Annotated in this window: 389 protein-coding genes, 11 tRNA genes, 6 rRNA genes, 1 other RNA gene, 5 pseudogenes, 3 riboswitches and 1 other annotated feature (2 of these 416 running past the window's edge); of the genes and pseudogenes, 236 read left to right on the top strand and 176 right to left on the bottom strand. The window is 50.5% G+C overall.

The features are described from left to right. From udp to tatD, 11 genes are all read left to right on the top strand, one after another. Window positions 1-615: the 3' portion of a uridine phosphorylase gene (gene udp, locus AB3G37_RS23005; RefSeq protein WP_009638789.1), read on the top strand. The gene continues 147 nt to the left of window position 1, outside the view; only the last 615 of its 762 coding nucleotides appear in the window; its start codon lies beyond the left edge, outside the window; its stop codon occupies window positions 613-615. A gap of 153 nt (window positions 616-768) precedes the next feature. Next, window positions 769-1,551, top strand: a complete 783-nt coding sequence (locus AB3G37_RS23000; RefSeq protein ID WP_009638790.1) for a tyrosine-protein phosphatase — start codon at window positions 769-771, stop codon at window positions 1,549-1,551. 85 nt (window positions 1,552-1,636) lie between these two features. Then, window positions 1,637-2,164: a DedA family protein gene (locus AB3G37_RS22995; RefSeq protein ID WP_369789182.1), complete on the top strand. Its 528-nt coding sequence runs from the start codon at window positions 1,637-1,639 to the stop codon at window positions 2,162-2,164. A gap of 148 nt (window positions 2,165-2,312) precedes the next feature. Next, window positions 2,313-3,905: a DNA recombination protein RmuC gene (gene rmuC / locus AB3G37_RS22990; RefSeq protein ID WP_369789181.1), complete on the top strand. Its 1,593-nt coding sequence runs from the start codon at window positions 2,313-2,315 to the stop codon at window positions 3,903-3,905. A gap of 137 nt (window positions 3,906-4,042) precedes the next feature. Beyond that, window positions 4,043-4,816 (top strand): bifunctional demethylmenaquinone methyltransferase/2-methoxy-6-polyprenyl-1,4-benzoquinol methylase UbiE, encoded by a 774-nt coding sequence (gene ubiE, locus AB3G37_RS22985; protein WP_009638793.1) that lies wholly within the window; start codon window positions 4,043-4,045, stop codon window positions 4,814-4,816. Window positions 4,817-4,829: 13 nt separating this feature from the next. Then, window positions 4,830-5,438: an SCP2 domain-containing protein gene (locus tag AB3G37_RS22980; RefSeq protein ID WP_369789180.1), complete on the top strand. Its 609-nt coding sequence runs from the start codon at window positions 4,830-4,832 to the stop codon at window positions 5,436-5,438. Continuing rightward, window positions 5,438-7,078: a ubiquinone biosynthesis regulatory protein kinase UbiB gene (gene ubiB, locus AB3G37_RS22975; protein ID WP_009638795.1), complete on the top strand. Its 1,641-nt coding sequence runs from the start codon at window positions 5,438-5,440 to the stop codon at window positions 7,076-7,078. The genes AB3G37_RS22980 and ubiB overlap by 1 nt, the downstream gene beginning before the upstream one ends. A gap of 76 nt (window positions 7,079-7,154) precedes the next feature. Then, on the top strand, window positions 7,155-7,424 hold the full coding sequence (gene tatA / locus AB3G37_RS22970; protein WP_009638796.1) for a Sec-independent protein translocase subunit TatA: 270 nt from the start codon (window positions 7,155-7,157) through the stop codon (window positions 7,422-7,424). Window positions 7,425-7,427: 3 nt separating this feature from the next. Next, window positions 7,428-8,126, top strand: coding sequence for a Sec-independent protein translocase protein TatB (gene tatB, locus AB3G37_RS22965; RefSeq protein ID WP_369789179.1), 699 nt, complete (start codon window positions 7,428-7,430; stop codon window positions 8,124-8,126). Window positions 8,127-8,128: 2 nt separating this feature from the next. After that, window positions 8,129-8,896: a Sec-independent protein translocase subunit TatC gene (gene tatC / locus AB3G37_RS22960; protein WP_009638799.1), complete on the top strand. Its 768-nt coding sequence runs from the start codon at window positions 8,129-8,131 to the stop codon at window positions 8,894-8,896. 60 nt (window positions 8,897-8,956) lie between these two features. Beyond that, window positions 8,957-9,742, top strand: a complete 786-nt coding sequence (gene tatD / locus AB3G37_RS22955) for a 3'-5' ssDNA/RNA exonuclease TatD (RefSeq protein ID WP_009638801.1) — start codon at window positions 8,957-8,959, stop codon at window positions 9,740-9,742. A 12-nt stretch (window positions 9,743-9,754) separates the two neighbouring features. On the opposite strand, the gene rfaH is transcribed toward tatD, so the two are convergent. After that, window positions 9,755-10,243, bottom strand: a complete 489-nt coding sequence (rfaH, locus tag AB3G37_RS22950) for a transcription/translation regulatory transformer protein RfaH (RefSeq protein ID WP_009638802.1) — start codon at window positions 10,241-10,243, stop codon at window positions 9,755-9,757. A 127-nt stretch (window positions 10,244-10,370) separates the two neighbouring features. Between rfaH and pepE the strand changes: the two genes are divergently transcribed. The 3 genes from pepE (at window position 10,371) to fre (ending at window position 13,510) form a co-directional block, all read left to right on the top strand. Continuing rightward, entirely contained in the window at window positions 10,371-11,096 is a 726-nt protein-coding gene (pepE, locus tag AB3G37_RS22945) for a dipeptidase PepE (RefSeq protein WP_009638803.1), read from the top strand. A gap of 125 nt (window positions 11,097-11,221) precedes the next feature. Next, window positions 11,222-12,715, top strand: a complete 1,494-nt coding sequence (gene ubiD, locus AB3G37_RS22940) for a 4-hydroxy-3-polyprenylbenzoate decarboxylase (protein WP_009638804.1) — start codon at window positions 11,222-11,224, stop codon at window positions 12,713-12,715. 93 nt (window positions 12,716-12,808) lie between these two features. Continuing rightward, window positions 12,809-13,510, top strand: a complete 702-nt coding sequence (gene fre / locus AB3G37_RS22935) for an NAD(P)H-flavin reductase (protein ID WP_009638805.1) — start codon at window positions 12,809-12,811, stop codon at window positions 13,508-13,510. Window positions 13,511-13,569: 59 nt separating this feature from the next. On the opposite strand, the gene fadA is transcribed toward fre, so the two are convergent. Both fadA and fadB read right to left on the bottom strand, forming a co-directional pair. Beyond that, window positions 13,570-14,733 (bottom strand): acetyl-CoA C-acyltransferase FadA, encoded by a 1,164-nt coding sequence (fadA, locus tag AB3G37_RS22930; RefSeq protein ID WP_009638806.1) that lies wholly within the window; start codon window positions 14,731-14,733, stop codon window positions 13,570-13,572. A gap of 11 nt (window positions 14,734-14,744) precedes the next feature. Then, window positions 14,745-16,934, bottom strand: a complete 2,190-nt coding sequence (fadB, locus tag AB3G37_RS22925) for a fatty acid oxidation complex subunit alpha FadB (protein ID WP_369789178.1) — start codon at window positions 16,932-16,934, stop codon at window positions 14,745-14,747. Window positions 16,935-17,134: 200 nt separating this feature from the next. On the opposite strand from fadB, the gene pepQ reads away from it, so the two are divergent. The 10 genes from pepQ (at window position 17,135) to birA (ending at window position 29,076) form a co-directional block, all read left to right on the top strand. Continuing rightward, window positions 17,135-18,466, top strand: a complete 1,332-nt coding sequence (pepQ, locus tag AB3G37_RS22920; RefSeq protein ID WP_369789177.1) for a Xaa-Pro dipeptidase — start codon at window positions 17,135-17,137, stop codon at window positions 18,464-18,466. Next, a complete protein-coding gene (locus tag AB3G37_RS22915; protein ID WP_009638809.1) occupies window positions 18,466-19,074 on the top strand; it encodes an IMPACT family protein in 609 nt (202 codons plus the stop codon). The genes pepQ and AB3G37_RS22915 overlap by 1 nt, the downstream gene beginning before the upstream one ends. Window positions 19,075-19,114: 40 nt before the next feature. Continuing rightward, window positions 19,115-20,566, top strand: coding sequence for a Trk system potassium transporter TrkH (trkH, locus tag AB3G37_RS22910; protein ID WP_369789176.1), 1,452 nt, complete (start codon window positions 19,115-19,117; stop codon window positions 20,564-20,566). A gap of 26 nt (window positions 20,567-20,592) precedes the next feature. After that, on the top strand, window positions 20,593-21,126 hold the full coding sequence (gene hemG / locus AB3G37_RS22905) for a menaquinone-dependent protoporphyrinogen IX dehydrogenase (protein ID WP_009638812.1): 534 nt from the start codon (window positions 20,593-20,595) through the stop codon (window positions 21,124-21,126). Window positions 21,127-21,571: 445 nt separating this feature from the next. Next, window positions 21,572-23,114: ribosomal RNA gene (locus AB3G37_RS22900) — 16S ribosomal RNA — on the top strand. A gap of 139 nt (window positions 23,115-23,253) precedes the next feature. Continuing rightward, window positions 23,254-23,329 (top strand) — tRNA-Glu (locus AB3G37_RS22895). A gap of 257 nt (window positions 23,330-23,586) precedes the next feature. Next, window positions 23,587-26,494 (top strand): 23S ribosomal RNA (locus tag AB3G37_RS22890). A 123-nt stretch (window positions 26,495-26,617) separates the two neighbouring features. Next, window positions 26,618-26,733: ribosomal RNA gene (rrf, locus tag AB3G37_RS22885) — 5S ribosomal RNA — on the top strand. The 16S, 23S and 5S rRNA genes sit together here with 1 tRNA gene alongside, the layout of an rRNA operon. A 349-nt stretch (window positions 26,734-27,082) precedes the next feature. Continuing rightward, on the top strand, window positions 27,083-28,120 hold the full coding sequence (murB, locus tag AB3G37_RS22880) for a UDP-N-acetylmuramate dehydrogenase (RefSeq protein WP_369789175.1): 1,038 nt from the start codon (window positions 27,083-27,085) through the stop codon (window positions 28,118-28,120). Beyond that, window positions 28,117-29,076 carry a bifunctional biotin--[acetyl-CoA-carboxylase] ligase/biotin operon repressor BirA gene (gene birA, locus AB3G37_RS22875; RefSeq protein WP_369789174.1) on the top strand — a complete coding sequence of 320 codons (960 nt, stop codon included), beginning with the start codon at window positions 28,117-28,119 and terminating at the stop codon, window positions 29,074-29,076. Before murB ends, birA begins: the two co-directional genes overlap by 4 nt. Before the next feature lie 82 nt (window positions 29,077-29,158). Here the strand turns inward: birA and coaA are convergent, their stop codons facing one another. The 3 genes from coaA to AB3G37_RS22860 all read right to left on the bottom strand — a co-directional run bounded on the left by coaA (window position 29,159) and on the right by AB3G37_RS22860 (window position 31,335). Beyond that, window positions 29,159-30,109, bottom strand: coding sequence for a type I pantothenate kinase (coaA, locus tag AB3G37_RS22870; protein ID WP_009639408.1), 951 nt, complete (start codon window positions 30,107-30,109; stop codon window positions 29,159-29,161). Window positions 30,110-30,339: 230 nt separating this feature from the next. Further along, window positions 30,340-30,888 carry a GNAT family N-acetyltransferase gene (locus AB3G37_RS22865; RefSeq protein WP_369789173.1) on the bottom strand — a complete coding sequence of 183 codons (549 nt, stop codon included), beginning with the start codon at window positions 30,886-30,888 and terminating at the stop codon, window positions 30,340-30,342. A gap of 165 nt (window positions 30,889-31,053) precedes the next feature. Then, entirely contained in the window at window positions 31,054-31,335 is a 282-nt protein-coding gene (locus tag AB3G37_RS22860) for a hypothetical protein (protein ID WP_369789172.1), read from the bottom strand. A 37-nt stretch (window positions 31,336-31,372) separates the two neighbouring features. On the opposite strand from AB3G37_RS22860, the gene AB3G37_RS22855 reads away from it, so the two are divergent. From AB3G37_RS22855 to rpoC, 13 genes are all read left to right on the top strand, one after another. After that, window positions 31,373-31,448 (top strand) — tRNA-Thr (locus tag AB3G37_RS22855). A 21-nt stretch (window positions 31,449-31,469) separates the two neighbouring features. After that, window positions 31,470-31,554: transfer RNA gene (locus tag AB3G37_RS22850), tRNA-Tyr, on the top strand. 207 nt (window positions 31,555-31,761) lie between these two features. After that, window positions 31,762-31,836: transfer RNA gene (locus AB3G37_RS22845), tRNA-Gly, on the top strand. A 13-nt stretch (window positions 31,837-31,849) separates the two neighbouring features. Continuing rightward, window positions 31,850-31,925: transfer RNA gene (locus tag AB3G37_RS22840), tRNA-Thr, on the top strand. A gap of 109 nt (window positions 31,926-32,034) precedes the next feature. Next, a complete protein-coding gene (tuf, locus tag AB3G37_RS22835) occupies window positions 32,035-33,219 on the top strand; it encodes an elongation factor Tu (protein WP_369789171.1) in 1,185 nt (394 codons plus the stop codon). A gap of 248 nt (window positions 33,220-33,467) precedes the next feature. Beyond that, window positions 33,468-33,851, top strand: coding sequence for a preprotein translocase subunit SecE (gene secE, locus AB3G37_RS22830; protein ID WP_009639146.1), 384 nt, complete (start codon window positions 33,468-33,470; stop codon window positions 33,849-33,851). 1 nt (window position 33,852) lies between these two features. Then, window positions 33,853-34,398 carry a transcription termination/antitermination protein NusG gene (gene nusG / locus AB3G37_RS22825; protein WP_009639145.1) on the top strand — a complete coding sequence of 182 codons (546 nt, stop codon included), beginning with the start codon at window positions 33,853-33,855 and terminating at the stop codon, window positions 34,396-34,398. A 246-nt stretch (window positions 34,399-34,644) separates the two neighbouring features. Beyond that, window positions 34,645-35,073: a 50S ribosomal protein L11 gene (rplK, locus tag AB3G37_RS22820; RefSeq protein WP_009639144.1), complete on the top strand. Its 429-nt coding sequence runs from the start codon at window positions 34,645-34,647 to the stop codon at window positions 35,071-35,073. Between the two features lie 3 nt (window positions 35,074-35,076). Then, window positions 35,077-35,781, top strand: coding sequence for a 50S ribosomal protein L1 (gene rplA, locus AB3G37_RS22815; RefSeq protein ID WP_009639143.1), 705 nt, complete (start codon window positions 35,077-35,079; stop codon window positions 35,779-35,781). A gap of 359 nt (window positions 35,782-36,140) precedes the next feature. After that, window positions 36,141-36,644 (top strand): 50S ribosomal protein L10, encoded by a 504-nt coding sequence (gene rplJ / locus AB3G37_RS22810; protein ID WP_009639141.1) that lies wholly within the window; start codon window positions 36,141-36,143, stop codon window positions 36,642-36,644. 70 nt (window positions 36,645-36,714) lie between these two features. After that, window positions 36,715-37,080 (top strand): 50S ribosomal protein L7/L12, encoded by a 366-nt coding sequence (gene rplL / locus AB3G37_RS22805; RefSeq protein ID WP_009639140.1) that lies wholly within the window; start codon window positions 36,715-36,717, stop codon window positions 37,078-37,080. A gap of 332 nt (window positions 37,081-37,412) precedes the next feature. Further along, entirely contained in the window at window positions 37,413-41,441 is a 4,029-nt protein-coding gene (gene rpoB, locus AB3G37_RS22800) for a DNA-directed RNA polymerase subunit beta (protein WP_009639139.1), read from the top strand. Window positions 41,442-41,600: 159 nt separating this feature from the next. Beyond that, window positions 41,601-45,821 (top strand): DNA-directed RNA polymerase subunit beta', encoded by a 4,221-nt coding sequence (gene rpoC, locus AB3G37_RS22795; RefSeq protein ID WP_009639138.1) that lies wholly within the window; start codon window positions 41,601-41,603, stop codon window positions 45,819-45,821. A 210-nt stretch (window positions 45,822-46,031) separates the two neighbouring features. Here the strand turns inward: rpoC and thiH are convergent, their stop codons facing one another. From thiH to AB3G37_RS22760, 7 genes are all read right to left on the bottom strand, one after another. Further along, window positions 46,032-47,174, bottom strand: a complete 1,143-nt coding sequence (gene thiH, locus AB3G37_RS22790) for a 2-iminoacetate synthase ThiH (protein WP_369791018.1) — start codon at window positions 47,172-47,174, stop codon at window positions 46,032-46,034. A gap of 2 nt (window positions 47,175-47,176) precedes the next feature. Then, a complete protein-coding gene (locus AB3G37_RS22785; protein WP_369789170.1) occupies window positions 47,177-47,944 on the bottom strand; it encodes a thiazole synthase in 768 nt (255 codons plus the stop codon). Between the two features lie 3 nt (window positions 47,945-47,947). Beyond that, window positions 47,948-48,148, bottom strand: a complete 201-nt coding sequence (gene thiS / locus AB3G37_RS22780) for a sulfur carrier protein ThiS (protein WP_009639135.1) — start codon at window positions 48,146-48,148, stop codon at window positions 47,948-47,950. After that, the gene (locus AB3G37_RS22775) at window positions 48,145-48,894 is read right to left on the bottom strand and encodes a ThiF family adenylyltransferase (protein ID WP_369789169.1); all 750 of its coding nucleotides are present in this window, start codon (window positions 48,892-48,894) and stop codon (window positions 48,145-48,147) included. The genes thiS and AB3G37_RS22775 overlap by 4 nt, the downstream gene beginning before the upstream one ends. Continuing rightward, on the bottom strand, window positions 48,881-49,540 hold the full coding sequence (gene thiE, locus AB3G37_RS22770) for a thiamine phosphate synthase (RefSeq protein ID WP_369789168.1): 660 nt from the start codon (window positions 49,538-49,540) through the stop codon (window positions 48,881-48,883). Before thiE ends, AB3G37_RS22775 begins: the two co-directional genes overlap by 14 nt. Beyond that, window positions 49,537-51,504, bottom strand: a complete 1,968-nt coding sequence (gene thiC, locus AB3G37_RS22765) for a phosphomethylpyrimidine synthase ThiC (RefSeq protein WP_369789167.1) — start codon at window positions 51,502-51,504, stop codon at window positions 49,537-49,539. Before thiC ends, thiE begins: the two co-directional genes overlap by 4 nt. A 128-nt stretch (window positions 51,505-51,632) precedes the next feature. Continuing rightward, a riboswitch (TPP riboswitch) is annotated at window positions 51,633-51,758 on the bottom strand. 88 nt (window positions 51,759-51,846) lie between these two features. Then, window positions 51,847-52,362 (bottom strand): Rsd/AlgQ family anti-sigma factor, encoded by a 516-nt coding sequence (locus AB3G37_RS22760; protein WP_009639131.1) that lies wholly within the window; start codon window positions 52,360-52,362, stop codon window positions 51,847-51,849. 104 nt (window positions 52,363-52,466) lie between these two features. Between AB3G37_RS22760 and nudC the strand changes: the two genes are divergently transcribed. From nudC to AB3G37_RS22730, 6 genes are all read left to right on the top strand, one after another. Beyond that, window positions 52,467-53,243: an NAD(+) diphosphatase gene (nudC, locus tag AB3G37_RS22755; protein ID WP_009639130.1), complete on the top strand. Its 777-nt coding sequence runs from the start codon at window positions 52,467-52,469 to the stop codon at window positions 53,241-53,243. A gap of 125 nt (window positions 53,244-53,368) precedes the next feature. After that, window positions 53,369-54,436, top strand: a complete 1,068-nt coding sequence (hemE, locus tag AB3G37_RS22750) for a uroporphyrinogen decarboxylase (RefSeq protein WP_369789166.1) — start codon at window positions 53,369-53,371, stop codon at window positions 54,434-54,436. 13 nt (window positions 54,437-54,449) lie between these two features. Continuing rightward, window positions 54,450-55,130: a deoxyribonuclease V gene (gene nfi, locus AB3G37_RS22745; RefSeq protein WP_369789165.1), complete on the top strand. Its 681-nt coding sequence runs from the start codon at window positions 54,450-54,452 to the stop codon at window positions 55,128-55,130. Between the two features lie 70 nt (window positions 55,131-55,200). Further along, window positions 55,201-55,791, top strand: coding sequence for a YjaG family protein (locus AB3G37_RS22740; protein ID WP_009639127.1), 591 nt, complete (start codon window positions 55,201-55,203; stop codon window positions 55,789-55,791). 191 nt (window positions 55,792-55,982) lie between these two features. Continuing rightward, window positions 55,983-56,255, top strand: coding sequence for a nucleoid-associated protein HU-alpha (gene hupA / locus AB3G37_RS22735; RefSeq protein ID WP_009639126.1), 273 nt, complete (start codon window positions 55,983-55,985; stop codon window positions 56,253-56,255). 66 nt (window positions 56,256-56,321) lie between these two features. Beyond that, window positions 56,322-56,963 carry a DUF1481 domain-containing protein gene (locus AB3G37_RS22730; protein ID WP_369791017.1) on the top strand — a complete coding sequence of 214 codons (642 nt, stop codon included), beginning with the start codon at window positions 56,322-56,324 and terminating at the stop codon, window positions 56,961-56,963. Window positions 56,964-57,055: 92 nt separating this feature from the next. Here the strand turns inward: AB3G37_RS22730 and purD are convergent, their stop codons facing one another. Then, window positions 57,056-58,345 carry a phosphoribosylamine--glycine ligase gene (gene purD, locus AB3G37_RS22725; RefSeq protein ID WP_369789164.1) on the bottom strand — a complete coding sequence of 430 codons (1,290 nt, stop codon included), beginning with the start codon at window positions 58,343-58,345 and terminating at the stop codon, window positions 57,056-57,058. A gap of 51 nt (window positions 58,346-58,396) precedes the next feature. Then, a complete protein-coding gene (gene purH / locus AB3G37_RS22720; RefSeq protein WP_369789163.1) occupies window positions 58,397-59,986 on the bottom strand; it encodes a bifunctional phosphoribosylaminoimidazolecarboxamide formyltransferase/IMP cyclohydrolase in 1,590 nt (529 codons plus the stop codon). Window positions 59,987-60,668: 682 nt separating this feature from the next. On the opposite strand from purH, the gene AB3G37_RS22715 reads away from it, so the two are divergent. The 9 genes from AB3G37_RS22715 to aceK all read left to right on the top strand — a co-directional run bounded on the left by AB3G37_RS22715 (window position 60,669) and on the right by aceK (window position 72,587). After that, window positions 60,669-62,211: ribosomal RNA gene (locus tag AB3G37_RS22715) — 16S ribosomal RNA — on the top strand. Between the two features lie 72 nt (window positions 62,212-62,283). Further along, a tRNA-Ile gene (locus AB3G37_RS22710) sits at window positions 62,284-62,360 on the top strand. Between the two features lie 134 nt (window positions 62,361-62,494). Beyond that, window positions 62,495-62,570, top strand: a tRNA-Ala gene (locus AB3G37_RS22705). A 229-nt stretch (window positions 62,571-62,799) separates the two neighbouring features. Then, window positions 62,800-65,707 (top strand): 23S ribosomal RNA (locus AB3G37_RS22700). Window positions 65,708-65,830: 123 nt separating this feature from the next. Further along, window positions 65,831-65,946: ribosomal RNA gene (gene rrf / locus AB3G37_RS22695) — 5S ribosomal RNA — on the top strand. Window positions 65,947-66,450: 504 nt separating this feature from the next. After that, window positions 66,451-67,380, top strand: coding sequence for a homoserine O-succinyltransferase (metA, locus tag AB3G37_RS22690; protein ID WP_009638578.1), 930 nt, complete (start codon window positions 66,451-66,453; stop codon window positions 67,378-67,380). A 428-nt stretch (window positions 67,381-67,808) separates the two neighbouring features. Next, window positions 67,809-69,407: a malate synthase A gene (gene aceB, locus AB3G37_RS22685; protein WP_369789162.1), complete on the top strand. Its 1,599-nt coding sequence runs from the start codon at window positions 67,809-67,811 to the stop codon at window positions 69,405-69,407. Between the two features lie 32 nt (window positions 69,408-69,439). After that, window positions 69,440-70,750, top strand: a complete 1,311-nt coding sequence (gene aceA, locus AB3G37_RS22680) for an isocitrate lyase (protein WP_369789161.1) — start codon at window positions 69,440-69,442, stop codon at window positions 70,748-70,750. Window positions 70,751-70,817: 67 nt separating this feature from the next. Next, window positions 70,818-72,587: a bifunctional isocitrate dehydrogenase kinase/phosphatase gene (gene aceK, locus AB3G37_RS22675; protein WP_369789160.1), complete on the top strand. Its 1,770-nt coding sequence runs from the start codon at window positions 70,818-70,820 to the stop codon at window positions 72,585-72,587. Here aceK and iclR read toward each other — a convergent pair. Beyond that, complete coding sequence (gene iclR / locus AB3G37_RS22670) at window positions 72,584-73,426, bottom strand: glyoxylate bypass operon transcriptional repressor IclR (protein WP_369789159.1); 843 nt, start codon at window positions 73,424-73,426, stop codon at window positions 72,584-72,586. The two genes, aceK and iclR, sit on opposite strands and share 4 nt — an antisense overlap. Window positions 73,427-73,722: 296 nt before the next feature. Between iclR and metH the strand changes: the two genes are divergently transcribed. Continuing rightward, entirely contained in the window at window positions 73,723-77,406 is a 3,684-nt protein-coding gene (metH, locus tag AB3G37_RS22665) for a methionine synthase (protein ID WP_369789158.1), read from the top strand. A 176-nt stretch (window positions 77,407-77,582) separates the two neighbouring features. Here metH and AB3G37_RS22660 read toward each other — a convergent pair whose 3' ends face one another. Further along, window positions 77,583-78,293 carry a UTRA domain-containing protein gene (locus AB3G37_RS22660; protein WP_369789157.1) on the bottom strand — a complete coding sequence of 237 codons (711 nt, stop codon included), beginning with the start codon at window positions 78,291-78,293 and terminating at the stop codon, window positions 77,583-77,585. Between the two features lie 202 nt (window positions 78,294-78,495). Between AB3G37_RS22660 and AB3G37_RS22655 the strand changes: the two genes are divergently transcribed. From AB3G37_RS22655 to AB3G37_RS22625, 7 genes are all read left to right on the top strand, one after another. Beyond that, entirely contained in the window at window positions 78,496-79,554 is a 1,059-nt protein-coding gene (locus AB3G37_RS22655; protein WP_009638585.1) for an ABC transporter substrate-binding protein, read from the top strand. Window positions 79,555-80,463: 909 nt separating this feature from the next. Beyond that, complete coding sequence (locus AB3G37_RS22650; protein ID WP_369789156.1) at window positions 80,464-81,261, top strand: alkaline phosphatase family protein; 798 nt, start codon at window positions 80,464-80,466, stop codon at window positions 81,259-81,261. A gap of 28 nt (window positions 81,262-81,289) precedes the next feature. Beyond that, window positions 81,290-82,129 (top strand): ABC transporter permease, encoded by an 840-nt coding sequence (locus AB3G37_RS22645; RefSeq protein ID WP_369789155.1) that lies wholly within the window; start codon window positions 81,290-81,292, stop codon window positions 82,127-82,129. A gap of 38 nt (window positions 82,130-82,167) precedes the next feature. Then, window positions 82,168-82,953, top strand: coding sequence for an ABC transporter permease (locus tag AB3G37_RS22640; protein WP_009638588.1), 786 nt, complete (start codon window positions 82,168-82,170; stop codon window positions 82,951-82,953). Between the two features lie 2 nt (window positions 82,954-82,955). Continuing rightward, entirely contained in the window at window positions 82,956-83,948 is a 993-nt protein-coding gene (locus AB3G37_RS22635; RefSeq protein WP_009638589.1) for an ABC transporter ATP-binding protein, read from the top strand. After that, window positions 83,945-84,601, top strand: coding sequence for an HAD family hydrolase (locus AB3G37_RS22630; RefSeq protein ID WP_369789154.1), 657 nt, complete (start codon window positions 83,945-83,947; stop codon window positions 84,599-84,601). The genes AB3G37_RS22635 and AB3G37_RS22630 overlap by 4 nt, the downstream gene beginning before the upstream one ends. Before the next feature lie 15 nt (window positions 84,602-84,616). Then, window positions 84,617-86,272, top strand: a complete 1,656-nt coding sequence (locus AB3G37_RS22625) for a Na/Pi cotransporter family protein (RefSeq protein WP_009638591.1) — start codon at window positions 84,617-84,619, stop codon at window positions 86,270-86,272. Between the two features lie 72 nt (window positions 86,273-86,344). Here AB3G37_RS22625 and panS read toward each other — a convergent pair whose 3' ends face one another. Together panS and lysC are read right to left on the bottom strand one after the other, a co-directional pair. Next, entirely contained in the window at window positions 86,345-87,280 is a 936-nt protein-coding gene (gene panS, locus AB3G37_RS22620) for a ketopantoate/pantoate/pantothenate transporter PanS (protein ID WP_009638595.1), read from the bottom strand. A gap of 116 nt (window positions 87,281-87,396) precedes the next feature. Beyond that, a complete protein-coding gene (gene lysC, locus AB3G37_RS22615; RefSeq protein WP_009638596.1) occupies window positions 87,397-88,791 on the bottom strand; it encodes a lysine-sensitive aspartokinase 3 in 1,395 nt (464 codons plus the stop codon). A 108-nt stretch (window positions 88,792-88,899) separates the two neighbouring features. Continuing rightward, window positions 88,900-89,090, bottom strand: a riboswitch (Lysine riboswitch). 272 nt (window positions 89,091-89,362) lie between these two features. On the opposite strand from lysC, the gene pgi reads away from it, so the two are divergent. From pgi to ubiA, 4 genes are all read left to right on the top strand, one after another. After that, window positions 89,363-91,012 carry a glucose-6-phosphate isomerase gene (gene pgi / locus AB3G37_RS22610; RefSeq protein WP_009638597.1) on the top strand — a complete coding sequence of 550 codons (1,650 nt, stop codon included), beginning with the start codon at window positions 89,363-89,365 and terminating at the stop codon, window positions 91,010-91,012. Window positions 91,013-91,213: 201 nt separating this feature from the next. Then, complete coding sequence (gene psiE, locus AB3G37_RS22605) at window positions 91,214-91,621, top strand: phosphate-starvation-inducible protein PsiE (protein ID WP_009638598.1); 408 nt, start codon at window positions 91,214-91,216, stop codon at window positions 91,619-91,621. Between the two features lie 100 nt (window positions 91,622-91,721). Beyond that, the gene (gene ubiC / locus AB3G37_RS22600; protein ID WP_369789153.1) at window positions 91,722-92,255 is read left to right on the top strand and encodes a chorismate lyase; all 534 of its coding nucleotides are present in this window, start codon (window positions 91,722-91,724) and stop codon (window positions 92,253-92,255) included. Between the two features lie 76 nt (window positions 92,256-92,331). Next, on the top strand, window positions 92,332-93,162 hold the full coding sequence (gene ubiA / locus AB3G37_RS22595) for a 4-hydroxybenzoate octaprenyltransferase (RefSeq protein WP_369791016.1): 831 nt from the start codon (window positions 92,332-92,334) through the stop codon (window positions 93,160-93,162). 76 nt (window positions 93,163-93,238) lie between these two features. On the opposite strand, the gene plsB is transcribed toward ubiA, so the two are convergent. Then, window positions 93,239-95,719 (bottom strand): glycerol-3-phosphate 1-O-acyltransferase PlsB, encoded by a 2,481-nt coding sequence (gene plsB, locus AB3G37_RS22590; protein ID WP_009638601.1) that lies wholly within the window; start codon window positions 95,717-95,719, stop codon window positions 93,239-93,241. A 128-nt stretch (window positions 95,720-95,847) separates the two neighbouring features. Between plsB and AB3G37_RS22585 the strand changes: the two genes are divergently transcribed. The 4 genes from AB3G37_RS22585 to AB3G37_RS22570 all read left to right on the top strand — a co-directional run bounded on the left by AB3G37_RS22585 (window position 95,848) and on the right by AB3G37_RS22570 (window position 98,567). Continuing rightward, the gene (locus tag AB3G37_RS22585) at window positions 95,848-96,216 is read left to right on the top strand and encodes a diacylglycerol kinase (protein ID WP_369789152.1); all 369 of its coding nucleotides are present in this window, start codon (window positions 95,848-95,850) and stop codon (window positions 96,214-96,216) included. A 103-nt stretch (window positions 96,217-96,319) separates the two neighbouring features. Further along, window positions 96,320-96,928 (top strand): transcriptional repressor LexA, encoded by a 609-nt coding sequence (gene lexA, locus AB3G37_RS22580; protein ID WP_369789151.1) that lies wholly within the window; start codon window positions 96,320-96,322, stop codon window positions 96,926-96,928. A 467-nt stretch (window positions 96,929-97,395) separates the two neighbouring features. Beyond that, a complete protein-coding gene (locus tag AB3G37_RS22575) occupies window positions 97,396-98,124 on the top strand; it encodes a hypothetical protein (protein WP_369789150.1) in 729 nt (242 codons plus the stop codon). Between the two features lie 233 nt (window positions 98,125-98,357). Then, window positions 98,358-98,567 (top strand): CsbD family protein, encoded by a 210-nt coding sequence (locus tag AB3G37_RS22570; RefSeq protein ID WP_369789149.1) that lies wholly within the window; start codon window positions 98,358-98,360, stop codon window positions 98,565-98,567. A gap of 188 nt (window positions 98,568-98,755) precedes the next feature. Here the strand turns inward: AB3G37_RS22570 and AB3G37_RS22565 are convergent, their stop codons facing one another. The 4 genes from AB3G37_RS22565 to AB3G37_RS22550 all read right to left on the bottom strand — a co-directional run bounded on the left by AB3G37_RS22565 (window position 98,756) and on the right by AB3G37_RS22550 (window position 100,272). Next, on the bottom strand, window positions 98,756-99,172 hold the full coding sequence (locus AB3G37_RS22565; RefSeq protein ID WP_369789148.1) for a GFA family protein: 417 nt from the start codon (window positions 99,170-99,172) through the stop codon (window positions 98,756-98,758). A gap of 41 nt (window positions 99,173-99,213) precedes the next feature. Beyond that, a complete protein-coding gene (zur, locus tag AB3G37_RS22560; RefSeq protein ID WP_009638607.1) occupies window positions 99,214-99,723 on the bottom strand; it encodes a zinc uptake transcriptional repressor Zur in 510 nt (169 codons plus the stop codon). Between the two features lie 103 nt (window positions 99,724-99,826). Further along, window positions 99,827-100,027 carry a hypothetical protein gene (locus AB3G37_RS22555; protein ID WP_369789147.1) on the bottom strand — a complete coding sequence of 67 codons (201 nt, stop codon included), beginning with the start codon at window positions 100,025-100,027 and terminating at the stop codon, window positions 99,827-99,829. Between the two features lie 11 nt (window positions 100,028-100,038). Continuing rightward, on the bottom strand, window positions 100,039-100,272 hold the full coding sequence (locus AB3G37_RS22550) for a hypothetical protein (protein ID WP_009638609.1): 234 nt from the start codon (window positions 100,270-100,272) through the stop codon (window positions 100,039-100,041). 268 nt (window positions 100,273-100,540) lie between these two features. Here AB3G37_RS22550 and dusA point away from each other — a divergent pair, with 268 nt between their 5' ends. Then, complete coding sequence (gene dusA, locus AB3G37_RS22545; RefSeq protein WP_369789146.1) at window positions 100,541-101,596, top strand: tRNA dihydrouridine(20/20a) synthase DusA; 1,056 nt, start codon at window positions 100,541-100,543, stop codon at window positions 101,594-101,596. 238 nt (window positions 101,597-101,834) lie between these two features. After that, window positions 101,835-102,077 (top strand): envelope stress response protein PspG, encoded by a 243-nt coding sequence (gene pspG, locus AB3G37_RS22540; protein ID WP_009638611.1) that lies wholly within the window; start codon window positions 101,835-101,837, stop codon window positions 102,075-102,077. Window positions 102,078-102,454: 377 nt separating this feature from the next. Here pspG and AB3G37_RS22535 read toward each other — a convergent pair whose 3' ends face one another. Beyond that, window positions 102,455-103,444, bottom strand: coding sequence for a quinone oxidoreductase (locus AB3G37_RS22535; protein ID WP_369789145.1), 990 nt, complete (start codon window positions 103,442-103,444; stop codon window positions 102,455-102,457). 204 nt (window positions 103,445-103,648) lie between these two features. On the opposite strand from AB3G37_RS22535, the gene dnaB reads away from it, so the two are divergent. Together dnaB and alr are read left to right on the top strand one after the other, a co-directional pair. Next, complete coding sequence (gene dnaB, locus AB3G37_RS22530; RefSeq protein WP_009638613.1) at window positions 103,649-105,058, top strand: replicative DNA helicase; 1,410 nt, start codon at window positions 103,649-103,651, stop codon at window positions 105,056-105,058. A 43-nt stretch (window positions 105,059-105,101) separates the two neighbouring features. Then, window positions 105,102-106,181: an alanine racemase gene (gene alr / locus AB3G37_RS22525; RefSeq protein WP_369789144.1), complete on the top strand. Its 1,080-nt coding sequence runs from the start codon at window positions 105,102-105,104 to the stop codon at window positions 106,179-106,181. A gap of 66 nt (window positions 106,182-106,247) precedes the next feature. On the opposite strand, the gene AB3G37_RS22520 is transcribed toward alr, so the two are convergent. Then, window positions 106,248-107,030 (bottom strand): transporter substrate-binding domain-containing protein, encoded by a 783-nt coding sequence (locus AB3G37_RS22520; protein ID WP_369789143.1) that lies wholly within the window; start codon window positions 107,028-107,030, stop codon window positions 106,248-106,250. A 175-nt stretch (window positions 107,031-107,205) separates the two neighbouring features. On the opposite strand from AB3G37_RS22520, the gene AB3G37_RS22515 reads away from it, so the two are divergent. From AB3G37_RS22515 to AB3G37_RS22505, 3 genes are all read left to right on the top strand, one after another. Further along, the gene (locus AB3G37_RS22515) at window positions 107,206-107,694 is read left to right on the top strand and encodes an Lrp/AsnC family transcriptional regulator (RefSeq protein WP_369789142.1); all 489 of its coding nucleotides are present in this window, start codon (window positions 107,206-107,208) and stop codon (window positions 107,692-107,694) included. A gap of 257 nt (window positions 107,695-107,951) precedes the next feature. Next, window positions 107,952-108,572, top strand: coding sequence for a YitT family protein (locus tag AB3G37_RS22510; protein ID WP_369789141.1), 621 nt, complete (start codon window positions 107,952-107,954; stop codon window positions 108,570-108,572). Between the two features lie 181 nt (window positions 108,573-108,753). Next, window positions 108,754-109,953 (top strand): amino acid aminotransferase, encoded by a 1,200-nt coding sequence (locus tag AB3G37_RS22505; protein ID WP_369789140.1) that lies wholly within the window; start codon window positions 108,754-108,756, stop codon window positions 109,951-109,953. A gap of 74 nt (window positions 109,954-110,027) precedes the next feature. Here the strand turns inward: AB3G37_RS22505 and AB3G37_RS22500 are convergent, their stop codons facing one another. Further along, entirely contained in the window at window positions 110,028-111,023 is a 996-nt protein-coding gene (locus tag AB3G37_RS22500) for an MDR family oxidoreductase (RefSeq protein ID WP_369789139.1), read from the bottom strand. Beyond that, window positions 111,016-111,687 carry a TetR/AcrR family transcriptional regulator gene (locus AB3G37_RS22495; protein WP_369789138.1) on the bottom strand — a complete coding sequence of 224 codons (672 nt, stop codon included), beginning with the start codon at window positions 111,685-111,687 and terminating at the stop codon, window positions 111,016-111,018. The genes AB3G37_RS22500 and AB3G37_RS22495 overlap by 8 nt, the downstream gene beginning before the upstream one ends. 90 nt (window positions 111,688-111,777) lie before the next feature. Between AB3G37_RS22495 and AB3G37_RS22490 the strand changes: the two genes are divergently transcribed. Both AB3G37_RS22490 and AB3G37_RS22485 read left to right on the top strand, forming a co-directional pair. Then, window positions 111,778-112,209 carry a secondary thiamine-phosphate synthase enzyme YjbQ gene (locus AB3G37_RS22490; protein ID WP_369789137.1) on the top strand — a complete coding sequence of 144 codons (432 nt, stop codon included), beginning with the start codon at window positions 111,778-111,780 and terminating at the stop codon, window positions 112,207-112,209. Between the two features lie 87 nt (window positions 112,210-112,296). Next, window positions 112,297-112,650 carry an MmcQ/YjbR family DNA-binding protein gene (locus tag AB3G37_RS22485; RefSeq protein ID WP_369789136.1) on the top strand — a complete coding sequence of 118 codons (354 nt, stop codon included), beginning with the start codon at window positions 112,297-112,299 and terminating at the stop codon, window positions 112,648-112,650. Between the two features lie 14 nt (window positions 112,651-112,664). Here AB3G37_RS22485 and AB3G37_RS22480 read toward each other — a convergent pair whose 3' ends face one another. Beyond that, a complete protein-coding gene (locus AB3G37_RS22480; protein WP_369789135.1) occupies window positions 112,665-113,570 on the bottom strand; it encodes a pyridoxamine 5'-phosphate oxidase family protein in 906 nt (301 codons plus the stop codon). A gap of 12 nt (window positions 113,571-113,582) precedes the next feature. Continuing rightward, a complete protein-coding gene (locus AB3G37_RS22475) occupies window positions 113,583-114,203 on the bottom strand; it encodes a glutathione S-transferase family protein (protein ID WP_369789134.1) in 621 nt (206 codons plus the stop codon). Window positions 114,204-114,302: 99 nt separating this feature from the next. Between AB3G37_RS22475 and AB3G37_RS22470 the strand changes: the two genes are divergently transcribed. Then, window positions 114,303-115,196, top strand: a complete 894-nt coding sequence (locus tag AB3G37_RS22470; RefSeq protein ID WP_369789133.1) for a LysR family transcriptional regulator — start codon at window positions 114,303-114,305, stop codon at window positions 115,194-115,196. A gap of 317 nt (window positions 115,197-115,513) precedes the next feature. Continuing rightward, window positions 115,514-117,085 (top strand): hypothetical protein, encoded by a 1,572-nt coding sequence (locus AB3G37_RS22465; protein ID WP_369789132.1) that lies wholly within the window; start codon window positions 115,514-115,516, stop codon window positions 117,083-117,085. Between the two features lie 100 nt (window positions 117,086-117,185). On the opposite strand, the gene uvrA is transcribed toward AB3G37_RS22465, so the two are convergent. Then, on the bottom strand, window positions 117,186-120,041 hold the full coding sequence (uvrA, locus tag AB3G37_RS22460) for an excinuclease ABC subunit UvrA (RefSeq protein ID WP_009634951.1): 2,856 nt from the start codon (window positions 120,039-120,041) through the stop codon (window positions 117,186-117,188). 319 nt (window positions 120,042-120,360) lie between these two features. On the opposite strand from uvrA, the gene ssb1 reads away from it, so the two are divergent. Both ssb1 and zapE (AB3G37_RS22450) read left to right on the top strand, forming a co-directional pair. Further along, window positions 120,361-120,909 carry a single-stranded DNA-binding protein SSB1 gene (gene ssb1 / locus AB3G37_RS22455; protein ID WP_009634950.1) on the top strand — a complete coding sequence of 183 codons (549 nt, stop codon included), beginning with the start codon at window positions 120,361-120,363 and terminating at the stop codon, window positions 120,907-120,909. 186 nt (window positions 120,910-121,095) lie between these two features. Further along, window positions 121,096-122,157: a cell division protein ZapE gene (zapE, locus tag AB3G37_RS22450; protein ID WP_369789131.1), complete on the top strand. Its 1,062-nt coding sequence runs from the start codon at window positions 121,096-121,098 to the stop codon at window positions 122,155-122,157. A gap of 55 nt (window positions 122,158-122,212) precedes the next feature. On the opposite strand, the gene AB3G37_RS22445 is transcribed toward zapE (AB3G37_RS22450), so the two are convergent. From AB3G37_RS22445 to AB3G37_RS22435, 3 genes are all read right to left on the bottom strand, one after another. Beyond that, the gene (locus AB3G37_RS22445) at window positions 122,213-122,710 is read right to left on the bottom strand and encodes a hypothetical protein (protein ID WP_037377328.1); all 498 of its coding nucleotides are present in this window, start codon (window positions 122,708-122,710) and stop codon (window positions 122,213-122,215) included. Between the two features lie 153 nt (window positions 122,711-122,863). Continuing rightward, complete coding sequence (locus AB3G37_RS22440; protein WP_369789130.1) at window positions 122,864-124,582, bottom strand: nitrilase-related carbon-nitrogen hydrolase; 1,719 nt, start codon at window positions 124,580-124,582, stop codon at window positions 122,864-122,866. 199 nt (window positions 124,583-124,781) lie between these two features. Beyond that, entirely contained in the window at window positions 124,782-125,684 is a 903-nt protein-coding gene (locus AB3G37_RS22435) for a LysR family transcriptional regulator (protein ID WP_369789129.1), read from the bottom strand. A gap of 139 nt (window positions 125,685-125,823) precedes the next feature. Here AB3G37_RS22435 and AB3G37_RS22430 point away from each other — a divergent pair, with 139 nt between their 5' ends. Next, window positions 125,824-126,570 (top strand): SDR family oxidoreductase, encoded by a 747-nt coding sequence (locus AB3G37_RS22430; RefSeq protein ID WP_369789128.1) that lies wholly within the window; start codon window positions 125,824-125,826, stop codon window positions 126,568-126,570. 38 nt (window positions 126,571-126,608) lie between these two features. Here AB3G37_RS22430 and AB3G37_RS22425 read toward each other — a convergent pair whose 3' ends face one another. Then, a complete protein-coding gene (locus tag AB3G37_RS22425) occupies window positions 126,609-127,535 on the bottom strand; it encodes a carbon-nitrogen hydrolase family protein (protein ID WP_369789127.1) in 927 nt (308 codons plus the stop codon). 74 nt (window positions 127,536-127,609) lie between these two features. Between AB3G37_RS22425 and AB3G37_RS22420 the strand changes: the two genes are divergently transcribed. Beyond that, window positions 127,610-128,575, top strand: coding sequence for a LysR family transcriptional regulator (locus AB3G37_RS22420; protein WP_369789126.1), 966 nt, complete (start codon window positions 127,610-127,612; stop codon window positions 128,573-128,575). Window positions 128,576-128,578: 3 nt separating this feature from the next. On the opposite strand, the gene AB3G37_RS22415 is transcribed toward AB3G37_RS22420, so the two are convergent. Beyond that, window positions 128,579-129,487: a DMT family transporter gene (locus AB3G37_RS22415; protein WP_369789125.1), complete on the bottom strand. Its 909-nt coding sequence runs from the start codon at window positions 129,485-129,487 to the stop codon at window positions 128,579-128,581. A 186-nt stretch (window positions 129,488-129,673) separates the two neighbouring features. Between AB3G37_RS22415 and AB3G37_RS22410 the strand changes: the two genes are divergently transcribed. The 3 genes from AB3G37_RS22410 to AB3G37_RS22400 all read left to right on the top strand — a co-directional run bounded on the left by AB3G37_RS22410 (window position 129,674) and on the right by AB3G37_RS22400 (window position 131,827). Then, on the top strand, window positions 129,674-130,558 hold the full coding sequence (locus AB3G37_RS22410; RefSeq protein ID WP_369789124.1) for a helix-turn-helix domain-containing protein: 885 nt from the start codon (window positions 129,674-129,676) through the stop codon (window positions 130,556-130,558). A gap of 79 nt (window positions 130,559-130,637) precedes the next feature. Then, a complete protein-coding gene (locus tag AB3G37_RS22405; protein ID WP_369789123.1) occupies window positions 130,638-131,210 on the top strand; it encodes a GNAT family N-acetyltransferase in 573 nt (190 codons plus the stop codon). Continuing rightward, complete coding sequence (locus tag AB3G37_RS22400; protein WP_009634939.1) at window positions 131,204-131,827, top strand: glutathione S-transferase family protein; 624 nt, start codon at window positions 131,204-131,206, stop codon at window positions 131,825-131,827. The genes AB3G37_RS22405 and AB3G37_RS22400 overlap by 7 nt, the downstream gene beginning before the upstream one ends. 60 nt (window positions 131,828-131,887) lie before the next feature. Here the strand turns inward: AB3G37_RS22400 and AB3G37_RS22395 are convergent, their stop codons facing one another. Further along, entirely contained in the window at window positions 131,888-133,003 is a 1,116-nt protein-coding gene (locus AB3G37_RS22395; RefSeq protein WP_369789122.1) for an SDR family oxidoreductase, read from the bottom strand. A 484-nt stretch (window positions 133,004-133,487) separates the two neighbouring features. On the opposite strand from AB3G37_RS22395, the gene AB3G37_RS22390 reads away from it, so the two are divergent. After that, window positions 133,488-134,336, top strand: a complete 849-nt coding sequence (locus AB3G37_RS22390; RefSeq protein ID WP_009634937.1) for a PA4780 family RIO1-like protein kinase — start codon at window positions 133,488-133,490, stop codon at window positions 134,334-134,336. Here the strand turns inward: AB3G37_RS22390 and AB3G37_RS22385 are convergent. The 3 genes from AB3G37_RS22385 to AB3G37_RS22375 form a co-directional block, all read right to left on the bottom strand. Beyond that, complete coding sequence (locus tag AB3G37_RS22385) at window positions 134,333-135,061, bottom strand: substrate-binding domain-containing protein (RefSeq protein ID WP_369789121.1); 729 nt, start codon at window positions 135,059-135,061, stop codon at window positions 134,333-134,335. The genes AB3G37_RS22390 and AB3G37_RS22385 overlap by 4 nt on opposite strands. Beyond that, window positions 135,061-136,125, bottom strand: coding sequence for an ABC transporter substrate-binding protein (locus AB3G37_RS22380; RefSeq protein ID WP_369791015.1), 1,065 nt, complete (start codon window positions 136,123-136,125; stop codon window positions 135,061-135,063). Before AB3G37_RS22380 ends, AB3G37_RS22385 begins: the two co-directional genes overlap by 1 nt. Before the next feature lie 116 nt (window positions 136,126-136,241). Next, window positions 136,242-136,874, bottom strand: a complete 633-nt coding sequence (locus AB3G37_RS22375) for a LysE family translocator (RefSeq protein WP_369789120.1) — start codon at window positions 136,872-136,874, stop codon at window positions 136,242-136,244. Window positions 136,875-137,041: 167 nt separating this feature from the next. Here AB3G37_RS22375 and AB3G37_RS22370 point away from each other — a divergent pair, with 167 nt between their 5' ends. Together AB3G37_RS22370 and AB3G37_RS22365 are read left to right on the top strand one after the other, a co-directional pair. Continuing rightward, complete coding sequence (locus AB3G37_RS22370; protein ID WP_369789119.1) at window positions 137,042-137,878, top strand: glycerophosphodiester phosphodiesterase family protein; 837 nt, start codon at window positions 137,042-137,044, stop codon at window positions 137,876-137,878. 1 nt (window position 137,879) lies between these two features. Then, entirely contained in the window at window positions 137,880-138,665 is a 786-nt protein-coding gene (locus AB3G37_RS22365; RefSeq protein WP_369789118.1) for an inositol monophosphatase, read from the top strand. Window positions 138,666-138,719: 54 nt separating this feature from the next. Here the strand turns inward: AB3G37_RS22365 and AB3G37_RS22360 are convergent, their stop codons facing one another. Next, complete coding sequence (locus tag AB3G37_RS22360; protein WP_369789117.1) at window positions 138,720-139,058, bottom strand: nuclear transport factor 2 family protein; 339 nt, start codon at window positions 139,056-139,058, stop codon at window positions 138,720-138,722. Window positions 139,059-139,228: 170 nt separating this feature from the next. Between AB3G37_RS22360 and AB3G37_RS22355 the strand changes: the two genes are divergently transcribed. The 3 genes from AB3G37_RS22355 to AB3G37_RS22345 all read left to right on the top strand — a co-directional run bounded on the left by AB3G37_RS22355 (window position 139,229) and on the right by AB3G37_RS22345 (window position 143,529). Then, entirely contained in the window at window positions 139,229-139,897 is a 669-nt protein-coding gene (locus AB3G37_RS22355) for a glutathione S-transferase family protein (RefSeq protein ID WP_009634931.1), read from the top strand. A gap of 405 nt (window positions 139,898-140,302) precedes the next feature. Further along, a complete protein-coding gene (locus AB3G37_RS22350) occupies window positions 140,303-141,670 on the top strand; it encodes an NCS2 family permease (protein WP_009634930.1) in 1,368 nt (455 codons plus the stop codon). Window positions 141,671-141,882: 212 nt separating this feature from the next. Continuing rightward, entirely contained in the window at window positions 141,883-143,529 is a 1,647-nt protein-coding gene (locus tag AB3G37_RS22345) for a Na+/H+ antiporter (RefSeq protein WP_009634929.1), read from the top strand. 63 nt (window positions 143,530-143,592) lie between these two features. On the opposite strand, the gene AB3G37_RS22340 is transcribed toward AB3G37_RS22345, so the two are convergent. Beyond that, a complete protein-coding gene (locus AB3G37_RS22340) occupies window positions 143,593-144,504 on the bottom strand; it encodes a LysR substrate-binding domain-containing protein (protein ID WP_369789116.1) in 912 nt (303 codons plus the stop codon). Window positions 144,505-144,629: 125 nt separating this feature from the next. On the opposite strand from AB3G37_RS22340, the gene AB3G37_RS22335 reads away from it, so the two are divergent. Together AB3G37_RS22335 and AB3G37_RS22330 are read left to right on the top strand one after the other, a co-directional pair. Next, window positions 144,630-145,073, top strand: a complete 444-nt coding sequence (locus AB3G37_RS22335; protein WP_009634927.1) for a CidA/LrgA family protein — start codon at window positions 144,630-144,632, stop codon at window positions 145,071-145,073. Next, the gene (locus AB3G37_RS22330; protein WP_369789115.1) at window positions 145,066-145,755 is read left to right on the top strand and encodes an LrgB family protein; all 690 of its coding nucleotides are present in this window, start codon (window positions 145,066-145,068) and stop codon (window positions 145,753-145,755) included. Before AB3G37_RS22335 ends, AB3G37_RS22330 begins: the two co-directional genes overlap by 8 nt. Window positions 145,756-145,847: 92 nt before the next feature. Here AB3G37_RS22330 and AB3G37_RS22325 read toward each other — a convergent pair whose 3' ends face one another. The 5 genes from AB3G37_RS22325 to lpxP all read right to left on the bottom strand — a co-directional run bounded on the left by AB3G37_RS22325 (window position 145,848) and on the right by lpxP (window position 151,426). Next, window positions 145,848-146,609, bottom strand: coding sequence for an amino acid ABC transporter ATP-binding protein (locus tag AB3G37_RS22325; RefSeq protein ID WP_369789114.1), 762 nt, complete (start codon window positions 146,607-146,609; stop codon window positions 145,848-145,850). 8 nt (window positions 146,610-146,617) lie between these two features. Next, the gene (locus AB3G37_RS22320; RefSeq protein WP_369789113.1) at window positions 146,618-147,727 is read right to left on the bottom strand and encodes an amino acid ABC transporter permease; all 1,110 of its coding nucleotides are present in this window, start codon (window positions 147,725-147,727) and stop codon (window positions 146,618-146,620) included. A gap of 9 nt (window positions 147,728-147,736) precedes the next feature. Beyond that, window positions 147,737-148,915 (bottom strand): amino acid ABC transporter permease, encoded by a 1,179-nt coding sequence (locus tag AB3G37_RS22315; protein ID WP_009634923.1) that lies wholly within the window; start codon window positions 148,913-148,915, stop codon window positions 147,737-147,739. A gap of 92 nt (window positions 148,916-149,007) precedes the next feature. Beyond that, window positions 149,008-150,033, bottom strand: coding sequence for an amino acid ABC transporter substrate-binding protein (locus AB3G37_RS22310; RefSeq protein WP_009634922.1), 1,026 nt, complete (start codon window positions 150,031-150,033; stop codon window positions 149,008-149,010). Window positions 150,034-150,502: 469 nt separating this feature from the next. Next, entirely contained in the window at window positions 150,503-151,426 is a 924-nt protein-coding gene (lpxP, locus tag AB3G37_RS22305; protein WP_369789112.1) for a kdo(2)-lipid IV(A) palmitoleoyltransferase, read from the bottom strand. A gap of 510 nt (window positions 151,427-151,936) precedes the next feature. On the opposite strand from lpxP, the gene AB3G37_RS22300 reads away from it, so the two are divergent. Continuing rightward, the gene (locus AB3G37_RS22300; RefSeq protein ID WP_009634920.1) at window positions 151,937-152,137 is read left to right on the top strand and encodes a hypothetical protein; all 201 of its coding nucleotides are present in this window, start codon (window positions 151,937-151,939) and stop codon (window positions 152,135-152,137) included. A 142-nt stretch (window positions 152,138-152,279) separates the two neighbouring features. Here the strand turns inward: AB3G37_RS22300 and fis are convergent, their stop codons facing one another. From fis to msrP, 10 genes are all read right to left on the bottom strand, one after another. After that, a complete protein-coding gene (fis, locus tag AB3G37_RS22295) occupies window positions 152,280-152,576 on the bottom strand; it encodes a DNA-binding transcriptional regulator Fis (RefSeq protein ID WP_004097144.1) in 297 nt (98 codons plus the stop codon). 21 nt (window positions 152,577-152,597) lie between these two features. After that, window positions 152,598-153,563 (bottom strand): tRNA dihydrouridine synthase DusB, encoded by a 966-nt coding sequence (dusB, locus tag AB3G37_RS22290; protein WP_009634919.1) that lies wholly within the window; start codon window positions 153,561-153,563, stop codon window positions 152,598-152,600. A 426-nt stretch (window positions 153,564-153,989) separates the two neighbouring features. Then, window positions 153,990-154,874: a 50S ribosomal protein L11 methyltransferase gene (prmA, locus tag AB3G37_RS22285; protein ID WP_369789111.1), complete on the bottom strand. Its 885-nt coding sequence runs from the start codon at window positions 154,872-154,874 to the stop codon at window positions 153,990-153,992. Further along, window positions 154,849-156,321, bottom strand: a complete 1,473-nt coding sequence (gene panF / locus AB3G37_RS22280) for a sodium/pantothenate symporter (protein WP_009634917.1) — start codon at window positions 156,319-156,321, stop codon at window positions 154,849-154,851. The genes prmA and panF overlap by 26 nt, the downstream gene beginning before the upstream one ends. Continuing rightward, on the bottom strand, window positions 156,311-156,559 hold the full coding sequence (locus tag AB3G37_RS22275) for a YhdT family protein (protein ID WP_009634916.1): 249 nt from the start codon (window positions 156,557-156,559) through the stop codon (window positions 156,311-156,313). The genes panF and AB3G37_RS22275 overlap by 11 nt, the downstream gene beginning before the upstream one ends. Window positions 156,560-156,672: 113 nt before the next feature. Beyond that, complete coding sequence (gene accC / locus AB3G37_RS22270) at window positions 156,673-158,016, bottom strand: acetyl-CoA carboxylase biotin carboxylase subunit (RefSeq protein WP_009634915.1); 1,344 nt, start codon at window positions 158,014-158,016, stop codon at window positions 156,673-156,675. A gap of 11 nt (window positions 158,017-158,027) precedes the next feature. Then, window positions 158,028-158,489 (bottom strand): acetyl-CoA carboxylase biotin carboxyl carrier protein, encoded by a 462-nt coding sequence (accB, locus tag AB3G37_RS22265; RefSeq protein ID WP_369789110.1) that lies wholly within the window; start codon window positions 158,487-158,489, stop codon window positions 158,028-158,030. Window positions 158,490-158,519: 30 nt separating this feature from the next. Beyond that, the gene (gene aroQ, locus AB3G37_RS22260) at window positions 158,520-158,972 is read right to left on the bottom strand and encodes a type II 3-dehydroquinate dehydratase (RefSeq protein ID WP_369789109.1); all 453 of its coding nucleotides are present in this window, start codon (window positions 158,970-158,972) and stop codon (window positions 158,520-158,522) included. A 238-nt stretch (window positions 158,973-159,210) separates the two neighbouring features. Beyond that, on the bottom strand, window positions 159,211-159,819 hold the full coding sequence (gene msrQ / locus AB3G37_RS22255; RefSeq protein WP_369789108.1) for a protein-methionine-sulfoxide reductase heme-binding subunit MsrQ: 609 nt from the start codon (window positions 159,817-159,819) through the stop codon (window positions 159,211-159,213). Further along, window positions 159,819-160,820 (bottom strand): protein-methionine-sulfoxide reductase catalytic subunit MsrP, encoded by a 1,002-nt coding sequence (gene msrP / locus AB3G37_RS22250; protein ID WP_009634911.1) that lies wholly within the window; start codon window positions 160,818-160,820, stop codon window positions 159,819-159,821. The genes msrQ and msrP overlap by 1 nt, the downstream gene beginning before the upstream one ends. A gap of 308 nt (window positions 160,821-161,128) precedes the next feature. Between msrP and csrD the strand changes: the two genes are divergently transcribed. The 8 genes from csrD (at window position 161,129) to tldD (ending at window position 173,684) form a co-directional block, all read left to right on the top strand. Then, on the top strand, window positions 161,129-163,066 hold the full coding sequence (gene csrD / locus AB3G37_RS22245; RefSeq protein ID WP_369789107.1) for an RNase E specificity factor CsrD: 1,938 nt from the start codon (window positions 161,129-161,131) through the stop codon (window positions 163,064-163,066). Window positions 163,067-163,413: 347 nt separating this feature from the next. Continuing rightward, on the top strand, window positions 163,414-164,457 hold the full coding sequence (mreB, locus tag AB3G37_RS22240; RefSeq protein WP_007891976.1) for a rod shape-determining protein MreB: 1,044 nt from the start codon (window positions 163,414-163,416) through the stop codon (window positions 164,455-164,457). 222 nt (window positions 164,458-164,679) lie between these two features. Continuing rightward, a complete protein-coding gene (gene mreC / locus AB3G37_RS22235) occupies window positions 164,680-165,678 on the top strand; it encodes a rod shape-determining protein MreC (protein ID WP_009634909.1) in 999 nt (332 codons plus the stop codon). Further along, entirely contained in the window at window positions 165,675-166,163 is a 489-nt protein-coding gene (gene mreD / locus AB3G37_RS22230; RefSeq protein WP_009634908.1) for a rod shape-determining protein MreD, read from the top strand. Before mreC ends, mreD begins: the two co-directional genes overlap by 4 nt. 7 nt (window positions 166,164-166,170) lie before the next feature. Next, a complete protein-coding gene (locus AB3G37_RS22225; RefSeq protein WP_369789106.1) occupies window positions 166,171-166,764 on the top strand; it encodes a nucleoside triphosphate pyrophosphatase in 594 nt (197 codons plus the stop codon). Continuing rightward, window positions 166,754-168,223: a ribonuclease G gene (rng, locus tag AB3G37_RS22220; protein WP_009634906.1), complete on the top strand. Its 1,470-nt coding sequence runs from the start codon at window positions 166,754-166,756 to the stop codon at window positions 168,221-168,223. The genes AB3G37_RS22225 and rng overlap by 11 nt, the downstream gene beginning before the upstream one ends. A gap of 96 nt (window positions 168,224-168,319) precedes the next feature. Continuing rightward, complete coding sequence (gene yhdP, locus AB3G37_RS22215; RefSeq protein WP_369789105.1) at window positions 168,320-172,156, top strand: AsmA2 domain-containing protein YhdP; 3,837 nt, start codon at window positions 168,320-168,322, stop codon at window positions 172,154-172,156. A gap of 82 nt (window positions 172,157-172,238) precedes the next feature. Beyond that, entirely contained in the window at window positions 172,239-173,684 is a 1,446-nt protein-coding gene (tldD, locus tag AB3G37_RS22210) for a metalloprotease TldD (protein ID WP_009634904.1), read from the top strand. Window positions 173,685-174,112: 428 nt separating this feature from the next. Here tldD and aaeR read toward each other — a convergent pair whose 3' ends face one another. Continuing rightward, window positions 174,113-175,045 (bottom strand): HTH-type transcriptional activator AaeR, encoded by a 933-nt coding sequence (aaeR, locus tag AB3G37_RS22205; protein ID WP_369789104.1) that lies wholly within the window; start codon window positions 175,043-175,045, stop codon window positions 174,113-174,115. 150 nt (window positions 175,046-175,195) lie between these two features. Then, window positions 175,196-175,441, bottom strand: coding sequence for a hypothetical protein (locus AB3G37_RS22200; RefSeq protein ID WP_192807925.1), 246 nt, complete (start codon window positions 175,439-175,441; stop codon window positions 175,196-175,198). Here AB3G37_RS22200 and aaeX point away from each other — a divergent pair. Genes aaeX through aaeB form a run of 3 tightly spaced genes read left to right on the top strand, consistent with a single transcriptional unit; the run spans window position 175,353 to window position 178,465 of the window. After that, window positions 175,353-175,556, top strand: coding sequence for a p-hydroxybenzoic acid efflux pump operon protein AaeX (gene aaeX, locus AB3G37_RS22195; protein ID WP_009634902.1), 204 nt, complete (start codon window positions 175,353-175,355; stop codon window positions 175,554-175,556). The two genes, AB3G37_RS22200 and aaeX, sit on opposite strands and share 89 nt — an antisense overlap. Window positions 175,557-175,563: 7 nt before the next feature. Beyond that, complete coding sequence (gene aaeA / locus AB3G37_RS22190) at window positions 175,564-176,496, top strand: p-hydroxybenzoic acid efflux pump subunit AaeA (protein ID WP_009634901.1); 933 nt, start codon at window positions 175,564-175,566, stop codon at window positions 176,494-176,496. Between the two features lie 10 nt (window positions 176,497-176,506). Then, entirely contained in the window at window positions 176,507-178,465 is a 1,959-nt protein-coding gene (gene aaeB, locus AB3G37_RS22185) for a p-hydroxybenzoic acid efflux pump subunit AaeB (RefSeq protein ID WP_369789103.1), read from the top strand. A gap of 67 nt (window positions 178,466-178,532) precedes the next feature. Here the strand turns inward: aaeB and AB3G37_RS22180 are convergent, their stop codons facing one another. Continuing rightward, window positions 178,533-180,134, bottom strand: a complete 1,602-nt coding sequence (locus AB3G37_RS22180) for an APC family permease (protein ID WP_369789102.1) — start codon at window positions 180,132-180,134, stop codon at window positions 178,533-178,535. A gap of 422 nt (window positions 180,135-180,556) precedes the next feature. Here AB3G37_RS22180 and AB3G37_RS22175 point away from each other — a divergent pair, with 422 nt between their 5' ends. From AB3G37_RS22175 to AB3G37_RS22165, 3 genes are all read left to right on the top strand, one after another. Further along, window positions 180,557-182,017: an NAD-dependent succinate-semialdehyde dehydrogenase gene (locus AB3G37_RS22175; protein ID WP_009634898.1), complete on the top strand. Its 1,461-nt coding sequence runs from the start codon at window positions 180,557-180,559 to the stop codon at window positions 182,015-182,017. An 89-nt stretch (window positions 182,018-182,106) separates the two neighbouring features. After that, a complete protein-coding gene (locus tag AB3G37_RS22170; RefSeq protein ID WP_369791014.1) occupies window positions 182,107-182,496 on the top strand; it encodes a ribonuclease domain-containing protein in 390 nt (129 codons plus the stop codon). Between the two features lie 5 nt (window positions 182,497-182,501). Beyond that, window positions 182,502-182,780: a barstar family protein gene (locus AB3G37_RS22165; protein ID WP_009634896.1), complete on the top strand. Its 279-nt coding sequence runs from the start codon at window positions 182,502-182,504 to the stop codon at window positions 182,778-182,780. 340 nt (window positions 182,781-183,120) lie between these two features. Here AB3G37_RS22165 and yjgA read toward each other — a convergent pair whose 3' ends face one another. Next, complete coding sequence (gene yjgA / locus AB3G37_RS22160) at window positions 183,121-183,669, bottom strand: ribosome biogenesis factor YjgA (protein ID WP_369789101.1); 549 nt, start codon at window positions 183,667-183,669, stop codon at window positions 183,121-183,123. A gap of 161 nt (window positions 183,670-183,830) precedes the next feature. Here yjgA and pmbA point away from each other — a divergent pair, with 161 nt between their 5' ends. From pmbA to AB3G37_RS22100, 12 genes are all read left to right on the top strand, one after another. Further along, window positions 183,831-185,171: a metalloprotease PmbA gene (gene pmbA / locus AB3G37_RS22155; RefSeq protein ID WP_009634894.1), complete on the top strand. Its 1,341-nt coding sequence runs from the start codon at window positions 183,831-183,833 to the stop codon at window positions 185,169-185,171. Between the two features lie 186 nt (window positions 185,172-185,357). Continuing rightward, a complete protein-coding gene (cybC, locus tag AB3G37_RS22150; RefSeq protein WP_369789100.1) occupies window positions 185,358-185,744 on the top strand; it encodes a cytochrome b562 in 387 nt (128 codons plus the stop codon). 297 nt (window positions 185,745-186,041) lie between these two features. Next, the gene (locus AB3G37_RS22145) at window positions 186,042-186,362 is read left to right on the top strand and encodes a PRD domain-containing protein (protein WP_009634892.1); all 321 of its coding nucleotides are present in this window, start codon (window positions 186,042-186,044) and stop codon (window positions 186,360-186,362) included. 57 nt (window positions 186,363-186,419) lie between these two features. After that, window positions 186,420-186,785, top strand: a complete 366-nt coding sequence (locus AB3G37_RS22140; RefSeq protein WP_009634891.1) for an SFCGS family glycine-rich protein — start codon at window positions 186,420-186,422, stop codon at window positions 186,783-186,785. Further along, window positions 186,785-187,081: a DUF4312 family protein gene (locus AB3G37_RS22135; protein WP_009634890.1), complete on the top strand. Its 297-nt coding sequence runs from the start codon at window positions 186,785-186,787 to the stop codon at window positions 187,079-187,081. The genes AB3G37_RS22140 and AB3G37_RS22135 overlap by 1 nt, the downstream gene beginning before the upstream one ends. A gap of 80 nt (window positions 187,082-187,161) precedes the next feature. Further along, window positions 187,162-187,938 carry a DUF4311 domain-containing protein gene (locus AB3G37_RS22130; RefSeq protein WP_009634889.1) on the top strand — a complete coding sequence of 259 codons (777 nt, stop codon included), beginning with the start codon at window positions 187,162-187,164 and terminating at the stop codon, window positions 187,936-187,938. 13 nt (window positions 187,939-187,951) lie between these two features. Continuing rightward, window positions 187,952-188,599, top strand: a complete 648-nt coding sequence (locus AB3G37_RS22125; RefSeq protein WP_009634888.1) for a DUF4310 family protein — start codon at window positions 187,952-187,954, stop codon at window positions 188,597-188,599. 38 nt (window positions 188,600-188,637) lie between these two features. Next, window positions 188,638-189,777 carry an amidohydrolase/deacetylase family metallohydrolase gene (locus tag AB3G37_RS22120; protein WP_009634887.1) on the top strand — a complete coding sequence of 380 codons (1,140 nt, stop codon included), beginning with the start codon at window positions 188,638-188,640 and terminating at the stop codon, window positions 189,775-189,777. Beyond that, window positions 189,761-190,879, top strand: a complete 1,119-nt coding sequence (locus AB3G37_RS22115; RefSeq protein WP_369789099.1) for a DgaE family pyridoxal phosphate-dependent ammonia lyase — start codon at window positions 189,761-189,763, stop codon at window positions 190,877-190,879. The genes AB3G37_RS22120 and AB3G37_RS22115 overlap by 17 nt, the downstream gene beginning before the upstream one ends. Continuing rightward, the gene (locus AB3G37_RS22110; RefSeq protein WP_009634885.1) at window positions 190,876-191,616 is read left to right on the top strand and encodes a KDGP aldolase family protein; all 741 of its coding nucleotides are present in this window, start codon (window positions 190,876-190,878) and stop codon (window positions 191,614-191,616) included. The genes AB3G37_RS22115 and AB3G37_RS22110 overlap by 4 nt, the downstream gene beginning before the upstream one ends. Window positions 191,617-191,672: 56 nt before the next feature. Further along, window positions 191,673-192,872 carry a lactonase family protein gene (locus AB3G37_RS22105; RefSeq protein WP_369789098.1) on the top strand — a complete coding sequence of 400 codons (1,200 nt, stop codon included), beginning with the start codon at window positions 191,673-191,675 and terminating at the stop codon, window positions 192,870-192,872. A gap of 13 nt (window positions 192,873-192,885) precedes the next feature. Next, the gene (locus tag AB3G37_RS22100; RefSeq protein ID WP_369789097.1) at window positions 192,886-194,802 is read left to right on the top strand and encodes a transcription antiterminator; all 1,917 of its coding nucleotides are present in this window, start codon (window positions 192,886-192,888) and stop codon (window positions 194,800-194,802) included. Window positions 194,803-194,849: 47 nt separating this feature from the next. Here AB3G37_RS22100 and npr read toward each other — a convergent pair whose 3' ends face one another. The 11 genes from npr to AB3G37_RS22045 all read right to left on the bottom strand — a co-directional run bounded on the left by npr (window position 194,850) and on the right by AB3G37_RS22045 (window position 202,920). After that, window positions 194,850-195,122 (bottom strand): PTS phosphocarrier protein NPr, encoded by a 273-nt coding sequence (gene npr, locus AB3G37_RS22095; RefSeq protein ID WP_009634882.1) that lies wholly within the window; start codon window positions 195,120-195,122, stop codon window positions 194,850-194,852. A gap of 27 nt (window positions 195,123-195,149) precedes the next feature. After that, window positions 195,150-196,004, bottom strand: coding sequence for an RNase adapter RapZ (gene rapZ / locus AB3G37_RS22090; protein ID WP_009634881.1), 855 nt, complete (start codon window positions 196,002-196,004; stop codon window positions 195,150-195,152). A gap of 46 nt (window positions 196,005-196,050) precedes the next feature. Then, window positions 196,051-196,521, bottom strand: coding sequence for a PTS IIA-like nitrogen regulatory protein PtsN (gene ptsN / locus AB3G37_RS22085; protein WP_009634880.1), 471 nt, complete (start codon window positions 196,519-196,521; stop codon window positions 196,051-196,053). A 132-nt stretch (window positions 196,522-196,653) separates the two neighbouring features. Then, a complete protein-coding gene (hpf, locus tag AB3G37_RS22080; RefSeq protein ID WP_009634879.1) occupies window positions 196,654-196,941 on the bottom strand; it encodes a ribosome hibernation promoting factor in 288 nt (95 codons plus the stop codon). Window positions 196,942-196,964: 23 nt separating this feature from the next. Next, on the bottom strand, window positions 196,965-198,398 hold the full coding sequence (gene rpoN / locus AB3G37_RS22075; RefSeq protein ID WP_369789096.1) for an RNA polymerase factor sigma-54: 1,434 nt from the start codon (window positions 198,396-198,398) through the stop codon (window positions 196,965-196,967). 47 nt (window positions 198,399-198,445) lie between these two features. After that, entirely contained in the window at window positions 198,446-199,171 is a 726-nt protein-coding gene (gene lptB / locus AB3G37_RS22070; protein ID WP_009634877.1) for an LPS export ABC transporter ATP-binding protein, read from the bottom strand. 3 nt (window positions 199,172-199,174) lie between these two features. Continuing rightward, window positions 199,175-199,741 (bottom strand): lipopolysaccharide ABC transporter substrate-binding protein LptA, encoded by a 567-nt coding sequence (gene lptA, locus AB3G37_RS22065; RefSeq protein WP_009634876.1) that lies wholly within the window; start codon window positions 199,739-199,741, stop codon window positions 199,175-199,177. Next, window positions 199,719-200,294, bottom strand: coding sequence for an LPS export ABC transporter periplasmic protein LptC (lptC, locus tag AB3G37_RS22060; protein WP_009634875.1), 576 nt, complete (start codon window positions 200,292-200,294; stop codon window positions 199,719-199,721). Before lptC ends, lptA begins: the two co-directional genes overlap by 23 nt. Continuing rightward, window positions 200,291-200,857 carry a 3-deoxy-manno-octulosonate-8-phosphatase KdsC gene (gene kdsC / locus AB3G37_RS22055; protein WP_009634874.1) on the bottom strand — a complete coding sequence of 189 codons (567 nt, stop codon included), beginning with the start codon at window positions 200,855-200,857 and terminating at the stop codon, window positions 200,291-200,293. The genes lptC and kdsC overlap by 4 nt, the downstream gene beginning before the upstream one ends. Window positions 200,858-200,901: 44 nt before the next feature. Continuing rightward, on the bottom strand, window positions 200,902-201,885 hold the full coding sequence (gene kdsD, locus AB3G37_RS22050) for an arabinose-5-phosphate isomerase KdsD (protein ID WP_009634873.1): 984 nt from the start codon (window positions 201,883-201,885) through the stop codon (window positions 200,902-200,904). Window positions 201,886-201,942: 57 nt separating this feature from the next. Further along, on the bottom strand, window positions 201,943-202,920 hold the full coding sequence (locus tag AB3G37_RS22045; RefSeq protein WP_009634872.1) for a calcium/sodium antiporter: 978 nt from the start codon (window positions 202,918-202,920) through the stop codon (window positions 201,943-201,945). Between the two features lie 362 nt (window positions 202,921-203,282). On the opposite strand from AB3G37_RS22045, the gene mlaF reads away from it, so the two are divergent. From mlaF to AB3G37_RS21995, 10 genes are all read left to right on the top strand, one after another. Next, on the top strand, window positions 203,283-204,086 hold the full coding sequence (gene mlaF, locus AB3G37_RS22040) for a phospholipid ABC transporter ATP-binding protein MlaF (protein WP_009634871.1): 804 nt from the start codon (window positions 203,283-203,285) through the stop codon (window positions 204,084-204,086). 15 nt (window positions 204,087-204,101) lie between these two features. Beyond that, entirely contained in the window at window positions 204,102-204,884 is a 783-nt protein-coding gene (mlaE, locus tag AB3G37_RS22035) for a lipid asymmetry maintenance ABC transporter permease subunit MlaE (protein ID WP_009634870.1), read from the top strand. A 3-nt stretch (window positions 204,885-204,887) separates the two neighbouring features. Next, window positions 204,888-205,496, top strand: coding sequence for an outer membrane lipid asymmetry maintenance protein MlaD (mlaD, locus tag AB3G37_RS22030; RefSeq protein ID WP_009634869.1), 609 nt, complete (start codon window positions 204,888-204,890; stop codon window positions 205,494-205,496). Window positions 205,497-205,507: 11 nt separating this feature from the next. Next, window positions 205,508-206,155 carry a phospholipid-binding protein MlaC gene (gene mlaC, locus AB3G37_RS22025; RefSeq protein ID WP_009634868.1) on the top strand — a complete coding sequence of 216 codons (648 nt, stop codon included), beginning with the start codon at window positions 205,508-205,510 and terminating at the stop codon, window positions 206,153-206,155. Next, the gene (gene mlaB, locus AB3G37_RS22020; protein WP_009634867.1) at window positions 206,152-206,454 is read left to right on the top strand and encodes a lipid asymmetry maintenance protein MlaB; all 303 of its coding nucleotides are present in this window, start codon (window positions 206,152-206,154) and stop codon (window positions 206,452-206,454) included. Before mlaC ends, mlaB begins: the two co-directional genes overlap by 4 nt. Before the next feature lie 161 nt (window positions 206,455-206,615). Next, on the top strand, window positions 206,616-206,870 hold the full coding sequence (ibaG, locus tag AB3G37_RS22015; protein ID WP_009634866.1) for a BolA family iron metabolism protein IbaG: 255 nt from the start codon (window positions 206,616-206,618) through the stop codon (window positions 206,868-206,870). A gap of 74 nt (window positions 206,871-206,944) precedes the next feature. Next, complete coding sequence (gene murA, locus AB3G37_RS22010; RefSeq protein WP_369789095.1) at window positions 206,945-208,207, top strand: UDP-N-acetylglucosamine 1-carboxyvinyltransferase; 1,263 nt, start codon at window positions 206,945-206,947, stop codon at window positions 208,205-208,207. Between the two features lie 422 nt (window positions 208,208-208,629). Then, window positions 208,630-209,094: a GNAT family N-acetyltransferase gene (locus AB3G37_RS22005; protein WP_369789094.1), complete on the top strand. Its 465-nt coding sequence runs from the start codon at window positions 208,630-208,632 to the stop codon at window positions 209,092-209,094. Next, on the top strand, window positions 209,084-209,761 hold the full coding sequence (locus AB3G37_RS22000) for a helix-turn-helix transcriptional regulator (protein WP_369789093.1): 678 nt from the start codon (window positions 209,084-209,086) through the stop codon (window positions 209,759-209,761). Before AB3G37_RS22005 ends, AB3G37_RS22000 begins: the two co-directional genes overlap by 11 nt. Before the next feature lie 14 nt (window positions 209,762-209,775). Next, complete coding sequence (locus AB3G37_RS21995; protein ID WP_009634862.1) at window positions 209,776-211,050, top strand: cytosine permease; 1,275 nt, start codon at window positions 209,776-209,778, stop codon at window positions 211,048-211,050. A gap of 62 nt (window positions 211,051-211,112) precedes the next feature. Here the strand turns inward: AB3G37_RS21995 and degS are convergent, their stop codons facing one another. The 3 genes from degS to zapG form a co-directional block, all read right to left on the bottom strand. Next, complete coding sequence (gene degS, locus AB3G37_RS21990; protein ID WP_009634861.1) at window positions 211,113-212,180, bottom strand: outer membrane-stress sensor serine endopeptidase DegS; 1,068 nt, start codon at window positions 212,178-212,180, stop codon at window positions 211,113-211,115. 82 nt (window positions 212,181-212,262) lie between these two features. Then, window positions 212,263-213,627 (bottom strand): Do family serine endopeptidase, encoded by a 1,365-nt coding sequence (locus tag AB3G37_RS21985; RefSeq protein WP_009634860.1) that lies wholly within the window; start codon window positions 213,625-213,627, stop codon window positions 212,263-212,265. A gap of 77 nt (window positions 213,628-213,704) precedes the next feature. Then, window positions 213,705-214,109, bottom strand: a complete 405-nt coding sequence (zapG, locus tag AB3G37_RS21980; RefSeq protein ID WP_009634859.1) for a Z-ring associated protein ZapG — start codon at window positions 214,107-214,109, stop codon at window positions 213,705-213,707. Between the two features lie 290 nt (window positions 214,110-214,399). On the opposite strand from zapG, the gene zapE (AB3G37_RS21975) reads away from it, so the two are divergent. The 5 genes from zapE (AB3G37_RS21975) (at window position 214,400) to sspB (ending at window position 218,206) form a co-directional block, all read left to right on the top strand. Beyond that, entirely contained in the window at window positions 214,400-215,530 is a 1,131-nt protein-coding gene (gene zapE / locus AB3G37_RS21975) for a cell division protein ZapE (RefSeq protein ID WP_369789092.1), read from the top strand. 318 nt (window positions 215,531-215,848) lie between these two features. After that, entirely contained in the window at window positions 215,849-216,277 is a 429-nt protein-coding gene (rplM, locus tag AB3G37_RS21970; RefSeq protein WP_009634857.1) for a 50S ribosomal protein L13, read from the top strand. A 15-nt stretch (window positions 216,278-216,292) separates the two neighbouring features. Further along, window positions 216,293-216,685, top strand: a complete 393-nt coding sequence (gene rpsI / locus AB3G37_RS21965; RefSeq protein WP_009634856.1) for a 30S ribosomal protein S9 — start codon at window positions 216,293-216,295, stop codon at window positions 216,683-216,685. Window positions 216,686-217,072: 387 nt separating this feature from the next. After that, complete coding sequence (gene sspA / locus AB3G37_RS21960) at window positions 217,073-217,717, top strand: stringent starvation protein SspA (RefSeq protein WP_009634855.1); 645 nt, start codon at window positions 217,073-217,075, stop codon at window positions 217,715-217,717. Window positions 217,718-217,720: 3 nt separating this feature from the next. Continuing rightward, complete coding sequence (gene sspB, locus AB3G37_RS21955; protein WP_369789091.1) at window positions 217,721-218,206, top strand: ClpXP protease specificity-enhancing factor; 486 nt, start codon at window positions 217,721-217,723, stop codon at window positions 218,204-218,206. A gap of 75 nt (window positions 218,207-218,281) precedes the next feature. Here the strand turns inward: sspB and AB3G37_RS21950 are convergent, their stop codons facing one another. The 3 genes from AB3G37_RS21950 to AB3G37_RS21940 form a co-directional block, all read right to left on the bottom strand. Then, window positions 218,282-219,700 carry a glutamate synthase small subunit gene (locus AB3G37_RS21950; protein WP_009634853.1) on the bottom strand — a complete coding sequence of 473 codons (1,419 nt, stop codon included), beginning with the start codon at window positions 219,698-219,700 and terminating at the stop codon, window positions 218,282-218,284. Window positions 219,701-219,709: 9 nt separating this feature from the next. Continuing rightward, entirely contained in the window at window positions 219,710-224,182 is a 4,473-nt protein-coding gene (gene gltB / locus AB3G37_RS21945) for a glutamate synthase large subunit (RefSeq protein ID WP_369789090.1), read from the bottom strand. 599 nt (window positions 224,183-224,781) lie between these two features. Beyond that, window positions 224,782-225,015: a hypothetical protein gene (locus tag AB3G37_RS21940; RefSeq protein ID WP_369789089.1), complete on the bottom strand. Its 234-nt coding sequence runs from the start codon at window positions 225,013-225,015 to the stop codon at window positions 224,782-224,784. Between the two features lie 77 nt (window positions 225,016-225,092). Here AB3G37_RS21940 and arcB point away from each other — a divergent pair, with 77 nt between their 5' ends. From arcB to AB3G37_RS21905, 7 genes and pseudogenes are all read left to right on the top strand, one after another. Next, window positions 225,093-227,432, top strand: coding sequence for an aerobic respiration two-component sensor histidine kinase ArcB (arcB, locus tag AB3G37_RS21935; protein WP_369789088.1), 2,340 nt, complete (start codon window positions 225,093-225,095; stop codon window positions 227,430-227,432). A 900-nt stretch (window positions 227,433-228,332) separates the two neighbouring features. Continuing rightward, window positions 228,333-229,064, top strand: a complete 732-nt coding sequence (gene mtgA / locus AB3G37_RS21930) for a monofunctional biosynthetic peptidoglycan transglycosylase (protein ID WP_009634850.1) — start codon at window positions 228,333-228,335, stop codon at window positions 229,062-229,064. Between the two features lie 780 nt (window positions 229,065-229,844). Beyond that, window positions 229,845-230,222, top strand: a complete 378-nt coding sequence (locus AB3G37_RS21925) for a hypothetical protein (protein WP_369789087.1) — start codon at window positions 229,845-229,847, stop codon at window positions 230,220-230,222. Further along, complete coding sequence (locus AB3G37_RS21920; RefSeq protein WP_369789086.1) at window positions 230,200-232,365, top strand: polysaccharide biosynthesis tyrosine autokinase; 2,166 nt, start codon at window positions 230,200-230,202, stop codon at window positions 232,363-232,365. The genes AB3G37_RS21925 and AB3G37_RS21920 overlap by 23 nt, the downstream gene beginning before the upstream one ends. 198 nt (window positions 232,366-232,563) lie before the next feature. Continuing rightward, a complete protein-coding gene (locus AB3G37_RS21915) occupies window positions 232,564-233,814 on the top strand; it encodes a hypothetical protein (RefSeq protein ID WP_369789085.1) in 1,251 nt (416 codons plus the stop codon). A gap of 105 nt (window positions 233,815-233,919) precedes the next feature. Continuing rightward, on the top strand, window positions 233,920-235,173 hold the full coding sequence (locus AB3G37_RS21910; RefSeq protein ID WP_369789084.1) for an O-antigen ligase family protein: 1,254 nt from the start codon (window positions 233,920-233,922) through the stop codon (window positions 235,171-235,173). A gap of 425 nt (window positions 235,174-235,598) precedes the next feature. Next, window positions 235,599-236,339 (top strand): annotated as a pseudogene (locus tag AB3G37_RS21905) (integrase core domain-containing protein); the annotation flags it as partial. A gap of 243 nt (window positions 236,340-236,582) precedes the next feature. Here AB3G37_RS21905 and AB3G37_RS21900 read toward each other — a convergent pair. The 5 genes from AB3G37_RS21900 to AB3G37_RS21880 all read right to left on the bottom strand — a co-directional run bounded on the left by AB3G37_RS21900 (window position 236,583) and on the right by AB3G37_RS21880 (window position 241,555). Continuing rightward, a complete protein-coding gene (locus tag AB3G37_RS21900) occupies window positions 236,583-237,617 on the bottom strand; it encodes an IS110 family transposase (protein WP_369789083.1) in 1,035 nt (344 codons plus the stop codon). A 157-nt stretch (window positions 237,618-237,774) separates the two neighbouring features. Continuing rightward, window positions 237,775-238,350 (bottom strand): division/outer membrane stress-associated lipid-binding lipoprotein, encoded by a 576-nt coding sequence (dolP, locus tag AB3G37_RS21895; RefSeq protein ID WP_369789082.1) that lies wholly within the window; start codon window positions 238,348-238,350, stop codon window positions 237,775-237,777. A 9-nt stretch (window positions 238,351-238,359) separates the two neighbouring features. Beyond that, window positions 238,360-238,950, bottom strand: a complete 591-nt coding sequence (diaA, locus tag AB3G37_RS21890) for a DnaA initiator-associating protein DiaA (protein ID WP_009634845.1) — start codon at window positions 238,948-238,950, stop codon at window positions 238,360-238,362. 70 nt (window positions 238,951-239,020) lie between these two features. Further along, the gene (locus tag AB3G37_RS21885; RefSeq protein WP_009634844.1) at window positions 239,021-239,392 is read right to left on the bottom strand and encodes a YraN family protein; all 372 of its coding nucleotides are present in this window, start codon (window positions 239,390-239,392) and stop codon (window positions 239,021-239,023) included. 93 nt (window positions 239,393-239,485) lie between these two features. Next, window positions 239,486-241,555, bottom strand: a complete 2,070-nt coding sequence (locus AB3G37_RS21880) for a penicillin-binding protein activator (protein WP_369789081.1) — start codon at window positions 241,553-241,555, stop codon at window positions 239,486-239,488. A gap of 62 nt (window positions 241,556-241,617) precedes the next feature. Here AB3G37_RS21880 and rsmI point away from each other — a divergent pair, with 62 nt between their 5' ends. After that, the gene (gene rsmI, locus AB3G37_RS21875; protein ID WP_369789080.1) at window positions 241,618-242,505 is read left to right on the top strand and encodes a 16S rRNA (cytidine(1402)-2'-O)-methyltransferase; all 888 of its coding nucleotides are present in this window, start codon (window positions 241,618-241,620) and stop codon (window positions 242,503-242,505) included. A 74-nt stretch (window positions 242,506-242,579) separates the two neighbouring features. Continuing rightward, an RNA gene (gene rnpB, locus AB3G37_RS21870) (RNase P RNA component class A) lies at window positions 242,580-242,958 on the top strand. A 268-nt stretch (window positions 242,959-243,226) separates the two neighbouring features. Here rnpB and AB3G37_RS21865 read toward each other — a convergent pair. Beyond that, entirely contained in the window at window positions 243,227-243,931 is a 705-nt protein-coding gene (locus AB3G37_RS21865; protein ID WP_369789079.1) for a pirin family protein, read from the bottom strand. 111 nt (window positions 243,932-244,042) lie between these two features. On the opposite strand from AB3G37_RS21865, the gene AB3G37_RS21860 reads away from it, so the two are divergent. Further along, the gene (locus AB3G37_RS21860) at window positions 244,043-244,939 is read left to right on the top strand and encodes a LysR family transcriptional regulator (RefSeq protein WP_009634840.1); all 897 of its coding nucleotides are present in this window, start codon (window positions 244,043-244,045) and stop codon (window positions 244,937-244,939) included. On the opposite strand, the gene AB3G37_RS21855 is transcribed toward AB3G37_RS21860, so the two are convergent. The 10 genes from AB3G37_RS21855 to AB3G37_RS21810 form a co-directional block, all read right to left on the bottom strand. Then, complete coding sequence (locus AB3G37_RS21855; protein WP_369789078.1) at window positions 244,936-245,934, bottom strand: glutathione S-transferase family protein; 999 nt, start codon at window positions 245,932-245,934, stop codon at window positions 244,936-244,938. The two genes, AB3G37_RS21860 and AB3G37_RS21855, sit on opposite strands and share 4 nt — an antisense overlap. Window positions 245,935-246,108: 174 nt before the next feature. Next, the gene (locus AB3G37_RS21850) at window positions 246,109-246,501 is read right to left on the bottom strand and encodes a DoxX family protein (RefSeq protein WP_369789077.1); all 393 of its coding nucleotides are present in this window, start codon (window positions 246,499-246,501) and stop codon (window positions 246,109-246,111) included. Between the two features lie 367 nt (window positions 246,502-246,868). Then, window positions 246,869-247,150: a YqjK-like family protein gene (locus AB3G37_RS21845; RefSeq protein ID WP_009634837.1), complete on the bottom strand. Its 282-nt coding sequence runs from the start codon at window positions 247,148-247,150 to the stop codon at window positions 246,869-246,871. Further along, window positions 247,147-247,554, bottom strand: a complete 408-nt coding sequence (locus AB3G37_RS21840) for a phage holin family protein (protein WP_369789076.1) — start codon at window positions 247,552-247,554, stop codon at window positions 247,147-247,149. The genes AB3G37_RS21845 and AB3G37_RS21840 overlap by 4 nt, the downstream gene beginning before the upstream one ends. A 4-nt stretch (window positions 247,555-247,558) precedes the next feature. Beyond that, complete coding sequence (locus AB3G37_RS21835; protein ID WP_369789075.1) at window positions 247,559-247,864, bottom strand: YqjD family protein; 306 nt, start codon at window positions 247,862-247,864, stop codon at window positions 247,559-247,561. 124 nt (window positions 247,865-247,988) lie between these two features. Next, on the bottom strand, window positions 247,989-248,366 hold the full coding sequence (locus AB3G37_RS21830) for a DUF1090 domain-containing protein (protein ID WP_009634834.1): 378 nt from the start codon (window positions 248,364-248,366) through the stop codon (window positions 247,989-247,991). A 168-nt stretch (window positions 248,367-248,534) separates the two neighbouring features. Further along, the gene (gene mzrA / locus AB3G37_RS21825; protein ID WP_369789074.1) at window positions 248,535-248,924 is read right to left on the bottom strand and encodes an EnvZ/OmpR regulon moderator MzrA; all 390 of its coding nucleotides are present in this window, start codon (window positions 248,922-248,924) and stop codon (window positions 248,535-248,537) included. 28 nt (window positions 248,925-248,952) lie between these two features. Beyond that, on the bottom strand, window positions 248,953-249,633 hold the full coding sequence (locus tag AB3G37_RS21820; protein WP_009634832.1) for a DedA family protein: 681 nt from the start codon (window positions 249,631-249,633) through the stop codon (window positions 248,953-248,955). Window positions 249,634-249,983: 350 nt separating this feature from the next. Next, window positions 249,984-250,766, bottom strand: coding sequence for a transcriptional regulator ExuR (exuR, locus tag AB3G37_RS21815; RefSeq protein WP_369789073.1), 783 nt, complete (start codon window positions 250,764-250,766; stop codon window positions 249,984-249,986). 160 nt (window positions 250,767-250,926) lie between these two features. Further along, window positions 250,927-252,219: an MFS transporter gene (locus AB3G37_RS21810; protein ID WP_009634830.1), complete on the bottom strand. Its 1,293-nt coding sequence runs from the start codon at window positions 252,217-252,219 to the stop codon at window positions 250,927-250,929. A 435-nt stretch (window positions 252,220-252,654) separates the two neighbouring features. Between AB3G37_RS21810 and uxaC the strand changes: the two genes are divergently transcribed. The 3 genes from uxaC to AB3G37_RS21795 all read left to right on the top strand — a co-directional run bounded on the left by uxaC (window position 252,655) and on the right by AB3G37_RS21795 (window position 256,424). Beyond that, window positions 252,655-254,073 (top strand): glucuronate isomerase, encoded by a 1,419-nt coding sequence (gene uxaC / locus AB3G37_RS21805; RefSeq protein WP_009634829.1) that lies wholly within the window; start codon window positions 252,655-252,657, stop codon window positions 254,071-254,073. 139 nt (window positions 254,074-254,212) lie between these two features. Next, on the top strand, window positions 254,213-255,703 hold the full coding sequence (locus AB3G37_RS21800; protein WP_369789072.1) for a UxaA family hydrolase: 1,491 nt from the start codon (window positions 254,213-254,215) through the stop codon (window positions 255,701-255,703). A 139-nt stretch (window positions 255,704-255,842) separates the two neighbouring features. Continuing rightward, complete coding sequence (locus AB3G37_RS21795; protein WP_369789071.1) at window positions 255,843-256,424, top strand: YgjV family protein; 582 nt, start codon at window positions 255,843-255,845, stop codon at window positions 256,422-256,424. Between the two features lie 76 nt (window positions 256,425-256,500). Here the strand turns inward: AB3G37_RS21795 and AB3G37_RS21790 are convergent, their stop codons facing one another. From AB3G37_RS21790 to argF, 9 genes are all read right to left on the bottom strand, one after another. Continuing rightward, window positions 256,501-257,229 (bottom strand): peptidase, encoded by a 729-nt coding sequence (locus tag AB3G37_RS21790; protein WP_369789070.1) that lies wholly within the window; start codon window positions 257,227-257,229, stop codon window positions 256,501-256,503. A 29-nt stretch (window positions 257,230-257,258) separates the two neighbouring features. Beyond that, window positions 257,259-258,053: a transglutaminase family protein gene (locus tag AB3G37_RS21785; protein WP_009634825.1), complete on the bottom strand. Its 795-nt coding sequence runs from the start codon at window positions 258,051-258,053 to the stop codon at window positions 257,259-257,261. After that, window positions 258,050-258,976, bottom strand: coding sequence for an alpha-E domain-containing protein (locus tag AB3G37_RS21780; RefSeq protein WP_009634824.1), 927 nt, complete (start codon window positions 258,974-258,976; stop codon window positions 258,050-258,052). The genes AB3G37_RS21785 and AB3G37_RS21780 overlap by 4 nt, the downstream gene beginning before the upstream one ends. Continuing rightward, window positions 258,970-260,406 carry a circularly permuted type 2 ATP-grasp protein gene (locus tag AB3G37_RS21775; protein WP_009634823.1) on the bottom strand — a complete coding sequence of 479 codons (1,437 nt, stop codon included), beginning with the start codon at window positions 260,404-260,406 and terminating at the stop codon, window positions 258,970-258,972. The genes AB3G37_RS21780 and AB3G37_RS21775 overlap by 7 nt, the downstream gene beginning before the upstream one ends. A 320-nt stretch (window positions 260,407-260,726) precedes the next feature. Next, window positions 260,727-261,113 (bottom strand): 2-iminobutanoate/2-iminopropanoate deaminase, encoded by a 387-nt coding sequence (ridA, locus tag AB3G37_RS21770; protein WP_009634822.1) that lies wholly within the window; start codon window positions 261,111-261,113, stop codon window positions 260,727-260,729. 105 nt (window positions 261,114-261,218) lie between these two features. Next, on the bottom strand, window positions 261,219-261,683 hold the full coding sequence (pyrI, locus tag AB3G37_RS21765; RefSeq protein WP_009634821.1) for an aspartate carbamoyltransferase regulatory subunit: 465 nt from the start codon (window positions 261,681-261,683) through the stop codon (window positions 261,219-261,221). A 10-nt stretch (window positions 261,684-261,693) separates the two neighbouring features. Next, complete coding sequence (gene pyrB, locus AB3G37_RS21760; protein WP_009634820.1) at window positions 261,694-262,629, bottom strand: aspartate carbamoyltransferase; 936 nt, start codon at window positions 262,627-262,629, stop codon at window positions 261,694-261,696. A gap of 241 nt (window positions 262,630-262,870) precedes the next feature. Beyond that, a complete protein-coding gene (locus AB3G37_RS21755) occupies window positions 262,871-264,691 on the bottom strand; it encodes a sugar phosphorylase (RefSeq protein ID WP_369789069.1) in 1,821 nt (606 codons plus the stop codon). Between the two features lie 154 nt (window positions 264,692-264,845). Beyond that, window positions 264,846-265,853, bottom strand: coding sequence for an ornithine carbamoyltransferase (gene argF, locus AB3G37_RS21750; protein WP_369789068.1), 1,008 nt, complete (start codon window positions 265,851-265,853; stop codon window positions 264,846-264,848). Window positions 265,854-266,013: 160 nt separating this feature from the next. On the opposite strand from argF, the gene rraB reads away from it, so the two are divergent. After that, window positions 266,014-266,478, top strand: coding sequence for a ribonuclease E inhibitor RraB (gene rraB, locus AB3G37_RS21745; protein ID WP_009634817.1), 465 nt, complete (start codon window positions 266,014-266,016; stop codon window positions 266,476-266,478). Window positions 266,479-266,537: 59 nt separating this feature from the next. Here rraB and AB3G37_RS21740 read toward each other — a convergent pair whose 3' ends face one another. The 4 genes from AB3G37_RS21740 to pepA all read right to left on the bottom strand — a co-directional run bounded on the left by AB3G37_RS21740 (window position 266,538) and on the right by pepA (window position 272,211). Then, entirely contained in the window at window positions 266,538-267,047 is a 510-nt protein-coding gene (locus AB3G37_RS21740; RefSeq protein WP_369789067.1) for a GNAT family N-acetyltransferase, read from the bottom strand. A 253-nt stretch (window positions 267,048-267,300) separates the two neighbouring features. Continuing rightward, window positions 267,301-270,156: a valine--tRNA ligase gene (locus tag AB3G37_RS21735; protein WP_369789066.1), complete on the bottom strand. Its 2,856-nt coding sequence runs from the start codon at window positions 270,154-270,156 to the stop codon at window positions 267,301-267,303. 9 nt (window positions 270,157-270,165) lie between these two features. After that, on the bottom strand, window positions 270,166-270,633 hold the full coding sequence (locus AB3G37_RS21730; protein WP_009634814.1) for a DNA polymerase III subunit chi: 468 nt from the start codon (window positions 270,631-270,633) through the stop codon (window positions 270,166-270,168). Window positions 270,634-270,699: 66 nt separating this feature from the next. Next, window positions 270,700-272,211: a leucyl aminopeptidase gene (gene pepA / locus AB3G37_RS21725; protein ID WP_009634813.1), complete on the bottom strand. Its 1,512-nt coding sequence runs from the start codon at window positions 272,209-272,211 to the stop codon at window positions 270,700-270,702. A gap of 278 nt (window positions 272,212-272,489) precedes the next feature. On the opposite strand from pepA, the gene lptF reads away from it, so the two are divergent. Together lptF and lptG are read left to right on the top strand one after the other, a co-directional pair. Then, window positions 272,490-273,584 carry an LPS export ABC transporter permease LptF gene (gene lptF / locus AB3G37_RS21720; RefSeq protein WP_369789065.1) on the top strand — a complete coding sequence of 365 codons (1,095 nt, stop codon included), beginning with the start codon at window positions 272,490-272,492 and terminating at the stop codon, window positions 273,582-273,584. Continuing rightward, window positions 273,584-274,654 carry an LPS export ABC transporter permease LptG gene (gene lptG / locus AB3G37_RS21715; protein ID WP_009634811.1) on the top strand — a complete coding sequence of 357 codons (1,071 nt, stop codon included), beginning with the start codon at window positions 273,584-273,586 and terminating at the stop codon, window positions 274,652-274,654. The genes lptF and lptG overlap by 1 nt, the downstream gene beginning before the upstream one ends. A 75-nt stretch (window positions 274,655-274,729) precedes the next feature. On the opposite strand, the gene ampH is transcribed toward lptG, so the two are convergent. Beyond that, window positions 274,730-275,878, bottom strand: coding sequence for a D-alanyl-D-alanine-carboxypeptidase/endopeptidase AmpH (gene ampH / locus AB3G37_RS21710; protein ID WP_037377291.1), 1,149 nt, complete (start codon window positions 275,876-275,878; stop codon window positions 274,730-274,732). Window positions 275,879-276,286: 408 nt separating this feature from the next. Between ampH and AB3G37_RS21705 the strand changes: the two genes are divergently transcribed. After that, a tRNA-Leu gene (locus AB3G37_RS21705) sits at window positions 276,287-276,371 on the top strand. A gap of 181 nt (window positions 276,372-276,552) precedes the next feature. Here the strand turns inward: AB3G37_RS21705 and AB3G37_RS21700 are convergent. The 16 genes from AB3G37_RS21700 to tssB all read right to left on the bottom strand — a co-directional run bounded on the left by AB3G37_RS21700 (window position 276,553) and on the right by tssB (window position 299,518). After that, window positions 276,553-277,896, bottom strand: coding sequence for a VasL domain-containing protein (locus AB3G37_RS21700; protein ID WP_369789064.1), 1,344 nt, complete (start codon window positions 277,894-277,896; stop codon window positions 276,553-276,555). 15 nt (window positions 277,897-277,911) lie between these two features. Continuing rightward, entirely contained in the window at window positions 277,912-278,337 is a 426-nt protein-coding gene (gene tssE / locus AB3G37_RS21695; RefSeq protein WP_369789063.1) for a type VI secretion system baseplate subunit TssE, read from the bottom strand. Further along, entirely contained in the window at window positions 278,338-278,874 is a 537-nt protein-coding gene (gene tssJ, locus AB3G37_RS21690; RefSeq protein ID WP_369789062.1) for a type VI secretion system lipoprotein TssJ, read from the bottom strand. It abuts the gene before it with no gap. Further along, window positions 278,855-279,952 (bottom strand): type VI secretion system baseplate subunit TssG, encoded by a 1,098-nt coding sequence (gene tssG / locus AB3G37_RS21685; protein WP_369789061.1) that lies wholly within the window; start codon window positions 279,950-279,952, stop codon window positions 278,855-278,857. The genes tssJ and tssG overlap by 20 nt, the downstream gene beginning before the upstream one ends. Further along, window positions 279,916-281,679, bottom strand: a complete 1,764-nt coding sequence (gene tssF, locus AB3G37_RS21680; RefSeq protein WP_369789060.1) for a type VI secretion system baseplate subunit TssF — start codon at window positions 281,677-281,679, stop codon at window positions 279,916-279,918. Before tssF ends, tssG begins: the two co-directional genes overlap by 37 nt. A 25-nt stretch (window positions 281,680-281,704) precedes the next feature. Beyond that, a complete protein-coding gene (gene tssA / locus AB3G37_RS21675; RefSeq protein WP_369789059.1) occupies window positions 281,705-283,303 on the bottom strand; it encodes a type VI secretion system protein TssA in 1,599 nt (532 codons plus the stop codon). After that, a complete protein-coding gene (locus tag AB3G37_RS21670) occupies window positions 283,303-286,689 on the bottom strand; it encodes an ImcF-related family protein (protein ID WP_369789058.1) in 3,387 nt (1,128 codons plus the stop codon). The genes tssA and AB3G37_RS21670 overlap by 1 nt, the downstream gene beginning before the upstream one ends. Then, window positions 286,673-287,833, bottom strand: coding sequence for a type VI secretion protein (locus AB3G37_RS21665; RefSeq protein ID WP_369789057.1), 1,161 nt, complete (start codon window positions 287,831-287,833; stop codon window positions 286,673-286,675). Before AB3G37_RS21665 ends, AB3G37_RS21670 begins: the two co-directional genes overlap by 17 nt. Window positions 287,834-287,999: 166 nt before the next feature. After that, window positions 288,000-290,336 (bottom strand): type VI secretion system Vgr family protein, encoded by a 2,337-nt coding sequence (locus AB3G37_RS21660; protein ID WP_369789056.1) that lies wholly within the window; start codon window positions 290,334-290,336, stop codon window positions 288,000-288,002. Window positions 290,337-290,401: 65 nt separating this feature from the next. Next, window positions 290,402-293,050 (bottom strand): type VI secretion system ATPase TssH, encoded by a 2,649-nt coding sequence (gene tssH, locus AB3G37_RS21655; protein WP_369789055.1) that lies wholly within the window; start codon window positions 293,048-293,050, stop codon window positions 290,402-290,404. Window positions 293,051-293,214: 164 nt separating this feature from the next. Then, window positions 293,215-293,706: an Hcp family type VI secretion system effector gene (locus tag AB3G37_RS21650; RefSeq protein ID WP_009634799.1), complete on the bottom strand. Its 492-nt coding sequence runs from the start codon at window positions 293,704-293,706 to the stop codon at window positions 293,215-293,217. A 3-nt stretch (window positions 293,707-293,709) separates the two neighbouring features. Next, on the bottom strand, window positions 293,710-295,443 hold the full coding sequence (locus AB3G37_RS21645; protein ID WP_369789054.1) for an OmpA family protein: 1,734 nt from the start codon (window positions 295,441-295,443) through the stop codon (window positions 293,710-293,712). A gap of 3 nt (window positions 295,444-295,446) precedes the next feature. After that, window positions 295,447-296,100: a type VI secretion system protein TssL, short form gene (tssL, locus tag AB3G37_RS21640; protein WP_369789053.1), complete on the bottom strand. Its 654-nt coding sequence runs from the start codon at window positions 296,098-296,100 to the stop codon at window positions 295,447-295,449. Beyond that, window positions 296,097-297,434, bottom strand: coding sequence for a type VI secretion system baseplate subunit TssK (gene tssK, locus AB3G37_RS21635; protein ID WP_369789052.1), 1,338 nt, complete (start codon window positions 297,432-297,434; stop codon window positions 296,097-296,099). The genes tssL and tssK overlap by 4 nt, the downstream gene beginning before the upstream one ends. 10 nt (window positions 297,435-297,444) lie before the next feature. After that, the gene (tssC, locus tag AB3G37_RS21630) at window positions 297,445-298,992 is read right to left on the bottom strand and encodes a type VI secretion system contractile sheath large subunit (protein WP_369789051.1); all 1,548 of its coding nucleotides are present in this window, start codon (window positions 298,990-298,992) and stop codon (window positions 297,445-297,447) included. 28 nt (window positions 298,993-299,020) lie between these two features. Then, window positions 299,021-299,518, bottom strand: a complete 498-nt coding sequence (gene tssB / locus AB3G37_RS21625; protein ID WP_009634792.1) for a type VI secretion system contractile sheath small subunit — start codon at window positions 299,516-299,518, stop codon at window positions 299,021-299,023. A gap of 941 nt (window positions 299,519-300,459) precedes the next feature. Between tssB and ovoA the strand changes: the two genes are divergently transcribed. The 3 genes from ovoA to AB3G37_RS21610 all read left to right on the top strand — a co-directional run bounded on the left by ovoA (window position 300,460) and on the right by AB3G37_RS21610 (window position 304,307). After that, complete coding sequence (ovoA, locus tag AB3G37_RS21620; protein WP_369789050.1) at window positions 300,460-302,601, top strand: 5-histidylcysteine sulfoxide synthase; 2,142 nt, start codon at window positions 300,460-300,462, stop codon at window positions 302,599-302,601. 507 nt (window positions 302,602-303,108) lie between these two features. Next, window positions 303,109-303,864, top strand: a complete 756-nt coding sequence (locus tag AB3G37_RS21615; RefSeq protein ID WP_369789049.1) for a transcriptional regulator — start codon at window positions 303,109-303,111, stop codon at window positions 303,862-303,864. Between the two features lie 8 nt (window positions 303,865-303,872). Continuing rightward, complete coding sequence (locus AB3G37_RS21610) at window positions 303,873-304,307, top strand: hypothetical protein (RefSeq protein WP_369789048.1); 435 nt, start codon at window positions 303,873-303,875, stop codon at window positions 304,305-304,307. 146 nt (window positions 304,308-304,453) lie between these two features. On the opposite strand, the gene AB3G37_RS21605 is transcribed toward AB3G37_RS21610, so the two are convergent. Then, window positions 304,454-305,338: a helix-turn-helix domain-containing protein gene (locus tag AB3G37_RS21605; RefSeq protein WP_369789047.1), complete on the bottom strand. Its 885-nt coding sequence runs from the start codon at window positions 305,336-305,338 to the stop codon at window positions 304,454-304,456. 401 nt (window positions 305,339-305,739) lie between these two features. On the opposite strand from AB3G37_RS21605, the gene AB3G37_RS21600 reads away from it, so the two are divergent. Further along, the gene (locus tag AB3G37_RS21600) at window positions 305,740-307,404 is read left to right on the top strand and encodes a dihydroxyacetone kinase subunit DhaK (RefSeq protein ID WP_369789046.1); all 1,665 of its coding nucleotides are present in this window, start codon (window positions 305,740-305,742) and stop codon (window positions 307,402-307,404) included. A gap of 349 nt (window positions 307,405-307,753) precedes the next feature. Further along, the gene (locus AB3G37_RS21595) at window positions 307,754-308,038 is read left to right on the top strand and encodes a DUF1435 domain-containing protein (protein ID WP_369789045.1); all 285 of its coding nucleotides are present in this window, start codon (window positions 307,754-307,756) and stop codon (window positions 308,036-308,038) included. Between the two features lie 173 nt (window positions 308,039-308,211). On the opposite strand, the gene AB3G37_RS21590 is transcribed toward AB3G37_RS21595, so the two are convergent. The 4 genes from AB3G37_RS21590 to AB3G37_RS21575 all read right to left on the bottom strand — a co-directional run bounded on the left by AB3G37_RS21590 (window position 308,212) and on the right by AB3G37_RS21575 (window position 309,679). Continuing rightward, a tRNA-Leu gene (locus tag AB3G37_RS21590) sits at window positions 308,212-308,298 on the bottom strand. 60 nt (window positions 308,299-308,358) lie between these two features. Next, a tRNA-Leu gene (locus tag AB3G37_RS21585) sits at window positions 308,359-308,445 on the bottom strand. Between the two features lie 38 nt (window positions 308,446-308,483). After that, a tRNA-Leu gene (locus tag AB3G37_RS21580) sits at window positions 308,484-308,570 on the bottom strand. Between the two features lie 215 nt (window positions 308,571-308,785). Then, window positions 308,786-309,679, bottom strand: coding sequence for a LysR family transcriptional regulator (locus tag AB3G37_RS21575; protein ID WP_009634785.1), 894 nt, complete (start codon window positions 309,677-309,679; stop codon window positions 308,786-308,788). Between the two features lie 116 nt (window positions 309,680-309,795). Here AB3G37_RS21575 and AB3G37_RS21570 point away from each other — a divergent pair, with 116 nt between their 5' ends. After that, window positions 309,796-310,791: an aldo/keto reductase gene (locus tag AB3G37_RS21570; RefSeq protein WP_369789044.1), complete on the top strand. Its 996-nt coding sequence runs from the start codon at window positions 309,796-309,798 to the stop codon at window positions 310,789-310,791. A 258-nt stretch (window positions 310,792-311,049) separates the two neighbouring features. Here the strand turns inward: AB3G37_RS21570 and rsmC are convergent, their stop codons facing one another. Next, window positions 311,050-312,096 carry a 16S rRNA (guanine(1207)-N(2))-methyltransferase RsmC gene (gene rsmC / locus AB3G37_RS21565; RefSeq protein WP_369789043.1) on the bottom strand — a complete coding sequence of 349 codons (1,047 nt, stop codon included), beginning with the start codon at window positions 312,094-312,096 and terminating at the stop codon, window positions 311,050-311,052. A 111-nt stretch (window positions 312,097-312,207) separates the two neighbouring features. On the opposite strand from rsmC, the gene AB3G37_RS21560 reads away from it, so the two are divergent. After that, complete coding sequence (locus AB3G37_RS21560) at window positions 312,208-312,639, top strand: DNA polymerase III subunit psi (RefSeq protein ID WP_009634782.1); 432 nt, start codon at window positions 312,208-312,210, stop codon at window positions 312,637-312,639. Beyond that, window positions 312,590-313,033 carry a ribosomal protein S18-alanine N-acetyltransferase gene (gene rimI / locus AB3G37_RS21555; RefSeq protein ID WP_009634781.1) on the top strand — a complete coding sequence of 148 codons (444 nt, stop codon included), beginning with the start codon at window positions 312,590-312,592 and terminating at the stop codon, window positions 313,031-313,033. The genes AB3G37_RS21560 and rimI overlap by 50 nt, the downstream gene beginning before the upstream one ends. A gap of 46 nt (window positions 313,034-313,079) precedes the next feature. On the opposite strand, the gene tsgA is transcribed toward rimI, so the two are convergent. Then, complete coding sequence (gene tsgA / locus AB3G37_RS21550; protein ID WP_369789042.1) at window positions 313,080-314,258, bottom strand: MFS transporter TsgA; 1,179 nt, start codon at window positions 314,256-314,258, stop codon at window positions 313,080-313,082. Between the two features lie 436 nt (window positions 314,259-314,694). Here tsgA and prfC point away from each other — a divergent pair, with 436 nt between their 5' ends. From prfC to deoD, 9 genes are all read left to right on the top strand, one after another. Then, a complete protein-coding gene (gene prfC / locus AB3G37_RS21545; protein WP_009634779.1) occupies window positions 314,695-316,284 on the top strand; it encodes a peptide chain release factor 3 in 1,590 nt (529 codons plus the stop codon). A 416-nt stretch (window positions 316,285-316,700) separates the two neighbouring features. Then, complete coding sequence (osmY, locus tag AB3G37_RS21540; RefSeq protein WP_009634778.1) at window positions 316,701-317,300, top strand: molecular chaperone OsmY; 600 nt, start codon at window positions 316,701-316,703, stop codon at window positions 317,298-317,300. A 275-nt stretch (window positions 317,301-317,575) separates the two neighbouring features. Next, window positions 317,576-317,737: a DUF1328 domain-containing protein gene (locus tag AB3G37_RS21535; protein WP_009634777.1), complete on the top strand. Its 162-nt coding sequence runs from the start codon at window positions 317,576-317,578 to the stop codon at window positions 317,735-317,737. Between the two features lie 266 nt (window positions 317,738-318,003). After that, the gene (locus AB3G37_RS21530) at window positions 318,004-319,278 is read left to right on the top strand and encodes a patatin family protein (protein WP_369789041.1); all 1,275 of its coding nucleotides are present in this window, start codon (window positions 318,004-318,006) and stop codon (window positions 319,276-319,278) included. After that, a complete protein-coding gene (locus AB3G37_RS21525; RefSeq protein WP_369789040.1) occupies window positions 319,275-320,057 on the top strand; it encodes a TatD family hydrolase in 783 nt (260 codons plus the stop codon). The genes AB3G37_RS21530 and AB3G37_RS21525 overlap by 4 nt, the downstream gene beginning before the upstream one ends. A 468-nt stretch (window positions 320,058-320,525) precedes the next feature. Beyond that, on the top strand, window positions 320,526-321,305 hold the full coding sequence (deoC, locus tag AB3G37_RS21520; RefSeq protein WP_369789039.1) for a deoxyribose-phosphate aldolase: 780 nt from the start codon (window positions 320,526-320,528) through the stop codon (window positions 321,303-321,305). 84 nt (window positions 321,306-321,389) lie between these two features. Continuing rightward, window positions 321,390-322,727: a thymidine phosphorylase gene (deoA, locus tag AB3G37_RS21515; RefSeq protein WP_009634773.1), complete on the top strand. Its 1,338-nt coding sequence runs from the start codon at window positions 321,390-321,392 to the stop codon at window positions 322,725-322,727. Between the two features lie 83 nt (window positions 322,728-322,810). Beyond that, window positions 322,811-324,034 (top strand): phosphopentomutase, encoded by a 1,224-nt coding sequence (deoB, locus tag AB3G37_RS21510; protein ID WP_369789038.1) that lies wholly within the window; start codon window positions 322,811-322,813, stop codon window positions 324,032-324,034. Window positions 324,035-324,167: 133 nt separating this feature from the next. Beyond that, on the top strand, window positions 324,168-324,887 hold the full coding sequence (gene deoD / locus AB3G37_RS21505) for a purine-nucleoside phosphorylase (RefSeq protein WP_369789037.1): 720 nt from the start codon (window positions 324,168-324,170) through the stop codon (window positions 324,885-324,887). Window positions 324,888-325,111: 224 nt separating this feature from the next. Here deoD and AB3G37_RS21500 read toward each other — a convergent pair whose 3' ends face one another. Beyond that, window positions 325,112-325,933, bottom strand: coding sequence for a YtjB family periplasmic protein (locus tag AB3G37_RS21500; protein ID WP_369789036.1), 822 nt, complete (start codon window positions 325,931-325,933; stop codon window positions 325,112-325,114). Between the two features lie 127 nt (window positions 325,934-326,060). Between AB3G37_RS21500 and serB the strand changes: the two genes are divergently transcribed. Genes serB through nadR form a run of 3 tightly spaced genes read left to right on the top strand, consistent with a single transcriptional unit; the run spans window position 326,061 to window position 329,716 of the window. Further along, window positions 326,061-327,026, top strand: a complete 966-nt coding sequence (gene serB, locus AB3G37_RS21495; RefSeq protein ID WP_369789035.1) for a phosphoserine phosphatase — start codon at window positions 326,061-326,063, stop codon at window positions 327,024-327,026. A gap of 41 nt (window positions 327,027-327,067) precedes the next feature. Continuing rightward, window positions 327,068-328,450: a DNA repair protein RadA gene (gene radA / locus AB3G37_RS21490; RefSeq protein WP_009634767.1), complete on the top strand. Its 1,383-nt coding sequence runs from the start codon at window positions 327,068-327,070 to the stop codon at window positions 328,448-328,450. An 18-nt stretch (window positions 328,451-328,468) separates the two neighbouring features. Beyond that, window positions 328,469-329,716 carry a multifunctional transcriptional regulator/nicotinamide-nucleotide adenylyltransferase/ribosylnicotinamide kinase NadR gene (gene nadR / locus AB3G37_RS21485; RefSeq protein ID WP_009634766.1) on the top strand — a complete coding sequence of 416 codons (1,248 nt, stop codon included), beginning with the start codon at window positions 328,469-328,471 and terminating at the stop codon, window positions 329,714-329,716. 141 nt (window positions 329,717-329,857) lie between these two features. Here nadR and AB3G37_RS21480 read toward each other — a convergent pair whose 3' ends face one another. Next, window positions 329,858-330,859: a zinc-binding alcohol dehydrogenase family protein gene (locus AB3G37_RS21480; RefSeq protein ID WP_369789034.1), complete on the bottom strand. Its 1,002-nt coding sequence runs from the start codon at window positions 330,857-330,859 to the stop codon at window positions 329,858-329,860. 113 nt (window positions 330,860-330,972) lie between these two features. Here AB3G37_RS21480 and AB3G37_RS21475 point away from each other — a divergent pair, with 113 nt between their 5' ends. After that, on the top strand, window positions 330,973-331,875 hold the full coding sequence (locus AB3G37_RS21475) for a LysR family transcriptional regulator (protein WP_369789033.1): 903 nt from the start codon (window positions 330,973-330,975) through the stop codon (window positions 331,873-331,875). Window positions 331,876-331,929: 54 nt separating this feature from the next. Here AB3G37_RS21475 and ettA read toward each other — a convergent pair whose 3' ends face one another. Next, a complete protein-coding gene (gene ettA, locus AB3G37_RS21470) occupies window positions 331,930-333,597 on the bottom strand; it encodes an energy-dependent translational throttle protein EttA (RefSeq protein ID WP_009634763.1) in 1,668 nt (555 codons plus the stop codon). 338 nt (window positions 333,598-333,935) lie between these two features. On the opposite strand from ettA, the gene sltY reads away from it, so the two are divergent. Both sltY and trpR read left to right on the top strand, forming a co-directional pair. Then, window positions 333,936-335,864 (top strand): murein transglycosylase, encoded by a 1,929-nt coding sequence (gene sltY, locus AB3G37_RS21465; RefSeq protein WP_369789032.1) that lies wholly within the window; start codon window positions 333,936-333,938, stop codon window positions 335,862-335,864. Between the two features lie 56 nt (window positions 335,865-335,920). After that, window positions 335,921-336,265, top strand: coding sequence for a trp operon repressor (gene trpR / locus AB3G37_RS21460; protein ID WP_009634761.1), 345 nt, complete (start codon window positions 335,921-335,923; stop codon window positions 336,263-336,265). A gap of 17 nt (window positions 336,266-336,282) precedes the next feature. Here the strand turns inward: trpR and yjjX are convergent, their stop codons facing one another. Then, window positions 336,283-336,816: an inosine/xanthosine triphosphatase gene (yjjX, locus tag AB3G37_RS21455; protein ID WP_369789031.1), complete on the bottom strand. Its 534-nt coding sequence runs from the start codon at window positions 336,814-336,816 to the stop codon at window positions 336,283-336,285. A gap of 49 nt (window positions 336,817-336,865) precedes the next feature. On the opposite strand from yjjX, the gene gpmB reads away from it, so the two are divergent. After that, the gene (gpmB, locus tag AB3G37_RS21450) at window positions 336,866-337,513 is read left to right on the top strand and encodes a 2,3-diphosphoglycerate-dependent phosphoglycerate mutase GpmB (protein ID WP_009634759.1); all 648 of its coding nucleotides are present in this window, start codon (window positions 336,866-336,868) and stop codon (window positions 337,511-337,513) included. 83 nt (window positions 337,514-337,596) lie between these two features. On the opposite strand, the gene robA is transcribed toward gpmB, so the two are convergent. Further along, window positions 337,597-338,466 (bottom strand): MDR efflux pump AcrAB transcriptional activator RobA, encoded by an 870-nt coding sequence (gene robA, locus AB3G37_RS21445; RefSeq protein ID WP_369789030.1) that lies wholly within the window; start codon window positions 338,464-338,466, stop codon window positions 337,597-337,599. A 212-nt stretch (window positions 338,467-338,678) separates the two neighbouring features. On the opposite strand from robA, the gene creA reads away from it, so the two are divergent. Next, window positions 338,679-339,155 carry a protein CreA gene (gene creA, locus AB3G37_RS21440; protein ID WP_009634757.1) on the top strand — a complete coding sequence of 159 codons (477 nt, stop codon included), beginning with the start codon at window positions 338,679-338,681 and terminating at the stop codon, window positions 339,153-339,155. 153 nt (window positions 339,156-339,308) lie between these two features. Here the strand turns inward: creA and arcA are convergent, their stop codons facing one another. After that, window positions 339,309-340,025, bottom strand: a complete 717-nt coding sequence (arcA, locus tag AB3G37_RS21435) for a two-component system response regulator ArcA (protein ID WP_009634756.1) — start codon at window positions 340,023-340,025, stop codon at window positions 339,309-339,311. Between the two features lie 666 nt (window positions 340,026-340,691). On the opposite strand from arcA, the gene AB3G37_RS21430 reads away from it, so the two are divergent. The 5 genes from AB3G37_RS21430 (at window position 340,692) to thrC (ending at window position 346,475) form a co-directional block, all read left to right on the top strand. Beyond that, window positions 340,692-341,378 carry a tRNA/rRNA methyltransferase gene (locus AB3G37_RS21430; protein WP_009634755.1) on the top strand — a complete coding sequence of 229 codons (687 nt, stop codon included), beginning with the start codon at window positions 340,692-340,694 and terminating at the stop codon, window positions 341,376-341,378. 219 nt (window positions 341,379-341,597) lie between these two features. Next, window positions 341,598-341,666, top strand: coding sequence for a thr operon leader peptide (thrL, locus tag AB3G37_RS21425; RefSeq protein ID WP_071988398.1), 69 nt, complete (start codon window positions 341,598-341,600; stop codon window positions 341,664-341,666). Further along, window positions 341,605-341,722: a sequence feature (Thr leader region), on the top strand. Its footprint overlaps the gene before it by 62 nt. Window positions 341,723-341,776: 54 nt before the next feature. Next, the gene (thrA, locus tag AB3G37_RS21420) at window positions 341,777-344,251 is read left to right on the top strand and encodes a bifunctional aspartate kinase/homoserine dehydrogenase I (protein WP_369789029.1); all 2,475 of its coding nucleotides are present in this window, start codon (window positions 341,777-341,779) and stop codon (window positions 344,249-344,251) included. A 1-nt stretch (window position 344,252) separates the two neighbouring features. Then, complete coding sequence (thrB, locus tag AB3G37_RS21415; protein ID WP_369789028.1) at window positions 344,253-345,182, top strand: homoserine kinase; 930 nt, start codon at window positions 344,253-344,255, stop codon at window positions 345,180-345,182. Window positions 345,183-345,185: 3 nt separating this feature from the next. Further along, the gene (thrC, locus tag AB3G37_RS21410; RefSeq protein ID WP_369789027.1) at window positions 345,186-346,475 is read left to right on the top strand and encodes a threonine synthase; all 1,290 of its coding nucleotides are present in this window, start codon (window positions 345,186-345,188) and stop codon (window positions 346,473-346,475) included. An 83-nt stretch (window positions 346,476-346,558) separates the two neighbouring features. On the opposite strand, the gene yaaA is transcribed toward thrC, so the two are convergent. Together yaaA and AB3G37_RS21400 are read right to left on the bottom strand one after the other, a co-directional pair. After that, complete coding sequence (yaaA, locus tag AB3G37_RS21405; protein ID WP_369789026.1) at window positions 346,559-347,335, bottom strand: peroxide stress protein YaaA; 777 nt, start codon at window positions 347,333-347,335, stop codon at window positions 346,559-346,561. 143 nt (window positions 347,336-347,478) lie between these two features. After that, the gene (locus AB3G37_RS21400; RefSeq protein ID WP_369789025.1) at window positions 347,479-348,918 is read right to left on the bottom strand and encodes an alanine/glycine:cation symporter family protein; all 1,440 of its coding nucleotides are present in this window, start codon (window positions 348,916-348,918) and stop codon (window positions 347,479-347,481) included. Between the two features lie 209 nt (window positions 348,919-349,127). Between AB3G37_RS21400 and tal the strand changes: the two genes are divergently transcribed. The 6 genes from tal to nhaA all read left to right on the top strand — a co-directional run bounded on the left by tal (window position 349,128) and on the right by nhaA (window position 357,144). Next, window positions 349,128-350,081 (top strand): transaldolase, encoded by a 954-nt coding sequence (tal, locus tag AB3G37_RS21395; RefSeq protein WP_009634748.1) that lies wholly within the window; start codon window positions 349,128-349,130, stop codon window positions 350,079-350,081. A 207-nt stretch (window positions 350,082-350,288) separates the two neighbouring features. Next, window positions 350,289-350,882, top strand: a complete 594-nt coding sequence (mog, locus tag AB3G37_RS21390) for a molybdopterin adenylyltransferase (RefSeq protein WP_369789024.1) — start codon at window positions 350,289-350,291, stop codon at window positions 350,880-350,882. 117 nt (window positions 350,883-350,999) lie between these two features. Next, complete coding sequence (locus tag AB3G37_RS21385) at window positions 351,000-352,322, top strand: MFS transporter (protein WP_369789023.1); 1,323 nt, start codon at window positions 351,000-351,002, stop codon at window positions 352,320-352,322. 213 nt (window positions 352,323-352,535) lie between these two features. After that, window positions 352,536-354,437 (top strand): molecular chaperone DnaK, encoded by a 1,902-nt coding sequence (dnaK, locus tag AB3G37_RS21380; protein ID WP_369789022.1) that lies wholly within the window; start codon window positions 352,536-352,538, stop codon window positions 354,435-354,437. Window positions 354,438-354,655: 218 nt separating this feature from the next. After that, entirely contained in the window at window positions 354,656-355,795 is a 1,140-nt protein-coding gene (gene dnaJ, locus AB3G37_RS21375) for a molecular chaperone DnaJ (RefSeq protein WP_009634743.1), read from the top strand. Window positions 355,796-355,977: 182 nt separating this feature from the next. Then, window positions 355,978-357,144, top strand: a complete 1,167-nt coding sequence (gene nhaA / locus AB3G37_RS21370; RefSeq protein WP_369789021.1) for a Na+/H+ antiporter NhaA — start codon at window positions 355,978-355,980, stop codon at window positions 357,142-357,144. Between the two features lie 83 nt (window positions 357,145-357,227). On the opposite strand, the gene rpsT is transcribed toward nhaA, so the two are convergent. Further along, a complete protein-coding gene (gene rpsT / locus AB3G37_RS21365; RefSeq protein WP_009634741.1) occupies window positions 357,228-357,488 on the bottom strand; it encodes a 30S ribosomal protein S20 in 261 nt (86 codons plus the stop codon). A gap of 489 nt (window positions 357,489-357,977) precedes the next feature. Between rpsT and ribF the strand changes: the two genes are divergently transcribed. The 5 genes from ribF to ispH all read left to right on the top strand — a co-directional run bounded on the left by ribF (window position 357,978) and on the right by ispH (window position 363,714). Then, entirely contained in the window at window positions 357,978-358,913 is a 936-nt protein-coding gene (gene ribF / locus AB3G37_RS21360; RefSeq protein WP_369789020.1) for a bifunctional riboflavin kinase/FAD synthetase, read from the top strand. A gap of 73 nt (window positions 358,914-358,986) precedes the next feature. Further along, the gene (gene ileS, locus AB3G37_RS21355; protein WP_009634739.1) at window positions 358,987-361,803 is read left to right on the top strand and encodes an isoleucine--tRNA ligase; all 2,817 of its coding nucleotides are present in this window, start codon (window positions 358,987-358,989) and stop codon (window positions 361,801-361,803) included. Then, window positions 361,803-362,309, top strand: a complete 507-nt coding sequence (gene lspA, locus AB3G37_RS21350; RefSeq protein WP_369789019.1) for a signal peptidase II — start codon at window positions 361,803-361,805, stop codon at window positions 362,307-362,309. Before ileS ends, lspA begins: the two co-directional genes overlap by 1 nt. Window positions 362,310-362,312: 3 nt before the next feature. Further along, window positions 362,313-362,783 (top strand): FKBP-type peptidyl-prolyl cis-trans isomerase, encoded by a 471-nt coding sequence (fkpB, locus tag AB3G37_RS21345; protein ID WP_009634737.1) that lies wholly within the window; start codon window positions 362,313-362,315, stop codon window positions 362,781-362,783. Next, window positions 362,764-363,714, top strand: coding sequence for a 4-hydroxy-3-methylbut-2-enyl diphosphate reductase (ispH, locus tag AB3G37_RS21340; protein ID WP_009634736.1), 951 nt, complete (start codon window positions 362,764-362,766; stop codon window positions 363,712-363,714). Before fkpB ends, ispH begins: the two co-directional genes overlap by 20 nt. 59 nt (window positions 363,715-363,773) lie before the next feature. Here the strand turns inward: ispH and AB3G37_RS21335 are convergent, their stop codons facing one another. Then, window positions 363,774-364,640, bottom strand: a complete 867-nt coding sequence (locus AB3G37_RS21335) for an SMP-30/gluconolactonase/LRE family protein (RefSeq protein WP_369789018.1) — start codon at window positions 364,638-364,640, stop codon at window positions 363,774-363,776. A gap of 177 nt (window positions 364,641-364,817) precedes the next feature. After that, complete coding sequence (locus tag AB3G37_RS21330) at window positions 364,818-365,960, bottom strand: porin (protein ID WP_369699976.1); 1,143 nt, start codon at window positions 365,958-365,960, stop codon at window positions 364,818-364,820. A gap of 614 nt (window positions 365,961-366,574) precedes the next feature. Here AB3G37_RS21330 and dapB point away from each other — a divergent pair. The 5 genes from dapB to kefC all read left to right on the top strand — a co-directional run bounded on the left by dapB (window position 366,575) and on the right by kefC (window position 374,870). Then, window positions 366,575-367,396 (top strand): 4-hydroxy-tetrahydrodipicolinate reductase, encoded by an 822-nt coding sequence (gene dapB, locus AB3G37_RS21325; RefSeq protein WP_369789017.1) that lies wholly within the window; start codon window positions 366,575-366,577, stop codon window positions 367,394-367,396. Between the two features lie 498 nt (window positions 367,397-367,894). Further along, on the top strand, window positions 367,895-369,043 hold the full coding sequence (gene carA / locus AB3G37_RS21320) for a glutamine-hydrolyzing carbamoyl-phosphate synthase small subunit (RefSeq protein WP_009634732.1): 1,149 nt from the start codon (window positions 367,895-367,897) through the stop codon (window positions 369,041-369,043). 16 nt (window positions 369,044-369,059) lie between these two features. Next, entirely contained in the window at window positions 369,060-372,284 is a 3,225-nt protein-coding gene (gene carB, locus AB3G37_RS21315; RefSeq protein ID WP_009634731.1) for a carbamoyl-phosphate synthase large subunit, read from the top strand. A 164-nt stretch (window positions 372,285-372,448) separates the two neighbouring features. Further along, window positions 372,449-373,024 carry a glutathione-regulated potassium-efflux system oxidoreductase KefF gene (gene kefF / locus AB3G37_RS21310; protein WP_369789016.1) on the top strand — a complete coding sequence of 192 codons (576 nt, stop codon included), beginning with the start codon at window positions 372,449-372,451 and terminating at the stop codon, window positions 373,022-373,024. Beyond that, the gene (gene kefC, locus AB3G37_RS21305) at window positions 373,017-374,870 is read left to right on the top strand and encodes a glutathione-regulated potassium-efflux system protein KefC (protein ID WP_369789015.1); all 1,854 of its coding nucleotides are present in this window, start codon (window positions 373,017-373,019) and stop codon (window positions 374,868-374,870) included. Before kefF ends, kefC begins: the two co-directional genes overlap by 8 nt. A gap of 72 nt (window positions 374,871-374,942) precedes the next feature. Here kefC and AB3G37_RS21300 read toward each other — a convergent pair whose 3' ends face one another. Further along, a complete protein-coding gene (locus tag AB3G37_RS21300; RefSeq protein WP_369789014.1) occupies window positions 374,943-375,557 on the bottom strand; it encodes a LysE family translocator in 615 nt (204 codons plus the stop codon). 433 nt (window positions 375,558-375,990) lie between these two features. On the opposite strand from AB3G37_RS21300, the gene folA reads away from it, so the two are divergent. After that, window positions 375,991-376,479 carry a type 3 dihydrofolate reductase gene (gene folA, locus AB3G37_RS21295; protein WP_009634727.1) on the top strand — a complete coding sequence of 163 codons (489 nt, stop codon included), beginning with the start codon at window positions 375,991-375,993 and terminating at the stop codon, window positions 376,477-376,479. Window positions 376,480-376,605: 126 nt separating this feature from the next. Here the strand turns inward: folA and apaH are convergent, their stop codons facing one another. The 6 genes from apaH to lptD all read right to left on the bottom strand — a co-directional run bounded on the left by apaH (window position 376,606) and on the right by lptD (window position 383,444). Next, the gene (apaH, locus tag AB3G37_RS21290; protein WP_009634726.1) at window positions 376,606-377,442 is read right to left on the bottom strand and encodes a bis(5'-nucleosyl)-tetraphosphatase (symmetrical) ApaH; all 837 of its coding nucleotides are present in this window, start codon (window positions 377,440-377,442) and stop codon (window positions 376,606-376,608) included. Between the two features lie 20 nt (window positions 377,443-377,462). Continuing rightward, window positions 377,463-377,840, bottom strand: coding sequence for a Co2+/Mg2+ efflux protein ApaG (apaG, locus tag AB3G37_RS21285; protein ID WP_009634725.1), 378 nt, complete (start codon window positions 377,838-377,840; stop codon window positions 377,463-377,465). Between the two features lie 20 nt (window positions 377,841-377,860). After that, window positions 377,861-378,679: a 16S rRNA (adenine(1518)-N(6)/adenine(1519)-N(6))-dimethyltransferase RsmA gene (rsmA, locus tag AB3G37_RS21280; protein WP_009634724.1), complete on the bottom strand. Its 819-nt coding sequence runs from the start codon at window positions 378,677-378,679 to the stop codon at window positions 377,861-377,863. After that, window positions 378,672-379,742 carry a 4-hydroxythreonine-4-phosphate dehydrogenase PdxA gene (gene pdxA, locus AB3G37_RS21275; protein ID WP_009634723.1) on the bottom strand — a complete coding sequence of 357 codons (1,071 nt, stop codon included), beginning with the start codon at window positions 379,740-379,742 and terminating at the stop codon, window positions 378,672-378,674. The genes rsmA and pdxA overlap by 8 nt, the downstream gene beginning before the upstream one ends. Continuing rightward, window positions 379,732-381,027 (bottom strand): peptidylprolyl isomerase SurA, encoded by a 1,296-nt coding sequence (gene surA, locus AB3G37_RS21270; protein WP_009634722.1) that lies wholly within the window; start codon window positions 381,025-381,027, stop codon window positions 379,732-379,734. The genes pdxA and surA overlap by 11 nt, the downstream gene beginning before the upstream one ends. Before the next feature lie 74 nt (window positions 381,028-381,101). After that, window positions 381,102-383,444: an LPS assembly protein LptD gene (gene lptD / locus AB3G37_RS21265; protein ID WP_009634721.1), complete on the bottom strand. Its 2,343-nt coding sequence runs from the start codon at window positions 383,442-383,444 to the stop codon at window positions 381,102-381,104. Window positions 383,445-383,626: 182 nt separating this feature from the next. Here lptD and djlA point away from each other — a divergent pair, with 182 nt between their 5' ends. Next, complete coding sequence (gene djlA / locus AB3G37_RS21260) at window positions 383,627-384,445, top strand: co-chaperone DjlA (RefSeq protein WP_009634720.1); 819 nt, start codon at window positions 383,627-383,629, stop codon at window positions 384,443-384,445. 94 nt (window positions 384,446-384,539) lie between these two features. Here djlA and rluA read toward each other — a convergent pair whose 3' ends face one another. The 3 genes from rluA to AB3G37_RS21245 form a co-directional block, all read right to left on the bottom strand. Continuing rightward, window positions 384,540-385,226: a bifunctional tRNA pseudouridine(32) synthase/23S rRNA pseudouridine(746) synthase RluA gene (gene rluA, locus AB3G37_RS21255; protein ID WP_009634719.1), complete on the bottom strand. Its 687-nt coding sequence runs from the start codon at window positions 385,224-385,226 to the stop codon at window positions 384,540-384,542. Continuing rightward, window positions 385,223-388,120: an RNA polymerase-associated protein RapA gene (rapA, locus tag AB3G37_RS21250; protein WP_369789013.1), complete on the bottom strand. Its 2,898-nt coding sequence runs from the start codon at window positions 388,118-388,120 to the stop codon at window positions 385,223-385,225. The genes rluA and rapA overlap by 4 nt, the downstream gene beginning before the upstream one ends. Before the next feature lie 200 nt (window positions 388,121-388,320). Continuing rightward, window positions 388,321-390,690, bottom strand: coding sequence for a DNA polymerase II (locus AB3G37_RS21245; protein WP_369789012.1), 2,370 nt, complete (start codon window positions 390,688-390,690; stop codon window positions 388,321-388,323). A 460-nt stretch (window positions 390,691-391,150) separates the two neighbouring features. Here AB3G37_RS21245 and AB3G37_RS21240 point away from each other — a divergent pair, with 460 nt between their 5' ends. Then, a complete protein-coding gene (locus AB3G37_RS21240; RefSeq protein ID WP_009634716.1) occupies window positions 391,151-391,918 on the top strand; it encodes a DedA family protein in 768 nt (255 codons plus the stop codon). Window positions 391,919-392,032: 114 nt separating this feature from the next. Here the strand turns inward: AB3G37_RS21240 and thiQ are convergent, their stop codons facing one another. The 4 genes and pseudogenes from thiQ to sgrR form a co-directional block, all read right to left on the bottom strand. Further along, window positions 392,033-392,740 (bottom strand): thiamine ABC transporter ATP-binding protein ThiQ, encoded by a 708-nt coding sequence (gene thiQ, locus AB3G37_RS21235; protein WP_369789011.1) that lies wholly within the window; start codon window positions 392,738-392,740, stop codon window positions 392,033-392,035. After that, window positions 392,724-394,334, bottom strand: coding sequence for a thiamine/thiamine pyrophosphate ABC transporter permease ThiP (gene thiP, locus AB3G37_RS21230; protein WP_369789010.1), 1,611 nt, complete (start codon window positions 394,332-394,334; stop codon window positions 392,724-392,726). The genes thiQ and thiP overlap by 17 nt, the downstream gene beginning before the upstream one ends. Further along, window positions 394,310-395,296, bottom strand: a complete 987-nt coding sequence (gene thiB, locus AB3G37_RS21225; RefSeq protein WP_369789009.1) for a thiamine ABC transporter substrate binding subunit — start codon at window positions 395,294-395,296, stop codon at window positions 394,310-394,312. The genes thiP and thiB overlap by 25 nt, the downstream gene beginning before the upstream one ends. Before the next feature lie 58 nt (window positions 395,297-395,354). Then, a riboswitch (TPP riboswitch) is annotated at window positions 395,355-395,476 on the bottom strand. Between the two features lie 39 nt (window positions 395,477-395,515). Beyond that, window positions 395,516-397,177: pseudogene (gene sgrR / locus AB3G37_RS21220) on the bottom strand (HTH-type transcriptional regulator SgrR). A gap of 246 nt (window positions 397,178-397,423) precedes the next feature. Between sgrR and AB3G37_RS21215 the strand changes: the two are divergent. Then, window positions 397,424-398,587, top strand: a complete 1,164-nt coding sequence (locus tag AB3G37_RS21215) for an MFS transporter (RefSeq protein ID WP_369789008.1) — start codon at window positions 397,424-397,426, stop codon at window positions 398,585-398,587. 38 nt (window positions 398,588-398,625) lie between these two features. Here AB3G37_RS21215 and leuD read toward each other — a convergent pair whose 3' ends face one another. From leuD to leuA, 4 genes are read right to left on the bottom strand one after another with little or no spacing between them, the layout of a single operon-like run. Next, the gene (gene leuD, locus AB3G37_RS21210) at window positions 398,626-399,228 is read right to left on the bottom strand and encodes a 3-isopropylmalate dehydratase small subunit (RefSeq protein ID WP_009634710.1); all 603 of its coding nucleotides are present in this window, start codon (window positions 399,226-399,228) and stop codon (window positions 398,626-398,628) included. A 10-nt stretch (window positions 399,229-399,238) separates the two neighbouring features. Then, complete coding sequence (gene leuC, locus AB3G37_RS21205) at window positions 399,239-400,639, bottom strand: 3-isopropylmalate dehydratase large subunit (protein WP_009634709.1); 1,401 nt, start codon at window positions 400,637-400,639, stop codon at window positions 399,239-399,241. After that, entirely contained in the window at window positions 400,639-401,730 is a 1,092-nt protein-coding gene (gene leuB / locus AB3G37_RS21200; RefSeq protein ID WP_369789007.1) for a 3-isopropylmalate dehydrogenase, read from the bottom strand. The genes leuC and leuB overlap by 1 nt, the downstream gene beginning before the upstream one ends. Before the next feature lie 2 nt (window positions 401,731-401,732). Next, a complete protein-coding gene (gene leuA, locus AB3G37_RS21195; RefSeq protein WP_369789006.1) occupies window positions 401,733-403,346 on the bottom strand; it encodes a 2-isopropylmalate synthase in 1,614 nt (537 codons plus the stop codon). A gap of 581 nt (window positions 403,347-403,927) precedes the next feature. Here leuA and leuO point away from each other — a divergent pair. From leuO to lpxC, 20 genes are all read left to right on the top strand, one after another. Then, window positions 403,928-404,902, top strand: coding sequence for a transcriptional regulator LeuO (gene leuO, locus AB3G37_RS21190; RefSeq protein WP_369789005.1), 975 nt, complete (start codon window positions 403,928-403,930; stop codon window positions 404,900-404,902). A gap of 533 nt (window positions 404,903-405,435) precedes the next feature. After that, complete coding sequence (gene ilvI / locus AB3G37_RS21185; RefSeq protein ID WP_369789004.1) at window positions 405,436-407,154, top strand: acetolactate synthase 3 large subunit; 1,719 nt, start codon at window positions 405,436-405,438, stop codon at window positions 407,152-407,154. Between the two features lie 2 nt (window positions 407,155-407,156). Continuing rightward, window positions 407,157-407,648, top strand: coding sequence for an acetolactate synthase small subunit (gene ilvN / locus AB3G37_RS21180; protein WP_009634704.1), 492 nt, complete (start codon window positions 407,157-407,159; stop codon window positions 407,646-407,648). A gap of 198 nt (window positions 407,649-407,846) precedes the next feature. Next, complete coding sequence (gene cra / locus AB3G37_RS21175) at window positions 407,847-408,851, top strand: catabolite repressor/activator (protein WP_009634703.1); 1,005 nt, start codon at window positions 407,847-407,849, stop codon at window positions 408,849-408,851. Window positions 408,852-409,557: 706 nt separating this feature from the next. Further along, entirely contained in the window at window positions 409,558-410,016 is a 459-nt protein-coding gene (mraZ, locus tag AB3G37_RS21170) for a division/cell wall cluster transcriptional repressor MraZ (RefSeq protein WP_009634702.1), read from the top strand. Between the two features lie 2 nt (window positions 410,017-410,018). Continuing rightward, on the top strand, window positions 410,019-410,957 hold the full coding sequence (gene rsmH, locus AB3G37_RS21165) for a 16S rRNA (cytosine(1402)-N(4))-methyltransferase RsmH (protein ID WP_009634701.1): 939 nt from the start codon (window positions 410,019-410,021) through the stop codon (window positions 410,955-410,957). Continuing rightward, complete coding sequence (gene ftsL / locus AB3G37_RS21160; protein ID WP_009634700.1) at window positions 410,957-411,277, top strand: cell division protein FtsL; 321 nt, start codon at window positions 410,957-410,959, stop codon at window positions 411,275-411,277. Before rsmH ends, ftsL begins: the two co-directional genes overlap by 1 nt. A 55-nt stretch (window positions 411,278-411,332) precedes the next feature. Further along, window positions 411,333-413,096 (top strand): peptidoglycan glycosyltransferase FtsI, encoded by a 1,764-nt coding sequence (locus tag AB3G37_RS21155; protein ID WP_009634699.1) that lies wholly within the window; start codon window positions 411,333-411,335, stop codon window positions 413,094-413,096. Further along, window positions 413,083-414,570 (top strand): UDP-N-acetylmuramoyl-L-alanyl-D-glutamate--2,6-diaminopimelate ligase, encoded by a 1,488-nt coding sequence (gene murE / locus AB3G37_RS21150; protein WP_369789003.1) that lies wholly within the window; start codon window positions 413,083-413,085, stop codon window positions 414,568-414,570. Before AB3G37_RS21155 ends, murE begins: the two co-directional genes overlap by 14 nt. Further along, a complete protein-coding gene (gene murF / locus AB3G37_RS21145) occupies window positions 414,567-415,928 on the top strand; it encodes a UDP-N-acetylmuramoyl-tripeptide--D-alanyl-D-alanine ligase (RefSeq protein ID WP_369789002.1) in 1,362 nt (453 codons plus the stop codon). Before murE ends, murF begins: the two co-directional genes overlap by 4 nt. Next, window positions 415,922-417,004, top strand: a complete 1,083-nt coding sequence (mraY, locus tag AB3G37_RS21140; protein ID WP_009634696.1) for a phospho-N-acetylmuramoyl-pentapeptide-transferase — start codon at window positions 415,922-415,924, stop codon at window positions 417,002-417,004. The genes murF and mraY overlap by 7 nt, the downstream gene beginning before the upstream one ends. Before the next feature lie 2 nt (window positions 417,005-417,006). Then, a complete protein-coding gene (gene murD, locus AB3G37_RS21135) occupies window positions 417,007-418,323 on the top strand; it encodes a UDP-N-acetylmuramoyl-L-alanine--D-glutamate ligase (protein ID WP_009634695.1) in 1,317 nt (438 codons plus the stop codon). A 65-nt stretch (window positions 418,324-418,388) separates the two neighbouring features. Next, complete coding sequence (gene ftsW, locus AB3G37_RS21130) at window positions 418,389-419,543, top strand: cell division protein FtsW (protein WP_369699975.1); 1,155 nt, start codon at window positions 418,389-418,391, stop codon at window positions 419,541-419,543. Then, window positions 419,540-420,607 carry an undecaprenyldiphospho-muramoylpentapeptide beta-N-acetylglucosaminyltransferase gene (gene murG, locus AB3G37_RS21125; protein WP_009634693.1) on the top strand — a complete coding sequence of 356 codons (1,068 nt, stop codon included), beginning with the start codon at window positions 419,540-419,542 and terminating at the stop codon, window positions 420,605-420,607. Before ftsW ends, murG begins: the two co-directional genes overlap by 4 nt. Window positions 420,608-420,668: 61 nt before the next feature. Beyond that, window positions 420,669-422,144, top strand: coding sequence for a UDP-N-acetylmuramate--L-alanine ligase (gene murC, locus AB3G37_RS21120; RefSeq protein ID WP_009634691.1), 1,476 nt, complete (start codon window positions 420,669-420,671; stop codon window positions 422,142-422,144). Continuing rightward, entirely contained in the window at window positions 422,137-423,066 is a 930-nt protein-coding gene (locus AB3G37_RS21115) for a D-alanine--D-alanine ligase (RefSeq protein ID WP_369789001.1), read from the top strand. The genes murC and AB3G37_RS21115 overlap by 8 nt, the downstream gene beginning before the upstream one ends. Before the next feature lies 1 nt (window position 423,067). Continuing rightward, window positions 423,068-423,958 carry a cell division protein FtsQ gene (ftsQ, locus tag AB3G37_RS21110; protein ID WP_369789000.1) on the top strand — a complete coding sequence of 297 codons (891 nt, stop codon included), beginning with the start codon at window positions 423,068-423,070 and terminating at the stop codon, window positions 423,956-423,958. Then, the gene (gene ftsA / locus AB3G37_RS21105; protein ID WP_009634688.1) at window positions 423,955-425,211 is read left to right on the top strand and encodes a cell division protein FtsA; all 1,257 of its coding nucleotides are present in this window, start codon (window positions 423,955-423,957) and stop codon (window positions 425,209-425,211) included. The genes ftsQ and ftsA overlap by 4 nt, the downstream gene beginning before the upstream one ends. Window positions 425,212-425,283: 72 nt before the next feature. Next, entirely contained in the window at window positions 425,284-426,438 is a 1,155-nt protein-coding gene (gene ftsZ, locus AB3G37_RS21100) for a cell division protein FtsZ (RefSeq protein WP_009634687.1), read from the top strand. A 111-nt stretch (window positions 426,439-426,549) separates the two neighbouring features. Next, entirely contained in the window at window positions 426,550-427,467 is a 918-nt protein-coding gene (gene lpxC / locus AB3G37_RS21095) for a UDP-3-O-acyl-N-acetylglucosamine deacetylase (RefSeq protein WP_009634686.1), read from the top strand. 12 nt (window positions 427,468-427,479) lie between these two features. Here the strand turns inward: lpxC and AB3G37_RS21090 are convergent. Both AB3G37_RS21090 and AB3G37_RS21085 read right to left on the bottom strand, forming a co-directional pair. After that, window positions 427,480-427,623 (bottom strand): annotated as a pseudogene (locus AB3G37_RS21090) (DUF721 domain-containing protein); the annotation flags it as partial. 71 nt (window positions 427,624-427,694) lie between these two features. Then, window positions 427,695-428,025 (bottom strand): annotated as a pseudogene (locus tag AB3G37_RS21085) (DUF721 domain-containing protein); the annotation flags it as partial. Window positions 428,026-428,053: 28 nt separating this feature from the next. Here AB3G37_RS21085 and secM point away from each other — a divergent pair. From secM to mutT, 3 genes are all read left to right on the top strand, one after another. Next, window positions 428,054-428,587, top strand: a complete 534-nt coding sequence (gene secM, locus AB3G37_RS21080) for a secA translation cis-regulator SecM (RefSeq protein ID WP_037377278.1) — start codon at window positions 428,054-428,056, stop codon at window positions 428,585-428,587. 139 nt (window positions 428,588-428,726) lie between these two features. Beyond that, window positions 428,727-431,444 carry a preprotein translocase subunit SecA gene (secA, locus tag AB3G37_RS21075; protein ID WP_009634683.1) on the top strand — a complete coding sequence of 906 codons (2,718 nt, stop codon included), beginning with the start codon at window positions 428,727-428,729 and terminating at the stop codon, window positions 431,442-431,444. 79 nt (window positions 431,445-431,523) lie between these two features. After that, window positions 431,524-431,919, top strand: coding sequence for an 8-oxo-dGTP diphosphatase MutT (gene mutT / locus AB3G37_RS21070; protein WP_037377308.1), 396 nt, complete (start codon window positions 431,524-431,526; stop codon window positions 431,917-431,919). A gap of 74 nt (window positions 431,920-431,993) precedes the next feature. Here mutT and yacG read toward each other — a convergent pair whose 3' ends face one another. The 3 genes from yacG to coaE are packed head-to-tail and all read right to left on the bottom strand — an operon-like array spanning window position 431,994 to window position 433,578. Continuing rightward, complete coding sequence (gene yacG, locus AB3G37_RS21065; protein ID WP_009634681.1) at window positions 431,994-432,194, bottom strand: DNA gyrase inhibitor YacG; 201 nt, start codon at window positions 432,192-432,194, stop codon at window positions 431,994-431,996. 9 nt (window positions 432,195-432,203) lie between these two features. After that, window positions 432,204-432,956: a cell division protein ZapD gene (gene zapD, locus AB3G37_RS21060; RefSeq protein ID WP_009634680.1), complete on the bottom strand. Its 753-nt coding sequence runs from the start codon at window positions 432,954-432,956 to the stop codon at window positions 432,204-432,206. Next, on the bottom strand, window positions 432,949-433,578 hold the full coding sequence (gene coaE, locus AB3G37_RS21055; RefSeq protein ID WP_009634679.1) for a dephospho-CoA kinase: 630 nt from the start codon (window positions 433,576-433,578) through the stop codon (window positions 432,949-432,951). The genes zapD and coaE overlap by 8 nt, the downstream gene beginning before the upstream one ends. A 288-nt stretch (window positions 433,579-433,866) precedes the next feature. On the opposite strand from coaE, the gene AB3G37_RS21050 reads away from it, so the two are divergent. Next, complete coding sequence (locus AB3G37_RS21050) at window positions 433,867-434,907, top strand: GMP reductase (protein WP_369788999.1); 1,041 nt, start codon at window positions 433,867-433,869, stop codon at window positions 434,905-434,907. 170 nt (window positions 434,908-435,077) lie between these two features. On the opposite strand, the pseudogene hofC reads toward AB3G37_RS21050, so the two are convergent. From hofC to nadC, 4 genes and pseudogenes are all read right to left on the bottom strand, one after another. Then, a pseudogene (gene hofC / locus AB3G37_RS21045) lies at window positions 435,078-436,283 on the bottom strand (protein transport protein HofC). Then, on the bottom strand, window positions 436,270-437,724 hold the full coding sequence (gene gspE / locus AB3G37_RS21040) for a type II secretion system protein GspE (RefSeq protein WP_009634676.1): 1,455 nt from the start codon (window positions 437,722-437,724) through the stop codon (window positions 436,270-436,272). Before gspE ends, hofC begins: the two are co-directional and overlap by 14 nt. Further along, entirely contained in the window at window positions 437,724-438,248 is a 525-nt protein-coding gene (gene ppdD, locus AB3G37_RS21035; RefSeq protein ID WP_369788998.1) for a prepilin peptidase-dependent pilin, read from the bottom strand. The genes gspE and ppdD overlap by 1 nt, the downstream gene beginning before the upstream one ends. Window positions 438,249-438,500: 252 nt before the next feature. After that, a complete protein-coding gene (gene nadC, locus AB3G37_RS21030) occupies window positions 438,501-439,394 on the bottom strand; it encodes a carboxylating nicotinate-nucleotide diphosphorylase (protein WP_369788997.1) in 894 nt (297 codons plus the stop codon). 116 nt (window positions 439,395-439,510) lie between these two features. On the opposite strand from nadC, the gene ampD reads away from it, so the two are divergent. Further along, window positions 439,511-440,050 (top strand): 1,6-anhydro-N-acetylmuramyl-L-alanine amidase AmpD, encoded by a 540-nt coding sequence (gene ampD, locus AB3G37_RS21025; RefSeq protein WP_369788996.1) that lies wholly within the window; start codon window positions 439,511-439,513, stop codon window positions 440,048-440,050. A 38-nt stretch (window positions 440,051-440,088) separates the two neighbouring features. Continuing rightward, on the top strand, window positions 440,089-440,943 hold the full coding sequence (ampE, locus tag AB3G37_RS21020; RefSeq protein WP_369788995.1) for a beta-lactamase regulator AmpE: 855 nt from the start codon (window positions 440,089-440,091) through the stop codon (window positions 440,941-440,943). 5 nt (window positions 440,944-440,948) lie between these two features. Here ampE and AB3G37_RS21015 read toward each other — a convergent pair whose 3' ends face one another. From AB3G37_RS21015 to AB3G37_RS21005, 3 genes are all read right to left on the bottom strand, one after another. Then, the gene (locus AB3G37_RS21015; protein WP_369788994.1) at window positions 440,949-441,905 is read right to left on the bottom strand and encodes a family 43 glycosylhydrolase; all 957 of its coding nucleotides are present in this window, start codon (window positions 441,903-441,905) and stop codon (window positions 440,949-440,951) included. Beyond that, window positions 441,898-443,331 carry a glycoside-pentoside-hexuronide (GPH):cation symporter gene (locus AB3G37_RS21010; protein WP_369788993.1) on the bottom strand — a complete coding sequence of 478 codons (1,434 nt, stop codon included), beginning with the start codon at window positions 443,329-443,331 and terminating at the stop codon, window positions 441,898-441,900. The genes AB3G37_RS21015 and AB3G37_RS21010 overlap by 8 nt, the downstream gene beginning before the upstream one ends. A gap of 197 nt (window positions 443,332-443,528) precedes the next feature. Further along, on the bottom strand, window positions 443,529-444,902 hold the full coding sequence (locus AB3G37_RS21005; protein WP_369788992.1) for an amino acid permease: 1,374 nt from the start codon (window positions 444,900-444,902) through the stop codon (window positions 443,529-443,531). Window positions 444,903-445,325: 423 nt separating this feature from the next. Here AB3G37_RS21005 and pdhR point away from each other — a divergent pair, with 423 nt between their 5' ends. The 4 genes from pdhR to lpdA all read left to right on the top strand — a co-directional run bounded on the left by pdhR (window position 445,326) and on the right by lpdA (window position 452,561). Continuing rightward, a complete protein-coding gene (gene pdhR / locus AB3G37_RS21000) occupies window positions 445,326-446,096 on the top strand; it encodes a pyruvate dehydrogenase complex transcriptional repressor PdhR (RefSeq protein WP_009634668.1) in 771 nt (256 codons plus the stop codon). 199 nt (window positions 446,097-446,295) lie between these two features. Further along, window positions 446,296-448,959 (top strand): pyruvate dehydrogenase (acetyl-transferring), homodimeric type, encoded by a 2,664-nt coding sequence (gene aceE / locus AB3G37_RS20995; protein ID WP_369788991.1) that lies wholly within the window; start codon window positions 446,296-446,298, stop codon window positions 448,957-448,959. Window positions 448,960-448,972: 13 nt separating this feature from the next. Then, complete coding sequence (aceF, locus tag AB3G37_RS20990) at window positions 448,973-450,895, top strand: pyruvate dehydrogenase complex dihydrolipoyllysine-residue acetyltransferase (RefSeq protein ID WP_369788990.1); 1,923 nt, start codon at window positions 448,973-448,975, stop codon at window positions 450,893-450,895. A 241-nt stretch (window positions 450,896-451,136) separates the two neighbouring features. Further along, entirely contained in the window at window positions 451,137-452,561 is a 1,425-nt protein-coding gene (gene lpdA, locus AB3G37_RS20985; protein ID WP_009634665.1) for a dihydrolipoyl dehydrogenase, read from the top strand. A gap of 561 nt (window positions 452,562-453,122) precedes the next feature. On the opposite strand, the gene AB3G37_RS20980 is transcribed toward lpdA, so the two are convergent. Then, window positions 453,123-454,019: a glutamate/aspartate ABC transporter substrate-binding protein gene (locus tag AB3G37_RS20980; protein WP_369788989.1), complete on the bottom strand. Its 897-nt coding sequence runs from the start codon at window positions 454,017-454,019 to the stop codon at window positions 453,123-453,125. A 382-nt stretch (window positions 454,020-454,401) separates the two neighbouring features. On the opposite strand from AB3G37_RS20980, the gene acnB reads away from it, so the two are divergent. Both acnB and yacL read left to right on the top strand, forming a co-directional pair. After that, entirely contained in the window at window positions 454,402-456,999 is a 2,598-nt protein-coding gene (acnB, locus tag AB3G37_RS20975; protein WP_369788988.1) for a bifunctional aconitate hydratase 2/2-methylisocitrate dehydratase, read from the top strand. Between the two features lie 120 nt (window positions 457,000-457,119). Further along, window positions 457,120-457,485 carry a protein YacL gene (gene yacL / locus AB3G37_RS20970; protein ID WP_009634662.1) on the top strand — a complete coding sequence of 122 codons (366 nt, stop codon included), beginning with the start codon at window positions 457,120-457,122 and terminating at the stop codon, window positions 457,483-457,485. Window positions 457,486-457,544: 59 nt separating this feature from the next. Here the strand turns inward: yacL and speD are convergent, their stop codons facing one another. The 3 genes from speD to AB3G37_RS20955 form a co-directional block, all read right to left on the bottom strand. Beyond that, window positions 457,545-458,339, bottom strand: coding sequence for an adenosylmethionine decarboxylase (gene speD / locus AB3G37_RS20965; protein ID WP_369788987.1), 795 nt, complete (start codon window positions 458,337-458,339; stop codon window positions 457,545-457,547). A gap of 28 nt (window positions 458,340-458,367) precedes the next feature. Continuing rightward, on the bottom strand, window positions 458,368-459,231 hold the full coding sequence (speE, locus tag AB3G37_RS20960; protein WP_369791013.1) for a polyamine aminopropyltransferase: 864 nt from the start codon (window positions 459,229-459,231) through the stop codon (window positions 458,368-458,370). 199 nt (window positions 459,232-459,430) lie between these two features. After that, the gene (locus AB3G37_RS20955) at window positions 459,431-459,778 is read right to left on the bottom strand and encodes a YacC family pilotin-like protein (protein WP_009634659.1); all 348 of its coding nucleotides are present in this window, start codon (window positions 459,776-459,778) and stop codon (window positions 459,431-459,433) included. 266 nt (window positions 459,779-460,044) lie between these two features. On the opposite strand from AB3G37_RS20955, the gene cueO reads away from it, so the two are divergent. After that, window positions 460,045-461,373, top strand: the 5' portion of a protein-coding gene (gene cueO, locus AB3G37_RS20950; RefSeq protein ID WP_369788986.1) for a multicopper oxidase CueO. The gene runs 324 nt beyond the window's last position; only the first 1,329 of its 1,653 coding nucleotides appear in the window; the start codon lies at window positions 460,045-460,047; the stop codon falls past the right edge of the window.

Genomic DNA, 461,373 nt, shown 5'->3' with positions numbered 1-461,373 from the left:
TTTACCTCTTGGCGCGCAGAGCTTGATGGCAAATCGGTCATTGTCTGTTCTACCGGCATCGGTGGGCCTTCAACTTCAATCGCCGTGGAGGAGTTGGCTCAGCTTGGCATCCGCACTTTCTTGCGCATCGGGACCACTGGCGCAATTCAGCCGCATATTAATGTCGGCGACGTACTGGTAACGACTGCAGCAGTCCGCCTTGATGGTGCGAGCCTGCATTTTGCACCGATGGAATTTCCGGCCGTGGCAGATTTCGCCTGCACGACCGCGCTGGTTGAGGCCTCTAAGGCGGTCGGCGCAAATATTCATATCGGCGTGACGGCTTCCTCTGACACTTTCTACCCTGGCCAGGAGCGTTACGATACCTACTCAGGCCGCGTGGTTCGTCGTTTCAAAGAATCGATGCAAGAGTGGCAGGAGATGGGAGTCATGAACTATGAAATGGAATCCGCGACCCTGCTGACCATGTGTGCGAGCCAAGGTCTGCGTGCTGGTATGGTGGCGGGCGTAATCGTCAATCGTACTCAGCAAGAGATCCCAAACGCCGAAACCATGAAGCAGACAGAAAGTCATGCGGTGAAAATTGTAGTTGAGGCTGCGCGCCGCCTGATTTAATGCTGATAATAACCTGATTTTTTCCTGATAATGCGGCGTAACAGGCGTTAACCGTGTATCTGATAAGGGCTGCCAATGGGTGGCCCATTTTTTTATCTTTTTCGGGCTATCTGGTATGGTCTTAGCACTGACCTTTGAATAATAAGAGACTCTATGACGGCAACTATTTTCCTGCACCCCTCGCTAACGCTTCTGGAAGGCGGCGTTAATTTTCGCGATCTTGGCGGTAATACCGTAGCTGATGGCCGACGCATCAAACGCGGTTGGCTTTACCGTTCAGGCGCGCTGGATAACCTGACCCAGCAGGATCAGCAGTTTCTGAGCAACATTCCGGTCAAATACATTCTCGACTATCGCGATGCCGATGAAGTCGCAGCCAAGCCCGATATTCTATGGGCCGGCTGCGAGTATCATCACGCGCCGGCGAATCCGCTGAGCCACGTGGTAAACGCTAATCTTGAAAGGCTGACGGCAGAAACTATCGCTGAATTTGATCCGCAGGAATTTATGCAGGAGCTTTATCGTCGTCTGCCATTTAATAACGATGCCTATAAAAAGCTGGTGGGTCTGTTACTACAATCCGGAGGCGGTGCGCTGGTGCAGCATTGTGCGGTAGGCAAGGATCGCACCGGCATCGGATCAATGATCGTATTGCTGGCGCTGGGCGCTGACTGGAACACCATCAAAGAAGATTATTTACTGACCGAAACCACGCTGGCAACCTTCCGCGAGAACATGCTTGATAAACTCTCGGTAACCCTGCCACCAGAAGCACTGGAAAAGTTCAGCTATGTGCTTTCAGTCAAGGAACTGTTCATTGATACCGCAATAAACGCTATCACCAATCTCTATGGCAGCACGGATAACTGGTTGGAAAAAGAGTACGGTTTGACTGCCGAAGTGCGTGAAGAACTGCGAAGTCGTTATCTGGAATAAGCCCTCTTTTAGGTTTGGTTGAGATAGCCTGCCTTTAAATATTGGAACAAAGGTTTTTTTAGATTAGTAAACAGAGGCGGTCTTTTTGAGCATCAACGAAGTTATTCAATACGTTACGGATTTTGTACGCCAACATCAGACCTGGGCTGCACCGATCGCGTTTTTCCTCGCTTTTGGCGAGTCGCTGGCTTTCCTCTCTTTATTACTTCCAGCCACGGTGATCCTGCTGGGGGTAGGGGCATTGATTGGTGAAACGGGCATCCCTTTCTGGCCAATATTTGCCGGAGCTGCAGCCGGGGCATTTTTTGGCGACTGGCTGTCATATTGGATCGGTTCCCACTATCGCGACAGCGTGCCGCATATTTGGCCATTCAAAAAACATCCGCAAATGCTGGTACGTGGTCATGCATTTTTTGAACGCTGGGGGATGCCTGGTGCCTTTATTGGTCGCTTCTTTGGCCCATTACGTGCTGTTGTTCCGCTGGTAGCAGGAATTTGCGGAATGCCGCAACGCTACTTCCAGCTGGCAAACTTTACTTCTGCGCTGGTCTGGGGCTTTGGTATTTTGGCTCCGGGGGCGTTTGGCATTAAATGGCTTAGCCAATGGTTTTAATTAAATAGTCAATCCGCAGTAAAAGGTTATTGGGCCCGTTTTCTGGAAGACGTCTCGCAAAGTTTTGGCTGGCGATTTAAAAGCATCTGGACATCCATACAGTATGCATTTACCTTGACCCTCAAGAGACTTACACAGGGGAAAATCGGTGGATATCAGCATCATTTACGCGGTGGGTGCAGGTTTGATCGGCCTTTTACTGGGCTGGCTAATTGCCAGTATGCGCCAGCAGCAGGTGCAGGCAGACAGCGATACCCGCTATAAATTGCTTGAGCAGGCACAGGCACAACTAGCGAACGAGAAAGTTGCGTCGCAAAGTGATCTACTGCAGGCCAGGCAACAGCAACGTGAAAGCGAGCTGGAGCTGCGGACCTTGCACAGCGCTCAGGCGGCCAGTGCCGAAAAACTGCAGCTGCTGGCACATTGGCAAAACGAGTGTGAGCAGCTTAATCAGGAGCTGCGGGCCCAGCGTGAGGTTAACAGCGCGCAAGAGGCCGAGCTGCGTGAAGTTGTGACTCGACTCGATGAAACAAGAATGGCCGCCGAAGAGAAACAGCGACTGTTGATCAACAGTGAGCAGCGTCTGAATAGCCAGTTTGAAAATCTCGCCAACCGTATTTTTGAACAAACAGGCCGTCGTGCCGACGAACAAAACAAGCAAAGTCTCGACAAACTGCTGCTGCCATTGCGTGAGCAGCTCGACGGCTTTCGTCGTCAGGTACAGGACAGCTTCGGTCAGGAAGCTCGCGAGCGACATACTCTGACCCACGAGATCCGCAGTCTTCAACAGTTAAATGCCCAAATGGCCCGTGAGGCGCTAAATCTTACCAAGGCGCTAAAGGGTGACAATAAAACCCAAGGCAACTGGGGCGAAGTGGTGCTGAGCCGGGTGCTCGAGGCTTCTGGCCTGCGCGAAGGGTATGAGTATCAAACACAGGTAAGTGTGCAGACTGAAAATAATAGTCGCATGCAGCCAGACGTAGTCGTGCGATTACCACAAAATAAGGACGTGGTAATTGATGCCAAGATGTCGCTGGTAGCATACGAGCGATACTTCAACAGCGAGGACGATCTCGAACGTGAAGCGGCGCTTAACGAGCACATCACCTCTGTACGGGGACATATTCGGTTGCTGGGGCGCAAGGATTACCAACAGTTACCTGGCTTGCGAAGCCTCGATTATGTGCTGATGTTCATTCCCGTCGAACCCGCTTTTTTAGTCGCTATCGATCGCGAGCCTGAACTTATCAGCGAAGCGTTGAATCATAATATTATGCTGGTTAGCCCGACGACCTTACTCGTTGCTCTGCGTACTATCAGCAATCTGTGGCGCTATGAGCATCAGAGCCAGAACGCCAAACGCATTGCCGATCGCGCGGCACGGCTGTATGACAAACTCAGATTGTTCGTTGATGACATGCAGTCGATGGGGCAAAGTCTTGATAAGGCGCAGGCAAGTTATCGCCTTGCAATGAACAAACTTGCCCAAGGCCGTGGTAATCTTATCGGCCAGGTTGAAGGCTTTAGAGCAATGGGCGTTGAAGTAAAACGGCCTATTAGTCCGGCGCTTGCCGAGCAGGCTAGCGTGGAAGACGACCCAGATTATCAGCCCTCTTTAGATGACACAGAGGCTGAGAGTCAATTACGGGAGAGGGCGCATCTGTCGACCGAAACGGCCGCTTCAGACGATGAAGAGAGTCAGTCCGCTGACGCCGAGGCCGCTTCCTCAAAACATTTTTAATTTTTTTGCTCAGAGAGTGAACAATAATTCCGTACCTTGATCACCGCGTGCGGCGAGAATCGCATCGGTGATGGGGCTTTCCCCGGGGTTCTGGTACACTTTGCACCAGGCGATATACTGAATAAGCAGGCAGAAACATGGAAAAGCAGACGCAGGAAAATGTAGATTCACCAGAAACTACACACTTTGGATTTCGTACCGTAGCCAAAAACAACAAAGCAGAGATGGTAGCTGAAGTCTTTCACTCTGTGGCCGCGAAATATGACCTGATGAATGATCTGATGTCATTCGGTATTCATCGTATCTGGAAGCGTTATGCTATCGACTGTAGCGGCGTGCGCCGTGGGCAGCGCGTTTTAGATCTCGCAGGGGGTACTGGTGATTTGACCGCCAAGTTCTCTCGTCTGGTCGGTGAGCAGGGCGAGGTCGTGCTGGCCGACATTAATGATTCAATGCTGAAAATGGGCCGCGAAAAGCTGCGCAACAACGGCATCGTGGGTAATGTCAGCTACGTTCAGGCCAACGCCGAAGCACTGCCTTTCCCGGATAACTATTTTGACTGCATCACCATTTCTTTCGGCTTGCGTAACGTGACCGAAAAAGAAAAAGCGCTGCGCTCGATGTTCCGCGTGCTCAAGCCAGGCGGCCGACTGCTGGTGCTGGAATTCTCCAAGCCGCTGATCGCTCCGTTGAGCAAAGCCTACGACACTTATTCATTCCACATTTTGCCAAGAATTGGCGAGTTGGTGGCGCAGGATGCCGAAAGTTATCGCTATCTGGCAGAATCTATTCGTATGCATCCAGATCAGGAAACCCTCAAGGGTATGATGTCTGATGCAGGCTTTGAGAACGTGACTTATAACAACCTCACTGGTGGCATCGTTGCGCTGCATCGGGGTTTCAAGTTCTGATATGGAAATGCCGATGTTGTTGACTCCGTTATTGACCGCTGCCATTGAAACTGCCCTTAATCAGTTGCTGTTTAAGGATCGCAGTATGAAAGCCGCAAGGCTTCGTCTGGCTGGCAAAGTCTTGCGTATCGAGTTACAGGAACTGAGTTCACCGCTGACGCTAATCTTCAGTGAGCAAAAAATTGATGTAGTGGGGCAGTGGGACGGCAGTGCAGATTGCACGGTCATTACTCGTCTCTCTACGCTGCGAAAACTACGTGACCGCCAACAGCTTGCTCCGCTTATTCGCAGCGGCGAGCTGAATGTCGAAGGTGACATTCAGGTTGTGCAACAATTCTCTGCATTGATGGATATGTCCGAGTGGGAGCCTGCCGAGTTGCTGGCACCTTACATCGGCGATATCGCCGCGCAGGGTATCAGCCAGGCCGTCGCGGGTGGTTTTCGTTTCCTGACCGCAGGCGTGAAAAAACATCAGGGCCAGATTGCACAGGCTCTTACCGAAGAGTGGAAACTTGCGCCGGGCGCGCTTGAGGCCGCCTGGTTTAATGATGAAGTTTCTGCCGTCGAGCGTCAGGCCAACGCGCTGGAAGCGCGCTTGAACAAACTACTGGGAGGGAATTAATGACTCCAGGTGAAATGCGTCGCCTGTATCTGATTATTCGGGTATTTCTAACTTATGGCCTCGATGAACTGATCCCCAAGATTAAACTGACGCTGCCTTTGAGACTCGGGCGCTATCTGTTCTTCTGGATCCCGTTCCGCCATAAAGACCAACAGCTTGGCACGCGTCTGCGTCTGGCCCTGGAGGAACTCGGGCCGGTATGGATCAAGTTTGGTCAGATGCTGTCAACCCGCCGCGACCTCTTTCCCCCACATGTTGCCGATCAACTTGCTTTGTTGCAGGATCACGTAGCGCCTTTCGATGGCGCGCTGGCACGCAAGCATATCGAGCTCGCGCTGGGCGGACCGATTGAAACCTGGTTTGATGATTTCGATCAAAATGCGCTGGCATCCGCTTCTATAGCTCAGGTACATACTGCCGTCCTGAAAGAGAATGGCAAGAAGGTCGTACTCAAGGTTATTCGCCCTGACATCATGCCAATCATTAAGGCCGATACTCGTCTGATGGCACGTCTGGCCGGATGGGTTTCTAAATTGCTGCCTGATGGTCGTCGTCTGCGCCCGCGTGAGGTGGTCAGAGAATACGAAAAAACGCTGCTGGACGAGCTGAATCTGCTGCGCGAAGCGGCTAACTCTATCCAACTGCGCAGAAATTTCGAGAATGATCCGGTGCTGTATGTTCCCGAAGTCTATTCTGATTACTGCCGCGAGCGTTTGCTGGTCATGGAGCGTATTTACGGTATCCCGATTTCAGACGTGGCTGCGCTTGAAAAGCAGGGTACCAATATGAAGATATTGGCCGAGCGCGGTGTTCAGGTGTTTTTCACTCAGGTATTCCGCGACAGCTTTTTCCATGCGGATATGCATCCAGGCAATATTTTTGTTAGCTATGAAACACCTGAAGATCCTTGCTACATAGCCATAGATTGCGGCATAGTTGGATCATTAAACAAAGCTGATAAACGTTATCTAGCCGAGAACTTTATTGCATTCTTCAACCGCGATTATCGTAAAGTTGCAGAGCTGCATGTTGATTCTGGTTGGGTTCCACGTGATACCAACGTCGAAGAGTTCGAGTTCGCTATCCGTACCGTGTGTGAGCCGATTTTCGAAAAGCCGCTGGCAGAAATTTCCTTCGGTAATGTGTTATTAAATCTGTTTAATACCGCCAGACGTTTCAACATGCAGGTTCAACCACAGCTGGTTTTGCTGCAAAAAACCCTGCTCTATGTTGAAGGTCTTGGCAGGCAGCTTTATCCACAGCTAGATCTCTGGACCACGGCCAAGCCGTTCCTGGAAAGCTGGATAAAAGATCAAATTGGTTTACCGGCCATGGTGCGTGCCTTTAAAGATCGGGCGCCATTCTGGATTGAGAAACTCCCTGAGCTTCCTGAACTGGTATACGACAGCTTAAAACAGCAGCAGCTCATGCAGCACAATATTGAAAAGCTTACGCAGCGTATTGAAACGCAATCGGTGCGTGAAGTTCAATCCCAATATCTTTTAGGTATTGGCGCAGTGTTGTTGATTAGCGGTGCAGTTTTAATGGTGGGTAAAGTTGAAGTTTATCCTGCCTGGCTTATTGCTGCCGGAGTGGTCTCCTGGATTTTCGGATGGAAACGAACCAGTAAGACCGAGTAAGCCATAAAATCTATAATTGATGTTATGCGTCGTCTCTGCGACAACTGTTAATTCTTATTAAATTGAGGTGAATACCATGGGTGCATTTAGTCTTACGCACTGGCTGGTCATAGCGGTAATCGTGGTGCTGCTGTTTGGTACCAAAAAACTGCGTGGCCTCGGTAGCGATCTTGGCGCATCTATCAAGGGCTTTAAAAAAGCCATGAATGATGACGATGCGGCCAAGGCACGTAAAGAAAATGAAACAACCGGGTCTGATGCAGATTTTTCGGCCAAGTCAATTGATGCCACTAAGCCGGAAGTGAAAGCAGAAGAAACTAAGAGTCAAAACAAAGAGCAGGTATAAGCCGTGTTTGACATTGGGTTTAGTGAATTATTACTGGTGTTCGTTATTGGTTTGGTTGTCCTTGGACCAGAACGCTTACCTGTTGCGGTAAGAACTGTTGCGGGCTGGATCCGCACTTTGAGATCGATGGCTGCATCGGTGCAAAACGAGCTGAATCAAGAGTTCAAACTGCAAGAGTTGCAGGATAGCCTGAAGAAAGCTGAAGAAGCCGGATTGAAGAATTTATCTCCTGAAATCAAAGCGTCCATTGATGATTTGAAAGAGGCGGCATCTTCTATGAAGCGCTCTATTCATGAGAACCTCAGCCCGGCCGACCAGGCAATAGCCGATGCTACTGAAGGAAACACCATTCATAATCCTGTGCTCAGGGATGCAGAAGCGCATCATGATGAAGGTATTTCTCCGGCATCTGCCGAACATGTAGCGGAATCACCGGCGGTAAGCCCGACTGCAGAACATGCAGCTTCGCCGGCTATGGCACCTTCGGCGGAACATAAAGCGCAATCGACTGTTATCCCGGCGATGGAGCCTACTGTTACGCCGGTTGCTGCGCCTGTTGCTCAGCCGATGGCCAAGCCAGCGTCAGAACCTGCTGCTCAACCAAACGTTGCGTCTGCACCTGCCTCAAGGCCTGCGCCAGTGGTCGAAAACCAATCGGCGGTAAAACCTGCTCCTTCTTCACAAACAACGGGTGAACGCTAAACATGGCTGTTGACGATACACAACCGCTTATCAGCCATCTGATAGAACTGCGTAAGCGCCTGATGAACTCCATTATTTGTGTGATTGTGGTGTTTTTGGCTCTTGTTTACTTTGCCAATGATATTTACGACCTGGTTTCTGCTCCTCTAATCAAAGTCATGCCTGCGGGCGCGAGCATGATTGCAACGGATGTAGCTTCGCCGTTCTTCACGCCTATCAAACTGACCATGATTGTTTCGGTGTTTGTGTCTGCACCTTTCATCCTGTATCAGGTATGGGGTTTTGTCGCGCCAGCGCTGTACAAGCATGAACGCCGTCTGATGATGCCATTGCTGTTCTCAAGCTCGGCGCTGTTTTATCTCGGCATGGCTTTCGCGTATTTTCTGGTGTTCCCACTGGCGTTCGCATTCTTTGCGAAAACAGCACCGGCAGGCGTAGAGATTGCTACCGACATCAATAAATACCTCGATTTTGTCATGACTATCTTCATGGCCTTCGGGGTGTCTTTTGAAGTGCCGATTGCGATTATCCTGCTGTGTTGGACCGGGGTCACTACCCCAGCCGACTTACGCAAGAAACGACCTTATGTTTTGGTCGGTGCTTTCGTTGTGGCGATGCTGCTGACTCCTCCGGACGTATTCTCGCAAACACTGTTGGCGATCCCGATGTACATCCTGTTTGAGATTGGTGTGTTCTGTGCCCGTTATTATGTCGGCAAAGGACGCAACGCAAACGCAGAGGATTCGGATACGGATTCCGATGAGCCGTAAGCGATAAGATTTAAATTTTAAAACCGCCCTGTTGGGCGGTTTCTGTTTTGAGAGAGCGCTATGTTTGAGATCGGCCTGAATTTAACCAGTAACCAATTTGACAAAGATCGCGCTGCGGTGGTTGAACGCGCAAGACAAGCAGGGTTGACCGGTATGTTGATTACCGGTACTTCGCTGGAAGAGAGTCAACAGGCTCAGGCGTTGGCGGCCGAATACGCTGATTTCTGCTGGTCGACAGCGGGTGTGCATCCACACCGGGCAAGTAGTTGGAATGCAGAAGTCGAGCAGGTAATACGGACTCTGGCCGCCGCGCCTGAGGTTGTTGCCATTGGTGAGTGTGGGCTGGATTTCAATCGTAACTTTTCTACGCCAGCCGAGCAGGAACTCGCTTTTACCGCTCAGCTGAGTCTGGCAGTCGAGCTGGATTTGCCGGTATTTCTGCACTGTCGCGATGCTCATCCCCGTTTTGCAGAGCTGCTTGAACCCTGGCTGCCACGCTTGCCCGGCGCAGTAGTACACTGCTTTACTGGTAGCCAGCAAGAGTTGGAACACTACCTTTCTCTCGGGCTTTCAATAGGTATAACCGGCTGGGTATGCGATGAACGTCGCGGGCTGGAGCTGCGTGAGATGCTGCCGTTAATTCCTGCTGAACGATTGCTATTGGAAACCGACGCGCCTTATCTGTTGCCCAGAGATATGGAAAACAAGCCGAAAAATCGTCGAAACGAACCTGGTTTCCTGCCACATATTGTCAGGCAAGTTGCCTTGTGGCGTGGCAAAGATGAAGACTCGGAATGGCTGGCAAGAGTAACCGACGAAAATGCCCGCCGGTTATTCAGGCTATAGGGAAAGAGTAACTCAGATTTTTTGGAACTCGGTGTTACAGATGCTTTGTTTCACCTGTTTGTTAAGTAGATTAAGCAACAGATGGGAGCGGCGTTCGCCGTCGGGTTCAGTATAAATAGCTTGTAACCCCTCAAATACGCCTTCAATAATCAGCACCTGGTCTCCCTCATGCGGTGTCTCGGGATCGCGGACACCGGTTGGCGGTTGATGTATTATCTGCTCGATAACATCCGAGTTTACCCTGGCAAGCTGGTGTCCAAAACGGACAAAGTGGCTAACACCGCGGGTGGCACTGATAGTCGTGGTATGAATTTTTTCAGGGTCAAATGCAATAAACATATAATTTGGAAACAGAGGTTCATCTGCCATGGTCCGGCGGCCACGCACCATTTTTTCCAACTTGATCGTCGGTACTAAACATTGAACGTTTTGACGCTCAAGATGTTCCTGGGCGCGAACATGTTGACCTCGTTTGCAATACAGTAAGTACCAGCTTTCCATTTTTCGTTTTTCCTCGTGACTAACACGTTGAGAATAACAAAAGCTTTAAGGGATAAATAGCCGTTGTAAGGTCCCTCACCACCAGTGATGTTAACATTCAGATTAATAGATATCTTCGGAGAAAAATATGGAGTTGTTCCTACTTAGCAACGGTAAGCTTTCAAGCGACAGCCAACCTTTGGGCTATGCCCATGAGCAGATCAAGGCGACGTTTAAGGCGCGAAACATTACTTCGGCGGTTTTAATCCCCTATGCATTGCTGCGCAGCGACTACGACGCAAAGGCTTTGGAGCTAGAGCAGGCGTTGGGTATCAAGGTGGGCAGTATCCATCATGCGGGCGTTCCTTCTGAAGCCATCGAGCAGGCTCAGTGTATTCTGGTCAGCGGTGGCAATACCTGGATGCTGAATCAGATGCTGCATGAAAAAGGTCTGATTATTCCTGTTCAACGCGCTGTGCGTGAACGTGAAGTGACTTATATCGGCTGGAGTGCGGGCTGTAATGTAGCGACGCCAAGTATTCGAACTACTAATGATATGCCAGTGCGTAACTCGGTAGTGCTACCTGCTTTAGGGCTATTCCCTGTACAAATCAATCCGCATTATATTGACGCGCATATCAGTGGTCACATGGGTGAAACTCGCGATGAACGCATTGCAGAATTTTGTGCAGTTAATCCGAGCGAGTCTGTAGTCGCGCTGCGTGAAGGCAGCATGTTGCATGTATCAGGTAACGATCTACGCTATTACAGCGCCAGAAATGAAGGCTTTAAAGTGTTCCGCCACGGCCATGAGACGCAGGAATATCAGGACACACAAGCTCTTGCCAGTCTTGTTCCGTTCAACTGCTGCTAATGATTGAAAAGTCTGTTGGTCGCTGATTTTTGGTTCAATAAAATTGAAAAAAGCAGCCATGGCGTCCGACAGGCTTTATACTGCCTCCTAAATTCGGTAACAAAACTTATAATGACGTGCCTCGTATGAAATATCGTGACCTGCGTGACTTCCTGTCTTTGCTTGAAAAGCGGGGTGATCTTAAACGTATTACCCAGACTGTTGATCCCTATCTTGAAATGACCGAAATTGCCGATCGTACCTTGCGTGCGGGCGGCCCGGCGTTGCTTTTTGAAAATCCAAAAGGCTATGACATGCCGGTTCTGTGCAATCTGTTCGGCACACCCGAGCGAGTTGCCATGGGGATGGGTCAGGAAGACGTTAGCGCCCTGCGCGACGTGGGTGAACTGCTGGCATTTCTTAAAGAGCCTGAACCGCCGCGTGGGTTCCGTGATTTCTACGACAAGATGCCGAAATTCAAGCAAGTGCTGAATATGCCGACCAAGTGTCTGAGTTCTGCCCCTTGTCAGGAACAGATTTGGCAAGGCGAAGATGTTGATCTGGGGCGTATTCCGGTGATGCACTGCTGGCCTGAAGATGCTGCGCCGCTTATCACCTGGGGTCTGACCGTTACTCGTGGGCCACACAAGCCACGTCAGAATCTGGGGATTTATCGCCAGCAAGTGTTAGGCAAGAACAAACTGATCATGCGCTGGTTGTCTCATCGCGGCGGTGCGCTGGACTTCCAGGAGTGGTGTCAGCAGAATCCCGGCAAACGTTTCCCGGTTTCTGTCGCGCTGGGTGCCGATCCGGCAACTATTCTTGGTGCGGTAACACCGGTTCCTGACACGCTTTCTGAATATGCGTTTGCTGGTTTATTGCGCGGCAATAAAACCGAAGTAGTCAAATGCATCTCCAATGACCTCGAGGTCCCTGCCAGTGCGGAAATCGTGCTCGAAGGTTATATCGAGCCGGGCGAAATGGCACCGGAAGGCCCTTACGGCGACCACACTGGCTACTATAATGAAATAGATAGCTTTCCGGTTTTCACCGTGACACACATTACCCAGCGCAAAGATGCTATTTATCATTCGACATTTACTGGTCGCCCGCCGGATGAACCTGCGGTACTGGGATTGGCGCTAAATGAAGTCTTTGTGCCTATCCTTAAAAAGCAATTTCCGGAGATCGTCGATTTTTATCTGCCGCCAGAAGGATGCTCCTACCGTTTGGCCGTTGTGACCATGAAGAAGCAGTATGCCGGTCACGCCAAGCGCGTCATGATGGGCGTCTGGTCATTCCTGCGGCAGTTTATGTACACCAAATTTGTTATTGTGTGTGACGATGACATTAACGCACGCGACTGGAAAGACGTGATTTGGGCGATTACCACCCGTATGGATCCGGCGCGCGATACCGTTCTGGTCGAAAACACGCCGATCGATTATCTGGATTTTGCCTCTCCGGTTTCCGGTTTGGGTTCCAAGATGGGTATGGATGCGACCAACAAATGGCCGGGCGAAACGCAGCGCGAGTGGGGACGACCTATTGTGATGGACCCTAAAGTGCGCGATCGTGTTGATGCTATCTGGGATGAGCTGGACGTATTCAGCAATAAAAAGCCCGGCAACGGTAAATAATTAAAATTACTATCGACTGGTAAATGAGGTTGTGGTTTTTATAGCCGGCCAAGTTTACCATCCGTGTAGATTGATGACCCTCAGAGGGAACGCATGACAATAATGAGCTGTAAAGTGTCCTCAGTTGAGGCCATAACCGACACCGTATATCGGGTTCGCCTGCAACCTGAAGTCTCCTTTTCATTTCGTGCCGGTCAATATCTGATGGTCGTGATGGATGAGCGTGACAAACGTCCGTTTTCCATCGCCTCTGTGCCTTCAGAGAAAAATTATCTCGAATTGCACATTGGTGCCTCTGAGATGAACCTGTATGCAATGGCCGTGATGGATCGTATTTTGAAAGAGCAAACGATCAATGTCGATTTGCCGCACGGCGATGCCTGGCTGCGCGAAGACAGCGATCGTCCTTTGGTACTGATTGCTGGCGGCACTGGTTTCTCTTACGTACGCTCGATTTTGGTTACCGAGTTGGCGCAGCATCCAGATCGCGATATCTCTATCTACTGGGGCGGCCGCGAGCTTAAACACTTGTATGATTTAGGCGAGTTGGAAGCATTGAGCGTGGTACACCCGAATTTGAAAGTGATACCGGTAGTCGAGCAGTTCGAAGACGGCTGGCAGGGTAGAAGCGGTAACGTGTTGAGCGCGGTATTACAAGATTTTGAATCACTGAGCGAACATGACATTTATATCGCTGGTCGTTTTGAAATGGCTAAAGTTGCCCGCGAGCGTTTCTGCGCCGAGCGCGGTGCGGTGGAAGATCGCATGTTTGGCGATGCTTTTGCCTTTATCTAAATTTGTTAAAGAGAAAGCGGGTATTAAGCCCGCTTTCACTTATATGCAAACCTCTCCCGCTAAACCCTCTCAAAGACCGTCGCAATCCCCTGACCTAAACCGATACACATCGTCGCTACGCCAAACTGCACATCTTTACGCTCCATCAGGTTCAGCAACGTAGTAGAGATTCGCGCGCCTGAGCAGCCCAGTGGATGACCCAGAGCGATAGCGCCGCCGTTGAGATTCACTTTGTCTTCCATACTTTCCAGCAACCCGAGATCTTTGATACACGGCAGCGACTGGGCGGCAAAGGCTTCGTTAAGTTCGAACAGGCCGATATCCTCAACGGAAAGGCCAGCTCGTTTCAATGCCAGCTGCGTCGCGGGTACTGGGCCATAGCCCATAATCGACGGATCGCAGCCAACAACCGCCATAGAGCGAATTTTTGCTCGAGCTTTCAGACCCAGCGATTTAGCACGCGATTCACTCATGATAAGCATCGCCGACGCGCCGTCAGACAGGGCCGACGAGCTACCGGCAGTCACTGTGCCGTTGACCGGATCGAACGCCGGGCGCAGTGCCGAAAGTCCTTCGACAGTGGTTTCGGGGCGGATCACCTCGTCATAATTCAGACTAAACAAACCACCATCAGAATCATGGCCATAAGTCGGCACAATCTCGTTGGCAAAATATCCCGCTACCGTCGCCGCGTGAGCGCGCTGGTGGGAGCGGGCAGCAAACTGATCCTGCATTTCGCGGCTGATATGATGCATTTTGGCCAACATCTCGGCGGTCAGCCCCATCATTCCGGCCGCTTTTGCCACGGTGCGGCTCAGGCCCGGATGAAAATCAACTCCGTGACTCATCGGCACATGCCCCATGTGCTCAACGCCACCAATCAGGCTGATATCGGCATCGCCGACCATAATTGTGCGAGCTGCATCGTGCAAAGCCTGCATCGAAGAGCCACACAGCCGGTTAACCGTGACTGCCGGAACGCTATGCGGGATCTCTGCCAGCAGCGCGGCATTGCGCGCTACGTTAAAACCCTGCTCCAGCGTTTGTTGCACACAGCCCCAGTAGATATCGTCAATTTCTTTGGCATCAAACCCTGGATTGCGCGAGAGCACGGCGCGCATCAGGTGCGCGGATAAATCTTCGGCGCGGACGTTGCGAAAAGCCCCACCTTTGGAGCGGCCCATCGGCGTGCGGACCGCATCAATAATGACTACATTTTCCATGATTTCGGTCCTTATGCCTGACGGCCAGTGTTAAGCTCGGCCAGCGGTTCGGCCTGCGGATAATAGCTTTCGTTGGTCTCTGCCTTGCGGCGCAAACCGGCAGGTACCTCATACATTGGGCCAAGATGAGCGTATTGCTCGGTCATTGCGAGATAGTTGGCGCTGCCAATCTTGTCCAGATAACGGAAAGCGCCGCCGTGGAATGGCGGGAAGCCAATGCCGTAGACCAGCGCCATATCGGCTTCTGCAGGACTGGCAATAATCTTTTCCTCCAAACAGCGGACAACTTCATTGATCATCGGGATCATCATTCGGGCGATAATTTCTTCCGGGTTGAAGTTTGTCAGTTTTATGTCTGTCACTGCCAACAGTGTGGCAACTTCGGGGTCCTGCTCTTTGCGCAGCTTGCCTTTGCTGTCTTCACTGTAGCGATAAAAACCGTGCTGATTTTTTTGACCATAGCGTTCGGCATCAAACAGAATATCCACGGCGTCGCGATAGTCTTTTGCCATCCGATCCGGGAAGCCGTTGGCCATCACCGCTTGAGCATGGTGGGCGGTATCGATGCCGACCACGTCGAGCAGATAAGCCGGGCCCATCGGCCAGCCAAACTGTTTCTCCATGACTTTATCAATCTGGGCGAAATCAGCGCCGTCACGTACCAACAGGCTAAATCCGGCGAAGTAGGGGAACAGCACGCGGTTGACGAAAAATCCCGGACAATCGTTGACCACGATAGGCGTTTTACCCATCGCCGAAGCGTAAGCCACGATGCGCGACAGAGTTTGATCTGACGTTTTGCTGCCGCGAATAATCTCGACCAGCGGCATTCGATGCACCGGATTAAAAAAATGCATCCCGCAGAAGTTTTCCGGGCGCTTAAGCGCGGCAGCCAACGTATCGATAGGAATGGTTGAGGTGTTAGACGCGAGTATCGCGTCGCTGTCGAGCAGCGCTTCAGCCTCGGCCAGCACCGCCGCTTTAATTTTTGGATTCTCGACCACGGCTTCGACGACGATTTGCGCGCGTTCAAGGCCGCTGTAATTAAGTGTCGGCTGAATAGTTGACAGGATCTGCGCCATCTTCAGGCCGCTAACTTTGCCGCGCTCCAGCTGTTTGTTGAGTAGTTTAGCGGCTTCGTTAATGCCGAGATGCAGCGATTTGTCGTTGATATCTTTCATAATAACCGGCACACCTTTCAGCGCCGATTGATAAGCAATGCCGCCGCCCATAATCCCCGCGCCTAACACTGCCGCCTGTTCAGGCTTGCCATAGTTGCCCGCCAGTTTTTTGGCTTTGCTTTTAATGAACTGGTCGTTCAGGAAGATACCGACCAGAGCATGGGCTTCATGGGACTGGGCGAGGGAGACAAAGCTGGGAGTTTCCAGCGCCAGAGCCTCATCGCGTCCTAATTTCGCCGCTGCTTCGATGGTTTTCACTGCGGTCATTGGGGCCGGATAATGTTTGCCTGCAGTTTGCAGCACCATCCCTTTTGCTACACTGAAACTCATCGCTGCTTCGATAGGGCTGAGTTTTAATGGCAACAGTTTCGGACGGCGAGCGGCTTTCCAGTCAAGCTTGCCTTCAATCGCCTGACGCAGAGTAGCCAGGGCAGACTCATGCAGTTTATCTACGCTGACAACCGCGTCGACCAGGCCGATTTTCAGTGCTTCGCTGCCGCTGACATCTTTACCTGCGGCGATAATCTCAAGCGCGCTGTCGGCGCCAAGCAGTCGAGGCAAACGTACTGAACCGCCGAAGCCGGGCATAATCCCCAGTTTTGTTTCGGGTAGGCCGATGCGAGTGTCTGGCGTAGCAATACGGAAATCGGTCGCGAGCACACATTCGCAACCGCCGCCCAGCGCGTAACAGCTGATCGCCGAGACGGTCGGTACGGGTAAATCTTCCAGGCGATTAAAAATGCTGTTGGCAAAGCCCAACCAGTCATGCAGTTTTTCAGCCGGTGCAGTAAACAGCGATAAAAACTCGTTGATGTCTGCGCCGACAATAAATGCCGATTTGGCCGAGCTCAGTAACAACCCTTTGAGTTCAGTTTGTTGTTCAAGCACGGTAATTGCTTCACCCAGGCTTGCGACAGTCTGGGTGTCTAGCTTGTTGACGGAGCCTGGAGCAGCAAACACCAGCTCGGCAATGCCGTCTTCGAGCCAGTGCAGGTGTAATGTTTCGCCTTGATAAAGCATGTGTCTCTCCTGAATCATCGGTGATGATCTGGTATGACCAGATGAATGGAGTGTGGTTTTGATGTTAATGAAATGCAAACAGACTGATTGATATTTGCTGACAAGATCACAAAGCCAGCGGGGCTACGAGCGACGGTTGGCTGTGATAAGATGCGGCATCGTTTTGCATTAATCGTATGAATCCAGTAAAGGACAGGTCGATGGAATCTCTCTCTACACTTTATAAAGAACATATCGCTGTTTTACAGGCACGTGCGCTGGAAATACTGCAACGCAATCAACTCGATGCTCTGCTGATTCACTCCGGTGAGCTGCTGGGCACTTTTCTCGACGACTATAATTATCCGTTCAAGGTCAATCCGCAGTTCAAGGCCTGGGTGCCTGTCACGCAGGTTCCAAACTGCTGGCTGTGGGTGGATGGCGTCAATGCTCCGAAACTGTGGTTCTATTCGCCGGTTGACTACTGGCACAGCGTCGAGCCGCTACCAGACTCATTCTGGACGCAAGACGTTCAGGTGCTGCCGCTGGCCAAACCTGACGACATCAGAAAACAGCTGCCTGCCGATTTGTCTCGCGTTGCCTATATTGGTTACGCTCAGGGGCGGGCGCTGGAGTTGGGGATCTCTGCCGACCATCTGAATCCGAAAGCGGTACTCGACTATCTTCACTATCATCGGGCGTACAAGACCGGTTATGAAGTGGCGTGCATGCGTGAAGCGCAAAAGCTGGCAGTCAGCGGTCATCGCGCGGCGAAAGAAGCTTTCTTGTCCGGCATGAGCGAATTCGATATCAGCATGGCGTACCTTACCGCCACCGGCCATCGCGAAACTGAGGTGCCCTACGGCAATATCGTTGCTTTGAACGAACACGCCGCTGTTTTGCACTACACCACCTTGCAGCATCAGCCGCCTGCCGAAATACGCAGCTTCCTGATTGATGCCGGTGCCGAATACAACGGTTACGCTGCCGACCTTACCCGCACCTATTCTGCGAAAAGTGACAACGATTTTGCTGCTCTGGTTAAAGATTTAAACAATGAACAGCAGGCACTGATCGGCACTATCAAGCCGGGTGTGCGTTATACCGATTATCATGTGCAGATGCATCAGCGGATCGCGCGTATCCTCAAGGCGCACGAAATTATTGTTGATATCAGTGAAGAGGCAATGGTCGAACAGGATTTGACGGGGCCCTTCCTGCCGCACGGGCTGGGGCATCCGCTGGGCCTGCAGGTGCATGACGTCGGTGGATTCCAGCAGGATGAAAACGGCACACACCTCGCCGCGCCGTCACAATATCATTATCTGCGCTGTACCCGCATCATTCAGCCAGGCATGGTGTTGACGATTGAACCCGGTATCTACTTTATCGAATCGTTGCTGGCACCGTGGCGCGAAGGCAGGTTCAGCAAGCACTTTGACTGGGACAAGATTGAAGTATTGAAGCTGTTTGGTGGCATCCGCATCGAAGACAATATTGTTATTCACGACAACCGTGTTGAAAACATGACTCGTGACCTGAAACTGGCCTGATGCAGCCTTATCCTGTCCCCGCTCAATCGATCGAGATAAGCGAAGAAATAAAGAAGAGTCGTTTCATTACCCTGCTGGCACCTACTGCAGGGGTTGAGGCGGCCAAGGCGTTTGTCCAGCAGGTAAAAGTTCAGCATCCTGCGGCGCGGCACCATTGCTGGGCATTTGTCGCCGGTCCGCCGAATGATTCGCAGCAGTTAGGGTTTTCTGATGATGGAGAACCCGCGGGCACGGCGGGTAAACCGATCCTCGGTCAGTTGATGGGCAGCGGGATAGGTGAGATAACTGCCGTGGTAGTTCGCTATTATGGCGGCATTAAGTTAGGCACCGGGGGATTGGTTCGCGCCTACGGTAATGGCGTTCAGCTGGCATTGGCCCAGTTGCCGGTGATAGAAAAAGTGCCGCAGGCTGAATTTTTGCTGCAGTGCGATTACGCGCAGATCTCGCTGGTCGAAACGTTATTGCAGCAGGTCGGTGGCAGCATAGTGCAGAGTGAGTACGGCGCAGCGGTGGATCTTCGTCTCACGCTGCCCGCCCTGAGTGCGGCAGAAATAGCGGATCGGCTCTTTAATCAGAGTCGTGGTTCGTTGGTTCTGCAGCCCGTTTGATTAATTTTTTTGCAATTTATCTGCTGAGGAACGCGCCAGCATGCATTTCCGTGCCATAACCCGCATTGTCGGGGTGCTCGTCATCCTATTCTCGGGAACTATGATTATTCCCGGATTAGTGGCTTTAATTTACAGAGACGGGGCCGGGCGCGCGTTCAGTGAGACGTTTTTCGTTGCGCTGGCCATCGGGCTATTGCTTTGGGTCCCCAACCGAAAACAGCGTAGCGAGCTAAAACCTCGTGAAGGCTTCCTGATCGTGGTGCTGTTCTGGACCGTGCTGGGTAGCGTCGGTGCCTTGCCGTTTTTATTCTCCGAGCGTCCGCATCTGGGAGTAACCGACGCCTTCTTTGAATCTTTCTCCGGGTTGACGACGACCGGCGCTACGACGCTGGTGGGGCTAGACAGCCTGCCGCACGCGATCCTGTTCTATCGGCAGATGCTGCAATGGTTTGGCGGTATGGGGATCATTGTGCTGGCAGTGGCGATTCTTCCTATCCTTGGGGTTGGGGGGATGCAGCTTTATCGCGCCGAGATGCCTGGTCCGCTAAAAGATCACAAGATGCGGCCGCGTATTGCCGAGACGGCTAAAACACTGTGGTTCATCTATATATTACTGACTATCCTTTGTGCGCTTTGCCTTTGGGGCGCGGGGATGTCGGCTTTCGACGCCATTGGGCATAGCTTCTCAACTATTGCGCTGGGCGGTTTCTCAACCCATGACGCCAGCGTCGGTTATTTCCATAGCGGCACTATCAACACCATCATCGCTGTGTTCCTGCTGATCTCCGGCTGTAATTACGGCCTGCATTTCGCGATGTTCAGCGGCCGAAATCTTAAAGTCTATTGGCGCGACCCGGAATTTCGCATGTTTATCAGCGTGCAGCTGACGTTGGTAGTGGTGTGTACCTCGGTGCTGTGGCTGCATGATACTTACACCTCAGGCCTGGAAACGCTGAATCAGGCCTTCTTCCAGGTGGTATCGATGGCGACTACGGCGGGATACACCACAGACAGTATTTCTAAATGGCCGCTTTTCCTGCCTATTCTTCTGCTGTGTTCTGCCTTTATTGGTGGCTGCGCAGGGTCAACCGGTGGTGGGCTCAAGGTGATCCGTATTCTGTTGCTTTACCTGCAAGGGTCGCGCGAGCTGAAACGTCTGGTCCACCCGAACGCGGTTTACACCATCAAGCTGGGCAATCGTGCATTGCCGGAACGGATCATTGAAGCGGTATGGGGTTTCTTCTCTGCCTATGCGCTGGTGTTTATTGTCAGCATGCTTGCTATCGTGGCGACGGGCGTAGACAACTTCTCGGCGTTTGCCGCAGTAACGGCAACACTTAATAACCTCGGGCCGGGTCTGGGCGTGGTAGCAGACAACTTTCAGTCTATGAATCATGTCGCGAAATGGATATTGATCGTGACTATGCTGTTTGGTCGTCTGGAAGTGTTTACCCTGTTAGTACTATTTACGCCTACCTTCTGGAAAGAGTAGTCATCATTAATTAGAAAGGAGAGCAGATGAAAGCCCTGGTACTTTACTCGAGCCGTGATGGACAAACGCACGCTATCGCTTCTTATATAGGTAATGCAATTAAAGAAGAAGGCGAGTGCGATGTAATGGATTTGCAAGATGCGGGCAATATTGATTTGGCCCGCTACGGTAAGGTGATGATTGGCGCTTCTATTCGCTATGGCCACTTCTCTCCGCTGCTCGACAAGTTTGTTAAGCGGCATGTTAATCTGCTCAATGCGATGCCCTCGGCTTTCTTCTCGGTTAACCTCACTGCGCGTAAGCCTGAAAAGCGAACTCCGCAAACCAATGTCTATACCAGCAAGTTCCTTTTGGCTACGCCCTGGAAGCCAACATTGTGCAATGTGTTCGCCGGAGCACTGCGTTATCCACGATACGGCTGGTTTGATCGTGTGATGATTCAGCTAATTATGCGTATGACCGGCGGTGAAACGGATTCCAGTAAAGAAGTTGAGTACACAGATTGGGAACAGGTGAAGCAGTTTGCTGTAGATTTTGGCAAATTACCGGTCAAAAAATAGCAATAACGGCGCGTTTAACGGCGGTTTGGTGAAAAAAGAAACACTCGGAAAGTTTTTTCGAAAAAGAGGTTGCGGCCTTCTGAGAACTCCCTATAATGCGCCTCCACTGACCGGGAACAACGACTCCTCTAACGAGAACCAAGTCGCCAGGTTGGGAAGAGAAAAAGAAAGATTCGAAAGAAAAACTCTTGACTCTTCAGCGGGAAAGCGTAATATGCACCTCCCGCGCCGCATAAGATTCATTGCGAACAGCGGCACTGCTCTTTAACAATTTATCAGACAATCTGTGTGGGCACTCACAAGACGATATCAGCCACCTCGGTGGCAACAGAATATCAAAGGCAGCAATGCCAAGTCTTAGAGTGACCAAGCAGTAATTCATTTTTGAATTATTACGAAAGTAAACTTTGAGCACCGCTTAACTTGTTTAAGCAAATCGAACTTTTAATTGAAGAGTTTGATCATGGCTCAGATTGAACGCTGGCGGCAGGCCTAACACATGCAAGTCGAGCGGTAGCACGGGAGAGCTTGCTCTCTGGGTGACGAGCGGCGGACGGGTGAGTAATGTCTGGGAAACTGCCTGATGGAGGGGGATAACTACTGGAAACGGTAGCTAATACCGCATGATGTCGCAAGACCAAAGTGGGGGACCTTCGGGCCTCACGCCATCGGATGTGCCCAGATGGGATTAGCTAGTAGGTGGGGTAATGGCTCACCTAGGCGACGATCCCTAGCTGGTCTGAGAGGATGACCAGCCACACTGGAACTGAGACACGGTCCAGACTCCTACGGGAGGCAGCAGTGGGGAATATTGCACAATGGGCGCAAGCCTGATGCAGCCATGCCGCGTGTGTGAAGAAGGCCTTAGGGTTGTAAAGCACTTTCAGCGAGGAGGAAGGCGTTGTTGTTAATAGCAGCAGCGATTGACGTTACTCGCAGAAGAAGCACCGGCTAACTCCGTGCCAGCAGCCGCGGTAATACGGAGGGTGCAAGCGTTAATCGGAATTACTGGGCGTAAAGCGCACGCAGGCGGTTTGTTAAGTCAGATGTGAAATCCCCGAGCTTAACTTGGGAACTGCATTTGAAACTGGCAAGCTAGAGTCTTGTAGAGGGGGGTAGAATTCCAGGTGTAGCGGTGAAATGCGTAGAGATCTGGAGGAATACCGGTGGCGAAGGCGGCCCCCTGGACAAAGACTGACGCTCAGGTGCGAAAGCGTGGGGAGCAAACAGGATTAGATACCCTGGTAGTCCACGCTGTAAACGATGTCGACTTGGAGGTTGTGCCCTTGAGGCGTGGCTTCCGGAGCTAACGCGTTAAGTCGACCGCCTGGGGAGTACGGCCGCAAGGTTAAAACTCAAATGAATTGACGGGGGCCCGCACAAGCGGTGGAGCATGTGGTTTAATTCGATGCAACGCGAAGAACCTTACCTACTCTTGACATCCACGGAATTCGCTAGAGATAGCTTAGTGCCTTCGGGAACCGTGAGACAGGTGCTGCATGGCTGTCGTCAGCTCGTGTTGTGAAATGTTGGGTTAAGTCCCGCAACGAGCGCAACCCTTATCCTTTGTTGCCAGCACGTAATGGTGGGAACTCAAAGGAGACTGCCGGTGATAAACCGGAGGAAGGTGGGGATGACGTCAAGTCATCATGGCCCTTACGAGTAGGGCTACACACGTGCTACAATGGCGTATACAAAGAGAAGCGAACTCGCGAGAGCAAGCGGACCTCATAAAGTACGTCGTAGTCCGGATTGGAGTCTGCAACTCGACTCCATGAAGTCGGAATCGCTAGTAATCGTAGATCAGAATGCTACGGTGAATACGTTCCCGGGCCTTGTACACACCGCCCGTCACACCATGGGAGTGGGTTGCAAAAGAAGTAGGTAGCTTAACCTTCGGGAGGGCGCTTACCACTTTGTGATTCATGACTGGGGTGAAGTCGTAACAAGGTAACCGTAGGGGAACCTGCGGTTGGATCACCTCCTTACCTAAAGATACGCATTGTGCAGTGTCCACACAGATTGTCTGATGAAATTAACGAGCAAGAGCACCTGTTGATGCAGTGGGGGAAACCCTGCGCTGATACGAAAACGTGTCGAGTCAGTGATTCGAGACGGCATTTTCGTGTCCCCATCGTCTAGAGGCCTAGGACACTGCCCTTTCACGGCTGTAACAGGGGTTCGAATCCCCTTGGGGACGCCATCCGATAATGTGTGAAAGACATTATCACTCTGCACCTTCGCGGGTCAGAAACTATCGTAAAGATGACTTTATTGAGTCGTGTTTACGATATTGCTCTTTAACAATCTGGAACAAGCTGAAAAATTGAAATGATACAGCTGAACATAACTCTCCGTAGAAGTTTTGAGTTATGCGCACCTGTATTAGAGTCTCTCAAATAATCACGGCTACGAACGGCGTCACTCTTTATGAGTTTAAAAGACACCTTCGGGTTGTGAGGTTAAGCGACTAAGCGTACACGGTGGATGCCTAGGCAGTCAGAGGCGATGAAGGGCGTGCTAATCTGCGAAAAGCGTCGGTAAGGTGATATGAACCGTTATACCCGACGATACCCGAATGGGGAAACCCAATGTGATACGTCACATTATCGCATGGTGAATACATAGCCATGCGAGGCGAACCGGGGGAACTGAAACATCTAAGTACCCCGAGGAAAAGAAATCAACCGAGATTCCCCCAGTAGCGGCGAGCGAACGGGGAACAGCCCAGAACCTGAATCAGTTTGTGTGTTAGTGGAAGCGTCTGGAAGGTCGCACGGTACAGGGTGATAGTCCCGTACACAAAAATGCACAAATTGTGAGTTCGATGAGTAGGGCGGGACACGTGACATCCTGTCTGAATATGGGGGGACCATCCTCCAAGGCTAAATACTCCTGACTGACCGATAGTGAACCAGTACCGTGAGGGAAAGGCGAAAAGAACCCCGGCGAGGGGAGTGAAATAGAACCTGAAACCGTGTACGTACAAGCAGTGGGAGCCTACTTTGTTGGGTGACTGCGTACCTTTTGTATAATGGGTCAGCGACTTATATTTTGTAGCAAGGTTAACCGTATAGGGGAGCCGTAGGGAAACCGAGTCTTAACTGGGCGTCAAGTTGCAAGGTATAGACCCGAAACCCGGTGATCTAGCCATGGGCAGGTTGAAGGTTGGGTAACACTAACTGGAGGACCGAACCGACTAATGTTGAAAAATTAGCGGATGACTTGTGGCTGGGGGTGAAAGGCCAATCAAACCGGGAGATAGCTGGTTCTCCCCGAAAGCTATTTAGGTAGCGCCTCGTGAACTCATCTTCGGGGGTAGAGCACTGTTTCGACTAGGGGGCCATCCCGGCTTACCAACTCGATGCAAACTCCGAATACCGAAGAATGTTATCACGGGAGACACACGGCGGGTGCTAACGTCCGTCGTGAAGAGGGAAACAACCCAGACCGCCAGCTAAGGTCCCAAAGTCATGGTTAAGTGGGAAACGATGTGGGAAGGCATAGACAGCCAGGATGTTGGCTTAGAAGCAGCCATCATTTAAAGAAAGCGTAATAGCTCACTGGTCGAGTCGGCCTGCGCGGAAGATGTAACGGGGCTAAACCATGCACCGAAGCTGCGGCAGCGACGCTTAGGCGTTGTTGGGTAGGGGAGCGTTCTGTAAGCCGTTGAAGGTGAACTGTGAGGTTTGCTGGAGGTATCAGAAGTGCGAATGCTGACATAAGTAACGATAATGCGGGTGAAAAACCCGCACGCCGGAAGACCAAGGGTTCCTGTCCAACGTTAATCGGGGCAGGGTGAGTCGACCCCTAAGGCGAGGCCGAAAGGCGTAGTCGATGGGAAACAGGTTAATATTCCTGTACTCGGTGTTACTGCGAAGGGGGGACGGAGAGGGCTAGGCTAGCCGGGCGACGGTTGTCCCGGTTTAAGCGTGTAGGGGGTGTGACTTGGTAAATCCGGTTACATATCAACCCTGAGGCGTGATGACGAGCCACTACGGTGGTGAAGTAGTTGATGCCGCACTTCCAGGAAAAGCCTCTAAGCATCAGGTAACATTGAATCGTACCCCAAACCGACACAGGTGGTCAGGTAGAGAATACTCAGGCGCTTGAGAGAACTCGGGTGAAGGAACTAGGCAAAATGGTGCCGTAACTTCGGGAGAAGGCACGCTGTCGCTAGGTGGAGGAACTTGCTTCCCGAGCCGAAGACAGTCGAAGATACCAGCTGGCTGCAACTGTTTAATAAAAACACAGCACTGTGCAAACACGAAAGTGGACGTATACGGTGTGACGCCTGCCCGGTGCCGGAAGGTTAATTGATGGGGTTATCCGCAAGGAGAAGCTCTTGATCGAAGCCCCGGTAAACGGCGGCCGTAACTATAACGGTCCTAAGGTAGCGAAATTCCTTGTCGGGTAAGTTCCGACCTGCACGAATGGCGTAATGATGGCCAGGCTGTCTCCACCCGAGACTCAGTGAAATTGAACTCGCTGTGAAGATGCAGTGTACCCGCGGCAAGACGGAAAGACCCCGTGAACCTTTACTATAGCTTGACACTGAACATTGAGCCTTGATGTGTAGGATAGGTGGGAGGCTTTGAAGCGTGGACGCCAGTCTGCGTGGAGCCAACCTTGAAATACCACCCTTTAATGTTTGATGTTCTAACTCGGCCCCATAATCTGGGGTGAGGACAGTGTCTGGTGGGTAGTTTGACTGGGGCGGTCTCCTCCTAAAGAGTAACGGAGGAGCACGAAGGTTAGCTAATCACGGTCGGACATCGTGAGGTTAGTGCAATGGCATAAGCTAGCTTGACTGCGAGAGTGACGGCTCGAGCAGGTACGAAAGTAGGTCATAGTGATCCGGTGGTTCTGAATGGAAGGGCCATCGCTCAACGGATAAAAGGTACTCCGGGGATAACAGGCTGATACCGCCCAAGAGTTCATATCGACGGCGGTGTTTGGCACCTCGATGTCGGCTCATCACATCCTGGGGCTGAAGTAGGTCCCAAGGGTACGGCTGTTCGCCGTTTAAAGTGGTACGCGAGCTGGGTTTAGAACGTCGTGAGACAGTTCGGTCCCTATCTGCCGTGGGCGTTGGAAGATTGAGAGGGGCTGCTCCTAGTACGAGAGGACCGGAGTGGACGCATCACTGGTGTTCGGGTTGTCATGCCAATGGCATTGCCCGGTAGCTAAATGCGGAAAAGATAAGCGCTGAAAGCATCTAAGCGCGAAACTTGCCTCAAGATGAGTCTTCCCTGGGACTTCGAGTCCCCTGAAGGGACGTTTAAGACTAAGACGTTGATAGGCTGGGTGTGTAAGTGCAGCGATGCATTGAGCTAACCAGTACTAATGACCCGAGAGGCTTAACCTTACAACACCGAAGGTGTTTTAGAGAGACGAGACGAAAGTTTCAATGAAAATCAGCTTGTTCAAAGATTGATTCTGATGGCTGCCCTGAATAATGGGGAAAGCGGTTGGAATGAAACAGAATTTGCCTGGCGGCAGTAGCGCGGTGGTCCCACCTGACCCCATGCCGAACTCAGAAGTGAAACGCCGTAGCGCCGATGGTAGTGTGGGGTCTCCCCATGCGAGAGTAGGGAACTGCCAGGCATCAAATAAACGGAAAAACCTCAGTCGAAAGACTGGGGTTTTTTTGTTTGCCTGCTATGGCGGTTCTCTGCGCAAGCTGGGGTTTTTTGCTGTCGATGATTTAAGAAAAAAAGCGCGAGGGCGGGTCAAGAGCCGGTCAGGAACGCAAAAAAAGAGGGCCCCTGTCTGACGACAGGGGCCCTTTTGCTGTTGCGGAGGGCACAAACTCCGGTCAGCGGCTTCCCGCGGGGTGATAAAAGGCGCTGTAAGCACGAGAGAAGGGGCAAAAAAGCGCTGAAAACAGTCGCGTCAGCCCTTTCAGGATCGGGTAAACTAGAGTTAATCAGGCCCAAAAAGAGTAAAACGCGTTATGTCGACTCACGACACTTCTTTAAAACACCTTAATACTTTCTCAGTTGAGGCGCAGGCAGCGCAAATTATTACCGCAACTTGCAGTGAGCATTTAACTCAAGCCTGGCATCTTGCCCAAAAAAATCATCAACCTTTGCTACTTTTAGGCGAGGGAAGTAATGTGCTGTTCCTGGGGAACTTTGACGGGATCGTGGCAGTAAATCGCCTAAAAGGCATCGAAATCACACAAACTGACAGCGAATGGCTACTACATGTCGGAGCTGGCGAAAACTGGCATCAACTGGTTTGCTTTGCGCTGGATAACAATATTGCCGGATTAGAAAATCTGGCATTGATCCCCGGCTGTGTCGGCTCGGCCCCAATCCAGAACATTGGTGCCTATGGTATCGAACTGCGAAGCCTCTGTGATTACGTTGATTTACTTAATCTGGATAGCGGCGAAGTGTTGCGGTTATCCGCTATCGACTGTCTGTTCGGCTATCGTGAAAGCATTTTCAAGCATGCGTATCGTGAAGGGTATGCCATCATTGCTGTGGGTTTGCGTCTGGCGAAACAGTGGCAACCCAAGCTTACTTACGGTGATTTGATCCGCCTGGATGCTGCGACCGTAACGCCAAGACAAATTTTCGACGCCGTATGCGCCATGCGTCGCAGCAAATTGCCCGATCCGGCTAAAACCGGTAATGCTGGTAGCTTCTACAAGAACCCTATCGTAGATGCAAAACGGGTTAATGCGCTGCTCGCCGAGTATCCCAATATGCCGGTTTACCCGCAGGCCGATGGCAATGTAAAACTCGCCGCTGGATGGCTGGTCGAGAAAGCTGGACTAAAAGGATTCAAAATCGGTGGCGCGGCCGTACATCAGCAGCAGGCATTAGTGCTAATAAATCAAGATAATGCAACCAGTCAGGACGTAGTTTCGCTGGCTCGACACGTTCGAGATCAGGTTGCCGAGAAATTTGCTGTTTGGTTGGAGCCGGAAGTTCGATTTATCGCGGCACAGGGTGAAGTCAATGCCGTTGAGGCGCTGTCATGAAAGATATCACCGTACCGCTGCGAGTAATTTCCATCCTGTCTGACGGTGAATTTCACTCTGGTGAACAGCTGGGCTCTGAACTTGGTATGAGTAGAGCTGCAATCAATAAACATATCCAAACGGTTCGTGACTGGGGCCTGGATATCTTTACCATCCCCGGAAAAGGTTATCGGTTACCGGCAGCTATCCAACTGTTAGATCATGAAAAGATCCTGGACGCATTACCAGAGGGCAATGTCGATGTTCTACCGGTTATTGATTCAACCAATCAATACCTGCAGGACCGCATTAGCCAACTGAGTTCGGGTGACGCCTGCGTTGCCGAGTATCAGCAGGCTGGAAGAGGGCGTCGCGGGCGCCGTTGGTTCTCGCCTTTTGGCTCCAATCTTTATTTGTCTATGTACTGGAAATTAGACCAGGGACCGGCAGCAGCCATGGGGCTGAGTTTGGTTATCGGTATCGTCATGGCGGAAGTCATGCAGCGACTTGGTGCAGAAGATGTCAGAGTTAAGTGGCCCAACGATCTCTATCTCAAGGATCGTAAACTGGCGGGTATTCTGGTCGAACTGACCGGGAAAACGGGTGATGCTGCACATCTGGTCATTGGTGCGGGAATTAACCTGCGCATGCGTGAACCTGCCGCAGATGTGATTAATCAGGGATGGATTAACCTGCAAGAAGCCGGTGTTGATATCAACCGTAATGACCTGATAGCGACCCTGTTGAAAGAACTACGTGAAGCATTACGTAAGTTTGAGCAGGAAGGTCTGGCATCGTTTATTCCACGTTGGCGCAACCTGGATAACTTTATCGACCGGCCGGTTAAATTACTGATTGGGGACAATGAAATACATGGTATTGAGCGTGGGATCGATCAGCAAGGAGCATTATTATTAGAAATAGAGGGTGAAATTAAGACCTTTATCGGCGGAGAAATATCCTTACGCGGAAGGTAACAGCTCTAATTCTATTATTTTCTCAAAATAAAAGGGAGCCTTCGAAGCTCCCTTTGTCTTTATAATCATTAGCTGAGACTAATTATTTCCGCAAGCGGACACTCTCAACCGCATGATTGGCGCTTTTGGTCATAATCAAACTAGCTCGCTCACGAGTTGGTAAGATATTTTCTTTTAGATTCAGTCCGTTAATCTCATTCCATAAACCAGTGGCAATCTGTATGGCTTCCGTTTCTGGCAGCTTGGAATAATGATGGAAATAAGAATCAGGATCGGAAAACGCGCCCTGACGGAATTTCAAGAAACGGTTGATATACCAACTTTGTAATAAATCCTCTGGTGCATCGACATAAATTGAGAAGTCCACAAAGTCCGAAACAAATACGCGATGAGGATCGTGAGGATAGTCCATTCCGCTTTGTAATACGTTTAATCCTTCAAGGATTAAAATATCTGGCTGGTTAATGACCTTATTGCCATCAGGGATGACATCATAGATTAGGTGAGAGTAGACCGGCGCGCTGACGTTTTTGGCACCAGACTTCACTTCAGATACGAACTTGACTAACTGATGGATATCATAGGACTGCGGAAAGCCCTTTTTCTTCATAATCCCACGCTCATTAAGCGTTTTATTGGGATACAGAAAACCATCGGTGGTAACCAGTTCAACGGTGCGGTGCTCAGGCCAGCGACTCAATAAAGCCTGCAAGAGACGCGCGGTGGTGCTTTTGCCCACAGCAACGCTGCCTGCGATGCCAATCACATAAGGGATTTTTTGCCCGTCGGTGCCAAGAAATTGTTCAAGAACAGCCTGACGACGCAGATTCGAACTGATATAGAAATTTAGAAGACGCGAAAGCGGTAGGTAGATTTGTGCAACTTCTTCTAGAGACAGGTCCTCGTTGATACCTTTCAGTTTCATGATTTCCGCTTCTTTGAGCGTTAATGGCACTGAATCACGTAGGGCTGCCCACTGAGTTCTGTCGAACTGTAGGTATGGGGTTGCCAAAGATAAGTCTCTTTTTTTCATAAGTTAAAGTCTGCCTGTTAGCGCAGGTCAGGAAAGGCGCTGCACGCCAACTCCAGACAGTAAACCAGCTGGCTATTATAGACAGCTTGTTTTCGGGCGTAGACATTTTTCTTATTAACTTATCGATTTCTTTGATTGAGTTAAAACATTTTTGAGAAAAGATGAAAGCGAAAATTGGGGTTAAGAGTGCATAACTCATTGTTAAATAATTGTTAATGCACTCCCCGGAATTAATTTATCCGCTGGGACGAGGGAGCACTATCAGGAATCAACTGCTTAAAATATACTCTACCACGATGGCGGGAAGAGTATGATGCTGCCGTTTCAGCCGGAGTTTTACCCGAACATTGGTATCCCTGAGCCTTATAAAACGCTTCTGCAGGTGTTCCAGCCTGAATATCCAAAGACAATAAACCGCGCCGTAGGTTAAAGGCTGTATTTTCAAGTTCGCGCATAAGCTGCTTGGCGACGCCCTGACGTCTTGCAGAGGTATCTACAATCAGAGTTGATATTGTGCCGCACTGCGTTGACGCATCGCCGGATGCCAACTCTAACTGTACTGTTCCTACCAGCCCCTGCTCATTGCGGGCTATCCACAATAATCGTTGATGTTTCGAAATGGCCTCGCGCAAATCATGGAAAAACGTTGCTGAGGCTGCGGGATAATCATCATGGGATAACAGACTCTGCAATCCAACTGCATGGGTATCGTTCAACAGATGGGCCAGCTCCTCGTGATAGATAGGCAGCGTGGCGGCATTGAGTAAGACAATTTTCATATTCTCTTCTCCAAAGAAGGACGTGGGAGTATGTGATGCCTGCTCTTTTCTTTTATGAACACACTAACTCTCTCTCTTGCAAGTGCCTTGAGAAGTTCCCAGGGGATTAATATTCAGTTCATATAAAGGGTAAGCAATAAGCGCGCCAACAAGAAAACCCTTTAATTACAGGATATCGAATTGAGGAGAAGAGGGCATGAGAGCCGAAAGTGTGCGTTTGATCACTTTTATGGTGCAGGAATAAAAGAGGGTATTACTTTTTTCATCAAAAATAGGGTCTTTTTGCGGGTGTTTGAGTTTCTCCGCAATTTTACTTTCCCGCCATCGGCGAATAAATCCTCTCAACTGGCTGCTCTTTAAGCGATAAATAGGTGAAAATGGGCCAGAAAGCACTGTTTTGCATAAAACATGACCGAATGAACAATTATCGCAATTTTTTTGTTGCATGGTCCGCCAAGTCCCCATAGAATGCGCAGCACTTGATGCCGGCTTAGCTCAGTTGGTAGAGCAACTGACTTGTAATCAGTAGGTCACCAGTTCGATTCCGGTAGCCGGCACCATCAAGTACTTTAACACAATTAGGTGGGGTTCCCGAGCGGCCAAAGGGAGCAGACTGTAAATCTGCCGTCATCGACTTCGAAGGTTCGAATCCTTCCCCCACCACCATCTTCCTCTGCGAGGTAGAAACGGCATTAGCCGAATCGACCAGCCAGCAGAGTGAAAGATGAAAGTTTACAACCTTGAGTCTCCAGGCTTTCAGTTAGTTAAATGAAACAGCACGGGTCTTGAGGTGAAGGTGCGGAATTAAGTGTTTCATCGCCTTGTCCCCACCTTGATGTTCTTCAGAAAAATCAGGTAGCCGGGTTCTAGGATGCGGGCATCGTATAATGGCTATTACCTCAGCCTTCCAAGCTGATGATGTGGGTTCGATTCCCACTGCCCGCTCCAACTAACTAGATGTGCTGATATAGCTCAGTTGGTAGAGCGCACCCTTGGTAAGGGTGAGGTCGGCAGTTCGAATCTGCCTATCAGCACCACTTCTAAACTCTTCCCCCCTGATTTTCTTCTGATACTTAATTCAAACAAGCAATTGCTTGGTTGATGTGGTGATACCACCGATCTAACCGTGTCTCAGAGGGACAATCGATGTCTAAAGAAAAGTTTGAACGTTCTAAACCGCACGTCAACGTTGGTACTATCGGCCACGTTGACCACGGTAAAACTACCCTGACTGCTGCTATCACCACCGTTCTGGCTAAAACCTACGGCGGTTCTGCTCGTGCATTCGACCAGATCGATAACGCACCAGAAGAAAAAGCACGTGGTATCACCATCAACACTTCTCACGTTGAATACGATACCCCTGCACGTCACTACGCGCACGTTGACTGCCCAGGGCACGCCGACTACGTTAAAAACATGATCACCGGTGCTGCTCAGATGGACGGCGCTATCCTGGTTGTTGCTGCGACTGATGGCCCTATGCCACAGACTCGTGAGCACATCCTGCTGGGTCGTCAGGTTGGCGTTCCTTTCATCATCGTATTCATGAACAAATGTGACATGGTTGATGATGAAGAGCTGCTGGAACTGGTAGAAATGGAAGTTCGTGAACTTCTTTCTGCTTATGACTTCCCTGGTGATGACCTGCCAGTTATTCGTGGTTCAGCGCTGAAAGCACTGGAAGGCGAAGCTGAGTGGGAAGCTAAAATCATTGAGCTGGCTGGCTACCTGGATTCTTACATCCCAGAACCAGAGCGCGCAATTGACAAGCCATTCCTGCTGCCAATCGAAGACGTATTCTCCATCTCCGGCCGTGGTACAGTTGTTACCGGTCGTGTAGAGCGCGGTATCGTTAAAGTTGGCGAAGAAGTTGAAATCGTGGGTATCAAGGACACTGTCAAGTCAACTTGTACTGGCGTTGAAATGTTCCGTAAACTGCTTGACGAAGGTCGTGCAGGCGAGAACGTTGGTGTTCTGCTGCGTGGTATCAAACGTGAAGACATCGAACGTGGTCAGGTTCTGGCTAAACCAGGTTCAATCAAACCACACACCAAATTTGACTCGGAAGTGTATATCCTGAGCAAAGATGAAGGCGGCCGTCATACTCCGTTCTTCAAAGGCTACCGTCCACAATTCTACTTCCGTACAACTGACGTGACCGGTACTATCGAACTGCCAGAAGGCGTTGAGATGGTAATGCCTGGTGACAACGTGAACATGGTTGTTACCCTGATCCACCCAATCGCGATGGATGACGGTCTGCGTTTCGCAATCCGTGAAGGCGGCCGTACCGTTGGTGCTGGTGTTGTTGCTAAAGTTATCGCTTAATCGCTGATAGTTTTTTGTCACTTTACGTTGACGCAACACACACTAAAAGGGCATCATTCGATGCCCTTTTTTCTACGCTATAGCGCCAGAACCTATCTCATCAGCGATTTATCAGTCATAATCATTGGTGAGATAGGCTCTAGAGATAGCGTAAACACCGAGCGTACGTTCTAGCCTACATTCGGTTTGGTTTGCCTCGCAATGCGAGGCAAAGTTGTTTGTTCTGATTCATTGTGACGGGTTGGTTTATGAGTGCGAATACCGAGGCTCAAGGGAGCGGGCGCGGCCTGGAAGCGGTTAAGTGGATTGTCGTTGCCGTTTTACTGGTCGTAGCTATTGTCGGTAACTATTATTACCGTGCATACAGCCTGCCGTTACGTGCGTTGGCAGTTGTCGTGGTTATTGCTATTGCTGGTGCAGTAGCGCTGTTGACCCTGAAAGGCAAAGCAACTGTCGCGTTTGCGCGCGAAGCACGTACTGAAGTACGTAAAGTTATTTGGCCTACACGCCAGGAAACATTGCATACCACACTGATCGTGGCTGCTGTAACTGCAGTAATGTCACTGATTCTTTGGGGCCTGGATGGTATACTGGTCCGTCTGGTATCCTTCATCACCGGCTTGAGGTTCTAAAATGTCTGAAGCACCTAAAAAACGTTGGTACGTCGTTCAGGCGTTTTCTGGCTTTGAAGGCCGCGTAGCTCAATCGCTGCGTGAGCATATCAAATTGCACGACATGGAAGAGTTGTTCGGTGAAGTGATGGTTCCTACCGAAGAAGTCGTTGAAATCCGTGGTGGGCAGCGTCGCAAAAGTGAGCGCAAATTCTTCCCGGGCTACGTGCTGGTTCAGATGGTCATGAACGATGCCAGCTGGCACCTTGTTCGCAGCGTTCCACGCGTCATGGGCTTTATCGGCGGCACTTCAGATCGTCCAGCACCAATTAGTGATAAAGAAGTTGATGCAATCATGAATCGCCTGCAGCAAGTGGGTGATAAGCCACGTCCGAAAACTCTTTTCGAGCCGGGCGAACTGGTTCGCGTCAACGACGGTCCCTTTGCAGACTTCAACGGCGTTGTCGAAGAAGTGGATTACGAAAAAAGCCGCCTGAAAGTTTCTGTTTCCATCTTTGGCCGTGCTACACCGGTCGAGCTGGACTTCGGACAGGTCGAGAAGGGCTAATCTCCTTCCATTCCGTGCCTGCGAGCATCGGATAAAAAATAACCTGTTTCAGGTGTTGTATGAGGCGCGAAATTAAACTATAATTTCGCGCCTTTTGTTTTTATGCTCAGGCAAAATGCTGAACGCTGGTCCTTGAGATAGGCGACGGCGCAACCGCCGGGCTTAAAAACTTATAGTTAAGTTAGTATCGAAAAACCACGGGGAGCCTCTTCAAACAGGCGCTAATACCCAACTGAGGAAATTAACATGGCCAAGAAAGTACAAGCCTACGTCAAGCTGCAAGTTGCAGCCGGCGCTGCTAACCCAAGTCCACCGGTAGGTCCGGCACTGGGTCAGCAAGGTGTTAACATCATGGAATTCTGTAAGGCGTTCAATGCTAAGACTGAAAGCATTGAGAAAGGTCTGCCGATCCCTGTTGTTATTACCGTTTACTCTGACCGTTCTTTCACCTTCGTTACCAAGACTCCTCCAGCAGCTGTACTGCTGAAGAAAGCCGCTGGTATCAAGTCTGGTTCCGGTAAGCCGAACAAAGACAAAGTAGGTAAAGTAACGAGTGCTCAGGTTCGTGAAATCGCAGAAACCAAAGCTGCGGACATGACTGGTTCTGACGTGGAAGCAATGGTTCGCTCCATCGAAGGTACTGCTCGTTCCATGGGCCTGGTAGTAGAGGGATAAGAAATGGCTAAGCTGACCAAGCGCATGCGCGTGATCCGTGACAAAGTTGATGCTACTAAACAGTATGACATCGCTGAAGCTGTTGCCCTGCTCAAAGAGCTGGCTACCGCTAAATTCGTAGAAAGCGTAGACGTTGCTGTTAACCTCGGCATCGATGCACGTAAATCTGACCAAAACGTTCGTGGCGCTACCGTTCTGCCTAACGGCACCGGTCGTTCTGTTCGCGTTGCCGTATTTGCCCAGGGCGCAAACGCTGAAGCTGCTAAAGCTGCAGGCGCTGAGCTGGTAGGTATGGAAGATCTGGCTGACCAGATCAAAAAAGGCGAAATGAACTTCGACGTTGTTATCGCATCTCCAGATGCAATGCGCGTTGTAGGTCAATTGGGCCAGGTTCTGGGTCCACGTGGCCTGATGCCTAACCCGAAAGTTGGTACTGTAACTCCTAACGTTGCTGAAGCGGTTAAGAACGCTAAAGCAGGTCAGGTTCGTTATCGTAACGACAAAAACGGCATCATTCACACCACCATCGGTAAAGTTGACTTCGACGCTGATAAGCTGAAAGAAAACTTGGAAGCACTGCTGGTTGCGTTGAAGAAAGCCAAGCCTTCACAGGCTAAAGGCGTGTTCATCAAGAAAGTAAGCCTGTCCACTACCATGGGCGCTGGCGTTGCTGTTGATCAGAGCGGCCTTTCAGCAACTGTTGCCTAACTTTTAAAAGTTAGATTAAGCACAGTTTGCTTTTATCGCTTTACGTGGGCGATAGATTTGTCTAAAATCTATCCCCCGTTCGTTTTTTATAAAAGCGATAGTGTTTCGGTCGAACGAAACCAAGAATTTTTCGGTTGGAGCCTGGCCTATCCAGGCCTCCGTCCAAGACCGCAGGAGTCTCGCAAGGGACTTAATATTTCCTGCGTAGACGGTGACAGAGCCTGAATAAAAATTTTTCTTTTTAAGAATAGTTTTACTGGATTCTCTGCTCACCGTGTTTGAACGCTTATTTCCGATCCCGGTTATAAGTGATGTGAGTTCCGGGGATTTTCCCCGGCTAAATCCAGGAGCTAAAGCTAATGGCATTAAATCTTCAAGACAAACAAGCGATTGTTGCTGAAGTCAACGAAGTAGCCAAAGGCGCGCTGTCTGCGGTTGTTGCGGATTCTCGCGGCGTGACTGTAGATAAAATGACTGAACTGCGTAAAGCAGGTCGTGAAGCTGGCGTTTACATGCGTGTTGTTCGTAACACCTTGATGCGTCGCGTCGTTGAAGGTACTCCTTTCGAGTGCCTGAAAGACACGTTTGTTGGTCCAACCTTGATCGCGTTTTCTCATGAACACCCAGGCGCTGCTGCCCGTCTGTTCAAAGATTTCGCTAAAGCGAACGCTAAGTTCGAGGTTAAAGCTGCGGCCTTTGAAGGTGAGTTCATCCCTGCTGATCAAATCGATCGCTTGGCAACTCTGCCTACTTACGATGAAGCAATCGCACGCCTGATGGCAACCATGAAAGAAGCCTCTGCAGGCAAATTGGTTCGCACTCTGGCTGCACTGCGCGATCAGAAAGAAGCTACTGCTGCTTAATCAGCAACTTCATTTCTTTTCTCGTTACGCTTACGTATAAACTATTTCTGTTTTCTAGGAACAAATCGACATGTCTATCACTAAAGACCAAATCATTGAAGGCGTTGCAGCTCTGTCTGTAATGGAAATCGTAGAACTGATCGCTGCGATGGAAGAAAAATTCGGCGTTTCTGCTGCTGCTGCTGTTGCTGGCCCTGCTGCCGCTGCTGAAGCTGTAGAAGAAAAAACCGAGTTTGACGTTGTACTGAAAGGTATCGGCGCAAACAAAGTTGCAGTAATCAAAGCTGTTCGTAGCGCAACTGGCCTGGGCTTGAAAGAAGCTAAAGACCTGGTTGAGTCTGCACCAGCAGCTCTGAAAGAAGGCATCAGCAAAGACGACGCTGAGACCTTGAAAAAAGCTCTGGAAGAAGCTGGCGCTGAAGTTGAAGTTAAATAAGCCACTGCTTTCTGAGTGCGGTCTGTTTTAACTAACAGACTGATGGCTGGTGACTTTTTAGTCACCAGCCTTTTTGCGCTATAGAGTATCAGTGGTGTTTCACACTGTTTGACCACTGAACTACTCCAATATTTATTTCTATCTACCTACTTAATATATTGCCGCCGCTTGCTCTGGCTCATCCAGAGATAATGCGCAACGAAATGATTTAAGAGCGATAAAAACGAGTATTGCGGAAAGTATTCCCTTTCCGATCGACAGAAATGGTGTTGCATGAACTGTCCATCCGGGCAGACAAGATTGGGTCACTGATCAGCGAGCTGAGGAACCCTATGGTTTACTCCTATACCGAAAAGAAACGCATCCGTAAGGATTTTGGGAAACGTCCACAAGTTTTGGATATTCCTTATCTCCTTTCTATCCAGCTTGACTCGTTCCAGAAGTTTATCGAGCAAGACTCGGAAGGCCAGTACGGTCTGGAAGCAGCATTCCGTTCCGTATTTCCTATCAAAAGCTACAGCGGAAACTCTGAGCTGCAATACGTTAGCTACCGTCTTGGTGAGCCGGTGTTCGACGTTAAAGAATGCCAGATCCGCGGTGTAACGTATTCCGCGCCACTGCGCGTGAAACTGCGTCTGGTAATCTACGAACGCGAAGCACCAGAAGGTACGGTCAAAGACATCAAGGAACAAGAAGTCTATATGGGCGAAATTCCGCTCATGACCGAAAACGGTACCTTTGTGATTAACGGCACTGAGAGGGTTATCGTATCTCAGCTTCACCGTAGTCCTGGCGTATTCTTTGACAGCGATAAGGGTAAAACCCACTCTTCGGGTAAAGTGCTGTATAACGCACGTATCATCCCTTACCGTGGTTCATGGCTGGATTTCGAGTTCGACCCGAAAGACAACCTGTTTGTACGTATTGACCGTCGCCGCAAATTGCCAGCGACCATCATTCTGCGTGCACTGAATTACACCACAGAACAGATCCTTGATATGTTCTTTGACAAGGTGATCTACCAGATCCGCGACAATAAGTTGCAGATGGAGCTGGTACCTGAGCGCCTGCGCGGTGAAACAGCTTCCTTTGATATCGAAGCTGACGGCAAAGTCTATGTTGAAAAAGGCCGCCGCATCACTGCACGTCATATTCGTCAGCTTGAAAAAGATGACATTCAGCGCATCGAAGTTCCTGTTGAGTACATCGCAGGGAAAGTCGTTTCCAAAGACTACATCGATACCAATACCGGTGAGCTGATTGTTCCTGCGAACATGGAATTGTCTCTGGATCTGCTGGCGAAACTGAGCCAGGCCGGACACAAAACCATCGAAACGCTGTTTACCAACGACCTCGATCATGGTGCTTACATGTCCGAGACCGTGCGCGTCGACCCAACCAGCGATCGCTTAAGCGCTCTGGTTGAGATCTACCGCATGATGCGTCCTGGTGAGCCGCCAACGCGCGAAGCTGCTGAAAGCCTGTTCGAGAACCTGTTCTTCTCTGAAGATCGTTACGACCTTTCTGCTGTTGGTCGTATGAAGTTCAACCGTTCTCTGCTGCGTGATGAAATCGAAGGTTCAGGTATCCTGAGCAAAGACGACATCATCCAGGTCATGAAAAAACTGATCGGCATTCGTAACGGCGTGGGTGAAGTGGACGATATCGACCACTTGGGCAACCGTCGTATTCGTTCTGTCGGCGAAATGGCTGAAAACCAGTTCCGCGTAGGTCTGGTCCGTGTTGAGCGTGCAGTTAAAGAGCGTCTGTCTCTTGGCGACCTCGACACCCTGATGCCACAGGACATGATCAACGCCAAGCCAATTTCGGCGGCGGTGAAAGAGTTCTTCGGCTCAAGCCAGCTTTCACAATTTATGGACCAGAACAACCCGTTGTCTGAAATCACGCACAAGCGTCGTATTTCTGCATTGGGCCCGGGCGGTTTGACCCGTGAACGTGCTGGCTTTGAAGTTCGAGACGTACACCCGACTCACTACGGTCGCGTATGTCCAATCGAAACGCCGGAAGGTCCAAACATCGGTCTGATCAACTCCTTGTCTGTTTATGCACAGACCAATGAGTATGGTTTCCTGGAAACGCCTTACCGCCGCGTGCGTGATGGTGTTGTGACTGATGAAATCAACTATCTGTCTGCAATTGAAGAAGGCAACTTTGTCATCGCTCAGGCGAACACCAACCTGGACGAAGAAGGCCACTTTGTTGAAGACCTGGTCACTTGTCGTAGCAAAGGCGAATCAAGCCTGTTCAGCCGCGATCAAGTTGACTATATGGACGTATCTACCCAGCAGATCGTATCCGTTGGTGCTTCTCTGATTCCATTCCTGGAACACGATGACGCCAACCGTGCATTGATGGGTGCGAACATGCAACGTCAGGCTGTACCTACTCTGCGTGCTGACAAGCCGCTGGTTGGTACCGGTATGGAACGTGCTGTAGCGGTTGACTCCGGTGTTACTGCCGTAGCTAAACGTGGCGGTACTGTTCAGTACGTGGATGCATCCCGTATCGTTATCCGTGTTAACGAAGACGAGATGTACCCGGGCGAAGCAGGTATCGACATTTACAACCTGACCAAATACACCCGTTCCAACCAGAACACCTGTATCAACCAGATGCCGTGTGTGAATCTGGGTGAGCCAATCGAGCGCGGCGACGTGCTGGCAGATGGCCCATCAACAGACCTGGGTGAACTGGCACTGGGCCAAAACATGCGCGTCGCGTTCATGCCTTGGAACGGTTACAACTTCGAAGACTCCATCTTGGTGTCCGAGCGTGTTGTTCAGGAAGACAGATTTACCACCATCCACATTCAAGAACTGGCATGTGTGTCTCGTGACACCAAGCTGGGGCCGGAAGAGATCACTGCCGACATCCCTAACGTGGGTGAAGCGGCACTGTCCAAGCTGGATGAATCAGGTATCGTTTATATCGGTGCAGAAGTGACCGGTGGTGACATTCTGGTTGGTAAGGTTACGCCTAAAGGTGAAACTCAGCTGACTCCAGAAGAGAAACTGCTGCGCGCTATCTTCGGTGAGAAAGCGTCTGATGTTAAAGACTCTTCTCTGCGTGTACCAAACGGCGTTTCCGGTACGATTATCGACGTGCAAGTCTTCACCCGCGATGGCGTGGAAAAAGACAAGCGTGCGTTGGAAATCGAAGATATGCAGCTGAAACAGGCTAAGAAAGACCTGACTGAAGAGCTGCAGATCCTGGAAGCCGGTTTGTTCCAACGTATCCATTCAGCACTGGTTGCTGGCGGCATTGAAGCTGAGAAGCTTGCAAAACTGCCACGCGATCGCTGGTTGGAACTGTCGTTGACCGACGAAAACAAACAAAACCAGTTGGAACAGCTGGCCGAACAGTACGACGAACTGAAGTCAGAGTTTGAGAAAAAACTCGAAGCCAAGCGTCGTAAAATCACCCAGGGCGATGATCTGGCACCAGGCGTGCTGAAAATCGTTAAAGTGTATCTGGCCGTTAAACGTCAGATTCAACCGGGTGACAAGATGGCTGGTCGTCACGGTAACAAAGGTGTTATCTCCAAGATCAACCCGATCGAAGATATGCCTTACGATGCAGACGGTACTCCTGTCGACATCGTACTGAACCCACTGGGCGTACCATCACGTATGAACATCGGTCAGATCCTGGAAACTCACCTGGGTATGGCTGCGAAGGGCATTGGTGAAAAAATCAATGCGATGCTGAAGAAACAGGAAGAAGTTTCCAAGCTGCGCGAGTTCATCCAACGTGCGTACGATCTGGGCGACGACGTTCGTCAGAAAGTTGATCTGAACACCTTCACCGACGACGAAGTATTGCGTCTGGCAGAGAACCTGAAAAAAGGTATGCCAATCGCGACACCAGTCTTCGACGGTGCGAAAGAGACTGAAATCAAGCAATTGCTTGAAATGGGCGGAATTCCGACCTCAGGTCAGATCACACTGTTTGATGGCCGTACCGGCGAGCAATTCGAGCGCCAGGTTACTGTCGGCTACATGTACATGCTGAAACTGAACCACCTTGTTGATGACAAGATGCATGCGCGTTCTACCGGTTCTTATAGCCTCGTTACTCAGCAGCCGCTGGGTGGTAAGGCGCAGTTCGGTGGTCAGCGCTTCGGTGAGATGGAAGTATGGGCACTTGAAGCATATGGTGCCGCTTATACCCTGCAGGAAATGCTGACTGTTAAGTCCGATGACGTTAACGGCCGTACCAAGATGTATAAAAACATCGTGGATGGCGATCATCGTATGGAACCAGGCATGCCGGAATCCTTCAACGTATTGTTGAAAGAAATCCGTTCACTGGGTATCAACATCGAGCTGGAAGACGAGTAAGTTTTCACCCAATACTCCGGGCTGCAGGAAGGCGGTTAACGCGCCTCTAGTCCGGGGTATGAATAGAACACTCGCATTCACCGTGGTCACAGGGGTACCTGCCTGTTTACCAGTAGATAGTCAGGTGCCTAACAGGTCTAACCAGACGGGAGCCAATCCGTGAAAGACTTACTAAAGTTTCTGAAAGCGCAAACTAAGACCGAAGAGTTTGATGCGATCAAAATTGCTCTGGCATCGCCAGACATGATCCGTTCTTGGTCTTTTGGTGAAGTTAAGAAGCCAGAAACCATTAACTACCGTACGTTCAAACCAGAGCGTGACGGCCTTTTCTGTGCCCGTATTTTCGGACCAGTAAAAGATTACGAATGCCTGTGCGGTAAGTACAAGCGTTTAAAACATCGCGGCGTGATCTGCGAGAAGTGCGGCGTTGAAGTGACCCAGACTAAAGTACGCCGTGAGCGTATGGGCCACATCGAACTGGCTTCCCCGACTGCACACATCTGGTTCCTGAAATCTTTGCCATCGCGCATCGGTTTGCTGTTGGATATGCCACTGCGTGACATCGAACGCGTACTGTACTTCGAATCTTATGTTGTTATCGAAGGCGGTATGACCAACCTCGAAAAACGCCAGATCCTGACTGAAGAGCAGTATCTTGACGCGTTGGAAGAGTTTGGTGACGAGTTCGACGCCAAGATGGGTGCAGAAGCTATTCAGGCCCTGTTGAAAAACATGGATCTGGAAGCGGAATGCGAGCAGCTGCGTGAAGAGTTGAACGAAACCAACTCCGAAACCAAGCGTAAGAAACTGACCAAGCGTATCAAGCTGCTGGAAGCGTTCGTACAGTCTGGCAACAAGCCAGAGTGGATGATCCTGACCGTGCTGCCGGTACTGCCGCCAGACTTGCGTCCATTGGTTCCGTTGGACGGTGGTCGTTTCGCAACGTCGGATCTGAACGATCTGTACCGTCGCGTGATCAACCGTAACAACCGTTTGAAACGCCTGCTTGATTTGGCTGCGCCAGACATCATCGTACGTAACGAAAAACGTATGCTGCAAGAAGCGGTAGATGCTTTGCTGGATAACGGCCGTCGCGGTCGTGCAATTACCGGCTCTAACAAGCGTCCGCTGAAATCTCTGGCAGACATGATTAAAGGTAAACAGGGTCGTTTCCGTCAGAACTTGCTGGGTAAACGTGTCGACTATTCAGGTCGTTCCGTTATCACCGTAGGTCCATACCTGCGTCTGCACCAGTGTGGTCTGCCGAAGAAAATGGCTCTTGAGCTGTTCAAACCGTTCATCTACGGCAAGCTTGAGCTGCGTGGTCTTGCTACCACCATCAAAGCCGCCAAGAAAATGGTTGAGCGCGAAGAAGCTGTCGTTTGGGATATCCTGGACGAAGTTATCCGCGAACACCCGGTACTGCTGAACCGTGCACCAACCCTGCACCGTTTGGGTATCCAGGCGTTTGAACCTGTTCTGATCGAAGGCAAGGCAATCCAGCTTCACCCGCTGGTTTGTGCGGCATACAACGCCGACTTCGATGGTGACCAGATGGCAGTACACGTTCCGCTGACGCTTGAAGCTCAGCTGGAAGCGCGTGCCCTGATGATGTCTACCAACAACATCCTGTCACCAGCGAACGGCGAGCCAATCATCGTTCCTTCACAGGACGTTGTATTGGGTCTGTACTACATGACCCGTGACTGTGTTAACGCCAAAGGCGAAGGCATGGTGTTGACTGGACCTAAAGAAGCCGAACGCGTTTACCGCGCCGGTCTTGCTTCTCTGCATGCTCGCGTAAAAGTGCGTATTACAGAAGAGATCAAGAATACTGAAGGCGAAGTTACCCACCGTACCTCGATTATCGATACGACGATCGGTCGCGCCATCCTGTGGATGATCGTGCCAACAGGTCTGCCGTTCTCTATCGTTAACCAGCCGTTGGGCAAAAAAGCTATCTCCAAAATGCTTAACACTTGTTACCGCATTTTGGGCCTGAAGCCGACCGTTATTTTTGCTGACCAGACCATGTACACCGGTTTCGCCTATGCAGCACGCTCAGGTGTGTCTGTTGGTATCGATGACATGGTTATCCCTGCCAAGAAAGCAGAGATTATCGATGAAGCAGAAACCGAAGTTGCAGAAATTCAGCAGCAGTTCCAGTCTGGTCTGGTAACCGCTGGCGAACGATACAACAAGGTAATCGATATCTGGGCCGCAGCCAACGAACGTGTTGCCAAGGCCATGATGGAAAACCTGTCTGTAGAAGACGTTGTCAACCGTGACGGCGTTACTGAGCAGCAGGTTTCCTTCAACAGCATCTTTATGATGGCCGACTCCGGTGCGCGTGGTTCACCTGCACAGATTCGTCAGCTGGCCGGTATGCGTGGTCTGATGGCCAAGCCGGACGGTTCCATCATTGAAACGCCAATCACTGCGAACTTCCGTGAAGGTTTGAACGTACTTCAGTACTTCATCTCAACCCACGGTGCTCGTAAAGGCTTGGCGGATACCGCACTGAAAACGGCTAACTCCGGTTATCTGACCCGTCGTCTGGTTGATGTGGCACAGGACCTGGTAGTTACCGAAGACGACTGTGGTACCCACGAGGGTATCCTGATGACTCCGGTTATCGAAGGCGGCGACGTTAAAGAACCACTGCGTGAGCGTGTACTGGGTCGTGTAACGGCTGAAGACATCCTCAAGCCGGGTACTGCGGACATTCTTGTTCCGCGTAACACCCTGCTTCACGAGAAGACGTGTGATCTGTTGGAAGAGAACTCTGTCGACAGCGTGAAAGTGCGTTCTGTAGTAAGTTGTGAAACCGACTTTGGTGTGTGTGCTAACTGCTACGGTCGCGACCTGGCACGTGGTCACATCATCAACAAAGGTGAAGCGATCGGCGTTATTGCAGCACAGTCAATCGGTGAGCCAGGTACACAGCTGACGATGCGTACGTTCCACATCGGTGGTGCGGCATCTCGTGCGGCGGCAGAATCGAGCATTCAGGTTAAGAACACCGGTACGATTAAGCTGAGCAACCACAAGCACGTTACCAATGCTAACGGCAAACTGGTTATCACTTCTCGTAATACCGAGCTGAAATTGATCGACGAATTCGGTCGTACCAAAGAAAGCTATAAAGTGCCTTACGGCTCTGTAATGGGTAAAGGTGATGGTCAACCTGTTAACGGCGGCGAAACCGTTGCTAACTGGGATCCGCACACCATGCCAGTAATCAGTGAAGTGAGTGGTTTCATTCGCTTTACCGATATTGTCGATACCCTGACCATTACCCGTCAGACTGACGACCTTACCGGTCTGTCATCTCTGGTGGTTCTGGATTCGGCAGAACGTAGCACCGGTGGTAAAGACCTGCGTCCAGCGCTGAAAATCGTTGATGCCAAAGGCAACGACGTATTGATCCCAGGTACAGATATGCCTGCTCAATACTTCCTGCCAGGTAAAGCGATTGTACAGCTGGAAGATGGTACTCAGATCCACTCTGGTGACACCCTTGCGCGTATTCCTCAGGAATCAAGCGGTACCAAGGACATCACCGGTGGTCTGCCACGCGTTGCCGACTTGTTCGAAGCGCGTCGTCCGAAAGAGCCTGCAATCCTTGCTGAAATCAGCGGGATTATCTCGTTCGGTAAAGAGACCAAAGGCAAGCGCCGTCTGGTAATTTCTCCGTTGGATGGCAGCGATGCCTACGAAGAAATGATCCCTAAATGGCGTCAGCTGAACGTGTTCGAGGGTGAGGTTGTGGAACGTGGTGACGTCGTATCAGACGGCCCAGAGTCTCCACACGACATTCTGCGTCTTCGTGGTGTGCATGCGGTTACCCGTTACATCACCAACGAAGTGCAGGAAGTTTACCGTCTGCAAGGCGTTAAGATTAACGATAAACACATCGAAGTTATCGTTCGTCAGATGCTGCGTAAAGGCACCATCGTTAGCGCGGGCGGCACCGACTTCCTGGAAGGCGAGCAGGCAGAAATGTCTCGCGTTAAAATCGCTAACCGCAAGCTGGAAGCTGAAGGCAAAATCACGGCAACATTCAGCCGTGACCTGCTGGGTATCACCAAGGCATCCTTGGCGACCGAGTCCTTCATCTCCGCTGCATCGTTCCAGGAAACGACGCGCGTTCTTACCGAAGCTGCTGTTGCAGGTAAACGTGATGAACTGCGCGGCCTGAAAGAGAACGTAATTGTGGGCCGTCTGATCCCAGCCGGTACCGGTTACGCTTATCACCAGGAACGTGCACGTCGTAAAGCTCTGGGCGATGTGCCAGTTGCACCGCCAGTTAGCGCTGACGAAGCAACGGCTAACCTTGCCGAGTTGCTCAACGCAGGTTTTGGTAGCAGCGAAGATTAATTCTTCCCGGTGACCAAATAAAAAACCGCTCTTTATTGAGCGGTTTTTTTTTGCCCTTCATTTATCCTTCCTCTTTCAAACCGCAGATGCGTTACCTGCGCTCACTCGCCCGAATCACTGACCCGTGTCAGCTCATCGGGACTCGGCTCGCTTGCCGCCTTCCTGCAATTTGAAATCTATTGGATAAAGGATTTGCTAAATATCAGCCGATCAAAGCCTTCTTCCCAAATGCTGATCCCAGTCCTTCCAGACGGGTTGTAAACCTGCCTGCGTGAGCGCTTTGGCGACCTGTGCTGGTGGTCGATTGTCATGTGGTTCGAACTGTTCCAACTCGGGTTTATCATCTTCGACATAACCGCCGGGCTGAGTTTTTGAACCCGCACTGACGGTGGTGATCGCTACCGGAATAACGTGGTCGCGAAAATATGGAGACTCGCGGGTTGATAGCGAAAGCTCGACATCGGGCGCAAACAGTCGGAAAGCGCAAATCAGCTGCACAAGCTGTTTTTCATCCAGAATCGAAGCCGGTTCTATCCCGCCAGCGCAAGGGCGTAAACGCGGGAACGCCACGGAATAGCGACTCTGCCAGTATGTTTGCTGTAAATAGAATAGGTGTTCGGCCACCATGTAGCTGTCAGTTCGCCAGTTATTCGATAAACCAAACAGCGCTCCAAGACCGATTTTATCAATGCCCGCTCGGCCCAGCCGGTCAGGCGTTTCCAATCGCCAAAAGAAATCCTGTTTTTGACCGCGCAGATGATGCAAAGCGTAAGTCGGCGCATGATAGGTTTCCTGATAAACCAGCACCCCGTCGAGGCCGAGATCTTTCAGTTCGGCGTACTCGTGCTGATCCAGCGGCTGAACCTCAATCATCAGAGAACTGAAATGACTGCGGATCGCCGGAAAATGACGACGGAAATAATCCATCCCCACTTTGCTCTTGTGCTCTCCGGTTACCAGCAGCAAATGTTTGAAACCCAACGCATTGAGCGCCAGACACTCTTTCTCGATCTCAATTTCATCCAACGTTTTGCGTTTAATTTTATTGCTCATCGAGAAGCCGCAATAAGTGCATTCGTTGGCGCAGAGATTGGAAAGATACAGCGGAGCAAAGAAACTTACGGTGTTACCGAAACGTTGACGGGTAAGCTGCCGGGCTTTTTGCGCCATCGGTTCAAGGTAGGCCGCGGCTGCCGGTGAGATAAGCGCCATAAAATCTTCACGACTGACGCGCGGGCTATTCAAAGCTCGTTCAACATCGACTGCCGTTTTACTGTTGATGCGCAGCGAAATGTCGTCCCAGTCCAGCGTCTGCCAGTGATCCTGAAAACCGCGTCCCTGATAATCTTTCATCATCAGACATTCTCCAGAAACTGGGTTAGCGGACTGGAAGCACTGGCGTGGTTTGATTTACTGCCAAGGCCACTGATTTTCGCCAGCTGTCCGGCTTCAACGGCCAATTTAAACGCCGTGGCCATTGCCACCGGGTCGCGTGCGACGGCAATTGCGGTATTCACCAATACTGCATCGGCGCCGAGTTCAATTGCTTCCGCTGCCTGGCTTGGTGCGCCAATTCCTGCATCGACAACCACTGGTACCTTTGCCTGTTCAATAATAATGCGCAGGAACTCACGGGTTTGCAGGCCTTGATTAGAACCGATCGGCGATCCTAGCGGCATTACTGCGGCGCAACCGACTTCTTCCAGGCGTTTGCACAGCACGGGATCGGCGCTGCAATACGGCAGCACGATAAATCCCTGCTTCACCAGCGCTTCGGCAGCTTTCAGCGTTTCCACCGGATCGGGCAGTAGGTAGCGTAAATCCGGGTGGATCTCGAGCTTGATCCATTGAGTTCCCAGTGCTTCGCGGGCCAATTGGGCGGCAAAAATCGCCTCCTCGGCCGTTTTTGCTCCCGAGGTGTTAGGCAGCAGGCGTACTCCCAAAGATTGCAACGGGTTAAGAATATCGTCACCGCCGCGTTTCAGGTCGACGCGCTTCATCGCCATGGTCACCAACTGACTGCCAGAGGCGATAATTGCCTGCTGCATTAATGCAGAGCTGGCGAACTTACCCGTTCCGGTGAACAGGCGTGAGGTAAAGGTAGTATCGGCAATTTTTAGCATGGTTTATCCTCCGGCAATTGCTTGAAAAACAACAACGTTGTCTCCGTCATTCAGCCTATGCTCCGCCCAGTGCGGGCGAGGAACAATGACTTGATTAACGGCAAGCGCACTGCCAGATAGCGGTTGTTCGAGAAAGGTCAGCAGTGAATCCACAGTCAGCGGCGTGTCAAAATGATAGTCTGCGTCGTTAACGGTAATTTTCATTTGAGTGCCCCACAGACCGGGCAACCCACCGATCTCGTCAGTTGCAGAGTCCGCCAGCTTTGCTGTTTGCCGTCGAACAGTCTCAGTTTTCCGCTCAGCGGGCTGGTGGCACCGGCCAGCATCTTGATTGCTTCCAGCGCCTGCAATGTGCCGATCACCCCAACCACCGGACCTAATACTCCGGCGGTGCGGCAGTTGCGGGTGGGGGTTTCTAAATCGGGATACAGGCAGCGATAGCAGCCGTGAACATAGGGCGCTTCAATCACCAACAGCTGGCCGCTGAAGCCAACCGCGCTGCCGCTGATCAGCGGCTTTCCTGCCTCGACGCAGGCTTTGTTGACCGCGTGTCGGGTTGACATATTGTCACTGCAGTCCAATACCAAGTCGGCCCGAGAAACGATTGCCTCAAGGTTGTCTTGATTCAGACGTTCGGTAAACACTTCGGTCTGACACAGCGGATTCAATTTCTCCAACTCGCGCTGGGCAGTTTTTGCCTTGTGGCTGTCGATATCCGCCGTGCGATACAGAATTTGTCGCTGCAAATTGGAGACGTGCAGCGTGTCGTCATCGGCTAAAAACAGCGTGCCAACCCCTGCCGCCGCCAGATAAAGCGCAGCCGGAGAGCCTAGGCCACCAAGTCCGACGATCAACACCTTCGCTGCGCGGATTTTCTCTTGACCTTCCATGCCGACATCTTCCAGCAAAAGCTGTCGGCTATAGCGCATAAATTCATTATCGTTGAGCATGGTTGTCGTCCCGGTAAGGGCAAAGCTCGATTAATTGCTGCGTCGCTGCACGCCAGTCTGCTGCCTTGGTGATCGCGCTGACCACCGCCACGCTGCCAACACCGCATTCCATTACAGGCTGCACGCGCTCAAGGCTGATCCCGCCGATCGCAACAGTCGGGAATCTGCCGTTCAGTTGTTTGATGTGATGCGCCAACTCTGCCAGCCCTTGCGGTGCAGAGGGCATATCTTTGGTTTGTGTGGGAAATACGTGACCCAAGGCAATGTAGGAAGGATGCACACTGATGGCGCGTTCCAACTCGGCTTCATCGTGGGTAGAAACGCCCAAACGCAGACCGGCCTGATGAATCGCCAGCAAATCGGTAGTATCCAGATCTTCCTGTCCAAGATGAATACCGTAGGCCTGATGTTTCACCGCCAGATGCCAGTAATCATTGATAAACAGTCGCGCCTCATACTGGCGACCCAGTTTTATAGCCTCGATAATTGCCGGTTCAACCTCGGCGTCGGGCAGGTCTTTAATTCTGAGTTGCAGCGTTTTTACACCGGCTTCAAGCAATCGACGGACCCACTCGACACTGTCGACTACTGGATACAGGCCGAGGTAATAAGGCACTGCCGGAAACGGGGTAGACGGGATATTCATTTACCCACTCCTTCTTCAATTTTGTCGGCCGGATGATAAAGCTCGCTGCCGCGCTGGCGAAACTCTGCTGACATCTGCAACATGCCGGTTTCAACGATGTCGATCGGAATAGCTTGGGCTTCAAGCGCCGCGGCATATTCGCGAACTTCCTGAGTAATTTTCATTGAGCAGAATTTTGGCCCGCACATCGAACAGAAGTGTGCGACTTTTCCAGACTCTTGCGGCAGGGTTTCATCGTGATAGGCACGAGCGGTGGCCGGATCCAGTGCCAGATTAAACTGATCTTCCCAACGGAATTCGAAACGCGCTTTCGACATGGCGTTATCGCGGATCTGTGCGCCCGGATGGCCTTTTGCCAGATCCGCAGCGTGCGCGGCGATCTTGTAGGTAATCAAACCTTGTTTAACGTCTTCTTTGTTCGGCAAACCAAGATGCTCTTTTGGCGTTACATAGCACAGCATCGCGCAGCCAAACCAGCCGATCATCGCGGCGCCAATTCCTGAGGTAAAGTGATCGTAGCCTGGAGCAATATCAGTGGTTAGCGGCCCGAGGGTATAAAACGGCGCTTCATGACATTTATCCAGTTCTTCAGTCATGTTGCGGCGGATCATCTGCATCGGCACATGTCCAGGACCTTCAATCATCACCTGCACGTCGTATTCCCAGGCAATTTTAGTCAGCTCGCCCAGCGTTTTCAGCTCGGCAAACTGCGCTTCGTCATTAGCATCTTGAATCGAACCCGGACGCAGACCATCGCCGAGTGAAAGCGAAACATCGTAGGCCGCACAGATTTCACAAATTTCACGGAAATGGCGATAGAGGAAGCTTTCCTGATGATGCGACAGGCACCATTTCGCCATGATCGAACCGCCGCGTGACACGATACCTGTAAGCCGTTTGGCAGTCATCGGCACGTAGCGCAGCAATACGCCCGCGTGGATGGTGAAGTAATCGACACCTTGCTCGGCCTGTTCCAGCAGCGTATCGCGGAACATTTCCCAGTTAAGATCTTCTGCCACGCCGTTGACTTTTTCCAGCGCCTGATAGATTGGCACGGTGCCGATAGGAACCGGACTGTTACGCATGATCCATTCACGGGTTTCATGGATGTAGCGGCCAGTTGACAGATCCATCACCGTGTCCGCACCCCAACGAGTTGACCACACCAGTTTTTCAACTTCTTCTTCAATGGAAGAGGTGACCGCCGAATTGCCGATGTTGGCGTTGATTTTTACCAGGAAGTTTCGGCCAATGATCATCGGCTCAGATTCTGGGTGGTTGATATTGGCAGGAATGATTGCGCGGCCGGCGGCGACTTCGTCACGCACAAACTCGGCGGTAATATTCTGTGGCAGGTTGGCGCCAAAGCTTTCGCCCGGATGCTGTTGCAGCAGCACTTCACCGCGAATGCGCTCACGACCCATATTTTCACGCAGGGCGATATATTCCATTTCCGGCGTGACAATACCCTGGCGCGCATAGTGCAGCTGGGTCACGCATTTGCCGGCTTTAGCTTTGCGCGGACGGGGCAAGTGCTCGAAACGCAGATGATCCAGACCTTCGTCAGCCATGCGCTGCTGGGTAAAGCCAGAGCTGACCTGTGGCAGCTGTTCAGTGTCCTGGCGCGCTTCGATCCAGCGGGCACGTACTTTATCCAAGCCACGGTGCACGTCTATCTTTGATTCGGGATCGCCGTATGGGCCGGCGGTGTCATAAACCGGGATCGCTTCGTTATCTTCAAACTTCGGATCATCTTTAGTGCCGCCGATCATCGTCGGGCTGAGCTGGATCTCGCGCATTGGCACCAGAATGTCATCGTGGCTGCCCTGCAGATAAATTCGTTTGGAGTTAGGGAAGGCGACGCCCTGTAAGCTGTCGATAAAAGCCTGTGCTTCGGCACGTTGCTGACGACGATGACTGGTTTTTTTTACCGGGACATTCTGAGTATCAGGGGTGTTCGACATAGCAAATTCCTCGTTTTTGGCGATAGGGAAAATTGCTTGTCAGGAGATTTACAGCGGGAGTAAAGCGATGTGTCAGGACCTTGCGGCGCAGCAGTTTTTAACAACTACGGAGACGAACGGCCAAACGCAAATAAGTTACTCTTGTTCCCTTCGCGGGTACTAACCCGATCAGGTTCCGCGGATCCCGAATTAACGGTCTCAGCCTGGCAAATTTCCTTTTGGGAAGTCTGCGCTAGGCACTCCGACAAGAATTGGCCTGCGATTTCCAGGCCGTTTAAGAAGCCCCAATATACGAGGCTAATTATAAAACACAACCCTTTGCAGGGTTTTAGAACAAAACTGTTAAGCCGGTCGTACTATTGCCTCATCGTTTGCAACGGGTGGCAATGGCGCGATTTTAGTATCCAGAGCTAACGTAATGAGCTGATCTTCAAGCTCAAAACGGGCATCGAGTGCTTCCCCGATATCTGAGAGCGCATAGTTGAATTCGTAGATGTTCTCATCGTCGAGATCGGTTTCTGTATAACTGTCATGGAAAGCCATGATAGTTTCCGTATTGGCATCGAGCGCGGGAAAAATCCTTGCTGCCAGTAACGAAATTGCTGCTTGGGGGCCGTCGGATTCTTCAACTATCCTGTGATAAAGGTGAAAATGTCCTGCAGACAGGTAGTCAACCAGGTTATGGCAGAAGTTATCCAGGGCTTTCTCGTTCAGCGGCGTATGTTTTTCTTTATTAGGTTTCAGGCCAACGAGAGTGCAGTAAGAAACCAGGAGTTCCTTGCGCGCCTGCAGCCATTGATCGATCAACTCGTGGTTACCACCGACGCGTTGGGTCAATCTTTCAAGACGATTTAACATGGTTGAGTCCCTGTGAATAACGATAAATAGCCAATACGTTGAAGATTACTTATGTAACTTTTGTGTCCCAGACTTCTCAGTGTAGTCGAGGTTTGCAATAAAAAATGGAAATCCAAATAACAGATCAACACAGCGGCTGGTGGGTTATCAGTCTTGACGGCAAGCTGTGGTTGCCAGAGGGATCCTTGCCAAAAGGATCGGCCAGGCACTTTTCTTTTGTTGGCGATACAGGGCGACAGATCGGCGAGTGGCAGGGAGAACCGGTGTGGTTGATCCGCAAAAGCATGAAGGATCAAATGCTTTCTGCACGACAGCTGCTGGATCAGGATCGCGGATTGTTCCAGCTGGTAGGCCGTGGCGTTCAGCTCTCTGAATTCTATCGATCTCACAAGTTTTGCGGCTATTGCGGCCATGAAATGCACGTCAGTAAAACCGAATGGGCGGCACTTTGTGGAAATTGTAAAGAGCGCTATTACCCGCAGATTGCACCGTGCATGATTGTGGCTATCCGCCGCGGCAACGAGATCCTGTTAGCTCAACATGTTCGCCATCGCGGTGGTGTACACACGGTTTTGGCCGGTTTCGCCGAGGTAGGCGAAACTCTGGAAGAAACTGTCGTTCGTGAAGTAATGGAAGAGAGCAATATTCGGGTTAAAAATATCCGTTACGTCAGCTCACAGCCTTGGCCATTCCCAAATTCTTTGATGATGGCATTTATGGCCGATTACGACAGCGGCGAAATACGTCATGATCCCAAGGAGCTGCTCAATGCCGGTTGGTATCGTTACGATGCTTTGCCGTTGCTACCGGCCATTGGCACTATTGCCCGTCGCCTGATTGAAGATACCGTGGTTCTCTGCCGCGCAGAGGAAGAATCTTAGGCCCGACGTGCTACAATGTTCGCCTTATTTTTAGGCGCCTGGCTCGTGCTCACCAAAGTCAGGCTGCCCATCCGGGTCCGCCATACCCCAAAAGATCAGCAAAATATTAAAGGATCTTGTCAAGAATGAATGAGTTAAAAAACGATCGCTACCTGCGCGCACTGTTACGTCAGCCCGTAGATATTACCCCGGTATGGATGATGCGCCAGGCTGGCCGCTATTTGCCAGAATACAAAGCGACACGTGCAGAGGCAGGCGATTTTATGTCGCTTTGCAAAAATGCCGAGTTGGCCTGTGAAGTCACTCTGCAACCTTTGCGCCGTTATCCTCTGGATGCCGCGATCCTGTTCTCAGATATTCTGACCATTCCTGACGCCATGGGTCTGGGGCTTTATTTCGAAGCGGGAGAGGGTCCACGTTTCTCTTCGCCGCTGACTTGCTACGCCGACGTTGCCAAATTGCCAATTCCCGATCCGGAAGATGAGCTGGGCTACGTGATGAACGCCGTGCGAACTATCCGTAAGAATCTTAAAGGCGAAGTGCCGCTGATTGGTTTCTCAGGCAGCCCCTGGACGCTGGCAACCTACATGATTGAAGGCGGCAGCAGCAAAGCTTTCACTAAAATCAAGAAGATGATGTATGCCGAGCCTGCCACGCTGCACCTGTTACTCGACAAACTGGCCGACAGCGTAATTCTCTATCTCAACGCACAAATCAAGGCTGGTGCGCAGTCGGTGATGGTGTTTGACTCTTGGGGCGGCGTGTTGACTGGCCGCGATTACCTTGAGTTTTCCCTGAATTACATGCACAAGATTGTCGACGGCCTGATCCGTGAAAATGACGGACGCCGCGTGCCGGTTACGCTGTTCACCAAAGGCGGCGGACAGTGGCTGGAAGCGATTGCGGCGACCGGCTGTGATGCGCTGGGTCTCGACTGGACCACCGACATCGGCGAAGCCCGTCGTCGCGTGGGCGATAAAGTTGCGCTGCAAGGTAACATGGACCCGTCTATGCTCTATGCATCCCCAGCGCGTATCGAACAAGAAGTCGATACTATTTTGTCCAGCTACGGGCACGGCAATGGTCATGTCTTCAATCTGGGTCACGGCATTCATCAGGACGTTCCGCCTGAAAACGCCGGTGCTTTCGTTGAAGCAGTACACAGCTTGTCGCGCCAGTACCACCAGTCCTAAGAAAGGATTCTGCATGATCGATACCGGCGCAATGCGCGAAGAGCAGTTGATTAAGGCACAGCAGATCGTGCTGGAAGACTCGCCTTCGCCACTGCGTCCGGTGTTTATCGCGGGAGCTGATATTGGCTTTGAACAGGGTGGCGAAATTACCCGCGCGGCGATTGCCGTGCTGCGCTACCCCTCGATGGAGCTGGTGGAATACCAGATAGCCCGCATCCCTACGCAAATCCCCTATATTCCCGGTTTTCTTTCCTTTCGCGAATGCCCTGCGTTAATTGAAGCCTGGCAGATGCTGCAACATCGTCCCGATTTGCTGATGGTCGACGGGCAGGGCATTGCTCACCCTCGCAGGCTTGGCGTAGCCAGTCATTTTGGCCTGATGATTGGTGTGCCGACCATCGGTATCGCCAAAAGTCGCCTTTGTGGTCATTTTCTGCCGCTGGGCGATGCCGTAGGTTCCACACAGGCCTTGTGGGACAAGGATGAACAGCTTGGATGGGTGTGGCGCAGCAAGCTTCGTTGCAATCCGCTGTTTATTTCTCCGGGCAATGGTATCAGTGTCGCCTCATCGTTATATTGGGTTAAACAATGCAGCCGTGGATATCGTCTACCCGAGCCCACTCGCTGGGCTGACGCGGTAGCTTCAAATCGGCCCGCATTTCAGCGCTGGCAACGCCTGAGCGGCCAGCTTTAAGAATCCAGGCGTAGGAGGCTGTCATATTTTCAGGTAAACTCCCGCCCAGAAAAGTTAATGAGAAAATACCATGTTACGTAACCCGATTCATTTACGTCTGGAAAAGCTGGAAACCTGGCAACATTTGACGTTTATGGCCAGCCTTTGCGAACGTATGTACCCAAATTATCAGATGTTTTGCATTCAGTCAGGATTCGGCGAACCCCAGATTTATCGCAAAATTCTCGATCTGGTGTGGGAAACACTTGTAATAAAAGATGCAAAGGTTAACTTTGACTCCCAGTTAGAAAAGCTGGAGGAGGCAATCCCTTCTTCAGACGACTATGATATTTACGGCGTGTATCCGGCGATTGATGCCTGCATCGCCCTGGGTGAGCTGCTTCACTCGCGTTTAAGCGGGGAAACACTGGCCCACGCAATCGCTATTAGTGAAACATCAATTCGTACCGTTGCCATGCTTGAGATGACTCAGGCTGGCAAAGAAATGACCGATGAAGAGCTGAAAGTGATACCGGCGGTTGAAGAAGAATGGGACATCCAATGGGAGATTTTCCGCCTATTGGCTGACTGTGAAGAACGTGACCTCGAATTGATAAAAGGGTTACGTTCTGACCTACGTGAAGCCGCTGTGAGTAACATTGGGATAAATTTAACGCAATAAGGCAAGAAAACGTGATTTAACGCCTTATTTAGCGTATCTCAAGGCTTCACATCCGTACCCTGTCTGGTCTACATTTGGGGTGCGTAATAAAAAGTGGCTATCGGTGCGTGTATGCAGGAGGGTGCTGTCAATCGGCATATCCGTCGCACTCGATGCTTTGCAAACGATAAACACACTGTAAAGGATAACTTATGAACAAGACTCAACTGATTGATGTAATTGCTGACAAAGCTGATCTTTCTAAAACACAAGCTAAACTGGCTCTTGAATCTACTCTGTCTGCAATTACCGAGTCTCTGAAAGAAGGTGAAGCAGTACAATTAGTTGGTTTCGGGACTTTTAAAGTCAATCAACGTAACGAGCGCACTGGCCGTAACCCGCAGACAGGCAAAGAAATCAAAATCGCTGCTGCTACCGTTCCAGCGTTCGTTTCAGGCAAAGCTTTGAAAGAAGCTGTTAAGTAATTGCTTGCAGTGAAAAGAATAAACGAGGGGCCAGGCTGGTCCCTTTCGTTTATCACCACCGGACTGATGGCTGCGGTTATGGCCTTCAGTCTGGTCGGATGCAGTTCTCATAAAGATTCACCTCTCTTTAGCGCCAGCGGCTATGTCGCAGATCAAGGCATTTACCGCCTGTGGCGAGAAGACGACGATCAACACCGCCCACAAACCATTATCGACGTTTATAGCCCCTACTACGGTAAAGATACCGTCATCACGCGCTATGAATACACTGATGGCAATCTGCACCTGATTAAAGAAAGTCACGCGGCGACCAAAGAGTTGGGCGTGACGCTGCGTTTCGATCAGGAAGGCAATGTCAGCTTTATGCAGCGCCAGTTAGAAGATTCCCGCGAGAAGCTTTCGGCGGATGACATTGAGCGTTACAAGTATCAAGCCGATAAAGTGCTTAATCTCAGTAAAACCTTACGCGCCGGAAATGTGCAGTTAGTACAGGGCCGCTGGCGGCAGGGTGTGATCACGACTTGTGCCGGAGAACCAGTAACGGTAAGCCTGAATGTTAAATCGCAAGTCTGGCTGGCGAAACGTGCTGCAAGTGCTGATGACAAGCTGGGTCTGGCCTGGCTGACAGCACCTGAAGGCAACGAATTACTGCTGGTGGCCAACGAAGATTTTTGTACCTGGGAACCTCAGGCAGACAAGCTTAATTAATCTTTGGCGATCGGCATAAAGCAAAAAGCCCGCACATATTTGCGGGCTTTTTCTATTATGCAGACTGAGCTATTTCGCAGACTGAGCGGGAGTTACTTACCCTGCTCGCGGGCGATAGCGCGATAACCGATATCTTTACGGCAGAAACTGCCTTCCCATTTGATGTCCTGCGCCAGTTGATAGGCACGCTGCTGGGCGGCTTCCACTGATTTACCCAGCGCGGTTACGCAGAGCACGCGGCCTCCGTTGGTAACGACCAGCTCATCCTGTAAACGCGTTCCGGCATGAAATACTTTACCGTCTGCCACTTCTTCCAGCGGCAGGCCGTGGATCACTTTTCCATTGGCGTAATCACCAGGATAACCACCGGCAGCCAGCACCACACCCAGAGCAGGGCGCGGATCCCATTCGGAAGTCACTTTGTCCAGACGACCTTCCGCACCGGCAAGGCATAGCTCAACCAAGTCAGAGCGCAGACGCAGCATGATAGGCTGAGTTTCCGGGTCGCCGAAACGGCAGTTAAATTCAATGACTTTTGGCTGGCCATCGGCAGAAATCATCAGACCAGCATACAGGAAGCCAGTATAGACGTTGCCTTCTGCCGCCATGCCGCGCACCGTTGGCCAAATAACCTGGTCCATTACGCGCTGGTGGATCTCGTCGGTCACTACCGGAGCTGGAGAGTAAGCGCCCATGCCGCCAGTGTTAGGACCAGTATCTGCATCGCCAACGCGTTTGTGGTCTTGGCTGGTTGCCATCGGAACCACGTTTTCGCCGTCGACCATCACGATAAAGCTCGCCTCTTCACCATCGAGGAACTCTTCGATGACGATGCGATGTCCCGCATCACCAAAAGCGTTGCCTGCCAGCATGTCGTGAACCGCGGCTTCAGCCTCTTCCAGCGTCATCGCCACGATTACGCCTTTACCGGCTGCAAGACCATCGGCCTTGATAACAATTGGCGCACCTTTGCTGCGCAGGTAAGCCAGCGCAGGCTCGATTTCGGTAAAGTTCTGGTAGTCGGCGCTTGGGATCGCGTGACGAGCCAGGAAATCTTTGGTGAAAGCTTTAGAACCTTCAAGCTGGGCAGCGGCCTGAGTGGGGCCGAAGATTTTCAGTCCGGCAGCGCGGAAGGCATCAACCACGCCGATTACCAGCGGAGCTTCAGGTCCGACAATCGTCAGGCCGATGTCATTTTGCCGGGCAAACGCCAGCAGGCCAGCCACGTCGGTTGCGGCGATATCAACGTTTTGCAGCATCGGCTCGAGCGCGGTGCCTGCATTACCCGGGGCGACGAAGATTTTGTCTGCCAGGGGAGACTGCGATGCTTTCCAGCCCAGAGCGTGCTCACGTCCGCCATTACCGATAATTAAAATGTTCATTCGATGACTCCGAATAGGCGGGCGCTCAAGGCACCCGCGAGGAAATAGAGATTAATGACGGAAGTGACGCATGTCGGTGAACACCATTGCGATACCGTGTTCGTTGGCCGCTGTAATCACTTCATTATCACGCATTGAACCACCCGGCTGGATCACGCAGGTGATGCCAACCGCAGCTGCTGCATCGATACCGTCGCGGAACGGGAAGAAGGCATCAGAAGCCATTACAGAACCGGCCACTTCCAGACCCTCGTCGGCGGCTTTGATACCGGCAATTTTGGCAGAGTAAACGCGGCTCATCTGGCCAGCACCGATGCCGATAGTCATTTTATCGCGCGCGTAAACGATGGCGTTGGATTTAACGAACTTGGCGACTTTCCAGCAGAACAGAGCATCAGTCAGCTCTTGTTCTGTCGGCTGGCGAGTCGTCACCACGCGTAGATCAGCAGTTTCTACCATACCCAGGTCGCGATCCTGAACCAGCAGGCCACCATTCACGCGTTTGAAATCCAGGGCTTTCTGGCGATCTTGCCATTCACCACAGGTTAACACGCGGACATTTTGTTTGGTTGCGGTCAGTGCCAGTGCTTCATCACTCACGGAAGGGGCGATAATGACTTCAACAAACTGACGGCTGATGATGGCTTTAGCAGTAGTTGCATCTAATTCACGGTTGAATGCAATGATGCCGCCGAACGCAGAAGTCGGGTCAGTCTTGTAGGCACGCTCGTAGGCTTCGAGAATGTTTGAACCAACAGCAACACCACAAGGGTTAGCGTGCTTGACGATTACACAGGCCGGTTCAGCAAACTCTTTAACGCATTCAAGCGCCGCGTCGGTATCGGCAATGTTGTTATAGGAAAGCGCTTTGCCTTGCAGCTGTCGGGAAGTCGCAACTGAAGCTTCAGAAACGTTCTCTTCTATATAGAAGGCCGCTTGCTGGTGGCTGTTTTCGCCGTAACGCATATCTTGCTTCTTGATGTAGCTCATGTTCAGAGTGCGCGGGAACTGGCCAGAGGCTGATTCAGTGTCGCCGTGATATGCCGGAACCATGGTACCGAAGTAGTTAGCGATCATGCCGTCGTAGGCTGCGGTATGTTCAAAGGCTTTAATCGCCAGATTGAAACGGGTGGCCAGCAGCAGGGAGCCGTCGTTGGCGTCCATCTCTTCAATAATAGCGCTGTAGTCGCTGCTCTTGACGACAATAGCAACGTCGTTGTGGTTCTTGGCTGCCGAGCGAACCATCGTTGGACCGCCGATATCGATATTCTCAACCGCGTCTTCCAGCGAACAGTCCGGGCGAGAAACGGTTGCGGCGAACGGATAAAGGTTCACAACGACCATATCGATAGGCGCGATGCTGTGCTGGCCCATGATTTCGTCATCTTTACCGCGACGACCCAGGATGCCACCGTGCACTTTTGGGTGCAGAGTCTTAACGCGTCCATCCATCATTTCCGGGAAACCGGTGTAGTCAGAGACTTCTGTCACTGGCAAACCCGCATCGGCAAGCAGGCGGGCGGTGCCGCCAGTGGAAAGCAAATCCACTCCACGTTGCGAGAGGGCTTGGGCGAATTCTACGATACCGGCTTTGTCAGAAACACTGAGCAGCGCGCGGCGGATTGGACGACGTTGTTGCATGGCGGTTATATCCCTTGGCTTTGGAGTCGCAATAGAGAGCGTTACGTGAATTCAATTCTCGTTTCTTTCTATATATAGAAGAAAAAACGGCGGATTGGATTCAGATAAGGTTCCATAGATGCGGTAAGCATCATTATTGCAGATAGTATCGGTTAATTCAGACGCGCGATATTGTAGCGAAAACGATTGCGCGATGCGCGTCAATTTTGAGTTTCAATACACATTGTGGATAACTTTGTGTGTAAATCGGTATAAACCCCCCTTTTGCTGTGTATTGCAGCAAACGGTATTTTTTATTGAAATTAGGGGTTGCGGCTCCTCAGAAACTCCCTATAATGCCGCTCCATCGACAGGGAACAACGCAGCAGCAACGCGGTGTGAACAAGTCGGAAAGCATTAAAAATGATGATGACCGCGAAAATAAACGGTTGACATCAAAAGAGGAAAGCGTAGAATACGCCACCTCGAGTTAGCAAGCGAAAGCGCGTAACTCACTGCTCTTTAACAATTTATCAGACAATCTGTGTGGGCACTCACAAGACGATATCAGCCACCTCGGTGGCAACAGAATATCAAAGGCAGCAATGCCAAGTCTTAGAGTGACCAAGCAGTAATTCATTTTTGAATTATTACGAAAGTAAACTTTGAGCACCGCTTAACTTGTTTAAGCAAATCGAACTTTTAATTGAAGAGTTTGATCATGGCTCAGATTGAACGCTGGCGGCAGGCCTAACACATGCAAGTCGAGCGGTAGCACGGGAGAGCTTGCTCTCTGGGTGACGAGCGGCGGACGGGTGAGTAATGTCTGGGAAACTGCCTGATGGAGGGGGATAACTACTGGAAACGGTAGCTAATACCGCATGATGTCGCAAGACCAAAGTGGGGGACCTTCGGGCCTCACGCCATCGGATGTGCCCAGATGGGATTAGCTAGTAGGTGGGGTAATGGCTCACCTAGGCGACGATCCCTAGCTGGTCTGAGAGGATGACCAGCCACACTGGAACTGAGACACGGTCCAGACTCCTACGGGAGGCAGCAGTGGGGAATATTGCACAATGGGCGCAAGCCTGATGCAGCCATGCCGCGTGTGTGAAGAAGGCCTTAGGGTTGTAAAGCACTTTCAGCGAGGAGGAAGGCGTTGTTGTTAATAGCAGCAACGATTGACGTTACTCGCAGAAGAAGCACCGGCTAACTCCGTGCCAGCAGCCGCGGTAATACGGAGGGTGCAAGCGTTAATCGGAATTACTGGGCGTAAAGCGCACGCAGGCGGTTTGTTAAGTCAGATGTGAAATCCCCGAGCTTAACTTGGGAACTGCATTTGAAACTGGCAAGCTAGAGTCTTGTAGAGGGGGGTAGAATTCCAGGTGTAGCGGTGAAATGCGTAGAGATCTGGAGGAATACCGGTGGCGAAGGCGGCCCCCTGGACAAAGACTGACGCTCAGGTGCGAAAGCGTGGGGAGCAAACAGGATTAGATACCCTGGTAGTCCACGCTGTAAACGATGTCGACTTGGAGGTTGTGCCCTTGAGGCGTGGCTTCCGGAGCTAACGCGTTAAGTCGACCGCCTGGGGAGTACGGCCGCAAGGTTAAAACTCAAATGAATTGACGGGGGCCCGCACAAGCGGTGGAGCATGTGGTTTAATTCGATGCAACGCGAAGAACCTTACCTACTCTTGACATCCACGGAATTCGCTAGAGATAGCTTAGTGCCTTCGGGAACCGTGAGACAGGTGCTGCATGGCTGTCGTCAGCTCGTGTTGTGAAATGTTGGGTTAAGTCCCGCAACGAGCGCAACCCTTATCCTTTGTTGCCAGCACGTAATGGTGGGAACTCAAAGGAGACTGCCGGTGATAAACCGGAGGAAGGTGGGGATGACGTCAAGTCATCATGGCCCTTACGAGTAGGGCTACACACGTGCTACAATGGCGTATACAAAGAGAAGCGAACTCGCGAGAGCAAGCGGACCTCATAAAGTACGTCGTAGTCCGGATTGGAGTCTGCAACTCGACTCCATGAAGTCGGAATCGCTAGTAATCGTAGATCAGAATGCTACGGTGAATACGTTCCCGGGCCTTGTACACACCGCCCGTCACACCATGGGAGTGGGTTGCAAAAGAAGTAGGTAGCTTAACCTTCGGGAGGGCGCTTACCACTTTGTGATTCATGACTGGGGTGAAGTCGTAACAAGGTAACCGTAGGGGAACCTGCGGTTGGATCACCTCCTTACCTAAAGATACGCATTGTGCAGTGTCCACACAGATTGTCTGATGAAATAGTAACGAGCAGAAATACCTTTATAGGCTTGTAGCTCAGGTGGTTAGAGCGCACCCCTGATAAGGGTGAGGTCGGTGGTTCAAGTCCACTCAGGCCTACCAATCCTTTCCTTCTCTGCGTTGTCGCCCCACTCGTTTGCACCAAGCAAACGTCGTGTGACTCCGCCTTGATAAGAAAAAGATTGGCTGACTCATCTGAACGATGAGTGATAAAGGTATCTGTTTAGTGACTGTATGGGGCTATAGCTCAGCTGGGAGAGCGCCTGCCTTGCACGCAGGAGGTCAGCGGTTCGATCCCGCTTAGCTCCACCATATCCATACGGCTCACATCAAATACTTCAGAGTATATTGGAAACAGTATGCTGCGAAGTATTTTGCTCTTTAACAATCTGGAACAAGCTGAAAAATTGAAATGATACAGCTGAACATAACTCTCCGTAGAAGTTTTGAGTTATGCGCACCTGTATTAGAGTCTCTCAAATAATCACGGCTACGAACGGCGTCACTCTTTATGAGTTTAAAAGACACCTTCGGGTTGTGAGGTTAAGCGACTAAGCGTACACGGTGGATGCCTAGGCAGTCAGAGGCGATGAAGGGCGTGCTAATCTGCGAAAAGCGTCGGTAAGGTGATATGAACCGTTATACCCGACGATACCCGAATGGGGAAACCCAATGTGATACGTCACATTATCGCATGGTGAATACATAGCCATGCGAGGCGAACCGGGGGAACTGAAACATCTAAGTACCCCGAGGAAAAGAAATCAACCGAGATTCCCCCAGTAGCGGCGAGCGAACGGGGAACAGCCCAGAACCTGAATCAGTTTGTGTGTTAGTGGAAGCGTCTGGAAGGTCGCACGGTACAGGGTGATAGTCCCGTACACAAAAATGCACAAATTGTGAGTTCGATGAGTAGGGCGGGACACGTGACATCCTGTCTGAATATGGGGGGACCATCCTCCAAGGCTAAATACTCCTGACTGACCGATAGTGAACCAGTACCGTGAGGGAAAGGCGAAAAGAACCCCGGCGAGGGGAGTGAAATAGAACCTGAAACCGTGTACGTACAAGCAGTGGGAGCCTACTTTGTTGGGTGACTGCGTACCTTTTGTATAATGGGTCAGCGACTTATATTTTGTAGCAAGGTTAACCGTATAGGGGAGCCGTAGGGAAACCGAGTCTTAACTGGGCGTCAAGTTGCAAGGTATAGACCCGAAACCCGGTGATCTAGCCATGGGCAGGTTGAAGGTTGGGTAACACTAACTGGAGGACCGAACCGACTAATGTTGAAAAATTAGCGGATGACTTGTGGCTGGGGGTGAAAGGCCAATCAAACCGGGAGATAGCTGGTTCTCCCCGAAAGCTATTTAGGTAGCGCCTCGTGAACTCATCTTCGGGGGTAGAGCACTGTTTCGACTAGGGGGCCATCCCGGCTTACCAACTCGATGCAAACTCCGAATACCGAAGAATGTTATCACGGGAGACACACGGCGGGTGCTAACGTCCGTCGTGAAGAGGGAAACAACCCAGACCGCCAGCTAAGGTCCCAAAGTCATGGTTAAGTGGGAAACGATGTGGGAAGGCATAGACAGCCAGGATGTTGGCTTAGAAGCAGCCATCATTTAAAGAAAGCGTAATAGCTCACTGGTCGAGTCGGCCTGCGCGGAAGATGTAACGGGGCTAAACCATGCACCGAAGCTGCGGCAGCGACGCTTAGGCGTTGTTGGGTAGGGGAGCGTTCTGTAAGCCGTTGAAGGTGAACTGTGAGGTTTGCTGGAGGTATCAGAAGTGCGAATGCTGACATAAGTAACGATAATGCGGGTGAAAAACCCGCACGCCGGAAGACCAAGGGTTCCTGTCCAACGTTAATCGGGGCAGGGTGAGTCGACCCCTAAGGCGAGGCCGAAAGGCGTAGTCGATGGGAAACAGGTTAATATTCCTGTACTCGGTGTTACTGCGAAGGGGGGACGGAGAGGGCTAGGCTAGCCGGGCGACGGTTGTCCCGGTTTAAGCGTGTAGGGGGTGTGACTTGGTAAATCCGGTTACATATCAACCCTGAGGCGTGATGACGAGCCACTACGGTGGTGAAGTAGTTGATGCCGCACTTCCAGGAAAAGCCTCTAAGCATCAGGTAACATTGAATCGTACCCCAAACCGACACAGGTGGTCAGGTAGAGAATACTCAGGCGCTTGAGAGAACTCGGGTGAAGGAACTAGGCAAAATGGTGCCGTAACTTCGGGAGAAGGCACGCTGTCGCTAGGTGGAGGAACTTGCTTCCCGAGCCGAAGACAGTCGAAGATACCAGCTGGCTGCAACTGTTTAATAAAAACACAGCACTGTGCAAACACGAAAGTGGACGTATACGGTGTGACGCCTGCCCGGTGCCGGAAGGTTAATTGATGGGGTTATCCGCAAGGAGAAGCTCTTGATCGAAGCCCCGGTAAACGGCGGCCGTAACTATAACGGTCCTAAGGTAGCGAAATTCCTTGTCGGGTAAGTTCCGACCTGCACGAATGGCGTAATGATGGCCAGGCTGTCTCCACCCGAGACTCAGTGAAATTGAACTCGCTGTGAAGATGCAGTGTACCCGCGGCAAGACGGAAAGACCCCGTGAACCTTTACTATAGCTTGACACTGAACATTGAGCCTTGATGTGTAGGATAGGTGGGAGGCTTTGAAGCGTGGACGCCAGTCTGCGTGGAGCCAACCTTGAAATACCACCCTTTAATGTTTGATGTTCTAACTCGGCCCCATAATCTGGGGTGAGGACAGTGTCTGGTGGGTAGTTTGACTGGGGCGGTCTCCTCCTAAAGAGTAACGGAGGAGCACGAAGGTTAGCTAATCACGGTCGGACATCGTGAGGTTAGTGCAATGGCATAAGCTAGCTTGACTGCGAGAGTGACGGCTCGAGCAGGTACGAAAGTAGGTCATAGTGATCCGGTGGTTCTGAATGGAAGGGCCATCGCTCAACGGATAAAAGGTACTCCGGGGATAACAGGCTGATACCGCCCAAGAGTTCATATCGACGGCGGTGTTTGGCACCTCGATGTCGGCTCATCACATCCTGGGGCTGAAGTAGGTCCCAAGGGTACGGCTGTTCGCCGTTTAAAGTGGTACGCGAGCTGGGTTTAGAACGTCGTGAGACAGTTCGGTCCCTATCTGCCGTGGGCGTTGGAAGATTGAGAGGGGCTGCTCCTAGTACGAGAGGACCGGAGTGGACGCATCACTGGTGTTCGGGTTGTCATGCCAATGGCATTGCCCGGTAGCTAAATGCGGAAAAGATAAGCGCTGAAAGCATCTAAGCGCGAAACTTGCCTCAAGATGAGTCTTCCCTGGGACTTCGAGTCCCCTGAAGGGACGTTTAAGACTAAGACGTTGATAGGCTGGGTGTGTAAGTGCAGCGATGCATTGAGCTAACCAGTACTAATGACCCGAGAGGCTTAACCTTACAACACCGAAGGTGTTTTAGAGAGACACAAAGACTTAAGTTTTGATATTCAGCTTGTTCAAAGATTGATTCTGATGGCTGCCCTGAATAATGGGGAAAGCGGTTGGAATGAAACAGAATTTGCCTGGCGGCAGTAGCGCGGTGGTCCCACCTGACCCCATGCCGAACTCAGAAGTGAAACGCCGTAGCGCCGATGGTAGTGTGGGGTCTCCCCATGCGAGAGTAGGGAACTGCCAGGCATCAAATTAAGTACGAAACCTCAGCGCAAGCTGGGGTTTTTTGCTGTCGATGATTTAAGAAAAAAAGCGCGAGGGCGGGTCAAGAGCCGGTCAGGAACGCAAAAAAAGAGGGCCCCTGTCTGACGACAGGGGCCTTTTTGCTGTTGGGCCTGGGTTAAAAGGGCAATCCGCCGACTCTATTCACCCTAAACCTGGGAAAGAGTATATATATTGCGGCCTGTTTCATTAAAAGTGACCTAAAAATAGATCATAATATGACTGCTTTTTAAACGTTTTAGGGCCTTTCGTCCTCGATTTAACCACCACAAAGCCAGCCAATTTTTCATTTTTTAATAGCAAAAATCCCACTTTCCAATCCCATAAATAACCTATTGTTATGAAAATAAGTCATTAAGCTGAATAATTTTCACCTTGCACATGCAAGCTCGACATACTGGTTGAAACGCGTTATCTTCGGGCATCTAGATGTCTAAACGTATAAGCGGATGTAGTGAGGAAGTTGTTATGCCAATTCGGGTCCCAGATGAGTTACCAGCCGTGAACTTTTTGCGCAATGAAAACGTATTTGTGATGACGTCTTCGCGTGCAAAAACTCAAGAAATCCGTCCACTCAAGGTGCTGATACTCAATTTGATGCCGAAGAAGATCGAGACGGAGAACCAGTTCCTGCGTCTGCTTTCTAATTCCCCATTGCAGATAGACGTGCAACTATTGCGTATCGACAGCCGTGAGTCAAAAAACACGCCTGCCGAGCATTTGAATAACTTTTACTGCGATTTTGAAGACATCCAGCATGATAACTACGACGGACTTATTGTCACTGGTGCTCCGCTGGGTCTGGTCGATTTCTGTGACGTTGCGTATTGGCCGCAGATAGAACGTATCGTGCATTGGGCAAAAGAGCATGTAACTTCAACGCTGTTTGTTTGCTGGGCGGTGCAGGCTGCATTGAACGTGCTTTACGGCATGCCAAAAATGACCCGTGAGACCAAGATCTCAGGCGTTTTTTCGCATCAAACCTTGCAGCCACTGGCATTGCTGACTCGTGGTTTTGACGAATCATTCCTGGCACCTCATTCTCGCTATGCCGATTTCCCTATTGAGGAGCTGCGTAAGTACAGCGATTTGGATATTCTGGCTGAGTCAGAAGATGCCGGTGCCTATTTGTTTGCCACCAAAGACAAGCGTATGGCCTTTGTCACCGGTCATCCCGAATATGATGCCGGGACTTTGGCGGGCGAGTATCTGCGGGATTTGGCCGCTGGCCTGTCACCTGATATGCCAAACAATTATTTCCCAAAAGATGACCCAGAACTGGCGCCTAAAGCTAGCTGGCGCAGCCATGGGCACCTGTTGTTCACCAACTGGCTCAACTACTACGTTTACCAGATTACGCCATTCGACCTGCGCCATATGAACCCTACGCTGGAATGAACTCTCAAGTGATTGGTTCTCTGTGGGGCATTCACCTCTGTTGAACTGATCTTTAAGCAATCCCCCAAGTTTTAAAGCGGCCATTAAGTTGGCCGTTTTCGTTTCTGTAATCCTGGGTCCAATACCACGCTTCATCTACGTTCTTCTCGCAAAAATGCAATTAATGGAATCCTATCCTGTTTTTCGAAAAATAATTTATCTTCTAATTCCATGTATAAAAACGTGTTTATTTTTATTTTAAATAAAAATGGAAATCGTTTTTGATTTTATTTGTTTATTGATTATTCTTAATTCTACTGGCTATTAAATAACCTGTCAGATCGTGTTGTTAGAAACGATCCTTGAGATGTCGGGTAACACGGCCTAGATCGTTGCGTCGTGCTCAGATAAGTTAAGGCTGAGTACCTTGATAAATCAGGAGATTGTTGATGACACAACAGATAACACGCAGTTCACTCGACTTTACGCTGCCATCTTCACAGCAGACTGCCAGTGTTTTGACTGAACAGGCAGTAGACTTTTTATCCGATCTGGTGAGCCAATTCACACACAAACGCAACCAGCTGCTCGCCGAAAGAAAGGTAATTCAAGCTGGTATCGACCAAGGTGTATTGCCTGATTTTATTTCGGAAACTAATTCCATTCGTGATACCAATTGGCAGATCCAAAATATTCCTGACGACCTGCGCGATCGTCGAGTAGAGATCACTGGACCGGTTGAACGAAAAATGGTGATTAATGCGTTGAATGCCAATGTAAAAGTTTTTATGGCTGACTTTGAGGACTCATTGGCACCGGATTGGAAAAAAGTGATTGAAGGCCAAATTAATCTGCGCGATGCCGTGCGCGGAACCATCAGCTACACCAATGAAGCAGGCAAGATTTATCAACTTAAGCCCGATCCCGCTGTTTTGGTCTGTCGTGTAAGAGGAATGCATCTGCCTGAAAAGCATGTCCTGTGGCAAGGAGAACCCATCCCCGGTGGCCTGTTTGATTTTGCCTTGTACTTCTTCCACAACTATCAGGCGCTATTGGCCAAGGGGAGCGGCCCCTATTTTTATCTGCCGAAAATGCAGTCCTACAAAGAAGCGCAATGGTGGAGCGAAGTATTCAGTTTTGCCGAGGATAGCGTCGGCCTGCCGCGCGGTACTATCAAAGCCACCGTGCTGATCGAAACCCTGCCCGCGGTGTTCCAGATGGATGAGATCCTCTACCACCTTCGCGAACATATTGTTGGGCTTAACTGCGGGCGCTGGGACTATATATTCAGTTATATCAAGACACTGAAAAACTATCCTGATCGCGTGTTGCCTGATCGCCAAGTAATGACCATGGAACAACCGTTCCTGAATGCCTACTCGCGTTTATTAATAAAAACCTGTCACCGACGCGGCGCTTTTGCGATGGGTGGAATGGCGGCATTTATCCCAAGCAAAGACCCGCAGCGTAATGAGTGGGTGCTCAATAAAGTCATTAAAGATAAAGAGTTGGAAGCCAGCAACGGGCATGACGGTACCTGGATTGCGCATCCTGGCCTCGCTGATACCGCGATGGCGGTATTTAATCAGGCATTGGGCGCGCGTGCTAATCAACTCGAAGTCACACGTGAGCAGGATGCTCCCATTTTTGCCGAACAGCTGCTTGCGGCTGGCACCGGCCCGCGCACTGAAGAGGGTATGCGCGCCAATATTCGCGTAGCCGTGCAGTACATCGAGGCGTGGATCTCTGGCAACGGTTGCGTTCCGATTTATGGACTGATGGAAGATGCCGCTACTGCTGAAATCTCAAGGACTTCTATCTGGCAATGGATCCATCACGGTAAATCCTTGGACGACGGCCAGCAGGTTACCAAAACCCTGTTTCGCCAGATGTTGGCAGAAGAGATACAGGTGATCCAGCAAGAGCTGGGAGAAGAACGTTTTAGCGCCGGGCGTTTTCAGGAAGCGGCTGCGCTAATGGAAAAGATCACGACACAAGATGAATTAATCGACTTTCTTACGCTGCCGGGCTACGCGCTGCTGGCTTGATTTTGTCCCCCTACAAAACCGGAGTCACAACTATGAAAATTACTCGTAGCCAACAGATACAGCAACTCGAAGAAAGTTGGTCGCAGCCACGCTGGGAAGGCATCACGCGACCTTATAGCGCGGCAGAAGTTATCAGCCTTCGCGGTTCTATTAGTCCTGAATGCACGCTTGCCCAGCTGGGAGCGGCCAGATTGTGGGATCTACTGCATGGCGCTTCCCGCAAGGGGTACGTCAATTGTTTGGGGGCGTTGACCGGTGGGCAGGCACTGCAACAGGCGAAAGCCGGGATTGAGGCGATTTATCTTTCCGGCTGGCAGGTAGCAGCTGATGCCAACACTGCATCGAGCATGTATCCCGACCAGTCACTTTACCCGGTGAATTCAGTGCCGGAAGTGGTAACACGTATTAATAACACTTTTCGCCGCGCTGACCAGATCCAGTGGGCAAACAATATAGAACCTGGCCATCCGAGTTACACCGACTATTTCCTGCCGATTGTTGCCGATGCAGAAGCCGGTTTTGGCGGCGTGCTTAATGCTTTCGAGCTGATGAAGGCGATGGTTGAAGCCGGTGCCGCGGCGGTGCATTTTGAAGATCAGCTGGCAGCAGTGAAAAAGTGCGGTCATATGGGCGGTAAGGTTCTGGTTCCGACGCAAGAAGCGGTGCAAAAACTGATTTCTGCACGTTTGGCTGCTGATGTGCTGGGCGTGCCGACCATTTTAGTGGCGCGAACTGATGCCGATGCGGCAGACTTGATCACCTCCGATTGCGATCCATACGACAGCCCTTACATTACCGGCGAGCGCACTCACGAAGGTTTCTTCCGTACCGATGCTGGTATCGAGCAGGCGATAGCGCGCGGCCTGGCTTACGCACCGTATGCTGATGTTGTCTGGTGTGAAACTTCCACCCCAGATCTGGCTCTGGCTAAACGATTTGCCGAGGCCATCCATCAGCGCTTCCCTGGAAAACTGCTGGCCTACAATTGTTCTCCATCGTTCAATTGGAAGAAAAATCTAGATGATCAGACCATTGCGACTTTCCAGGAGCAGTTGGCTGCAATGGGTTATCAGTATCAGTTCATCACCCTGGCGGGAATTCATAGCATGTGGTTCAACATGTTTGACCTTGCACACGCCTACGCGCAGGGTCAAGGCATGAAGCACTATGTCGACAAGGTGCAACAGCCAGAGTTTGACGCTGTTTCACGAGGCTATACTTTCGCCTCTCATCAGCAGGAAGTCGGTACCGGCTACTTCGACAAAGTCACCACCATTATCCAGGGTGGGCGTTCCTCGGTCACGGCGTTGACCGGCTCTACGGAAGAGCAGCAGTTTTCCTGAAAACGCAATGGCCCGTAGCTTTATGCGGGCCTTTTTCATGCAATTTTACTGCGATCGGAGCTGAACGATGAAAACCGAACTGCTGATTGCCCAAACTATCCTGCAAGGTTTCGATGCGCAGTATGGACGCTTTTTGGAAATCACTTCCGGCGCACAGCAGCGTTTTGAGCAGGCTGACTGGCTGTCCGTGCAGCAGGCGATGAAGCAGCGCATTCATCTTTATGACCATCACGTTGGACTGGTTGTGAGTCAGCTTAAATGCATTACTGTCCCCTATTTTTATGACGCGACATTTATCGCCCGCGTTAAGCGCTGTTACAGCGAATTGTTGCCGGATTATCCTCGCGGAGAAATAGCAGAAAGCTTTTTCAACTCGGTGTATTGCCGCATCTTCAAACATCGTGAGTTAATCGAGGACCGGCTGTTTATTTTCAGCGAACAGCATCCAGATAGTGGTAAATGCCTCTCCCGTCCTTTGGCTCGAAGAATTAATCCTCGTGCTGACCTTTTGAATATGCTGCATAAATTATTGATTGAGCTGCCACTGCGCCTGACGTGGCAGGACATTCATCGCGACACACTTGCCATATCCGATGTGCTGGCTGAAAACTTTCCCGAAGACTCAATGGATCAAATTGAGTTTGAAATCGTCACCGAGCTTTTTTATCGCAACAAAGCCGCATGGATAATCGGCAAGATTCGATTACCTGGCAAGATTCATCCTTTTTTGCTGCCTATTCATCAGGATGAGCACGGAAAACTGTTCGTGGATACTTGCCTGACCGAGCATGATGATGCCAGCATTGTTTTCGGCTTTGCTCGTTCATATTTTATGGTTTATGCCCCTCATCCCGGCGCGCTGGTTGAATGGCTGCGGGAAGTTCTACCTTCAAAAACAACCGCTGAGCTTTATAGTGCGATTGGTTGTCAAAAACATGCAAAAACAGAATGTTACCGTGAGCATCTGCGCTACATGGCTTCGAGCAGCGATCCCTTTATTATTGCTCCGGGCGTGAAAGGCATGGTGATGCTGGTATTTACCCTTCCCGGCAGCGATAGGGTATTTAAGGTTATCAAAGATCGTTTTGCACCGCCAAAACAGGTGACTGAACAGCGAGTACGTGAATGCTATCAGCTAGTTAAAGAGCACGACCGTGTAGGCCGTATGGCCGATACTCAAGAGTTTGAACATTTCGTTCTGCCCAAAGATCGTATCTGTCCTGAGCTGATGGCAGAGCTACAGAAAGAAGCTGGCAACAAAATCCAGGATCTTGGTGATAGCATTGCCCTGAGCCATCTCTATATTGAACGCCGCATGACCCCGCTAAACCTCTATCTCGGCCAGGCAAATTCAAAACAGCTACACGAAGTAATCGAAGAGTATGGTAATGCAATCAAGCAATTAGCGGCGGCAAATATTTTCCCCGGCGACATGCTGTTTAAAAATTTTGGCGTCACTCGCCACGGTCGCGTGGTGTTCTATGATTACGACGAAATTTGCTACATGACCGAAATAAACTTCCGTGATTTACCCAAGGCCCTTTATCCGGAAGATGAGTTGGCAAACGGCCCATGGTACAGCGTTGCCGACAACGACGTTTTTCCAGAAGAGTTTCGCTATTTTCTCTGTAGCGACAAACGCTTGCGGCCATACTTTGATGCTCTGCACGGTGATCTTTTTTGCGCTGATTACTGGCGCGGGCTGCAACAGCGTATTCAGGCCGGGCATGTCGAAGACGTGTTTGCCTACCGTCGCAAGCAACGATTTATCCATCGAAATATGCAGCGCCACTCGTACTCAAAGGCGCTGCCGATGCAGTTGCCTATTACCGATTAGTGTTTGCCTCCGCCGTAAGCTTGCGTAACTTCTTTCGCTGCATGGATGACTAAGGCCCCAAGTTCGGTTACGCGGTCATCGGTTATCCGCGATACTGGGCCCGAAATAGAAATTGCCGCATAGGCATCGTTATGCTCGTCATAAATACAGGTCGCCACGCAGCGCAATCCCAACGCATGTTCTTCATCATCAAAGGCATAACCGCGCTTACGCGTGTCAGCCAATTCTTGCTTGAGATTGACCGGTGAGGTACGCGTCATCGGGGTATAGCTGTGCAAACCAATTTTATGCAGCATCTTTACCAGGCGGTCTTCCGGCAGAGTCGACAAAAACGCTTTACCTGCTCCTGAGGCATGCATTGGCAGCTTGCCGCCTATCGGTGCCGACATGCGCATAAGAGCGTTACACTGCACCTGATCGATGATGATCGCCTGATAGTCACCGTGATCCAGCACGGCCAGATTCACCGTTTCGCCCGATTCTTCCATTAATCGCCGCAGCATCGGATGCACCATCGCCAATAAGTTACGGCTCTGCAGGAAACTGCTGCCGACCACAAAGGCGTGAGAGCCAATTGTCCACAACCCCAAATCACCGACCTGACGAACAAAGCCCTGTTGCTGCATGGTTGTCAGCAACCGATGTGTCGTTGAATTAGGCAATCCTGCCTGCTGCGCCAAGTCAGTTAGCGCCACGCTTCCCTGAGCTTCCGCAATATATTCAAGCAGTTTTAATCCTCTAGTGAGGGATTGCACCTGACCAGTGGCAGCACTGGTGCTGGTCGACGGGCTTTTAACTTTTTTTGCGCGTTTTCCTGCCGGAGCAGAAGAGGTCACCATGATGCTTCCCTTTCAGCGTTGCCTAAGATACCGGCTTTAAAATATTATTTTGGAATTGGTTTTCGTTTTTACAGTATGGATCGCAAACAACTTTTGCGCTCATCCGATGTGTTGCAGACAGTTTGGAATAAAGCTCGAGGAATTGATGAAAAAGTCTCACGTTGTCGGCAATCCTGCCCATAGCCGAGGTATGCTAGGATGATTGCCGGATTTTAGTACAGTAAATACGTATAGAATGACCACAAAGTCAGGCCAAATTGTGTTGGTAGAAGCAGATTGCAAGTGATGAGGTGAAAGTGACAAATCGAGTAAACGCACTACATGAGCAGCTGGCAAAGCGGATCTTAGTCCTGGATGGCGGCATGGGTACCATGATCCAAAGCTATCGTCTGGAAGAAGAGCACTACCGTGGCACACGTTTTGCTGACTGGGAAAGCGATCTCAAAGGCAATAATGACCTTCTGGTACTGACTAAACCAGAAGTGATCACCGCTATTCATTATGGTTATCTTGAAGCCGGTGCCGACATACTCGAAACCAACACCTTTAATGCCACGCCAATCGCCATGGCCGACTACCATATGGAATCACTGTCAGCCGAGATAAACTACGAAGCTGCGCGTCTGGCACGTATTTGTGCTGATGAATGGACCGCACGAACTCCAGAAAAGCCGCGTTATGTCGCCGGGGTGTTAGGTCCGACCAACCGCACGGCCTCGATCTCCCCGGACGTCAATGATCCTTCGTTTCGCAATGTCTCTTTCGATCAGCTGGTGGAAGCTTACCGTGAATCGACCCGTGCATTGATTGAAGGCGGTGTTGATCTGATCATGGTGGAAACGATCTTCGACACCTTAAACGCCAAAGCTGCGACCTTTGCCGTGGAAACCGTGTTTGAAGAGATGGGCGTGCTGCTGCCTGTCATGATTTCCGGCACCATCACCGACGCCTCCGGGCGTACGCTTTCAGGGCAGACCACAGAGGCTTTTTATAACTCGCTGCGCCACGTTAAACCACTGACCTTTGGCCTTAACTGTGCTTTGGGCCCTGACGAGCTGCGACAATACGTGGCCGAGCTGTCGCGTATCTCCGAATGCTACGTCACCGCGCACCCTAATGCCGGCTTGCCCAACGCTTTTGGTGAGTACGATCTCGAAGCCAAAGAAATGGCCGAGCATATCGGTGAGTGGGCGAGATCAGGATTTCTGAATATCGTTGGCGGCTGCTGTGGCACCACGCCAGCACACATCGCGGCCATGGTTAAAGTGCTTGAAGGCGTACCACCTCGCCAACTGCCAAAAATCCCGGTGGCTTGCCGCCTTGCCGGTCTAGAACCTTTAACCATTGACGCACAGACGCTTTTCGTTAACGTCGGTGAACGCACCAACGTGACCGGCTCCGCGCGCTTCAAAAAATTAATCAAAGAAGAGAAGTATCTCGATGCACTGGCGGTTGCTCGTCAGCAGGTTGAAAGTGGCGCGCAAATTATTGATATCAACATGGACGAAGGCATGCTCGATGCCGAAGCCGCCATGGTGAAATTCCTGCATCTAATTGCCGGTGAGCCTGATATTGCCCGCGTGCCGATCATGATTGACTCTTCAAAATGGGACGTCATCGAAAAAGGCCTTAAATGCATCCAGGGCAAAGGCATCGTTAACTCGATCTCCATGAAAGAAGGGGAAGAGGCTTTCCTCAAACACGCTCGCAAAGTTCGCCGCTACGGCGCCGCGATGGTGGTGATGGCCTTCGACGAAGTAGGGCAGGCGGATACTCGTGCTCGTAAAATTGAAATCTGCCGCCGTGCTTACAAGTTATTAACCGAAGAGGTCGGATTTCCACCGGAAGATATCATTTTCGACCCGAATATCTTTGCTGTGGCGACCGGTATCGAAGAGCATAACAATTACGCCGTCGACTTTATCGAGGCCTGTGCCGACATCAAGGCCGAGTTGCCACACGCGCTGATTTCTGGTGGCGTCTCCAACGTTTCCTTCTCGTTCCGCGGTAACGACCCGGTGCGCGAAGCAATTCATGCCGTGTTCTTGTATCACGCGATTCGTAACGGCATGGATATGGGCATCGTTAACGCTGGTCAGCTGGCGATTTACGACGATTTAAGCACCGAACTACGTGACGCGGTTGAAGATGTGATTCTTAACCGGCGTGAGGACGGTACCGAGCGTTTGCTCGATTTGGCCGAGAAATATCGCGGTAGCAAAGACGATGGCGAAGCGAATAAACAACAGGCTGAATGGCGTGGTTGGGAAGTTAAAAAGCGTCTCGAATACTCATTGGTGAAAGGTATTACCGAATTTATCGAGTTGGATACCGAAGAAGCGCGTCAACTGGCAGCAAGACCTATCGAAGTGATCGAAGGGCCATTAATGGATGGCATGAACGTCGTTGGTGATTTGTTTGGTGAAGGAAAAATGTTCCTGCCGCAGGTGGTAAAATCTGCCCGCGTGATGAAGCAGGCGGTGGCGTATCTTCAGCCGTACATTGAGGCTAGCAAAGAGAAGGGTAAAACTAACGGTAAAATCTTGCTGGCAACAGTAAAAGGCGACGTTCACGACATCGGAAAAAATATCGTCGGGGTGGTTCTGCAGTGCAACAACTATGAAATCATCGACTTAGGCGTTATGGTCCCAACCGATAAAATTCTTAAAACCGCCATTGAAGAAAACGTCGATATTATCGGGCTTTCTGGACTGATCACGCCGTCTTTGGATGAAATGGTCAATGTGGCGAAAGAGATGCAGCGTCGCGGTTTCACTATTCCACTGCTGATAGGCGGTGCAACTACCTCTAAAGCCCACACTGCGGTGAAAATCGAGCAGAACTATAAAGGTTCAACCACTTACGTGCAGAATGCTTCCCGTTCTGTTGGTGTAGTTTCCGCCTTGTTGTCCGATGAGCAGCGCGATGCGTTTATCGAGAAAACACGCAAAGAGTACGATACGGTGCGTATCCAGCATGCGCGCAAGAAACCGCGTACTCCGCCGGTAAGCCTGGAAAAAGCCCGGGCCAATGCTAGCCAGCTTGATTGGGAGAGCTACACGCCACCGGTAGCCAGGCGTTTAGGCATTCATCAGGTTGAGGCCAGCATTGAAACATTGCGTCGGTACATTGACTGGACGCCATTCTTTATGACCTGGTCGTTGGCAGGAAAATATCCACGTATTCTTGAAGATGAAGTGGTCGGCGAAGAGGCCAAGCGCTTGTTCCAGGATGCCAACGACTTACTGGATAAGCTTTCACGCGACAAATCGCTTAATCCGCGCGGCGTATTTGGTTTATTCCCGGCTAATCGAGTTGATGATGATATCGAAATTTATCGCGACGAAAGCCGAGAAGAAGTGCTGGTGGTTAGCCACCATCTGCGCCAGCAAACCGAGAAAACGGATTTCGCCAATTATTGCCTGGCTGATTTCGTCGCACCGAAGTCCAGCGGCAAAGCTGATTACATGGGAGCCTTTGCCGTAACCGGTGGTTTGGAAGAGGATGCCTTGGCCGAGGCCTATGACAAGCAGCACGATGATTACAATAAAATCATGATTAAAGCGCTGTCTGACCGTTTGGCTGAAGGTTTTGCGGAATATTTGCATGAGCAGGTGCGCAAGCTTCACTGGGGCTTTGCAGCAGATGAAAACCTCAGTAATGAAGAATTAATTCGTGAAAACTATCAGGGGATACGCCCGGCACCCGGTTATCCGGCCTGCCCGGAGCACACTGAGAAAGGACAAATCTGGAAGCTGTTGGATGTCGAAACCCACACCGGTATGCAGTTGACTGAGTCATTCGCCATGTGGCCTGGTGCTGCCGTTTCTGGATGGTATTTCAGTCATCCCGAAAGTAAATACTTCGCCGTGGCGCAAATCCAGCGCGATCAGGTTGAAAACTACGCAGCGCGTAAAGGTATGCCAATAACTGAAGTTGAGCGCTGGCTGGCACCTAATCTTGGTTATGATGCTGATTAACCTGATTATGTGACTTACCCATTTTGTGAAGCGCTAAGCACTCCTTCAATTTGGTATGAGTCTGAGTAGTGCTTCAATTTGGGAGGGGCTAAATATTTTCTCGCGAACGAGAGAGGGTTAGGGAGGGGAGCTGCCATCTTGGGCTCCCCAGCAAATCCTTATCTATTTCGTATTGCTTACCCCACCTCAACATCTATCTGCAAGGCATCATAGCGCCAGTATTCCAGATCGCAGTCAATGATCCGATCCTGTTGATCGCGGTTGATTCGCGTGATCACTAACGCCGGACTTCCCGACGTAACTTTCAGTGCGTTAGAAGCTTCTGTGGGTAATCGTGTCGGCACCATATCAAAACGCACACGGCCATATTTTATCCCATAGCGAGACAAGTACAGATCGGTCAAGGATCGGGTGAGATCGTCGTTAATGATATCTGGAAAGAACTGTGGATTTAGATAATGTTCAACGTACAGCACAGCCCGGCCATCAATGTAGCGCAGTCGACGGATGCAGTAGATCTCACTTTGCGGTGGCAAATTTAACTTCTGGCACAGGCTGTCACTGCCTTTAATCTGGCTGGCGTCGATAAGCTCGGTCTGTGCGATTCGCCCCTGCTCCTTTGCCATCGCGTGGAAATGACTGCGCTGAAGCGGATTATAAAGAATACGTGGCGGCGATATAAACCAGCCGCGGCGCACTTCGCGATAGATAAGCCCCTGTGCCTCAAGCTGGCTTAGCGCCTCTCTCAGAGTAATACGGGTAGTGGAAAACTGCTCGCTCAGCGTTCTTTCCGAGGGCAAGCGTCCCTCGGCTGAATAAAGTCCGGCAGTTATTTTTTCACTCAATGTTTGGCAAATAGTTGCAACAGTGGTCTGGGATTCACTCATCAATATTCAGCCTCATTTCAGTGCATTTTTGCACCACTATGGCAATTAAAGGTTGAAGATTTGTGCACTTGTTAACAGCTATTCGCTTAAAAATGCTGCTTTATCACGCTGTCATATAATTATCACAAACGATCGTTAGATTGGCTTGGATCTTGCTGGACTAGACCAGCACTCACACACACTATCATCTGGAGCATCAGTTATGAAACAGTTGTTCGCTTCTGTGTTAACCACCGCGCTCGTTATGACAACGACTACCGCGTTTGCTGCCGAATCTCTGGCCAGTCTTGAAAAAGCCGCTAAAGCTGAAGGCACCGTGAACAGCGTTGGCATGCCTGATTCCTGGGCAAACTGGAAAGATACCTGGAATGATTTGAATACTAAATACGGCATCAAGCATAGCGATACTGACATGAGTTCGGCGCAGGAAATTGCTAAATTCCTGGCAGAAAAAAGCAACGCCAGTGCAGATATCGGTGATGTGGGGGCGGCATTTGGTCCAATAGCGGTGAAAGAGGGCGTTACTCTGCCTTATAAACCAAGTACCTGGGACCAGGTGCCTGCCTGGGCCAAAGACAAGGACGGTAACTGGGTGCTGGCTTATACTGGCACTATCGCCTTTATCATTGATAAATCTCAGGTTAAAGACGAGCCACACAGCTGGGCTGACCTGATGAAAGGCAAATATAAAGTGACTATCGGCGACGTGAGTACTGCAGCGCAGGCAGCTAATGGCGTTCTTGCGGCCACTTATGCCATGGGTGGTAACGAGAAAAACCTTAAGCCGGGTCTGGATTACTTTGCCAAGCTGGCGAAGGCAGGGCGTTTGAGCCTCACCGACCCGGTTATTGCCTCGCTGGAAAAAGGCGAAGTTCAGGTTGGCGTAGTCTGGGACTTCAACGGTCTTAACTATCGTGACCAGATTGATAAAACTCGTTTTGACGTGGTGATCCCATCAGACGGCAGTATCACTTCGGGTTATTCCACCATCATTAACAAATACGGTAAGCATCCAAACGCGGCAAAATGGGCTCGTGAATATATCTTCTCCGATGCCGGCCAAATCAATCTGGCCCGTGGTTATGCGCGTCCAATCCGTGCCGAACACTTGACGTTGCCGGATGATGTAAAAGCCAAACTGTTGCCTAACAGTGAATACGCCAACGCGCATCCGATTGCTGATCCAGAAGCCTGGAACAAGAGCGCCAAAACGCTTCCAAGGCTTTGGCAAGAGCAAGTCATGATCAATCTCCAACAATAAATCCTCGTTATCTTTCGTGCCTCAGGCGCGTTGGCAGCGCGGGCTTACCCCAGTCACTTACTTGTGTAAGCTCCCGGGGATTCGCCTGCTTGCCGCCTTCCCGAGACGCGAAATCTTTAGAGGATTGATTTTAATCGTTATCTTTCGTGCCTCAGGCGCGTTGGCAGCGCGGGCTTACCCCAGTCACTTACTTGTGTAAGCTCCCGGGGATTCGCCTGCTTGCCGCCTTCCCGAGACGCGAAATCTTTAGAGGATTGATTTTAATCGTTATCTTTCGTGCCTCAGGCGCGTTGGCAGCGCGGGCTTACCCCAGTCGCTTACTTGTGTAGGCTCCCGGGGATTACGCCTGCTTGCCGCCTTCCCGAGACGCGAAATCTTTAGAGGATTGATTTTAATCGTTATCTTTCGTGCCTCAGGCGCGTTGGCAGCGCGGGCTTACCCCAGTCGCTTACTTGTGTAGGCTCCCGGGGATTCGCCTGCTTGCCGCCTTCCCGAGACGCGAAATCTTTAGAGGATTGATTTTAATCGTTATCTTTCGTGCCTCAGGCGCGTTGGCAGCGCGGGCTTACCCCAGTCATTGACTTGTGTAAGCTCCCGGGGATTCGCCTGCTTGCCGCCTTCCCGAGACGCGAAATCTTTAGAGGATTGATTTTAATCGTTATCTTTCGTGCCTCAGGCGCGTTGGCAGCGCGGGCTTACCCCAGTCATTGACTTGTATAAGCTCCCGGGGATTCGCCTGCTTGCCGCCTTCCCGAGACGCGAAATCTTTAGAGGATTATTTTCTCTCCTTTGTAAAAAGAATGAGGGATCTTTCATCGGTAAAAGAAATGAATCGTTCGTTCATCGATGAAAAATTTAAAGCTCTTTCCATGCATTGAATTTCATAAACTTTTATCAGGGTATTACGTAATGAAGAGCATTCTGGTGGTACTGGACGGCCTGAATTATCAGGTTGCCCGCGAAGCAATGGGATATTTACAGGCACAGTGCGCTGCGGGACGCGGGCGCTTGTATCAACTGGAATGCGAACTACCGTCACTGTCACGCCCGCTGTATGAATGCATTCTTACCGGCGTGACGCCCGTGCTGAGCGGTATCGTACATAATCATGTAGACCGCTTATCGACTGGGCGCAGTATTTTCCATTATGCCCGCGACGCCGGTTTAACCACTGCGGCGGCGGCCTACCATTGGGTTAGTGAGCTTTATAACCGCACGCCGTTTACTCCGGCGCGCGATCGCCATACCGACGATAAGAGTCTGGCGATTCAGCACGGTCATTTCTATTACGACGATACCTATCCCGATTCACATCTGTTTGATGACGCCGAAAGCCTGCGTTTAAAACATGATCCAGACTTTTTGCTAATTCATCCGATGAATATTGACGATACGGGCCATAAGTTTGGTCTCGATTCGATGCAGTATCGCAACAAGGCGCGCGTCGCTGACGGTATTTTGTCGCACTATCTCGGCACCTGGCTCGAAGCTGGATATCAGGTAATCGTCACCGCCGATCACGGTATGAACAACGATCGCAGCCACGGCGGGATTCTGCCAGAAGAGCGTCAGGTCCCGATGTTTGTGTTTGGTAACGCCTTCAGTTTTAAAGACGCCGCGCCGCTGCAAACTGAACTCTGTGGCACCGTTTGTGAGTTGCTTAATGTCAGCCATGACAAGCCACACTGCGCGGATTTACTGGCCTGATTCAGGTCGAGAAGATGGGGAATAAGGGATGAAAGCTAAGTGGCTTGCTCTGCTTTTTGTGCTGCCTTTCGCGGTGTTCTTCATCGCTTTTCAGCTTGCGCCGCTGGTCTGGGTCGCTGTAAGCAGTTTTTATAGCGATACCTATGAAGCCTGGGGATTCGGTAATTACAGCGATATTCTGACCTCGCCGTTCTATCTACAAGCGATGAAGTTCTCACTGGATATCTCTGTCTGGTCAAGTATTTATGGTCTGCTGATCGCATTGGTTGGTAGTTACTCACTTCGCCAGCTGGGCCCGACCAAGCTGCATGATTTTGTGATGTCATTTACCAATATGACCAGCAATTTTGCTGGGGTGCCGCTGGCCTTTGCCTTTGTGATTCTGCTTGGCCTAAACGGTACCCTGACGTTAATCCTGAGAAAATATGGTCTGATGAATAGCTTCAATCTGTACTCCAGAGATGGCTTGATCGTGCTTTATACCTATTTTCAGATCCCATTGGGCGTTCTGCTGCTTTACCCGGCGTTTGACGGGCTGCGAGAAGACTGGAAAGAGTCGGCGGCGCTGCTCGGCGCAGGCAAATGGCGCTTTTGGCGCTACATCGGATTACCGGTGTTGGCCCCGGCTTTAATGGGCACCTTTGTTATCTTGCTGGCTAACGCGCTGGGGGCTTATGCCACAGTCTACGCTTTGACCACTGGCAACTTTAACGTCGTGCCTGTGCGAATCGCCGCGCTGGTCTCGGGCGATATTTCCCTCGATCCGAACATGGGTAGCGCGCTGGCGATATTGCTGGTGCTGTTAATGGCGGTCATCACGCTGGTGCATCAATGGCTGTTGCGCAGGAGCTATGTCAATGTTCGCTAAGGCTAATTTTTTGACTATCACTGGCCTGGAGGAAAAATATGTCGCGCGCTGAAAGTATTTATCACCGCCTGATTGTCTGGGTGCTGTTTATTGTTCTGATGTTACCGCTAGCCGCAACGCTGATTTATGCGCTGGTGGAGGACTGGGGAGCAACCATTCTGCCGAGCGGCTTCACCATGAAATGGCTTGTCTCGCTATGGAGCGATCCGCGTTTTCTGGTGGCATTGGGGCATTCACTGTTGATCTGTCTGGGTACGCTGGTGTTCTCGCTGGTGCTGATCCTGCCACTTATGTTTGTGATTGCTTACTATTTCCCAAGGCTAGATGCACTGATGAACGTGCTGATCCTGTTGCCGTTTGCTGTACCGCCGGTGGTCTCTTCGGTGGGCCTGATGCAGCTCTACTCTGCGCCACCGTTTGAACTGACCGGCACGCCCTGGATTTTGATTGGCTGTTATTTCACTATCGCGCTGCCGTTTATCTATCGGGCCATATCCAACAATATTCAGGCCATTAATATGCGTGACCTAATGGACGCCGCCCATTTGCTCGGTGCCAGCACCTGGAAAGCCGCATTGCTGGTGATTTTGCCAAATTTGCGCAAGGGCGCGACTATCGCGGTACTACTTTCGTTCTCGTTTTTAATTGGTGAGTTTGTGTTCGCTAACCTGCTGGTCGGCAGCCGCTATGAAACATTGCAGGTCTATCTCTACAATATGCGCAATGGCAGTGGCCATTTCACCAGCGCATTGGTTATCTCCTATTTCGTGGTTGTCCTGGCATTTACCTGGGTGGCTAACGCAATGAATAAAGGGAAGCGCTAATCATGTCCTATTTGCAAGTCACCCAACTCAACAAACATTACGGTCAGACGCAGATTTTCAATAATATTGATTTTAGCGCCAAAGAGGGCGAGTTCGTTACGCTGCTTGGCCCGAGCGGCTGCGGAAAGTCTACGCTGCTGCGCTGTCTCGCGGGGCTGACTTCGGTCGACAGCGGGCAAATTTTGATTCAGGGTCAGGACATTGTTCCACTTACGCCGCAAAAACGCGGGATTGGCATGGTGTTTCAGAGCTACGCGCTGTTTCCCAACATGACGGTTGAGGGGAACGTAGCTTTTGGCCTGAAAATGCAACGCATTTCTGCCAGTGAAACGACCCGCCGCGTGGCTGAAGTGTTAGCGCTGGTTGAGCTAAACGAGTTTGCCCGCCGCTATCCGCATCAGCTTTCCGGTGGGCAGTGTCAGCGTGTGGCGCTGGCCCGTTCGTTGGTCACACAGCCGCGCCTGCTGTTACTCGATGAGCCTTTATCAGCCCTCGACGCCCGTATTCGTAAACATTTACGCGAACAAATCCGCCGTATTCAACGCGAAATGAACCTAACCGCCATCTTCGTTACTCACGATCAGGAAGAGGCGCTGACCATGTCGGATCGTATTGTTTTAATGAATAAAGGACAAATCGTACAGAATGGCGACGCCGAAACATTGTATACTGCACCGGTCAATGCTTTCGCAGCCGGTTTTATTGGCAGCTATAACCTGCTGACAGCCGAACAGGCACATACCTTGACCGGGCAAAGTTATCCCTCCCAGGTCGCCATCAGACCGGAGTCGATTGCGCTTTGTGCGCCAAATCAGGGAATTCCCGCCCGTATCCTGAATCACAGCCTGCTTGGTAACGTCGTTCGTTATCGTGTTATGGCTCACAATGTCGAGTTATCGGTGGATGTTTTAAACCGCTCCGTTGAGTCTCTGTATGCCGATGGCACAGATATTGGTCTACAGTTAGATCTTGATACCTTGAGAGAAGTTGCATGAATCTGGCGCTATTTGATCTTGATGAAACTCTGATCCATGGTGATTGTTCCAGCCTGTGGTCAGCTTTTATGGTCAAGCAGGGCTGGGTTAGCGATCCTGACGATTTCCTGCAACAAGACGCCGAAATGATGCGCCTGTATGCCGTGGGTCAAATGGACATGACGGAATACATGAACTGGACGCTAACTCCGCTTAAAGGTCGCAGCGAAGATGATGTGGCCGCGATGGTTGAGCGGTTTGTTGAGGAAGTGATTGCCGGAAGGATTTACGCCGATGCGCGAAAATGCCTGGCCGAGCATCAGGCGAAAGGCGATCGAACGATTGTAATTTCTGCTTCTGGTGAACATCTGGTTGCTCCAATTGCTAAATATCTGGGAATTGACGAAACGCTGGCTATCGGTGTCGAGACTCGTGAAGGTCTTTTTACCGGCTTTACTCAAGGCGTGCTGACCTTTCGTGAAGGAAAGGTGACGCGGCTGATGGCCCTTCTCGAACAGGACGATAGCCTGCTTGCCAATGCCAGTTTTTATTCGGACTCGCACAACGATTTGCCGCTGCTGGCTAAAGTGGGCAAACCCTGTGCCATTAATCCGGATGCCATCCTGCTCCAACACGCCAGGCAGGCAGGATGGTCTATACACGCCTGGCGCTAAAGGAGTTCTTGTTTAGTGTTAACTCTTCTTCATTTGCTTTCAGCGGTTTCATTACTCGTATGGGGTACGCACATTGTGCGTACAGGGATCATGCGCGTGTTTGGTGCCAATTTGCGCCGCGTCCTCAGTGGTAGTGTAGAAAAAAAACCGCTGGCGTTTGTTTCAGGTATCGGCGTGACCGCGCTGGTACAAAGCAGCAACGCCACTGCATTACTGGTCACTTCCTTTGTGGCTCAGGGACTGGTGGCACTTTCGCCGGCGCTGGTGATTATTCTCGGTGCAGACGTCGGGACAGCGCTGATGGCGCGTGTGCTGACCTTCGATCTTTCCTGGCTTTCCCCGCTGCTGATTTTCGTCGGTGTGTCGTTCTTCCTGAGTCGGAAACAAACGCGCGCCGGTCAAATGGGCCGTGTAGGGATCGGTCTTGGGCTAATCTTGCTGGCGCTGGAGCTGATTGTGGCTGCCGCGACGCCAATTACTCAGGCATCCGGGGTCAAAGTACTGTTCTCGTCGTTGACCGGCGATACGATTCTTGATGCGCTGACCGGAGCAGTTTTTGCCATCATCAGTTACTCAAGCCTTGCCGCGGTGCTGCTGACCGCCACGCTGGCCGCAACCGGTGTTATCTCGCTAAAAGTTTCACTCTGTCTGGTTATCGGAGCCAATCTCGGTAGCGGTATTCTGGCAATGATCAATGCCAGTAAACAAAATGCCGCCGGACGCCGGGTGGCGTTAGGTAGTTTGCTGTTCAAGCTGATCGGCTGTGTCATTGTGTTGCCGTTTATCGGGCCGCTCACCGGGCTACTGGCGAAAATCGGCATTCCCGACGAAGAACTGGTGATCTATTTCCACGTATTTTACAACCTGATCCGCTGTCTGGCGCTGGTGCCAACGGCCGGAATGATGGCCAGAATCTGTGAGCTGTGGATTGCCGATGTGCCCGAGGATGACCCGCGTCTTCGTCCGCGTCACCTGGACGTCAGCGCCATCGATACTCCTTCACTGGCCCTTGCCAATGCGGCGCGTGAAACTTTGCGAATGGGCGATGTGGTTGAACATATGCTTATTCTTCAGCATGAAGTCATGCATGGAAAAATCACTAATGATCGCGAGGTTCGCCGGCTTGATGACGACGTAGACGTGCTATACACCGCCATCAAACTGTATTTGGCTCAGATTCACAAAGAAGATTTAGGCGAGGATGATTCCCGTCGCTGGGCCGAAATTATCGAGATGGCGCTAAACCTGGAGCAGGCTGGAGATATCATCGAGCGTATGACTGGCGATATTGCCGCTAAATCGCACGACGCCCGCCGCGCATTCTCTGCGGAAGGTCTATCGGAGCTTGATAGCCTGCATGAGAAGCTGGTGGATAACCTACGTCTGAGTCTCTCTGTTTTCCTGTCCAGCGATATGACCAGCGCTAAGCGTTTACGCCGCTCAAAGCACCGTTTCCGCCTGCTCGACCGCCGATATGCCCATGCCCACGTTGATAGGCTGCATCAGCATAACGTTCAAAGTATTGAAACCAGCTCGCTGCACCTTGGCCTGCTTGGTGACATGAAACGCCTCAACTCGTTGTTCTGCGCGGTGGCCTATAACGTGCTCGATAAAGACGAGAAAGAAGATGAACGCGAAGATCTCGACGATCTACCTGGGCTGGCAAAATAAGCTTCTGGCCGCGTAAAAACAAAAAGGGTCACGATATTCTCGTGACCCTTTTTTCATTGCTCTAACGCGAGATTATTTATGCGCGTTCTTTTCATCATTTTTCACCGGACGACCCGACCAGTAACCAGCAAGCAGGGAGCCTGAAAGGTTGTGCCACACGGAGAATATTGCACCCGGCAATGCGGCCAAAGGGGAGAAGTACAGTTTGCCCAGAGTCGCGGCCAAGCCGGAGTTCTGCATTCCGACTTCAAGCGCGATGGTGCGACAGGTCGTTTCATCGAAGCCAAACAACTTGCCACCCCAATAGCCGCTGAGCAGGCCGATGGCGTTGTGCATGATAACCGCGATGACCACTACCAGACCCACGGAACCAATCAGACTTTGGCTTCCGGCAATCACCGCGCTGATGATGGCCAGAATGCACACCATGGAAAATAGCGGCAGAACAGGCTCGATACGTTTGACGACTTTGGTAAACAGGTGATGAACAATCAGGCCGGCCAGGATCGGCACCACAACAATCTGCAGGATACTGAGCAGCATGCCTTCCACGTCGACCTTGATATGAGTGTCAACATACAAGCGAGTCAGCAACGGCGTGGCGAATACGCCAACCAACGTTGAAACAGAAGAGATAGTCACGGACAGCGCCACGTCGCCTTTGGCTAGATAAATCATCACGTTGGATGCAGTTCCGCTGGCCACGCTGCCAACCAGAATCATCCCGGCAGCCAGATCGTCAGGCATGTGGAACAGTTTGGCCAATAACCACGCGGCTAGCGGCATCACCAGGTAATGCAAGAACGTGGCAGCCGCGACTGGCGCAGGGCGGGAAAGTACGCGTTTGAAATCGCCAAATTCCAGTGTTACGCCCATCGCAAACATAATCAGCATCAGCAGGGTGCTGACGTGTGGGCCGATAGGAGTGAATGTCGTCGGTGTATAATAGGCGGCAACCGCCAGTAAAACTGCCCATAATGGAAACAGGCGTGTGATTTTAGCTAACATGCAGGGAAACCCTCTGTATTTTATCGTTTTATTATGGATGTTGTGTTTTTTTAGTTAAAAAAAACCGGGTCTTTCGACCCGGCTTATTCACACTACTCGCTGGAATCGTAAATCGATTAGTCCTGCTCGAATAGGTTGTGATGTAGTTTCTGAACCACTTGATTGGCGTCATCGCCGGGAACCAGGAAGCACAGGTTATAGCTGCTTGCGCCGTAACAAATCATCCGAATGTTAAACGGGTCCAGAACGCCAAAGACTTCTTTACCGACGCCACAGGCCTGTGAAAGCTTGTTGCCGATAATAGCGATCAGCGCAAGATTCTCTTCAACCTCGACGCGACAGAGTGAGGAAAGCTCGGTCAGCAGAGAGGTGGTCAACAGGCTATCGCCTGAAGATGTGGAACCGGTGGTATCTAAAGTTAACGCAACACTGACTTCTGAAGTTGTGATCAAGTCCACGGAAATATTGTGGCGAGCCAAAATGTTAAACAATTCAGCCAGAAAACCCTGTGAATGCAGCATGCTCAGGCTATGCAAGGTCAGCAGCGTTTGCTTGCGACGCAGAGCCAGCGCGCGGAACAGTGGCGGGTTCTCGGTGGTATCACAAACCAGCGTACCGCCAGCTGACGGGTCTTTGCTTGAACCGACGAATACCGGAATGCCGCGGCGAACCGCTGGCAGCAGAGTCGCAGGATGCAGCACTTTAGCGCCGAAGGTGGCCATTTCAGCAGCTTCTTCAAAGGCAATGCGATCAATGCGTTTTGCACCCGGCACCAGACGCGGATCTGTGGTGTAAATTCCTGGTACGTCGGTCCAGATATCGACACGAGAAGCGTGCAACGCTTCACCCAGCAGAGCCGCAGTGTAATCGCTGCCGCCGCGGCCCAGAGTTGTTGTGCGCCCCTTCGGCTCGGCACCGATAAAGCCCTGAGTAATAATCAGCGCTTCTTGCAGGCGAGGGAGAAGTTGTTGCGTTGCCAGTTCCAGCAGAACCTGCGTGTCTGGTTCGGCGCGTCCAAACCGGTCATTGGTGCGCATGATTTTACGCACGTCGAACCATTCGGCAGAAACATTTCTCTGGCGCAGAATTTCAACAAACAGCAGGGTGGACATCATCTCACCGTGGCTGACCAGCTCGTCGGTCAGTGCGGTTGAGGTCGCCAGGCTTGCCGCCTCGGAAAGCATGCTGATATTTTCCAGCATACGTTCGATTTCTTCGTGGATTACCGCAGGCTGATCCAGACAATCGATAATAGCGTGTTGAATGCGGCGAATTTCGCTCAGCAAGAATACGCGACGATCGTTGTCTACGCCTTCGGCCAGCTCAACCAGCAGGTTAGTCACCCCGGCAGAAGCGGATAAGACCACGACGCGGACGTCTGGATTGGATAGCACCACATCGGCGCTGCGGTTCATGGCTTCGAAGTCCGCCACGCTAGTACCACCAAATTTGGCGATGACCGTGTTGCTCAGTGGCGACAAGTCTGCGTTGCGGGGTGCTGCTTGATTCATTTGAAACCTCGTGTCAGGGTCGCCCTTCTTAAGACGGCCTTTTTAATTGCATATTCCTTGGCACAAGGGTAGAGCGGGAAACGGGAGCAGGCGTAGAAATGCTACGATACACCCAGAAGCGCCCCACCATGCCAATAGCTCTTTGAGCTATAGCGGTGACAACCCAGGGGATTCAGCCCCTGTAGTCGATCTTTTCCCAACCGTTGGGTGTCTGACCTCGGCGTCGCACCCCATAATGCACCTTCGCAGGATACGGTTCCTCCGATACATTGCCTGGGCGACGCGCCTCTTCTGGCCCATACGCGCGGACGCGTATAAGTTAGGCGCTTAGAAATAACGGGTTCTGTGTCATCTGTCAACGATCAGAAGCCATCTCTCTCACATTTTGCAGCATTGTCATCTATTATTCATTGCGGTATTTGACTATTAGGCTTCAAAGCCAACTGTTACTGCCTATTGCAAGAAACGCAATAAATGCATCTCATCTATTAAAATACCAGATACAATCAAGGCAGTTGCGCTAAAAAATAGTCAAGATGTCACCTTACATTCTCAGCCTAAGAGCATTGCTATGAAAAATATCAATCCAACTAAAACCGCTGCCTGGCAATCCCTGCAGCAGCATTTCGATAAAGTTAAAGATGTAACGATTAGTCAACTGTTTGCAGAAGATAGCGACCGTTTCTCCAAGTTTTCAGCCACCTTTGAAGATCAAATCCTGGTGGACTTCTCCAAGAATCGCATCTCTGAAGAAACCCTGAGCAAACTACAGGCGCTCGCCAAAGAAACCGAGCTGCAAGAAGCTATCAAGTCGATGTTCTCGGGCGAAAAAATCAACCGCACCGAAGACCGCGCTGTATTGCACGTTGCACTGCGTAACCGCAGCAACACGCCAATCGTGGTTGATGGCAAAGACGTCATGCCAGAAGTCAATGCGGTACTGGCAAAAATTAAAGGCTTCACCGAGCGCGTGATCGGCGGAAGCTGGAAAGGTTACACCGGCAAGCCAATCACTGATGTCGTCAACATTGGTATCGGCGGCTCCGACCTTGGCCCGTTCATGGTGACCGAGGCGCTGCGTCCTTACAAAAACCATCTGAACATGCATTTCGTTTCCAACGTTGACGGCACCCACATTGCCGAAACGTTGAAACCGCTGGACCCTGAAACCACGCTGTTCCTGGTGGCGTCCAAGACCTTCACTACTCAAGAAACCATGACCAACGCCCACAGCGCGCGCGACTGGTTCCTGAAAACAGCGGGTGATGACCAACACGTTGCCAAACACTTTGCGGCGCTGTCTACCAACGGTAAAGCCGTTTCCGAGTTTGGTATTGATACCGACAACATGTTCGAGTTCTGGGACTGGGTCGGCGGTCGTTATTCTCTGTGGTCCGCTATTGGTCTGTCGATTGCCCTGTCAGTCGGTTTCGAGAACTTCGAAAAACTGCTGAGCGGCGCACACGCGATGGACAAACACTTCGCAGAAACTCCGGCCGAGAAAAACTTGCCGGTTATTTTGGCGCTGATCGGCATCTGGTACAACGATTTCTACGGCACTGAAACTGAAGCGATTCTGCCATACGATCAATTCATGCACCGTTTCGCGGCCTATTTCCAGCAGGGGAATATGGAGTCCAACGGTAAATATGTTGACCGTAACGGTAGCCCGGTAACTTATGAAACAGGTCCAATTATCTGGGGCGAGCCGGGCACCAATGGTCAGCACGCGTTTTATCAGCTGATTCATCAGGGCACCAAAATTGTACCTGCGGACTTCATTGCTCCGGCAATCAGCCACAATCCGTTAAGCGATCACCACGCCAAACTGCTGTCTAACTTCTTCGCACAAACTGAAGCGCTGGCATTTGGTAAATCGCTGGAAGTTGTAGAGGAAGAGTTTGCGGCGCAGGGTAAAAAGCCTGAAGACGTTAAACACGTGGCACCTTTCAAAGTGTTTGAGGGCAATCGCCCGACCAACTCCATTTTGCTGCGCGAAATTACCCCGTACAGCCTGGGTGCGTTGATTGCGCTGTATGAACACAAAATCTTCACTCAGGGCGCTATCCTGAATATCTACACCTTTGACCAATGGGGCGTAGAATTAGGCAAGCAGCTGGCTAGCCGTATCCTGCCGGAGCTGGAAAGCGATGAGAAGGTTAGCGGACACGACAGTTCTACCAACGGTTTGATCAATCGCTTCAAAAACTGGCGCGGTTAAGCACGACAATCGGTAATAATGCTGCATTTGCCGAAGTAACCGTTTGAAGTAATAAGGGCTAACTGCTTGTCAGTTGGCCCTTTTTCTATACAAAAGACCCCATAATAAAAAATTGTGTAACCTTCCGAATATCTGCCTTTTCCGACCTAAACCCTGTGGTATTCTTCTGCCATTCAACATTAAAAGTGGGATGTACATCACATGGCAGGGTCACACAAGTCAACGATGGTTGCAGTTATTATGCAGCGAATCTTAAACGTTTTTTTACTGGGGCTGGCGGCGATCCTGATGCTCTTTCTAGGCCGGGAAACCTATCATCTGGCGCTGGTATTGTTCGTTAACAATGACGAATCTTCTTCCTATATGCTGATTGAAGGTATTGTCATTTACTTCCTGTATTTCGAGTTTATTGCCCTGATTGTTAAGTATTTTTCTTCGGGTTACCACTTTCCGCTGCGTTACTTTGTTTACATCGGCATCACCGCGATCATTCGCTTTATTATTGTCGACCATAAAAGCCCGGTAGACACTCTGCTCTATACCGTGGCGATCCTGGTGCTGGTGGTTACCCTCTATCTTGCAAACGGCGAACGCCTGAAACGCGAGTAAAACTTCTCCCCGGCGGGATTACCGCCGGGGTAATCTGCGCTAGAATACCCTCCTGATTTCCTTTATTCGGTAGAGCCTGCTACCCACTCGGAGTGTATCGATGTCTGAGTCAATTGTTCCTTTTCCTGATGCTATTCATTGGTTTGAATACTCTTCTGACGTCCCTCCCGAGGTTGTAGACTGGCTGCTGGAAATGGGCTCGATGACCCGTCGTTTTGAGCAGCACTGTGCAAAAGTCAGTGTGACTCCGCAGCGTGAGGGATTTATCAGCCGAGAAGAGCTCAGCGATGAAGAGGCTGCACAGCTGCCGCCAAGCGAGCGTTATTGGCTGCGCGAAGTGGTGCTGTTTGGCGATGAGGTTCCATGGTTGCTGGGCCGAACAGTGATCCCGGTAGAAACACTGACCGGCCCCGATCACGCACTGGTCGATCTTGGCACCTTGCCGCTGGGGCGTTATTTGTTCAGTGGAAATCAATTAAGCCGTGACTATATTCATCTTGGACAGCAGGCAAAGCACTGGGCCAGACGTTCACGCCTGCGACTTTCTGATAAGCCTCTGCTGCTCACTGAAATCTTTTTAACTGCTTCACCCGTTTATCAATCATCCAATAAAGCCGAAACGGGCAAGGCGTAATCACACTATATCAAGGGAGAACAATAGGTTGATAGAGACTGCAAAGCAGGGACAATGGCGTGACTACTGCCGTTTGATGAGAATAGATAAGCCGATTGGCTCACTGTTATTAATGTGGCCGACGCTGTGGGCGCTGTGGTTGGCGAGCGACGGTAAGCCACCCATCAAGATCCTGATTGTGTTCGTGTTGGGAGTTTTCTTCATGCGCGCCGCGGGCTGCGTTATCAATGATTACGCCGACAGAAAAGTAGACGGTCATGTCAAACGAACCGCTGCACGCCCTCTGGCGAGTGGCGCCGTGACCAGCGGACAGGCCAAGAAGTTGTTTGGCGCGCTGGTGCTGGCTTCGTTCTGCCTGGTGCTGTTGCTAAACGGCAAAACTATTATGCTTTCAGTCGTTGGACTGGCGCTGGCGTGGGTTTATCCTTTCGTCAAACGTGTTAGCAACCTGCCGCAAGTGGTGCTCGGTGCGGCTTTTGGCTGGGCTATTCCGATGGCATTTATGGCGGTAAGCGAATCGCTGCCGCTGAGCTGTTGGTTGCTGTTTATCGCAAATTTCTGCTGGACCGTGGCTTACGATACTCAGTATGCAATGGTTGACCGCGACGACGACCTCAAGATTGGTGTGAAGTCTACCGCCATTCTGTTTGGTCGCAATGACAACCTGATCATCGGGCTGTTGCAGCTGGCTACGCTGGTATTGATGGCGCTGGTAGGGCATTTGACTCATCTTGGCGCGCCATTTTACTGGTCGCTGTTATTAGCCGGCTGCCTGTTTGTCCATCAGCAAAAGATGACTGCAAAACGCGAGCGCGACCAGTGTTTTCAGGCTTTTCGTAATAACAATTATGTCGGCATGGTGATGTTTATCGGTATCTTGCTTAGTCTGACGATGAGCGCCGCATAGCTTCCAGCTACATAAGAAAAACCCCGGTAAACGTTGAGCTTGCCGGGGTTTTTTATTTCAGCGTAAAAAGCCGTAATTAGTGGTCAGTATCTCTGACGTCTATCTTGGCTTCGACGGGGGGTTCGGTCGCCAGCGGCAGCTCGGACGGCATGCCAGCGCTTTCGATAGTCAAACGAATGTCTGGCGTAATCAGATCTCTGAGGATGGTGTAAATCTCGAAGGTATGCTCCGGGATAGCATCACCAATATCATTGATATAACCTTCATCGCGCAATGTGCCTACCAGTGTAGTAAACACTGCTTTATCAAAGAATTCCGGCGCGTTGATACCGTGCAGCACGGACAAACGCTGCGCCATAATCCGACTTTCTTTTTCCAGCGCGCCGCGACTAATGCTCGGGTTGTTGCTGAGTAGCGAAAGGGTGATTGCGAAGCGTTGCAAAGTTTCGCGCACGCCCGCAGCCAGCAGCTGGAGAGGGCGGCTGCGTAACGGATTCAACATCAATTGATCGCCGTCGATCAGAATAAGCTCCTGACGCACCAGCTCGGCACTCAACACTTCAAGCAACGCCGGAAGCTGTTCTTTGCTGTAATGCATAAACAGTTCGGCTTTAATCATTGGATAGATAAGCTCGACCTGACGCAGCACCTCAGTCTTGCTCACCGTATTATGATGCAACACGATGCTGGCGAGCAGCGAAGGCATGACCAGCAAATGATGAATATTATTGCGGTAATAGGTCATCAGCACTGCCTGATCGCGCGGCAGAATGATGATATCGCCAATATTGTCCTTCTCGACCTGGAACTTGTTCATGTTCAGGGCGTGATCCAGCAGCTGGTCAGCGGTCAGGTCAGGCACCGTCGAGTCAGCAGTGTACGGCGCATTGCGCAACAGTTGCAGATAACAATTGAGCTGCTCAATCAGTTGCTCGCGAGTCAGTGAGCGCTGACGCGAAGCCAGCAACGCGGTTGAGCACAGGTTCATGGCGTTGGCTGCCGCAGCATTGTTGATGCGTACCATGATTTTGTCGGCGATGTCTTGCACGGTTGGCGTTAGCCAGCTTGGACGGTGTGCCTCGATAGGGTCAATCGAGTCGCGCCACTGAGGGACCTTTTTATTCAAATAAGGCGTCAGGTGCAGCGGCTCGCCAAAGTTTACGTAGCCTTGACCCAGGTTGCGAAGTTTGCGCAAACCATTGATCATCTGCAGGAAGCTTTCTTTCTCTTTCGTTGCCCCGCGCAGCTCTTTGGCATAGGTGCCTACCTCCATCACGTGTTCGTAACCGATATAAATCGGTACCAGAGTGATAGGGCGTGAACCGCCGCGCAGCATGGCCTGAATAGTCATGGCGAGAGTGCCGGTTTTTGGTTCCAGCAACCGGCCAGTACGCGAACGCCCGCCTTCGACAAAGTATTCTACCGAGTAACCGCGACTGAACAGTTCACCGAGATATTCGCGAAATACCGTGGAGTAAAGTTTATTGCCTTTAAAGGTGCGGCGAATAAAGAACGCCCCAAGACGGCGAAAGATAGGACCGGCTGGCCAGAAGTTCAGGTTGATACCCGCAGCAATATGTGGAGGAACCAGCCCTTGATGGTAAAGCACGTAAGACAGCAGCAGGTAGTCCATATGGCTACGGTGGCAGGGCACATAAACGATTTCCTGACCATCTTGAGCCAACTGACGCACGCGCTCGGCATTGTGTACATTAATGCCTTTATACAGGCGGTTCCAGGTCCAGCCCAGAACGCGATCGGACAGGCGAACGGCTTCATATTTGAAGTCGGCGGCAATCTCTTCCATCAAGTCGATGGCATTCTGTTGTGCCTTGTCATGAGAGATTTTCTTGCTGCGCGCTTCGTCTTCCACCGCTTTTTCGATGGCTTTCGAGGCCAGCAACTTGTTAAACAAGTCTTGTCGAGCGGGCAGGCGTGGACCTACTGCAGCCAGTCGCTGACGGGAAAAATGCATGCGCGCGACGCGAGCCAATTTGTGGGCTATCGTCTTGTCTGTGCCATGCTGGATGGACATATCACGCAGAGAAACGGTATTGGAAAAGCGCACAAAGCTGTCACGCCCCAGCCACCACACCGCGAAGAATTTCTGCACGCCGTTCAACACGCGCAAATGTGGCGTTTCCTGACCTTCACGACCCGGAGCGCGACCAAACATGACCGAAACTGGCAGCATCTGAATATCCAGATTTGGATTATTACGATGCAGATCCAGGTAATCGTGGAACAGTTTTACTGATTCCTGTTTCGGATGATAATAGGAAAATACGCGAGGACCTTCGCTGACGAAAACGTGGCTTGGCAGATGCACGCCATCGATTTCAAGGGGAATTAGCGGGTCGGGAAGATTCTGCGCCAGGCACTGGGTTCGCAGAGTGAGAAGATCGGCCTTAGAGTTGTAAGGCAAAACGTACAGAATTGGACGAGTTGGATCTAAACGCAACTCCGTCACCGGATCTGTAGGAACGACCTTGCTTCTTACCAGCAAAGAAAGCGGTAAATTCAGCAAGGTATAATAAAGTCTACGCCATCCTGACATAAAAAAACGTAAAGCCTCTTGTTAGCAAGTCGCCGCAAGGATACCAGAAAGCTGGTATGAGATCTGTGGTGATAGAACAACGAAATCAGGCTAAAATGCCTATAAACAAACTTAAGACGTAAAATATAATGCCAAATCAGGTCACTGGATTCACCCGTATATATAAGGCAGCGGGCTATTCTTTAAAAGGATTAAAAGCGGCATGGAAGAATGAAGCCGCTTTTCGAGAGGAAGCTCTCGTTGTGGTCCCTGCTATCTTACTGTCATTTTACCTTGATGTGAGTAGCGTCGAGCGTATTTTAATGGTCGGAACGCTGGTTCTGGTGATTCTTGTCGAATTATTGAACAGCGCCGTTGAAGCTGCCATCGATCGCATCGGTCCAGACATCCATGAGCTTTCCGGTCGCGCCAAAGATATGGGTTCTGCAGCGGTGTTTATCGCCATCGGTTTTGCAATCTTTACCTGGGCGGTAATCCTGCTGCCGCGATGGTTATAATTTATAAGTATTTCAATGTCGCTTTTTGTTCACTCTTTGGTTTTCATTCCACCATTACCTGTATATACTCACAGCTAGACTGTATAAACAACCAGGGGGCGGAATGAAAGCACTAACGGCCAGACAACAAGAGGTCTATGACCTTATTCGCGATCATATCTCCACCACCGGTATGCCGCCAACCCGTGCAGAGATTGCCACTCGTCTGGGGTTCCGCTCACCTAACGCAGCAGAAGAGCATTTGAAAGCTCTGGCGCGTAAAGGGGTGATTGAGATAGTTTCAGGTGCTTCTCGCGGCATTCGCTTGCTGATGGAAGAAGAGGAAGGTCTGCCGCTAGTTGGCCGCGTTGCCGCCGGTGAACCTCTGTTGGCAACCCAGCATATCGAAGCCCATTACCAGGTTGATCCGTCAATGTTCAAACCTAACGCCGATTTCCTGCTGCGCGTCAGCGGTATGTCGATGCGTGATATTGGCATTCTTGATGGCGATCTTCTGGCGGTTCATAAAACGCAGGAAGCTCGCAACGGTCAGGTTGTTGTCGCGCGCATTGACGATGAAGTTACCGTTAAACGTCTCAAAAGGCAGGGTAACACGGTGCAGCTTCTGCCAGAAAATAGCGATTTCGAACCAATTATTGTCGATTTGCGCCAACAAAATTTCAGCATTGAGGGTCTAGCCGTCGGCGTCATCCGCAACGGCGACTGGTCTTAACAATTCCGGTCTCAGGCTGTCCGCCATTAGCATGACGATACTCTTAGTATCGTCATGCTCAAGTGATCCTGTAATCTCTGTATCTCTGTATCTCTGTATCTCTGTATCTCTGTATCTCTGTATCTCTGTATCTCTATATCTCTCTCACGCACGCACGCTACTCCCTATTTCTCCTGCGTTTTACGCTTTATTCCTCTCATAGCTTACTTGGTAGGCAAGATTTTCTCTCAGCCGCCGTCGTGAATGTTAGCTTAAATGACTTTTAAGTATCTTCGACAAAGCGCTATGGGTGCTGGTATTACCAATTGAATTCTCCAAATTATCGTCACGCTTTGAGTGGGAGAAGCTATTCCCGTAACGTGGTCTTTTACAGCTTTGTTTAACATATTCAGGTTAGGCTTCCACCTATTCAGAAATAGTATTGAGTTCTAAACTAAACGGATAGAAAATTTCACGGAGAAGATTGTATGCCTTTTCAATCATTATTTAAAAAATCCAAAAATCCAGCTTTTTCTAAGCAAGCTATTAAAAAAAATAACATTAATACTATGGTAAATAGCCTTGTCGATATTGTTATTGCAGGGCAAGGGGGGAGTAAGACTCTGAATGATAAAAGACTTGCTGATACGTCCGTAAAATTACAAGAATTTTACGGACTGCTGGTAGAGGATGGAAATCTTACAGAGAAAGGGCAAATTTCAAATAATTCTAAAGGTTTCAAAACTCCTCCTGAAAACCTTGTCAATCAAGGTGGCTTGAAAAGTAATTTTTACATTTTTTTAACAGCTTACATGAAGGGGTGTGAGGACGGTCAAATTTATTGCGGGCAGAATCTAAATTCAGATATATATGAGTGGACGAAACAAGTTATCAATAAACAACACAAACATTTTACTCCGACAGCCGCAAAAAGCTTAATAGATAAGATGAGTAAGGCAGCAGATCTTCGGATTAGCGAAGCGGAATTTAAGAAAAATCCTGGTGCCCGGAATGCGGAGACTCTGGATGAGGCCATAGATTTTGTCTATTTCATGGCTGGCAGGTGTGATAATGAAACCGCGTGGAAGGATTTTGGGGTTGAATTATATAATGATAAATGGCCAGATTTAAATAAAATAACTTATACAAAAGCTCAACAGGTCTATAAAAAAAGGAATGATGCTGGTGATTACCGGCTTGTTCCAGAAGACAATTGATACTCATCGATTTAACCAACTCTTTAACTAACTCTTAGTGCATCTCGATTCGGCGTTGAAGCTAGTGGCCCCTTTAGAAGCACGATAGCTGGTTTTAAATGCTTTAGATTAATCCTAGTTATGGCTTTATCCCCTAAAATATCCTGCATGGTCGAAACCATCGACTACAATTAGTTATGTTGATAAGCATTTATCTAATGCAGTAAAACCTAAGCTTAACAGGAGAGTTTATTATGAATAAGGACCAAGCAGACGGTAACTGGAAGCAGTTCAAAGGTAAAATCAAAGAGAAATGGGGTAAGTTGACCGACGATGACCTGACCGTGGTCGAAGGTAAACGCGATCAGCTTGTAGGGAAGATTCAGGAAAGATACGGATATCAGAAAGATCAGGCTGAAAAGGAACTTAAGTCCTGGGAATCAGATAACAAATACCACTGGTAAGTGCTGATATCTCTGAATCTGCATCCTGAGAATTAAAGCTGCTCCTACCCAAGGCGCTTTTCAGGATGCAGGGTACAAGGATGTACCCAATTAATTCATTTATATCTAAACATTTCGCAAACCTTCATCGAATTACCTTCATTCCTTTGTAAATCGACTCATTGCGCATGCCTGATTTTGTCGCTGCACTAATCCGACTCGCTATAACGCAGATAACCTGCAATCAATGCCCCAGCCTTGGTATCGGTAGGATGCGTCGTGCCATTCATTACAGGAACTTCAGGAAAATCGAAAGGTGAGACCCCTTCAAAACACGCCACGTTGATGCCGTATTGCGACGGATTGGAACGACGTTGGTGATGGGTATAAATACCGCAAACCGAGCAAAAGAAGTGTTTAGCCGTTTGGGTGTTAAAGCGATATTCGGTGAGTTTATCTTCACCGCCGAGAAAGGTGATATCGCCTAACTGGGCCGAAACCGCGACTGCACCGCGCATTCGGCATAGTGAGCAGTTACAACGCCTGATGGTGTTGAAGCCGTCGGTGAGCTTTACGCTGAATTTTACGGCACCGCAATGGCAGCTGGCATTAAATAGTTTGTCCATAAATCCCTCTAAAAAGTCTTAACACTTATAGAGTAGAAGCTTTAACGCTTTTTCACCGCAATGCTATGATCGTGTTCGCAATGGTCATGACTTTCACAAGACTCAACAACCGCGCATTCAGCACAAAGTCCATGGGCTTCAACCACGGAATGACGCAGGGCGAATCCAGAATCCTTTGCCAGTTTGGCGAGTCGTTCTTCAATGCCGTCGGTGGTTTTTTCTGTCACCAGACCGCAGCGATCGCAGATAAACAGCGCCGAGGTATGACTAGGTTCTTCGAAATGATGGCAAAGCACATAGCTGTTAGCAGACTCAACGCGATGGATAAAACCTTGCTCAAGCAAGAAGTCCAGCGCGCGATAAACGGTCGGCGGCTTAGCCTGCGGCTCAGTTTTGCGCAGAAGGTCGAGGAGGTCATACGCGCTGATTGCACCCGGTTGCTCGGTCATCAGACGCAATACCTCAAGCCGCTGCGGGGTAAGCCGAACGCTACGTTGCTGGCATAAGTGCTCGGCTTGAGTGAGGAGAGTTTCCGTATTGGTTGAGTTCATCGCGACGTCTCTGCATAAATAGAAACACGATTTTATCACGCTTCTTGGCGATCGCCGAGCGCTACGCCTCAGTTACTTATCGTCCTCAAAGTTTACAGGGTAATTATTTTGCGATCAGTTTATCTAAGGATTGTCGGGAATGGCCACATTTCTGCAGTGCGCGTTCATAACCGACATTATATCCAGCTTCAAAATCTTCTTTGGCAAAACGAATTCTGGGGATTGAGTAAAGCTGTCGGCGTAAAGTAATAGCGCCCATTTCGGTGGTGACTATTTCATTCATGTATTTATCAAAAGCGTTCATAAATATCCTCACTAATCTCGAGGGAGAGGTTTTATATTCAATGCCTTGACCGGTTGCCACTCACCATCGGTACCAAGATGTGCGCAAACGCCGCGTCCTGGAGCAACAACGAGTCTTGGCACGCCGTCATCGTCGATAATGCGACAGACAAAACCAAATTTGGCCCATACCGGATAAAACTTGCCCGCTGTGAAATAATCACATTGAGTAAATCGGGTGAGAATATATTCTTCTGGTTCTTTCATCCCGGCCTCTTAATAAAAATGTTTTTTAACGATGTGATATTTTTTATTACTCAGGTTTGTTAATTCTTCTGAGTATTATCGCAATTGCCTTAAATAAATAGGTGGAATCATTCCTTGGATCTAAAACCTTTATTGGCAGCATCCCAACGTCAGGCTCATCTATGTTATAGTAGGGAATACTTCAGCTAATTCCGGTATCCACGTACACCATGATTTTGTGTACTGCATGGCGTACGGAGAAAGCGTCAATTAGCCTAAATAGATAAAAATGCTCGAAAATAAACCAGAATCTTTAGCTACAGACACCCTTGAACACGCCGATCGCTCCCCTGCATATTCAGCACAGCGGTTTTCCATTGCGCCCATGCTGGATTGGACCGATCGCCACTGCCGCCATTTTCATCGCCTGATGAGCCGTGAGGCACTGCTGTACACCGAAATGGTCACCACCGGCGCTATCATTCATGGCAAAGGCGATTATCTGGCGTTTGGCGATCAGGAACATCCGGTTGCGCTACAGCTGGGCGGCAGCAATCCGCAAGATTTGGCGATCTGCGCCAAACTGGCCGAGCAACGCGGCTATGATGAAATCAATCTCAACGTGGGTTGTCCTTCCGATCGCGTGCAAAACGGCATGTTTGGTGCTTGCCTGATGGGGCAAGCAGCTTTGGTTGCCGATGGCATCAAAGCCATGCGTGATGTGGTTTCCATCCCGGTAACGGTAAAAACGCGCATCGGCATCGACGATCAGGACAGCTACGAGTTCTTGTGTGATTTCGTGCAGCAGGTTTCCGAGCGTGGCGGATGCGACACTTTTATTATTCACGCGCGCAAGGCCTGGTTATCTGGTTTGAGCCCGAAGGAAAACCGCGAGGTGCCGCCGTTGGATTACCCGCGTGTTTATCAACTTAAACGCGATTTTCCGCACCTGACGATAGCAATCAATGGCGGTATCAAGTCGCTTGAAGATGCCAAACAGCATTTGCAGCATATGGACGGAGTCATGATTGGCCGCGAAGCCTATCAAAACCCTTCAATGTTGCTGGACGTCGATCGCGAGCTGTTTGGCAGCCAGTCTCCAGTGCTTACTGGGCCAGAAGTGATCCGTGCGCTGTATCCTTACATTGAAAGCGAGTTGTCCAATGGAACCTATCTGGGGCACATTACCCGCCATATTCTCGGTATTTTCCAGGGGATACCGGGAGCGCGTCAGTGGCGCAGGCATTTAAGTGAAAATGCGCACAAGCCGGGAGCAGGCGTCGACGTAGTTGAGCAAGCGCTGGCGATGGTAACGCGTCCGCAAATGGCAACCAGCGAAGCCTGAACCTCGAAGTCCCTGTCGAATTCACCAAAAGTTAGTCTTCCTGACTAAATCCCTAAACCCGCCAATCGCGGCGGGTTTAATAAGCCCTTGAATATCATAAATTTAAAATCCCTGCCTCTCTGGCACGTTTCTTGATAGTTCCTCGTATATAACATTTTTTATTTTTAATTTTTTTCAGTGCCGAATTTGGCCTGAGGCTGGCAGATTCCAGCTTGATTGTGCTTTGAGGAGTTTAGTTATGTTGGAAATACTCTTTGTGCTCGGCTTTTTCTTTATGCTGTTGCTGACAGGAATTTCACTGCTCGGGATGCTCGCTGCACTGGTCGTTGCATTTGCCGTCATGATGCTGGGCGGGTTTCTGGCAATTGTTATAAAAATGTTGCCTTGGCTGGTTCTGGCCGTCGCGGTGGTATGGATTTATCGTGCAGTGAAACAGCCCGAGAAACCTCGCTATAAGCGCAGACGTTTCCCGCGAATTTGATTGATCGCGCGTTTAAAATATAAACACCATGCTTATCAGCGCGATAGAAAAGAAAAAGGCGAGCGACCGAATGTAATCATGCTGCCATAACTTTTACTTATGTGGGCTTGATCACAGGTTGAACTATAAAATGCCTTTGCTGTGAATTAATCATATTTTTTAACATAGGTCGCTGCTAGGATGGACGTATCGTCGATGGCGAAAAATTTTCATCCGATCTGGTGAGGTAAAAAATAGTCGCTCAAGCGACATCGCCCCCAGGTTAACCTTGCAGTAACCTACAGGCAGTACCGTTCTGAACTCACATGATTGACGTAGGAACAGCATCAGAGGGCTCCCTAACCGGAGCCCTCTTTGCATCTAAAGCGCAGACGGCCTTATTTGCCAGGAATCAGCAGACTTGAGCCGCTGGTCGCTCGGCTTTCCAGCGTTTCGTGCGCTTTGCTTGCCTGCGACAGTGGGAATTTCTGCTGCTCTTTGACATCCACTTTGATTGCACCGCTAGAAATCAAAGCAAACAGCTCGCCGCTGGCTGCTTCCAGTTCCTGCTGATTGGTAACGTAGTTGTTCAGGGAAGGGCGAGTCACAAACAACGAACCTTTCTGGTTCAGGATCCCTAAATCAACGCCGGTAACCGGGCCAGAAGCATTACCGAAGCTGATTAACAGGCCGTGGCGTTTAAGGCTATCCAACGAAGCTGGCCAGGTACTCTTACCCACCGAGTCATAAACTACTGCAACCTTCTCGCCACCGGTCAGTTCCTTGACGCGCTCGGCGATATTCTCTGTCTGATAGTTAATCGTTTCCCAGGCACCGTGGGCTTTCGCCAGCTCGGCTTTTTCATCGGAACCCACAGTACCAATCAGCTTGACGCCAAGCGCCTTGGCCCATTGACAGGCAATCAGCCCAACACCACCGGCGGCTGCGTGGAACAAAATAGTATCCCCCGCTTTGACTTTATGAGTCTGGCGGAAAAGATACTCAACCGTCAGGCCTTTCAGGAATGAAGCTGCGGCTTGCTCAAAGCTGATGCTATCTGGCAGCACGGCGACTCTGAACGCCGGAACATTGTGAAATTCGCTGTAAGAACCCAACGATGACTGTGCGTACACCACACGATCGCCAACTTTCAGGTGCTTAACATCAGCGCCAATTTTAGCAACTACGCCGGAAGCTTCGGTTCCCAGCCCGGACGGCAGCGAAGGCGTTGGGTAAAGACCGCTGCGAACATAGGTGTCGATATAGTTGATACCAATAGCCTTGTTCTCGATTTGGACTTCGTTCGCAGCTGGGTCAACGGGTGTAAAATCCACATATTCCAAAACTTCTGGTCCGCCTGTGGTGCTAAATTGAATACGCTTGGCCATTATTGTTCCTCGCAATGGGGTCTGATTTTTACCCTACGCTAATTGATTGAGCCGATCCAGTCGGGGTGTGCTGCTGCTAAGACCGTTTGGAAATGAGGCATCACAACAGATTATAATTCGGTATACTGACGCGTTATTAGCGTTCGCACTGACCCTCAGGCTGCGTCGTCACGCCAGTTATTCATAGTAGGAAAGTATTGACCAATGGCCGGAAACAACAAACCAACCAACAAACCGCACGAACCCCGCGATCGTCAGATGGAAGGGCTAAAGCTTCCGCCACACTCAATTGAAGCCGAGCAGTCTGTGCTGGGTGGGTTGATGCTGGATAACGAACGTTGGGATAACGTTGCCGAGCGCGTGGTCAGCAATGATTTCTTCAGCCGCCCGCATCGCCTGATTTTTACCGAAATGCAGCGCCTGTTGGAGATGAGCAAGCCAATCGACCTGATTACCCTGTCCGAATCTCTTGAGCAGAAAGGGGATCTGGACTCTGTCGGTGGTTTTGCCTATCTCGCAGAATTATCTAAAAATACCCCAAGTGCGGCTAACATCGGCGCTTACGCAGACATCGTGCGCGAACGTGCGGTAGTGCGTGAAATGATCTCGGTCGCCAACGAAATTGCCGATGCCGGTTACGACCCTCAAGGTCGCAGCAGTGAAGACCTGCTGGATCTGGCCGAATCCCGCGTATTCCAGATTGCCGAAAGTCGGGCTAACAAAGATGAAGGTCCCAAGAGCGTTGACCGCATCCTTGAGAGCACAGTGGCGCGTATCGAAGAGCTGTTCCAGCGACCGCATGACGGTGTGACCGGCGTATCAACCGGTTATAGCGATCTCGACAAGAAAACCGCCGGACTGCAAAAGTCTGACCTGATTATCGTCGCCGCCCGTCCGTCGATGGGTAAAACGACCTTCGCCATGAACTTGTGTGAAAACGCCGCGATGATGCAGGAAAAGCCGGTGCTGATTTTCAGTCTCGAGATGCCCGGCGATCAGCTAATGATGCGTATGCTGGCCTCGCTTTCCCGCGTTGACCAGACCCGTATTCGTACCGGTCAGCTTGATGATGAGGACTGGGCGCGTATTTCCAGCACCATGGGTATTCTGCTCGAAAAACGTAATATGTATATCGATGACTCGTCAGGCCTGACTCCTACTGAAGTTCGCTCCCGCGCGCGCCGTATTTTCCGCGAGCACGGCGGCCTTAGTATGATCATGATCGACTACCTGCAACTGATGCGCGTACCTTCACTTTCCGACAACCGTACTCTGGAAATTGCCGAGATTTCCCGTTCTCTCAAGGCGCTGGCTAAAGAGTTGCAGGTGCCGGTAGTGGCATTGTCCCAGCTGAACCGAAGCCTGGAGCAACGTGCAGATAAACGCCCGGTCAACTCCGACTTGCGTGAATCGGGTTCCATCGAACAGGATGCCGACTTGATCATGTTTATCTATCGCGATGAGGTTTATCACGATAACAGCGAAGAGAAGGGCATCGCGCAGATCATCCTCGGTAAGCAGCGTAACGGCCCGATCGGGACAGTGCGTTTGACGTTTAACGGGCAGTGGTCACGATTCGATAACTATGGCGGCCCACAATACGACGAAGACTAGTTTTTAAGGCTAGCTAATTTGATCCCATCCAGAAGGAAACTTGATGAAGGCGGCTACGGCTGTAATTGATCGCCGCGTTCTGCGTCAAAACCTGCAACGCATCCGTAATATAGCTCCGCAGAGCCGGGTGGTCGCGGTGGTGAAGGCGAACGCCTACGGGCATGGCCTGCTTGAGGCTGCGCACAGTTTGCAGGATGCTGATTATTATGGCGTTGCGCGGCTCGGCGAGGCGCTTGCGCTACGTGCAGGTGGCGTGCTCAAGCCAATATTATTGCTGGAAGGTTTCTTTGCTGCCGAAGATTTGCCGCTGCTGGTGAGGCACGGAATTGAGACGGCAGTACACAGTTCCGAGCAGCTTGAGGCGCTTGAAAATGCCGAATTGGCCGCTCCGCTCAAGGTGTGGTTGAAAATTGATACGGGCATGCATCGCCTGGGCGTTGCACCTGAAAATGCTGAATCTTTCTATCAGCGTCTTTTGCAGTGCGCTAACGTTATTCAGCCGGTGAATTCAATGAGTCATTTCAGCCGCGCCGATGAGCCGGAAAGTGACTACACCTTAAAGCAGATGCAAAGCTTCCAGTCGGTAACTCAGGGTAAATCAGGGTTGAAATCAATCGCCGCATCGGGAGGAGTGTTGCTGTGGCCGGCTTCGCACCTTGATCTGGTTCGCCCTGGCATCATCCTTTACGGAGTATCGCCATTGGCTACTGCCGAGGCCAGCAGCTTTGGTCTACAGCCAGCCATGACCCTGACTTCAAGCCTGATTGCCGTGCGTGAGCATCGCGCGGGAGAGCCAGTCGGCTATGGTGGGATATGGACCAGCGCCCGAGATACTCGCCTGGGCGTGGTGGCTATTGGCTATGGCGACGGTTATCCGCGCAGTGCACCCAGCGGCACGCCAGTATTGGTCAACGGGCGCGAAGTCCCAATTGTCGGGCGTGTCTCAATGGACATGATTTCTGTAGACTTAGGCCCGGACGCGCAGGATAAAGTCGGCGATGAGGCTATCCTTTGGGGCGCGGAATTGCCGGTAGAGCGGATTGCCGCTTTCACCGGCATTAGCGCCTACGAGTTGATCACTACCCTGACATCCCGCGTCGCCAGAATCTACTTAGGCGATTGACTCAGCGGTAAAATCTCGATAAAGCGCAGCTTTCGAGCCGCGCCTTATTGATCTATAAAGCCTTCATCAGGATTGTTTCGCCAGCCATTGACCCATGATTTTCTGATAATCGCCATTGGCCTTGCTCAGATGCAGCCACTGATCGACATACATCTTCCAGCTAATATCATCTTTTGGCAGCAGATAGGCCTTCTCGCCAAACTGTAGCGGCTTGTCAGGATTCACGGCACACAGCTTTGGATAATGCTTCTGCTGGAACAGCGCTTCTGAAGCATCAGTAACCATCACATCAGCTTTTTTATCGACCAACATCTGAAAAATGGCCAGATTATCGTGAGACAGTGTTAAATGCGCATCGGGTAAGTAGGCGTGGACGAAGGCTTCATTAGTTCCACCTGCCGGCTCGATCAGGCGAGTGGCAGGTTTGTTTAACTGCTGCACGGTTTGAAATTTTTTAACGTTCTCACAGCGCACAAACGGAATTTTACCGTCCTTATCCAGCACATTGGCGAACCAGGCTTTTTGCTGGCGTGGCAATGTGACGGAAATCCCGCCCATCGCGATATCACAACGGTTTGAAGTCATATCTGCCATCATGGTCTTCCAGGTGGTTGGCACCCAGTTAACTTTCACGCCCAGACTGGCAGCCAGCGATTCGGCCATCGCGATATCGATGCCTTCATATTTCCCGTCGGCACGCAAATAGGTGTACGGCTTGTAATCACCGGTGGTACAGACATTTAGCGATCCTTTCTGAATCACTCTGTCGAGGTGAGATGAGTTCCCTTCTGCCTGGGCCGCAGTGGTAACGCTCATTAATAGGCTGATAGAGAGGAGTATTTTTTTCATCAGATTTCCTTGCCAGCGGCTTTTATACCCTCATATTCCTCAATCAGGCATTGTTATTGCAAGGAAAATAGTGATTTGAGATCAAAAAGCCACCGTCAGCGCACAAAGCAACGGTTTGGCTAATAAAAAACTGATAGTGTGTTAAGTAATAAAATTTATAAGTAGGTAATAAACCATGTATAGCATTGACGATTACGACTTAAAAATCCTCACCTTACTGCAGGCTAATGGGCGTTTGACCAATCAGGAACTCAGCGAAATTGTCGGCCTTTCGGCATCGCAGTGTTCGCGCAGAAGGATCAGCCTCGAGCAGCAGCAAATGATCATGGGCTATCACGCCCGTTTGGCTCCTGAAGCTTTAGGGTTGGGCATGATAGGTCTGATTGAGATAAGGCTTATCAATCATTTACCTGAAAATGTTAGCGATTTCCACCAGATGCTGGAACAGGTTGATGCCGTCATTGACGCCTATAAAACCACGGGTGATGCAGACTATCTTCTAAAGGTTGCCGTCGCAGACTTAGCCGGTTTAAGTACTTTAATCAGCCATATTCTTTCGGTACATAAAAGCGTGGCGCATATTAAAACCTCTGTGGTGCTCAATCGTATCAAGGAAAATGGCCTGTTAACTTCGCCAATTGAACCCGCTGAAAAACCCGCTTAAGTCACCTCTATAATACTGCTCCAAGTTGGTGCAATTTCACTAGCTTGGTGCGTTAAAAGGTGACTTTATGCATGAAAATGTCACTTTAAAATGAATAAATGCGTGAGATGATTATTTTTATAATTAAATTCGGTTGATTTGTGCAAAAGTGATTGCCTTATTTGGCCCTGTCGTTAATTATCTATGAAAATTCATGGCCCCAGCAGGCACGCATAGCCTGCGCGGTATTTTCATATTTAAAATTTACAGGCAATTTTATGGATAACACAGACAGCATTACACCGCCGCAGGTTGGGCATACCTGGCTTGAAGACATGCTCGCTATCTTGATGGGCACATTGATGGTTTCGTTTGGCGTCATGATGTTGCGCCAGTCAGGTGCTTTGACCGGCAGCACGGCGGGTCTGGCATTCCTGATCCACTACCTGACCCACTATTCCTTTGGCGCGGTATTTTTCACCATCAATCTACCATTCTATTGGCTCTCGATTCGCCGCATGGGATGGCCATTTACCATCAAGACCTTTAGCTCAGTGGCATTAGTCTCACTTTTCACCAGCCTGCACCCGCTGTTCATCCATTTTGATCACCTTGAGCCTTTTTATGCGGTGCTGTTTGGTAACGTGATTATGGGCATGGGCTTTATTGTACTGTTCCGCCACAAGGCGAGCCTCGGTGGCATGAATATCTTGTCCCTGTATTTGCAGGATAAATACGGTATCCGCGCAGGCAAATTACAAATGGGCGTCGATTTTGTGATTGTGCTGGCATCGCTGTTTGTGGTCAGTATTCCCATGCTGATTGCCTCAATCATGGGCGCGTTTGTGCTCAATCTGATTATTGCCATGAACCATCGCCCTGGGCGCTATAGCGTTTAAGTGGCAAATTCCTGAATTTGCCTCGCAACAACGCAACATTAAAGTGATTTTTTTGAGCAATATTTGTTAGTCTAAGAAATAACAAAAAACAGTAAATCGTCGCTGCTTCGACATAACAGATCCCCCGCAGAATGGGAATTCTGGCGCTTGTCCAAGAAAAAGAAATCCAAGGAGAAATACCGTGTTCCAACATGTTGATGCTTATGCCGGTGACCCAATATTGTCGCTGATGGAAAGCTTCAAGAACGACCCAAGAGAGAAAAAGGTAAACCTGAGCATCGGTCTTTATTACGACGATCATGGAATTATCCCACAGCTTGGGGCAGTCGAAGCCGCTGAAAACCAGTTGAATTCCGTGGCGCAAACTGCGTCGGTTTATTTGCCGATGGAAGGTCTTGGCGCTTACCGCAGCAGCATTCAGAGCCTGTTGTTTGGTGCCGAACACTCTGCTTTACAACAGCAGCGTATCGCGACTATCCAAACTGTAGGCGGCTCTGGCGCGCTGAAAGTGGGCGCTGACTTCCTGAAATATTACTTCCCTAATTCTGAAGTGTGGGTGAGCGATCCGACCTGGGACAACCATGTCGCAATCTTCTCTGGCGCGGGCTTCAAAGTTCACACCTATCCCTACTTTGATGGTGAGAAACTCGGCGTAAACTTTGCCGGTATGCTCGAGAAGCTGCACACTCTGCCAGCGCAAAGCATCGTATTGCTGCATCCGTGCTGCCACAACCCAACCGGTTCTGACCTGAGTCAGGCCCAATGGGATCAGGTTATTGAACTGGTTAAGCAGCGTGAGCTAATCCCGTTCCTCGACATCGCCTATCAAGGCTTTGGCGTAGGCATGGAGCAAGACGCCTATGCGATACGCGCGATGGCTGCTGCCGGCGTCAACATGCTGGTCAGCAACTCCTTCTCCAAGATTTTTTCACTCTACGGTGAGCGCGTTGGTGGCTTGTCTGTAGTGTGCGAGAACAGTGAGGCCGCGGGTCGTGTATTGGGGCAGCTGAAAGCAACGGTTCGCCGTAACTACTCAAGCCCGCCAAACTTCGGTGCTAAAGTGGTTTCTACCGTTTTAGGTGATGCCGAACTGAAAGCCCAGTGGCTGGCGGAAGTTGAAACCATGCGTACTCGCATCATCGAAATGCGCCAGACGCTGGTTAACAGCCTGAAGAAATCTCTGCCGGGTCGTAACTTCGACCACTTGCTGCAACAGCGCGGTATGTTTGGCTATACCGGCTTCAGCCCGGCTCAGGTTGACCGTCTTCGTGAAGAGTTTGGCGTCTACCTGATTGCCAGCGGTCGCGTCTGCATCGCCGGCCTGAACCACCACAATGTGGAGCAGGTTGCAGCGGCGTTTGCTGCAGTAGCAGGCGAGTAAACGCTTAGCTCGCTTTTTCCGTTCAGGAAAAGCCAACAAAAGTCGGCGTCATTGCGCCGACTTTTTCTTTTAAACTAATCTTGAATTTTCACCACGACACGTCCGCGAATCTGGCCTTTCATCAACCGATGGGCAGCCTCAATGGTTTCATCCAGCGTAATTTCCTGACTGATGGATGCTAGCAGGGAAGGATCTACTAACTCGGCCAGCCGTGCCCAAGCCACCTGACGTTCCTCCGCTGAGCGAGTCACGCTGTTGATTCCGGCGAGAGTGATATTGCGTAAAATAAACGGTGCGACGCTGGCCGGGAAATCCATTCCCTGTGCCATCCCGCAGGCTGCGACGGTGCCACTTTCTTTTATGCTGGCGCAAACGTTGGCCAATGTGTGACTGCCTACTGAATCGATCGCCGCCGCCCAGCGCTCTTTTTGCAGCGGTTTACCCGGTTCGCTTAATAAGTTGCGATCAACGATTTCACAGGCTCCGAGCTGAGTTAAATATTCTGCTTCCTCCGGTCTGCCAGTCGATGCGGCTACCTGATAACCCAGTCGAGCAAGCAGGGAGATAGCGAAGCTGCCAACGCCGCCGTTTGCACCGGTCACCAGCACCGTGCCTTTATCGGGCGTCAGGCCGTTTTTTTCCAGAGCAATAATTGCCAGCATGGCGGTATACCCAGCGGTGCCGATGATCATGCTGTCTTTCAGGCTTATCGCAGCAGGGACCGGGGTAAGGTATTGCGCATCTATACTGACTTTTTGCGCCAGTCCACCCCAGGCCTTTTCCCCAAATCCCCAGCCGTTAAGCAGCACGCGATTTCCAGCGGCAAATTTTGGGTTACTGCTTGTTGAAACCACGCCGGAGAAATCAATACCGGGTACCATTGGGAAGCTGCGCACGATGGGACCGCTGCCGGTGATGGCCAGTCCGTCTTTATAGTTCAGCGTGGAATAGTGTACATCGACCACGACTTCACCGGCTGGAAGCTGGCTTTCTTCAACGTCTTTTAGCGTAGCCTGGTAATGATCATTTGATCCATCAACTGTTTTTTCTATCAAGATAGCTTTAAACATTTTGAACTCCAGATTTAATGCTGACGTCGGGTTGGCGAGGCAGCCCGGCCAGAAAGAGGGTGATAAAATTATTTAAAGGATCGGCATTGCCGTTGAGCTTGGCGCGCATCACGGCACCTTCCCATCCGGCCCAAAAATAGGTTGCCAGTGCATGGCAATCGGCCTGTTGATCAAGAGTTTTCTGCTGCCGGGCAAGCTCGAGACATTGCTCGATTCGCTGCTCCCAACTGCGCAGGATCGCGATAATCCGTTCGCGATAATCAGTGGGGAGATTAGAGACTTCTTGCCCCAGATTGCCGATCAGACAACCGCGACGGAAATGGTATTTCGCCATACCTTGTGCGGCATCTGTGACAAAAGCCTGAATCCTTTCGAGTGGGGCAACATTTTGATTGAGAAGGCATTTATCCAGTTTGTAGGCAAAAAAGCGCGCATAGTTTTCAATAATTGCCTGGCCGAAGGCCTCTTTACTGTCGAAATAGTAATAAAACGAGCCTTTTGGCACGCCGACCTGACGCAAGATCCCTTCGATACCTGCAGCGGTAAAGCCTTGCTCGGTAAGGACGGCGGTACCGCAGCGGACCAGCGCTTCGCGAGTATCAATGTTTTCGCGCCCGGCTTTTGGCGGACGACCACGGCGTGGTTTTGGGGCTTCAATGGTCATCCGTTAAATATAGACCGATCGTCTTGTTAAATCAAAAGCCTAGAAAAGAACTTATACTTTCATTGATTTTTATCAAATAAGGAGAGCGCTATGTGGTTTCAAAAAGAGATCAAACTGAAGCAACGAACTCGTGGTTTTCATTTGATCACCGATGAAATTTTGCAGCAGCTGCCCGAGATTCGACAGCTGTCGATAGGCCTGTGCCACGTATTTATCCAGCATACTTCGGCCGGATTAACCATCAACGAAAATGCCGATCCCACCGTGCGGCAAGATTTTGAGGGCTTTTTCAATCGCACGGTAAAAGAAAATGAGCCTTGGTATCAGCATGATTACGAAGGCAGTGACGACATGCCAGCGCATCTCAAAAGCAGCCTGCTTGGCTGTAGCGTGAGTATTCCAATCAGTAACGGGCGTTTAAATCTCGGTACCTGGCAGGGGATTTATCTCTGCGAGCATCGCAATCACGGGGGTTCCCGTCGTATCGTCATCACCCTTAACGGTTCATCCTCGGCAAACTAGCGCTGAATTTTGTTAACTGGGTTGCAGTTGTGTGTTTTTTGTCCAGATATACTGCCTGCTCAATTTCCAATGCAAGGCGTCAATAAGATGAATAATACTCAACTGCTTGATTATTGCCTCTCTAAACCCGGAGCTCAGCAGAGCACAGAAAATCAGTGGCAGGCCAGCCAGATCAAGGTTGCCGGGGTGATGTTTGCCATGCTGCGCGATATCAAAGGCCATCCGGCAATTTCGTTAAAAACGGGTCATCAGACGGCGGAGAATCTGCGCCATCAGCATCCTGAGATTATCGCCTGTGACTGCCTTAACAAGGCTCACTGGAACAGCGTCCTGCTTGATGGCAATCTGCCAGACTCGCAGTTTTATGCGTTAATTGACAGCTCGTATCAGCTTGTTCTATCTAGCCTGCCCGAAGAAAAACGTCATGCGATTGCCAGCTAATGTTGCAAGATCCTTTAGGCCCAAATCCCGGTGCTGAGTGTTGCAGGCGAGAATTCTATATCGCTTCCTTGCCACGGCAGCAAACCGGGAAATCGCCATGCGGATGTCACATGCAAACACCAAAAACGCTCGGCACCCTTAAGTTTGTGCTGGGCATCAACCTGCCAATTTAACTCGGTATGGCCCTGCAGGTGCAATACGTCACCATTCACAAAATCCATAAATAACAGTGCCGCGCGCGGTTCTGCCAGCATATTGCCGAGGGTGTTCATGTAGCGGTTACCGCTGAAATCAGGCACCCACAGGGTCTCGCCAACAATTTTCACAAATCCGGGATTGCCGCCTCGGTGTGAAATATCCACCCCGCCAGTGGATGAACCAGCATGGGCGTGGGTTGCTACGAAAAAAGTGTCCGCTGAGGCGATCATTTCACGCGCTTTGCTATCTAATCCGCTGAGATGAGCAATTGCTTCGAATTCACTTTGGCGTGGTGTGATTTTCCGACGCTGAATATATTTCGGGCAGTTGCCAAAACTTTGCTTAACGGCAAGCTCAAGCCGATTTTTATCCATCCGGCTAATTACACCGTTGACCCGATTTCTGCGCCGATTGCTGAAATCCAGACCCAATGTCCCTAATTCTTTGCCAGATTGTAATGCCGATAACGCCGGACAATCTTCGCGCCGTGGTGAATTGATGCGCAAATGGCTGTTGTCCACGGTGCTAATAAATCCCGGCGGACCACTGAGTACGGTCGCAACCGGCCAGCCGTGGTCATCCAGAGTTGCGATATAAAAAGACGGCAGCCCGGCGAAGAAATCACGGTGCTGCTGCGGCATGGAAGGGTAAATTCCAGCTGAGCCGACCATAAATCCGGCCAGCGTCTGTGCTCGTTTCTCATCCGGGTGGAAAATTTCCATCGCATCACCTCGTTACTGAGCAGGCTTGGGCAAAGGCAGCGGCGGCGTTGCGATAAAGCCCGGCAGGCTTTCAATACGCAACAGCCACTGTCTGATAGCGGGAAAAGCTTCGAGCGAAATCCCGCCTTCGGGAGCAAGAGCGACATAGCTGTAGCAGGCCAGATCGGCTACCGTAGGTTGATCTGTTACCAAAAATTCGCGTTGACTCAGATGTAGCTCGAGCTGAGGCATAAATTTTTTCGCGACCTTCACCGCAACGGGGTAATCTTCCGGCGTGCCGAATTGCGCAATCAGCCGCGCCGAAGCTGGCCCGTAGCGAATTTCACCTGCCGCCTTGCATAGCCATTGCTGCGTATGTGCCGCTGCTACTGCATCTTCAGGAAGCCAATGAGTGCCCGGGGCATAGGTTTTCGTCAGATAAATCAAAATCGCGTTGCTGTCGGCAATGACCGTTTCGCCATCGACCAGTACCGGGATTTGTCCCCAAGGATTCAGCTTGCGAAATGCCTCGGTCGCCCGTAATTCTGCTCCAGCTTCGATAAATTCATACTCTAGCTCAAGCATTCTCAGTAGCAGCGTGACGCGATGAACGTGTCCTGAAAGCGGTGTGCCATAAAGTTTTAGTCTAGTCATCAGGTTTCTCCCTTTAGGTTTCCATCCAGATTACTCTTACAATAGATGAAAGGAATCAGGGATTATTGAAATTGATAATTTCACTAAATGGAATAATTTATGGATCGCCTTGATGAACTCGCTATTTTTCTTGAAGTGCTGAATCAGGGCAGTCTTGCCGGAGCCGCACGCAGGCTCCGGCGTTCGGCTCCTGCAGTGACACGCGCAATTGCCTCGCTGGAACAACGATTTGGTGCAAGGTTGGTGGAGCGAACGACAAGAAGTTTAGCGCCGACCGAGGCGGGAGTAAGGCTGGCAGAGCAGGCGGCTAATATTTTGAAAAGCTATAACGAAGCGGTGCAAGATACTGCCGAAACTCAGCTTAAAGGACTGCTGCGCGTGACTGCTCCGGTACTGTTTGGCCGGCGACATATTGCACCGCTGGTCATGGAGTTCCAGAGTTTACATCCCGAGATTCAGATCGAACTACTGCTTAGTGATAGAAATCTTGATCTGATTGAACAGGGGATCGATGTCGCCGTACGTATCGGACATCTTGAAGATTCCTCAAAGGTTGCGCGGCGGCTGGGGCAAGTTAGTCTCGTTATGATTGCCAGTCCACAATATTTGGCCGCGTATCCTGACCTGCGCCATCCCTCTGAGCTGGCAAAGCACCAAATAGTGTTGAGCAGCAGCGATACGTTCAACGAATGGCGGTTTGGCGCCCACGAAGAAGGGCCGCGCCTCAGGCTTTCGCCTCACTTGGTGTTTAATGATGTTGAGACCCGAGTGCTGGCAGTGAAATCAGCAAAAGGAATTGGCAGATTTCTATCCTATCAGGTGGCCGACGAATTGGCCGATGGCACGCTGGTCAGACTATTGCCAGAGTTCGAACCCTTGCCGCTCCCAGTGCAGCTGGTGGTACAAAATATTCAACTTATGCCGTTTAAAGTCAGAACCTTTTGGGACTTTATACGCACCAGATTACATGACTTACCTCAAATTCACGCGTAGTAGTTTCAACGAATAATTATCAGTATAAATAAAATAAGAAACAGGCCATATTAATCATGATGTTAAATTATCAATACCATGATTATTAAATTAATTGTTTTTATTTTTAAATTAATTAATAAAACTATTATCGCGGTCCGCAAATAACACTCTAACTTGTAGGTAGAGCTTGCTTAGTTATGTTTTTTAAATAACTTCGCAAGCCACGAGAGTGTTTTGATAACACATCAAAATGTAAGTTAATTGTCTGAATTATATTTCCAGATGTTTGAGTAATATTTTTTTGATAATTAAATCTAACTGTTAGAGGTGAAATTATGGCGGGTACAGCGATTACAACCTATACTTTTTCTGCAGGAGCTACACTGAGTTCGACTGCGGATATCATTACTGATGGAAGCTATTTATATTCCTGGACTGGCACATATCCAAAAGTTGTGGCAGCTTCAACAACAGCAACTTCAACGGGAGGAATTGGACTGGGTGGCTGGTCAATTCTTGGTGATGCGGTTCTACGTTCTAACCTTTCTTCGACCAGTGATTCTCTCGGTGATGCTTTAATTGGGGTAAAGCAACCTTATGATGGGGCTGTAGCACGAAACCAGTCTGATAAAAACGCTGAATCAATTAGCCTTATGGATGCAGGTGGTACCCGCGATGCTTTTGACCCATCTAAATTGGAAACTGCTGTAAAATCAGTGGCTAACGAAAATAGGATCCCTTACTTTGGGGCTAAGCAATTTGCTTTTCCACAGCAGACCGTTAAAGCTTGGAATTGGCTTGACGGGCTTGAAGACAGAGGTGCAGTTGCATCCTTTAGTAATGTAGTTACCCCTGAGAGTAATGAACCGATAACTCAGGTTGTAGGCTTAGGATCTGCAGAAGGTCTCGGCACTTATTCCGATCGAGATTTCGTCCTTCTATTCGGGCAGATTGAGGGGCCTCCAGCATTACTTTCAACTTCTAATACTACCTTCACGACTAATACAATTACTTCCACTGATATAAGTTCTGTAAGCACACACTTACGGGCAGGTCAAGTTATTGATGTTACTGACTCATCAAATTCTAACCTTATTTACAGCGGTTTGATTCAGACGTTATCTAATACAACCATCACTATTGATACAGCCTGGTATTTAAAGGGAGGTAGCGGATCGACTGGTATTCCGTCGGCCTCTTCGACAGCAATTTTTGTTCCTAATACTAAATTTTGGGGACAGAATCTAAATGTTACTCTTGACGCAGGTTCCCAAGCCACATCTATGGTTGGATATGAGTTGGGGATGCTAAATAATAAAACCGATGATTATGTTGGATATGGTTTCGACTGTGTAAACTTAGGAAATTATGGTATAGCAACCGGTTTCCAAACTCGGGGTAACTTCAATATTGGCTTTACAACCTATACAGGAGCGCAATATGGATTTGTATCCTATGACGCAGCCGCAGCGGGTTTTTGTTCTGTGGGTGATACCGTTGGCGCAATATTTAGAAATAACTCCTATGGTGTCCAAGTAATCGGGGCTACAAACTATCCACTAACTATTGAAGATGAAAATAATAACTTATTAATCGGTATTAATAGCAGTGGTGCAATCGAATCCCTAAGATATGCTCAGGCTGTAGTAGACGTTGGAGAGACGATACTATCTTATAGTACTGTAAACTTCGCGACTCCAACGGTGTCAGGAGATTCTATTAATCTTCCAACATCCAGCAGTGGTCGAGTTATTTATATTAGAAACTTATCCGGAACAATCGCATTATCACTTGTCGGCCCCATTGACCCTAATGTAAATGGAGGTAAGAATATTAGTCTCGCTGCTGCAACGACTATTCAACTCTATTCTGATGGGAATTATTGGTACCCAATGTCGCAAACTTGATCACTAAAAGACAAGCAGTTATCTCAGTTTCATGCATAAAAAAAGCGAGTCAGAAGACTCGCTTTTAACGTATTTGCCAAGCAATTAATTAAGCCGCTAATCAGGCAGATTTTTTATGCTTCAGCATATGACGTTCCAGCAACGGTTTCAGGAAGCGCGCGGTATGCGATTCCTTGCATTCCGCTACCGTTTCAGGCGTACCAGAGACTAGAATTTGCCCGCCGCCGTGACCACCTTCAGGACCCAGATCAACAATCCAGTCAGCCGTTTTGATCACGTCAAGATTGTGCTCAATCACCACGATGGTATTGCCCTGGTCACGCAGCTGATGCAGTACCTCAAGCAACTGCTGGATATCGGCGAAATGCAGACCGGTAGTCGGCTCATCGAGAATATACAGCGTTTGGCCGGTGCCGCGTTTTGACAGTTCACGAGCCAGTTTGACCCTCTGTGCTTCACCGCCGGAAAGTGTCGTCGCTGACTGCCCAAGGCGAATGTACGACAGGCCCACATCTATCAGAGTTTGCAGCTTACGCGCCAGCGCCGGAACGGCATCAAAGAAATCTCGTGCTTCTTCGATAGTCATGTCCAGCGTTTCGTGAATGCTCTTGCCTTTGTACTTAATCTCAAGCGTTTCACGGTTATAGCGCTTGCCTTTACACTGATCGCAAGGCACGTAGATGTCAGGCAAGAAGTGCATCTCGACCTTAATCACGCCGTCACCCTGGCAGGCTTCGCAGCGTCCGCCCTTGACGTTAAAGCTGAAACGCCCTGGCGTATAACCGCGAGAACGTGACTCAGGAACTCCAGCAAACAGCTCGCGCACCGGGGTAAAGATACCGGTATAGGTTGCCGGGTTTGAGCGCGGTGTCCGACCAATCGGGCTTTGGTCAATATCGATAACTTTATCGAAATGCTCAAGACCCTGGATGTCGCGATACGGCGCGGCTTCGGCAATCGTTGCGCCATTAAGCTGGCGCTGTGCCAGCGGGAACAGTGTATCGTTGATCAGCGTCGATTTACCTGAGCCGGAAACTCCGGTAATGCAGGTAAACAGGCCAACCGGCAGCGTAAGGGTCACATCTTTAAGGTTATTACCGGTTGCGCCCACCAGTTTTAATACTTTGGCTGCGTCGGCGGGTACGCGTTGCTCCGGTACGGAAATTTCACGCTTGCCGCTGAGATACTGCCCGGTCAGGGAATTCTCGGTGGCCATAATGTCTTCTGCTGTGCCTTCGGCAACCACTTCACCGCCGTGCACGCCCGCTCCCGGACCAATATCGATAATATGGTCGGCGGCACGAATCGCGTCTTCGTCATGTTCAACCACGATCACGGTATTGCCGAGGTCGCGCAGGTGAATCAAGGTCTCAAGCAGGCGTTCGTTATCGCGCTGATGCAAACCGATAGACGGCTCATCCAGTACGTACATCACGCCCACCAAACCAGCACCAATCTGGCTTGCCAGACGGATACGCTGCGCCTCACCGCCGGATAGTGTCTCCGCCGAACGTGACAGCGACAGGTAATTTAAGCCTACGTTAACCAGGAACCTCAGTCGGTCGCCGATTTCCTTCAGAATCTTCTCGGCAATCTGCTTACGTTGGCCGGTGAGGTTCATGCTCAGGAAAAATTCCATGGCATGACCAATGCTGTAATCGGAGATTTCCGGCAGCGTGGTTTCCTCAACGAACACGTTGCGCGCTTCTTCACGCAGGCGCGTACCTTTGCAGGAGGCGCAGGGGCGATTGCTGATGTATTTCGCCAACTCTTCACGCACCGCGCTGGATTCCGTCTCTTTATAGCGACGCTCCATATTATGCAGCACGCCTTCAAACGGATGGCGACGCACCGAGGTATCACCACGGTCATTAATATATTTAAATTCGATAGTCTGCTTGCCCGACCCGTGCAGGATGGCGTGAACCACGTCCTCGCTAAGTTCGTTGAAGGAAGATTCGACGTCGAATTTGTAATGCTCGCTCAAAGAACGCAGCATCTGGAAGTAGTAAAAGTTACGGCGATCCCAACCACGAATCGCGCCGCCGGCCAATGACAGCTCCGGATTCTGAATTACGCGTTCTGGATCAAAGAACTGCTGAACGCCCAAACCGTCACAGGTCGGGCAGGCACCGGCCGGGTTGTTGAACGAGAACATACGCGGTTCAAGCTCGCGCATGCTGTAGCCACAAATCGGACAGGCAAAGTTGGCCGAAAACAGCATTTCTGGCACGCTGGCGTCGTCCATATCGGCAACTACAGCAGTACCGCCGGAAAGCTCCAGGGCAGTTTCGAATGACTCGGCCAGTCGTTGCGACAAATCGTCACGTACTTTAAAGCGGTCAACGACGACTTCAATGCTGTGTTTTTTCTGCAGCTCAAGTTTAGGCGGATCAGAGAGATCGCAAACTTCGCCGTCGATCCTTGCGCGGATATAGCCCTGTGCGGCGAGGTTTTCCAGCGTTTTGGTGTGCTCGCCTTTGCGATCCTTGACGATAGGCGCCAGCAGCATCAGGCGTTGGCCTTCCGGCTGTGCCAGCACGTTATCTACCATCTGACTGACAGTTTGTGCCGCTAGAGGCACGCCGTGTTCCGCGCAGCGCGGCTCACCCACACGGGCGAACAGCAGGCGCAGGTAGTCGTGGATCTCGGTAATGGTACCGACCGTTGACCTTGGGTTGTGCGATGTTGATTTTTGCTCAATAGAAATCGCAGGTGACAACCCTTCAATGTGGTCGACATCCGGTTTTTCCATCAAGGACAGAAATTGGCGTGCGTAGGCGGAAAGCGACTCGACGTAACGGCGTTGGCCCTCGGCATACAAGGTGTCAAAAGCCAGTGAGGACTTGCCAGAACCGGATAATCCGGTGACAACAATCAGTTTGTCGCGCGGAATAATCAGGTTGATATTCTTGAGATTATGGGTGCGTGCGCCCCGAACTTCGATCTTATCCATTCATCATTCCCGGAATAACTTGAAAGCTCACCGTGCCGGTGACTGTCCGTGATGCGCGTGTGGAATTGCATACCCGCTTGCCGATAGATTCGGGTATATCCGCCCCAGACACTGCATCTGAATCAGAAAATTGGGCACAGAAAGTACGAAACGAGTAAGTATGACACAAAAAAACCTGAATGGATATCCAGTACAAGCCTGCAAACTTGTCGAGTCTGTAAACATTTCTGGAATCCACATTCAGAGTATTATATGCAATCCGCCCATGCTAAAATTCATGGTTTATACTGTACAAAATTAACTCATCAGGAGAGTCGACATGGCCAGCAGAGGCGTAAACAAAGTGATTCTGGTTGGGAATCTGGGTCAGGATCCCGAAGTCCGCTACATGCCTAACGGCGGTGCTGTTGCCAATATCACCCTGGCAACTTCTGAAAGCTGGCGCGACAAGGCGACCGGCGAACAGAAAGAGAAAACCGAATGGCACCGCGTAGTGCTTTTCGGAAAGCTGGCAGAAGTAGCAGGTGAATACCTGCGCAAAGGCTCTCAGGTTTATATTGAAGGCGCATTGCAGACACGCAAATGGACCGATCAGGCCGGTGTTGAAAAATACACGACTGAAATTGTGGTCAACGTTGGCGGCACCATGCAGATGCTAGGCGGTCGTGCTGGCGGCGGCGCTCCAGCAGGCGGCGGTCAGGCTTCTGGCGGTCAGCAGGGTGGTCAGGCTGGTTGGGGTCAGCCTCAGCAGCCACAGGGCGGCAATCAGTTCAGCGGCGGTCAGCAATCTCGCCCGGCAGCTCAAAACAATGCCCCTGCGCAAAGCAACGAACCACCAATGGATTTCGACGACGATATCCCATTCTAAGAACTAAAGTTTTTAGAAGAACTGTTCTGACTCCTGCCTTTTACAGGCAAGTATCTCGAACATCGACCCCGCTAATGGCGGGGTTTTTTTTGGCTTTTACAAAGCACTGTTACTGTAGATATTTATGTTGAATCTCTATAGAAAGGATAAATAAGATAGAGGGATGATTTGCAAAGGATGTGACTCATGAAATCGGCGGACACAGGTGTTGATTTTCAAAGACGGATGGATGAAAAAGCCACTGAAAATCAGTTTGTTTTAGATGAGCACCAGCGGCACGTTATTGCCCGACTCGATAACTTGATGAAATCCGGTTTAACGGTTAAGAAAAGCCTGCTGAAAAAGTCCAAACCATTGGGCGGCGGTGTTTATATCTGGGGAAAAGTAGGGCGCGGCAAAAGCTTTATTGTTGACAGCTTTTTCTCCGCGGCGCCGATAAAGAAAAAACGCCGGGTGCATTTTCACGATTTCCTGCGCGATTTACATCGCGGTATGAATAATCCGCAATCCGCTGATAACAGTATCGATGCGGTGCTTGGCGCTCAATTAGGTGACTGCCAATTAGTCTGCTTCGATGAACTGCATTTGCACGATATCGGTGATGCAATGCTGATGAAAAGCCTGCTTGAGCTTATCGTCAAGCGCGGTATTGTTTTGGTGGCAACCTCGAACTATCCTCCCGAGCAATTATTATCAAATCCGCTATATCATGCTCGTTTTGAACCCTCTATAAAGCTTATCCGACAGTATTTAGAAGTGGTCGCACTGGATGGAAGCCTTGATTATCGCAGTCTGGGTACTAATCATCTTACACCTTTCTGCGAAGGGGCTTATCTATTCCCCGGCACACCCGCTCAACGCCTTGAATACCAGCTGCCAGCAGCATTGCCCACCAAGATCTCTATCGCCGTGGGCAATCGGCGTCTCAGCCTGCTCTCGCCAGCGGAAAATTTTCTGCATTTTTCATTCGAAGATTTGTGCGAGGGCCCGACCGCAGTGATCGATTATCTGACTTTATGCGCAGAATATCGACGCTGGATTATCCAGGACGTTCCTGCAATGGCAGAGGTTTCACCCGCTACGCAGCAGCGATTTATCAATGTCATTGACGTGTTGTATGACCAGCAGTGTCAGCTGTTTATTATTAGCCCGTTCACGCTGGACCAGATGACTCAGGGCGCGGAACAGGAAGATATTCAGCGCACTCGCAGCCGTTTGCAGCAGCTAATATTCCATGTGCTGCAATAGCCTCTGATTTCCAAGAATCAAAAATTTCTCTCTGCTGGTGAAAATGGGGCGGCTTTCAGTTAGTTGAATGTTGGCCCTGAATTTCAAACTTAGCCCCTTTTATGACAATCTCACTAAACTGCAAATGATGCATAAACTCTCTGAGAATCAGCAGCGTAGCAGCAAAATCGTTGCCATCGGGAATGCCTTCAAAGCTGGCTGGCCGACCGTTAATGACCAATGCCAGACGGTCAAAGGTTCGTTCTACTGCATCGAGGGAAAGGGTCATCTGCTCATTTTCAGCCACGCCTGAAAGGCGTGCAATGGCACGGATATTATTGTCTTCACTGTATAATGTCGCACCCGGTAATATGTCATGGCGCAGACGATACACCTCATCTTCCACCATCATAATCGCGTTTTCCATTTCATCTGGCGTTGGCGGCTGATGGCGAAAATATCCCAGCGAAGTCAGCTGTGAACCCAACGTAAGCAGTTGTAGGTCACCATCAATAAGAACCTGCGTTTCTTCACTGCCAATATGTAGATAAATAGATGAAGAGGTTGATGCCATTCCTTTTTTCTCTCGTAAAAAACTGCCTATAAAAAGCATCGTGCCGCGAGATATCGCGTCTTGAAATAAGGTCAGCTTGCGCATAAATAACTCTATAAAGAAAGATTAAGCAATCTGGCTGAATCTGCCAATTTATCGTGAACCTATTTTCGTTTATTGCGTGCTCGCCAAGCTGGTAATCAGGGGCAAATAACCGTGAGTCTGGCGCATTAATACCAGGTCTTTGCGTCGCACCACGTTGGTTGGATAAGGCGTATCGAGATTACAGGTATCGACAGTTAAAGAAATATCACCCTGTGACTCCACCAGCAGACTTTCGTGGCGAGGAAAGGCAAAGGTGTCTGGGCCAAATATCCCGCTTAGCCCCTGATATTTACCTTCTTCATAGACATTGGCGTAAGCCAGATAACAGTTGTTTTCGCCGGCACGAACGCGCGGCAATAGCCAATGGTAGGCGTCAGGCCCGGTTGGGATCGGGTAGTTTTGCGGGCTGATGCTGCCCGCGTGCGCTCCCGGCGTCGGGCCTGCAAGCGCCGCCGGGCAAGCGATAATGTCGCAGCCGCGCAAGGCCAGAATGCGGCCAGATTCGGGGAAGGCAAGATCCTCGCCGATCAATAATCCCATTCTGCCACAGGGAAGATCGACAGTGACCCAATGATCCCCGGCTGTCGCCCATGTCCTTTCCTGTTGATTTAAATGGATCTTTCGATAGCTGCCAAGCAAACCAGCAGGGCCAATGGCAACGGCCGTGTTGTAAAGTTTGCCTTTGGCCGCCTCGATTATCCCGATTACCAACGTCATTTGCAGAGTGATTGCCAGCTTTGTCACTGCCGCTAATTCCGCGCCATCTAAATGCAAAGCCTGATCGGCATGCTGGAATGCGCCGGTCAGTGACAGCTCGGGAAATACCATCAGTTCGCTGCCATTTTGTCGCGCAGCAGTCGCTAATCGTCTGATTTCAAGAAGATTACTCTGCACGTCATTCAGCGGTTGAAACTGGCCAACCGACACGGTTGACTGTTTTCCTACAGGCAATGGCGAGCGCTGATAGAGACCGAAGAAGTCCAGCGGATTCCAGGTAAAGCTGTCGTTCATCAGTTCCAGATAGGTTTCTGGACGTCGCTGAGTCACGCGCGAGGCTTTTTCTCCTCGCTGTAGCAGAATTTCGCCTCTCACCACACCATTGCCACTGTCTATGCTGGACTGCACGCTGCCGTCAGGATTAATGATGCAGCTACCGCCGCTAAACTGCACGCCTCGCTCCAGCCCCCAGCGGTTGCTTTCAACGAGATAACAGTCATTTTCCCATGCGCGATTGATCCAGTAAGGCGCGGGAGTTCGCTCTGCCAGCCAGTTGCTGATATGGCAGATAATTTCGGCATTCTGCACTCCGGCCAAACGAGCAGTTTCAACAAAGTGAATATCCATGCAAATCAGCATTGCGATTCGGCCGACCGGCGTGTCGAATACCGCATGTCCTTTATCGCCATTGGCTGCCCATTTCGGCTCTGAAATATACGGATGCGTTTTGCGGTGGGTGCCTATTACCCCTTCAGGCCCAATCAGCACCGCCGAGTTGTAATAGAGATGAGTGGTGGCATCGACCTCGGGCATGCCAAGCACCAAATAACACTGGTGACGCGCCGCCAGCTCGGCAAAGCGCCGCGTCGTCGCACCAGGAATGGTGTCTACATAGGGAGCGACTTCTTCGCGACTTTGCCAGCAATAACCGCTGACCGCCATCTCAGGCATCACCAGCAGTTTCGCGCCTTGTTCGGCGGCCTGCTCGCAAAGTCTCAGCAGAGCCGCGATGTTCTCTTCCTGGCGAAACATCGTAGGTTCGAACTGTATCGCAGCAACGTTCAATGTCATGGTTGATCTCCAGCATGGGGCAGTGGGTTTCATGTCGATAATGAATTGATATCTAATGAATTAGCCATGCGGAGAATTAAGCAATTGTGATGCCAAACAAAAGAGTACGTTTAACTCTATGAATATAAAGTGTTTTAAAAGAAAGGGCGCCAGTCAACGCGTTCAACCAGGAGCAACCTGCTTCAAAACAGAGCAGGCTTTAGGCGGGATAAGTATTAAGCCTGGCAAACTCTTTAATCATCCAGTCGATGAATACGCGCACGCGTGGAGAAAGTTGGCGATTCTGCGGATACAGCACTGAAACTTGCAGCGAACCTGCGGGGTATTGCGGCAAAATATGCACTAAAAGACCTTGTGCCAGATCGGCCGCCACGCCGTAGTGTGGAACCTGAATAATGCCTAATCCTCGCCGCGCCGCTTCTTTCAAACTTTCAGAACCACTAACGGAAATACTGGTCGGCAGGCTGATAACTTTTTCTTTTCCTTCGATATAAAAGCTCAACGGCAGAATATTGCCTGAGGCGCTTGAACGGAAACCCACCATTTTATGTTGCTGCAACGATGCCAAGTCCTGCGGAAAACCAAATTTTTCAAGATATTGCGGACTGGCACAGGTCACTTCCTGAAAACGGCCAAGCGATCGGGCTACCATATCACTGTCTTTTGGCTCACCCACCCGGATCACGCAGTCGATGCCTTCGCGTACCAAATCTACCAGCCTGTCGCCCTCACTGACTTCCATTTCAATATCTGGATACAGCGCTAAAAAATCTGTCAGCCCAGGGAAAACAAAATGACGGGCCAGTGCGGGATTGACATCAATACGCAGCAGTCCCTTGGGTTTAGCATCGGCAAAGGCCATTTCAGCGTCTTCGACATCGGCCAGAATACGCAGGCAACGCTGGTAATAGGCTTCGCCATCCAGGGTTGGGCTTACGTGGCGGGTCGTTCGTTGCAGCAAGCGGACCTTCAGGCGAGTTTCCAACTGTTTAATCGCATCGGTCACTGTCGATCGCTTTAAATCCAAACCCTCTGCCGCCTGAGTAAAGCTTCGCAACTCAACGACTCGGGTGAACAGCCGCATGCTGTCGAGTTTATCCATCAGTATGGCCTTTATTGTTCATTATTTTCGGATAGTGAAAACGAATATTGGGGGATTATTCGCCGTAGTTCATAGTGCATGATTTGTTCACCGGCCAGCAAGCCTGGCTTTATCCAATAGCGGCTAGAGGAAAAACATTATGACCATTCAACACGCAGAAAATAAAGTCGCGTTAATAACCGGCGCATCACGCGGTATCGGCGCAGCGATAGCGCAACGTCTGGCCGCCGACGGTTTTAACGTGATTGTTAATTACGCTCGCGGTGCGGCCGAGGCTGAAGCTTTGGTGCAGAAAATTGTTTGGGCAGGCGGAAAGGCGATCAGCGCGCAGGCGGATGTCAGCGATGCTGCCGCGGTGCGTAAAATGTTCGACAGCGCCGAGCAGGCCTTTGGCGGCATTGATGTGTTAGTCAACAACGCCGGGATCATGTCACTTTCCTCGATTGCCGACTTTGATGATTCGGCTTTCGACCGGCTGATCGACATTAATCTGAAAGGCACCTTTAATACCCTGCGAGAAGCGGCAAAACGCCTGCGCCACGGCGGTCGAGTCATTAACTTTTCTTCCAGCGTAGTCGGTTTGTACCAGCCGACGTATGGCGTCTATGCCGCGACCAAAGCAGCAGTAGAGGCGATGAGCAAAGTGTTGACCAAAGAGCTTCGTGGCCGGGAAATTACCGTTAATGTGATAGCTCCCGGACCGACGGCAACTGAACTGTTTCTGGACGGAAAATCACCGCAGCTGGTGGAGCATATCGCCAAACTTGCGCCGCTCGAGCACCTCGGTCAGCCGCAGGACATTGCCGCCAGCGTGGCCTTCCTGGCTGGCCCCGATGGCGCATGGGTCAATGGACAGACGATCAAAGTTAACGGCGGTATAATCTAGCCGCCAGTCTGTAGATACTCTCTCTGGGGATATCTTTTTTAATCCTCAATATAGCGCAGGTTCTTTTTTGCTCGTTGATCAACCTCAAGACTGAAAATATCGGGGCGAGAATAGTGACCAACCGGGTCGAAATCGTAGCGCGCGCCAACCAAATCATCGGTGTTGATCTCGGCAGTCAGTAGCCCTGCTTCGCCTTTTAATGGACCCGCCAGCACATCGCCCAGCGGGCCGACAATCACCGAGCCACCGTTGATCAACGGGCGTTGGTCGTCCCAGTGTTTAACCTTGATGCCAAGCTGAGCCGGCGAGGACTGAAACTGGCAGGCGCCGACGACAAACATTCGCCCTTCGTGCGCGATATGGCGCATCGAGCATTGCCAAATATCACGCTCATCTACTGTCGGCGCACACCACACCTCAACGCCTTTGCCGTACATCGCCATGCGCAGCAGCGGCATATGATTTTCCCAGCAAATAGCGCTGCCGAGGCGGCCCACCTTGGCGTCAACAACCGGCAAAGTAGATCCGTCGCCCTGGCCCCAAATCAGTCTTTCAGTTCCTGTTGGCATCAGTTTGCGATGTTTGGCGACCACGCCTTTACCGGGTTCAATAAATAACGAAGAGCAGTAGAGTGTTGAGCCGCTGCGTTCAATCACGCCAATCACCAGGCTGGCTTGCGTTCGAGTAGATAATTCTGCCAGCGCCTCTGTTTCTGCACCGGGCACGTCAACGGCATTATGAAAATAGCGTGTAAAATCCTCACGGCCTTCCGGAAGGCGATAACCCAGTCGAGTACCAAAGATTTCACCTTTCGGATAACCTCCGAGCAGGGCTTCGGGCATCACCACCAGACTGGCACCAGAATTGATAATTTGTTGTTCATAAGACAGAATTTCTTGCAGCGTCGCGGCTTTTCCTGCCGGAGAGGAACCAATTTGCAGGGCAGCAATAATTGAAGCAGGCATAAAATTATCTCGACTCGAAGAGGATGAATTTCTATTCTGCTCAATTCCTGACATTAATCTATGCCGATTCATTTATGACTGATATTGATAAAATTAATATCGAGGCTATCGATCTCAATCTGCTGAAAGTGCTCGAAGCTTTGCATGAAGAGGGCAGTGCCAGCCGTGCAGCTGTGCGTCTCGGACTGACCCAGTCAGCGGTGAGCGCCGCGCTCGGACGATTACGCCGTCTGTATGACGACCATCTGTTTGTCCGTACCGGACGTGGATTAGCCCCGACGCTGCGCGCCAATGAGCTAAAACCGCTGGTCAGTGAGGCGCTCGATAAGTGCCGGCAAAGTCTGCAACTGGTATCGGGCGTGCGTGCCGGTTATGCCGGACGTTCCCTGTCTCTAGGCCTTTCAGACGATTTCGAACTGGCGTTGGGCAGGCAGTTAATTGACCGCCTGGAGCAGGAAATGCCCGGCTTGCGCATTGTGTTTCGCCAAACGCACAGTCGTATCGTCGGTGAGATGCTGATGAATCGAGAGGTAGATTTAGCCATTGCCTCAGGGGGATTTACCTCGGCGGCGGTGGGCAGTGAAACTCTGGGGGAAGGTCGCTATGCCTGTTTAATCGACTCTCGCCAACCGCTGATGGCCGGAGAAATCGATAACACTAATCATCTGAGTCTACAGGCTTTTTTGCGCCGCCAGCATTTGCTGATCTCATCGGGTGGCTTTATCGGTATGGTAGATGAAGTGTTGATTCCACAGGGTTTAAAGCGTTCTATCAGGGCTTCGACCACCCATTTTGCAGCATTGCCGTATTTACTGCTGGGCAGTGACGCGCTGGCAACAATCCCTCTGCATGCAGCCAGAACACTAGCGGCGTTCCACCCCTTGAAATTACTCTTTCCGCCAGTGTCTATGCCTGCCTATTCGGTTAATCTTGGCTGGCGACGCGATGCGTTGCGCGATCCGGCGGTGTTGAAAATGAAGCAGATTATCAGTGAGATTTTTTCCGGCTTCGACTGGCAAAGCGAAGCCGGTGGGCAATGATGGCTAGCTTAACGCGGGCCTGGTTTTCATTCTTTCACTTAGCCAGCGCGGGCGGTAGAACATCACCAGATTACCCAGCAGAATCAACGCCAGACCAATAACCGCATTGGTATGCCATTGATAACCTTCATAGAAAGTGGATACAGTCAAGGCAACCAGCGGGAACAGCAGCGTACTGTAGGCCGCCTGACTGGCTCCGATGCGGGCCACGAGTGTAAAATAAAAACCAAATGCGACTACAGAACCAAATACCGCCAGATAGACCAGCGATCCGGTGTAGCTTGCGGTCAAGTGAACGGCAAAAGAATCTCCCTGAGCCAGACTTAGCAGTAACATTATTGCGGCGCCGTAACTCATGGCGTAAGCATTGGTACTGAGCATATCCAACCCATGTTTTTTGTGTCTGGTACTGATCATATTGCCCAGAGAAAACCCGTATGTGCCGAGCATGCTGAGGCCAATGCCTTTAAGCAGCTCCGGGGCAATGTGCGCCGCGCTAAGGTCATGCCAGAACAACATCACAATGCCGACCAACCCCAAAATAGTGGCCGGGATCAGCGCGGGTGACATTTTTTGGCGGAAGAAAAGCATGCCATTGAAGGCATTAAACAATACCGCCATTGAGAAAATAACTGATTCCAGGCCACTGCTTATATAGGCTGCCGCGTGATAAAAACAGTAAAAATTAAAGGCAAAAACACAGCACCCCTGTGCGACACAAAAAAGATGATCTTTAATCGCAATTTTACGTAAACGACGCGTGACCAGCAGAAAAATCATTAATACCGCTGCGGCCATTAAAAAACGGTAAAAAATAGAAACGGTGACCGGCACGACACCTTGTTGAAGATAGATGGCAAACCAGGTGGTGCCCCAAATCAATATTACGGAAATATACAGCAGCGCATTCATAGAGTTATCCGGCCTGAAGAGAAATAATTTTCGTTGATTATCCTTTCAGGCAATGACAGTTGCCTTTCTGTGATTGCGGTCAGTTGCATATTCTTGCGGTTTATTTTCTAAAAAGGCTGTCAATGCTCGCGCTCGACCCTGCCAAAACAGTAAACTAACGCTATTCATTCACCAGGGAGTCAGACTATGCCACGCCGCTATCAGTCGTTCGAAACGCTGACCAAGCATCATGCCACCTTGCACGACACCGTGCATTTAGGGTCTGGCATACAGTTGGCTGCCTGGTCGAATAAAAATGACTGCGTTACTCAGGAAGATCCTGATCACCACACGCTGAGTTTATACATTGCGGACGGCTATGAGTGCTATCACAAAACGCGCTCTGGCTGGCAAAATGGCGGCGGCCCGGATCGGTTTTGTCTGATGCCGAAACATAACGTTTCGAGTTGGGACGTGCGCGGTGATCTATCGTTTGTACATATGTATTTCACTGATGATCATTTGCGTAATGTGATTGAACAAACCTGGGATCGCAGCCCGGCGAATATTCTCGTAGACGAGCATGTTTTCAGCGAAGATCAGCAAATAACCCAGCTTTATCGACACTTTTTATTGAGTTGTCAGTGGCAGGAAAACAGCAATCAGCTGATGCTGAGCACCGCCACCAATCTGCTGGTTACCCATCTTGCCCGCAGTTATACCCATCTGCAGTGGGCGCTGCCAACCGTGCGCGGAGGCCTGTCACCTTCGGTGCTAAATCGCGTCAAAGAGTATATTCACGGCCATCTTGGCTCATCGTTGCAACTGTCAGAACTGGCTGATATCGCAGGCCTTAGCGAATATCATTTTGCTCGCATGTTTAAACAATCAATGGGCGTTGCACCGCATCAGTATGTAATGAATGCCCGGTTGATCCGCGCCGAAAGTTTGTTGCGTAATACCCAGTTAGATATTACGACCATCGCGCTGGACTGCGGATTCAGTTCCCCGAGTCATTTCAGTAATCGTTATAAGTCATTGCGTGGTATTGCCCCTTCCTCACTGCGCCAGAATTCGTTGCGCAAATTCTAAATATTGTTTTCTTGCTGTCCCATTACACCCTTTTCAGTGATAGGTTATTTCAGTCTGATAAAGAAGGGTTATAACTCAAATGCCAAAATCCGCTCCGCAAATTGAAACCTCAAGATTAATCCTGCGCGGTCATGTCATTGATGACTTTAATACTATTGCCGACCTGTGGGCAGACCCGGAAATGGTACGCTTTATTGGCGGGGTGCCTTCAAGTCGCGAGGCGAGCTGGACCCGGCTTCTGCGCTATGTTGGGCACTGGCAGCTAATGGGATTTGGCTATTGGGTGATTATCCATAAAGATTCGGGCCAATTTGTTGGCGAAATCGGTTTTGCAGACTTTCAGCGAGAAATGCAGCCTTCGATGGATAACAAAGCCGAAATGGGATGGGTGCTAAGTCCCAAGTTTCACGGCAAGGGTTATGCCAGCGAAGCCGCTATGGCGGTACTGGACTGGGCCGACACCCATATTCCGCTTCAGGTTTGCTGCATCATTAATCCAGAAAACGGGCCGTCTATTCGCCTGGCCGAGAAGAATGGGTTTACCCTTCAGGCAGAAACGTCTTATCAGGGCGCCAAAGTCCGTCTGTTTACCCGCCCCGTGGTTGTAAAACTAACAGCGAACATCGCTGATGGAGAAAACCGGTTATGTTGAAAATATTGGGAAAATCGACGTCGATAAATGTTCGTAAAGTGTTGTGGACCTGCCATGAACTCGGATTGGACTATAGCCATGAAGAATATGGCGGGGATTTTAAATCGACGACGACAGAAGAATTTAAGGCGCTAAATCCTAATTCTCTGGTGCCGGTAATTATTGATGACGAATATGTGTTGTGGGAATCCAATACTATTTGCCGTTATCTTGCGGGCAGAGAAGGGCGCGACGATTTGCTACCGCAGTCGCCACGCGAAAGAGCCAAAGTCGAGCAGTGGATGGACTGGCAGCTAGGCGATCTTAATAACGCGTGGCGCTATGCCTTTATGTCTCTTGCCCGGCATAGCCCGGCACACAGCGATCCCGACTTGCTTGCGGGGAGTATCAGCGAATGGAATCGTTTGATGGAAATTGTCGAGCTTCAATTGCAAAGAAGTGGAAACTATATTCTCGGCGAACGTTTTACCCTGGCAGACGTGGTGATTGGCATGTCTGTGAATCGTTGGGTTATGACTCCGATGGCTCGGCCAACCCTTTCTGCGGTGTTTTCTTACTATGAACGCCTAAATCAACGCGAGGGATATCAACTGTTTGGCCGTAATGGCAGCGTTTGATTTTAGATAATTTGCCCCTGACCGAGGCTTCGGCAGGGGCAGTAAATTAATTTTAAATAATTACTTAAAATCAACCATCATTAGCTCTGGAATAGAATAGCCACGAGTTGAACTAACGCATTTATCAATATATTGAGTAAACGGCATTGGGCGTGGAATACCTAAATCCAGCAGGCGTTTATTATCAAATTTCACATTCAACTGTGCAAAGCCGCCGTATAACTTAATGGCGCGAAGAATTATTTTATCATTACACGGACCGAGAACATCTTTGAATTGTTTCCGAATGCCGGTAAATTCCTGATAACTTATTGTCTCATACTCTTTAATAATTGCTGGCGCGTTATTCGCCTTGGCAATATATTCATCTATGGCGTAGAAAGGCGTACAAAGTTCTTCGCCAGACGAAATATGATAAAAGTCGTGTTTAATATCTTCATTCAGGCAAAGATTAACCAACGCCATTGCGCAATAATCTACCGGAATAATGTCAACTTTATCCTGAATCTGGCAGGTGAACTTTTTAAGTTTAACCGCCATTAGGAATACCCAGAAAATGCTGCTCGATGGAGCGCAACCATATTGCGTGTGGCCAACAATAATTGAAGGACGTGCCACCACGAAAGGCAGTTGCGGGCACAGTTCGCGCACGCGATTTTCCAGCTCTCGCTTGGACGCGGTATACTGTACCAAGTCTTCATTATGCGTATTATCAGGCATATTTTCATAGAAAACGCTGTCTTTGTCTGGCATCGAGGCCATAGCGGTTCCTACGTGGACAAAACGCTTCAGGCTTTTTACTTTTGCCATCCGTTGAGCAAAAGCTAAAGAGCCGTCGACATTAACGCGCCACAGTGCCGGGTTATTACCGAAAGATGCAATCGCTGCGCAGTTAATAACGTACGAAACTAATTCAATACGAGGATCTTGAACAAAGTCCTCAGGTTCTCCCAGATCGCCAATTAAAATGTTTTCTTCTTTTATGGTGGCTAGCTGTGAAGGAGTTAATCCAAACTTTTCTAAATTATTTCTTATTCTTAATAATCCAGCTGCAGAGTTTTCAGCACGGACTAAAAGTAATAGGTTAAATGGATTGTTTTGGTATTGGCGTAATAAATTTTCTACAACAGCACCACCAACAAAGCCGGAGGCGCCTGTAATGAGAATGCTTTGCATTTTTTAAATCTCAACGGGAGGACACACAGCTCACACTATCACCTATTTGTTAAACCATTCATATACTGAACCTCGTGGAAAATAAACGGAGGTTAAACGGAGGTTAAACGGATGGTGGGAAATATGTTAGTTTAGTATTAACCTTAGTTTTACATTAATAAATATTTTTATTTAATTTTTAATATGTCCTAATTGATAGATATTAGTGATGTCGTTGCTCACTTTATTATCTTCATTGCCTTTTGCAAATTTTTCTTTATGAGCTGAAAGTCGGAATGCGGGCTCTTGACGTCGAAGTAAAATTGTCAGCTATTTTCTGTGTTCAAAAATTGCGGTAAAGATCTCTGCCTTCAACGTATGCAGTGAGGTATGACTACGATAAACTGAGGGCAACAGGCTATCCTGAAGGGTAGCAATAGCGAAGGATTAAAGGAATTTTGTGCGGGGAGATTCCCACGCGCGCATAAATAAGGTACAAGGCTGCATGAAAATCCCAAATAGAATCCAACCTCTGGTGGATGACGGCCTGATCGATGATGTGGTCCGTCGACTGAAAAGTGGCAAAGAGGCCGACGTGTACACCGTTTTATGCGGTGAGGAAATCCGCTGCGCCAAGGTTTATAAAGAAGCCACTCAGCGCAGCTTCAAGCAGGCCGTTCAGTACCAGGAAGGGCGTAAAGTCCGCAACAGCCGCAGTGCGCGCGCCATGCAAAAGGGTTCTAAGTTCGGTCGCAAACAGCAGGAAGAAACCTGGCAGACGGCTGAAGTCGATGCGCTATTCCGACTGGCCAACGCCGGTGTGCGCGTCCCACAGCCCTATATCTGCCTCGATGGTGTGCTGTTGATGGAACTTATCACCGATGGCGAGGGCTTGGTTGCACCACGTTTAAGTGATGTCACTTTTACCGAACAGGAAGCGGTAACAGGGCACGACATTATGATCCGTAATATCGTACGTATGTTATGCGCCGGAATCGTGCACGGCGATCTGTCAGAATTCAACGTGCTGCTGGACGCGCAAGGTCCGGTGATTATCGATCTGCCTCAGGCCGTGGATGCCTCTGCCAATAACCATGCAGAATCCATGTTCGAGCGCGACGTAAACAATATGACCGATTTTTACGGCCAGTTTGCCCCTGAGTTGCTGAAAACGCGTTACGCCAAAGAGATTTGGGCGCTGTATGAAGAAGGCAAACTCACACCACAAAGCGTATTGACCGGCCAGTTTGCCGAAGATACTCACGCAGCCGATGTCGATTCTTTGCTGGATGAAATCACTGCTGCAGAAGACGAATACTATGATCGCCAACGTGCTCTGAAAGAAAGAGACTAAAGGTTCCTCGCAAATCCTTCCCGAAATAATATTTCCTGCGCCGCTGTGGATAACAAAAAATCTGACAGCGGGTTAGCCGCCTCGTAGCACTGCGCAAAAGCATAATCCGCCTGAATATTATAATTCTCCGGTATGTCTATCACGGCTAGGTCCTTGCACAACCTCAAACGACGCGCATAGCTGGCATAGCCGACGAACAGGTCACACTGGCCGCCACGAATCAACCACGCAGCAGCGAGCTCTCCATTCGGAACACTTTGGCTCGCCGGGCCGCCTACCAGTTTGAGTGACGATTGCTGTAAATATTCGCCCAAACCAGCATGGTGCCTTTCAAGAGTGTCGAACAGCTGCCAGGTATAATCTCCAGAAGGATCGGCAAGCGGGGTGGAAGTGCCGACTTTCAGCGCACGGTTGCCCAACAATGCCAGCCACGAGGGTTGAGCAGCGAGCAATTCTTTGCGTGCCGTCAGGCATAGGCGGTTACGGGTAAAAACCTCGACGCGAGAAGCCAGCCCGAGTGCTTTCAGGCGCTGGGGATGGGCAATATTGGCAGAAGCGAACAGATCAGGGCGCTCACCTTGCTCAATGGATTCTCTTAGCAATCCGGCAGGACCAAATCGAGTATCGACCTCAATACCGCTTTGCAGGGTAAAAGATGTCATCAGAGGTTGCCAGACTGCACGCAGGCTTCCAGCCGCCAGTACTTTAAGCGACAATTCGCTCATCAGGATTTGTTTCCGGCTTTGGTTGTAGCAGCTTCTGGGGCCACATAGTTGGTGCGATAAAATTTCTGATAATACGCATTTGCCTGTTTCTGCATATCAATGTCGCTAAACTTCTGCGGATAAAGCTTTTTCGCCATCCACAGTTCACCGATTGCCAGCGCTTCGGGCATTGGATAACCCCACGCCTTGGCGTACTCGGGCATTAAATAGACGCGATGATTTTTTACTGCATCTATGACCTGCCATTTGGGATCGCGCTCGATCTCGCCGACAACCTTTGGATAACGGTCCTGTACGAAAATAACCTGCGGATCCCAGGCGATCACCTGCTCGAGACTGACCTGTTTGAATCCTTTGACTGTTGATTCTGCGACATTAAAAGCTCCGGCATGATTCATCATCAATCCGGTATATTTGCCAGAACCATAAGTGGTGAGGTCGGGGTTAGCCATATAGACCCGAACGCGCTGCCGGGGTGAAATGGATTGCAGCCTGTCGCTGACCATTTTACGTTGCGCAAAGGTGTAGTTTATGAGCTCATCAGCATGATGCTGGCGATTAACGACTTCACCAATCAAGCGTATACCGTTTTTTAGTCCCTGGTTATAGGCCTGCTCTTCGTTGTCCATCACCGGGTTCATTTTAGCTTCTTCACCCGGTTTATCCTGACGTAAAGAGATAGCCACCACCGCGATGCCAGCCTTGGAAATCTGCTCGATCATCTCCTTTGGCGCGTAGTTGGTGACGAACACCACCTGCGGATGCAGCGCAACCAGACTTTCTAAATCTACGTGCGTCAAATCCCCTAGAGCCGGGGTTTTAAGCAAAGCCGGATCGAGCCGCGCGTAGCCATCACCGAGCTGTTGTTTCCAGTTTGCGAGCACGCCAACAATCTTGCTGCTGGCGTCTAATTGAACCAGCAAGTTAAGGGTCTGGTGTTGAAGCACGACAACCCTGTCAACCTGATCGGGAATCGTCACCTGACGCCCAAGCTGGTCAGTAACCTGTCGTGACGCCAAGGCTGAAAATGAACACCAACTCAGCGCGCTGGCGAGTACGACTATTTTGAAAGTATTAGCCCTGGTATTGGAAAGTTTTTGCAAAGTGCTCACCGAGAAACCTCAATATACGTTGTGTTTTTCAGTATATAGCGGTGAGCGCTTTATGAACATCGCAACGCTTATTTACGCCCTTCAACGAGCATTCTTACCGCCAGGCCGCTGAGCACGGTGGCCATCAGCCAGCGCTGAATCAGGGTCCACAGCGGGCGGCCAGCCAGAAATGCGGCGATATAACCGGCGGAAAGGGCGATCAGCGCATTCACACAAAAGCTAATCATGATTTGTGCGCTGCCAAGTACCATCGACTGCATTAACACATGGCTTTGTGCGGGCACGATAAACTGCGGCAGCAGGGAGAGATAAAGCACGGCCGCTTTTGGGTTCAACAAATTAGTAAACAACCCCATGGTGAAAAGTTTACGCGGGCTATCTTTTGCTAATTTGCGGACCTGAAAAGGCGAGCGGCCTCCGGGGCGAATCGCCTGCCATGCCATATACAGCAGGTAGACTGCGCCACAAAAACGTAGAGTATCGTAGGCAAAAGGCACGGCCATCAATAGCGCGGTGATGCCGAGCGCCGAGAACACCATATAAAAAACAAACCCCAATACCACGCCGCCCAGCGAGATAAGCCCGGCTTTTGGGCCTTGGCAGATAGAGCGTGAGATCAGATAAATCATATTTGGACCGGGGGTCAGGACCAGTCCAAGGGCGATGAGCATAAAAGGCAACAGGTGGGCGGCATCAGGCATGGCATTCTCCAGAAAGGTTTTAGAAAACTCACTCCGCTAGATATAGAGGTTTTGCTCAACTTTTAGCAAGCGCTCGTCATACTTTGTTCATCATTTTTGGGTCAAACTGTCATAAAGCCGTGCAATGTTACTTTCCGGACAGGTAAAAATCGTTAACCGGAGAGGCCATGTACAGCGATACCCGAAAACTGATTTCACTGCAAAATCCCGCGGTGCTGGTGGTGGCGCATCGTGGTGTATGGACGCGCGCTCCTGAAAATTCTCTTTCCGCCCTGGAAGAAGCCATCAGCGTAGGGGCAGATATTATCGAGATCGATACCCGGACCACCGCCGATCATCAGTTAGTGGTAATGCATGACGCCTGGCTAGACAGAACCTGCGACCATCAGGGCGAGGTAGTACATATGCCGTTCTCCGAGGTGCGCCGAGCACGCCTTCGTGGCAGTGATGGCCGTGCAGGAATGGTGGTCACCGAAGAGCGAGTGCCTCTGCTGGAAGAACTGCTCGAGGAAGCCCGTGGACGCATCATTGTCAATATTGATATCAAATTCGAGCGCGATCGTCAGCGAGTCATGGACCTGATACTGGACATGAATATTGCCGACGGCGTGCTGCTTAAAAGCAAAATCGATCTCGCGACCCAGACTTTCCCACTGGATATGACCGACAGTCAACGCCGTATTCCCTTCATGCCAATAGTTACTGCCAATTCTGGAAGCTTTGCCGAAGATTTACGAAAAATCGAGGACTTTGGCGCGCAAATAGTGGAGCTTAACTTCTCTGATTTGGCGGATGTGACGGCGGCAAAAGAACAATTAAGGCGTCTGGGGATCCGTCTGTGGGTGAATACGCTGGATGAGTCTCACCCGCTGGATTATTGTGATAGCCGCGCTCACCAGCATCCGGGAGACGTCTGGGGTACGGTGATTGAGGCGGGTTTTGGCGCAATTCAAACTGACAGCGTCAGCCAATTGCGTCGTTGGTTAAAGGATAAAGGACGTTAAAATGAAAACCGAAATTTCCGATCGCTTGCAGATTGCCAGCAAGATTGCCGCGCAGGCGGCCGAACTGGCGCTGAGCTTCTTTCACCGCCGTAGCGAGATTGACGTCAGCAGCAAACGAACCCAGGATTTTGTTTCTGAGGCTGACGTGGCGGTCGAAGAGTTTATCCGCCAACAGTTACATGAAAACTTTCCAGGCGACCCCATCATTGGTGAAGAGATGGGCGGCCATTTAAGCGATGCGGCCTGTTGGGTGATCGATCCGATTGATGGAACGTCCAATTTTTTGCGCGGCTCGCCGCTGTGGGGCGTTTCGCTGGGGCTGGTGGAGCGTCATCGGCCGGTGATAGGCGTCGTGGTGCTGCCGGTGCTTAACGAACTATTTGCAGCAGAAAGCGGCAAGGGGATCTTTCTCAACGGCAAACCTTTTACTCGAGACGATCCCTTTGCGGATGTTCAAGTGCTGTCGCTGGGCGATAGTGCCGACGATCAGCTAGGCGAGGCTTCGGCATTTTATCGCGGGTTGCGCGAGGCTGACTGGTCGGTACACTGCTACCGTTGTACCACGGTGGGCATGGTGTTTGCTGCGAAGGGCGTAATAGACGGACATCTGCAACGCCGCACCACGCTGTGGGATATTGCTGGTGGCGCGGTGCTTTGTCAGGAAGCTGGACTGGAAACGGTAGTTAATTTCGGTAGCGAAGGGATCCGTCATTTGTCGGTTGCCGCCGGAACACCAGCTTTGATGGCTGCCGTCAGGCCGCTTTGGCCTGACCTGGCGCCACGTTAACTTGAGCCGGGTTGGATTGAGATGTCGCAACGAAACAACCCGCCGCTTGTCTGTTTAGGCAAAGTAAAACCATGCGGTTTCAATCAAACCCTCATTCACTTCAAACACGGCCATGCTTTCAATGGGCAAATCGCCCAACCCGTGGATTTTCTCCAGGTCAAAGACTTTATTGCCTAACACGGTGCGCGAAACCAGCTCGGCCTTGAGTTTGGGATTATTGAATCTATGAGCGGCGTAGAATTCGCTAAGTTGCTGTTTCCCTTCCATTGCCGGCTCGAGAGAGGGCATGCGAAAGGCAGTAAATGATTCACTAAAGCAGGAGACAAAGGTCTCAAGATCGTGTTGATTATAGGCGGCGAACTGTTTTTCAATGACGGCGGTAACATTATCCATTATCAATCCTTGTTGAATTTTAATTCTATTTAAATGAATTTTTATTCAATCTGGTATTTTTGTGCTCTCTTGTCAACATCATTGTGCGATAACTCCTTAATAGCTCTTGGGGGATGATCAGTAGTCTATAGTTAACAATTAATTATGATCATAACTCTGGAGTGGAATGCATGATAATCCTACATCACCTGAACAACTCGCGTTCGCAGCGAATTTTGTGGATGCTAGAAGAGTTGCAGCTGCCTTATACGATTGAGCGCTATCAGCGTGACGAGAAAACCATGCTGGCACCCGCCTCGTTAAAAAAAATTCACCCGCTGGGTAAGTCGCCAGTGTTGCAGGATGGTGACCTGATTATTGCCGAGTCGGGCGCGATTATTGAATATCTGCAAGAAACCTATGACCCGCAAAATACCCTGAAACCAGACGATGCCGCCGAGCGCCTGCAGTATCGTTACTGGCTGCATTATGCCGAAGGTTCGCTGATGCCGTTGCTGGTCATGAAGCTGATTTTTGGACGTCTGGGCAAGCCGCCGATGCCGTGGCTGATCCGCCCGATTGCGGGTGCGATCGGCAAGGGCGTACAGCAGAATTATATTGATAAGCAACTCGCTACTCATGCGACTTATCTCGAAGATCATCTCAGTAAAAATGCCTGGTTTGCTGGCGATGAATTTAGCGCAGCGGATATCCAGATGAGCTTCCCGATAGAAGCATTCGAAACGCGTGGCCCGATGGATAAATGTCCACATCTGCAACGTTGGCTGGATACCATCAAGGCCCGACCCGCTTATCAGCAGGCATTGAAGCAGGGTGGCCCCTACCAGATCGGCCGTTGATCCTGCCAATAAAGATCCTCCTCGCGGGGATCTCTAAAAAGGGATCCTTTAACGCCATGCAGCCGGGTTTTGCGCAGTAAGGAGCGTTTTAAAGTTAACCTTTCGCAACTTTTTAGTTTGAATGCCTTTAAAGTGAGCGAAAATCCGAAAAACATCGCCAAACGCAGTTGAAACTGGAGCATTAAAGGCTGGATAATCGTTTGCTTGGTCGTATCTACGATTTTTACAACCGCCGTACGCGATGAGAGTTAACCGTTTGCCCCGACTTTATGTTGATTATTCGACGATGTCTAACGCCGTTGAACAACTTCATGCATCCTTTAGTCGGGTAGGGAAGCGAACGACAAGAAACGATTTCATAATGACCACGCAGGCATTTCAGTAGCACATTCAGAGGACTCCATCATGTCTCAACACCAGTCTCAAGCGGGCGGCAGCGTGACGCCTAAAGGATCGCTTGATGCTTTCTTCTCGATAAGCGCGCGCGGCAGCAATGTTCGACAAGAGCTTATCGCAGGCCTCACGACTTTTCTGGCGATGGTTTACTCGGTCATCGTTGTTCCCTCGATGCTGGGTAAGGCCGGATTTTCTCCAACCGCCGTTTTTGTGGCTACCTGCCTGGTCGCCGGTTTTGGTTCGCTGCTAATGGGGCTGTGGGCCAATCTGCCATTGGCGATCGGCTGCGCGATTTCTCTGACCGCCTTTACCGCCTTCAGCCTGGTTATTGGCCAGCACATCAGTGTGCCAGTCGCGCTCGGTGCGGTGTTTCTGATGGGCGTGCTGTTCACTGTTATCTCTGTTACCGGTATTCGCTCGTGGATTTTGCGCAACTTGCCGACCGGCGTTGCGCACGGCACCGGGATTGGTATTGGTCTGTTTTTGCTGCTGGTAGCCGCCAACGGCGTGGGTCTGGTTATCAAGAACCCGTTGGATGGTTTACCGGTCACGCTCGGCGCTTTTACCTCATTTCCAGTGGTCATGACATTATTGGGACTGGCCGTGATTTTTGGTCTGGAAAAGCTGCGCGTGCCGGGTGGTATCCTGCTGGTGATCATTGCTATTTCTGTTATTGGCCTGATTTTCGACCCAGCGGTGAAGTATCACGGCCTGTTTGCCATGCCCTCTCTGTCGGATGCCGGGGGGCACTCGCTGTTCTTTAATCTCGATATTTTGGGCGCTATGAAAGCCGCCGTATTACCGAGCGTACTGGCTTTGGTCATGACCGCAGTTTTTGATGCAACGGGCACGATTCGCGCTGTCGCAGGTCAGGCTGACTTGCTGGATAAAGACGGGCAGATTATCAATGCCGGTAAAGCGTTGACCGCCGATTCAATGAGCAGCATTTTTGCCGGTTTGGTTGGGGCGTCACCGGCGGCAGTCTATATCGAGTCCGCGGCGGGCACGGCGGCAGGCGGTAAAACGGGTTTAACCGCTACCGTGGTCGGCGTCCTTTTCCTGCTGATGCTATTCTTGTCGCCGCTGTCTTATCTTGTTCCGGCCTATGCTACGGCCCCTGCGCTGATGTACGTTGGACTGCTGATGCTGAGCAATGTTACCAAGCTGGACTTCAGCGATTTTGTCGACGCAATGTCGGGTCTGCTGTGCGCCGTGTTTATCGTACTGACCTGTAATATCGTCACCGGCATTATGCTGGGCTTTAGCTCACTGGTGGTGGGGCGCATTTGTTCGGGAGAATGGCGTAAGTTAAATCTCGGCACCGTGATCATTGCCGTGGCGTTGGTAGTGTTTTACGCCGGAGGTTGGGCGCTTTAAATGATTTTTCACCCTTCCTCAATCAGCGAGGAAGGGTTTTTCACTCAGTCGCATTCATAATCCAACAAAATTTGTTAACAACATTTACACTTCAATTTTAAGACGTCTGCAAATTCTCTCCGCTACAAAAATGTTTTACTATCAAACTGTCGTGCAGGTTTAGCCTGCGTCCAGCTTTAAGCATTAACTAAAAACAAGAGTCTAAGGAAAGCATGGAAATATTTTTTACCATTCTGATTTTGATTCTGGTGGTGTCGCTCTCCGGTGTCGTTACCAGGATGTTACCGTTCCAGGTCCCACTTCCTCTGATGCAAATCCTCGTGGGGGCTTTGCTGGCCTGGCCTAACTTTGGTCTTCACGTCAATTTTGATCCCGATCTGTTCCTGGTGCTGTTTATCCCGCCATTGCTGTTTGCCGATGGCTGGAAAACGCCGATGCGCGAATTTTTGCACAAAGGGCGAGAAATCCTTGGCTTAGCGTTGGCATTGGTGCTGGTGACCGTCGTTGGGATTGGGTATCTGATTTATATGATGGTGCCGAATATCCCACTGGTCGCCGCTTTTGCGCTGGCTGCCGTGCTGTCACCGACCGATGCCGTGGCGCTGTCCGGTATTGTCGGTAAAGGCCGCATTCCAAAATCTATTATGGGCATCCTCGAAGGCGAGGCGCTAATGAACGATGCGTCAGGCCTGGTCGCGCTGAAATTTGCCATCGCGGTTGCTTTGGGAACGATGGTGTTTACAGTACAGGGCGCAACTGTCGAATTCCTTAAAGTGGCGGTTGGCGGCATTCTGGCGGGCGTTGCAGTCACCTGGTTGTACAGTAAATCACTGCGCATTATGAGCCGCTTGAGCGGGGATGACCCGGCTACGCAAATTGTTCTGCTGCTGTTGCTGCCTTTTGCCTCTTACCTGATTGCCGAACATATTGGTGTGTCGGGAATTTTAGCCGCCGTGGCCGCCGGGATGACCATCAGCCAGTCGGGGATTATCCGTAACGCACCTCTGGCGATGCGCCTTCGCGCCAACAGCGTCTGGGCGATGCTGGAGTTTGTTTTCAACGGCATGGTATTTATTCTGTTGGGCCTGCAGCTGCCGGGGATTCTTAAAACCTCGCTGGAATTGGCCACTCACGATACCAGCATTGAGACCTGGCACCTGTTTGCCGATGTTGGCATCATCTATTTTGCGCTATTGCTGCTGCGATTTGCCTGGTTGTGGCTGATGAAGAATTTCAGCAATCAACTGCTCAAGAAAAGGCCACTGAAATTCGGCAGTTTTTCGACGCGTGAACTGTGGGTTGCATCATTTGCCGGCGTACGCGGCGCGATTACTTTGGCCGGTGTATTGTCGATTCCTTACAGCCTGGCCGACGGTTCCGATTTCCCCTCTCGCTATCAGCTAGTATTCCTGGCAACGGGGGTGATTTTGTTCTCGCTGATTGCCGGTGTGATTGCGCTGCCATTACTGCTGCGCGGGGTCGTGGTCGACAAATCATCCTATCGTGAAGAAGAACGCATGGCGCGATCTGTGGCTGCAGAAGTTGCAATCGAAAGTCTGCACAAGATGGAAGAACGCCTTGCCGCTGATTCGGAAGAGAATATCGATGAGCAAACGCTGAAAGAAATCAGCTCGCGCGTGGTGGGGAATTTGCGGCGTCGAACGGTGGGTAAAGATGATATCGAACAGGCCCTGATGCTTGAAAATCTCGAACGTCGCTTCCGTTTAACGGCACTGCGGGCCGAGCGTGGTGAGCTTTATCATCTTCGCGCGACGCAGCGAATCAGCAATGAAACGCTGCAAAAATTGCTGCACGATCTCGATCTGCTGGAAGCATTGCTGGTCGAAAAAGAAGTGTAATTTAACGCGATTAATGTGAAATCAAGATGCCCGCCGGTTGATTCCTGCGGGCATTTTTTATGCTTAATCGTTGCGGCTGGTTGGCGGCAAAATACTCTCGGGCCAGAATTCACGACTGCGTGCGATCCATGCCTGCGCGCTTTGAGACAGATAACTGCCCTGACGCCAAATCAGGCCCAACTGCCACAACAAAGTCGGCGCCAGCGGCAAGCAAAGCAGCTTCGCGTCATCCAGACGCTGGCAAATCGGCTCGGGCAGAATAGCAATCCCCATTCCCGCTTCGACCATCGCCGCAAGGAAATCCCACTGACCGCTGCGTGCGGCAATCTTTGGCGTGAATCCGTGGGCGCTAAAGGCATCCAGTAACTGGCGATAAAGCGCAAAGTCTTCGTTATAGATGAGGATACTTTCTTCGGCTAATTCGGCAATGGCAACCGCGCTGCGATCAAGCCAGCAAGAGGTCCGAGGAACTACCACGTAAAGCGGGTGGCTGAATAAAAGTTGAGAGGTGATGGGCAAGCCGGGATCGATAGGCAGGGCGGTGAGTGCCAAATCCAGCTCACCGTTCAAAACCGCCTGCTGTACCGTCAGTCCGCCAAACTCTGAAATAATCAGTTCAATACCCGGATAGCGCTGACGAAATTCGCCAATCAGCGGTGCCATCTGCGTGCCGACCATCGGTGGAACGCCAAGGCGCAGCAATCCACGCTTTACGTCGTTGATGTCTTCCAGTTCAGCTTCTAGTTGGCGAAACTCTTCCAGAATGTTCAATCCACGCTGGTACAACGCCTGTCCACTGTCGGTTAACCGCAGTCGCCGCCCTTCGCGGAGCAATAACGTGCATTCAAGCTCCTCCTCAAGATTACGCAACATTTTGCTAATTGTCGGCTGAGTCACAAACAGTTTTTCTGCCGCACGAGTAAAACTCTGCTGGCGTACGACTTCAACAAAATAGCGCAGGGTGCGAACGTCCATAAAGCTCCAGGTAACAAAACATTCCAATTTGGAATCATTTGGATAATTTTAATTCATTTCTTAACCTATTTCTCCAGGCCGTATACTGCAAGCTCTTAATTCTTCGTCCTTTGAGGTCATCCCCGATGATGTTGGCGTTGCGCATGAAAGCGCCGTCGTTGCTCACTCGCTTTCAGGTCCCGATTCAGGTCGTGCTTTATGCGCTACTTTTTATGCTGGCCGATCGTCTGGTGATTTTGCTGCACCTGCCACTGCCGGCCAATATTGTCGGTATGTTGATGCTTTTGCTGCTTATTGCATTCCGAATACTGCCTGTTGGCTGGGTTAAAGCCGGGTCAACCTGGCTGTTGGCCGAGATGCTGCTGTTTTTTGTGCCCGCCGTGGTGGCAGTGGTTAATTACGCCCAATTGCTGATGGTCGAAGGCTGGAAAATTTTTCTGGTGATTGGCATCAGTACGCTGTTAACCCTTGCAGCAACCTCGTTAGTGGTGGACCGGGTTTATCAGTTCGAGCTCAGAATGGCAGAAAAGAAAAATGCCGCCGCGATGGAAAAGGCTGAGCATGACTGATCTGATATTAAGTGTTCTGTGCTTCGCTGTGACGCTGGGGCTGTATTACGCCAATAAACGACTTTACCGCTGGCGAAGAACGCTGCTTTTTATGCCGTTGGTGTTTACCCCGATTGTGCTGGTCGTGCTGCTGGTGGTGACTCGGGTTTCCTATCAGGATTATATCGGTGAGACCCATTGGCTGCTGTGGCTGCTAGGGCCATCGACTATTGCCTTCGCGGTACCGGTCTATGAAAACATGGCGATTATTCGCCGTCATTGGATTTCATTATCCGCAGGTGTGTTGACGGCCGTTATCGTGGCGGTATTTAGCTCGGTGTGGCTGGCGCGTATGTTGACTCTGCCGGAAGAGATTCAGCGCAGTCTGGCCGTGCGATCCATTACTACGCCATTTGCATTGGCTGCGGCTAAACAAGAGGGCGGTCAGCCTGATTTAGTCGCGCTATTTGTCGTTATAACTGGCGTATTTGGCATGGCGGTTGGCGACCTGTTGTTCCTGCGTCTGGCAGTGCGTAGCGCGCTGGCGAAAGGGGCTGGTTTAGGGGCCGCGTCTCACGGAGCGGGCACGGCAAAAGCCTATCTATTGGGTCCACAGGAAGGTGTCGTCTCTAGCCTGGTAATGATGCTGGCGGGTGTGTTGACTGTAGTAATAGCACCGCTGATTGGGCGATATATGTGGTAACTCCAGCGCTGGCATATCTTGTTACGCCGGCGAACATCATAATATTGATAAAACCGGCAGCACCTGCCACCGGTTTTATCATGTGCTAAAAATCAGTGAATAATCTGCGCCAGGAATTCACGAGTTCTTACCGATTTTGGATTGGCAAAGAACTCTTCCGGCGGTGCCTGCTCGACAATTTCTCCACGGTCCATAAAGATAACCCGGTCTGCCACCGTGCGCGCAAAGCCCATCTCGTGGGTCACACACAGCATGGTCATACCTTCGTCTGCCAGACCAATCATGGTATCCAGCACTTCCTTCACCATCTCCGGGTCCAGCGCCGAGGTGGGTTCATCAAACAGCATTATTTTCGGCTTCATACACAGAGAACGGGCGATCGCCACGCGCTGCTGCTGTCCGCCTGAAAGCTGGCCGGGAAACTTGTGCGCATGCTCGGCGATACGCACGCGGTGCAGGTATTTCATGGCCAGTTCTTCCGCTTCTTTCTTCGGCATTTTGCGCACCCAGCAAGGCGCCAGAGTACAGTTCTGCAATACCGTCAGGTGCGGGAACAGGTTGAAGTGCTGAAACACCATGCCGACTTCGGTTCTGATGCGCTCAATGTTGCGCAAATCATCGTTTAGCTCTGTACCGTCTACCACGATGCGACCCTGCTGATGTTCTTCAAGATGATTAATGCAGCGAATAGTCGTCGATTTACCGGAACCCGAAGGCCCGCACAGGACGATACGCTCGCCCGAAGTGACGTTTAGGTTGATGCCTTTTAATACGTGGAACTGCCCGTACCACTTATTAACGTCTTCCAGCGTGATCATCATTTTTTTAGTTTCAATGACGTTATGTTCGGTCATGGTGTACCTCAGTGTGCGGAGTGCCCGGTGTGAAAGCGTCTTTCCAAATGTTGGCTATAACGCGACATGCTAAAACAGAAAATCCAGTAAACGGCAGCGGCAAAGACGTAGCCTTCGGTCGACATTCCCAGCCATTCAGGGGCGACGGTCGCCTGCTGAACGCTGCTGAAAAAGTCCATCAGACCAATGATGATTACCAGACTGGTATCTTTGAACAACGCGATAATGGTGTTGACCAAACCGGGTATTACCATCTTCAAAGCCTGCGGCAAGATAACCAGCATCTGGGTTCTCCAGTAGCCCAAAGCCAATGACTGTGCGGCCTCGGTCTGACCTTTTGGCAGTGCCTGCAGGCCGCCGCGCACCACTTCGGCAACATACGCCGACTGGAACAGCACCACGCCAACCAGCGCACGCACCAGCTTGTCGATGCTGGTGCCTTCACTCATAAACAGCGGTAGCATCACCGACGACATAAACAGCACAGTGATCAGCGGCACGCCGCGCCAGAACTCGATAAAGATCACTGACAGGATGCGCACAATCGGCAGACTCGAGCGGCGCGCCAGGGCTAGCAGGATCCCCAGCGGAAGTGCTCCGGCAATGCCCACGGCGGCGATCACCAGCGTCAGGGTGAGTCCGCCCCATTGATAGGTCTCAACGCGGCTGAGGCCGAAATAACCGCCATACAGCATGAACCAGGTAAACACCGGAAAGGCCACTGCCCAGCAGGCAATATACAAACCCCGGCGCGGCATGGCCGAAAGGAACATCGGCACCAGCGACAGCAGCCCAACGATTAACGTGGTATTAATGCGCCAGCGTTGATCGGGCGGGTAAAGTCCATACATAAACTGACCGAAACGGGCGTGGATAAACACCCAGCAGGCACCGTCTTTGGTACAGTCTGCACGGGTGCTGCCGACCCAGTTGGCCTTAAAAATCACCCAGTTCAACAGCGGCGGGACCAGCTCCCACAGCAGCCAAAAGAAGAACAGGGTCAGCAAGCTGTTAAACCAGCTGGAAAACAGGTTCTTACGTGCCCAGAGCACGGCGTTGCCTATTGGCGTACCGGGCTTGGCACCTCTGACGGAGTGAGGGACAGTTGTCATCGTCATTCGTTTCCCTTAACGCTCAACCAGCGCGATGCGGCGGTTATAAATGTTCATCAAGAACGAAATCACCAGACTGATAATCAGGTAAACCGACATCGTGATGGCGATAGTTTCGATTGCCTGACCGGTCTGATTCAGCACCGTACCGGCAAACAGCGACACCATGTCTGGATAACCGATGGCCGCAGCCAGCGAGGAGTTTTTGACAATATTGAGATATTGGCTGGTCAACGGTGGGATGATCACTCGCATCGCCTGCGGCAAGATAACCTGTCGCAGGGTGACCGGATTTGGCAGTCCCAGCGAGCGAGCCGCTTCATGTTGTCCATAAGAAACAGACTGAATACCGGAACGGATCACTTCGGCGATAAACGTCGAGGTATACACCGACAGCGCCAGCGTTAACGCGCCGAGTTCGGGGATAAGCACCACGCCGCCGCCAAAGTTAAAACCTTTAAGTTTTGGAATATCCCAGTGCAGTGCGGGTCCGAAAATCAGATGAGAGATGGCCGGAAACAGCACCAGCATTAGCACGCACCACGGCCAGATACGCCATACCAGCCCGGTGTGAACCTGGCGGAAATGGTTATAGCGTTTCAGGAACAGGATCCCGCCAACGGCCAGCACTAACGCAATCACGGCTGCCCAAAAACCTGTCGCCATCTCCGGTGAAGGCATGTACAGGCCACGATTGCTGGCAAAAATGGTATTGAACGCATTCAGGCTCTGGCGCGGTCCCGGTAAATTGCGCAACACGGCGAAATACCAGAAGAAGATTTGCAGCAGAGGCGGAATGTTGCGGAATGTCTCAATGTAGACGGTACACAGTTTGCGAATAAGCCAGTTGTCGGAGAGTCTTCCCAACCCCACGATAAAGCCGAGAATGGACGCAAAAACTATACACAGCGCCGACACCAGTAAGGTATTCAGCAGGCCGATAAAAAAGACGCGCCCGTAGGTATCGCCTTCGTCATAACTTATCAGGTGTTGGACGATGCCAAAACCGGCACCGCGGCTCAAGAATTCAAATCCCGAGGTGATCCCTCGCGTCGTTAGATTGGTAATCGTGTTGTGTAACAGGTAGCCAAAAAAGGCCACCAGCAACACCACCGCGAGAATTTGGTACAACCAGGCGCGAACTGCAGGATTACGCAGTGTAAACGCGACTTTTTCGGATGGGCGTTGCGACATAAGAGCCAGCCTCAGTATGCGGTAATTCGAGTGTTACAAGGTCTTGGTGGAAGCGGCATGCCAAGAGCTGGCATGCCAACATCCGGCAGGAATTAACGAACCGGTGGTGCGTACTGGATACCGCCTTTGTTCCACAGCGCATTCTGGCCACGAGCAATTTTCAGCGGGCTGCCCATACCGACGTTGCGGTCGAAACTTTCACCATAGTTACCCACCTGTTTAACGATTTTCACCACGAAATCGTTAGGCAGTTTCAGGTCTGCGCCGTAAGTTCCAGTTTTACCCAGCAGGTTGCCCATGTCTGGCGTGGTTGGATTGGCTGCCATCGCTTCAACATTTTGCGAGGTTACGCCCATCTCTTCGGCATTCAGCATGGCAAACAGTGACCAGCGCACGATTTCCAGCCAGTCTTCGTCACCGCGACGCACCACAGGGCCGAGAGGTTCTTTGGAAATGACTTCTGGCAGTACGATGTAGTCATCGGGTTTGCCCAGAGACTGGCGCAATGCATACAGTTGAGACTGATCAGAAGACAGCGTATCGCAACGGCCAGATTCCAGCGCTTTGGCGCTGTCGCTCGAACGGTCGAAGGTGACCGGTGTGAAGGTCATTTTGTTGGCTTTGAAGTAGTCGGCTACGTTCAACTCGGTGTCAGTACCGGCCTGCAGGCAGACAGTTGCGCCGTCCAGCTCTTTCGCGCTCTTGAGGTCGGCTTTCTTGTGCGTCAGGAAGCCGATGCCGTCGTAATAGTTTACGCCAGCGAAAATCATGCCCATGCCGCCATCGCGGGATGAGGTCCAGGTAGTGTTACGGGAGAGGATGTCTACTTCACCTGACTGTAACGCGGTAAAGCGCTCTTTCGCCGTCAGTGGGGTGTATTTCACTTTGGTCGCATCGCCGAATAGCGCAGCCGCGACTGCACGGCAAACGTCAACGTCGAGACCGGTGATGTTTCCCTTGTCGTCCTTGGAAGAGAAACCAGGCAAACCGTCGCTGATACCGCATTTGATAAAGCCGTTTTTCTTAATTGCGTCCAGAGTCGTTCCGGCGTGAGCCTGTCCAGCCAGGGTAACGAAACTTGCGGCGGCAATCAGCGTTGAGAGCAGTATTTTTTTCATAAATCGTCCTGTGAGGCGAGAGCGAAAATTATTATTTTATGAGTGCCGGAGCACCCTGTCTGTTTATGGGGCAAAGCCCTTTGCTCTGAATCGTACGAGCAAAACGGCTAAAGCAAAGGGAGTGCCAACATTGAAAATGCTTAGCAATCAAGTACCGTTACGTAATTGAACAGTAACATTGATCTGCATCAGGAGATTTATTGACCTAATTTAGGGCGCTGTAAACATCTTTGCTGCAAAATGGTGCGCACCATTGCAAAATTTCGGGGAGTTAGATACCTAATCGATGATTTTAATAACATGCGGTAATATTTTTACGATGAATGAATCATAAGTGTGACAGGATTTATCTGATGAGAAGTAATGAGAGACATTGTGAAAAATTTGCACACAACATTAAAAGGAGGGTGGAAAAGGAAATAAAAAAACCCGACACGATGGCCGGGTTGATAGCTTGCGCGTTTTTCAATCAATAGAGCGAAGGTGCGCCCTCAGGACGAGTTTTGAAGCGGCGGTGTAGCCAAAGGTATTGCTCCGGCGCACGCATGATTTCTTTTTCGACAACGCGGTTCATATACGCCGCTGCCGCCAACTCATCATCGATTGGATAACCGGTGAGGGCAGGCTGGATAACCAGGTCATAACCCGCGCCTTTGTCTTTGCGGATCAGAACAACTGAAACTAGCGCCGGTTTTGCCAGACGGGCCAGCATAAACGTTCCACTGGTCGTTGCGGCTTGATCGACAGCAAACAGCGGAGCAAATACGCTGCCGCGCGGGCCGTAGTCCTGATCTGGGGCAAACCAGACCGCTTCACCCTTTTTAAGCGCGTGAACCATTCCGCGTAAGTCTTTGCGATCCAGCATCGCTTTGTTCGAGCGCAGACGACCCCAGGTTTGAACAAACTCCATCGCTTTGTTGTTGTGTGGTCGATACATCGCCATCATCGGCTGGCAGAGGCCCATAGCGCGGCCACCAAGTTCAAGTGACATAAAGTGAACGCCGATAACCAACACGCCCTGATTGCCTTGCTGAGCCATTTTCAGATGGTTTAGGCCGCTGACTTCAAACCAGCGTTTGACGCGGGTATCGGACCAGAACCAGGCCATACCCGTTTCTAGCAGACCCATGCCGAGAGACTCGAAATTTTTAACTATTTTTTGCTCAATGACATCGCTGGGCATATCGGGAAAGCACAGCTCTAAATTGCGGCGCGTAATAGAAACGCGGCGTTTAAGAAAACGCATGGACGTGCGGCCGAGCCAGACGCCAAGACGATATAAAACCGGATAGGGTAGCTGAACCAGCAAAAACAGTACGCCCAGGCCAAACCAGGTCAGCCAGTAGCGGGGACGTAAAAAAGACTTTTTAAAACTTTGGGTTGGAGCGGTCATGTAATTTCAATCATCAATATGAGTGAATTTAGGTAACGCGTACGGAAAAGCTTAATCGCGATACGTGCTTGGTTTGCAAATATTCGGACTACCGAATGCAATATAAGTTGTGCAAAGAGCACAAATTCTCGAATCTTTACATTAAAAGGCGGGATCGCGGGGCTAAAAGGCTATGCGTAGGCGATTGGCGGGCGAATTCGACTCTTGTAGAACAGTATAACACGTCTTTAGCCGCCGATAGGTGAGGGAATAATGCTAATTTGAGCGAATTTTGCGCGATGATTATGTCTGTTTGTAAATAGAAACGAGGGCTGAAAGGCTAACGATTAATCATTAAAAATAGCGTTGCTGTAAAAGATCTTTCTATCTGGTAATGAAATTATCTTCTAAATGTAAATAAACCGTAAGGTCTGATTTTTTAGGATATTTCAGGGTATGAGTTCTTCATGCTGTCGTTGATATTCCTCGCTGTAGATGTTGCAACAACAAAATAACTCAAAGGATAAACCCATGAAGAAGACAACTTTAGCCATGATTTTTACTGTGCTGGCCAGCAATGCCGTTTTAGCTACCGCTCATGCCGAAGGCCCTGAAGGTCATCGTCCACCGCCACCGCGCCACATTGTTCATCACCCGGTGCATCGTGTGATCCACCACCCGGCGCCGCGTCACCAAATGCCAGTACGTCACGAACCTGTTCGTCACGATTAGTTTTTTATATTCCTGTAAATAAATCATTACCGGGGCATCGTTATTATACGTTGCCCCTTTCTTTTTTATGCTCAAACAAAAACAAAAAGGCGCCCTATCTTTCGATAAAGGCGCCTTTTTTCAAACACTTAACTGATTAGTATCAGTTCATGCCGTATTTTTTCAGTTTCTTACGCAGAGTACCGCGGTTGATACCCATCATCAGGGCTGCACGAGTCTGGTTGCCACGGGTGTACTGCATCACCATGTCCAGCAGTGGCTGTTCAACTTCAGCCAATACCAGCTCATACAGGTCATTGACGTCTTGACCGTTCAGTTGAGCAAAATAGCCCTTAAGTGCTTGTTTTACCGAGTCACGCAGGGGTTTTTGGGTTACCTGATCCTGAGAATTAACGGTAGAAACGGTCAGTACATCAGAATTCACGCGTTGTTCGAACATAGTTCTGTCAGCTCTTTTTTGTTACGCAAGATTTTCGAAATATGCTTCCAACGCCTCCAGCTGTTCGCTGGCATCCTCTATGGCGTTGAAGGAGCGCCGAAACTGGTCATTCGGGGCATGTTCCTGTAAATACCAGGAGACGTGCTTACGGGCGATACGGAATCCTTTGCCTTGACCATAAAAGTCGTGCAGTTCCCGTACGTGCCCTATCATCAAGCGCTGTACTTCCCCAAGTGGTGGCGGCGGTAACAGCTCCCCTGTGTCCAGATAATGCTGGATTTCCCGGAAGATCCAGGGTCTCCCCTGAGCGGCACGTCCTATCATCAGAGCATCAGCTCCAGTGTAGTCGAGCACCGCTCTGGCTTTATGCGGGTCAGTTATGTCGCCATTCGCGATAATCGGAATGGAAACACTCTGCTTAACTGTCCGAATACTGTTGTACTCTGCTTCTCCATTAAAGAGGCAGGCACGGGTTCGGCCATGAATCGTCAAGGCCTGAATACCACAGTCTTCAGCCAATTGGGCAATCTTTACACAATTCCGGTTTTCCGGATCCCAACCAGTACGAATTTTCAACGTGACCGGCACATCAACCGCGTTAACCACTGACCGGAGGATCTGTTCGACCAGATCCGGGTACTGTAGCAACGCAGAGCCTGCCAGTTTGCGGTTCACTTTCTTGGCTGGGCAACCCATATTGATGTCAATGATCTGAGCACCGGCCTCCACGTTAATACGGGCGGCGGCGGCCATATCTTCAGGGTCACAACCGGCAATCTGCACGGCGCGTATCCCTGACTCATCACTATGTACCATACGCAAACGCGACTTATCCGTACGCCAGACCTCTGGATTAGAGGACAGCATTTCGGATACTGCCATTCCAGCACCCATTGAATGACATAAGGCACGAAACGGTCGGTCTGTAATACCGGCCATTGGGGCGGCAATCAGGCAATTTGTAAGCTGGTGGTGTCCAATGCGCATACTAGGAAAGACCATACTGAAGTCCGCAAGGGCGCGTATATTACGCATTTTTCGCGGGATATGAAAGGCCAAACTTTAACCAATTAGCCGTGAAAAAGCACCTTTGCATCAATATTATGATGTTAATAATTATTTTTTATAGTAAAAACAATAATTTATGAGTTAATGCTCAAATTGTGCGCTTCAATAATTTACTTACTTATCGCTGATTAAAGGCAATATAACAGCGGATTCTAAGGGGAATATTGCGCTTTTAAGTAGCAATAACCGGGTCAATTCCGTGATACGTACCGCATTTTTGTTAAAAAATAACCAATGTCTGGTCAAAATTGTTAACTGTCAGAGATGCAAAATTGGTTAAAGAGGGTATGAAGATAGCGATGTAACAGCAAGGGGGACCGGCTCCCCTTGCTGCCAGGCAGAAAATCAGGCTTTTTTAACGCCGGTAATACGGCACCATTCTTCTTTCTCGGCCACCGGGTCCAGAGTGAATGTATTCTGGTAAGCTTCAGCCACGCCCGCTGCCTGACTCGCCAGAACGCCGGAAAGGCCAAGATGACCTCCGGTTACCGGAAGCACGCTGATTAGCGGTGCCAGCTCGCGCAGAGGGCCAGCAAGGATGTTGGCCACCACCACATAGGCGGAAAGATTGTCGGGCTGGTCCTGAGGCAGATACAGTGACAAACGCTCTGAGACACCGTTACGTTGCGCGTTGTCGCGACTTGCCTGAATAGCCTGCGGATCGATATCGATACCGATAGCCTGAGCAGCGCCGAGCTTTAGTGCGGCAATTGCCAAAATGCCTGAACCACAGCCGAAGTCGATTACCGTTTTGCCTTCGAGGTCCAGTCCGTCGAGCCATTGCAGGCACATCGCGGTAGTCGGATGCGTGCCGGTACCAAAGGCCAGACCAGGGTCGAGCATTACGTTAACCGCGGTCGGATCCGGCACGTCGCGCCAGCTTGGGCAAATCCATAGGCGCTCGCCAAAACGCATCGGGTGGAAGTTATCCATCCACTCGCGTTCCCAATCTTTGTCTTCCAGCTGTTCGATTTTGTGCGCAAAGCCTTTACCCAGCAGCGGTTCGTTTTCCAGAATCGCCACCACCATTTCCATATCTGTTTCGGCATCATACAGGCCGATGGCATCGGTATCGCCCCACAGCAAGGTTTCGCCCGGCAGCGGTTCGAATACCGGATTATCATGGGTATCGAGGAAAGTCACAGACACCGCGCCGCTTTCGGTCAGGGCATCGCTGAGCGTTTCTGCGTCCTGAGCGTTGGTATTAATTTTCAGTTGGATCCAAGGCATAGCCATTCTCTTCTAACAATTTGTTTTGTCTGATTTCGCCCAGTCGATTGCCGATGAAAAATGCCAGCAGGCTGAGCAGCAATGACGGAACAATCGGATGTAAACCTGCGATGTGCAGGTCAATAGTGGCCAATAGGGTATAACAAACCGCGCCAGTGATCATTGAGGACAGCGCACCGACAGCGTTGGCACGCTCCCAGTAAAGCCCCAGTACCAGCGGCCAGAGGAAGACCGCTTCTAATCCACCAAAGGCCAGCAGATTAAGCCAGATAATCATCTGTGGCGGATGCCAGGCGGCAAAAACTACCAGCAGGCCAATGACTAGCGTCGCCAGGCTTGAGAAGCGTTTTAGCCGGCGCTCATTGCGCAACTGAGCCGGTCGCACGCCAAGGTAGAGGTCTTTAACGATGGTAGCCGAAGACTGTAACAGCTGCGCATTGATGGTCGACATAATGGCGGCCATTGGCGCGGCGAGGAAGATCCCTGCGGCAAAAGGTGGCAGCACGGTGATCATCAGGGTCGGGATCACTTGATCGGGGATCTTAAGGTCCGGGAGGATCGCGCGACCTAACGCACCAGCCAGATGCATGCCAAACATCAGCACTGCAATCACCAGAGTACCGATCACGATGCCACGGTGCACCGCCTTGCTGTCGCGATAAGAAATACAGCGCACGGCAGTGTGCGGCAGGCCAATTACGCCAAAGCACACCAGCACCCAGAATGAGGCCATAAACGGCAGTGACAGCACGTTATCTGCGCCCGTAACCGATACCAGTTTGGGGTCAATATGTTGCAGTTTGTCCACCGCCGCGTGCAACCCGCCTGCAGTGTGGATAACCGCCACCAGCAGCAAAACGGTGCCGAGCAGCATGACCAGACCCTGCATTGCATCGTTGAGCACGCTGGCCCGGAAGCCGCCAAACGAAGTATACAGCGCAATACTGACGCCAAAAATCAGCAGGCCGGTATCGTATGGAATGCCCGCCACTGTTTCAAGCAGGCGCGCACCGCCAACGAACTGTACGGTCATAGCCCCAAGGAAAGCCACCAGCAGGCTCAGGCTGGCGAACCATACCAGCAGGCGGCTTTTGTAGCGCGCATAGAGCATGTCGTTGAGAGTAACCGCATTATAGCGGCGGGCCAGAATCGCAAACTTTTTGCCTAGTACGCCCAGCGACAGCCACATCGCCGGCAGCTGGATCATCGCCAGCAATACCCAGCCCAGACCGTATTTATAGGCTGCACCCGGTCCGCCGATAAACGAGCTGGCGCTGATGTAGGTCGCCGTCAGCGTCATGGCGAGCACGAAACCGCCCATTGAGCGATTACCGAGGAAATATTCGGTCAGAAAATTACCCTGCTGGCGGCGAGTATAGGCAAATACCGACAGGCCAAATACCAGCAATAAATAAGCCACCAGCGGCAGCAGAACTTCAGTCCGCATGATTATCCTCCAACGGGATATCACGATAAATAACGCGCACCATCAACCAGCTAAGCAAGATAAAAATCAGCGGGATAAGCAGGCATGCCATTTCAAACCAGTGGGGAAGGCCAGTGATGCCCTGAGTATCGTTGGGCAGATAGGCGGCCAGCGACCAGGCAATCATATAGGCAATGGTCAGGCCGAAAGCCCAGCGTGCCTCTCGATTGGCCTGTAAGAAGCGTTTATCGACATGCATTCACATGCACTCCTCAGAAACGAAAAAAGGCCGGATTATCCGGCCTTGTCACCTTACACCCTTGCTGCATTGCTACAAGGTCAAGGATTAAGGATTTTATAGTTGCAGAATGCTTATTCCTGCAAGCCGAGTTTCTTCTCGAGATAGTGGATGTTGGTGCCACCGTTCTGGAAGTTCTCGTCGTTCATAATGCGCAGTTGCAGATCAACGTTGGTTTTGATGCCATCGATAATCAGCTCGGCCAGCGCATTTTTCATACGGGAAATCGCCACATCGCGGTTTTCGCCGTAAGTGATCAGTTTACCGATCATGGAATCATAGTACGGAGGCACGGTATAGCCAGCGTAGATATGAGATTCCCAGCGCACGCCGAAACCACCAGGAGCATGGAAACGTGTGATTTTACCTGGGCTTGGCAGGAAGGTATTCGGGTCTTCGGCGTTGATACGACATTCAACAGCGTGTCCCTGAATACGTACTTCGTCCTGCTTGATTGACAAAGGTTGGCCAGCGGCAATGCGCAGCTGTTCTTTGATCAAATCAACGCCGGTGATCATCTCGGTAACCGGATGCTCAACCTGAATACGGGTGTTCATTTCGATGAAATAAAACTCGCCGTTTTCGTACAGGAATTCGAAAGTCCCTGCGCCACGGTAGCCGATGTCTACACAGGCTTTAGAACAACGTTCGCCGATGTAGCGACGCATTTCGGCAGTGATGCCTGGCGCTGGCGCTTCTTCGACAACTTTCTGGTGACGACGCTGCATGGAGCAGTCACGTTCAGCCAGATAGATTGCGCTGCCCTGACCGTCAGCCAATACCTGAATTTCGATATGGCGTGGGTTTTCCAGGTATTTTTCCATGTAAACCATGTCGTTGTTGAAAGCCGCTTTGGCTTCAGCACGCGTCATGTTGATGGACTGTTCCAGATCTTTCTCTGCGCGAACAACGCGCATACCGCGACCGCCGCCGCCGCCGGACGCTTTGATGATGACCGGATAACCGATGCGCTTACCGAAAGCACGGTTTTTTTCCATATCATCGGTCAAAGGACCGTCGGAGCCGGGAACGCAAGGTACGCCAGCTTTTTTCATCGCGTTGATTGCAGAAACTTTGTCACCCATCAGGCGAATAGTTTCAGCTCTCGGGCCGATGAAGATAAAGCCTGAACGCTCGACTTGTTCAGCAAAATCAGCATTTTCGGACAGGAAGCCGTATCCGGGATGGATAGCCACTGCGCCAGTGATTTCAGCCGCAGAGATGATCGCCGGGATATTCAAATAGCTTTTGACTGAAGGTGCAGGCCCGATACAGACAGTTTCGTCTGCCAGCAGCACGTGTTTCAGGTCGCGGTCGGCGGTAGAGTGCACAGCAACGGTTTTGATGCCCAGTTCTTTACAGGCACGCAAAATGCGCAGGGCAATCTCGCCGCGGTTAGCGATTACAATTTTATCCATGGTACGCCTCGTTATTCGATGACGACCAGCGGCTCGTCGAACTCAACCGGTTGGCCGCTTTCAATCAGAATGGCTTTAACCACGCCAGATTTGTCAGCTTCGATCTGGTTCATCATTTTCATTGCTTCAACGATGCACAGAGTGTCGCCCACGTTGACGCGTTGACCCACTTCGATGAATGCTTTGGCATCTGGGCTTGGCGTGCGGTAGAAAGTCCCTACCATTGGCGAACGAACGATGTGACCACTGATAGCAGCAGGTGCAGCTGCTTCAGACGCTGCCGCAGGGGCAACAGCTGCAGCCAGAGGCTGCTGTGGAGCAGGCATGGCGTAAGCCTGTTGCATCATTGGGTAAGCTTGTTGTGGTGCTGCGCGGCTGATGCGTACTGATTCTTCACCTTCAGAAATTTCCAGTTCAGAAATGCCTGATTCTTCAACCAGTTCGATCAGTTTTTTGATTTTACGAATATCCATGGGTGTGATTCCGTACTCTATGCGAAGTAATTAATTGGATTTTGACAAGCGGTTAACCGCTGCCTGTAAAGCAAAATGGTAGCCATCTGCGCCAAGTCCACAGATAACGCCCACCGCGATATCGGAAAGATATGAATGGTGTCTAAAAGCCTCGCGAGCATGCACGTTGGACAGGTGGATCTCGATGAACGGGATCTGCACTGCCAGCAATGCATCACGAAGCGCCACGCTGGTATGGGTAAAGGCTGCGGGATTGATCAAAATAAAATCAGTATTTCCCCGGGCCTGATGGATCCTGTCAATCAGGAGGTGCTCTGCGCTGGATTGCAGATGGCTTAACGCAACGTTTGCTGCGGCAGCCTGCTGTTCCAAACCTTTAACAATATCGTTAAGCGTGGTACTTCCGTAGGTTTCTGGCTCACGCGTTCCCAATAAATTCAGGTTGGGACCGTTGAGAAGCAAAATGTCAAACTTATGCGCCATTGTGAGCCTATCTCCTGCGATTAGTACGAGGTCGAAGAAAATACCTTGCCGAAGCCAATTTGTCACCTATTTCATAACAAATCAACCCAGACTTTTCTTAGGAAAGGCTGCATTATATTCATATCGAGGGAAATAGCCGCCAAATACTGGTCTTATCAGCGAAGATTATCAACCCTCAGTTTGAAACTGAGGGTTACAGAAGGGGAGTTTGGCGGAATAACCTGCGAGTTTTCGGCGATTACCGAAACCACTGACGAAATTTCTTGTAGCGAAGTGCCAGCAAGATCGCGGCAATTAGCGCGTAAATGAACGGTTGTGGCGAAAAAGTCTTAACTGACCATAAATAGTGAATCGGGGCCAAAATCGCAACAATATAGATACCGTTATGCAGGGTCTGCCATTTTCTACCCAACTTACGCTGTGAACAAAGCGTCGACGTTGCGGCTAAAACTAACAAAATTATCCAGCTAATGATACCCAGCGTCAGATAAGGGCGTGAAATCAGCTCGCTGCCCAACAGCCTCAGATTATCAATCCCTAGCTCAAGGAATGAATAACTCAGCAGGTGAATTGTTGCCCAGGCAAAGCACCACAGGCCCACCAGTCGCCTGACGCGAATTAAGAGCGGCTGTTTGCCGTAGCGAATAATCGGTGTGATAAGCAGGGTCGCCAGCAGCAGTTTTAATGTCATTCTGCCGGTAAAATGCTGAATATCTTTTGCCGGATCGGCGCTGAACCATCCTTGATTAATAGAAAGGAAGATCCATAAGAGCGGCAAAAAGGCTGCCAGATGAATGACCACCTTGAGCCAGAAAATTTGTTTTAACGATAGACGCGGTATCTTCATTAATAGTTCGCTCGCAAATCCAGTCCTCGATACAAATGCCCGACCTCTTTCTCATAGCCGTTAAATAGCAGTGTCGGCTGGCGTTTCACGTCAAGAATGCCGCCAGAGCCGATAAAGCGCTCTGTTGCCTGTGACCAGCGAGGATGATCGACGTGCGGATTCACGTTGGCATAGAAACCGTATTCGTTCGAAGCAATCTGGTTCCAGGTCGTCGGCGGCTGCTCTTTTACCAGCCGAATATGCACGATTGACTTGATGCCTTTAAAGCCGTATTTCCAGGGAATGGTCAGGCGGATTGGCGCACCGTTTTGCGGCGGCATACTTTTGCCGTAAACGCCCACCGACATGAACGCCAGCGGGTTCATTGCTTCATCCAGTCGCAATCCTTCAACATACGGATAATTCAGGCCACCGCCGATAAAGCGGTCTTTTTGTCCTGGCATATGTTCAGGATCATACAACGTAGTGAAGGCGACAAATTTTGCATCGCTGGTGGGCTCAACCATTTTAAGCAGCGCGGAAAGCGGGAAACCGACCCACGGCACGACCATCGACCAGGCTTCGACACAGCGCATACGATAAATACGTTGCTCAAGTGGAAAACGTTTGAAGAAGTCGTCCATATCCAGCGTAACCGGCTTGGTCACTTCCCCATCAATGGTGACTTTCCACGGAGATGTCGGCAACTGTCCGGCATTGGCGGCCGGATCGGCCTTATCCAGCCCGAATTCGTAAAAGTTATTGTAGCCGGTGACTTTATCTTCCGGCGTCAGCGGCAAATCGGCCTGATACTCTGCCGGCCTGGTGAAGTCCAGCGGTTTGCCTGCGGGCGCTTTAGGGCGATCGTGACCTTTAAACCATGACAGCACATCAGCCTGTGAGGTTGAAGGAAGTGCCATTGTCGCGGCGCTAAGCCCCAAGGCTTGCAGCACTTTGCGGCGGTCATAGAAAATACTTTCTGGGGTAACGTCTGCTTCGGTTAAGACTTTTTTATGGCTCATAACATGCTCCGGGAGAATGACCCTCGGTCTTTAACGGCTCCGGGTAAGTTAAAATTATTTTCATAATAAGAATTATAGTTAGAGCATGGCGTTAAATGCCTACTTTAACCAGAGCTCAAGGGAAAATACGAAATTTCGCAGGTCAGGATTTTACGGTCTAAACGGCGCAAAACTGTCAATACATAAGAAATCTGAATTAAATAAATGATCGCTGTCTATGCTATTTATATAGGCTGGCCGCCAAGCAGCAAGACCGGCCGCATCAATTAGTGAAAAAACACACCACATAAACTGAGTAAGGCACAGGGATGCGATTTACTACCAGATTATATGCGATGATCTCAATGCTGGTCGCGCTCACCGTTTTCCTTATGTTGGTGGGCGTTACGTTCAGCTTCGTTTACTTGAACAAGCAAAGTTCTGAACAGCATTTACGTGCGCTCTCGACCTCGGTCGATCAGACCCTGCTTGCCAACCCGCCTTCATCACTGCAAAACTGGCTGCCGCTGGTGATGAATCAGCTGGATATCAGCAGCCTTGAAGTCGTGGCTAATCACGGCGCGGTTTACAGTCACGATACTGAAACCAGTAACGGCAACGTATGGGACAACCACGCGCCTGACTTTATTACCCAGCATCTCCCTTTGCTCCATCATCCTGACCTGAGCCTGAAAGTCGTTTATCTCGATCCGGTCAGCAACTATGCCCGTTCAATGCGCACCACTCTTTATATCAGCCTGGCAATATTACTGATCATTGCTGCCACCCTGGCCACGTTTCGCTGGGTGCGCCTGCAAACCAGCGGCGTTGAACGATTAGAAGACCGTTCCACGAGAATCTTGCGCGGCGAGCGCGATAATCTGCCGTTGGGCGATGTCACCGAATGGCCGCTCAACTCCAGTGCGGCGATAGACAAACTGCTGGTTGATCTCAGCGAGGCGCGCGAACAACGTAGCCGCGTTGACACCTTAATCCGCGCTTTCGCTCAGCAGGATGCTAAAACCGGCTTGAGCAATCGATTGTTTTTTGACAACCAGCTGACTACCGAGCTGGAAGAAGAGGGTGCTTACGGCATTCTGATGCTAATCCGCCTGCCTGACTTCGACACCCTGCGCGATACACACGGTCAGGCGCCGGTGAAAGATCTGATGTCATCTATCGTTAATTTACTTTCAACCTTTGTGATGCGCTATTCGTCAGCGCTGCTGGCGCGTTATTACCACAGTGATTTTGCCGTTCTACTGCCGCACAGCACCTTGAAAGAGGCGGAAGTGATGGCTGCACAATTAGTGAATGCGGTGGGCGCATTGCCGTCAACTTCGATTATCGACCGCGATGCGCTTCTATATATAGGCATCAGTTCTTATCGATTTGGACAGACTCTGGAGCAGGTGATGGATTACGCCGAGCAGGCGACACGTCACGCAGCTTTCCAGGGCAGCAACAGCTGGTCGGTTTATGACAGCAACGTGCCGGAAAAAGGGCGCGGTAGCGTTAGATGGCGCACGTTACTGGAAGACACTCTTGCGCGCGGTGGGCCACGGCTCTACCAGAAACCGGCGTTGAACAAGGCCGGAGTACTGGATCACCGTGAGGTGCAGCGGCGCATCTTTGACGGAACGCGTGAGCTGCTGGCCGCCGAGTTTATTCCGCTGGTGACCCAATTTGGCATGTCGCAAAGTTTTGATCGTCGAATGATCAGTCAGATAATTCCGTTACTTGCACAGTGGCCGGACGAGACGCTGGCATTTCACCTAACGGTTGATTCATTATTGCAACGCACTTTTGTTCGCTGGTTAAGAGATGTACTGCTCCAGTGTGAAAAAATGCAGAGAAATCGAATTCTTATTGAACTTGCAGAGGCCGATCTCTGTCAACATACCGACCGTCTTCGTCCTGCCCTGCGATTGTTGCAAGGATTAGGGTGCAGACTGGCGGTTTCACAAGCAGGTCTGACAGTGGTCAGCACCTCTTATCTGAAATCTTTCCAGGTTGAAAGGGTTAAACTTCATCCGGGATTGGTTCGCGATATCGATAAGCGGGTTGAAAATCAGCTGTTTGTGAAAAGTTTGCTAAGCGCATGCAAAGGCACGCAGGCCAAGGTTTACGCCTCGGGTGTTCGCACAATTGATGAATGGCTTGCTCTGTTGGAAACAGGTATTCACGGCGGTCAGGGTGATTTTTTTGCTACGCCACAGGTCATCGACCCGGTCAGTAAAAAATATTCACACAACCACGGACTTTAAACTGATCCCAACGGTAAAATTTAACGTAGAATGGCGCACCCCTGCCATTTACACAGAGGGGCAGCCTGTATCAGCGCGTTAATTAATCCCTTGGTGCTGAGTAATTTCAGGTAAAGTGTAAGAATTCATGTGCGATGTTTGTGACTTGACGGGTGCCTGATTGAGTTAAGCTGAGTCTGTGATTCAGGTTTCCGCCGCAGTGTATTAAATCACCACGTTAAGTGACGAACGTCGCTGACAATTTTCACCGAAGCAGAACGTTTTTGCGCCTTGTCGCTGCTTCGTGTGGTTGGTAAAGTAGGCGGATTTTATTTTCCGCCCCCAGCTAGCAGGATTATCCTTTCGTTATGTTTAAGAAATTTCGCGGCATGTTTTCCAACGACTTGTCCATCGACCTGGGTACTGCCAATACCCTTATTTATGTAAAAGGACAAGGCATCGTGCTGAATGAGCCATCAGTGGTGGCTATTCGTCAGGATCGTGCTGGTTCACCTAAAAGCGTTGCGGCCGTAGGCCACGATGCTAAACAGATGCTTGGTCGTACTCCAGGCAACATTGCAGCTATTCGCCCAATGAAAGACGGTGTTATCGCCGACTTCTTCGTCACCGAAAAAATGCTGCAGCACTTCATTAAACAGGTTCACAGCAACAGCTTTATGCGCCCAAGTCCGCGCGTATTGGTATGTGTGCCAGTTGGCGCGACTCAGGTTGAGCGTCGTGCAATCCGCGAATCTGCACAAGGTGCAGGCGCGCGTGAAGTATTCCTGATTGAAGAGCCAATGGCTGCGGCTATCGGCGCAGGCCTGCCAGTTTCTGAAGCTACCGGTTCAATGGTAGTGGATATCGGTGGTGGTACGACCGAAGTGGCCGTTATCTCCCTGAATGGCGTGGTTTATTCTTCTTCCGTACGTATCGGTGGTGACCGTTTTGATGAAGCCATCATTAATTACGTGCGTCGTAACTACGGTTCACTGATTGGTGAAGCCACCGCCGAGCGTATCAAGCACGGTATCGGTTCTGCTTATCCGGGTGACGAAGTTCACGAAATCGAAGTTCGCGGCCGTAACCTGGCCGAAGGTGTGCCACGCGGCTTCACATTGAATTCCAACGAAATCCTGGAAGCTCTGCAGGAGCCTCTGACCGGCATCGTTAGCGCGGTGATGGTTGCTCTGGAACAGTGTCCTCCAGAATTGGCGTCTGATATCTCTGAGCGCGGCATGGTACTGACCGGCGGTGGCGCACTGTTGCGTAACCTCGATCGCCTGCTGATGGAAGAAACCGGTATTCCGGTAGTGGTAGCAGAAGATCCACTGACCTGCGTTGCTCGCGGTGGTGGTAAAGCGCTGGAAATGATCGACATGCACGGCGGCGACCTGTTCAGCGAAGAGTAATTTCACTGAATAATCAGTCACTGGCAAGACGTGTATGCCCGAGTATTTGAAGCTGCAGCGGATAACATCATCCCCGTGCAGCTTCAGGTACTATTGGGATAGGGAAAACTAGCCTGCCGCGGAAGAGGGCTGCCCCCCTTTATATCCTGCTACTATTCCTGTTAGGGTAATGTTTCGCTCAGATCGGCTAAATTTTCTGCTGCCGAGGAACTCGCATATTTTATGAAGCCTATTTTTAGCAGAGGTCCGTCTCTGCAGTTGCGACTTTTTTTGGCTATTCTTACGGCCATCGTACTGATTTTTGCCGACAGTAAGGTAGGTACGTTCGTCAAGATCCGCACCTACATGGATACTGCCGTCAGCCCTTTCTATTTCTTGTCCAATGCGCCAAGAGAATTTCTGGATAACGTCTCTCAGACCTTCGCGTCTCGCCAACAGCTCGAACTCGAAAACCGCGCCCTGCGCCAGGAATTGCTGCTGAAAAACAGCGATCTGCTGCTGCTTGGTCAATTCAAGCAGGAAAATGCCCGTTTGCGCGAGCTGCTGGGATCGCCACTGCGTCAGGACGAGCATAAAATGGTCGCGCAGGTGCTGTCGACCAGCAACGATCCTTACAGCGATCAGGTGGTCATTGATAAAGGCAGCAACCGTGGCGTTTATGTCGGTCAGCCAGTGATCAGTGACAAAGGCGTGGTCGGTCAGGTTATTGCCGTGGCCGCCGCAACCAGCCGCGTGCTGCTGATTTGCGATGCTTCCCACGCTATTCCAATCCAGGTTTTGCGTAACGATATCCGCGTTATCGCTGCCGGTAGCGGCTGTGCTGACGATCTTCAGCTCGAACATTTGCCGGCCAATACTGACATTCGCGTCGGTGACGTCTTAGTGACCTCAGGCTTGGGCGGTCGCTTCCCTGAAGGTTATCCGGTTGCGGTGGTGTCTTCAGTCAAGGTCGATAATCAGCGCGCCTACACCGTTATTCAGGCGCGTCCAACCGCCGGTCTGCAACGCCTGCGTTATCTGCTGCTGTTATGGGGCGCGGATCAAAATGGTGACAAACCAATGTCGCCGGAAGACGTGCACCGCATTGCCAGCGAGCGTTTGATGCAAATGATGCCTCAGGTTCTGCCACCTCCAAATGAAATGGGCCCACCGGCTCCGGTTCCCGCGCCGGCAACGGGAACGATAACCGCACCAGTGACGACTTCGGGCGGCAGGCAATGAACGGCTACCGCAGCCACGGCCGCTGGATAATTTGGCTATCCTTTGTGGTAGCCATGATGTTGCAGGTCATGCCGTGGCCTGACGAAATCTATATGTTCCGACCTTCATGGCTGATGCTGATCCTGATTTACTGGGTGATGGCGTTGCCGCATCGGGTTAACGTCGGCACCGGTTTTCTGGTCGGTTTTTTCATGGATCTGGTTTTAGGATCTACACTGGGAGTGCGCGCGCTGGCGCTGGCCATTACCGCTTATCTGGTTGCCTTCAAGTTTCAGCTGTTCCGAAACATGGCACTTTGGCAGCAGGCGCTGATCGTGATGCTGTTGTCGATGGCGGTTAACGTCATTGTTTTCTGGGCCGAATTCCTGGTAGTTAACGTGACTTTCCGACCACAGATTTTCTGGAGCAGCGTCGTGGACGGCGTGCTCTGGCCTTGGCTGTTCTTGCTGATGCGTAAAATCCGTCGCCAATTCGCCGTACAATAAGGGCATTATGACTTTACTTTATCTCGCATCGGGTTCACCGCGTCGCCGTGAGTTATTAACGATGCTGGAGTTGCCCTTTGAACGCCTGACCACCGACGTGGCCGAACAGCGTCAGCCGGGCGAAGCGCCCGAGGACTACGTTCAACGTTTGGCGCTAGATAAAGCCCGTGCCGGGGTTATTGTTGCTCCGCAGGACTTGCCCGTTTTAGGCGCAGACACTATTGTGGTACTTGATGGACGTGTTTTGGAAAAACCCGCCGATATTCAGCAGGCTGCTGAAATGCTGGCGGCGCTTTCAGGACGTCAACATCAGGTGATGACCGCCATTGCCTTCGCTGACTCTGAGCACCACCTCACTGCGATGGTTGTGACCGATGTCACCTTCCGAACGCTTTCTTCGGAGGATATTCAGCACTATATTTCCAGCGGCGAGCCCATGGATAAAGCGGGGGCCTACGGTATTCAAGGAAAGGGCGGATGTTTCGTCCGTGAGATCCGCGGCAGTTACTATGCAGTAGTGGGACTCCCTCTGGTTGAGACTCAGGAACTGTACAGTAATTTTGTTGCACTACGCGTTCTTAGGAGAAAGCATGACGGCTGAATTACTGGTCAATGTCACCCCATCGGAAACGCGGGTGGCTTACATCGACGGGGGCATCCTGCAAGAGATCCACGTTGAGCGAGAAGCAAAACGTGGTATTGCAGGGAATATTTACAAAGGTCGCGTCAGCCGTGTCCTACCCGGAATGCAGGCGGCTTTTGTTGATATTGGTCTGGAAAAAGCCGCCTTCCTTCACGCTTCTGACATCATGCCGCACACTGAGTGCGTGGCTCGTGACGAGCAGAAAAACTTTAACGTGCGCGATATTGTCGAGCTGGTGCATCAAGGCCAGGATTTGATGGTCCAGGTGGTGAAAGATCCGCTGGGCACTAAAGGTGCGCGTCTGACCACCGACATTACTCTGCCTTCGCGTTACCTGGTATTTATGCCCGGCGCTTCACACGTGGGTGTTTCCCAGCGAATTGCCAGTGAAGCCGAGCGCGATCGCCTGAAAAGAATCGTTTCTGCCTACTGCGACGAGCACGGTGGTTATATTATTCGCACCGCAGCCGAAGGGGTCCGCGAAGAGGAACTGGCACAGGATGCCGCTTACTTAAAACGCCTGTGGACTAAAGTGATGGAGCGCAAACGCCGCAACGTCACCAAATGTAAACTTTATGGCGAGCTGGCACTGGCTCACCGCGTGCTGCGCGATTTTACCGGTCAGGAGCTGAATCGCATTCGTGTCGATTCGCGTCTAACTTATGAACTGCTGATCGAGTTTACCAGCGAATATATGCCTGAGCTGACCGACAAGCTCGAGCATTACAGCGGCAAACAGCCAATTTTCGATCTTTATGACGTAGAAAATGAAATCCAGCGCGCGCTGGAACGCAAGGTTGAACTGAAATCTGGCGGCTATCTGATTATTGATCAGACTGAGGCAATGACCACCATCGATATCAACACCGGTGCGTTTGTCGGCCATCGCAATCTTGAAGAAACCATCTTTAATACCAATACGGAAGCGACGCAGGCTATTGCCCGCCAACTTCGACTGCGTAATCTCGGCGGCATTATCATCATCGATTTCATCGACATGGCCAATGACGAACACCGCCGTCGCGTGTTGCATTCGCTGGAGCAGGCGCTGTCGAAAGACCGCGTTAAAACCGGTATTCACGGTTTCTCTGCGCTGGGGCTGGTAGAGATGACCCGCAAAAGAACCCGTGAAAGTGTGGAACATGTGCTGTGCAGCGACTGTCCAACTTGCCATGGCCGCGGCACGGTTAAAACGGTCGAGACAGTTTGCTACGAAATTTTGCGCGAAATCGTGCGCGTTCATCATGCTTATGATGCAGACAGATTTTTGGTTTACGCCTCGGTCGCCGTTGGCGATGCCCTGAAAGGCGAAGAGTCTCACGCTCTTGCCGAAGTCGAAATTTTCGTTGGCAAACAGGTCAAAGTTCAGATTGAACCGTTATACAGTCAGGAACAATTTGACGTTGTCATGATGTGATTATAAGAATTGACGGATTAATTTAGGCATTTTTTTTATGTAGGATCAAAGAGCGTCGTCGATTTCAGCGCTGATTGTAAGACAAGGAGATTAAGTGTGAGGCGACTGCCCGGGATACTGTTAACCAGCTTCGCGACGATTGTTGTTATCGTCGCGTTGGCGATCAGTGGGCTACGTCTGGCGCTGCCTCAGCTTGATCGATTCAAACAGCCGATTGTCGATAAAATTCAGGCCATGACCGGCGTGCCGATTAGCCTCTCTCAGGTTAACGGCAGCTGGAAGACTTTTGGCCCAACGCTTGAAATTCGAGATCTGGCCATCTCTCTGCCGGAATCTTCCTCTAAGGTGCAACGTATCACCATGGCGCTGGATGTCTGGCAATCCTTGCTGCATCTGCGCTGGCAGTTCCGCGATCTGACTTTCTATAACCTGCAGCTCGATTTTAATTCAACCCTGGGCGGTGACGGCGACAAGCACAAAAGCCCGGTAGGTGCCGATCGAATCAGCGAAATCTTCCTAAAGCAGGTTGACCACTTCGACCTGCGCAATAGCCGCATTAGCTTCAAAACGCCTTCCGGCCCACGGGCAGAATTCGACATCCAGCAGATGACCTGGCTGAACTCCAAGAATCGCCACCGCGCCGAAGGGCAGCTTGGTTTATCGAGCTTCAACGGCCAGCACGGTATTGTGCAGGTTCGTATGGATCTCAACGATAACGACGGTTTGCTGAATGACGGTAAAATCTATCTGCAAGCCGATGATATCGACATGAAGCCGTGGTTCAGCCGCTGGCTGCGCAGCAATACTGGTTTAGACAGTGCCAATTTCAGTCTCGCCGCGTGGTTAACCCTGCGCGATGGTCAAGTCTATGCCGGTGATATTCATGTAAAAGATGGCGAGGCCGTCTGGCATACCGACGGCCAGTCGCATCGTTTGGATGTGGATGATCTGACCCTGCATGGCAATCGTCAGGGTAGCGGCTGGCAAGTGGGTACGCCGCAGCTGAATCTGAAAACTGACGGGCAGGCTTGGCCGCAAGGCTCATTGACCGCGCTTTATCTACCCGAAAATGGTGTAAGCGATAACAGCCAGTTCCTCGGGCCGGATCATCAAGAGCAGCTGCGGCTTCGCGGCAATAATATTCAGCTCGAAAGGATCGGGCCGATTATCCCGACCATTTCGTTTTTAACTCCGGCGCTGCTGGAGCGCTGGAAAGATCTCAAGCCAACCGGCATGATCGACCAGCTGGCGTTAGATATTCCGCTCAAGCAGCCCGAGCAAACTCGATTTGATATGAAATGGCATGATGTTAGCTGGACCCGCTGGGAGCTGCTGCCGGGGGTGAATAATTTTAGCGGCACCTTGAGCGGTAGCGTGCCTCGCGGGCGAATGACGATAGGTTTGCAAAACAGTCAGCTGCCTTTTGGAGACGTGTTCCGCGCGCCGCTGGAAGTCAGTCAGGCTAGCGGTACCTTCGATTGGAGCAACAATGATCAAGGTTGGTCGTTGTGGTCAAAAGACTTGGATGTTAAGGCCAAAGGGTTGTGGGCTACCGGCGGTTTTAGCTATGAACAGCCGAGCAAAGGCCAGCCATGGCTGAAAATTTTATCTGGCGTTCGCGTTTATGACGGCGGACAGGCGTGGCGCTATTTCCCGCAAAACCTGATGAGTAAAAATCTGGTGGATTATCTTGGTTCAGCCATTTTGGCCGGACAGGTTGATAACGCCACGCTGAGCTTTAACGGTAATCCACATGATTTCCCGTTCAAAAATAATGAAGGGCAGTTTGAGGTCTGGGTACCGCTGCGCAACTCGACCTTTAAATTCCAGCCTGAATGGCCTGCGCTGACTAACCTTGATATCGATCTCGACTTCTTGGACAACGGGCTGTTCATGAAAGCGGCACACACACAGCTCGGTAATGCAGTGGGGAAAAATGTTGTCGCCAGCATTCCAGATTATGAAAAAGAAAAACTGTTAATCGACGCCGATGTTAGCGGAGAGGGCAAGGACGTTGGCGAGTACTTTATGCAAACTCCGCTCAAGGATTCGCTCGGTGCGGCACTAAAAGAGATCCAGATTGGCGGCAATGTCAGTGGGCGCTTACATCTCGACATCCCATTGAATGGTAAACAAGTTCGTGCGACCGGAGGTATTAATCTCAACAATAACAGCCTGTTTGTTGCGCCTCTGGAAAGCAAAATCAAAAACCTGACTGGCCAGTTCAGCTTTGATAATGGCAATCTGGACAGTAATTCAATGACAGCGACCTGGTTTGGTCAGCCGGTAAATATTAACTTCAAAACGTTCGATCAGCCTGATAACTATGAGATTAATATTGGTTTAGACGGCAACTGGCAGCCTGCAAAATTGCCGGGCTTGCCTAAAGCCATTGCAGCCAAGATTTCAGGCGGCGCCAACTGGAACAGTGCGGTCGACATTTTGCTGCCACATAAAGGCACACCAACCTATAAAGTCACGGCTAACGCGGACTTGAGGAATGTGAGTAGTCACTTACCTAATCCCTTAAACAAAGCGCCGGGCAAAGCTTTGCCGCTGAATGTTAACGTTCAGGGTGATTTACACAGCTTTAACTTAAACGGCGTGCTGGCCGGTAAAGATCGCTTTAACAGCCGCTGGTTGCTGGGTAAACAATTGACTCTTGACCGCGCAGCGTGGGCGATTAATACGACTAAAACTCCCGCGTTGCCTGCTACCAGCAGCCTGACACTGAATTTGCCAGCCTTGGACGGAGAAAACTGGCTGGGGCTGTTATCACCGGATAAAGCGACGCAAAGTCAAAATACCAAAACGGTCGGCTTTGGTTTCCCTAACCAAATTACCGTGACAACACCGCGACTGACCTTGGCCGGGCAGGGTTGGAATGATTTAACGTTGGTCTCGACTCATAACGACGATGGCATGCATATCAATGTCAAAGGCAAAGAGATTGATGGTACGCTGGATATGAACAACAGCGGCCCGTGGCTGGCGAATCTGCGCTACCTTTACTTCAATCCTCAATGGGCAACCAGCGGCAGCAGCGGGCAAAATCCGTTTGGCAGTCATCTTTCATTCAGCAACTGGCCTGCGCTCAATATTCGCTGCGAAGCCTGTTGGTTTATGGGGCAGAGCCTGCGCAAAGTTAACGCCGATCTGGCTCCGCAGGGTAATCAACTGACCTTGCGCAATGGCCTGATTGATACCGGCGAAGGGCGGCTTGATATACAGGGCGAGTGGAAACAGGATGCACAAAATCAGGACAGCACCGCGCTGAGAGGCAATCTGAGCGGCAAAAATATTGATCGCTTTAATTCGTTCCTCGGCGTGGCGACTCCGCTTAAAGGCGCACCTTTCAAAGTCGATTTTGATTTGCATTGGAAAGATGCGCCGTGGAAGCCAGATGTGAAAACCCTTAACGGCACGCTAAAAACCTATCTCGGCAAAGGTGAGATAATCAACATGGGCGGCGGCCGTGCCGGGCAAATACTGCGTCTGGTCAGTTTCGACGCACTGTTGCGCAAACTTCAGCTTGATTTCCGCGATACCTTCGGCAAAGGCTTCTACTTTGATTCAATCAAATCTGACGCCTGGATTAAAGATGGCGTGCTTCACACCAATGATCTGCTGGTCGACGGTTTAGCCGCGGATATAGCCATCAATGGCAACGTGAATCTGGTCAGCCAGCGTCTGGATCTCGAAGCGGTGATTGCTCCCGAGATTTCAGCGACCGTCGGGGTTGCCACTGCTTTCGTGATTAACCCGATTGTCGGCGCTGCGGTGTTCGCCGCCAGTCAGGCGCTCGCCCCGCTGTGGAATAAGATTTCGCTAATTCGCTATCAGATTGACGGCACCATTGAACAGCCAACAATTCATGAAATCTTGCGCCAATCGAAGGCAGATAAAAAAGCGCTTAAGGTTCCAGCACCTTAAGTCTGGTCTTTCAGTGTTGAGCAACTGCATACTGTGTTAGGCTGTACATTGACTTTTTATGACCAAAGAGAGTGAAGAAATTATGAGTCTGGCCCTAGTCAGTGAGCGTTTACTAACCGCTAATAATCTGAGTCAACAAGACCTGTTTACGGTATTAGGCCAGTTGGCTGAGCGCCGTCTCGATTATGCCGATCTCTTTTTCCAATCCAGTTTCCATGAAGCCTGGGTCATTGAAGACAGCATTATCAAAGACGGTTCATACAATATCGACCAAGGTGTCGGCGTTCGTGCGGTAAGCGGCGAGAAAACCGGTTTTGCCTATGCCGATCAGATTACCCTCAATGCGCTTAACCAAAGTGCTCAGGCCGCGCGCAGCATCGTGCGCGAACAGGGTAACGGCAAAAGCCATACTTTGGGCGCAATCCAGCATGCTGCACTGTATTCGCTGGCCGATCCGCTGCAAAGCCTGCCGCGTGAAGAGAAAATTGCCCTGCTGCACCGTGTCGACAAAGCCGCTCGAGCTGCCGACAAGCGGGTAGTTGAAGTCTCCGCCAGCATCACCGGCGTATATGAAAGCATTTTAGTTGCCGCGACCGACGGCACTCTCGCAACAGATATTCGCCCACTGGTGCGCTTGTCTGTTAGCGTGCTGGTTGAACAAGATGGTCTTCGCGAACGCGGTTCCAGTGGCGGCGGCGGTCGTAGCGGCTACGAATATTTCCTCGAAACCGTAGATGGCGAAGTTCGTGCCGAAGCCTTTGCCCACGAAGCAGTGCGCATGGCGTTGGTTAATCTTGGCGCTGTTGCTGCCCCGGCTGGCGCGATGCCAGTAGTCCTGGGCGCAGGCTGGCCGGGCGTTTTACTGCACGAAGCGGTTGGGCACGGACTGGAGGGCGACTTTAATCGCCGCGGTACCTCAATGTTCAGCGGGCAAATGGGCAAACTGGTGGCTTCCGAGCTGTGTACCGTTGTTGATGATGGCACTATGCAAGGCCGTCGTGGTTCAATCTCGGTAGATGATGAAGGCGTACCGGGGCAGTACAACGTGCTGATTGAAAACGGTATTTTGAAAGGTTACATGCAGGACAAGCTCAATGCGCGCCTGATGGGCGTGGCTCCGACGGGTAACGGTCGCCGCGAGTCCTATGCACATCTGCCAATGCCGCGCATGACCAATACCTATCTGCTGGGCGGTCAATCTACCCCGGAAGATATTATCAGCAGCGTCGAGTATGGTCTTTATGCACCCAACTTTGGCGGCGGCCAGGTGGATATCACCTCTGGAAAATTTGTCTTCTCAACCTCAGAAGCCTATCTGATTGAGAAAGGCCGTATCACCAAGCCAGTGAAGGGCGCGACCCTGATCGGTTCAGGTATCGAGGCAATGCAGCAGATTTCCATGGTCGGTAACGATCTGGCGCTTGATAAAGGCGTCGGCGTTTGTGGCAAAGAAGGTCAAAGCGTCCCGGTCGGCGTGGGCCAACCTACGTTGAAACTTGATTCCTTAACCGTTGGCGGCACTGCCTAAAAATAATCTTCTTACTTGAAGCCAGTGCTGCGTTAGCTGCGTTCGCAAACCCCAGTCACTTACCTGTGTAAGCTCCTGGGGATTTGCTCTCTTGCTGCCTTGCTCTGACTCCAATTACTTGATTATTTGGCATAATCTTCTTACTTGAAGCCAGTGCTGCGTTAGCTGCGTTCGCAAACCCCAGTCACTTACCTGTGTAAGCTCCTGGGGATTTGCTCTCTTGCTGCCTTGCTCTGACTCCAATTACTTGATTATTTGTATAATCTTCTTACTTGAAGCCAGTGCTGCGTTAGCTGCGTTCGCAAACCTCAGTCACTTACCTGTGTAAGCTCCTGGGGATTTGCTCTCTTGCTGCCACATGGCAACACCAAGGCCTCGTTTATTAAACTTTATGTTGTTCAGTAAAATCCTTTTAAGTGGAAAGGTTCTTATTTCGCCCCCGGCTCTCGTTTGCGGTGCTTGCGGTAAACCTTACTCACCTCTTTGAAATATTCCGTCAGGTAATTTATGCACACCTGCACTTTCAACGGCAGCTTGTCCTTTTCCGTATGCAAGGCGTAAACTGGGCGCGGCTCCGACTGATAATTACCAAACAGAATCTCGACCTCTCCTGAGTTAATCTCATCAATCACCCACATCAGCGGAATATAGGCGATACCCACGCCCGACGTTAGCCAGCGGATGATGGTTTGCGGATCGTTGGAGACAAAACGCCCCTCCGGCCTGATGCGAATCGGTTGACCCTCAGGTGAAACCAGATCAAATTCACTGTCAGGGCGAATGCTGTATTCCAGCCACGAAAAATTTACCATGTCTGTCGGAGCTTCAGGCTTGCCGTTCTCGATCAAATAATTTTTCGCCGCACAAACTACCATCGGCATTGTGCCAAGGTGCTTTGAGAACAAACTCGAGTCTTGCAATTTACCGACGCGAATCACAATATCCAGCCCGTCAGAAATTAAATCCGGCGCAGGAATTCCCGTTACCAGATTCACGGTCAGGCCTGGATACTCGCTGAGCATCTTGACCGTCATTGCTGCAAGGACATTTTGTGCCATTGTCGAGGAGCTGCCGATGCGTAATGTACCCGTTGGTGTGTTGTTAAACGCATACAATTGTTCATGAACTTCATGAACGTTATGCAGCATTTTATGGCAGCCCTGGTAGTAAATCTTACCCGCTTCAGTTAAGCCGAGACTGCGAGTGCTCCTGTTTAACAACTTGATTTGTAATTCATTTTCAAGCTTGGAGATGCTTTGGCTAATGGCGGAAACGCTCATTTGTAGACGAGGCGCTGCAGCGGTATAAGAGCCGCTTTCAACCACTTGAGCAAAGATTGACATGCGTTTTAATCGATCCATTGTTAAGCCCAGCTTAAAAGTGATTGTGATCACAGAATGTTGATGTCTTGATAATAAGCAGGCTAATATACTGGTCGAGATAAAAGCCTCAAGTTCGGATGCAGTAAAATTAAGTATCTTACCTCCGCCGACTTTTCTGGCAATCCTACATTACCCCTCTGCGCAACCTTTAGAGATTTTTCTCTCGAAGTGCGCTGGTATTGTTGAAAATTTTGAATCAAAAACGCGCGCTAATGTTAAAATTAATAAATAATATGAGGGTTGCTGTGCGTCACTACCTTTGTGGTAAGAGTCTAAGGAAATATCCATGAGTTTGCTTCCGGTAATGGTGATTTTCGGATTGTCGTTTCCCCCGGTGTTCTTTGAAATACTTTTGGCGCTAGCGATATTTTTCATACTGCGCCGAATTTTGACACCTACCGGGATTTATGATTTTGTCTGGCATCCGGCATTATTTAATACGGCATTGTATTGCTGTCTCTTCTATCTAATATCCTGCATTTTCGTCTGAGGCTGTCGTGAAAAACATTTCAATAAAAATAATACGTTACGCAATAACGTTTATCATTGTGGTCCTGGCCGCCATCGCGATTTTCCGTGCCTGGGTCTTTTATACAGAATCACCTTGGACGCGTGACGCAAAATTTACCGCTGACGTTGTCGCCATGGCTCCAGACGTTGCCGGACTGGTCACCTCCGTTCCTGTTGAAGATAACCAATTAGTGAGCAAGGGCCAGGTGCTGTTTACGATTGACCAGCCGCGTTATCAGGTGGCATTGGCTCAGGCCAATGCCGACGTATCCTATTATCAGGCGCTGGCAGACGAGAAAAAACGCGAAGCGACTCGTCGTGTAAAACTCGGTACTCAGGCAATGTCTATCGAAGCTATCGAACAGGCAACCAACGACCTGCAAACTACCATGCAACAGCTGGCGAAAGCCAAGGCAACGGCAGCAGGAGCGGCGCTGGATCTGCAGCGTACTACCGTGGTTGCTCCGGCTGATGGCTGGGTCACTAACCTTACCGTTCACCCAGGCGACTTCGTGACTCGCGGCCAGACTACTATCGCGCTGGTTAAAGAGCACACCTTCTATGTACTGGCGTATATGGAAGAGACCAAGCTGGCTCGCGTTAAACTTGGCGATCGTGTCGAAATCACCCCGCTGGGCAGCAATAAAGTTCTGCACGGTACTGTGAACAGCGTTGCGGCAGCGGTGACAGACAGCAGCAGCACCGATTCCAGTGATGGCCTGGCAAGTATCGACAGCAACCTCGAGTGGGTTCGTCTGGCGCAGCGCGTACCGGTAAAAATCACTTTGAATGATATGGACGAAAAACACCCGTACCCGGCAGGCACCACGGCGACAGTTGTAGTGGCTGGTGAGCACGACCGTGCAGAAAATGGCTCATGGTTTACCAAATTCCTGCACCGCCTGCGCGAGTTTGGCTAAGAGAAAATAAATGATTAGCCCATCTCTGTTGCGCATGCGATTTGCCTGCAAGTTGACTTTTGCTATCCTGGGCGCATTGGTGTTTGGGTTTTATCTCAATCTGGAAACCCCTCGATGGTCGGCGATGACCGCTGCCATCGTAGCCGCCGGACCCGCCATGGTCGCCGGCGGCGAGCCGTTTGCCGGGGCAATTCGGCATCGTGGGATATTACGTGTTATCGGCACTTTTATTGGCTGTATCGCCGCAATTACTATCGTAATGACCTTTGCTCGCGCACCTGCACTGATGCTGCTGGTGTGCTGCCTGTGGGCAGGCTTTTGCACCTGGTGGTCTTCAATCGTTCGCGTTGAAAACTCCTATGCTTTAGGGCTGGCCGGTTATACCGCGTTAATCATTGTGGTGCTCGCCTCATCTAACCTTACCGAAACTCCGCAGTTTGCCGTTGAGCGCTGTAGCGAAATTGTCGTCGGCATCGTTGCTGCGATCGTGGCCGATCTGTTGTTCTCTCCTCGTTCGATCAAAAAAGATATCGATCGTGCCGTAGACCAGCTGATGCTCGACCATTTTAAATTGCTTAAACTCAGCCTGAATCAGGCCGAAAAAGAAGATATCGACAAGGCGTGGAATACCCTGGTTAAAAGCTCCACTGCAATCAATGGGATGCGAACCAGCTTGATGATGGAGTCTTCCCGCTGGCAGCGCGTAAATCGGCGCATAAAGGCGTTACATAGCCTGTCGCTGAGCATGATCACTCAAGCCTGCGAAACCTTCATTATTATGCAGACCACGCCAGAGCTGGTGCCTTCCGAGATTGTTCTACTGGTCAATGAACCTATCGAAAATCAGGATGACGTGCGTAAAATCCTTAAGCGACTGCGCAAGATTGGTAATGATCTGACAGAGGAAAACGTCGCACTACCTCTTTATTCGTGGATTGGTTCCGCCAGCCGCGCATTGTTGATGATCAAAGGCATACATACCAACGGCAGTATCAGCAGTACAGAAAGCAACGTGCTAAACAGTGAAGTGGTGATCAAGCCTGCCTCAGCTGAAATGCACCACGCGCTGATTAACGGGCTGCGTACTTTTGTTGCCAGCGCCGCGGGCTGTTTACTGTGGTTATGGACCGGCTGGACTTCCGGCTCAGGCGCGGTGGTCATTATTGCGGTTATCACCTCGCTGGCGATGCGCACTCCGAACCCGAAAATGATGGCGATGGACTTTTTGATCGGCATGATGGCCGCCATTCCTATCGGTGGGCTTTTATATTCCGTGGTTATGCCCGCGACTCAGCAAAGCCTGTTCCTGCTGTTGCTGGCGCTGGGGATTTGTATTTTTATCTGCGGAATAGAGGTGCAAAAACGTCGTCTGGGGATTTTGGGCCTGCTGGTCGGTAGCATCAATATTCTGGTGCTCAGCAATCCAATGAAATTCAATATTTCGACATTTTTGGACAATGCCACCGGTCAGGCGATCGGCTGCGTAATTGCACTGCTGGTACTGATGCTAATTCGCGACAAATCGCGTGATAAAACCGGGCGTACACTGCTTAATCGCTTCGTGAGCAGTGCTGTTTCCGCGTTGACCACCAAAGCCTATCGCCGTCGTGAGAACCATCTTCCTGCGCTTTATCACCAGTTGAATCAGCTGTTGGTTCTGTTCCCGAACGACATGGGGAAATACCGTCTGGCGTTGCAACTGATTATTGCCCATCAACGTTTAAAGATTGCCGAAGTCCCGGTTAATGAAGAATTGTCGGCGTTTCATAAACGAATTCGTAATACTGCCGATCGTGTGGTTTCATCTCAGAGTGAGGGCAAACGCGAATATTATTATCAGCGTTTGTTAAGTGAAATGAGCGAGTATCAGCAGAAGCTGGTGGAATACGATGCGCCTCTCAAAGTGACTGAGCCGGTCAGGCGTTTATACGATTTGTTAAATAATTATCAGCGCGCGTTCTTGCAGTAATCACTGAACAGCGAACAATAAAAAAGGCTGACTCCTCGCGGTGTCAGCCTTTTCTTTTACTTAATGATTACTGATAGGCAGACTTTACCTTCACCGGAGTGACATCATCCTCTGGTTCATCTTCATCGTGCGGAATCACCAGCGTTTCATGACCTGAAGCAACGCCCCAGTAGTAGCAGACCAGCGTTACTATGATCAGCAGCACCATATCCATCGGGCTGGAAATCGCGTTGATACCGCCGTATGTGCCCAGATAAGACAGCACCAGCACTATCAGGTAGTACACCAGCAGCCAGATTGAGCTCTTAACATCGCGTCCGAAGTTCTCATCTTTTTTGCCGAACACTACGTAAGCAACCCAGGCAATCAGCAGAATCGGGATCAACAGAATGTTCACTGACCAGCCGCTCCAGTAAATCAGCAGGCTACTGGCGATGAACGCCAATGGGCTGATCAGGCCAAAGACCGGCAGTTTGAACGGACGTTTCAGACCTGGCAGACGAGCGCGCAGCACGCCAGCATTGACCGGACCCGGCAAATAGGTAAACACCGTTGCCGACGTTACCGCACCAATCAGTCCACCCCAAACCTGGAACTCGGAAGGCAGAGTCCAGGCAATGGCCAGAACCAGCGACAGCCACAGCGCACCGCGCGGAACGCCGGACTTAGGGTCAACTTTTGCAAAGATGTTGAACAGGTGTCCATTCTTCGCCCAGGCAAACAGCACGCGCGAAGCACCCGCGAGATAAATGTTACCGGTACCTGCTGGAGAGATGACCGCATCGATCAAGATCAGGTTAATCAACCAGGTAATGCCCAGACTGCGTGCCAGATCGGCATAAGGAGACTGGAAGACGCTTTTCAGGCCAACCCAGCCGTGCGTGCTCAGCAGGTCGGTTGGCACCGCGCCCATGAACGCAAATTGCAGCAGGATATAAACCACAAAGCTGATGGCGATTGCCAAAACGATAGCAATAGGAATGTTGCGCTGCGGATTTTTCGCCTCGCTGGCAAAGTCCACGGCCTGACGGAATCCGAGGTAGGCAAACACGATGCCTGCGCCGGTCAGAGAAGAGAATACGCCGTGCGCGCCGCCAGGATTGGTGCCGGGAACCTCAAGGTTAGCGCCGTGGTAGTAACCAAACAGCGTGATGATCACCATTACCGGAACGATAAATTTGAAGGTAGTAATGATGGTATTGATACGGCCAAAGAACTTGACGCTCCAGTAGTTCAGCAGGAAAAAGCCTACCAGCAGGAGAATCTGCATAATGAAACCGAGAGTCGTCGGGCTGCTGTCGGTGTTACCTAACGCCGGCCACCAGTACATTGCGTACTGACGCACAGCCTCAACCTCAACCCCTGCTGTGGAGGTGTAGGCCAGCAGCGAGCTGACGCCGATAACAAATCCCACCACGTTGCCGTGAGTGTACTGCGGATAACGCACAAAGCCGCCAGCGCGAGGAATTGCCGCAGCGAGTTCAGCAAACACCAAACCAATCAACAACACCATTACGGCGCCAAGTAACCACGCCCAACCGGTTAACCCTCCTGCATACCCAGAACTTGTCAGTGCCGCGTAGAGCCACCCTGAGCCAATCATTGAACCCACACCCAATAGGGTAAGATCCACCAGGCCTAATTTTTTTTTCAATGTCCCCTGAGTCATAGCGGTCCTCTTTAGGGTATAGAATTTGATGAATGACAGAAACCATCTCTGTTAACGTTTTAAGAAACATCAACCATCCCTTTTTGATGCATAAAACTAATGAGCAGGAACCGTGCCAGACTGTTAAACAGCCGATAGAATTGTACTAATAGCCTGCATATAGAGGTTATTCGCATTATTTGCGTGCTATTTATAAGCTGCATTGCACCGAAATGGTGCGCAAGGACTCTGGCAAGCGATGGGGGAAATAGCAGAAATTGGTTAAAAAGTAGCATGAAATACTGGGGTTAAGCTTTCTGAAAAGCACAGTGCGCTGAGTAGATACGCCTACAGTGAGGGTTTTAATGACTATACTTAATCATTAATTATCTTTGGTTTTACGGCCAGAAACCGACGGCCCTCGTTCAGGAGAAACACTCATTATGTCTGCTCAACAGAAGAAAATTTCCGAACACAATTTGTTTAAAACTGGCTATTTTGTTGCTGGCCAGTGGAAAACTGCCAGTGAAACTTTCGATGTCGACAACCCTGCAACGGGTGAAGTTGTCGCGAAAGTCGCGCGGGCGGGCAAAGCCGAAACTGAAGCGGCGATCAAGGCGGCCAGCGACGCATTCCCGGCCTGGCGTAAAAAAACGGGAAAACAGCGTTCCGAGATCCTCAATCGCTGGTATCAACTGATGCTGGAGAATAAACAGTTTCTCGGCGAACTGATGGTTGCCGAGCAAGGCAAGCCACTGAAGGAAGCGCTGGGTGAAGTCGAATACGCCGCGAGCTTCCTGCAATGGTTTGGCGAGGAGGCAAAACGCGCCAACGGTGAAATCATCCCGCCGGTAAAAGCAGGATCCCGGATTCTGGCAACTCGCGAGCCGGTTGGGGTTGTAGCGGCTATCACGCCGTGGAATTTCCCGCTGGCGATGCTGACTCGTAAGCTTGGCCCTGCATTGGCCGCCGGTTGTACCGGATTAATCAAACCGGCCAACAATACGCCGCTGTCAGCCTTTGCTCTGCTGGAGCTGGCTAAGCAGGCAGGCGTGCCGGACGGCGTGCTCAATGGTGTTGCCGGAGACACTTCAGCCATCAGTGACGCCATTATGGCCAGTAGCGCGGTGCGCAAAATTTCTTTCACGGGCTCGACTGCGGTAGGTAAAACCCTGGTGCGTAACAGCGCCGACACCATGAAAAAAGTGTCGATGGAGCTGGGCGGCAATGCTCCTTATATCGTCTTTGACGATGCCGATATTGATGCCGCACTGGAAGGCGTCCTAGCCTGTAAATTCCGCAATTCCGGCCAGGTTTGTGTCTCGATTAACCGAATTTATGTGCAGGACGGTATCTATGACACCTTTGTCAGTCGTCTGGCCGAGGAAGTTGGCAAACTTAAAGTAGGTAATGGCATGGACGAAGGAGTTATCGTCGGTCCGTTAATTAATATTAAAGGTCTTGAAAAGGTCGAAGAACACGTTAAAGATGCTCTAGAACACGGCGGAAAACTGCTGGTGGGTGGCGAACGTCACAAGCTGGGGGGGAATTTTTTCCAACCTACGGTGATTGGCCTCGCCAATGACCAGATGAAAGTCGCCGCCGAAGAGACCTTTGGCCCACTGGCTGCCTGTTTCCGTTTTAAAACGGAGGAAGAAGTGATTGAGCGAGCCAACAATACCGAGTTTGGTCTGGCGGCATATTTTTATTCGCAAAACCTCCAGCGAGTGTTCCGCGTTGCCGAAGCCATCGAGAGCGGCATGATCGGCATTAACGAATGCTCTCTTTCAACGGAAGTAGCCCCGTTTGGCGGGGTGAAAGAGTCCGGGCTGGGCCGTGAAGGTTCAGTGTTGGGGCTGGAAGAGTATTTACAGGTTAAAACTCTGCATCTGGGTAATCTGTAACGTAAATGGTTTAATTTAGAAAGTAGGTGACAATGAGAGCAGTAAACACGTGGGTTCGGGCTCATTTGCTATTGGCGGGGCTGCTGGTCATGTTCTGCGGCAGTGCATCGGCGAAAATGAGTTTTTTCCATCCTGCGCAAGGGAATATTGAATCGCTGACGGCGGAGAATACCGTGGTCAGCTATTTGCAGCAGAATCACCGTCTGCCAGACTATTTTGTCACCAAGAAACAGGCACGCCAGGCTGGATGGGACGCGCGATCCGGCAATCTTTGTCAGGTATTGCCGGGCAAGGCAATCGGTGGCGATCGTTTCTCCAATCGCGAGAAAACGCTGCCGTCTGCGCCCGGTCGAGTTTGGCGTGAAGCGGATATTAATTATCACTGCGGACGACGCGGTGCCGATCGCGTATTATTTGCCAATGATGGCCTGATTTATGTCAGTCGCGATCACTACAAGAATGTTGTGCGGGTGGAGTAAATCAAATGAAAAAAGTGGTCTTCGATTTCAATCATATCCCCGACTTGGCAGCCTTCTATGCCGATTTTGCCCGCCAGTTCGGTATCGGCGATCATTTCGGTGCCAATCTTGATGCCTTATGGGATGAGGTTACAGGTAGCATTGAGCTGCCGGTCGAAATTGATTTCACAAATCTGAATGCTGCTCGTAAACGCAAGTTCGGTTCACTGGTGCTGTTGTTTGAAGAGGCGGAGGAGGAGTTAGACGGTGCCTTCACCTTCAATCTTTTTCCCCTGCGTAATTGAAGCTGTAGCTTTGCTATTCAGCCCATCCCTGGGCTCTCGGGAATTTACTCACTTGCCGCCTTGCTACAACTCCAATTACTTTGGGAAGATTGCAGTATTAAAGTTGTGGCTGGGTGAGGATGGTTCGCGTACTTGAAAGTTGAAGTCTGATTTTTCAGAAACTAAAAAACCATTCTTTAACCATTCAGTTATTCAATGGAATAACCCAGTAATTGACGCTGTAGCAAGGCGGCAAGCAAACGAATCCCGATGAGCTGACACAGGTCAGTGATTCGGGTGAGTGAGCGCGGCCAACACAGCTACAGCTTCAAGAACGCAGGTTAGTCCTCAAGGACGAAGGTTAGTTTCGTGCCTCGGCAAGTTCGCGAAGGTACTGGAAGATCTGGCGATAAGCCTTGGGTGGCTTGTTCGCAGCTTTCTCTTTTTGCGCGTTACGCACCAGAGCACGCAGCTGTTGGCGGTCGGCTTCAGGATAGAGATCCAAAACGGTCGGGATCACATCGTCGCCTTCTTCAACCAGACGGTCACGCAGTACTTCAAGCTTGTGGAACAGCGAAACCTGTTGGTTGTGGCGGTTTTTAAGCTTGTCGAGCGCAGTCTGAATCGGGTCTATGTCGCGCGAACGCAGCATTTTACCGATAAGTTGCAGCTGACGACGGCGGCCTTCTTTTTTAATTTTCTGAGCTAAATCAATCGCTGCGCGCAGATCTTCATCAAGTGGCAGTTTGTCGAGTGAGTTTTTACCCAGATCAACCATCTCGGCACCGAGATCTTTCAGTGCTTCGGCATCGCGTTTTATTTCACTTTTGCTGACCCAGATGATCTCTTCATCTTCTTCGTTGTCCTCTTCAGGAACATCGTCGAGCCAGTCTTCTATTTTCTTAGTCATTATGGATCCTTAAAATTCTTGGCCGCATTATCGCACGGTTGGCAACAAAAGACCCAGCCGGAATGCGAAATTGTACTAAGTCTCTGTTAGACTCTGAAGAATATGGAACTAATTAACTCCAACTTTTTACTTAAAACCTTATTCAAAAGAAGGGCGGGCTGATGAACGTAACCACTCAAGTGGCAGAGCAACGTAAAACGCTGGAACAGGCCGTAGCGCAGGCCCTGGAGTTAGCGAAAGCCGGTTCTGACGGTGCGGAAGTGGCGGTCAGTAAAACTACCGGTATCGGGATTAGCACCCGTTTTGGCGAAGTTGAAAACGTTGAATTCAATAGCGATGGTGCACTGGGCATTACTGTCTATTATCAGCAGCGCAAGGGCAGCGCGTCCTCGACCGATTTGAGCCCCGATGCTATCGCACGTACCGTGCAGGCGGCGCTGGATATCGCACGTTACACCTCTCCAGATCCTTTTGCTGGCGTGGCCGATAAAGAGCTGCTGGCTTTCGAAGCACCGGATCTCGACCTTTTCCATCCTACCGAACTGGACGCCGATCGCGGTATTGAGTTGGCCGCACGCGCTGAACAAGCGGCTTTGGCTGCGGATAAGCGCATCACTAACACCGAAGGCGGCAGCTTTAACAGTCACTATGGTCTTCGCGTATTTGGCAACAGTCACGGGATGCTACAAAGCTACTGCTCGACTCGCCATTCGCTTTCGGCATCGGTCATTGCAGAAGCGGCCGGAGATATGGAACGCGATTACGCTTATACCATTGCTCGTTCAATCAATGACTTGAAAAGTCCTGAGTGGGTGGGTGCCGAATGCGCACGCCGCACTCTGTCACGCTTGAGTCCTCGCAAGTTGCCGACCATGAAAGCACCGGTGATGTTTGCAGCCGAAGTCGCGACAGGCCTGTTTGGTCATCTGGTCGGGGCCATTAGCGGTGGCAGTATTTACCGTAAATCGTCCTATCTGCTCGACAGCCTGGGCAAACAGATTCTGCCAGACTGGATTACCGTTGAAGAGCATCCGCATTTGCTGCAAGGGCTGGCGTCCACGCCGTTCGACAGCGAAGGTGTGCGCACTCACCGTCGTAATATCGTCGAAGACGGCGTTCTGCAAACCTGGCTGTTGACCTCTTATTCGGCGCGTAAACTGGGTCTGCAAACTACGGGTCATGCGGGCGGCATCCATAACTGGCGCATTGCGGGTCAGGGTGATGACTTTAACGCGATGCTGCGCAAGCTGGATAAAGGCCTGCTGGTGACTGAATTGATGGGGCAGGCGGTAAGCGGCATTACTGGAGATTATTCCCGTGGCGCAGCCGGTTTCTGGGTTGAAAACGGTGAGATTCAGTACCCGGTAAGTGAAATCACTATCGCCGGTAATCTGAAAGATATGCTGCGTAATATGGTCAGCATCGGCAGCGACATTGAAACCCGCAGCAATATCCAGTGTGGTTCGATTATCCTGCCAGAGATGAAAATAGCCGGCGAATAATTTTCCAGGATCTTCAAACAGCGGCGGGCCATTCGTCGCTGTTCTCCCCTCTGCACGACTTCACGTTCTGAATATTCTTTACAAAAAACTAATGCCACTTTGCCGCTGTTACATCTATGTTAATAACAGCAATAGTCACACAAATAATGTCGTTATTTCCTATAAAAATACAAATGGAAGGTGAGCATGCACAAACATGTGATTGCAATAGCTACAGTGGCACTGCTGGGTTGGAGCGTACAGACGCTGGCGGCAGATTTAGAAACGGATATGGACACCATTTCCGATAACTACAGTAAAGTCATGAAAACCGATAATAAAGCCGACTTTGTTGCCGGTCTGGCGAAAATGAAAGCCGCGGCGGAAGATGCCAAAAAATCCAAGCCACCAAAACTGGACTCGAAACCCGATAACAGCCCAGAGATTCAGGATTACCACAAAGGTCTGGATAATCTGATTAGCCACATTGACAAGGCGTCTGAGCTGGCCAATGCCGGTAAGATGGCCGATGCCAAGAAAGAGGCCGATGGTCTTAAAGCTATTCGCAACGAAAACCATAAGAAATTCAAATAACCTACGAAATGATTTAGGGTGGGAGGCCAGCGTCTCCCATCCAGTATTTTCCAGTCATTTACACTGCCAAATCCGATCCAGCCAGCTCATCTAACTCAGGTATTCTATTTTTGAGAAATAGATCTACTTGATGCCCGCTATTTCCAGTTTGAACTGGAAAAAAACAGTCTACACAGGTCTTGTCCCTGCGAGTAGGGTAAGAACAGATGAAAGGTTATTGCCATAACATCATTTTAGAGCACGCATTTTGTCAGTAAAAATAGGATCGCATCTGTAAAAGGGGCAGAGCAGATTGTTATGAATAATGCACTTGAATTAAAAGATGCGCCAGAAAGAACCGAGCAGTTATTAGCAGATATTCAACGAATGTTGAATGCCGAGAATATATTTACTAATGACGTTCAGCAGCAAATGTTGACCTCTCATGTAAAAGCGATGGTGTTACGCTCAATTACCGGCGAACCTTTACCCGAGGTTGAAAAGGAACTTTTTGATGAAATTTCGCCAGAGTCAATGAAGATGGCCGAAGAGGTGGTCAATTGGCTAGGGAATTTACCGATCGAGGAAGCGTATTTACTCTCGGTACATTTTGAAGTGGCGAAAGACAATAATCACTGATCGACTTTTATTTTTAACCTTACAAATTAATAAACAACTTATCTGGAGATTCAAATAATGGGACAAGTCATCGTAGTAATTGGAGATCGCTTAGGTAAAGGCCAGAAAGTTGCTGCAGGTGTGGAAGCCGCGGGCGGGAAAGCCATTGTTATTCCTGGCGTTGCAGCTGATATGAAATTGGGCGACGTGATGAACGCGGAAGGAGCCAGCTTTGGTATCTCTTTCTGCGGCAGCGGCGGCGCGGGTGCTATCACGGCACAAAATAAATATAAATATAAAGCAAAACACGGCATGCGTTCAGTGGATGAAGGCGTGACGGCAATTAACGAAGGCTGCACCGTATTGGGTTTTGGCTTTATGGATAAAGAAGAGCTGGGTCAGAGATTAGTTGAAACTTACATTAAGAAAAATGGCCAATCGTAATGAAGCAACAATTAACCACGACGGTAAGAGTTGAGGGCAAAGGCGAAACCAAGGCTGCGGCTTTTTCGTCGGCGTTGAGTCAGGTACAACGAACCGTTCTTAAATCTACTGATAATATTTTGCTGCGCATTGAGCCGCAGGACGTCAAAGTCATTACAGCAGAAGAGAAGATCACTCACGAAAAGTTTTTATTCTTTTTTCTGCCAAGAGAAAGGAAGAGTTATCACGTGGCGTTAGATATTACCGTCAACATGACAGTAATTAATACTGAGCAGGTCATATTCACCAAGAAATAAAGGCTCGACAGGTTTAATGCTGCCTCTGCAAAGAATGCAACCTTGCCCGCACGAGTCAATATAATCACAAGGATAACCTGATGTTTCTAATTATCTTATTTAAGTCGCTTATTATCGGCGGACTGGTAGGGGTTGGCGTAGGTGCAGGTGCTGCACGTATGTTCCATGCTCCGACCGTGCAAGGAATGGGGGCTTTTCGTACGCTTGGGGAACTCAACTCCTGTGAAGGCGATCCTGCCTCACACTTCTCTTTCGGACTGGGCTTCTTCTTCAACGCCTGGGCGTCCTCAGTGGCGGCCGGTTCCTTCACGCAGGATGTCGACCACCGGATTATTCCAAACTGGGCCGCGGCCGTGTTGATGATGAAAAATCGCAACGTGGCCGAAACCCTGCACGATCCGCGCAAAATGGCGATCGCGGGTGGCATCATCGGCATGATCGTGGTGGCTTTCCTGAACACCACGGCCTCTGCCGTACCGCCTGCATTGCAGGTTACCGCCATCAAGGTGCTGGTGCCTGCGGCCAACCTGCTGGTTAACACCGTAATGCCGGTAATTTTCTGGCTCGCGGCTATCGATGCAGGCCGTCGCTCCGGCTTCTGGGGCACCATTTTTGGTGGGCTGGCTCAGTTGATCATGGGCAATGCTGTGCCGGGTCTGGTACTGGGGATCCTGATCGGCAAAGGCGTAGAAGAGGGCGGCTGGAACCACGTCACTAAAGTCATGATGGGCGCAATTATCGCGCTGTTCGTGCTTAGCGGCTTCTTCCGTGGCTTCGACGTCAAACTATTGCAGTCCTTCATGCTCAACGTGCCGACCTGGCTGAACGGCATTCACAACTCACTCAGCGGCAAATAAGGGGTTCATGACAATGGAAGAACAAGCCAAAACCGGTTTCTGGTACGCCGAGTGGTCATTCCCGATCTTTGTCGGGCTACTTTCCGCCGGGGTATTTGCCGGTACACACATGTATTACCTGTACGGCATCGGTGCCTTCAACGAAGTGGCGTTTGTGTCAATGTTGCGTTCGGGCATGGACACCGGCGTGTATGGCGCGGTAGCCGCTTTCGGTGCCAGCTTCCTGTTTGCGCGCATCATTGAAGGCTCGCTGGTGGGGATTCTGGACATCGGCGGCGCCATTCAAACCGGCATCGGCCTCGGCGTTCCCGCGCTGCTGCTCGGCTCGGGGATCCTGTTCCCGGTGACCAACTTCGCGGCTTCACTGGTAACGGGTTTAGTCCTCGGACTGGCCGTGGGTTACATCATTATTTTGGCACGTAAGTTCACCATCAATCAGGGTAACTCGACTTACGGCGCTGACGTGATGATGGGCGCAGGCAACACCACGGGGCGTTTTCTCGGGCCACTGATTATCCTGTCTGCAATTTCGGCCTCGATACCGATCGGTTTGGGATCACTGCTGGGTGCGCTGGTGTTCTATCTCTGGAAGAAACCACTGACTGGCGGCGCGATCCTCGGTGCAATGATCCTTGGGGCCATCTTCCCGATTTCACTGTAATGGTCTAAAAATGCACAGGTTTCAAGGAGAAATGCCGTATGTATGATTTGATTGTCAGACAAGCCAAAAAAACAGACGGCAGCCTGATTGATATTGCGATTCTGGACGGCAAGCTGGCGGCAATTGGCCAACTTGCTACCACAGAAAGCGCCAGGAGAATCCTCGATTTAGAGGGCAAATGTTGGGTCAGCGCAGGGTGGATCGATTCCCATGTGCATTGCTATCCAAAATCGCCGATTTATCACGATGAGCCTGATTTGATCGGAGTCGCCAGCGGTGTGACCACGGTTATCGATGCCGGTAGCACTGGTGCGAACGATGTCGATGATTTCTATCGTATTACTCGCGATGCCAAAACTAACGTCTACGCCTTTTTGAACATTGCCCGCACCGGTATTGTCACGCAAAACGAACTGGCCGACATGACACAGATAGACAAGGTGGGTGTCCGTCAGGCGATTGCCAACAATCCTGGTTTTATCATTGGCCTCAAAGCGCGGATGAGCAGCAGCGTCGTGGGCAAAAATGGTATTCAACCTCTGGTGCGCGCCAAAGAAATTCAGAAGGAAAACAATCAGCTGCCGTTGATGGTACACATTGGTAACAACCCACCCAATTTGGATGAGATCGCCGACCTGCTGGCATCAGGCGACATTATCACCCACTGCTTTAACGGTAAGCCTAATCGCATTCTGACCCCGGAAGGACAGCTGCGCGACGCGATTAAACGCGCACTCGAACGTGGCGTAAGGTTGGACGTCGGGCATGGTTCAGCGAGCTTCAGTTTTGCGGTTGCCGAAGTGGCGATCAAGCAGGGCATCATTCCGCACACCATCAGCTCGGATATTTACTGCCGCAATCGGATCAACGGCCCGGTGCATAGTCTTGCGACGGTGATGTCAAAATTCTTTAGCGTTGGCCTCACGCTGGCGCAAGTTATTGATTGTGTTACCAGCCATGCCGCGCAAGCGCTGCGCCTGCCCAATAAAGGTCGCCTTGAAGTGGGCGGTGATGCCGATCTGACACTGTTTGCCGTTGAGCATGCACCGCAGATATTTGTCGATTCAGAAGGTCAGTCGGTCAAGGGCGACCGCATTCTGGTGCCACTGGCGGCGGTTGTCGCCGGTGAGCCGATATTAACGGATGAAGGGAAGTCAAAAAATGTCTTCAATCTATGAAAAGTATGATTTAAAACAAGTGATTAATGCCTCTGGCCGCATGACGATTCTCGGCGTGTCCACTCCGCGTGCGGACGTGGCTGAAGTCGTAAATTATGGTCTGAATCATTTTTTCGAAATGAAAGATCTGGTCAATAAGACCGGTGCCTACATTGCCAAACTGTTGAACGTTGAAAACGCGGTTGTGGTTTCCTGTGCCTCGGCGGGCATCGCGCAATCCGTGGCGGCCATCATTATTAAAGACGATGCCTGGTTACTGGAAAATCTGCATGCCGCACCACTGACCGTGGCCAATGAAATCGTACTGCCTAAAGGTCACAATGTTAACTACGGCGCGCCGGTTGCGACCATGGTCAGCATGGGTGGCGGTAAAGTGATCGAGGCCGGTTATGCCAACGAATGTTCTGCTGCACAGCTGGCTGCGTCCATCACAGCGCGTACCGCAGCCATCTTGTATATCAAATCCCATCACTCGGTACAGAAAAGCATTCTGTCGGTGGCAGAAGCCGCTGAAGTGGCTCGCGAACACCAACTCCCGCTGATCGTTGATGCAGCGGCAGAAGAAGATCTGACCTGCTACTACCAGATGGGCGCAGACCTGGTGATTTACAGCGGTGCAAAAGCATTGGAAGGCCCGACCAGTGGATTGGTGTTGGGCAAAAAGCAGTACGTTGAATGGGTGAAGCTGCAATCCAACGGGATTGGCCGTGCCATGAAGGTCGGCAAAGAGGGCATTCTTGGGCTAACTCAGGCGATCGAAAGTTACATCAGCCAGCCAAAAACTACCGGCCGGGAAATGGTCGATAAAATGACGCCGTTTATCAACAGCCTTAACGATTTGGACGGAGTTTCGGCCAAAGTAGTGTGGGACAGCGCCGGGCGTGATATTGCGCGTACAGAAATCACCTTTGACGAAGCGCGGCTAGGGTGGAAAACCAAGGCCATTGTCGATGCGATGAAGACGGGCGAAATTGCGATTTATTTCCGTGGCTATCGCGCCAATGAAGGAAAGATTGACGTCGATGTCCGTAGTGTAACGCCGTCGCAACTGGTTACCGTAGCCGAGTGTTTTAAAGCCTTGTTTAGTGGAGAGAAACCATGAAGCTGACCCCGAATTTTTATCGCGATCGCGTTTGCCTCAACGTGCTCGCCGGTTCGAAAGATAATGCCCGTGAAATTTATCAGGCGGCTGAAGGTCACGTGCTGGTTGGCGTGCTGTCAAAGAATTACGCCGACGTCGAGAGTGCCGTAGCAGACATGAAAGAGTATGCCGCGCTAATTGAAAACGCGCTTTCCGTTGGACTGGGGGCGGGCGATCCGCGTCAGTCTCTAATGGTCAGTCAAATTTCTCGGCAGGTTCAACCACAGCACGTAAATCAGGTATTTACCGGCGTCGGCACCAGCCGCGCGTTGCTGGGCCAAAACGACAGCGTGGTCAATGGACTGATTTCCCCGACCGGCAAAGTGGGTCTAGTAAAAATTTCCACTGGCCCACTGAGTTCGACCGCCAGCGACGGCATTGTACCTGTCGACACGGCAATCGCACTGCTGAAAGACATGGGTGGCAGCTCGGTGAAATATTTCCCGATGGGCGGCCTGAAAACTCGTGAAGAGTTTGCCTGTGTTGCCCGCGCCTGCGCGGAGCAGGATTTCTGGCTGGAACCGACCGGCGGTATCGATTTGGAAAATTTCGAAGCGATTATGGAAATCGCTCTTGAGGCCGGAGTCAGCAAAATCATTCCACATATTTATAGCTCGATTATCGACAGTGCCAGCGGCAACACCCGCCCTGAAGATGTCAGAACCTTGCTGGCGAGTGTGAAAAGGCTTTTGGCCTGATCGGATTTTTCGGGTTGTAAGCGGTTGTTCTTTCCATTAAAAGCATAAGAGGAACTATGAGAAACTGGCTACGTATTTCAGGTTTAACCTCAGCGTTGCTGGCAGCTTCTGCCACCCCGCTGTATGCAGCAGAGAAGGCAATGACTCCCGAGACATCTCATTATGCCTATGTAGGCACTTACAACCCGAACGGCGAAGGCGTTTATCGCTTTAAAGTTGATGCCAAATCTGGGGCGCTGAGCGACAAGACCTTGGTCAGCCAACTGCCGAACCAGTCGCAGATGGTGGTGGGGCATCAGGGCAAAACTCTGTATGTCGGCAGTGAAGTCGACAATTACAACGGCGGTAAGCACGGTTCAGTCGCCGCCTATCATATTAATCTCGAAGATGGCAGCCTGAGCCTGATTAATCAGGTCGATTCCCAGGGTGCGGGTCCGGTATATCTTTCACTGACTCCGTCAGGGGATCATCTGCTGGTCGCGAACTATATCAGCGGTGTCGTGGCGGCCTTCCCCATTGACAGCAGCGGCAAGCTGAGTGATGCCAGTTCGGTGCATCAGGATTCTGGTCCTGCGGGCGCGGGAAAACCCGCTGCGGCAGCCGAGGGCAGCTTTGCCATCAGCGATCATAATGGTCCCCATGCCCACATGATTGCCACCGCTCCTGGCAGCAAGTTTGTTTTCTCAACCGATCTTGGTTTGGACAGAATTTATCAGTGGAAGCTTAATCCGGCAGATGGTCAGCTGGTGGCAAACGATCCGCCGTTTATCAATGCCTCATCTGCGGGAGCAGGTCCACGCCACTTTGTGTTCCATCCCAACGGAAATATTGTATTTTTGGTCAATGAAGAAGCCTCGATTCTGACCAGTTATCGATTCGACAAGAGCAAAGGCACGCTCACCCAGCTGCACAGTCTTTCCACGCTACCGCCCAATTTCAAAGGGACCAACTTTGCAGCCGGGATAGTACTCAGTAAAGACGGCAAGCATTTGTATGTCGCTAATCGCCTGCACAACAGCATTGCGCAAATTAACGTCACCGGCAGCGGTGACATGCACTGGGCCGATGAGTTCTGGACGCGAGGCGATTATCCGCGCACGCTGACGTTATCCGCCGACGGCAAATACGTTTATGCCATGAATCAGCGCAGCGATAACATCACTCGATTCAAAGTTGAGAGCAGTACTGGAAAATTAATTTTTGTCGACGATTATACTGCGGTTGGCAGTCCGTCGCAGATGGTCATGGTGCCTTGATAACAGAAGGTTTATGGTGAGATTTCCCTATCAACGATTAGCCGTATTGTTTGATGCCTTGCAGTCGGAAACGCTGCCTCAGGATGAGCTGGCGAAACGCCTGGCTGTTTCGACGCGCACGGTGCGCGCCGATGTCACCGCGTTGAACGAAATCATGCAGCAATACGGCGCGTGCTTTGTGCATAATCGCGGCAGCGGCTACCAGCTGAAAGTGGACGATGCTGCGCTGTTTTCCATGCTGCAGCAGCCCGCGCGGCCTGATAACCCGACGCCGCGCAGTGCTGCCGAGCGGGTAAACCGGTTGCTTATCCGCTTTCTCACCTCCTCCTTTTCCTTAAAACTGGAAGATCTGGCCGACGAATGGTTTGTCAGCCGGGGAACCCTGCAAAATGACATGCCCGATGTCCGTGAGCATCTGGCGCGTTACCATTTGAATATCGAGGCCAAACCGCGTTACGGCATGAAGCTGTTTGGCTCCGAGCTGGCTATCCGCGCCTGCCTTACCGATTTGCTGTTTCAGCTTAACAGCGATGATCAAATCAGCCCGTTCCTCAAGGCTGAAAGCCTCGAACCCGAGGCACTCCAGCCACTGACCGATTTTATGCATCAGCTACTGCTGCAGTCATCGATTCAACTGACCGACGAAGGCGAAAAGTATCTGATTCTGTATTGCGCAGTGGCGGTGAAGCGCATTGCCGGTGGGTATCCGCTGACTGATTTCGATGCGGAAGAGCAAGAGCCGGGCGTGAAGAATATCTCGGTTATGCTAGCCGCTGAGCTGAAAAGAATGGTCGGTAAAGAAATTCCTGCTGCCGAAGAGGCTTATTTGCGGGTGAATATTGCCGCCAGAAGGGTACAAAGTATTCTACCCACTGATATTAACGCTGACGACGAGGAGTCGCTGGTCGATTATATCTTGTCGTATATCAATGCTCACTATAACTATGATCTGCAAGGTGATAAGCAGCTTCGATCAGATTTGCTGACTCACATCAAAGCGATGATCACTCGGGTTAAATACCAGATCAATATTCCTAATCCGCTGCTGAATAACATCAAACAGCATTATCCGATGGCTTACGACGTTACGCTGGCTGCGGTTTCAAGCTGGGGAAAATATACCCCTTATAGTCTGAGCGAAAATGAAATTGGCTTCCTGGTGCTGCATATCGGTGTCGGACTTGAGCGGCATTACAATATCGGCTATCAGCGCCATCCGCAGGCGATGCTGGTGTGCGACACCGGTAATTCCACCATTCGGATGATCCAGGCTCAGATTAGCCGAAAATTCCCACAAATTGTTATTACTCGCGTTATTTCGCTGCGAGAGTACGAAAAGCTTCAGCATATCGACGAAGATTTTATCATCGCAAATGCGCGCGTTGCCGAGCGTAATAAGCCGGTGGTGGTCCTTTCTCCATTCCCGACTGAGTTCCAGATGGAGCAATTGGGGAAACTGGTGCTAGTGGACCGTACGCGGCCATATATGCTGGAAAAATTTTTCGACCAGCGCCACTTTATGCGCCTTGATGAACCTATGACTCAGGCGCAGTTGTTTCGCAAAGTGTGCAGCCAGCTTGAGGAAGAGGGGTATGTTGATGAGGAGTTTCACCCTTCGGTGGTTGAACGCGAAGAGATTGTTTCGACCATGCTGGGTGAAGGGATCGCGCTGCCGCACTCGTTAGGACTGTTGGCCAAAAAAACGGTGGTAATTACCGTGCTCTCACCCCAAGGCATCAAATGGGGGGATGGCGAAACGGCGCATGTCATCTTCCTGCTGGCGATAAGCAAGGCCGATTATGAAGAGGCAATGGCGATTTATGATCTGTTTGTCACTTTCGTGCGCGAGAGATCGATGAGCCGCCTGTTAACCAGCAAGAGCTTCGATAGCTTCAAGGAGATTGCGATAGATTGTTTGAGCCGGATTTAAAAGGATTTTTCTCAAACAGGGCGGCGTCTGCGGCCCTGTCAAAAGGCTTAGTCTTCATCAAACCCTGAATTAATCAGGTTGATGACAGCCTCCAGCGCTTCTGCTTCATCGGGACCGGTGGCTTCGATTTCAATTTCTTGACCTTTAGGGGAATCGAGCATCAGCAATGCAATAACGCTGCTTGCTTCGGCCTCAATACCCGCGTCGTTACGCAGCATCACTTCCGATTCAAAACTTTGTACCAGCTCGAACAGCTTCATGGCCGGTCTTGCGTGCATTCCCAGCCTGTTTTTAATCTCAACCTTTTGTTTTATCGACATAACTTTTACCGTTATAAAGAGAAACTGTCACGATTTGCGCTTTTCAAGCGTGCGGTGGCGGGACTGTACGTTCTTGCCACGGGAACGAAAATAGTCCGCGAGCTGCTCGGCCACGTAAACCGACCGATGCTTACCCCCCGTACAACCGATTGCTACCGTTAGATAGCTACGGTTATTGGTTTCCAGCATCGGTAGCCATTGCTCGAGATAGCTGCGCGTTTGATAGATAAAATTATGAACTTCAGTATGGCGATCGAGGAAGGCGGCAACGGGTTTGTCCAGGCCGGTCATCGGGCGCAACTTCGGGTCCCAATGTGGATTTGGCAGGAAACGAACGTCGAACACGTAATCTGCATCGATAGGAAGGCCGTGTTTGAAACCAAAGGATTCAAACACCATCGTCAATTCACGCTCGCGTTTGCCCAACAAACGGGTGCGCAGCATTTCAGCCAGTTCATGCACTGACATCTCGGAAGTATCGATAATCAGGTCAGCGCTTGAACGCAATGGCTCAAGCAGCTCGGCTTCTTGATCAATCGCGCTTTCAAGAGACAGATTCTTGCTGGAAAGAGGGTGCAAACGCCGAGTATCGCTATAGCGACGGATCAGCGTGTTGCGATCGGCATCCAAAAACAGCAGCTGTGGCGAGAAGCTGTCCGGAAGCTGAGTCATGGCATGTTCGTAAACTTCAGGCGTCTCTGGCATATTGCGCACGTCGATACTTACTGCGGCTGAAGTATTACGTTCGGCCAACTCTCTGGCGAGCTGAGGCAGTAAAACGACCGGCAAATTATCAACGCAATAAAAGCCCATATCTTCCAGCGCACGGAGGGCAACGGACTTCCCGGAACCAGAACGGCCGCTGACAATCATCAGCACCATTATATTCTCTCCCAAAAATACTTTTGTCTTTCAAGTTATAGGGGTGCTACTCGTCTTCGGTAATAATCTGGAATAACTCTTCGTCGCTTTGTGCCCCGCGCAGACGTCGACACACTGCTTTATCAGCCAGCTTTTTGGCGACCAGAGACAGAGTATGTAAATGGGTTTTACATTGATCTGCAGGAACCAACAAGGCAAAAAGCAGGTCCACCGGCTGATTATCCACTGCGTCGAAAGCAATCGGCTGTTCGAGTTGGATGAATACGCCAACGGCTCGCAACGTGTCTTCTTCGAGTTTTCCATGAGGGATCGCGATCCCAGCACCAATCCCGGTACTGCCCATGCGTTCACGGGTCAGAATGGCATCGAAAATCACCTGTGGCGAGAGGTTCAGCTGTTTGGCTGCCAGTTCGCTAATGATTTCCAGTGCGCGTTTTTTACTGGCGCAGTGAACATTGCTCTTGGTGCATTCGGCATTTAATACCGAGGTCAACTGCAGTGCTGTATCGTTAATCATCTCATTTTCACTTAGACTGATCCCAAAGATTTATCGGCTCGCACTTTACCCTCTTAACTTGAAGTTGCACCTGTTTTAGTAGCAATTTCAAGTACCAAAGATAAAAATAGCGAACCGATATAAAGTTAAGGATCAGTGCTGTTTCAGTTTGTCTTTATGCTTATTAAGCTGTCGGGCCAGTTTGTCTACCAGTCCATCGATAGCGGCATACATATCCTGATGTTCCGAGGTTGCATGCAACTCACCCCCGTTCACGTGCAACGTAGCTTCCGCCACTTTTTGCACTCTCTCAACGCTCAATATTACGTAGACCTGGTTAATACGGTCAAAATACTGCTCTAGTTTCGCAAACTTTGCGTTCACAAACTCTCGCAGAGGTTCGGTAATTTCTACGTGATGCCCGGTAATATTGAGTTGCATGATGTCTTCCTTCTCTGTTGAGGTCAAACCAACTGTTTACGCTGGTTTGATGGCGGGATTGACAAAGACTCTCGGTATTTCGCTACAGTGCGTCGTGCCACCATAATGCCTTGATCCGATAGCATAGTGGCTAACTTGCTGTCGCTCAGAGGTTTGACGGGGTTTTCCGCCGCGATTAATTTTCTCACCAGTGCGCGGATTGCCGTGGAAGATGCTTCACCACCGCTATCCGTACTTACATGACTGGAGAAGAAATATTTTAATTCGAAAATGCCTCGCGGACTGTGCAGGAACTTTTGCGTAGTCACACGGGAGATTGTCGATTCGTGCATATCCACGGCACTGGCGATATCTGCCAGCACCATGGGTTTCATAAACTCTTCACCGAGATCAAAGAATGCCTGCTGCTGCTCAACAATACAACGTGTCACTTTCAATAATGTGTCATTGCGACTTTCAAGACTTTTAATCAACCACTTGGCTTCTTGCAGGTTACTGCGAATAAATTGTCCGTCGCTATCGTTACGCACTGAATTACCCATCGCGGCGTACTGTTGATTGATCTTCAGGCGTGGAATGCTGTCTGAGTTTAATTCTACCGTCCAGATTTTGCCTACTTTACGTACCAGCACGTCTGGAATGACATATTCGGATTCACCGGTGTTGATCGACTGTCCAGGCCTTGGGTCCAGAGACTGGATCAGCTGCATGGCACCTTTAAGTGTATCTTCTTTTAAACGTGTTGAACGCATCAGCGCACGAAAATCGTGATTTGCCAGCAGATCGAGATGTTCGCTGACAATCAGGCGTGCTTCGGTCAAAAACACGGTTTCAGAAACATACTGCGATAGCTGAATCAGCAAGCAATCACGCAAATCTTTCGCCGCTACGCCGACCGGGTCAAAACGCTGTACGCGCTTGAGCACCGCCTCTACCTCATCCATGCTGACTTCTTCATCGCCAATACTTTCGAGGATGTCGTCCAAAGATATGGTGAGATAGCCGGTGTCATCGACAGCGTCAACAATCGAGGTTGCAATAGCGCGATCGGTATCGGTGAAGGGTGTCAGTTCGACCTGCCACATCAGATAGTCTTGCAGAGTCTGAGTAGTTTCACCCTGATAGACCGGCAGCTCGTCGTCGCTGTAATCATTGCCGGTGCCCGAAGGCGTACCTGCGGTGTAGATTTCGTCCCAGGTGGCGTCGAGTGGAAGTTCCTCGGGCATGTCTTTCTGCTCGAGGGCTTCGCGGGTATCAAGCGCTTCGTTTTCAGGGGCTTCTACTGAGTCTATTTCATCGTGCAGATCGGATTGTTCCAACAGCGGATTGCTTTCCAGCGCCAATTGTATCTCTTGCTGGAGTTCAAGCGTGGACAGCTGCAACAGGCGAATTGCCTGCTGTAGCTGCGGTGTCATTGCCAATTGTTGGCTGAGCCTGAGTTGCAAACCTTGCTTCATATCTTGGATTCTTTCCGTTTTTAAAAATTCGCCGATAACTTAGATGATTAAAGACGGAACGCTTCGCCCAGATAAACGCGTTTAACTTGCTCATCCTGCAGGATTTCTGCAGGGGTGCCGTGAGCAATAAGATGCCCCTGGCTTACAATATAAGCACGCTCGCACACATCGAGCGTTTCACGGACGTTGTGGTCGGTAATCAACACACCAAGCCCGCTGTCACGCAGGTGTTCAATTATTTTTTTGATATCGATAACTGAAATTGGGTCAACACCCGCAAATGGTTCATCCAGCAGGATAAATTTCGGGTTGGCGGCCAATGCACGAGCGATTTCTACACGACGACGTTCACCGCCTGACAGTGATTGCCCAAGGCTGTCGCGCAGATGGGAAATATGAAACTCTTCCATCAGCTCATTGGCACGAGCAACGCGCTGTTCTTTGTTGAGATCCTCACGAATCTCCAGCACCGCCATCAGGTTTTTGAACACGCTCAGACGACGGAAAATTGAGGCTTCCTGTGGCAGATAGCCAATCCCGCGACGGGCACGAGTATGGAGTGGAAGCAGACTGATATCTTCGTCATCAACCACAATCCGCCCTGCATCGCGTTGAACGATACCGACCACCATATAAAAGGTGGTGGTTTTACCTGCGCCGTTTGGCCCCAGCAAGCCGACGATTTCGCCTGACTTGACTGACAGACTCACGTCTTCAACAACTTTGCGGCCTTTATAGGCTTTAGCCAGGTTTTCTGCAATTAATGTTGCCATAAGTTAGTATTTACTCTTTTTCGGTGCTGCAGCCGGTGCGCCAGGAGCTGGGGTTTTTTCCTGAAGCTGAGAAGGTATCAGCACGGTGGTTACACGGTTGCCCTTGTCGCTAAATGCCTGCATCTGCTGCTGCTGCACCAGATAGGTAATGCGGTCGCCTGTAACGTTGCTGTCCAGCTGTTGCAAATAAGCTTTGCCTGTCAGCGTAATCAGATCTTTGTCAACTTCATAGCGGACTTTCAGGGAGTGCCCTTGAATCGGCTTGCCGTTGTCCTGCATCTGGTAGAAAGTCACCGGGTTACCGAAGCCTTCGACGATTTCTTTGCCAGATTGACCGCCAGGGCGAACAATGGTCGCGCGATCGGCATGAACCAGAATACTACCCTGTTTGACCACAACGTTGCCCGTAAGGGTCACGGTATTGGTATTGATATCCACAGCCTGATTGTCAGAAGTGACCGTCATTGGCTGCTGCGTGTCGGTTTTCAACGCCAGCGCCGGGATGCTTACCGCTAACAGCGAGGTGGTAATCAACAGGTTACGGATTTTATTTTTTGCTTGGAATTTCATAATTAGTATTTACCTTCTCGATCAACTGTGCGGTTTTATTCCTCAAATTTCCACGCATTCGCATGCCGTTAGAGGTGAAACCTGTACCGTAAATGTAGACTTCGTCGTCTGACGCTACGTCCTGTGTGACCAGGTTAACCTGGGCATTGTCTGTTTTTATTCTTTGCAGCTGTGACGTTGTTGGCGTCAGACTATCAATTTGCACGTGACCATAAAGATACAACATTTTATCGTTGGTCAATTTTGCGCGATCGGAACGGATAGTCCAGGTCGCGACGCTGGTGTCTGGATCATACGTCGTCACAACCGGGTTGGTGAACCATGACACGAGATCGGTCGTATAATATTTAACTTGCTCGGACACCAGTCTGTAATTCAGTTTGCCGGTCGGATCGTACACCACTGTTACGCTGTGCTGGCTCTGATAAGTTGGATCCTGTGTATTCAGCGGAGGTGCAGGCGCTTTATTATCGTTATCCGATATCGTCCAGCCAATCAGCACCAAAACCAGCAGGCCCAGCAACAGAGTCATCCAAAGTCTTGTTTTGCTCATATCGACAGCCCTTTGGCGTCCTCCAGCTTGCCCTGTGCCATTAAAATCAAATCGCACAGTTCACGAACTGCACCGCGTCCACCTGCGATGCGAGTAATATAATCAGCTTTGGGTAGCAGGATCGGGTGGGCATCGTTAACAGCAACGGAGAGACCGACTTTCTCCATCACCGGCCAGTCGATCAAGTCATCACCAATATAGGCAACCTGCTCAGGTTGCAGCGATAGTGTATCTAACAGTTCGCGGAAGGCCAAAAGCTTATCAGACTGTCCTTGATAAAGATGGCGGATGCCCAGCGTTTTAGCACGATCTTCCAATAATTTGGCCTTGCGCCCAGTAATGATTGCCACTTCAATATCTGAAGTCAGCAGGCAACGGATCCCATAGCCATCGCGCACGTTGAAGCTTTTCAATTCTTCGCCATTATTTCCCATGAAAATCAGGCCGTCAGACATTACGCCATCAACGTCACAAATCAGCAAGCGGACAGCTTTGGCTCGCTCCAGCACTTCTGCGCTAACGGGACCATAACAGGTATCCACATTGGCTGCGCTATTACTCATTCGGGCAGTTCCTTACGTTACAGGCCAGGTTCAAATTTTCTAAATTAAACAACACCGGCACGCAGCATGTCATGCATATGTACCACACCCAGCAGACGGTCGCCATCGGCCACCATGACGCAGGTAATGTTCTTTTCCTGCATCAGATTCAGGGCATCGACTGCCAGCAGCACCGGGCGAACGCGAATGCCGCCAGGGGTCATCACGTCGGTAATTTTTGCTTCATTGACGTTAACACCCATATCAAAGATACGGCGCAAATCACCATCGGTGAATATGCCTTCGATTTTCATTAAATCGTCGGTGATCACCGTCATACCAAGATTTTTACGGGTGATTTCGAGCAGGGCATCACGCAGTGAGGCATCGCGGCTAACCTGCGGGATTTCACTGCCGGTATGCATGATATCGCTGACTCGTAAAAGAAGTTTGCGACCCAGTGCGCCGCCCGGATGGGACAGGGCAAAATCCTCGGCGGTAAAACCGCGCGCTTCAAGCAGTGCGACGGCAAGAGCATCGCCCATCACCATTACCGCAGTGGTGCTGGTGGTGGGCGCAAGGCCTAACGGACAGGCCTCTTTCGGCACTTTGACACAAATGTGCACGTCTGCTGCTTTACCCATCGAACTTTCGGGATTGGCAGTCAGGCAAATCAAGCGAATATCCAGACGTTTCAGCACCGGGATCAGCGCCAGAATTTCGTGCGACTCTCCCGAGTTGGAAATAAGGATAACGATATCCTGCGTCGATACCATCCCGAGATCGCCGTGGCTGGCTTCAGCCGGATGGACGAAGAAAGCTGGCGTGCCGGTGCTGGCAAATGTCGCGGCCATCTTGCGGGCTACGTGTCCGGATTTGCCCATACCCATCACGATAATTTTGCCGCTGCACTGGAACATCATCTCACAGGCGCGGGTAAAATCGTCGTTGATGTATTGGTCGAGCTGTTCAAGTCCTTCCCTTTCGGTTAACAACACCTGTTTACCGACCTGGACGAAATTAAATTTTTCGTTATCAAATGTTGTCATCGTCAATTCCTGTGACTTTGCCTGAATCGTTCGTTATTTAAACAAATTCTATCAGATCTAAAAGGCAACGCTGGTGGGCATGTAGAAAAGCACCGCCAGATAAGCGATAAAGCCGAACAGCAGCAGCGCGCCTGCCAAATGACCAATCCGATGTTTACGCATCAGGCAAAGTCCGGTGAGCACGACGCTGACAACCAGCATCACCCAATAATCCCGATGGAATGCATCGGGATTAAAATGTCCCGGTGCTACCAGAGCGGGCAGCCCCAACACCAGGCACATATTAAATATATTCGCGCCAATGATATTGCCCAGTGCAATATCGTCTTCGCCTTTTATTGCTCCGGCAATAAAGGTTGCCAGCTCAGGCAGGCTAGTGCCTATTGCTATGACCGTCAGGCCGATGACCAGTTCACTGACGCCAAAATAGCGCGCTATGACCGAGGCGTTATCGACAATCATGTTCGACGCCAGCGGCATGATAATAAAACCCAGAGCCAGCCACAAAAATGCTACTGTATTGCTTCCGTCCTGGGGTAACTCCGCCATTTGTTCACTAGTCAGTGTGTCCTGGCCGATTTTTTGCGAGATCCTGGCAATCTTCACCATTAGCATCAGGAACACCGCTGCAGCAATAATCAGCAACACGCCGTCCCATCGACTAAGCTCACTGTCGCTAAGCACAAAACCACACAGCACAGTAACGACTAACATTAGCGGCAGTTCGCGTCGCAAGATATCAGAACGAACGGAAAGTGGATGAATTAGCGCGGCACCGCCCAAAATCAGAAGAATATTAGTGATATTGGAACCAATGACATTGCCTACTGCCAAATCCATCTGGCCATTTATTGCTGCTGTCGTTGAGACAACCAGCTCGGGCAAGGAAATTCCCACGCCGACGACCGTCATACCAATTATTAGAGGGGGAATGCCGATTGAGGCTGCCAGAACTGAAGCTCCGTACACCAAACGATCGGCGGCATACACTAACAGAAACAAGCCGACAATCATTAGTACACTAGCGAGAAGCATGAAAAATCCTTTATTGGGTATAATGCAATGTTCGTAAGTCTGGCAAGGAACCAAAATAAGTTTGATCAATCTGGTTTCAGGCAAAAGACCCGAGCAGAATTGAATAGGGTTCCATAATAGCGATTACCTTGGCTTCTGACTTTCTGTTTTGACAATTTAATGCTTCCCGATATCGATCCGGCCGCAAAGCATGATTTTGACCGTCTGAGGCTTAAAAGTAAATCAATGGCAACTTTGGTAACGCAATCGCGGTAAGTTTTTGTAAAATGTCGGGTGTTGGCAAGCTCGTTTAGGCCAAATTTATAGATAGAGTTCTACCCTTAATGGGATCACATCTTGCGTTCGCCCAGAGGAAGAGACAAATGAGTCAGAGCGAAGCGAATTTGGTGGTCATCAAAGGCATGAGTTTCATGCGCGGTGACCGTCCCATTTTCGAAGAGATAAACATGACCGTGCCCAAGGGCAAAGTGACCGCAATCATGGGGCCATCGGGGATCGGTAAAACAACCTTGCTACGATTAATCGGCGGACAACTTACGCCGGACAGTGGGGAAATTTGGTTTGATGGTGAAAATATTCCTGCGCTGTCTCGCCGTAAGTTGTACGAATCTCGCAAGAAAATGAGCATGCTGTTCCAGTCTGGTGCGCTATTCACTGACCTGACTGTGTTCGAAAATGTTGCCTTTCCGCTGCGCGAGCACAGCAAGCTGCCGGAAGAACTGCTCCGAACTACTGTGCTGATGAAGCTCGAGGCAGTAGGGTTGCGCGGTGCGGCTGAACTGATGCCTGCGGAACTTTCTGGTGGCATGGCGCGTCGTGTGGCGTTGGCGCGTTCAATTGCCCTGGATCCCGAACTGATTATGTTCGATGAGCCTTTCGTCGGCCAGGATCCGATCACCATGGGCGTGCTGGTCAAGCTTATCGACGAGCTTAACCATGCGCTGGGCGTCACCTGCATCGTTGTTTCGCACGATGTGCCTGAAGTCCTCAGTATTGCTGACTATGCTTATATCGTTGCTGCTCAGCATGTTATCGCTGAAGGGACGACCGAGGAATTGCAAAATAATCCAGATCCACGCGTTCGCCAGTTCCTCGACGGGATCGCCGATGGACCGGTGCCTTTCCGTTTCCCTGCCGGTGATTACAAGACCGAGCTGCTTGGATGATGGAGTTGTAAATCAATGTTAATTAGGGCGTTAGCGTCAATAGGCCGCAGCGGTTTGGCAACCTGTGCGTCATTCGGGCGGGCGGGGCAGTTGCTGTTCCGTGCGCTGGTAGGGCGGCCACAGTTTGCCAAACAATGGCCATTATTAGTCAAACAGTTATACAGTGTTGGGGTATTGTCACTGCTGATTATCGTGGTATCTGGCCTGTTTATTGGCATGGTACTGGGTTTGCAGGGCTACCTGGTATTGACCACTTACAGTGCCGAAGCCAGCCTGGGCATGATGGTGGCGCTTTCGCTGCTGCGTGAACTCGGACCGGTTGTTACCGCGCTGCTGTTCGCCGGTCGTGCAGGTTCGGCACTGACTGCCGAAATCGGTCTGATGAAAGCCACAGAGCAGATTTCAAGCCTCGAAATGATGGCAATCGATCCGCTGCGTCGCGTCGTTGCTCCGCGCTTCTGGGCTGGTTTGATCACGATGCCTTTACTTACGGCTATTTTCGTTGCAGTGGGTATCTGGGGCGGATCGCTGGTCGGTGTTGACTGGAAAGGTATCGACAGCGGCTTTTTCTGGTCAGCGATGCAAAATGCCGTAGAGTGGCGTCAGGATTTGCTCAACTGTCTGATTAAAAGCGTTGTTTTTGCCATTACCGTGACCTGGATAGCGCTTTTCAATGGTTATGATGCAATCCCGACCTCTGAAGGGATTAGCCGGGCTACAACTCGTACCGTCGTGCACTCGTCACTGGCGGTGCTGGGTTTGGATTTTGTGCTGACAGCACTGATGTTTGGGAATTGATCCATGAAAACTAAAAAGAGTGAAGTCTGGGTTGGGGCATTTATGCTTATCGCATTCTGTGCCGTGTTGTTCATCTGTCTGAAAGTCGCTGACATTCAGTCATTTGGCTCCGATCCGACCTACCGTATTTATGCTGATTTCGATAATATCGGCGGACTTAAAACTGATTCACCGGTCAAGATTGGCGGCGTGGTCATTGGTCGTGTTAACAAAATCACTCTGGATAAAAATATGTCCCCGCGCGTAGCGATGGATATCGACCAGAAATATAACCAGATCCCAGATACCAGTTCGCTGGCCATCCGGACTTCAGGCCTGCTGGGTGAACAGTTCCTGGCACTGAATATTGGCTTCCAGGATCCGGATATGGGCACCACTATCTTGAAAAATGGCGGCACCATTCAGGACACGAAATCGGCTATGGTTCTGGAAGATTTGATCGGCCAGTTCCTTTACAAAAGCGGCGGTAAAGACGACGCCGCGAAATCGGGTGATGCTTCAGCTACGCCGGATAGTGCTGCTGCGCCTGGTTCTGCCGGGGCTTCACAAGATAGTTCTGCTGCGCCAGATACTGCGCCTGCTCCATCCGCTCCTGCGGCCAAAGGTAATTAAGAGGATTTTTTATGTTTAAACGTTTAATGGTGGTTGCTTTACTGATGATCGCGCCCCTGGCTGCCAATGCGGCTGCTACGGTGGATAAAACTAATCCCTACAGCGTGATGAATGCCGCCGCCAATGCGACCTTTACTGCACTGAAGGCCGATCAGCCACAGATCCAAAAGGACCCAAATTATCTGCGTACCGTAGTGCGTGAACAGCTCCTGCCTTATGTGCAGGTTAAATACGCCGGTGCGCTGGTATTGGGTCGCTATTACAATTCAGCTACTCCAGCTCAGCGTGAAGCCTACTTCAGCGCGTTTAGCGATTACCTGCAACAGGCTTACGGACAGGCGCTGGCGATGTATACCAACCAGTCCTATCAGGTTCAGCCTGCTCAGCCTATTGCCGCGGGCACCAATATCGTTGCCATTCGCGTGACTATTACCGATCCAGGTGGCCGTCCTCCTATTCGTCTTGATTTCCAATGGCGTAAAAACAGCCGTACCAACGAATGGCAGGCTTACGACATGATCGCTGAAGGCGTCAGCATGATCACTACCAAGCAGAACGAGTGGGCAGACATCCTGCGTCAGAAAGGCATCGATGGTCTGACTGAACGTCTGAAATCAGCAGCAGCTCAGCCGATCACTCTGCAGCAGAACAAAAAATGATTAACGGACTGCACTTTGAATCATTGCAGCAATGCCTGATCCTCAGTGGCTGCCTGGACCGAGAAACGCTGCTTCCTCTTTGGGAGCAGCGAGAAAGTCTGCTTAAAGGCGTTACCTGCATTGATGTGGCTCAGCTTGAGCGCGTTGACTCATCAGGTTTGGCGCTGCTGGTGCACCTGCGCGATCTGGCGGGCAAGCACGGTGTTGAATTGCAGATTTCTGGTATCACCGATCGTTTACGTACATTGGTCGAGTTATACAATTTGCAGGGGATAATTCCTCTCGAATCGGAGGGTTAGCAATACCCCTGCGAAAATTTTTCTGCGATAAATCGCTATTCAAAACAGGGCCCCTGTCTGAAACTCTCATGCAGGGGCTTTTTGATGGTTTAAGAGTTGGCCGGATCCCTATAATATGTTCGGCTATGACTTCCCATACGATTAAAGATTAAACGGGTTTTATGGAAACTAACGAAATTAAAGACGTGCTAATGGCTGCACTGGCCCTCGATGAAGCACACGTAACCGGCGATGGCAGCCACTTCCAGGCTATCGTTGTTGGCGCAATGTTTGACGGCATGAGCCGTGTTAAAAAACAGCAGGCCGTATACGCGCCGCTGATGGAATACATTGCCGATAACCGCATCCACGCACTCTCTATCAAGGCTTATACCCCGCAAGAGTGGCAGCGCGATCGCAAGCTCAACGGCTTTTAAGGGTGACGGGCAAGCGTTGCTGCCGGCCATTTTGTTATACCTAAAGAATTTCGATAACAGATAAGAGAGCAATAATGGATAAGTTTCGTGTACAGGGCGGAACCCGCCTGAGTGGAGAAGTCACGATCTCTGGTGCGAAAAATGCCGCACTGCCTATTTTGTTCGCCGCACTGCTCGCTGAAGAACCGGTAGAACTGCAAAACGTTCCGCATTTGAAAGATATTGATACCACCATCAAACTTCTGAACCAGCTGGGTGCTAAAATCGAGCGCAACGGTTCTGTGTGGGTTGATGCAAGCGGTGTTAATGAGTTTCGTGCGCCGTATGATCTGGTAAAAACCATGCGTGCCTCTATCTGGGCGCTGGGTCCTCTGGTTGCGCGTTTTGGCCATGGTGAGGTTTCCCTGCCAGGCGGCTGTGCGATTGGCGCGCGTCCTGTTGACTTGCACATTACCGGTCTTGAACAGCTTGGCGCGAAAATCGTGCTTGAAGAAGGCTATGTCAAAGCTACAGTTGATGGACGCCTGAAAGGTGCGCACATTGTGATGGATAAAGTCAGCGTGGGCGCGACGATTACCATCATGACTGCGGCAACGTTGGCAGAAGGTACCACTGTTATCGAGAATGCAGCCCGTGAGCCGGAGATTGCCGACACCGCTGCGTTCCTCAATGCAATTGGCGCCAAAATCTCTGGCGCGGGTACCGATCAAATCACTATCGAAGGCGTTGCTCGTCTCGGCGGCGGCGTTCACCGTATCGTGCCAGACCGTATCGAAACCGGCACTTTCCTGGTAGCTGCAGCGATTTCTGGCGGTAAGGTTGTTTGTCGCGAAACCCGTCCAGACACTCTGGATGCGGTATTGGCCAAACTGCGCGAAGCGGGTGCCGATATTGAAACCGGTGAAGACTGGATTAGCCTGGATATGCACGGCAAGCGTGCGAAGGCCGTTACTCTGCGTACCGCGCCACATCCGGGCTTCCCGACCGATATGCAAGCCCAGTTCAGCCTGCTGAATCTGGTTGCTGAAGGTACGGGTGTGATAACCGAAACCATCTTCGAAAACCGCTTTATGCATGTACCAGAATTGATTCGCATGGGCGCACACGCTGAAATCGAAAGCCACACTCTGATCTGCCACGGCGTTGAAAAACTGTCTGGTGCTCAGGTAATGGCCACCGACCTGCGCGCCTCTGCCAGCCTGGTGCTGGCCGGATGTATTGCAGACGGCGTGACTATCGTTGACCGCATCTATCACATTGACCGTGGTTATGAACGCATTGAAGATAAGCTGCGTTTGTTAGGTGCCAAGATCGAACGTGTGAGTGGCGCAGAATAATCTGCAATATTTGCCGTTAAAACTGTTGTTTTAAGATAAATAAAAAGCCGGCTAGGGAAACCTTACCGGCTTTTTTATATGTTTAATTAACAAATTATAATTCTTATTAATGGATGGTTGTTTCAGCGTAATAAGCAAGAAAAATATCGCTTGCACGATAATCTAATGTTAATGTCTTGGGTTTTATAAACATTCAAAAAATTGGCATGCCATTGCCTAACGTTCAGAACTTAATATACCTTCCTTTGCCTATTAACTGGCATTAGGTCACCCTGGTGAAGGCATCGGTATGGATTAATTAATCTTAAGGTTATAGCATCAAAGTGAATAGATAAACCGTAATGACTACGCTATCGCCAATTATCAATATAGGGTAATTGGGTGGCTGATTTACATGAACTCTAATCAGGATGGATAATTAAATGGAATTAATCGTTAGCGATATATCAAGTATTAAAGAAGAGCAAACTATCATTGATAACCTGTGGGAATATAATTCTCACGTAACGCCTGTCGATATAAAGCCTTTACGCGTAGTAGCGAAAAATGAAAGCGGCGATATAGTTGGCGGGTTACTCTCCAGGACCTGGTGGGGTGGGCTGGACATTCAGTATCTTTGGGTCGCGCAAGAGAATCGCAAAATGGGGCTAGGAAAAAGGCTTATGCAAACCGCGCAGCTTGAGGCAATTGGTCGAGGCTGCCATATGGCCTATGTCGACACTTTCAGTTTTCAGGCGCTGGGATTTTATCAACGTTTGGGGTTCAGGCAGTATGGTGAATTGGCAGAGTTCGCTCATCAGCATACTCGATTTTATTTATCTAAAAGATTGAGTTTAGATAATTTAAGTGAATTATTAGTTCAGTGGCATGACGAAAATGATAAGTAATCATCAGGTTATTGAAAATACGATCGCGATGATCGAACGCTTGGATGAACCCTGGGGCATAAAAGATAGCACTTCAAATCATCTTTATATGAATATGGCAGCGCTTCGTTATACCAATACTCCAGACACTTTTGATGTCGAAGGAAAGCTTGATAACGAGTTTCCGACAGAATGGAGCGAGCTTGCAGATGATCTGCAAGAACATGACAGGCTCACGGCAGAAATGTTTCGGCGGGTTACAGTTATAGAAACGCATTATTGGAATGGAAATTCCTTCATAGCACCTTACATTAGCGAGAAGATCCCGCTTTTTGGTCAATCAGATAAATGTATTGGGACTTTATGGAATGCGCGGGAAGTTCACACGCACTCCCCGTTAATTTATATCAATCAACAAAAGCCATCTATTTTAACCACTCAGGCTTCCGTTGAGTTATTTAAAACTAAAGAGTTACATGTAATTTTCCTGTTATTACAAAATTTATCCTGTAAAGATATGGCAAAGATATTAAATGTTTCCCACAGAACCATCGAAGCTAGATTAAATATCCTTTATCAGAAGTCTCACGTTCACTCTATGCACCAGCTTAAAGAGTTTTGCAGGAACCTTGGATTAGACAAATATATCCCCGATTCTCTGTTATCAAAAGGTATTCAATTTATTTAGGGAATAAGATAACGATGAGTTTAATAGAAAATTATCCTGTAAGCCGTGTGCCTATCGGAGAAAGACTATCATTTTTAAGTGTGACATTAGTTCATGCTGGCATGTTGACTGCTTTAGATCAATTTATGTTGGGTGCCGTACTCGGCCATTCAATGACACTGACCGATGCTTTTTTAGCGATCTTTATTGCCAGTGTTATCTTCGGCATCGTGACCTTCGCAGTGGGTTATGCAGGAATGAAAGAGGGGCTTTCAAGCAGCTTGTTGTCACGCTGGTGTGGTTTTGGGCGAGTCGGTTCACTGTTTGTTAGCCTGGTGATTGCTGTAAGCCTATTAGGCTGGTTCGGCGTGCAAAATGCAGTATTTGCCAAGGGTTTAAATTACGCCTTAAACGACAGATTTGGTTTCGCCTGGTCTGCGACTTTCTCCGGCCTGTTTCTTACTATTTTGGTCGCCTTTGGCTTCAAAGCGCTAAGGTTTACCGCACGGATCGCCGTGCCGCTTTTTATTGCTGTCATTGTAACGGTCTCTATTCTTATTCTAAGCGGGCACAAAAGTAGTGAGCTTGTTAGCGCAATACCCGCCGGGGTTTCCATGTCCGTGCCTGCCGGCATCACCATGATTATTGGCGGATGCATTGTTGCCAGCCTGATTACGCCGGATATGAGCCGCTATTCAAAAAGCGGACGGCATGTTTTCTGGATGACGATTGTTTCGATTATTATTGGCGAATTTATAATTAATGGTCTGGCGATATTATTGGCGAGGGCTGTCAAAAGCGCCGATGTGGTGAGCATTATGGCTGAAACAGCAGGGGGAATAGGCCTTCTGGTCGTGGTGTTTTCTACGTTGCGGGTTAACGATATCAATCTCTATTCTTCATCACTCGGCATTGCTAATTCAATTTTCGCGATTACAGGTAGAAAAGTTAACTTCACTGCAATTATTTTAACCGTCGGCTGTATAGGAACCGGTCTTTCGGTCGCTGGAATTTTAGACCGATTCATAGACTTCCTTACCCTGCTTGGTGTGGTCTTCCCGCCATTGTTAGGTGTGATGATAGTCGATTATTACTTTCTTAAATCCAGCAGGGCATTGTTAAAAGCAAGCCGCCTTCAGGGAAAGCTGCCTGAAGATGAGCACATTCCCACAATCGGTTGGACGGCGATTGTATGCTGCGTCATAGGCGGAGCTGTAGGTTTTACAACGTCCTGGGGCATTCCGGCTCTTAATTCGCTTTTAGCGGCGAGCCTCCTTTACTGGGTTATAGGTATTTTCTTTAAAAAGTAAAAAGCCGGAAGAGTTTCCTCTTGCCGGCTTTTTAATGGCTTTTATCTGAGAATATCGGCGGTTTAGTGCTCCGGATATTCCTGGATAGTAACCTGTAGGGTGATTTGCTTGCCGTTGCGGTTTATTACCACCGGGATCACCGCACCCGGGCGGATCTCGGCTACCTGGTCCATGGTTTCAATCGCCGAAATGGCTGGTCGATTATTGACGCTGACAATGACGTCTTGTACCTGGATACCGGCGTTGGCGGCTGGGCCATTTGGTGTAACTTCATTCACCACAATACCCTGTAAATGATCGACATTGGCAGTTGGACCATGCAGGGGAGAAGCTTCGCGCCCAGTAATACCGATATAGCCGCGAATAACGCGACCATCGCGGATCAGCTTGTCCATGACTTTGGTTGCCAATGCGGTCGGGATGGCAAATCCGATGCCTTCTGGCGCTGGCCCATCTTTATTTTGATCAAACGACAGGGTGTTGATACCCATCAGCTCGCCAAGAGAGTTCACCAGCGCACCGCCAGAGTTGCCCTGGTTGATGGCTGCATCAGTCTGCAAGAAATTCTGACGGCCAGAAGGGCTAAGGCCAATTCTACCCGTGGCGCTGATAATGCCCTGCGTGACAGTTTGCCCGATATTGAAAGGGTTACCAATTGCCATCACCACGTCACCGACGCGAGGCATGCGTTTAGCGTTAATCGGGATCACTGGCAGATTGGTGGCATCAATTTTCAGTACCGCCAAATCAGTCAGGCTATCCGATCCGACCAGAAGTGCATCAAAAACGCGTCCATCCTGCAAGGCGACAATGATTTGGTCGGCATTATTGATCACGTGTTTGTTAGTCAGTATGTACCCTTTATCGTTCATGATAACGCCTGAACCCAGAGTACGTATCTGTAACTGATTTTGCGTGGAATCGCCCATGTTACGGTTATAAACGTTGACTACCGCAGGCGCAGCAAGGCGAACCCCCTCGTTGTAACTGGCAGGCTGTTCACTATGATGGCTAAAATCATGCTCAAACATCGGTTCTACGATGGTTTTACGCAGCTTTGGCACGACGGCCAGCAAAATGGCGGCAACAATAAGACCGATGAGTGCGGATCGCAATAGCTTAACAAACATGAGGTTTTTGGGGTCGTAAGAAAATGTACTTGAAGGATAGCATGAAGTGTTTGGGCGTAGTCTACACTACGCCCAAATTATGTTACGGCATCAACAAATAAATGCTCTGGCCTTTACGCATCACGCTAATGGCGATGAGGTCCGGTTTGCTTTCCAGAACTTTACGGAAAGCATCGAGGTTGTCGATTGGTCCACGATTGACCGCCACAATGACGTCACCCGCCTGGAATCCAACCTGATCCGCCGGTGAACCTTTGACGACATCATCAACCTGCACGCCTTTGCCCGTTTTGCTATCAACATTGCTTAGCGTGGCACCGGTCAGCGCCGGATTGATTTTTGCCAATTCCACGACAACTTCAGGACTTGCGCCCAAGGTAACGTTGACGTCCATTGCTTTGCCGTCGCGCAGAACACCCAACTTCACAACAGCACCCGGGCCGAGGGATCCTACTTTTGCGCGCAGCTCGGCAAAGCTGCTCAGAGCCTGGCCGTCGAGAGTCACCACCACATCACCGGATTTAATTCCGGCTTTGGCAGCGCCAGAATCTGGTAACACTTCATTGACGAACGCACCGCGCTGGCTGTCGAGCTTGAATGCCTTGGCCAGGTCCGAGGTCATCTCGCTACCGCGGATACCCAGCAGACCGCGCTTCACCTGACCAGACTCAATCAGCTGCTTGCTGAGATTCTTGGCCATGTTGATAGGGATAGCAAAGCCAATCCCCATGCTGCCACCTTGAGATGAAAGGATGGCGGTATTGATGCCAATCAGCTCGCCGTTGAGGTTAAGCAGCGCGCCACCCGAGTTGCCGCGGTTAATTGAAGCATCGGTCTGAATAAAGTTTTCCAGACCTTCGAGATTCAAACCGCTGCGGCCCAGCGCAGAAATAATGCCTGAGGTTACGGTTTGCCCCAATCCGAAAGGATTACCAACGGCCACGGCGAAGTCACCAACGCGCAGTTTATCAGAGTCTGCCATCGGGATTTGAGTCAGGTTTTTAGCGTCTTTCAGCTGAATGATGGCGATGTCGGACTGGTCATCTTTGCCAATCAACTTGGCGTCGTACTCACGGCCATCATTAATTTGTACGGTAATTTTGTCGGCGTTGCTGACGACGTGATTATTGGTCAGCACATAGCCCTTGGCGGCGTCGATAATCACGCCCGATCCCAAGCCTTCAAATTTCTGGCCGCCCTGCTGCTGAGCGGGGGCATCCGGGCCAAAGAAGAATTTAAACTGTGGTGGTACCTGATCGCTTGGCGGCTGGGTACCAGATACTTGCACGCTGACCACTCCCGGCAGCACTTTTTGCAGCATTGGGGCCAGGCTGGGCAGAGTTTGTCCCTCAACGGCAACGGGCAGGGCAGCGTTAGCTATCTGAAAAGAAGAGAGGCTTAATCCAAGGCTGATAGCCAGTGCACTGAGTAGAAATGATTTTTTCATTTGGATCACTCTCCGAGAATTACTGCAGATGACGTGCCAAAAAGAGCCAGTGACTGAGGCCACTGGCTTGATGCTACTTATTTGCGGATTGGGCGATCGCCAGTACGCAGCAGGCCTGAAGCACCGTCGGAGTAGTCGCGAGGCATTTCAACCGGAGCCTGATCGTTATCGGCTTCAGAGCCGGTCAGGCGATAGTTGAACGGATTGTCCTGCACAGGCTGGTCTGGTAACAGGTTGTTGGAACTTTTCGCCATGTGCTGGTAAAGCTGACGATAGTCTGTCGCCATATTATCAAGCAGCTCGGCGCTGCGAGCAAAGTGCCCCACCAACTCCTGGCGGTACTCTTCAAGCTCGGCCTTGCTCTTGTCGATCTCGTTTTGCATCACTTGCTGATCGCGTAATTTACGATTGCCAAAGCGCATCGCTACCGCCCCAATGACGATACCGACCACTAATCCAATGAGCGCGTACTCCCAAGTCATAATAACTCCTATTATTGACAACATTGTCCTGTAGGGCTTTTTGGCGTAACTTTCTTACCAATCTTTTTAAACAAAACTTTTACATGGCAAGCTTTACGTCAAACAGATAACCACTATAACCGTTAACCTTGGGTTAGTGGAATCCTGTGGTAACTTTCGCAGCGGCTCGGTGTGGCTTCAGATGCGCCAAGTGCAGCAAAAGCGGCGAAATAGTGGAAAAATCTGTGTTAAACGTCATGAAAACATCGCCACGAATAACTGAAAATATTTTCTCAGGGACGTTCAATATCATGCAATCAAAAACACCGCTTACCTCTTATCAGACTGCACTTGATGCCGGAGAGTTCCAGCCGGATGCTGTACAAAAGCAGGCTGTGACTCGTCTTGACGCCATTTATCAGGAATTGGTAGCGAAAAAACCAGCAGAATTGCCCGAAAGCAGCGGCTGGTTAGGTAAGTTATTTAAAAAGAATTCGGCCAAGGCGACGATTCGCCCGGTGCAGGGTCTCTACATGTGGGGCGGAGTGGGGCGCGGTAAAACCTGGCTGATGGACATGTTTTTCCATAGCTTGCCGGGCGATCGTAAAATGCGGTTACACTTTCACCGCTTTATGCTGCGTGTGCATGAGGAGCTGACCGAGCTGCAAGGCCATTCAGATCCATTGGAACTGATTGCCGACCGTTTCAAACAGGAAACGGACGTGCTGTGCTTCGACGAATTCTTTGTTTCGGATATTACCGACGCGATGCTGCTGGCTACGCTTTTACAGGCGCTGTTCGCCCGGGGGATCACGTTGGTCGCAACCTCTAACATCCCACCGGATAATCTCTATCGCAATGGGCTGCAACGAGCGCGCTTCCTGCCTGCCATCGCGTTGATTAATGAATTCTGTGATGTGATGAACGTCGATGCCGGCATCGACTATCGGCTGCGGACGCTGACCCAGGCCAATCTTTGGCTGACACCGCAAGCAGGTCAGACGTTGAATGATCTTGCAGCCCCGATGCAGCAGATGTTTGGCAAGCTGGCGGGTAAATCTGGTGAACCAGCCGTTTTGCAGGTTAATCATCGCCCTCTCAAGGCTATTTCCTCTGCGGATGGCGTACTCGCGGTTGATTTCCATACCTTGTGTGAAGAAGCGCGCAGCCAGCTCGACTACATTGCGCTTTCAAAGCTCTATCACAGCGTGATATTGCATAATGTGCCGGTGATGAACGCCGATCAGGAAAATGCCGCACGTCGCTTCCTGGCGCTGGTGGACGAGTTTTACGAACGTCACGTCAAGCTGGTAGTTTCAGCAGAAATGCCAATGTACGAGATTTATCGTGGCGAGCGTCTGAAGTTCGAATATCAGCGCTGTTTGTCACGTTTGCAGGAAATGCAAAGTGAAGAATATCTTGCTCGCGAGCATCTCCCTTGAGGCTGGCGAAATAGTGCGCAATAAATGTTCATCTTCGATACAATGGAGAAAGCAAAAAACTTCACTTTTTTCCAAAAAAGGGTTCGATTTTTGCTGGGGACTTCTCTATAATCTTGCGACCCCACGTTACAACAAAGTTTTTTTCCCGAAACTTTATAGTGCCGGCAATGGCTATTCGAAGGGGTAGGTTTGCTGGACTGATGGTCGTGTGAACCTCCAATACTTATTTTGTAAACTGTGTTTGAAAAAATGTAGTTTATAAAACATATAGGCGTTTGGGTGTTCGCCAACGTGTAACTTAAATTGGGTAAGCTTTTAATGAAAACTTTTACAGCTAAACCGGAAACAGTACAGCGTGACTGGTTCGTAGTTGACGCAAGCGGCAAGACCTTAGGTCGCCTGGCCACTGAACTGGCTCGCCGTCTGCGTGGCAAGCATAAAGCGGAATACACTCCGCACGTTGATACTGGTGATTACATCATCGTTCTGAACGCAGAAAAAGTTGCTGTAACCGGCAACAAGCGTAACGACAAGATTTATTACCATCACACCGGCCACATCGGTGGTATCAAACAAGCGACCTTTGAAGAGATGATTGCTCGCCGTCCTGAGCGTGTGATTGAGCTCGCGGTTAAAGGCATGCTGCCGAAGGGTCCGTTGGGTCGTGCAATGTACCGTAAACTTAAAGTTTACGCGGGCAATGAGCACACTCATGCGGCACAGCAACCGCAAGTTCTTGACATTTAATCGGGATTATAGGCAATGGCTGAAAATCAATACTACGGCACTGGTCGCCGCAAAAGCTCCGCAGCTCGCGTTTTCATCAAACCGGGTAGCGGTAACATCGTAATCAACCAGCGTAGCCTGGAACAGTACTTTGGTCGTGAAACTGCCCGCATGGTAGTTCGTCAACCTCTGGAACTGGTCGACATGGTTACCAAATTTGACCTGTACATCACTGTTAAAGGTGGTGGTATTTCTGGTCAGGCTGGTGCTATCCGTCACGGTATCACCCGTGCACTGATGGAATATGACGAAACTCTGCGTGGCGAACTGCGTAAAGCAGGCTTCGTTACTCGCGATGCTCGTCAGGTTGAACGTAAGAAAGTCGGTCTGCGTAAAGCACGTCGTCGTCCTCAGTTCTCCAAGCGTTAATTTGCCTCCTGCTTCGGCAGAGGGTTGGGATTTCGGTCCCTTCCAGGCATTACGCTACAAAAACCCGGTCTTGTACCGGGTTTTTTTTCGTCTCAAAATCCTTGTTTTATGCTGCTAATTAGCGCCTGAAAAACATTTCCATACGAAATCGCATCTGACATCCCCACAGAACGAGCAAAATCTGGTAAACTATCACACACTTTTGCGCCTGTTCGCCGAGCCGTGAACCTTGCTGAACTTGCTGGCTCTGTTCCCCCGCTTTGGCTTATCTACGAAACTGTGGGTTACAGGTGAAATGTGCCCGAACTACGATGGGCATGATTATTCAGGATAGCAGCCTGATAGTGGCTATTCGCAGTATAATTCTAGATAAACTTGGAGGTTTTCATGGCTGTCGCTGCCAACAAACGTTCGGTAATGACGCTGTTTTCTGGCCCGACCGACATTTTTAGCCATCAAGTACGTATCGTACTGGCGGAAAAAGGTGTCAGTGTCGAGATAGAGCAGGTAGAAATGGATCACCTGCCACAGGATCTTATTGACCTCAACCCGTACCGCACTGTGCCTACGTTGGTCGATCGTGAGCTGACCCTTTTCGAATCCCGCATCATCATGGAATACCTTGATGAGCGTTTCCCGCACCCACCGCTGATGCCGGTTTATCCGGTTGCCCGTGGTGAGAGCCGTCTGATGATGCACCGCATCGAAAACGACTGGTATTCTCTGCTGCGTCAAATCGAGCAGGGTTCTGCTGCCGAAGCCGATGCAGCTCGCAAGCAACTGCGTGAAGAGCTGCTGGCTATCGCGCCAATCTTCTCTTACATGCCTTACTTTAAGAGCGAAGAGTTTAGCCTGGTCGATTGCTACCTGGCTCCGCTGCTTTGGCGTTTGCCAGAGTTGGGCATTGAGTTGTCTGGTGCCGGTTCTAAAGAGCTTAAGGTCTATATGACTCGCGTATTCGAGCGTGATGCATTCCTGGCGTCTTTGACTGAGCCAGAGCGTGAAATGCGTCTGAACGGTGGCCGGGGTTAAGTTATGGAGATGACAGAGATGTCTCCTCGCCGTCCCTTCCTGCTGCGTGCGTTCTATGACTGGTTGCTCGACAACCAGTTAACGCCGCATCTGGTGGTCGATGTCACCCAGCCGGGTGTGAGTGTGCCGATGGAATTTGCTCGTGATGGGCAAATTGTTCTCAATATTGCGCCGCGTGCGGTTGGCAGCCTTGAACTTGGCAACGCCGATGTCCGTTTTAATGCACGTTTTGGTGGCGTTCCGCGCGAGGTTTTCGTACCTATCGCTGCGGTATTGGCTATCTACGCGCGCGAGAACGGCGCAGGCACTATGTTTGAACCTGAGCCGGGTCTTGATGGCGAGGGTGAATTCGAGCACCTTGAAGAGCAAAATACTGAACCGACTATGTCAGTGATCGACGGCGATCTGCCCGATAACGCTGAAGACGGTGATGATGAGCCGCCAACGCCGCCACGCGGTGGGCGTCCATCGCTGCGCGTCGTTAAATAAACAGCGTCGCAGTTCAGAGCATAAAAAAAGAGACCGCATTTGCGGTCTCTTTTCACATCTACAGTTCGCGAAGTTTTAGACTTCCAGGAAGCACATAATACCGTCAGCGGCTTTACGGCCTTCTGCGATCGCTGTGACTACCAGGTCTGAACCACGAACCGCATCGCCACCAGCGAAGATTTTCGGGTTGCTGGTCTGGAAGGCGTTTTCGCTGCCTTCTGGTGCCAAAATACGGCCCTGATTATCCAGCTCAACGTCGTGAGCGGCCAGCCATTCCATCTTGTGTGGACGGAAGCCAAACGCCATTACAACGGCATCGGCATCCATTACATGCTCAGAACCAGCAACGATTTCAGCACGGCGACGGCCCTGAGCATCTGGAGCACCCAGTTCGGTACGCGCCATGCGAACACCCGACACGCGGCCAGAGTCGTTCAGCTCAATGCTCAGCGGTTGCAGGTTGAATTTGAATTCAACGCCTTCTTCGCGGGCATTTTTCACTTCGCGGCGTGAGCCTGGCATGTTTTCTTCATCACGACGATAAGCACAGGTTACTTCGGTCGCACCTTGGCGAATCGAGGTACGCACGCAGTCCATCGCGGTATCGCCACCGCCCAGAACTACCACGCGTTTGTGCTCCATGCTGACGTATGGCTCGTCTGGCTGGGCTTCAAATTTCATCAGCTGTTTAGTATTGGCAATCAGGAATGGCAGAGCGTCGTACACACCCGGCGCATCTTCATTCTCCAATCCACCGCGCATAGACTGATAAGTCCCCACGCCCAAGAATACGGCGTCGTATTCTTCCAGCAGTGCATCCATGGTCACGTCTCTGCCGACTTCAGTATTGAGTTGGAACTCGATACCCATTTCGGTGAATATTTCGCGCCGCGTGGTCATCACTGATTTTTCCAGCTTGAACGAAGGAATGCCGAAGGTCAGCAGCCCACCGATTTCAGGATGGCGATCGTAAACTACTGCCTTGACGCCGTTACGGGTCAGCACGTCGGCACAGGCCAAACCTGCCGGACCTGCACCGATAATCGCTACACGTTTACCGGTAGGGTGCACATGAGACATATCAGGACGCCAGCCCATCTCGATCGCTTTATCATTGATATAGCGCTCAATATTACCGATGGTGACGGCTCCAAATTCGTCGTTCAGCGTACATGAACCTTCGCATAGGCGATCCTGCGGACAAACGCGCCCGCAGACTTCTGGCAGACTGTTAGTCTGATGCGCAAGATCTGCCGCTTCCATGATACGCCCCTCATTGGCCAGCTTCAGCCAGTTAGGGATGTAGTTATGGACCGGGCACTTCCACTCGCAATAAGGGTTACCACAAGACAGACAGCGGTCCGCCTGTGATGCAGCCTGGGTTGCCGAGAACGGCTCATAAATTTCGACAAACTCAATTTTACGGATCTTAAGCGGTTTCTTTGGCGGATCAACGCGCTGTAAGTCGACAAATTGATAAACGTTTTGACTCATCTTAACCTCTTACTGCGCTTGAACCCGCAGCTCGGCTGCGGAACGACTACGGTGACCCAACAATGCTTTAACATCACTGGACTTTGGTTTTACCAGGGCAAATTTAGGCGCCCATTCAGGCCAGTTCGCCAAAATCTCTTCACCACGGGTCGACGCGGTCAACTGTACGTGTTCGGTAATCAAACCACGCAAGTGTTCTTCATGGATTGCCAAATCTTCAACCTCGAGCACTTCGACCAGCTCAGGGTTAACGCGCTTGCGGAACTCGCCGTCTTCATCGAGAACGTAAGCGAAACCGCCGGTCATGCCTGCACCGAAGTTCACGCCGGTACGACCCAGAACGCAGACGATGCCGCCCGTCATGTATTCACAGCCGTTATCGCCGATACCTTCAACCACGGTGATAGCGCCGGAGTTACGCACTGCAAAACGCTCACCTGCACGACCCGCTGCAAACATCTTGCCGCCGGTTGCACCATACAGGCAGGTATTGCCGACAATGCTGGCTTCGTGACTGCGGAATGCCGATCCAATTGGAGGACGGATTGCAATACGCCCGCCGGCCATGCCTTTACCCACATAGTCGTTCGCATCGCCGGTCAGCATCAGGTCAACGCCGCCTGCGTTCCAGACGCCGAAGCTCTGGCCAGCCGTGCCGTTGAAGTTGATGCGCACTGGATCTGCCGACATTCCCTGATCGCCGTGCTTCTCGGCGATAGCGCCAGAAAGCAGCGCGCCAACAGAACGGTCGGTGTTGCGAATATCAAAGTAGAACGCCTTGCTCTGCTTCGCTTCAATGTGCGGTGCAGCCTGCTCCAGAATATCTTTGTTCAACTGACCTTTATCAAAGGCTGGGTTGCTCTCGGTGCAGTACACCGCCTTGCCCGGATGCGGGGTCGCGGTAACCAGCAGAGGAGACAAGTCCAGCTTGTTCTGTTTCGCAGTAAAACCGTCCAGCTCGACCAGTAAATCAGTACGACCAATCAAGTCTACCAGCTGGCTGACACCCAGCTCGGCCATGATTTCGCGGGTTTCCTGTGTAATGAACTTGAAGTAGTTCACTACGCGCTCAGGCAAGCCGTGATAATGGTTGCGGCGCAGTTTTTCGTCCTGGGTTGCCACACCGGTTGCGCAGTTGTTCAGATGACAAATACGCAGGTATTTACAACCCAGAGCCACCATCGGGCCTGTACCGAAGCCGAAGCTTTCCGCACCGAGGATTGCGGCTTTAATTATGTCGGCACCGGTTTTCAGACCGCCATCAACCTGCAGACGGATCTTGTGACGCAGGCCGTTGGCAACCAGCGCCTGTTGAGTCTCAACCAGACCCAACTCCCAAGGGCTGCCTGCATATTTCACCGAGGACAGCGGGCTTGCACCGGTACCGCCGTCGTAGCCGGAAATGGTGATCAAATCAGCATAGGCTTTCGCCACACCGGTCGCGATGGTGCCAACGCCTGGTTCAGAAACCAGTTTGACGGAAATCATCGCCTTCGGGTTCACCTGTTTCAGGTCGAAAATCAGCTGTGCCAAGTCCTCGATTGAGTAGATATCGTGGTGCGGCGGAGGTGAAATCAGCGTCACGCCTGGTACGGAATAACGCAACTTGGCGATATAAGGGGTAACTTTATCACCCGGCAACTGACCGCCTTCGCCCGGTTTTGCACCTTGCGCAACTTTGATCTGAATAACGTCAGCATTGACCAGATATGCCGGGGTCACGCCAAAGCGGCCCGAAGCAACCTGCTTGATGCGCGATACTTTATTTGTTCCGTAACGTGCCGGATCTTCGCCGCCTTCGCCCGAGTTGGAACGACCGCCGATGCTGTTCATCGCTTCAGCCAGTGATTCGTGGGCTTCAGGGCTCAGAGCACCGATAGACATCGCCGCCGAGTCGAAACGGGTAAACAGACCTTCAGCCGGCTCAACCTGATCGACAGGAATTGGCGCGCCTTTCGGCGTGATTTTCAGCATGTCACGCAGCATGGAGGCCGGACGTTCGTTGACCAGCTTGGCATACTTTTTATAGTCGTCGTAATCGCCGCTGTTCACTGCCGTTTGCAGAGTCTGCACTACGTCAGGGTTATAAGCGTGATATTCGCCGTCATGCATGTATTTCAACAGACCGCCATTGTCCAGCGTCTTGCGTTTCAGCCAGGCGCGTTTGGACAGATTTTGCAGGTCCATCTGGAAATCACTGTAGCTGGCACCGCCGATACGGCTGACAACGCCAGGGAAGCAGAAGTTGCTCAACTCTTTATGCAGACCCACGGCTTCAAACAAGCGTGCGCAGCGATACGAGGCGATGGTCGAAATGCCCATTTTGGACATGATCTTGTACAGGCCTTTGTTGATGCCGTTACGGTAGTTCAGCATCACTTCACGATAATTTTTATCGATGACGTTTGCGTCAACCATCTTGGCCAGTGTTTCATAGGCCAGATAGGGATAAACGGCGGTCGCACCGAAGCCGAGCAACACGGCAAAATGGTGCGGATCGCGGGCGCTGGCGGTTTCAACAATGATGTTGGCGTCGCAACGCAGGCTCTTCTCGACCAGACGGTATTGCAGCGCACCCACGGCCATTGGCGCAGGCAGCGGCAAACGGTTCTGGGCAATATTACGGTCGGACAGCACCAGCAATACGGCACCCTCACGCACTTTGCGCTCGCCTTCGTCACACAATTGCTTAACAAACTGCTCCATATCCATTTCGGCTGGATCGTAAGTCAAATCCAGAGTCTCGGCGCGGTAGTACTTGCTGTCGAGCGTGGTTAACTGAGTAAAGTCGGAGTAAAGCAGGATCGGCGATTTAAAGCTCAGACGGTGTGCCTGACCTTCGGCTTCGCAGAACACGTTCATCTCGCGGCCAATGCTGGTCGCCAGTGACATGACGTGCGCTTCACGCAGCGGGTCGATTGGCGGGTTGGTAACCTGCGCAAACTGCTGACGGAAATAGTCATAAATGATGCGCGGACGACTGGACAGCACGGCGAAAGGCGTATCATCGCCCATGGATCCGACCGCTTCCTGACCATTCTCACCCAGCACGCGCAGGATGGAGTCCAGCTCTTCGCTGCTGTAGCCAAACTGCTTCTGATAAGTTTCCAGCAGTGAGTCATCAAGCTCGCGCTTGCCTACCTGATCGTCAGGCAAATCTTCGAACGGCACCAGACGCTGAACGTTTTTTTCCATCCACTGCTTGTAAGGGTGACGACCTTTCAGATCGTTGTCCGTTTCTGCAGAATGGTGAATCTTGCCGCTGCGGGTGTCGATAACCATCAGCTCGCCAGGTCCAACGCGGCCTTTTTCAACCACTTCATCCGGCTGGTAATCCCAGATACCGACTTCAGAGGCGCAGGTAATTAGCTTGTCCTTGGTGATAACATAGCGCGCAGGGCGCAGGCCGTTACGGTCAAGGTTACAGGCTGCATAACGACCGTCGGACATTACGATGCCTGCAGGGCCGTCCCACGGCTCCATATGCATGGAGTTGAAGTCGAAGAATGAACGCAGATCCTGATCCATATCCGGGTTCTGCTGCCAGGCTGGCGGTACCAGCAAACGCATGGCGCGCAGCAGGTCCATACCACCGGCGAGGAACAGTTCCAGCATGTTATCTAATGAACTGGAGTCGGAACCCGTTTCATTGACAAACGGAGACGCATCCTGCAGATCGGGGATCAACGGGGTTTTGAATTTGTAAGCACGGGCGCGCGCCCATTGACGGTTACCCGTAATGGTATTGATTTCGCCGTTGTGCGCCAGATAGCGGAACGGCTGGGCCAGCGGCCAGCGTGGAACGGTGTTGGTAGAGAAACGCTGGTGGAACAGGCAAATGGCCGATTCCAGACGCAGGTCTGCCAGGTCAAGATAAAAGCGCGGCAAGTCTATCGGCATGCACAGGCCTTTATAGATATTCACCGCATTGGAGAAGCTACAGATATAGAACTCTTTATCTGGGGTCTCAGTTTCGCTAATGCGTTTTTCAATGCGGCGGCGCGCCATGTACAGGCGACGCTCCATATCACGCGGACGCCAACCGGCAGGCGCGTTGATAAAAATCTGTTCGATGCGCGGCATTGAAGACAGTGCGATCGAGCCGAGAACGTCAGGGTTCGTCGGGACATCACGCCAGCCTACAACCGACAGCGTTTCATTCAGAATTTCTTCTTCGATGATGCGGCGGCTTTCGGCTGCGAGCTCATCATCGTTATTGAGGAAGATCATGCCAACGGCATAGTTTTTCGCCAGGCGCCAGCCGCGCTCTTCGGCGATCATCCGGAAGAAACGATCCGGTTTTTGTAATGACAGACCACAACCGTCGCCAGTCTTTCCGTCAGAAAGAATTGCGCCACGGTGTTGCATACGTGCCAGGCCGTGAATGGCCGTGCGGACGACCTTATGGCTAGGTTCGCCTTCAATATGGGCGATCAGGCCAAAGCCACAGTTATCCTTCTCATGGGATGCATCATATAACATAACGTGAACCTCCCCAGGCTCTGCGAGACTCTCACACCTACTGCGAGGGAGCAAAATAACGGCTGACTCAGCGTTTAACGCACTCTAATGGTGCGATTTTGGCTGACATCCTCCGTCAGTAGCCCCTCGTGACGGTTCTCACAAGTGGAATATGACTTGTTTTAATGAGGGAGTCTTCAATTACTGCATAAATATGACGAGTTGTTTGCTCATCGATTTTTAACTGATAAAGAGTGCTTCCAGCGGACTTCCAACTTAGCGAGAAAGCGTTCTTAGGTCAAATATCGGTTGACGCATTGCCAAAAAGGTCGTTTTATCAATTAAGATATTGAATTATATGATTTAAGTTGTTTTTTAGTAGCCATATTAACAGTGTGGAGCAGTGGATGAAGTGTGAGCTGTCTCACTGTAGTGTATGCTGCATATCTGTTCACCATGCTGGAATGGAATGTTTTGCCAGCGTTTTATTCTGCCAAATGCCCTTGAGGTGTGCTTTATTGCTGTTTTTAATCATACGGTAATAATGTACTAATAAGAGTCGCATAATAAGAATTATTCATAGCGACAGGAATGACTTTATTTGCAGTAATACTGCATAGTTATTCTATGTGATTGGCGGTTGGGTTTAAAAACGCTAATAAAGAAAAGATAAAAGCCTTTAGGGGCTTGGCCTTGGCACATTCAGGCGGGGCGCTATTTATAATCTGCGGGTCGGGAATAGTCAATAAACACCATTTTGAATCATTGCACCATTGCTCGTTCATCCACGGTGCAGAGTTGGCAATGTCAGCGTTAAAAGTCTCTTCTGAACTAATATCTGCGTCATTTTTCACCCCATTTGCGGTATCATTTGTCTCTACTTTATTCCAGTCGGGTTGGGGTATTGACGATTTTTTCTCAAGGAAAGGCTATGAAGCAAATCAGATTACTTGCTCAGTACTATGTTGACCTGATGGTCAAGCTCGGGCTAGTCCGTTTTTCGCTGTTGCTTGCCTCGGCGCTGGTAGTATTGGCAATGATTGTGCAAATGGCCGTAACCATGCTGTTGCGCGGGCAGGTTGAAAGTATCGATGTAGTGCGTTCGATATTTTTCGGCCTGATCATTACTCCGTGGGCGGTTTATTTCCTCTCGGTGGTGGTCGAACAACTGGAGGAATCCCGTCAACGCCTGTCGAGGCTGGTCGATAAACTTGAAGAAATGCGTCATCGTGATTTGACACTCAACGAGCAGCTTACAGAAAATATTAACCAGCTGAACCAGGAAATTGCCGACCGTATCAAAGCCGAAGAGGCGCGACTGGCGGTAGTCGACAAACTCAAGCTGGAAATGCAGCATCGCGAGCAGGCACAAATTGAGCTTAGCCAGCAGTCAGCCTTGCTGCGCTCATTCCTCGATGCCTCACCCGATTTAGTTTACTACCGTAACGAAGATAAAGAGTTCTCTGGCTGCAACCGTGCCATGGAATTACTGACTGGATTAAGCGAAAAGCAGCTGATCGGCCTGACTCCAAATGACGTTTATTCCCCTGATATTGCAGAAAAAGTCATCGAAACCGATGAGAAAGTGTTCCGCCATAACGTGGCTCTGACCTATGAACAGTGGCTGGTTTATCCCGATGGGCGAAAAGCCTGCTTTGAGTTGCGTAAAGTTCCGTTTTACGACCGTATTGGGAAACGCCATGGCTTGATGGGCTTTGGACGAGATATAACCGAGCGTAAGCGCTATCAGGACGCGTTAGAGAATGCCAGCAGGGAAAAGACCACCTTTATCTCAACGATCAGTCATGAGCTTCGTACGCCGCTTAACGGAATCGTGGGCCTCAGCCGCATTTTGCTGGACACCGAGTTGGACAGCGAGCAGCACAATTATCTGAAAACCATCCACGTCAGCGCCATTACGCTGGGTAATATTTTCAATGACATTATCGAGATGGATAAACTCGAGCGCCGCAAGGTGCAGCTCGACAACAATCCGGTCAACTTTACCGATTTCCTCTCCGAGCTGGAAAACCTTACCGGTCTGCTGGTGCAGCCAAAGGGGCTGAAATTTGTAATGCAGCCAGATATCCCGCTGCCGCACACCGTGCTCACAGATGGCACCCGTCTGCGCCAGATCCTCTGGAACCTGATTGGCAATGCAGTGAAATTTACCCATCAGGGAGAAATTGTCGTGCGCGTCCATCATCAGGAAAACGACCAGCTGTGCTTCGAAGTACAGGATTCCGGAATGGGTATTCCGCAGGACGAGCAGGACAAGATTTTTGCCATGTACTATCAGGTCAAAGATCAGAACGGCGGTAAACCAGCGACCGGCACAGGTATTGGTCTGGCAGTTTCCAAACGACTGGCGCAGAGCATGGGTGGCGACATTCTGGTCAATAGCCGTCCAGGCAAAGGTTCGTGCTTCACCCTGACGGTCTGTGCGCCATCGCTGGATTTGCCTGAGAAAGAAATTGATGAGGATGACATCCTGCCGCTGCCGGCATTGAATATTCTGCTGGTGGAAGATATTGAACTCAACGTGATTGTTGCGCGTTCCGTTCTTGAGAAGCTGGGAAGCAGTGTCGAGGTGGCGATGACTGGCCAGGCGGCGCTGGAGATGTTCGATCCTCACGAATTTGACTTGGTACTGCTGGATATCCAGTTGCCAGATATGACCGGCCTCGACGTGGCTCGGATCCTGCGCGAAAAATATGCCGGACAGTCGCTGCCGCCATTGGTTGCACTCACTGCCAACGTGCTGAAAGATAAAAAAGAGTATCTCGAAGCGGGCATTGATGACGTGCTGAGCAAGCCTCTGTCTGTACCGGCGCTGACTGCAATGATTCAGTTGTTTTGGGATCATCAGCCAGATCACGAGCCTTCTCCAGCAGAGGGAAAACCAGGTAAGAGCAATGAAGAACTGCTTGATATCGCCATGCTTGAGCAATACATGGAATTGGTAGGGCCCGGATTAATTCATCAAAGTCTGGAGATGTTCGAGCAAATGATGCCGAGCTATCTCGAAGTGCTTGATTCCAATATGACCGCGCGTGACCAGGCAGGGATTGCCGATGAAGGGCATAAAATTAAAGGAGCCGCCGGGTCTGTGGGCCTCAAGCATTTACAACAGCTTGCACAACAAATTCAGACTCCTTCACTACCCGCGTGGTGGGATAACGTTCAGGATTGGATTGAAGAGTTGAAACTTGAATGGCGCAATGACGTTAAAACGTTGCGTGAGTGGACGACAAAAGCTGAAAAAAAATAACCCCAGCCTAAGCCGGGGTGCGCGAATACTGCGCCAACACCAGGGAAATGGGTAACCCGCGTATCGTTCTACTAAGGGTAATTATTCGCAGGCCTTGGTTAATCAGATGTATAAGTGTAATACAACTTTAGGTAATCAACATAACAAATATCAGTGAAGCTGTTACGAGAATCATTAAAAACTGTGATGTAGATTAATCTTTGTGTGTACAAAAGTTCAAGCGCTAATCTCAGTAAATTTTGGACAGGGCTATTTTAACCGCTCAATGAACTAATCATTGTGAGGTAATTTGAAGAGCGTTTGCTGATTCATAAGCCTGTTTCTGCATGGTATCCGCTGAAAAAATGTACTTTAAAAGCACAATGTATGGTTGGTGGGTTGATGCAACTTGCTGTAATAAATAACTTATCTGAAAATGGCAGACAGACTGGCAGCGATTTATAATAGACATAAAGAAATTAGCCAGGTGTGAAAAAATTTCACTTTAAAGCCTAGGTAGGAACCGGTTCCTTTCAGGCGTTATTTATTCGGCAAACAGCAAAATTTTCACCGATAACTGTCTGGTAATACAGTCAGGCTTGTTAAGTAAAAGTAAACGTTTACACGATTTTTATCCAAAATTGATAAGAAATGCAAACCAATTAGATTTGAGTTATTTCCAACTGTACTAATTGCGAAAGAAATTATTTCTATCAGGTATTATGTGTGGAAAATCGAGAATTTAAATTCGGAACTCATTGATGCGTTGGGCGTAGATACCGTATGTTAAACGGCGATAGGTTCATTTTCTGCCTATGATAGCGACAGGGTTTGCATGCAAAGAATTGCCTCAGCTTGCGCACAACGCGGCGTTGATGTGGGTATTGATAAGTTGATCGGAAGTGTCAGGGATTGTATTGAATGCGCAAGTCACTAAAAAAGACACCGTTATATAAGCCATTTTTGTGGCTTAAAAGAGCCATTATTTCCTTGCTTGGTATCTGGTTAGCCGGAATTGTATTTTTTTCGTTTTTACCTGTGCCTTTTTCAGCTGTAATGGTTGAAAGGCAGATTTCAGCTTGGTTGAGCGGTGATTTTGGTTACGTAGCTCACTCAGATTGGGTATCAATGAATGAAATTTCTTCACCTATGGCATTGGCTGTGATGGCAGGTGAAGATCAGAAGTTCCCGGAACATTGGGGATTCGACGTCGACGCCATTCAGTCCGCTTTGTCCCATAATGAGAATGATGACGCGAATATTCGTGGCGCTTCGACACTTTCGCAGCAAACTGCTAAAAATCTTTTTCTCTGGGATGGACGCAGCTATTTACGTAAAGGACTGGAGGCTGGTTTAACTGTCGGGATTGAAACCGTTTGGACTAAACGGCGAATTCTTACTGTTTATCTTAACATTGTGGAATTTGGTGACGGCGTGTTCGGCGTTGAAGAAGCGGCTCAGCATTTCTTCCATAAACCCGCCAGCCGGTTGACTGCTTCACAGGCGGCATTATTAGCTGCCGTATTGCCTAATCCACATTTGTTTAAGGTCAATGCACCTTCAGCCTATGTGCTCAGGCGCCAGCAGTGGATCCTGAGACAAATGAGTCAGCTGGGAGGCGATTCCTTCCTTGCAGAGCATAAGCTACACTGAGTGATGATTACAATCTTCAAACATTGGTACCTCTTTGACGTTAATGTTATGTAGAGGTGTTAATATTCAGAATAAGCCTAGTGCAATTGAATAAACTTGCTGTGGCCCTTGATAAATCGCTAAATTTCCGATAATTGAGAGGCTCTGTAATAATTAATTGGTCATAAGGTCTGAAGGAAAAAATTCTTCACGGCAAATAAGCATTTTGGGTTGTAATCTCTTATAAGGTGATGCAATTTTATATTGATATAGCTGGCGTGCAATTTCTCTTCCAATTTCTTCAATATGAACTTGTCATTTGCTAAATGAAGTAGGGAGTTAGCTGCCATGAATCCGAAAGGTGATGTGGAGCAAGCTCCACTCTAGTTTCAAGAAATTCAGAATACAATCAGAATGATACTGTTCATCTGTAAGAGCATATTCTTAAACTTGTTTCAGAAGCGTTTCTCTTGGTCCCCTTCTTCAAAGCTGTTACTGTTTTATAAAACCAGCATTGTTACTTTTTAAGATAAAATATTAGTTACTCTGTAGGTTTTTTTTGGTAAAAGTTGCTTAGTCTTTATAATGTAGGAATGTTTTCGGTATCCATCAGGGGGGATGTCAGTGCGTTGGTAGCTGTAGAGCCAAGGGCGGTAGCATAAGCAGACAAAATTTGCCACTGATGATTTTAACTAATCATCATAGCAACATAGGGCAGAAATGGACGATTTGCCCTGATTCTACAGGCGGGTTTTGTGGTCTTGCTGGTAAAAACAAACTAAGTAGTTATTAAGTTCAAGTATGGTCACTGCAGGGGGGTATCTTAACAAAGTAGGTTCTGCCAGAGTCGGTAAAGGTTTGGAGCTTAACCAGCAAATTTTTCAGCTTTCTGGGAGCAAAAAATGGCTAATCGTTTTAGAACCCTATTTAAGCGTTATGACTCTATTTTTGGAAGTGGCCCAACCGACTGTGGTGATCGGAAAGCGGTCTAAAATATTTATTCGAGGCGTAAGGAAACATGGTGGTTGGCTTGGCAATGAAGAATTGCTGGGCTATATCAAAAGTAATATAACCTTCGACTCTGTCTATCAGTTAACGGATCTGGCTTGCCAGCGCTGGGCAAAAGATCAGAGAATAACAATCAGGAAAATACCGCATGTCATCAGTAAATTCAAATAAGCCATCAAGTCCAGAGTCAGATGAGATAGATCTTGGACGCTTAGTTGGTGAATTAATAGATCACCGAAAATTGATTATCACTATTACCGTTGTATTTACCTTATTAGCACTTCTCTATGCAATTTTTGCCACACCTGTCTATCAAGCAAACGCTTTGGTTCAGGTTGAACAGAAAAAAGGAAATGAACTTTTAGATAATCTGAGTAAAATGTTGCCAGATTCACCTCTTTCTTCTGCACCCGAAATTGCACTTTTGCAGTCACGTATGATCCTCGGCAAAACTGTTACTGACTTCAATCTCCAAGCGGATGTCAGGCAAAAATATTTTCCTCTAATTGGTAGAGGATTAGCATCCATGCTTAAAGACAAGCCTGGTAAGATTTCTGTTACAAGACTATATCTACCAATTGTTGATGGTGAAACCCCGAGCATAACATTAACAGTCAAAGACAAAACTCATTACCATATAAAAGGGACAGATTTTGAGCTTAATGGGGAAGTAGGAACATTACTTCAGGATAAGGGCATCTCATTATTTGTTAGCGAGCTAGATGCTGCACCAGGTACTGTGTTTAGTATAGATTATTTAACAAAACTTGATGCTATTAATAACTTAGGGAATAATTTCACGGTTGCAGACCAAGGTAAAGATACGGGTGTTCTTAATTTAAACTTGGTCGGCACAGATCCCGAGCTAATTAGTCAATTGTTAGATAATATATCTGAGAATTATTTAGCACAAAATATCGCTCGCCAAGCAGCTCAAGATGCTAAAAGTTTGGATTTTTTAAATCAGCAATTGCCTAAAGTGCGAGGAGATTTAGATAACGCCGAGGATAAGTTAAATGCATATCGTCGTAAAATAAATTCTGTTGATCTCACTCTTGAAGCAAAATCGGTTTTGGAACAAATTGTCAATGTTGAGAATCAACTAAACGAACTGACATTCCGTGAGGCTGAAATATCTCAGCTTTATACTAAAGATCATCCAACATATAAGGCCCTGCTGGAAAAACGAAAGACGTTAGAAGATGAAAGAGATAAATTGAATAAAAAGGTTTCTTCAATGCCAACTGATCAGCAGGATGTGCTTCGTCTTAGCCGTGATGTTGAATCAAGTCAAGCAGTGTATATGCAGTTGCTTAATAGACAGCAAGAACTTAGTATCTCTAAATCTAGTGCCATTGGGAACGTAAGAATTATCGACTCAGCGGTCACTATGCCAGTGCCTGTAAAACCTAAAAAAGCATCAATAATAGCAGTAGGGTTAATTTTAGGTTTATTCTTGTCTGTAGGTATCGTCTTATTAAAAGTTTTCCTCCGTCGAAGTATTGAGTCTCCTGAACAATTAGAGGAAATCGGCATTAATGTTTATGCCAACATTCCTGAATCTGAGTGGTTGAACAAACGAACAGGATGGAATGACAAAAGTAGTATTAAAAATAAGAAAAACCTTTCGAGCTTCTTGGCTGTTGAGAATCCAACGGACCTTTCGGTTGAAGCAATTCGAAGTCTTCGTACCAGTCTGCATTTTGCTATGATGGAGGCGAAAAATAATATCCTTATGATATCGGGTGCTAGTCCTAACGCAGGTAAAACCTTTATAAGTAGTAATCTGGCTGCAACTCTTGGATCTTCTGGTAAAAAAGTACTATTTATTGATGCTGATATTAGACGTGGTTATGCACACAAGATATTCAGTCACGAACCTGGAACTGGTCTCTCAGACTACCTTTCAGGTAAAGCTACAATTAAAGAAGTTATTCGTCCTGTAACTATCGCAGGTTTTGATTTTATATCGCGTGGACAAATTGCACCAAATCCTGCCGAGTTATTGATGCATCCTCGCCTCGAGCAGTTGTTAGATTGGGCACAGGAAAATTATGATTTAGTGATTATCGATACCTCACCAATATTAGCTGTGACAGATGCTGCAATTGTTGGTCGCTACGTTGGAACGACATTGTTGGTAGCACGATTTGAAGTTAACTCAGTCAAAGAACTTGAAGTTAGTATTAAACGGTTTGAGCAAAGTGGGGTTCCTGTTAAAGGTTGCATTCTTAACGGTGTTGTAAGAAAAGCAAGCAGCTATTATAGCAACGGTTATAGTTATTATGGTTATTCCTATTCTAAAGATAAATAATATTTAAATTATGGGAATGTCGTTAATGATGGCATTCCCTTATAAAAATTTATTTATAATATTGATCTTTATTCATGTTGAAAGTTTTACTTTCATTAACTTCATAATTAAATATACAAAAAAATCAGTCATTCGCCGTTTTTTTATAACAAAAAAGATGCCATCTCAAGTTAATTGTGTATTTCATATGGAGTTCTGATGGAAAAAACTTACCTAATTATTTTACTGCTAATTAGTGGCGCAGCTAGTAGTGCAGAAAACATCCTCATAAATCCAATCGGTAAACCTGAACAAAAAGATTTCAGTATTCCTAAAGTTTATCTATCGAGTGTTTATGCTGGAAAAAATACTTATGGAATGCGTGCGAATGCTGTCGTTGCCGCGTTCAAAGGTAATTCCGATGGTCCATTTGACTTTCCTATTTTGGGGTTTCCTGATATTAAATCCATGGGAAGTTATTCAGACCGTGACTCTGTAACGCTATATGCAGACAACACCTCAGCGCCTTATAAATCTTGGGAGCGGATAAAAAATACTAAATTCACACCGACATCTGTAGAATCAGATAATATAGTCAGTGAAAATATCAAAGTCGGTATGATATTAGATACTGATAGTTCACCTAAATGGTCTACTTATGTAACTTCAGTGCAAAAAAATAAAATAACTACCGCTGGATGGGTTAATATTGGGAACCAGTTAATTGGAACGCCAAAAAATGGTACGGATATTATTGTTAACCCCCTTACCAAAATTTGGGCAACAAATTTTAATGTTTTTATGGATTCTAATGGCAGAGCTACTAGTGCAGTAATTCAAGAAAATGGAATGGTTAATAATAAGGTTAGCGAACCAATAACTATAAATGGGATCGATAATGTTATATTACCTCAATCTAAATTTGGTGGAACCGCTGCATTTTTGGCTAGAGGAGCTAATACAGAGTTTCTTCAGCGTTGGAAAATAGGATTCGATTCTCAAGGAAGTGATATAAATTTTCTTAGCACAGACTTAGGTGATAATACTCCTGCTCCATCTATTGGCTTTTCCGAGGCTTCTAGGGCGACTGATGGAATGGTATTCAGTGGAGCAAACGTCAATTCATCTATTACCTGGAAACACGGAGAACGTGTGATTGCATCAATTGATCCTGAGGGATTAGTTACCAGGCAAGGTTATAAAATAGCTGTAGCAAGCTCAAATATGCAGTTGTCAGATTATATAGGGCGTTATTTAATTAGTGCTCAAAATGATATAACATTGAAATTACCTGATAAAAAGAATGTTTTCCCCGGATACACATTGAAACTCACTAAGGTATCAGGTAATGGTAAGGTTGTTTTCACATCATCAGATAGTTACATAAATGGCTCGCATAGTGCTGAAGTATTAGGCGAAACATGGAACAAAGAAGCCATATTTGACGGTACTTACTGGTATGTTGAGTGATCATTTTATAGTGCATTCTTGTAAATAAACTGACAGTGAATAAAGTAATTGTTTTTGTAATTAGGAATTTTATCTCTATGAACTTAACGCTAACGGAGTGTACTAGTGGCTAGATCTAATGTTGCTCTACATTCTGCGATGAACATCAAACCGCGTACCTCAATGGCCGACTATTTACTGAGTATATTCTTATATATCAGCATAGTTTTACCCTCAGGCTCAATATTGGGTATAAATGTCAAAATTATCAGCTTGTTGTTATTTTTTTTGGGATTGCTGCTTCTGCGTCATGGAGTTATTATTCCAAAGATTATTATGTCTTTAGTGCCAATTTTTGTTTTTCTTTTTCTTGAGTTAACATTATCATTGTTTTTTCTTCAATATGATGACTCATATATGATTGCACAAGCGAAGGATATATTTGTATTCTTTTTAATGTTCTATGTTTGTATTATATTTGCTGAAAATAGAAATGGCCTTGAATCATTAATGGACAAAATCACGTCATCCATTTTTGTCGTAGGTATAATAAAGATTTTAATATTGGTTTATTCTTTTGTAACAGGTATTCAAATATCAACTGTTATCCAAAAAATAGCCGATATTTACAATGTAAGCATCATGTCTTTTGACGTTGAAGATTCATCAATCTCAAGGATAAACTTTACATCAGACTCGATAATTTTCATTTGCATTTTTTACCTCTTCATGAAAATGTTTCGTGGGAAATTTAGCAAAAAAGATATTCTTTACTTAATGGTCATATGCTTCTCTGCCCTTATTACAATGTCACGCTTTCAATGGGCAACATGCTTAGCTTCTATACTCTTTGCCGTTTTAATAAATGTCAGAAAGAAAAAGTCATTCATTGTAATGGTATTGGTTTGTGCTGCAGCAGTCTTCTCTTTATCTTTCCAATCAGTTCAGGAAATGATAACAACTCGGTTTGACCAGAAATTAGTATCCTCTTCTGATGGTGCCAGAGATCTACAAAGAGTTGGAATCGAGAAAAAAATAGATCAGTCACCTATACTTGGTAATGGAATAGGATATTACATACCAGATGTTATAAGAAGCTCTGATGCTAAATATTCATATGAACTTCAGTTATTAGCTTTAATTATGCAATTAGGAATGATTGGTTTTTTAGCTGTTATGATTATGATTTTATTACCGCTACTCAAAGCTGCTTTAGGGATGTCAATTATAACTTATTGTTGCTTTACAATTATGACTTTTGTTTGGATCTCTGGGGCATTATTTAACCCTATATTATTTTCGTCATCTGCTGGAGCAGCCATGGCAGCGTTATATGCAATTGCTAAAATTCCTTGGATGCAAAAGAGCGAAAAAATATAAGAACTTTCTAATGTGTTTTTTTAAATAAAGATTGTAGATATTGAATTTTCTTGCCAGTACGTATGATAGTTAAAATCTAAGTTTATACATATTGCTAGAAAGCAGCCACATCGCATTTGACTTTATTCATTATCTGCTTTAAATCATCCCCCTGAGAGGTGGTGATTTTTCCTGCGAGGTTATAGTCTGAAGAAAGGCCTTAGTCAGATAACTCCAGCCAACTCACCACAAGTAAGGCAACCATTGACATGAGTTTTATACATTTTGACAGGCAGTATTAGAAGTTACATAAAAACCCTATAATTTGTTCACCTCTTCTAAGGGGCCATTTTTAAAGCCATCTCTGTAAGAGGTGGCTTTTTACTTTAATGTCAAACGAGTCTTTTTTAGATTTTTTTCTTTTAAAATTCGGCGGATTTATAGGGATTCAAATACGTGAATTAAATAAAAAACTTCAATACATTGAAATAGAGAGATATATATTAATAAAGGCTACCGTACTCTTGGTGTCAGACTCTCTCAACAGTTCTCATTAGTTGAGAAACTCAGAGCGCGTTTTTTCGTTGCCGCTGCGTGCAAGGTGTTTGGGATTCATCGCAGCAGCTATAAATACTGGCGGCTGCCAAAGAAGCCTGATGCCACACGCGTGACATTAGTCAGCCTTGTTCGAGAAAGCTATCGCGAAAGTCACGGCTCCGCAGGCGCACGTAATATTGCCGTGATGATCACCACCAAAGGCGTAAAAATTGAGCCGCTGGCGGACAACAAAGCTACCGGTTGGTTGGATGCTGCTTAAAGGTAGAGCTCTGTCCATAGCCTGGTAAGCGCGAGGACAGCTCGCTAATGTGCTGTATGACTCGAATCAGGGCAGCCACTATACCAGCAGGAGTTTCAGACAGTTACTGTGGATATATCAAATAAAGCAAAGCCTGAGTCGCAGAGGAAATTGCTGGGATAATAGCCCAATGGAACGGTTCTTCAGAAGCCTGAAAACAGAGTGGATGCCGGAATGTGGGGACGAAAACTTTAACGAAGCCAGTACAGCTATAACGAATTACATAACGAGATATTACAACCAGCTCAGACTTTATCAATATAATGATGGTTTGACGCCGAATAAATCAGAACAATTGTTCTGGAAAAACTCTGAAGCCGTGGCCATTTTTTTGACCATATATGGACGCCCGGGTGTTACAAGTACTGGTTCGATACGGTTTGCGACCATATATCCGGCGTCGTTAGTGGGTTAATTTACCCGCGCAATGATGTTATCCGAGCCCTGTTTCCTTATCACTACACCGGTATATGATTACCCAGGTCAACTTCAGGCTGTTACAGGGACGGTAGCCGTTTTCTCATCAGTGCCTGCAAACTCAGTTAAATAAGTTTCTGTAAATTGCTGTTTTTAGCTAATTCATCGCAACGGCCTTCTGCATATTAAAATCAACCCCATCGGTCAGCACACGCCAGATAATTCTCGTCAGTTTATTCGCCAGTGCAACCGTGGTTTTCAGGAACCCCCGACGAGCTTCAAGCCTTTGCAGCCAAAGACCCAGGTTGTCATCACGTTTTTTCACGCAGCGCATCACCGAGCGCGCGCCATGGATGACTAATGTTCTCAGGCTGCGATTGCCGTTTTTGGTCACAGAGGATAACCTTTGTTTTCCTCCTGAACTGTGCTGCCGGGGGACTAAGCCGCACCATGCGGATAATTCTCTGCCGTTGGAGAACTGTACTGCATCCACTTCACCGATAAATGCTGCAGCGGTAAGCGGGCCAACACCAGGGATCGTTAATAGATGGCGATAAGCTGTTTGTTGTGAAGACAATGCAGCAATTTCTTTATCCAGATAGGTGGCGCGTTCACTGAGCGCCTGCATATCCTCCCGCAATGAAGAAAGCAATCGGCGAAGCGTGAAAGTTAAATCGTTAGATGCATCTGCAATAAGTTCAGGTAGCTGCTGCTTGAGACGCTGGATCCCAACTGGAAGAATGAGGCCATTTTCAGCGAGCAGAGAACGAAGCTGGTTAACCAGCGCGGTTCTCTGCTCAACCATCAGTTGACGGGTATTCCGCAGCGCTTTGATATCCTGCTGTTCCGTGGTTTTGACCGGAACAAAGTGGATACCCGGGCGGCATGCTGTTTCACAAATTGCCAGAGCATCGTTTGCATCGTTCTTTTGGCTTCTGACAAATGCTTTCACATGCTGCGCGGGTATAAGCCTTACGCTATACCCTATAGAACTGAGGGTTCGCCCCCAGAAATGTGAGGTTGAACAAGCCTCCATTTCGATTAAAGTACCCGGCTCAAACTGGCGAAGAGTATCCAGCAATTTCTGACGTGATATTTTTCTGTTCCAGGCAACGGAACCATCAACCATCCAAACACATACCTGAAAAACAGATTTGGCAATATCGATACCAACAACTCTGATCGTGTTCATGTGGTGTTACTCCCAGATTAATTCAGTCAGTAAAAGTATGGCACTGACTACGTTAGAAAGGGGCGTCCATCACATCACTACATTATCATCCCATAAGCGCAGCAACATTATCCAATTGCTCAATGTTGCTGCGCATGCCTATCCCATCGTTACTCACTTATTTAACGTAAGTAAATGCCGTAGTGACGTGCTTAACCCCGCTGACGGCTGCCGCAAGTTTGGCCGCTGCCTGACCTTGCTGCTGCGTGACCAGTCCCAACAAGAATACTTCGCCGTTCTCGGTGGTGACTTTCACATTGGAGGATTTCACCTGATCGCTGGTTAACAGCTGCGAACGTATTTTTGTGGTGATCCAGGTATCTCCCGAAGCAGTCCCCAAACTCACAGGAGTGCCGAGACGGATTTCATTATAAACGTCCGTTGCGCCATCGACTTTCATTGCAATCTGTTTGGCATTGTTGGCCATGTCTGTAGTGGGCGCCTGGCCTGTCAGCAGCACTTTGCCTGAATACGCGGTAACGATAATGCGCGCTTTGTCTTTCAAATCCTTGTTGGCACTAATTGCGTTGGAAACGCGAGCCTCTAACGTGCTGTCATCAACCTGGGTTCCCACCGTGCGCGGGTCGGTGCCCGTTTTGGTTGCTACGCCTGCCGCTCCGACAACCGCAGCGGCAACACAGCCTTGTAACAATAGGGCGCTAAGCACTACAGCAAAGAGGTAACTTGCCTTCATTGGATCTCCTTAATCGTCCTGGTGTGGAAATAGCGTGTTATCTATCAAGTCACAGAGGCAATTAACGGTAAGCATGTGCATTTCCTGGATACGCGCGCTACGATGAGAAGGGATGCGGATCTCAACGTCATGCGTACCGAGTAGTCCTGCCAGCTCGCCGCCGTCATAGCCAGTAAGAGCAACAATGGTCATATCCCGTGTCACAGCAGCTTCTACTGCTTTGACAATATCACGACTGTTACCACGAGTCGAAATCGCCAAAAGTACGTCACCTGCCTGACCTAAGGCCCTAACCTGCTTGGCATAAATCTCTTCATGCAGGCGATCGTTGGCGATTGCGGTTAAAACCACGGTATCTGCAGAGAGTGAGATTGCAGGAAGGCTAGGACGTTCAGTCTCAAAACGATTTATCAGACAAGCGGCAAAATGCTGGGCGTTTGCTGCCGAGGTTCCGTTCCCGCAGCAAAGGATTTTATTGCCGTTCAGCAGCGATTGCACCAGCGTCATCGCGGCTCTGGAAATCGCATCTGGCAGCGCTTCTGCTGCTGCTATTTGAGTTTGGATACTTTCGGTAAAGCAGGCTTTGATTCTTTCCAGCACGTTATTTTCTCGTCAGTCAAATGTGTTGGCACGCCGGGGAAGCGCCGGTGCGTGTCCATCAGTCTTGGTACTATCCTTGCGCATTGAATGCATCTGGCAGCCATTCTATCTGGCAACCCGTGATGGCTAAAACATCAAAACGGCAAGATGATGTGTCAAAGCTTGCATCGTGTTGCGCAAGCCAGAAGGCCGCAGCACGCAACAGGCGCTGCTGTTTGGGGTATGTCACACTGGCCGCCGCACCGCCGAAGTTGGCATTGCGGCGATATCTAACCTCGACAAATACCCAAGTTTGCTTATCTCGCATGATGAGATCCAACTCACCGGCACGGCAGGATACGTTTGCTGCTATAAAGCTCAGCCCCGCCCGTTCGAGATAACGTCTGGCCAACGCCTCATAGCTTGCGCCAATCTGGCGGCGAGTCGGTTTATCAGTATTCATTGTACGTCCTTGTACCCGATACCCTAAGCGTTAATGCCGCAGCGGCGTCGAGCACCAACCGCAGCATTAAAATTCAGAATATTGATGCAAAGACTATGATGATACAGGAACTAAAGTGCCCTGACGGTATTGTAACCAAGGTAGCTGGCGATGTATCACACAATTGCTGTTTGCAGACAGATTACCGGTGGTGCCGGAAAGCTGGAAGCCAGACAATTGGCGGATTTGAGCAAAATGATTCGCCAAATTATAAGCATCAATTCCCATCGCGTAGAGCCGCACCAGAGAGTAATCATTATTAAACTTGCTGGTTGCCTGCTGCATTAGTCCCGGATTGGCACCGGCCAGCAACGGAATATCGCTGAACTGCAAGCCTTCCATTTCCAGGCGGTAATCCGGACCTGCTCCGGCCTGATAGCTGCGCGAGCTGGCATAGAGTGACGGTTTCACGCGGGTATTGATAGACAAATCAATCATTGGCTTGATCAGAGTGAGCTGATCCTGCGCGGCGACGATATAAATAGCGTCTATAGTGCCCGAACCGTCTGTAGAGCCGGCGGTAACTTGAGCATCGCTCGGCGGCGAAGGGATGGTAATTCCACCGATAGTCACGCCAGCTGGCTGGGCTGGAGCCGCGTTCGCCAAAGTAATTGGCGTGCCGCTCAGACGCAGACCGCCACCTCGGCTCACCTGTTGTTTGAGGTCGGCATAAGAACCGATAGTCTGTTTCAACACGGTTTGGCCGCCTTGCTTTTGCCACTCATCGGCAAAGGCCTGCGCGATACGATCGCCAAAGTCACCGGCTGGAACCATCAACAGTGGCATTTGCTTATGCTGGCCAAAGATATGGCGCGCGGCGTCACGTGCTTCATCTTCAGGAGATAGCGCAAAATAGCAGATATTCGGGCTATTGGTTTCGGTTGTTGGCTGGTTAAGTGCCAACACGTTCAGTGAGGTTTGAGCCGAGGTCAGGGAAGTCACCTGATCTTTGAGCAGTGGACCGACAGCCAGCGTCGCGCCGTCTTGCTTGGCCTGAGCCAGCAGGGCAGGCAGCGGTTGACTGTTGGTATCATACACTTTGACCGTTGCTGAAGGCATTGATTGAACCGGAGCCGGCGCGGCTGGGGCAGCAGCGGGAACGGCGGCGGGTGCAGTCGTCGGTGTGCCTTGTGCTGCCGTCACGTCGGGTGCTGAAGTGCTCACTGCGGCATTAGGGTCGGCTGGTGTCGCGCCTGGCGTCACAGCTGTAGCAGGGGCTGCGGCAGGTTGTGCAGGCTGAGCCGGTGCAGCGCCGTTAGCCTGGCCGTTTACCGCCGCGTTGAAACCTTGCTCAATGGCGTTACCGTAGACCTGCGCAGCACCGCTTAACGGCAGCAGCAGGGCGATGGTTTCCGTTGAACCTGGTTTGAAGTTAATGACGTTGTTAAGTGCGGTTGGCAAGGTTTTAGCCGCCGGATTGTAAGGATAGCGCTTCTGCCAGTCCTGAATGCCGGCTTTCAGCAAGTTTGGATCCTGTTTATTGGTCTGCCACAAATTAAGCAGGTCCAGCCATCCTTGCAGCACATTCTCATTGGCATTGATGACGATGGCGTTAACGTCCTGGGTTGAAAGCTGAGTGAGCGCCAACCAGGTTGCATCGATATTATCCTGATGCTCTTTGCCCTGTAACAGCGGCTCTTGTGCAATATAGGCACGCAACAGCGGCAGGCTGGCACGGCCCTGACTCGACGTAATCAAAGCTTTGTAGTAGCGAGATTTCTGATCGGCCGAGAGGGTATCGACGTCAAGCTTGCCCAGAGTGATGCTGGCTGACTGATTATTTTTCTGCGCGATCATTAACTCGGCACTAAGAAGCTGTTGCTCTGTTTGCTGGGCATTGGTCAGGCCCTGCTGAGGCAGCTGACTGAACTGAGACGCGGCTTCAGGAACACGGTTTTCACGTAACAGGGCATGAATCGCAAGTAATTGCCAGTTAGCCTTGTTATCATCACTGCTCTGCTGCGCCTGTTTCAAATAGTAGTCGGCGCTGCCGGTGCCCGCATCCTGTACGCTTTCTTTTGGCGTCTGCGGAGCCTGGCTCGAACAACTGGCAAGTAACATCGCCACGATAATTGCAGGGATCAAACGCCCCGTGCGGGTACGAAAAGTAGTTGAGGAAGGCATGCTGTTTCCAGTGATGTTTTTTTCAAGATGCTCAATATTAAATCGGCAATCCGGATGAAACAATGAATCAACACGATCAAGCAGATATTTCTGCATCAACGCTGTATGTGGTACCGACTCCAATCGGCAATTTGGGAGACATCACGCAGCGTGCTTTAGCCGTGTTGAGCAGTGTGGATTTGATTGCTGCCGAGGATACGCGGCATACCGGATTGCTGCTGCAGCACTTCGCTATCAGTGCAAAAATGTATCCTCTACATGACCATAACGAGCAGCAAAAAGCTGACCATCTTTTGTCAAAACTTCAGGCTGGTCAAAGTATTGCGTTAGTTTCTGATGCCGGAACTCCTTTGATTAACGATCCGGGTTATCACTTGGTTCGTCGCTGTCGCGAAGCTGGCATTCGTGTGGTGCCATTGCCGGGAGCCTGTGCGGCAATAGCTGCTCTTAGCGCTGCCGGTTTGCCGTCGGACCGTTTTTGTTATGAAGGTTTTTTGCCGGCCAAAACAAAATCACGCAAAGACACTCTTCAGGCGCTGATTGAAGAGACTCGCACCATGATTTTCTATGAATCGACTCACCGCTTGCTGGAAAGCCTTCAGGATATGGTCACTGTGTGGGGGCCGCAGCGTTATGTGGTGCTGGCTCGTGAGATAACCAAGACCTGGGAGTCAATCCACGGTGCACCAGTGGGTGAGCTGCTGGCCTGGGTGCAGGAAGACGAAGTCCGCAAGCGTGGCGAAATGGTGTTAATCGTGGAAGGGCATACCCCTGACAGCGAGGCGCTTCCGGCTGAAGCTTTGCGAACGCTGGCGCTGCTGCAAAAGGAATTGCCGCTGAAGAAGGCTGCTGCACTTGCCGCCGAGATCCACGGCGTGAAGAAAAATCAGCTTTATCGTTATGCGCTGGAAAAGCAGGGCGACGAGGCGGGTGAAGAGGATGAAGAGTAAGGATTGACCAATAGGTTGGCTTATCGTCACATCTGCCCTATACATCGGCGCGCGAACCCCCTATAATCCGCGCCGGAGTTGACCAGACAGTCGCCGCTTCATTGCCGTCCCTTTCGGGGGAGACAGATGAAGGGGAGGAAAGTCCGGGCTCCATAGGGCAGGGTGCCAGGTAACGCCTGGGAGGCGCAAGCCTACGACTAGTGCAACAGAGAGCAAACCGCCGATGGCCCGCGCAAGTGGGATCAGGTAAGGGTGAAAGGGTGCGGTAAGAGCGCACCGCGCGGCTGGCAACAGTCCGTGGCACGGTAAACTCCACCCGGAGCAAGGCCAAATAGGGGTTCACATGGTACGGCCCGTACTGAACCCGGGTAGGCTGCTTGAGCCAGTGAGCGATTGCTGGCCTAGATGAATGACTGTCCACGACAGAACCCGGCTTAACGGTCAACTCCACTCCATTAAAAACCCCGCTTCGGCGGGGTTTTGTCTTTTCTGAAGCACGGCAAGATGAATGACTGTCCACGACCCTCTCTATGAAAGGAGGGCGGCTTAACGGTCAACGCCACGCCATTAAACACCCCGCTTCGGCGGGGTTTTGTCTTTCTGAAGCACAGTAAGATGAATGACTGTCCACGACCCTCTCTATGAAAGGAGGGCGGCTTAACGGTCAACGCCACGCCATTAAAAACTCCGTCTCGGCGGGGTTTTGTCTTTTTATTCGTTATCAGACCGGTAAATCGATCAGCAGCGCCTGCAATGTCGTGCGGGCAGTCACGGTGAGAATATTTTCCTGATGAATAAACGCGCCGTCGCCGCATACCAGATTCTGTTCGGCGTGAGTGTCACCGCCCTGAACCTCTATCTGTCCGTGAATGGACTGGAGATAAGCGCGCGGGCCGTTGATTTTAAATTCCAGCATCTCGCCTGCTTCAAGACTGATGTGATGAATCCACACTTGCTGGCGGAGCTGTAGGCTATCATTTTCGCCATTCGGAGAAGCCAGGAGGAAATGATCTTGCTCACCGAGCGCAATTTTCTGAATCAGCGGATTTTCATGTTCCGGGCATGCATCAAGCCAAAGCTGCATGCGGGTCAGCGGTTTGTTCTGACTCGGATTGTGCTCGCTGTAACTGACATTTGGTTGGGTAGACAACAGGGCCGCTTCGCCTGCACTCACCAACACGCAGTTGCCTTCACTGTCGCGATACTCGGCATCGCCCTGTAACACCAGATTCAGCACGTCAACGCGGGGATAAGTGCGTGGCTGGAAGCTGGCACCCGGTGCCAGCACTTCCTGGTTTAGGACGCGCAGCGAGGCATAGCCCATCAGCGTCGGGTCAAAATAGTGTCCAAAGGAAAAAGTGTAACGTGCCTGAAGCCAACCAAAGTCTGCTTTCCCGCACTCTTGCGCTGCTCTGCTTTTAATCATAGCCGTTGGCTCAGTTAAAAAAATCGATAGATAAATGGTAAGCGTCTGGACGCGTGATTGTTAGCCAGTTAATCTGGTCGCTATATTCAAATTTCCTGACAGAGAAAAACAATGGCCAAGGACCGAGCGTTAACTCTTGAAGCACTGAGAGTTATGGATGCGATTGATCGCCGTGGAAGCTTTGCCGCCGCAGCGGATGAACTCGGGCGTGTCCCTTCTGCACTGAGTTATACCATGCAAAAGCTCGAGGAAGAGTTGGATGTGGTGCTATTTGACCGTTCAGGGCATCGTACCAAATTCACCAACGTTGGCCGGATGTTGTTAGAGCGTGGCCGCGTGCTGCTTGAAGCGGCCGATAAGTTGACGGTTGACGCAGAGGCGCTGGCCCGCGGTTGGGAAACGCACATTACTATCGTCTGCGAGGCTTTGGCTCCGGCAGCTCAGCTGTTTCCGCTAATCGAAAAGCTCGCGCTAAAAGCCAATACTCAGGTCTCGCTGATTACCGAAGTGCTGGCGGGAGCGTGGGAAAGGCTGGAAAATGGCCGTGCGGACATCGTTATCGCGCCGGACATGCATTTCCGCTCTTCTTCTGAAATCAACAGTCGCAAACTTTACAAGCTGATGAGTGTTTATGTTGCCGCACCGGACCACCCGATTCATTTGGAGGCTGAGCCGCTTTCTGAGGTGAGCCGAGTGAAATATCGCGGGATTGCGGTGGCAGATACTGCCCGCGAGCGCCCGGTATTGACCGTGCAATTACTTGATAAACAACAGCGTTTGACGGTCAGTAGCCTGCCGGAAAAACGCCTCGCGCTGTTGGCGGGTTTGGGCGTTGCAACCATGCCTTATCCGATGGTCGAACAGGATATCGCCGAGGGTCGCCTGCGGGTCGTTAGCGCGGAATACAATCGCGAGGCGGATATCATTATGGCCTGGCGTCGCGACAGTATGGGCGAAGCCAAGGCCTGGTTCTTGCGAGAGATCCCTAGACTGCTGGCAACCCGTTAGTCTTCACGAGCTCCAAATCGGATATCACGTCCGTGTTCGGCCTCGAGATCCTGTGCTGGCCCGGTCGAGATGATGCCGTAAGGGTTGATGGTGGCGTGACTGCGATAGTAGTGATTGCGGATGTGCGCCATATCAACGGTTTCGGCAATGCCCGGCATCTGGTAGATATCGCGCAGGAAGCCGTAGAGGTTGGGATAGTCACTGATACGATAGCGGTCGCATTTGAAATGAGTGACATATACTGGGTCAAAACGAATCAGCGTGGTCCATAAGCGTAAATCGGCTTCGGTCAGCTGATTTCCGGTGAGGTAACGCTGTTTCTCAAGCATTGCCTCTGCCTTCTCGAGGGCAGAAAATACCCCTTCCACCGCCTCGTCATAGGCTTCCTGACTGGTAGCAAATCCGGCTTTGTACACACCGTTGTTAATCTGCGGGTAGATCCATTCATTCACTTCATCAATCTTTGAACGCAAAGCATCGGGATAATAATCACCGGCACGGGCGCCAACAGCATCAAAAGCATTGTTGAAGATGCGCATGATATCGGCAGATTCATTGCTGACGATGGTTTGTTGCTGCTTGTCCCACAGAATTGGCACAGTGACGCGGCCTGTATAGTCATTCTGCGCGCGCAAATATATCTCGTAGGCATAGTTCAGATGATAAAGATCGTCGCCGGTTGTCGCAGGGAAATCAGTGGCGAAGGTCCAGCCATTTTCGAGCATTAAAGGATGAACTACGGAAACCGTTATCAGCTTCTCAAGTCCTTTAAGCGTGCGCATCACCAGAGTTCGGTGCGCCCACGGGCAAGCCAGAGAAACATAGAGATGGTAGCGATCTTTCTGGGCGGTAAAACCTCCAACGCCGTGAGGACCGGGTTGACCGTCCGCAGTGATCCAGTTGCGAAACTGCGATGTTGAACGTTTGAAATGCCCGCCGGTTGACTTGGTGTCGTACCAGATGTCATGCCATTTACCTTCGACCAGCTGTCCCATGGTGGTTCTCCCGTTTATTCCTGCTTTTAAAAACGACAGGAATATTCAAACCGTTAATGTGAAATGAAAAAGGGCGAGGTGATTGCTCACATCGCCCACAAAATTATTTGCCGATGATCCACTGACCCAAGTATAGCGCGTCAACTGCGGTGCCTGAGAAGTGTTGGCGATGGCTTACCAGTTCTTTTTCAGCAAGCGGTCGATGCTGAATGCGCCTGGACCCGCTGCAAACAGTACCAGGTAGCCGCCAGCGATGGTTAAGTTTTTCATAAACATCATCTGGTTAACAGGCACCGAGAAGTCTACGTGGAACAGCAGTGCGGTCAGGATAGTAAAAACTGCGGTGATAATCGCCGTGGTGCGAGTCAGGAAACCAAACATAATTGCCAGACCGCCGCCGAATTCCAGCAGAATGGTCAACGGCAGGAAGAAACCAGGCACGCCAGCAGAAGCCATGTAGGCCGCAGTTGCGGTATAAGCATGCATTTTGCCCCAGCCTGCAACGATGAACAGAATTGGCATCAGGATGCGAGCGATCAGTATGGCGGTGTTTTGTACTTTGTTCATTGCCTGAAACTCCGATTAAGAAGGCCAAAAAATTTGGCTTTAAAATGACATTTAGTTTAAAAGCCTCGCCGGTTTGTATCCGTATCGTGGCCTTGTCTGTGTTGATGACGCTGATAATAGGGGGAAAATTCGGAGTTTGTAAGCAAGTAAAACTGTTTATTATCATCAAATAAATTGAATTAATTCCAATGAAAGAAAATTTTTTGATGATGATGTGGTTTTAACTGATTAATTTCAAAGGGGAATAATTCAGAAAGGTTATCTTTCGGCTAAAACATTCTGTGGAAAATCTGCACATTTAAAAGCATCAGGACAATGGGGTAGGGGGAGCTGGGAAGACAGGGAAAAAGGCTGCGGGGAGCAGCCTTTACTTACTGAAAGTTTTACGGAACAGGCGAACGGTTCCCCAAATGCTAAAAGCCCTTTTGGACCAGCGAATCAAACGGCTAGGATGTCGGATGCTGTAAATTGCCGCCGCACTGGAAGCAACAACCAAATATTTGCGTGCGTCAAAAAGTTTGACCCACACATGGTCGAGTTTTGTGGTGGAATCCAGCCAGTGATCGGCTGCGATCGCAAGATCGGCGCGTTCGCGCTCGATCTTGCGGAGTAACCTGGCTTTTTCAATTACTGGTGCCGGTTTGCTCATTCCTGATCTTCCTTCTCCAGTAACGCGCGATCGATCTTCAACTGCCTGCGCGAGGCGCTAAGCAAGGTCGAACGCCGGGCTTTACCAATTGTCCAGGCGCCTAAAATGACTGCCAGCAACAGTAAAACTGCCGTTGATACGGCCATTGCCATTAGACGATGGGCCGGGTCGATTGCGATAAATAGCACAACCAGCAGCCCCATCAAACCAAAGGCGGTGAAAATCAGGGTGATACACGCCATCAACAACAGCTGGAAAAGGTTTGCTTTCTCTTCTTCCAGCTCGACGACGACCAGGCGCAGGCGTGTTTCAATCATCCCGACCATAATAGTCACGATACGTTGAGCGCTGTCGAGAATGCCTCTTCCCGGTCCCTGTGGAGTTGTTCTTGGAGTTTCTGCCATAGGATTAACGGCGTGCTAACAGTACGCCAATCACAACACCGACTGCAGCACCAATACCTACGCCAGTCCATGGTTTGTCGTGAACGTAATCGTCAGCTTTGCTGGCAATTTCTTTGGTTTGGCTGGCAATTTTTTCACCAGTATCACCCAGGCGTGAGCGGGTGTCTTTCAGCAAGCCTTCTGCTTTGCTACGCAGTTTGTCGAGCTCTGCTTTTGGCTTATCTGTTGAGGTCTGGAGTACTTCTTCAAGGGTATCTGCCAATGATTTCAGTTCAGCACGCAGATTGTCGGACGTTGAGTTACTAGCCATAATTCGTCACTCCATAACTTTATGATAAGAATATTAAACATAGCGGATTTTAATGACAGTGCAAATGCGATTTCTCTGGTATTGGACATAAGCATTATTCTGCCAGCTTAAGCACAATTTTTTGCTAATGAGTTGAAACTTCATTCAACTCGTGTAATGCCTCATCAAGTTTCTTCTGCTGTTTCGCAATTTTTTCTTTATTGCCGCCGGCCTGTACTTTTTTAAGTTCTCGGGTGCGTTCGTTAACCTTTTCCTGTTTTTCAGCAATTTTCTGCTGCTTATCCTTTTGCAGGTCGGCTTCAGTACAGTGAGCCTGACTCTCATTCAAGGCTTTTTGCAGCCCGGCGATTTGATCTTTGTTGTTGTGCTGGTGGGCATATTCAAGCTGCTGTTTAATTTCCTGCTGTTTGGTGGCGCAGGTCTCCGCCGGTTTGGCAGCATAGGCGGTAGAAGCTAGCGCCAGAGTCGGTAACATTAACAATGCGGCTAATGATGTTTTCATTATTCCCTTTCCTATTTTATTGATGAGGGCGTAAGAAGCGCCTCTTCCTTGCCGATCAGATCCACGCTGCGCAGCTTCGGCAGATGAACGATTAATGTCTATGAGGTAACTATAGTGAGGCGCGATAGAAAAGCTATTAAGCAAACTCTGAATAAAAGTCAGGCAGGATTAGCCCATTTTTGGCTGATCACGAGCGATTTTACTGGCCCAGTCATGCAATGGAGCAGGGCTGAAAGGTTGAATGATATAACCGCCATGCAGAAGGGACTTGAGTGTTTCCCGAGCCAGATGCTCCTGCTGAGGTGAGTGCAGTTTGACTACCAGGCTGCCGTTGGCTGGAGTGATACTTTCGATTTCCACGCCGCGCTGGCTAAGTCCCTGATAAAGAGAGAAACCATCGGGAAGATCTTCGCCAGGCTGGGTTGGACTAATCTTGAAGGCTTCGGCATTTACAGGCATTTTTGGCAAAGCAATAACGCCCACCGTGGTCAACATTAGCAGAACCACAAAAGTCAGAGGCCAAAGAATATATTTCTTTGAAAAAGTTAGCTTGAACATACTGCATACCTTGCCGGAATATTCGATTTCATGCGTTTTTTCCTTTGGCGACTCGGTCGGCCTTTTTCTTTTTCCACAACACGATCACTGAGCCAACAAGGCCGATAACCAACAGCAAGACAGGCAGTACCATCAGGCACAGCATGAGCTGGTCTTCATACTTTCTGAACAGCGGCGTTTTACCAATGAAATAGCCCAGGCTGGTCAGAATAACTATCCACAAGAACCCGCTAATCCAATTGAAAAACTGGAACCGGGCATTGCTAAGACCGGATATTCCGGCAATCGTTGGTAATAATGTCCGTACAAAAGCTAAAAAACGGCCAACCAACAGCGCCGACAAACCGTGTTTGTGAAACAGTTGGTGCGCACGCTCATGGTATTGAACTGGAAGATGCCCCAGCCAACTTTGCACTACGCGCGTATTGCCCAGCCACTTGCCCTGAACGTAACTCAGCCAGCAGCCCAGGCTGGCTGCTGTTGTAAGCAACACTATTACCAGCGGAAAACTCATCGCGTCTTTTGCTACCAGCACGCCAACCAGAATCAATAAGCTATCGCCGGGTAAAAACGCGGCAGGCAGCAGGCCATTTTCAAGAAAAATGATCACGAACAGCACGATATACAGAGTCCAAATCAGCGAAGGATTGGCCAGTGTTTCGTAATCCTGTTGCCAAAGGGCATGCATAAGTGAGCTGATAATTTCCATGTGTCCTGAGAAACTCCATAGATTTCAAATGGTGAGCGAACAATTTGCGGAGAGATTTTCTCGACGCCAACCGCTTACCGATATTGTGAGTTTCCCGTTGTGCATCATGCACACAGCCTGCGATTCGAAAATGTTGCCTAAGCAAAGAGGCCGTAAGAAAACTGGTCTAACTGTAACAAAGTATCAATCGCCGAAATAGCCCATTGATGCGTTTAGTGGCCTTTGGTTTAACTTTGAGAGGACTTTTTACACTGGCTGACATTACTGGAAGTCGTTTGACATTTTTTATAGAAAATCGGGATGAGGCAGGCGGCCCAGATTGGTGCCGCCATGAGTTCTAAAAGCGGGGATTATGCTTTGTTTTGGCCTGATGCAGCCGTATCGAGATCAACCACTGGATTCTCAGTATAAAGGTAGCGATCGACATTAAATTCAAAGTCATCGCTGGTGGCGCGGAACAGCATTTGTTTGGTATTTTCAAGATGTTGCCACATCGCCAGCTTGGCCGCTTTGGGATCTCGGCGGATTAGCGCCTTGAGGATCAGGTCGTGATCTTCGCACCAGCTCTCAATCGATTCCTCATCGATATGCTCGTGCAGCTTGCGCCAATAAGGATTGTGCAAACGCTGGCTCCACATTTTTTCGACGATCACCGCCAGCGCGCTGTTTTGCGTCGATTGCGCGACCTGAATATGAAACTGTAAATCCCACTGCGAATCGCGAAAACGGTCTTCTAGCCTGGCCTGCTCCTGGATTTCCATTAGGCGCATGATGTCCTGCTTGTTTACCTGAGTCGCGGCGAACTCGGCAATATTACTTTCAACCAGTTGACGGGCCTGCAGTAATTCGAAAGGCCCGGCGGCATCAAATTCGCCATCGGATCCCGGTAACAGCAAGTTTTTTTGATGGTTGGACATTACGTGGATGCCGGAACCTTTCCTGACCTCCACATAACCCTCGACCTCGAGCATGATAATCGCTTCTCGCACCACAGTACGACTGACGCTCATTTCCTCTGAAATCAGCCGTTCGGCGGGCAGTTTTTCTCCGACCGGATAAACTCCTTTTTCGACGCGATCTTTCAGCGTCGCGGCAAGTTGTTGGTAGAGACGTCTGGATTCAGTCGGTTCCATGATTAAAGGCTCTTTAGTTGAGGTGCTACAGGTATCAGAAGATATTTGATCAGTTGTTATACCAGTATAAGAGCAATGATGCAGCAGTGGAAAGGGGGCGCCCGTCTTGAATAGCGATCTTCAGGTTTCGCTCAGGAATTTAAGACGGGCAATGATAAATTTAAGCTTTGGCGGCATGCATTGGCGCAGTAACCGGGTTAACGGCGGAGCGGTTTTGCAGCACGGTCCAGATAATGATCGCTCCCAGCAGGTCGAACACAGACAGCGCGGCAAACAGTGGGCTGAAGCCGACGGTATCAGCCAGCGCACCGACAACCAGCGCAAATAGCGTACTTGCGGTCCAGGCAGCCATACCGGTCAAGCCGTTGGCAGTCGCAACCTCATTGCGGCCAAACACGTCAGAAGACAGAGTGATGAGCGAACCAGAAAGCGACTGATGCGCGAAGCCACCGATGCACAGCAGGCCAATGGCTACATACGGGCTGGTAAACAGGCCAATCAAACCGGGGCCAATCATCAGCAATGCACCCATGGTGACCACCAGTTTGCGCGAAACAATCAGGTTAACTTTGAAATACTTCTGGAACAGCGTTGGCAGGTAACCGCCTACGATGCAGCCGAGGTCGGCAAACAGCATGGGCATCCAGGCAAACATTGCAATTTCTTTTAAATTAAAGCCATAGACCTTGAACATAAATAACGGGATCCAGGCATTAAAGGTTCCCCAGGCAGGTTCTGCCAGAAAACGGGGTAGTGCAATGCCCCAGAACTGGCGGTTGCGCAGAATTTCCCTGACCGACATCTTTTTCTGATTGGTGGTTTGATGCTGAGCTTCCTGGCCGCCAAGAATGTATTCCCGTTCTTCTTCACCAAGTTTTTGCTGATCTTTCGGATGCTTATAAAATACCAGCCAGCATACGGCCCAAATCAGGCTCAGCACGCCAGTAATCACAAAGGCCATCTGCCAGCTGTGCATGACAATCGCCCAAACCACCAGCGGTGGCGCGATCATCCCGCCAATCGACGAACCAACGTTAAAATAGCCCACCGCAATCGAACGCTCCCTGGCAGGGAACCATTCGCTGCTAGCCTTGAGACCGGCAGGGATCATCGCTGCTTCGGCCATACCTACTGCGCCACGAGCGATCGCCAGCCCGCCCCAGCTGCTGGCTAACGCTGTCGCGGCACAGAACAGCGCCCAGAGAATGGCAAACATCGCGTAGCCCACTTTAGTGCCCATCACGTCGAGCACGTATCCCGCCACAGGTTGCATCAAGGTATAGCAGGCAGAATAGGCGGCAATAATATAGGAATACTGTTGTGTGGTGATGTGTAGCTGGTTTTGCAGCGTTGGGGCAGCAACGGCAATGGCATTGCGTGTCAGATAACCCAGTATGGTACCGACCGTGACGAGTCCAATCATGTACCAACGTAACCCTTTGATCTTACGCATTCAACTTTCTCCAAATAAGAATCAGGCAGTGGATTTCACGTCTGCTGGTCCCCTGTTTTGCGGGGACAACCATGCCGTATGAACCGCAGAACGTTGTGGCAAACGATCACAACTTGATCCTCACAGGGCGAAATCAAGATAACTTGTCATACAGATTTAAAATTTGAGTGATATCACAAAATCACTTTTAAATAGTGTGGATAATGATTGGTAGAATGATTTATGTGACAAACTAAACAAATTCAGGTTATTAGCGGGTTTTATGTGATCTTGGCTAGGTTTTTTAGCTTACTGGTGGCTAAAATAAACACTGGACGATAGATTTAATTGGTGTGATAACTTTTCTTAAGATGCATAAAATCAGATCGCAATCAGATCATAATCAGACCTTACTCAGGTTTTAATCAGATCGGAATGGAAGAAGAGGAATTCAACATGTCGCAGTTTTTACCGGAAAATTTCTTGCTTGATACTGAAATTGCCCGCCGTCTTTATGATGAGTACGCCAAAGACCAACCGATATTCGATTACCACTGCCATTTACCTCCTGAGCAGATTGCTCAGAACTATCATTTTAAAAACTTGTATGACATCTGGCTGAAAGGCGATCACTACAAATGGCGGGCGATGCGAGCTAACGGCGTGCCTGAGTCAATGTGTACCGGCGACGCTAGCGATCGGCAGAAATTCAATGCCTGGGCCGCGACTGTGCCGCATACCATTGGTAATCCGCTGTATGTCTGGACCCATCTCGAGCTACGCCGACCTTTTGGTATCACCGGTAAACTACTTTCGCCAGCCACTGCTGATGAAATCTGGGATCAAACCAACGATCTCCTTGCGCAGGATCGCTTTACCACGCGTGGGATCATGCAGCAGATGAATGTCAAAATGGCCGGTACCACTGATGATCCAATAGATTCTCTGGAGCATCACAAAACTATCGCCGATGATACTTCATTCAAAATCAAGGTATTGCCGAGCTGGCGGCCTGATAAAGCCTTCAATATCGAGGCTCCCGGTTTTAACGATTACATGCAGCGTCTGGCGCAGGTGGCTGATACGGAAATTTCGCGTTTCAGCTCGCTGTGCGATGCATTGAAGAAACGTATGGATCATTTTGCGGCGCACGGTTGCAAGGTTTCAGATCACGCGCTGGACGTAGTGGTTTACGCCGAAGCTGACGAAGCCACGCTCGACGCCATTCTGGCTCGTCGCCTCAGCGGCAAGCTGCCAAACAAAGAGGAAATTGCGCAATTCCGTACTGCGGTGCTGCTGTTCCTCGGTTCTGAATATCACCGCCGTGACTGGGCGCAGCAGTATCACATCGGCGCGCTGCGTAATAACAATCAGCGCATGCTAAATATTCTCGGTCCCGACGTTGGTTTCGATTCTATCAATGACCAGCCGCTGGCCGAGCCTTTGTCACGTTTGCTGGCAGCACAGGGCAACAACGGCGGTTTGCCAAAAACCATCCTTTATGGCGTAAATCCGCGTGATAACGAGGTGCTGGCGACCATGGCAGGTAATTTCCAGGGTGAAGGCGTGCGCGGCAAGATGCAGTACGGCTCGGCCTGGTGGTTTAACGATCAAAAAGATGGCATGCAACGACAAATGTTGCAGTTGGCAAATATGGGCCTGCTCAGCCGCTTTATTGGCATGCTCACTGACAGCCGCAGCTTCCTGTCGTATACCCGCCATGAATACTTCCGCCGCATCCTGTGCCAGATGATTGGCCGCTGGGTGGCTGAAGGAGAAGCGCCCGATGACATCAAGCTGTTGGGCGAAATGGTTAAAAACATCTGTTTTGACAATGCAAAAGAGTATTTTGCGATTGAATTGCACGGCGGTTGAGAGTGGTCAAAGGCAATCATTGGCTGATGAGGTATTCAGCCAATGCAAAATCAGGTTTTGCAGCGCTCGTCAGATGCAGCAATAAATCAGCAGCAAACTCGTTGCGCAGCGGTTACGGCAGAGGGGTAAGAAGTTATCTATGAAAAGTACCATTCAGATTCATGCCGCGGATAACGTTGCCGTAGCGCTGCGCGATTTGGCTCAGGGTGAAGAGATTACCGTAGGCGGGCTGCAGTTTGAATTGCCACAGCCGGTGGCGCGTGGGCACAAGTTTGCCCTGCGTCTTATCGACAGTGGGCAAAATATCATTAAATACGGACTGCCAATTGGTCATGCGCTTGGCAATATTCAGCCGGGTGAATATATTCATTCGCAGAATGCCAAAACCAATCTCAACGATCTGGATCAGTATCAATACCAGCCGGAATTCAGCGTGATCCCGCCGCAGATGGCGGATCGCGAGGTTGCCCTTTATCGCCGCAACAATGGTCTGGTGGGGATCCGCAACGAACTGTGGATCGTGCCAACTGTCGGCTGCGTTAACGGGATTGCGCGCATGATCCAACAGCGATTTTTGAAAGAAACAGCGCAAGCTGAAGGCATCGACGGCGTGCATCTGTTTACCCATCCTTTTGGCTGCTCCCAGTTGGGAAAAGATCATGAAAACACCCGCATCATGCTGCAAAACATGGTGCGTCATCCTAATGCCGGAGCGGTACTGGTTATTGGATTGGGCTGCGAAAACAATCAGGTAGACGTATTTCGCGAAACGCTGGGAGAAATTGATCAGCAGCGGGTGAGTTTTATGGTTTGCCAGAAGTTTGACGACGAAGTCGAAGCCGGGGTCGAGCTGCTGCACGCGCTGTATCAGGCGATGTTGGTGGACAAACGCTCTGCGGGCAAGTTAAGCGAGCTAAAATTCGGGCTGGAGTGTGGCGGCTCGGACGGTTTGTCCGGCATTACCGCCAACCCGCTGCTTGGCCGCTTTTCTGATTATGTAATCTCCAATGGCGGCACCTCGGTGTTAACCGAAGTTCCGGAAATGTTTGGTGCAGAACGTATTTTGATGAGCCGCTGCCGCGACAGTGCAACTTTCGACAAAACCGTTGATATGGTTAATGATTTCAAACGCTATTTCATAGCCCATCAGCAGCCTATTTATGAAAATCCGTCGCCGGGCAACAAGGCGGGCGGCATTACCACGCTGGAAGAAAAATCGCTGGGATGCACGCAGAAAGCCGGGCAGAGCCAAGTGGTCGACGTGCTGAAATACGGTGAACGACTGAGTCGTCCCGGATTAAATTTGTTGAGCGCGCCGGGTAATGATGCGGTGGCTACCAGCGCGCTTGCGGGCGCAGGGTGCCATATGGTGCTGTTTAGCACGGGTCGCGGCACGCCATACGGCGGATTCGTGCCCACGGTTAAGCTGGCGACGAACAGCGAGCTGGCCAACAAAAAGCCGCACTGGATCGATTTTGATGCCGGGGCGCTGATCCACGATACGCCGATGGATCAGCTGCTCGTGGAGTTTGTCGATTTGATCGTCGCAATTGCCAACGGTCAGCCGAGTAAAAATGAGCTGAATGATTTTCGCGAATTGGCGATTTTTAAAAGCGGTGTGACTTTGTGAGAGATATTGTCCGATTTGTTAAATAAAGGTAGCATCATGCCGCGTTTTGTTAATCAAAGCGCCACTGCTTTCTGCCTGACGTCCCCGGAATAGGTACTCAAACAGAAGGTTTTTACGGGAATTTCGGGGATGTCACCGCATGACGTATTACTGGTTTGCTCAAGGCGTTGGTTTGCTGGCATTTTGTGTTGGTATAACCATGTTTTTCAACCGCAGCGATCGCCGCTTTAAGCAACAGCTTTCAGCCTATAGCGCAATTATCGGCATTCATTTCCTGCTGATGGGGGCAAACTCGGCGGGTAGCACAGCACTGCTCAACGCCGTGCGCACTCAGCTGGCTATGCGTACCCGCAGCCAATGGGTAATGCTGGTTTTCATCGCTTTGACGCTGATTTTCGGGCTGGGCAAAGCCAAACATCTCATGGAATTGTTGCCGGTGATTGGCACAGTGGCCAGCACGTGGGCGCTTTTTCGCACCAGTGGCATGAAAACTCGCTGTATTATGTGGTGTTCAACCTGCGGTTGGGTAGCTCACAATATCTGGCTGGGATCGATTGGCGGCACGCTGATTGAAGGCAGCTTTCTCATCATGAACGGCTTCAATATTATTCGTTTTTATAGAATGCAGCAGCGCGGTATCGATCCTTTTGCCGTCGAAACAATGCTGGAAAAGAAAGAAGCGCAGCTTGAGCAGAAAGAAGGGCAGGCAGAAACGGTTTAAGAAAATGGCCTCTGCAATAGAGGCCATTTCAGGCTGCAATTCTGGCCGCTATTTTATAAATAGCTTCAGGTAACTGCTAATCAAGTTTCAGCGACGGCAACTGGGCAAAAATACTCAGCAAGCCTTCTCCCCAGCCTTTGCGGATCATCTGGAAATAGGGATGATCCTCGGTGATGCGATGCTGCTGCTGTTTGCTGAAACTGTCTTTTGGATAGATCATCACATCAAGCGGCAACCCCACAGACAGGTTACTGCGCAAGGTCGAATCCATCGAGATTAACGCGCACTGCATCGCCTGATCCAACTCGGTATCATAAGTCAGCACCCGATCGATGATTGGCTTGCCGTACTTGCTTTCACCCACCTGAAAATACGGCGTGTCGTGCGTTGCCTCAATAAAATTGCCTTGCGGATAAATATGGAACAGGCGCATGCCTTCGCCCATAATCTGCCCGCCTAACAGCAGGTTGCAGCTAAAATCAGTCATGCTGCCCTGATTTGCACCGCTGTCACGAGCAATCACCTCACGCACCGTTTCGCCCAACAGGCTCGCCGCATCATACATTGACTCTGCGTTGAGCATATTTGGACGATCCGGGTCCAGGCAACGTCGGTGCAACAGGCTGAGAATGCTCTGTGTGGTCGCCAAATTGCCGGCACTCTGGATCACCAGCAGGCGTTCATCGCTCTGATGAAACACGTGCAATTTGCGGAAGGTGGAAATATGGTCCACTCCAGCATTGGTTCGCGAGTCCGAAACAAACACCAGGCCAGAGGACAATCGCATGGCCACACAGTAAGTCATACCAGTTACCTATCTAATTCAACGTTAAGTTATTGAGGGATATCGAGCATTTGCACTGCTGCAATAGTATGCATATCTTCGCATCCTCCCCCCAGCCGAATGCCGCGCACCGGGCAGGCATCAAGATAATCTATACCGATAGCCAGTTTCAAATGTTGATTGGGCTGGCAAGTATTATTGGTCACATCAAAACTCTGCCAACGATCGTCGAGCCAGGCCTCGGCCCAGGCGTGAGTCGCCACATGTTCGCTGTCTTCGCTGTACAAATAACCGCTGACGTAGCGCGCAGGAATGTTCAGACTGCGGCAGCAGGCCAGGAATACGTGAGTGTGATCCTGACATACTCCCTGCTCGGCACCAAACGCCTGCGCGGCGCTGTCTTTTACCGTCGTGGTGCCGGGACTGTAAGGCATTTTCAGCAGCAACTCGCCCATCAGTTTGCACAGGCTTTCATGCTGCGCCTGCGGGCGATAATAGCGTGAGGCGAAATCGCGGATCGCCGCATCGGCGTGAGTCAGCGGGCTGGTGCGCAGGAAAACCAGCGGCGAAAGAATGCCAAAATTATCATCTTCGACGTTATCTTCAATTTCGACCACGCCGTTGGCCTCAATGGTGATCGCCTGGTGCGGCTGATCGAGGGTCAGGACGTGCAGCACGTTACCGTAAGCGTCGATAGTGCGGGTGGCATATTCCGGCAGACTCAATTCCCAGGAAAGTATCTTCTGGTGGCTGGAGTTCTGTGGGGTCAGACGCAAATACTGGGTACTGCGTTTAACCTGTTGCGCATAGGTGTAATGCGTCTTGTGGCTGACGTTAAGCTTCATTGTGCCTCCAGATATGTTTGATGAACGCTTTCTGCAATCGCGCTGGTTTGGCTGAGGAAGTCGTTGAGCCAGACGCTGAGGCCAATTTCCTGAATTTCAGCCAGCGTTGAAAAGCGCAACTGGGCGTGCAAGGTATGGGCGCGGCGGCGCGGGAGATTGCCCGCAGATCCGCCAATTAATTCAAGCTGTTCGGTGATCACTTCGACGCAGGCAAGCAGCGATCGCGGTAGTTCGCGGCGCAGGATCAGCAGGTCGGCAATGGTTTCCCGGCTAATCTGCTGCTTATACAAAGTATGGAAGGCTTCACGGGCGCTAACCGCTCGCAACAGTGTGTCCATGCGGTAATATTCACGGACCGGATCTTCATCAGCGTCGAGCAGCTGATTTTTTGCTTCCAGCAGACGGGCGGTGCTGTCCGCACGCTCAAGCATGGTGCCGAGGCGGATAAAATTCAGCGCGTCGCTGCGAAGCAAAGTGCCAAACATCGCGCCACGGAACAGATGCGAGCGCTCTTTAACCCAGTCAAAGAAACTGTCTGCTCCGGAGGAACCGACACCCTGACGACGGATAATTTTCATCTCGATCCACGAGGCGTTGATGCTCTCCCATACTTCTGAAGACAGGCTGCCGCGCACCGCATGAGCGTTGTTCCAGGCCATCTGCATGCAGCTGTAGATACTGCTGTGGTTGGTGCTGTCGAGGGCGAAGAAATTCAGCAGATTGTTCATGGTGACTTGCTGGTAAGTCTCATTAAACACGGTTTCAGTCCCGGTCAGCAGCAAAGGCACCAGCAGGTCATGATTACTGTCGCGAATCGACATCATCGACAGCTTGTTGGTCACATCCATCAGGCGGGCAATATTTTCGGCGCGCTCCAGATAACGGGCCATCCAATAGAGTTCACTGGCTGTTCTGCTTAGCATGCGTCATCCTCCAAAACCCAGGTATCTTTGGTGCCGCCACCCTGAGACGAGTTTACCACCAGTGAACCTTGCGATAGCGCCACGCGGGTCAGGCCGCCCGGCACCAGACGAATTTCAGCACCGGTAAGGGCAAAGGGACGCAAATCGATGTGGCGCGGCGCGAGGCCTTCTTCAACAAAAGTTGGGCAAGTGGAAAGCGCCAGCGTGTCCTGCGCAATATAGTTTTGCGGACGAGCGCGCAGCAGCTCGCGGAAAGTCGCTAACTCTGCCTGAGAAGCTTTCGGGCCAATCAGCATGCCGTAGCCACCTGCGCCGTGAACCTCTTTCACCACCATTTTTTCGAGATTGGCCAGTACGTAAGAGAGATCTTTCTCTTTGCGGCACTGCCAGGTGGGCACATTGTTGAGGATCGGATCTTCCGAAAGATAGAAGCGGATCATCTCCGGCACATACGGATAGATCGACTTGTCATCGGCGACGCCGGTGCCAATCGCATTGGCCAGCACCACGTTACCGGTGCGATACACCGACAACAGGCCGGGAACGCCGAGCATAGAATCGGCGCGGAAGGCCAGCGGATCGAGGAATGCATCGTCGAGGCGGCGATAAATCACGTCAACTTTGCACGGCCCGGCGGTGGTGCGCATAAACACTGCGCCTTCTTTAACAAAAAGATCCACGCTTTCGACCAGCTCGACGCCCATTTGCTGGGCCAGAAAACTGTGTTCGAAATAGGCACTGTTAAAACGACCCGGCGTCAAAACCACCACGGTAGGATCATTGACTGGCGTGCTTTCGCGCAAGGTTTGCAACAGATGGGAAGGGTAACGGGACACTGGTGCAATGCGCTGTTCGCTAAACAGTTCTGGATAAAGCCGCATCATCATTTTGCGGTTTTCCAGCATGTAAGACACGCCGGACGGGGTGCGAAGGTTGTCTTCCAGCACGTAATACTCGCCGTCACCGCCGCGAACCATGTCGGTTCCGGCAATGTGGGCATAGGTATCGCGATGTAAATCAACGCCCTGCATGCAAGGTTGGTATTGCTCGTTTGCTAAAACTTGCTCTGCCGGAACCAGCCCCGCTTTAAGGATTTTTTGATCGTGATAGATATCATGCAAGAAACAGTTGAGTGCCTGCACGCGCTGACGAATACCACGGTCGAGCATCTGCCATTCTTTGGCCGGAATGATGCGCGGCACGCTGTCAAACGGGATTAGACGTTCAGCGCCGTCATCGTCTCCATAGACGTTAAAGGTAATTCCCACCCGATGAAACAACAGCGCGGCTTCCTCTTTTTTGCGCTGTACGGCCTGTTGATCGGCCTGCTGTAACCATTGCCAGTAGGCGTCGTAATGACTGCGGTGTTGCCCTTCAGCCATTAACATCTCATCAAAAAAGGGTGAATCGGAAAGGTCAATATTTATCATCATCACCTCACTGACATAACAGGCTAGGGTTTTTTCATATCTAAAACTTATAATTGGCCTAAAAGATTGCCTTGGCATTAATCAATACGCATAAACTGTGCCAGCGTGCATAAACGCGGGAAAAACGCTGTTTTTGTGGGGAGATCGCGCTTTTACAGTGCGAGAAAAGACGCCGTGTCGGCAAAAATGATCAAAAAAAGTGCATCAGATTTAATTATGGTCGCTGATGAAGCAATCACAAGGTCGAGAAGGGGCTAGGTGGGATTTGGCGATAAAAAAGGCCAGCACGCAGGCTGACCTATTTTGATCAAAAGGGAAACTTAACGACGAACGGCGATAGCTTCGATCTCAATCTTCACGTCTTTTGGCAGACGGGCAACTTCTACGCAAGAACGAGCCGGGAATGGCGCGTTGTGCTCGGTGAAAAAGGCTTCATAAGTCGCGTTAACGGTCGCGAAGTCGTTAAGATCTTTAACGAAAACGGTAGTTTTCACGATGTCGGCAACTTTGAGGCCTGCGGCTTCAACGATAGCCTGCACGTTTTGCAGTGACTGACGCGCCTGAGAAGCGATGTCTTCAGCAACGTTACCGGTTTTAGGATCAACAGGGATCTGGCCGGAAGTGATAATCATGCTGCCGAGATCGACACCCTGAACATAAGGACCGATAGCCGCCGGTGCGTGTTCTGTACTGATTTCGCGAGACATACTGATTCCTCGTTGAGTTTAAAAGCTTTGCTGAGATAAAAATTGTCGAGACAGTATAAGGAGCGGGGCGCAAGAAAGCATCCCCCAATCTCCCGCTGGCAGCGACTATTCGTTATTCAGCACTACCTGATGCTCAAACTCTTTCTCGCAGTATTTACACTGCAGGTGTATTTCGTTTTGACGATTTTTAACCGCAAAACTTGAGGCTACCGGCTCAAAACGGCTGATGCAGTTGCCGTTCGGGCAGCGCAGCACGCCTTCGATGCGGTCCGGCAGGCTCGGATGCAGCTTCTTCACTACCACGTAATCATCGATGCGATTCACCGTGGCGTGCGGCGCATAGACCGCCAGCTGATTGACCTGTGGCTCGGTGAGAAAGGTGTTTTCAATTTTGATAATGTCTTTGCGGCCCAGCTCGTTTGACGGCAAATTCAGGCCAATGGTAATGCGCTGGTCGGTCTCAGTCAGTTTGAACAGCGACAGCAGCTTAAAGCCCACCTGCGCCGGGATGTGGTCAATCACCGTGCCACATTTAATGGCTTCAACCTGGAGTTTGTTATCTTGCGTCATGATGCGCTCCTTATTCTGCGGTGTCTGCGTTTAAAACCAGTGCCAGCAAGGCCTGGCGGGCGAAAATCCCGTTCCCGGCCTGTTGGAAATAGTAGGCGTGAGGGGTGCTGTCAACGTCGGTAGTTATCTCATCGACGCGCGGCAGTGGATGCAACACTTTGAGATGCGGCCGGGCGTCGGCCAAATCAGCTGCGCGAAGGATGAATTGCGCTTTGACGTTGGCATATTCCGAGGGGTCGAGACGCTCTTTCTGCACGCGGGTCATGTAAAGAATATCCAGCTCCGGCACGACTTCATCAATGCTTTCATGCAGGCTGTATTCAATCCCTTTTTCTTTCAGCAGATTGAGGATGTATTCCGGCATTGCCAGCGCATCCGGGGCGATAAAGTAAAAGCGATTGCCGTTAAATTTCGCCAGCGCCTGTGCCAGGCTGTGCACTGTGCGGCCGTATTTCAGATCACCGACCATGGCGATTTTAAGATTATCAAGACGCCCCTGGGTTTCCTGAATGGTGAACAGGTCGAGCAGCGTCTGAGTCGGATGCTGGTTGGCACCGTCCCCGGCGTTGAGGATTGGAATTCCGCCTGAAAACTCGGTCGCCAGACGCGCCGCACCCTCTTGCGGGTGACGCATGACAATCGCATCGACATAAGTACTAATCACCGAGGTGGTATCGGCCAGCGTTTCGCCTTTTTTGCCCGCCGAAGTGTTGCTGCCGTCGGCAAAACCTACTACCGATGCGCCCAAACGATGGATAGCGGACTCGAACGACAGGCGAGTACGGGTCGAGGCTTCAAAAAAGCAACTGGCGATCACTTTATGTTTCAACAGTTCTGGCTGCGGATTGGCTTTCAGGCTGGCGGCGGTGTCCAGCACCAGCTCAAGCTCTTCACGGCTGAGATCGTTAATTGAAATAATGTGTTTTTGATACAGCGGATTGGCCATTGTCGCTCTCCTCTACGATGACAGACAAAAAAAAACCCCTCAATGAGGGGCTTTCAGCGATCGGTGGGTTATTTTCAAGCCCATATTCAAAACCATTGGGAGAGACAACGGCTGAACGCCGCCTACTGGCACAGGGTTCGGTGAAGCATCGAATCGCGGTGTGTTGTCGTTTTTCATGTCAGTCTCCCGGCAAATTGTGGCGCATTATACGCGCACGAATTCTGCCTGCAAGAGGGTAACTTCACCTTTTTGCTTTGCGAGGTCTGCCTGTGAGCAATCGGTTGGCATCGGACCTTTTCAGCGAGATGTAAATCTTTTTCCGCCAACGACGCAGCCTGCCCAAACGTTCAGGAGCTTTGAGTTTGTGCTCGATCCATACCACTTGCCACGGCTGCAGGCGCATCTGGCCGTTAAACGGTTCACCGCTTATTAGATCCTTGCCGTCAACTGCCAGCTTGAAAGGCTGCGACTGACTACTGATGTTGAAGATACAGCTGATGCGGTTCTCTGATTTTGGATCATAGCGTTCAAGCGCAAACAGCTTATTGCCAAGCTCCAGGATCTTCTGTCCGGCCTGTGGCGAGAAAGCAGGGCGGTTGCGGCGGATATCGATCAGTTTTTTAAGGCCATAGAATACTGCCGATCGCAGCGATCCCTTGGTCGCCAGATCTTTTTCGACATCCTCAAGTTTGAGCTTTTTGCGGTTTATCCGTCGGCTCAGGCCAGACTGGTGCATGCCATCCAGATCGTTCTCACTGCCCAGCAGACTGTGAATATAAATCGCCGGAACGCCCATAACTGACAGCAACAGTGACTGCGCCGCCAGAAACTTGCGCGCCTTCATTTCGACACTATCATCAATTTCAGTGATGGCGCTGAGGTAATTAATATTCAGCTCATACGGCGAGTGAGTTCCGTCACCGTTGTCTTTATAGGAAACTCGACCTTCTTTGCGCTGCGTTTCCTGCGCCAGATATTTACGCTCGTCGTCGTCGAGAAAGGTCTCAGTCGGGCGCAGGCCAATACCATCGTGGCTGGAGAGAAAATTAAAATAGGTGGTTTTCGGATAGTGCGCCTCGGCGTTTAAACCCTGCGCCCATTTGGTCAGCGTGGTGGTGTCTTCACGCAGGAAAGCGTGCAGCGTCAGCGGCGGTAGCGCGAACTGATACACCATGTGTGCCTCGTCGCCCTCGCCAAAATAGCTGATATTTTCATGATGCGGCACGTTGGTTTCAGTGATGATGCGGGTGCCGGGGATCACCTCGTCGAGAATAGTGCGCCACAGCTTGATGATATTGTGAGCCTGAGGACGGTGAATACAGGTGGTACCCATTTCTTTCCAGATGTAGCCAATCGCATCCAGACGAATCGACTGCCCGCCGCTGGCAGCGTATTGCAGGATCACGTCAATGCTTTCCAGCAAAACCTGAGGATTCTTGAAATTAATATCAATCTGATCTTCGCTGAAGGTGGTCCAGAGATACAGCTCTTTGCCATCGGCCTTGATAAACGGCGTCAGCAGCGGCGAGGCCCGGGGGCGCACCACACGGCTGTAATCCAGCTCGGGATTGGACTCGATAAAATAGTCGCGAAAGTAAGGCTCGTCGTTGATATAGCCTTTCATCCAGTCGCTGGATCGCGAGATGTGATTAATCACGCAGTCGAACATCATGTTGAAGTTGGCGGAAAGATGGTGAATATCGCTCCAACCGCCGAGATGTTCGTCGATGCGGCGATAGTCGATGACGCTGAATCCATCGTCGGAACTGTAAGGGTACATCGGCAGAATATGAATATCGCTGATGGCGTCTTTGAGGTGCTTGCTGGCAAAATCGTTGAGCGTCGCGAGAGGAGGGCGCTGGCCTTCAGAGAGGGTATCACCGTAGGTAATCAGGTAAATGTTAGTGCCATCAACCCACTGGTCAGAGCGGTGTGCACCGTAATTCCATTTCTCACCGAGATGCAGAATTTTTTTAATCAGATCGCCAATGTGTTCTTTGGGATAAACCCTGCTCAGCAGACTTTCCAGACGAAGCACGAACTCGGGATTCACAGCACCCATAACGGTTCCCTTATCTATTCACATTGTGAAAGATTAGTCGATAAAAGGCTTGGCTGAGGCATAAAGAAGGCTAGAAAGTGCAACAATGCATGAGGATAGGACGAGGAAAAGGCAGCCCACCAAGGTCTGGCGGGCTGTATTGATCAATTAGTGCTTACAGGCTGCCGAGGGTGGCAACCATAACCGCTTTAATGGTGTGCATGCGATTTTCAGCCTGGTCGAATACTACGCTGTGCGCCGATTCAAACACTTCGTTCGACACTTCCATGCCACCCGGCAAATTGTATTCTTCAGCCATCTGACGGCCCAATGTGGTTTGGTCATCATGGAAAGCCGGCAGGCAGTGCAGGAACTTGACCTGAGGATTGCCTGTTTTGGCAATCATTGCCATATTCACCTGATAAGCACGTAGCAGATTAATGCGCTCTTTCCATACTTCCTTCGGCTCGCCCATTGAGACCCAAACGTCGGTATAAAGGAAGTCGGCGCCTTTAACGCCAACGTCGATATCATCGGTCAAGGTAATGTTGCCGCCGTTCTCCTGCGCCAGATGTTTGCAGTTTTCAACCAGCTCGGCATCCGGCCAGCAGGCAGCAGGTGCAACTAAACGCAGATCCAACCCGCACAGCGCCGCCGCTTCAAGCAGCGTGTTACCCATGTTATTGCGCGCATCGCCAAGATAGGCGAGCGACATCTGCGACAATTCTTTCCCCGGCAGCTGTTCCTGCATGGTCAGCAGATCGGCCAAAAGTTGGGTAGGATGAAACTCATTGGTCAGCCCGTTCCAGACGGGCACTCCGGCGTATTCAGCCAATGTCTCGACGTTTTCCTGACCAAAGCCGCGATACTGGATGCCATCGTACATTCTGCCCAGCACTCGCGCAGTGTCCTTCATCGACTCTTTATGGCCAATCTGGCTACCGCTCGGGCCGAGGTAAGTAACTTGTGCTCCCTGATCGTAAGCGGCAACTTCGAAAGAGCATCGGGTACGAGTTGAGTCTTTTTCGAAGATGAGCGCAATATTCTTGCCTTGCAGATAACGTTTTTCGCTGCCGTTTTTCTTGGCAGTTTTCAAATCAGCCGACAGTTTCAGCAGGGTTGCGATTTCTGACGGGGTAAAATCCAGCAGCCTTAGAAAATGGCGTTTGCTTAACAGACTCATGTGCCTATCTCCGAAACATTTATAATGAATTAAAATTCAATTTATATGTATGAATATGCAATTACAACCCCAAAGTAAAAACTTTATCGTTTATGTTGGAGGCAAGCCGTCTGCTGTGTGAAAATAGCGTCTAAACGTCACATTGATTGAGGACTGAGGCATGGCAAACCGTGAATTGCTAGACGAACAACGTAATGAGACCCGCTTAATCATCGAAGAGCTGTTGGAAGACGGCAGCGATCCTGACGCGCTTTACACTATTGAGCATCATTTCTCTTCCGAGAAATTCGAAGTTTTAGAGCGAGCAGCGGTAGAAGCCTTCAAACTGGGCTATGAAGTGACTGATGCCGAAGAGCTGGAAATTGAAGATGGCTCCGTGGTGATGTGCTGTGATGTGATTAGCGAAGTTGCGCTGAATGCTGAACTGATCGACACCCAGGTTGAGCAGCTGGTGGCGCTGGCTGAAGCTAACGGCGTCAACTATGACGGCTGGGGCACCTATTTTGAAGATCCGAACGGCGAAGACGGCGACGAAGAAGAATTCGACGAAGAAGATGAAGAAGAAGACGAGCACGTTGCCCCTAAAAACGTGATCGACAAAGATGACGACGGCAAACGCCACTAATAGTCATGTAAATGTAAAAAAGCCGACTTAGTCGGCTTTTTTATTGCATAAACATCGCGTTAAAGAGTTTTCAGCATTGTGACTTCACAGTCGACGTGGCCGGTGCTGCCCATCGCGCCGTTGATATGTTCGAAGCCAAGATGCTCGTAAAGCGCAATCGCTTGAGTCAGGCTGGCGGTAGTTTCAAGATAACACCGTTTGAAGCCCTGCTCTTTGGCGTGAGCCATCACCTGAATCGCCAGGCGTTTGGCCAGCCCTTTACCGCGCAGGCTCGGCATAAAATACATCTTCTGCAATTCGCATACGTCGTCATCAGCGCCGATTAGTGCGGAAACACCGCCGCCTCCGGCTATCTGCCCGTCAAGCTCGACGACCCAATAGGCGCTGCGCGGCTGGCTGTACATTTCGCACAAGGTATCCAGATTGGGATCGGCCACGGTATAGCCTTTATCGGCAGTTAAACCAAATTCTGCAGACACGGCGCGGATCACCCTTGCGATTTCGGCATTGTCATCGCAAGTGATGCGGCGCACCACGACGTTCTGTTGTGTTTTCACGGCTGTAGTCATAATTGCTCTTATACCCATTATTTTTGAAGCCACTGCTGCGTTATTCGACCCAGTCACTTATTTCAGTAAGCTTTTGGGAACTCATTCACTTGCCGCCTTGCCGTGATTCCAATGACTTAGGTTTAATATTGTTGAAGTGGTTAGCTATTTTTTATTCGTATTTAATACCGCGTGCAGGCGATTTTTGCAATTCCAAAAAAAACGGCGGAGCTTTTCGCCCCACCGTTTTTAAAGATTGCCGTATCAGCGAAGATTACAGAGCAGCGATAGTAACCTGCTGTTCTTGAATCTTAACTTTGGCTTCGGCAAATGCTTGCAGTCTTTCGCGTTCTTTAGCAACTACGGCTTCAGGAGCGCGAGCCACAAAACCTTCGTTGGAAAGCTTGGCTTCGATACGTTCAACTTCTGCGTCAAGTTTGGCGATCTCTTTGTTCAAACGTTCCAGTTCTGCTTCCTTATCGACCAGACCGGCCATCGGGATCAGCAGTTCTGCACCCTCAACCAGTTTGGTCACAGAAACTGGACCTTTATCGCCCGCAACCAGCACGGTGATTGACTCCAGACGCGCCAGTGATTTGATAAAGCTCAGGTTCTGCTCGACGCGACGCTGTGCATCGGCGCTTGCGCCACGCAGCAACAGCTCGAGAGGTTTGCCCGGTGCGATATTCATTTCAGCACGCACGTTACGGATAGCGATGATCGCCTGCTTGATCCATTCGAGATCGACCAGCGCGGCCTCATCGGCTTTATCCGCCGAGTATTCCGGGAAAGGTTGCAGCATGATTGTGTCAGCTGTGATGCCTTTCAGCGGTTTCACGCTCTGCCAGATGGTTTCGGTAATGAATGGAATAATCGGGTGCGCCAGGCGTAGCAGGCCTTCCAACACTTCTACCAGCGTATGGCGAGTGCCGCGAAGCTGAGCTTCGGTGCCGTTATTCATAACTGGCTTGGTCAGTTCCAGATACCAGTCGCAGAACTGGTTCCAAGTGAATTCATATAGAATGCTGGCCGCCAGGTCGAAGCGGTAGCCGTCCAATGCTTCACGGTAAGCTTTTACGGTACGGTTATATTCTGCCAGGATCCAGCGGTCAGCCAGAGACAGTTGCAGCTCGCCGGCGCTCAGACCACAGTCTTGATCTTCAGTGTTCATCAGCACGAAACGGCTGGCATTCCACAGCTTGTTACAGAAGTTGCGGTAGCCTTCAAGACGCTTCATGTCCCAGTTGATGTCACGGCCCGTCGAGGCAAGCGCCGCCAGGGTAAAGCGCAGGGCGTCGGTGCCGTGCGGTTCAATACCGTTCGGGAACTGCTTTTCGGTGCGCTTGCGGATTTTTTCCGCCAGCTGCGGCTGCATCATGTTACCGGTGCGTTTCTCCAGCAAATCTTCCAGCGAGATACCGTCGATCATGTCCAGTGGATCGATAACGTTACCTTTCGACTTGGACATTTTTTGCCCTTCGTCATCGCGGATCAGGCCGGTCATATAAACAGTGTTAAACGGAACCTGTGGCTTGCCGTTTTCGTCTTTCACGAAATGCATGGTCATCATGATCATGCGGGCGATCCAGAAGAAGATAATGTCAAAGCCGCTGACCACAACGCTTGAAGGATGGAAAGCTTTCAGGTCTGGCGTTTCGTTTGGCCAGCCCAGCGTCGAGAAGGTCCACAGGCCAGAAGAGAACCAGGTGTCCAGCACGTCTTCGTCCTGGCTCAGAACAACGTCTGCGCCCAGGTTGTTTTCGCTGCGCACTTCTTCTTCGTCACGACCGACGTAAACTTTGCCTTCAGCGTCGTACCAGGCCGGGATACGGTGACCCCACCACAGCTGACGAGAAATACACCAGTCCTGAATGTCGCGCATCCAGCTGAAGTACATGTTTTCATACTGTTTTGGTACAAAGTTGATCTCGCCTTGCTCGACCGCTTCAACGGCAACTTTTGCCAGCGGAGCAGTACGCACGTACCACTGGTCGGTTAGCATTGGCTCGATAACTACGCCGCCACGGTCGCCATAGGGAATGGTTAAATCATGAGGCTTGATGTCTTCCAGCAGGCCCAATTCTTCGAAGGCGGCAACGATGGCTTTACGCGCTGCGAAGCGCTCCAGGCCACGGAACTGCTCGGGAATTTCATTGCTGCACGCGTCGCTTTCTTCGCCTTTGGTGTCGAACACCTCGGCGGTCTGGCGGATATCGCCGTCGAAAGTCAGAATGTTGATCATCGGCAGGCCGTGACGTTTACCGACTTCATAGTCGTTAAAGTCGTGGGCTGGGGTGATTTTCACACAGCCGGTGCCTTTATCCATATCGGCGTGTTCGTCGCCAAGAACAGGAATGCGGCGGCCTACCAATGGCAGGATAACTTCTTTACCGATCAGATCTTTATAACGCGGATCTTCTGGATTAACGGCAACACCGGCATCGCCCAGCTCGGTTTCGGGACGGGTGGTCGCAACCACCAGATAGTCTTTACCGTCAGCGGTTTTCACGCCGTCAGCCAGCGGATAGCGCAGGTGCCAGATGGAACCTTTGGATTCACGGTTTTCAACTTCGAGGTCGGAAATCGCAGTACGCAGTTTCGGATCCCAGTTCACCAGGCGCTTGCCGCGGTAAATCAGGTCTTCTTTGTACAGTCGAACAAACACTTCACGAACGGCGTTTGACAGGCCTTCGTCCATGGTGAAGCGCTCGCGCTCCCAGTCCACGGAATCGCCCAGACGGCGCATCTGGCGGGTAATAGTGCCGCCCGATTCTGATTTCCATTCCCAGATTTTGTCGATAAAGGCTTCGCGACCGTAGTCTTTGCGAGTCTTGCCTTCTTCAGCAGCAATTTTGCGCTCTACTACCATCTGAGTAGCAATACCGGCATGGTCGGTTCCCGCCTGCCACAGGGTGTTTTTACCCTGCATGCGCTGATAGCGGATCATGGCGTCCATGATGGTTTGCTGGAAAGCGTGACCCATATGCAAGCTACCGGTAACGTTCGGCGGCGGGATCATGATGCAGAAGCTTTCCTTACTGGTATCACCGTTAGGCTTGAAATAGCCCTGTTCTTCCCAGTGCTCGTAAAGCGGTTGCTCGATATCTTGCGGGTTATATGTCTTATCCATTTCGCTTCGTTAGTCTGTAGTCGTTGTATTGACGTCCGGCGGTGTCGCCGTGGTCAAATTGAAGCCGACGCTGCGATAGGCTTTGTAGCGTTCGCGCGCCAGCTGCTTTAAAGAATCTTCGTAAGGAACGAAGTCTACCACTTCATGGAAAGCGGTGGCAAAATCTGCAAATTGCCCAAGCAGGCTGATCAGCAAATCTCGCGGCGCATTTCCGCGTTTTCCGGGCCAGCATAGCTCGACGGGGGCTCCGAATCTCGGGCCTTCTCCTGCCAGATTATGCGGCACAAACTGCTCGGCATCACGTTTCCACAGCGCTTCATCAAGACGTTCGGCCTGCTTTTGGTCTTCACAGGCGATCAGCACGCGCTGACCTGCGCGATAACGCCGGGCAGCAATCTGGCAAGCCAGATCTTCATGGCCGCTCAGCTCGCCGTCGACGTCGGGTGAGTTAAGTAGAAAAAATGTAGCCTGTTTCATGAGTGTCTTCCTGACGCCATCCCCCGCAACGCAATGCGCGAGGGAGGCGTTTACATCAATTGGCGATTAATCGTCGCCGTTGAGACCAGCACGGTTCAACAGGAATTGCGACAACAGCGAAACGGGACGACCCGTTGCACCTTTGTTTTTTCCTGAACGCCATGCGGTACCGGCGATGTCCAGATGCGCCCAGTTATACTTCTCGGCAAAGTGTGACAGGAATACGCCAGCAGTGATAGCACCACCCGGACGGCCACCGATGTTTGCCATATCGGCAAAATTCGATTGCAACTGCTCGTCGTACTCGTCGCCCATCGGCAGACGCCATGCGCGGTCACCGGCCTGTTCAGAAGCGGTGATCAGCTCATGCGCCAGCGGATTGTGGTTCGACAACAAACCGGTGATGTGGTGACCCAGCGCAATCACGCAGGCACCCGTCAGGGTGGCGACATCAATAACCAGTTCCGGATCGAAACGCTCGACGTAGGTCAGCGCATCGCACAATACCAGACGGCCTTCGGCATCGGTGTTGAGCACTTCAACGGTTTTGCCGGACATCGTCGTCAGAATGTCGCCCGGACGGAACGCGCGACTGCCCGGCATGTTTTCACAACCGGCCAGAACGCCGACCACGTTAAGTGGCAACTTCAACTCGGCCACGACACGCATGACGCCGTAAACCGTTGCCGCGCCACACATGTCGTACTTCATTTCGTCCATGTCGGCGGCTGGCTTGATGGAGATACCGCCGGAATCAAAGGTCAGGCCCTTGCCAACCAACACAATCGGCTTGGCGTCGGCATTTGGATTACCTTTATATTCCATCACTGACATCAGTGATTCGTTTTGCGAACCCTGACCCACTGCCAGATAGGCATTCATTCCCAGCTCTTTCATCTGCTGTTCGCCGATGACGCGAGTCGTGATGTTGCTGCTAAAAGCATCGGCAAGCTGGCGAGCCTGCGAGGCAAGATAGGCTGCGTTACAGATATTTGGCGGCATATTGCCAAGATCTTTCGCGGCCTTCACCCCGTAAGAAATCGCCAGGCCGTGAGCTATTGCGCGGTCACCGCTATTTAGCTCGCGACGCGTCGGCACGTTAAATACCATTTTACGTAACGGGCGACGTGGCTCGACCTTATTCGTTTTCAGCTGGTCGAAGGTATAAAGTGACTCTTTCGAGGTCTCTACGGCCTGACGCACTTTCCAATAAGTATTACGTCCCTTGACGTGAAGTTCGGTGAGGAAGCAAACCGCCTCCATCGAACCGGTTTCGTTCAGGGCGTTAATCGTTTTCTGGATGACTTGCTTGTATTGGCGCTCGTCGAGTTCGCGTTCTTTCCCGCAGCCTACCAAAAGGATGCGCTCGGACAGAATGTTTGGAACATGGTGCAGGAACAGGGTTTGCCCTACTTTTCCTTCCAGTTCACCGCGGCGGAGCAGGGCGCTGATATATCCATTGCTGATCTTGTCGAGCTGTTCAGCCATAGGGGATAGGCGGCGAGGTTCAAATACGCCGACTACAATACAGGCACTGCGCTGTTTTTCCGGGCTACCGCTTTTTACACTGAACTCCATGCACTCTCCTGAATCTTAAAGACAAAGGCGGGGGGTACGGATAGAATGGGGCGTCCGTTACACTCTCCCGTCATTGATGTAATGACCTGTGTTAACCTATACGGCATAGAAATTTATTTTTGGCGGCTATAAGCATCTTCCTATAGGTCACCCAAATTTACGGTGTTGTAATACTATTTTAGCTGTGAAGGTTGCCATATGATGAGAAAAAATGACGGATTAGCGATGAAACTATCGATTTTCCTGCAAAAAGACAAGTTTTCACAGGCGTATTCAGCGTGATCATCATTAGATATCTGGTTAGGGAAACCTTCAAGAGCCAATTTGCGATCCTGTTTATTCTGTTACTAATCTTCTTCTGTCAGAAGCTAGTCAGGATACTGGGCGCGGCAGTCGATGGCGATATCCCAACAAATTTAGTCATTCAGCTGCTTGGTTTAGGCATTCCTGATATGGCTCAACTCATCCTGCCGTTAAGTCTTTTCCTGGGGCTGTTGATGACCCTGGGTAAACTCTATACTGACAGCGAAATCACCGTTATGCACGCCTGTGGCCTAGGAAAAAGGTCATTAATCGTTGCTGCCATGTCTCTGGCGCTGTTTACCTCTGTTTTCGCCGGTATCAATGCTTTTTGGGTCGGTCCCTGGTCCTCCAAGCATCAGGATCAGGTCATGGCTGATGCCAAGGCAAATCCCGGTATGGCGGCTATGGTCGCGGGACAATTTACGCCTTCACAGGATGGCGGTTCAGTGCTGTTTGTCGGTAACGTGCGCGGCAAAGAATTCCATAACGTTTTCCTGGCGCAGCTCAGGCCTAACGGCAATCAGCGTCCATCCGTGGTAGTAGCCGAGAAAGGCCATATGGATCAACGTCCGGATGGTTCCCAGCAGGTTACTCTGGATACCGGTACTCGCTACGAAGGTACCGCATTGCTACGTGACTTCCGCATTACCGATTTTACCGATTATCTGGCGGTTATTGGCCATCGTACGGTTGAGCTTGATGCCAGCGACGTTGAGCAAATGAGCATGACGTCACTGTGGAATTCCAAAGCCAAAGAGGCTAGCGCGGAATTGAACTGGCGTATTACGCTGGTAGTTTCCGTGTTCTTGATGGCGCTGATGGTAGTACCGCTTTCGGTGGTCAATCCTCGACAGGGGCGTGTACTGAGCATGCTTCCTGCGATCTTCCTTTACCTGGTTTTCTTCCTGTTACAGAGCTCGCTGAGATCGAACGGTGAGAAAGGTAAACTTGATCCTATGTTCTGGATGTGGGCAACCAATCTGGTTTATTTCGCCCTGGCGGTGATACTCAATATGTGGGACACGCTTCCCCTGCGCAGACTACGTGCACGTTTAAGAGGAGCGGCCTGATGTTTGGCGTATTAGATCGTTATATCGGTCGAACGATTTTTAATACCATCATGATGACGCTGTTCATGCTGGTTTCCCTTTCCGGGATTATCAAGTTCGTCGACCAGCTGCGTAAAGTCGGGCAGGGGAGTTATTCTGCATTGGACGCCGGAATTTTTACCATTCTCAGCGTGCCGACCGATATTGAAGTGTTTTTCCCGATGGCTGCGCTGCTTGGGGCTCTGCTGGGACTGGGCGCGCTGGCAACTCGCAGTGAGCTGGTGGTTATGCAGGCTTCCGGTTTTACCCGTATGCAGGTGGCATCTGCGGTCATGAAAACGGCTATCCCATTGGTATTGCTGACTATGGCGATCGGCGAATGGGTATCACCAGTGGGCGACCAAATGGCGCGTAACTACCGTGCGCAGCAGCTGTTCGGCGGTTCGCTGGTATCAACGCAAAACGGTCTGTGGGCGAAAGATGGCCCCGATTTTATCTTTATCGAACACGTGGTCGGTGATAACCAAATCAGCGGCGTTAACATCTATCACTTTGATGATAATCATAAACTGCTGTCAGTGCGCTACGCGACCTCGGCGCAGTATGAGAATGGCAGCTGGCAGCTTTCTCAGGTTGATGAATCAGTGCTGGGAAGTCCAACCCGTATAACCGGTTCGCAGACGCTAAACGGCGTATGGAAGACAAACCTGACGCCCGACAAGCTAGGCGTGGTGGCGTTGGATCCGGATTCCCTGTCGATCAGCGGCCTGTATAACTACGTTAAGTACCTCAAACAAACCGGGCAGGAAGCCAAACGTTATCAGCTGAATATGTGGCGTAAAATCTTTGCGCCATTGTCCGTGGCGGTAATGATGCTTATGGCGCTGTCATTCATCTTCGGACCGCTGCGTAGCGTGCCGATGGGGGTTCGTGTGTTGACCGGTATCTGCTTTGGGTTCCTGTTCTATGTACTTGATCAGATTTTTGGTCCGCTCAGTTTGGTCTACAATATTCCGCCATTACTCGGTGCTGTATTGCCAAGCGGCCTGTTCTTTGTGATTAGTACCTATCTGCTGTTAAAACGTAATTAGTTTAGTTGATGATGGCTATTAAAAAGCAGCTCGGTTGAGCTGCTTTTTTGCTATATAACGCCTGAACAACTGAAGTTATATTTCGTTGTTGCGAACCAGAGAGGCGACCAGATCGTTCACGCCATCGCTCATGTTTTTAAACTTGGTTAACTGAGAACGGGTCACCACGACAAACACGGCCACACCACGCTGCGGCACCATGGCCATGTAAGTGATAAAGCCGCCGCCGCCGCCAGTCTTCTCAATAATACGTGGCCAAAGCGGCGACGGTGCCATGGTTATCCACGCCATGCCTAATTCATAGGCCGGACCAGGCACGTCCATGCCCTTCAACGCCGCCAGATCGGTACGGCGATAATACATCTTCTGAGCCAGCGCCGCGGTCGCACTCTGCTTGCCATTTGCCAATGGCATAAACTGCTCCATCCATCGGCCCATATCGGCCGGGGTCGAATAGACTCCGCCGCTGCCCGTTGCTGCCGTAGTATTCACGCAAGGGCTTGGATGCATGCCCTCCATCAGACGCGAGCACTGGGCTGGAGTGGGTGTATAGGTAGTGTCAACCATGCCATTCGGTTGGGTGATCAGCTCGCGGAACAGCTGAGTGTAAGGTTTGTGAGCCGCATCGGACAATGCATCCGACAGCAGGTCAAAGCCCAGATTCGAGTAGGAAGCCTCTGCACCCGGCGGGACTTTCAGCTTGGCGGACTGCAACCAGTTCCAGCGTTCAACGCGATTCGGCCAGGTGAACACTGGGCGATGCGGTGCACCACCCGGCTGCTCGCGCGGTAGGCCGCTGGTATGGGTGGCCAAACTCAGCAAAGTGATAGGCATGGTCGCGCTGTAATAAGGCACAAACGCGCCGGCAGGGGCGTATTTGTGCAGCGGATCGGTGATCTTCACCGTGCCCTGTTCTGCCATTTTGACCAATACTTCACTGGTCATCAGCTTGCTGAGAGAGGCAATACGGATCAGCGAGTTTTCACGGGGCCGAATACCCGATCCCGCCTTTGTTTCACCAAAGCTGCGAAAGACCTGTTGCTTGTTATCGACGACCACCAGGGCCATGCCCATAGCGCCGCTGTTAAAGAAAATATGTTCTGCGTGGTCATCGACCACCTGAGAAGCCAGACGTTGGGTCTGAGCCTGACTCAGCATTGGCATGCTGGCAAAGGCCATAGCTAACAGCGAAAGGGTGAATTTTTTCAACGAACGCGTATCCATTCTTAAATGGTGAAAGGGAAGAATGAATTTATCTTAATGTGATAAACGCAGAACCGCATGAGGAATTCGCCGCATGTAGGAAAAATTTACAGTATTAATGGGGTGTTAGGATTTCGGGGTGATCTTAAATCCATTCATCCTGCTTTGACCGCATCTTTCATTAGGCTTGATAGGTGAAGCCGTCGCGGAGTTTGCTTCGCGTACACCGATGCTGCAAACGCAGTGATTCTTTGGGGCGAGTCCAGGGGGCAAAAGTAAGTAGAATGAAGATGAAATTTGTCGAAATATCAAACGGTCGGTGGATTAATGCCGGTTTTTTCAGCACTTAGCATCAGAATGCATGGATTACTATTGCGTAGGTGTGTTGGAAAGGTATAATGCACCCGTTTTCCGCATACTACTTGCAGTGCCGAAGTGGCGAAATCGGTAGACGCAGTTGATTCAAAATCAACCGCCGCAAGGCGTGCCGGTTCGATTCCGGCCTTCGGCACCATTAGTAAGTATGAGAATCAAGTCACCTACGGGTGGCTTTTTTTTTGGAGAAAATTTGGGTTCAATGAGATGATTGCCTGACAAAATCTTCTAAAAACCTATCACTTCTTCACGAGAAGGGCTCATCGTTAGTACCTCGCGTTCAACAACTCACTGAAATAGAGTAAAGATATAGACACGATTCAGAGAAAGTCAGCAACCATTAATCCATAGCGGTTCAGCAACTGCCTGAACTGGTTATCCAACTGCGCCAACCTTTGCGGGGTTATCTCCTTGTTTGCCTGCTTGTCCTCGTCAAGTTTACGTAACGACTCTTCGACCGGGATTGCACGGTTTAATGCCTGCTGGATGGCAAATACAGACGTTTTGAGCTGCGAAACGGTCATGTAATGCCCGCGTTCTTCGTCTAGCTCGTTAAGTTTATCCGCCAACTTTTGCAGTTGTAGATTGGCAGAATGCCAGCCTGGAAGATTTTCAGTGGGTATGGCATTGGCCTTCAGTTGTTGAGTCCAATCCTTGATTAGCGATAGAGCCTCAGGATCTTCCGGCCATAGGACTTTCACCTGATGCACCAGTTTATTCGCTCTGTCTTGCGGCCACAGGGGTGACAGGTCGGCAAGATAATTGATGTGTTTCCTGGTAATGGCGATCAACTCAGGGCCTTGCTTTTTGAGCATCCCGACATTATTGATCCTCATACTTTCAAGGGATTGCGGGTTTAATGGGGCTGGCAATGCCTGTAGAGTGGCCAATACCTGCTCTTCTGCCGATGAATGAAAAAATACCTTGGCCCCCGCAGTAATCGCACCGAAAAACGTCACTGTAAATATTATGCCCGCAACAAATCCCCACCACTGAAGTAGAGGTTTAGCCGTAGGTTCAGGAGAGATAATAATGACAGGTGCTTCGGTAGCTGTCTGAGGCATATATATCCACGGTTGGCCGTGGTCTTCTACCTCTCCTTTCTTCGCAACGGCTTGCAGCACTGCCGGGACTGCCGGGTCAGCGTGATTATTCTCCAGCCGCATTGCCGCGTTGTGAAGATAGGCACTCACTTCACCGAGCTGACTGACGTTTTTCAGTTCAAGGCGTTGCAGAATGTCGCACAGCGAATTAAGCAGCTTTTCTGCATGATAAACCTGCGGCAAATCGTGATATTCCAGTCGAATACTTCGAAATCGCTGCTGTAGGCGTTGGCTAAGACTACTCAGAATTTCCACGCGTGCATGCACGGCCAATGGCCACAGTCCAGCCCACTGTCGCGAGAGCAACGCTTCTATAATCCCAAGCCCTTCACAAAGCCCTGATAAACCTGTGAGATGCATTCGAGCCTGGGTAAACCAGGAAGCGGTTTGCAGTTCGATCCCGTTTTGCTGGAAAAGGCTGAGACTTAGCCGTTCTATTTTTTTCCAGTTAACGTCGGGGCGCGCCGGGTGTGTCAACTTGCTCAACTCTTGGTGCAAGGCGGCGTAATCAGCAAGCGTGCGCGGGTCTCCCCCGGTCCGTAACTGGCGGTTATTAGACATGTAGAATCCCTGAATTTAGGCGTAATGCTGTTTTTTGAGATGCCGGAGAAGTACGCGGCCTTCCGGCATAAAAGTGGTGCCGAACCTGACCAGGCCAAAATCTTTGAGTTCGGCATCAATGCCGTATTCTAAAAAACCCTGCGTGGACTGCGGCAGCAGTACAACATTCAGGCTGTTCAGGCGCGGTTCATATTTCAGCAGTGTGCTGGACAATACTGCCAGCAGTGAATGTGCGGAGCCGGGCATCCCCTGTAGAATTTTGCTCATGTCGGGCAGGCCATAATCAGGTAGATGACTCAGCGTTCCAGCGCGACAGTTAAGCACGCGCTGCATGTTGTCCAGCACAGACAGGATGACCTGATTCTCGTCGCTGACCTGATGAAGCTCGAGTCCGCCAGTAAAATTACCGAACAGTATTTCATAGAGAGAGGGCCGCAGCATTTACCTATCCTTTAAAGGAAGCAGTGCCAGGCTATGATTATTTAGTTCAATTTGGCGAGGCTCGTCAGGGTCTAGATCGTTGCGATTTATCACTATTCGCCAAGTGTTGTTGTTGATGTCCGGTGCCAGAAACAGTGCAGCAACTGCAACATACTGAGCTTCTTTTTCCAGCGGCACGTCAATGCTCACGGCTGTTCCAGGACGAATGCGAAGATCCTTTTCCGCCAGTAAATCGCTTTTTATCGCCTGATTATCTTCGCTAAATAACAATGGGTAATCGGCTCCATCAAACTTTTTACGATCTCTTAATTGATAGATACGCACGATGGTTGCCAGCGGTGCTCCGATTTCATTGTTGTTTGACGCTTCGCGCGCTTTGATATCCAAATGTAGATTATTCACTTGTTTGTAAAAAATAGATCGGGTCATAGCGACCGTTCCCTCGATCACTGTTTGCGTCAGGCCGCATCCGCAAAGAGTCAGTGCTGCAATCAGCATTATTAATGAATTACGAGTTTCACCAGCGATAATCGCCATGTTCTGTAACCTCCCTTGAGTGTGGATTTTCTTGAACTCGCTGGTAGCGGCCCAGATTAATGATCAGCAGTTCATTGCTGGTCTCAGTAGATGGATCGGCACGCAGTGCTCGCATCACCGCAGTTCTGCCTAGAAGGACGCCGGTTGCTCGTGGCTGGCAGGAAACTTGTGCATCGGGCAGCAGTTTTCGCGAAACCATCAGTTCTAAGCGCACATGTAGCCTTGATCCAAGGTATACGGACAGCAGCGCCATCAAATCTGCATGTATTTGCCCGCCGGGCAGCCATTTCCTGACGTCATCGGGGTCAGTGGTTTTTAATTGCAGTAAAACCTGACTGTTTATATCGATGGCATGGCTTCCCATCACTGGATTTAAACTCAGGCTGATTGGATGATTCACGCTTATTGCCAGCGGATTACGCAGCGGTATGCGAAAGCGATCGTGGGCCACCAGACGTGCTTCGGTATTGGGAGCCAGTAGCTGCACCAGCGAAATAATCCCTTCGCGGGTTCGTGTAGGCAGTCGCATCAGGCTGGTCAATGCCAGAAAGCGAGAGACTGGCGTCGCAATATTTTGAGCACAGCCGTCAATTCCCAGCCCACAAAGGCTTAGCAGGTATTTAGACGTTTTATCGGTGCCACCAGGCTCAAAGGTGGCCGGATAAGAGTATTTGCGCCAGATGCGGTAATACTGGGTCGTGAGGCGGTGGTTAAAGATATCCAGAAAATCACTGACCGCCTCATGCCCTTCTCGGCGCTGGGTAATGTCATCGATATAGCGAGTGGGTAATGGCGATTCCACGCCGTATAAACCAATAAAAGTGGTACGAATAGTAGAGGGAATGGGTGTTTGTTCTGATATCTCAAGCGGCTTGAATTCGCTGGCCGGAAATCCCATTCCGGGATGAGGTCTAAAGCGAATCGGATCGTGTCTTATCTGCCAGTGGCTACCCAATGCAGGTGCATCTGGCTGACTTTGTTCAAGTAATTGGCAAAATCGATAAAACTGGGTGTAAGGAAGCTTATCTCTTAACTGCTCGATCAGCCTGGCAGGCGCTGATTGTGGTTCTCTTTCCATCGGATGCATTTCCCATCGGGCTGAACGATTAGCGAGAGTTGATTAAATAAGTGGATGTCTGCGTAGAGAGCAAAAAAGCGATTTAGCATTTCGCCAAACAGGTGAATGTCACCTTCACCAGTAAAACCGTTACTGTCCAACGTTACTTCGATATCAATCCCACGCAGCAGAAAGCCTTTCTCAAAACGTTGGATTTGGTGATGCTGTACTCGTTGAATGGCATCAAGCCGCCGATTATTGAGCTCGTCTCCCTGCCAGTTATAAAGTTCCAGCGTGCCGCGAAGCACTTCGGCGCTGCTCATCAGATTTAGGTAGCTTGAACCAAGATGGCTCAACACTCGCCACTGAAAGTGATCTTCTTTCGGAGGGTAGGCGGGCAAAGAGGGTTTACAGAGATTGCGTACCCGTAACGTTGTTTGCAGCCCCGATTCGCAGCTGTCGAGCAAGGTACTTTGCAGTGCCTTATGCGGCAGCTGGCCGTTAGTCCCGGTGATTCTCAGCGATAAGGCTTCGCGGTCAAACAGCCGATCGGCCTCCCACTGTTGCCCACCGAGGATCAGCCAGGTTTCGTGCATTCCGGTGACTCCCCGTTTGATGCGGGTATGAAAATAACGTACAGGCGCGTGCCGTCTCTGCATGCCGCCTCGGTGACGAAAGCTGGTAAACGGCACATAGCTGGCGTCGGAGGTGCGTTGGGAGCCTACCACCGAATCGACGGAATAAATTTCGGTATTGCCGTCCTGCATACGGCGAGGACGTAGCAGGTACTCACTCTCCAGCCCATTGACAATGAGAGGATCTGCCTCCAGTGAAAACAGGTTGATTACTGGTATGCAATGCAGTTTTAGTGCCTCATCTGTAAGCGGAAGGTCATTTGGCCATTGGCTGCTGAGCACCACTTCAATATCAAAATAGTTTATACCGGCTGGCAGCTTCTCCATTTCTAGCCCGTTGAGGTGCACAAACATAAACTTTTCACGAAAGGTGAAATATTCCAGCAACAGCTGATAACCGCTAAAGGCGCCTTCTCCTTTGGGCCATAGCAAGTCTTCATCGGTAAAACCTCCGGGAGAAAACCAGCCCTCCAGTCTTCGCCGATCGCCCTGATCCGGCAGTCGCAAATACAGCTCTGCCTGACGGCGGGTCAAGGCCAGATGAAGCGCGCTGCTAACTGCCGGCTCACCCGGTAGGTAAAAACAAAGACGATGCAAATCCACCTGCGCCCAATCGGTCTGCGGGCTACAGGCCAGCCGCAAACGTAGCAATGAACGCCCATCGGGTTCAGTGACGATAGCGACCTTTGAGACTGCTAGTGGATTGAGGACCATATTGCGTGTCGTGCGATATTGGCAGATGGTATTTTTCGGACCCACAGGACGGGAATAAACCTCCATTCCCAAAGGAACAATTTCAGCAACTTTCATTGCCAGCAAATCCGGTGTCAGCTCAACAATCGACAGCGATGGAATGGTGCGCAGATAGTGCGGCCATAACATGCTGACCAGCCCCTCTGTAAGTTCTGGCAAATCATCATCAATTTTTTCACGCAGCCGGCCCATGGAGAAGGCGAAGCCTTCAAACAGGCGCTCAACGTAAGGATCGGCGGTTCCGGGTTTATCGAGGTCCAGCATGGCTGCTTTATCAGGGTGACTTTGAGCAAACTCTTTTGCCGCATCGCGCAGGTAGCGCAGTTCGGCCTGGTAATAATGCAGGGTTAAGTCATTCATGGCTTCTTAAGATCGGATAGGGGATTTAATGACACAACACCGCAGCGCGTGAAGGGTCGAGGGCGATGAGTCCGGCGAGCAGAGTTTCCATTTCGCTTTGCAAACGGGATTTATCAGACTCTGAGCGGGTGGTTTTCATGCGCATCAGTTTCAGGCGACGGGCTTTTACTTCAAACATTAGCTCGGGTTCCCACTGGGTGAGGGTGATTTGAGACCCGCTGCCGTCAAGCTCGTTCAAAAGATGTAGCGCCATGTGATTTTTACCATATTGCTCGGCAACCCTCGCCATCAGTAACCGCAACAGCCATTGTTGACGCGGCGACTGCATGCCCGGCCGTTTCTGCAGCCATTCCAGTGCGGCTTCAATGCCGTTGCTGTCGGCCTGTGCCAGAGCTTCGGGCTCAAGTTGTAAAATATCCTCATCTGCGACAATTGCCGCTACGGCGGGCGGGCTTCCCCTGTTTTCTGGCGAATCGATAACGTGGTGATTGATCCAGTTCATCGTCACCTCATCGGCGAATGGCGTACCATCGTTGAATGCCAAACTTTCTAGACCGGGCAGTCGAGTTAATAAGGTGTTCAGATCCTGCTTAATGATCTCGGCCCAGTGCTCATAGGGTTCACCGCTTTTAATCAGCGCCTGATGGATATACCACTGCACGTCTAACCACAGATGATTCACTGCTTGCCCAAACAGGCTATCGGTCTGATCCAGAAGCTCGAGCCAGCTTTGCTGTAGGTAAAGTCGTTTGAGCAGTGCACGATTTTCCGGTTTTGGCGGCAATAGCCGAGTGCGTCCGTCAACACCCAGTGGCGGCAGCTTGTGCAGAGTATCCAGACGTACACTTTTCATCAGACGATGACCGGAAAGCCAACCGCCTGGTTGATTACGCAGATATGCTGCCAGCAGCTTGGCCTGATCGAGCAAATCTCGTCCTGAAGTGACAGGGACGAGTGTCAGTGAGTTGCCCGAATTGGAGGCTGAGATGTTGGCAGTACCGATGCTGTTTTGAGGGATTACCGCGTCGGGGCCGCCAGACTGAGCCAGGCGACTTTCCAGCGTGGCATAAAGGATGCCTAAATCTGGCCTGGAAGCATCTTCCCAGCCAGCAGTACTGTCTTCTATTAACGCCATAGCCCCGACAATGCGTTCGAAATCATCTTTGTTCACTTGCGGATAAAGCGAAAGGCTGTCCAATACCCGGCTGCCAGCCAGCCAATCTATTGCCAGCTTGCGGCTGTTGCTACGTTGTGGATGCAGCTGATTGCCAAAGTTCTGCAGCAGCCCGGCCAGCAGAGCCAGCCCTTCGGCCAGACCGATTTCGCCCTGTTGGTGCAACCGTGCCCAGATGTAATAGGTCGCTACTCGAACATCTTTGCAAGTCGAGGTCAGTAGTTTCTCGGCTAACACACAGATTAAATCTGTGTCCGCGCCTGAGAGTTTATTTACCTCCTCGCGCATTTGCTGAAAGTCATCTTGATAGCTGGGATCACTTCCTGTCGGTGAGTGTTCTAAAATTGGAGCAAGCCACTTTTGCCAAAGCAAGATCTGCCGTTGCACCTGCTGAGAAAGTAAGGATCGATCGCCGTTGCAGGCCATCAGTATCGTAGTTAAGTTCGCCATCAGCTTCCTTCCTCTGTTGCCCCAATGCTGAATATTTTTGACGGTAAAACAAAATTACGCAGCTGAAGTAAAGCTAACGGACCTTCTCCGGTCTCGGTTCGCAAGGTGTAATTGAGGGGCCAGCCATCATGAGTTTTCCAGCGAAGATGAAAGCTGCTGTTGACTCCCTGATAGGGCGTTACCTCGGCTTTATCGAGCAGGCGAATCAATCCCCAGGCTCCCTGAAGGTCGGCATATTGCCGAGTGCCTGCCTGAGTGCTTATCCAGCTTAGGCTCGCGCCGGGAGCCTGCGTATCACCCGGCCAGGAAAACCGTTTCCAGTTTGGTAGCTGGTTGTAATAGCTAAGCTTTTGGTTATCGACGATCAAATCTGTCTGCATTATGTCTTTGGCCGTGGCAGGCCGCAGTTCAAAATGGATCTTTGCCTCGCCGTTGATAAAAACGATCTCGGACAGGTAACTTAACGTGTCTATTGCCTTGAGAAATGCAAGGTTGAAAGTAAGCCCTTGTGCATTGATTCTGTCCTGTACCCAGTGACTGCCTTCTTTATGCAGTACGCCGTTTAATCGGGTTTGCAGAAAACGCGTGATACGTCCGCTCTCTCCGTTGAGATAACTCCCCAGCAGTGGAAGCGAGACCTCACTCGCAGTATTTTTAAACGGATAACGTCCACCGAATTTGTTGTTCCAGTCATCAACGATGACTGCCCGCCACTGGGCATTGAGGCTCTCTGCCGCAGGAGTTAAAACCTGTTGCCAAGCCTGCTCCATCGGCTGAACAAACATAGTTTGTCCGAATCCGTTCCATTCCCGGCCGAGGCTAGCAGCCAACAGGCTCCCATAATCGCGGGTTTCGGTAAGATCAATTGCTTTACCTTGAAACACGGTTTGGGCAAGTGTCTGAGTCATGGCCTGAGGATCGGCAGCATTGACCACTTGCTGGAGTTTAAGGCGTACCTGGGTGACGCGGGTCAAAAAGGTCTTCAGATTCAGTGGGATATTGCCCTGCGTGCCGGTCTTGCCATCCATCAGTGAGATAAGCGGACCAAAAGTGGCATCCAGTGGTCCGCGCTCGCCAGACTGCTGGTCGATGGCCGGTTGTTCATCGCGGTTTAACAGGTTTTTTGCCGATTTGACCAGCGAATCTGAGATAGCGGCGCTGGATTGCCCCGTTTTACCCTGCATACGTAGCGTATTCATTAATGCAACCAGCGGTGACTGACGGACGTCGGCTATTAGCGTGAGCTGATCGATAGCATCAGAAAAGGTTTTTGCCTGTTGCCAATGTAGGCCGTTGAGGAATTTTAACCAGCTTGCAGAAAAATCGGCGAAATAGCGGTCTCTGAGCCGCGATTGCAACGCCTCTGGCGAGTCCTGTTCGAGAAAGGTGTTTTTATTCTCGCCGAGCACCCAATCCATCTCCTCGCGGCGATCGCTGCTCATTTTTTCAATCGCCGGTTTAACCGCCTCGTTCCACGCTTTACGGGTGAACTCCCCCGGAACGGCAGTCATTGAAGAGGCGGTAGTGAAAATACGCGCGGCGTCTGTATCGCCGGTCATATCAGCCAGGTTCATATCAACATACTGCTGCGCTACCTTTGCCAGCATCTTTTGATACAGCGAATTTTCACTGTTAAGCAATCCCATTTGACGGACCAGCAGAGTTTGTACCTGATTGACCCATTCTTCATCGGTAGCCAAACGCCATTGTGGATGATAGGGGAGGTTGCGGGCATAGAAATCTAACAAGGGAGGAGCAATGTCTTGCCATATGTCATCAGTTAAGTCTTTGCGCTGCGGCCAGTTAATCAGCAGGGTTTTAGCAAACCAGGAAGCATCCATTTTCTCTGGTTGAGCCAGCATCAAATAGAGTTTTAATTGCTGGTAAGCAGCCTGCAATGGTTGATCACGTGGTGAGGCGGCAACGGGGAGTCGAGCCAAAAAATTGAGATTTTCTTCTAAATGAAGCGCAACTGCGTCACGAATAAGAGGAAGGCCGCTGGCTTCATAATGCGGCCAAAGTGCCGTCAGTAAAGTATCATTCTGGCTTAGTCCAAAGCGGCTATACCATGGCGAACCCTTCAGTTGGCGATACTGCAGGCTGTCGAGTATTTTCTGCACATCAAGCTGCGCATGTAGACGTTCCGAAACGGAGTGAATCGTATTGGCTGCTAGCTTGACCTGCGCTGAGCTGTTGATCACGGCGTGACGGTTAACCGTGAATGAGAGCACCATCCCTACGGCCCAAAGCAGCATTGCTGCTGCAATGATGATTCTCAGCATTTTACCCCATACAAATCCCCGCTTTTTTGCAGCCAGCCCAGTGGGTAATGAGCAAAGAGAATCAATCAACACATCCCAGCGCTTATCTTTTTGCCAATGATGTTTTACGCTACGTTTTGTGTTGAATGATGCAGGACTAAAAATAACGCCAGCGAGTGGAGAAGGGCGATAAGGGTTAATTAATGCCGACAGCGGTTCTGCAATGAAGCCTGAACGATGCGCTAACAGGTCTGCCAACTTTAACAGGAATAAATGTTGAGTACGGTCGCTAACCTGCTGGATCCCTCGCTCAATTAAAGTGGGTACAAGTTCGGCTAGCCGAACGCCCAGCTCCTGTGGATTGCATCCGGCTGGCAGCAAACAGCCGACAGATTGAGTAACGCGATCGGCGTCATTATCTTTAATTGATTGCAAGGACCAGACATACAGCGGCAGTCGCCAGCCGAGCCGTTGGTAAAGATTAGAAAACCCTTGCGCTATGGCATCCATGGTATCAGGTAGAATGGGTTGGTATGGCTCTCCACCTTCGGTTTTTGCATAATGCGTTAAAGCTGATGTCACCCAAACTATGCCGTCCAACGGTCGACGACGTAAAGCACGTAAAGCATTGAACCAGTCAGAGTCTAATGACGTTGAAGGTTCGCCACCCCAAAGCAATATTGTGCGATTCCCCTCCTGCCATAATTGCGAGGTCAGTCCCGGCACGAGAAGTTCCACGTCGGCAGTGCTGCCAGTAAGCAGCAGAATTTGTACCTTACGGGGCCAAAACCGCCCGTAGTTATCGCGTTGAGCCAGAAACAATCTCGTCAGGGTTTCGTGATGTTGCGCTGTTTGAGCAAGACGCGATTCTTCCTGAGGCAAGTTGTGATCCTGTCTGGCTTTGCGGCGGTAATATATCTCTTTTACATTCAATGATATAGAAAGAAAATAACGTGTAATGGCAAGCAACAGACATGCGCAAGTCATTGTTAGTATTTTTTCTGTTGCGGTAGTAATGCCTATGCTTGGGCCGTAATGGTTGATCAGCGCCCAAATAACGGCAATTCCTGCCAGTATTAATGCTAAACGCCCCGTGCGACCGAGCCAATTACCCGATGTGCTCATTTTCACTTCCTAATGTGACGGTACTGACAAAATGCTCCTGCCCCGAAGAGCAAAGCATCAATAGTGACTCATCGCGGAGATTGGCCAGTTCTGCCGCGAGCGCAGTTAATAACCAGGGCGAGGAAGGTCCGGCTATGCCGCACCATTTTTCCAGCAATTCGTTTTCAGTAACTTGCCAGAGAGTTCCATGGATAGAACTGAGAGCAGAAAGATCTGCTGAAAAATCCTCCCATTTCCGGGCATCCCCGAGTATGCGAGATGTATGGCGGGCGGCGGTCTGGGTTTTAATAAACAGGGAGATTTCTTGTTGAAACAACAACATATTTAGAGGCATCGGGCGTAGCAGGCGTACCTGGGCAGGCAACCGGTATTTGTTCACTACGTCATCACTGGTCAGCAGCAGTGCAGCCAACCCATCGGAATAAGACGCTTCACCATTTAACTGTATTATCAGGATTAAATGGACATTCTTAACAGGCTGTTTCAGGCGTTCTTCAACCCAATTCATTGATAAGGCGCTGGTGGCGATAATTTCATCGGGGACTTTATGCTGGTGGAAAAGCGTTGGCCAAAGCATGACCAAAGCCTGAGTCATCGCACTGGAGTCCAAATCAGTTACGAGGGTAACTGCGAGAGGCAGATGGACCGGTAAATTATTTAACTCATTTTTAATACCCGAAATGCACAAATTGATGGTTGCCGCATCACTGAGTGGCAAATCAGCAAGCCGCCGACAGCAGCCCATCTGCCAGGGGATATCGTTCGCCGAGCCATTGCAGATAGTTTCGGCAGTAATGCTGTCAGGTAATGAAATACTACTGCCAAGAATAACAAGGTGGCGTTCCGACCAAGCCTGCCACTGCTGATGTCCAAACTTTGCTTCCTGCTGGAAAAATTTATATTCATCGACTTTCTTGCCCCACAGCCAACAACGAAAACTAAATAGCAGTAGCCAGGCCGCAGGTGGGGTAATTGATAGCCACCAGATATCAACTCTGGTCAGTAGTTCAATTAACTCTGATGCATGTAGAATAAATAGCAGTACTCCACTAAATACTGCCATGACTCCCGCCAGTAGCCATAAAAGGAATAAGGGCGCGGTGGGTAGTTTCGGTGTTATGGTCTCAGCCTTTTGCCAGCCCATAGTTATCCTTTAAGTCTTCTGTTATTAATTAATTACGGCAAAGTATGTGAAGTGAAGTTCTTTTAAGCTAATAAGGGTAATTAACCAAGGGGGGTATTTTTATTAAGGTATTGTTTGTTGATTTTTAATAGTTAATTAGCGATAGCTATTTGGATTTGATATATTTTCATTGAGCCTCATCTTCATATCCTGAAGGGAATGTTATCGGCAATGTCTCCATAGTCGACGGACCTGTTTTTATCACGTTGGTGGCCTTAAGAAAAATATTACCTGAGCAGCCAAGTTCAATATTTCCTCCGCTAAATTTTATATAGGAGCCGCCACAAAGCAGCACCAACTCCTGATTGGCATTTATCGTGATTTTCCCCTCGGAACTACTGATAGTCACATCTTTCTTGGCAGAGGTATTAAGAGCATCGCCCTGGGCCCGAATATCAACTTTGCCATTTCCGGCGAAGAGCTGCATACCTGCATTTCGAGCAAACAGGCTGACAGCATCGCCAGCAGCAACCGTAAAAGATTTAACAGCGCTAATATCAGTATTTTTTCCTGACATCACGGCAACGCTTTCACCTCCGGAGGCAAGGCGAACAGCAGAAAGGCTAACAATACCCACGCCCGCAGGCGCATGAGCCAGAAGGCCGGGCATCTTCATATATTTTAAAGCTTCATTGAGTGACTTTTGGCTATCCATATCGGCCAGTGATGCCTTTGCTGTCTTAACCGCGACCTGCAAATTCCTGGCCAGCGTCAAGGCCTGTTCAAGCTGTTCAATGGCACTGTCCATTTCCAGCATTTTTTTTCCGGCATTGGGCTGTACATCTGCCGTCAATAACAGCCCTTTACCTCCTCGGATGCTGACCCAGTCATCCGAGCGGAGCTCCGCACCTTCGCCTCGTAACTTTCTTTCTTTATCAACAATATGGCCAAGGTTAAGCTGGGTTTTGCCGCCATATACTGTGCTTAGTTTTATATGTTCTTCGCCGCGCTTATCTTCCATCCGCAGCTTGTTAAAAGCAGGGGTACGGATGATATTACGAGTGTTGTTTGTTTCAGTGACGTGGTCGGTATGGCGTGAGTCATGCAGAACATGGGCAATATAAGGGCGATCGGGATCGCCATCGTGGAAAGCTATTGCCACTTCTGTTCCTTGGATCAGTGGAAAATGAAGCCCATATAAATCGCCGCCGTAAGGTTTAGCGAGACGTAGCGGCATGCTTTCTTGCCCCTGAGGCTTATTATCACAGTCTGCATCAAATTTTACCCGATACATGCCCAATGCATCTTGCCAGGCGTAAATATCATTATTCTTTGCACTCGTTACACGCGCAGCCATGGTTCCGCTGACGATGGGCCGAGGTTTAAGTTGTGGCCGCCAGCATAGGGTTTCACTGTAAGGCACGGCGGCAATAGTCACTTTCAAAGCATCCTTTCGACTCGCGCTAAACCCGGTGCGTATGAGCACCATTGGCAAGGAAAGCAAGTCTGGCAGGGATGAAGGTATTAACCTATCAGTCACGGTTAATACCTGGGCCGGCTGTAGATTTGAATCAGTACTGATTGCAGTAATTAAAGTCTGAGCACATAAAAATCGTTCGTGATCCAGCAGGGCAAAGAAATTAGCGGTTTCGGCTGCTGGCTGAGTTTTTTCACCCACTTCCAGATGCCTGGGCTTATAGTGATAAGCCTCGCCATAAGTTATTCCAGCCCTCTCGCCGCCAGTGATATCGGCATTGGTAGACTGCAATAATTTATGGGCTTTACGATGGTTGTAGTCTTTGGCGATTACGCTGGCTTGCACGACACCGTGCCGTACATTTAAACCCCAAATAGAATCAACGCCGCTGTCATTCATCCCTGAAGGGTTGCTCAATGGCAGAGATTTACCAAACTGATATGCACTTTGTTTATCTGCAAAATGCACAACTTCGGTCTGAGTATCCGGCTGTAGGGTAAAGAAATAAAATATTCCCACCTCGGAAAGCAACCGTTCAATAAAGGCAAAGTCGCTTTCCTGATATTGATTTATCTGCTCGCGCTTAGGGTAGTTTTGCTTGAGTGTAAAAGCATACTCCCAGCTTTTAAGGCCGTGCTCTTTAAGAACCAGCTCTATAATGTCTGGTACAGATTTATTGACAAAGAATCGATGAGTACGGAATTGTTTATTTAATAGCGCGAGGAACGGCTCAATGATGATTTCATATTTAACCTGATCACGAGTACCCATTATGCGCTGAAAACTAGTGATAACACCATGAACTATCTTTCCTGTTAATGGATTGAGCAGCCCTCCAACACCCATAGTCAACGTTGCTGGTTTATTTAATAATGATTCGGGATTTAAATCTGTATGGAAAGTTGTAAAACGAATAGTGTAATGATAAAGGGCGCTAAGTTGCTCCAAGCCATTAAAGTCCTCAACGTCCAGTTCGTGAGGGCAAGAGGGAATATTCAAAGTATAACGATTAAGTGTGATTCCTGTGAGTTCAGACAATGAGTTCACTATTGATTTCCCCGTATGGCCTTGATGTTTTTTTATTAAGGAGTGGCGTGTTATAGACTCGGCTGTTACATATTTTCAGACTGATTTTCAAACTCTAACGTTATTCCTTGCTCCTCACACCAGCCAAGAGTTAGCAAGGAGGATTTCCACTGAGTTGGCTTACGGCTTAATAGTTGTTGACTCAGCACTGGCAGAATTTGTTGATTTAGTAGGTTATTGATGTTTCGCGCCCCAGCATCAGGCAGAAGGCAGGCGGCAACCAAAGTATCGTAGAGACGATCTTGAATGATGCATTGCAGGCCATAATGTTTGTTCAGACGTTTTGTAATCTGCCTCAATTTTATTTCAGCAATGTTGCGAAGCGCGTCGGCGTTAAGCGGCCGATAGATTAGGGTCTGAAAACGAGCAAGAAGAGCCGGCTGAAAATGGTTGCGCAGTATCGGATGAATAAGTTCGTGCAAATTACTGTGGGTTGACTCCGGCTGGTCATCGAGCCGTTGCATCAATCGGTCGCTGCCTAAATTAGCTGTCATTAGAATCACAGTATTACGAAAATCAATTTCGCGCCCTTCGCCGTCACGCATTATTCCTCTGTCGAAGACCTGAAAAAAAAGATTAATAACGTCACTATGCGCTTTCTCGACTTCATCAAGCAGCACCACGCTGTAAGGACGTTTGCGAACGGCTTCGGTGAGGATGCCCCCTTGCCCATAACCGACATAACCCGGGGGCGAGCCTTTAAGTTGAGAAACGGTATGAGCCTCCTGATACTCCGACATATTGATAGTTATCAATGATTTTTGGCCACCAAAGAGAGTCTCGGCCAACGCTGCCGCAGTCTTGGTTTTACCTACGCCGCTGGGACCCACTAACAAAAATACCCCTAATGGACCCTTCTCTGAGGTCAATCCGGTTTTAGCTGCACGCAGGCGTTGGGCCATTGCCGTTAGCGCCGCATCCTGGCCTATAACAATTTCGGCAAGATGGCTTTCCAATAGTAGCAAATCACTTTGCTCATCTTTTAGCAGGCTGCCGAGCGGAATACCGGTCCAGTCCGCAATCACTGTGGCGACGGTGCGAGCATCAACGTCGAGCGATAACAGGGGATTATTCCCTTGAGTATCGCTTAACTGCTGTTGCAGTTTTTTTAAAATTCCGGGGTCCGCAGGTTGCTTACGGGCTTCAATAATCAAAGAAATTAGGCGTTTTTCTTCTTTATATTGTTGCTCGGCGGTCTGCTGCTCAGTAGTCAATTCCATATGGCGCTGATCAATCTCTTTCAGGCGGGAACATCCTCGATCAGGCATTAGCCGTTTATCCTGTTCGATGGCTTGTCGTTCCATCTCCAGCGCCGCAAGCCCGGAGTTAATCTGCGTCAGTGCTTCCGGCTGGGCATCTATACTCATGCGCACCCTCGCGCCTGCGGTATCTAGTAGATCGATAGCTTTGTCAGGCAGCTGTCGGCCAGTGAGAAACCGGCGTGAAAGGTTAACTGCAGCGATTATCGCGTTATCAAGAATATGTACACCATGATGCTGAGCGTAGCGACTTTTCAAACCACGCAGCATCATGCTGGCTTTTGCGTCGTCAGGCTCATCCACTTTGACCATCTGGAATCGGCGTTCCAGAGCGGCATCGCGTTCAAAATACTGTTTGTACTCAGACCAGGTCGTGGCAGCAATAGTACGTAATTCTCCCCGTGCCAAAGCGGGTTTCAGCAGGTTTGCCGCGTCTGCGCCACCGGCCAGATTGCCTGCACCAATAATAGTATGGGCTTCATCGATAAACAGCAGAATTGGCGCTGGTGATTGCTGCACCGCTTCGATCACATTCTTCAGACGCTGTTCGAACTCACCTTTGACGCCTGCACCCGCCTGCAATAGACCAAGATCTAAAGTGCGCAGGCTAATCGATTTTAAACTTTCCGGCACATTCCCCTCAATAATGCGTAGTGCGAGGCCTTCGACCAACGCTGTCTTGCCCACTCCCGGCTCCCCCACCAAAATGGGATTGTTTTTACGACGCCGTGATAGGATGTCGATCATCTGACGGATCTCGGTATCGCGGCCAAAGATCGGATCAATCTGCCCAGCTTTGGCTTTTGCCGTGATGTCTACGGTGAACTTGTTTAATATTGCCTGCTGAGACTCGTTTAAGTTCAGCCTATTTATACTGGTGTGCGGTGAGAGTTCATGTTGCGAGGCAAAGGGAACAATTAAATCTGCTGGCTGCTGTAATTCTGGGCGCTCATCCGATTGTTGGTTTAGTAAAGGTAAAAGGCGCGTTATTTGGGCAGAGCTTAGACTGAATAGCGGCCATGTCCCTTCACTGCGCAGCAACTGCGGTTGTGAAACTAATGCTTTCAGTAGATGTATGCTACGGATATGTTTGGCATTGTCCTGTAATGAAGCCGTCAGCCATGCAGACTGCATCAGCGCATTCAATGACTCGGATAAAATCGGCGGGGAGTTTATCGAATGCGCGAGTTGGTCGAGATGGGTTAGTAGATTTTGCCAAAGGTTGTCCATATTCCATTCATAGCGGCGGGCCAAAACGGTGATATCACCCTCGCCTAATTCCAACAGTTTCAGAAGCCAATGCTCAATGGTTATCTCGGCGTGGGCGCGGTTATGGCAGAGAGTGGCGGCCGCTTCAAGTGCTTTTGCACAGTAGGGGTTAAGGCGACGGAGTAGATCGGCTGACTGATTTTCCACACTGTATTCCTTTTTGAATACGCTACCGCCCGTAGCCTTTCCTTTGCAGGAACCCAGGCCCATAGGGTCGATGTCCGAATTATTCCGCTGTTGGCAAAAAGACCTGATTGAGCCGTTTTGCCAACAATAAAAGCAGCAGACGACGAATCGTCTGCTGTGAGGTTTTACGCAGTTGCGCGTTCGTTCCAGGAGTCAGAGTGAATAATGTTGCCGTCTTTATAGGTCCAGGTGATTTTTTCGTAACGTAATTCAATGAGTTCAAGATGGTTATGTTTTTCAAAGGCAGGATCTTTGGTGTCGTGCATTTTTGGCGAGACTTTCACCAGTTTCACGTTCTCGAGCTTGGTTGTGTAATACACCACTTCCTCACCTGAAGAATCGATGCGGTACCATTTAAACTCGGCCGATTTCAGAGTTTGGCCAGTAGTGACTGCTTTGTATAAATAAGGGCTCGAGCAGTCGATTTCTTTAGTGAACAGGAATGGGGTGTGAATACGGGTACCGGTCAGCTTGCCGGTGTTGTTATCTGTGGGGATATAAAGGCTATGATCTTGCGCAACCACTTCGATACTGCCTTCGCGGTCTTTGACTTCCACAGCCCCTTTGATGTTGGTGCCACCGTCGTCTTTTAGCCAAAGATAGATTGGAATTGCCATGATTTACTTCTCCTTGCTGGTTGTTATTCCGGTATCAGAATCTGATGCCAGTTGATGTTTTCTCGTTGGGCAGCCGTTGGCCTGCGTTTGCAGAGTAATTTCGACACGTCGGTTAGCCGCTCGGCCTTCTGTGGTGTCGTTCGATGCTAAAGGGCGTCTGGCGCCATATCCCTTGATAACAAAACAGGACGGTGAGATTTCGCTGGTTGCAAGCATCCAGCTTCTAAGTGCTTCGGCGCGTTTTTGGGACAAAACCTGGTTTTTCCGGGTATCGCCTCTGCTGTCGGTATGGCCTGCTATTACAATTAACTTGCCGGGTTGGGATTGAATGTTGATGAGTGCCTTGATCAATACTTTGTTTGAATCTGGCTTGAGGGCAGATTTGCCGACGTCAAAAAGTGACAGGCTGTCGATACTTAGCGTCTTCGGCTGCTTGTCGTTTGTCTTGATAACAGGTGGCGGCGTTGGAACTGGTAGAGGCGGCGACCCGCTGTTGATAGCCGCGGTGAGCGATGCAATCAGCCGCATCCCTTGATAAAGACCAAGAGACATATTCATTGGAGAGCCATCAAGCAACCAGCTATCCAACAATTGTGCATCCGCGCGAAGCTGCTGCCGGGCCTGAGTTTTAGCGGCTGGGAGAGTACCTGTCAGTCCGTTATATAATGACAAGTGATCGCCTACGCTTTGGATTAGACGCTGGTTATTGAAAAATGAGCCCAATAGCGCAAACAGTAGAAAAATCCCGCCAAGAAGCCCAAAAAGTTGCCAGGTTTGCATCAGTCGTGAGATGGCACGGCGTCGAGGTAAGTAGGGCAGCAGAACTTCAGGCAAGGTTAAAGATGATGGGATACTAGAAGCCAGGATTGGCAAGGATGTAATCGTGGCAATATGTCTCTGCCAAAGATTGCCAGCAGCGCATTGCACCGGCATAAAACAGACGCCACATGCGCAGGGGATAATGGGTAAGGCATCTCCCTGTGGTTGCGACAAGATGCTTTGAATATTAGCTTGGTACCAAGACTGTAAGCTTTCCAACCATAGCGCAATGCTGAATCTTTCCTGAAGGTTGCAAGCAGCCTGATGATGGCTCCATTTCTCCAGTGGGATAGAGACTGAACCCGCCTCGTGAACCTGAATCCCTTTTTGAAAAGGAGTGATCGTATACCAGCGATCTGCCTGCTCGGAAGGGTTTCCAAGAGATGAAATCCAGAGGCTAAACCACACTGGCGGGACGCCGTTTAGCCAACATTTGCACTGTGCGATGCCCCGCTGCCAGCTTCGCAGGGACTGCGCAACCTCATCAATCTCTTGGTGTTGCTCCGGTACGATGGCCATTAATATAGATATTTGGGCTATTAGCGCCGGGCGTTCAGTAGAAAGGATTTGCGCAATAATGGGCAGTTGTTCCGGCGTTTTTACCGGTAAATAAAAGCTCTGAGGAGATTCTCGAAAGAGCTTCAATGTTGAAAAAAGAGTTTTATGGTCGGCACAAACTAAAATGACCGCCCCCTGAAAATCCTCTGGCGGCAGAAGTGAATTTCCGAAATGCTGGTGAGCAACTTTGTGAAGACAATACCTGCGCCACTGAAAGTAACCGGTCGTAATGCTGATTGTGGCCGTCAGCAGGCTTAAAACTATTTGGTCACTGGCAGGCAAAATCCAAATGCCGAGAATTAGCCATAGCGCAAGGCTGGTCCCAACAAGCAGCATTATTAATCGGATTGGTCCACTCATCTGCTATTGGCTCCCGATCAGTTGCGTCACCATGTGTGCCAAGGTGGTGGAGAGTGTTAACCACAGTGCAAATAGAGCTGTTGAACCTGCCGCCCATAAGAGCCAGTAATTCCTTGGACTAGAGTACAAATGCGATGGGCATGATATAACCGGCATTTCCTGTGAAGTCGTAAATGGGGGGACTAGCTTGCTTAACTTACGAACGATATCTTCTCGGCGCTGATCTCCTGTATGTCGATAACAGCCGGTAAATCCCAGGGAGAGGGCACGATAAAAACAGGTCAGTACTGCCGTATCAGGCGTTGGATCCTTTAAAACAGTGCGAATACGTTCCCAGAGTTCTTCACCGGCGTTGAGGGTATTGAAGTAGCGCGCCTGAAGCGGGTCTTGCAGCCATTTATTGTAACCGCTGTCCTTTTGTTGCCTGTTTAGGACACTTTCATCCAACAACGCGCACTGGGTATAAAGCATATGGTCGCAGCTGATATTGCTAAAACCAGCTTGCGATAAAGTCTCGCGAGCGATGTCGATCCACTCGCAGGCGCGTTGATATAAAGCTTCGCCATCTTCAATCTCATGGCCATTACGTAACTGGCTGACCATTAACCAACATGGATAAAACACCTTATCAACCATGGAGATATTTATTTTGCTCATGAGCGCAGCACCGCGAAGAGTTCGAGTTTAATATCCCCCAGGGAACCGGGTGTATAAAAAGCGCAATTGCCGGCATCCAACATGGCTTTGGCTTCAGGGCTGCTCAGGTTTAGAGCAAAGTATTGATTTTCAAGGCGTAGCGGGATAGCTGCCGGAACGTGGGACAGTGCCTTCATCACTACACCGCTCAGCGCAATGTTGACCACGTCAGTCACATCTTCAAAGCTGCCGGCCTTACATAGCAGTGGGAACTGTGTCTGCAATAGGTGATTTGGGATTGAAGAGCGAACTGAAAGATAGAAATCGGCCTCTTCCCGCAGGCGGGCATCAAGCAGAGAACTGGTCCAAAATTGGCCTTTGTGTACCAGTTCGATTACCACCATGCGCGAAGGTAGACTCGTTTCGAGCAGGGCATCGAGCAGGGCAAAAAGAGGTGGGAATACCTTTTCTGGCGTTGTGTGGAGGTAAGGTGGGATGTCCTCTGATTTATGCTCAAGAGAAAAGGTCAGCAGGCTCCCGGCAAGGCGAACCAGTTCACGGTAAAATAATTCAGGGTGCCGGAAAGGAGTTTGATAAAGTTCTCTTAATACCGGCTCGGTGCTATTTAACGCATTGAGCAACCAAAACAGTGAGACATCTGCTACGGCAAAGTCAGCCATACGCTCATTGCTCTCGCGGCGCATGGTCATCAGGCGGCCACGGCGCGCCTGCAGACGATGTAGTAAATCTCCTAATCCGTTCAATACGACCTGACTAGCTGCTAGAGACAGCATAGGCGGGATGAAATTTTCATCCTGAACCCACAGGCTCTGGACATTGCGTTTTAATCTCACGATAGGACAGATTAAATAGGCGCTGTTTTCCTGGTGGGCAAAACGCAGTGTGATAGCGTGGCGCATGACTGCCAGCTCACTTCGTTCATGCCCGGCAAGCTCCTGTACTGTTATCCACTCTTGTTGCCAGCGACGGGGGCGTTCGCTATCTTGCCCATTGTCCAGATTGCCGCCATTGGCTGAAAGTAAAGGTAAGGCCAGCACCACGTCAACGCTATCAAGATTTGAAATTTTAGAAAGATCACATGCAGGAGGCAGGTTATCGGCCAATTCGGTGTCTATTTGTGTACCATCGGGAAAACGAACTACAAGTTGCAGCGCATTTAGGCGCTCCAGCGCCAGTGATCCACTGTCAAACGTTGCTTTGATCACTCCCCAGGGATTAGCGAGTGCCATATGTGCAATGCCGTCTGCGACATAGGCATCCCAACGAGCCTGTTGCTGGAATTGCTGTGGAGTCAAAAAAGCCCCGTCGTTCCATAACGGACGAAAAATTTTCATTGTATTCCCGCTATGCCTTTGCCTTTGGCATTTGAGAAACCAGCGACAGGTTCACGTCCATGCCTTCAACCTGAAAGTGCGGGACGGCATAGAGTTTTACTCGGAAGAAACCAGGATTGTCCTCGATATCTTCGACCGTAACTTTTGCATCACGCAGTGGATGCGAAGCCTGTAAGTCGTCGCCGGGATCAGTCATTTCAGTGACCAAGGTTCGCACCCAGGTATTAAGTTCAAGTTCGAGCAGGCGGCGATCTTTTGTCGTACCAATGTTTTCGCGCTGGATAAGCTTGAGATAATGCGCGATGCGCGATAGTAGGAAGACATAGGGCAGACGCGAATTTATCCGGCTATTGGCGGTTGCATCAGCAGTGTCATAAATTGCCGGTATCTGTGCCGAATTTGCAGAGAAGAAGCACGAGTAATCGCGATTTTTGTAGTATGAAAGAGGGATGAAACCCAGATTGGAAAACTCGAATTCACGAGTCTCTGAAATCATGACCTCAGAAGGAATTTTTACCTGATTACCCGTTCCTAAATCGTAAAGATGAATGGGGAGATCGGTGACTGCGCCACCCGCCTGTGGACCACGAATTTGTACGCACCAACCATTTTTAATGAAGCTTTTCATCATGTTGGCCGCAAAGGCAAAAGAGGCGTTAGTCCAAAGATATTTCTGATGATCCGGGCCTTTGACTTCTTCGACGTAATTGAAACTGCGCACTGGCAAAGTATCGGGTCCGTAAGGCAAACGGCCCAACACCCTGGGCATAGTCAGGCCGATATAACGAGAGTCATCTGTATCTCGAAACGCTTTCCACTTAATGTATTCCGCGCGTTCAAAGTAATTGCCAATGTCTTTTATTCCCGCAACTTCTTCCATTGATTTTTTTAGAAAGAATTCAGGGCCTACTGATCCAATGAAAGGCATATGTGCAGCGGCAGAAACTTTTGAAATATTTTTAAGTAATGCAATATCTTGTGGACTGGCGTCAAACTCGTAGTTTGAAATGACAGAAGCAATGGGCTCTCCGCCTGGCGTATCGTATTCCTGGATGTAAGTATGGCGATACATCCCGCTCTGAATTATTTCAGGGCAGTCCTCGAAGTCTTGGCGCAAGTCATTTTTCGATACGTCGAGTAGCTCAATTTTGACGTTCTGACGAAAGTCGGTACGATCAACCAGAAATTTTAGACCTCGCCACCCTGACTCAACTCTCTGAAAATCAGGATGATGCATAACCACATCTAATTGAAGGCTGATTTGCTCGTCGAGCATGGCTATGTGGCCATCCAATAGTGTTTTATCCAGACGATCGACTTTTTGGCCAGACTGTTTGAGGCGTTCCAGAAATACCTGAACCGCAGCAGTAACGCGTTCATCGGTAGTGACATCAGACAAAGCCTGATTGTCCTGAAAAAGGTTAACGTCACCCAAACACGACACGGGAGTAAGATTTATTTTTTTAAACAGAGACACATAAACACTTTCGGTGTCTCCAATTTCCAGAAGGCTGGTTTTATTTTGTGGTGTATTTTCTGCAATAACAGACATGAGCATCCTCCGGTGTAATCCGGTTCAGTCAGAGTTAGGCGTTATCAGGGGCGAGTGCCGCCAGTTCATTACGTAAGTTTTCGCTCAGTGCATCGTCTTTGAGGATTGCCTCAAGTTCTTTTCGAAAGGTGGCGTTATCTAAAAGATTAGATTTGAGGTCACGTAAAAGATTGCGCATTGCTAGCATTACACGCAGATGCGGAATTTGGCGGGCAACTTGTTCGGGTTCGAAATCTTTCATATCATTGAATATAAGAGAAATATTTTCTTCACTGTGGTTGCCGGCCTGAGTGTTTTCTACAGTTAGATTCAACGATGGACGATATTCGGCGAGTACGCTGTTAAAGTTGTTTTTATTAATATTTACCTTATCGCGATCTGATAACAAACGTTTCTCTTTGCCATTACTGTAATCACCCATAATCATTAATTTTAAAGGTAGCTCTGTTTTTTTATTTTTTCCGCCTGTGTGTAGGTCAAGTTTAATATTAACGCGTGCTTTAGGGATCTCATTCTGGAAGCTGTTAGTCATAGTTAGTCTCATTTCCTGTAATTAAAATAGTGTTTTCTCGACGTACTGGTAATTGGTATTTTTGCTTCATGTCTGGCCATGGCAGAAAATTAATTTAAATACGTTCACTACAATAATGCGAGATGGCTGACTTGTGGCCTTATAATATTCCTCGATTGCAATTAATCAATATCGGCAAGTTTAATGTAATAAAAAAGTTAGGTTACTGTTATGAAATAAAAGGATTTTATTTTTAAAAGTTTTTTTCAAAAGGGTTTTTTATTTTTTTAAACATTGGTTTTTTAGAAATGGTTTTAGTTAATGGTTTTTTGAGTATTTAGAATTATATTTATTACTTTTCTATTGGTGGTTTATTTCCAATAAATTTCTTATTTTGCGGTTTTATTTATTTTTTCAAAAGGAGCGCTATTGTTTTTTTCTCATTGTTATGAGATATAGGGTCTGATTGATTGGATGACTGTTGTGTAAGAGGGGAATACCACCTTTGAGCAAGAGTTTATTATTAATTAAACTACGTTTCCAATTTAAAGAAATTATTTGCTGTTATGTAGCCGTCTGAGGGTGCCATTAATATTAAATTTTTTTACCGAATAAATTATATCTTAAGTCATTCACTAACAATGCGAACGAAAATACGACTCAAGTCTACCCATGCTAAAGCATGCTGATCAAAATTCTCGTTACTCCATCGTATCGCAGTTTACGAAACAGGTTTTCATTGTAGAATGTGGAAGCGATCAACAATTGATCTCGTATCCAAACATTTCTGTTTACAAAACTTATCCCGACCCAGCTTGTTGATTCCACTCAATATGTCAAAAAAAGACTTTCCATGACTACAGCTCTCAGGCACATAACGTTAGAAGGTTTAGGCATAACTGATTTTTCAGCCTGCTACACTTATTCCCATTCGAGTAAAAAACCAGAGGCAAAGAATAAAGATGGCGAGCAATAAAGCGGTCAACGCAGGATTACCAGAGCCAACACGAACTTTACTGTTGAGCGGTGATAACGTTGAGAAAAAACGCGAAGAAATTTTGACCTATTTTAACCAGACCTGGGAATTGTACGAGAGCCTGTTCGAATGCCTGACAGACGAGCGTGCCTACTTCACGAAGGCGATTTCCCTGCGTCATCCACTGATCTTCTATTTTGGTCATACCGCTACCTTTTATATCAATAAATTGATGGCTGCGGGTCTGATCGATGAGCGAGTCGATTCGCACATCGAAGCGATGCTGGCCATTGGCGTTGATGAGATGAGCTGGGACGATCTGGACAACAGTCATTATGACTGGCCATCGGTTTGCGAATTGCGCGACTACCGCGGTAAAGTCAATCGCCGTGTGGTTGAACTGATTGAAACCATGCCGATAACACTGCCGCTGGATTGGGAAAGTCCGGCGTGGATTATCATGATGGGCATTGAGCACGAGCGAATTCATCTTGAGACCTCGAGCGTGCTGATGCGTCAGTTGCCGATCGAGTGGTTGCAGCCACAGTCTCATTGGCCAGCCTGCCAAAAAGCTCGTACCGATCGCACGGCGGTGCCTGAAAACTCATTAGTATCATTGCCGGAAACTGCGATCACGCTGGGTAAAACTGATGATACCTACGGCTGGGACAACGAATACGGTAGCTACGAGAGCAAAGTTAGCGCGTTTAAAGCCAGTAAAATGCTGGTTAGCAATGCTGAGTTCTTCGAGTTTGTGCAGGCCGGTGGTTATCAGGACTCGCAATGGTGGGATGAAGAGGGGCAAGGTTGGCTGTCATTCTCTAAAGCAGAAATGCCAACATTTTGGGTAGGTTCGATAACTGACCCTGCTAATCTAAAATTGCGTCTGCTAACGGAAGAAGTGGCGATGCCATGGGATTGGCCTGCCGAGGTTAATCAGCTCGAAGCCGCGGCTTTTTGTCGCTGGAAAGCGGATGAGACTGGCAAGTCAATTCAGTTGCCAACGGAATCTGAATGGTACGTGCTACGTCAGCAGGTTGAAGGCGATCAGACCGACTGGCAGAAAGCACCAGGTAATATCAATCTGGCCTGGTGGGCGTCGAGTTGCCCGGTAGACAGTTTCGCGCAAGGCGATTTTTTTGATATCGTGGGCAACGTCTGGCAATGGACTACGACGCCAATCAGCGGTTTTGACGGTTTCAAAATTCACCCTCTTTACGATGATTTCTCAACTCCGACCTTTGACGGCAAGCACGCTATCATCAAAGGCGGCAGTTGGATTTCAACCGGTAACGAGGCGCTAAAGTCTGCACGTTATGCATTCCGCCGCCATTTCTTCCAGCATGCCGGTTTCCGTTATGTGGTTTCCACGCATCAGGAGAAAGTTACCATTAATCCTTATGAAACCGATACGCTGGTTTCCCAATATCTTGATTTCCAATATGGTCCAAGCTATTTCAACGTGGCGAATTATGCACGGGCGCTGGTTGATATCGCCGAGCAAATTGTTGAGAAACGCGGTTCGGCGCTGGATATTGGTTGTGCGACCGGACGTGCTAGCTTCGAGCTGGCCCGCACTTTCGATAAAGTCACTGGAATGGATTACTCTGCACGATTTATTGACGTAGCTCTTTCCTTGGTTCGTGGTGAAGAACGCCGCTATCTCATGCCGGAAGAGGGCGATCTGATGCAATATTGTCAGGCAAGCCTGTCTGATATTGGTATTTCGGCAGATCAGGCGGAGCGCGTGAATTTTGTGCAGGGCGATGCCTGTAATCTAAAACCTCAGTATCAGGCTTACGATCTTGTGTTGGCATCCAATCTTGTGGATCGCCTGCGCGAACCTAAACGCTTCCTGCGCGACATTACTACTCGTATTGTCAGCGGCGGTATTCTGATGCTGTCTTCTCCTTATACCTGGCTTGAAGAGTTTACGCCTAAGGAGAATTGGATCGGTGGTGTACGTGAAAATGGAGAGGCGTTAACCACCTATCAGGCATTACAGCGATTGCTGGCGGCTGATTTTGTTGAAGTTCAGACTCCGGTTGATGTTCCATTTGTTATTCGTGAAACGGCTAGAAAGCACCAGCACACGGTGGCACAACTGACCGTTTGGCGTAAGCGTTAAAATTAGCCGGCTCAATACTGTTGAGCCGGCACTTAATTATCAGGTTTTTCTCAGAGTTTCCTCAGGCTTTTCAAGTTTCATTTCTGCTTAAACTAAGCGGCTTCTTCAAGCACCGTTAAAATCGACACTCATTTATTTATTCTAATCATCAGGTAGTAGAATTAAACAGTTTCAATGACAAATGAAAGGTAATCAGAATTCACTCCTATAAGAGATAATGAATTATCTTCCCATCATATTTTGCTAATTATAATCTGAATATAATGTGATTTTTTCATGAGTAATTGAGATGTGAAGTAAAAGTAAATTACATGTTTTCATTATCTGATAAAACCCTGAGAATGTGACCTGTGTCCATGGCCCAGGTGGAGCGGATATGATATGTTCCAAATCAACTTATTGGCTCTAGTGATAAATTAACTAAATCTGATAATTAAAAATTTTTTAATTATCAGATTTACATTAAGAAAAAACTCTCTTGTACGCAGACTGAATTAAGGATTTTTTATGGCAAGTAATAAAGTGCCCTTGCGAGAGGGGATTTATTATAATTCGACATTTTCGTGTCTGGAGAGCACCGCCGGTGATATTCACCTAACACCCAATGAAAAAAAGATACTTGAAATAATATTGGATAAGCGCGGGCGAAAAGACACCATCATTGACGAAATATGGCATCAAAAAGGCATAGTAGTTAGCGAGTCTAGTTACCATCAGTTAGTGAAAATGTTGCGCAGGAAATTTACAGCCGCGGGTTTACCCTCTTCTTGTCTTAAAACCATACCTCGTTATGGCATTGTGTATGTCAACGAGGCGGTGATAAAACCTGAGTGTTTGCCTGACACCTACCGCTGTCTCCCGACTGCTATCAAGGAGCTGCTTCCTTACGGAGCAGGGGGGGATGTCATCACGCAGGCAAATTTTTTTGCCCCGCAATATCTGGGGCACAGCAAGTTATCGTCCAGGTATTTTACTGTTTTCATTATATTTACTGCATCTTTATTCATGTTTGCCTTGCTCTCAAACACTTTCTCGTCGAATTACTTCAAGCAAATAAAATATCTCAATCAGGTGAATTATTACATGGCACCTTCGGCGCAGGTATCTGAGGCAATATGGCAGCGAATTGAACAACATATTTTACCAATGACGCGTGAGGTTTATGTTGCATCCAACGGTCCAAAAATGTGGGTAGCCTACTGTGAAAAGAGCATCTATAAGGATAACGCGCCTTGCGCTTACGAACATTTTTCTATGTATTAGCAGCCGCAATGGCATTAACGTTGGCCGGATATTTTATCAGCGTCAAACTGTTCCTCAATAACGCTTTACCCAATGTGCCTTGCAGCATGGAGATCACCCATGGGGAATTCATCAATGATCAATATAATCATTACCAGTTCAACGGCAGCATCACGCTGTGGTTGAAATCTAATATGATCACAATTTTTGGTGTCTATGATACTCGCGACGGTAAGAAGCAGCTTAATCGGAGTTTGATGCTTGAGCGTGTTAGCAAGCAAGCTAACGTTTTAACGGCCTATGTTAAAGCCGCCAATATCGCTCCAGGTGATGAGCTTCACGACATAGGGAATTTTTTTGCAGCCAAAGATCAGTCTTTGACCTTCCATTTCCATGAAATTAAACGAGGAGAGTATCTGGTCATGATCAATAATAACTGGGTCTCGCTCTGTAAAGAACATTGAGCAAAGTAAAAGGTTGTCGAATGAGTTCAAGACGATTCACTACCTTAATGTGATTTAATATTTTTAAGGCAAGTTATTTTTGACGAAAATAGCAGGGGGATTCGCCATAAAACTTCAGAAAAGCACGGCGCATCACTTTAACCCCCTTAAAATCCACACAGGCTGGCAATCTTGTCGAGTGACATCCGCCCCTGAATCACATGATTACGAGCAACCTCGGCACGAATTTGCGCAATGGCTTTAGCGGGGGAAGTGCCGGTTTCCTCTTTGAACAGCCGGCTAAACTGTCTGGCGCTAAGATTAGCTAATTCTGCTAATTGCGTGATTGAGACCGTGCTGCAAAGATTTTGCCTGATATAACGTAATGATGAGTTAATTCGCTCGCTATTGCCGTGACAGGAGAAGTTTTGTAATACCGCAAGTTGGCTATTATTTTCATATTTATTAAATAATCGTTCAATAATATTCATCAAATGCATAGCTTCAGCCGCACCGGATTCTTCTTCAATAAATGTTAATATCAAATCGATACCTGCCCAGTGCCCGCTTGCCGCCCAAACATGATTATTATATATCAAGACCGATTCTTTTTTTAGATCCACATTCGGCATTGCGTTATCAAACGTAGAAAGCTGATAACGCTGATTTTCCTTTTCCGCTGAAGCTAAAAAGGAAAGTGGAGAAATTAAACCCTTAATCGTAACAGGTTCAATGCCAAGGTATTTTACCTTATGACTACTGTCATTCTTCAGATCGGCCAGGGAGATATTATTCCAGGTGGGGTAAAAGCTTCCTGGGTTTTCCATAATAAACAAGCTATTGAGCAAGGATAGGTTTTTGCTGGTCGCGGGGCTGCACTCAACCGGAAGTTGGCAGGCGCTAAAAACAGTTCCCCCATCGGATGAAAACAATTTAAGCTGATAGCGCTTTTTTTTCATTCTAATTGAGTTGGCTAAATCCAGCGCGGCGGATAAACGTGAAAGTGTTAACATATTAAATCCGTTGGAAATAAAACAGCCGATTTTTTTCATTATGGGCGCTCTGATTAGCTCAAATCATCCAGTATGAGTGACTTGTTAATTTACGTTTAAGGTTTAATCAATATTAACTAATAGCGATGGTTTTATATGAATCATTATTTTTATTGATAGGATAGTAATGTGGAATGACTCATTTCGTCAATATTGAACGCCCCTACTGTTGGCTGTATTTATTTATCACGTTGTGGTTTGGTTTATCAATGTGCGCATCATCACGCAATAATATATAAATCTCGGCAATAATAACTTTGCAATTATAACGCAAACATATCGTTAAAATTTTCACTATGCTTGGAGAGATTCTTGGCTTTGGTTAGTTTGAACGAATTAATAAAAAACTCACCATGACAATTTGACAGTATTTTTATCACCACAAAAGGAGTTCATCCGGTATGTCTAATTTCTTCATGAACGACCGCAAGACGCTGATTAATGACGTAATTGAAGGGGTGATCTTAACCTCACCTTTCAAGAATCTAGCCAAATTGGATGTAGACTCAGCGATTCGTGTCGTGGTCAGAAGCGACTGGGATAAAAAGAAAGTTGCGCTAATTTCTGGCGGTGGTTCCGGCCATGAGCCTGCTCACGTTGGCTTTGTGGGTAAAGGCATGCTAACTGCTGCGGTATGCGGTGACGTATTCGCTTCACCGAGTGTTGATGCAGTGTTGAATGCGATTGTTGCAGTCTCTGGCGACGCCGGATGTTTACTGATTGTGAAAAACTACACAGGTGATCGTCTCAACTTTGGTCTGGCGGCTGAAAAAGCTAAACACCTCGGCTATAAAGTCGATTTAGTGATGGTGTCTGATGACATTGCTTTGCCAGATAATAAGCAGCCGCGCGGCATTGCCGGCACAGCTCTAGTGCATAAAGTCGCGGGTTATGCGGCTGAGCAGGGCAAGTCGTTGGAAGAGGTGACTAAAATCGCTCAGCAAGCCATTGATGCCACCTCGAGCATCGGCGTTGCCATGCACGGGTGTAATTTGCCGGGTGGAGATGACGAGGAAGAAGAGAGCGATCGTATCGCTGCCGGTCACGTTGAGTTAGGTCTCGGAATTCATGGTGAACCGGGTGTGTCAGTTTTGAAAACACATAATAGCCAAAAAATTGTTAAAACACTGGTCGAATTGCTGCAAAAAGAGCTGAAGAAAAGCCACAAAGTTGCGGTGCTGATTAACAATCTTGGCGGCGTTTCACCGCTGGAGATGAATCAGATCACCAAAGAGCTAGTACATTCTGACCTCGCTAGCGCCATCAAGTATCTTATAGGCCCTGCCGCACTGGTGAGCGCGTTGGATATGAAAGGTTTCTCACTCTCAACCATCGTGCTGAACAAGGACATTGAAGAAGCTTTATTGGCAGAGGTTGAAGCCTCGGGCTGGCATCCGCTGGTCAAACTCGAGAAATTGCCACTACAGAAGGTTAAATTAATTAGCCAGAAAGTGAAGATCAAAGCTTCGAGCAATGCAACGGTTGGCAACATTGTGAAAGTGATTACAGAAACACTGATTTCGCTGGAAGGTGAATTGAACAAGCTCGATGCCAAGGTGGGAGATGGCGATACCGGCTCGACTTTTGCGTCGGGCGCCAAAGATATTCTCGAACTTAACGAAGGCAACAAACTGCCACAGGACGATCTCGCATCGTTGTTCGCGGTTGTCGGCGATCGTCTGGCGACAGTGATGGGCGGCTCGAGCGGCGTATTGATGTCGATATTTTTTACCGCTGCCGGGCAGAAAGTCGGCGAGCAAGGATCGCTTGCCGAGTCCCTGCTGTTTGGCCTGGAGCGCATGAAGCATTACGGTGGGGCTGATTTAGGCGATCGCACGCTAATCGATGCTTTACAGCCAGCTTTGGAAGCGTTGGATAAAAAAACAGGAGATTTAGCCGGTGCAGCCAATGCAGCGGCCAAAGGAGCCAAAGACACCGCGAGCATGAAAAAAGCCAACGCGGGTCGGTCCTCATATCTCAACAGTGACAGTCTGAAAGGGGTGAAAGATCCTGGCGCGGTAGCGGTTGAACACGTCTTTGCTGCGTTATTGGCACAGCATAAATAACTGGGACAGTTTAATGAGCCGAGATATGAGCAGTCCTGGCATAGATTGATATTTTCTGTGCTCTCAAACGCCTGATGCCCTTGTATCGGGCGTTTTGTTGTTTCGACCTGCACTAGATAATAGCTAATATATTCAAATAATTGGCTATAAATTGTATCTGGGCCAATTTTGATAGCGTTCTAACGGGGTCTCAGGAATGTCACTTTTTGCTTCTCTCTCAGGGTGCCAATCACAGTTATTTATAAAACATAATGCTAATTGCACAAAAAGCATTCAACAAACGGATGCGCGATGAGAAAAGTTGCTATATGCTACTGGTTATCATTATCAGTTGTCGTGGGGCAGCAGCATGATTGCAGCAATAGTTACGGCGTGTGGATTTTGGGGAGTGAGTTGGTCTTTTGGCAAGCGTTTGTCTAGCGGATGGGGCGTGTTATTACCTTGTGCACTGCTGCCCGTTTTAGCGCTGGCAAATCTGTCTTTGGATCATCTGAAGTGTCTGGTGATTACCGCGATGCTGGCGACGCTTATCATGTTGTTCCACAGCAAACTGAGACATTACTTGTTGCTGCCGTCATTTATGGCGTTGGCTGGCGGACTGGCTGCTGTGTCGGTAAACTTTAATTTGATGTAAAAAGAGAGCTAAGCTTTAGTAAAAATTTTTTCAGAAATAAATAAGATGATTTTTAACGTCTTGAGTTGAAAAGAGATTCTTGCGGAGAGTAAGGCGAGTGTTTTGAAGCTGTTGTATTTTAGAGCAATAGTATTTTGAAGCAGTGGTATTTTGAAGCTGTTGTAAGAGTCATCTGGTGCGAAGAGAGGGACTTGAACCCTCACGTCCGTAAGAACACTAACACCTGAAGCTAGCGCGTCTACCAATTCCGCCACCTTCGCACAAATGATTACTTACTTGCGATAATTCTGTTTCTTTTGGCATCTACGATACAAACACATTGGTGCGAAGAGAGGGACTTGAACCCTCACGTCCGTAAGAACACTAACACCTGAAGCTAGCGCGTCTACCAATTCCGCCACCTTCGCAACGTTCTGCGTTGTACTGTTTACTGCCTATGGTTGTTTGGTGCGAAGAGAGGGACTTGAACCCTCACGTCCGTAAGAACACTAACACCTGAAGCTAGCGCGTCTACCAATTCCGCCACCTTCGCAAACCGTTTCTTAACGTATAAAACATCGTCTATACGAGTAAGCAACCACGGGGCCGAATTCTAGAGATTTTAGCGAGGGCGTCAATAGTTATTTCATTGAAAGGCGATGATTGCTGTAAAAAAGCGCAGTTTTCGCCCAAATAGCAGGATATTCAAGCGGATGATCTGCTTGTCGTTGGTTTTATAGGCGTTTTTTGATCGCCGACTTTACTTGTTTATAATCGTGAAAACAGTTCAATAAGCCAGTCGAGCAGCACTCGGACGCGCGGCGCCAGAAAACGCCCAGGTGGATACATAATGTACAGCGGCATGGGCGGCGGAGTGAAACCAGGAAGCACCTCAATCAATTCTCCACGCGAAATATCCCCCGCGACGACACGTCGTGAGGTCTGAATCAGCCCAAATCCAGATTTTGCGGCTGCAATGTAGGCGTCTGCGCCGCTCACGGTCAGCGTGTGATCCATCATTACCTGCTGGACTTTCTTGTTGATAACAAATTCAAGATGCGATTCGGGGCGTTGGTGGGCAAAAAAATAAGCTACGGCCCGATGCTGCTTAAGATCAGCAATGTTGACGGGCACGCCGTAGCGCTGCAAATAATCCCTCGAGGCACAGGTAATCTGCTCCAGCATGGCGATAGGTCGCGACTGAAGATTCTCGTTTTCCGCAGGCCATGCGCGGATCACGCAATCGACACCCTGATGCAGCAGATCAACCGCATTATCATTAGCGCTGACGGTAAGGCTTATCAGCGGATAGCGCGCGGAAAACTCTTGTAGCGCGGGCAGCACGATTTCACGCGCCGCAGAATGGGGCATATCAATGCGTACATGGCCTTCAGGCTGTGCCTGATGGTGTGCAAACAGATTGTGCGCCTCGTCGAATGCCGCCAGCAGTTGCAGGCAGCGCTGATAATATTGCTCGCCTTCCTCGGTAATTTTCACCTGTCGCGTGGTTCGCAGAAAAAGTCGCACCCCAAGACGTTGCTCGAGCATCTTTAAAGTGGTGCTTACCGTGGCGCGCGGTAAATCGAGATCTTCCGCCGCGCGTGTAAAGCTACCCAACTCTGTTATGCGGGTAAAAATCCGCATCGCCTGAATCTGATCCACGCTGGTTTCTCATTGTTTGCGATTTCTGAACAGTGTTGCACAGATTAGCGGATTTATCTTTGAGCGGTAAACAACCAAACTGATTTTCATCGACGGAACAATCAGAGGGAATAAACATGCAACAACGTAAATTAGGCAAAAACGGTCCAATGGTCTCGGCGCTGGGTTTAGGCTGCATGGGGATGAGCGAATTTTACACCGGCAATATGGACGAGAAAGAGTCGCTGGCGACGCTGGACCGCGCGCTTGAGCTAGGGGTGACCATGCTTGATACCGCCGACATGTATGGCCCTTATACCAATGAGGAACTACTGGGCAGAGCATTGCAGGGGCGTCGCAATCAGGTATTCCTGGCAACTAAGTTTGGCATCGTTCGTGACCCGACGAATCCTCATGCCAGAGGCACAAACGGACATCCGGACTATATTCGCAAGTCAGTGGAAGGTAGCCTAAAACGCCTGCAAACCGATGTAATTGACCTTTATTATCAGCATCGCGCCGATCCTGCTGTACCGATTGAAGATACCATTGGCGCGCTGGCGGATTTAGTGCGTGAAGGTAAAATCCGTTATATCGGCTTGAGTGAGGTGGGTACCGCCACGCTTGAGCGGGCGCACGAGGTGCATCCGATTAGCGCGCTGCAAACAGAATACTCGCTGTGGAGCCGCGACGTGGAAGAAAGCATCCTGCCAGCCTGTGAGCGTCTGGGGATTGCTTTTGTACCTTATAGCCCGTTAGGCCGCGGTTTTTTGACTGGCACCATTCGTTCGCCTGAAGATTTAGCCGACAATGATTTCCGCAAACATAATCCGCGTTTTCAGGGGGATAATTTCGAAAAAAATCTGCAGTTGGCGGATAAAGTGGCCGAACTCGCCAGCGAGAAAGGCGTGAAGCCTTCCCAACTGGCGTTGGCGTGGGTGTTGGCACAGGGGGAAAACATTGTGCCAATCCCGGGAACAAAGCGTCGTATTTATCTTGAAGAGAACATCGCCGCGCTTGATGTCATCCTGAATGAAGCCGAACTCGCGGCGATCGAAGCTGCTTTTCCTCTGCACTCTGCTTCTGGTCAGCGGTATGCGGCAGAGATGATGCGTATTCTTGGCAATTCCTAGCTATATCTTTCGAGCTACAGGTACGTTCGCTGTCCTCAGTCGCCCCGGTCACTTACTGATGTAAGCTCCCGGGGACTTCTTCAGTTGCTGCCTTCCTGTCGCTCGAAATCTATAAGCTATTGTCGCTATATCTTTCAAACACAGGTGCGTTCGCTGTCCTCAGTCGCCCCGGTCACTTACTGATGTAAGCTCCCGGAGACTTCTTCAGTTGCTGCCTTCCTGTCGCTCGAAATCTATAAGCTATTAATTTTCTGATTATTAACGCTTTTTCTTTTTATCGTCGCGCGGCGGACGGCCACGGGTGGCTTCGTACACTTTGAAACGGCCGTTCTGCGCCAGTACTTCATGGTTACCGAAGGTAGCGTCTAAAAGCGCCGCATAAGGCAGGAAGGCGTTAGCCACGATACGCAGTTTTCCGCCAATATTCAGGTGGTTAACTGCGCCGCGGATCAGCTGCTCGGAAGCGTGCAGGCTGGTTTGCAGGCCTTCGTGGAAAGGCGGGTTCGAAATGATCATGTCGAAACGGCCTTTGATGTCGGAATAGACATTACTGGCAATCACTTCGCCGGTTAGCCCGTTGGCTTCAAGCGTAGCACGGCTTGCGGCCAGTGCGGCGGCACCGACATCACTGAGGGTGACTTTCATTTTTGGCGAATAAGTTGCCAGCACAGAAGCCAGCACGCCGGAACCGCTGGCGATATCCAACACTTTGCCTTTAATTGGCTCTTCAAAGCTGTTGATCAGCAGCAGGCTGCCGCTGTCCAGACCTTCTCGGCTGAATACGCCTGGCAGGGTTTTGATGGTGACTTCTTCGACCATATAAGTCTGCCACCAGTCTTCGGCGTCGAACTCTGGCTGCTTTTCCAGACGGCCATGATAGAGGCCACAGCGGCGGGCGCTGTCAATTTTATCCAGCTGGCAGAACTCAGACAGGATTTCTTCCGCACTGCGCACGCCGCTGCGGTTTTCACCGACCACGAACACGTCAATGCCCAGTGGCAGGGTAGAAAGCAGGTTGAACAGCTGGAACTTGGCTTCCTGCTTGCTCTTCGGCCAGTAATAAATCAGCAAATCGCTGGCAGCGATAAACTCGGCATCCGCCACCAGACCAAACTGCACGTCATCTTTCAATGAAGCGCTGAGCATTTGCCAGTGGTGATATTGATTGGTATGGACCCGCACGTTTTCAGCATCGAAATCGGCTGGCAGGTCATCTTGTAAATCGCCGGCGAACAGTACGCGGCGGCCGGTAAAATCATCGCTGTGGCGCAGTATGACTTCACTGGCCGGGGTTAATGCTGACATCAGATAAGGCTCCTCAGGAATATGGGCGGCATTATAGAGGTTTATTGGCGCAGGTTCGATGTGTTTGCTAGCATAGCGCGCTATAAGAGTCGCCAACGGGCAGGAAAAAGCATGGCTTCAAGACGAGACTGGCTATTACAGCAGCTGGGAATAACCCAGTGGACGCTGCGTCGCCCCACGGTTTTACAAGGTGAAGTGGCCGTCAGTCTGCCGGACCAGACAAAGCTGTTAATTGTTGCCGACGTGCTGCCGCTGGAAGGCGATTTATTGGTAAAAGACGTGATCCGCAGCCTCAATCTGCACGATTCGCAGGTTTATTGCCTGCAAACGGAGCAGGTCGCGATGCTGCCGGAAGACACGCACTGCAATACCTGGCGACTGGGCATTAGCGAACCGTTAACGGTCGCGGGTGCGCAGTTATCTAGCCCGGCGCTGGCCGAGCTTTCTCAAGACGCTGGAGCCAAACGCGCGCTCTGGCAGCAGATTTGTGAAAATGAACAACATTTCTATCCTGACCCCCGCGGATCTGACGCGCGCCTTTGAGATTGAACAGGCCAGCCACGCCTTTCCCTGGAGTGAAAAGACGTTTGCGACTAATCAGGGCGAACGTTATATCAATCTCAAGTTAGAACAGCAGGGCAAAATGGTAGGTTTTGCGATTGTGCAGACCGTGCTGGACGAAGCCACGCTGTTTAATATTGCCATTGATCCCGCCTATCAACGGCAGGGATTGGGGCGTATTTTGCTCGAAGAAATTCTCGCTCAGCTTGAAACTCGCGACGTGTTTACGCTTTGGCTGGAGGTTCGCGCTTCCAATCGTGGGGCAATTTCGCTGTATGAGAGTATGGGATTCAACGAGGTTTCGATTCGCCGTAATTACTATCCAGCGGCCTCCGGGCGCGAAGATGCCATTATCATGGCATTGCCGATTGGCTGAAAAAGCGGGCATTGCGCCCGCTTGTTGCTTTCTTGAATTTGGAAAATTATTCGTGGCCGTGGCTTCTGTGTTTGGTTACCAAGCCTAGAATCAGACACATCACGAATACCACCAGATACAGGCCGTTGGCGGTTGCCAGTGCTGCGTGAGCACCGTTTTTTGCCACAATCGGGCCGGTAACCACAAAGGTTAACATGGTGCCAACGGTGCCGCAGGTCAGGATAAAGTTAACCAGTTTCGGCGAAGATACTTTGGTCTGCAAAGAGCCTAAAGTAATGATTGTGGTGTAAATCGCGCTGGAAACAAAGCCCAAAGCCAAAATCGCGTAGGTCAGATGATCGACGTTGGTGGTTGAGATAAACAGGTACATCGCCACTGTCGCCAGCAGAGTTAACAGGGTCACGATGCGCTGCAAATCGAAGAAGCGCAGCACCACGCTAAACACCCACATACCAATCATATAAGACAGCCAGAAATCGCTGACCAGCTTGCCTGCCTGATTGATGTCGAGGTTAAAGGTTTTCGTAACGTATTCTGGTACCCACTGAATAAAGCCCAGCTGGCCAAGGATGTAACACAGCGCAGCAATCGACAGAAATAATACGCCAACACCCCATTTTTCTTTCTCGACCGGCTTGCTCAGCGTTTCAGCTTTCTTGCCCAGCACCGGGAAATCGGCTATCAGAGTCAGCACAAAAATTGCCAGATACAGCACGCCGATGCAGGCATAGACCCAGTACCAGCCGATGCTTCGCGCCAGCAACATGCCCGCCACTACCGGGAAAATCATTCCCGCCATGCTAAAGAATGAGTCAGTAAACAGCAGACGCGACCCGCGCTGACGCCCTTCATAAATGCTGGTAATAAGGAAGGTGCCAATCGACATTGTAATGCCGCTCACCATTCCAAGCACAAACATGCACAGCGAAAATACGCTGATATTTTTGCTTAGCATGAGTCCAGCCACCGCCAGCACCATCAGCACGAAGCCAAAAATCAGCTGACGCTTCAATGGGATAACTTCCATCAGCCAGGCATTGAGGAAGATAGCAATTAAAATACCGGCATTGAGGAAGGTAAAGGTGTTACTCATGCTGGAAACAGGCAGGCCAAAATATTCAGCAATGTTGCCCATTACCATGCCGGTGACAATCACCAGCGCGCCGGTGAGTCCATAAGAGAAAAAGCTAATCCAGGTGAGAAGCAATCGATTACTTTTAGTCATTTAAGATACATCCTTGTGATGTATAAGAGGTTAAAACCCGCAAAAAGGTTAAATATCAGTGGTCAAGACCACTATTTTGTAGCGATACAACTTTTATTGGCCGATTATCCAGAAAGGCGTAGGCCAGTTTTGTGATGGGACAGGTATTTTTAATGCAAGGAAAAAACTTATGCAAAAAATATATGTGATGTTCATCACATTTTGATGTAAACAGGCTGAACAGGGCACGGATTTTGAGCACAGCCGATCGTGGCAATGACATTTCTGACCAAGATTTTACAGCTCGCGCGCAGTGAATATAAAAGCATTGATTGTCTATCCCTGCCAAATCATAGAAAATAGCCGGCTATAACTTTTATTACCGCTTTGCCTGATGCCGTTCTGGCTTAAAATCAATACCGATGCAGGGCGGACAACCGCAGAAACGTGGAAAAACATGTCTCCTAGTGAATACGCCCTCGAAGTCGCCAAACGTCGCACCTTCGCAATTATCTCGCACCCCGATGCGGGTAAAACCACCATTACTGAAAAAGTGTTGTTATTCGGAAACGCTATTCAGACCGCCGGTACGGTAAAAGGCCGTGGTTCCAATAACCACGCGAAATCCGACTGGATGGAAATGGAAAAGCAGCGTGGCATCTCCATCACCACCTCGGTGATGCAGTTTCCGTATCACAATGCGCTGGTTAACCTGCTCGATACCCCGGGACACGAAGACTTCTCCGAAGATACCTATCGTACTCTGACCGCCGTTGACTGCTGTCTGATGGTTATCGACGCCGCAAAAGGCGTTGAGGATCGAACCCGTAAGCTGATGGAAGTCACCCGTCTGCGCGATACCCCGATCCTGACCTTCATGAACAAGCTTGACCGCGACATTCGTGACCCGATGGAAGTGATGGACGAAGTTGAGCGCGAGCTGAAAATCGCCTGTTCACCGATTACTTGGCCTATCGGCTGCGGCAAACTGTTCAAGGGCGTTTATCACCTCTATAAAGATGAAACTTATCTTTATCAGACGGGTAAAGGTCACACGATTCAGGAAGTTCGCATTGTTAAAGGGTTAAGCAATCCTGATCTCGATGCTGCCATTGGTGAAGAGCTGGCGATTCAGCTGCGTAGCGAGCTGGAACTGGTGCAGGGTGCATCGCACGAATTTGACCACGAAGCCTTCCTCAGCGGCGATTTGACCCCAGTTTTCTTCGGCACCGCGTTGGGTAACTTTGGCGTTGATCACATGCTCGACGGTCTGGTGGAGTGGGCGCCTGCGCCTCAGCCACGTAATACCGATGTGCGTGAAGTCGTGGCCGCCGACGAGAAATTCACCGGCTTCGTGTTTAAGATTCAGGCCAACATGGACCCGAAACACCGTGACCGCGTGGCGTTTATGCGCGTCGTTTCTGGTCGATACGAAAAAGGCATGAAACTGCGCCAGGTGCGTACCGGTAAAGACGTGGTAATTTCCGATGCGCTGACCTTTATGGCGGGTGACCGCTCGCACGTTGAAGAGGCCTTCCCCGGCGATATTATCGGCCTGCACAACCACGGTACCATTCAGATTGGCGACACCTTTACTCAGGGTGAAAACATGAAGTTCACTGGTATCCCGAACTTTGCTCCTGAATTGTTCCGCCGCATTCGTCTGCGTGACCCGTTGAAGCAAAAGCAGTTGCTTAAAGGTCTGGTTCAGCTGTCTGAAGAGGGCGCGGTGCAGGTGTTCCGTCCGCTGATCAACAACGACCTGATCGTTGGCGCGGTGGGTGTGCTGCAGTTTGAAGTCGTGGTTGCGCGACTGAAAAGTGAATACAACGTTGAAGCAATTTACGAATCAGTAAACGTTTCAACGGCGCGCTGGGTTGAATGCTCTGACGTGAAGAAATTTGAAGATTTCAAGCGCAAGTGTGAAGTGAATCTGGCGTTGGACGGGGGTGATAATCTCACTTACGTTGCTCCATCAATGGTTAACCTTAACCTGACAAAAGAGCGTTATCCTGAAGTCGATTTCCGTAAAACGCGTGAGCATTAATTTGCTTTACGATGCCCTTTAGCGGCAACTATCGACCAATCAAGACGGCCACTGTGCCGTCTTTTTTTTCGTCATTCGCATCGCAAATTAGTTTCATTTGGAAACTAGTTTGTGCGTTTTTAGCGCTTTTTAGCCTAAAAATAGCCCATAATGCTCAGACTTATCTGTATTACAGGTAAATAACCCATTCTTACTACAGTTTTGCTCATCGTCGGCTATATTTAATAAACGCACAACGAAGGGCAGTGGTAAACGCTGGTCTTTCGATACTAAGTAGAGACTTGTGCTGAGTTGTTAATTCATTACAGCTTAAATATCACAGTGATGTGGTCACAGTAAAAGCTTAAAGTCGTCACGACCATGTGACGGAAACAGCTCTCAAATTATGAGCTGCCAAACTGTTAAGGAAGAAATCGATGAAAAAGTCTAATTTTGCATACTCAATGATGGCTGTAGTTCTGGGTACCGCCCTGATGAGCGGTAGCGCGTTGGCTGCTTCGACAGATAGCACAACGGATTCTGCGGGTGCAAAAATCGATAGCTCCATGAGTAAAGTTGATAGCTACATGAGCGATAGTGCAACCACCGCTAAAGTAAAAAGCGCACTGGTTGATGATAAAGCGATCAAAAGTACTGATATTTCAGTCAAAACTAACAAAGGCGTCGTGACGTTGAGCGGTTTCGTCGGTTCTCAGGCCGAAGGTGAACAGGCCGTCGCGGTGGCAACCAAAGTTGAAGGTGTTAAATCCGTCAGCGACAAGCTTCACACCAAAGATAGCAAAACGCAGTCCGTAGGCGGTTATGCGGGTGATACTGCAACCACGACTTCAATCAAAGCTAAACTGCTGGCCGATGACCTTGTGCCTTCACGTATGGTGAAAGTTGAAACCACCGATGGCGTAGTTCAGCTGTCAGGTACGGTAAAAGATCAGGCTCAGTCCGATCGCGCCGAAAGCGTTGCCAAGACCGTGAGTGGCGTTAAGAGCGTCAAGAACGATCTGAAAGTTCAGCCTTAATATCGTTGATTGATAATGTTGCTCATCTCAGCGATGGGCAACATCTGATTACCGAAGTTAGCTGAAGAATGTCTTAAGCACCACGAGTCACAAAAAAAGAATACTGACGGATTATTTACGTGAAAAATCACTGGGTTTCCGTCCATTTTTGAAATTCCGAGCTATCTTTAATACTGTACTTCAAATAAATGTATCTACAGTTATCAACCGTTATTCAGGACGCATTACATCAGCGAATAACGGACGAAAATTTAATATAGGGTAAGGAGAAGCTTATGTTTCGTTGGGGTATTATATTTCTTGTCATCGCGTTAATCGCGGCAGCGTTGGGCTTCGGTGGACTGGCAGGTACAGCGGCCTGGGCTGCAAAAGTAGTCTTCGTAGTCGGTATCATTCTGTTCCTGGTCAGCCTGTTTACCGGCCGTAAGCGCTTATAGCCCTTATAGAGTTTCAGGCAGTGATACTGTTAAAAGATAAATTATTTATCTGATATATCCCGGAGATTAATAAAGAGTAACGTTATTAAAGGCACAGGGAAGTACAAGGAAGAGCCTGACGTTATTTTTTAGCCCTGACAATGAATGGCGGGGCAAATGGTTAACAGGAAGTAACGATTTAATCTCCGGGATTTTGCAAGAACATTACCGATCGGGAAAAGACGGAGTATGCTCATCATAGAATCAATATTGTTGAGGAACCTCTGTTGGGATATAGAATTCCGGTCACGCTGGGAAATATCGAACCCCTGGCTTATAAACCCTATTTACCTGGTAAAATCGCACTGGTTTGTGAGGGCGGTGGCCAACGGGGTATTTTCACCGCAGGCGTGCTCGACGAATTTCAACGGGCGGGCTTCAATCCATTCGATCTTTTAATCGGCACTTCTGCCGGTGCTCAAAACCTTTCTGCTTATGTTTGTGGTCAAGCTGGCTATGCTCGGCGGGTAATCACACGTTATACCACCAGTCCGCAATTTTTTAATCCTCTACGTTTTGTACGTGGCGGACACCTGATTGATCTCGATTGGTACATCGACGCTATCTCCCAAAGTATGCCGCTGGCCATTGATTCGGCTGAGAAATTGCTGATCGACGGACGTGAATTTCTGATGTGTGCCTGCCGTAGCGACGATTACACTCCAAATTATTTTGCCCCAACGCGTGAAAGCTGGCTGCCAGTCATTAAAGCTTCGAGTGCGATCCCCGGTTTTTACCGCATGGGCGTTGATCTCGACGGAGTCAGCTATCAGGATGGCGGGATCAGTGATGCAATTCCGGTCGAAGAGGCCTATCGCCGCGGAGCCGACACAATTGTGGTGATCCGCACCGTACCTTCTGCAATGTTTTATACGCCGCAGTGGATGAAGCGTATGGAGCAGTGGCTGAGTGAAAGCAGCCTGCAACAGTTGGTGCATATGGTGCAGCATCACGAGCAAAGCTATTACCGTATTCAGCAGTTTATCGAGAATCCGCCGGGCGACCTGCGTATCTTCGAGATTTTCCCGCCGAAACCGTTGGCGAGTCATGCTTTAGGCAGCCGTTTACCGGCGCTGAATCAGGATTATCATTTGGGTCGCCGCTGTGCGCGCTATTTCCTGTCGATTGCTTCACACTGGTTGTTGCCGCGTGAAAAAGATCAGCCGATGCCAATCATGACGCCGCGTCCGATCAGAAGGCCGAGCATTATTGTGCCGCCAACTGTCTCGCCAGAAATCGAGCTGCCGGTCAGTGCTGCCGCGAATCAGTCTGATTTGAATCAGCGCGAGTCTATTGAGGTTGATCAGATTTTGCCTGACCAGATTGCGTTGGCCGATATCAATCTCGATAATACGGTTCGTCCCGCTCTTAGCGCCTTTAAGGATGAAGCTGCGCGGGTGGTTATCAGCCCGATAGCAGACAGCGTGGTTGCCGATCCGCCATTTAAGGTTGATCCCACTGTGGCCGCCAAAGGAATAGAAGGAGAAGGGGACAAGTTGTGAAGCCGGATTTTATCGATACCCACTGCCATTTTGATTTCCCCCCGTTCACCGGTAATGAGACACACAGCCTGCAACTCGCCGGAGAAGCAGGAGTGAATCAATTGATTGTGCCTGCGGTAGAAGCCGATCGCTTTGAGCGAATATTGATGCTTGCCAAAGATCATCCCCAGGTCTTTGCCGCTCTGGGCCTGCATCCTATCTGTATTGAGCGTCACAACGAAGCCTCTCTGGCGAGCCTGACCGAACATCTTGCAACGCGAGACAATAAGCTGGTGGCGATTGGCGAAACCGGGCTGGATTTATATATGGAAAATCCCGATTTCGAGAAGCAGCAGTGGCTGCTGAAAGAGCAATTCAAGCTGGCAAAACTGCATGACCTGCCGCTAATCCTGCATTCACGGCGTACCCACGACCCGCTTTCTGCCATGCTGCGTAAAGCCGACTTGCCCGCAACTGGAGTGGTGCACGGATTCGCGGGCAGTCTTTCTCAGGCTCAAGCCTTTGTGCGCCTTGGTTTTGCAATCGGCGTAGGTGGCACTATCACTTATGAAAGGGCGCACAAAACCCGGCAAGTCATGGCGCAACTGCCGCTGTCGTGTTTATTGCTGGAAACTGACGCCCCCGATATGCCATTGCAGGGTTTTCAAGGCCAGCCAAATCGCCCGGAGCGCGCGGCGCAAGTGTTTAAGGCGCTGTGTGAGTTAAGGGCTGAATCTACAGAAAAAATTGCTGATGCGCTGATGAAAAACACACGGCGAGTGTTCAATCTTCTAGCTTAAATGTTATTTAAATAACATTCTCCTCGAGATTTTTTCTCGCGCCCGAGAAGGATTTTTATTATATTCCTGTGAGTGATATCTCGGCTATTGCCTTAAATGTTATTTAAATAACATCGCGCATTGAGTTACTATTCTCTCTATCAAGAGTTATCCCTCGATTTACAGTTGTCATGCCACAGTTGTCATGGTTGAGGTATACACTTTTATCACTGCCCAAGACTGGGCAAACGGCCTCTAAATGTGATTTAGATCTCATTTTTTTGAGTAACGTTGCAATCAATTTTCATTTTGTGTGAAATACTGCACACCATAAATGGCGCAAACCTGTTCAAATAGTCTCAACAGGTGGGTGATTGCCTCTGTCTGCTCGCCAAAATGAGGGAGTGTTTCTGGCGTATTCAGTCAAAACATTTGCGGCTGTATGCACAGCGCTGACGGCCTGTCAGAACTGAAATTTTGGAGAGTTATATGACTGATTTAACCGCAGCGGCGCAGCGTGCGCTGAGTCTGATGGATTTGACCACCCTGAACAATGACGATACCGATGCCAAAGTTATTGCCTTGTGCGAAATGGCGAAAAGCCCGGCTGGCAACACGGCCGCAATCTGTATTTATCCGCGTTTTATTCCGATTGCTCGCAAAACGCTGCGCGATCAGGGCACTCCAGAGATACGCATCGCCACGGTGACTAACTTCCCGCACGGCAACGATGATATCGAGATCGCCGTCACCGAGACCCGCGCGGCGATTGCCTATGGCGCTGATGAAGTTGACGTGGTGTTCCCTTACCGCGCGCTGATTGCCGGTAATGAAAAGGTCGGATTCGAATTAGTTAAACAGTGTGCCGAAGCCTGTCATGCCGCCAATATTTTGCTGAAAGTGATCATCGAAACCGGTGAGCTGAAGCAGGAATCGCTAATTCGCAAAGCTTCCGAGATTGCGATTGGCGCGGGTGCAGACTTTATCAAAACGTCGACCGGTAAAGTGCCGGAAAACGCCACGCTGCAAAGCGCCGAGCTGATGCTCCAGGTGATTAAAGACATGAACGTTGCTCAGTCGGTGGGTTTCAAACCGGCGGGTGGCGTGAAAACTGCTGAAGATGCCGCGCAATATCTGGCGCTGGCCGATAACATTCTTGGTCGCGAATGGGCCGATGCCCGCCATTTCCGTTTTGGTGCCTCAAGCCTGTTGGCGAGTCTGCTGACCACGCTGGGACATCAGGGGCAGAAATCCGGCAGCGGTTACTGATTGCTATGGATCGGGGCGGCGATGCTGGCCCCGATTTGTCTTACGTTGATGATTTCCTTTTCGTATCCAAATTAGGGTGAGAACGTGGCATCTGTGCAAAAAACCTTTCTGGCTCAAGAAATAATTCGTAAAAAACGTGACGGGTTGCCGCTCAGTGAAGAAGAGATCCGCTTCTTCATTAATGGCGTTCGTGACAGCAAAGTCTCTGAAGGGCAAATTGCCGCGCTGGCAATGACCATTTATTTCAATGACATGAACATGGATGAACGCGTTGCGCTGACGATGGCAATGCGTGATTCCGGTACGGTACTGAGCTGGAAACATTTGTCGCTGAACGGACCGATCGTTGATAAGCATTCCACTGGCGGCGTAGGCGATGTTACTTCGCTGATGCTGGGACCGATGGTGGCGGCGTGCGGCGGCTATATCCCGATGATCTCCGGTCGCGGCCTGGGTCATACCGGCGGGACGCTCGATAAACTCGAGAGTATCCCGGGGTTTGATATTTTCCCCGATGACGATCGTTTTAGAAAAATTATTCAGGACGTCGGCGTGGCGATTATTGGCCAGACCAATTCGCTGGCACCGGCGGACAAGCGTTTTTACGCTACCCGCGATATTACCGCCACGGTCGATTCGATTCCGCTGATCACCGCCTCAATACTGGCGAAGAAATTAGCTGAAGGATTGGATGCTCTGGTGATGGATGTCAAAGTCGGCTCCGGGGCATTTATGCCAACCTATGAGCTGTCGCAGGATCTGGCACAGGCCATTGTAGACGTCGCCAACGGTGCAGGATGTAAAACCACTGCGTTGCTGACTGACATGAATCAGGTGCTGGCTTCCAGCGCGGGTAACGCGGTTGAAGTGCGTGAAGCCGTGCGCTTCCTCACCGGTGAGTATCGTAGCCCGCGTCTGCTTGAAGTGACGATGGCGCTGTGTGTCGAGATGCTGTTATCAGCCGGACTGGCGAAGGACGACGCCGAAGCTCGCGGTAAACTGCAAGCGGTGCTGGACAACGGTCGCGCGGCAGAAATCTTTGGCAGAATGATTGCGGCACAAAAAGGCCCAATCGACTTTATTGAAAATTACGATCGCTATTTGCCTCAGGCAACCTTGAGTAAAATGGTGTATTCGGAGCGGGCCGGGATTGTTGGCGCGATGGACACCCGAGCTCTTGGACTCAGCGTGGTGGCCCTGGGCGGCGGGCGTCGCCGTGCCACCGACGCGATTGATTATAGCGTTGGGTTAACGCAAATGGCGCGTATCGGCCAGCAGATCGATACTCAGCAGCCGCTGGCAATGATTCACGCCAACAGTGAAGAGGCGTGGCAACAGGCCGCGGAGGCAGTGCGTGCAGCGGTAGTACTCAGTGACGTGGCTCCGCAAGACCTGCCTGTAGTCTATCGCCGTATCAGCTAGCGCGATTTGCCTCGTTAACCCATTCATCAAAAGCGGTGCTTTAATGGCCGCTTGCAACGCGTAGTAATGCGCAGGAGAGCAAAATGAAACGTACATTTATCATGATGTTGGACTCATTTGGAATTGGCGCCAGTGAAGATGCCGAACGCTTTGGTGACGTGGGTTCCGACACGCTGGGCCATATTGCTGCGGCCTGTGCCCGTGGTGAAGCCGATGTTGGCCGCAAAGGGCCGTTGCACCTGCCGAACATGACGGCGCTGGGCCTGGCGAAAGCCGCCGAAGCTTCGACCGGTCATTTCCCGGAAGGTATGGATCCCGATGCTAAAATCATTGGCGCTTATGCTTATGCCAGCGAGCTTTCATCCGGTAAAGATACGCCGTCAGGTCATTGGGAAATCGCCGGAGTGCCGGTATTGTTCGACTGGGGCTATTTCTCGGATGTGGAAAACAGTTTCCCGCAAGAGCTGCTCGACAAGCTGGTAGAGCGCGCCGATCTGCCGGGTTATCTCGGTAACTGCCACTCGTCAGGCACCGTAGTGCTTGATGCTTTAGGCGAAGAACATATGAAAACGGGCAAGCCGATTTTCTACACTTCTGCCGATTCGGTGTTCCAGATTGCCTGTCACGAAGAGACTTTTGGTCTCGAACGTCTTTATGAGCTGTGTGAAATCGCTCGCGAAGAACTGACCGAAGGCGGTTACAACATTGGCCGCGTGATTGCGCGTCCGTTTGTTGGCGACAAAAAAGGTAATTTTGAGCGTACTGGCAACCGTCACGATTTGGCGGTAGAGCCACCGGCGCCAACAATCCTTAAAAAGTTGGTCGACGAGAAACAAGGGGAAGTGGTATCGGTAGGCAAGATTGCCGATATTTATGCCCACGTCGGTATCACCAAAAAAATTAAAGCCACCGGTTTGGACGCTTTGTTTGATGCCACCGTTCAGGAGATGAAGCTGGCAGGTGACAAAACTATCGTTTTCACCAATTTCGTTGATTTCGATTCCTCTTACGGCCACCGTCGCGATGTTGCCGGCTATGCCGCTGCACTCGAATTATTTGACCGCCGTCTGCCAGAGTTATTAGAGCTGGTCAAAGACGAAGACATTATTATTCTGACTGCCGACCACGGCTGCGACCCAACCTGGCGCGGTACCGATCACACCCGTGAACACATTCCGGTGCTGATCTACGGACCAAAAGTGAAACCAGGATCCCTGGGTTATCGCGACACCTTTGCCGATATCGGCCAAACCGTTGCCAGTTATTTTGACCTGTCGCCAATGGAGTATGGAAAATCCATGCTTTAAGACGAATTTTTTGAGAAGATTCGAATTAATTACTCAGAGCAATACCCGTGATATTTTTGATTGCAGCAGGGCAGCAAGTTAGCTCATCTGCAGCTCAAAAGATGAAGGGTCAATAACAAAAGGAATGTTTACTATGGCAACGCCACACATTAACGCAGAAATGGGCGATTTCGCAGACGTAGTCCTGATGCCTGGCGATCCGTTACGCGCTAAACACATTGCAGAAACGTTCCTGGAAGATGTTAAACAGGTCAACGACGTACGCGGTATGCTCGGTTTCACCGGCACTTACAAAGGCCGCAAAATTTCCGTAATGGGTCACGGTATGGGCATTCCATCCTGCTCAATTTATGCGAAAGAGTTGATCACCGAGTTTGGGGTGAAAAAAATCATTCGCGTAGGTTCCTGTGGCGCGGTGCGTGCGGACGTCAAGCTGCGCGACGTGGTAATCGGCATGGGCGCCTGCACCGATTCCAAAGTTAACCGTATGCGTTTCAAAGACCATGATTATGCGGCCATTGCCGACTACGACATGGTGCGTCACGCGGCAGATGCTGCGGCGGCAAAAGGTATCAAAGCGCGTGTTGGCAATATTTTCTCCGCCGACCTGTTCTATTCACCAGACCCGCAAATGTTCGACGTGATGGAAAAGTACGGCATTTTGGGCGTGGAAATGGAAGCCGCGGGTATCTACGGCGTGGCTGCAGAATTCGGTGCTAAGGCGCTGGCTATTTGTACCGTGTCGGATCACATCCGCAGCGGCGAGCAGACTACTGTAGCCGAGCGCCAAACTACCTTCAACGACATGATTGAGATCGCGCTGGAATCCGTGCTGCTAGGCGACAAAGCCTAAGCCGGTTTTACCTCGAGAGTAGTAAAAAAACGGAGGCCAATGAGCCTCCGTTTTCATTGATAACAGCTTGTTTTTCTATTCATTGCTGCCGTTTGATCTATTCATCAATCGATTCATTAATCGATTCATAAATCGATGCCGTGATGATAAAACCTGAAGATATTCTACGAGAGGGGCCCGCCGGTTCGTCAGAACTGACGGCTGAAATCAACCGCCTCGCCTGATTACTTATCTTTATTCTTTTCGTCTTCTTCTTCTGTCGGCTCAACGCTGCGTTGCAAATTGCGATGAGCGGCCTGTACGGCTTCCAGCTCTGCTTCTTCTTCCTGGGTAAGCACCACTTTTTCTTCGACCCTCTCTTCGGCGATAGCAATCACCAGCGGCTCGTTATTGTGCGCCGGCAAGTCGTCGTCTTCGTCTCGCTCTCTTAGGCGGGTACTGGCGGTCAGCAGGAACGGTGACTGTTCCCAACGGCTGCGGCGGCCCTGCAACAGACTGCGGGCGAGGATAATACCAATGGCCAGTGAAAGCAGCATCATCAGGCGCAAAAGGTTGGTCGTGTTATCGACCTGTTTGGCCTCGGTCGCCAGTACGTGGGTATCCAGCGTCATGCGCAGGAAGCCGCTAGGACCGTCTTTATCGCCGATGGGTTGCACTATCTGATGATTGAAATAACTGCCCGCGCGCTTGCCGTCGAGCGCCAAACGATCGCGAACCGGCACTGTCTCGCCTGAATGAGCAATCAACGATCCGTCGAGCTGGTAAACACTGGCATCCAGTATGCGACTCTGATCGGTAAGTTGATTTAAAATAGTAGTAATCTGAGCGATGTCCGCGCCATCATTTTGGCTGTCCATTAGCGGTGCCAACGAGAATGCCACCTGGCGAGCAAGTGTCTGGGTCAACTGTTCGACCTGTTGGGATCGCGCTAATTGGTGTCCTAGGCTAAAATAGGACGCGCCTTGCATTAATAAAACTAATAAAGCCAAGCAAATCAGCACGATAACCGTGCGGTGTCTGCGAAGTTTCAGTTTGGCCTCTGCCATTCTGTTTCCTTAAGGTATTCGACGACTTTAATGTTGCCAGAAGCGTTGGCGATAAGGTAGCTTGATGCGTCGTTTTATCGCGGCCCCTCTGCATTTCGGCAGAGTATTTGCTCTTACAGGAGAAATCATGCCAAACCGTCTGACCTATTGCGATCTTCCTTCCGAGATCCACCAATGGCCGGGACTTCCACTTTCACTCAGCGGTGACGAAGTGATGCCGCTCGATTACCGGGCCGGACACACTGGCTGGCTCCTGTACAGTAGAAAGCTCGACAAACTCAGTATCAGTCGCTTCCAGAGCCAGCTAGGCCGCGCTCTGGTGGTGGTCAGTGCCTGGATGGTCGAAGACTATCAGGTCGTGCGCCTTGCTGGTCCGTTGACGCCAGACGTTTTCGAGCTGGCCGAGCAGTTCGAGTTCGACATCACCCCGCTGCGAAAAGTGCCACACATGCGCACTCCGGGCCTGCTGGTGATGGACATGGATTCTACTGCAATCAAGATTGAATGCATCGATGAAATTGCCAAACTGGCCGGAGTTGGCGAGCAGGTGGCGGAAGTTACCGAACGTGCGATGCGCGGCGAGCTTGATTTTGCGGCCAGTTTACGTCAGCGCGTGGGCACGTTAAAAGATGCCGACGCCAATATTCTACTCAAGGTGCGTGAAACCCTGCCACTGATGCCGGGCCTGCGTAGTATGGTGGCTCGCCTGCAAGAGTTGGGCTGGCACGTGGCTATCGCTTCAGGTGGTTTCACCTACTACGCTGATTACCTGCGCGGCGAGCTGAATCTGGTTGCTGCAGTCGCCAACGAGTTGGAAATCTATGACGGCAAGCTGACTGGTCAGGTGCTTGGACCTATCGTCGACGCGCAATACAAAGCCGATACCTTGCTGGCGCTGGCCGAAAAACTCGGTATTCCCGTTGAACAGACCGTGGCGATTGGCGACGGAGCAAATGATTTAAAAATGATGTCGGTCGCAGGACTGGGCGTCGCTTTCCACGCTAAGCCGAAGGTCTATGAACAGGCCGAGGTCTGCATTCGTCATGCCGACCTGATAGGCCTGCTTTGCATTCTTAGCGGCAGCGTGGCGTAATTGATTTAACGGGGCGTTCGCGCTTCAAAACGAGGTAAGTTGTGGCAAAAGCAGCAAAACGAGCGTTCGTATGTAATGAATGCGGCGCAGATTATCCGCGCTGGCAGGGGCAATGCAGTGCCTGTCAGGCCTGGAACTCCATTACTGAAATCCGCTTGGCTGCTTCCCCAACCGTGGCTCGTAACGAACGTCTCACCGGCTATGCGGGCGATGCGGGAGTGAGCCGCGTGCAGAAGCTGTCGGAGATCAGTCTCGACGAAACCCCGCGCTTTAGCACCGGTTTTAAAGAATTTGACCGCGTGCTGGGCGGCGGCGTGGTGCCGGGCAGCGCGATCCTGATCGGTGGTAATCCCGGTGCGGGTAAAAGTACGCTGCTGTTGCAGATCCTCTGCAAACTCGGCGAAAACATGAAAACGCTGTACGTCACGGGTGAAGAGTCACTGCAACAAGTGGCGATGCGCGCCCACCGCCTCGGATTGCCGACCGCAAATATGAACATGTTGTCGGAAACCAGCATTGAGCAAATCTGTCAGATAGCCGATCAGGAGCAGCCAAAGCTGATGGTGATCGACTCCATTCAGGTGATGCACATGGCGGATATCCAGTCGTCACCGGGTACTGTGGCGCAGGTGCGTGAGAGCGCCGCCTATCTCACCCGCTATGCCAAAACGCGCGGTGTAGCGATCGTGATGGTGGGACACGTGACCAAAGACGGTTCCTTGGCCGGTCCGAAGGTGCTGGAACACTGCATCGACTGTTCAGTTTTACTCGACGGCGATGCCGATTCGCGTTTTCGCACCATTCGCAGTCATAAAAACCGTTTTGGCGCAGTTAACGAGCTCGGCGTATTTGCCATGACCGAACAGGGCCTGCGCGAAGTAAACAATCCGTCGGCGATCTTCCTGAGCCGTGGTGATGAAATCACCTCTGGTAGCTCGGTAATGGTGCTTTGGGAAGGAACTCGGCCGCTGCTGGTGGAGATCCAGGCGCTGGTGGATCACTCGATGATGGGCAATCCGCGTCGCGTTGCGGTTGGGCTTGAACAGAATCGTCTGGCGATTTTGCTGGCGGTGCTGCATCGTCATGGCGGCCTGCAAATGGCGGATCAAGACGTGTTCGTCAACGTGGTTGGCGGCGTGAAAGTCACTGAAACCAGTGCAGATCTGGCTTTGCTGCTGTCGTTGGTATCAAGCCTGCGCGACAGGCCGTTACCGCAGGATCTGGTGGTGTTCGGCGAAGTCGGGCTTTCCGGTGAGATTCGCCCGGTACCTAGCGGGCAGGAGCGTATCAGCGAGGCGGCCAAGCATGGTTTCAAACGCGCAATTGTGCCGCACGCCAACGTGCCGAAAAAACTGCCGGAAGGCATGAAAGTTTACGGCGTCAAAAAGTTGGCAGACGCCTTGGCCATCCTCGAGGATCTCTAATTAATACAAGGACCCGCTATGCCGCAGTTTGATTATCTTAAGGCAGCGATTAAGCAACAGGGACGTACGCTGCAACAGGTGGCGGAAGCCAGCGGCATGACCAAGGGCTATTTGAGCCAGCTGTTGAATGACAAGATCAAAAGCCCCAGCGCGCAGAAGCTGGAGGCGTTGCATCGCTTTCTTGATCTCGAATTCCCGCGCCGCGAGAAGAAAATCGGGGTGGTGTTCGGCAAGTTTTATCCGCTGCATACCGGGCATATCTATTTGATTCAACGGGCCTGTAGCCAGGTTGATGAGCTGCACATTATTCTCGGCTATGACGAACCTCGCGACCGCGAACTGTTTGAAAACAGCTCGATGTCGCAACAGCCGACCCTGAGCGATCGCCTGCGTTGGCTGCTGCAAACCTTTAAATATCAGAAAAATATTCATATTCACGCCTTTAACGAAGAAGGCATGGAGCCGTATCCGCACGGCTGGGACGTGTGGAGCCGGGGCATCACCGCCTTTATGCAACAAAAAGGTATTCACCCCAATACCATTTATACCAGTGAACAAAACGATGAGCCGCGCTATCGCGAGCATTTAGAGATCGATACGGTACTGATCGATCCAAAACGATCGTTTATGAAAATAAGTGGCTCGCAGATCCGCCGTGACCCGTTCCGCTACTGGGACTATATTCCGACCGAAGTGAAGCCATTCTTTGTGCGCACGGTGGCGGTGCTCGGCGGTGAATCCAGCGGAAAATCAACGCTGGTCAACAAACTGGCGAATATTTTCAACACCACCAGTGCCTGGGAATATGGGCGTGACTACATCTTCTCGCACCTCGGCGGTGACGAGATGGCGTTGCAGTATTCCGATTACGATAAAATTGCACTCGGTCAAGCGCAGTACATTGATTTTGCTGTTAAATATGCCAACAAAGTCACCTTTCTCGATACTGACTTTCTGACTACTCAGGCATTTTGCAAAAAATACGAGGGGCGAGAGCACCCGTTTGTGCAGGCGCTGATCGACGAATACCGCTTTGATCTGGTGATTTTGCTGGAGAACAACACGCCATGGGTTGCCGACGGACTGCGCAGTCTGGGCAGTTCTCTGGATCGTGCGGAGTTTCAAACCATGCTGGTCGAGATGATGGAGAAAAACAACATTTCCTTCACTCACGTTACGGCATCTGATTATGACCAGCGTTTCCTCGACTGTGTAGAGCTGGTGCAGAACATGCTGGGCGACGAAGGTTCAACTATCGGTTCCTGATGGCCAATGTCTTATCAAAAAAAACGGCGTTACTGCACCAGGCAGCGACGCCGTTTTCACTTTTACCTCTGCCTTAATCCTTTTTCGCTCTCAACTTGAAGAAAATCGTTCTGAAATTGAGGAAAATTGAATGCCAAAGGGTTAGAAAGTCACCACCACTTTGCCCTGCATGTGCCCATCGTTTACTTTGTCATGCGCAGACTGGATGCTTTCAGTCGTTAAGCCGCTAATCGTTTCAGTCAGCGTGGTCGCAACCTTGCCTGCGTCAACCAGCTCGGCAACCTGTTGTAAAATATGGCCTTGCTCGCTGATGTCCGACGTTTTGTACATGCTGCGGGTGAACATGAATTCCCAGTGCAGCGAGGCGCTCTTCAGTTTCAGCTGGTTTTGGTCCAGCGGTTTTTCATTTTCAACGATGGTGCAGATTTTACCCTGCGGAGCAATCAGTTTGCCGATTGCTTCCCAGTGGCCGTCGGTATCATTCAGGCAGAAAATATAATCCACCTGCTTGATGCCCTGTTTTTCCAGCTCGCCAACCAAATCTTTATAATTTACGGTCAGGTTGGCACCGCGCTCTTTACACCAGGCGGCAGACTCAGGACGAGAAGCGGTAGCGATAACCTTAACGTTGCTGCGCTGCGCCGCAAACGGAATTGCCAGTGATCCTACGCCACCGGCACCGCCGATGATCAGCAGGGTTTTATCGGCACCGGCTTCCTGAATTTTCAGATGTTCAAACAGACCTTCCCACGCGGTAAGGGCGGTCAATGGCATAGCGGCCGCTTCGGCCCAGTTCAGAGAACGCGGTTTTTTTGCCACGATACGTGAGTCAATCAGTTGCTCGCTGGCATTGCTGCCTGAGCGAGTGATATCACCGGCATACCAGACTTCGTCGCCCGCGCTGAATACGCTGACTTTGGCACCGACAGATTTCACCACGCCGCTCGCATCCCAACCCAGCACTTTAGGCTGCTCGAGACCGTTTTTAATCGCGCCCTGATGTACCTTGGTATCCACCGGATTAATCGACACGGCTTTCACCTCAACCAGCAAATCGTATTCGCCGACTTCCGGCTGTGGCAGTTCAATGGCGATAAACTGCTTCAGGTTTTTTGGATCCACGGCAATAGCTTTAATACTCATAGCAACACTCCCATTAGGTTTAGATGTTTTTAACTGACTTCAGTGTAGCCGCCTTCAACCAAGCTGATAAGATGGACAATAATTAACAAAGTGTTCGGCTGAGGTGAACAATTGTGTTTAAACAACTTCAAGACATGGCACTGTTTGCGCTGGTGGCAGAAACCGGCAGCTTTACAGGCGCGGCCAAACGCGCCGGTTTGCCTAAATCCAGCGTCAGCCAGCGGGTCAGTCAGCTGGAACAAGGTTTAGGCATCCGCCTCCTGAATCGTACTACGCGGCAGTTGAATCTGACTTTTGCCGGTGAGCGCTATCTGGTTCACTGTCAGGAGATGCTGCTGGCCAGCGAACGCGCCGATCAGGCAATTCAACGCCTGAAAGACAATCCCAGCGGACGTCTGCGCATCACCAGCCCGGCCGGTCTAGGCGCGACTCTGCTGGCACGAATGAATGCTGAGTTTTCAAAGCGCTACCCTGATGTGTCGCTGGAGGTTTCCGTCTCTGACCAACTTATTGATTTAGTTCATGAAGGTTTTGACGTGGCGTTGCGCAGCGGTAAGCCGCAGGATTCTTCGCTGATTGGCCGCTCGCTTGGTGAAGGACCGCGCTATTTGCTCGCGTCGCCGGACTATCTGGCCCAGCATCCTCCTCTTAACTCGCCGCAACAGTTGGAGGTGCATCGCTGTATCGGCCATCAGGCCTGGAAAGAGTGGGTGCTGCGCAAAGGCGATCATTATCATCGCTGGATGCTGCCGCCTGCGCACCACACTGACAATTTGCTTTACGCCCGAGAATGCGCGATTGCCGGGGCCGGGATCACGCTGCTGCCCGCTTTTATGAGTCACGATGAAGTCCGGCAAGGGCAATTGGTGCGCGTGTTGCCGGAATGGGAGGCTGAGAGCAATTCGCTGTATCTGGTGTATCCGAGCCGCAAGCTGAATTCGCCCGCGCTGGCCTGTTTCATCGATTTCATGATTAACGATTACGCTTTCGCCGAGCACTATATTGCCGCGCTTTAGGCAATAAAAAACCCGGGCTGACTGCGCCCGGGCTTGCTTGACCATCCAAATAGTTTACTTGGTGATCTTTTTGTATTTAATGCGACGTGGCTCCAGCGCTTCTGCACCCAGAGTACGTTTTTTGTATTCTTCGTATTCGGTAAAGTTACCTTCGAAGAATTCAACTTTGCCTTCATCCTGATAATCAAGGATGTGGGTGGCGATACGGTCGAGGAACCAGCGGTCATGGGAAATAACCATCGCGCAGCCAGGGAACTCCAGCAGGGCGTTTTCCAGCGCGCGCAGGGTTTCAATGTCCAAGTCGTTGGTTGGCTCATCAAGCAGCAACATGTTGCCGCCAACCTGTAACAGTTTGGCCAGATGCAGACGACCGCGCTCACCACCAGACAGCTCGCCAACGCGTTTACCTTGATCAACGCCCTTGAAGTTAAAGCGACCGACATAGGCACGGCTTGGCATTTCAGTCGTGCCGATGCGCATGATGTCTTGACCGCCAGACACTTCTTCCCACACGGTTTTGCTGTTGTCCATCGAATCACGGAACTGATCAACAGACGCCAGTACCACGGTTTCACCCAGCTCGATGTTGCCGCCGTTAGGCTGTTCCTGACCTGACATCATGCGGAACAGAGTCGATTTACCCGCGCCGTTCGGACCAATGATGCCGACAATCGCCCCTTTCGGCACGGAGAAGGACAGATCGTCAATCAGAACACGGTCACCGTAGGACTTGCTCAGATTGGTCACTTCAACCACTTTATCGCCCAGGCGTGGACCCGGTGGAATAAACAGTTCGTTGGTTTCGTTACGTTTCTGGTATTCAGTGTTGTTCAACTCTTCAAAGCGAGACAGACGGGCCTTGCCTTTAGACTGTTGGCCTTTGGCACCCTTGCGCACCCACTCCAGCTCTTTTTCGATCGACTTGCGACGAGCCGCTTCAGAAGAGGCTTCCTGCGCCAGACGTTCGTCTTTCTGCTCAAGCCAGGAAGAGTAGTTGCCTTCCCATGGAATACCTTCACCACGGTCAAGCTCGAGGATCCAGCCGGCAACGTTATCGAGGAAGTAGCGGTCATGGGTAATCGCTACAACAGTACCTTCGAAGTCGTGCAGGAAGCGTTCCAGCCACGCCACGGATTCAGCATCCAGGTGGTTGGTCGGTTCGTCGAGCAGCAGCATTTCCGGCTTCTCGAGCAGCAGGCGGCACAGCGCAACGCGGCGACGTTCACCACCGGACAGGTTGGCAATTTTTGCATCCCAGTCCGGCAGACGCAGCGCATCGGCGGCACGCTCGAGCTGAGTGTTCAGATTATGACCATCGTGCGCCTGAATGACTTCTTCCAGCTTGCCCTGTTCGGCGGCCAGTTTATCGAAATCAGCGTCTGGGTCGGCATAAAGTGCATAAACCTCATCCAGGCGCTTGAGCGCACCCACGACTTCAGCCACGGCTTCTTCTACTGACTCGCGAACGGTGTGTTCCAGATTAAGCTGAGGTTCCTGCGGCAAGTAGCCAATTCTCAGGCCCGGCTGTGGGCGTGCTTCCCCTTCGATATCGGTATCGAGGCCGGCCATGATGCGCAGCAGGGTAGATTTACCTGAACCATTCAGACCAAGAACGCCGATTTTAGCGCCCGGAAAGAAGCTCAGGGAGATGTTCTTTAGAATATGACGCTTTGGCGGAACGACTTTGCCAAGGCGATGCATGCTGTATACGTATTGAGCCACGTTGTTTTGAGCCTCTTGCTTGCAGGCCGGTTGCTGTGAACAGGTCAGGTTGACACTGAGCGCACTCCGGCAGATTAATTTCAGCCTCGCCTGATCGCGGCAAGACTGATAGATGTTCCGACTGCGAAGTTTAGCCTGTTTCAGCCTAACTCTCACCCCCCAACACTAAATAGATCTGCGTGATAAAAAATTCAAATCCGACGCTATTTCTTCAAACTGTGTAAAGTTTGTGGGCTTAGGCGCGCATTCCTTCATTTCTGCTGATGAATAGATTAGCGTATGCACTATCAAGATCAGCACAGTCGATAAGCAACACAATCAGCGAGGATAAGGTAAGTATGGTCAAGGCGGACAAGTGGCGATTACTGACAGTGGGACTGTTGTTAGCGACAGCTACGAGCGCGGCTCACGCCGATTCACTCGATGCGCAGCGTCAGCGGTATATGCAGATCAAACAGGCATGGGATGCCAATCAGCTAGATGTTGTCGGCCAGCTGATGCCGACCCTGACCGATTATCCTTTATATCCTTATCTCGAATATCGTCAGCTGACACAGAATATTGCGCTGGATACGCCGCAGCAGATCACGGCCTTTGTGCAGGCCAATCCGACGCTGCCACCTGCGCGCTCTCTGCCTGCCCGCTTCGTCAATGAACTGGCCAACCGTCAGGACTGGCAGGGACTATTGGCCTTTAGTCCGCAGGCACCCAAACCGGTTGCCGCTCGCTGTAACTACTATTTTGCCAAATGGTCTACCGGCCAGCAGCAGGTTGCGTTAGATGCCGCCAAAGATATCTGGCTGACGGGCACTTCTCTGCCTGCGGCCTGCGATAAGCTGTTTACCGTCTGGCAGCAGGCCGGAAACCAGACCGCGCTCACCACTTTGCAGCGCATTGGCCTGGCGATGAAAGCCGGTAACAGCAATCTGGTGAATTTCCTGGCCAGGCAGTTGCCGCCGGATTACCAGACCATGAGTGACGCCTTGCTCAAGCTGCAAAACGACCCGACTACCGTTGAAAGTTTTGCCCGCACCGTGGGGCCGACTGATTTTACTCGCAACGCGGTGAGCATCGCCTTTGCCCGCGTGGCGCGCGACAACGTGGAAGATGCGCGCTCGATGTTACCGATTCTTGCGCGATTGCAGAAAATGGATGACAGCGATCGTCTGGAAATGGAAGAAACTATTGCCTGGCGCTACATGGGAAGCGATGCAACGCCCGAGCAGGCGGCGTGGCGCGACAATGTGATCCTGCGTAGCAACTCGACTTCGCTGGTAGAGCGCCGTATTCGCATGGCGTTGGCCGCCGGAGACCAGCAGGGCCTGGCTCGCTGGATGGCGCGATTGCCTTCTGATGCAATGCAAGAGGATGAATGGCAGTACTGGCAAGCCTCTTTGCTGATTGATCAAGGCAAACGCACCGCCGGCCAAAACATGCTGCGCACGCTGATGCAAGGTCGTGGGTTCTACCCGATGGCGGCGGCACAGAAGCTTGGCGTGCCTTATCCGATGGTGATTTTGGTTGCCGCCAAGCCGGACAGCAGTCTTGATAAATCACCTGAAATCGCCCGCGTTCGCGAGCTGATGTATTGGAACATGGATAACCTGGCGCGCACCGAGTGGACCTATCTGGTGCAGAGCCGCAGCAAGCCGCAACAGGAAGCGCTGGCCCGCTATGCCTATGAAAAGGGCTGGCCGGAGCTGAGCGTGCAGGCGACTATCGCAGGTAAGCTGTGGGATTATTTGCAGGAACGCTTCCCACTGGCCTGGTCACCGGAGTTCCGTCATGCTACGGCAAATAAAGGGATTACTCAAAGCTACGCGATGGCGATTGCCCGTCAGGAAAGTGCCTGGAACCCGATGGCCCGTTCGCCGGTCGGTGCATCAGGTCTGATGCAGTTAATGCCTGCTACAGCGGAACACACGGTGCAAATGAACGCCATTCCTGGCTATAGCAACAGCAGTCAACTGCTCGATCCGCAGACCAATATTACGATTGGTACCGGCTATCTGGAATACGTTTATCAAATGTTCGGGCGTAACCGTATTTTGTCGAGCGCGGCTTATAATGCGGGCCCTTCAAGAGTGAATACCTGGCTGGGCAATACGCAGGGGCAGGTTGATGCGGTGGCGTTTATCGAAAGTATCCCATTCTCCGAAACTCGCCGGTATGTTAAAAATGTGTTAGCATATGATGCATTCTATCGTTACTTTTTACATCAGCCAGCCAAAATCTTAACAGATGCGGAGTGGCAGAGGCGTTACTGATTTCTACGCCATTATGATATGCTGCTGTACTAGTTTAATAGTATGGCAGCGTATTCATGGCACAAGACTCTGTAAACGACCCGGCTCTTTCCCAACAAGGCAATGAGGACTGGCAATGTTTTATGACATTGCTACAGCAATCTTTTGCTGAAAATTTGCACTTTCCTTTGCTTCAGCTGTTCCTAACGCCCGACGAACGCACGGCGCTTGGGACGCGATTAAGAATTATTGAAGAGTTGATGAAGGGGGAGATGAGTCAGCGAGAGCTGAAGAATCAGTTGGGGGCGGGGATTGCGACGATCACGCGCGGTTCAAATGGGCTTAAGTCTGCACCGCCGGAGCTGAAAGCCTGGATGACAGCGAAGCTTTTAAATGCTGCGGACGACGAGCAAAGCGCCTAGTCGCCCGCGCGGAGCCATCAGTGCGTCTGTGAGCGGGTCTGATAAATCGCGTTATGAAAGGGCGCCAGGGCCAATACCAGCGCCTGATGATAAACGCTGGTTCGCGTCAGTTTACCCGCACTGAAGATGCCAATCGCACCGCCTTTGCGTTTAACTTCGGCAATTCCAGAAAGTTTTTCCATTTCGTCGCCCAATTCACTCCCCTGATTTATCTCCTGTAATATAATTTCAGGCAACATAAGGCTGGCAGAGCGCGATTCGCCGCGTTGGTGCATGTTTTCAATCACCATCCACGCAAAAGTCATGTTGTCTTCGATACCGGCTTCTATTCCAACCCAGAAGTCAGCTTCAGGGCGAATCTGGCGAGCGCTGATGACGCGATGTCTTGCGCCAGTGCGGGTTTCGATACTGCCGATTGGCTGCTCGGGAACGCCGCTATCGACGTCAATGCCTTCAATATGGAAGGTATCGGCACCGAAGATGTCCTCAAAAGCCATGGCAATTGCGTTAATTTTTGCTGGGTTAGTCGTAGCAGCGATAACGTGATACATAGATTTTATTGTCCTTAGCTTATTTCACGCAGTATAACGGAAAAAACTCATGTTACAGGTATATCTCGTCCGTCATGGCGAAACTGAATGGAATGCCGCACGTAGAATCCAGGGACAGTCAGACAGTCCATTGACAGAAAAAGGCGTCTTCCAGGCCAGGCAGGTTGCTGAAAGGGTGCGCAATGAGGGTATCACACATGTGATATCCAGCGATCTGGGTCGCACAAAACGCACGGCACAAATTATTGCTGATGCGTGTGGCTGCGAAATCATCACTGACCCACGTTTGCGTGAGCTGCATATGGGCGTGCTGGAAGAGCGTGAGCTGGACAAACTGTCTCAGAAGGAAGAGGCCTGGCGCAAACAGATGGTCGATGGCACCCCTGAAGGGCGTATTCCTTCAGGTGAAACGATGAGTGAACTGGCTGCGCGTATGCAGGAAGCGTTGAACAGCTGCCTGGATTTGCCAGCGGGCAGCAAGCCGCTGCTGGTAAGTCATGGTATCGCGCTGGGTTGCCTGATCAGTACCTTACTGGGGTTGCCTGCTCATGCCGAGCGCCGTTTACGTCTGCGTAATTGCTCTCTTTCGCGTGTCGATCACCAGCAAAGCGCGTGGTTGGCTAATGGATGGATTGTGGAAACTGCGGGGGATATTGCACACCTCGACCAACCTGCATTGGACGAACTACAGCGATAAACAATTTTTGTGGTTCGGGCGGGGAAGATTTAATGCTAAACAGGCGCAGGCAGGTTTGAATTCCTGTCGCGTCTGTTTAGTATTTAGCGACGAATTGGGATCAGATAATCGCAATCCAGCTCTTTCGGCGGTTCAGTACCCATGACTTTACGCGTTGGGTGGAAGCGCTCGATGTCCTGACCTTTACGGCGAGTCAGTTTCAACGTTGGCAGGCAGGTGGTGTAAAGCGTCAGAATAAACTCCTGCAAGCCTTCAGGTGTTCCTTTGAAACGGAACAGTGCAAATTCACCTTCAGTAAGCACGATTTCTTTGCCTTCTGGCATGTTTTCAGTCAGATAGCTTGGCTCAATGGCAGTGGTATAAAGCACTTCCTGCTCGTCGTCTTTGTCCTGGCTTGGCCTTGAATGATGCAGACCATAAAGCAGCGGCGGTAACTCAGCGGTTTCACCAATATACTGACGCCAGAAATGATCGCGCATTTCGTTTCTGTAAGTAGTAATTTGCTCCAGCGTGCAAGAATAGCTCTGAGTGACGCCAATCAGATGCTTTTCTGGCAGTGATAAAAATTCTGGCTGCGGCAAAATAAAAGCCCCAAGACGGATAGGCGGACAAATCCCGAAGGAGTGCCAATCTTCAGAGCGACGGTATAGTGCAGGCGTTTGTGCAAATTGCTTTTTAAATGCTCGGGTGAAAGTCTGCTGAGAGTCAAAACGGTATTGCAATGCAATATCAAGAATTGGACGACTAGTCAGACGCAGTGCCACTGCAGCTTTTGAAAGCCTGCGAGCCCGAATGTAAGCACCAATAGCATTATTCGTGACATCCTTGAACATCCGCTGCAAGTGCCATTTCGAATAGCCTGCTTTTGCTGCAACGTTGTCGAGTGATAACGGCTGGTCCAGGTGTGTTTCTAACCAGCTGAGAAGATCACGAATGATTCCTGCTTGATCCATAGATCATCCTCGTTGAACTAATATAGGCGCGTAGTGTTGTTAACCCGTTTATGATAGCAATTTTTTAACAGTAAAACTCGCAGATATTTTTTAGCATACCGTGCGATTTTGAACAAAAGATGGCGTAAAGTTTCTCGATTTTGTGAGCTTGCGCAGGAAATTTGGATGGTACGATTGGCCAACTCATCAATAAAAGGATTTGGGGTAACTCAATGAAAAAATGTCTAATTTTTGTTCTCGGTGCACTGTCATTCGGTGCAACCGCCGTGCAGGCCGAGCAAATTGGCTCAGTCGATACTGTGTTCAAGCTGCTTGGTCCGGACCATAAGATTATTGTCGAAGCTTTCGATGATCCAGATGTTAAAAATGTAACCTGTTATATCAGCCGGGCTAAAACTGGCGGCATCAAGGGCGGTCTTGGACTTGCCGAGGATACTTCGGACGCGGCGATTTCCTGCCAGCAGATTGGGCCGGTCGAGGTGTCGGATGATATCAAGAAGAGTGGCGACAAGGGAACGGTAGTATTTAAACAGCGGACATCACTGATCTTCAAGAAACTTCAGGTGGTGCGTTTTTACGATCCGAAACGCAACGCGCTGGTTTACTTGAGTTATTCAGACAAAGTGGTAGACGGCTCGCCGAAGAATGCCATCAGCGCCGTGCCGATTATTCCATGGGGTAATCGTTAACTGAGAGTATTGCAGGTAAATAACCATAATATTTAAGGCCAGCTCTCGCTGGCCTTTTTACTAGTTACAGACCGGTTGGCAACCCGTTTGTTAACGATGCAATGATCTCATTGCTAAGCTAGTCCCCGAAGCCGAAAAGCCACGGGTAAGATTTTATTCTTCCAGGTCGCCGCAGAAGCGATAACCTTCACCGTGAATGGTGGCGATGATCTCTGGAGTATCCGGGGTAGCTTCGAAATGCTTACGGATACGACGGATGGTCACGTCAACGGTGCGGTCATGAGGCTTGAGCTCACGTCCGGTCATTTTCTTCAGCAGGTCACCACGGGTCTGGATCTTGCCCGGGTTTTCGCAGAAGTGCAGCATTGCACGAAATTCGCTGCGCGGCAGCTTGTACTGTTCACCCGCCGGGCTAACCAGTGAGCGGCTGTTGATATCCAGCTCCCAGCCGTTGAAACGATAGCTTTCTACCAAGCGACGTTCTTCACCCACCGGGCTGAGATTCATGGTGCGAGAAAGCAGGTTGCGCGCACGAATAGTCAGTTCATGTGGATTGAACGGCTTGGTCAGGTAATCGTCTGCGCCGTACTGCAGGCCGACAATCTTGTCGACTTCGTTGTCGCGTCCAGTCAGGAACATCAGCGCCACGTTGTTTTTCTCGCGCACCTCTTTTGCGAGCAACAGGCCATTTTTGCCTGGCAGGTTGATATCCATCAACACCAGGTTGATATCGTTCTCAGACATAATGTGATGCATCTCTGCACCGTCACTGGCTTCAAAAACCGTGTAACCTTCTGCCTGGAAAATACTTTTTAAAGTATTACGTGTTACTAATTCGTCTTCGACGATAAGAATTTGGGGGGTCTGCATTTTTGCTACCTAAGATTGCCAACAAATAGAAAATAGGAGTACAGAAGTCTTTGATATACAAATGAATTAGACAGTTTCTTGTTCGGTTTCACTCGTTACATGACTAAAGTACGTAAACGCGTTCTTGGTACACTTTCCATCAACGGCAACAACATCGCCAGCTCAGTTGGGTAACCACTTCCTGCAGTCCCGTTGGTACCTTGAGCGGCGCATATCCTAACCCTATTAACAGCAATATAACAGCGAGTACCGAAACTGCCACTCAACAAAACTACGCTTTGTTGACATATATCAATTTCAATTGTAGCACGGTAACAGAACGGTGAAAAATACTTAAAATCCGGCACCGCTGACTTACATTTTGCGGTTTATTAAAATTTTTTTGATAAATAAATAACGTTAAGTTTCAAAAAACTTAACAAATCATATTATTAAAGCTATGAGCATGATTTATAATCATAATTAATCAATGCCCTGAATGGTTATACTATTCAAACTCCATAAAGTAACCTGAACGCTTTCCCTCCAGGCATTACGACAACATATTCGAAGACTGTTAAACGGATGTGAATTATAATTGTGCTCATCTCGATTGTCTGTTGCCTTAAATAAAATGAAATGGCGACCTACTGATCTTCTTTAATCTGCATTCTTCAGAGGTAGCTCATGCAACTTCATATTATTCTCGTCTCTCCGGCACGGCCTGAAAATGTAGGTGCCGCGGCGCGAGCAATGAAAACCATGGGCTTTGCTTCATTACGCATCGTTGAAAGCCAGGCTCATTTACAGCCAGAGGCTGGATGGGTGGCTCACGGTTCAGGCGAAATCTTACAAAATGCCCAACACTTCAACAGCCTGCAAGAGGCATTGGCTGATATCGATTTTACTGTCGCAACCACTGCACGTAGCCGCGCTCGTTTTCATTATTACTGTACGCCGCAGGAACTTGAAGCCCAGCTTACCGAGCGGCAAAGCTGGGTTAACAATGTGGCGCTGGTGTTTGGTCGCGAAGATTCGGGCCTGACCAATGAAGAGCTTGAGCTGGCTGACCTGCTGACGGGTGTGCCGATGGTGGCTGATTATCCTTCATTGAATCTAGGACAGGCGGTGATGGTGTTTTGCTATCAGCTTTCTTCACTTAATCAGCTGGCGCAAAAACAGGCGGTGCAGGCCGAGCCGGGTCAGCTGGATGCGCTGCGTGCGCGAGTGTCGCGTTTACTGGTCAATCTTGATGCTCAGGATGACCAAAAACTGGGTGACTGGTTGCAGCAAAGATTGGGCGTTCTCGAACAGAGAGACGCCGCGATGTTGCACACTTTGCTGCACGATATCGAAAAAAAATTAGCCCACTGAGGTTGGCGGTATATTCTCGTTCACTGAGTGTTTTGTCTAACCTTTGTGCGAAATAATGGTTTTATTATCTAAAAACGTCCCGAAGTTGTGGTTTAATTCGCTGCTCGGTTGTTCATCGATTTTAGAGCGAAAAATCGAAAAAAATTGACTTGCTGGTCCTTATGCTTTAGCTAATAGGGCAGACAGAGTAAAAACTAACAAGATAAACACAAAAAACCAATGCGACACATCAGCCTGAACACAACAATTATTACCACCACCATTACCATCGGTACTGGGGCGGGCTGACGCGTACAGGAAAAACAGAAAAAAGCCCGCACCTAACCAGTGCGGGCTTTTTTTTTACGGCTACATTCCCTTGTAAAAATTGCTGATTATGAGAGTAGGAGAAACCAGAAATGCGAGTGTTGAAATTTGGCGGGACTTCAGTAGCAAATGCCGAACGCTTCCTGCGGGTTGCGGAAATCATGGAGAGCAATGCAAGTCAGGGACAGGTTGCAGCGGTATTGTCAGCCCCGGCTAAAATTACCAATCATCTGGTCGCGATGATCGAAAAAACCGTTGCCGGGCAGGATATCCTGCCGATCATGAGCGATGCAGAACGCATTTTTGCCGAGTTGATCAATGGATTGGCTGACGCGCTGCCAGAATTTGACCTGCCAGCCACCAAAATGTTTGTCGAGCAGGAATTTGGCCAGCTTAAGCAACTATTGCACGGTATCGGCTTGTTGGGGCAGTGCCCGGACAGCGTCAACGCCAGCATCATCTGCCGTGGCGAAAAGTTATCGATTGCTGTTATGGAAGCGGTGTTTAAAGCCAAAGGCTTCGGCGTAACCGTGATCAATCCGGTTGAAAAGCTGCTGGCCGTGGGTCATTACCTCGAGTCTACCGTTGATATCAATGAATCCACCGCGCGCATTGCCGCCAGCAATATTCCTGCAACCGACATCGTGCTGATGGCCGGTTTCACTGCAGGAAATGATAAAGGCGAGCTGGTGGTGCTGGGCCGTAACGGTTCAGACTATTCCGCCGCAGTGCTGGCAGCCTGTCTGCGCGCCGACTGTTGCGAGATCTGGACCGACGTTGACGGCGTATATACCTGCGACCCGCGTATTGTGCCGGATGCACGTCTGCTGAAATCAATGTCTTATCAGGAAGCAATGGAGCTTTCGTACTTTGGTGCCAAAGTTCTGCATCCACGGACTATCACGCCTATCGCTCAATTCCAGATCCCGTGTTTGATCAAAAATACTTCCAACCCGCAGGCGCCAGGTACTTTAATCGGCAGCCACAGCGCGGGTAGCGAATTCGAAGATAAAAATACCCCGGTCAAAGGCATCACCAATCTCAATAACATGGCGATGATCAACGTGTCCGGTCCGGGTATGAAAGGCATGATCGGCATGGCAGCGCGCGTGTTTGCGGTGATGTCGCGCTCAGGTATTTCAGTCGTATTGATCACCCAGTCCTCTTCTGAGTACAGCATCAGCTTCTGCGTGCCGCAGGGCGAGCTGGTCCGTGCGCGCAAAGCGCTGGAAGATGAATTCTATCTGGAATTGAAAGACGGCCTGCTGGAGCCGCTGGATGTTACCGAAAAACTGGCGGTGATCTCGGTTGTCGGCGACGGTATGCGCACACTGCGCGGTATTTCGGCGAAGTTCTTCTCTGCCCTGGCGCGTGCCAACATCAATATCGTCGCTATTGCGCAGGGATCTTCCGAGCGTTCCATTTCCGTAGTGGTGAATAATGATGATGCCACCATGGGCGTGCGCGTAAGCCATCAGATGCTGTTTAACACCGATCAGGTCATCGAGGTGTTCCTGATTGGCGTCGGGGGCGTGGGCGGGGCTTTGATCGAGCAGATTCGACGTCAGCAGGCGTGGCTCAAGGCCAAGCACATTGATTTACGCGTTTGCGGTATCGCCAATTCCCGAGCAATGGTGACCAAAGTACACGGCATTGCGCTTGAAAACTGGCGTGACGAGCTGGGCGCCGCGCAGGAGCCGTTCAATATTGGCCGCCTGATCCGCCTGGTGAAAGAGTATCATCTGCTGAATCCGGTCGTGGTTGACTGTACATCCAACGAAGCGATCGCTAATCAGTATGCCGATTTGCTGACTGACGGTTTCCACGTAGTAACGCCGAACAAACGTGCCAACACGGCATCGATGAATTACTACTATCAGCTGCGTAAAGCGGCCGCCAGTTCGCGCCGCAAGTTCCTGTATGACACCAACGTTGGTGCCGGTTTGCCGGTCATTGAAAATCTGCAAAATCTGCTCAATGCGGGCGATGAGCTGGTGCGTTTCACCGGGATCCTCTCTGGTTCGCTGTCACAAATCTTTGGTCAGCTGGACGAAGGCGTTTCGCTGTCCGAAGCCACTTTGGCCGCGCGGGCCAGCGGTTTTACCGAGCCTGACCCGCGTGACGATCTGTCGGGAATGGACGTCGCACGTAAGTTGCTGATCCTCGCCCGTGAAGCCGGTTACAAACTTGAGCTTTCAGACATTGAAGTCGAGTCGGTTCTGCCGGTATCCTTTGACGCCAGCGGTGACGTAAACAGCTTCCTGGCTCGCCTGCCAGAGATTGATGCTGAATTTAAACAGCGCGTGGCCGATGCCGCCGCTGAAGGCAAAGTATTGCGTTATGTCGGTGCGATCGACCAAGGCCAATGCAAGGTCAAAATCCTTGCTGTCGATGGTAACGATCCGCTGTATAAAGTTAAAAATGGCGAGAATGCGCTGGCTTTCTACAGCCGTTATTATCAACCGATTCCTCTAGTATTGCGCGGCTACGGTGCGGGTAACGATGTTACTGCGGCTGGCGTCTTCGCCGATCTTTTGCGAACGCTGTCATGGAAGTTAGGAGTTTAATATGGTTAAGGTATATGCCCCGGCATCAATTGGTAACGTTAGCGTCGGTTTTGATGTGCTGGGTGCGGCAGTTTCTCCGGTAGATGGCTCGTTGCTGGGTGACTGTGTGACCGTCGAAGCCGCCACGACTTTTAGTCTCACCAACGGTGGGCGCTTTGTTTCCAAGCTTCCAGACAAGATGGAAGACAACATTGTTTATCAGTGCTGGCAGCGTTACTGTCAGGAAATCGGCAAAGAAATTCCGGTGGCGATGACGCTGGAAAAGAATATGCCAATTGGTTCAGGGCTGGGTTCCAGCGCCTGTTCTGTGGTCGCCGGTTTGATGGCGATGAACGAATTCAACAACAATCAGCTCGATGACACCAAAATGCTTGAGCTGATGGGCGAGCTGGAAGGGCGTATTTCTGGCAGCGTGCATTACGACAACGTGGCGCCGTGCTATCTGGGCGGTTTGCAGCTGATGCTCGAGGAGCTGGGCATTATCTCTCAGGACGTACCTTGCTTTGATGACTGGCTGTGGGTGATGGCGTATCCGGGAATTAAAGTTTCTACCGCCGAGGCGCGCGCTATTTTGCCTGCGCAGTATCGCCGCCAGGACTGTATCAGTCACGGTCGCTATCTGGCTGGCTTTGTTCACGCTTGCCATACGCAACAGCCTGCTTTAGCGGCTAAATTAATGAAAGATGTGATTGCCGAACCTTACCGCACTCGTTTGCTGCCGGGCTTTGCCGAGGCACGAGCCGCCGCTGAAGAAATTGGCGCGCTGGCCTGCGGAATTTCAGGATCGGGTCCGACGCTGTTTGCAATTTGCAACGACGGCGATACGGCAAAACGCATGGCTGAATGGCTGCAGAATCACTATCTGCAAAATGACGAAGGCTTTGTTCATATTTGTCGCCTGGATACCGCAGGCGCGAGACTATTGGGATAATCAATGAAACTGTACAACCTGAAGGATCACAACGAGCAGGTCAGCTTTGCACAAGCGGTTAAGCAAGGTCTGGGCAAGCAACAAGGACTGTTTTTCCCGCTGGACTTGCCTGAGTTTGAGCTGACCGAAATCGATCGCTTGCTCGAGCTGGATTTTGTGACTCGTAGCAGCCGTATTCTTTCTGCTTTTATCGGCGATGAGATCCCGGAAGAGCAGCTTTATCAGCGCGTTAAAAATGCCTTTGCTTTCCCGGCACCAGTGAAAAAAGTTGAAGAAGACGTCGCCTGTCTGGAACTGTTCCACGGCCCTACGCTGGCGTTTAAAGACTTCGGCGGCCGCTTTATGGCGCAGATTTTGACAGAAGTTTCAGGCGATCAGCCGGTAACCATTCTGACCGCAACCTCCGGTGATACCGGCGCGGCAGTGGCTCACGCCTTCCATGGCCTGAAAAACGTGCGTGTCGTTATCCTTTATCCGCGCGGCAAAGTCAGCCCGCTGCAGGAAAAATTGTTCTGTACCCTCGGTGATAATATTCACACCGTGGCAATTGACGGCGATTTCGATGCCTGCCAGGCGCTGGTCAAGAAGGCGTTTGATGATGAAGAGCTGAAAGTCGCTCTGCACCTGAACTCTGCCAACTCGATTAATATCAGCCGCCTGCTGGCGCAGATTTGCTACTACTTTGAAGCCGTTGCCCAGTTACCACAGGAAGCGCGTAACCAACTGGTGGTTTCTGTGCCAAGCGGCAACTTTGGTGATCTGACTGCGGGCCTGCTGGCCAAGTCTCTGGGCCTGCCGGTGAAGCGTTTTATTGCCGCAACCAATGCCAATGACACTGTGCCGCGTTTCCTGACCAACGGTGAATGGACTCCAAACAAGACCGTTGCGACACTGTCGAACGCCATGGATGTCAGCCAGCCTAACAACTGGCCGCGCGTTGAAGAGCTGTATCGCCGCAAGATTTGGCAGTTGAAAGATCTGGGCTATGCCGCCGTTTCTGACGAGACCACCGAAGACACCATGCGTGAGCTGGCAGATATCGGCTACATCTCAGAACCACACGCAGCGATTGCCTATCGTGCGCTGCGCGATCAGCTGAAAGACGGCGAGTTTGGTCTGTTTATCGGTACTGCACATCCGGCGAAGTTCAAGGAAAGCGTTGATGCAATCCTGGGCCAGACATTGCCATTGCCGAAAGAGTTGGCCGATCGCGCCGATCTGCCGCTGCTGTCGCACGATCTGCCGGAAGATTTCAGCGAACTGCGTAAGTTCCTGATGGCGCTGCCAGAGTAGTATTTAAAATCCTGCCTACTGCGCAGGGATTTAAATTCGGGCAAGGTTAGGATAGGGGAGCCGCGAGCGCAGTGCTCCCTTTTTTATTTCTGCTCGGCGCGGGTAAACACCAGCTCATTCCCTTCGGAGCGCGTGGCGTCAAACTGATACCCTTCCAGCGAGAACTCTTCAAGCTGTCTGCGCTTGGTCAAACGCTCTTTGATAATAAAGCGACTCATCAATCCGCGCGCTTTCTTGGCATAGAAACTGATGACCTTGTAGTTGCCATTTTTCTCGTCAAGGAAGACTGGCTTAATGATTTCTCCGTCGAGCCTGGCAGGTTTGACCGCCTTGAAATACTCGTCTGAAGCTAAATTAACCAGGATGTTATCCCCTTGTTCTTTAAGGACCGTATTAAGTTTTTCAGTCAGCAACTCGCCCCAGAAAGCATAAAGATTGGTTCCCTGCGGATTGTTCAATCGAATGCCCATCTCCAGACGATAAGGCTGCATTAAATCAAGCGGACGCAGCAGCCCGTAGAGACCTGAAAGCATCCGTAAATGCTGCTGGGCAAAATCAAAATCCTTTTCACTGAAATCTTCCGCCTGCAAACCGGTATAAACGTCGCCTTTAAACGCCAAAATCGCCTGACGCGCATTTTTCGGCGTAAAGTCTGGCTGCCAGTCATTGAAACGTTCGGCGTTGAGATGGGCGAGCTTGTCGCTGATACCCATCAGGCTAGAGATCTCGGCTGGCGACAATTTTTTCGCAATGGCGATTAGCTGGCTGGATTTGTCGAGCAGTTCCGGCTGTGTGTAGCGTTTAGTGGCAAGCTCACTTTCATAATCAAGTGTTTTGGCTGGAGAAATAATAGTCAGCATAGGGGCGTCCGGTTAGTCTGCGCAGTAGTTCAGCAGGAAATGAAATAAGCAATCTGCGTACATTTTAACAAAAAACGCGCAACGAAGAAAAAATCATAGCAATAGCCGCTGCCTTAAGCGCGGCCATTGTGATTTAAGCCGATTTAACGTGGCTCTGAAGAGCGAACCGCCTTCGACCAGATGCCTGCCTGCAATTGGCCTTTTAGCTCGGGAAAATTGTCCGGATTAAATGTCGGCACCCGGCCCATCAGCCGCTGGCGTTCATAGTCTCTTACCACCTTGAGCGCCAGCCCGGAAAGCAACAATAGCGCAGTCAGGTTGATGATGGTCATTAGCGCCAGGGAGATGCTGGCAGTCTGCATCAGCAGTGGAGTGTTGATCAGGCAACCGGCCAGCAAGAGCACTAACATCGCGAGGCGCAAAAGGTAAATCCATCCCGTGTTGCCACGCATTAAAAAGACTAAATTATTCTCGGCATACAAATAGTTGGCGAGCATCGTAGTAAACGCAAACGCCAGCGTAAACACTGCAAGGATTTCAGGCCCCAATGGTCCGATATTCGCCGTGATTGCTTCGGCCAGCAGGCCAAGACCGCTAATGCGGTCAGTAGGCGCGCTGAGGAAACCGGAAGAGAGAATGATCATCGCGGTGGCGCTGCATACCACAAAGGTATCGACTAATACGCCCAGCATCTGTGAAAAGCCGAGCGCAACAGGATGACGAGTTGCAGCAAGCGCGCTGATATGCGGAGTCGACCCTGCACCGGCTTCGTTGGAAAATAATCCCTGCTGAATGCCCTGAGTTAGCGCCAGCGTCACGCCGTAACCCAAAATACCGCCTGCAAATTCCTGCAAGCCGAAGGCGCTATTAAAGATAAGCACGAACACGGAAGGCAGCTTTTCAAGGTTATCGGCCATAATCCACAGCGCCAGAAGCAAATAACCGGCACTCATCAACGGCGCTAGCCAGACGGAAATTTTGACCAGCGCTTTAAGTCCGCCAAACAAGGTCACGGCAAAAACCAGACTTAACGCGATGCCGGTATACCAAGGATCAATCTGGAAGGCGCTAGACAGTGCATGAATAGCAGCTTTGGCCTGTAACGCATTGAATACCAAGCCAATGGTTAGAATCATCAGAACGGCGAACAGCACGCCCATCCAGCGCATGCCCAATCCGCGACTCATATATTCTGCGGGTCCGCCACGAAATTGTGCTCGTTGGTCGGTGGTTTTGAAGATTTGCGCCAGCGTGTTTTCAATCAGCGCCATTGGCAAGCTGAGTAAAGTAATGATCCACATCCAGAAAATAGCTCCCGGACCACCGGCTGTTAGCGCCATCGCTACGCCCAGCAGGCTCCCGACGCCGACTCTTCCCGACAAGCTGACCGCCAGTGCCTGCCAGGGTGAAACTCCTCTCGGATCGGTTTGTGCATCGCGGCGCAGGCTGAAAAACATGTCAGGCCAACGGCGAAACTGAATAAACCGCGTCCTGAGTGTCAGATACAGCCCGTAGCCTAGCAGGAAGTAAATCAGGATCGATTCCCACAGGATATCGTCGAGAAAGTTAAGCAAACTGGCCATTAAGTCCTTTATTCCCTAGAAAAATCATGGTGAATCCCTCCATTTATGCCGGTTATCGAATTGATCTGTTATGTGAATATGCGATTTATTCACTTAAAGTTTGGACCGCCATATCTGCCTTGCGGATGTCTTGTTGCATGTTATCATCAAGAGAAGGCAAGGCATGAAAATGCCTCAACGATAAACTCTAAACGATGAGATATGCCACAATGACCGATAAACTTTCTTCCCTACGCGAATTGACCAAAGTAGTTGCAGATACTGGTGATATCGCGGCAATCAAGTTGTATCAGCCTCAGGATGCAACCACTAACCCTTCTCTGATCCTCAACGCTGCTTCGATTCCGGAATATCGTAAATTGATCGACGAAGCTATTGCCTGGGCGCGCGATCAAAGCGGCGACCGCGATCAGCAAATCGCCGATGCAGCGGACAAGCTGGCAGTAAATATCGGTCTTGAAATCCTGAAACTGGTTCCAGGCCGTATTTCTACCGAAGTTGATGCTCGCCTGTCTTACGACACAGAAGCCAGCATTGCCAAGGCTCATCGTTTTATCAAGCTTTACAACGATCACGGCATCAGCAACGATCGCATTCTGATTAAACTGGCTTCAACCTGGCAGGGCATCCGTGCCGCCGAACAGCTGGAAAAAGAAGGCATCAACTGTAACCTGACCCTGCTGTTCTCCTTTGCTCAGGCGCGTGCCTGTGCCGAAGCCGGTGCTTACCTGATTTCTCCATTCGTTGGCCGTATTCTTGACTGGTACAAAGCTAACGGCGACAAGAAAGAGTTCGCGCCACACGAAGATCCAGGCGTTGTTTCTGTTACTGAAATCTACGAATACTACAAACAGCACGGTTATGAAACTGTTGTTATGGGCGCAAGCTTCCGTAACACTGACGAAATCGTCGAGCTGGCTGGTTGTGACCGTCTGACTATCGGACCTGCACTGCTGAAAGAACTGAAAGAAACTGAAGGCAGCCTGGAACGTAAACTGTCTTACACCGGTGAAGTTAAAGCTCGCCCAGCTCCGCTGACTGAAGCGCAGTTCTACTGGGATCATAACCAGGATCCAATGGCTATCGACAAGCTGGCTGACGGTATCCGCAAGTTTGCCATAGACCAGGGCAAACTTGAGAAAATGATCGCCGACCTGCTGTAATTGCCGGTTAACACGATCTGTTTTCTAGAAAAGGTGGCTGAGGCCGCCTTTTTTATGTCCTGATTTTAGCTGCCTGCCGCCAATTCTCTGGCTCATTACTGCAAAAAAACCAAACCCTTGTGTCGTTCCTCTTCAGGTTCCCGATATACTTGGTTTTTACTGTGACCGCAATACGCGGCAATTTTCACAGCTGTCTGGAGGAGTGAGATGGATAAATTACGAATTGGTCTGGTGTCGGTATCCGATCGTGCATCGAGTGGGGTGTATCAGGATAAAGGTATTCCAGCGCTTGAAGAGTGGCTGGAGCAGGCGTTAATGACTCCTTTCGTGGTTGAAAAACGTCTAATTCCTGACGAACAGCCGCTGATTGAGCAGGCTATCTGCGAGCTGGTGGATGAAGCAGGGTGTCATTTGGTGCTAACGACCGGCGGCACTGGACCTGCGCGGCGCGATGTAACTCCTGACGCGACTATGGCGGTTGCCGATCGACTGATGCCGGGTTTTGGCGAGCAAATGCGCCAAATCAGTCTGCACTTTGTCCCTACGGCAATTTTGTCGCGCCAGGTTGGAGTCATCCGCAAGCAGGCGCTGATTCTGAATTTACCCGGTCAGCCAAAATCGATCAAAGAAACGCTGGAAGGGCTTAAGGACGATCAGGGTAAAGTCATAGTGTCAGGAATTTTTGCCAGTGTACCTTATTGTATACAGCTGCTTGATGGGCCTTATATTGAAACACAGCCGCAAGTTGTAGCAGCTTTTCGCCCAAAGAGCGCAATCCGCGATACAAAAAACCAAAATTAACGTTTTTCTGCGATAAGATCCGAGGGCAGTGGTGTGTAAATTAATTGCCGATTATAGTAATGTTTACTTTACATAGCGCGGCAATTTTTTACCTCAACTCGGTGCTCCAGGTATCTTATGCAACACGACAATAATCGCCGGCTGAACCGGCAGGATTACAAAACCCTCTCCCTCGCTGCATTAGGCGGCGCTCTGGAATTCTACGACTTCATCATCTTTGTCTTCTTCGCGGCGACGATTGGCGAACTGTTTTTCCCTGCTTCAATGCCGGACTGGCTGCGTCAGGTGCAAACTTTCGGCATTTTTGCAGCCGGTTATCTAGCACGCCCGCTGGGCGGTATTGTGATGGCGCACTTTGGCGATCTGGTTGGCCGTAAGCGTATGTTTAGCCTTAGTATTTTATTAATGGCTTTGCCCACGTTGGCGATTGGTCTGTTGCCTACCTATTCCTCTATCGGCATCGCGGCTCCATTATTACTGCTGCTGATGCGTCTTTTGCAGGGGGCTGCGATAGGCGGAGAAGTGCCGGGCGCCTGGGTGTTTGTCGCCGAACACGTGCCGCGCAAACGCATTGGCTTCGCCTGTGGAACGCTAACCGCCGGACTGACAATGGGGATTTTGCTCGGTTCACTGGTTGCGACATTGATAAATACGCTGTTGCCCGCGTCTTCTATTGCACACGGCGGCTGGCGCATTCCGTTCTTTATTGGCGGGATCTTTGGTTTTATCGCGCTGTATTTACGTCGCTGGTTGCAGGAAACGCCCATCTTTATCGAGATGAAATCGCATAAGGTGCTGGCAGAAGGGATGCCGATAAAATCAGTGATCCGCGATCACAAGAAAGAAATTGTGGTTTCTATGCTGATGACCTGGCTGCTGTCGGCGTGCATCGTGGTGGTGATTTTGATGACACCAACCTACCTGCAAAAACAGCTGGGGATCCCCGCGGCGCTGACCTTGCAGGCTAACAGTATGGCAACCATCGCGTTGCTGTTTGGCTGTATTTGCGCGGGCTGGGTGGTTGACCGCATTGGATCGAGTAAGACCTTTATTATTGGCAGCGTATTTTTTGGCCTCTGCAGTTGGGCGTTTTACCACACAGTAGCGATTGACAGCAGCTGGCTAAAACCAATGTATACCCTGACCGGATTCAGCATTGGCGTAGTCGGGGCGGTGCCTTTTGTGATGGTACGGGCTTTCCCGGCAGAGGTGCGTTTTACCGGCATCTCGTTCTCATACAATTTGTCCTACGCGATTTTTGGTGGCCTGACACCGATTTTTGTCACCATGATCACCCGCATCACGCCAATGGCTCCTTGCTACTATGTTATGGCCTTGGCGGTGATCGGACTGGGGCTAGGTTTGTATCTCAATCGTGACCTTAATAATGAGTCAATCATCGAAACCCGGCTGGCTGACTCTCTTTCCGGCGGACAATAATCAACGTAATCGCTCAAAATTGATCTAAAAGGGCAATAAACACAAAATTTTTTTTGTTGTTGCCCTTGATGCTGCGTTACATGACCCCATCTTATTCTCAACCGCAGTTGTTACCGCTGATGAAAGCAATATCGGACAGTTGAAATGAAAAAAACCGTCCGCATATAGAGTAACAACCTCAACGAATAATGAATTTTAGTGGAGACGTTTTAGATGGGTAGAATTATTGGGATCGACCTGGGTACAACCAACTCTTGTGTAGCGATCATGGACGGCACCAAGGCTCGTGTGCTCGAAAACGCCGAAGGGGATCGTACTACACCTTCAATCATTGCTTACGCACAGGATGGTGAGATCCTGGTTGGCCAACCTGCTAAGCGTCAGGCAGTCACTAACCCGCAAAACACGCTGTTTGCTATCAAGCGTCTGATCGGTCGTCGTTTCCAGGACGAAGAAGTTCAGCGCGATAAAGGCATCATGCCTTATAGCATCGTTGGCGCTGACAACGGTGACGCCTGGATCGACGTTAAAGGCCAAAAAATCGCACCTCCGCAGATCTCTGCCGAAGTGTTGAAGAAAATGAAGAAAACTGCCGAAGATTACCTGGGCGAGCCAGTAACTGAAGCTGTTATCACCGTACCTGCATACTTTAACGATGCACAGCGTCAGGCAACTAAAGACGCCGGCCGTATCGCAGGTCTGGAAGTAAAACGTATTATCAACGAACCTACCGCAGCAGCGCTGGCTTACGGCCTGGATCGCGAAGTCGGTAACCGTACTATTGCGGTATACGACCTGGGTGGTGGTACTTTCGATATCTCTATCATCGAAATCGACGAAGTTGATGGCGAGAAAACCTTCGAAGTTCTGTCTACCAACGGTGACACTCACCTCGGTGGTGAAGATTTCGACAGCCGTCTGATCAACTATCTGGTTGAAGAATTCAAGAAAGACCAAGGTATGGATCTGCGTAACGATCCGCTGGCAATGCAGCGTCTGAAAGAAGCGGCAGAGAAGGCTAAAATCGAGCTGTCTTCTGCACAACAGACAGACGTTAACCTGCCATACATCACTGCTGACGGCAGCGGCCCGAAACACATGAACATCAAAGTAACCCGTGCAAAACTGGAATCTCTGGTTGAAGACCTGGTTGCCCGTTCTATCGAGCCACTGAAAGTTGCACTGAAAGATGCAGGCCTGAGCGTTTCCGACATCCAGGACGTGATCCTGGTTGGTGGTCAGACTCGTATGCCAATGGTTCAGAAGAAAGTTGCTGACTTCTTCGGTAAAGAACCACGTAAAGACGTTAACCCGGATGAAGCAGTGGCCATCGGTGCTGCGGTTCAGGGCGGCGTGTTGTCTGGTGAAGTTAAAGACGTTCTGTTGCTCGACGTGACTCCACTGTCCCTGGGTATCGAAACCATGGGCGGCGTGATGACTCCGCTGATCACCAAGAACACCACCATCCCGACTAAACACAGCCAAGTGTTCTCTACCGCTGAAGACAACCAGTCTGCGGTGACCATTCACGTGGTGCAGGGTGAGCGTAAGCGTACAGCCGATAACAAATCGCTGGGTCAGTTCAACCTTGATGGTATTCAGGCAGCGCCACGCGGCATGGCTCAGATCGAAGTTACTTTCGACCTGGACGCCGATGGTATCCTGCACGTGTCTGCCAAAGACAAAAATACTGGTCGCGAGCAGAAGATCACCATCAAGGCATCTTCTGGTCTGAGCGAAGAAGAAATCCAGAAAATGGTTAACGACGCGGAAGCTAACGCCGAGTCTGACCGTAAATTCGAAGAGCTGGTTCAGACCCGTAACCAGGCTGACCATTTGATTCACGGTACGCACAAGCAATTGGAAGAAGCCGGTGACAAACTGCCAGCTGAAGACAAAACTGCTATCGAAGACGCTCTGAAAGCGCTGGAAGTTGCAGCGAAAGGCGAAGACAAAGCCGACATCGAAGCTAAAACCCAGGCTCTGGTCCAGGTTTCTGGCAAGCTGATGGAAATGGCACAGCAGCAGGCTCAGGCCGAAGGCGGTGATGCCAGCGCCGAGAAAGATGACGACGTAGTCGACGCTGAATTCGAAGAAGTTAAAGACAAAAAATAATGCCCTTGAGGCAAAGTAATCGATACGTCCCCGAAAGCTTTTGAGATACAGGTAGGCGGCAAGTGAACTCACTTCAGGAGCTTGCATCGGTAAGTAACCTGAGTGAGTGAGCGCAGCTAAAACTGTCTGTGTTTCGAAGGGTTAGGGGAATATTGATAACCAGTACGGGCGTCGAGGTAACTCTGCGCCCGTGCACGCATGTTGAGGGTAGCAAAAGCATGGCGAAGCAAGACTACTATGAGATTTTGGGCGTCTCCAAAACAGCGGACGAGCGCGAAATCAAAAAGGCTTATAAGCGCCTGGCGATGAAACATCACCCTGACCGCAATCAGGGCGATAAAGAATCCGAAAGCAAATTTAAAGAAATCAAAGAAGCTTATGAAATTCTGACCGACGCGCAAAAGCGTGCGGCCTATGATCAATACGGTCACGCAGCCTTCGAACAGGGCGGCATGGGTGGCGGTGGTGGTGGTTACGGCGGCGGCGGCGGTGCAGACTTCAGCGACATCTTTGGTGACGTCTTTGGCGATATCTTTGGTGGCGGCCGTCGTCAACGCGCGAGCCGTGGTTCAGACCTGCGCTATAACATGGACCTGACTCTTGAAGAGGCGGTTCGTGGCGTAACCAAAGAAATTCGTATTCCTACTCTGGAAGAGTGTGACGTTTGCCACGGCAGCGGTGCGAAAGCGGGCAGCAAGCCGGTAACTTGTCCAACCTGTCACGGTCAGGGCCAGGTGCAGATGCGCCAAGGCTTCTTTACCGTACAGCAGGCGTGTCCGACTTGTCAGGGTCGCGGCAACATCATTAAAGATCCTTGCAGCAAATGCCACGGCCATGGCCGCGTAGAGCGAGCCAAGACGCTGTCGGTGAAAATCCCGGCCGGTGTTGATACCGGCGACCGTATTCGTCTCGAAGGCGAAGGAGAAGCGGGCGAGCAGGGTGCACCAGCAGGCGATTTGTACGTTCAGGTTCAGGTCAAGGCGCACAAGATTTTCCAGCGCGAAGACAACAACCTGTATTGTGAAGTGCCAATCAACTTCGCCATGGCGGCGCTGGGCGGCGAGATTGAAGTGCCAACGCTCGATGGTCGCGTGAAGCTGAAAATTCCTTCTGAAACGCAGACCGGCAAAGTGTTCCGCATGCGCAGTCGCGGCGTGAAATCCGTTCGTGGTGGCGCACAGGGTGACTTGCTTTGTCGCGTAGTGGTTGAAACTCCGGTTAGCCTGAACGATAAGCAAAAACAGCTGCTTCGCGATCTGGAAGAAAGCTTTGGCGGTGCATCGGGCGAGAAAAACAGCCCGCGTTCCAAGAGCTTCCTGGACGGCGTGAAAAAGTTTTTTGACGACCTGACCCGTTAAGTTCGGCAGAGCTCGCAAGAAATAATGAAATCCCTGGCTGAAAAGTCGGGGATTTTTATTTGTCTCGCATTTTGGAACCACCCTCGGCATAAACGCCTTTTTCCTGCGACCACATCTGAGTACACTTCCTCACTGACTCTGTGCATTATTTCCACAGACAGCTTTTAAAGGAGTGTAGAAAAGTGACAAACCTGATTCGTCAGTTCTTACGTATGGAAGCGTCGGGCGGAATTGTCTTGATTGTGGCTGCTGTCATCGCCTTGATCATGGCGAACACCTCGTTAAGTGGTATTTACCTCGATTTCCTCAATTCGCCGGTCGCCTTGAGCATCGGGCAGTTTGGTTTGAACAAACCGCTGCTGTTATGGATTAACGACGGGCTGATGGCGATCTTCTTCCTGATGGTCGGGTTGGAGGTAAAGCGCGAATTACTCGAAGGTGCGCTGTCGAGTCGAGAACAGGCACTGTTTCCAGCCATTGCTGCGCTAGGCGGTATGCTGGTTCCGGTGCTGTTTTACCTATGCTTTAACGGCGGTGACGAGGTTGCACGTCAGGGCTGGGCTATTCCTGCAGCGACTGATATCGCTTTTGCATTAGGCGTGATGGCGTTGCTAGGGTCACGAGTGCCTACCAGTCTAAAGGTTTTTTTACTGGCGCTGGCAATTATCGACGATCTCGGCGCGATCATAATAATCGCGGCTTTTTTCAGTCACGATGTCTCTGTTACCGCTTTAATACTGTCTGTGCTGGCAATTGCAGCCCTGGCCTGGCTTAACTGGCGCGGCGTAACGAAGCTAACGCCTTACGTGGTGCTGGGTATTTTCCTGTGGGTTTGTGTTCTGAAATCGGGTGTTCACGCCACTTTGGCCGGTGTGATACTGGGTTTCCTGATCCCGTTAAAAACGGAAGGTAAGTCCCCTGCGCGGCGTGTTGAGCACGGTATTCATCCGTGGGTTGCCTGGCTTATCCTACCCATTTTTGCCTTTGCCAATGCCGGTGTATCGCTGCAGGGAGTCACGGGAGAAGACGTGTTTTCACTGCTGCCGATGGGCATTGCCGCAGGATTATTGCTCGGAAAACCAATCGGCATCATGCTGTTTTGCTGGGTGTCGATGAAATTAAAGATCACTCGTTTGCCACCGGGCATCAACTTCAAGCAAATTTCGGCAGTTTCAGTGCTGTGTGGTATTGGTTTCACCATGTCGATTTTTTTGGGATCGCTGGCGTTTGGTGATGCGGATGCGTCAATGATGATTTATGCCAAGATAGGTATTTTAATCGGATCGGTGCTGTCGGCAGTGATAGGCTATTTACTGCTGGGGCGGGTATTGCCTAAAAAAGCGCTCTGAAAATAGAGTCGCACAGAAATTTAGATATAAAAAAACCGGCTCGCGCCGGTTTTTTTATCAAGCTCTCAACAAACTGTAAAAAATTACAGAGCGTTGATTTGCGCAGTCAGGTTTGACTTATGACGCGCAGCTTTGTTCTTGTGGATCAAACCTTTACAAGCTTGACGGTCCACAATTGGTTGCATTGCGTTGAATGCATTTTGTGCAGCTTCTTTGTCACCAGCTGCAATAGCCGCGTGTACCTTTTTGATAAAGGTACGCATCATTGAACGACGGCTAGCGTTATGCTGACGGCGTTTTTCTGATTGTACGGCGCGTTTCTTAGCTGATTTGATGTTAGCCAAGGTCCAACTCCCAAATATTTTTCTATTGAGGACAATTCGAAGGCCGAGGAATATGCCTTTTCGGACTTCTTTTGTCAACGGATTTGTGCAAATAAGCGCCGTTTTAACGCTCGAACTTCATCCGAACTACAAGCGACGCTTGTTACGTTGTGATGGCGCAGGATTTTAACAGCTTCCAGCCGCAGAATACAGCCCATAGCAATAAAATTCGGTCGAGAAGTGATTATTCTTCCAACAGAGATTGTTAATGCTGAGTTTTTTTGAGAAAACAGAAAGGATTGACGAAAACGGGGTTTCGATGAGGCCTCACTGTTTTACCACGCCGAGTATAGAGATAATCTCCGGCCAAGTCGCCCCGATACCAAAAAAACTATGTTATCGATGAGAGAATCCTGCGATCCCACTAATCGCTGGTTAACCTTATGGGCTGTACAAGGTATAATCCGCCGATTTCCTCTGTTTTGAGCCAGCTATGGATTTGAGCCTGTTATGGAGCTAATTCGCGGGATACACAATATTCAGGCACGTCACCACGGGTGCGTCCTTACTATTGGTAATTTTGACGGTGTACACCGTGGCCATCAGGCCTTGATCGAACAGTTGAAGCTGGAAGGTCGCCGCCTGGGTTTACCGGTCATGGTTATGATTTTCGAACCTCAGCCTCTTGAGCTTTTTGCTGGAGACAAGGCCCCGGCACGCTTGACCAACTTGCGTGACAAGGCCAAGTATCTCGCCGAGTGCGGGATAGACTATCTGTTGGTGGTTAAATTCGATCCGCGTTTTGCCGCGAACAGTGCCCAGGCATTTGTTGCGCAACTGCTGGTCGAAAAACTGGGTGTCAAATTTCTTACCGTCGGCGACGATTTCCGCTTCGGTGCGGCACGTCTCGGCGATTTCACACTGCTGCTTAGTGCCAGTGAGGAATATGGTTTTGACATCGTCAGCACCCAGACCTTCCGCGAGGGTGGCCATCGGATTAGCAGCACTGCCATCCGTGACGCACTGCGTGACAACGAGCTGGCGCTGGCGGAAAACCTGCTTGGTCATCCTTTCTGTATTTCGGGAAGGGTGGTGCACGGCGACAAACTGGGTCGCACCATCGGTTTTCCAACCGCTAATGTGCCGCTCAAGCGCCTGGTCAGCCCGGTCAAAGGCGTTTATGCAGTTGAGGTGGTTGGGCTTGGTCCCGACCCGCTGCCTGGCGTAGCCAACATTGGTACCAGACCAACAGTGAATGGTGTCCGCAAGCAGTTGGAAGTTCACCTGCTCGACACCACATTAGATCTATACGGGCGCCACATTGACGTGGTGCTCCGCGTGAAATTACGCGACGAACAACGTTTTTCATCGCTCGATGCGTTAAAGCAACAGATTGCCAACGACGAGCAAACAGCCCGGAAATTTTTTGGGCTGAAACATTCTTGAGCTAAAAAAATAGCGCAATACACATTTGCATTTGTAGCCCGGCTTTTAGCCGAAAAACGGAACCGAGAATCTTATGAGTGACTTTAAGAATACCCTGAACTTGCCGGAAACAGGGTTCCCGATGCGCGGCGACTTAGCCAAGCGCGAACCTGCCATGCTGGATAACTGGTATCAGCAGGATCTGTACGGGATTATCCGCGCTGCCAAAAAGGGCAAAAAATCCTTTATTCTGCATGACGGCCCTCCGTATGCTAACGGCAGCATTCATATTGGTCACTCGGTTAACAAGATTCTCAAAGACATTATCGTTAAGTCTAAAGGGATGGCCGGCTACGATTCGCCTTATGTTCCAGGCTGGGATTGCCACGGTCTGCCAATCGAGCTGAAAGTCGAGCAACTGATCGGCAAGCCGGGCGAAAAAGTTACGCCTGCTGAATTCCGCGCAGCCTGCCGTACCTACGCGGCAGAACAAATCGAAGGTCAGAAGGCTGACTTCATTCGTCTGGGCGTGCTGGGCGACTGGGATCACCCTTACCGCACCATGGACTTCAAAACCGAAGCCAACATCATTCGTGCGCTGGGTAAAATCATCGGCAATGGTCACCTGCTGAAAGGCGCGAAGCCGGTTCACTGGTGTACCGACTGTGGCTCTTCACTGGCCGAGGCTGAAGTCGAGTATTACGACAAAACCTCTCCGGCTATCGACGTTGCGTTTAACGCGGTTGACTCGGCTGCAGTGGCCGCCAAATTTGGCGCAACGGCGTTTAACGGTCAGGTATCTCTGGTTATCTGGACCACCACCCCGTGGACCATGCCGGCCAACCGCGCGATCTCGCTGAATGCCGAATTCTCTTATCAGCTCGTGCAGATCGAAGGCCGCTGTCTGATTCTGGCGACCGAGCTGGTTGCCAGTGTGATGAAGCGCATTGGCGTGACCGAGTGGACCGTGCTGGGCGAATGTAAAGGTGCTGATCTCGAACTACAGCGCTTCCACCATCCGTTCCTGGCGTTCGACGTGCCGGCTATCCTTGGCGACCACGTTACGCTGGATGCGGGTACCGGTGCTGTTCATACCGCTCCTGGTCACGGTCCTGACGACTATGTGATTGGTCAGAAATACGGTCTTGAAGTGGCTAACCCTGTTGGCCCGAACGGCTGCTACCTGCCTGGCACCTTCCCGGCGCTGGACGGCAAGTTTGTGTTCAAAGCCAACGATATCATCGTCGAAATCCTGCGCGAGCACGATGCGTTGGTGCATTTCGAGAAGTTTACCCATAGCTATCCGTGCTGCTGGCGTCACAAAACGCCAATCATCTTCCGCGCCACGCCACAGTGGTTCGTGAGCATGGATCAGAAAGGCCTGCGTGCGCAGTCATTGAAAGAAATCAAAGGCGTGCAGTGGATCCCCGAGTGGGGCCAGGCGCGTATCGAAAACATGGTTGCCAACCGTCCTGACTGGTGTATCTCCCGTCAGCGCACCTGGGGCGTTCCTATGTCTCTGTTCGTGCACAAAGACACTGAAGAGCTTCATCCACGCAGTCTTGAGCTGATGGAAGAAGTGGCAAAACGCGTTGAAGAAGAGGGTATTCAGGCGTGGTGGGATCTCAACCCAGAAGAAATCCTGGGTGCAGAAGCCGCAGATTACGTCAAAGTCCCTGACACTCTGGACGTGTGGTTCGACTCAGGTTCAACCAGCTTCTCCGTGGTAGACGCGCGCCCTGAGTTCAACGGTCAAGAGCCTGATATGTATCTGGAAGGTTCTGACCAACACCGTGGCTGGTTCATGTCATCGCTGATGATCTCAACCGCGATGAAAGGCCGCGCACCGTACAGGCAGGTTCTGACTCACGGCTTCACCGTGGATGGCAACGGCCGCAAGATGTCAAAATCTATCGGTAACACCGTCAGCCCGCAAGACGTGATGAACAAGCTCGGTGCCGATATCCTGCGTCTGTGGGTGGCTTCAACCGATTACACCGGCGAAATTGCGGTGTCTGACGAGATCCTCAAACGCGCAGCCGATTCTTATCGCCGTATTCGTAACACCGCGCGTTTCCTGCTGGCGAACCTTAACGGTTTCGATCCCGCGCAGCACATGGTGAAACCGGAAGAAATGGTCGTGCTGGATCGCTGGGCCGTGGGTCGTGCGAAGGCGGCACAGGAAGAAATTGTTGCTGCTTACGATCGCTATGATTTCCACGGCGTGGTGCAACGCCTGATGCAGTTCTGCTCAATCGAGATGGGTTCATTCTATCTGGATATCATCAAAGATCGTCAGTACACCGCGAAAAGCGACGGTATTGCTCGCCGCAGCTGCCAGACCGCGCTGTACTATATTTCGGAAGCGCTGGTTCGCTGGATGGCTCCGATCATGTCCTTTACTGCCGACGAGATCTGGGGCTTCCTGCCGGGTTCACGCGAGAAGTTTGTGTTTACCGAAGAGTGGTACGACGGCCTGTTTGGTCTGGAAGAAAGCCAGCCGATGAACGACGAGTTCTGGGCCGAGCTGCTGAAAGTCCGTGGCGAAGTCAACAAGGTGCTGGAACAGGCGCGTGCAGACAAACGTCTGGGCGGATCGCTGGAAGCTTCCGTAACACTTTATGCTGACGATGCGCTGGCTACCAAGCTCAACAGCCTGGGCAATGAGCTGCGCTTTGTGCTGCTGACCTCGGGTGCCAAAGTGGCTCCACTGTCTGCGGCAGATGACACGGCTATCGCCAGCGAGCTGGTAAAAGGCCTGAAAATTGGTCTGGAAAAAGCTGAAGGCGAGAAGTGCCCACGCTGCTGGCATTTCACGACTGATGTCGGTCACAATGCAGCGCACCCAGAAGTTTGCGGACGCTGTGCGACCAACATTGCTGGTGACGGCGAAGAGCGCGAATTTGCATAATGGCTAAATCGATTTGTTCTACCGGACTCCGCTGGCTTTGGCTGGCGGTTGTTGTGCTGGTGCTGGATCTCGGCAGCAAAGTGTTGGTGATGAATCATCTCCAACTCGGTGAATCCCTGCCGCTAATCCCGTTTTTCAATCTGACTTATGCACATAATCCAGGTGCCGCGTTCAGCTTCCTGGCGGATAAAGGCGGCTGGCAGCGCTGGTTCTTCGCCGCTATCGCGCTGGTTATTGTCGTCGCGCTGCTGGTACTGATGTACCGCAGCAACGGCAAGCTGCAGAAGCTGAATAACATTGCTTTTGCGATGATTATCGGCGGCGCGTTAGGTAACCTGTTTGATCGCATGGTTCACGGGTTCGTCATAGACTTCATAGATTTTTATGTCAACGATTGGCACTACCCAATATTCAACCTGGCCGACAGCTTTATCTGTGTTGGCGCAGTGTTAGTTGTTCTGGAAGGCTTTCTGGCTTCCCCTAAAACGACAAAAAGTAAGGGATAGAGCATGACCGAGCAGGTGATACACGACAGCGCAGTATTGGTTCATTTCACGCTGAAGCTGGAAGACGGCTCAACCGCGGAATCAACACTGAGTCACGGCAAACCCGCCTTGTTCCGTCTGGGAGATGGCAGTCTGTCCGAGGCGCTGGAAAACCAACTGCTGGGTCTGCACGTCGGGGACAAGAAAGCTTTTACGCTGTCCCCGGAGTCGGCGTTTGGGACCAACAGCCCGGATCTGGTTCAGTTCTTCCCGCTGCGTGATTTTATGGAGACCGGCGTCCCGGATGTCGGTACTATCATGCTATTCACTACCCGTGATGGTAGCGAAATGCCGGGCGTGGTGCGAGAAGTGACAGAAGGTTCGGTCACTGTGGATTTTAACCATCCGCTTGCCGGTCATCACATTGATTTTGATATTGAAGTGTTAAAGATAGACCCTGAAATGGAGGCGTCTGATGCAAGTTCTGCTGGCTAATCCGCGTGGTTTTTGTGCCGGTGTTGACCGTGCCATTACCATCGTTGAACGCGCGCTTGAGCTTTATGGTGCGCCGATTTATGTGCGCCATGAAGTGGTACATAACCGCTATGTCGTAGATAGCCTGCGTCAGCGCGGGGCAGTATTTATCGAGCAAATCAGCGAAGTGCCTGACGGTTCCATTCTGATCTTCTCGGCGCACGGTGTTTCCCAGGCCGTGCGGACTGAAGCCAAATCACGCGACCTGACGGTGTTCGATGCCACTTGCCCGCTGGTGACCAAGGTGCATATGGAAGTCGCGCGCGCCAGTCGAAAAGGCACGGAAGCTATCCTGATTGGCCATGCCGGACACCCCGAAGTCGAAGGCACAATGGGGCAGTACAATAACCCGAAGGGTGGCATGTATCTGGTTGAGTCTCCGGCTGATGTCTTTAAGCTGGATGTCAAGGACCCGGAAAACCTGTGCTTTATGACGCAGACCACGCTGTCGGTTGATGATACTTCAGAGGTGATTGACGCCCTGCGTGAGCGCTTCCCGAAAATCGTCGGTCCACGCAAAGACGACATCTGCTATGCCACTACCAATCGTCAGGAAGCCGTGCGTAACCTGTCTGATGAAGCGGATGTGGTGCTGGTGGTTGGCTCTAAAAATTCCTCCAACTCCAATCGCCTGGCCGAATTGGCACAGCGCGTGGGTAAACCTTCCTACCTGATTGATTCTGCGGAAGATATCAAAGAAGAGTGGGTGAAGGGAGCAATCAGCGTTGGTGTCACGGCGGGAGCTTCTGCGCCGGATATTCTGGTTCAGGAAGTCATCGAACGTCTGAAAACCCTGGGTTGCCTGGGGGTCGTCAATATGGACGGGCGTGAAGAAAATATCGTATTTGAAGTACCAAAAGAACTGCGTATTGATATCAAAGCGGTAAGCTAATACTCGGTAGTTCCCCCAACTTTATGGTGGGGGAACTTATCAAGTCACAGCTCATCGGATTAAAGCTTAAACCGGGACTGTTCTTTGCCGCGCGTCGCGGTTTGTACCTGCAATAATGCCCCTTCGATTTCTTGCGGATTTTCCAGACCCGTCCTCGCCGAAGTGATAAACAGCTGGCTCATATCTTCCCCGCCAAAGGTGCAGCAACTCGGTTGCGTCACCGGCAGTTTCACCGTATCCAGTGTGATAAGTTCCCCCTGGTTAATTTGCTGACGCAATAGACAACCGTTGCCCCAGCAGGCGGTCAGCAGAATGCCGTCTTCAGTCAGCGTTGATCCATCGGGGGTTTTATCTCCGGAGGAAAAGCAGGAAAGCTTCAGCGGATTAATTTTTCGCGCATTGCCGGAATAAAAGCGTTTTTTCATGCTGTCTGCGAACCACACTTTCCCTTCGAACCAGGCTAACGTATTGGGCGTTCCTACATTATCCATCATAAGCGCAGGGGCATCATCGCCAGTTTCATAGCGATACCAGCCGCCAATCGTTTCGTCTTCCTGCAAATCCATGGTGCCAAACCACACTGAGCCATCGGGCGCGATTGCTGCCTCATTTGGCCGGGTTCCTTTTACTCCCGGATACTCGCACAAAAAAGTGATATTTTCGGCTGGATAGTCATAAAGAGCGAGGCCGTTTTGGGTGACGAGTAAAAAGGTGCCTTGTTTTTCCGTTAGCAATGCAGCGCTGGTCAGGAAAGGAAGTTCACGCTGTTGGAATGTTTGCTTTTGTGGCCAGTAGCGTAGAAGGCGCTGGTTAGGAATATCGACCCAAAGTAAAGATTGGGTACGCTGGCACCAGACGGGGGTCTCGCCTAAAGTAGCTCGATAGTCACTTACCACGGCAACTGCGGACCTTAAAAATGCGGACATGAGGATTTCTCCGGCAAAAATAAAAGACTAATCCCAATGAGTTTAGTCGTGTAAAGCCTTCTGAGGAAAGAGAGGGTAAAAAGATTCGTTATCGTAAGCATAAAAAAAGCCTGCTGAAATTATCAGCAGGCCCATATTTCCAACGCTCTATCTGTGTCTTGAATAGCGGGTCGGAGATTAGAAGTTGTAGTACAAACGAACCAGGTTCAGGTCGCCAATGTTATCGGTAGAGTTGGTTATCACGTGTTCGAAGTCAACCTGGAAGCCGTAATCCAGTTTCACAGAAACACCCACACCGTTATCGGTGCGTTGATAATCACGTCCGCTCACGTACTTCAGATGGTCGCCCATGAAGTAAGGTTGGATGCTCTTGATAGCAAATTGCTTAACTGGGATGTTGTATCCGGCATAGTATTCGACACCCCAGGCATTGCCTGCGAAGTAGTCTTGGTAGTCATTCACTTTGGTGGTCAGGAAGTTATGATACCAACCGCCGCCCGCAGAGAAGGTCCAGTGACTTGGTGTCCACGACAGAGCGGTACCAAGAATGCTCTGGTCATAGTTTTTAGAAACGTTGTTGGCAGCACGATTTTTAACTTCTGCGCTGGTGTAGTTGTAGGCAGAACCCCAGGTCAGAGTATCGTTGATGTGCCAGTTGGCACCAACAGAACCACCGCCTTTACGTTTGTAGGCCAGGCTATGTGATTCCAGCAAATCATCATCAGGCAGCAAGTAAGCTGCATACAGGTCAACCGGACCCGCACTGTATTTATATTTCAACTGCTTACGTGAACGGTAAGAACCGTCGTAGTCGCCGTTGATACCGTTACCCGGTGCCTGGGCCAACATGTCGTCATCCCAGATATCGGTTTTCGCACCAACCACATCATAATAGATGCTGTTCTGTTGACCGTAAGTCAGAGTACCGTAGGTTTTACTCTTGAAACCGGTATACAGCTGGCGACGGGTGGTATCATGCGCGCCCTGAGCATAGTGGTTATCCCAGCTGAACACGGCTGGAATGTTTACGCCGAGTTCGTAGTAACCTACCCAGTGAACGTCATCGAACAGGAAGTAGTCGGCAGTAAAGCGGAAACGTGAACCGCCGTCATAGCCGTTGTTCTTGTATGAGCCTTTATCAGAACTGCCCATGGTATTAACGACCTGCGGACGAATACTACCGCCCACTTTGAAGTCAAGGCGACTCAGCAGATCATAAGGTTGAGGATCTTGTTTAATCAGTTCAATTTCAGCCTGTGCTGCGAACGATGCGCCACCCAATAGCAGGCCTGCGACAACCGTTTGTGAAACCCTATTCATTCTAAATTTCATACTGACTCCAGGTGCCATTAATCTGCTGGCAGCCTAAGTTCCCTAGTTATGCACGAGGGGGATTAACGAGCATTTAACAGCTACCTGGCAATTTGCCAAATTTAAAAATTGGTCTCAATTGCACGGTTAACTGATGATTAAAGAATAAATAACTAATTCAAGATGTTACCGCGCTTATAGTTCGGCTTATTTAATTTTGCCTTTACAATAATTGCACGACTTAGAATTAGTTGGCTATTTAGTAGCATAACGGTTGTGCAAAATCCAATAACGAAATATGAATTATTTATATCAGCGCACATAAATTGATCCAGTTGGCGACAGTTTGTAGCAGGAAAAACTGCGTTTGGATGATTATTCAGTTGACTGCATGATTATTCATTGAGGCGGTGGAGAGTGTTTGCAGCGTAAAAGTGCTGATTTATCTTGTCGTTGAGAGGACAAGTCCGACATTATCGCCTAAAGAGCGAAATAGATTTACTGATGCTGGCGCGCCTGTAACATAATTTTCTAATTATGAGGCAATTTCACTAGCCGTGGCGGGAGTGGGTCGTTAACCTGACTCTGTTTTACGGCAGCACACATTAATAAAGAGAGAAATTATGAGCAAAGCTGATATCCGCATGGCGATTGCCGGTTCCGGTGGGCGCATGGGCCGCCAGCTAATTCAGGCCGTACAGCAGGCTGAAGGCGTAGTACTGGGCGCGGCGTTGGAACGCAAAGGTTCTTCATTAGTTGGCACCGATGCAGGCGAACTGGCGGGCGTGGGCGTAGCTAACGTGATCGTAAGCGATAGCCTGGAAGCGGTAGTGGAAGATTTCGATATCTTGATCGACTTTACCCGTCCTGAAGGCACGCTGGATCACTTGAGTTTCTGCGTTAAGCACGGCAAAGGCATTATTATTGGCACCACAGGGTTTGACGACGCCGGTAAGGCTGCTATCAAGCAGGCTGCAAGCAATATTCCGGTAGTGTTTGCCGCTAACTTTAGCGTTGGCGTCAACGTAGTGCTTAAACTGCTTGAGAAAGCCGCCAAAGTCATGGGTGACTATACCGATATTGAAATCGTAGAAGCTCACCATCGCCATAAGGTCGATGCGCCATCTGGCACCGCATTGGCTATGGGTGAGGCAATCGCTGGTGCGTTGGGCCGTGATTTAAAAGACTGCGCAGTGTATGCCCGTGAAGGTTATACCGGCGAGCGCGATCCGATGAGTATCGGTTTCGCCACCATTCGCGCAGGCGATATCGTTGGCGAACATACTGCCATGTTTGCTGATATTGGCGAGCGTGTCGAGATTACTCACAAGGCTTCCAGCCGCATGACCTTCGCAAATGGCGCTGTTCGTGCAGGAAAGTGGGTATCATCGAAGAAAAATGGTCTATTTGATATGCGAGACGTCTTGGGTCTCGAAGATTTATAAGTTTTCCCAACAATCGTGATGTGGTTGTTTAATCATAATGTTTTGATAAAAGGGCAGTTTTTTTATTGCCCTTTTCTTTTTTCATTAAAATAGAGGATTGGCGTGGTTTTTATATTGAAATGACTATTACTATTGTTTTAGGACAGAATTTTTACCGTATTGGTTAATTAATAATCAGGTCATTTCCTTCAGATCGTCTAGACTGCTTAAAATATCCAGATTTCCAAACAAACCCCTTCGCAAACGTTTACTATGCATACTTATCCTGTCCTTTTATCGCTATTTGACACTCATTTACTTGAGTGGTGCAAAAAACAGTAAAATAATGGTGCTTTTGGTGGACAAACTCTGCGCCCATCATTAGAATGCGCCCAATTTGCCAAAAATTAGCTTTTAGGGTAGAAAAATTACCACTCTGAGTGCAATTTTTGCATTGATTAGGTCACCGGATCTGAATTAATATGCAAATATAATGATTGATTATTCTTGGAGGATGCTTTGATAAAGTCAGCGCTACTGGTTCTGGAAGACGGAACCCAATTCCACGGTCGGGCCATCGGGGCAGAGGGAACGGCAATAGGGGAAGTGGTCTTCAATACGTCGATGACCGGTTATCAAGAAATCATCACTGATCCTTCCTATTCCCGCCAGATCGTTACTCTTACTTATCCCCATATCGGCAATGTCGGCACTAACGCCGCTGATGAAGAATCCTCCGCAGTACACGCTCAAGGCCTGGTAATTCGCGACCTTCCTCTGATTGCCAGCAACTACCGTAATGAAGAAACCCTTTCTGACTACCTCAAACGTCACAACATTGTAGGCATCGCGGACATCGATACGCGTAAGCTGACTCGTTTGCTGAGTGAGAAGGGCGCGCAGAACGGTTGCATTATTGCGGGCGACGCGATTGATGCTGCATTGGCGTTGGAAAAAGCTAAAGCTTTCCCGGGCCTAAAAGGGATGGATCTGGCTAAAGAAGTCTCCACGCAAGAGTCTTATAGCTGGCAACAGGGTAGCTGGACTCTTGAAGGCGATTTGCCGGAAGCGAAGAAAGCTGAAGATTTACCCTTCCACGTTGTGGCTTACGATTACGGCGTGAAGCGCAACATTCTGCGCATGCTGGTTGACCGCGGCTGCCGCCTGACTGTTGTTCCGGCGCAAACGCCAGCGGAAGATGTGCTGAAACTCAATCCAGACGGCATCTTCCTGTCAAACGGACCGGGCGACCCTGAGCCGTGCGATTACGCCATCGAGGCTATCAAGACTTTCCTGACCACCGAAATTCCGGTGTTTGGTATCTGTCTGGGTCATCAGCTGCTGGCATTGGCAAGCGGCGCGAAAACCTCGAAAATGAAATTTGGCCATCATGGTGGCAACCATCCGGTTAAAAATATCGATAACAATACCGTGATGATTACTGCACAGAACCACGGTTTTGCGGTAGAAGAGGCGAGTCTGCCAGCCACGCTGCGCACCACGCATAAATCACTGTTCGACGGTACACTGCAAGGTTTGCATCGCACCGACAAGCCAGCGTTCAGCTTCCAGGGACACCCTGAAGCGAGCCCGGGTCCGCACGATGCAGCACCCTTGTTCGACCACTTTATCGAACTGATCGAAGCTTACCGTAACAGCGGCAAATAATTAACAGGAGCAGATAATGCCAAAACGTACAGACATAAAAAGCATTCTGATTCTGGGCGCGGGTCCGATTGTTATCGGACAGGCCTGCGAGTTTGACTACTCAGGTGCTCAGGCGTGTAAAGCGCTGCGCGAAGAAGGTTACCGCGTTATTCTGGTGAACTCTAACCCAGCTACCATCATGACTGACCCGGAAATGGCCGATGCAACCTACATCGAACCTATTCACTGGGAAGTTGTGCGTAAAATCATCGAGAAAGAGCGTCCAGACGCCGTGCTGCCTACCATGGGCGGCCAGACTGCGCTGAACTGTGCGCTGGAACTTGAGCGTCAGGGCGTGCTGGCAGAGTTTGGCGTGACCATGATTGGCGCGACTGCCGATGCTATCGACAAGGCAGAAGACCGTCGTCGCTTTGATATCGCGATGAAGAAAATCGGTTTGGGCACTGCTCGTTCAGGTATTGCTCACAACATGGAAGAAGCGCTGGTTATCGCGGCTGACGTTGGCTTCCCATGTATTATCCGTCCTTCCTTTACCATGGGCGGCACGGGCGGTGGCATCGCTTACAACCACGAAGAGTTCGAAGAGATTTGTACTCGTGGTCTGGACCTGTCACCCACCAAAGAGCTGCTGATTGACGAGTCGCTGATTGGCTGGAAAGAGTATGAGATGGAAGTGGTTCGCGATAAGAACGACAACTGTATCATCGTCTGCTCTATCGAAAACTTTGACGCAATGGGCATCCACACGGGTGACTCAATCACCGTGGCGCCTGCGCAGACGCTGACTGACAAAGAATATCAAATCATGCGTAACGCCTCATTGGCGGTACTGCGTGAAATCGGCGTTGAAACCGGTGGCTCAAACGTGCAGTTCTCGGTTAACCCGAAAGATGGCCGTCTGATTGTTATCGAAATGAACCCGCGCGTGTCGCGTTCTTCCGCTCTGGCCTCTAAAGCTACCGGCTTCCCGATTGCTAAAGTCGCGGCCAAGCTGGCGGTGGGTTACACCCTCGACGAGCTGATGAACGACATTACCGGTGGCAAAACTCCGGCCTCGTTTGAACCGTCTATCGACTACGTTGTGACTAAAATTCCTCGCTTTAACTTCGAGAAATTTGCCGGTGCCAACGACCGTCTGACTACACAGATGAAATCTGTCGGCGAAGTGATGGCAATTGGCCGTACTTTCCAGGAGTCGATGCAAAAAGCACTGCGCGGTCTGGAAGTGGGCGCCAGCGGTTTTGACCCCATTGTGAACCTGGAAGATCCAGAATCGTTGACCAAAATTCGTCATGAGCTGAAAGATGCCGGTTCTGACCGTATCTGGTACATCGCTGACGCTTTCCGCGCCGGTATGTCTCTGGACGCTATCTTCAACCTGACCAACGTTGACCGCTGGTTCCTGGTGCAGATTGAAGAGCTGGTTCAGCTGGAAGGCCAAGTGGCACAAGGCGGCATTAACGCACTGGATTACGGTTTCCTTCGCGTCCTCAAGCGTAAAGGCTTTGCCGACCTGCGTCTGGCCAAGCTTGCTGGCGTGGCTGAAAGCGAAATTCGCAAGCTGCGTCACAGCCTTAATCTGCACCCGGTTTATAAACGTGTTGATACCTGTGCGGCTGAATTCTCCACCGATACTGCTTACATGTACTCCACTTATGAAGAAGAGTGCGAGTCCAACCCAACCAATACCAAACCAAAAATCATGGTTTTGGGTGGCGGTCCAAACCGTATTGGTCAAGGTATCGAGTTCGATTACTGCTGCGTTCACGCCTCATTGGCGCTGCGCGAAGACGGCTTCGAAACCATTATGGTCAACTGTAACCCTGAAACGGTTTCTACCGATTACGATACTTCCGACCGCTTGTACTTTGAGTCAGTGACTTTGGAAGACGTGCTGGAGATCGTGCGCATCGAGAAGCCAAAAGGCGTAATCGTACAGTACGGCGGCCAGACTCCGCTGAAACTGGCTCGTGAGCTGGAAGCCTGTGGCGTGCCGATTATCGGTACTAGCCCAGACGCCATCGACCGTGCAGAAGACCGCGAACGTTTCCAGCAGGCGGTTATCCGTCTCGGCCTGAAACAACCGGCCAACGCCACAGTGGCAACCATTGAGCAGGCAGTTGAAAAAGCGGCGGGTATTGGTTATCCGCTGGTCGTTCGTCCATCTTATGTTCTGGGTGGTCGTGCAATGGAAATCGTTTATGACGAAATTGACATGCGTCGCTACTTCCAGAATGCAGTCAGCGTTTCCAACGATGCGCCAGTGTTGCTCGACCGCTTCCTTGATGATGCGGTTGAAGTTGACGTTGACGTAATTTGCGACGGTGAGCGCGTGCTGATTGGCGGTATTATGGAGCACATCGAGCAGGCGGGCGTTCACTCCGGTGACTCTGCGTGTTCATTGCCAGCTTATACCCTGAGCAAAGAAATTCAGGACGTTATGCGTCAACAGGCAGAAAAACTGGCCTTCGAGCTGTCAGTTCGCGGTCTGATGAACGTGCAGTTTGCGGTCAAAGACAACGAAGTTTACCTGATTGAAGTTAACCCACGCGCCGCGCGTACCGTACCGTTTGTCTCTAAAGCGACTGGCGTACCGTTGGCAAAAGTGGCGGCGCGCGTGATGGCGGGCCAAACGCTGGCTCAGCAGGGGATTACCGAAGAAGTTATTCCGCCGTACTACTCCGTGAAAGAAGTTGTGCTGCCGTTTAACAAATTCCCGGGTGTTGACCCAATCCTCGGCCCTGAAATGCGTTCTACCGGTGAAGTCATGGGCGTAGGTCGCACCTTCGCCGAAGCCTTTGCCAAAGCTCAGTTGGGAAGCCTGTCTACGGTTAAGAAAACTGGACGTGCGCTGCTGTCTGTTCGCGATGGTGATAAAGCTCGCGTAGTGACTTTGGCCGGCAAGCTGCTGGAACACGGTTACGAGATTGATGCGACTCAGGGCACTGCCGAAGTATTGACCGCCGCGGGCATTACCGTGCGTCAGGTTAACAAGGTGCATGAAGGCCGTCCGCACATTCAGGATCGTATCAAAAACGGCGAATATGCCTATATCGTGAATACCACTGCTGGACGTCAGGCGATTGAAGATTCCAAGCTTATCCGCCGCAGCGCGCTGCAATATAAAGTGCATTACGACACCACCATGAACGGCGGCTATGCCACCACCATGGCGCTGTCTTCCGACCCGACTGAGCAGGTTATTTCCGTCCAGGAAATGCACGCCAAAATTAAAGCCTAATCCACTGATTAGATTTAATTGCTGAAGAAATTGAGGGCGCCGCATTGTGCAGCGCCCTTTTTTTTACTTTTTTTAATTAATTTAACTTAATCAATAGCAGGCATGTTTTTCCTCTGGTCCAAAGTTGCGTATGCTGTTCAAAATACGATTTTAATGGACCTTTTATGATCCTGATTATTTATGCTCACCCTTATCCTCGGCATTCTCATGCCAATAAGCGTTTACTTCAGGAAATAAAGGATCTTCCTGACGTAAAAATCAGATCTCTCTACGATCTTTATCCTGACTTCACCATTGACATTAAAGCCGAACAAAAAGCAGTAGAAGAAGCTGATTTGATAATTTTCCAACATCCAATGCAGTGGTACGGCTTACCTCCGTTGGTCAAACTGTGGATCGACAAGGTGTTGGAGCACGGCTGGGCCTATGGTCACGGCGGGGATGCACTTAACGGCAAAGGCTGTATGTGGGCGGTGACTACCGGCGGTAACGAACAGCATTTTCAACTGGGTCATCACCCTGATTTCTCTGCTCTGGCGCAGCCACTTGAGGCTACTGCGTTGTACTGCGGCATGAAATGGCAGCCCTATTTTGCCTTGCATAACACATTTACCTGCGACGAGGTGGCGATTAGTGCCGCCGCATTAGCTTATCGTCAGCGGCTTATCGACTGGCAAACAGCACATCCGGCAGCGGTTGCCGTTCAGCCTCAGGCAATGGAAGGAGAAACCAATGGATAATCACGGCATGATGATTGAGGGGCTTATCTACCTTGGATCAGCCGCGCTGTTTGTCCCGATTGCCGTGCGTTTCGGTTTAGGCTCCGTGCTGGGTTATCTGATTGCCGGATGCATCATCGGCCCGTGGGGCTTAAAACTGGTCTCTGATGTCGAATCGATACTGACCTTCGCCGAAATTGGCGTAGTGCTGATGTTATTCATTATTGGCCTTGAGCTAGATCCCAAAAGGCTCTGGACCCTGCGTGCCTCGGTATTTGGTGGCGGTAGTATCCAGATAGTGGGCTGTGGACTGGTGCTCAGCGCGTTTTGCGCCGCGTTAGGCCTCGACTGGAAAATTGCCATTCTGATTGGCCTGACGCTGGCGCTGTCCTCAACCGCCATTGCCATGCAGGCGATGAGTGAGCGCAGTCTGACGCCTACGCCGATTGGTCGCAGCGCCTTTGCCGTGCTGCTGTTCCAGGATATCGCGGCTATCCCGCTGGTGGCGATGATCCCACTGCTGGCCAGCACCGGCGAATCAACCACCATGCTGGCATTTGGTATTTCGGCGGCAAAAGTGGTTGGCGCGCTGGCGATCGTGATTCTGCTGGGTCGCTACGTGGCTCGCCCGGTGCTGCATTTTGTTGCCCGTTCCAACATGCGTGAAGTGTTCAGTGCCGTGGCGTTGTTCCTGGTATTTGGCTTCGGTCTGCTTCTGGAAATGGCGGGACTGTCGATGGCGATGGGAGCATTCCTGGCTGGGGTAATGCTTGCCAGCTCTGAATATCGTCACGCACTCGAAAGCGATATTCAGCCTTTCAAAGGTTTGCTGCTCGGGCTGTTCTTTATTGGCGTCGGTATGTCTATCGACTTTGGAACGCTGATTCATCATCCGCTGCTGATCGCCGGTTTGCTGGTTGGTTTTATGGCTTTAAAAGCCGCTCTGCTGTGGATCATTGCGCCAATGCTGAGTGTGCCAAAGCGCCAGCGCGGAATGTTTGCCATTTTACTGGGTCAGGGCAGTGAGTTCGCGTTTGTTATCTTCAGTGCGGCCCAGCTGGCAGGGGTACTTCCAGCCGATTGGGCTAAAGCGCTGACGCTGGCAGTTGCGCTATCTATGGCGGTAACGCCGATATTACTGGTGATTGCCAGCCGGTTGGAGCGAAATGCGCCGAAGGACGATCGTCCGCAGGATATCATCGACGACGAGCACGCGAGCGTAATTATTGCCGGCTTTGGACGTTTCGGGCAAATCGCCGGTCGTTTGCTGCTGGCTAACAATGTGCACACGGTGGTTTTGGACAACGATCCTGATCACATCGAGACTCTGCGTAAATTCGGCACCAAGGTGTTTTACGGTGATGCAACGCGCGTGGACCTGCTCGAGTCTGCCGGTGCAGCTCAGGCCAAGGTGTTAATCAACGCTATCGATGATGTTGCGGCTAACCTTGAACTGACCCGTTTGGCGAAAGAGAATTTCCCGAATCTTAAAATCATTGCCCGTGCTCGTGACGTTGACCACTGGTATCAGCTTCGTCAGCTTGGCGTTGAAGCGCCAGAGCGTGAACTGTTTGAAGGTTCTTTGCGTGCAGGACGGGAAACACTGGAGCTATTGGGGTTGGATCCTTATGAAGCGCGAGAAAAAGCCGAACAGTTCAAATTCTTCAACCTGAAGATGCTGGAAGCGACTCTGGCGAACTATGAGGATACCGAATTCCGCCTTGCTGGTCTGGCCCGTGCTCGCGATATGTTGACCGCAGCAATCGAGGAAGATCAGCAACGTTTGGGGGAACAGCAGCAAAGTTGGCGCGGAAGTATTGATGGTAAAGCGCCTGAACACGACGTGATTGAGGCGAAGGAGGGGTAAGTTTCCCCTGGCCTGATGCTAAAAAGCGCATTCAATGAATGCGCTTTTTTTATCTGAGGTGTAAATCGACAATCAGCTCAGAGCTACTTTAATACCCAACGCGATAAGCACGCCGCCGAGCATTTTATCAATCAGCTTTTGCGCCTTGGCCAGACCGCGACGCACCGGACCGCTTTGGATAAGCACCACCAACAGCGGCCACCAGATCACGGAAAGTCCGACGATAATTGAGGCATACCACAGCTTGTCGCCCAGGCTTGAGTTGATCTGTAAAACCTGAGTAAACATTGCCAGGAAAAATAGCGTGGCTTTAGGGTTCAGCAGGTTGCACAGGTAACCCTGCACAAATGCTTTACCCAGTTTGACTTGCTGTGGCGCAACATTGTCCAGATTCATCTTGCTATTGGTACGCGAAAACAGCGCCTGAATGCCGACCCAAATCAGATAAGCTGCGCCCACGTATTTCAGTAAATCAAACAGCCATGGCGTTTTGGTGATCACCACCGCCAGCCCTGCCACGCAATACGACATATGAGTTATCACGCCACAAACCACGCCGAGCGAGGTCATCAGCGCTGCGGGGCGTGGATAGCGCGCGGCATTCTTAATCACCAGAAAGAAATCCGGACCAGGGGAGATCATCCCCAACGCGGCGATGGTCGCGACAAACAAAGAGGTTTCGAGCATTTCACTGACCGTTATCAAGGAGCGAGAAAAATTATGGCGGCATCATACGCCAATCGCTGATTTTTAACAGGGGCAGAATATGGGGACCTTTCCCGTTTGTATACATTCTCACCCACGATGTATGGAACAGTTTACATGGTTGGTTAACTTTACGGCTGTGTTAGCACGATGCGCTGCCTGAATTAGAAGGTTTGACGCTTTACACCCCCTTAAAGCTAACCAGTTAGTGTATTGTTCTGCCGAAGTCAGCCTGTGCTAAGAGGTCTCTTATATCTTCAGCAAGGCACATTATCCCTATCGACGGGCGATTAGCCTTTCCGTATAGTGTGGCTCTTTTCTGCCCCGACATAGAATTTGTTCCTGGTCTGCTGTATGTCGTCTGCTGGCGGAACCACGAATCTATTCTTATTAGCACTTCACCAAAGGTTTCACGATGATTATCAGCCTGATCGCTGCAATGGCAGCGGATCGCGTTATCGGTATGGAAAACGCTATGCCCTGGCATTTACCGGGTGACCTGGCTTGGTTCAAGCGTAACACGCTGAACAAACCGGTTATTATGGGGCGCAAGACTTTCGAGTCGATTGGCCGACCATTACCTGGTCGTCTAAATATCGTTATCAGCAGCCAGCCTGGAAGCCTGGATGGCGTAACCTGGGTAAGCTCTGTCGATGAAGCTTTATCTGCAGCGGGTAATGCAGAAGAAGTGATGATTATGGGAGGGGGGAAAGTCTACACCCAGTTCCTCAAGCGCGCCAACCGCCTGTATCTGACACACATTGATGCTGAAGTTGAAGGGGACACGCATTTCCCTGACTACGAACCTGACGAGTGGGAAAGCGTATTTAGCGAGTTCCATGACGCAGATGAAGCGAACACTCACGGCTATTGTTTTGAAATTCTGGATCGCCGCGGCGAGTAATTTCGCCCGCATAGAATTCAATGTAACCAGAATTGAATGTAACCAGAATTGAAAGCAACAAAGGCACCCAATGGGTGCCTTTTGCTTTTTCAGCCAACTGTCACACAACAGCCAGAGCTTTAAAAATCAAGAAGCCTGTTTGTCTTTGCGACGAAAGGCGGGCTGGGTGAAATAGGTTTGATCTTCCCAGCGCAGCAGGGTCATTACCCCGCCCCAGCAGCATCCAGTATCCAAACCATAAATGCCTTCAGGCGTACCTTTGCCCTCTAACGATGCCCAATGGCCAAAGATAATGCTATAGCCTTCTTCCATGACTTTGCCTGGCAGCGCGAACCAGGGTTTGAGCGGGCGCGGCGCATCTTCCGGAGCATCTTTGCAGATCATATCCAGCTCGCCGTTGGGGAAACAATAGCGCATACGGGTTAGCGCATTGGTGCTAAAGCGCAGGCGAGAAAGGCCGCTGAGGTCTTCCGACCAGTTGTTTGGCATATCGCCGTACATCGCATCCAGGAACAGCGGATAACTGTCGCTGCCGAGAATTGCTTCAACTTCACGAGCGCAAATTTTTGCCGTCTCGATATTCCATTGCGGGGTAATACCCGCATGTCCCATCACCAGCTTTAACTCATCATCAATCTGTAATACCGGTTGGCGGCGCAGCCAGTTAATCAGCTCGTCGGCATCCTCGGCTTCCAGCAGCGGAGTCAGTTTGTCTTTTGGCTTATTTGGCGTGATGCCGGCAAAGATGGCCAGCAGATGCAGATCATGGTTGCCCAATACCATACGAACGGAATCGCCCAGACTGCTGACATATCGCAGGACTCCAAGAGAATCTGGGCCGCGAGAAACCAGATCGCCGGTCAGCCACAAAGTATCCTGCTGTGGGTTAAAAGCTACCTGTGCGAGAAGGGCTTTAAGCTCATCCAGACAGCCATGAATATCACCCACTAAGTATGTCGACATTTTACCTTCTTACTTGAAACTCAATTAATCAGGGTAGGGAGTGCAAGGCGAAATACGGGGATAGCGACGCGGAAGGGGTTACCGTCTTGATCGATCATTTCGTAATGGCCTTCCATAGTGCCCATGGGTGTTTCAAGGATAGCGCCGCTGGTGTAATGGAATTCGCCAGCGGGAGTAATCAGCGGTTGTTCGCCAATAACGCCCTCTCCCTGAACCTCTGTCTTATGGCCGTTACTGTTGGTTATCAGCCAGTAACGGCGCAAAAGCTGTACGTTATGACGCCCGAGATTGCGGATAGTAATGGTATAGGCGAAAACATATCGCTGTTCTTCCGGTATCGACTGAGATTCTATGTAGATACTTTGTACCTGAATACTGACTCGCGGGGCATTAAGCATAACGTGACTCCAGCTGAGGTTTACTGTTCGTTGTTTTTACGTACTGAAAGCCAGTTAGCCAGCTTGCAATAACTTTCAACGGAAATATTCTCGGCACGCATTGATAGATCCAGACCCAGTTCAGTCATCTGCTCTGGAGTGAACAAATGCCCCAGACTGTTGCGGATGGTTTTGCGGCGCTGGTTAAAAGCGTCGGTGGTCAAGCGCGCCAGAATACGAATATCAGACACAGGATAAGGAATTTCTGCATGCGGCGTCAAACGCACTACGGCTGAATCCACTTTAGGGGCCGGTGTAAAGGATTCCGGTGGTACTTCGAGCACTGGAATGATGTTGCAGTAATACTGCGCCATCACGCTCAAACGCCCGTAAGCCTTGCTGTTCGGTCCAGCCACCAGACGATTCACTACTTCTTTCTGCAACATGAAATGCATGTCACTAATCGAGGTGGTGTAGGTGAAGAGATGGAACATCAACGGCGTCGAGATGTTGTACGGCAGGTTGCCGAACACGCGCAGCGGCTGGCCCAGCTCTTCTGACAGTTCGCCAAAGTTAACGGTCATCGCATCGGCCTGAATGACACGCAGCTTGTTGGCCAGCTTGGGATTAACCTCAAGTCGGGCCGCCAAATCACGGTCAAGCTCAATTACCGTCATGCTATCCAGACGTGCCGCGACCGGCTCGGTCAACGCCGCCAGACCGGGACCGATTTCAACTACGGCCTGGCCGGGCAGGGGATGGATCGCCGAAACGATGCTATCGATGACAAACTGATCTTTTAAAAAGTTTTGTCCAAAGCGTTTACGGGCAAAGTGGCCTTGGTGGACTCGATTATTCATTGCTGTTTTTTACACTACTGTTGTTGTCGGTGCTGACATGAGTCGTCATTGCAGACAGATTGATGTCATTACTGACAGAGGCCATGTTAATGGCAAGATTTAATGCGGTAATAAAGCTGCCAACGTCGGCTTTGCCGGTTGCAGCAAGATCCAGTGCGGTGCCGTGATCTACCGAGGTGCGAATAAACGGCAGCCCCAGAGTAATATTCACTGCCCGACCAAATCCCTGATATTTTAACACCGGAAGGCCCTGATCGTGATACATGGCCAGCACGGCATCAGCGTGTTGCAGATATTTTGGCTGGAAAAGCGTATCTGCCGGCAATGGGCCAATCAGGTTGATGCCTTTTTCACGCAGCGAGTTGAGCGCAGGCGTGATGGTATCGATTTCTTCACGACCCATGTGCCCGCCTTCGCCCGCATGAGGGTTCAAGCCGCAGACGTAAATCTGTGGAGACGCGATGCCAAATTTTGTTTTCAGGTCGTTATCAAGAATGGTGATCACTTCATGCAGGCTCTGCTGAGTGATGGCGTCCGATACGTCCTTTAATGGCAGGTGCGTGGTCGCCAGCGCAACGCGGAGCTCTTCCGTCGCCAGCATCATTACTACTCGGTCGCACAGGCTGCGATCGGCGAAGAATTCGGTATGACCGATAAACGGAATGCCGGCGTCATTGATGATACTTTTCTGAACCGGACCGGTAATCAGCGCAGCAAACTCACCGTTTAGCGCGCCGTCACAGGCGCGAGCCAGGGTTTCAACCACATACGGGCCGTTGGCAACGTTAAGCTCACCCGCGACAGCAGTTTCAGCCAGTGGCACGGGAAGAACGGTCAGCGTGCCAGCCGCCTGAGGTTTGGCAAAACCTGGGCGATAATCCAGTAAACGAACGGGCAGACCTAACGCCTTGGCTCGGGAAAGCAGCAAAGACGGGCACGCACAAACGACAAGCTCAACGGGCCAGTCCCGTTGAGCCAGTGCAAGAACCAGATCAGGCCCAACCCCGGCAGGTTCGCCGGGGGTAATGACCACTGATTGAGTCACGTGGGTATTATTGTCCATTGCCATCCAGAATTTTTACGTACGACTGAGCACGCTGTTCCTGCATCCAGGACTGGGCTTCTTCTGCAAATTTACGGTTAAACAGCAGACGATAAGCTTTGTCTTTCATCGCCGCATTGGTCCCATCAACCTGACGAGTATCAATCAGTTGAATCAAGTGCCAGCCGTATGAAGAGTGAACAGGCGCACTGATTTCGCCTTTTTTCAGCTTAAGCAGCGCATCACGGAATGCCGGATCGTACATGTCTGGTGAAGACCAGCCCAAGTCACCGCCGTTAACCGCAGAACCAGGGTCCTGAGAAAGCTGTTTCGCTTCATCGGCAAAGTTGGCACGGCCGCTTCTGATGGCTGCTGCCACTTGTTGAAGTTTAGCCTGAGCCTGTGCATCCGTCATAACTACAGACGTTTTCAGCAGGATGTGGCGAGCGTGAACTTCGGTCACAGAGACTTTTTGATCGGCCTGACGCATGTCATTGACTTTCAGAATGTGGAAACCAACACCCGAACGGATAGGGCCAACTACCTGACCTTTCTTGGCGTTAACCAAAGCCTGGGCAAACAGTGAAGGCAGACCTTGCAGCTTGCCCCAGCCCATGTTGCCGCCGTCAAGGGCGTGCGGATCGGCAGAGTAAGTCATCGCCATTTTCGCAAAATCAGCGCCGTGGTTCAGGTCACTAACAAGTTTCTTGGCCAGTATTTCGGTTTGATCAACCTGATCCTGAGTTGGATTTTGCGGTAACGGCAGCAAGATATTGCTCAGATTATATTCTGCTTCGTTATCAGTCTGTGCGGCCATTTGTTTAGCCAGCGCATCAACTTCCTGAGGCAGAATTGTCACGCGACGACGAACTTCACCATTGCGCACTTCAGAAATCAAAATTTCTTTGCGGATCTGGGTACGATAAGTGTTGTAGTCAAGACCTTCGTAAGCCAGACGGCTGCGCAGTTGATCAACGGTCAGATTGTTTTGCTGCGCAATCCCGGCAATAGCTTTGGTCACGTCATCGTCAGTCAGTGTAATGCCCATTTTGGTGGCCATTTGCAGCTGAATGTTATCCATAATCAGACGATCGAGGATCTGGCGACGCAGTGTCGCTTCATCTGGCAGCTGTTGCTTGGATTCTTTAGCCTGCTGCTTAACGGACTGCAGCATGTCATTGACTTCGCTTTCCAGAACCACCCCGTTATCCACAACGGCGGCAACTTTATCAACCTCTTGCGGTGCTGCGAACGCGGTGTTAGCACAAAGCACCACGCCGAGGAGAAGTGTTCTCCAGTTCTTCATACTTTTTCCATTTATTTTCTCCGCAAATGCGGATTCAAGTTTCAAGTTTACTGAATTCAACATGCCGTTGAGCATCAGAATGCGCGCTGATAAGGCAGTATGCCGCCTTTTAACATTTCAGCAGTTCCGAGGTTTTGATTAGTACCAAGGCCGCGAAGTTCAATGTTAAATCCAATACTTTTGTCGTATATGCTCTTTTCGCTGGTTGAATCCCAGTTGATAATCTTGCGCTCGTAGCCAAAGTTGACGGCCCAGCAGCAGGTGCTGTATTGGAGACCCAGCAGCTGATCGGCGGCCTGCTTGGCTTTGGTGTCATAATAATAGGCACCGACCACGGCCCAACGGTCAGCGATAGGCCAGCTTGCAATAACCCCGGCCTGAGAAATGCCTTGCTGATATCCTGCGTCAGTCAGGTTAGGCAGTGTTGCCTCGATATATTCCGAGCTGGCATAACGGTAGCTGAACTGGACCATTCTATCTGCGTCAGCACGATATTCCAGTACCGCATCGCCCAAGGCTACAGAATCAAGACGTGCGTCATACTGAATGCCACCGCGTACAGCCCAGGCATCATTGATTTTGTAGTAGGTGTCACCGGCCCAGACAACGCTCCCGGTTTTGCTACTGTTGTACAGCGCGTCATTGCTGCCTGTGCGTGGCGGGGTGAAGTAGTAAATCTGCCCCGCAGACACGTTAAAGCGCTCGACTGAGTTCGCGTCATAGATACGGGTAGTTACGCCGGATGCAACCTGGTTGGCAGAGGCGATACGGTCAAGCCCACTGTAGCTTTGATCGCGGAACAGGCCAGTATAGTCGGTCTGCAGCAGCGTTGAGTCGTACTGTTGAATATCATTCTGATTGCGATACGGAATATACAAGTATTGCAAACGCGGTTCTAAAGTCTGCGTGTAGTCAGAGTTCCAGTCCATGGTGCGGTCAAACACCATTTTTGCGTCACTCTTGAATTCCGGCATAACGCGGTTAACCGAACTCTTAAGCGGAGTCGTCGGGTTATCTCGATAATAATCCCCCGGAATACTCTGCTGGTAATGGGTCGCCATTACCTTGACTTCGTTATCCCAGCTTCCCCAGCGGTTGCTTAACGGCAGATCAATCTCAGGCGCGACATGCCAGCGGGTTGCCGAAGGGTATTCAGGGTTAACGTTGTCAAATCTGACAATTTGGCCATAAGTGTGGAAATTGAATGGGCCAAGATCGTTTTTGTAGTAGTTCATGTCTAACTGCGGCAGGGCGCGGTAGACATTATTGGTTGTAGCTTCAGAGAATATCTGGAACTGCTTGGTTGACAGCGTCGCGTCCCAATTCTGATCGGCGTAACCTACGCTGAATTTTTGCGCAGCATAGCCGTCGGTCGTCGAACCATACTTAGAGTCAAAATCGTTGAAATAGTAAGTATCACTGACCTTGGTATAGTCAACGTTGAGGCGCCAGTGTTGATCGTAAACGCCGTTGTGGTTCCAGTAGAACATCCAACGTTTTGTTCTGTCTAAATCTGGATGCTCGTCGTTGGAACCTTTATCGTTGTTCAGGAAGTCAAATTCCATCACACCGGCACCCAAAGCAGTCAGGTAACGGAATTCGTTCTGTAACTGGAGACCACGTTTACTCATGTAGTGCGGAGTAATGGTAGCATCGTAATTTGGTGCGATGTTCCAATAATACGGCAGCGCGAAATCAACACCGTTCTTGGTGCTGTATTTCAAATTCGGGATCAGGAAGCCTGAGCGGCGCGTGTTGCCGATTGGCAACTGCATATAAGGGCTATAGAACACCGGAACCGGACCGATATGGAAACGGGCATTCCAGATTTCTGCCAGCTCTTCCTGGCGGTCTTCGATGATCGTAGTCCCCACGACGCTCCAGCTGTTATCGCCCGGCAGACAGGAGGTAAAAGTACCGTTATTCAGAATGGTATAGCGGTTCTTGTCGCGCTGCTTCATCAGGTCAGCCGTACCACGGCCCTGACGGCCCACCATCTGATAATCGCCTTTCTGCATGTCGGTGTCTTTGGTATTCAGGTTAGAGAAGGCTTTAGGGCCTTTGAGCTTAATCTGATTATCAAAATACAGTACATCGCCCGTTGCGGTAGCCGTTCTCAGTGGCGTAGGGTCTTTGGGGTTCGTCACTTGATTGAGTTGAACCTGGTCAGCGGTTAACGTGCTGTTACCTTGCTCGACGTTAACGTTGCCGGTATATACGGCATCGTTAGGATAGGTTCCCTGGGCATGATCTGCCTGAATTTTCACTGGAAGCTGATTGGTGTCCCCTGTGACTAAAGGTTTGTCATAGGTCGGCACGCCGAGCATGCATTGTTCAGCGAGATCGGCCAGTGCGCCCTGGCTATAAAGTGCTGTCCAAATCATTGTGGCCAGCAGGGTGGGGAAGCTTTTTTTCATACGTAAAATGTGTGTTCCGTCATCAGAGGCGTCATTCCGGCAAACGGTCAGAGACTATCTTACTCATCATCGTTGCGCTAGTGATAAATCCACAGGGTTACGCTGTAGCCGTTAGGCACAACGGTAAATGCCGGTTATGATAAAGCAAATCTTACGCGACGGCATTGTGAATTGAGGAGTATATGCAGTATTGGGGAAAGCTGCTCGGACTAATATTGGGCTTGATGTCCGGTATTGGCTTCTGGGGAATCGTATTGGGGCTGTTGGTTGGGCACATGGTAGACAAGGCGCGCAGTGTAAAACGTCGTGGCTTCTTCTCCGATCAGCAGACAAGACAAACTATTTTTTTCCGCACCACCTTTGAGGTGATGGGGCATTTAACCAAATCAAAAGGACGAGTAACAGAGGCTGATATTCAAGTAGCCAGCCTGTTTATGGACCGCATGCAGCTTCACGGCGCTCAAAGAGAGTCGGCACAGCAGGCGTTTCGCACGGGTAAAGGTGGGAATTATCCGCTGCGTGAAAAAATGCGAGAAATGCGCACCGTATGTTTCGGACGCTTTGATCTGATTCGTACTTTCCTGGAAATCCAGATCCAGGCGGCGTTTGCCGATGGTTCGCTGCATCCCAACGAGCGCCAGGTGTTGTACGTCATTGCCGAAGAGCTGGGTATTTCGCGTCATCAGTTCGATCAGTTCCTGAGCATGATGGAAGGCGGGCAGCAATTTGGCGGTAATCAGCAGGGCCAGTACTCGCATGGTGGCTACCAGCACGGCTCTCAGGGGCCGACGCTGGCCGATGCCTGTAAAGTGTTGGGCGTGCAGGCAACCGACGATGCCACCACCATTAAACGTGCTTATCGCAAGTTAATGAGTGAACACCATCCCGACAAGCTGGTCGCCAAAGGCCTGCCGCCGGAAATGATGGAGATGGCCAAGCAAAAAGCGCAGTCGATTCAGTCAGCCTATGATTTGATCAAGCGTGAAAAGGGTTTTAAATAACCTTTGGCTTGTGTTTTGTTAGCTATAAAAAACGCCGCGAGTTGTGCTCACGGCGTTTTTTTTATGCTTAAAGATAGAAGATTACGCTACGGGATCAGAAATCCGGGTCGCAGCTGAAAGTCATTGGCTCATCGGTAATCGGATGATAAATCGACAGTTCTTGCGCATGCAGCTGTAAACGCGGTGCCATCGCCAGGGCTTCTGGATGCGCATAAAACTTGTCGCCCAGAATCGGATGCCCCAGCGCCAGCAGATGAACGCGAAGCTGATGAGAGCGACCGGTTATCGGGCGAAGCTTCACCCGTGTCGTACCGTCAGCATCCCACGAAAGCACTTCATACTGAGTCAGCGCTTTCTTGCCGGTTTCATGGCAAACCTTTTGCTTGGGGCGATTCGGATAGTCGCAGATTAGCGGCAAATCAATAATGCCGTAATCTTCCGCCATATGGCCCCACACCCGCGCGACATAGGCCTTCTTGGTTTCTCGCTCGCGGAACTGACGCTTTAGCTCGCGCTCGGCTTCCTTGGTCAATGCTATAGCAATCACGCCACTGGTGGACAAGTCCAGACGATGCACCGATTCGGCAATCGGGAAATCGCGCTGGACTCGTGTCATCAGGCTGTCGTGATGCTCGGCAGCCTTGCCGGGAACGGACAGCAGCCCGCTCGGCTTGTTTACCACCATCAGATGTTCGTCCTGGAACAGCACCCGCAACCAGGGATCGATTGGCGGATGATAGTTTTCAAGCGGCAGAATGTTTGACGGCGGTGGCGTTATCATTGATGGCTCACCACAACCAGACGAATGGCATCAAGACGCCAACTGGCATCGTTAAGGCTGTTCAGCACCTGTTTACGATTAGAATCAATTGCCTCAAGCTCGTCATCACGAATGTTTGGATTCACCTCTTTCAACGCTTTAAGGCGCTCGAGCTCCAGGCTAAGTTGCTGATCGGCTTCAACCTTGGCGGTTTCAATCAATGCCTGTGCTTCTACCGCGATCAGAGGTTCGGCCTGTTGCAGCATGGCATGAACATCTTGCTGCACGGCGTTAACCAGCTTGCTTGAGTTATGGCGATTTATTGCATTCAGCTGGCGGTTAAAGCTTTCAAACTCGACCTGTGCTGCAAGATTGGTGCCTTTGCGGTCCATCAGCATGCGCACCGGCGTTGGCGGCAGGAAGCGGGTCAGTTGCAAGTGTTTAGGTGCCTGACATTCCACCACGTACAGCAGTTCGGCCAGCAACGTGCCCACTGGCAACGCTTTGTTTTTCAAGATAGAAACCGCGCAGCTTCCGGTGTCACCAGAAAGGATCAGGTCCAGACCATTGCGGATGATCGGGTGTTCCCAACTGATAAACTGGGCATCTTCGCGTGATAGCGCTTGCTCACGATCGAAAGTGACGGTGCAGCCATCTTGCGGCAGCCCCGGGAAATCCGGCACCAGCATATGATCGGAAGGCGTCAGGATAATCAGATTATCGCTGCGGTCTTCCTGATTGATACCCACGATATCAAACAGATTTAGCGCGAAATTCACCAGATTAACGTCGTCATCCTGCGCGGCAATCGCCGTTGCCAGCGCCTGCGCCGGTTCACCGCCGTTAGAGTGCATCTCCAGCAGGCGGTCACGACCCTGCTCCAACTGCTGTTTCAGCGCATCATGCTGCTCACGGCAGGTGAGGATAAACTCATCGAGGCCTTCCTGTTCTGCTGGCGTCGCAAGAAAACCAATTAGCTGCTGATAGCTGCCGTCGTAGATGGTGCGCCCGGTCGGGCAAGTGTGTTCAAACGCATCCAGACCCTCGTGGAACCAACGCAGCAGGATTGCCTGAGCGGTTTGCTCCAGATATGGCACCATAATTTCGATGTCATTTTGCTGGCCGATACGGTCCAGACGGCCAATACGCTGTTCAAGCAGGTCCGGGTTGAACGGCAGGTCAAACATCACCATTTTGCTGGCAAACTGGAAGTTACGGCCTTCCGAACCGATTTCAGAACACAGCAATACCTGCGCGCCATCTTCTTCAGAGGCAAAATAAGCCGCTGCACGGTCACGTTCAATAATCGACAAGCCTTCATGGAACACCGCAGCGCGAATCGCTTCACGCTCACGCAGAACCTGTTCCAGCTGCAACGCGGTGGCTGATTTGGCACAGATAACCAACACTTTTTTATCACGGTTGGCAGTAAGGTAACCGAGCAGCCATTCGACGCGTGGGTCGAAGTTCCACCAGGTCGCGTTATCACCTTCAAATTCTTGATAAATTTGTTCTGGATACAGCATATCCAGCGCGCGGGCTTCCTGAGATTTCTTGGCACCCATGATGCCGGAGACTTTAATCGCCGTCTGATACTGGGTCGGCAGTGGCAGCTTGATGGCCTGCAGATGCCGCTCCGGGAAACCTTTAACCCCGTTACGGGTGTTGCGGAACAGCACGCGGCTGGTGCCGTGGCGGTCCATCAGCATCGCAACCAATTTTTTAGCAGCGTCTTCATCACCTTTATTGGCGGCGGTGAGCAAAGTATCAACGTCTGCATTGCCTACGCTCTCACCCAGCAGGGCCAGCGCTTCAGGAGTCAGCGGCTGTTTGTTGAGCAACAGGGTGACTGCATCGGCAACCGGCTGATATTGCTGCTGTTCTTCGATAAACTCTTCGTAATCGTGGAAACGGTCCGGATCCAGCAAACGCAGGCGGGCAAAGTGGCTTTCCTGACCTAACTGCTCAGGAGTTGCGGTCAACAACAGCACGCTTGGAATATTCTGTGCAAGTTGCTCAATCACCATGTATTCACGGCTTGGCGCGTCTTCACTCCAAACCAGATGATGGGCTTCATCGACGACCAGCATGTCCCACTCTGCGTCGTTCAGCTCTTCGAGGCGCTGTTTATTGCGGCGCACGAAGTCCAGAGAACAGATAACTAGCTGCTCGGACTCAAACGGGTTGGTCGCGTCATGGCGTGATTCGGCGTAACGATCGTCATCAAACAGCGAGAAACGCAGGTTGAAACGGCGCAGCATCTCGACCAGCCACTGGTGCTGCAGGGTCTCGGGCACCACAATCAGCACACGCTCGGCGCGGCCAGAAAGCAGCTGCTGGTGGATGATCATCCCCGCTTCGATGGTTTTACCCAGACCGACTTCATCGGCTAACAGAACGCGTGGCGCATGGCGCTGGCCGACTTCATAGGCGATGTGCAGCTGGTGTGGGATCAGACTGGCACGCATGCCGCGCAGGCCGCCAAATTCCAGGCGGAACTGTTCACGTTGATATTTGCGTGCACGAAAACGCAGAGCGAAGCGGTCCATGCGGTCAATCTGACCGGCAAACAGGCGATCCTGAGGCTTGCTGAAGGTCAGTTTGCTGTCGAGCAGCACTTCACGCATTGCCACACCTTCTTCGTCGGTGTCCAGACGCGTTCCCACATAAGTGAGCAGACCTTTGTCCTCGACGACTTCTTCAACTTTCAGCTGCCATCCCTCGTGGCAACTGATGGTATCGCCCGGGTTGAACATTACGCGGGTGATAGGGGAATCACTTCTGGCATACAGGCGGTTTTCACCAGTAGCGGGGAAAAGCAGGGTGACCATGCGCGTGTCTACTGCGACCACAGTACCTAAACCTAATTCGCTTTCCGTGTCGCTTATCCAGCGTTGACCAAGTGTAAAGGGCATATTGTCTCTCTGTGCTTTGTGTCTGTCTGTTGGGCTGTAGTGCCCTTTAACTGATAATTATCAAACTTTATGTAATAGCTTTTCTTTCCCCGCCCATTAAGGCGTGGAGTTATTAATTTTTTGAGGTTAGATAAGAAATGGGAAAGGGCGCTATGTTAATTGAAGGTAGGCCGTTCGTCACCTGTCATTGCGCCATATGGTTAAAACAATCCCATTTGACCTGTTATCAGTGTAGCAAAATCGTCATGCAGGAACGGAAGAATGCCGTCTGCGACCGGTTCGAGTTGTTTCTCGATGTAATGATCATAGTCGATAGGCGATTGACGGTTCTCCAGCGGCTCCGGTCCTGAAGTCGTCATAACATAGCTTATCCAGCCGCCGTTCTGATACTGCATGGGTCGACCGTTGGCCAAATTATATTCATCGGCCAGACGTGCCGCGCGAACGTGGGGCGGAACGTTGCGCTCATACTCAGTCAGCTTGCGACGTAGACGTTTACGGTAGACAAGCTGGTCGTCAAATTCCCCGTTCAGAGTGCTCGCAACATAATCGCGAATATAGTCCTGGTAAGGCTGCTCGTGGAAAATCCGCTCATACAGCGCCTGTTGAAAAGTCTGCGCCAGTTTGGTCCAGTCGGTACGAACAGTTTCCAGCCCCTTGTAAACCATATGCTCCCCGTCTGCGTCTTTTACAAGGCCGGCGTAACGTTTTTTACTGCCTAATTCGGAGCCACGAATAGTGGGCATCAGGAAACGTTGATAATGCGTTTCAAACTCCAGCTCCAACGCACTTTCAAGACCCAGCTCCTGGTTAAGATGCGTCTTCCACCATTGATTGACTTTCACCACCAGCCGTTGGCCAATCTCATTGGCATCTTCGTTGCTATGTGCGCTGTTTAGCCAAACGAAGGTTGAATCCGTATCACCATAAATTACCTGATAGCCTTCTTCTTCTATAAGTTTACGGGTTTGCTGCATGATCTCGTGGCCGCGCAGGGTAATCGATGAAGCCAGTCGAGAATCGAAAAAGCGGCAGCTGCTGGTTCCCAATACGCCATAGAGCGCGTTCATAATAATCTTCAGCGCCTGTGAAAGTGGCTGATTGTTCAGTTTTTTCGCCGCCTCACGCCCTTGCCAAATCTGACGGACTATTTCAGGAAGGCAGTGCTGAGTGCGTGAAAAATATGCCTCTCGAAAGCCGGGAACCGAATGGGCATCATCCGGTTGATCCAGTCCGGTAATCAAGCCCACCGGGTCGATGAGAAAGGTGCGGATGATCGACGGATACAGGCTTTTATAATCGAGCACCAGCACCGAATCATACAAGCCGGGGCGAGAGTCCATCACAAACCCGCCGGGACTGTTTTCGTCGGGCCGCTCTCCCATATTGGGTGCCACAAAACCGATACGATGCATGCGCGGCAGATAAAGATGGGTAAATGCCGCCACTGATCCGCCGCTGCGATCGGCTGCTAATCCCGTTACCGACGCGCGTTCCAGCAGAAACGACAGCAGCTCGGTTTTGGCAAAAATGCGAGTGACCAGTTCGCAGTCTTTGAGGTTATAGCGGGCCAGAGCGGGTTTATCTTGGCGGAAGCGTTGCTCAATTTCTGCCAGACGCTGATAGGGGTTGTCAATCGCTTTGCCTTCGCCGAGTAAAGTTTGCGAGACGTATTCCAGACTAAAGCTCGGAAAGTTCCAGGTCGCTGATTTTAGTGCTTCAATGCCGTCAACAATCAACCGGCCAGCGGCCTGTGCAAAAAAGTGCCCTTGTTTAAAACCGTGCTCACGCCATTCAAGCGCGCTGCCGTCGCGGCCAAAACGCAGCGGGATCTTGTAACGATCGGCGTGTTTCTGCAGAACTCGCAGGTCAAACTGCACAACGCTCCAGCCGATGATCGCGTCCGGGTCATTGCGCTGCAGCCAATCATTGAGTTTGTGTAGCAGCTGTGGGCGGCTGTCCACGTACTCGAGGTTGAAATCACCGTGACTGCCGGGAGTTCCGTTGGCTGGACCGAGCATGTAGACATCGCGCTGGCCGCAGCCTTCGAGGCCGATGCAATAAAGCTCGCCATTGCCGCTGGTTTCAATATCCAGCGAACATAATTTAAGCGTAGGGCGGTAAGTTTCTGCGGGCTTCATCTTGGTATTCAGCAGGATACCATCACTGCCTGGCGTGCCGGTGAACCACACCGGTGCGGTGATGTAACGCTCCATCAGGAATCGTTCCGGCGGGCGGATATCGGCCTCATAAAGAGTAAGACCTCCATCTTTTAGCATTTTTTCAATGCGCATCAGTTGGCGATGGCCGTTGCAATAAAGTCCAACTACCGGGCGCAGGCGGAAATCTTTTAACGGCAGCGGACGCAGGATATAGCCCTTTTCGCCGAGCAACAGTTGTTCCGTTCTCTCCTGCTGTTCAACAGGCAGAAAGGCCACTGATTCCTGTGCGGGCAGTCGAATTTTTTGTGGACCTTCGTCGGTTGCCAGCCAGAAGTCGACTTCCGTTCCCTGCGGTGTATCGCGCCAATGCCGGGTCAGCACGAAGCCTTGGCGTGGCTGAGTCTGCAAGTTGGGTTGCGCAGTAACGTGGTTGATAACGACCTCGATTTCTATAGATAAGTGCTTATTGATAGCGGCTGGTAAACGAATTTTTTAGCGCAAAGGCTTCGGAAAATGCTGCTGTTAAAGGGAAGTGACACACTAAATATAGCATGGTTATTTATACAGTTCCTGTGGTTAAAGCAGCCAGTTGAGCAACCAGTGACAAAAGAGAAGGATTAAATGCGCATACAATTACTGGGTTGACTCGCCTTTACCATTTACCGACAATTCAGCCTCTTTCATTTTCGCTTAAGCTGTGATGGCTACACTAAAGTGCAAAACCTTGAGGTCTCGATTTCAAGGGCTAAACTTCTTGCTGGTCACTCAGAGCGTAAATCGTCTGTTGTGCGTTGACAGTTTTCAACCTTATAAGAAATAAAGGTTTGCCGTACCGTGCGCGTGATGCGTACCTTAACTCTGGAATTATATGGAAGCCTATCTACAACATTTGGTCGCTCAGTCAGTGGGTTTCGCACTTATCATTGTTTCTGTCGTGGCATTTTTCGAGTCGATGGCGTTAGTGGGACTGCTGTTGCCCGGCACCGTCATGATGGCGACACTAGGTACGCTGATCGGTAGTGGTCAGGTAGGTCTTTACGAAGCATGGTTAGCTGCAGGACTAGGCTGTTTCTTTGGCGATTGGGCGTCTTACTTTATCGGACGCGCCTTTAAGGAGCCGCTACACAATTGGTCTTTTTTAAAACGTTATCAGTCAATAGTCGACAAAACTGGCAATGCCCTTGAGCAGCACAGCTTTGCGACTGTGATCCTTGGACGCTTTATCGGACCGACCCGACCTTTGGTACCGCTGCTTGCGGGCATGCTCAACCTGCCGCCTTATAAATTCGCCCCGCCAAACATTGTCGGCTGTATCACCTGGCCACCTGTTTATTTCTTGCCGGGTATTCTGGCCGGGGTGGCAATTGATATTCCGCACAGCCATGAAAGCTCGGTGTTCAAATGGGCGTTGTTTATTACCGTGGTGCTGATTTGGCTCAGTGCCTGGTTGCTTTGGCGCTGGCTGCGTTCTGATAAAACAAAATCGGATGCGGTTACTCGATGGTTGCCTTTGCCACGCCTGCGTTGGGTGAGTTTACTGAGCCTCGCGGCGACAGTGATTAGCATCTATATGCTAAGTAAGCAGCCGCTAATGCCGATTTACGCTCATTTGCTCTACAAGGTAATCACTCGGTAACAGCCTATCCCTTAGTGCCATGGCAGCGTTGGCCGCAAATGTGTATCCCGATAACTTAATTTATATGCTCATTGGGACTCACAAACTTGCGCCTTGCCATGGTGTCAAAATCCTTTAGCCAATAATTTTACTCATTCCCAATATTGCTGCTTCTGGGGCGCTGCCGTCGGTCAGTGCCTGAGTCGGCCCGTCATAAAACACGCGGCCATCAACCACCAGTAACGTTCTTTCAGCAATGCGCGCCGCATCGTCAAGGTTGTGCGACACCATCAGCAGTGTAAGTTGCTGCTGCTGACACACACTGTCGAGCAGGGCGAGCATTTCACTTCGCAGGGCCGGATCCAAGGCGGAGAAGGGCTCGTCCAGCAGTAAAATAGGCTGGCTGCGCAGCAGGCAGCGGGCCAGTGCCACACGTTGTCTCTGCCCACCGGAAAGCTGTGAAGGCAGGCGATCCAGACACTCTTTTAGCCCAACCTGTTGAGCCAGCTCAGTTAACTTCTGTTTCTGGTCGGCATCAAGCTTCAGGCCAGGATGCAGCCCCAGCCCCATATTCTGGCGAACCGAAAGATGCGAAAACAGATTGTTTTCCTGAAACAGCATCGAAACCGGACGTTTTGCCGGTGGCGAATGAGTATGATCCTGCTGATTCAGCTCGATGGTGCCTAATCCCGGCGACAAAAAACCGGCAATCAGGCTCAGCAGGGTGCTTTTTCCTGCGCCGCTGGGTCCAAGGATCGCCACGCGTTCGCCGGCAGCGATATGCAGGTCAAAGCGCATCGGTAAATGTTCATACAAATAAGTGACTTTATTTAGATTCAGCATGGCGGCCCGGTAATCTTTCGATAAGGGTAAACAGCAGGAAACATAATATCAGTAACAGCATCGCCGTCACTGCGCCTTGCTGGTTGCGGTACGAGCCCATCTGCTGATAGAGATAGAAAGGCAGTGTACGGAAATTTTCATTACCAAATAGCGCGATTACTCCAAAGTCACCTAACGAAAGCACACAGGCAAACGCCAGCGCCTGCGTCATCGGCCGTTTAAGGGCGCTCAATTCAATCCAGCGCAGCCTGTTCCAGCCCTTCATATCCAGCGACAAGCACAGCAATGAATAGCGCTCGGCCACGTCACGCATCGGATTTTCGAGAACTTTCAGTGCGTAAGGGATAGCCATCAGCGCATTAGTGAGAATTACCAGCATCCACGGTGACTGTGGCAGTCCGCTGGTGTCGCTGAGCAGCAAAAAGAAGCCGGTGGCCAGTACGATGCCGGGCATCGCCAAAATCAGCATTCCTGAAAGTTCCAGACTTTGCCCCCAGTTATTACGCTGACGCAGGCGAAGTTCGCGGCTGCTCCATAACAACATCATTGCCAGCAGCAGGCACAGCAGGCCGCTGCCAATGGCCAGTCGGACTGACATCCACAGCGATTGCCATAGCGCTTCCTGATGTAGCACGGCGAGCAGGGAATGATTCAAGCCGCTGAGGATGACGGCCACCAGCGGCGGCAAGATAAGCAGTAGGGCAAGCAGAATAAGTAAGCCATCGCTGAATCGGCGAAACAGTGAATCGGCCGGATCGCGCCAGCGCTGGGCGTGCGTATGCCCAACCGGCAGCGCCTGACTGAGCTTCTGGCTCAGCAGCACCAATCCAAGACAGCAGAATAGCTGAATCAATGCCAATAGCGCGGCGCGGCCTAAATCGTAGTCATAACTCAGAGCCTGATAGATAGCCAGCTCGATGGTAGTGGCTTTCGGACCGCCACCCAGCGATAGCACAGTGGCAAAACTGGCAAAACAGAGCATGAAAATCAGCGCGGCGGCGGGGAGAATTTGTCGTCTTAATGCTGGCCATTCCACGAATTTAAACTGTTGCCAGCCGTTCATGCCAAGCTGAGCGGCAAGCTGGCGCTGCTCGATGGCAATGTTTTCAAGGGATTGCAGCAGCAGGCGCGTTACCAGCGGCAAATTAAAGAACACATGAGCCAGCAGAATGCCTTGCAGCCCATAAGGCGAGAAACGGTATTGAAGCCCTAACGCTGCGAACAGTTGGGCGAGCCAGCCTTCGCGGCCATAAACGCTAAGGATACCAAACACCGCGACCAGCACTGGCAGCACCAGTGTCATGGCGCAAAGTCTCAGCAGCCATTGTCTGCCGGGAAAACGCCGCCGATAAAGGCTGCGGGCAAGTAAGATGGCCGGTAACACGGAACATAGCGCCGACAGCAGTGCCTGCCAAAAGGTGAAACGGATGACGTGCCACAAATAGCTATCCTGCCAGACGGCTTTTAGCTGGAGTGCCGGGGCATGGCGCAGCAGTGAGCCGAGTGCCAAAAAGGCCACCAGCAGGATAACCAATGCGGCTATGGCACCGGGCCATAGCCAGTTGGGGATTAATGGCTGACGGCGTTCTGCCATGCCTGGATCCATTTACTGCGGTTCTCAGCGACGGTTTTGGCGCTGTATTGAAGCGAAATGCTCGGTACGGTCAGGGCATCATATCCTGCTGGCAGCGGCAATTTCACCACCGGATACATCCAGTTGCCGGTAGGAATAGCGTTCTGGAAACCCGGGCTGGTGACAAATTTCATAAATTTGGCCGCCAACTCCGGATGCTTGCTGGCCGCAAGCTGGCCGGCAACTTCAACTTGCAGATAGTGACCTTCGCTGAAATTGGCCGCCGCGTAGTTGTCTTTTTTCTCTTCAATAATATGGTATGCCGGAGAAGTGGTGTAGCTCAGCACCAGATCGCTTTCCCCTTTCAGGAACAGGCCATAGGCTTCACTCCAACCTTTAGTGACCGTTACAGTCTTCTTCGCCAGCTTCTGCCAGGCCTCTGGCGCTTTGTCACCGTAAACTTTTTGCATCCATAGCAGCAGGCCCAAGCCAGGCGTGCTGGTGCGTGGATCTTCATAGATGATTTTCCAGGGCTGCGGGCTGTCGACCAATTCCTTCAGACTCTTCGGCGGGTTTTTTAGTTTGTCTTTGTTATAGACGAAAGCGAAGTAACCATAGTCGTAAGGAACGAAAGTGCTGTCGTGCCAGCCGCCCGGAATATCGAGCTGAGTTTGGTCGACGGCAGGTTTGGCAAACAGGCCAGTTTGCTCGGCTGCCTGCAACAGGTTGTTATCAAGGCCTACAACCACGTCGGCTGGGCTGTTTTTCCCCTCCATCCGCAGGCGGTTCAGCAGTGAAACGCCATCTTCTAAAGGAACATATTTCAGCTCGCAGCCGCAGTCGGCTTCGAAAGCTTTCTTTATCGCCGGGCCAGGGCCCCAATCGGCGGAGAAGGAGTCGTAGGTGTATACAGTGAGAACAGGCTTGGCAGCGAATGCCGGTGCAGCGACCAGCATCAGGCAGGGCAGTAATTTTTTAAACACTTTGCACTCCAACTTTTACCTTGAGAGAAAAATAGGCGTGGCAAAGGACTTTGAGTCAGCAAAATGCACTCTCAAATCCCTTCGCCGGTATTAACCGGATCAGGTTCGACGGGTTTTTTCTCAGCCTCAGACCGAACTTGCCTGCGCAAAATCAGTGGATCAGCACCCCGTTGAGAACGGCGCTATTGTAGAGATTATGTGACAGCGTTGAAAGCAGGTTTATGCGTCGGGGGGCGCAAACCAGGCAGATTTAAAGTCAAACCAGCCCAGAGTATTCATCCTGACCCCGCGCATGCTGCGTTGTCCTTGTAGCAATAACCAGTGGTGAAATAGCGGGTGTACATGGTTGTCGTTGACTAATTTCTGTGACCATTCCGCCAGCGGAAACTCACCGGAGCGCCATTGATTGGCGGCAATTTGCAGCCTGTCATCGAGGCAGTGCTGCATCAGCGGCAGTTCAAACAGGGTAGCAAACAGCGAAAACTCAATCGGCAAGGTGAAGTTTGCGCTGCCGAGCCAGATATCACTTGCGGCTTCTCCATTTTGCCACTTGGCGTAATCCACCACCTGAATATTAAGTTTAACATCATGTTTGGCCAGCAGAGGAGTCAGAGCCTGGCAAATGTCCCGATACTCAGAATGATCGCTATAAAAGGTGATGGTTAGCTATTGAATATTATAGGGTTTTGGCTGCTGAATCTGCGGGCGTCGATGGTGCCAGCGGGGTAACAGGCCGTAAGCCGGCGACCAATAGCGCTGATAAGCAGGGGCAGAAGCATTGAGCAGGGCAATCGGATTAAGCACCTCGCAAAGCCATTCACGCAGTGCCGGGTTCCTTCCCACGGTAGATCGCTGGTCGAAAAGCACAAAATAACAGCCTTCTTCGAGCCGACTTTCCAACTGATCGTTGGCGGTGTCATCAGCCTGTAGCTGAACGCCAGAATGTACCAGTTCCTCGGTCAGTTCCGGCAGTACCCAAATATTCACCTCATCAAGCAATGCACGATAACCGAAATAGTCATCGAAGGCGCGTATCTTGAGCTGTGTTGGCTGGTTATGAACCACTGCATAAGGTCCGGTACCCATTGGATGACGGGCAAAATCCTTCAGCGTTTGCCATTCTTGAGGCAGGATAAGCGCATGCACGCTGCCAAGCAGCCAGGGTAACCAGCGGTCTGGCGTATGGAGAAAAATATCTATCACGTTAGGGGTGGGCGATTCGACGCGTGAAAAATGACTAAACAGTGGGTGAGAATCGAGCCGCGCGAAAGTCGTGATTATATCAGCCATTTCCAGCTCGCGGCCGTGGTGAAAATGAATCGCCGGGCGCAGATAAAAACGCCAGTGCAATGGAGTCACTTCCTGCCAGTGATGTGCGATATCGCCGCGCAGTTCCCCATTTTCCTCATTTATACCAATCAGCCCGCTAAAGATCTGCTTCGCCAAATGGGTCTCGGAACGACGTAGCATGCTGCCGGGAAGCAGGCTGGGAAGAGAGCGGTAGTAAAGGACGCGAAGTATATGTTTCCCCTGGCGAAAACGACGCCCGAGCTGTGAAAGCAGCATTTGGCGAACTACCGTTTTGTCTCCCACCAGCTGTACTAACTGATCAACGCGGTCCTGCTCCAGCAGTTCCTCGGCCCGCATCTGCTGCAATGCCAGACCAGTAAACAGAAACGTTAGCCGCGACTTTTTACCTCTGCCAGCTTCCGCCTCCCAATGGAGCCAGCCCTCATTTTGCATGTTGCCCAGCAGCGATCGCATATGTCGGCGCGAACAGCTAAGGGCTTCGGACAGCGCCTGTAACGTAGTTTCTACGGGTTCTCCATGGCAAAACTGCCATAGGCGAAGGAACTGCTGCTGCAAACGTGGCGATGACATAAAAGAGGAACTCCTGTAAGCAAACCCATCAATTTATCTTTCCCTATATTACGACCATAATCTCTGGCAACAAAGAGTCCTGTAGCGTGATGCTTGCTGCTTCACTGCTGCCAGCCGTTTTCTGAGTAATGGTGAAATGTCGCCAGCCAGTGAGGTCACTCACTGGTTTTTTTGTGTTTACTCTCTTACGCTTAGAGTTGAATGTGCCTACACGCCATACAGTTCGACTGTTATCAGGGATGGTTTATGTCTTCTCGCCGTTTATCACTTATATTTGCAACTTTCCTGCTAGTGTCTTTTCTGAGTGGAATAGCCGGGGCGCTACAGGCGCCGACTCTCAGTCTGTTTCTCACCAATGAAGTCAAGGTCAGGCCACTGTGGGTCGGGCTGTTCTATACCGTCAATGCGCTGGCCGGGATTGTGATCAGTTTCCTGCTGGCCAACTATTCCGATAAAAAGGGTGATCGTCGCAGGTTATTGTTTTACTGCACTCTTTTGGCGATTGGCAATAGTCTGGTTTTTGCTTTTAGCCGAGATTATCTGGTGCTGATAAGCGTTGGGGTATTGCTGGCCGCGATCGGCAACGCCTCAATGCCACAGTTGTTTGCTCTGGCACGTGAATACGCCGACCGTTCCGCCCGCGAAGTGGTGATGTTCAGCTCGATGATGCGGGCAACGCTGTCGCTGGCCTGGGTGCTGGGACCCCCCATCTCCTTTATGCTGGCGCTTAATTACGGCTTTACCCTGATGTATCTCTGTGCTGCGGCGGTATTCGCCTTTGGCGCGTTGATGGTGTGGTTTTTTCTGCCCTCGGTCGAAAGGATCGAGCAACCGGTCGATGAAGTGGCCGTTCCCGTTAGTGCATGGAAAAATCGTGACGTGAGGCTCCTGTTTATTGCCTCGCTGCTGATGTGGACCTGCAACATTATGTACATCATTGATATGCCCCTATATATCACTGCGGACATGCACTTGCCGGAAGGATTGGCCGGACTATTGATGGGCGCTGCTGCCGGGCTGGAAATTCCGGTGATGCTGATTGCTGGAACACTGGTAAAGCGCACCGGTAAAAAACGTCTGATGCTTTGTGCGACTTTGTTTGGCGTATTGTTTTATTTGGGGATTATCTTGTTCCAGTTCAAAGCAGCGTTAATGATCCTGCAGCTGTTTAACGCGATTTTTATCGGCATTATCGCGGGTATTGGCATGCTGTATTTTCAGGATTTAATGCCGGGCAGGGCAGGTTCAGCGACGACTTTGTTCACCAACAGTATCTCCACCGGCGCTATTTTGGCTGGCGTATTGCAGGGCACGATTGTAGAAAATTTTGGGCATTATCAGGTGTATTGGGCGGCGTTAGGGCTTTCAGCTATCGCGCTAATCCTGATGACCCGGGTTAAAAATGTCTGACCCGCCGAGAGACGGGTCAGGAGTACTGAGCTAACGAATTAACGCATAAAGGCAGGCTGAGTCTTCTCGTAGGCCGAGATACTGTCTTCATGTTGCAGCGTCAGACCGATGCTATCCAGCCCGTTCATCATGCAGTGGCGGCGGAAACTGTCTATCTCAAACGGATAGCTTTTGTCGCCAGCGCGCACAACTTGATTTTCGAGATCGACGTCGAAATGAATCCCAACGTTTTCCTTCGCCAATGTAAACAGCTCGTCAATTTGCTCTTCACTCAGCGTCACCGGCAATAGCTGGTTATTAAAGGAGTTGTTGTAAAAAATATCAGCAAAGCTTGGCGCGATTACGGCGTGGAAGCCGTAATCGGTCAATGCCCATGGCGCATGTTCACGAGATGAGCCACTGCCAAAATTTTCTCGTGCCAACAATATGCTGGCACCCTGATATTCAGGTTTATTCAGAATAAAATCAGGGTTAGGCGTATAGCCCTGACCTTCCAGATAGCGCCAGTCATAGAACAAAAACTGGCCAAAACCTACGCGGGTCACCATTTGCAGGAACTGCTTCGGCACAATGGCGTCGGTATCGACGTTAGCGATATCCAATGGAATGACCAGACCGCTATGGGTAATGAATTTTGCCATGAGCGTCTCCTTAATTCAGTTCGCGGATATCGGCAAAGTGACCGGCAACCGCTGCGGCTGCTGCCATAGCGGGGCTGACCAGATGAGTCCGGCCTCCGCGACCTTGACGGCCTTCGAAATTACGGTTGCTGGTAGAGGCACAGCGCTCTCCTGGATTCAGACGATCGTTGTTCATGGCGAGGCACATCGAGCAACCCGGTAAACGCCACTCAAAACCGGCATCGATAAAGATCTTGTCCAGACCTTCCTCTTCAGCCTGTGCCTTGACCGGGCCGGAACCTGGTACCACAATCGCCTGTACGCCTGCCGCCACCTTGCGCCCTTTGGCAACCGCCGCCGCCGCGCGCAGATCTTCTATGCGCGAGTTGGTACATGAGCCGATAAAGACTTTATCGATAGCCACGTCGGTCAGTTTAATGCCCGGTTGCAAGTTCATATAAGCTAAGGCTTTCTCAGCCGATGCCCTTTCTACCGGGTCACTGAAAGAGGCCGGATAAGGTATCGTTTGGTTAACGCCCATCACCTGCCCCGGGTTAGTTCCCCATGTCACCTGTGGCGCAATATCCGCTACGTCCAACGTTACCACCTGATCAAACACTGCGTCAGCGTCGGATTTAATGGTTTCCCAATAGGCCACGGCGTCGTCCCAATCCTGGCCCTTCGGCGCAAACTTGCGGCCTTTCAAATAGGCGTAGGTCGTTGCATCAGGAGCAACCAGACCAGCTTTGGCACCCAGCTCGATCGACATATTGCACAGGGTCATACGACCTTCCATGCTCAATGCTTCAACTGCCGGTCCGCAGTATTCCACTACGTGACCAGTACCACCGGCGGTGCCAGTTTTGCCAATCACGGCCAAAATAATGTCTTTGGCCGTGATGCCGACCGGCGCGTCGCCGACAATTTCAATCTTCATGGTTTTGGCGCGCCCCTGTTTCAAGGTTTGCGTCGCCAGTACGTGTTCGACCTCCGAGGTGCCGATACCAAAGGCCAGTGTGCCAAAAGCTCCGTGAGTCGAAGTATGTGAATCACCGCAAACCAGCGTCATGCCCGGCAAAGTCAGCCCCTGTTCAGGACCCATCACGTGGACAATGCCCTGGAATGGATGCTTCAGGTCGTATAATTCAATGCCAAACTCGGCGCAATTCTTGATAAGTTCCTGCATCTGAATGCGCGCCATTTCACCGCTGGCATTGATATCTTTAGTCTGCGTTGAAACGTTATGATCCATGGTGCCAAAGGTTTTACCCGGCTGGCGCACGCCACGATTCATCGCTCGCAGGCCGTCAAAGGCCTGCGGGGTGGTAACTTCATGAATCAGATGACGGTCGATATAGAGCAACGGAGTTTCGTTTTTAGCTTCGTAAACCACGTGCGCATCGAATAATTTTTGATATAACGTTTTGGACATTACGCCCCCTCGGCAACAGCACTCGCGATGATGTCGCCCATTTCGTTGGTCCCTACGGCGTGGCCACCATTTGCCAAATCGCCGGTACGATGACCCTGTTCCAATACCTGGTTAACCGCTTGTTCAATCGAGCTTGCCGCTTCTTCAGCGCCCAGGCTGTAACGTAACAGCAATGCCAGTGACAGGATTTGCGCAATTGGGTTGGCGATATCTTTACCCGCGATGTCTGGTGCAGAACCACCAGCAGGTTCAAACAGGCCAAACGCCTGCTCATTCATGCTGGCAGAAGGTAACATGCCCATAGAGCCGGTAATGATCGCGCATTCGTCAGACAGAATATCGCCGAACAGGTTGGAACAAAGCATGACGTCGAACTGTGACGGATCCTTGATTAACTGCATGGTCGCGTTATCGATATACATGTGCGTCAGAGTCACGTCCGGGTAATCTTTTGCCACTTCGCCGACCACTTCACGCCACAAAATTGAAGATTGCAAGACGTTGGCTTTGTCGATTGATGTCACTTTATTACGGCGTTTACGTGCAGATTCAAACGCAATGCGAGCAATACGCTCAATCTCGTAACGGTGATAAACTTCTGTATCAAAGGCTTTCTCGTGCTGACCCTGACCTTCACGCCCTTTTGGCTGACCGAAATAGATGCCGCCGGTCAGTTCGCGTACGCACAGAATGTCGAAACCGCGTGCGGCAATATCGCTGCGCAGCGGGCAAAACTCTTCCAGACCCTTATAAAGACTGGCAGGGCGCAAATTGCTGAACAGCTTGAAGTGCTTGCGCAAAGGCAGTAATGCCCCGCGCTCTGGCTGAGAGTCGGCGGGCAGATGTTCCCACTTCGGGCCACCCACTGAGCCGAATAAAATCGCATCGGCCTGTTCACAGCCAGCAACGGTGGTCGCAGGCAGCGGCGTGTTGTGTTTGTCGATAGCCGCGCCGCCGACGTCGTATTCACTGGTGGTGATGTTTAAACCAAAACGCTGGCGAACAGCTTCAAGCACCTTATAAGCCTGAGCCATAACTTCTGGGCCAATTCCGTCGCCGGGCAATACAGCAATATGATGGGTCTTACTCATGTTCACACCGTTTCCTGATTATTTTGTTTGCTATTCAGTTTGTCGTTCTGATTATCATTCAATGAGTTACGATCGTTTTGCAGGCGTTGTTTCTCTTTTTCTACCTGCTTGCTGCGCCAGATACTGTTCAGCACATGCACCATCGCTTTCGCAGAGGATTCAACAATATCTGTTGCCAATCCAACTCCATGAAAACGACGCCCTTGGTAGGACACAACAATATCAACCTGACCCAGCGCATCACGCCCATGACCTTTCGCCGTCAGCTGATATTTAATTAACTCAATGTCATAACCGGTGATGCGGTTGATGGCTTCATAAACTGCATCGACCGGACCGTTGCCAATAGCAGCTTCGGTCTGAATTTCTTCACCGCAGGCCAGATTCACCGAGGCAGTCGCATTGATGCTAGAACCAGACTGCACGCTGAAATTGTCCAGACGATAGAATTCAGGCTCTTCCTGCTGTTTATTAATAAACACCAGCGCTTCCAAATCATAATCGAAAACCTGACCTTTCTTGTCGGCCAGTTTCAGAAACGCGCTATACAGGTGATCCATATTATAGTCTGACTCTTTATAACCCATTTCCTGCATGCGATGCTTCACTGCGGCGCGACCCGAGCGGGAAGTCAGGTTCAATTGTACCTGATTCAGGCCAATCGATTCCGGGGTCATAATCTCATAGTTTTCACGATTTTTCAGAACGCCGTCCTGATGAATTCCCGATGAGTGAGCGAAGGCATTGGAGCCGACAATCGCCTTGTTACCTGGGATTGGCATGTTAGTTATCTGGCTGACTATCTGGCTGGTGCGGTAGATTTCTTTATGATTGATATTGGTATGCACCTGCATGTAATCGGAGCGGGTTTTAATCGCCATGATCACTTCTTCCAACGCGGTGTTACCAGCGCGCTCGCCGATACCGTTAAGCGTGCCTTCAACCTGACGAGCACCAGCTTGAATCGCTGCAATAGAGTTGCCGACCGCCATGCCCAAATCGTCGTGACAGTGGACGGAAATCACTGCTTTATCGATGTTTGGCACACGCTCATACAAATTAGTAATGATTCCGCTGAACTGGTGAGGCGTGGTATAGCCTACAGTATCAGGAATATTGATAGTGGTAGCTCCGGCTTTAATGGCGGCTTCGACCACGCAGCACAAATTATCCAACGGCGTGCGTCCCGCATCTTCACAAGAGAATTCAACATCATTGGTGTAGTTACGGGCGCGCTTGACTGAGTGCACGGCCATCTCCAATACCTGATCAAATGAGCGTTTCAGCTTCGATTCGATATGCAGGGTAGAGGTTGCCAAAAATACGTGGATACGGAAAGCTTCCGCCACTCGCAGAGCCTCGGCGGCGACATCAATGTCTTGATCAACACAGCGTGCCAGAGCACAAACTCGGCTGTTTTTGATCTGGCGGGCGATGGTCTGTACCGATTCAAAATCACCGGGAGAAGAAACAGGGAAGCCAACTTCCATCACGTCTACCCCCATTCTTTCCAGAGCAATGGCGATTTGCAGCTTGTCTTTAACACTAAGGCTAGCCTGCAGTGCCTGTTCACCATCACGCAGCGTAGTATCGAAAATAATGACTTGTTCACTCATGTCTATGTTCCTTGTCGAGGTTATTTTCGCGCTTTGCGGATAAAAAAAAACCCGCGCATTTGCGCGGGTTTGCTATTTGTGGAGGCTGAAATCAGTTCTTGCTTTCACCCACTGGCATACCGCGCAATGATTCTGCGTTGAGTAGTAGGCCAAGTAGACGGGTGAATTTTAACATTTCGATTTCAGCTTCTCTGTAATTGAGTGGCGTTGTGCCAGTGCTTTAAATTGATACTTGAATGCGGAGTTGATGTCAACTCTTGTGTGCATTCACAGGCGAAAAGGTAATATAAAGGGTAAGGTTTTAATCCGGAATAAAACTCTGAAAATACCTGCTTCAACAGTGAATCAAGTTACCCGAGCATTTTTATCGCTAAACAGAGCCAAATAATCAGGTTTTTCTCATAAATAAAAGGTCTCTGATAAGGATTATCACGAATTACTCAGATAGAAATTTAACCTTTTGCGGTAGTTTATTACATCGTGGATAAATAATCACAGGGTTACAGCTGATAAATAGCGAGCTAATCGCGTTGGTTTAGGTGTTGCTTCAAATGGACTTAACTTTTAATGTGGGAGGCGTCATGACTGACATTATTTTAGATAAAACGCAGAGTAAAAGAATTCCTGACAATAAAGTACAAGTCAGCCATGAGGATAACCATCTACGCCGTGCAGATTTAAATTTATTAACCGTATTTGACGCGGTGATGCAATTGCAAAATATAACACGTGCTGCACGGATGCTGGGAATGTCGCAACCGGCAGTCAGTAATGCCGTTTCCCGATTAAAAAATATGTTCAGCGATGAGCTATTTGTTCGCTCAGGTCGCGGTATAGAACCTACTGCACGTGCTCATCAACTTTACGGACCGATTCGTCAGGCTTTGCAACTGGTCACTAATGAGTTACCCGGCCTGTGCTTCGATCCTCAAACCAGTCGCAGACAGTTTGCCATCACTATCAGCAGCCCGCTTGACCTGCTGCTGGCCCCCAAGATTCTTGGCGTGCTCAAGCAGCATTCGCGCAGCGTGACCTTGAATATTGGATCACTGATTAGCGATAATATCGAAAATCAACTCCGCTATCAGGAGCTTGAGTTTGTTATTGATTACCGCAGCATTGACCGTGCCGACTATTATAATCAAAAGCTTTTCGAAGATGAGCTTGTGTTGATTTCCTCTAATAATCATCCGCGAATTCAGCAGCAGGCTAGCCAGTCCTATTATTTTAAAGAGAAACATGCGGTTGTCAGACTTAATGGGCCGTCATCATTTAGTTTCCCTTATTATAATAAGCCCGAAACCCATAAGAGAGTTTGTTATCAGGGGGCGAGCCTGTTCAGCGTAATGGAAATTGTTTCGCAAACTGAAATGATAGCAGTCGTGCCTAAGTGGCTATCGCAGCAGAGTGCAGAAAGATTAAATTTGAAAATTGACCGCTTGCCATGGATTAATAATAAAATAACCAGTTATTTATCGTGGCATGAATCCGCGAGTAAAGACAAAGGACATCTGTGGATGAAGGAGTTGTTGATGCAGAATATAAGCCTGCCATAAGGGCTTTTTTGTAGTTTTTTATACTGGCAAAGTTGCGTTGTGATTTTTTTTACCAAACGGCTTGCGGCAGCTTAACCTACTTTTATTTTCTTTTAAAAACCAGCCACGCGAGCCCGGTTATTATGGCGTCTGCTTCAGGTGTTTATTTGAAAATCAAGAAAAGACTTGGATTCTTAACCTCATAGCGTGATGAAGATCACTTTTTGTTATATAAAAAATATGCCCTAATGGGGCATAATTTAATTCTGTAATTAACTCCTTCAGCGTTATATCCCCCACTAGCAGCGCCGCTTGTATGGTTTATTATTCCAATAACTATGATAAATGCAGCGGCTCAAAATAGCCTTGTAGTTTCTATGGTTTTTTGTCGTTTGCCTGACCTAAATTCTGACGTTAAGGTAATCAGTTATATTCAGAACATTAAAACAGTACAGAAGGGTGCCAAGCCCTCATATCCGGGATTAGGGAACGATTTCCGACATCCATTAGAAACGAGTCGTCACAAATAAGAAGACAAGCCTGGAGGCAAACCCATGGAGATGTTGTCAGGAGCCGAGATGGTCGTCCGGTCGTTAATCGATCAGGGCGTAAAACATGTATTCGGTTATCCCGGCGGAGCGGTGTTGGATATCTATGATGCCCTGCACACGGTTGGCGGGATTGATCATGTGCTGGTGAGACATGAGCAGGGCGCAGTGCACATGGCCGATGGCTATGCGCGTGCGACGGGAGAAGTCGGCGTAGTTCTGGTCACTTCAGGACCTGGCGCAACCAATGCCATTACCGGTATTGCCACTGCTTATATGGATTCCATCCCCATGGTCGTGCTTTCCGGTCAGGTTCATAGCTCGCTGATTGGCTACGATGCCTTCCAGGAATGTGACATGGTCGGGATTTCTCGTCCTATTGTGAAACACAGCTTCCTGGTCAAGCGTGCGGAAGATATTCCAACCGTTCTGAAAAAAGCGTTTTATCTGGCATCTACCGGCCGACCTGGGCCGGTGGTTATTGACCTGCCGAAAGACGTGGTGAACCCGCAGATTAAGCTGCCTTATGCCTATCCAGAGCAGGTTTCGCTGCGCTCTTACAACCCAACGGTGCAAGGCCATCGTGGGCAAATCAAACGTGCTTTGCAGACTTTAATGGCAGCGAAAAAGCCGGTGCTTTACGTCGGCGGTGGCGCAGTGAATTCCGAGTGCAGCGCCGAATTGCTGACGCTGGCGGAAAAATTGAACCTGCCGGTAACCTCAACGCTCATGGGCCTGGGCGCTTTCCCCGGCACTCACCGCCAAAGCGTGGGCATGCTGGGTATGCACGGTACTTACGAAGCCAATATGACCATGCACAATGCCGATTTGATCTTCGGCGTGGGCGTGCGTTTTGACGACCGTACCACCAACAATCTCGAAAAATACTGCCCTAACGCGACCATCATGCACATCGATATTGACCCTACTTCGATCTCGAAAACAGTCAATGCTGACATCCCAATCGTTGGTGATGCCAAACAAACGCTGGTGCAAATGCTTGAGTTGCTGGAAACCGCCGAAGAGAAGCAAGAATTCGATTCGCTGCGTGACTGGTGGCAAAGCATTGAGCAATGGCGGGCCAAGAATTGCCTCGGTTACGATAAAAACACGGGTACCATCAAACCACAGGCAGTGATTGAGACATTGCATCGTCTAACCAAGGGCGAAGCTTACGTTACTTCCGACGTCGGCCAGCATCAGATGTTTGCGGCCCTTTATTATCAGTTTGATAAACCGCGCCGCTGGATAAACTCCGGTGGCCTCGGCACCATGGGCTTTGGTTTGCCCGCCGCGCTGGGTGTCAAACTTGGTCTGCCGGATGAAACGGTAGTCTGTGTTACCGGCGACGGCAGTATCCAAATGAATATCCAGGAGCTTTCAACCGCGCTGCAATACGATTTGCCGGTGGTAATCGTTAACCTTAACAACGGCTATCTTGGCATGGTGAAGCAGTGGCAGGACATGATTTACTCGGGTCGCCACTCTCAGTCTTACATGCAATCGCTGCCTGATTTCGTCAAACTTGCTGAGGCGTACGGTCACGTCGGGATCGCCATTCGCCATCCTGACGAGCTCGAAAGCAAACTGGCCGAAGCGCTGGCGTTAAAAAATCGTCTGGTATTTGTCGATATCAGCGTGGATGAAACCGAACACGTTTACCCAATGTTGATCCGTGGCGGTGGAATGGACGAAATGTGGTTAAGCAAAACGGAGAGGACATAATCATGCGCCGGATTTTATCAGTACTGTTAGAGAATGAATCAGGCGCACTGTCTCGCGTTGTCGGGCTGTTCTCCCAGCGCGGTTATAACATCGAAAGCCTGACCGTGGCCCCGACCGACGATCCTACTCTGTCGCGTATGACTATTCAGACTGTGGGTGATGCCAAGGTGCTGGAACAAATCGAGAAGCAGCTGCACAAGCTGGTGGACGTGTTGCGTGTAAACGAACTGGTGCAGGGAGCTCACGTCGAGCGTGAGATCATGCTGGTTAAACTGCAGGCTTCAGGCTATGGCCGCGAAGAGATTAAACGCTCTACCGAGATTTTCCGTGGGCAGATTGTTGATGTGACTGCTACGCTTTACACGGTTCAGCTTGCTGGCACCAGCGACAAGCTCGATGCCTTCCTCAACACGGTACGTGACGTTGCCGAGATTGTTGAGGTTGCTCGCTCGGGCGTGGTCGGTGTGTCACGCGGTGATAAGGTGATGCGCTAATATTGCCATTCGGGATGATTAAAACCCCCTTCATCGCTAAAAAGCTCAACTCCGGTTGGGCTTTTTTATTTTTTATTATTCCGTGCGCATTCCCTGACTTTTCACTATCGGGCTAAGGGGTTATGGTAAAACACCTTGCCGAGTAGGGTCTTATTGGGTTAGATATTCAGGGTATTTACTTTTATTAAGGGGTTCTTGGTGAAACTGGATGAAATCGCGAGGTTAGCGGGTGTTTCGCGTACGACTGCCAGTTATGTTATTAACGGCAAGGCGAAGCAGTATCGTGTCAGCGATAAGACAGTCGAGAAAGTCATGGCTGTCGTGAAGGAACATAACTACCACCCAAATGCCGTTGCGGCAGGACTGCGCGCAGGCAGAACCCGTTCGATTGGGCTGGTCATTCCCGATTTGGAAAATACCAGCTACACAAAAATTGCTAATTTTCTGGAACGTCAGGCGCGCCAGCGTGGCTATCAACTGCTGATCGCCTGCTCGGAAGATCAGCCAGATAATGAAATGCGCTGTATCGAGCACCTGCTGCAGCGTCAGGTTGACGCAATTATTATTTCTACTTCACTTCCGCCGGAACATCCTTTCTATCAGCGCTGGGCAAAAGATGATTTCCCGATCATCGCCCTCGATCGCGCTCTGGATCCCGAGAACTTTATCAGTGTCGTCGGCGCCGATCAGGAAGATGCGTTTATGCTGGCCGATGAGTTGCGTAAATTCCCTGCCGAAAGCGTGCTGTATCTTGGCGCACTGCCTGAGCTTTCTGTTAGCTTCCTGCGTGAATCAGGTTTCCGTCAGGCATGGGAAGGCGACTCGCGTAAGCCAGATTATCTGTACGCCAATGCCTACGATCGCGATTCAGCTGCTCAAGTTTTTGCCGAGTGGCTCAAAACACACGAGATGCCGAAAGCGTTGTACACCACGTCGTTCCAACTATTGCAGGGCGTTATGGATGTCACGCTAAAACAGCAGGGCAGGTTACCCGCGGATCTTGCTATTGCTACCTTTGGCGACAACGAACTGTTGGATTTCCTCGAGTGTCCGGTGCTGGCCGTGGCGCAGAGACATCGCGATGTGGCAGAGCGCGTGCTCGAACTGGTGCTTGCCTGCCTCGATGAACCTAGAAAGCCAAAAGCCGGCCTGACCCGTATTCGTCGTAACTTATTCCGTCGCGGCAGTCTCAGCCGTAAATAGTTTCCGGGTTCAGATAATGAGTATCTGCATTTCTGAACTCGCCCCTTCCGGCTTTTTCTGCATTAACCCTAAACTTTACAAAACAATACTTTTGAATGGCTGAAATTGCGGCGAAAAGATTTCGACAATTCTTAAAAAGCCACCGTCGATTAAGATTAAGAGCAATCTCACACAAATTATTATTTGAAAATGTTTTCCCTCATAAAAAGAGAATAATCAATTTCAAAAATACGTTAATACTGTGAGCTATTCTGCTGTAGAATTCCCGGCTTAATTTGGCCCGGCAATTTTAGTCATGTCTTTTCAGGCGCTGAAAGCTGCGGCAGGAAGGGCTGTCACGCGGTATGAAGCATTTTTAACGGCACGACAAGTGTCGGGGACTATTAAGCAATATGCAAAGTCCGTGGTTTTAAGAAATGAGAGATCGATAGCAGAAGAATATAAATAGATAAATAATGTCCAAATTGTTTTCTTTTTGAGCATTATTATTATTTAAATGAAATTTCCTCAACTAATCATGACGTTATTTTTTAATCCCTCTGGTTAAAAACACAGTTCACCGGTTTTTGCTCAACTTATTGCCTGTAAATATTCAGAAACCTTGGCCTCTCTGGCTTGACAAGGTTTTAAAACCATCCGTAAACTCCTTCAAGTGGGAATTTGTGGTGTAAAGTGGTGAAAAGGGTCATTGAGGGGTAGCTCAGGTATGTTCCGTGGGGCAACGATGGTTAACCTCGACAGCAAAGGGCGGCTTGCCGTACCCACCCGATATCGGGATTTGCTGAGCGAAGAGTCGCAAGGTCAGATGGTTTGCACCATCGATCTCCATCACCCATGCCTGCTCCTTTACACCCTGCCTGAGTGGGAAGTTATTGAACAAAAATTGTCCCGTCTGTCGAGCATGAATCCGGTAGAACGCCGCATACAGCGTTTATTACTGGGTCATGCAAGTGAATGTCAGATGGATAACGCCGGGCGCCTGCTTATCGCAAACACATTGCGGCAGCACGCCGGGCTGGCCAAAGAAGTGATGCTGGTTGGGCAATTCAACAAGTTTGAATTGTGGGATGAACAGACCTGGTATCAACAAGTTAAGGAAGACATTGACGCTGAACAATCGTCTCGCGAACCACTTTCCGAGAGATTACAGGACTTGTCATTATAAGCATGCTTGAAAATTACAAACACACATCCGTGTTATTGGATGAAGCCGTAAACGGGCTGAATATTCGCCCAGACGGTATTTACATCGATGGAACCTTTGGTCGCGGCGGTCATTCGCGACTGATTTTGTCACAGCTGGGGCCGGAAGGGCGACTGCTGGCAATCGATCGCGATCCACAGGCGATCGAAGCCGCCAAAGCGATTGATGATCCACGTTTCTCAATTGTCCATGGCCCGTTTTCCGACCTTGCACAATATGTTCACGAACGCGAATTAGCAGGCAAGATCGACGGAGTATTGCTGGATTTGGGCGTCTCCTCGCCGCAGTTGGACGATCCTGAGCGCGGTTTCTCTTTCATGCGCGATGGACCATTGGATATGCGCATGGATCCAAGCCGAGGATATTCAGCTGCTGAATGGCTGATGAAAGCCGAAGCCGACGATATTGCCTGGGTTTTGAAGACTTTCGGCGAAGAACGTTTTGCCAAACGCATTGCCCGCGCCATTGTTGACCGCAATCGCGAACAGCCAATGACCCGCACCAAGGAGCTGGCCGACCTGATTGCCAATGCGTCACCGTTTCGTGAGAAGCACAAGCATCCGGCAACGCGCAGCTTCCAGGCAATACGTATTTATATCAACAGCGAACTCGAAGAGATCGAGCGCGCGCTGGACGGAGCACATGAAGTTTTAGCACCGGATGGCCGTTTGTCAGTGATCAGCTTCCATTCGCTGGAAGACCGAATTGTGAAACGATTTATTCGCCAGCACAGCCGTGGGCCGCAGGTGCCAGCGGGTATCCCGATGACTGAAGCTCAGCTACAAAGCCTTGGTGGTCGGACCCTCAAATCTTTAGGCAAGATGATGCCTTCTGAGGCTGAGGTGGCTGAAAACCCTAGAGCACGTAGCTCAGTACTGCGTTTTGCCGCGAGGACCGCGTAATGATAGGCAACGAGCGTCATGGTTTGGTGGGAGTTATTTTTGGCGACATCCTGCGCCACGGAAAAATTCCCATGATCCTGCTGATCTCCAGTTTGGTCAGTGCCATGGCAGTCGTTACCGTATCGCATAAAACGCGATTACTGACAGCCCAGAGGGAACAACTGGTGCTTGAAAAAGATGCGCTGGATATTGAATGGCGCAACCTGATCCTTGAAGAGAACGCCCTCGGCGATCACAGCCGGGTAGAACGTATCGCGACCGAAAAATTGCAAATGCAACACGTTGACCCCTCACAGGAAACCATCGTAGTGCAGCAATAAATTAATTCGGCAATAAGGCTTAAGGCAATTTGCTCATGGAGATGACAAGCGACAGATGAAAGCGACCGGTGCCGCAAAGTTTAAGCGTCAGGAAGATAAAGCCAGCTTTATAAGCTGGCGTTTTGCGTTGCTGTGTGGCGGTATTCTTCTGGCACTGGCCGGACTGTTATCGCGCGTTGCCTATCTCCAGGTGATCAACCCCGGCAAGCTGGTGAGAGAGGGCGATATGCGCTCTCTTCGCGTGCAAACCATTCCAACCTCGCGTGGCATGATCAGTGACCGCTCGGGCCGTCCGCTGGCGGTGAGCGTTCCTGTTAACGCTATCTGGGCCGACCCGAAAGAAGTTAACGAGCACGGCGGCATTACCGGCGACAGCCGCTGGAAAGCGCTGGCCGATGCTCTGAACACTCCCATCGACCAACTGACCTCAAAAGTGAATGCCAATCCGAGTGGCCGCTTTGTCTATCTGGCGCGCCAGGTGAATCCAGCGATTGGCGAATACATCGGCAAGCTCAAACTTCCGGGTATTTTCCTGCGCCAGGAATCCCGTCGCTACTATCCCGCCGGCCAGGTTACATCGCACGTTATTGGCGTGACTAACATTGATGGCGAAGGCATTGAGGGCGTCGAGAAAAGTTTTGATCGCTGGCTGACGGGTAAAGCGGGCGAGCGAACCGTGCGTAAAGACCGCCATGGTCGCGTGATTGAAGATATCTCTTCGGTAGACAGTCAGGCCGCGCACAACCTGATGCTCAGCATTGATGAACGTTTGCAGGCGCTGGTTTATCGTGAATTGAACAATGCCGTGGCTTTCAACAAAGCCGAATCAGGCACGGCGGTATTGGTCGATGTGCAGACCGGTGAAGTGCTGGCAATGGCCAACAGCCCGTCCTATAACCCGAATAATATGGCTGATACGCCAAAAGACACCATGCGTAACCGCGCTATTACCGACATCTTCGAGCCGGGTTCAACGGTTAAACCGATGGTGGTAATGACTGCGCTGAAACAGGGTGTCGTCAAGGAAAATAGCGTATTAAATACGATGCCATACCGCATTAATGGCCATGAAATCAAGGACGTGGCCAGATATCCGGAGCTTTCGGTTACGGGTATCCTCCAGAAGTCGAGTAACGTTGGTGTTTCCAGACTGGCGTTAGCGATGCCGTCCTCAGAGCTTGTAGACACTTACTCGCGCTTTGGGCTGGGTAAACCCACCAATTTGGGACTGGTTGGGGAAAGCAGTGGCTTATATCCAAAAAAACAACGGTGGTCTGACATAGAGAGGGCCACCTTCTCTTTCGGCTACGGGCTAATGGTGACACCTCTCCAGCTAGCGCGAGTCTATGCAACGATTGGCAGCATGGGCATTGCCCGTCCGCTGTCGATTACCAAAGTTGATCCGCCGGTTTCCGGCGAACGCGTATTTCCTGAACCTCTGGTGCGTACCGTGGTTCGAATGATGGAAAGTGTTGCCCTTCCTGGAGGCGGCGGTGTGAAAGCCGCAATCAAGGGCTATCGCATTGCCATCAAAACCGGTACTGCCAAGAAAGTCGGACCGGACGGTAAATACGTGAATAAATACATTGCTTACACGGCGGGCGTCGCGCCAGCCAGTAATCCGCGTTTTGCGCTGGTGGTAGTGATTAACGATCCTCAGGGCGGAAAATACTACGGGGGTGCGGTCTCTGCACCAGTATTCGGCGCCATTATGGGCGGCGTATTGCGCACGATGAATATCGAGCCGGATGCCTTACCGACGGACGTAGGCAATGACATAGTCAATAATCAAAAAGAGGCTTCAGGTGACAGATCGTAATTTACGCGACCTCCTGGCTCCGTGGGTGAGTGATGCCCCGCAAACGGTGCTCAAAGACATGGCTCTCGACAGTCGCATTGCGGCTGCCGGTGATCTGTTTGTCGCGATTTCAGGCCATACCAGTGATGGCCGTCACTATATTCCTCAGGCTATTGCGCAAGGTGTAAGTGCGGTAGTAGCAGAAGCGCAAGGGCAGGCCGAACACGGCTCTATCAGCGTGAAGCACGGCGTGCCCGTGATTTATCTGCAAAATTTAAACCTGCTGTTGTCCGAGATTGCCGGTCGTTTTTACCAGCAGCCGGGTGCCGCATTGCGTCTGGTCGGTGTAACCGGCACTAACGGTAAAACCACCACCACCCAGCTGTTGGCGCAGTGGTCGCAGATGCTGGGCGAAACCAGCGCGGTAATGGGAACAGTAGGCAATGGTTTACTCAATCATGTGGTTCCGGCGGAAAACACTACCGGTTCTGCAGTTCAGGTCCAGCAAATCCTGCGTGATTTAGTGCAGCAGGGCGCGACCTTCGCTGCGATGGAAGTTTCTTCACACGGCCTGGTGCAGCACCGCGTTGCCGCTTTGCCATTTGCTGCGGCTGCGTTCACTAACCTGAGCCGCGATCATCTGGATTATCACGGTGATATGCAAAACTATGAAGAAGCGAAATGGCAGCTGTTCTCGACTCATAATAGTGACCAAAAGATTATTAATGCTGATGATACCGTCGGGCAACGTTGGCTGGCACAATTGCCCGACGCCGTTGCGGTCAGCATGGAAAATAAACTGCCAGCAGGCTGGAAAGGTCGCTGGTTATCGGCCAGCAGCGTGAATTATCACGATAAAGGTGCCACCGTCGAGCTGGATTCCAGCTGGGGTAAAGGCATTCTTGAAAGCCGCCTGATGGGCGCGTTCAATGTCAGCAATCTACTGGTTGCGCTCGGTACGCTGCTGTCTCTGGGATATTCCTTTGACGAGCTACTGCAAACCGCGCCGCAGTTGCAGCCGGTTTGTGGCCGTATGGAAGTGTTCCATGCGCCAGGCCGTCCAACCGTGGTGGTCGATTATGCTCACACCCCTGACGCGTTGGAAAAAGCGCTGGCGGCGGCTCGCCTGCACTGTACCGGCCAGCTTTGGTGTGTGTTTGGTTGTGGCGGCGATCGCGACAAGGGTAAACGTCCGCTGATGGGCGGCATTGCCGAGCAGTACGCCGATCGCGTGGTCATTACCGACGACAACCCGCGCAGCGAAGATCCTCGCGCTATCATCAATGACATTCTTTCCGGCTTGCTGGATGCTGGCCGTGCGCTGGCTGTCCCTGGCAGAGCCGAAGCCGTGACCAGCGCAATAATGCAGGCGGGTGAAAACGACGTCGTGCTGATAGCCGGTAAAGGCCATGAAGACTACCAATTGGTCGGCAATCAACGATTCGATTATTCGGATCGCGTCACTGCCGCTCGTTTGCTGGGGGTGGTCGCATGATCCCGGTTTCCCTGCAAAAACTCACCGAAGTATTGGCGGCCGAGCTGATTGGCACCGACACGCAAATTGAAGCGGTCACCACCGATACGCGCCAGATTACGCCGGGCTGTCTGTTTATCGCCCTGCAAGGCGAAAAATTTGATGCCCACGACTTTGCTGCCGATGCCATTAAATCCGGGGCTGCCGCGCTGATTGTCAGCAGGCGTCTTGCTTTGGATGCCCCACAGCTAGTGGTGGCCGATACGCGCATTGCCCTGGGGAAACTCGGTGCCTGGGTTCGCCGGCAGGTGCCTGCTCGCGTGGTTGCACTGACGGGTTCTTCCGGTAAAACCTCGGTGAAAGAGATGACGGCGGCGATCCTTCGCCAATGCGGCAATGTACTCTACACCGCGGGCAACTTTAATAATGATATTGGCGTGCCGTTGACCCTGCTGCGACTGACCCCGGAATACGATTTCGCCGTGGTCGAGCTGGGGGCTAATCATCAGGGCGAAATTGCCTATACCACCGATCTTACTCGTCCGCAGACCGCGCTGGTGAATAACCTGTCTGCGGCCCATCTCGAAGGCTTTGGATCACTGGCTGGCGTGGCGAAAGCCAAGGGTGAAATTTTTGAAGGACTGCCAGCCGACGGTGTCGCAATCCTCAACGCCGACAATAATGACTGGCCTCACTGGCAGGCGCATATCGGTAATAAAACCGTGTGGCGTTTCTCTCCGGAACAGGCTGACGGTGTCGATTTCTACGCCAGCAATGTGCAGGTTGGGGCAGAAAAAACCACCTTTACGCTGCATTCTCCGGCCGGAAAAATTGATATCAGTCTGCCATTGCCAGGTCGTCACAATGTGGCGAATGCATTGGCCGCCGCGGCTCTGGCATTGTCTGTGGATGCCACGCTCGAAGCAATCCGCGAAGGTTTGGCCACGTTGCAGGCGGTGAAAGGTCGTTTGTATCCGATAGCACTGGCGGAAGGCAAAATTTTGCTCGACGACAGCTACAACGCCAATGTGGGGTCGATGACCGCCGCTGCGCAAACTCTGGCAGAAATGCCGGGTTATACCGTGATGGCGCTGGGCGACATGGCAGAGCTGGGCGATGAAAGCGAGGCTTGCCATCGTCAGGTCGGCGAAGCTATCCGCATTGCCGGTATCGATAAAGTATTAACCGTCGGTCATGACAGTCGCGCAATTAGCGATGCCAGTGGCTGCGGCGAACACCTTCAGGATAAAGCGGCTGTAACTGCCCGTTTGGCCAGCTTGTTATCTGAACACGCGGTAATTACCGTTTTAATTAAAGGTTCACGTAGTGCCGCGATGGAGCAGGTAGTACGGGCGTTACAGGAGAATGCAACATGTTAGTTTGGCTGGCCGAGCACTTGGTCAAATATTATTCCGGCTTTAACGTCTTTTCGTATCTGACGTTTCGCGCCATTGTCAGCCTGCTGACGGCTCTGTTCATTTCGCTTTGGATGGGGCCGCGTCTGATTACCTATTTGCAAAAATTGCAGATAGGCCAGGTCGTGCGTCATGACGGCCCGGAGTCACATTTTAGTAAGCGCGGCACGCCTACCATGGGTGGAGTGCTGATCCTGTTCTCAATTACCGTTTCGGTGCTGATGTGGGCTTATCCATCAAACCCTTACGTCTGGTGCGTGCTGTTCGTGCTGGTAGGTTACGGCGTGGTTGGCTTTGTCGATGACTATCGCAAAGTGGTGCGCAAAGATACCAAAGGCCTGATTGCTCGCTGGAAATACTTCTGGCAGTCGGTGATTGCCCTGGTGGTTGCCTTCGTGATGTACACCGTGGGCAAAGACACGCCAGCCACTGAGCTGGTGGTGCCGTTCTTCAAAGACATCATGCCGCAGCTGGGACTGCTGTACATCCTTTTGAGCTATTTCGTGATTGTCGGTACCAGCAACGCGGTGAACCTCACCGACGGTCTGGACGGGCTGGCGATTATGCCAACGGTGTTCGTAGCGGCTGGCTTTGCACTGGTAGCGTGGGCGACTGGCAACATGAACTTCGCCAACTATCTGCATATTCCTTATCTGCGCCATGCGGGCGAGCTGGTCATTGTCTGTACGGCAATTGTCGGTGCAGGCCTCGGGTTCTTGTGGTTTAACACCTATCCGGCGCAGGTATTCATGGGTGACGTCGGTTCTCTGGCGCTGGGCGGAGCTCTGGGCACCATCGCCGTACTGTTGCGTCAGGAGTTCTTGTTACTGATTATGGGCGGCGTGTTCGTGGTTGAAACGCTGTCGGTTATTTTGCAGGTAGGGTCCTTTAAGCTGCGCGGCCAGCGTATTTTCCGTATGGCGCCAATTCATCACCACTATGAGCTTAAAGGCTGGCCGGAACCTCGCGTGATTGTGCGTTTCTGGATTATTTCGCTGATGCTGGTGCTGATTGGCCTGGCGACGCTGAAGGTGCGCTAATTATGACTGACTATCAGGGTAAAAAAGTGGTCATCATCGGGCTGGGGCTTACCGGCCTTTCCTGTGTTGATTTCTTTGTATCACGGGGCGTTACGCCGCGTGTTATCGATACCCGTGTCAGTCCGCCGGGACTCGACAAGCTGTCGGCCAATATCGAGCGCCATTTAGGCTCTTTGAATGAAGACTGGCTGATGGAGGCGGATTTGATCGTCGCGAGTCCGGGTATGGCGCTTGCCACGCCTGCTCTGAGCGCAGCGTCCGAAGCCGGTGTGGAAATTGTCGGCGATATCGAGCTGTTCTGCCGTGAAGTGACCGTGCCGATTGTGGCGATCACGGGTTCCAACGGCAAAAGCACCGTCACCAGTCTGGTGGGGGAAATGGGCAAGGCAGCAGGATGGCAGGTCGGCGTAGGCGGCAATATTGGTTTACCGGTGCTGAGTATGCTTGGTCATGACTATCAACTGTTCGTGCTCGAGCTGTCCAGCTTCCAGCTGGAAACCACCCACAGTCTGCACGCGGCGGCAGCGACTATTTTAAATGTCACCGAAGACCACATGGACCGTTACCCGTTTGGCCTGCAGCAGTACCGCGCGGCGAAACTTAAAGTTTATGAAAACGCCAAACTGTGCGTCGTCAATGCCGATGATGCGCTGACCATGCCAATTCGCGGTGCAGATAAGCGCTGCGTGAGCTTTGGCGCTGATGTCGGTGATTATCATCTTACGCGCCAGCAAAGCGAAATTTGGCTGCGAGTGCGTGGCGAACGGATCTTTAATACCGCCGAGATGCCGCTGACGGGTCGACATAACTATACCAATGCGCTGGCAGCGCTGGCTTTGGCCGATGCGGTGGGTATTCCTCAGGCATCCAGCCTCAAGGCGTTGTCCACCTTCACCGGTCTGGCTCACCGTTTTCAGGTTGCGCTGGTACACAACGGCGTGCGCTGGATTAACGATTCAAAAGCCACCAACGTCGGCAGCACCGAGGCGGCTTTAAACGGCTTGCAGGTTGAAGGCACGCTGCATTTACTGCTGGGCGGGGACGGCAAGTCTGCGGATTTCACCCCGCTGTTGCCCTATCTGAGCGGCGACAAGATTCGCCTGTACTGCTTTGGTCATGATGGCGGCGAGCTGGCTGATTTACGTCCCGAGATATCTTCACTGTTCGAGACAATGGAGCAGGCAATGCGAGATATCGCCGGCAAAGTGCAATCCGGGGATTTGGTGTTGCTATCGCCAGCCTGTGCCAGTCTGGATCAGTTCAAAAACTTTGAACAGCGTGGCGACGTATTTACCGCTCTAGCTAAGGAGCTTGGCTGATGCGTATTCGACTTCCTGGATTTGGCCTGCTTCGAGGATTTGGCAATAAAGCCAACGACTGGGTGATGGGTGCCAAAGAGAACGAAAGCCTGACACTGGTTCTCTATGACCGCACGCTGATGTGGATGACTTTTGGGCTGGCAATTATCGGCTTCGTCATGGTGACCTCGGCCTCCATGCCAATCGGCCAGCGTCTGGCAAACGATCCGTTTATGTTTGCCAAGCGTGACGCAATCTATCTGGTGCTGGCCTTTATTATTGGGCTGATTACCCTGCGTATCCCGATGATGGTATGGCAGAAATACAGCAACGTTCTGCTGTTTGCCTCAATCATCATGCTGGTTATCGTGCTGGGCGTGGGTAGCTCGATCAACGGTGCATCGCGCTGGATATCTCTGGGGCCGTTGCGTATTCAGCCAGCCGAGTTCTCCAAGCTGTCGCTGTTTTGCTATCTCGCCAGCTATCTGGTGCGTAAGGTTGATGAGGTACGAAGCAACTTCTGGGGCTTCTGCAAACCGATGGGCGTGATGGTGGTGCTGGCAGTATTGCTGCTGTTACAGCCGGACCTCGGTACCGTAATCGTGCTGTTCGTAACCACGCTGGCGATGCTGTTTTTAGCCGGTGCCAAGCTGTGGCAGTTTCTGGCGATTATCGGTTCTGGACTGTTCGCGGTTTCACTGCTGGTTGTCACTGAACCTTATCGTATGCGCCGCGTAACATCGTTCTGGAACCCATGGGCCGATCCGTTCGGCAGCGGCTACCAGTTAACGCAGTCTTTAATGGCATTTGGTCGTGGCGAGTTTTGGGGGCAAGGCCTTGGAAACTCAGTACAAAAACTCGAATATTTGCCTGAAGCACACACCGACTTTATCTTCTCCATTTTAGGTGAAGAACTCGGCTATTTCGGTGTGGTTTTAGTGCTGTTAATGGTATTCTTCGTCGCTTTTCGCGCCATGTCCATTGGCCGTCGCGCGCTGGAGATTGACCAGCGTTTTTCCGGCTTTCTGGCCTGCTCAATCGGCGTATGGATAAGCTTCCAGGCTCTGGTAAACGTGGGTGCTGCAGCGGGGATGTTACCGACCAAAGGTCTGACATTGCCGCTGATAAGCTACGGTGGTTCAAGTTTGCTGATTATGTCGACCGCGTTAACGCTGTTGCTACGAATAGATTATGAAACGCGGATGGCGAAAGCGCAGGCGTTTGTAAGGAGTGCCCGATGAGTGGCAAGACCAAGCGTTTGATGGTGATGGCAGGCGGTACCGGTGGTCATGTTTTTCCCGGACTGGCAGTGGCTCATCATTTAATAGCGCAAGGCTGGGAAGTTCGCTGGTTAGGCACTGCCGACCGCATGGAAGCTGACCTAGTTCCAAAACACGGAATTGAAATAGATTTCATTAAAATTGCCGGATTGCGTGGGAAAGGTCTGAAAGCGCAACTTACGGCCCCGATTCGCATATATCATGCGTGGCGGCAGGCGAAGGCTATCATGCGTCGCTTCAAGCCTGATGTGGTACTGGGGATGGGCGGATATGTTTCAGGTCCTGGCGGTTTGGCCGCCTGGTCATGCGGTATTCCGGTAGTTTTACATGAACAAAATGGTATTGCCGGACTGACCAACCGCTGGCTGTCACGCATTGCCAAAACGGTATTGCAGGCGTTTCCCGGTGCGTTCCCGAACGCGGCAGTCGTGGGGAATCCGGTGCGTACCGATGTGCTGGCGTTACCGTTGCCCGATGAACGTTTTGCCGGTCGTGAAGGTCAAATCAGAATTCTAGTGGTTGGCGGCAGCCAGGGCGCGCGGGTTTTAAATCAGGCGATGCCAAAAATTGCCGCCATCCTGGGCGATCGCGTGACTATCTGGCATCAGGTCGGTAAAGGCGCGCTGGAGCAGGTAAATGAGGCGTATCAACAGGCCGGTCAAACGCAGCATAAAGTGACCGAGTTTATAGATGACATGGCGCAAGCCTACGCCTGGGCCGATGTGGTGGTGTGCCGTTCCGGTGCGTTGACCGTCAGCGAAATTGCCGCCGCAGGTTTACCGGCCATTTTTGTGCCCTTCCAGCACAAGGATCGCCAGCAGTATTGGAACGCGTTGCCGCTTGAAAAAGCCGGTGCCGCAAAGATTATCGAGCAAAAAGATTTTAACGCCGGTGCTGTTGCAGACCTTCTGGCCGGTTGGGATCGTCAGAGTCTGTTAGAGATGGCCCGTAACGCTCGCGCGGCGGCTATCCCGGATGCGACCGAACGCGTTGCCGCTGAAGTGGTAGCGGCAAGTAATAAATGAAAACAGTGAGTGACGGCAGCATGAACGCCGTCAGTCCGATTAACAAAGGTTTATGAGAAACGTGAATACACAACAATTGGCGAAACTGCGTACCTTCGTGCCCGAGATGCATCGCGTCCGGCACATACACTTTGTTGGCATCGGTGGTGCCGGCATGGGTGGTATCGCCGAAGTGTTGGCCAATGAAGGCTACCAGATTAGTGGATCAGACCTGGCTCCGAATCCGGTAACGCAGCAATTGTCCGCTCTTGGGGCAACGATTTACTTTAATCACCGTCCTGAAAACGTGCTGGATGCCAGCGTTGTGGTGGTCTCAACCGCCATTTCTGCCGACAACCCGGAGCTTATCGCAGCACGAGAAGCGCGTATTCCGGTTATTCGCCGCGCCGAGATGCTGGCCGAACTGATGCGTTTCCGTCACGGGATTGCAGTGGCTGGTACGCACGGTAAAACCACGACTACCGCGATGGTGACCAGTATTTACGCCGAGGCTGGACTGGATCCGACTTTCGTTAACGGCGGCCTGGTTAAAGCAGCAGGCACGCACGCGCGTCTTGGTTCCAGCAGATTCCTGATTGCCGAAGCAGATGAAAGCGATGCGTCTTTCCTGCATTTACAGCCGATGGTGGCAATTGTGACCAACATCGAAGCGGATCACATGGACACTTATCAGGGTGACTTTGAGATCCTCAAGCAGACATTTATTAACTTCCTGCACAATTTGCCATTCTACGGCCGTGCGGTGATGTGTATCGATGATCCGGTTATCCGCGAGTTGCTGCCGCGCGTAGGTCGCCACGTAACGACTTATGGCTTTAGCGAAGATGCCGACGTGTTTATTGAAGATTATCGTCAGGTCGGTTCTCAAGGGCACTTTACCGTGCGCCGCCAGGACAAGACCCCGATGGACGTGATGCTTAATGCACCGGGTCGTCACAATGCGCTGAACGCGGCTGCGGCGATTGCCGTGGCTACCGACGAAGATATCAGCGACGACGCGATCCTGACCGCGCTGGCTGGTTTCCAGGGTACTGGACGCCGCTTTGACTTCCTGGGCGAGTATCCGCTGGACAATGTTAACGGCAAAAGCGGCAGCGCAATGCTGGTTGATGACTACGGCCACCATCCGACCGAAGTTGACGCGACTATCAAAGCCGCGCGTGCCGGTTGGGAAGACAGACGTCTGGTGATGGTGTTCCAGCCGCACCGTTATACGCGTACTCGTGATTTATACGACGATTTCGCCAATGTGCTGTCACAGGTAGATTTGCTGGTGATGCTCGACGTTTATCCGGCAGGTGAAGCGCCAATTCCGGGCGCAGACAGCCGTTCGCTGTGTCGCACCATCCGTGCGCGCGGCAAGCTTGACCCGATTCTGGTTTCTGATATTGACGCCGTGCCGGGCATTTTGGCACCCATCCTCGACGCCAACGACCTGATCCTGGTTCAGGGTGCCGGCAATATCGGCAAGGTCGCTCGCAAACTGGCCGACCAAAAGTTGCAGGCGGCCAAGAAGGGAGATGAGCACTATGTCTAATGCCAATACTAAAGTCGCCGTGCTGTTTGGCGGTTCTTCAGCCGAACGCGAAGTTTCACTGCAGTCAGGTGCAGCAGTGCTGGCCGGCCTGCGTGAATCAGGTATTGATGCTCACGCCCTTGATACCAAAACGTTTGCCGTCACTCGTCTTAAAGATGAAGGGTACGGCAAGGTGTTTATCGCGCTGCACGGCCGCGGTGGAGAAGACGGCACGCTTCAGGGCGTTCTTGAGCATCTCGACCTGCCCTATACCGGCAGTGGCGTGATGGCTTCGGCGCTGACCATGGATAAATTTCGCACCAAGCTGGTGTGGGAAGCGCTGGGACTGCCCGTTTCACCGTTTGTCGCATTAAACAAAAAAGATCTGGCCGGGGCAGGGCAGGGCGCTTTGAGCGAGAAGATTACCGCACTGGGTCTTCCGTTGATAGTCAAGCCAAGCCGTGAAGGTTCCAGCGTTGGCATGAGTAAGGTCAATGCGCCGGAAGAATTGCTGCCTGCGCTGGAAGAAGCATTTCTTCACGACGACGACCTGCTGATCGAAAAATGGTTAAGCGGTCCTGAATATACCGTAGCGATTGTGGGCGACCAGGTGATGCCGTCTATTCGCATCCAGCCAGCTGGTATTTTTTATGATTATCAGGCGAAATATATTTCCGACGAGACGCAATATTTTTGCCCAAGCGGCCTCGATGCTCAGCAGGAACAAGAGTTGGCAGACTTGGCTTTACAGGCCTACCGCGCGCTGGATTGCAGCGGCTGGGGGCGTGTTGATGTCATGCAGGACAGCGAAGGCAACTTCAATTTGCTTGAAGTTAATACATCACCCGGCATGACCAGCCACAGTTTGGTGCCGATGGCGGCCAAACAGGCGGGACTGAGTTTCCCGCAGCTGGTAGCCCGCATTCTGGAGCTCGCTGACTGATATGTCTCAAGCTGCCCTAAATGCACGAGAGCGTGCGACGAAGGCTGATAGCCAAAGCCAAAGTCAAGGCCGCCGCAGTAACGGTGGACAGCTGGCGGGAATGTTCTTCCTGCTGCTGGTATTGGCAACTATCGGCTGGAGTGCCTGGGCGGTGCTGAGCTGGATGGACGATGCCAAGCGTCTTCCGCTGTCTGAACTGGTAGTGACTGGCGATCGCCATTACACCACCAACGACGATATCCGGCAGTCTATATTGTCGCTGGGCGAGCCTGGCACCTTTATGACTCAGGACGTAAACATTATTCAGCAGCAGATAGAACGTCTGCCGTGGATTAAACAGGTCAGCGTGCGCAAGCAGTGGCCGAACGAATTGAAGATACATCTGGTGGAGTATGTGCCAGTGGCGCACTGGAATGATTTGCACATGGTTGATGTCGACGGCAAATCGTTCAGCATTCCGGCCGAGCGCGTAGCCAAACAGAAAATGCCGCTGTTGTATGGCCCGGAAGGCAGTGAACAGGATGTTTTGCAAGGTTATCAGACCATGAGCCAACAGCTGGCGTCAGCGTCTTCTGTAGGGAAGTTCGCGGTCAAGTCAGTCTCAATGACGGCACGTCACTCATGGCAGATTACGCTGGATGACGATATCCGCATTGATTTGGGGCGTGACGATCGCAACGGACGTTTGCAGCGTTTTATCGAGCTTTATCCTCGTCTGCAACAGCAGGCGGACGCCGATAAGAAACGCATCAGTTATGTTGATTTACGTTATGAAAGCGGTGCTGCGGTAGGTTGGGCTCCAGCGTTTATCGACCCGGCTGGCAGTGATGGACAAAAAGACGGTCAGCAAAACAACAGAAATCAGAATCAGGCACAGGCTAAACAACAATGATCAAGTCGACGGACAGAAAACTGGTAGTTGGGCTGGAGATCGGTACAGCAAAAGTCGCTGCACTGGTAGGGGAAGTTCTGCCCGATGGCATGGTCAACATTATCGGAGTGGGAAGCTGCCCGTCCAGAGGCATGGACAAGGGTGGAGTAAACGACCTCGAATCAGTCGTGAAATGCGTTCAGCGCGCGATTGATCAGGCCGAATTGATGGCAGATTGCCAAATTTCCTCTGTTTACCTTGCTTTGTCTGGTAAACATATCAGTTGTCAGAATGAAATAGGGATGGTTCCTATTTCGGAAGAGGAAGTTACGCAGGAAGATGTAGAGAACGTGGTTCATACCGCCAAATCGGTACGCGTACGCGACGAACACCGCGTTCTGCACGTTATTCCTCAGGAATACGCCATCGATTATCAGGAAGGCATCAAGAATCCGGTCGGACTTTCTGGCGTGCGCATGCAGGCTAAAGTTCATCTGATTACCTGTCATAACGACATGGCCAAAAATATCGTCAAAGCGGTTGAACGCTGTGGTCTGAAGGTTGACCAGCTGATATTTGCCGGTTTGGCTGCAAGTTATGCAGTACTGACTGAAGACGAACGTGAGCTAGGCGTTTGTGTCGTAGATATCGGCGGCGGTACCATGGATATAGCCGTTTATACTGGCGGCGCACTGCGTCATACTAAGGTTATCCCGTATGCGGGTAACGTGGTGACCAGTGATATCGCCTACGCCTTTGGTACTCCACCGACCGACGCAGAAGCGATTAAAGTTCGTCACGGTTGTGCGCTGGGTTCGATTGTTGGCAAAGACGAAAACGTCGAAGTGCCAAGCGTAGGTGGACGCCCACCGCGCAGCCTGCAGCGTCAGACCCTCGCAGAGGTAATCGAACCGCGTTACACGGAGTTGTTGAATCTGGTCAATGACGAGATTCTGCAATTGCAGGAACAGTTACGCCAACAGGGCGTAAAACACCATCTGGCCGCCGGTATTGTATTAACCGGTGGTGCAGCACAAATCGATGGTCTGGCAGCTTGTGCACAAAGGGTATTCCATACCCAGGTGCGAATTGGTCAACCTTTGAACATTACCGGGCTGACAGACTATGCGCAGGAACCTTACTACTCAACCGCTGTAGGGCTACTGCACTATGGTAAAGAGTCTCACCTCAGCGGTGAGGCAGAAGTGGAAAAACGCGCCTCAGTGGGCAATTGGTTCAAAAGAATCAACAGTTGGCTGAGAAAAGAGTTTTAATGTTTCAACAACGGGATCATAGTGAAGTGTATTGGTGATCCCGAAGCGACAGGCACAAAACGGAGAGAAACTATGTTTGAACCTATGGAACTGACCAACGACGCGGTGATTAAAGTCATCGGCGTCGGCGGTGGCGGTGGCAACGCTGTCGAGCACATGGTGCGTGAGCGCATCGAAGGTGTTGAATTCTTTGCCGTTAATACCGACGCTCAGGCGTTGCGTAAGACGGCAGTAGGCCAGACAATCCAGATTGGTAGCGGTATTACCAAAGGTCTGGGTGCTGGTGCGAACCCGGAAGTGGGTCGCAATTCTGCTGAAGAAGACCGTGAAGCCCTGCGAGTTGCACTCGAAGGCGCCGATATGGTGTTCATCGCGGCAGGTATGGGTGGCGGTACCGGTACTGGTGCAGCGCCTGTGGTTGCTGAAGTTGCAAAAGATTTAGGTATTCTGACCGTAGCTGTAGTGACTAAGCCTTTCAACTTTGAAGGCAAGAAGCGTATGGCGTTTGCGGAGCAGGGTATTGCCGAGCTTTCAAAGCACGTTGACTCATTGATCACTATCCCGAACGACAAGTTACTTAAAGTTCTGGGTCGCGGTATTTCTCTGCTCGACGCTTTCGGTGCGGCCAACGACGTGCTTAAAGGCGCAGTTCAGGGTATTGCCGAGCTGATCACCCGTCCAGGCCTGATGAACGTCGACTTTGCCGACGTGCGCACAGTGATGTCCGAAATGGGCTACGCGATGATGGGTTCTGGTGTGGCCTGTGGTGAAGATCGCGCTGAAGAAGCCGCCGAAATGGCGATCTCCAGCCCGCTGCTGGAAGATATCGACCTGTCTGGCGCGCGCGGCGTGCTGGTCAACATTACCGCTGGCTTCGACCTGCGTCTGGATGAGTTTGAAACCGTGGGTAACACTATCCGTGCTTTCGCCTCTGATAACGCAACGGTAGTTATCGGTACTTCCCTTGACCCGGAAATGAACGACGAATTGCGTGTTACTGTGGTAGCAACAGGTATTGGCATGGACAAACGTCCTGAAATCACTCTGGTGACCAATAAACCTGCCAGCCAGCCAGTAATGGATCACCGTTACCAGCAGCACGGCATGTCGCCGCTGCCGCAGGAAAACAAGCCAGCTGCCAAAGTGGTTAACGATCCAGGTACGCAATCAAACAAAGAGCCAGACTATCTGGACATTCCGGCGTTCCTGCGCAAGCAGGCGGACTAAGTTAAACGAATTGTCCTAAAGTTGGGATCTCCGCTCTTTGTGCTATACTGTCTCGCCGGTCTTAAGGTAAACTTAAGCCGGTTGGATGGATAACATTGCGAGATAAAAACGATGATCAAACAACGTACATTAAAACGTATCGTTCAGGCGACGGGTGTCGGTTTACATACCGGTAAGAAAGTGACCCTGACCTTGCGACCAGCGCCGGCTAACACCGGGGTCATCTATCGTCGCACTGACTTGAATCCACCGGTTGATTTTCCGGCAGATGCAAAATCCGTGCGTGATACCATGCTCTGTACTTGCCTGGTTAATGAGCATGACGTGCGTATTTCTACGGTTGAACACCTTAATGCGGCACTTGCAGGTCTTGGCATCGATAATATTATTATCGAAGTTAATGCGCCTGAGATTCCGATTATGGATGGCAGCGCCGCGCCTTTCGTCTATCTGTTGATGGACGCAGGCATCGAGCTCCTGAATAGCGCGAAGAAATTCCTGCGCATCAAAGAAACCGTGCGTGTTGAAGATGGCGATAAGTGGGCCGAAATGAGACCTTACAACGGTTTCCATTTGGACTGGACTATCGACTTCAACCACCCGGCTATCGAAGGTGACGCCAAGCGTTTTCAGTTAGAGTTCTCGGCAGAGTCCTTTGTTCGCCAGATCAGCAGAGCCCGAACCTTCGGATTTGTACGTGATATCGAGTATTTGCAGTCACGTGGATTGTGCCTGGGTGGCAGCTTTGATTGCGCGATTGTTGTTGATGATTACCGCGTGCTTAACGAAGACGGTCTGCGTTTTGAAGATGAATTCGTTCGTCACAAAATGCTGGACGGCATCGGTGACTTGTTCATGTGCGGCCACAATATTATTGGTGCAGTTTGTACCTTTAAGTCAGGCCACGCGTTGAACAATAAGTTACTGCAAGCGGTATTGGCCAAGCAGGAAGCCTGGGAATATGTAACCTTCCAGGATGAAGCTGAAGTGCCAGTGGCATTTAGAGCCCCATCTACCGTATTCGCTTAATCGGTATCGATATTACTTATTACGACTGGTTGTCTTGGCACCCTCTCCGGCCATTTCAGCCAGTCGTTCTAATGCCTTTCTAAGTTTCTCAGGGCTTCGGCTCGCCAACTGTCGTAATTCTTCTGCGCTTTGTTTACTCAGTTGCCTTACTGGCGGCAAGGGTCCTTTTGATATTCCCGTTTTTTCATATTCTCGAGCAGAATTTTCATTTTTCTGTGCAATGCTTTCCACTTTCGCCATCAACGATGGATTAATCCTGATGTCGATTGAAGACAATGATGGTAGTATTTGCGCTCGAAGTGCAGAGAGAAGCGCCGGTTGTTCATAACGTAACCGCATCATCCAACTGGCATTTGCTATCTCTAGCACCAATACACCCTGGCGATAATTACCCACCCGGCACCACGGTTGCATTTGGGTCGGTAGCAGACTTTTGACAGCGCGATTGAGCTTGAGTAATGCGGCCGCACGTTGTTGAACTACGCGCAGAGGGCTTTGCCCGGCAGCGGTAGCGTCATCGAACAGGATATCTAATAATTGTGGGCGGCTGTTACGCATTGACGAGCTCCGGCGGATTGTAAAACTTGTGATTGGTATTCTAAATCGTTGGCGACAATTTGGCAGAAGGTATTTTTGGCCGCATCTCCTATTGGGGATGGTCGCGGCTAGCCTTGGCGTGTCGACGAATCTTTCACAAACTGAGTTGGCCAGTGTAACCAATACCTCGCCAAGTCTAAACCGTTTAAATATCGGCAACCGCGGGCTGACCAATTTGGCATGGCTGCAGGGTAATCGTCGTGCCTCGTTAGGCGTCGACTATTGGCAGCAGCATGCGCTACGCACCGTCATTCGTCATCTTTCTTTTGCACTCGCCCCACAGGTTGTTACCTATAATGTTGTGACGCACACCGCCGTTTCAGCCGATGCTGAACCGCTGCACGTGCAACAACTCGCCTTGCTGGTTACGCTTAACTCGCTGCTGACCCATGAGGCAAAACCTCCCGTTATTATCCGTGGTACTCAGCAAACGCTGCTCACGGCTTCCAATCAATACCAACCTGGATTGTGGATCGCACAAGTTCTGGGTACGCGCGCCGGTCCAAAACTCTCTCTTGTTTGATTGTCATTCCTGAAGTGATCTCTGCCGTTTTTTATTGCGCCAGTAAGTAAGTCATAAGCCTATTAACTGCGCCGGCAAGACCCAAAGTTTCAACATAAATAGTAGCCGCCGAGAGTGGCTTAACGAGAAATCAAGAATTATGTTCAGCAAAATTTTGACCAAAGTATTTGGTAGCCGTAACGATCGTACTCTGCGCCGTATGCGCAAAGTGGTTGACCAGGTTAACCGCCTCGAGCCTGAAATCAAGGCACTCAGCGACGAACAACTGCGTGCTAAAACTGACGAATTCCGTGCGCGTCTTGCCAAGGGCGAAGAGCTCGAATCTTTAATCCCGGAAGCTTTTGCAGTGGTTCGAGAATCGAGCGATCGTGTGTTCGGCATGCGTCACTTCGACGTGCAGCTGCTCGGTGGTATGGTACTGAACGAACGCTGTATCGCGGAAATGCGTACCGGTGAAGGTAAAACGTTGACCGCAACCCTGCCAGCTTACTTGAATGCGCTGAGCGGCAAGGGTGTTCACGTTGTTACCGTCAACGACTATCTGGCGCAACGTGACGCCGAAAATAACCGCCCGCTGTTTGAATTTCTTGGCCTGACCGTAGGTATCAACCTGCCAAACATGCCAGCACCGGCCAAGCGTGAAGCGTACGCTGCGGACATCACTTACGGCACCAACAACGAATACGGCTTTGACTATCTGCGTGATAACATGGCGTTCAGCATTGAAGAACGCGTGCAGCGTCAATTGCACTACGCGCTGGTGGATGAGGTTGACTCAATCTTAATCGATGAAGCCCGTACTCCACTGATCATCTCCGGTCCGGCCGAAGATAGCTCAGAGATGTATATTCGCGTAGACAAACTGATCCCTAAACTGATCCGTCAGGAAAAAGAAGACTCCGACTCCTTCCAGGGCGAAGGCCACTTTTCTGTGGACGAAAAAGCACGTCAAGTTCACCTGACTGAACGCGGTCTGATCCTGATTGAAGAGTTGCTGGCTGAAGCAGGCATCATGGAAGAGGGCGAGTCGCTCTATTCCCCAGGCAACATCATGCTGATGCACCATGTGACCGCCGCGCTGCGTGCCCATGTGCTGTTCACCCGTGACGTTGACTACATCGTGAAAGACGGCGAAGTCATCATTGTTGATGAACACACTGGCCGTACCATGCAGGGCCGCCGTTGGTCAGACGGCCTGCATCAGGCCGTTGAAGCCAAAGAGCACGTTGATATTCAAAACGAAAACCAGACACTGGCGTCCATCACTTTCCAGAACTACTTCCGCCTGTACGAAAAACTGGCCGGTATGACGGGTACTGCTGACACCGAAGCGTTTGAATTCAGCACCATCTACAAGCTTGATACCATCGTGGTGCCAACCAACCGCCCAATGCAGCGTAAAGATTTGCCAGACCTGGTCTACATGACCGAAATGGAAAAAATTGGCGCTATCATTGAAGACATCAAAGTTCGCAGCGCCAACGGCCAGCCAATTCTGGTCGGTACCGCGTCGATTGAGAAGTCTGAAGTGGTTTCTCACGAGCTGACCAAGGCCGGTATCGAACACAGCGTTCTAAACGCCAAGTTCCACGCTAAAGAAGCAGATATCGTTGCGCAGGCCGGTCAGCCTAGCCGCGTGACCATTGCAACCAACATGGCCGGTCGCGGTACTGATATCGTGCTGGGCGGTAGCTGGCAGGTTGAAATCGAAAATCTGGGTGAAGATGCAACGGCAGAGCAAATCGCCAGCATCAAAGAAGCCTGGAACATCCGTCACGAAGCGGTTCTGGTTTCCGGCGGTTTACACATCATTGGTACCGAGCGTCACGAATCGCGTCGTATCGATAACCAGCTGCGCGGCCGTGCGGGGCGTCAGGGTGATGCCGGTTCATCCCGCTTCTACCTGTCTATGGAAGACCAGCTGATGCGTATCTTCGCATCCGATCGCGTTGCCAACATGATGCGTAAACTGGGTATGAAACCGGGCGAAGCTATCGAGCACCCGTGGGTGACCAAGGCTATTGCCAACGCACAGCGTAAAGTTGAAAGCCGTAACTATGACATTCGTAAACAACTGCTTGAGTACGATGATGTAGCCAACGACCAGCGTCGCGCAATTTACTCGCAGCGTAACGAACTACTGGATGTTAGCGACGTGAGCGAAACCATCGCCAGCATCCGTGAAGACGTGTTCAAAAGCACTATCGACAGCTGCATTCCACCACAGTCTCTGGAAGAAATGTGGGATGTTGAAGGCCTGCAAGAGCGCCTGAAGAACGACTTCGAACTGGAGATGCCTATCAAGGAATGGCTGGATAAAGAGCCTGAACTTCATGAAGAGACTCTGCGCGAGCGTATTTTGCAAATCGCCAAAGATTCTTACTCCAGCAAAGAAGAAGTGGTTGGCATCGACATGATGCGCAACTTCGAGAAAGGTGTGATGCTACAGACCCTCGATTCCCTGTGGAAAGAGCATCTTGCAGCGATGGACTACCTGCGTCAGGGTATCCATCTGCGTGGCTATGCGCAGAAGGATCCTAAGCAAGAGTACAAGCGTGAATCCTTCGCAATGTTTGCATCAATGCTTGAATCACTGAAATATGAAGTGGTTAGCGTATTGAGCAAGGTTCAGGTGCGTATGCCTGAAGAAGTTGAGGCCATGGAAGAGCACCGCCGTGAAGAAGCCGAGCGTCTGGCACAGCAGCAACAGCTGAGCCACGTTGCCTCTCTCGAAGAGGAACTGTCGCCAACCGCAGGCAGCCCGGCGGCCGCTGATCGCAAAGTGAGCCGAAACGATCCTTGCCCATGCGGTTCAGGTAAGAAATACAAACAGTGCCACGGCCGTCTGCAGAGCTAATTGCTCTTGGCAGCAAGCAATAAATGATACACAGGGGCGGCTAATCACCGCCCTTACTTTTGAGGTGTAAACAGTGACTCTGAAACAACGGAATATCGCGGTAGGGATCATTCGCAATGCACAGAAAGAGATCTTTCTTACCCTGCGAGACCCTTCATCACACATGGCTGGATTTTGGGAATTTCCGGGCGGTAAAATCGAAAGCGGTGAAACTCCTGTTGAAGCGCTGGTCCGCGAACTACAGGAAGAAGTCGGTATCGACACCCGCCATCCGGTGCTGATTCGTACTTTGCAACACACCTTCCCAGACCGCATTGTAAATCTGCATTTCTTCATCGTAGAGCAATGGAGCGGTGAGCCCTATGGCAAAGAAGGGCAGCCAATGCGTTGGGTTGCGCAAAGTGAACTCAAAGAAAGTGACTTTCCACCGGCCAACGCCGAAATCGTAATCGCATTGCAAAAAGGCGAGATTTGAAAGGTTAATGCGCGGGTATTACGAGCATGATAATAACGTTTCACTGACGTAAAAAAGGGCCTTGCGGCCCTTTTCTATTTGATGTCGTCTTCGCTCCACTCATCGAGGTCGTTAATCTCGCCTTTGCTTGGGATGCGTTTCTCTTCATCGGCCCATTCGCCGAGATCAATCAACTGGCAGCGTTTGCAGCAGAACGGACGATAAGGACTCTTTTCGCCCCAGATAACCGATTTGCCACAGGTTGGGCAATTGACTTCAATTACGTCGTTATTCATCACCAACTCCTAACAGCAGGCAAGTTCAAAATTAAGTCTGGCCGGAACCTGGCCCTTTTCACTATCCAAAGGCAAAAAGCGGATAGCATATCGAGTCTTATGGCCTGACACCTGCGGATAAAGCTGATGCTCAAGAGAAATCTGCAGACGCAGTAAATCTGCATCCTCAGCATTATCCTGAAAGAAACCATTGAGGCTAATCTGGTTACGGAAAGGCCCAGACTGTCGAATCAGGCCAAGAATACTGGTCAGCGAACGATTCAGCGGAGCCAGCGTTTCCAGCCAGGTTTGCACATTGCCATCACGGTGTTCTTGCGGCAAATGCAGCCAGATGTGCAGCGTCGGTAAATCAAAACTGCAACAGCCGCCAGGGATACTCAGGCGCTGTTTCACCAGACTGATAAGACGGTCTTCTTTCAACGCCTGACCAATCCTCGGTGCGCTCATCAACACCGTTGCCGTCTCTTTCAGCTCGGCACGCAATTCATGAATACGAGACATCTCAACGCCTGGGACATCGGCCCATAACAGCAGTTTTTGCTGTTGGCGCTCAAGCTCTTTAAGCAGTTCAGTGCGCACTTCCCCGCGTTCCAAAACGTCAAGCAAATCAGACGCGGTACGGAAAAAGGTCAGCGCAGGGCCCATGGCACTAATCTGGGGATTAGCGTGTAACTGTTGTAAAAGAAATTCAATACGCAACCAGGTGCGCATCTTTTCATTTAAAGGATGTTCAAAGAGAACGGTAGAAACCACATCACTCATTCTTGTCAATATCCTGTCGGGTCGCTGAAGCCGCTAATTCCAGATAACGGCTATGTAATGAAGCAACACGCGGCTCGATCGTCTCGGGACCACCGTTGTTATCAATAATGTCATCCGCGCTGGCCAGCCTTTGCTGGCGCGAGGCCTGCGCGGCGATAATGCTTTCCGCCTGCTGACGGTTTACCCCATCACGGCTGATTGTTCTTGCGAGTTGAACCTCTTCGCTAACATCAACCACAAGTACGCGATTTGCCCGCCCTTGTAATCCATTTTCTACTAGCAGAGGAACGACCCAAAGCACATAGGGCGTCAAAGAGCCCTGAATCTGACGCTGTGTCTCTGCCTGTATTATAGGATGGAGGAGTTGGTTAACCCATTGTTTATCATCTGTATTACTAAAAATAATTTCGCGTAAACGTGGGCGGTTGAGTGAGCCATCAGGCTGAATAATTTGTTTACCAAATCGTTCAGCCAACGCATTCAACGCAGGGGTTTCGGGTTTGACAACTTCACGGGCAATAATATCAGCATCAACCAGCGTAACGCCCAGACGCGCAAAGGCGTTGGCAATCGTGCTTTTTCCACTGCCTATCCCGCCGGTGAGTGCAACTATGTAGCTCATGCTTTAGCTCGAATGCTTTGTGTTCATAAAGTGCGATAGCTTAAATGATAAAGGTATCGTCAGTAAGTGCAAGCCAACCTTATGGTTGATGGGGCATCGGCGTGTCCACATTCAGCCTTGAGCACAGGATATAGCCTAAAGTGAAATTGCAAACTGTGAGGTGAGAGGCAAAACGGCCTCTTGCCGTGCGCCTATTCCTGAGTATGATAAAACCACTGGAGAAGGTGCAAACTGTTACTTGCCTGCTGTTTCGTGATGCAGGCTTTTAGCCCCAACCAGGACAACCCTATGCGTATTGAAGAAGATTTAAAATTAGGTTTTAAAGACGTCCTCATTCGTCCCAAGCGCTCAACCCTCAAGAGCCGTTCAGAAGTCGAACTCAGTCGAACCTTCACATTCAAGCATTCTGGCCAGAGCTGGTCGGGAACGCCTATCATTGCCGCCAATATGGATACCGTCGGCACTTTCAGCATGGCCGAAGCGCTCGCCTCTTTTGGCTTACTCACCGCAGTGCACAAACATTACAGCGTAGAACAGTGGCAGGCCTTTATCGCTCTAAGCAGTGAGACCGTGCTGCATCATGTGATGGTCTCGACCGGGACATCGCAGGCAGATTTCACCAAATTGCAGGATATTCTGGCACTATCTCCGCTGCTGAAATTTATTTGTCTCGACGTTGCCAATGGCTATTCCGAACACTTTGTTGAATTCCTGCAGCGCGTGCGTGAGGCTTGCCCGGATAAAGTCATCTGCGCAGGCAATGTGGTCACCGGTGAGATGGTCGAAGAGCTTATCTTATCGGGTGCGGATATTGTCAAAGTCGGGATCGGACCAGGCTCGGTCTGCACTACGCGAATTAAAACTGGCGTGGGTTATCCGCAGCTTTCAGCGGTGATTGAATGTGCCGATGCGGCCCACGGCCTTGGCGGCCAAATTGTCAGCGACGGCGGCTGTGCAGTGCCCGGAGACGTAGCCAAAGCCTTTGGCGGCGGTGCTGATTTTGTCATGCTCGGCGGTATGCTGGCCGCACATGATGAATGCGAAGGCACCATCGTTGAAGAAAATGGCGATAAATTTATGCTGTTTTACGGCATGAGCTCAGAATCTGCCATGCAACGTCACGTAGGCGGTGTTGCGCAGTATCGCGCTGCCGAAGGTAAAACGGTCAAGCTGCCGCTGCGTGGACCTGTCGAAAATACCGTTCGTGATATTTTAGGCGGCCTACGTTCAGCGTGCACCTACGTTGGCGCAGAGCGGCTGAAAGAGCTGACAAAACGCACAACCTTTATCCGCGTTGCCGAGCAGGAAAATCGGCTGTTTGGACAATAATCCAAACGTCTGTGGGGCATAGTTCTCTGATTGCTGCACGCTATTTATTGAGCACTCCCCGGCCTGTTGAGAACACAATTGGCTGGGGAGAATAAGCTAAAACACCTGAGTTTTATAAACCTCTGCTAATTTGCCTCCACTAACAAGCCTTGATAAATAAGCCGAGCGTTTCAAGTCATTGCCGCCCCGAGATTGAAGATTGGTAAATACATTGCGATTACCAGCCCGCCAACTATTACCCCCATAAACAGCATCATCAGCGGCTCGATCTTTTGCGCCATGTTATCGGCCAATTCATTGGCCTGCTCAGCGTGCCAATGAGCCAGTTTCTCGAGCAAAGTATCCAATGCTCCAGACTCTTCGCCAATCCGCACCAGTTGGCGACAAAGCGCCGGGAACAGCACGGACTCATGCAGTGCCTTGTTCAAGGCTATTCCCTGAGATAAACGCTGTGTCAGTTGCCCGACTGCGCGCCGATAATGAAGATTACTGATTGTTATTTCAGCCGCCTCAAGCCCGGCGCTGAGGGTCATCCCAGCGTGTTGGGTTAGAACCAGAGTTTGAAACAGTTGACACAAGCAACCATCGGCTATCAGTTTTCTCACCAGTGGCAGTCGTAGCAACCAGGCTTGCTCTCGCCAGCGCCATTTTTCTTGCGGGTGCAGATACCGTATATACAATCCAATACCTAAGGCAAAAAATAGCGAGACGGCAGGCCCAAAGCGCACAATGGCCCCGGAAGTGGAAATCAGCATCTGTGTAAACCACGGTAGCTGAGCATCAAAGGAATCATAAATTTTGGCAAACTCCGGTAAGACCAGTGTCAGCATCAACAAGGTAATCGCCAAGGCGACCACCATGACAATTAGCGGATAACGCAGCGCCTTTTTTACTCTCTTTTGCAGCTGCATTACCTGTTCCTGCTAGGTTGCCAGCTGTGCACAGCAGCTATCCAACTGGCCAGTCAATTCCCCTATTGAGATAATTTGCGCATAAATAGGGGGAAAAACCTGCGGATATTCCTTCATTACACTCGACAGCGGCTGCCCTTCATTGACCTTCTTTACCAGGTCAGCAAGCACACAGCGCCATCCTGCCAGTGGATGGTCGCTGGCGAGCAGCTCAAGACTCAGCGTCAGAGGCAGGCCAGTTTGTAGCAGCGTGGCTAACTGACGGACAAAGGCAATACGCTCCTTGTTTTTCCAGTATCCTTTGCCCATCTTAAGTGATTTTTTAAGGACAATCGGTTGGAGTCCTTTTTGAAGCAACTGACCGAACACCTCCTGTGAACGTGGTAACAGACTCTCTCCGCAGAGCAGCTTTCCTGAGTCATCTACTGCCTGCCAGATATAAAGATAAAGATCACTCTGACTCACTCGAATTTTCCTCGCCGATTACTCGGTACAGTTCACTCAGCGAGGTAATGCCTTTCTTAACCAGCGTCATCCCTGAGGCATAGAGTGTTTGTTGGCTTTGTGAGGAGGCAATTTCTCTCAGCGCCTGTGAATCTGCGCCATTGACCAATGCCTGTTGCAGCGATGGGCTGTTTTCAAGCATTTCATAAATCCCCACTCTGCCGTAATAACCCGAGAAACAGTGCTCACAGCCTACCGCCTGCCAGATTTCCATGGCGTTAGCCTGACCACCAGATTCCGATTTTAACATTGTTTGATGAGGAGATTTACAGTGCGGGCATAACTTACGGACCAGTCGCTGGGCAATCACCAAACGTAAAGCCGAAGCAATCTGATAGCCTTCGATACCCATCTGCGCCAGCCTGACCAGGGTTTCGGAAGTCGAGTTAGTGTGCAAAGTCGACAGCACCAGATGCCCGGTCTGAGAAGCTTTGACCGCAATTTCTGCTGTCTCGGCATCGCGTATCTCGCCGATCATGATGACGTCGGGATCTTGGCGCAGTAGCGAGCGCAGCACGCTGGCAAAACTCAACGACGTCTTGCTATTAATCTGCGTCTGGTTGATACCATGTACCGGTATTTCTACCGGATCCTCAACGCTGCAAATATTTCGGCTGACCTTGTTGAGATGGCGTAAACCGGTATATAGCGTGACAGTTTTTCCGCTGCCGGTCGGGCCGGTCACTAAAACCAGGCCCTGAGGTTTACTCAACGCGGAGAGATACTGTTGTTGCTCTATGGCTGAGAGCCCGAGCTGCTCCATCGACAATTCCTGCTGGGTGCGATCCAGAATCCGCAGCACGATTTTTTCCCCACACAATACGGGTAATGACGCGATGCGCATAGAATACCGCTGCTTGTCACAGGCCACTGCTATTTGCCCATCCTGCGGTAAACGGTGCTCGGCGACGTTCAACTGCCCCATAATTTTAAGTCGAGCAAGCACGCTGGCGATGAGAGAATAATCGGGAGCGGGAACCTCTTGTAAAACGCCATCGATACGTAACCGCACACGTAGCTGATTTTCAAACGGTTCAAAGTGAACATCCGAGGCTCGCCGCTGAATTGCCTGTTTCAACGTCTGGTTAAGAAACTGCACCACTGGTACTTTACTTTCCTCATCAAGATTATGGTCCTCGTTATGCCGGGCTGAGTGCTGTTGATCGCCTGAATCATATTCAGCCCGGTTCAGCGCGCGTTCGATTTGAGTTTGCGGCCAATATTCCAGCCTGACCTTTAAGGCGCAGATAAAGCGTAGTGCACTCAGGAGGGCGGCAGTGTCGGTACTTTGCTGGTGGCAGGCGACGCGCAAATCGTCCTGCTCCATACCAATTAATACCGCACCATAATGTTGGCATTGCTGCTCCAGTTGCTCCTTTATCGAGTCAAGCCGGGCATCCATTAGCGTGTTCCAGTGTCATTGAAATGGAAAATCTGTTCGCATGATTTTACCAACCCATCATTTCCCGTATTCAGACATTGGCGGCTCCAGTCAATACTGCCATCAGCGGAGTTAATCACTGGAGTCATGACTACGCTGAGCCCGCTCAAAGCCTGCTTTCCGATGAGCGTAATAACACCGGCTTCAACCTTCACCTCGCTGACATAGCGAGACTGCTTACTTTCGGGGATGTTGGAGACACCATTTTTACAGGCAACCAGTTCGCCTAAATCTATGCTGCATAGTTCGCTGGCCGTTTTATAAGGCACCATAGTTTGCAGCATGTCGGTAAGTGCCGCTTTTTGGGTGTAAGACTGATAAGCGGGAATGCCGATACCGCTGAGAATGCCAATAATCCCAATCACTACCATCAGCTCGATCAGCGAAAAACCCTGCTGATAGTTTTGATGTTTTGAGGCGGTTCGTGAGCGAGTAACAGCCGAGTGAGCCGGCAATAAGATGGGGGATATCATTTTGAGTTGCATAAGGTTTTCCTTTTCCTGGAAATCATTGAGGCTGAATGAGGGCTCAACTTAGCGACTTCGGTGTGCAGCGGCTAGCGGAGAAAAAGCGTCTTGCGAGACGTCGCGGAAAAAGAAAATGTAATGATGAAACGGAGAAATAAATCAGGAATGAAGCTCGCAAATTCCCCTCGCGGTTTCAAAAAAAACCGAAGAGGGGATTCTCTAAATCTCATTCAGGGATTAGTTTAAACGGCAGGAGAATTTGCTTGAGGTTTAGCGGAAACGCATCGACAGGTCCATAGCTCGTACGTGCTTGGTCAATGCGCCCACCGAGATGAAATCGACGCCGGTTTCGGCAAACTGACGCAGGGTAATATCGGTTACATTGCCTGAAATCTCAAGCAGCGCACGCCCTGCGGTCAGGGCAACACTTTCACGCATCGTCTCTAAGGTGAAGTTGTCGAGCATAATGATATCCGCGCCAGCCTCCAGCGCAGCTTTAAGCTCGTTGATGCTTTCAACTTCGACTTCAACCGGCACGTTGGCGTGAATTTGCTGAGCGCGGGACACCGCGTCCTTAATGGAACCACAGGCAATAATATGGTTTTCTTTAATCAGGAAGGCATCGGCCAGCCCCAGACGATGGTTACTACCACCGCCGCACAGTACCGCGTATTTTAGTGCCGTGCGCAGTCCCGGTAGGGTTTTACGAGTATCAAGCAGGCGAGTTTTAGTACCTTCAAGCAGTTTTACATAGCGATTCACCGAGCTGGCAACGCCTGAAAGGGTTTGCACAAAGTTCAGCGCTGTTCTTTCACCGGTGAGCAGTAAACGAGCCGGACCGGCGAGATTAAACAAAGGCTGGTTTTCTACCAGTGCATCACCATCCTTTACTAACCAGGTAATCTGTACATCGCCGCGACCAAGCTGGGCAAAGACTTCATCAACCCAGCCTTTGCCGCAGAAAACTCCGGCTTCACGGGTGATAACCGTGGCCTGCGCCAGAGTATCGGCAGACAGTAGCTGCGCTGTCAAATCGCGATTGGCATCGACTTCACCGCCGAGATCTTCTTCGAGCGCTTGCTTGACAATCAGGGGGATATCATTGTGAATACGGTCGAGCAACGCGGCGCGGCGACTTTCCATGCTGTAGCTGCGAGTTGGCATACAAAACTCCGAAATGGCAAAGGATGGTGAATTAAAACATGCTACCCTTTTAGCCTTCATACTTGAAGCTGCAGATGCGTTGGCCGCTTACCCGTCATACTTGAAAAGGAGCGACAATGGAGTTAAGCCAAGGCTGGATCACCGAAGCGCGGCAGGTTATTTCTCCGCATTGCGATCTTCGCCCAGAAGATGAAATTCCTTCACTGTTGATTATCCATAATATAAGCCTACCGCCTGGCAAGTTTGGCGGGCCTTACATCGATCAGCTGTTTACCGGTGCGCTCGATCCCAGTGAAGACCCCTTTTTCGAGCAAATTTACCAGCTACGCGTTGCGGCCCATTGTTTAATCCGCCGCGACGGTGAAGTGGTGCAATACGTGCCTTTTGACAAACGTGCCTGGCATGCAGGAGTCTCTAACTGGCAGGGCAGGGAGCGTTGTAATGACTTCTCTATCGGCATCGAACTTGAAGGAACCGACTTTGAGCCATTTACTGACGCTCAATATCAGAGTTTACTTCAAGTTACTGATTTGATACTAAGACACTATCCTATCGATTTGCAGCACATTACAGGACATAGTGATATTGCGCCGGGCAGGAAAACTGACCCAGGCCCGCACTTTGACTGGCAGCGCTATCTTGAAGCAATGAAATAGCACACGCTGAGTAACACACCAAAAGAGAGCCATCGTCCATGACGTTAATTACTTTGTTGCTGGTTTTAGCCTGGGAACGCTTATTTAAACTAGGCGAGCATTGGCAGCTCGATCATCGTTTCGAGGTGATTTATCGCCGCGGTCGCGCGGCTTCGCTGACTAAAACTCTGGCGATTATTGTCATTTGGATGGCGGTGGTGTGGGGTATTCTGCGGCTGGTACATGGCTTTTTCTTTGGTGTTCCATCGCTGGTGTTATGGGTGTTGATTTGCCTGCTGTGCATCGGTGCGGGTCTTAAGCGCAAGCACTATCGCGCCTATCTGAAATCTGCTCGTCAGGGCGATTCCAACGCCTGTTCCGAGATGGCAGAAGAGCTGGCGCTTATTCACGGTTTACCTGGGGATTGTGCCGAGGGCCTGCGTTTACGCGAACTGCAAAACGCCCTAATCTGGATTAACTTTCGCTATTATCTCGCGCCGCTATTCTGGTTTGTAGTCTGCGGGCCTTACGGTCCGGTTGCGTTGGCAGGCTATGCCGCACTGCGCGGTTACCAGTCATGGCTTGCCCGCAACTCTACGCCGTTGAAGCGCAGCCAATCTGGCGTCGATAATCTGCTGCATGTGCTTGACTGGATCCCGGTTCGTCTTGCGGGCGTTGCTTATGCTTTGATTGGTCACGGAGAAAAGGCCTTACCGGCCTGGTTTGCTTCACTGGGCGATGTACATACTCGACAGTATGAAGTGCTTACTCGATTAGCTCAGTTTTCACTGGCGCGCGATCCGCACCTTGATGCGGTACAAACCCCGCGCTCAGCGGTTGCTATGGCGCGAAAAGTCACCATTATCATTCTTATCGTGGTGGCATTGCTGACGATTTACGGCACACTGGTTTAATCAAACTAATGATTATCTGCCGGAGGAATACCGAACACTGGCATGCCGTCATCGTCCCAGTCTATGGTCTTTAATCGCGTATGGCGGTTGGGATCGTAAAGCGGATCACCTTGAATCTCGGTGTAATTTCTTGCGTGATAAACCAGCACGTCCTCGCCTTTTTCATTCTGGGTAAAACTGTTGTGTCCCGGTCCAAACTGACGATTATCTGCCTCAGTCTTGAATACCGGCGTCGGCGATTTATGCCATTGGCCCGGATCGGTGATATCGCTTTCGAGATCGGCCCATAGCAGGCCAATGCAGTAATTTTCGTCAGTGGCACTGGCGGAATAAGTGATGAAAATTTTGTCGTAGCCCTCAATCACCGCAGGCCCTTCATTCACTTTAAAACCAATGGTTTCCCACGGTAGTTCCGGCTTGCTAAGCATTACCGGCGCGGATTTTAGCGTCCACGGGTTGCTCATCTCAGCCAGATACAAGTTTGAATTACCCTCAATAGCTGGATCTTTTTGCGCCCAAAGATAGTAGCTTTTGCCCGCATGACTGAAATGGGTCGCATCCAGCGAGAAGCTATCAATCGGCGTGGCAACTCGGCCTTTCTCCTGCCATTTTCCACTCAGCGGATCGGCATCGGAGCATTCAAGCACGAACATTCGATGTTGAAACAATCCTTTGACGATTTTGTCTGAAGGCGCTGCGGCAAAATAAATGTACCAGTTGCCATTGATATAATGCAGCTCTGGCGCCCAAATCAGTGCGCTCATTGGGCCGCCACTGTGCTTGCGCCAGACTATGCGCGGTCGGGCTTCGGCCAGACCTTCAAGAGTGGCTGAACGGCGAATTTCGAGCCGGTCATACTCTGGTACCGAGGCGATAAAATAGTAATGGCCGTCGGTATGACGCCAGATGTGCGGATCGGCGCGCTGGGTGATAAACGGATTCGAATAAACACTTTTACTCATGCTTGGGTTCCTTGCTTGCAAAGGCCGATAAATCGGCTGCCCCCTGTTTAGCTTCAGGATAGGTGTTTAGATCATGAAAATTGTGGCGGCGTTTCTCCAAATCGGCCTGAATAGTTTTCATTAATTCACGGTCAACTTTCAATAGCCTGACCACGCCGGCGGTAATCAGATAACCAACCCCCGGAATCACGGTGAACAACAGCACGATACCGTTAAGCGCTGATGCAGTCTGTGATGTGGCACCCCCTTGATAGCCATAAAGCGAGAGTAAAAATCCAACCATAGCGCCAGCTACTGCCAGTCCGCACTTCAGAAAGAATAAATTGCCGGAAAAACTGATGCCGGTGCTTCGTTTACCGGTTTTCCACTCGCCGTAATCGTCAACGTCTGCCATCAACGACCAGTGCAGTGGGGAGGGTATCTGATGCAGGATATTCAGCACAAAATATGCCACCAGAATCAATGTCGTCAGATGTGGATTCAGGAAGTAGAAGCCACATGAAAAAAGCGTGAGGATGATATTGGTCCAGAAGAAGACTTTTAGCTTGCAGAAGCGATCGGTGAGAGGCTTGGCCAGCGCACTGCCGACCATCATGCCGACGACGCCAAGGCTGATAAACAGGCTGGCGAACGACGTCGATTTCGCCATCACCCAGGTGACGTAATACATAGTGGCGGCCATGCGAATAAAGCCGGGGCAGACGTTGCAGAAAGTCAGCAGCAGAATGCGCACCCACTGGTCGTTCTTCCATACATCTTTGAGGTCACTTTTCAGTGCGCGTTTAGTGGGGGCTGCAGGGTGAATTCGCTCTCTGACCGAGCTAAAGCAAAACAAAAACATGACCAGCGCAATCAGCGCCATCACCCCAATCGACATCTGATAACCGCGAGCCTTGTCCGCGCCACCGAACCACTGCGCCATTGGCAGCAGGGAAGAGGACAGAATCAGCGTGGCAATGCCGACCATAAAGAAACGATAAGACTGACAGGAAACTCGCTCTTTTGGATCGGCGGTTATCACACCGCCCAGCGAACAGTAAGGAATGTTGATAGCGGTGTAGGTCAGCGACATCAGGAAATAGGTCACAAACGCATAGATCACCTTGCTGGAGTAACTCCAGTCTGGCGTTGAAAACATTAAAACGCTAAACAGGGCGAATGGCAGCGAAACCCACAGTAAATAAGGACGGAATCGCCCCCAGCGAGTGGTGGTCCGGTCTGCAATCGCGCCCATAATCGGATCGCTGACTGCATCGACGACTCTCACCGATAATAACATCACGCCAACCAAGGCAGGAGCCAGCCCGAAAACGTCGGTATAAAAGTAGCTCAGAAACAGGGTGATGGTGCCCCAAATCATGTTGCAGCCCGCATCTCCCATGCCATAGGCCACTTTCTCTTTAAATGACAGCGCGCCTTGTCTCATTGATTCTCTCCAAAGGGGCAAATAACTTGTGTATGAAGTATTAACCTCGCTTATGGTTTCGAGTCAGGAGATAAAGGTCATAGAGATGGACGAATTGGTCACGAAAATGAAATTGTGAGCTTGGCAACAGTTCGGATGGCTTTGCACAAGCATAAAAAAACCCGGCAGAAGCGCCGGGTTTGTCATTGATAAGCGGGTTATTTACCGAGATTAACCACTGCAGAGTTTTTGCCTTTCAGCTTGTAGCTGATACCGAGCAAAATCAGCCACACCGGGATTAGAATCACCGAAATGCGAATACCTGGCGTGAGGTACATAATCACCAGAATACCTGCCAGGAACAGCAGGCAAATGTAATTACCCAGTGGATAAAGCAGCGCTTTAAACTTGGTATTTACGCCAGCACGCGCCTTGGCCTGACGAAACTTGAGGTGCGCCAGGCTTATCATCGCCCAGTTGATCACCAGAGCAGAAACTACCAGCGACATCAGGATTTCAAACGCTTCGCCTGGCATCACGTAGTTAATCACAACGCATAATGCGGTAGCCAGCGCCGAGACACCGATGGCCACATAAGGCACGCCACGACGGTCAACTTTCAGCAGCGACTTTGGACCGTTGCCTTGCTTGGCGAGGCCAAACAGCATGCGGCTGTTGCTGTAAACACAGCTGTTGTAAACCGACAGTGCCGCAACCAGTACCACAACGTTAAGCAGGGTTGCGACCAGCTTGCTGTCCAAGGCGTTAAAGATCAGTACAAACGGGCTACCGCCTTCGATGACTTTGCCCCAGGGATAGAGCGAAAGCAGGATAGCCAGCGAGCCAATATAAAAAATCAGAATACGATAGATAACCTGATTGGTGGCTTTGGGAATGCTTTTTTCCGGGTCATCGGCTTCGGCAGCAGTAATGCCGACCAGCTCGAGTCCGCCGAACGAGAACATGATCACCGCCATCGCCATCACTAACCCTTTAACGCCATTAGGAAAGAATCCTCCCTGCGCCCAGAGATTGGTCACTGTAGCTTCAGGACCGCCGTGACCGCTGGCCAGCAGCCAGGCACCGAAGACGATCATGCCGACAATCGCGACCACTTTTACCAGCGAAAGCCAGAACTCCATCTCGCCGTAAACTTTAACGTTGGTCAGGTTAATGGCGTTAATCAGCACAAAGAACACCAGAGCAGAGACCCAGGTCGGGATCTCGGGCCACCAGTATTGTACGTAGATGCCAACCGCGGTCAGCTCTGCCATTGCGACTAATACGTATAATACCCAGTAGTTCCAGCCTGAGGCGAAACCAGCAAAATTACCCCAGTATTTGTAGGCAAAATGACTAAAGGAACCTGCAACAGGTTCTTCTACTACCATTTCACCTAACTGACGCATGATTAGAAATGCGATCAAACCGCCAATGGCATAGCCAAGAAGTACAGAAGGCCCAGCCATTTTAATCGTTTGGGCTATCCCCAGAAAAAGCCCGGTGCCAATTGCGCCACCTAAAGCAATCAACTGAATGTGGCGATTTTTCAGCCCGCGCTTCAGTTCATCACCGTGTTGCCTGTCTTCCATTTCCCGATCCTCTGTCGTAAGGGAAAATCTAAAAATCAGCTTAAAACGTATGCTGTAAGCCGAAGATTACATGCTTTGTATCTAATTATTTACGGCTGTAATGTGACTTAAAATCAGCATTAACTACCGTTCGGCCAAGAATAGTGTTAAGCGAAAAAGTTTGCACCTGGTTTATTGAATAAGCGCATAAGAAACGCGCATGTTGATCAAAAAACTGACTAAAAAGGTCGAAATGTGATCCAGAGCACATTAAAAAATGAAATGCTAAATTTTTGTTAAAATGTGCGGGATAAGCGGTTTTAAGGAAGGCCCGATATGGACACCGAGTGAATACTTTGTTACTTTACGGCCACGTTTTTTAAATTGGTATTACCAATTTACTCCGAGCTCTTCACGAGACCTAAAAGGCAGATAAACGTTCCCATGGCCTACAGTAAAATTAGACAGCCGAAGTTATCTGACGCAATTGAGAAACAGCTCGAATCTCTGATCCTGGAAGGGACGCTACGGCCTGGTGAAAAACTTTTGCCTGAACGTGAACTGGCAAAACAGTTTGATGTTTCAAGGCCTTCTCTGAGGGAAGCTATCCAGCGGCTTGAAGCCAAAGGGCTTCTGCTTCGTCGCCAGGGCGGTGGTACTTTCGTACAAAGCAACCTCTGGCAAAGCTTTAGTGATCCTCTTACAGAATTACTTTCTGACCATCCTGAATCACAGTTTGACCTCCTTGAAACCCGACACGCGCTTGAAGGTATTGCTGCATATTATGCCGCACTTCGTGGAACGGAAGAGGACCTGCAGCGCATTCGTGACTGTCACGTTGTGATTCAGACAGCGCAGGACAGCGGCGATCTCGACGCCGAAGCCGACGCGGTTATGCAGTACCAAGTGGCTGTAACAGAAGCCACGCATAATATGGTGCTGCTGCATCTGGTCCGCTGTATGGGACCAATGCTGGAAAAAAACGTCCGCCAAAATTTTGAATTGCTTTACTCGCGTCGCGAAATGCTGCCGCTGGTGAGCAACCACCGCGCCGGGATTTTTGCGGCGATTGTGGCACGCGAGCCGGAAAAGGCGCGCGAAGCTTCACACCGCCACTTGGCGTTTATTGAGGAAGTTTTGCTGGATATGAGCAGGGAGCACAGCCGTCGTGATCGTTCACTACGCCGACTCCAGCAACGCAATGAAGAAAATTAAACTCTGGGTAATCCTGGCTGTCTGCATACCCATGGCCCGTTTTTTAGGGTTTTTTGAGAATAATTTTGGAAGCTTGATGCTCTTTCAGGAGAGCAGAAACTAAACTGATGGGCCTGTCTTCGTGCATTTTTACGTCAAGAATGCAGGAAGACAGGCTCCAGATAAACCTACGTATTAGAGACAGATAAGGAAAAGCACCATGTCAGAACGTGTAAATAATGACGTGGATCCGATCGAAACTCGCGACTGGCTACAAGCGATCGAATCGGTCATCCGTGAAGAAGGTGTTGAGCGCGCACAGTTCCTGATCGATCAGGTCCTGAGCGAAGCACGTAAAGGCGGCGTGAGCATTGCAGCTGGTGCTGCAAGCCGTAACTATATCAATACCATCGCTGTTGAAGACGAACCTGAATATCCGGGTAACCTGGAGCTGGAACGCAACATTCGTACGGCAATCCGCTGGAACGCGATCATGACCGTTCTGCGTGCCTCTAAAAAAGACCTGGATTTGGGTGGCCACATGTCATCATTCCAGTCTTCTGCCGCTATTTACGAAGTGTGCTTCAACCACTTTTTCCGTGCACGCAACGAGCAGGACGGCGGCGATCTGGTTTACTTCCAGGGCCACATTTCTCCGGGCGTGTACGCGCGTGCTTTCCTTGAAGGCCGCCTGACTGAAGACCAGATGAACAATTTCCGTCAGGAAGTTCACGGTAAAGGTCTTTCTTCATATCCACACCCTAAACTGATGCCTGAATTCTGGCAGTTCCCGACTGTATCAATGGGTCTGGGTCCAATCGGCGCTATTTATCAGGCCAAGTTCCTGAAATATCTTGATCACCGCGGTCTGAAAGACACTACCAGCCAGCGCGTTTACGCGTTCCTGGGCGACGGTGAGATGGATGAGCCAGAATCTAAAGGTGCGATCACCATCGCGACCCGTGAGAAGCTGGACAACCTGTGCTTCATCATCAACTGTAACCTGCAGCGCCTTGATGGCCCGGTTACCGGTAATGGTAAAATCATCAACGAACTGGAAGGCATCTTTGCAGGCGCCGGCTGGAACGTAATCAAGGTGATTTGGGGCAACCGCTGGGATGAATTGCTGCGTAAAGACACCAGCGGCAAGCTTATCCAGCTGATGAACGAAACGGTTGACGGTGACTACCAGACCTTCAAATCGCGCGACGGTAAATATGTTCGCGAGCACTTCTTCGGCAAGTATCCAGAAACTGCGGAATTGGTCAAAGACATGACCGATGAGCAGATCTGGGCTCTGAACCGCGGGGGGCACGATCCTAAGAAAGTCTTTGCTGCACTGAACAAAGCGCAGAATACCAAAGGCCAGCCAACAGTAATTCTTGCTCACACCATCAAAGGTTACGGCATGGGTGAAACTGCTGAAGGCAAGAACATTGCCCACCAGGTCAAGAAAATGAACATGGATGGCGTGCGCTATATCCGTGATCGTTTCAGCGTGCCGGTTAGCGATGAAAACATTGAGAAACTACCTTACATCACTCTGGAAAAAGACTCTGCAGAGTACAAATACCTGCACGAACGTCGCCAGGCGCTGAAAGGCTATCTGCCAACTCGTCTGCCAAACTTCACCCAGAAGCTGGAAATGCCGAAACTGGAAGACTTCTCTCAGCTGCTTGAAGAGCAGAAGAAAGAAATTTCGACCACTATCGCTTTCGTCCGTGCTCTGAACGTGATGTTGAAAAACGAATCTATCAAAGATCGTCTGGTACCGATCATCGCCGATGAAGCGCGTACTTTCGGTATGGAAGGTCTGTTCCGTCAGATTGGTATTTACAGCCCGAATGGTCAGCAATATACCCCGCAGGACCGTGAGCAGGTTGCTTACTATAAAGAAGACGAGAAAGGTCAGATTCTGCAGGAAGGTATCAACGAACTGGGTGCCGCCTCTTCCTGGCTGGCAGCGGCGACGTCGTACAGCACCAACGACCTGCCTATGATCCCGTTCTATATCTACTATTCTATGTTCGGTTTCCAGCGTATCGGTGACTTGTGCTGGGCAGCGGGCGACCAACAGGCGCGCGGTTTCCTGGTCGGTGGGACTTCAGGTCGTACAACTCTGAACGGTGAAGGTCTGCAGCATGAAGATGGTCACAGCCACATTCAGTCGCTGACTATTCCTAACTGTATTTCTTACGATCCGGCGTATGCCTACGAAGTGGCGGTCATCATGCATGATGGCCTGGTTCGTATGTATGGCGAAGCTCAAGAAAACATTTATTACTACATTACTACGCTGAACGAAAACTACCACATGCCAGCCATGCCAGAAGGCGCGGAAGAGGGCATTCGTAAAGGTATCTATAAATTAGAAACCATCGAAGGTAGCAAAGGTAAAGTGCAGTTGATGAGCTCGGGCTCCATTCTGCGTCACGTGCGTGATGCTGCTCAGATTCTGGCCAAAGACTACGGCGTTGGCTCTGATGTTTACAGCGTGACCTCGTTCACCGAGCTGGCACGTGACGGCCAGGATTGCGAACGTTGGAACATGCTGCATCCGGCTGAAGAACCACGCGTTCCTTACGTGGCTCAGGTTATGAATGATGCGCCGGTTGTTGCATCGACTGACTACATGAAGCTGTTCGCCGAGCAGATCCGTAACTTCGTTCCTGCCAGCGATTTCCGCGTTCTTGGCACCGACGGCTTTGGTCGTTCTGACAGCCGCGAAAACCTGCGTCACCACTTCGAGATCGATGCATCTTACGTGGTCGTTGCAGCACTGGGTGAATTGGCCAAGCGTGGCGAGATCGATGTGAAGGTTGTGGCTGAAGCCATCACCAAGTTTGGCATCGATGCTGACAAAGTTAACCCGCGTCTGGCGTAAGAGGTAAAGACAGATGGCTATTGAAATTAATGTACCGGACATTGGTGCCGATGCAGTAGAAGTCACCGAAGTGCTGGTGAAGGTGGGCGATAAAGTTGAGGCCGAGCAGTCACTGATTGTTGTTGAAGGTGACAAGGCGTCAATGGAAGTTCCTTCTCCACAGGCTGGCGTGGTTAAAGAAATTAAAGTTGCGGTCGGCGATACCGTCGAGACCGGCAAGCTGATCTTCGTGTTTGATTCTGCGGACGGCGCTGCGGCACCGGCTAAAGCAGAAGAAAAACCAGCTGCCAAAGAAGAAGTAAAAGAAGAAAAACCTGCCGCCGCGGCTTCAAGCGAAAGCAAAGAAGTTAACGTGCCAGACATTGGCGGCGACGAAGTAGAAGTCACCGAGATCCTGGTTAAAGTTGGCGACAAGGTTGAAGCCGAGCAGTCACTGATCAACGTTGAAGGCGATAAAGCCTCAATGGAAGTTCCGGCTCCGTTCGCAGGTACAGTGAAAGAAATCAAAGTTGCTGTTGGCGATAAAGTCAGCACCGGCTCGTTGATTTTCGTGTTCGACGTCGCGGGTTCAGGCTCTGCTGCTCCGACAGCCAAAGAAGAAACCGTAGCGGAAGAGAAACCTGCAGCGGCTCCTGCGGCCTCTGGCAGCAAGGAAGTTAACGTGCCTGATATCGGCGGCGACGAAGTTGAAGTCACCGAAATCATGGTTAAAGTAGGCGATAAAGTTGCCGCTGAACAGTCGCTGATAACCGTTGAGGGCGATAAAGCCTCGATGGAAGTGCCTGCTCCGTTTGCCGGAACCGTTAAAGAAATCAAAATCGCTGCGGGCGATAAAGTCAGCACCGGCTCGCTGATCTTCGTGTTTGAAGTTGAAGGCGCGGCGCCTGCTGCGGCTCCGGCCAGGAAAGAAGAAGCGGCTGCTCCTGCCAAACAGGAACAGAAAGCGGCGGCTCCGGCTCCAGCTGCTGCGGCCACCGAGAGCAAAGGTGAGTTCTCCGAGAACGATGCCTATGTTCACGCGACCCCGGTTATCCGTCGTCTGGCACGCGAATTTGGCGTTAACCTGTCGAAAGTGAAAGGCACCGGTCGTAAAGGCCGCATCTTGCGCGAAGACGTTCAGGCTTACGTGAAAGATGCTGTTAAACGCGCTGAGGCTGCACCTGCTGCCGCAGCGGCTGCGGGCGGTAGTCTTCCAGGCATGCTGCCATGGCCGAAAGTGGACTTCAGCAAGTTTGGTGAAATCGAAGAAGTTGAGCTGGGCCGTATCCAGAAAATATCTGGTGCCAACCTGAGCCGTAACTGGGTCATGATCCCGCACGTTACGCAGTTCGACGAAGCGGATATCACCGAAGTTGAAGAGTTCCGCAAACAGCAGAACGTTGAAGCCGAGAAGAAGAAACTCGACGTGAAAATCACGCCGCTGGTCTTCATCATGAAAGCCGTAGCCAAAGCGCTGGAAGAATTCCCACGCTTTAACAGCTCGCTTTCTGCCGATGCGCAGACGCTGACGCTGAAAAAATATATTAACATCGGTGTGGCGGTTGATACGCCAAACGGTCTGGTGGTTCCTGTGTTCCGTGACGTCAACAAGAAAGGCATTGTTGAGTTGTCCCGCGAGCTGTCAGTAATCTCCAAGAAAGCCCGTGATGGCAAACTGACTGCTTCAGATATGCAGGGCGGCTGTTTCACTATTTCCAGCCTCGGTGGTATCGGCGGCACAGCGTTTACGCCTATCGTCAATGCGCCGGACGTGGCGATTCTGGGCGTTTCCAAATCGTCTATCAAGCCGGTATGGAATGGCAAAGAGTTCGAACCACGTCTGATGTTGCCACTGTCTCTGTCCTTCGATCACCGTGTTATTGACGGTGCTGCCGGAGCACGATTCGCGGCGTACATTGGCACAATAATGTCAGATATTCGTCGTCTGGTAATGTAATTGTTATAAGGCCGGCCAGTTGCCGGCCTTGTTTTTGATACGGATCTTGTTGTTCCGAATGGATAACAAGGTTGTTGAGACTCAGGTCACCCGAACTTTGTTTGCAGAATTTTAACAATTCTGTAAACTTCTCGCGGTGTATGCGTCCCGGTGGATGAAGGGCGTTGCGTACTGCATTCATAGTTTATGAGTGCGCTTCAAAAGACGTCTGACCCGCCGGACAAACAATTAAGAGGTCATGATGAGTACAGAAATTAAAACTCAGGTCGTGGTACTTGGGGCTGGTCCTGCAGGCTATTCTGCCGCTTTCCGTTGCGCTGATTTAGGTCTTGAAACTATTCTGGTTGAGCGTTACTCCACTCTCGGTGGTGTTTGCCTTAACGTTGGTTGTATCCCCTCCAAAGCTCTGCTGCACGTTGCAAAAGTGATTTCCGAAGCTAAATCTTTGGAAGCACACGGCATTGTTTTCGGTCAGCCACAAACTGACATCGATAAAGTCCGCCTGTGGAAAGAGAAAGTCATCGGCCAATTGACCGGTGGTCTGGCTGGAATGGCAAAAGGCCGCAAAGTTAAAGTTGTAAACGGCCTGGGCAAATTTACCGGTGCAAACACCCTGGTTGTTGAAGGTGAGAACGGTCCAACGACCATCACTTTCGATAACGCGATCATCGCTGCGGGCTCACGTCCAATCACTCTGCCATTTATCCCTCATGATGACTCACGCGTTTGGGATTCAACCGATGCGCTGGAGCTGAAAACCATTCCTGAGCGTCTTCTGGTCATGGGCGGCGGTATTATCGGTCTGGAAATGGCAACCGTGTATCACGCGCTGGGTTCAAAAATCGACGTGGTCGAAATGTTTGACCAAGTGATCCCGGCTGCCGATAAAGACGTGGTTAAAGTCTTTACCAAAAAAATCAGCAAGCAGTTTAACCTGATGCTGGAAACCAAAGTAACTAACGTCGAAGCGAAAGAAGACGGTATTTACGTAACGATGGAAGGCAAGAAAGCTCCGGCAGAACCGCAGCGTTACGACGCCGTGCTGGTAGCAATCGGCCGTGTTCCTAATGGTAAGTCGCTGGAAGCTGGCGCAGCTGGCGTTGAAGTTGACGATCGTGGTTTCATCCACGTCGACAAACAAATGCGCACCAACATTCCTCACATCTACGCTATCGGCGATATCGTGGGTCAGCCAATGCTGGCGCATAAAGGTGTGCATGAAGGTCACGTGGCTGCTGAAGTTATCTCAGGCAAAAAACACTACTTCGATCCAAAGGTTATTCCTTCAATCGCCTACACTGAGCCAGAAGTTGCCTGGGTGGGTCTGACCGAGAAAGAAGCCAAAGAGAAAGGCATCAGCTACGAAACCGCCACCTTCCCTTGGGCCGCTTCCGGTCGTGCGATTGCTTCCGATTGCGCAGACGGTATCACCAAGCTTATTTTCGACAAAGAATCCAACCGTATCATCGGTGGTGCTATTGTTGGGACTAACGGCGGCGAGCTGCTGGGTGAAATTGGCCTGGCTATCGAGATGGGTTGTGATGCCGAAGATCTGGCACTGACCATCCACGCACACCCAACGCTGCACGAATCTGTCGGTCTGGCTGCCGAGCTATACGAAGGTAGCATCACTGACCTGCCAAACCCAAAAGCCAAGAAAAAGTAACTTCTGCTTAAAGGTTCAAACGGCTCCTGAGAAGGGGCCGTTTTTATTTATATGCCTGATATAAAAGGCCGCTCCGAGAAGCGGCCAGTAACTTACTTGTTCTGGTTGATAACATTAATGTTCAGATAAATATGGGATATTGACCATCCGCCATTTATCAAACTCAATGTACTCCCCAGTACAACAATAAGGATATAAACAGAAATCCTTTTCATTGCGCGATCCTTTGCAGAACCACGACCACGTCAACTTCATCGGAAAAATATCGGTGAAACAAGTGCTCTGTGGCACTTGAATCGTAGTGTTGATGAGCTGCCTCCTGGCCCGATGACCGGTCGCTAAACCGGCGAAGCAGTCCAGCTTGGATAGTACCGTGACACTGGTTTTTTACACAGCATTTCTGAGTTGTTTTTTTGAGCTATGTGAGGCATACTTCATTTGCTCTGTGGCACTTGTATTAGTAGCTTACTGATATTAAGTATTTCATTCAGCTGCGCTAACAGTTGTCTGGAAGCAAAAAAACCGTCCTTGTGACGGTTTTTTTGTACCTGAATTTTGTGGTTATAGCGCTTTGTTGTTTGGATGCGCGAACAGGTCTTTCATGTCATCTGACATCGCAAAATCCATGTTCAGGTTTTTAGGCGGCACGGGTTGCAGGAACCAGCGGGTGTACCATTTTGCTGCTTCGCCGGAGGTTTGCGCGCTGGTAATGGTGTCATCGACCAATTTCTCAAACTGCGGATCGTTTTTACGCAGCATACACCCATAAGCCTCACGCGATTGCGGCGTGCCAATGATTTCCCAGTCTGATGGTTTACGCGCTTTGGCACGGTCACCGGCCAGCAGAGCATCATCCATCATATAAGCAGAAGCGCGGCCGGTTTCCAGAGTATGGAATGCCGAAGCGCCTCCTTCTTGCGCACTGATGATGCGCATCTGCATCTTTTTATCGCTATTCATTTTGTTCAACAGGATTTCCGAGGTGGTGCCGCCGGTCGTTGAAACAGCCTTGCCGTTTAAGTCAGAGAAATCTTTGATTCCTGAACCTTTCTTAACCAGCAGTTTGGTGCCGACGATGAAAATGCTGTCTGAGAAAGTGACCTGCTGCTGACGCTCAGGGTTATTAGTCGTTGAACCACACTCAAAATCATAGACATTGTTTTGCAGCAACGGGATGCGGTTAGGCGAGGTAATAGAGATAAACTTCACCGTAATATTATCTTTATTCAGGCGTTTTTTGATTGCATCGACAATTGCATTGGAATATTCCTGCGAATAGCCGAGGATCTTGTTATCGTCACCCTTGTAAGAGAAAGGCACGTTGGATTCGCGATAACCCACGGTCACCAGATTTTGATCGTCAATCTTCTTCAAAGTCCCGGTCAAGGTTTCTGCCTGAGCGTATCCACAGAGTAGGGCGGAGCAGAGAATAACTTTTTGTATGTTCTTGCGTGACATCTTCTTTCCTTGCTGATTAAGAGATAAAAACGGCATGACTTTCAGCGTCTCATCATGCAAGGCTCAGGCCAAAACAAATACAGCAGTCGATCACACTGTGCCCAACGATTCAGCAAATATTTTATGTTGCTTTTTTGTGAACGAATTAACAAGCGAGTCAAACCCTGCTATGCTGCCACAGCGCAACCGGGGACTGTCGTCGCTAAGCGTTCAGGATGTTTCGCTTACGCCTCACACAAGACAACCCCGCCGTGATCCGGCTATCGACCACATTTAACCCCATTTTCAGGGCGCTTTGACCCTCCGGGGTTTTGGCTGATTGATGTCGGAACCCAGGCTCAGCCTGGATATAATAAATGACAATGAGAGCGAGGAGAGAGTCGTGCTAGAAGAATACCGTAAGCACGTAGCCGAGCGTGCTGCACAGGGCATTGTCCCTAAGCCGCTCGATGCTTCACAAATGGCCGCACTGGTTGAATCCCTGAAGAACCCGTCTGAAGGTGAAGAAGAAACTCTGCTGGACCTGCTGATTAACCGCGTACCGCCGGGCGTTGACGAAGCCGCTTATGTCAAAGCCGGATTCCTGGCAGCCGTTGCCAAGGGTGAAACGACATCTCCGCTGGTGACTTCCGAAAAAGCGATTGAACTGTTGGGCACCATGCAAGGTGGCTACAACATTCATCCATTGATTGAAGCGCTGGAAAACGAAAAGCTGGCTCCGATCGCTGCTAAAGCGCTGTCGCACACTCTGCTGATGTTCGACAACTTCTATGATGTCGAAGAGAAAGCCAAAGCGGGCAACAGCCACGCTATCAAAATTCTGCAGTCGTGGGCCGATGCCGAGTGGTATCTCGCACGTCCTAAACCGGCTGAAAAAATTACCGTCACCGTGTTCAAAGTGACCGGCGAAACCAATACCGACGATCTGTCACCCGCACCTGATGCCTGGTCGCGCCCGGATATTCCGCTGCACGCTCTGGCAATGCTGAAAATCGAACGTGAAGGCATCATTCCTGACCAGCCTGGCACTATCGGTCCAATCAAACAGATTGATGAGCTGAATAAGAAAGGCTTCCCGCTGGCTTACGTCGGCGACGTGGTTGGTACCGGTTCTTCGCGTAAATCCGCGACTAACTCAGTGTTGTGGTACATGGGAGACGACATTCCCTACGTGCCTAACAAACGTGGTGGTGGTGTCGTTCTTGGCAGCAAAATTGCGCCAATTTTCTTCAACACCATGGAAGATGCCGGGGCTTTGCCGATCGAAGTTGACGTGTCTAACCTGAACATGGGCGATGTGATCGACATCTATCCGTACAAGGGTGAAGTTCGCAACCACGAAACTGACGAAGTGATTGCTACTTTCGAACTGAAAACCGATGTTCTGCTCGACGAAGTTCGCGCTGGTGGACGTATTCCGTTGATCATTGGCCGTGGTTTGACCACCAAGGCGCGCGAATCACTGAAGCTGCCTATCAGCGAAGTGTTCAAAGTTGCCAAGCCGGTAGCTCTCAGCTCCAAAGGCTTCTCTCTGGCGCAGAAAATGGTCGGTCGCGCCTGTGGCGTTGAAGGTATTCGTCCTAACGAATACTGCGAGCCGAAAATGACTTCTGTAGGTTCTCAGGACACCACCGGTCCAATGACCCGTGATGAGCTGAAAGACCTCGCCTGTCTGGGCTTCTCTGCCGATCTGGTGATGCAGTCATTCTGTCATACCGCCGCTTATCCTAAGCCGGTTGACGTGACCACGCACCACACGCTGCCAGACTTCATCATGAACCGCGGCGGTGTTTCACTGCGTCCGGGCGATGGCATCATTCACTCCTGGCTGAACCGTATGCTGCTGCCGGATACCGTCGGCACTGGCGGTGACTCGCACACTCGTTTCCCAATCGGCATTTCATTCCCGGCAGGTTCTGGACTGGTGGCGTTTGCGGCCGCCACCGGCGTAATGCCGCTGGATATGCCAGAGTCTGTTCTGGTGCGCTTCAAGGGTAAAATGCAACCGGGGATCACCTTGCGTGACCTGGTTCATGCCATCCCTTATTACGCGATTCAGGAAGGCCATCTGACCGTTGAGAAAAAAGGTAAGAAAAACCTTTTCTCAGGTCGCATCCTGGAAATTGAAGGTTTGCCAGAGCTGAAAGTCGAGCAGGCATTCGAGCTGGCCGACGCCTCGGCGGAACGTTCTGCTGCAGGCTGTACCATCAAACTTGATCAGGCACCGATTAAAGAGTATCTGAGCTCTAACATCGTGTTGCTGAAGTGGATGATCTCCGAAGGTTACGGCGACCGTCGTACCATCGAGCGCCGTATCACCGGCATGGAAGAGTGGCTTGCCAACCCGACTCTGCTCGAAGCCGACGCCGATGCGGAATATGCCGCGGTGATCGAAATCGATCTGAACGAGATCAAAGAGCCGATTCTTTGTGCGCCAAACGATCCGGACGATGCCCGTCTGCTGTCAAGTGTTGCCAACAGCAAAATCGACGAAGTGTTTATCGGTTCGTGCATGACTAACATCGGTCACTTCCGCGCTGCCGGTAAGTTGCTCGACAGCCACAAAGGCGCGTTGCCAACCCGCTTGTGGGTTGCGCCACCGACCAAAATGGATGCCGCACAGCTGACCGAAGAAGGTTATTACAGCGTATTCGGCAAGAGCGGTGCTCGCGTCGAGATCCCTGGCTGCTCATTGTGCATGGGTAACCAGGCGCGCGTAGCCGACGGCTCCACCGTGGTTTCCACCTCGACCCGTAACTTCCCGAACCGCCTTGGTAACGGAGCAAACGTTTATCTGGCTTCTGCCGAACTGGCTGCAATCGCCTCCTTGCTGGGACGTTTGCCAACGCCGGAAGAGTATCTGGGTTACATGGCAGAGGTTGATAAGACGGCGGTAGACACCTATCGTTATCTGAACTTCGATAAGCTGAGCGAATATACCGATAAAGCTGACAGCGTGATCTTCCAAACCGCGCTTTAAGTCGCTATATTGCGCCACAGAACATAAGGAGGCTTCGGCCTCCTTTTTTATTGGGTTGTTCTCAAGAATTTTCTGTTTCTATAATTGAATTAGTCTTAAAGCCAATCGGGAGATAAGACCATGGATTATGATTTCCTGCGTGATATCACCGGGCAAGTAAAGGCCCGTTTTTCGATGGGTCATGAAGTGATCGGCCACTGGCTGAATGAAGAAATTAATGGCGATTTAAGCCTGCTCGACAAGATAGAAGCCGCCGCTGCGGAATTGAAAGGCAGTGAACGAACCTGGCAAATGGAAGGCCATGAATATACGCTGTGGCTGGATGGTGAAGAGGTCATGGTCAGGGCGAACCAGCTGGATTTAGAAAGCGATGGCATGGAAGAAGGCATGAATTATTACGATGAAGAAAGCCTGTCTTTCTGCGGCATCGAAGACTTTCTGCTGGTGCTGGAAAAGTATCGCGCATTTATCGTGACCTATCGCTAAACGGTATATGCACCAGTCAAAAAAGGCCGCAGCATCAACAAGATGTGCGGCCTTTTTATTTAGACGTTCGGGATGTTTCGACCGTAGTAGATTTCCTGCATCTCTTTATAAAGCAGGTCGGTAATCTCTTTACGCTCAACGGCACTCAGCTCATCCGGTTTGGCGTTGAACAGATAATGTTTGAGATCGAAGTCTTTGAGCATCATCTTGGTGTGGAAGATATTTTCCTGAAACACGTTGACGTCCATCAAGTGATACAACGATTTCATATCTACCGACATAAAGTTCTGAATCGAATTAATGGAATGGTCAATATAGTGTTTCACACCATTGATATCACGAGTGAAACCACGTACGCGATAGTCAATAGTCACGATGTCTGATTCCAACTGGTGAATTAAATAGTTCAGTGCTTTAAGCGGTGAAATCACTCCGCAGGTCGATACTTCAATATCGGCGCGGAAAGTGCACAGCCCGCCTTCCGGATGACTTTCCGGATAGGTGTGAACGCAGATGTGGCTTTTATCGAGGTGGGCCACCACTGAGCTCGGTAATGGACCGGGATGCTCAGATGTATCAACGTCTTTGGGATCAATCGGTTCCTCGCAGACCAGAATCGTCACGCTGGCACCTTGCGGTTCGTAATCCTGGCGCGCGACGTTAAGGATGTTGGCGCCGATGATTGAGCAGGTCTCGGTGAGGATCTCCGTCAGGCGATTGGCGCTGTATTCTTTATCGATGTAAGCGATATAGCCGTCGCGATCGTCTGCGGTTTTGGCATAGCAAATATCGTAGATACAAAAACTTAAACTCTTGGTCAGGTTATTGAAACCATGCAGTTTCAGCTTTTTCAATTTAGTTCACCCCCTTGTGGATGGTGTTTCAACGGCTTGCTGAAAGGGCATTCAGTAAGTATTGCGGCAGGGCAAAGCTGCCGTGGTGGATGCCTGGATTATAATATCGGCTGACGATGTTTGAGGCGGCAAAGCGTTCCTGCAGCGTATCGACACTCAGACTACGGTATTGCGGATTATTGCTTGCCCAGGCAAAGGTCATGATCCCGCCATAATAAGTTGGGATCGCCGCCTGATAAAAGCTGACGTCTTCGAAATAGTGACTCAGTTTTTGATGGCTGTTGACTGCCTCATCCTGTTGCAGGAAACAAACTCCGTTCTGCGCCACGAAGACACCATCGGGATTGAGACAGCGGGCGCAGCCTTCGTAGAAGCGGGAAGTGAACAGGCTCTCGCCCGGCCCGATAGGATCGGTGCAGTCAGAAATGATCACATCAAAGGTTTCGTGGGTCTGATTGACGAAATTGACCCCGTCATCAATGACCAGATTAAAGCGGGCGTCTTCATAGGAACCCGCGTTATGGCTGGGCAGATACTGGCGGCAGAATTCGACCACGCCAGCATCAATTTCCACCATGGTGATTTGCTCAACGCCTTTGTGGCGGCAAACTTCGCGAAGCATACCGCCGTCACCACCGCCAATAATCAACACTTTTTTAGCACCGCCGTGAGCCAGCAGTGGAACATGGGTCATCATTTCGTGATAGATAAACTCATCGCGCTCGGTAGTTTGCACCACGCCGTCGAGCGCCATTACGCGGCCCAGCGCCGCATTTTCAAAAATCACCAGATCCTGATGCTCGGTTTTATCGCGATAAAGTTCTCTTTCAACAGTGAAATATTGGCCGAAACTGTCGTGCAGCGTCTCATACCAAATTTCTTTCCGAGATATTTTTTGAGACATATTCTTACCCTTATCCTGAGTACTCACCGCCTTGAAGATTGGTGAAATAGGGTAGCGAATTCGGCCGTGGCTTGCACGGTCAAACCTCAGCCAAGACAATCATTATTGTCAGGGGTGTATTACAGGCGGGGTATCTTCAGAGGATATTCTAGCTCACCCCACAGAAAGCGGGGCGAGGCGGTACAATTTAGTTACTGTACGTTAGTAATCCCAACGAATCTCGGGCCAAAGACTTGCATTTAACCGGTTTTGGAACCGCAATACCACTAAGGTCGCGATAGCTGTCCTCACCCAACGCCTGCATGTCGAAGTTAGCGTAATTGGTTAAATCCCAGTGATTTTGCTGTGCGAAAAATATTATCGCCCGTTTGATTTGCGTGTTGGGAAGTTGGTCATAGCCGCAATTATTTTTCAGATAAACAAAAACAGCGGTCAGGTCGGCAAGATCTTCTGCTTCCGGCTCGCTAAGCGCCTGGCTGGCCGAGGAGAATCCGAGTAACGTCAGCAATAGCAGACTCAGGGTGGTTTTTTTCATGCTCTGCCTTGTTTTTGTAGGTAAATGAGTCTTTGCCGTTAAGTTGAATCTGGCGATAAAAAGTGCTTTAAGCACAGTAAAAATATTCAGCATAGTAATGATTAGGCCCATAAATTATCAAAATGACGTTACCATATTTGCCACAGCGCACATAAATTTCTTTTACATCAGTTTTTTTCAAATCTTATATCGGCTTGACCTTAACCCTGGGGAAAGGTTTAGTCTGAGTGAATCAGCCTCTCTTTTGACATCAAAAAGGACCGACCATGTATCGTCGCGATTTTATCAAGCTGGCCGCGTTATACGGCAGCGTCGCTGCCCTTCCTGCATGGAGCCGCCAGGCTTTTGCGGACAGTCGCCCGGCGCTGCCGATCCCCGAGATCCTGCAGCCAGATGTCAGAGGAATCTATCGTCTCAGGCTTCAGCAGGGCCAAAGCCAGATTTTAACGGGTGTTAATACCACGATCTGGGGCGTTAATGGCAATCTGCCTGGCCCCGCGCTGAGACTGCGCAGAGGCAAGCCGGTAGGGGTTATCGTTGAAAATAACTTACCTCAGGCCAGCACGGTACATTGGCACGGACTTGAGATCCCCGGCGATGCAGATGGCGGCCCACAGGCGATGATTGCACCCGGCGCTCGTCGAGAGGTGCAATTTACTGTAGACCAACCTGCGACAACCTGCTGGTTTCACCCTCATCCACATCAGACCAGCGGTTATCAGGTAGCAATGGGGTTGGCGGGATTGGTGATAATTGATGACGAGGATGGCGATAAGCTGAAAATTCCTTCGCGCTGGGGTGTTGATGACATTCCAGTAATTTTGCAGGATAAACGGCTCAACGCGGCCGGTCAGATTGATTATCAGCTCGATATCATGACCGCCGCGGTGGGGTGGTTCGGGCAACACATGCTGACCAACGGCGTGATTTATCCGCAACACGGCGTGTCACGCGGCTGGGTGCGGCTACGTTTGCTTAACGGCTGTAATGCCCGCTCGTTGATACTTGCGACCAGCGATCGTCGCCCGCTGTATGTCATTGCCAGCGACGGCGGTTTCCTGCCGGAACCGGTCAAGGTCAGCGAATTGCCAATGCTGATGGGCGAGCGCTTTGAAGTGATGATCGACTGTTCCGACGGCAAAGCTTTTGATTTGGTAACACTTCCGGTGAAGCAGATGGGCATGACGCTGGCTCCGTTCGACCAGCCACTGGCAGTGCTGAAAATCCAGCCGACTATTACCCAGTCTGGCTCCTCTTTGCCTGATTCGCTGATTGCCTTGCCGCCGCTGCCTTCGCATGATGACATCCCAACGCGCTGGCTACAGCTGATGATGGATCCTCAGCTTGACCAGCAAGGCATGCAGGCACTGATGAAACGCTACGGTCACGGAGCAATGGCGGGTATGAGCATGGGAAACGGCAGCGCGGATAATATGGCTGCAATGCCGGGCATGTCTGCGGCTGGGCATCAGAGTATGGATATGTCGGGTGGGCATCAGAATATGAAAATGCCGGGCATGTCTTCAAGTGACCATGCGGGTATGGCGATGCCGCAACAGGCTGCACACTTTGACTACATGACCGCCAACAAGATT

Origin of the sequence: Rouxiella sp. WC2420 (assembly GCF_041200025.1) — a bacterium.
In the GTDB taxonomy this organism is placed as follows: Bacteria; Pseudomonadota; Gammaproteobacteria; order Enterobacterales; family Enterobacteriaceae; genus Rouxiella.
Note: the sequence above shows the minus strand (reverse complement) of the source record. Positions and strands in the feature narration are given on the sequence as shown.

Excerpts from the sequence above, each read along its gene's own strand:
- AB3G37_RS21650 (WP_009634799.1), bottom strand. The coding sequence starts at position 293,706 with ATGGCAATTCCAATCTATCTTTGGCTAAAAGACGACGGTGGCACCAAC.
- deoB (WP_369789038.1), top strand. The coding sequence starts at position 322,811 with ATGAAACGTACATTTATCATGATGTTGGACTCATTTGGAATTGGCGCC.
- murF (WP_369789002.1), top strand. The coding sequence starts at position 414,567 with ATGATCCCGGTTTCCCTGCAAAAACTCACCGAAGTATTGGCGGCCGAG.
- AB3G37_RS22435 (WP_369789129.1), bottom strand. The coding sequence starts at position 125,684 with ATGGATAAACTCGACAGCATGCGGCTGTTCACCCGAGTCGTTGAGTTG.
- tssJ (WP_369789062.1), bottom strand. The coding sequence starts at position 278,874 with ATGGCGATTATCGCTGGTGAAACTCGTAATTCATTAATAATGCTGATT.
- AB3G37_RS22000 (WP_369789093.1), top strand. The coding sequence starts at position 209,084 with ATGATAAGTAATCATCAGGTTATTGAAAATACGATCGCGATGATCGAA.
- mlaB (WP_009634867.1), top strand. The coding sequence starts at position 206,152 with ATGATTAACGGACTGCACTTTGAATCATTGCAGCAATGCCTGATCCTC.
- alr (WP_369789144.1), top strand. The coding sequence starts at position 105,102 with ATGAAGGCGGCTACGGCTGTAATTGATCGCCGCGTTCTGCGTCAAAAC.
- lptG (WP_009634811.1), top strand. The coding sequence starts at position 273,584 with ATGTTTGGCGTATTAGATCGTTATATCGGTCGAACGATTTTTAATACC.
- AB3G37_RS21730 (WP_009634814.1), bottom strand. The coding sequence starts at position 270,633 with ATGAAACAGGCTACATTTTTTCTACTTAACTCACCCGACGTCGACGGC.
- leuC (WP_009634709.1), bottom strand. The coding sequence starts at position 400,639 with ATGTCCAAAACGTTATATCAAAAATTATTCGATGCGCACGTGGTTTAC.
- AB3G37_RS21615 (WP_369789049.1), top strand. The coding sequence starts at position 303,109 with ATGGCAAGTAATAAAGTGCCCTTGCGAGAGGGGATTTATTATAATTCG.
- pepQ (WP_369789177.1), top strand. The coding sequence starts at position 17,135 with ATGGAATCTCTCTCTACACTTTATAAAGAACATATCGCTGTTTTACAG.
- ridA (WP_009634822.1), bottom strand. The coding sequence starts at position 261,113 with ATGTCTCGCGAAATCAGTACAGAACACGCACCGGCGGCTATCGGTCCT.
- AB3G37_RS22660 (WP_369789157.1), bottom strand. The coding sequence starts at position 78,293 with ATGAGTGAATCCCAGACCACTGTTGCAACTATTTGCCAAACATTGAGT.
- AB3G37_RS22385 (WP_369789121.1), bottom strand. The coding sequence starts at position 135,061 with ATGAGCGAATTGTCGCTTAAAGTACTGGCGGCTGGAAGCCTGCGTGCA.
- accB (WP_369789110.1), bottom strand. The coding sequence starts at position 158,489 with ATGGATATTCGTAAAATCAAAAAACTGATCGAACTGGTTGAAGAATCA.
- ampH (WP_037377291.1), bottom strand. The coding sequence starts at position 275,878 with ATGGATACGCGTTCGTTGAAAAAATTCACCCTTTCGCTGTTAGCTATG.
- ftsQ (WP_369789000.1), top strand. The coding sequence starts at position 423,068 with ATGTCTCAAGCTGCCCTAAATGCACGAGAGCGTGCGACGAAGGCTGAT.
- AB3G37_RS21610 (WP_369789048.1), top strand. The coding sequence starts at position 303,873 with ATGGCATTAACGTTGGCCGGATATTTTATCAGCGTCAAACTGTTCCTC.
- AB3G37_RS21775 (WP_009634823.1), bottom strand. The coding sequence starts at position 260,406 with ATGATAAATATTGACCTTTCCGATTCACCCTTTTTTGATGAGATGTTA.
- ftsZ (WP_009634687.1), top strand. The coding sequence starts at position 425,284 with ATGTTTGAACCTATGGAACTGACCAACGACGCGGTGATTAAAGTCATC.
- AB3G37_RS22300 (WP_009634920.1), top strand. The coding sequence starts at position 151,937 with ATGAAGAAGACAACTTTAGCCATGATTTTTACTGTGCTGGCCAGCAAT.
- AB3G37_RS22535 (WP_369789145.1), bottom strand. The coding sequence starts at position 103,444 with ATGGCCAAGCGTATTCAATTTAGCACCACAGGCGGACCAGAAGTTTTG.
- AB3G37_RS22480 (WP_369789135.1), bottom strand. The coding sequence starts at position 113,570 with ATGGAAATTTTCCACCCGGATGAGAAACGAGCACAGACGCTGGCCGGA.
- AB3G37_RS22500 (WP_369789139.1), bottom strand. The coding sequence starts at position 111,023 with ATGTTTAAAGCTATCTTGATAGAAAAAACAGTTGATGGATCAAATGAT.
- AB3G37_RS22120 (WP_009634887.1), top strand. The coding sequence starts at position 188,638 with ATGTATGATTTGATTGTCAGACAAGCCAAAAAAACAGACGGCAGCCTG.
- AB3G37_RS22005 (WP_369789094.1), top strand. The coding sequence starts at position 208,630 with ATGGAATTAATCGTTAGCGATATATCAAGTATTAAAGAAGAGCAAACT.
- nadC (WP_369788997.1), bottom strand. The coding sequence starts at position 439,394 with ATGCCAACTCGCAGCTACAGCATGGAAAGTCGCCGCGCCGCGTTGCTC.
- AB3G37_RS21005 (WP_369788992.1), bottom strand. The coding sequence starts at position 444,902 with ATGGAAGACAGGCAACACGGTGATGAACTGAAGCGCGGGCTGAAAAAT.
- aroQ (WP_369789109.1), bottom strand. The coding sequence starts at position 158,972 with ATGGCGCATAAGTTTGACATTTTGCTTCTCAACGGTCCCAACCTGAAT.
- AB3G37_RS22740 (WP_009639127.1), top strand. The coding sequence starts at position 55,201 with ATGTTACGTAACCCGATTCATTTACGTCTGGAAAAGCTGGAAACCTGG.
- yacL (WP_009634662.1), top strand. The coding sequence starts at position 457,120 with ATGGATTATGATTTCCTGCGTGATATCACCGGGCAAGTAAAGGCCCGT.
- AB3G37_RS22315 (WP_009634923.1), bottom strand. The coding sequence starts at position 148,915 with ATGTCGCAACGCCCATCCGAAAAAGTCGCGTTTACACTGCGTAATCCT.
- AB3G37_RS22175 (WP_009634898.1), top strand. The coding sequence starts at position 180,557 with ATGTCTGCTCAACAGAAGAAAATTTCCGAACACAATTTGTTTAAAACT.
- rsmI (WP_369789080.1), top strand. The coding sequence starts at position 241,618 with ATGAATCAACACGATCAAGCAGATATTTCTGCATCAACGCTGTATGTG.
- AB3G37_RS22465 (WP_369789132.1), top strand. The coding sequence starts at position 115,514 with ATGGCGGGTACAGCGATTACAACCTATACTTTTTCTGCAGGAGCTACA.
- AB3G37_RS22180 (WP_369789102.1), bottom strand. The coding sequence starts at position 180,134 with ATGACTCAGGGGACATTGAAAAAAAAATTAGGCCTGGTGGATCTTACC.
- kefF (WP_369789016.1), top strand. The coding sequence starts at position 372,449 with ATGATCCTGATTATTTATGCTCACCCTTATCCTCGGCATTCTCATGCC.
- aceA (WP_369789161.1), top strand. The coding sequence starts at position 69,440 with ATGAAAATTACTCGTAGCCAACAGATACAGCAACTCGAAGAAAGTTGG.
- AB3G37_RS21795 (WP_369789071.1), top strand. The coding sequence starts at position 255,843 with ATGACGTATTACTGGTTTGCTCAAGGCGTTGGTTTGCTGGCATTTTGT.
- AB3G37_RS21740 (WP_369789067.1), bottom strand. The coding sequence starts at position 267,047 with ATGACTACAGCCGTGAAAACACAACAGAACGTCGTGGTGCGCCGCATC.
- ptsN (WP_009634880.1), bottom strand. The coding sequence starts at position 196,521 with ATGATTAACGATACAGCACTGCAGTTGACCTCGGTATTAAATGCCGAA.
- rapZ (WP_009634881.1), bottom strand. The coding sequence starts at position 196,004 with ATGGTGCTGATGATTGTCAGCGGCCGTTCTGGTTCCGGGAAGTCCGTT.
- mreB (WP_007891976.1), top strand. The coding sequence starts at position 163,414 with ATGTTTAAGAAATTTCGCGGCATGTTTTCCAACGACTTGTCCATCGAC.
- rsmC (WP_369789043.1), bottom strand. The coding sequence starts at position 312,096 with ATGTCAGCATTAACCCCGGCCAGTGAAGTCATACTGCGCCACAGCGAT.
- AB3G37_RS22420 (WP_369789126.1), top strand. The coding sequence starts at position 127,610 with ATGACTGATATTGATAAAATTAATATCGAGGCTATCGATCTCAATCTG.
- ubiE (WP_009638793.1), top strand. The coding sequence starts at position 4,043 with ATGGAAAAGCAGACGCAGGAAAATGTAGATTCACCAGAAACTACACAC.
- AB3G37_RS22475 (WP_369789134.1), bottom strand. The coding sequence starts at position 114,203 with ATGACTAGACTAAAACTTTATGGCACACCGCTTTCAGGACACGTTCAT.
- rimI (WP_009634781.1), top strand. The coding sequence starts at position 312,590 with ATGAACAACATTTCTATCCTGACCCCCGCGGATCTGACGCGCGCCTTT.
- mlaD (WP_009634869.1), top strand. The coding sequence starts at position 204,888 with ATGAAAACTAAAAAGAGTGAAGTCTGGGTTGGGGCATTTATGCTTATC.
- ftsL (WP_009634700.1), top strand. The coding sequence starts at position 410,957 with ATGATAGGCAACGAGCGTCATGGTTTGGTGGGAGTTATTTTTGGCGAC.
- rpsI (WP_009634856.1), top strand. The coding sequence starts at position 216,293 with ATGGCTGAAAATCAATACTACGGCACTGGTCGCCGCAAAAGCTCCGCA.
- AB3G37_RS22355 (WP_009634931.1), top strand. The coding sequence starts at position 139,229 with ATGATAATCCTACATCACCTGAACAACTCGCGTTCGCAGCGAATTTTG.
- mraY (WP_009634696.1), top strand. The coding sequence starts at position 415,922 with ATGTTAGTTTGGCTGGCCGAGCACTTGGTCAAATATTATTCCGGCTTT.
- mzrA (WP_369789074.1), bottom strand. The coding sequence starts at position 248,924 with ATGTTCAAGCTAACTTTTTCAAAGAAATATATTCTTTGGCCTCTGACT.
- fis (WP_004097144.1), bottom strand. The coding sequence starts at position 152,576 with ATGTTCGAACAACGCGTGAATTCTGATGTACTGACCGTTTCTACCGTT.
- rplL (WP_009639140.1), top strand. The coding sequence starts at position 36,715 with ATGTCTATCACTAAAGACCAAATCATTGAAGGCGTTGCAGCTCTGTCT.
- AB3G37_RS21385 (WP_369789023.1), top strand. The coding sequence starts at position 351,000 with ATGCAACACGACAATAATCGCCGGCTGAACCGGCAGGATTACAAAACC.
- AB3G37_RS21920 (WP_369789086.1), top strand. The coding sequence starts at position 230,200 with ATGTCATCAGTAAATTCAAATAAGCCATCAAGTCCAGAGTCAGATGAG.
- AB3G37_RS22400 (WP_009634939.1), top strand. The coding sequence starts at position 131,204 with ATGTTGAAAATATTGGGAAAATCGACGTCGATAAATGTTCGTAAAGTG.
- AB3G37_RS21430 (WP_009634755.1), top strand. The coding sequence starts at position 340,692 with ATGCAACTTCATATTATTCTCGTCTCTCCGGCACGGCCTGAAAATGTA.
- murB (WP_369789175.1), top strand. The coding sequence starts at position 27,083 with ATGTCGACTCACGACACTTCTTTAAAACACCTTAATACTTTCTCAGTT.
- AB3G37_RS21010 (WP_369788993.1), bottom strand. The coding sequence starts at position 443,331 with ATGAGACAAGGCGCGCTGTCATTTAAAGAGAAAGTGGCCTATGGCATG.
- AB3G37_RS21865 (WP_369789079.1), bottom strand. The coding sequence starts at position 243,931 with ATGATTAAAAGCAGAGCAGCGCAAGAGTGCGGGAAAGCAGACTTTGGT.
- nadR (WP_009634766.1), top strand. The coding sequence starts at position 328,469 with ATGCCGCAGTTTGATTATCTTAAGGCAGCGATTAAGCAACAGGGACGT.
- leuA (WP_369789006.1), bottom strand. The coding sequence starts at position 403,346 with ATGAGTGAACAAGTCATTATTTTCGATACTACGCTGCGTGATGGTGAA.
- apaH (WP_009634726.1), bottom strand. The coding sequence starts at position 377,442 with ATGTCGACATACTTAGTGGGTGATATTCATGGCTGTCTGGATGAGCTT.
- djlA (WP_009634720.1), top strand. The coding sequence starts at position 383,627 with ATGCAGTATTGGGGAAAGCTGCTCGGACTAATATTGGGCTTGATGTCC.
- yjjX (WP_369789031.1), bottom strand. The coding sequence starts at position 336,816 with ATGTATCACGTTATCGCTGCTACGACTAACCCAGCAAAAATTAACGCA.
- argF (WP_369789068.1), bottom strand. The coding sequence starts at position 265,853 with ATGAGTCTGTTAAGCAAACGCCATTTTCTAAGGCTGCTGGATTTTACC.
- AB3G37_RS21735 (WP_369789066.1), bottom strand. The coding sequence starts at position 270,156 with ATGGATAAGACATATAACCCGCAAGATATCGAGCAACCGCTTTACGAG.
- AB3G37_RS22340 (WP_369789116.1), bottom strand. The coding sequence starts at position 144,504 with ATGGACGTTCGCACCCTGCGCTATTTTGTTGAAGTCGTACGCCAGCAG.
- ispH (WP_009634736.1), top strand. The coding sequence starts at position 362,764 with ATGCAAGTTCTGCTGGCTAATCCGCGTGGTTTTTGTGCCGGTGTTGAC.
- creA (WP_009634757.1), top strand. The coding sequence starts at position 338,679 with ATGAAAAAATGTCTAATTTTTGTTCTCGGTGCACTGTCATTCGGTGCA.
- pepE (WP_009638803.1), top strand. The coding sequence starts at position 10,371 with ATGGAGTTGTTCCTACTTAGCAACGGTAAGCTTTCAAGCGACAGCCAA.
- nusG (WP_009639145.1), top strand. The coding sequence starts at position 33,853 with ATGTCTGAAGCACCTAAAAAACGTTGGTACGTCGTTCAGGCGTTTTCT.
- AB3G37_RS22550 (WP_009638609.1), bottom strand. The coding sequence starts at position 100,272 with ATGAAAGAACCAGAAGAATATATTCTCACCCGATTTACTCAATGTGAT.
- AB3G37_RS21670 (WP_369789058.1), bottom strand. The coding sequence starts at position 286,689 with ATGAGCACATCGGGTAATTGGCTCGGTCGCACGGGGCGTTTAGCATTA.
- AB3G37_RS22645 (WP_369789155.1), top strand. The coding sequence starts at position 81,290 with ATGAAAGCTAAGTGGCTTGCTCTGCTTTTTGTGCTGCCTTTCGCGGTG.
- sspA (WP_009634855.1), top strand. The coding sequence starts at position 217,073 with ATGGCTGTCGCTGCCAACAAACGTTCGGTAATGACGCTGTTTTCTGGC.
- kdsD (WP_009634873.1), bottom strand. The coding sequence starts at position 201,885 with ATGACAACATTTGATAACGAAAAATTTAATTTCGTCCAGGTCGGTAAA.
- AB3G37_RS22860 (WP_369789172.1), bottom strand. The coding sequence starts at position 31,335 with ATGCAACAAAAAAATTGCGATAATTGTTCATTCGGTCATGTTTTATGC.
- AB3G37_RS21600 (WP_369789046.1), top strand. The coding sequence starts at position 305,740 with ATGTCTAATTTCTTCATGAACGACCGCAAGACGCTGATTAATGACGTA.
- kdsC (WP_009634874.1), bottom strand. The coding sequence starts at position 200,857 with ATGAGTAATAGCGCAGCCAATGTGGATACCTGTTATGGTCCCGTTAGC.
- mlaE (WP_009634870.1), top strand. The coding sequence starts at position 204,102 with ATGTTAATTAGGGCGTTAGCGTCAATAGGCCGCAGCGGTTTGGCAACC.
- coaA (WP_009639408.1), bottom strand. The coding sequence starts at position 30,109 with ATGAAAAAAAGAGACTTATCTTTGGCAACCCCATACCTACAGTTCGAC.
- AB3G37_RS22655 (WP_009638585.1), top strand. The coding sequence starts at position 78,496 with ATGAAACAGTTGTTCGCTTCTGTGTTAACCACCGCGCTCGTTATGACA.
- hemE (WP_369789166.1), top strand. The coding sequence starts at position 53,369 with ATGAATGAGTTAAAAAACGATCGCTACCTGCGCGCACTGTTACGTCAG.
- AB3G37_RS21810 (WP_009634830.1), bottom strand. The coding sequence starts at position 252,219 with ATGCGTAAGATCAAAGGGTTACGTTGGTACATGATTGGACTCGTCACG.
- AB3G37_RS22350 (WP_009634930.1), top strand. The coding sequence starts at position 140,303 with ATGTCTCAACACCAGTCTCAAGCGGGCGGCAGCGTGACGCCTAAAGGA.
- AB3G37_RS21900 (WP_369789083.1), bottom strand. The coding sequence starts at position 237,617 with ATGAACACGATCAGAGTTGTTGGTATCGATATTGCCAAATCTGTTTTT.
- aceB (WP_369789162.1), top strand. The coding sequence starts at position 67,809 with ATGACACAACAGATAACACGCAGTTCACTCGACTTTACGCTGCCATCT.
- tatD (WP_009638801.1), top strand. The coding sequence starts at position 8,957 with ATGTTTGAGATCGGCCTGAATTTAACCAGTAACCAATTTGACAAAGAT.
- mraZ (WP_009634702.1), top strand. The coding sequence starts at position 409,558 with ATGTTCCGTGGGGCAACGATGGTTAACCTCGACAGCAAAGGGCGGCTT.
- rplK (WP_009639144.1), top strand. The coding sequence starts at position 34,645 with ATGGCCAAGAAAGTACAAGCCTACGTCAAGCTGCAAGTTGCAGCCGGC.
- rluA (WP_009634719.1), bottom strand. The coding sequence starts at position 385,226 with ATGATAACGCCACCGCCGTCAAACATTCTGCCGCTTGAAAACTATCAT.
- tsgA (WP_369789042.1), bottom strand. The coding sequence starts at position 314,258 with ATGACTAAAAGTAATCGATTGCTTCTCACCTGGATTAGCTTTTTCTCT.
- nudC (WP_009639130.1), top strand. The coding sequence starts at position 52,467 with ATGGAAATCCAAATAACAGATCAACACAGCGGCTGGTGGGTTATCAGT.
- prfC (WP_009634779.1), top strand. The coding sequence starts at position 314,695 with ATGTCTCCTAGTGAATACGCCCTCGAAGTCGCCAAACGTCGCACCTTC.
- secA (WP_009634683.1), top strand. The coding sequence starts at position 428,727 with ATGTTCAGCAAAATTTTGACCAAAGTATTTGGTAGCCGTAACGATCGT.
- surA (WP_009634722.1), bottom strand. The coding sequence starts at position 381,027 with ATGAAGAACTGGAGAACACTTCTCCTCGGCGTGGTGCTTTGTGCTAAC.
- lptA (WP_009634876.1), bottom strand. The coding sequence starts at position 199,741 with ATGAAATTCCAAGCAAAAAATAAAATCCGTAACCTGTTGATTACCACC.
- AB3G37_RS22425 (WP_369789127.1), bottom strand. The coding sequence starts at position 127,535 with ATGCCTGCTTCAATTATTGCTGCCCTGCAAATTGGTTCCTCTCCGGCA.
- folA (WP_009634727.1), top strand. The coding sequence starts at position 375,991 with ATGATTATCAGCCTGATCGCTGCAATGGCAGCGGATCGCGTTATCGGT.
- AB3G37_RS22555 (WP_369789147.1), bottom strand. The coding sequence starts at position 100,027 with ATGAACGCTTTTGATAAATACATGAATGAAATAGTCACCACCGAAATG.
- thiQ (WP_369789011.1), bottom strand. The coding sequence starts at position 392,740 with ATGCTGAATCTAAATAAAGTCACTTATTTGTATGAACATTTACCGATG.
- AB3G37_RS22520 (WP_369789143.1), bottom strand. The coding sequence starts at position 107,030 with ATGAAAAAAATACTCCTCTCTATCAGCCTATTAATGAGCGTTACCACT.
- aceK (WP_369789160.1), top strand. The coding sequence starts at position 70,818 with ATGAAAACCGAACTGCTGATTGCCCAAACTATCCTGCAAGGTTTCGAT.
- deoC (WP_369789039.1), top strand. The coding sequence starts at position 320,526 with ATGACTGATTTAACCGCAGCGGCGCAGCGTGCGCTGAGTCTGATGGAT.
- AB3G37_RS22915 (WP_009638809.1), top strand. The coding sequence starts at position 18,466 with ATGCAGCCTTATCCTGTCCCCGCTCAATCGATCGAGATAAGCGAAGAA.
- ftsW (WP_369699975.1), top strand. The coding sequence starts at position 418,389 with ATGGGTGCCAAAGAGAACGAAAGCCTGACACTGGTTCTCTATGACCGC.
- AB3G37_RS22170 (WP_369791014.1), top strand. The coding sequence starts at position 182,107 with ATGTTCTGCGGCAGTGCATCGGCGAAAATGAGTTTTTTCCATCCTGCG.
- murD (WP_009634695.1), top strand. The coding sequence starts at position 417,007 with ATGACTGACTATCAGGGTAAAAAAGTGGTCATCATCGGGCTGGGGCTT.
- aceF (WP_369788990.1), top strand. The coding sequence starts at position 448,973 with ATGGCTATTGAAATTAATGTACCGGACATTGGTGCCGATGCAGTAGAA.
- thrA (WP_369789029.1), top strand. The coding sequence starts at position 341,777 with ATGCGAGTGTTGAAATTTGGCGGGACTTCAGTAGCAAATGCCGAACGC.
- ilvI (WP_369789004.1), top strand. The coding sequence starts at position 405,436 with ATGGAGATGTTGTCAGGAGCCGAGATGGTCGTCCGGTCGTTAATCGAT.
- aaeR (WP_369789104.1), bottom strand. The coding sequence starts at position 175,045 with ATGGATCGATTAAAACGCATGTCAATCTTTGCTCAAGTGGTTGAAAGC.
- AB3G37_RS21155 (WP_009634699.1), top strand. The coding sequence starts at position 411,333 with ATGAAAGCGACCGGTGCCGCAAAGTTTAAGCGTCAGGAAGATAAAGCC.
- AB3G37_RS22440 (WP_369789130.1), bottom strand. The coding sequence starts at position 124,582 with ATGACATTGAACGTTGCTGCGATACAGTTCGAACCTACGATGTTTCGC.
- thiH (WP_369791018.1), bottom strand. The coding sequence starts at position 47,174 with ATGAAAGATTATCAGGGACGCGGTTTTCAGGATCACTGGCAGACGCTG.
- AB3G37_RS22140 (WP_009634891.1), top strand. The coding sequence starts at position 186,420 with ATGGGACAAGTCATCGTAGTAATTGGAGATCGCTTAGGTAAAGGCCAG.
- mreD (WP_009634908.1), top strand. The coding sequence starts at position 165,675 with ATGAACGGCTACCGCAGCCACGGCCGCTGGATAATTTGGCTATCCTTT.
- AB3G37_RS22730 (WP_369791017.1), top strand. The coding sequence starts at position 56,322 with ATGGCTGCGGTTATGGCCTTCAGTCTGGTCGGATGCAGTTCTCATAAA.
- AB3G37_RS21985 (WP_009634860.1), bottom strand. The coding sequence starts at position 213,627 with ATGAAAAAATCATTTCTACTCAGTGCACTGGCTATCAGCCTTGGATTA.
- rplA (WP_009639143.1), top strand. The coding sequence starts at position 35,077 with ATGGCTAAGCTGACCAAGCGCATGCGCGTGATCCGTGACAAAGTTGAT.
- AB3G37_RS22320 (WP_369789113.1), bottom strand. The coding sequence starts at position 147,727 with ATGACGATGACAACTGTCCCTCACTCCGTCAGAGGTGCCAAGCCCGGT.
- mlaC (WP_009634868.1), top strand. The coding sequence starts at position 205,508 with ATGTTTAAACGTTTAATGGTGGTTGCTTTACTGATGATCGCGCCCCTG.
- AB3G37_RS21605 (WP_369789047.1), bottom strand. The coding sequence starts at position 305,338 with ATGAAAAAAATCGGCTGTTTTATTTCCAACGGATTTAATATGTTAACA.
- accC (WP_009634915.1), bottom strand. The coding sequence starts at position 158,016 with ATGGATAAAATTGTAATCGCTAACCGCGGCGAGATTGCCCTGCGCATT.
- dapB (WP_369789017.1), top strand. The coding sequence starts at position 366,575 with ATGAGCAAAGCTGATATCCGCATGGCGATTGCCGGTTCCGGTGGGCGC.
- AB3G37_RS21215 (WP_369789008.1), top strand. The coding sequence starts at position 397,424 with ATGTCTTCTCGCCGTTTATCACTTATATTTGCAACTTTCCTGCTAGTG.
- AB3G37_RS21780 (WP_009634824.1), bottom strand. The coding sequence starts at position 258,976 with ATGCTAAGCAGAACAGCCAGTGAACTCTATTGGATGGCCCGTTATCTG.
- pspG (WP_009638611.1), top strand. The coding sequence starts at position 101,835 with ATGTTGGAAATACTCTTTGTGCTCGGCTTTTTCTTTATGCTGTTGCTG.
- AB3G37_RS22445 (WP_037377328.1), bottom strand. The coding sequence starts at position 122,710 with ATGGCATCAACCTCTTCATCTATTTATCTACATATTGGCAGTGAAGAA.
- AB3G37_RS21015 (WP_369788994.1), bottom strand. The coding sequence starts at position 441,905 with ATGAGTAAAAGTGTTTATTCGAATCCGTTTATCACCCAGCGCGCCGAT.
- AB3G37_RS21845 (WP_009634837.1), bottom strand. The coding sequence starts at position 247,150 with ATGAGCAAACCGGCACCAGTAATTGAAAAAGCCAGGTTACTCCGCAAG.
- lptD (WP_009634721.1), bottom strand. The coding sequence starts at position 383,444 with ATGAAAAAAAGCTTCCCCACCCTGCTGGCCACAATGATTTGGACAGCA.
- AB3G37_RS22565 (WP_369789148.1), bottom strand. The coding sequence starts at position 99,172 with ATGGACAAACTATTTAATGCCAGCTGCCATTGCGGTGCCGTAAAATTC.
- panS (WP_009638595.1), bottom strand. The coding sequence starts at position 87,280 with ATGTTAGCTAAAATCACACGCCTGTTTCCATTATGGGCAGTTTTACTG.
- AB3G37_RS22345 (WP_009634929.1), top strand. The coding sequence starts at position 141,883 with ATGGAAATATTTTTTACCATTCTGATTTTGATTCTGGTGGTGTCGCTC.
- leuO (WP_369789005.1), top strand. The coding sequence starts at position 403,928 with ATGACTGACATTATTTTAGATAAAACGCAGAGTAAAAGAATTCCTGAC.
- AB3G37_RS22045 (WP_009634872.1), bottom strand. The coding sequence starts at position 202,920 with ATGCTTCTCGCTAGTGTACTAATGATTGTCGGCTTGTTTCTGTTAGTG.
- AB3G37_RS22390 (WP_009634937.1), top strand. The coding sequence starts at position 133,488 with ATGAAAATCCCAAATAGAATCCAACCTCTGGTGGATGACGGCCTGATC.
- AB3G37_RS21790 (WP_369789070.1), bottom strand. The coding sequence starts at position 257,229 with ATGACTTACTGTGTGGCCATGCGATTGTCCTCTGGCCTGGTGTTTGTT.
- metA (WP_009638578.1), top strand. The coding sequence starts at position 66,451 with ATGCCAATTCGGGTCCCAGATGAGTTACCAGCCGTGAACTTTTTGCGC.
- gltB (WP_369789090.1), bottom strand. The coding sequence starts at position 224,182 with ATGTTATATGATGCATCCCATGAGAAGGATAACTGTGGCTTTGGCCTG.
- AB3G37_RS21050 (WP_369788999.1), top strand. The coding sequence starts at position 433,867 with ATGCGTATTGAAGAAGATTTAAAATTAGGTTTTAAAGACGTCCTCATT.
- rng (WP_009634906.1), top strand. The coding sequence starts at position 166,754 with ATGACGGCTGAATTACTGGTCAATGTCACCCCATCGGAAACGCGGGTG.
- zur (WP_009638607.1), bottom strand. The coding sequence starts at position 99,723 with ATGAACTCAACCAATACGGAAACTCTCCTCACTCAAGCCGAGCACTTA.
- aceE (WP_369788991.1), top strand. The coding sequence starts at position 446,296 with ATGTCAGAACGTGTAAATAATGACGTGGATCCGATCGAAACTCGCGAC.
- AB3G37_RS21595 (WP_369789045.1), top strand. The coding sequence starts at position 307,754 with ATGATTGCAGCAATAGTTACGGCGTGTGGATTTTGGGGAGTGAGTTGG.
- tssA (WP_369789059.1), bottom strand. The coding sequence starts at position 283,303 with ATGGCGAACTTAACTACGATACTGATGGCCTGCAACGGCGATCGATCC.
- AB3G37_RS22100 (WP_369789097.1), top strand. The coding sequence starts at position 192,886 with ATGGTGAGATTTCCCTATCAACGATTAGCCGTATTGTTTGATGCCTTG.
- yacG (WP_009634681.1), bottom strand. The coding sequence starts at position 432,194 with ATGAATAACGACGTAATTGAAGTCAATTGCCCAACCTGTGGCAAATCG.
- AB3G37_RS22335 (WP_009634927.1), top strand. The coding sequence starts at position 144,630 with ATGATGTTGGCGTTGCGCATGAAAGCGCCGTCGTTGCTCACTCGCTTT.
- panF (WP_009634917.1), bottom strand. The coding sequence starts at position 156,321 with ATGCGGACTGAAGTTCTGCTGCCGCTGGTGGCTTATTTATTGCTGGTA.
- nfi (WP_369789165.1), top strand. The coding sequence starts at position 54,450 with ATGATCGATACCGGCGCAATGCGCGAAGAGCAGTTGATTAAGGCACAG.
- pdhR (WP_009634668.1), top strand. The coding sequence starts at position 445,326 with ATGGCCTACAGTAAAATTAGACAGCCGAAGTTATCTGACGCAATTGAG.
- AB3G37_RS22395 (WP_369789122.1), bottom strand. The coding sequence starts at position 133,003 with ATGCAAAGCATTCTCATTACAGGCGCCTCCGGCTTTGTTGGTGGTGCT.
- ribF (WP_369789020.1), top strand. The coding sequence starts at position 357,978 with ATGGAGCTAATTCGCGGGATACACAATATTCAGGCACGTCACCACGGG.
- lysC (WP_009638596.1), bottom strand. The coding sequence starts at position 88,791 with ATGAATCAAGCAGCACCCCGCAACGCAGACTTGTCGCCACTGAGCAAC.
- AB3G37_RS22275 (WP_009634916.1), bottom strand. The coding sequence starts at position 156,559 with ATGCATGTCGATAAACGCTTCTTACAGGCCAATCGAGAGGCACGCTGG.
- AB3G37_RS22510 (WP_369789141.1), top strand. The coding sequence starts at position 107,952 with ATGGATAACACAGACAGCATTACACCGCCGCAGGTTGGGCATACCTGG.
- tssG (WP_369789061.1), bottom strand. The coding sequence starts at position 279,952 with ATGGAAAGAGAACCACAATCAGCGCCTGCCAGGCTGATCGAGCAGTTA.
- fre (WP_009638805.1), top strand. The coding sequence starts at position 12,809 with ATGACAATAATGAGCTGTAAAGTGTCCTCAGTTGAGGCCATAACCGAC.
- tssK (WP_369789052.1), bottom strand. The coding sequence starts at position 297,434 with ATGAAAATTTTTCGTCCGTTATGGAACGACGGGGCTTTTTTGACTCCA.
- pepA (WP_009634813.1), bottom strand. The coding sequence starts at position 272,211 with ATGGAGTTCAGTGTAAAAAGCGGTAGCCCGGAAAAACAGCGCAGTGCC.
- lptB (WP_009634877.1), bottom strand. The coding sequence starts at position 199,171 with ATGGCAACATTAATTGCAGAAAACCTGGCTAAAGCCTATAAAGGCCGC.
- AB3G37_RS21840 (WP_369789076.1), bottom strand. The coding sequence starts at position 247,554 with ATGGCAGAAACTCCAAGAACAACTCCACAGGGACCGGGAAGAGGCATT.
- plsB (WP_009638601.1), bottom strand. The coding sequence starts at position 95,719 with ATGTCAGGATGGCGTAGACTTTATTATACCTTGCTGAATTTACCGCTT.
- ampD (WP_369788996.1), top strand. The coding sequence starts at position 439,511 with ATGGAGTTAAGCCAAGGCTGGATCACCGAAGCGCGGCAGGTTATTTCT.
- AB3G37_RS21785 (WP_009634825.1), bottom strand. The coding sequence starts at position 258,053 with ATGAAGCTTAACGTCAGCCACAAGACGCATTACACCTATGCGCAACAG.
- lpdA (WP_009634665.1), top strand. The coding sequence starts at position 451,137 with ATGAGTACAGAAATTAAAACTCAGGTCGTGGTACTTGGGGCTGGTCCT.
- rplM (WP_009634857.1), top strand. The coding sequence starts at position 215,849 with ATGAAAACTTTTACAGCTAAACCGGAAACAGTACAGCGTGACTGGTTC.
- npr (WP_009634882.1), bottom strand. The coding sequence starts at position 195,122 with ATGTCGATAAAACAAAAGGTTGAGATTAAAAACAGGCTGGGAATGCAC.
- AB3G37_RS21995 (WP_009634862.1), top strand. The coding sequence starts at position 209,776 with ATGAGTTTAATAGAAAATTATCCTGTAAGCCGTGTGCCTATCGGAGAA.
- AB3G37_RS22360 (WP_369789117.1), bottom strand. The coding sequence starts at position 139,058 with ATGGATAATGTTACCGCCGTCATTGAAAAACAGTTCGCCGCCTATAAT.
- AB3G37_RS22225 (WP_369789106.1), top strand. The coding sequence starts at position 166,171 with ATGACTTTACTTTATCTCGCATCGGGTTCACCGCGTCGCCGTGAGTTA.
- msrP (WP_009634911.1), bottom strand. The coding sequence starts at position 160,820 with ATGAGCCATAAAAAAGTCTTAACCGAAGCAGACGTTACCCCAGAAAGT.
- pyrI (WP_009634821.1), bottom strand. The coding sequence starts at position 261,683 with ATGACGCAAGATAACAAACTCCAGGTTGAAGCCATTAAATGTGGCACG.
- AB3G37_RS22760 (WP_009639131.1), bottom strand. The coding sequence starts at position 52,362 with ATGTTAAATCGTCTTGAAAGATTGACCCAACGCGTCGGTGGTAACCAC.
- sltY (WP_369789032.1), top strand. The coding sequence starts at position 333,936 with ATGGTCAAGGCGGACAAGTGGCGATTACTGACAGTGGGACTGTTGTTA.
- AB3G37_RS22635 (WP_009638589.1), top strand. The coding sequence starts at position 82,956 with ATGTCCTATTTGCAAGTCACCCAACTCAACAAACATTACGGTCAGACG.
- pgi (WP_009638597.1), top strand. The coding sequence starts at position 89,363 with ATGAAAAATATCAATCCAACTAAAACCGCTGCCTGGCAATCCCTGCAG.
- AB3G37_RS20980 (WP_369788989.1), bottom strand. The coding sequence starts at position 454,019 with ATGTCACGCAAGAACATACAAAAAGTTATTCTCTGCTCCGCCCTACTC.
- AB3G37_RS21925 (WP_369789087.1), top strand. The coding sequence starts at position 229,845 with ATGGTCACTGCAGGGGGGTATCTTAACAAAGTAGGTTCTGCCAGAGTC.
- aaeX (WP_009634902.1), top strand. The coding sequence starts at position 175,353 with ATGAGTTTGCTTCCGGTAATGGTGATTTTCGGATTGTCGTTTCCCCCG.
- zapD (WP_009634680.1), bottom strand. The coding sequence starts at position 432,956 with ATGAGTGATGTGGTTTCTACCGTTCTCTTTGAACATCCTTTAAATGAA.
- AB3G37_RS22575 (WP_369789150.1), top strand. The coding sequence starts at position 97,396 with ATGCCTTTTCAATCATTATTTAAAAAATCCAAAAATCCAGCTTTTTCT.
- zapE (WP_369789092.1), top strand. The coding sequence starts at position 214,400 with ATGCAATCAAAAACACCGCTTACCTCTTATCAGACTGCACTTGATGCC.
- AB3G37_RS22650 (WP_369789156.1), top strand. The coding sequence starts at position 80,464 with ATGAAGAGCATTCTGGTGGTACTGGACGGCCTGAATTATCAGGTTGCC.
- AB3G37_RS22145 (WP_009634892.1), top strand. The coding sequence starts at position 186,042 with ATGAATAATGCACTTGAATTAAAAGATGCGCCAGAAAGAACCGAGCAG.
- AB3G37_RS22375 (WP_369789120.1), bottom strand. The coding sequence starts at position 136,874 with ATGCCTGATGCCGCCCACCTGTTGCCTTTTATGCTCATCGCCCTTGGA.
- tatA (WP_009638796.1), top strand. The coding sequence starts at position 7,155 with ATGGGTGCATTTAGTCTTACGCACTGGCTGGTCATAGCGGTAATCGTG.
- AB3G37_RS22980 (WP_369789180.1), top strand. The coding sequence starts at position 4,830 with ATGTTGTTGACTCCGTTATTGACCGCTGCCATTGAAACTGCCCTTAAT.
- AB3G37_RS21820 (WP_009634832.1), bottom strand. The coding sequence starts at position 249,633 with ATGGAAATTATCAGCTCACTTATGCATGCCCTTTGGCAACAGGATTAC.
- AB3G37_RS22115 (WP_369789099.1), top strand. The coding sequence starts at position 189,761 with ATGTCTTCAATCTATGAAAAGTATGATTTAAAACAAGTGATTAATGCC.
- gpmB (WP_009634759.1), top strand. The coding sequence starts at position 336,866 with ATGTTACAGGTATATCTCGTCCGTCATGGCGAAACTGAATGGAATGCC.
- trpR (WP_009634761.1), top strand. The coding sequence starts at position 335,921 with ATGGCACAAGACTCTGTAAACGACCCGGCTCTTTCCCAACAAGGCAAT.
- ppdD (WP_369788998.1), bottom strand. The coding sequence starts at position 438,248 with ATGCAACTCAAAATGATATCCCCCATCTTATTGCCGGCTCACTCGGCT.
- purH (WP_369789163.1), bottom strand. The coding sequence starts at position 59,986 with ATGCAACAACGTCGTCCAATCCGCCGCGCGCTGCTCAGTGTTTCTGAC.
- tssL (WP_369789053.1), bottom strand. The coding sequence starts at position 296,100 with ATGAGCAAAATAAATATCTCCATGGTTGATAAGGTGTTTTATCCATGT.
- kefC (WP_369789015.1), top strand. The coding sequence starts at position 373,017 with ATGGATAATCACGGCATGATGATTGAGGGGCTTATCTACCTTGGATCA.
- AB3G37_RS22110 (WP_009634885.1), top strand. The coding sequence starts at position 190,876 with ATGAAGCTGACCCCGAATTTTTATCGCGATCGCGTTTGCCTCAACGTG.
- AB3G37_RS21330 (WP_369699976.1), bottom strand. The coding sequence starts at position 365,960 with ATGAATAGGGTTTCACAAACGGTTGTCGCAGGCCTGCTATTGGGTGGC.
- murG (WP_009634693.1), top strand. The coding sequence starts at position 419,540 with ATGAGTGGCAAGACCAAGCGTTTGATGGTGATGGCAGGCGGTACCGGT.
- lpxC (WP_009634686.1), top strand. The coding sequence starts at position 426,550 with ATGATCAAACAACGTACATTAAAACGTATCGTTCAGGCGACGGGTGTC.
- AB3G37_RS21665 (WP_369789057.1), bottom strand. The coding sequence starts at position 287,833 with ATGGGCTGGCAAAAGGCTGAGACCATAACACCGAAACTACCCACCGCG.
- tal (WP_009634748.1), top strand. The coding sequence starts at position 349,128 with ATGACCGATAAACTTTCTTCCCTACGCGAATTGACCAAAGTAGTTGCA.
- AB3G37_RS21115 (WP_369789001.1), top strand. The coding sequence starts at position 422,137 with ATGTCTAATGCCAATACTAAAGTCGCCGTGCTGTTTGGCGGTTCTTCA.
- ampE (WP_369788995.1), top strand. The coding sequence starts at position 440,089 with ATGACGTTAATTACTTTGTTGCTGGTTTTAGCCTGGGAACGCTTATTT.
- AB3G37_RS21240 (WP_009634716.1), top strand. The coding sequence starts at position 391,151 with ATGGAAGCCTATCTACAACATTTGGTCGCTCAGTCAGTGGGTTTCGCA.
- leuD (WP_009634710.1), bottom strand. The coding sequence starts at position 399,228 with ATGGCAAAATTCATTACCCATAGCGGTCTGGTCATTCCATTGGATATC.
- ssb1 (WP_009634950.1), top strand. The coding sequence starts at position 120,361 with ATGGCCAGCAGAGGCGTAAACAAAGTGATTCTGGTTGGGAATCTGGGT.
- tatC (WP_009638799.1), top strand. The coding sequence starts at position 8,129 with ATGGCTGTTGACGATACACAACCGCTTATCAGCCATCTGATAGAACTG.
- AB3G37_RS21570 (WP_369789044.1), top strand. The coding sequence starts at position 309,796 with ATGCAACAACGTAAATTAGGCAAAAACGGTCCAATGGTCTCGGCGCTG.
- cybC (WP_369789100.1), top strand. The coding sequence starts at position 185,358 with ATGCACAAACATGTGATTGCAATAGCTACAGTGGCACTGCTGGGTTGG.
- tuf (WP_369789171.1), top strand. The coding sequence starts at position 32,035 with ATGTCTAAAGAAAAGTTTGAACGTTCTAAACCGCACGTCAACGTTGGT.
- AB3G37_RS21755 (WP_369789069.1), bottom strand. The coding sequence starts at position 264,691 with ATGGGTGCTGTGAATCCCGAGTTCGTGCTTCGTCTGGAAAGTCTGCTG.
- rfaH (WP_009638802.1), bottom strand. The coding sequence starts at position 10,243 with ATGGAAAGCTGGTACTTACTGTATTGCAAACGAGGTCAACATGTTCGC.
- hpf (WP_009634879.1), bottom strand. The coding sequence starts at position 196,941 with ATGCAACTCAATATTACCGGGCATCACGTAGAAATTACCGAACCTCTG.
- thiE (WP_369789168.1), bottom strand. The coding sequence starts at position 49,540 with ATGAATATCCCGTCTACCCCGTTTCCGGCAGTGCCTTATTACCTCGGC.
- AB3G37_RS21335 (WP_369789018.1), bottom strand. The coding sequence starts at position 364,640 with ATGTCCGCATTTTTAAGGTCCGCAGTTGCCGTGGTAAGTGACTATCGA.
- trkH (WP_369789176.1), top strand. The coding sequence starts at position 19,115 with ATGCATTTCCGTGCCATAACCCGCATTGTCGGGGTGCTCGTCATCCTA.
- AB3G37_RS23000 (WP_009638790.1), top strand. The coding sequence starts at position 769 with ATGACGGCAACTATTTTCCTGCACCCCTCGCTAACGCTTCTGGAAGGC.
- tssF (WP_369789060.1), bottom strand. The coding sequence starts at position 281,679 with ATGAATGACTTAACCCTGCATTATTACCAGGCCGAACTGCGCTACCTG.
- AB3G37_RS22135 (WP_009634890.1), top strand. The coding sequence starts at position 186,785 with ATGAAGCAACAATTAACCACGACGGTAAGAGTTGAGGGCAAAGGCGAA.
- birA (WP_369789174.1), top strand. The coding sequence starts at position 28,117 with ATGAAAGATATCACCGTACCGCTGCGAGTAATTTCCATCCTGTCTGAC.
- msrQ (WP_369789108.1), bottom strand. The coding sequence starts at position 159,819 with ATGAAGATACCGCGTCTATCGTTAAAACAAATTTTCTGGCTCAAGGTG.
- uvrA (WP_009634951.1), bottom strand. The coding sequence starts at position 120,041 with ATGGATAAGATCGAAGTTCGGGGCGCACGCACCCATAATCTCAAGAAT.
- zapG (WP_009634859.1), bottom strand. The coding sequence starts at position 214,109 with ATGACTTGGGAGTACGCGCTCATTGGATTAGTGGTCGGTATCGTCATT.
- AB3G37_RS22485 (WP_369789136.1), top strand. The coding sequence starts at position 112,297 with ATGAATAATACTCAACTGCTTGATTATTGCCTCTCTAAACCCGGAGCT.
- hemG (WP_009638812.1), top strand. The coding sequence starts at position 20,593 with ATGAAAGCCCTGGTACTTTACTCGAGCCGTGATGGACAAACGCACGCT.
- AB3G37_RS21855 (WP_369789078.1), bottom strand. The coding sequence starts at position 245,934 with ATGGGACAGCTGGTCGAAGGTAAATGGCATGACATCTGGTACGACACC.
- lspA (WP_369789019.1), top strand. The coding sequence starts at position 361,803 with ATGGCTAAATCGATTTGTTCTACCGGACTCCGCTGGCTTTGGCTGGCG.
- AB3G37_RS22410 (WP_369789124.1), top strand. The coding sequence starts at position 129,674 with ATGCCACGCCGCTATCAGTCGTTCGAAACGCTGACCAAGCATCATGCC.
- AB3G37_RS22570 (WP_369789149.1), top strand. The coding sequence starts at position 98,358 with ATGAATAAGGACCAAGCAGACGGTAACTGGAAGCAGTTCAAAGGTAAA.
- yjgA (WP_369789101.1), bottom strand. The coding sequence starts at position 183,669 with ATGACTAAGAAAATAGAAGACTGGCTCGACGATGTTCCTGAAGAGGAC.
- dnaB (WP_009638613.1), top strand. The coding sequence starts at position 103,649 with ATGGCCGGAAACAACAAACCAACCAACAAACCGCACGAACCCCGCGAT.
- lptC (WP_009634875.1), bottom strand. The coding sequence starts at position 200,294 with ATGAGCAAAACAAGACTTTGGATGACTCTGTTGCTGGGCCTGCTGGTT.
- AB3G37_RS21500 (WP_369789036.1), bottom strand. The coding sequence starts at position 325,933 with ATGGCAGAGGCCAAACTGAAACTTCGCAGACACCGCACGGTTATCGTG.
- AB3G37_RS21645 (WP_369789054.1), bottom strand. The coding sequence starts at position 295,443 with ATGAGTGGACCAATCCGATTAATAATGCTGCTTGTTGGGACCAGCCTT.
- iclR (WP_369789159.1), bottom strand. The coding sequence starts at position 73,426 with ATGGTGACCTCTTCTGCTCCGGCAGGAAAACGCGCAAAAAAAGTTAAA.
- apaG (WP_009634725.1), bottom strand. The coding sequence starts at position 377,840 with ATGCTTAATGCCCCGCGAGTCAGTATTCAGGTACAAAGTATCTACATA.
- AB3G37_RS21880 (WP_369789081.1), bottom strand. The coding sequence starts at position 241,555 with ATGCCTTCCTCAACTACTTTTCGTACCCGCACGGGGCGTTTGATCCCT.
- serB (WP_369789035.1), top strand. The coding sequence starts at position 326,061 with ATGCCAAACCGTCTGACCTATTGCGATCTTCCTTCCGAGATCCACCAA.
- AB3G37_RS21915 (WP_369789085.1), top strand. The coding sequence starts at position 232,564 with ATGGAAAAAACTTACCTAATTATTTTACTGCTAATTAGTGGCGCAGCT.
- AB3G37_RS22470 (WP_369789133.1), top strand. The coding sequence starts at position 114,303 with ATGGATCGCCTTGATGAACTCGCTATTTTTCTTGAAGTGCTGAATCAG.
- mreC (WP_009634909.1), top strand. The coding sequence starts at position 164,680 with ATGAAGCCTATTTTTAGCAGAGGTCCGTCTCTGCAGTTGCGACTTTTT.
- AB3G37_RS21400 (WP_369789025.1), bottom strand. The coding sequence starts at position 348,918 with ATGGCCAGTTTGCTTAACTTTCTCGACGATATCCTGTGGGAATCGATC.
- arcA (WP_009634756.1), bottom strand. The coding sequence starts at position 340,025 with ATGCAGACCCCCCAAATTCTTATCGTCGAAGACGAATTAGTAACACGT.
- ubiB (WP_009638795.1), top strand. The coding sequence starts at position 5,438 with ATGACTCCAGGTGAAATGCGTCGCCTGTATCTGATTATTCGGGTATTT.
- AB3G37_RS22200 (WP_192807925.1), bottom strand. The coding sequence starts at position 175,441 with ATGAAAAATATCGCTAGCGCCAAAAGTATTTCAAAGAACACCGGGGGA.
- rraB (WP_009634817.1), top strand. The coding sequence starts at position 266,014 with ATGGCAAACCGTGAATTGCTAGACGAACAACGTAATGAGACCCGCTTA.
- AB3G37_RS22125 (WP_009634888.1), top strand. The coding sequence starts at position 187,952 with ATGGAAGAACAAGCCAAAACCGGTTTCTGGTACGCCGAGTGGTCATTC.
- gspE (WP_009634676.1), bottom strand. The coding sequence starts at position 437,724 with ATGGATGCCCGGCTTGACTCGATAAAGGAGCAACTGGAGCAGCAATGC.
- thrB (WP_369789028.1), top strand. The coding sequence starts at position 344,253 with ATGGTTAAGGTATATGCCCCGGCATCAATTGGTAACGTTAGCGTCGGT.
- AB3G37_RS22365 (WP_369789118.1), top strand. The coding sequence starts at position 137,880 with ATGAAAACCGAAATTTCCGATCGCTTGCAGATTGCCAGCAAGATTGCC.
- AB3G37_RS21480 (WP_369789034.1), bottom strand. The coding sequence starts at position 330,859 with ATGAGTATTAAAGCTATTGCCGTGGATCCAAAAAACCTGAAGCAGTTT.
- AB3G37_RS22630 (WP_369789154.1), top strand. The coding sequence starts at position 83,945 with ATGAATCTGGCGCTATTTGATCTTGATGAAACTCTGATCCATGGTGAT.
- thiP (WP_369789010.1), bottom strand. The coding sequence starts at position 394,334 with ATGGCAGAACGCCGTCAGCCATTAATCCCCAACTGGCTATGGCCCGGT.
- ileS (WP_009634739.1), top strand. The coding sequence starts at position 358,987 with ATGAGTGACTTTAAGAATACCCTGAACTTGCCGGAAACAGGGTTCCCG.
- dusB (WP_009634919.1), bottom strand. The coding sequence starts at position 153,563 with ATGCGCATTGGACACCACCAGCTTACAAATTGCCTGATTGCCGCCCCA.
- AB3G37_RS22105 (WP_369789098.1), top strand. The coding sequence starts at position 191,673 with ATGAGAAACTGGCTACGTATTTCAGGTTTAACCTCAGCGTTGCTGGCA.
- ilvN (WP_009634704.1), top strand. The coding sequence starts at position 407,157 with ATGCGCCGGATTTTATCAGTACTGTTAGAGAATGAATCAGGCGCACTG.
- AB3G37_RS22325 (WP_369789114.1), bottom strand. The coding sequence starts at position 146,609 with ATGACCGAACATAACGTCATTGAAACTAAAAAAATGATGATCACGCTG.
- AB3G37_RS21830 (WP_009634834.1), bottom strand. The coding sequence starts at position 248,366 with ATGAAAACATCATTAGCCGCATTGTTAATGTTACCGACTCTGGCGCTA.
- thrC (WP_369789027.1), top strand. The coding sequence starts at position 345,186 with ATGAAACTGTACAACCTGAAGGATCACAACGAGCAGGTCAGCTTTGCA.
- ibaG (WP_009634866.1), top strand. The coding sequence starts at position 206,616 with ATGGAAACTAACGAAATTAAAGACGTGCTAATGGCTGCACTGGCCCTC.
- AB3G37_RS22430 (WP_369789128.1), top strand. The coding sequence starts at position 125,824 with ATGACCATTCAACACGCAGAAAATAAAGTCGCGTTAATAACCGGCGCA.
- dnaK (WP_369789022.1), top strand. The coding sequence starts at position 352,536 with ATGGGTAGAATTATTGGGATCGACCTGGGTACAACCAACTCTTGTGTA.
- rsmH (WP_009634701.1), top strand. The coding sequence starts at position 410,019 with ATGCTTGAAAATTACAAACACACATCCGTGTTATTGGATGAAGCCGTA.
- tldD (WP_009634904.1), top strand. The coding sequence starts at position 172,239 with ATGAGTCTGGCCCTAGTCAGTGAGCGTTTACTAACCGCTAATAATCTG.
- AB3G37_RS21700 (WP_369789064.1), bottom strand. The coding sequence starts at position 277,896 with ATGTCTAATAACCGCCAGTTACGGACCGGGGGAGACCCGCGCACGCTT.
- csrD (WP_369789107.1), top strand. The coding sequence starts at position 161,129 with ATGCGATTTACTACCAGATTATATGCGATGATCTCAATGCTGGTCGCG.
- purD (WP_369789164.1), bottom strand. The coding sequence starts at position 58,345 with ATGAACATTTTAATTATCGGTAATGGCGGACGTGAGCACGCTCTGGGC.
- AB3G37_RS20955 (WP_009634659.1), bottom strand. The coding sequence starts at position 459,778 with ATGAAAAAAACCACCCTGAGTCTGCTATTGCTGACGTTACTCGGATTC.
- uxaC (WP_009634829.1), top strand. The coding sequence starts at position 252,655 with ATGTCGCAGTTTTTACCGGAAAATTTCTTGCTTGATACTGAAATTGCC.
- ovoA (WP_369789050.1), top strand. The coding sequence starts at position 300,460 with ATGGCGAGCAATAAAGCGGTCAACGCAGGATTACCAGAGCCAACACGA.
- thiS (WP_009639135.1), bottom strand. The coding sequence starts at position 48,148 with ATGAAAATTACCGTTAACGACGCAGACTATCATTTTGACACGCCGCTG.
- rsmA (WP_009634724.1), bottom strand. The coding sequence starts at position 378,679 with ATGAATAATCGAGTCCACCAAGGCCACTTTGCCCGTAAACGCTTTGGA.
- robA (WP_369789030.1), bottom strand. The coding sequence starts at position 338,466 with ATGGATCAAGCAGGAATCATTCGTGATCTTCTCAGCTGGTTAGAAACA.
- rpoN (WP_369789096.1), bottom strand. The coding sequence starts at position 198,398 with ATGAAGCAAGGTTTGCAACTCAGGCTCAGCCAACAATTGGCAATGACA.
- arcB (WP_369789088.1), top strand. The coding sequence starts at position 225,093 with ATGAAGCAAATCAGATTACTTGCTCAGTACTATGTTGACCTGATGGTC.
- AB3G37_RS22490 (WP_369789137.1), top strand. The coding sequence starts at position 111,778 with ATGTGGTTTCAAAAAGAGATCAAACTGAAGCAACGAACTCGTGGTTTT.
- AB3G37_RS21885 (WP_009634844.1), bottom strand. The coding sequence starts at position 239,392 with ATGAATACTGATAAACCGACTCGCCGCCAGATTGGCGCAAGCTATGAG.
- AB3G37_RS22330 (WP_369789115.1), top strand. The coding sequence starts at position 145,066 with ATGACTGATCTGATATTAAGTGTTCTGTGCTTCGCTGTGACGCTGGGG.
- lexA (WP_369789151.1), top strand. The coding sequence starts at position 96,320 with ATGAAAGCACTAACGGCCAGACAACAAGAGGTCTATGACCTTATTCGC.
- ftsA (WP_009634688.1), top strand. The coding sequence starts at position 423,955 with ATGATCAAGTCGACGGACAGAAAACTGGTAGTTGGGCTGGAGATCGGT.
- AB3G37_RS22865 (WP_369789173.1), bottom strand. The coding sequence starts at position 30,888 with ATGAAAATTGTCTTACTCAATGCCGCCACGCTGCCTATCTATCACGAG.
- leuB (WP_369789007.1), bottom strand. The coding sequence starts at position 401,730 with ATGAGTAAGACCCATCATATTGCTGTATTGCCCGGCGACGGAATTGGC.
- exuR (WP_369789073.1), bottom strand. The coding sequence starts at position 250,766 with ATGGAACCGACTGAATCCAGACGTCTCTACCAACAACTTGCCGCGACG.
- AB3G37_RS22495 (WP_369789138.1), bottom strand. The coding sequence starts at position 111,687 with ATGACCATTGAAGCCCCAAAACCACGCCGTGGTCGTCCGCCAAAAGCC.
- psiE (WP_009638598.1), top strand. The coding sequence starts at position 91,214 with ATGGCAGGGTCACACAAGTCAACGATGGTTGCAGTTATTATGCAGCGA.
- AB3G37_RS21560 (WP_009634782.1), top strand. The coding sequence starts at position 312,208 with ATGGCTTCAAGACGAGACTGGCTATTACAGCAGCTGGGAATAACCCAG.
- fkpB (WP_009634737.1), top strand. The coding sequence starts at position 362,313 with ATGACCGAGCAGGTGATACACGACAGCGCAGTATTGGTTCATTTCACG.
- ubiC (WP_369789153.1), top strand. The coding sequence starts at position 91,722 with ATGTCTGAGTCAATTGTTCCTTTTCCTGATGCTATTCATTGGTTTGAA.
- tssB (WP_009634792.1), bottom strand. The coding sequence starts at position 299,518 with ATGACTAACAGCTTCCAGAATGAGATCCCTAAAGCACGCGTTAATATT.
- lpxP (WP_369789112.1), bottom strand. The coding sequence starts at position 151,426 with ATGACCGCTCCAACCCAAAGTTTTAAAAAGTCTTTTTTACGTCCCCGC.
- rapA (WP_369789013.1), bottom strand. The coding sequence starts at position 388,120 with ATGCCCTTTACACTTGGTCAACGCTGGATAAGCGACACGGAAAGCGAA.
- AB3G37_RS22585 (WP_369789152.1), top strand. The coding sequence starts at position 95,848 with ATGCCAAATCAGGTCACTGGATTCACCCGTATATATAAGGCAGCGGGC.
- pmbA (WP_009634894.1), top strand. The coding sequence starts at position 183,831 with ATGAACGTAACCACTCAAGTGGCAGAGCAACGTAAAACGCTGGAACAG.
- deoD (WP_369789037.1), top strand. The coding sequence starts at position 324,168 with ATGGCAACGCCACACATTAACGCAGAAATGGGCGATTTCGCAGACGTA.
- ubiA (WP_369791016.1), top strand. The coding sequence starts at position 92,332 with ATGAGAATAGATAAGCCGATTGGCTCACTGTTATTAATGTGGCCGACG.
- AB3G37_RS21800 (WP_369789072.1), top strand. The coding sequence starts at position 254,213 with ATGAAAAGTACCATTCAGATTCATGCCGCGGATAACGTTGCCGTAGCG.
- AB3G37_RS22165 (WP_009634896.1), top strand. The coding sequence starts at position 182,502 with ATGAAAAAAGTGGTCTTCGATTTCAATCATATCCCCGACTTGGCAGCC.
- dusA (WP_369789146.1), top strand. The coding sequence starts at position 100,541 with ATGCTCGAAAATAAACCAGAATCTTTAGCTACAGACACCCTTGAACAC.
- prmA (WP_369789111.1), bottom strand. The coding sequence starts at position 154,874 with ATGCCTTGGATCCAACTGAAAATTAATACCAACGCTCAGGACGCAGAA.
- AB3G37_RS22130 (WP_009634889.1), top strand. The coding sequence starts at position 187,162 with ATGTTTCTAATTATCTTATTTAAGTCGCTTATTATCGGCGGACTGGTA.
- aaeB (WP_369789103.1), top strand. The coding sequence starts at position 176,507 with ATGATTAGCCCATCTCTGTTGCGCATGCGATTTGCCTGCAAGTTGACT.
- AB3G37_RS21850 (WP_369789077.1), bottom strand. The coding sequence starts at position 246,501 with ATGAACAAAGTACAAAACACCGCCATACTGATCGCTCGCATCCTGATG.
- fadB (WP_369789178.1), bottom strand. The coding sequence starts at position 16,934 with ATGCTTTATCAAGGCGAAACATTACACCTGCACTGGCTCGAAGACGGC.
- secE (WP_009639146.1), top strand. The coding sequence starts at position 33,468 with ATGAGTGCGAATACCGAGGCTCAAGGGAGCGGGCGCGGCCTGGAAGCG.
- pdxA (WP_009634723.1), bottom strand. The coding sequence starts at position 379,742 with ATGGACAATAATACCCACGTGACTCAATCAGTGGTCATTACCCCCGGC.
- rpoB (WP_009639139.1), top strand. The coding sequence starts at position 37,413 with ATGGTTTACTCCTATACCGAAAAGAAACGCATCCGTAAGGATTTTGGG.
- fadA (WP_009638806.1), bottom strand. The coding sequence starts at position 14,733 with ATGGAAAATGTAGTCATTATTGATGCGGTCCGCACGCCGATGGGCCGC.
- AB3G37_RS22785 (WP_369789170.1), bottom strand. The coding sequence starts at position 47,944 with ATGCTAAAAATTGCCGATACTACCTTTACCTCACGCCTGTTCACCGGA.
- AB3G37_RS21300 (WP_369789014.1), bottom strand. The coding sequence starts at position 375,557 with ATGCTCGAAACCTCTTTGTTTGTCGCGACCATCGCCGCGTTGGGGATG.
- tssE (WP_369789063.1), bottom strand. The coding sequence starts at position 278,337 with ATGCTGCGGCCCTCTCTCTATGAAATACTGTTCGGTAATTTTACTGGC.
- AB3G37_RS22415 (WP_369789125.1), bottom strand. The coding sequence starts at position 129,487 with ATGAATGCGCTGCTGTATATTTCCGTAATATTGATTTGGGGCACCACC.
- degS (WP_009634861.1), bottom strand. The coding sequence starts at position 212,180 with ATGTTTGTTAAGCTATTGCGATCCGCACTCATCGGTCTTATTGTTGCC.
- ubiD (WP_009638804.1), top strand. The coding sequence starts at position 11,222 with ATGAAATATCGTGACCTGCGTGACTTCCTGTCTTTGCTTGAAAAGCGG.
- carB (WP_009634731.1), top strand. The coding sequence starts at position 369,060 with ATGCCAAAACGTACAGACATAAAAAGCATTCTGATTCTGGGCGCGGGT.
- AB3G37_RS22640 (WP_009638588.1), top strand. The coding sequence starts at position 82,168 with ATGTCGCGCGCTGAAAGTATTTATCACCGCCTGATTGTCTGGGTGCTG.
- murA (WP_369789095.1), top strand. The coding sequence starts at position 206,945 with ATGGATAAGTTTCGTGTACAGGGCGGAACCCGCCTGAGTGGAGAAGTC.
- AB3G37_RS22775 (WP_369789169.1), bottom strand. The coding sequence starts at position 48,894 with ATGCTCAACGATAATGAATTTATGCGCTATAGCCGACAGCTTTTGCTG.
- AB3G37_RS22370 (WP_369789119.1), top strand. The coding sequence starts at position 137,042 with ATGTACAGCGATACCCGAAAACTGATTTCACTGCAAAATCCCGCGGTG.
- AB3G37_RS22515 (WP_369789142.1), top strand. The coding sequence starts at position 107,206 with ATGTATAGCATTGACGATTACGACTTAAAAATCCTCACCTTACTGCAG.
- sspB (WP_369789091.1), top strand. The coding sequence starts at position 217,721 with ATGGAGATGACAGAGATGTCTCCTCGCCGTCCCTTCCTGCTGCGTGCG.
- mlaF (WP_009634871.1), top strand. The coding sequence starts at position 203,283 with ATGAGTCAGAGCGAAGCGAATTTGGTGGTCATCAAAGGCATGAGTTTC.
- coaE (WP_009634679.1), bottom strand. The coding sequence starts at position 433,578 with ATGAGCTACATAGTTGCACTCACCGGCGGGATAGGCAGTGGAAAAAGC.
- zapE (WP_369789131.1), top strand. The coding sequence starts at position 121,096 with ATGAAATCGGCGGACACAGGTGTTGATTTTCAAAGACGGATGGATGAA.
- osmY (WP_009634778.1), top strand. The coding sequence starts at position 316,701 with ATGAAAAAGTCTAATTTTGCATACTCAATGATGGCTGTAGTTCTGGGT.
- AB3G37_RS21835 (WP_369789075.1), bottom strand. The coding sequence starts at position 247,864 with ATGGCTAGTAACTCAACGTCCGACAATCTGCGTGCTGAACTGAAATCA.
- mog (WP_369789024.1), top strand. The coding sequence starts at position 350,289 with ATGGATAAATTACGAATTGGTCTGGTGTCGGTATCCGATCGTGCATCG.
- hupA (WP_009639126.1), top strand. The coding sequence starts at position 55,983 with ATGAACAAGACTCAACTGATTGATGTAATTGCTGACAAAGCTGATCTT.
- thiC (WP_369789167.1), bottom strand. The coding sequence starts at position 51,504 with ATGTCGAACACCCCTGATACTCAGAATGTCCCGGTAAAAAAAACCAGT.
- AB3G37_RS21860 (WP_009634840.1), top strand. The coding sequence starts at position 244,043 with ATGGCCAAGGACCGAGCGTTAACTCTTGAAGCACTGAGAGTTATGGAT.
- AB3G37_RS22310 (WP_009634922.1), bottom strand. The coding sequence starts at position 150,033 with ATGAAAAAAATACTGCTCTCAACGCTGATTGCCGCCGCAAGTTTCGTT.
- pyrB (WP_009634820.1), bottom strand. The coding sequence starts at position 262,629 with ATGGCCAATCCGCTGTATCAAAAACACATTATTTCAATTAACGATCTC.
- AB3G37_RS21950 (WP_009634853.1), bottom strand. The coding sequence starts at position 219,700 with ATGAGTCAAAACGTTTATCAATTTGTCGACTTACAGCGCGTTGATCCG.
- yaaA (WP_369789026.1), bottom strand. The coding sequence starts at position 347,335 with ATGCTGACTATTATTTCTCCAGCCAAAACACTTGATTATGAAAGTGAG.
- rplJ (WP_009639141.1), top strand. The coding sequence starts at position 36,141 with ATGGCATTAAATCTTCAAGACAAACAAGCGATTGTTGCTGAAGTCAAC.
- AB3G37_RS21535 (WP_009634777.1), top strand. The coding sequence starts at position 317,576 with ATGTTTCGTTGGGGTATTATATTTCTTGTCATCGCGTTAATCGCGGCA.
- mtgA (WP_009634850.1), top strand. The coding sequence starts at position 228,333 with ATGCGCAAGTCACTAAAAAAGACACCGTTATATAAGCCATTTTTGTGG.
- dolP (WP_369789082.1), bottom strand. The coding sequence starts at position 238,350 with ATGAAGGCAAGTTACCTCTTTGCTGTAGTGCTTAGCGCCCTATTGTTA.
- tssC (WP_369789051.1), bottom strand. The coding sequence starts at position 298,992 with ATGCTCATGTCTGTTATTGCAGAAAATACACCACAAAATAAAACCAGC.
- dnaJ (WP_009634743.1), top strand. The coding sequence starts at position 354,656 with ATGGCGAAGCAAGACTACTATGAGATTTTGGGCGTCTCCAAAACAGCG.
- AB3G37_RS22405 (WP_369789123.1), top strand. The coding sequence starts at position 130,638 with ATGCCAAAATCCGCTCCGCAAATTGAAACCTCAAGATTAATCCTGCGC.